The sequence below is a fragment of the Kocuria rosea genome (assembly GCF_006094695.1).
Classification (GTDB): domain Bacteria; phylum Actinomycetota; class Actinomycetes; order Actinomycetales; family Micrococcaceae; genus Kocuria; species Kocuria rosea.
The window spans coordinates 56681-511673 of sequence record NZ_CP035103.1 but is presented as its reverse complement, the minus strand read 5'-3'; the positions used below and the strand labels follow the sequence as shown (position 1 = coordinate 511673).

Annotated in this window: 413 protein-coding genes, 1 tRNA gene, 10 pseudogenes, 7 riboswitches and 2 other annotated features (2 of these 433 cut by a window edge); of the genes and pseudogenes, 195 read left to right on the top strand and 229 right to left on the bottom strand. The window is 70.5% G+C overall.

All coding sequences use genetic code 11. The features are described from left to right. The 4 genes from EQG70_RS02320 to EQG70_RS02305 all read right to left on the bottom strand — a co-directional run. Positions 1-317: the 5' end (the start) of an L-lactate permease gene (locus EQG70_RS02320; protein WP_244296710.1), read on the bottom strand. 1141 nt of this gene lie to the left of the window's left edge; 317 of the gene's 1458 nt are visible here — the first part of the coding sequence; the start codon lies at positions 315-317; its stop codon lies off the left edge, out of view. 255 nt (positions 318-572) lie between these two features. After that, positions 573-1559, bottom strand: a complete 987-nt coding sequence (locus EQG70_RS02315; protein WP_244296645.1) for a DMT family transporter — start codon at positions 1557-1559, stop codon at positions 573-575. A 5-nt stretch (positions 1560-1564) separates the two neighbouring features. Next, positions 1565-2170, bottom strand: coding sequence for a TetR/AcrR family transcriptional regulator (locus EQG70_RS02310; RefSeq protein WP_109221879.1), 606 nt, complete (start codon positions 2168-2170; stop codon positions 1565-1567). Positions 2171-2542: 372 nt separating this feature from the next. Then, positions 2543-3766 (bottom strand): copper resistance CopC/CopD family protein, encoded by a 1224-nt coding sequence (locus EQG70_RS02305; RefSeq protein ID WP_160291630.1) that lies wholly within the window; start codon positions 3764-3766, stop codon positions 2543-2545. A gap of 250 nt (positions 3767-4016) precedes the next feature. On the opposite strand from EQG70_RS02305, the gene EQG70_RS02300 reads away from it, so the two are divergent. The 3 genes and pseudogenes from EQG70_RS02300 to EQG70_RS02290 form a co-directional block, all read left to right on the top strand. Continuing rightward, positions 4017-4631 carry a hypothetical protein gene (locus EQG70_RS02300; protein WP_035925234.1) on the top strand — a complete coding sequence of 205 codons (615 nt, stop codon included), beginning with the start codon at positions 4017-4019 and terminating at the stop codon, positions 4629-4631. Between the two features lie 114 nt (positions 4632-4745). Continuing rightward, complete coding sequence (locus EQG70_RS02295) at positions 4746-5477, top strand: YcnI family copper-binding membrane protein (protein ID WP_035925231.1); 732 nt, start codon at positions 4746-4748, stop codon at positions 5475-5477. A gap of 92 nt (positions 5478-5569) precedes the next feature. Beyond that, a pseudogene (locus EQG70_RS02290) lies at positions 5570-6571 on the top strand (IS256 family transposase); the annotation flags it as partial. Positions 6572-6685: 114 nt separating this feature from the next. Here the strand turns inward: EQG70_RS02290 and EQG70_RS02285 are convergent. The 4 genes from EQG70_RS02285 to EQG70_RS02270 all read right to left on the bottom strand — a co-directional run bounded on the left by EQG70_RS02285 (position 6686) and on the right by EQG70_RS02270 (position 10359). Further along, complete coding sequence (locus EQG70_RS02285) at positions 6686-7912, bottom strand: transposase (RefSeq protein ID WP_208746244.1); 1227 nt, start codon at positions 7910-7912, stop codon at positions 6686-6688. A 164-nt stretch (positions 7913-8076) separates the two neighbouring features. Then, positions 8077-9311 (bottom strand): IS3 family transposase gene (locus tag EQG70_RS02280; RefSeq protein ID WP_244296552.1). Its coding sequence is split into 2 segments (ribosomal slippage): positions 8077-9032 and positions 9032-9311, totalling 1236 coding nucleotides; the frame shifts between segments, so codons are not numbered across the junction. Then, positions 8920-9033, bottom strand: a sequence feature (AL1L pseudoknot). Its footprint overlaps the gene before it by 114 nt. A gap of 42 nt (positions 9312-9353) precedes the next feature. Next, a complete protein-coding gene (locus EQG70_RS02275) occupies positions 9354-9653 on the bottom strand; it encodes a hypothetical protein (protein ID WP_138976444.1) in 300 nt (99 codons plus the stop codon). 199 nt (positions 9654-9852) lie between these two features. Beyond that, positions 9853-10359 (bottom strand): hypothetical protein, encoded by a 507-nt coding sequence (locus EQG70_RS02270; RefSeq protein WP_017834445.1) that lies wholly within the window; start codon positions 10357-10359, stop codon positions 9853-9855. Positions 10360-10488: 129 nt separating this feature from the next. Between EQG70_RS02270 and EQG70_RS02265 the strand changes: the two genes are divergently transcribed. Beyond that, complete coding sequence (locus tag EQG70_RS02265) at positions 10489-11622, top strand: FUSC family protein (protein ID WP_017834444.1); 1134 nt, start codon at positions 10489-10491, stop codon at positions 11620-11622. Between the two features lie 572 nt (positions 11623-12194). Here EQG70_RS02265 and cspE read toward each other — a convergent pair. Then, complete coding sequence (gene cspE / locus EQG70_RS02260) at positions 12195-12401, bottom strand: transcription antiterminator/RNA stability regulator CspE (RefSeq protein WP_058874000.1); 207 nt, start codon at positions 12399-12401, stop codon at positions 12195-12197. A 338-nt stretch (positions 12402-12739) separates the two neighbouring features. On the opposite strand from cspE, the gene EQG70_RS02255 reads away from it, so the two are divergent. Further along, the gene (locus tag EQG70_RS02255) at positions 12740-14227 is read left to right on the top strand and encodes an amidase (RefSeq protein ID WP_109269520.1); all 1488 of its coding nucleotides are present in this window, start codon (positions 12740-12742) and stop codon (positions 14225-14227) included. Positions 14228-14509: 282 nt separating this feature from the next. Beyond that, complete coding sequence (locus EQG70_RS02250; protein WP_242630530.1) at positions 14510-15133, top strand: HAD-IA family hydrolase; 624 nt, start codon at positions 14510-14512, stop codon at positions 15131-15133. A 345-nt stretch (positions 15134-15478) separates the two neighbouring features. Here EQG70_RS02250 and EQG70_RS02245 read toward each other — a convergent pair whose 3' ends face one another. From EQG70_RS02245 to EQG70_RS02225, 5 genes are all read right to left on the bottom strand, one after another. Beyond that, the gene (locus tag EQG70_RS02245; RefSeq protein WP_109221881.1) at positions 15479-16567 is read right to left on the bottom strand and encodes a Gfo/Idh/MocA family protein; all 1089 of its coding nucleotides are present in this window, start codon (positions 16565-16567) and stop codon (positions 15479-15481) included. An 80-nt stretch (positions 16568-16647) separates the two neighbouring features. Continuing rightward, positions 16648-17679 carry an inositol 2-dehydrogenase gene (gene iolG / locus EQG70_RS02240; protein WP_109221882.1) on the bottom strand — a complete coding sequence of 344 codons (1032 nt, stop codon included), beginning with the start codon at positions 17677-17679 and terminating at the stop codon, positions 16648-16650. Between the two features lie 194 nt (positions 17680-17873). Then, positions 17874-18746, bottom strand: a complete 873-nt coding sequence (locus EQG70_RS02235; RefSeq protein WP_167508849.1) for a sugar phosphate isomerase/epimerase family protein — start codon at positions 18744-18746, stop codon at positions 17874-17876. A gap of 20 nt (positions 18747-18766) precedes the next feature. Beyond that, a complete protein-coding gene (locus EQG70_RS02230) occupies positions 18767-19849 on the bottom strand; it encodes a Gfo/Idh/MocA family protein (RefSeq protein ID WP_109221884.1) in 1083 nt (360 codons plus the stop codon). A 184-nt stretch (positions 19850-20033) separates the two neighbouring features. After that, positions 20034-21662 carry an IclR family transcriptional regulator gene (locus EQG70_RS02225; protein ID WP_109221885.1) on the bottom strand — a complete coding sequence of 543 codons (1629 nt, stop codon included), beginning with the start codon at positions 21660-21662 and terminating at the stop codon, positions 20034-20036. Positions 21663-22132: 470 nt separating this feature from the next. Between EQG70_RS02225 and EQG70_RS02220 the strand changes: the two genes are divergently transcribed. From EQG70_RS02220 to epsC (EQG70_RS02190), 7 genes are all read left to right on the top strand, one after another. Beyond that, complete coding sequence (locus EQG70_RS02220; RefSeq protein ID WP_109221886.1) at positions 22133-23257, top strand: maleylacetate reductase; 1125 nt, start codon at positions 22133-22135, stop codon at positions 23255-23257. A 71-nt stretch (positions 23258-23328) separates the two neighbouring features. After that, entirely contained in the window at positions 23329-24291 is a 963-nt protein-coding gene (locus tag EQG70_RS02215) for an aldo/keto reductase (RefSeq protein WP_109269519.1), read from the top strand. 34 nt (positions 24292-24325) lie between these two features. Beyond that, the gene (locus EQG70_RS02210) at positions 24326-25258 is read left to right on the top strand and encodes a dioxygenase family protein (protein WP_109221888.1); all 933 of its coding nucleotides are present in this window, start codon (positions 24326-24328) and stop codon (positions 25256-25258) included. A gap of 69 nt (positions 25259-25327) precedes the next feature. Further along, the gene (locus EQG70_RS02205) at positions 25328-26824 is read left to right on the top strand and encodes a sugar porter family MFS transporter (RefSeq protein ID WP_138976443.1); all 1497 of its coding nucleotides are present in this window, start codon (positions 25328-25330) and stop codon (positions 26822-26824) included. Between the two features lie 382 nt (positions 26825-27206). Beyond that, entirely contained in the window at positions 27207-28448 is a 1242-nt protein-coding gene (locus tag EQG70_RS02200) for an MFS transporter (RefSeq protein ID WP_109221890.1), read from the top strand. 384 nt (positions 28449-28832) lie between these two features. Further along, a complete protein-coding gene (locus EQG70_RS02195) occupies positions 28833-30392 on the top strand; it encodes an IclR family transcriptional regulator (protein ID WP_109244631.1) in 1560 nt (519 codons plus the stop codon). A 277-nt stretch (positions 30393-30669) separates the two neighbouring features. Next, a complete protein-coding gene (gene epsC / locus EQG70_RS02190; RefSeq protein WP_109244603.1) occupies positions 30670-31179 on the top strand; it encodes a serine O-acetyltransferase EpsC in 510 nt (169 codons plus the stop codon). 87 nt (positions 31180-31266) lie between these two features. Here epsC (EQG70_RS02190) and EQG70_RS02185 read toward each other — a convergent pair whose 3' ends face one another. After that, positions 31267-31755 (bottom strand): GNAT family N-acetyltransferase, encoded by a 489-nt coding sequence (locus EQG70_RS02185; protein WP_017834441.1) that lies wholly within the window; start codon positions 31753-31755, stop codon positions 31267-31269. 218 nt (positions 31756-31973) lie between these two features. On the opposite strand from EQG70_RS02185, the gene EQG70_RS18065 reads away from it, so the two are divergent. Next, the gene (locus EQG70_RS18065; RefSeq protein ID WP_017834440.1) at positions 31974-32141 is read left to right on the top strand and encodes a hypothetical protein; all 168 of its coding nucleotides are present in this window, start codon (positions 31974-31976) and stop codon (positions 32139-32141) included. Between the two features lie 233 nt (positions 32142-32374). Beyond that, the gene (locus EQG70_RS02180) at positions 32375-32716 is read left to right on the top strand and encodes a hypothetical protein (RefSeq protein ID WP_109223149.1); all 342 of its coding nucleotides are present in this window, start codon (positions 32375-32377) and stop codon (positions 32714-32716) included. Between the two features lie 58 nt (positions 32717-32774). Here EQG70_RS02180 and EQG70_RS02175 read toward each other — a convergent pair whose 3' ends face one another. From EQG70_RS02175 to EQG70_RS02145, 7 genes are all read right to left on the bottom strand, one after another. Next, positions 32775-32966 carry a 3'-5' exonuclease family protein gene (locus tag EQG70_RS02175; protein ID WP_017834438.1) on the bottom strand — a complete coding sequence of 64 codons (192 nt, stop codon included), beginning with the start codon at positions 32964-32966 and terminating at the stop codon, positions 32775-32777. 542 nt (positions 32967-33508) lie between these two features. Further along, positions 33509-33832, bottom strand: coding sequence for a hypothetical protein (locus EQG70_RS02170; RefSeq protein WP_241482915.1), 324 nt, complete (start codon positions 33830-33832; stop codon positions 33509-33511). Further along, on the bottom strand, positions 33832-34410 hold the full coding sequence (locus EQG70_RS02165; protein WP_138976442.1) for a hypothetical protein: 579 nt from the start codon (positions 34408-34410) through the stop codon (positions 33832-33834). The genes EQG70_RS02170 and EQG70_RS02165 overlap by 1 nt, the downstream gene beginning before the upstream one ends. Before the next feature lie 556 nt (positions 34411-34966). Then, on the bottom strand, positions 34967-35179 hold the full coding sequence (locus EQG70_RS02160) for a hypothetical protein (RefSeq protein WP_035930436.1): 213 nt from the start codon (positions 35177-35179) through the stop codon (positions 34967-34969). A 92-nt stretch (positions 35180-35271) separates the two neighbouring features. Continuing rightward, positions 35272-35733, bottom strand: coding sequence for a hypothetical protein (locus tag EQG70_RS02155; RefSeq protein WP_136341033.1), 462 nt, complete (start codon positions 35731-35733; stop codon positions 35272-35274). A 69-nt stretch (positions 35734-35802) separates the two neighbouring features. Next, positions 35803-36903: an IS30 family transposase gene (locus tag EQG70_RS02150; RefSeq protein ID WP_255219435.1), complete on the bottom strand. Its 1101-nt coding sequence runs from the start codon at positions 36901-36903 to the stop codon at positions 35803-35805. A 390-nt stretch (positions 36904-37293) separates the two neighbouring features. Next, a complete protein-coding gene (locus tag EQG70_RS02145) occupies positions 37294-37929 on the bottom strand; it encodes a TetR/AcrR family transcriptional regulator (protein ID WP_052133091.1) in 636 nt (211 codons plus the stop codon). Positions 37930-38111: 182 nt separating this feature from the next. On the opposite strand from EQG70_RS02145, the gene EQG70_RS02140 reads away from it, so the two are divergent. Next, positions 38112-39548: a YhgE/Pip domain-containing protein gene (locus EQG70_RS02140; protein ID WP_160291652.1), complete on the top strand. Its 1437-nt coding sequence runs from the start codon at positions 38112-38114 to the stop codon at positions 39546-39548. Between the two features lie 269 nt (positions 39549-39817). Here the strand turns inward: EQG70_RS02140 and EQG70_RS02135 are convergent, their stop codons facing one another. The 6 genes from EQG70_RS02135 to EQG70_RS02110 form a co-directional block, all read right to left on the bottom strand. After that, entirely contained in the window at positions 39818-40885 is a 1068-nt protein-coding gene (locus tag EQG70_RS02135) for a thiolase family protein (protein ID WP_242630378.1), read from the bottom strand. 116 nt (positions 40886-41001) lie between these two features. Next, positions 41002-41211: a hypothetical protein gene (locus EQG70_RS02130; RefSeq protein ID WP_136341034.1), complete on the bottom strand. Its 210-nt coding sequence runs from the start codon at positions 41209-41211 to the stop codon at positions 41002-41004. 273 nt (positions 41212-41484) lie between these two features. After that, positions 41485-42996, bottom strand: a complete 1512-nt coding sequence (locus EQG70_RS02125; RefSeq protein WP_207307487.1) for an aldehyde dehydrogenase family protein — start codon at positions 42994-42996, stop codon at positions 41485-41487. Between the two features lie 113 nt (positions 42997-43109). Further along, positions 43110-44009: a 4-hydroxy-tetrahydrodipicolinate synthase gene (gene dapA / locus EQG70_RS02120; RefSeq protein WP_109223140.1), complete on the bottom strand. Its 900-nt coding sequence runs from the start codon at positions 44007-44009 to the stop codon at positions 43110-43112. A 57-nt stretch (positions 44010-44066) separates the two neighbouring features. Further along, a complete protein-coding gene (locus EQG70_RS02115; RefSeq protein WP_109223139.1) occupies positions 44067-45461 on the bottom strand; it encodes a flavin monoamine oxidase family protein in 1395 nt (464 codons plus the stop codon). Positions 45462-45843: 382 nt separating this feature from the next. Continuing rightward, complete coding sequence (locus EQG70_RS02110; RefSeq protein ID WP_109223137.1) at positions 45844-46527, bottom strand: GntR family transcriptional regulator; 684 nt, start codon at positions 46525-46527, stop codon at positions 45844-45846. A gap of 243 nt (positions 46528-46770) precedes the next feature. On the opposite strand from EQG70_RS02110, the gene EQG70_RS02105 reads away from it, so the two are divergent. Together EQG70_RS02105 and EQG70_RS02100 are read left to right on the top strand one after the other, a co-directional pair. Then, a complete protein-coding gene (locus EQG70_RS02105; protein ID WP_109223134.1) occupies positions 46771-48234 on the top strand; it encodes an alanine/glycine:cation symporter family protein in 1464 nt (487 codons plus the stop codon). 35 nt (positions 48235-48269) lie between these two features. Then, a complete protein-coding gene (locus EQG70_RS02100) occupies positions 48270-48713 on the top strand; it encodes a universal stress protein (RefSeq protein ID WP_109223131.1) in 444 nt (147 codons plus the stop codon). Positions 48714-49157: 444 nt separating this feature from the next. On the opposite strand, the gene EQG70_RS02095 is transcribed toward EQG70_RS02100, so the two are convergent. Both EQG70_RS02095 and EQG70_RS02090 read right to left on the bottom strand, forming a co-directional pair. Next, complete coding sequence (locus EQG70_RS02095; RefSeq protein WP_136341037.1) at positions 49158-49397, bottom strand: hypothetical protein; 240 nt, start codon at positions 49395-49397, stop codon at positions 49158-49160. 135 nt (positions 49398-49532) lie between these two features. After that, on the bottom strand, positions 49533-50144 hold the full coding sequence (locus tag EQG70_RS02090) for a hypothetical protein (protein ID WP_035929367.1): 612 nt from the start codon (positions 50142-50144) through the stop codon (positions 49533-49535). Positions 50145-50314: 170 nt separating this feature from the next. On the opposite strand from EQG70_RS02090, the gene EQG70_RS02085 reads away from it, so the two are divergent. From EQG70_RS02085 to EQG70_RS02080, 3 genes are all read left to right on the top strand, one after another. Next, positions 50315-50953 carry a class I SAM-dependent DNA methyltransferase gene (locus EQG70_RS02085; protein ID WP_109223127.1) on the top strand — a complete coding sequence of 213 codons (639 nt, stop codon included), beginning with the start codon at positions 50315-50317 and terminating at the stop codon, positions 50951-50953. Between the two features lie 154 nt (positions 50954-51107). Beyond that, a complete protein-coding gene (locus EQG70_RS18060; protein WP_165440211.1) occupies positions 51108-51275 on the top strand; it encodes a hypothetical protein in 168 nt (55 codons plus the stop codon). Positions 51276-51338: 63 nt separating this feature from the next. Further along, the gene (locus EQG70_RS02080; RefSeq protein WP_109223125.1) at positions 51339-51848 is read left to right on the top strand and encodes a hypothetical protein; all 510 of its coding nucleotides are present in this window, start codon (positions 51339-51341) and stop codon (positions 51846-51848) included. 104 nt (positions 51849-51952) lie between these two features. Here the strand turns inward: EQG70_RS02080 and EQG70_RS02075 are convergent, their stop codons facing one another. Further along, positions 51953-53230 carry an amidohydrolase family protein gene (locus EQG70_RS02075; protein ID WP_035929380.1) on the bottom strand — a complete coding sequence of 426 codons (1278 nt, stop codon included), beginning with the start codon at positions 53228-53230 and terminating at the stop codon, positions 51953-51955. A gap of 54 nt (positions 53231-53284) precedes the next feature. Between EQG70_RS02075 and EQG70_RS02070 the strand changes: the two genes are divergently transcribed. Next, positions 53285-54058: a MerR family transcriptional regulator gene (locus tag EQG70_RS02070; RefSeq protein ID WP_035929384.1), complete on the top strand. Its 774-nt coding sequence runs from the start codon at positions 53285-53287 to the stop codon at positions 54056-54058. Between the two features lie 3 nt (positions 54059-54061). Here EQG70_RS02070 and EQG70_RS02065 read toward each other — a convergent pair. Continuing rightward, positions 54062-54956, bottom strand: a protein-coding gene (locus EQG70_RS02065; RefSeq protein ID WP_138976441.1) for an IS5 family transposase whose coding sequence is annotated in 2 segments (ribosomal slippage) — positions 54062-54598 and positions 54600-54956 — 894 coding nt in all. Because the reading frame shifts where the segments join, the coding sequence is not laid out codon by codon here. 148 nt (positions 54957-55104) lie between these two features. Here EQG70_RS02065 and EQG70_RS02060 point away from each other — a divergent pair. Both EQG70_RS02060 and EQG70_RS02055 read left to right on the top strand, forming a co-directional pair. Continuing rightward, a complete protein-coding gene (locus EQG70_RS02060) occupies positions 55105-56298 on the top strand; it encodes an alcohol dehydrogenase catalytic domain-containing protein (protein ID WP_109223264.1) in 1194 nt (397 codons plus the stop codon). A 314-nt stretch (positions 56299-56612) separates the two neighbouring features. Beyond that, positions 56613-56948 (top strand): recombinase family protein, encoded by a 336-nt coding sequence (locus EQG70_RS02055; protein ID WP_244296708.1) that lies wholly within the window; start codon positions 56613-56615, stop codon positions 56946-56948. A 297-nt stretch (positions 56949-57245) separates the two neighbouring features. Here EQG70_RS02055 and EQG70_RS02050 read toward each other — a convergent pair whose 3' ends face one another. Beyond that, complete coding sequence (locus EQG70_RS02050) at positions 57246-57497, bottom strand: hypothetical protein (RefSeq protein ID WP_109223263.1); 252 nt, start codon at positions 57495-57497, stop codon at positions 57246-57248. Beyond that, complete coding sequence (locus EQG70_RS18055) at positions 57494-57649, bottom strand: hypothetical protein (RefSeq protein WP_155838828.1); 156 nt, start codon at positions 57647-57649, stop codon at positions 57494-57496. Before EQG70_RS18055 ends, EQG70_RS02050 begins: the two co-directional genes overlap by 4 nt. A 54-nt stretch (positions 57650-57703) precedes the next feature. Between EQG70_RS18055 and EQG70_RS02045 the strand changes: the two genes are divergently transcribed. The 5 genes from EQG70_RS02045 to EQG70_RS02025 all read left to right on the top strand — a co-directional run bounded on the left by EQG70_RS02045 (position 57704) and on the right by EQG70_RS02025 (position 64153). Then, positions 57704-58598, top strand: a protein-coding gene (locus tag EQG70_RS02045; protein ID WP_138976441.1) for an IS5 family transposase whose coding sequence is annotated in 2 segments (ribosomal slippage) — positions 57704-58060 and positions 58062-58598 — 894 coding nt in all. Because the reading frame shifts where the segments join, the coding sequence is not laid out codon by codon here. Positions 58599-59088: 490 nt separating this feature from the next. Then, entirely contained in the window at positions 59089-61767 is a 2679-nt protein-coding gene (locus tag EQG70_RS02040) for a multicopper oxidase domain-containing protein (RefSeq protein ID WP_109269496.1), read from the top strand. Between the two features lie 179 nt (positions 61768-61946). After that, positions 61947-62279, top strand: coding sequence for a cupin domain-containing protein (locus EQG70_RS02035; RefSeq protein WP_058874019.1), 333 nt, complete (start codon positions 61947-61949; stop codon positions 62277-62279). 178 nt (positions 62280-62457) lie between these two features. Continuing rightward, positions 62458-63660: a globin domain-containing protein gene (locus EQG70_RS02030; RefSeq protein WP_109269495.1), complete on the top strand. Its 1203-nt coding sequence runs from the start codon at positions 62458-62460 to the stop codon at positions 63658-63660. A 25-nt stretch (positions 63661-63685) separates the two neighbouring features. Further along, the gene (locus EQG70_RS02025) at positions 63686-64153 is read left to right on the top strand and encodes a pyridoxamine 5'-phosphate oxidase family protein (protein ID WP_109223112.1); all 468 of its coding nucleotides are present in this window, start codon (positions 63686-63688) and stop codon (positions 64151-64153) included. Between the two features lie 314 nt (positions 64154-64467). Here the strand turns inward: EQG70_RS02025 and EQG70_RS02020 are convergent, their stop codons facing one another. Genes EQG70_RS02020 through moaA form a run of 4 tightly spaced genes read right to left on the bottom strand, consistent with a single transcriptional unit; the run spans position 64468 to position 66873 of the window. Beyond that, positions 64468-64758 carry a DUF6457 domain-containing protein gene (locus EQG70_RS02020; RefSeq protein ID WP_058874004.1) on the bottom strand — a complete coding sequence of 97 codons (291 nt, stop codon included), beginning with the start codon at positions 64756-64758 and terminating at the stop codon, positions 64468-64470. 28 nt (positions 64759-64786) lie between these two features. Next, entirely contained in the window at positions 64787-65380 is a 594-nt protein-coding gene (gene mobA / locus EQG70_RS02015; RefSeq protein ID WP_051063819.1) for a molybdenum cofactor guanylyltransferase, read from the bottom strand. Further along, positions 65377-65712, bottom strand: a complete 336-nt coding sequence (locus EQG70_RS02010) for a MoaD/ThiS family protein (protein WP_017834538.1) — start codon at positions 65710-65712, stop codon at positions 65377-65379. The genes mobA and EQG70_RS02010 overlap by 4 nt, the downstream gene beginning before the upstream one ends. A 39-nt stretch (positions 65713-65751) precedes the next feature. Next, positions 65752-66873 (bottom strand): GTP 3',8-cyclase MoaA, encoded by a 1122-nt coding sequence (moaA, locus tag EQG70_RS02005; protein WP_058874006.1) that lies wholly within the window; start codon positions 66871-66873, stop codon positions 65752-65754. Positions 66874-67295: 422 nt separating this feature from the next. Between moaA and EQG70_RS02000 the strand changes: the two genes are divergently transcribed. The 6 genes from EQG70_RS02000 to EQG70_RS01975 all read left to right on the top strand — a co-directional run bounded on the left by EQG70_RS02000 (position 67296) and on the right by EQG70_RS01975 (position 76809). Then, entirely contained in the window at positions 67296-71015 is a 3720-nt protein-coding gene (locus EQG70_RS02000) for a nitrate reductase subunit alpha (protein WP_109269494.1), read from the top strand. Next, positions 71015-72685, top strand: a complete 1671-nt coding sequence (gene narH / locus EQG70_RS01995) for a nitrate reductase subunit beta (protein WP_109269493.1) — start codon at positions 71015-71017, stop codon at positions 72683-72685. Before EQG70_RS02000 ends, narH begins: the two co-directional genes overlap by 1 nt. Then, positions 72685-73383, top strand: a complete 699-nt coding sequence (gene narJ / locus EQG70_RS01990; RefSeq protein ID WP_017834488.1) for a nitrate reductase molybdenum cofactor assembly chaperone — start codon at positions 72685-72687, stop codon at positions 73381-73383. The genes narH and narJ overlap by 1 nt, the downstream gene beginning before the upstream one ends. After that, complete coding sequence (gene narI / locus EQG70_RS01985) at positions 73380-74213, top strand: respiratory nitrate reductase subunit gamma (RefSeq protein WP_109244522.1); 834 nt, start codon at positions 73380-73382, stop codon at positions 74211-74213. Before narJ ends, narI begins: the two co-directional genes overlap by 4 nt. 36 nt (positions 74214-74249) lie before the next feature. Next, a complete protein-coding gene (locus EQG70_RS01980; protein ID WP_058874012.1) occupies positions 74250-75494 on the top strand; it encodes an MFS transporter in 1245 nt (414 codons plus the stop codon). A 217-nt stretch (positions 75495-75711) separates the two neighbouring features. Then, complete coding sequence (locus EQG70_RS01975) at positions 75712-76809, top strand: cytochrome P450 (RefSeq protein ID WP_017834491.1); 1098 nt, start codon at positions 75712-75714, stop codon at positions 76807-76809. 118 nt (positions 76810-76927) lie between these two features. On the opposite strand, the gene EQG70_RS01970 is transcribed toward EQG70_RS01975, so the two are convergent. The 6 genes from EQG70_RS01970 to EQG70_RS01945 all read right to left on the bottom strand — a co-directional run bounded on the left by EQG70_RS01970 (position 76928) and on the right by EQG70_RS01945 (position 81959). Continuing rightward, entirely contained in the window at positions 76928-77122 is a 195-nt protein-coding gene (locus tag EQG70_RS01970; protein WP_017834492.1) for a hypothetical protein, read from the bottom strand. 151 nt (positions 77123-77273) lie between these two features. Continuing rightward, entirely contained in the window at positions 77274-78191 is a 918-nt protein-coding gene (locus EQG70_RS01965; protein ID WP_109269491.1) for an NADP-dependent oxidoreductase, read from the bottom strand. A 44-nt stretch (positions 78192-78235) separates the two neighbouring features. Next, positions 78236-78664 (bottom strand): cupin domain-containing protein, encoded by a 429-nt coding sequence (locus EQG70_RS01960; protein WP_017834494.1) that lies wholly within the window; start codon positions 78662-78664, stop codon positions 78236-78238. A 114-nt stretch (positions 78665-78778) separates the two neighbouring features. Continuing rightward, positions 78779-80707, bottom strand: coding sequence for a heavy metal translocating P-type ATPase (locus tag EQG70_RS01955; protein ID WP_017834495.1), 1929 nt, complete (start codon positions 80705-80707; stop codon positions 78779-78781). Positions 80708-80920: 213 nt separating this feature from the next. After that, positions 80921-81160: a heavy-metal-associated domain-containing protein gene (locus EQG70_RS01950; protein WP_017834496.1), complete on the bottom strand. Its 240-nt coding sequence runs from the start codon at positions 81158-81160 to the stop codon at positions 80921-80923. Between the two features lie 115 nt (positions 81161-81275). After that, positions 81276-81959: a Crp/Fnr family transcriptional regulator gene (locus tag EQG70_RS01945; protein WP_229587753.1), complete on the bottom strand. Its 684-nt coding sequence runs from the start codon at positions 81957-81959 to the stop codon at positions 81276-81278. 434 nt (positions 81960-82393) lie between these two features. Between EQG70_RS01945 and EQG70_RS01940 the strand changes: the two genes are divergently transcribed. After that, positions 82394-82882: a hypothetical protein gene (locus tag EQG70_RS01940; RefSeq protein WP_109269490.1), complete on the top strand. Its 489-nt coding sequence runs from the start codon at positions 82394-82396 to the stop codon at positions 82880-82882. Positions 82883-82980: 98 nt separating this feature from the next. Here EQG70_RS01940 and EQG70_RS01935 read toward each other — a convergent pair whose 3' ends face one another. Together EQG70_RS01935 and EQG70_RS01930 are read right to left on the bottom strand one after the other, a co-directional pair. Continuing rightward, positions 82981-83379 (bottom strand): hypothetical protein, encoded by a 399-nt coding sequence (locus EQG70_RS01935; protein ID WP_017834499.1) that lies wholly within the window; start codon positions 83377-83379, stop codon positions 82981-82983. Positions 83380-83889: 510 nt separating this feature from the next. Then, positions 83890-84426 (bottom strand): GNAT family N-acetyltransferase, encoded by a 537-nt coding sequence (locus EQG70_RS01930; RefSeq protein WP_017834500.1) that lies wholly within the window; start codon positions 84424-84426, stop codon positions 83890-83892. Positions 84427-84437: 11 nt separating this feature from the next. Here EQG70_RS01930 and EQG70_RS18860 point away from each other — a divergent pair, with 11 nt between their 5' ends. From EQG70_RS18860 to EQG70_RS01910, 5 genes and pseudogenes are all read left to right on the top strand, one after another. Beyond that, the gene (locus EQG70_RS18860) at positions 84438-84575 is read left to right on the top strand and encodes a tyrosine-type recombinase/integrase (protein WP_229587746.1); all 138 of its coding nucleotides are present in this window, start codon (positions 84438-84440) and stop codon (positions 84573-84575) included. A gap of 74 nt (positions 84576-84649) precedes the next feature. Beyond that, positions 84650-85347 (top strand): annotated as a pseudogene (locus EQG70_RS01920) (transposase); the annotation flags it as partial. Between the two features lie 43 nt (positions 85348-85390). Continuing rightward, positions 85391-85501: pseudogene (locus EQG70_RS18405) on the top strand (hypothetical protein); the annotation flags it as partial. A 252-nt stretch (positions 85502-85753) separates the two neighbouring features. After that, positions 85754-86980: an IS30 family transposase gene (locus EQG70_RS18400; protein ID WP_408669335.1), complete on the top strand. Its 1227-nt coding sequence runs from the start codon at positions 85754-85756 to the stop codon at positions 86978-86980. A 36-nt stretch (positions 86981-87016) separates the two neighbouring features. Continuing rightward, positions 87017-87484, top strand: a pseudogene (locus tag EQG70_RS01910) (IS3 family transposase); the annotation flags it as partial. 174 nt (positions 87485-87658) lie between these two features. Here EQG70_RS01910 and EQG70_RS01905 read toward each other — a convergent pair. Then, positions 87659-88207, bottom strand: a complete 549-nt coding sequence (locus EQG70_RS01905; protein WP_244296641.1) for a dihydrofolate reductase family protein — start codon at positions 88205-88207, stop codon at positions 87659-87661. A gap of 483 nt (positions 88208-88690) precedes the next feature. Here EQG70_RS01905 and EQG70_RS01900 point away from each other — a divergent pair, with 483 nt between their 5' ends. From EQG70_RS01900 to EQG70_RS01890, 3 genes are all read left to right on the top strand, one after another. Further along, positions 88691-88891, top strand: a complete 201-nt coding sequence (locus EQG70_RS01900) for an antitoxin (RefSeq protein ID WP_017834502.1) — start codon at positions 88691-88693, stop codon at positions 88889-88891. 393 nt (positions 88892-89284) lie between these two features. Then, positions 89285-89677 (top strand): large conductance mechanosensitive channel protein MscL, encoded by a 393-nt coding sequence (gene mscL, locus EQG70_RS01895; RefSeq protein WP_031283557.1) that lies wholly within the window; start codon positions 89285-89287, stop codon positions 89675-89677. Between the two features lie 197 nt (positions 89678-89874). Beyond that, on the top strand, positions 89875-90975 hold the full coding sequence (locus EQG70_RS01890) for an IS30 family transposase (protein WP_255219435.1): 1101 nt from the start codon (positions 89875-89877) through the stop codon (positions 90973-90975). A gap of 148 nt (positions 90976-91123) precedes the next feature. On the opposite strand, the pseudogene EQG70_RS01885 reads toward EQG70_RS01890, so the two are convergent. The 6 genes and pseudogenes from EQG70_RS01885 to EQG70_RS01865 all read right to left on the bottom strand — a co-directional run. Then, positions 91124-91378, bottom strand: a pseudogene (locus EQG70_RS01885) (transposase); the annotation flags it as partial. Between the two features lie 113 nt (positions 91379-91491). After that, positions 91492-92718 carry a transposase gene (locus EQG70_RS01880; RefSeq protein WP_208746244.1) on the bottom strand — a complete coding sequence of 409 codons (1227 nt, stop codon included), beginning with the start codon at positions 92716-92718 and terminating at the stop codon, positions 91492-91494. A gap of 72 nt (positions 92719-92790) precedes the next feature. Further along, positions 92791-93006 (bottom strand): annotated as a pseudogene (locus tag EQG70_RS18945) (transposase); the annotation flags it as partial. Positions 93007-93131: 125 nt separating this feature from the next. Beyond that, positions 93132-94199, bottom strand: a pseudogene (locus EQG70_RS01875) (IS256 family transposase); the annotation flags it as partial. Between the two features lie 72 nt (positions 94200-94271). After that, complete coding sequence (locus tag EQG70_RS01870) at positions 94272-95027, bottom strand: ABC transporter ATP-binding protein (protein ID WP_109269527.1); 756 nt, start codon at positions 95025-95027, stop codon at positions 94272-94274. A gap of 2 nt (positions 95028-95029) precedes the next feature. Further along, complete coding sequence (locus tag EQG70_RS01865) at positions 95030-96124, bottom strand: ABC transporter permease (RefSeq protein WP_109269526.1); 1095 nt, start codon at positions 96122-96124, stop codon at positions 95030-95032. A 243-nt stretch (positions 96125-96367) separates the two neighbouring features. Here EQG70_RS01865 and EQG70_RS01860 point away from each other — a divergent pair, with 243 nt between their 5' ends. The 7 genes from EQG70_RS01860 to EQG70_RS01830 all read left to right on the top strand — a co-directional run bounded on the left by EQG70_RS01860 (position 96368) and on the right by EQG70_RS01830 (position 104656). Next, entirely contained in the window at positions 96368-97666 is a 1299-nt protein-coding gene (locus EQG70_RS01860; RefSeq protein WP_109269525.1) for a sensor histidine kinase, read from the top strand. Further along, the gene (locus tag EQG70_RS01855) at positions 97663-98295 is read left to right on the top strand and encodes a response regulator (protein WP_109244589.1); all 633 of its coding nucleotides are present in this window, start codon (positions 97663-97665) and stop codon (positions 98293-98295) included. Before EQG70_RS01860 ends, EQG70_RS01855 begins: the two co-directional genes overlap by 4 nt. A gap of 419 nt (positions 98296-98714) precedes the next feature. After that, positions 98715-100016, top strand: a complete 1302-nt coding sequence (locus EQG70_RS01850) for an MFS transporter (RefSeq protein ID WP_232035237.1) — start codon at positions 98715-98717, stop codon at positions 100014-100016. Positions 100017-100101: 85 nt separating this feature from the next. Further along, entirely contained in the window at positions 100102-101364 is a 1263-nt protein-coding gene (locus EQG70_RS01845; protein ID WP_109269523.1) for a M24 family metallopeptidase, read from the top strand. Between the two features lie 296 nt (positions 101365-101660). After that, positions 101661-102464, top strand: coding sequence for an IclR family transcriptional regulator (locus EQG70_RS01840; RefSeq protein ID WP_109269522.1), 804 nt, complete (start codon positions 101661-101663; stop codon positions 102462-102464). A 242-nt stretch (positions 102465-102706) separates the two neighbouring features. Next, entirely contained in the window at positions 102707-103216 is a 510-nt protein-coding gene (gene epsC, locus EQG70_RS01835; RefSeq protein WP_109269521.1) for a serine O-acetyltransferase EpsC, read from the top strand. 192 nt (positions 103217-103408) lie between these two features. Further along, positions 103409-104656: an IS256 family transposase gene (locus EQG70_RS01830; protein ID WP_109223276.1), complete on the top strand. Its 1248-nt coding sequence runs from the start codon at positions 103409-103411 to the stop codon at positions 104654-104656. Here EQG70_RS01830 and EQG70_RS01825 read toward each other — a convergent pair. After that, entirely contained in the window at positions 104646-105626 is a 981-nt protein-coding gene (locus tag EQG70_RS01825) for a DMT family transporter (RefSeq protein WP_109269406.1), read from the bottom strand. The genes EQG70_RS01830 and EQG70_RS01825 overlap by 11 nt on opposite strands. On the opposite strand from EQG70_RS01825, the gene EQG70_RS01820 reads away from it, so the two are divergent. After that, complete coding sequence (locus EQG70_RS01820; protein ID WP_109269407.1) at positions 105625-107037, top strand: aminotransferase-like domain-containing protein; 1413 nt, start codon at positions 105625-105627, stop codon at positions 107035-107037. The genes EQG70_RS01825 and EQG70_RS01820 overlap by 2 nt on opposite strands. A 180-nt stretch (positions 107038-107217) precedes the next feature. Continuing rightward, positions 107218-107856: a class I SAM-dependent DNA methyltransferase gene (locus EQG70_RS01815; RefSeq protein WP_109269408.1), complete on the top strand. Its 639-nt coding sequence runs from the start codon at positions 107218-107220 to the stop codon at positions 107854-107856. A gap of 178 nt (positions 107857-108034) precedes the next feature. Here EQG70_RS01815 and EQG70_RS01810 read toward each other — a convergent pair whose 3' ends face one another. From EQG70_RS01810 to EQG70_RS01785, 6 genes are all read right to left on the bottom strand, one after another. Further along, positions 108035-109666, bottom strand: a complete 1632-nt coding sequence (locus tag EQG70_RS01810) for a hypothetical protein (protein WP_138976440.1) — start codon at positions 109664-109666, stop codon at positions 108035-108037. A gap of 7 nt (positions 109667-109673) precedes the next feature. Beyond that, positions 109674-109898, bottom strand: coding sequence for a CU044_2847 family protein (locus EQG70_RS01805; RefSeq protein ID WP_126346849.1), 225 nt, complete (start codon positions 109896-109898; stop codon positions 109674-109676). A 385-nt stretch (positions 109899-110283) separates the two neighbouring features. After that, positions 110284-110514, bottom strand: a complete 231-nt coding sequence (locus EQG70_RS01800; RefSeq protein WP_109269410.1) for a GIY-YIG nuclease family protein — start codon at positions 110512-110514, stop codon at positions 110284-110286. 78 nt (positions 110515-110592) lie between these two features. After that, the gene (locus EQG70_RS01795; protein ID WP_109269411.1) at positions 110593-111078 is read right to left on the bottom strand and encodes a hypothetical protein; all 486 of its coding nucleotides are present in this window, start codon (positions 111076-111078) and stop codon (positions 110593-110595) included. 250 nt (positions 111079-111328) lie between these two features. Beyond that, on the bottom strand, positions 111329-112138 hold the full coding sequence (locus tag EQG70_RS01790; protein ID WP_126346848.1) for a hypothetical protein: 810 nt from the start codon (positions 112136-112138) through the stop codon (positions 111329-111331). A 202-nt stretch (positions 112139-112340) separates the two neighbouring features. Next, positions 112341-112538, bottom strand: coding sequence for a hypothetical protein (locus EQG70_RS01785; RefSeq protein WP_109269413.1), 198 nt, complete (start codon positions 112536-112538; stop codon positions 112341-112343). A 407-nt stretch (positions 112539-112945) separates the two neighbouring features. On the opposite strand from EQG70_RS01785, the gene EQG70_RS01780 reads away from it, so the two are divergent. Together EQG70_RS01780 and EQG70_RS01775 are read left to right on the top strand one after the other, a co-directional pair. Then, positions 112946-113401 (top strand): hypothetical protein, encoded by a 456-nt coding sequence (locus tag EQG70_RS01780; RefSeq protein WP_126346847.1) that lies wholly within the window; start codon positions 112946-112948, stop codon positions 113399-113401. Between the two features lie 315 nt (positions 113402-113716). Beyond that, on the top strand, positions 113717-113944 hold the full coding sequence (locus EQG70_RS01775) for a hypothetical protein (protein ID WP_126346846.1): 228 nt from the start codon (positions 113717-113719) through the stop codon (positions 113942-113944). A 209-nt stretch (positions 113945-114153) separates the two neighbouring features. On the opposite strand, the gene EQG70_RS01770 is transcribed toward EQG70_RS01775, so the two are convergent. Beyond that, positions 114154-114483, bottom strand: coding sequence for a hypothetical protein (locus EQG70_RS01770; RefSeq protein ID WP_109269416.1), 330 nt, complete (start codon positions 114481-114483; stop codon positions 114154-114156). 480 nt (positions 114484-114963) lie between these two features. Further along, positions 114964-115341, bottom strand: coding sequence for a hypothetical protein (locus EQG70_RS01765; protein ID WP_126346845.1), 378 nt, complete (start codon positions 115339-115341; stop codon positions 114964-114966). A 411-nt stretch (positions 115342-115752) separates the two neighbouring features. Here EQG70_RS01765 and EQG70_RS01760 point away from each other — a divergent pair, with 411 nt between their 5' ends. The 8 genes from EQG70_RS01760 to EQG70_RS01725 all read left to right on the top strand — a co-directional run bounded on the left by EQG70_RS01760 (position 115753) and on the right by EQG70_RS01725 (position 124608). Further along, on the top strand, positions 115753-116085 hold the full coding sequence (locus tag EQG70_RS01760; RefSeq protein WP_109269418.1) for an STAS domain-containing protein: 333 nt from the start codon (positions 115753-115755) through the stop codon (positions 116083-116085). Then, complete coding sequence (locus EQG70_RS01755; protein WP_109269419.1) at positions 116078-116512, top strand: ATP-binding protein; 435 nt, start codon at positions 116078-116080, stop codon at positions 116510-116512. The genes EQG70_RS01760 and EQG70_RS01755 overlap by 8 nt, the downstream gene beginning before the upstream one ends. 573 nt (positions 116513-117085) lie before the next feature. Next, the gene (locus EQG70_RS01750; protein WP_109269420.1) at positions 117086-117448 is read left to right on the top strand and encodes a hypothetical protein; all 363 of its coding nucleotides are present in this window, start codon (positions 117086-117088) and stop codon (positions 117446-117448) included. A gap of 1260 nt (positions 117449-118708) precedes the next feature. Then, entirely contained in the window at positions 118709-119959 is a 1251-nt protein-coding gene (locus EQG70_RS01745) for a TrkH family potassium uptake protein (protein WP_232035368.1), read from the top strand. Between the two features lie 307 nt (positions 119960-120266). After that, complete coding sequence (locus tag EQG70_RS01740) at positions 120267-122159, top strand: ATP-binding protein (RefSeq protein ID WP_167508847.1); 1893 nt, start codon at positions 120267-120269, stop codon at positions 122157-122159. After that, positions 122156-122839, top strand: coding sequence for a response regulator (locus EQG70_RS01735; RefSeq protein WP_109269423.1), 684 nt, complete (start codon positions 122156-122158; stop codon positions 122837-122839). The genes EQG70_RS01740 and EQG70_RS01735 overlap by 4 nt, the downstream gene beginning before the upstream one ends. Before the next feature lie 260 nt (positions 122840-123099). Then, entirely contained in the window at positions 123100-123651 is a 552-nt protein-coding gene (locus tag EQG70_RS01730) for a hypothetical protein (RefSeq protein ID WP_126346842.1), read from the top strand. 124 nt (positions 123652-123775) lie between these two features. Continuing rightward, a protein-coding gene (locus EQG70_RS01725; RefSeq protein ID WP_410200015.1) for an IS5 family transposase occupies positions 123776-124608 on the top strand; the annotation gives its coding sequence in 2 pieces (ribosomal slippage) (positions 123776-124126 and positions 124129-124608; 831 coding nt in all). A gap of 139 nt (positions 124609-124747) precedes the next feature. Here EQG70_RS01725 and EQG70_RS01720 read toward each other — a convergent pair. The 11 genes from EQG70_RS01720 to EQG70_RS01670 all read right to left on the bottom strand — a co-directional run bounded on the left by EQG70_RS01720 (position 124748) and on the right by EQG70_RS01670 (position 135777). Beyond that, complete coding sequence (locus tag EQG70_RS01720; protein ID WP_109269426.1) at positions 124748-125137, bottom strand: heavy metal-responsive transcriptional regulator; 390 nt, start codon at positions 125135-125137, stop codon at positions 124748-124750. Positions 125138-125226: 89 nt separating this feature from the next. Further along, positions 125227-126615 (bottom strand): FAD-dependent oxidoreductase, encoded by a 1389-nt coding sequence (locus EQG70_RS01715; RefSeq protein ID WP_109269427.1) that lies wholly within the window; start codon positions 126613-126615, stop codon positions 125227-125229. A 98-nt stretch (positions 126616-126713) separates the two neighbouring features. Beyond that, entirely contained in the window at positions 126714-128063 is a 1350-nt protein-coding gene (locus tag EQG70_RS01710; RefSeq protein ID WP_109269428.1) for a dihydrolipoyl dehydrogenase family protein, read from the bottom strand. Positions 128064-128308: 245 nt separating this feature from the next. Continuing rightward, positions 128309-129754 carry a mercury(II) reductase gene (merA, locus tag EQG70_RS01705; protein ID WP_109269429.1) on the bottom strand — a complete coding sequence of 482 codons (1446 nt, stop codon included), beginning with the start codon at positions 129752-129754 and terminating at the stop codon, positions 128309-128311. Between the two features lie 300 nt (positions 129755-130054). Beyond that, positions 130055-130591: a DinB family protein gene (locus EQG70_RS01700; protein WP_109269430.1), complete on the bottom strand. Its 537-nt coding sequence runs from the start codon at positions 130589-130591 to the stop codon at positions 130055-130057. Next, positions 130588-131151, bottom strand: coding sequence for a class I SAM-dependent methyltransferase (locus EQG70_RS01695; protein WP_244296704.1), 564 nt, complete (start codon positions 131149-131151; stop codon positions 130588-130590). Before EQG70_RS01695 ends, EQG70_RS01700 begins: the two co-directional genes overlap by 4 nt. 239 nt (positions 131152-131390) lie before the next feature. Further along, positions 131391-131996, bottom strand: coding sequence for a cadmium resistance transporter (locus tag EQG70_RS01690; RefSeq protein WP_109222878.1), 606 nt, complete (start codon positions 131994-131996; stop codon positions 131391-131393). Between the two features lie 237 nt (positions 131997-132233). Next, positions 132234-132581, bottom strand: a complete 348-nt coding sequence (locus tag EQG70_RS01685) for an ArsR/SmtB family transcription factor (protein WP_095650751.1) — start codon at positions 132579-132581, stop codon at positions 132234-132236. A 351-nt stretch (positions 132582-132932) separates the two neighbouring features. Beyond that, entirely contained in the window at positions 132933-133448 is a 516-nt protein-coding gene (gene lspA, locus EQG70_RS01680; protein ID WP_062737354.1) for a signal peptidase II, read from the bottom strand. After that, a complete protein-coding gene (locus EQG70_RS01675; protein WP_095650752.1) occupies positions 133445-135394 on the bottom strand; it encodes a heavy metal translocating P-type ATPase in 1950 nt (649 codons plus the stop codon). Before EQG70_RS01675 ends, lspA begins: the two co-directional genes overlap by 4 nt. Further along, entirely contained in the window at positions 135391-135777 is a 387-nt protein-coding gene (locus EQG70_RS01670; protein ID WP_062737356.1) for an ArsR/SmtB family transcription factor, read from the bottom strand. Before EQG70_RS01670 ends, EQG70_RS01675 begins: the two co-directional genes overlap by 4 nt. An 81-nt stretch (positions 135778-135858) precedes the next feature. Between EQG70_RS01670 and EQG70_RS01665 the strand changes: the two genes are divergently transcribed. The 7 genes from EQG70_RS01665 (at position 135859) to EQG70_RS18270 (ending at position 142124) form a co-directional block, all read left to right on the top strand. Further along, a complete protein-coding gene (locus EQG70_RS01665) occupies positions 135859-136608 on the top strand; it encodes a cytochrome c biogenesis CcdA family protein (protein ID WP_109269432.1) in 750 nt (249 codons plus the stop codon). A gap of 81 nt (positions 136609-136689) precedes the next feature. Next, positions 136690-137625 (top strand): cysteine synthase A, encoded by a 936-nt coding sequence (gene cysK, locus EQG70_RS01660; protein WP_109222875.1) that lies wholly within the window; start codon positions 136690-136692, stop codon positions 137623-137625. A gap of 13 nt (positions 137626-137638) precedes the next feature. Beyond that, positions 137639-137764 (top strand): hypothetical protein, encoded by a 126-nt coding sequence (locus EQG70_RS18700; protein WP_259915413.1) that lies wholly within the window; start codon positions 137639-137641, stop codon positions 137762-137764. Between the two features lie 314 nt (positions 137765-138078). Further along, positions 138079-138708: a TlpA family protein disulfide reductase gene (locus tag EQG70_RS01655; protein ID WP_062737359.1), complete on the top strand. Its 630-nt coding sequence runs from the start codon at positions 138079-138081 to the stop codon at positions 138706-138708. A 49-nt stretch (positions 138709-138757) separates the two neighbouring features. Continuing rightward, positions 138758-140506, top strand: coding sequence for a cytochrome c biogenesis protein ResB (gene resB / locus EQG70_RS01650; RefSeq protein ID WP_109269433.1), 1749 nt, complete (start codon positions 138758-138760; stop codon positions 140504-140506). Between the two features lie 13 nt (positions 140507-140519). After that, on the top strand, positions 140520-141599 hold the full coding sequence (ccsB, locus tag EQG70_RS01645; RefSeq protein ID WP_062737360.1) for a c-type cytochrome biogenesis protein CcsB: 1080 nt from the start codon (positions 140520-140522) through the stop codon (positions 141597-141599). A gap of 321 nt (positions 141600-141920) precedes the next feature. Beyond that, entirely contained in the window at positions 141921-142124 is a 204-nt protein-coding gene (locus EQG70_RS18270) for a hypothetical protein (RefSeq protein ID WP_136341273.1), read from the top strand. Between the two features lie 44 nt (positions 142125-142168). Here EQG70_RS18270 and EQG70_RS01635 read toward each other — a convergent pair whose 3' ends face one another. The 8 genes from EQG70_RS01635 to EQG70_RS01600 form a co-directional block, all read right to left on the bottom strand. Then, on the bottom strand, positions 142169-143185 hold the full coding sequence (locus EQG70_RS01635) for a sodium:calcium antiporter (protein WP_062737361.1): 1017 nt from the start codon (positions 143183-143185) through the stop codon (positions 142169-142171). Next, positions 143182-144453 (bottom strand): cytochrome P450, encoded by a 1272-nt coding sequence (locus tag EQG70_RS01630; RefSeq protein WP_197723065.1) that lies wholly within the window; start codon positions 144451-144453, stop codon positions 143182-143184. Before EQG70_RS01630 ends, EQG70_RS01635 begins: the two co-directional genes overlap by 4 nt. Positions 144454-144817: 364 nt before the next feature. Further along, a complete protein-coding gene (locus tag EQG70_RS01625) occupies positions 144818-145465 on the bottom strand; it encodes a vitamin K epoxide reductase family protein (protein WP_095650760.1) in 648 nt (215 codons plus the stop codon). Continuing rightward, on the bottom strand, positions 145458-147341 hold the full coding sequence (locus tag EQG70_RS01620) for a bifunctional copper resistance protein CopD/cytochrome c oxidase assembly protein (protein WP_095650761.1): 1884 nt from the start codon (positions 147339-147341) through the stop codon (positions 145458-145460). The genes EQG70_RS01625 and EQG70_RS01620 overlap by 8 nt, the downstream gene beginning before the upstream one ends. Before the next feature lie 121 nt (positions 147342-147462). Beyond that, a complete protein-coding gene (locus EQG70_RS01615; RefSeq protein WP_062737365.1) occupies positions 147463-148146 on the bottom strand; it encodes a DsbA family protein in 684 nt (227 codons plus the stop codon). A gap of 53 nt (positions 148147-148199) precedes the next feature. Next, positions 148200-149114 (bottom strand): cation diffusion facilitator family transporter, encoded by a 915-nt coding sequence (locus tag EQG70_RS01610; RefSeq protein ID WP_062737366.1) that lies wholly within the window; start codon positions 149112-149114, stop codon positions 148200-148202. Continuing rightward, positions 149111-149479, bottom strand: coding sequence for an ArsR/SmtB family transcription factor (locus tag EQG70_RS01605; protein ID WP_062737367.1), 369 nt, complete (start codon positions 149477-149479; stop codon positions 149111-149113). The genes EQG70_RS01610 and EQG70_RS01605 overlap by 4 nt, the downstream gene beginning before the upstream one ends. Before the next feature lie 430 nt (positions 149480-149909). Then, positions 149910-150527: a C40 family peptidase gene (locus EQG70_RS01600; RefSeq protein WP_062737368.1), complete on the bottom strand. Its 618-nt coding sequence runs from the start codon at positions 150525-150527 to the stop codon at positions 149910-149912. A 2-nt stretch (positions 150528-150529) separates the two neighbouring features. After that, positions 150530-150681, bottom strand: a riboswitch (cyclic di-AMP (ydaO/yuaA leader). Between the two features lie 434 nt (positions 150682-151115). On the opposite strand from EQG70_RS01600, the gene ctaD reads away from it, so the two are divergent. From ctaD to EQG70_RS01580, 4 genes are all read left to right on the top strand, one after another. Continuing rightward, entirely contained in the window at positions 151116-152831 is a 1716-nt protein-coding gene (ctaD, locus tag EQG70_RS01595; protein ID WP_062737369.1) for an aa3-type cytochrome oxidase subunit I, read from the top strand. Between the two features lie 421 nt (positions 152832-153252). Then, the gene (locus EQG70_RS01590) at positions 153253-153885 is read left to right on the top strand and encodes a methyltransferase family protein (RefSeq protein ID WP_062737370.1); all 633 of its coding nucleotides are present in this window, start codon (positions 153253-153255) and stop codon (positions 153883-153885) included. A 193-nt stretch (positions 153886-154078) separates the two neighbouring features. Further along, positions 154079-155359 carry an Nramp family divalent metal transporter gene (locus EQG70_RS01585; RefSeq protein ID WP_186374934.1) on the top strand — a complete coding sequence of 427 codons (1281 nt, stop codon included), beginning with the start codon at positions 154079-154081 and terminating at the stop codon, positions 155357-155359. Between the two features lie 44 nt (positions 155360-155403). Then, positions 155404-156093, top strand: a complete 690-nt coding sequence (locus EQG70_RS01580) for a metal-dependent transcriptional regulator (RefSeq protein WP_062737372.1) — start codon at positions 155404-155406, stop codon at positions 156091-156093. Positions 156094-156133: 40 nt separating this feature from the next. On the opposite strand, the gene EQG70_RS01575 is transcribed toward EQG70_RS01580, so the two are convergent. The 3 genes from EQG70_RS01575 to EQG70_RS01565 all read right to left on the bottom strand — a co-directional run bounded on the left by EQG70_RS01575 (position 156134) and on the right by EQG70_RS01565 (position 159370). Continuing rightward, on the bottom strand, positions 156134-156679 hold the full coding sequence (locus EQG70_RS01575; protein WP_084271834.1) for a DUF3093 domain-containing protein: 546 nt from the start codon (positions 156677-156679) through the stop codon (positions 156134-156136). Positions 156680-157236: 557 nt separating this feature from the next. Further along, positions 157237-157788: a hypothetical protein gene (locus EQG70_RS01570; protein WP_109222870.1), complete on the bottom strand. Its 552-nt coding sequence runs from the start codon at positions 157786-157788 to the stop codon at positions 157237-157239. 334 nt (positions 157789-158122) lie between these two features. Next, positions 158123-159370, bottom strand: coding sequence for an IS256 family transposase (locus tag EQG70_RS01565; RefSeq protein ID WP_109269546.1), 1248 nt, complete (start codon positions 159368-159370; stop codon positions 158123-158125). A 1073-nt stretch (positions 159371-160443) separates the two neighbouring features. On the opposite strand from EQG70_RS01565, the gene EQG70_RS01560 reads away from it, so the two are divergent. From EQG70_RS01560 to EQG70_RS01545, 4 genes are all read left to right on the top strand, one after another. Beyond that, complete coding sequence (locus tag EQG70_RS01560; RefSeq protein ID WP_062737377.1) at positions 160444-162603, top strand: bifunctional copper resistance protein CopD/cytochrome c oxidase assembly protein; 2160 nt, start codon at positions 160444-160446, stop codon at positions 162601-162603. A gap of 233 nt (positions 162604-162836) precedes the next feature. Continuing rightward, complete coding sequence (locus EQG70_RS01555) at positions 162837-163436, top strand: hypothetical protein (RefSeq protein WP_217905969.1); 600 nt, start codon at positions 162837-162839, stop codon at positions 163434-163436. A gap of 149 nt (positions 163437-163585) precedes the next feature. Beyond that, entirely contained in the window at positions 163586-164188 is a 603-nt protein-coding gene (locus EQG70_RS01550) for a copper resistance CopC family protein (RefSeq protein WP_158279242.1), read from the top strand. A gap of 245 nt (positions 164189-164433) precedes the next feature. Next, positions 164434-165453, top strand: a complete 1020-nt coding sequence (locus EQG70_RS01545) for an SURF1 family cytochrome oxidase biogenesis protein (RefSeq protein WP_062737380.1) — start codon at positions 164434-164436, stop codon at positions 165451-165453. A gap of 78 nt (positions 165454-165531) precedes the next feature. Here the strand turns inward: EQG70_RS01545 and EQG70_RS01540 are convergent, their stop codons facing one another. Together EQG70_RS01540 and EQG70_RS01530 are read right to left on the bottom strand one after the other, a co-directional pair. Further along, entirely contained in the window at positions 165532-166335 is an 804-nt protein-coding gene (locus EQG70_RS01540) for a WecB/TagA/CpsF family glycosyltransferase (protein ID WP_062737381.1), read from the bottom strand. Between the two features lie 480 nt (positions 166336-166815). Continuing rightward, on the bottom strand, positions 166816-167250 hold the full coding sequence (locus EQG70_RS01530) for a cation diffusion facilitator family transporter (RefSeq protein ID WP_062737382.1): 435 nt from the start codon (positions 167248-167250) through the stop codon (positions 166816-166818). An 852-nt stretch (positions 167251-168102) separates the two neighbouring features. Between EQG70_RS01530 and istA the strand changes: the two genes are divergently transcribed. From istA to EQG70_RS01485, 11 genes are all read left to right on the top strand, one after another. Further along, a complete protein-coding gene (istA, locus tag EQG70_RS01525; protein WP_208746193.1) occupies positions 168103-169701 on the top strand; it encodes an IS21 family transposase in 1599 nt (532 codons plus the stop codon). After that, complete coding sequence (gene istB, locus EQG70_RS01520; protein ID WP_109269538.1) at positions 169698-170483, top strand: IS21-like element helper ATPase IstB; 786 nt, start codon at positions 169698-169700, stop codon at positions 170481-170483. The genes istA and istB overlap by 4 nt, the downstream gene beginning before the upstream one ends. A 104-nt stretch (positions 170484-170587) precedes the next feature. Then, positions 170588-170797 (top strand): hypothetical protein, encoded by a 210-nt coding sequence (locus EQG70_RS01515; protein WP_219930794.1) that lies wholly within the window; start codon positions 170588-170590, stop codon positions 170795-170797. Beyond that, positions 170794-170922: a hypothetical protein gene (locus EQG70_RS18695; protein ID WP_255219702.1), complete on the top strand. Its 129-nt coding sequence runs from the start codon at positions 170794-170796 to the stop codon at positions 170920-170922. The genes EQG70_RS01515 and EQG70_RS18695 overlap by 4 nt, the downstream gene beginning before the upstream one ends. A gap of 115 nt (positions 170923-171037) precedes the next feature. Further along, a complete protein-coding gene (locus EQG70_RS18050) occupies positions 171038-171202 on the top strand; it encodes a hypothetical protein (RefSeq protein ID WP_154676752.1) in 165 nt (54 codons plus the stop codon). Between the two features lie 580 nt (positions 171203-171782). After that, positions 171783-171938: riboswitch (cyclic di-AMP (ydaO/yuaA leader) on the top strand. A gap of 5 nt (positions 171939-171943) precedes the next feature. Then, positions 171944-172603, top strand: coding sequence for a C40 family peptidase (locus tag EQG70_RS01510; RefSeq protein ID WP_062737384.1), 660 nt, complete (start codon positions 171944-171946; stop codon positions 172601-172603). 736 nt (positions 172604-173339) lie between these two features. Next, on the top strand, positions 173340-173987 hold the full coding sequence (locus tag EQG70_RS01505; RefSeq protein ID WP_062737385.1) for a DUF3105 domain-containing protein: 648 nt from the start codon (positions 173340-173342) through the stop codon (positions 173985-173987). After that, on the top strand, positions 173984-174667 hold the full coding sequence (locus EQG70_RS01500) for a DUF305 domain-containing protein (RefSeq protein ID WP_062737386.1): 684 nt from the start codon (positions 173984-173986) through the stop codon (positions 174665-174667). Before EQG70_RS01505 ends, EQG70_RS01500 begins: the two co-directional genes overlap by 4 nt. 286 nt (positions 174668-174953) lie before the next feature. Beyond that, positions 174954-175919 carry a cytochrome c oxidase assembly protein gene (locus EQG70_RS01495; protein WP_062737404.1) on the top strand — a complete coding sequence of 322 codons (966 nt, stop codon included), beginning with the start codon at positions 174954-174956 and terminating at the stop codon, positions 175917-175919. A gap of 472 nt (positions 175920-176391) precedes the next feature. Beyond that, the gene (locus tag EQG70_RS01490; RefSeq protein ID WP_219930791.1) at positions 176392-177561 is read left to right on the top strand and encodes a heparan-alpha-glucosaminide N-acetyltransferase domain-containing protein; all 1170 of its coding nucleotides are present in this window, start codon (positions 176392-176394) and stop codon (positions 177559-177561) included. Positions 177562-177858: 297 nt separating this feature from the next. Further along, complete coding sequence (locus EQG70_RS01485; RefSeq protein WP_084271836.1) at positions 177859-178773, top strand: MIP/aquaporin family protein; 915 nt, start codon at positions 177859-177861, stop codon at positions 178771-178773. A 195-nt stretch (positions 178774-178968) separates the two neighbouring features. Here EQG70_RS01485 and cydD read toward each other — a convergent pair whose 3' ends face one another. From cydD to EQG70_RS01470, 3 genes are read right to left on the bottom strand one after another with little or no spacing between them, the layout of a single operon-like run. After that, on the bottom strand, positions 178969-182397 hold the full coding sequence (gene cydD / locus EQG70_RS01480; protein WP_062737389.1) for a thiol reductant ABC exporter subunit CydD: 3429 nt from the start codon (positions 182395-182397) through the stop codon (positions 178969-178971). Beyond that, entirely contained in the window at positions 182394-183488 is a 1095-nt protein-coding gene (gene cydB, locus EQG70_RS01475; RefSeq protein ID WP_062737390.1) for a cytochrome d ubiquinol oxidase subunit II, read from the bottom strand. The genes cydD and cydB overlap by 4 nt, the downstream gene beginning before the upstream one ends. A 28-nt stretch (positions 183489-183516) precedes the next feature. Continuing rightward, a complete protein-coding gene (locus EQG70_RS01470; RefSeq protein WP_062737391.1) occupies positions 183517-185100 on the bottom strand; it encodes a cytochrome ubiquinol oxidase subunit I in 1584 nt (527 codons plus the stop codon). A gap of 165 nt (positions 185101-185265) precedes the next feature. On the opposite strand from EQG70_RS01470, the gene EQG70_RS01465 reads away from it, so the two are divergent. The 7 genes from EQG70_RS01465 (at position 185266) to EQG70_RS01435 (ending at position 192725) form a co-directional block, all read left to right on the top strand. Then, on the top strand, positions 185266-185595 hold the full coding sequence (locus EQG70_RS01465) for a BlaI/MecI/CopY family transcriptional regulator (protein WP_062737392.1): 330 nt from the start codon (positions 185266-185268) through the stop codon (positions 185593-185595). 6 nt (positions 185596-185601) lie between these two features. Next, positions 185602-186552: a M56 family metallopeptidase gene (locus tag EQG70_RS01460; protein WP_062737393.1), complete on the top strand. Its 951-nt coding sequence runs from the start codon at positions 185602-185604 to the stop codon at positions 186550-186552. A gap of 379 nt (positions 186553-186931) precedes the next feature. Continuing rightward, positions 186932-188557, top strand: a complete 1626-nt coding sequence (locus EQG70_RS18690) for a M23 family metallopeptidase (RefSeq protein WP_167508846.1) — start codon at positions 186932-186934, stop codon at positions 188555-188557. An 847-nt stretch (positions 188558-189404) separates the two neighbouring features. After that, positions 189405-190199 (top strand): cytochrome c oxidase assembly protein, encoded by a 795-nt coding sequence (locus tag EQG70_RS01450; RefSeq protein ID WP_095650768.1) that lies wholly within the window; start codon positions 189405-189407, stop codon positions 190197-190199. Between the two features lie 51 nt (positions 190200-190250). Next, positions 190251-190466 (top strand): hypothetical protein, encoded by a 216-nt coding sequence (locus EQG70_RS01445; RefSeq protein ID WP_095650769.1) that lies wholly within the window; start codon positions 190251-190253, stop codon positions 190464-190466. A 403-nt stretch (positions 190467-190869) separates the two neighbouring features. Then, entirely contained in the window at positions 190870-191589 is a 720-nt protein-coding gene (locus EQG70_RS01440) for a response regulator transcription factor (RefSeq protein ID WP_095650770.1), read from the top strand. A gap of 56 nt (positions 191590-191645) precedes the next feature. Then, positions 191646-192725, top strand: coding sequence for a sensor histidine kinase (locus EQG70_RS01435; RefSeq protein WP_095650771.1), 1080 nt, complete (start codon positions 191646-191648; stop codon positions 192723-192725). A 108-nt stretch (positions 192726-192833) separates the two neighbouring features. On the opposite strand, the gene EQG70_RS01430 is transcribed toward EQG70_RS01435, so the two are convergent. After that, complete coding sequence (locus EQG70_RS01430; protein ID WP_232035235.1) at positions 192834-193943, bottom strand: heparan-alpha-glucosaminide N-acetyltransferase domain-containing protein; 1110 nt, start codon at positions 193941-193943, stop codon at positions 192834-192836. Positions 193944-194623: 680 nt separating this feature from the next. On the opposite strand from EQG70_RS01430, the gene EQG70_RS01425 reads away from it, so the two are divergent. From EQG70_RS01425 to EQG70_RS01410, 4 genes are all read left to right on the top strand, one after another. After that, positions 194624-195871 (top strand): IS256 family transposase, encoded by a 1248-nt coding sequence (locus EQG70_RS01425; protein ID WP_109223276.1) that lies wholly within the window; start codon positions 194624-194626, stop codon positions 195869-195871. Positions 195872-196071: 200 nt separating this feature from the next. Beyond that, positions 196072-198165, top strand: a complete 2094-nt coding sequence (locus EQG70_RS01420) for an acyltransferase family protein (protein WP_109222922.1) — start codon at positions 196072-196074, stop codon at positions 198163-198165. 322 nt (positions 198166-198487) lie between these two features. Continuing rightward, positions 198488-198904: a hypothetical protein gene (locus tag EQG70_RS01415; RefSeq protein ID WP_109269535.1), complete on the top strand. Its 417-nt coding sequence runs from the start codon at positions 198488-198490 to the stop codon at positions 198902-198904. Between the two features lie 65 nt (positions 198905-198969). Continuing rightward, complete coding sequence (locus EQG70_RS01410; protein ID WP_126346837.1) at positions 198970-199980, top strand: IS481 family transposase; 1011 nt, start codon at positions 198970-198972, stop codon at positions 199978-199980. Between the two features lie 300 nt (positions 199981-200280). Here the strand turns inward: EQG70_RS01410 and EQG70_RS01405 are convergent, their stop codons facing one another. The 3 genes from EQG70_RS01405 to EQG70_RS01395 form a co-directional block, all read right to left on the bottom strand. Beyond that, on the bottom strand, positions 200281-201528 hold the full coding sequence (locus EQG70_RS01405; RefSeq protein WP_232035234.1) for a phenylacetate--CoA ligase family protein: 1248 nt from the start codon (positions 201526-201528) through the stop codon (positions 200281-200283). 307 nt (positions 201529-201835) lie between these two features. After that, positions 201836-204781 carry an HAD-IA family hydrolase gene (locus tag EQG70_RS01400; RefSeq protein WP_109269500.1) on the bottom strand — a complete coding sequence of 982 codons (2946 nt, stop codon included), beginning with the start codon at positions 204779-204781 and terminating at the stop codon, positions 201836-201838. Positions 204782-204878: 97 nt separating this feature from the next. Continuing rightward, entirely contained in the window at positions 204879-207416 is a 2538-nt protein-coding gene (locus EQG70_RS01395) for a heavy metal translocating P-type ATPase (protein ID WP_109269501.1), read from the bottom strand. A gap of 396 nt (positions 207417-207812) precedes the next feature. Here EQG70_RS01395 and EQG70_RS01390 point away from each other — a divergent pair, with 396 nt between their 5' ends. Together EQG70_RS01390 and EQG70_RS01385 are read left to right on the top strand one after the other, a co-directional pair. Then, complete coding sequence (locus EQG70_RS01390) at positions 207813-208898, top strand: type II glyceraldehyde-3-phosphate dehydrogenase (RefSeq protein WP_109269502.1); 1086 nt, start codon at positions 207813-207815, stop codon at positions 208896-208898. Further along, a complete protein-coding gene (locus tag EQG70_RS01385; RefSeq protein WP_109269503.1) occupies positions 208895-209338 on the top strand; it encodes a universal stress protein in 444 nt (147 codons plus the stop codon). The genes EQG70_RS01390 and EQG70_RS01385 overlap by 4 nt, the downstream gene beginning before the upstream one ends. Before the next feature lie 274 nt (positions 209339-209612). Here EQG70_RS01385 and EQG70_RS18265 read toward each other — a convergent pair whose 3' ends face one another. The 5 genes from EQG70_RS18265 to EQG70_RS01360 form a co-directional block, all read right to left on the bottom strand. Then, positions 209613-210050, bottom strand: a complete 438-nt coding sequence (locus EQG70_RS18265; RefSeq protein WP_197723064.1) for a signal peptidase II — start codon at positions 210048-210050, stop codon at positions 209613-209615. A 129-nt stretch (positions 210051-210179) separates the two neighbouring features. Then, entirely contained in the window at positions 210180-211010 is an 831-nt protein-coding gene (locus EQG70_RS01375) for a DMT family transporter (protein WP_197723063.1), read from the bottom strand. A gap of 56 nt (positions 211011-211066) precedes the next feature. Further along, complete coding sequence (locus EQG70_RS01370; protein ID WP_109269505.1) at positions 211067-211714, bottom strand: methyltransferase family protein; 648 nt, start codon at positions 211712-211714, stop codon at positions 211067-211069. Continuing rightward, positions 211704-211988, bottom strand: coding sequence for a DUF2933 domain-containing protein (locus EQG70_RS01365; RefSeq protein ID WP_109269506.1), 285 nt, complete (start codon positions 211986-211988; stop codon positions 211704-211706). Before EQG70_RS01365 ends, EQG70_RS01370 begins: the two co-directional genes overlap by 11 nt. A gap of 99 nt (positions 211989-212087) precedes the next feature. Further along, entirely contained in the window at positions 212088-212951 is an 864-nt protein-coding gene (locus tag EQG70_RS01360) for a F510_1955 family glycosylhydrolase (protein ID WP_109269507.1), read from the bottom strand. A gap of 159 nt (positions 212952-213110) precedes the next feature. Between EQG70_RS01360 and EQG70_RS01355 the strand changes: the two genes are divergently transcribed. From EQG70_RS01355 to EQG70_RS01320, 8 genes are all read left to right on the top strand, one after another. Continuing rightward, positions 213111-213818: a response regulator transcription factor gene (locus EQG70_RS01355; RefSeq protein WP_109269508.1), complete on the top strand. Its 708-nt coding sequence runs from the start codon at positions 213111-213113 to the stop codon at positions 213816-213818. Then, the gene (locus EQG70_RS01350; protein WP_232035232.1) at positions 213815-214957 is read left to right on the top strand and encodes a HAMP domain-containing sensor histidine kinase; all 1143 of its coding nucleotides are present in this window, start codon (positions 213815-213817) and stop codon (positions 214955-214957) included. The genes EQG70_RS01355 and EQG70_RS01350 overlap by 4 nt, the downstream gene beginning before the upstream one ends. An 84-nt stretch (positions 214958-215041) precedes the next feature. Next, positions 215042-215380, top strand: coding sequence for a heavy-metal-associated domain-containing protein (locus EQG70_RS01345; RefSeq protein ID WP_109269509.1), 339 nt, complete (start codon positions 215042-215044; stop codon positions 215378-215380). A gap of 101 nt (positions 215381-215481) precedes the next feature. Next, entirely contained in the window at positions 215482-216165 is a 684-nt protein-coding gene (locus tag EQG70_RS01340) for a DUF305 domain-containing protein (protein WP_138976439.1), read from the top strand. A 76-nt stretch (positions 216166-216241) separates the two neighbouring features. Next, positions 216242-216517: an SHOCT domain-containing protein gene (locus EQG70_RS01335; RefSeq protein WP_109269511.1), complete on the top strand. Its 276-nt coding sequence runs from the start codon at positions 216242-216244 to the stop codon at positions 216515-216517. Further along, complete coding sequence (locus tag EQG70_RS01330) at positions 216514-218016, top strand: multicopper oxidase family protein (RefSeq protein WP_109269512.1); 1503 nt, start codon at positions 216514-216516, stop codon at positions 218014-218016. Before EQG70_RS01335 ends, EQG70_RS01330 begins: the two co-directional genes overlap by 4 nt. A gap of 111 nt (positions 218017-218127) precedes the next feature. Continuing rightward, positions 218128-219459, top strand: a complete 1332-nt coding sequence (locus EQG70_RS01325; protein ID WP_109269513.1) for an APC family permease — start codon at positions 218128-218130, stop codon at positions 219457-219459. A gap of 64 nt (positions 219460-219523) precedes the next feature. Further along, on the top strand, positions 219524-220399 hold the full coding sequence (locus EQG70_RS01320) for a potassium channel family protein (protein ID WP_109269514.1): 876 nt from the start codon (positions 219524-219526) through the stop codon (positions 220397-220399). A gap of 54 nt (positions 220400-220453) precedes the next feature. Here the strand turns inward: EQG70_RS01320 and EQG70_RS01315 are convergent, their stop codons facing one another. The 11 genes from EQG70_RS01315 to EQG70_RS01265 all read right to left on the bottom strand — a co-directional run bounded on the left by EQG70_RS01315 (position 220454) and on the right by EQG70_RS01265 (position 230862). Next, positions 220454-221875 (bottom strand): NADH-quinone oxidoreductase subunit N, encoded by a 1422-nt coding sequence (locus EQG70_RS01315; protein WP_244296639.1) that lies wholly within the window; start codon positions 221873-221875, stop codon positions 220454-220456. 15 nt (positions 221876-221890) lie between these two features. Continuing rightward, a complete protein-coding gene (locus EQG70_RS01310; RefSeq protein ID WP_244296638.1) occupies positions 221891-223387 on the bottom strand; it encodes a complex I subunit 4 family protein in 1497 nt (498 codons plus the stop codon). Further along, positions 223384-225294: a proton-conducting transporter transmembrane domain-containing protein gene (locus EQG70_RS01305; RefSeq protein ID WP_109269540.1), complete on the bottom strand. Its 1911-nt coding sequence runs from the start codon at positions 225292-225294 to the stop codon at positions 223384-223386. The genes EQG70_RS01310 and EQG70_RS01305 overlap by 4 nt, the downstream gene beginning before the upstream one ends. Further along, entirely contained in the window at positions 225291-225593 is a 303-nt protein-coding gene (locus tag EQG70_RS01300) for an NADH-quinone oxidoreductase subunit NuoK (RefSeq protein WP_138976438.1), read from the bottom strand. Before EQG70_RS01300 ends, EQG70_RS01305 begins: the two co-directional genes overlap by 4 nt. Beyond that, positions 225590-226153 carry an NADH-quinone oxidoreductase subunit J gene (locus EQG70_RS01295; protein WP_109267942.1) on the bottom strand — a complete coding sequence of 188 codons (564 nt, stop codon included), beginning with the start codon at positions 226151-226153 and terminating at the stop codon, positions 225590-225592. The genes EQG70_RS01300 and EQG70_RS01295 overlap by 4 nt, the downstream gene beginning before the upstream one ends. A gap of 3 nt (positions 226154-226156) precedes the next feature. Continuing rightward, positions 226157-227092 carry a complex I subunit 1 family protein gene (locus tag EQG70_RS01290; RefSeq protein ID WP_109268473.1) on the bottom strand — a complete coding sequence of 312 codons (936 nt, stop codon included), beginning with the start codon at positions 227090-227092 and terminating at the stop codon, positions 226157-226159. Further along, complete coding sequence (locus EQG70_RS18685) at positions 227085-228422, bottom strand: hypothetical protein (protein ID WP_280115153.1); 1338 nt, start codon at positions 228420-228422, stop codon at positions 227085-227087. The genes EQG70_RS01290 and EQG70_RS18685 overlap by 8 nt, the downstream gene beginning before the upstream one ends. After that, complete coding sequence (locus EQG70_RS01280) at positions 228413-228757, bottom strand: NADH-quinone oxidoreductase subunit A (protein ID WP_109244531.1); 345 nt, start codon at positions 228755-228757, stop codon at positions 228413-228415. The genes EQG70_RS18685 and EQG70_RS01280 overlap by 10 nt, the downstream gene beginning before the upstream one ends. Positions 228758-228860: 103 nt before the next feature. Next, positions 228861-229433, bottom strand: coding sequence for a DUF305 domain-containing protein (locus EQG70_RS01275; protein WP_232035231.1), 573 nt, complete (start codon positions 229431-229433; stop codon positions 228861-228863). 346 nt (positions 229434-229779) lie between these two features. Next, entirely contained in the window at positions 229780-230406 is a 627-nt protein-coding gene (locus EQG70_RS01270) for a DUF305 domain-containing protein (protein ID WP_109268475.1), read from the bottom strand. Between the two features lie 45 nt (positions 230407-230451). After that, positions 230452-230862: a four-helix bundle copper-binding protein gene (locus EQG70_RS01265; RefSeq protein ID WP_109268476.1), complete on the bottom strand. Its 411-nt coding sequence runs from the start codon at positions 230860-230862 to the stop codon at positions 230452-230454. 469 nt (positions 230863-231331) lie between these two features. Here EQG70_RS01265 and gnd point away from each other — a divergent pair, with 469 nt between their 5' ends. The 7 genes and pseudogenes from gnd to EQG70_RS01235 all read left to right on the top strand — a co-directional run bounded on the left by gnd (position 231332) and on the right by EQG70_RS01235 (position 238930). Then, entirely contained in the window at positions 231332-232270 is a 939-nt protein-coding gene (gene gnd / locus EQG70_RS01260; protein WP_109268477.1) for a phosphogluconate dehydrogenase (NAD(+)-dependent, decarboxylating), read from the top strand. 872 nt (positions 232271-233142) lie between these two features. Further along, positions 233143-233311: riboswitch (cyclic di-AMP (ydaO/yuaA leader) on the top strand. 6 nt (positions 233312-233317) lie between these two features. Beyond that, entirely contained in the window at positions 233318-233968 is a 651-nt protein-coding gene (locus EQG70_RS01255; RefSeq protein WP_109268478.1) for a C40 family peptidase, read from the top strand. A gap of 327 nt (positions 233969-234295) precedes the next feature. Then, positions 234296-234994, top strand: coding sequence for a DUF305 domain-containing protein (locus tag EQG70_RS01250; RefSeq protein ID WP_109268479.1), 699 nt, complete (start codon positions 234296-234298; stop codon positions 234992-234994). Between the two features lie 379 nt (positions 234995-235373). Then, entirely contained in the window at positions 235374-235550 is a 177-nt protein-coding gene (locus EQG70_RS18045) for a hypothetical protein (RefSeq protein ID WP_167508845.1), read from the top strand. Positions 235551-235733: 183 nt separating this feature from the next. Continuing rightward, positions 235734-236898 (top strand): annotated as a pseudogene (locus tag EQG70_RS01245) (IS110 family RNA-guided transposase); the annotation flags it as partial. A gap of 170 nt (positions 236899-237068) precedes the next feature. Beyond that, entirely contained in the window at positions 237069-237791 is a 723-nt protein-coding gene (locus tag EQG70_RS01240) for a response regulator transcription factor (RefSeq protein WP_109269532.1), read from the top strand. Beyond that, positions 237788-238930 carry a sensor histidine kinase gene (locus EQG70_RS01235; RefSeq protein WP_244296637.1) on the top strand — a complete coding sequence of 381 codons (1143 nt, stop codon included), beginning with the start codon at positions 237788-237790 and terminating at the stop codon, positions 238928-238930. The genes EQG70_RS01240 and EQG70_RS01235 overlap by 4 nt, the downstream gene beginning before the upstream one ends. 112 nt (positions 238931-239042) lie before the next feature. Here the strand turns inward: EQG70_RS01235 and EQG70_RS01230 are convergent, their stop codons facing one another. From EQG70_RS01230 to EQG70_RS01200, 7 genes and pseudogenes are all read right to left on the bottom strand, one after another. Further along, positions 239043-240194, bottom strand: coding sequence for a heparan-alpha-glucosaminide N-acetyltransferase domain-containing protein (locus tag EQG70_RS01230; protein WP_232035230.1), 1152 nt, complete (start codon positions 240192-240194; stop codon positions 239043-239045). Between the two features lie 602 nt (positions 240195-240796). Beyond that, positions 240797-240973, bottom strand: a pseudogene (locus tag EQG70_RS01225) (helix-turn-helix domain-containing protein); the annotation flags it as partial. A gap of 244 nt (positions 240974-241217) precedes the next feature. Beyond that, complete coding sequence (locus EQG70_RS01220) at positions 241218-242411, bottom strand: heparan-alpha-glucosaminide N-acetyltransferase domain-containing protein (protein ID WP_244296635.1); 1194 nt, start codon at positions 242409-242411, stop codon at positions 241218-241220. A 142-nt stretch (positions 242412-242553) separates the two neighbouring features. Then, positions 242554-243788 (bottom strand): IS3 family transposase gene (locus EQG70_RS01215; RefSeq protein WP_244296552.1). Its coding sequence is split into 2 segments (ribosomal slippage): positions 242554-243509 and positions 243509-243788, totalling 1236 coding nucleotides; the frame shifts between segments, so codons are not numbered across the junction. Further along, positions 243397-243510 (bottom strand) — a sequence feature (AL1L pseudoknot). (Overlaps the previous gene by 114 nt.) A 448-nt stretch (positions 243789-244236) precedes the next feature. Next, positions 244237-244611 carry a transposase gene (locus EQG70_RS01210; protein WP_109268977.1) on the bottom strand — a complete coding sequence of 125 codons (375 nt, stop codon included), beginning with the start codon at positions 244609-244611 and terminating at the stop codon, positions 244237-244239. A 301-nt stretch (positions 244612-244912) separates the two neighbouring features. After that, positions 244913-246076, bottom strand: a complete 1164-nt coding sequence (locus EQG70_RS01205; protein ID WP_232035229.1) for a DUF418 domain-containing protein — start codon at positions 246074-246076, stop codon at positions 244913-244915. Between the two features lie 363 nt (positions 246077-246439). Continuing rightward, on the bottom strand, positions 246440-247033 hold the full coding sequence (locus tag EQG70_RS01200; RefSeq protein ID WP_109268978.1) for a recombinase family protein: 594 nt from the start codon (positions 247031-247033) through the stop codon (positions 246440-246442). Positions 247034-247335: 302 nt separating this feature from the next. On the opposite strand from EQG70_RS01200, the gene EQG70_RS01195 reads away from it, so the two are divergent. Continuing rightward, entirely contained in the window at positions 247336-247758 is a 423-nt protein-coding gene (locus EQG70_RS01195) for a hypothetical protein (protein ID WP_109268979.1), read from the top strand. Between the two features lie 899 nt (positions 247759-248657). On the opposite strand, the gene EQG70_RS01190 is transcribed toward EQG70_RS01195, so the two are convergent. Next, positions 248658-249290: a recombinase family protein gene (locus tag EQG70_RS01190; RefSeq protein ID WP_109268980.1), complete on the bottom strand. Its 633-nt coding sequence runs from the start codon at positions 249288-249290 to the stop codon at positions 248658-248660. A gap of 1893 nt (positions 249291-251183) precedes the next feature. On the opposite strand from EQG70_RS01190, the gene EQG70_RS01185 reads away from it, so the two are divergent. Next, on the top strand, positions 251184-251447 hold the full coding sequence (locus tag EQG70_RS01185) for a hypothetical protein (protein ID WP_035929481.1): 264 nt from the start codon (positions 251184-251186) through the stop codon (positions 251445-251447). A gap of 578 nt (positions 251448-252025) precedes the next feature. Next, a complete protein-coding gene (locus EQG70_RS01180; protein WP_244296633.1) occupies positions 252026-253243 on the top strand; it encodes an NAD(P)/FAD-dependent oxidoreductase in 1218 nt (405 codons plus the stop codon). Between the two features lie 383 nt (positions 253244-253626). Here the strand turns inward: EQG70_RS01180 and EQG70_RS01175 are convergent, their stop codons facing one another. From EQG70_RS01175 to EQG70_RS01145, 7 genes are all read right to left on the bottom strand, one after another. Next, entirely contained in the window at positions 253627-254997 is a 1371-nt protein-coding gene (locus EQG70_RS01175; RefSeq protein WP_109268981.1) for an LLM class flavin-dependent oxidoreductase, read from the bottom strand. Then, entirely contained in the window at positions 254994-256409 is a 1416-nt protein-coding gene (locus EQG70_RS01170; RefSeq protein ID WP_109268982.1) for an MFS transporter, read from the bottom strand. Before EQG70_RS01170 ends, EQG70_RS01175 begins: the two co-directional genes overlap by 4 nt. Before the next feature lie 3 nt (positions 256410-256412). Beyond that, positions 256413-257798: an acyl-CoA dehydrogenase family protein gene (locus EQG70_RS01165; RefSeq protein ID WP_109268983.1), complete on the bottom strand. Its 1386-nt coding sequence runs from the start codon at positions 257796-257798 to the stop codon at positions 256413-256415. A 113-nt stretch (positions 257799-257911) separates the two neighbouring features. Next, positions 257912-258006, bottom strand: a riboswitch (SAM riboswitch). Between the two features lie 131 nt (positions 258007-258137). Then, positions 258138-259313 (bottom strand): molybdopterin-synthase adenylyltransferase MoeB, encoded by a 1176-nt coding sequence (gene moeB, locus EQG70_RS01160; RefSeq protein ID WP_208746242.1) that lies wholly within the window; start codon positions 259311-259313, stop codon positions 258138-258140. Beyond that, positions 259310-260107, bottom strand: a complete 798-nt coding sequence (locus EQG70_RS01155) for a thiazole synthase (protein WP_244296703.1) — start codon at positions 260105-260107, stop codon at positions 259310-259312. The genes moeB and EQG70_RS01155 overlap by 4 nt, the downstream gene beginning before the upstream one ends. Positions 260108-260171: 64 nt before the next feature. Further along, positions 260172-260411: a sulfur carrier protein ThiS gene (thiS, locus tag EQG70_RS01150; RefSeq protein WP_109268986.1), complete on the bottom strand. Its 240-nt coding sequence runs from the start codon at positions 260409-260411 to the stop codon at positions 260172-260174. After that, complete coding sequence (locus EQG70_RS01145; protein WP_109244368.1) at positions 260408-261772, bottom strand: FAD-dependent oxidoreductase; 1365 nt, start codon at positions 261770-261772, stop codon at positions 260408-260410. The genes thiS and EQG70_RS01145 overlap by 4 nt, the downstream gene beginning before the upstream one ends. Then, a riboswitch (TPP riboswitch) is annotated at positions 261768-261871 on the bottom strand. It overlaps the preceding gene by 5 nt. Before the next feature lie 15 nt (positions 261872-261886). Between EQG70_RS01145 and thiE the strand changes: the two genes are divergently transcribed. From thiE to EQG70_RS01110, 7 genes are all read left to right on the top strand, one after another. Further along, a complete protein-coding gene (thiE, locus tag EQG70_RS01140) occupies positions 261887-262606 on the top strand; it encodes a thiamine phosphate synthase (RefSeq protein ID WP_370658578.1) in 720 nt (239 codons plus the stop codon). A gap of 98 nt (positions 262607-262704) precedes the next feature. Then, positions 262705-263754 carry a hypothetical protein gene (locus EQG70_RS01135; protein ID WP_109268987.1) on the top strand — a complete coding sequence of 350 codons (1050 nt, stop codon included), beginning with the start codon at positions 262705-262707 and terminating at the stop codon, positions 263752-263754. Between the two features lie 99 nt (positions 263755-263853). Further along, complete coding sequence (locus EQG70_RS01130) at positions 263854-264762, top strand: VOC family protein (RefSeq protein WP_095650719.1); 909 nt, start codon at positions 263854-263856, stop codon at positions 264760-264762. 174 nt (positions 264763-264936) lie between these two features. Then, complete coding sequence (locus EQG70_RS01125) at positions 264937-265266, top strand: DUF3140 domain-containing protein (RefSeq protein ID WP_109244366.1); 330 nt, start codon at positions 264937-264939, stop codon at positions 265264-265266. Between the two features lie 105 nt (positions 265267-265371). Next, positions 265372-265998 carry a TetR family transcriptional regulator gene (locus EQG70_RS18260; RefSeq protein ID WP_244296631.1) on the top strand — a complete coding sequence of 209 codons (627 nt, stop codon included), beginning with the start codon at positions 265372-265374 and terminating at the stop codon, positions 265996-265998. Further along, positions 265995-267686 carry an MDR family MFS transporter gene (locus EQG70_RS01115; RefSeq protein WP_109268988.1) on the top strand — a complete coding sequence of 564 codons (1692 nt, stop codon included), beginning with the start codon at positions 265995-265997 and terminating at the stop codon, positions 267684-267686. Before EQG70_RS18260 ends, EQG70_RS01115 begins: the two co-directional genes overlap by 4 nt. Positions 267687-267796: 110 nt before the next feature. After that, entirely contained in the window at positions 267797-268000 is a 204-nt protein-coding gene (locus EQG70_RS01110) for a hypervirulence associated TUDOR domain-containing protein (protein ID WP_017831907.1), read from the top strand. A gap of 64 nt (positions 268001-268064) precedes the next feature. Here the strand turns inward: EQG70_RS01110 and EQG70_RS01105 are convergent, their stop codons facing one another. Continuing rightward, positions 268065-268412 carry a hypothetical protein gene (locus EQG70_RS01105; RefSeq protein WP_017831906.1) on the bottom strand — a complete coding sequence of 116 codons (348 nt, stop codon included), beginning with the start codon at positions 268410-268412 and terminating at the stop codon, positions 268065-268067. 350 nt (positions 268413-268762) lie between these two features. On the opposite strand from EQG70_RS01105, the gene EQG70_RS01100 reads away from it, so the two are divergent. Then, complete coding sequence (locus EQG70_RS01100) at positions 268763-268942, top strand: hypothetical protein (protein ID WP_017831905.1); 180 nt, start codon at positions 268763-268765, stop codon at positions 268940-268942. A 14-nt stretch (positions 268943-268956) separates the two neighbouring features. On the opposite strand, the gene ppgK is transcribed toward EQG70_RS01100, so the two are convergent. After that, on the bottom strand, positions 268957-269817 hold the full coding sequence (ppgK, locus tag EQG70_RS01095; protein WP_109268989.1) for a polyphosphate--glucose phosphotransferase: 861 nt from the start codon (positions 269815-269817) through the stop codon (positions 268957-268959). A gap of 230 nt (positions 269818-270047) precedes the next feature. Between ppgK and EQG70_RS01090 the strand changes: the two are divergent. After that, positions 270048-271346 (top strand): annotated as a pseudogene (locus tag EQG70_RS01090) (MFS transporter); the annotation flags it as partial. Between the two features lie 125 nt (positions 271347-271471). On the opposite strand, the gene EQG70_RS01085 reads toward EQG70_RS01090, so the two are convergent. Continuing rightward, on the bottom strand, positions 271472-272122 hold the full coding sequence (locus EQG70_RS01085; RefSeq protein ID WP_043738261.1) for an XRE family transcriptional regulator: 651 nt from the start codon (positions 272120-272122) through the stop codon (positions 271472-271474). A gap of 47 nt (positions 272123-272169) precedes the next feature. Between EQG70_RS01085 and EQG70_RS01080 the strand changes: the two genes are divergently transcribed. Both EQG70_RS01080 and EQG70_RS01075 read left to right on the top strand, forming a co-directional pair. Further along, positions 272170-273027 carry a class I SAM-dependent methyltransferase gene (locus EQG70_RS01080; RefSeq protein WP_109268990.1) on the top strand — a complete coding sequence of 286 codons (858 nt, stop codon included), beginning with the start codon at positions 272170-272172 and terminating at the stop codon, positions 273025-273027. A 26-nt stretch (positions 273028-273053) separates the two neighbouring features. After that, positions 273054-274025 carry an NAD(P)/FAD-dependent oxidoreductase gene (locus EQG70_RS01075; RefSeq protein ID WP_109268991.1) on the top strand — a complete coding sequence of 324 codons (972 nt, stop codon included), beginning with the start codon at positions 273054-273056 and terminating at the stop codon, positions 274023-274025. Between the two features lie 15 nt (positions 274026-274040). Here EQG70_RS01075 and EQG70_RS01070 read toward each other — a convergent pair whose 3' ends face one another. After that, entirely contained in the window at positions 274041-274547 is a 507-nt protein-coding gene (locus EQG70_RS01070; protein WP_051063696.1) for an Lrp/AsnC family transcriptional regulator, read from the bottom strand. Positions 274548-274662: 115 nt separating this feature from the next. Here EQG70_RS01070 and ald point away from each other — a divergent pair, with 115 nt between their 5' ends. Both ald and EQG70_RS01060 read left to right on the top strand, forming a co-directional pair. Next, on the top strand, positions 274663-275784 hold the full coding sequence (gene ald / locus EQG70_RS01065; protein ID WP_109268992.1) for an alanine dehydrogenase: 1122 nt from the start codon (positions 274663-274665) through the stop codon (positions 275782-275784). Between the two features lie 86 nt (positions 275785-275870). Next, entirely contained in the window at positions 275871-276971 is a 1101-nt protein-coding gene (locus tag EQG70_RS01060) for an alanine racemase (RefSeq protein WP_109268993.1), read from the top strand. Between the two features lie 82 nt (positions 276972-277053). On the opposite strand, the gene EQG70_RS01055 is transcribed toward EQG70_RS01060, so the two are convergent. Together EQG70_RS01055 and EQG70_RS01050 are read right to left on the bottom strand one after the other, a co-directional pair. Further along, positions 277054-278601: a PTS ascorbate transporter subunit IIC gene (locus EQG70_RS01055; protein WP_109268994.1), complete on the bottom strand. Its 1548-nt coding sequence runs from the start codon at positions 278599-278601 to the stop codon at positions 277054-277056. A gap of 14 nt (positions 278602-278615) precedes the next feature. Then, positions 278616-279440: a PTS sugar transporter subunit IIAB gene (locus EQG70_RS01050; RefSeq protein WP_017831893.1), complete on the bottom strand. Its 825-nt coding sequence runs from the start codon at positions 279438-279440 to the stop codon at positions 278616-278618. Between the two features lie 185 nt (positions 279441-279625). Between EQG70_RS01050 and EQG70_RS01045 the strand changes: the two genes are divergently transcribed. After that, positions 279626-280840, top strand: a complete 1215-nt coding sequence (locus tag EQG70_RS01045; RefSeq protein ID WP_109268995.1) for an MFS transporter — start codon at positions 279626-279628, stop codon at positions 280838-280840. Between the two features lie 184 nt (positions 280841-281024). Then, positions 281025-282248, top strand: coding sequence for a chorismate-binding protein (locus EQG70_RS01040; protein ID WP_095650700.1), 1224 nt, complete (start codon positions 281025-281027; stop codon positions 282246-282248). Positions 282249-282299: 51 nt separating this feature from the next. Here EQG70_RS01040 and EQG70_RS01035 read toward each other — a convergent pair whose 3' ends face one another. The 4 genes from EQG70_RS01035 to EQG70_RS01020 all read right to left on the bottom strand — a co-directional run bounded on the left by EQG70_RS01035 (position 282300) and on the right by EQG70_RS01020 (position 286041). Further along, complete coding sequence (locus EQG70_RS01035; protein ID WP_095650699.1) at positions 282300-282839, bottom strand: hypothetical protein; 540 nt, start codon at positions 282837-282839, stop codon at positions 282300-282302. A gap of 112 nt (positions 282840-282951) precedes the next feature. Further along, on the bottom strand, positions 282952-283986 hold the full coding sequence (locus tag EQG70_RS01030; protein ID WP_017831889.1) for a CNNM domain-containing protein: 1035 nt from the start codon (positions 283984-283986) through the stop codon (positions 282952-282954). After that, entirely contained in the window at positions 283983-285401 is a 1419-nt protein-coding gene (locus EQG70_RS01025; protein WP_017831888.1) for a hemolysin family protein, read from the bottom strand. The genes EQG70_RS01030 and EQG70_RS01025 overlap by 4 nt, the downstream gene beginning before the upstream one ends. A 265-nt stretch (positions 285402-285666) precedes the next feature. Further along, entirely contained in the window at positions 285667-286041 is a 375-nt protein-coding gene (locus EQG70_RS01020; RefSeq protein WP_109268996.1) for a hypothetical protein, read from the bottom strand. Between the two features lie 218 nt (positions 286042-286259). Here EQG70_RS01020 and EQG70_RS01015 point away from each other — a divergent pair, with 218 nt between their 5' ends. Next, positions 286260-287663 (top strand): hemolysin family protein, encoded by a 1404-nt coding sequence (locus tag EQG70_RS01015; protein ID WP_244296629.1) that lies wholly within the window; start codon positions 286260-286262, stop codon positions 287661-287663. Then, positions 287660-288706, top strand: a complete 1047-nt coding sequence (locus EQG70_RS01010; RefSeq protein WP_109268997.1) for a hemolysin family protein — start codon at positions 287660-287662, stop codon at positions 288704-288706. Before EQG70_RS01015 ends, EQG70_RS01010 begins: the two co-directional genes overlap by 4 nt. A gap of 83 nt (positions 288707-288789) precedes the next feature. Here EQG70_RS01010 and EQG70_RS01005 read toward each other — a convergent pair whose 3' ends face one another. The 10 genes from EQG70_RS01005 to EQG70_RS00960 all read right to left on the bottom strand — a co-directional run bounded on the left by EQG70_RS01005 (position 288790) and on the right by EQG70_RS00960 (position 299194). Beyond that, positions 288790-289869 carry a sensor histidine kinase gene (locus tag EQG70_RS01005; RefSeq protein ID WP_109268998.1) on the bottom strand — a complete coding sequence of 360 codons (1080 nt, stop codon included), beginning with the start codon at positions 289867-289869 and terminating at the stop codon, positions 288790-288792. 53 nt (positions 289870-289922) lie between these two features. Next, on the bottom strand, positions 289923-290636 hold the full coding sequence (locus EQG70_RS01000; RefSeq protein WP_031282190.1) for a response regulator transcription factor: 714 nt from the start codon (positions 290634-290636) through the stop codon (positions 289923-289925). Between the two features lie 215 nt (positions 290637-290851). Next, positions 290852-291862, bottom strand: coding sequence for a metal ABC transporter substrate-binding protein (locus EQG70_RS00995; protein ID WP_017831882.1), 1011 nt, complete (start codon positions 291860-291862; stop codon positions 290852-290854). A gap of 59 nt (positions 291863-291921) precedes the next feature. Continuing rightward, positions 291922-292317 (bottom strand): Fur family transcriptional regulator, encoded by a 396-nt coding sequence (locus EQG70_RS00990; protein ID WP_017831881.1) that lies wholly within the window; start codon positions 292315-292317, stop codon positions 291922-291924. After that, positions 292314-293225 carry a metal ABC transporter permease gene (locus EQG70_RS00985; protein ID WP_035924571.1) on the bottom strand — a complete coding sequence of 304 codons (912 nt, stop codon included), beginning with the start codon at positions 293223-293225 and terminating at the stop codon, positions 292314-292316. Before EQG70_RS00985 ends, EQG70_RS00990 begins: the two co-directional genes overlap by 4 nt. 2 nt (positions 293226-293227) lie before the next feature. Then, on the bottom strand, positions 293228-294049 hold the full coding sequence (locus tag EQG70_RS00980; protein ID WP_052132750.1) for a metal ABC transporter ATP-binding protein: 822 nt from the start codon (positions 294047-294049) through the stop codon (positions 293228-293230). Between the two features lie 74 nt (positions 294050-294123). Continuing rightward, on the bottom strand, positions 294124-295983 hold the full coding sequence (locus tag EQG70_RS00975; RefSeq protein ID WP_109244555.1) for an ABC transporter permease subunit: 1860 nt from the start codon (positions 295981-295983) through the stop codon (positions 294124-294126). A 20-nt stretch (positions 295984-296003) separates the two neighbouring features. Then, positions 296004-297548 (bottom strand): ABC transporter substrate-binding protein, encoded by a 1545-nt coding sequence (locus EQG70_RS00970; protein WP_109268999.1) that lies wholly within the window; start codon positions 297546-297548, stop codon positions 296004-296006. A gap of 60 nt (positions 297549-297608) precedes the next feature. Beyond that, a complete protein-coding gene (locus tag EQG70_RS00965) occupies positions 297609-298382 on the bottom strand; it encodes an ABC transporter ATP-binding protein (RefSeq protein WP_244296627.1) in 774 nt (257 codons plus the stop codon). Next, positions 298379-299194: an ATP-binding cassette domain-containing protein gene (locus tag EQG70_RS00960; protein ID WP_031282187.1), complete on the bottom strand. Its 816-nt coding sequence runs from the start codon at positions 299192-299194 to the stop codon at positions 298379-298381. The genes EQG70_RS00965 and EQG70_RS00960 overlap by 4 nt, the downstream gene beginning before the upstream one ends. Before the next feature lie 133 nt (positions 299195-299327). On the opposite strand from EQG70_RS00960, the gene EQG70_RS00955 reads away from it, so the two are divergent. After that, a complete protein-coding gene (locus EQG70_RS00955) occupies positions 299328-299753 on the top strand; it encodes a hypothetical protein (RefSeq protein WP_017831874.1) in 426 nt (141 codons plus the stop codon). A gap of 260 nt (positions 299754-300013) precedes the next feature. After that, on the top strand, positions 300014-300421 hold the full coding sequence (locus tag EQG70_RS00950) for a four-helix bundle copper-binding protein (RefSeq protein ID WP_017831873.1): 408 nt from the start codon (positions 300014-300016) through the stop codon (positions 300419-300421). Between the two features lie 88 nt (positions 300422-300509). On the opposite strand, the gene EQG70_RS00945 is transcribed toward EQG70_RS00950, so the two are convergent. From EQG70_RS00945 to EQG70_RS00920, 6 genes are all read right to left on the bottom strand, one after another. Further along, a complete protein-coding gene (locus EQG70_RS00945) occupies positions 300510-302000 on the bottom strand; it encodes a multicopper oxidase family protein (protein WP_109269000.1) in 1491 nt (496 codons plus the stop codon). After that, positions 301997-302272 (bottom strand): SHOCT domain-containing protein, encoded by a 276-nt coding sequence (locus EQG70_RS00940; RefSeq protein ID WP_109269001.1) that lies wholly within the window; start codon positions 302270-302272, stop codon positions 301997-301999. Before EQG70_RS00940 ends, EQG70_RS00945 begins: the two co-directional genes overlap by 4 nt. A 76-nt stretch (positions 302273-302348) precedes the next feature. Further along, the gene (locus EQG70_RS00935) at positions 302349-303020 is read right to left on the bottom strand and encodes a DUF305 domain-containing protein (RefSeq protein ID WP_109269002.1); all 672 of its coding nucleotides are present in this window, start codon (positions 303018-303020) and stop codon (positions 302349-302351) included. Between the two features lie 54 nt (positions 303021-303074). Next, positions 303075-305288 carry a copper-translocating P-type ATPase gene (locus EQG70_RS00930; RefSeq protein WP_109269003.1) on the bottom strand — a complete coding sequence of 738 codons (2214 nt, stop codon included), beginning with the start codon at positions 305286-305288 and terminating at the stop codon, positions 303075-303077. A gap of 98 nt (positions 305289-305386) precedes the next feature. Further along, positions 305387-306532 (bottom strand): sensor histidine kinase, encoded by a 1146-nt coding sequence (locus EQG70_RS00925; RefSeq protein ID WP_109269004.1) that lies wholly within the window; start codon positions 306530-306532, stop codon positions 305387-305389. Next, positions 306529-307230, bottom strand: a complete 702-nt coding sequence (locus tag EQG70_RS00920; protein WP_208746238.1) for a response regulator transcription factor — start codon at positions 307228-307230, stop codon at positions 306529-306531. Before EQG70_RS00920 ends, EQG70_RS00925 begins: the two co-directional genes overlap by 4 nt. Positions 307231-307428: 198 nt before the next feature. Here EQG70_RS00920 and EQG70_RS00915 point away from each other — a divergent pair, with 198 nt between their 5' ends. Beyond that, on the top strand, positions 307429-308841 hold the full coding sequence (locus tag EQG70_RS00915) for a phenylacetate--CoA ligase family protein (RefSeq protein WP_244296625.1): 1413 nt from the start codon (positions 307429-307431) through the stop codon (positions 308839-308841). Positions 308842-308932: 91 nt separating this feature from the next. On the opposite strand, the gene EQG70_RS00910 is transcribed toward EQG70_RS00915, so the two are convergent. Continuing rightward, positions 308933-310114 (bottom strand): MFS transporter, encoded by a 1182-nt coding sequence (locus EQG70_RS00910; RefSeq protein WP_035924158.1) that lies wholly within the window; start codon positions 310112-310114, stop codon positions 308933-308935. Between the two features lie 90 nt (positions 310115-310204). Here EQG70_RS00910 and EQG70_RS00905 point away from each other — a divergent pair, with 90 nt between their 5' ends. Beyond that, positions 310205-310786, top strand: a complete 582-nt coding sequence (locus tag EQG70_RS00905; protein WP_017831864.1) for a TetR/AcrR family transcriptional regulator — start codon at positions 310205-310207, stop codon at positions 310784-310786. Between the two features lie 78 nt (positions 310787-310864). Here the strand turns inward: EQG70_RS00905 and yczE are convergent, their stop codons facing one another. The 4 genes from yczE to EQG70_RS00885 form a co-directional block, all read right to left on the bottom strand. After that, positions 310865-311503, bottom strand: coding sequence for a membrane protein YczE (gene yczE / locus EQG70_RS00900; protein ID WP_229587146.1), 639 nt, complete (start codon positions 311501-311503; stop codon positions 310865-310867). 115 nt (positions 311504-311618) lie between these two features. After that, complete coding sequence (locus tag EQG70_RS00895) at positions 311619-312518, bottom strand: SDR family NAD(P)-dependent oxidoreductase (RefSeq protein WP_017831862.1); 900 nt, start codon at positions 312516-312518, stop codon at positions 311619-311621. Between the two features lie 50 nt (positions 312519-312568). After that, positions 312569-313273, bottom strand: a complete 705-nt coding sequence (locus EQG70_RS00890; protein ID WP_244296623.1) for an HNH endonuclease family protein — start codon at positions 313271-313273, stop codon at positions 312569-312571. Positions 313274-313425: 152 nt separating this feature from the next. Continuing rightward, on the bottom strand, positions 313426-313881 hold the full coding sequence (locus tag EQG70_RS00885) for an Lrp/AsnC family transcriptional regulator (RefSeq protein ID WP_031282182.1): 456 nt from the start codon (positions 313879-313881) through the stop codon (positions 313426-313428). 123 nt (positions 313882-314004) lie between these two features. Between EQG70_RS00885 and EQG70_RS00880 the strand changes: the two genes are divergently transcribed. The 5 genes from EQG70_RS00880 to EQG70_RS00860 all read left to right on the top strand — a co-directional run bounded on the left by EQG70_RS00880 (position 314005) and on the right by EQG70_RS00860 (position 320397). After that, complete coding sequence (locus tag EQG70_RS00880; RefSeq protein WP_017831859.1) at positions 314005-315435, top strand: DUF6421 family protein; 1431 nt, start codon at positions 314005-314007, stop codon at positions 315433-315435. Positions 315436-315438: 3 nt separating this feature from the next. Next, entirely contained in the window at positions 315439-316110 is a 672-nt protein-coding gene (locus EQG70_RS00875) for an SDR family NAD(P)-dependent oxidoreductase (protein WP_109269007.1), read from the top strand. An 8-nt stretch (positions 316111-316118) separates the two neighbouring features. Continuing rightward, positions 316119-317192: a threonine aldolase family protein gene (locus tag EQG70_RS00870; RefSeq protein ID WP_109269008.1), complete on the top strand. Its 1074-nt coding sequence runs from the start codon at positions 316119-316121 to the stop codon at positions 317190-317192. A gap of 205 nt (positions 317193-317397) precedes the next feature. After that, a complete protein-coding gene (locus tag EQG70_RS00865) occupies positions 317398-318819 on the top strand; it encodes an NAD-dependent succinate-semialdehyde dehydrogenase (RefSeq protein WP_109269009.1) in 1422 nt (473 codons plus the stop codon). Between the two features lie 75 nt (positions 318820-318894). After that, positions 318895-320397 (top strand): amino acid permease, encoded by a 1503-nt coding sequence (locus EQG70_RS00860; protein ID WP_419095484.1) that lies wholly within the window; start codon positions 318895-318897, stop codon positions 320395-320397. Positions 320398-320460: 63 nt separating this feature from the next. Here EQG70_RS00860 and EQG70_RS00855 read toward each other — a convergent pair whose 3' ends face one another. From EQG70_RS00855 to EQG70_RS00845, 3 genes are all read right to left on the bottom strand, one after another. Beyond that, positions 320461-320997: a ferritin gene (locus EQG70_RS00855; protein ID WP_035924162.1), complete on the bottom strand. Its 537-nt coding sequence runs from the start codon at positions 320995-320997 to the stop codon at positions 320461-320463. 192 nt (positions 320998-321189) lie between these two features. Then, positions 321190-322029, bottom strand: coding sequence for a sucrase ferredoxin (locus EQG70_RS00850; protein WP_109269010.1), 840 nt, complete (start codon positions 322027-322029; stop codon positions 321190-321192). Between the two features lie 67 nt (positions 322030-322096). Next, entirely contained in the window at positions 322097-323302 is a 1206-nt protein-coding gene (locus EQG70_RS00845) for a cupin domain-containing protein (RefSeq protein ID WP_109269011.1), read from the bottom strand. Positions 323303-323955: 653 nt separating this feature from the next. Between EQG70_RS00845 and EQG70_RS00835 the strand changes: the two genes are divergently transcribed. Then, the gene (locus tag EQG70_RS00835; RefSeq protein WP_109244514.1) at positions 323956-324669 is read left to right on the top strand and encodes a sulfite exporter TauE/SafE family protein; all 714 of its coding nucleotides are present in this window, start codon (positions 323956-323958) and stop codon (positions 324667-324669) included. 31 nt (positions 324670-324700) lie between these two features. Here the strand turns inward: EQG70_RS00835 and EQG70_RS00830 are convergent, their stop codons facing one another. The 4 genes from EQG70_RS00830 to EQG70_RS18040 all read right to left on the bottom strand — a co-directional run bounded on the left by EQG70_RS00830 (position 324701) and on the right by EQG70_RS18040 (position 328982). Further along, positions 324701-325603, bottom strand: a complete 903-nt coding sequence (locus EQG70_RS00830; protein ID WP_109269013.1) for an AraC family transcriptional regulator — start codon at positions 325601-325603, stop codon at positions 324701-324703. Between the two features lie 2 nt (positions 325604-325605). After that, entirely contained in the window at positions 325606-326721 is a 1116-nt protein-coding gene (locus tag EQG70_RS00825; protein ID WP_109269014.1) for an NAD(P)-dependent alcohol dehydrogenase, read from the bottom strand. Between the two features lie 14 nt (positions 326722-326735). After that, on the bottom strand, positions 326736-328016 hold the full coding sequence (locus tag EQG70_RS00820; RefSeq protein WP_109269015.1) for an MFS transporter: 1281 nt from the start codon (positions 328014-328016) through the stop codon (positions 326736-326738). Positions 328017-328667: 651 nt separating this feature from the next. Beyond that, complete coding sequence (locus EQG70_RS18040) at positions 328668-328982, bottom strand: hypothetical protein (protein ID WP_150110237.1); 315 nt, start codon at positions 328980-328982, stop codon at positions 328668-328670. On the opposite strand from EQG70_RS18040, the gene EQG70_RS18035 reads away from it, so the two are divergent. Then, positions 328967-329040, top strand: a tRNA-Ala gene (locus tag EQG70_RS18035). The two genes, EQG70_RS18040 and EQG70_RS18035, sit on opposite strands and share 16 nt — an antisense overlap. Continuing rightward, positions 329040-331499: a DUF3427 domain-containing protein gene (locus EQG70_RS00815; protein WP_167508844.1), complete on the top strand. Its 2460-nt coding sequence runs from the start codon at positions 329040-329042 to the stop codon at positions 331497-331499. The genes EQG70_RS18035 and EQG70_RS00815 overlap by 1 nt, the downstream gene beginning before the upstream one ends. A gap of 18 nt (positions 331500-331517) precedes the next feature. On the opposite strand, the gene EQG70_RS00810 is transcribed toward EQG70_RS00815, so the two are convergent. Beyond that, entirely contained in the window at positions 331518-332624 is a 1107-nt protein-coding gene (locus EQG70_RS00810) for a zinc-binding dehydrogenase (RefSeq protein WP_031282172.1), read from the bottom strand. Positions 332625-332929: 305 nt separating this feature from the next. Between EQG70_RS00810 and EQG70_RS00805 the strand changes: the two genes are divergently transcribed. After that, a complete protein-coding gene (locus EQG70_RS00805; RefSeq protein ID WP_167508843.1) occupies positions 332930-334486 on the top strand; it encodes an LTA synthase family protein in 1557 nt (518 codons plus the stop codon). A gap of 122 nt (positions 334487-334608) precedes the next feature. Beyond that, positions 334609-334908, top strand: coding sequence for a hypothetical protein (locus tag EQG70_RS00800; protein WP_109244500.1), 300 nt, complete (start codon positions 334609-334611; stop codon positions 334906-334908). 109 nt (positions 334909-335017) lie between these two features. Here EQG70_RS00800 and EQG70_RS00795 read toward each other — a convergent pair whose 3' ends face one another. The 7 genes from EQG70_RS00795 to EQG70_RS00765 all read right to left on the bottom strand — a co-directional run bounded on the left by EQG70_RS00795 (position 335018) and on the right by EQG70_RS00765 (position 342509). Continuing rightward, a complete protein-coding gene (locus tag EQG70_RS00795) occupies positions 335018-337243 on the bottom strand; it encodes an ABC transporter permease (protein ID WP_244296621.1) in 2226 nt (741 codons plus the stop codon). Beyond that, a complete protein-coding gene (locus tag EQG70_RS00790; protein ID WP_109269019.1) occupies positions 337240-337992 on the bottom strand; it encodes an ABC transporter ATP-binding protein in 753 nt (250 codons plus the stop codon). The genes EQG70_RS00795 and EQG70_RS00790 overlap by 4 nt, the downstream gene beginning before the upstream one ends. Then, positions 337989-338516, bottom strand: coding sequence for a PadR family transcriptional regulator (locus EQG70_RS00785; protein ID WP_017831839.1), 528 nt, complete (start codon positions 338514-338516; stop codon positions 337989-337991). Before EQG70_RS00785 ends, EQG70_RS00790 begins: the two co-directional genes overlap by 4 nt. Positions 338517-338622: 106 nt before the next feature. Continuing rightward, positions 338623-339444: a CPBP family intramembrane glutamic endopeptidase gene (locus tag EQG70_RS00780; protein ID WP_244296619.1), complete on the bottom strand. Its 822-nt coding sequence runs from the start codon at positions 339442-339444 to the stop codon at positions 338623-338625. A 273-nt stretch (positions 339445-339717) separates the two neighbouring features. Next, positions 339718-340794, bottom strand: coding sequence for an aldo/keto reductase (locus EQG70_RS00775; protein WP_109269020.1), 1077 nt, complete (start codon positions 340792-340794; stop codon positions 339718-339720). Between the two features lie 108 nt (positions 340795-340902). After that, entirely contained in the window at positions 340903-341763 is an 861-nt protein-coding gene (locus tag EQG70_RS00770) for a class II fructose-bisphosphate aldolase (RefSeq protein WP_109269021.1), read from the bottom strand. Positions 341764-341789: 26 nt separating this feature from the next. Beyond that, positions 341790-342509 (bottom strand): FadR/GntR family transcriptional regulator, encoded by a 720-nt coding sequence (locus EQG70_RS00765; protein WP_109269022.1) that lies wholly within the window; start codon positions 342507-342509, stop codon positions 341790-341792. Between the two features lie 258 nt (positions 342510-342767). Here EQG70_RS00765 and EQG70_RS00760 point away from each other — a divergent pair, with 258 nt between their 5' ends. Both EQG70_RS00760 and EQG70_RS00755 read left to right on the top strand, forming a co-directional pair. Then, complete coding sequence (locus tag EQG70_RS00760; RefSeq protein WP_109269023.1) at positions 342768-344156, top strand: four-carbon acid sugar kinase family protein; 1389 nt, start codon at positions 342768-342770, stop codon at positions 344154-344156. Next, positions 344153-345034: an NAD(P)-dependent oxidoreductase gene (locus EQG70_RS00755; protein WP_109269024.1), complete on the top strand. Its 882-nt coding sequence runs from the start codon at positions 344153-344155 to the stop codon at positions 345032-345034. The genes EQG70_RS00760 and EQG70_RS00755 overlap by 4 nt, the downstream gene beginning before the upstream one ends. A gap of 33 nt (positions 345035-345067) precedes the next feature. Here EQG70_RS00755 and EQG70_RS00750 read toward each other — a convergent pair whose 3' ends face one another. Further along, entirely contained in the window at positions 345068-345982 is a 915-nt protein-coding gene (locus EQG70_RS00750; RefSeq protein WP_109222151.1) for a LysR family transcriptional regulator, read from the bottom strand. A 177-nt stretch (positions 345983-346159) separates the two neighbouring features. On the opposite strand from EQG70_RS00750, the gene EQG70_RS00745 reads away from it, so the two are divergent. From EQG70_RS00745 to EQG70_RS00735, 3 genes are all read left to right on the top strand, one after another. Continuing rightward, on the top strand, positions 346160-347557 hold the full coding sequence (locus EQG70_RS00745; RefSeq protein ID WP_109269025.1) for an MFS transporter: 1398 nt from the start codon (positions 346160-346162) through the stop codon (positions 347555-347557). A 121-nt stretch (positions 347558-347678) separates the two neighbouring features. Further along, positions 347679-348599: a 3-hydroxyisobutyrate dehydrogenase gene (gene mmsB / locus EQG70_RS00740; RefSeq protein WP_017831830.1), complete on the top strand. Its 921-nt coding sequence runs from the start codon at positions 347679-347681 to the stop codon at positions 348597-348599. Positions 348600-348634: 35 nt separating this feature from the next. Next, positions 348635-350194, top strand: coding sequence for a CoA-acylating methylmalonate-semialdehyde dehydrogenase (locus tag EQG70_RS00735; protein WP_241975644.1), 1560 nt, complete (start codon positions 348635-348637; stop codon positions 350192-350194). A gap of 120 nt (positions 350195-350314) precedes the next feature. On the opposite strand, the gene EQG70_RS00730 is transcribed toward EQG70_RS00735, so the two are convergent. Beyond that, positions 350315-350866, bottom strand: coding sequence for a MarR family winged helix-turn-helix transcriptional regulator (locus tag EQG70_RS00730; RefSeq protein ID WP_109269026.1), 552 nt, complete (start codon positions 350864-350866; stop codon positions 350315-350317). A gap of 148 nt (positions 350867-351014) precedes the next feature. Here EQG70_RS00730 and EQG70_RS00725 point away from each other — a divergent pair, with 148 nt between their 5' ends. Both EQG70_RS00725 and EQG70_RS00720 read left to right on the top strand, forming a co-directional pair. After that, complete coding sequence (locus EQG70_RS00725) at positions 351015-351704, top strand: hypothetical protein (protein ID WP_035924186.1); 690 nt, start codon at positions 351015-351017, stop codon at positions 351702-351704. Positions 351705-351779: 75 nt separating this feature from the next. Next, positions 351780-351974 (top strand): hypothetical protein, encoded by a 195-nt coding sequence (locus EQG70_RS00720; protein ID WP_017831825.1) that lies wholly within the window; start codon positions 351780-351782, stop codon positions 351972-351974. On the opposite strand, the gene EQG70_RS00715 is transcribed toward EQG70_RS00720, so the two are convergent. The 3 genes from EQG70_RS00715 to EQG70_RS00705 form a co-directional block, all read right to left on the bottom strand. Beyond that, positions 351953-352411, bottom strand: coding sequence for a DoxX family protein (locus EQG70_RS00715; RefSeq protein WP_109269027.1), 459 nt, complete (start codon positions 352409-352411; stop codon positions 351953-351955). The genes EQG70_RS00720 and EQG70_RS00715 overlap by 22 nt on opposite strands. A 43-nt stretch (positions 352412-352454) precedes the next feature. Beyond that, positions 352455-353825, bottom strand: a complete 1371-nt coding sequence (locus EQG70_RS00710) for an acetamidase/formamidase family protein (RefSeq protein ID WP_109269028.1) — start codon at positions 353823-353825, stop codon at positions 352455-352457. Between the two features lie 331 nt (positions 353826-354156). Next, positions 354157-355005 (bottom strand): hypothetical protein, encoded by an 849-nt coding sequence (locus tag EQG70_RS00705; RefSeq protein ID WP_095650658.1) that lies wholly within the window; start codon positions 355003-355005, stop codon positions 354157-354159. A 205-nt stretch (positions 355006-355210) separates the two neighbouring features. Between EQG70_RS00705 and EQG70_RS00700 the strand changes: the two genes are divergently transcribed. Continuing rightward, positions 355211-356140, top strand: a complete 930-nt coding sequence (locus EQG70_RS00700) for a LysR substrate-binding domain-containing protein (RefSeq protein WP_109222145.1) — start codon at positions 355211-355213, stop codon at positions 356138-356140. A gap of 29 nt (positions 356141-356169) precedes the next feature. Here the strand turns inward: EQG70_RS00700 and EQG70_RS00695 are convergent, their stop codons facing one another. The 9 genes from EQG70_RS00695 to EQG70_RS00660 form a co-directional block, all read right to left on the bottom strand. Then, positions 356170-357405 carry an acyl-CoA dehydrogenase family protein gene (locus tag EQG70_RS00695; RefSeq protein ID WP_208746236.1) on the bottom strand — a complete coding sequence of 412 codons (1236 nt, stop codon included), beginning with the start codon at positions 357403-357405 and terminating at the stop codon, positions 356170-356172. After that, entirely contained in the window at positions 357402-358859 is a 1458-nt protein-coding gene (locus EQG70_RS00690) for an MFS transporter (protein WP_035924193.1), read from the bottom strand. Before EQG70_RS00690 ends, EQG70_RS00695 begins: the two co-directional genes overlap by 4 nt. After that, on the bottom strand, positions 358856-359302 hold the full coding sequence (locus EQG70_RS18255) for an acyl-CoA thioesterase (RefSeq protein WP_208746234.1): 447 nt from the start codon (positions 359300-359302) through the stop codon (positions 358856-358858). The genes EQG70_RS00690 and EQG70_RS18255 overlap by 4 nt, the downstream gene beginning before the upstream one ends. After that, complete coding sequence (locus EQG70_RS18250; RefSeq protein ID WP_208746232.1) at positions 359299-360513, bottom strand: CaiB/BaiF CoA transferase family protein; 1215 nt, start codon at positions 360511-360513, stop codon at positions 359299-359301. The genes EQG70_RS18255 and EQG70_RS18250 overlap by 4 nt, the downstream gene beginning before the upstream one ends. A gap of 34 nt (positions 360514-360547) precedes the next feature. Next, positions 360548-361429: a 3-hydroxyacyl-CoA dehydrogenase family protein gene (locus tag EQG70_RS00680; protein WP_017831816.1), complete on the bottom strand. Its 882-nt coding sequence runs from the start codon at positions 361427-361429 to the stop codon at positions 360548-360550. Positions 361430-361503: 74 nt separating this feature from the next. After that, complete coding sequence (locus EQG70_RS00675; RefSeq protein WP_017831815.1) at positions 361504-362358, bottom strand: enoyl-CoA hydratase/isomerase family protein; 855 nt, start codon at positions 362356-362358, stop codon at positions 361504-361506. A 15-nt stretch (positions 362359-362373) separates the two neighbouring features. Continuing rightward, positions 362374-364386 (bottom strand): TRAP transporter permease, encoded by a 2013-nt coding sequence (locus EQG70_RS00670; RefSeq protein ID WP_244296617.1) that lies wholly within the window; start codon positions 364384-364386, stop codon positions 362374-362376. After that, on the bottom strand, positions 364376-365533 hold the full coding sequence (locus EQG70_RS00665) for a TAXI family TRAP transporter solute-binding subunit (protein ID WP_031282157.1): 1158 nt from the start codon (positions 365531-365533) through the stop codon (positions 364376-364378). Before EQG70_RS00665 ends, EQG70_RS00670 begins: the two co-directional genes overlap by 11 nt. A gap of 29 nt (positions 365534-365562) precedes the next feature. Beyond that, positions 365563-366366: an enoyl-CoA hydratase/isomerase family protein gene (locus EQG70_RS00660; protein WP_095650652.1), complete on the bottom strand. Its 804-nt coding sequence runs from the start codon at positions 366364-366366 to the stop codon at positions 365563-365565. A gap of 189 nt (positions 366367-366555) precedes the next feature. Between EQG70_RS00660 and EQG70_RS00655 the strand changes: the two genes are divergently transcribed. Further along, entirely contained in the window at positions 366556-367734 is a 1179-nt protein-coding gene (locus EQG70_RS00655) for an acyl-CoA dehydrogenase family protein (RefSeq protein ID WP_109269030.1), read from the top strand. A gap of 155 nt (positions 367735-367889) precedes the next feature. Next, entirely contained in the window at positions 367890-369107 is a 1218-nt protein-coding gene (locus tag EQG70_RS00650; protein WP_109269031.1) for an MFS transporter, read from the top strand. A gap of 143 nt (positions 369108-369250) precedes the next feature. On the opposite strand, the gene EQG70_RS00645 is transcribed toward EQG70_RS00650, so the two are convergent. Together EQG70_RS00645 and EQG70_RS00640 are read right to left on the bottom strand one after the other, a co-directional pair. Next, entirely contained in the window at positions 369251-370603 is a 1353-nt protein-coding gene (locus tag EQG70_RS00645; RefSeq protein ID WP_244296615.1) for a heparan-alpha-glucosaminide N-acetyltransferase domain-containing protein, read from the bottom strand. Between the two features lie 183 nt (positions 370604-370786). Then, positions 370787-371209, bottom strand: a complete 423-nt coding sequence (locus EQG70_RS00640; RefSeq protein ID WP_095649963.1) for a hypothetical protein — start codon at positions 371207-371209, stop codon at positions 370787-370789. A 204-nt stretch (positions 371210-371413) separates the two neighbouring features. On the opposite strand from EQG70_RS00640, the gene EQG70_RS00635 reads away from it, so the two are divergent. Next, complete coding sequence (locus EQG70_RS00635) at positions 371414-372163, top strand: response regulator transcription factor (protein WP_109269033.1); 750 nt, start codon at positions 371414-371416, stop codon at positions 372161-372163. Then, the gene (locus EQG70_RS00630) at positions 372163-373704 is read left to right on the top strand and encodes a sensor histidine kinase (protein ID WP_109243575.1); all 1542 of its coding nucleotides are present in this window, start codon (positions 372163-372165) and stop codon (positions 373702-373704) included. Before EQG70_RS00635 ends, EQG70_RS00630 begins: the two co-directional genes overlap by 1 nt. An 18-nt stretch (positions 373705-373722) precedes the next feature. Here the strand turns inward: EQG70_RS00630 and mptB are convergent, their stop codons facing one another. After that, positions 373723-375309: a polyprenol phosphomannose-dependent alpha 1,6 mannosyltransferase MptB gene (mptB, locus tag EQG70_RS00625; protein ID WP_109269034.1), complete on the bottom strand. Its 1587-nt coding sequence runs from the start codon at positions 375307-375309 to the stop codon at positions 373723-373725. A 250-nt stretch (positions 375310-375559) separates the two neighbouring features. Here mptB and EQG70_RS00620 point away from each other — a divergent pair, with 250 nt between their 5' ends. Beyond that, positions 375560-376900, top strand: coding sequence for a glycosyltransferase 87 family protein (locus tag EQG70_RS00620; RefSeq protein ID WP_109269035.1), 1341 nt, complete (start codon positions 375560-375562; stop codon positions 376898-376900). Positions 376901-376964: 64 nt separating this feature from the next. Further along, positions 376965-378188: a glycosyltransferase 87 family protein gene (locus EQG70_RS00615; RefSeq protein ID WP_172604901.1), complete on the top strand. Its 1224-nt coding sequence runs from the start codon at positions 376965-376967 to the stop codon at positions 378186-378188. 34 nt (positions 378189-378222) lie between these two features. Here EQG70_RS00615 and EQG70_RS00610 read toward each other — a convergent pair whose 3' ends face one another. From EQG70_RS00610 to EQG70_RS00600, 3 genes are all read right to left on the bottom strand, one after another. Then, entirely contained in the window at positions 378223-379467 is a 1245-nt protein-coding gene (locus tag EQG70_RS00610) for a heparan-alpha-glucosaminide N-acetyltransferase domain-containing protein (RefSeq protein ID WP_109269036.1), read from the bottom strand. Positions 379468-379620: 153 nt separating this feature from the next. Next, entirely contained in the window at positions 379621-380886 is a 1266-nt protein-coding gene (locus EQG70_RS00605) for an MFS transporter (protein ID WP_109269037.1), read from the bottom strand. Positions 380887-380889: 3 nt separating this feature from the next. Then, the gene (locus EQG70_RS00600; protein ID WP_017831800.1) at positions 380890-381249 is read right to left on the bottom strand and encodes a universal stress protein; all 360 of its coding nucleotides are present in this window, start codon (positions 381247-381249) and stop codon (positions 380890-380892) included. 308 nt (positions 381250-381557) lie between these two features. On the opposite strand from EQG70_RS00600, the gene EQG70_RS00595 reads away from it, so the two are divergent. From EQG70_RS00595 to EQG70_RS00585, 3 genes are read left to right on the top strand one after another with little or no spacing between them, the layout of a single operon-like run. After that, positions 381558-382514, top strand: coding sequence for a tripartite tricarboxylate transporter substrate binding protein (locus EQG70_RS00595; RefSeq protein ID WP_109269038.1), 957 nt, complete (start codon positions 381558-381560; stop codon positions 382512-382514). After that, positions 382514-383089, top strand: coding sequence for a tripartite tricarboxylate transporter TctB family protein (locus tag EQG70_RS00590; protein WP_207307538.1), 576 nt, complete (start codon positions 382514-382516; stop codon positions 383087-383089). Before EQG70_RS00595 ends, EQG70_RS00590 begins: the two co-directional genes overlap by 1 nt. A 1-nt stretch (position 383090) precedes the next feature. Continuing rightward, entirely contained in the window at positions 383091-384596 is a 1506-nt protein-coding gene (locus EQG70_RS00585; RefSeq protein WP_031282151.1) for a tripartite tricarboxylate transporter permease, read from the top strand. A gap of 175 nt (positions 384597-384771) precedes the next feature. On the opposite strand, the gene EQG70_RS00580 is transcribed toward EQG70_RS00585, so the two are convergent. From EQG70_RS00580 to EQG70_RS00570, 3 genes are read right to left on the bottom strand one after another with little or no spacing between them, the layout of a single operon-like run. Further along, positions 384772-385452 carry an SDR family oxidoreductase gene (locus EQG70_RS00580; protein WP_306460808.1) on the bottom strand — a complete coding sequence of 227 codons (681 nt, stop codon included), beginning with the start codon at positions 385450-385452 and terminating at the stop codon, positions 384772-384774. Beyond that, positions 385398-386621: a Gfo/Idh/MocA family oxidoreductase gene (locus EQG70_RS00575; RefSeq protein ID WP_341873662.1), complete on the bottom strand. Its 1224-nt coding sequence runs from the start codon at positions 386619-386621 to the stop codon at positions 385398-385400. The genes EQG70_RS00580 and EQG70_RS00575 overlap by 55 nt, the downstream gene beginning before the upstream one ends. Next, the gene (locus tag EQG70_RS00570; protein ID WP_109221628.1) at positions 386618-387811 is read right to left on the bottom strand and encodes a phytanoyl-CoA dioxygenase family protein; all 1194 of its coding nucleotides are present in this window, start codon (positions 387809-387811) and stop codon (positions 386618-386620) included. The genes EQG70_RS00575 and EQG70_RS00570 overlap by 4 nt, the downstream gene beginning before the upstream one ends. 226 nt (positions 387812-388037) lie before the next feature. On the opposite strand from EQG70_RS00570, the gene EQG70_RS00565 reads away from it, so the two are divergent. From EQG70_RS00565 to EQG70_RS00555, 3 genes are all read left to right on the top strand, one after another. Then, the gene (locus tag EQG70_RS00565; RefSeq protein ID WP_109268849.1) at positions 388038-389063 is read left to right on the top strand and encodes a LacI family DNA-binding transcriptional regulator; all 1026 of its coding nucleotides are present in this window, start codon (positions 388038-388040) and stop codon (positions 389061-389063) included. A gap of 88 nt (positions 389064-389151) precedes the next feature. Next, the gene (locus EQG70_RS00560; RefSeq protein ID WP_109268850.1) at positions 389152-389748 is read left to right on the top strand and encodes an RNA polymerase sigma factor; all 597 of its coding nucleotides are present in this window, start codon (positions 389152-389154) and stop codon (positions 389746-389748) included. After that, entirely contained in the window at positions 389745-390374 is a 630-nt protein-coding gene (locus EQG70_RS00555; protein ID WP_109268851.1) for a methylated-DNA--[protein]-cysteine S-methyltransferase, read from the top strand. The genes EQG70_RS00560 and EQG70_RS00555 overlap by 4 nt, the downstream gene beginning before the upstream one ends. Before the next feature lie 46 nt (positions 390375-390420). Here the strand turns inward: EQG70_RS00555 and EQG70_RS00550 are convergent, their stop codons facing one another. Then, entirely contained in the window at positions 390421-391872 is a 1452-nt protein-coding gene (locus EQG70_RS00550) for an amidase (protein WP_017831790.1), read from the bottom strand. Between the two features lie 134 nt (positions 391873-392006). On the opposite strand from EQG70_RS00550, the gene EQG70_RS00545 reads away from it, so the two are divergent. After that, entirely contained in the window at positions 392007-393791 is a 1785-nt protein-coding gene (locus EQG70_RS00545) for an N-acetylglutaminylglutamine amidotransferase (RefSeq protein ID WP_109268852.1), read from the top strand. Between the two features lie 84 nt (positions 393792-393875). On the opposite strand, the gene EQG70_RS00540 is transcribed toward EQG70_RS00545, so the two are convergent. Beyond that, entirely contained in the window at positions 393876-396434 is a 2559-nt protein-coding gene (locus EQG70_RS00540; RefSeq protein ID WP_109268853.1) for an MMPL family transporter, read from the bottom strand. A 63-nt stretch (positions 396435-396497) separates the two neighbouring features. Continuing rightward, a complete protein-coding gene (locus EQG70_RS00535; protein ID WP_232035220.1) occupies positions 396498-397160 on the bottom strand; it encodes a TetR/AcrR family transcriptional regulator in 663 nt (220 codons plus the stop codon). Positions 397161-397415: 255 nt separating this feature from the next. Here EQG70_RS00535 and EQG70_RS00530 point away from each other — a divergent pair, with 255 nt between their 5' ends. The 3 genes from EQG70_RS00530 to EQG70_RS00520 all read left to right on the top strand — a co-directional run bounded on the left by EQG70_RS00530 (position 397416) and on the right by EQG70_RS00520 (position 399925). Beyond that, positions 397416-397829 (top strand): hypothetical protein, encoded by a 414-nt coding sequence (locus EQG70_RS00530; RefSeq protein ID WP_109268854.1) that lies wholly within the window; start codon positions 397416-397418, stop codon positions 397827-397829. A gap of 117 nt (positions 397830-397946) precedes the next feature. Next, positions 397947-398678: a hypothetical protein gene (locus tag EQG70_RS00525; RefSeq protein ID WP_109268855.1), complete on the top strand. Its 732-nt coding sequence runs from the start codon at positions 397947-397949 to the stop codon at positions 398676-398678. Between the two features lie 71 nt (positions 398679-398749). Continuing rightward, positions 398750-399925: a zinc-dependent alcohol dehydrogenase gene (locus tag EQG70_RS00520; RefSeq protein ID WP_109268856.1), complete on the top strand. Its 1176-nt coding sequence runs from the start codon at positions 398750-398752 to the stop codon at positions 399923-399925. 90 nt (positions 399926-400015) lie between these two features. Here EQG70_RS00520 and EQG70_RS00515 read toward each other — a convergent pair whose 3' ends face one another. Next, on the bottom strand, positions 400016-401299 hold the full coding sequence (locus EQG70_RS00515) for a saccharopine dehydrogenase NADP-binding domain-containing protein (RefSeq protein ID WP_109243565.1): 1284 nt from the start codon (positions 401297-401299) through the stop codon (positions 400016-400018). A gap of 233 nt (positions 401300-401532) precedes the next feature. Between EQG70_RS00515 and EQG70_RS00510 the strand changes: the two genes are divergently transcribed. Beyond that, complete coding sequence (locus EQG70_RS00510; protein WP_017831782.1) at positions 401533-402441, top strand: tryptophan-rich sensory protein; 909 nt, start codon at positions 401533-401535, stop codon at positions 402439-402441. 37 nt (positions 402442-402478) lie between these two features. Here EQG70_RS00510 and EQG70_RS00505 read toward each other — a convergent pair whose 3' ends face one another. Beyond that, positions 402479-403372, bottom strand: a complete 894-nt coding sequence (locus tag EQG70_RS00505; protein WP_035924234.1) for a fructosamine kinase family protein — start codon at positions 403370-403372, stop codon at positions 402479-402481. Between the two features lie 102 nt (positions 403373-403474). Then, complete coding sequence (locus tag EQG70_RS00500; protein WP_017831780.1) at positions 403475-405430, bottom strand: glycoside hydrolase family 15 protein; 1956 nt, start codon at positions 405428-405430, stop codon at positions 403475-403477. A gap of 93 nt (positions 405431-405523) precedes the next feature. On the opposite strand from EQG70_RS00500, the gene EQG70_RS00495 reads away from it, so the two are divergent. Then, positions 405524-406879, top strand: coding sequence for a glucose-6-phosphate dehydrogenase (locus EQG70_RS00495; RefSeq protein ID WP_017831779.1), 1356 nt, complete (start codon positions 405524-405526; stop codon positions 406877-406879). Positions 406880-406955: 76 nt separating this feature from the next. Here EQG70_RS00495 and EQG70_RS00490 read toward each other — a convergent pair whose 3' ends face one another. After that, positions 406956-407864: a PIG-L deacetylase family protein gene (locus EQG70_RS00490; protein ID WP_017831778.1), complete on the bottom strand. Its 909-nt coding sequence runs from the start codon at positions 407862-407864 to the stop codon at positions 406956-406958. Between the two features lie 327 nt (positions 407865-408191). Between EQG70_RS00490 and EQG70_RS00485 the strand changes: the two genes are divergently transcribed. Beyond that, positions 408192-408413, top strand: a complete 222-nt coding sequence (locus EQG70_RS00485; protein ID WP_017831777.1) for a hypothetical protein — start codon at positions 408192-408194, stop codon at positions 408411-408413. Positions 408414-408497: 84 nt separating this feature from the next. On the opposite strand, the gene EQG70_RS00480 is transcribed toward EQG70_RS00485, so the two are convergent. Then, positions 408498-409997 (bottom strand): FAD-dependent oxidoreductase, encoded by a 1500-nt coding sequence (locus EQG70_RS00480; RefSeq protein WP_035924238.1) that lies wholly within the window; start codon positions 409995-409997, stop codon positions 408498-408500. Positions 409998-410149: 152 nt separating this feature from the next. On the opposite strand from EQG70_RS00480, the gene EQG70_RS00475 reads away from it, so the two are divergent. Continuing rightward, entirely contained in the window at positions 410150-411217 is a 1068-nt protein-coding gene (locus EQG70_RS00475) for a spore photoproduct lyase family protein (protein WP_031282142.1), read from the top strand. Positions 411218-411232: 15 nt separating this feature from the next. Here EQG70_RS00475 and EQG70_RS00470 read toward each other — a convergent pair whose 3' ends face one another. The 6 genes from EQG70_RS00470 to EQG70_RS00445 form a co-directional block, all read right to left on the bottom strand. Then, complete coding sequence (locus EQG70_RS00470; protein WP_017831774.1) at positions 411233-411583, bottom strand: cupin domain-containing protein; 351 nt, start codon at positions 411581-411583, stop codon at positions 411233-411235. Positions 411584-411616: 33 nt separating this feature from the next. Further along, positions 411617-412132, bottom strand: a complete 516-nt coding sequence (locus EQG70_RS00465) for a methylated-DNA--[protein]-cysteine S-methyltransferase (RefSeq protein ID WP_109268857.1) — start codon at positions 412130-412132, stop codon at positions 411617-411619. A 9-nt stretch (positions 412133-412141) separates the two neighbouring features. Next, entirely contained in the window at positions 412142-412870 is a 729-nt protein-coding gene (locus tag EQG70_RS00460) for a hypothetical protein (RefSeq protein WP_109268858.1), read from the bottom strand. A 31-nt stretch (positions 412871-412901) separates the two neighbouring features. Continuing rightward, positions 412902-413153: a DUF3253 domain-containing protein gene (locus tag EQG70_RS00455; protein ID WP_017831771.1), complete on the bottom strand. Its 252-nt coding sequence runs from the start codon at positions 413151-413153 to the stop codon at positions 412902-412904. 61 nt (positions 413154-413214) lie between these two features. After that, a complete protein-coding gene (locus tag EQG70_RS00450; protein WP_109268859.1) occupies positions 413215-414849 on the bottom strand; it encodes an HNH endonuclease signature motif containing protein in 1635 nt (544 codons plus the stop codon). A 105-nt stretch (positions 414850-414954) separates the two neighbouring features. Next, positions 414955-416076, bottom strand: a complete 1122-nt coding sequence (locus tag EQG70_RS00445) for an alkene reductase (RefSeq protein ID WP_244296613.1) — start codon at positions 416074-416076, stop codon at positions 414955-414957. A 149-nt stretch (positions 416077-416225) separates the two neighbouring features. Here EQG70_RS00445 and EQG70_RS00440 point away from each other — a divergent pair, with 149 nt between their 5' ends. Next, positions 416226-416588 (top strand): rhodanese-like domain-containing protein, encoded by a 363-nt coding sequence (locus tag EQG70_RS00440; protein WP_109268861.1) that lies wholly within the window; start codon positions 416226-416228, stop codon positions 416586-416588. 25 nt (positions 416589-416613) lie between these two features. Here EQG70_RS00440 and EQG70_RS00435 read toward each other — a convergent pair whose 3' ends face one another. Next, positions 416614-417534, bottom strand: a complete 921-nt coding sequence (locus tag EQG70_RS00435) for a helix-turn-helix domain-containing protein (RefSeq protein WP_109268862.1) — start codon at positions 417532-417534, stop codon at positions 416614-416616. 73 nt (positions 417535-417607) lie between these two features. On the opposite strand from EQG70_RS00435, the gene EQG70_RS00430 reads away from it, so the two are divergent. After that, a complete protein-coding gene (locus tag EQG70_RS00430; protein WP_109268863.1) occupies positions 417608-418132 on the top strand; it encodes a VOC family protein in 525 nt (174 codons plus the stop codon). A 261-nt stretch (positions 418133-418393) separates the two neighbouring features. Here the strand turns inward: EQG70_RS00430 and EQG70_RS00425 are convergent, their stop codons facing one another. The 6 genes from EQG70_RS00425 to EQG70_RS00400 all read right to left on the bottom strand — a co-directional run bounded on the left by EQG70_RS00425 (position 418394) and on the right by EQG70_RS00400 (position 424397). Next, positions 418394-420118: an aryl-sulfate sulfotransferase gene (locus EQG70_RS00425; protein WP_167508842.1), complete on the bottom strand. Its 1725-nt coding sequence runs from the start codon at positions 420116-420118 to the stop codon at positions 418394-418396. A 201-nt stretch (positions 420119-420319) separates the two neighbouring features. After that, positions 420320-420652: a protealysin inhibitor emfourin gene (locus EQG70_RS00420; RefSeq protein ID WP_126346755.1), complete on the bottom strand. Its 333-nt coding sequence runs from the start codon at positions 420650-420652 to the stop codon at positions 420320-420322. A 76-nt stretch (positions 420653-420728) separates the two neighbouring features. Then, entirely contained in the window at positions 420729-422099 is a 1371-nt protein-coding gene (locus EQG70_RS00415; RefSeq protein WP_109268865.1) for a M4 family metallopeptidase, read from the bottom strand. A 20-nt stretch (positions 422100-422119) separates the two neighbouring features. Next, entirely contained in the window at positions 422120-422539 is a 420-nt protein-coding gene (locus tag EQG70_RS00410; RefSeq protein WP_017831762.1) for a hypothetical protein, read from the bottom strand. Positions 422540-422668: 129 nt separating this feature from the next. After that, positions 422669-423496, bottom strand: a complete 828-nt coding sequence (locus EQG70_RS00405; RefSeq protein WP_232035219.1) for a PKD domain-containing protein — start codon at positions 423494-423496, stop codon at positions 422669-422671. Between the two features lie 250 nt (positions 423497-423746). After that, positions 423747-424397, bottom strand: coding sequence for a DUF6318 family protein (locus tag EQG70_RS00400; protein WP_109268866.1), 651 nt, complete (start codon positions 424395-424397; stop codon positions 423747-423749). 224 nt (positions 424398-424621) lie between these two features. Here EQG70_RS00400 and EQG70_RS00395 point away from each other — a divergent pair, with 224 nt between their 5' ends. The 5 genes from EQG70_RS00395 to EQG70_RS00375 are packed head-to-tail and all read left to right on the top strand — an operon-like array spanning position 424622 to position 430572. Further along, the gene (locus tag EQG70_RS00395) at positions 424622-425326 is read left to right on the top strand and encodes an NUDIX hydrolase (RefSeq protein ID WP_109221608.1); all 705 of its coding nucleotides are present in this window, start codon (positions 424622-424624) and stop codon (positions 425324-425326) included. Continuing rightward, complete coding sequence (gene nadA, locus EQG70_RS00390) at positions 425323-426618, top strand: quinolinate synthase NadA (protein ID WP_109268867.1); 1296 nt, start codon at positions 425323-425325, stop codon at positions 426616-426618. Before EQG70_RS00395 ends, nadA begins: the two co-directional genes overlap by 4 nt. Further along, the gene (locus EQG70_RS00385) at positions 426615-428465 is read left to right on the top strand and encodes an L-aspartate oxidase (RefSeq protein WP_109268868.1); all 1851 of its coding nucleotides are present in this window, start codon (positions 426615-426617) and stop codon (positions 428463-428465) included. The genes nadA and EQG70_RS00385 overlap by 4 nt, the downstream gene beginning before the upstream one ends. After that, positions 428459-429400, top strand: coding sequence for a carboxylating nicotinate-nucleotide diphosphorylase (nadC, locus tag EQG70_RS00380; protein WP_109243552.1), 942 nt, complete (start codon positions 428459-428461; stop codon positions 429398-429400). Before EQG70_RS00385 ends, nadC begins: the two co-directional genes overlap by 7 nt. 2 nt (positions 429401-429402) lie before the next feature. Further along, positions 429403-430572: a cysteine desulfurase family protein gene (locus EQG70_RS00375; protein WP_109268909.1), complete on the top strand. Its 1170-nt coding sequence runs from the start codon at positions 429403-429405 to the stop codon at positions 430570-430572. 6 nt (positions 430573-430578) lie between these two features. On the opposite strand, the gene EQG70_RS00370 is transcribed toward EQG70_RS00375, so the two are convergent. From EQG70_RS00370 to EQG70_RS00360, 3 genes are all read right to left on the bottom strand, one after another. Then, on the bottom strand, positions 430579-431124 hold the full coding sequence (locus EQG70_RS00370) for a hypothetical protein (protein ID WP_017831755.1): 546 nt from the start codon (positions 431122-431124) through the stop codon (positions 430579-430581). A 159-nt stretch (positions 431125-431283) separates the two neighbouring features. Beyond that, the gene (locus tag EQG70_RS00365; protein WP_138976437.1) at positions 431284-431805 is read right to left on the bottom strand and encodes a hypothetical protein; all 522 of its coding nucleotides are present in this window, start codon (positions 431803-431805) and stop codon (positions 431284-431286) included. Positions 431806-431925: 120 nt separating this feature from the next. Next, the gene (locus EQG70_RS00360; protein WP_109268870.1) at positions 431926-433458 is read right to left on the bottom strand and encodes an acyl-CoA synthetase; all 1533 of its coding nucleotides are present in this window, start codon (positions 433456-433458) and stop codon (positions 431926-431928) included. 307 nt (positions 433459-433765) lie between these two features. On the opposite strand from EQG70_RS00360, the gene EQG70_RS00355 reads away from it, so the two are divergent. After that, positions 433766-435103, top strand: a complete 1338-nt coding sequence (locus EQG70_RS00355; protein WP_109268871.1) for an MFS transporter — start codon at positions 433766-433768, stop codon at positions 435101-435103. Between the two features lie 122 nt (positions 435104-435225). Here EQG70_RS00355 and EQG70_RS00350 read toward each other — a convergent pair whose 3' ends face one another. Continuing rightward, on the bottom strand, positions 435226-435684 hold the full coding sequence (locus EQG70_RS00350; RefSeq protein WP_017831751.1) for a MarR family winged helix-turn-helix transcriptional regulator: 459 nt from the start codon (positions 435682-435684) through the stop codon (positions 435226-435228). A 197-nt stretch (positions 435685-435881) separates the two neighbouring features. Here EQG70_RS00350 and EQG70_RS00345 point away from each other — a divergent pair, with 197 nt between their 5' ends. Genes EQG70_RS00345 through EQG70_RS00330 form a run of 4 tightly spaced genes read left to right on the top strand, consistent with a single transcriptional unit; the run spans position 435882 to position 439477 of the window. Continuing rightward, the gene (locus tag EQG70_RS00345) at positions 435882-436853 is read left to right on the top strand and encodes an SDR family NAD(P)-dependent oxidoreductase (protein ID WP_017831750.1); all 972 of its coding nucleotides are present in this window, start codon (positions 435882-435884) and stop codon (positions 436851-436853) included. Positions 436854-436863: 10 nt separating this feature from the next. Continuing rightward, complete coding sequence (locus tag EQG70_RS00340; protein ID WP_017831749.1) at positions 436864-437757, top strand: 4-hydroxyphenyl-beta-ketoacyl-CoA hydrolase; 894 nt, start codon at positions 436864-436866, stop codon at positions 437755-437757. After that, positions 437754-438944 carry an acyl-CoA dehydrogenase family protein gene (locus tag EQG70_RS00335; RefSeq protein WP_109268872.1) on the top strand — a complete coding sequence of 397 codons (1191 nt, stop codon included), beginning with the start codon at positions 437754-437756 and terminating at the stop codon, positions 438942-438944. The genes EQG70_RS00340 and EQG70_RS00335 overlap by 4 nt, the downstream gene beginning before the upstream one ends. 56 nt (positions 438945-439000) lie before the next feature. Further along, entirely contained in the window at positions 439001-439477 is a 477-nt protein-coding gene (locus EQG70_RS00330) for a MaoC family dehydratase (protein ID WP_017831747.1), read from the top strand. An 89-nt stretch (positions 439478-439566) separates the two neighbouring features. Here the strand turns inward: EQG70_RS00330 and EQG70_RS00325 are convergent, their stop codons facing one another. The 11 genes from EQG70_RS00325 to EQG70_RS00275 all read right to left on the bottom strand — a co-directional run bounded on the left by EQG70_RS00325 (position 439567) and on the right by EQG70_RS00275 (position 450416). Then, positions 439567-440748, bottom strand: coding sequence for an NAD(P)-dependent malic enzyme (locus EQG70_RS00325; protein WP_109268873.1), 1182 nt, complete (start codon positions 440746-440748; stop codon positions 439567-439569). Between the two features lie 206 nt (positions 440749-440954). Continuing rightward, the gene (locus EQG70_RS00320) at positions 440955-441575 is read right to left on the bottom strand and encodes a superoxide dismutase (RefSeq protein ID WP_109268874.1); all 621 of its coding nucleotides are present in this window, start codon (positions 441573-441575) and stop codon (positions 440955-440957) included. A 117-nt stretch (positions 441576-441692) separates the two neighbouring features. Continuing rightward, positions 441693-442223, bottom strand: coding sequence for an SRPBCC family protein (locus tag EQG70_RS00315; protein WP_109268875.1), 531 nt, complete (start codon positions 442221-442223; stop codon positions 441693-441695). Between the two features lie 457 nt (positions 442224-442680). Further along, the gene (locus EQG70_RS00310) at positions 442681-443922 is read right to left on the bottom strand and encodes an MFS transporter (RefSeq protein ID WP_109268876.1); all 1242 of its coding nucleotides are present in this window, start codon (positions 443920-443922) and stop codon (positions 442681-442683) included. After that, entirely contained in the window at positions 443919-444305 is a 387-nt protein-coding gene (locus EQG70_RS00305; protein WP_109268877.1) for a DMT family transporter, read from the bottom strand. Before EQG70_RS00305 ends, EQG70_RS00310 begins: the two co-directional genes overlap by 4 nt. Beyond that, a complete protein-coding gene (locus tag EQG70_RS00300; protein WP_017831741.1) occupies positions 444295-444612 on the bottom strand; it encodes a DMT family transporter in 318 nt (105 codons plus the stop codon). The genes EQG70_RS00305 and EQG70_RS00300 overlap by 11 nt, the downstream gene beginning before the upstream one ends. Before the next feature lie 3 nt (positions 444613-444615). Further along, positions 444616-446571 carry an amylosucrase gene (locus EQG70_RS00295; RefSeq protein WP_031282128.1) on the bottom strand — a complete coding sequence of 652 codons (1956 nt, stop codon included), beginning with the start codon at positions 446569-446571 and terminating at the stop codon, positions 444616-444618. 386 nt (positions 446572-446957) lie between these two features. After that, complete coding sequence (locus tag EQG70_RS00290; protein ID WP_035924285.1) at positions 446958-447893, bottom strand: ABC transporter substrate-binding protein; 936 nt, start codon at positions 447891-447893, stop codon at positions 446958-446960. A 74-nt stretch (positions 447894-447967) separates the two neighbouring features. Continuing rightward, complete coding sequence (locus EQG70_RS00285; RefSeq protein ID WP_095650011.1) at positions 447968-448639, bottom strand: ABC transporter permease; 672 nt, start codon at positions 448637-448639, stop codon at positions 447968-447970. Further along, positions 448636-449310 (bottom strand): ABC transporter permease, encoded by a 675-nt coding sequence (locus EQG70_RS00280; protein WP_017831737.1) that lies wholly within the window; start codon positions 449308-449310, stop codon positions 448636-448638. The genes EQG70_RS00285 and EQG70_RS00280 overlap by 4 nt, the downstream gene beginning before the upstream one ends. Beyond that, positions 449307-450416: an ABC transporter ATP-binding protein gene (locus EQG70_RS00275; protein ID WP_109221598.1), complete on the bottom strand. Its 1110-nt coding sequence runs from the start codon at positions 450414-450416 to the stop codon at positions 449307-449309. Before EQG70_RS00275 ends, EQG70_RS00280 begins: the two co-directional genes overlap by 4 nt. 119 nt (positions 450417-450535) lie before the next feature. Here EQG70_RS00275 and EQG70_RS00270 point away from each other — a divergent pair, with 119 nt between their 5' ends. The 4 genes from EQG70_RS00270 to gcvT all read left to right on the top strand — a co-directional run. Continuing rightward, on the top strand, positions 450536-451063 hold the full coding sequence (locus EQG70_RS00270; protein WP_017831735.1) for a 2'-5' RNA ligase family protein: 528 nt from the start codon (positions 450536-450538) through the stop codon (positions 451061-451063). Between the two features lie 49 nt (positions 451064-451112). After that, positions 451113-451349 carry a DUF6953 family protein gene (locus EQG70_RS00265; RefSeq protein ID WP_017831734.1) on the top strand — a complete coding sequence of 79 codons (237 nt, stop codon included), beginning with the start codon at positions 451113-451115 and terminating at the stop codon, positions 451347-451349. Between the two features lie 108 nt (positions 451350-451457). Then, a riboswitch (glycine riboswitch) is annotated at positions 451458-451560 on the top strand. Continuing rightward, a riboswitch (glycine riboswitch) is annotated at positions 451561-451661 on the top strand. Positions 451662-451711: 50 nt separating this feature from the next. After that, a complete protein-coding gene (gene gcvP / locus EQG70_RS00260) occupies positions 451712-454582 on the top strand; it encodes an aminomethyl-transferring glycine dehydrogenase (RefSeq protein WP_017831733.1) in 2871 nt (956 codons plus the stop codon). A gap of 31 nt (positions 454583-454613) precedes the next feature. Then, positions 454614-454993: the 5' portion of a glycine cleavage system aminomethyltransferase GcvT gene (gcvT, locus tag EQG70_RS00255; RefSeq protein WP_095650015.1), read on the top strand. Its footprint extends 742 nt past the window's final position; the window shows 380 of its 1122 coding nt (coding positions 1-380); its start codon is at positions 454614-454616; its stop codon lies off the right edge, out of view.

The window sequence follows — 454993 nt, the reverse complement described above, 5'->3', positions numbered from 1 at the left end:
ACCCCGTGCACCATGAGCAGCGCCGAGAGCACCGTGGGGCCGCCGCCGTCCGAGAGCCACCGGGCCAGCTTCTTCTGAGCGCCGGTCCGGTCCATGACGCGAGAGAGCAGGATCCCGCCGGCAATGATCGCCAGCACCTCGACCAGGATCCAGAAGCCCTCGCCGAAGGCCGAGGACATCTCCGCCACAGGGGTGCCGAACCAGGCCAGGCCGATCACCACGGCTGACACCAGTCCGACCGCGGGAGCCACCCACGGCGGCGCCGGCACGAGCAGCAGACCCAGGGTCAGCACCATGGGCAGGGCCGCCATGAGCACGTCCAACGGCGGCCCACCTCCACACTTCTCCTGTCAGATCTCTGTCACCGGCCGATGTTACGCGCCGACGGCGTCCGGATGAGCACGGATGCGGAGGGCAACTCCTACTGCGCCACCGCTTCGTGAGCCCGCCCGGTAGTCCGCCATATGTAAAGCGGCGATGGGACCCTCATTGCCTGCGGAGACCATCGCCCATCCGGGTGCGGTTCAGCGTCCCGCTCGCTCAGGAGCACCGGCCCCGTGCCGACACCGCCGTCATGGCAGCAGTGCCGGGGCGGCCTGGGCCGGTCTTTTCTGGGTGGTTGGGCTCGTGCCGGCGGGAATGCTCTCGCCGGAAGCGCCGGCGATGGCTGGTCGGGGTCCGGTGGTGTTGGTCGGTGCCAGCGCCAGCACGATCAGGGCGGCGGCCAGGATTGACAGCCCGATCCAGCCGAGCACCGCGAGCTGTTCGCCGACCACGAGGACCGCCAGCAGTGCCGCCACGGCCGGTTCGGTCAGGGTCAGGGTGGTTGCCGTGCTCGGGCGCAACCGGGTGAGCCCGATCCCGAAGAGGTAATAGCCGAGGAACATCGGGATCAGGGCCATGTAGGCGGCCACGGCGAAGGACTGGCTCGAGGCCAGTAGGGGCGCCCCCGTGGCGGCCAGCACGGGCAGCAGCAACACCCCGCCGGTCCCGAAGACCGCACCCATCGCCGCCGCCCGGTCCACCCCGTGGCCCATGAGCCGGTGGACCACCCAGGAGTACAGGGCGTAGGTCGCCCCGGCCACCAGGCCCAGCCCCATCCCGGTGACGGTGTCGGTGGCTGACCCGCTCGTCTGACCGGTCTTGGACAGGCACAGCAGGGCACTGCCGGTAATGCCCAGCACCGCCGCCAGCACCCACCACCGGCTCAGCGGCTTGCGCTCCAGGATCAGTTCCAGCACCCCTGAGGCCAGCGGGGCCGAGGCCAGGGAGACGACCGTGCCGATGGCCACCCCGGCCAGGTGCATCGAGGAGTAGAACGCCAACGGGTAGACCGCCACCGCACCGGCCCCGACGGCCACCAGCCTCGCGTGGGCCCGCAGCATCGGGCGGGCCCGGCGCAGGGCGGGCACGGCGATCCCTGCTTGCAGCAGTCCGCCCACTCCCAGCGCGGCGGCACCGATCGCCAAGGGGCCGGCCTCCGGGGCGAAGGTCGCCGCCGTACCGGTGGTGCCCCACAGGAACGCGGTGATCAGGACCGCGACGATCCCCCCGGCCACGCCCTTCACCGCCCCGCCCCCAGTCCGGCCAGAAGGCCTCCGGCGATCGTCCGGGCATGGATCAGGCGTGCCGGGTCGCCCTCCAGCCCGGCCCGGGCCATCGCCCCCTCCAGCAGGAAGCTGAAGTGCTCCGCCAACTGGCGGGCCGCGGCCGGATCGGTCAGCGTGCCCAGGTGCTCGACCAACAGGTCCTCGACCTGCTCCTTGTGCCGGCGCACCACCGCCCGCCCCGGATCACCGGCGGGCAGCTCGGCGGCGGCGTTGAGCAACCCGCAGCCGCGGAAACCGTGATCGTAGGCGAGACCAGCGTGATCGAGGTAGGCGTCGAACACCGCCAGCACCCGCTCCTGGGGCGTGGACGCCTCTCCCAGGCGGGCCCGGTACAGGCCCAGCCACTCCTCGTGCCGGTCCTGGAGATAGGCCTGCACCAGGGCGGCCTTGGAGGCGAAGTTGTTGTACAAGCTCATCTTCGCCACCCCGGCCTGGGCGGTGATCGCGTCGATGCCGGTGGCCGTGATGCCCTCGGCGTAGAACCGGCCCGCAGCCGCCTCCAGCAGCCGCTGTCGGGCCGACCCGCGGCGCTGCGCGGGACTGTGCTGTGGTGTCGTCATGCTCGCCTCCTTCTTAGGTAGACCAGTCTACCTAAGAAGGAGGTGGCGACAACCTTGGTGCAGCCCGGCACGGTCTTGAGGTAACGAGTGCGCCTCGCCACGGGCTGGCTGGTCCGGCCAGGAGTTCGCGCACCCAGCCCAACAGGCTGCGCCACGCCGGCAGCCACGTGCAGGATGTGGGACGCAAGGCCGGTTCTCAGTCGCGGCGGATTCAGGAAGCCGGAGGGGATGTGGGAGTAGATGCAGTAACTGCCGCGACTCGTTGGCCGGTATCCGGGCCATATGTGAAGCAGAGCAAAGTGATCCGCTCTGGGCTCCGCTGTCCACGATCCAGCGCGCAGGCAACTCACCTGTCCGAAACCGCCAATGCTGTCAGGGGCTCAGGGAGGTGAGGACGCCGGTGACCAGCAGGACCAACCCTAGGATCACGGCCTCGCCCTGGATCGCTGATCGCATGGAGCCCATGGCGCTGGAGTCGTCTCCGGTGAGCACGCGGGGCAGGAGCACGTAGCGGTTCCACGCTGCGACGAAGACCACGAGCAGCACGAGGGTGACCTTGATCAGCAGCAGCTGGCCGTATCCGGTGGACACCAGCGCCTGCCCACTGCCGAGAATCCGCCACCCCAGGATCAGCCCCGTGGCGGCCACAGCGGCAACCACCCACCCCGCCGCGGCGGAGAAGCGGGCCAGGACCGTGGCTGCGTCAGGGGCCGGAGTGTCGGAGGTCCGTCCCAGGACGATGATCAGCCCCAGTAGTCCGCCGACCCAAGTGATGCCGGCGGCGACGTGCACGGCATCGGCGGTGACGACCAGCCATCCCGGCTCGACACTGCGGGTGTGGCCGGTGACGACCAAGGACAGACCGGCCACGATCGCACCGGCCAGGGCCACGATCCGCCCCATGGACGTACGGGGGCCTCCGGTGGCGCGGGGGGCCGCCAGCACGGCAGCCAGCACCCCAACCACGGTTAGGACGGCGGCCAGGACCGGATCGGTGAGCGGGCCCGGGACGGCCGCGTCCTGCCACCTGCCGGCGACCAGGACCGAGGACATCGCCCCCAGCACGGCGACCGCGGCGGCCAGGTAGGCCAGGCGGTGCAACCACCGGCGGGTGGCCGCGGCCACGCCGGGGCTGAGGGTGAAGAAGAGGACCTCGAACACCACCAGACCGGCCGCGGCGAAGACCCCGAGGTAGGTCACAGTCTGGGCGGCGATCATCGCCTGCGGCAGTGGATCGTCATCGGCAACGGTGACAGCGGTGGTGCTCGGGGCGCTCACCGAGAAGGTGAAGGACCCGGAGATCGGATGCCCGTCGGCCGAGGTCACCCGCCACACCACCGTGTGCGTCCCGGAACCCAGGGTCGTTGCCGGAGTCATCGTCACGGTGGAGTCCAAGGCCTGGACCTGCCCCGCCACCGGATCCCCGGCAGGGGTGTACACCTGGACGGTCTCAGCCGAAGCGCCGACGGGTTCGTTAAAGGACAGCGTGATGGTGGCCGGCGCCTGCGCCAGGACCTCGCCCTCACCCGGGGTCGTGCCAGTGAGCTCCGTGTGCGCCACCGCCGCCGGTGCCCCCAGGACGATAAGGACCAACACGACCAGGCTCGTCAGCAACACCAGCAGGGACCGGCGAGAGCCTCGTGCCTGCACGGGCTGTCTCCCCGCCGTGATCCCGGCGCCGGTGGTCCGCATGGGCTGAACCCTAACCCGGCCCGCGCACCCGCAATAGCGCGGCACCACCGCAGGCCCGGCTGCCTTCCCGGTTGCATGGCGTGGCCGGTAGATACAGTGGGCAGCACCGCCGCGGCGCCCCGGCCGGCGACCATGCACGAGCAAGGAGCAGGGAATGGAACAGCGTGCCCCGCTGCGCCTTCTGCGTTCGCTGCTGGTCACGGCCGTGGTTCTCTCCCTGGCCGGGGCCGGGCACCTGGCCGGTGGTGGCGCCCTGCCACCCGTGGTCGTTCTGGCCGGACTGGCTGCGGCAGTCCTGGGCCCGGTCGCCTGGGCCAGCGGGCGCCAGCTGACCCTGAGGCGTGTGGTCGTGCTCCTCGCAGCGGCCCAGTGGGGCTTGCACGAAGCATTCCTGCTGACCTCCGCCGTGCCTGCCTGCGCTCCGGTCGCCGGCAGCCACCACAGCACCCACCTCGGCCCGGGGTCGGCCTTCGTCTGTCCGACCGGGTCGGTGCTGGAGGCAGGCCATCACGTCCCCTCAGGACAGGGGATGGTCATGCTGGCCGGGCACGTGCTAGCGGTGGTGGCCACCGCCGCGGTGATCACCCGGGCCGAGAAGGCGCTGTGGCTGGCCCTGGAGTGGCTGCGCCCACTCCTCGGCCTCATCCGCCCAGCCTCTCCTCCCGCCGCCGCACGGCCGTTGATGCCGACCGCGGACCATCCTGTGCTGGTGTGGCGCGGGCTGCGCCAGGACCAGGTGCGTGGCCCCCCTGCCGCTGCGCTGCCGTGAACCACCGACCGGGTGTGAGACCCCGGGGTGCTCCGCGGCGCCCGGCCTCGAGGACCCCAACGTTTCCCCAGCGCCACCGGAACACGGTGGCGTGCGCTGAAAGGCACCCACCCCATGACGAACACCCTCACCTCCCCGCGCCTGATCACAGGCACGTCCGCCCTGGCGGTCGCCGCCGGGCTCACGGCTCTGGGCCTGTCCCCGGCCGCCGCCCACGTCACGGCGAACGCGACCTCCACCGCGGCCGGCGGCTACACCCAGATCACCTTCTCGGTGCCCACCGAGTCCGACACCGCCTCCACCAACAAGCTCGAGCTGACCCTGCCCGAGGACACCCCCTTCGCCTCCGTGCGGACCAAGCCCGTGGATGGCTGGACTGCTGAGATCACCGAGGCGGAACTGCCGGAACCGGTCCAGGTCGGGGAAGGGGCGATCACCAAGGCCGCCTCCACCATCACCTGGACCGCTGACGAGGAGAATCACGCAATCGACCCCGGCGAGTTCCAGACCTTCACCATCTCCGTCGGCCCCCTGCCTGAGGAAGAGGGCAAGCAGATACTGCTGCCGGTCTCCCAGACCTACACCGACGGGCGCACTGTCGCCTGGGACCAGCCGGCCACCGAGGGCCAGGAAGAGCCCGAGCGCCCCGCCCCCTCTGTGACCATTACGGAAGCAGCCGCCGACGCCCACGGCCACGGCACGACAGAGCCCACGACCGCAGCCGCCGAGAACACCGCCACCACCACGGAAGGCGGCAACACCCTGGGGTGGGCCGGACTCATCGCCGGGCTGCTCGGACTGGCCGCCGGGGTGACCGCCCTGCTCCGAACCCGCCACCGCGGCTGACCCGGGACTGTAAGAACAACGGTGTGTGAGGGTCCGGCCTGATCCGAAAGGAGACGGCCGTGTCAGAGTCCACGACCGAGATGACAGGCATGATGATCGATCCCGTGACGGGAGAGATCATCGATCAGAAGGACCTCGCCGAGCGGCTGCTTGCCCAGGCGAAGGAGCAGGGCGTGAGCCTGGTCGGCCCGGGCGGGCTGCTGAACCAGCTGACGAAGAACGTGCTGGAAACCGCCCTGGAAGCCGAACTGACCGAACACCTCGGTCACGACCACGGGCAGACGCCGATCGCGGCCAACATGCGCAACGGCACGAGGTCGAAGACCGTGCTGACCGAGATCGGCCCGGTCGAGATCGAGGTGCCCCGGGACCGGGACGGGTCCTTCGAGCCGGTGATCGTGCCCAAGCGCAAGCGGCGTCTGGATGGGATCGACCAGATCGTCCTCTCGCTGTCGGCCCGCGGGCTGACGACCGGTGAGATCGCGGCGCACTTCGAGGAGGTCTACGGGGCGAAGGTCTCCAAGGACACCATCAGCCGGATCACCGAGAAGGTCGCCGGTGAGCTGGCCGAGTGGTCTTCGCGTCCGCTGGACCCGCTCTATCCGGTGCTCTTCGTCGATGCGATCGTGGTGAAGGTCCGCGACGGGCAGGTGCGCAACACGCCGTTCTACGTCGTTATGGGCGTGACCGTGCACGGAGAACGCGACATCCTCGGGATCTGGGCCGGCGACGGCGCCGAAGGCGCCCGGTTCTGGCTGCAGGTCTTCTCCGAGCTGAAGAACCGGGGCGTCGAGGACGTGCTCATCGCCGTCTGCGACGGGCTCAAGGGCCTGCCGGAGGCGATCAGCACCACCTGGACGCAGACGGTGGTTCAGCAGTGCATCGTGCACCTGATCCGCAACTCCTTCCGTTACGCCGGCCGCCAGCACCGTGACGGGATCGTCAAGGCCCTCAAACCGGTCTACACCGCCCCGTCCGAGGCCGCGGCCAAGGACCGGTTCGCCGAGTTCAAGGCCGAGTGGGGCCAGCGGTATCCGGCGATCGTGCAGCTGTGGGAGTCCTCCTGGGCGGAGTTCGTGCCGTTCCTGGAGTACGGAGCCTGTTGCAGAATCGGCCTGCAGGGGCTGGTCCGAGGCTGATCCGAGGCGATGAGGACGAGGGACCGGCCCAGGACCGTGCCGGGGATAGGGGTCCAAGGACCCAGGCCTTCAGGCTGTGGGGGTTGCTCGGTGGATCTTGAGGATGTTGAACGCTGTGGCGGCCAGGTGTAGCTCGTTGGTGGCGTGCTCGAGGCCGCGGCGGGAGAACCGGTCGATGATCTTCTTCAGGTTGCCGATGCCGGGTTCCACCGTCGCGCCCCGACGCTTGTAGAGATCACGGCCTTCACGGGTGCGTAGCCGGTGGGCGTTGGCCTCACGCGGGGTCGCCTCCGCTGAGGGCGGCCCGTGTGCCGGTTCCTGAGCTGCGGCGCGCTGGTCGTCGCGCCGCTTGCCCAAGGCGATCAACCGGTCCGGCCCTGCAGCGGTGAGGTTGGCATCACTGTTGTACCCGGCGTCGGCCAGCACGGTGCCCACCAGATGATCGGGGTTGCCGGTGTGGGCGTGCATCCGGGTAGCCGCGCACTGGGCGGCGTCCATCATGGGAGCGAAGCAGGCTTGGTCGTTCGGGGTCTGTCCCACTTGCACCGCGACGATGAGTTGATCGCTGGTGACCGCGACCTGGGCGTTGTATCCCTGCAGGAATCCTCGGCGGGTCGGCATGATCCGCGACTGCGGGTCGGTGGTGTTCGCCACGACCTTCGGCAGCCCCTTCCCGTCCGGGACCGGCTCCACTGCGGCCTCGGCGTTGGCCACGACGCGCCGGGCCCGCGCCACCCTCGTGCTGTCGGCCATCGCCACCGGCGGACGCCCCATCGGTTTCCTCCCGGCCGCGATCAGGGCGGCGTACCGGTCCAGTTTCGCCTGATGGGAGGTGATCTCCCGGTCCAGGTGCGCCCGTGCCTCGGCCAGCCGGTGCGGCCCGTTCGGGATCCGGCCGACCACCGGCTGCCCCTGCTCCGAGCGGCGGCGCCTCGCCAACGCGGCGGCCTCGTGCTCGGCCTGGGCCCTCGTGCGTCGTTGCTGCTGGACTTTGAGCTCTTCGGCGGCCTGCTGGATCCTCTCCTGCCGCCGGGTGCGATCCCCCAAGGCCGCGGGCACCCGATCCGGGCGCTCATCGCCATCCCCATCACCCGCTGCAGCGTCCTCGGCCCGGTCCGCCGCCTCGGCCTCGGCGACCACGCCCGCCACGTGCCGGTCGAACCAGTCCTGGCCACGGTTGGCATCGATCGAGGCGTTAGCTGCGATCTTGGTGCCGTCGATTGCGACCGTGCCGAACCGGCCCAGCCCGGCTCGGGCGGCGATCATCAAGACCTGCGCGAACAACTCCGTGAACACGTTCTGAGAATCGGCGCGGAACCTGGCGATCGTGGTGTGGTCCGGGCCGTCCTGGGCGCACAACACCCTAAACGCCACGTCAGTGAGACACATCCGTTCGATCTGCCTCGAGGACCGCACCCCTTGGCAGTACGCGAAGACCAACAGTCTGTCCCGTGACGGGTTCAGTGGAGGCTTGATAGTGCCGCTCCGGCGGTCGCCGGGGCGGTGTGGTGACGATAGTAGGCGTCCTCGAACTCGGCCGGGGGCACGAGCCCGATCTCTCCGTGCAGGCGCCGGTAATTGAACCAGTCGACGTACTCGGCCACCGCGATCTCCAGGTCCTCGATCGACTTCCAGGGGCCCTTGTTGCGAATCAGCTCGGCCTTGAACAGCGAGTTGAACGCCTCAGCGAGGGCGTTGTCGTACGAATCGCCAGTGGATCCCACCGAGGCCACCGCCCCCGCCTCGGCCAGGCGCTGGGTGTAGCGCACCGCGACATACTGAACGCCCTTATCCGAATGATGCACGACCCCGCTGGTGTCATGGCCGTCATGGGATCGGGTCCACAACCCCATCTCGAGGGCGTCCAGAGCCAGGTCCGTGCGCAGGGAGGTCGACAGCTGCCACCCCACCACCCGCCGGGAGAACACGTCAATGACGAAGGCGGCGTATACCCAGCCGGCGAACGTTCTGCAATACGTGATGTCGGCGACCCACAGCCGGTCCGGGGCGGCGGCGGTGAAAGATCGTTCCACCAGGTCCGGGCGGGTCTCCGGTCCGGTGCCGGCCACCGTGGTGCGCGGGCCCTTGGCCCGAATGACCCCACGCAGACCCGCCGCCCTCATGAGCCGGTGCACCGTGCACCTGGCCACCTGATGGCCGTTCCGGCGCAGCTCGGCGTGGACCTTGGTGACCCCGTACACCCCGTAGTTCTCCGCATGCACCTTGGCGATGACCGCGGTCGTGGCCGCGTCGCTGACCGATCGCGCTGAGGGCGGGCGGGTCTTGGCGGCGTAATAGGTGCTCGGGGCGACCTGCAGAACCTTGCAGATCGGCTCGACCCCGTACTCGCCCTTGTGGGCGTCGATGTAGGCCACTACCTGTGGTGTGGGCGGTCGAGCTCCGCCGCGAAGAAAGCCGAGGCCGACCGCAGGATGGCGTTGGCCCTGCGGAGCTCCCGAACTTCTCTTTCGAGCTCGGCCAGCCGCTGGGCGTCATCAGTGGTGGTGCCCGGCCGGTATCCCTCGTCGACCTCGGCCTGTCTGACCCAGTTCCGCAGCGTCTCCGGGTTGATCCCCAGCTGCTGCCCGATCCGCGCCAGCGCCCCGGCCTTCGTCGCTGGGTCCCGTCGGGCCTCCACCGCCATCCGGGTGGCGCGCTCACGCAACTCATCCGGGTACTTCCTCGGTGCTCCCATGACTCTCATCCTTCCGTGGAATGAAAGCCTCCAACAGACCCGTCACGGGACAAGATGCTGCAGATGATCACGGTTGAGCTGGCGGCAGAGCCTGCTGTGCAGCACCTGCAGCTCCGAGAGGGCCAGCCGCGACAGGTCTGCGGGGAAGCCGGCGGTGGGCTCCAGATAGATCTCCTCGGCATCATGGAGGTCGAGGGGGTCCCAAGGCTGAACAGGGTGGGCGGAACGGTGGCTCAACAGGCGCTCTTTCTGTCGGATCGCCTGTCTCGGGTGGCTCTCCTGACGGGGCGGGGTGGTGGTCTCCGCCCCATCAGCGCGCCGGTCGCGCCCGAAGGGCAGCACTGCTCCGACCATAGTGTCCCGCCGGTGGTAAGGCGAACCGCGGGGGCGGCACCGGTCGTGAGCCGGCGTCGCCGCCGACGGAACCAGGAGAACGGAGACACCATGGGTCTCCCGGGACGCGTCACGGACGTGCCGTCCAGACCCATTGACCCCGAAGTGGTCCGTACCCAGAGCGGCGGGCAGGAGGCCGGATCGTGTCCTAGTTCCCGTCCTCCGAGAGGATCGATCTCCCCGCGCGGGATCCGCTGTCACCGGGTGCGGCCTCGGCAAGCACCTCCTCCAACCGTTCGTCACCCAGATAGGTCAGGGCAGTGAGGATGCCTGTGATCCTGCGGCGCTCACCATCGTCGAAACGGGTGGAGTCGAGGATGTCGCTGACCCACAATCCGTCCATGGCCAGCCGCACGATCACCCCGATGATGCCCGCCGGGTGTCCCGGATCCAGATCCTCCCGGTCCATCCGGCGATTGAGCTGGACCAGGGACTCGGCCAGATGAGGCCTGGCCACCGCCGCGTGCAGCAGCGCCACCTGGTCGCGGTTGCTGTTGTCCCGCACATCGGAGAACGCCTGCACATAGGCCCGGTCATCGGCACCGTCCGGAACATGGTCCTGCTGGACCCAGTGGTCCAGTTCCTCGACGAGCTCCGTCATCACCGCTTCGACGTGCTGCTCGATCTCTTCACTCGGCGTCTCCGGCCTGAACATGGCTCCTCCAGCCGCTCGGGAGAGGACACTCCGTGCGAGTCCGCTCACAGAAAGAACAAGTCTACTTTGCTGTTTCCGGGGACACCTCATGGGACTCGGCCGAGCAGCAGCTAGTCCTACACTGAGGCCATGTCGGCCATGTCGTGGCCCAGGGATCTTCCCCGTCTGCTCCGGACCCGGGTGCGGTCGGGTGTACGCCGGGTCCGGAAGTCCTTTTGGCACGCCGTTCAGATGACCGCGGGTGGAATCGCGGCTTTCGCCATTGCCCAGGAGCTGTTTGGCCACGAAGGTCCGATCTTCGCGGCGACGTCAGCCATCATCGTTATGGGCTTTTCGCATGACCCGCGGCTGCGCCGAGTACTGGAAGTGGCCATCGGGTGCACCGTCGGCATCCTGGTGGGGGATCTCCTGCTGAAGGTGCTCGACGCGGGCCTGTGGCAGGCCTCCGCGGTGCTGTTGACGGCCATTTTGCTGGCCCGCTTCCTGGACAGTGGGTCGCTGTTCTCCACCCAGATGGCGATTCAGTCGGTCCTTGTGGTGCTGCTGCCGGTCCCGGCAGGAGGGCCTTTCACCCGCAGCGTGGATGCCATCGTGGGAGGCTCCGTGGCTCTGCTGATCACAGCGCTGGTGCCCCGCGATCCCCGGCGTGAACCCCACGCGAACGTCCGGCGGGTGCTGGCCGAGCTAGCCAAGGTCCTGCAGAGGGCCGCCGTCGCGTTGGAAACCAACGACGCGACACCGGCCTGGCACGCCCTGGTGAGGATCCGGAAAGCCCAACCCCTGGTCGACACGCTGCAGGAATCATTGAATTCAGCCCAGGAAGTCGCCCGGCTGGCGCCGGCCTATCGACGACATCGCACCGAACTGGAAGACCTGAACCGGTCACTGGACTTCATCGAGCTCGCCGTCCGCAACAGCGACGCGCTGGTGCGACGACTCGCCTCGGCCATCAACAACGCCGCTCTGAGCGAGGAAGCCATGGACTCCCTGCACGGGCTGCTGATCGACACCGCGGACGCGGTGGAGACCTTCGGCCGCGCCCTCACCGAAGCCGACGCCGGAGGAGGCTCGGAACTGGACATGCGCCGGACCCGGGACGAGCTGATCGCGGTGGCTGCCAGGTTGCATCCGGACCCGCTGGGGGTCCGGGGTCTGCAGGGCGAAGGCGCGATCCTGCTGCTGCGGCCGCTGGTGGTGGATCTGCTGGAGGCGACCGGGATGAGGCACCGGACGGCGTCCGGCTACCTGCCGAAGCTCCACTAGCCGACACGGTGCTCGAGTGGCGTTCGGCGTTCACGGCCTTCACATCGGGGATCCGCATGCCTTCGACGCCGATCGGATCGCCGCGATCGACAACATCACCCGCAGCACGGGGGCGGGTGCAACCTCCTCCGTCGTGTGCCCTCGGGGGGTTGCTGAACGGTCGTCGTCGACCCGCGCCCCGCTGCGCCCGATCCGCGGCGTCAGCTCACGCGCCGGCAGGCGGACTCGCTCGTGTAGGTGAGGACCACCTCGTCGTCCTCGGGGCGTTCCCGCTCGGGACTCCACCGGCCGGGGGAACGCCCGGCGTTCTCGACCGGTGAGGCGTCCTGCCGGGTCTGCCCTAGATGTAAGAGGGCATGTCCTTATTGGCTCGGGCCGGAGTGCGTGAGGCCGTCTGCTGAGTGCGCGACACCGCCTGGGGTGTCGCACCGGTGGCGAAGTTTCAGCACCACCGCAGCGGGAGTGAGCGGCAAAGCAGGAAGCGCCCCCCGGCGGTGCCGGGGGGCGCTTCCTCACGGTGACGCCGCCGTTCAGGCGGACGTCGAAGATCTCAAATGGAGATCAGTGCGTCATCAGGAGATGACGGTGATATTCGCGGCCTGGGGGCCCTTGGGGCCGTCCTGGGTCTCGAACTCCACGCGCTGGTTCTCCTCCAGGGAGCGGAAGCCGCCGGAGTTGATCGCGGAGAAGTGCGCGAACACGTCCTTGGAGCCGTCCTCGGGGGTGATGAAGCCGAAGCCCTTGTCGGCGTTGAACCACTTCACGGTGCCAGTAGTCATGAGTGACCTACCTTTCTGAAAAAACGGAGCGTCCCCGGCGATCGGGGTGCTCGGGCGTTGCGATGCCTGCCATGAACGTCTTCTCAGAACAACTGCTGCACCCGGCGGTCGGGCGAACTGCTTGAAATGCGAAAAACGAAACTTCAACAACTGGGTCCTACTGTACGCGGGTCGGCCCGGATGCGCAGTGACGGCAGACACCCCCAGTCGCGACCATGATGCGGGTGCCCCACCACGACGACATGCCTGTTCATACGCCCACTGAGGAACCCTTGGCGGCACCAGGGCTGGTCCATAGGATGCGAATTGACAACGATGTCGCATCGCAAGGGGCCACCATGCTTACCGAATCCGATTTCGCCTACGTCAGCGCAGCAGAACTCGCACGCCGGGTGCGTGAACAAGAGCTCACCTCTGTCGAGCTCATCGACATTTGCATCGACCGGATCGAGAAGCGCAACCCGAGCCTGAACGCCTTCGTATACAAGGGCTTCGACGATGCCCGGAAAGCCGCGAAGGATGCCGATGAGGTGGTGCGCTCCGGCGCCGAGCTGGGTGTCCTGCACGGGGTTCCGACCGCCATCAAGGACTTGTTCGACTTCAAGCCTGGATGGCCTGCCACCTTCGGTGGGGTGCGGGCACTGAAAGATTTCTCCCTGGACAGCTACTGCGTCTTCGCCGAACGGGTGGAGAAAGCCGGAGCGGTGATCGTGGGCAAGACGAACTCACCGGTCATGGGCTACCGCGGAGCCTGCGACAACCCCTTGTTCGGTGCCACCCGTAATCCGTTCGACACCTCCAGGAACACCGGCGGCTCCTCCGGTGGTAGCGCAGCAGCCGTGGCTGACGGACTGGTGCCGTTCGCGGAAGGCACGGACGGCGGAGGCTCCATCCGCATCCCGGCCGCCTGGTGCGGTCTCTACGGGTACAAGGCATCCTTCGGCCGCGTCCCCTCCGTAGTACGCCCCAACGCCTTCGGCAGCACGATGCCGTTCCTGTTCGAGGGCCCGCTCACCCGCACCGTCGAAGACGCCGCCCTGGTACTCAACGCAATTTCCGGACACGACCCCCGTGACCTCTTCAGTCTCGACGACGGCCCACACGACTTCACCACCGACGTGGGCCGGGACATCTCAGGCATGCGGATCGCCTACACCCCCGACTTCGGCATCTTCCCGGTCGATCGCCGCATCCGGGAGGTCGTCGACCGGGCGGTGCAGGTCTTCCGAGACGCCGGCGCCATCGTCGAAGAGGTCAACATCGACATCCCCTACGACCAGCGCCAGCTCAGCGACCTGTGGTGCCGACAGATCATGCTGGTCAACGTGGGCGCCTTCGAAAACTTCAAGAGCAACGGCCTGGACCTCCTGGCTGATCACCGCGAGGACTTCCCGGAGGGATACCTACGCTGGGCCGACCACGTCTACGGCATGTCGATGGCCGAGCTCAACGAGGGCTACGTGATGCGCACCGCCGTCTGCGACGCCATCCAGGCCGTCTACACGGATTTCGATCTGCTGGTCAGCCCGACCCTCAGCGCGATGCCGGTTCTCAACGCGGACGAGCCCGGGGCCACCGTCGGCCCCTCCGAGGTGGAAGGCGTGGAGGTGGATCCGTACATCGGGTGGTGCCCGACCTACCTCACCAACTTCACCGGCCACCCGGCTGCTTCAATTCCTGCTGGGCTGGTGGACGAGCTGCCGGTGGGCATGCAGATCCAGGGACGTCGGTACGCTGACGGTGACGTTCTGGCCGCCAGCGGCGCCTACGAGAAGCTGCGACCCTGGGCCGACACGTACGACCGCTGCCGGCAACGCAACCTGTAGCGCGGTAGGCCAACCCCGCAACACGGCCCGCCGCTAACGGGCCATATGTAAAGCGGACGCAGCTGCTCCAGCTCAATCGCCTGCCGTTCCTCCACGGGCCGGCCAATCGGCCATGAGTGCAGGGCCGGAGCGCGTGCTGCTGATGGGCCTCCTCGTGCCCGAAACCTGTATGGCCCGATTTTTGGACCAGAGGGAGAACGCGTTTTTGCCCGCCGTGGGCCCCATCTATGCTGGGTGGTGTCGTGATATGACAGCGAAAAATGAGAATTTTAGGGTTGCCTTGTGAAGAAATCACATCATGCGTCACACACTACGGTTGTGTTCGATCTTGGGAATGTGATGGTTGGCTGGGATCCTTTTCTTCCCTTTTCTGACCGGATGAGTCGGGAGCAATGGGATCGATTTGCCGTGGATGCAGATTTCTTTTCGCTCAACGCCAAGGCTGATAGTGGTGTGCCTTGTGAGGAGATCATTGCCCTGGCCGCGGGGAAGTGCCAGGACCATGGTGGTCTGATGAGGCAGTACTACGAGAGGTTTGATCGTTCCCTGACCGGTCCGGTGGTGGGGGTTGCGGACATCGTGGGTGAGCTGGAGCTCGGGGACCTGAGGCTGCTGGGCTTGACCAACTGGTCCACGGAGACCTTCCATCACGCCCCCACCAGCGCCCCGACGATCGACCGCTTGGAAGCCATCATGGTCTCCGGGCGGGAAGGGCTGGCCAAACCGGACCCGGCGATCTTTCACCGGCTGATCGAAAGGTTCGCGCTGACGCCGACCCAGACCGTGTTCATTGATGATTCCCCTCGCAATGTCCGCACTGCGCACGAACTCGGTTTCACAGCACTCCGATTCACGGACGCAGTCAGCCTGCGCGCAGCGTTGGAAGAACTCCACCTCTTGGATTGAGGCGAATTCTGGCCTCCTGTCTGGAGGCCGACTGACGACGGGGTGGCGGCTGCCCCCGCGTCCGGCAGGAAAAGGGGTCTCCGTCACGATCATTTCCTCGGGCTATTAGCGCCTCACTTGCAGGCGCACGGAAAATCTCTGGCGGGTGGTGTGCCCGTTGAATTGCTGGCGACCGCGCACCCCGACAACGGATTAGTGGAAGAGATTTTTGCCGGCCTGGGAGGGTGTCGCCACCGGGGCGCTGGCGCTGGTCTTCCGCCCGGGCGGGGCCGTGGCGCAGGACGGTGAGGCGCCGCCGGGATCACTCCGGGCGGCGCCTCACGGTGTTCTTGTGGTGGGCGGTTCTCAGGCGGGGACCGGGACCAGGTCGACGGCGGGGACCGGTTCGGCTGTGCCGTCGAGGACCGCGCGCAGCGACGGGACGGCCACCGGCTCACCCCGGGTGAGGGAGAGCTGGGCGGCGTCGGCCACGAGGGAGGCGGCGACGGCGTCGAAGGGGGTGCACGGGTTCTCGCGTTCGCCCAGGACGAGTTCGACGAAGGCGACCAGCTCGGCCACGTAGGCGTCGGCGAACCGCTCGGCGAAGGTCGCGTGGGCTTTCCCGGCCGGGAAGTTCACCTCGGGTTCGGCGGAGCGCAGCGCGGAGCGGTCGTCGAGGCCGGCGACCAGGGTGTCCTTGGATCCCTGGACGTCGAGGCGGACATCGTGGCCGGCCCCGTTGTAGCGGGTGGCCGCGGCCGTGGCGAGGGTGCCGTCGGCGAGGGTGAGCACGGCCTGGGCCGTGTCGACGTCACCGACCGCGCGGATGGCGGGGTCCCCGTTGTTGGTGCCGCGGGCGTAGACCTCGACGATCTCCTGGCCGGTCAGCCAGCGGATCAGGTCGAAGTCGTGCACGCTCATGTCGCGGAAGATCCCCCCGGAGCTCGCCAGGTACTCCACCGCGGGCGGGAACGCGTCCCCGGACACGGCCCGCAGGCTGTGGAGCCAGCCGAGGTCGCCGGCCTCGAAGCGGCGCTTGGCCTCCTGGTAGCCCGCGTCGAAGCGGCGCTGGTGGCCGATCTGGACGACCCCGGAGGCGGCCTCGATCTCTTTGAGCAGGGGCAGCGCGCCGATGACGTCGGAGGAGACGGGCTTCTCGCAGAACACCGGCAGCCCGGCGGCGAGCCCGGCGCGGATCAGATCGGGGTGGGTGGCGGTGTTGGTGGCGATGATGAGCCCGTCGATGCCCTCCCCGATCATCGCCTCGAGGCTGCCGGCGGCGCGCAGGCCCAGCCGGTCACCGACCTGGCGGGCGGCCTGCGGGTCGGCGTCGGCGAGCACGATCTCCAGCTGCACGCCGCGGGCGGCGACCTGGTCCCGGACGGTCAGCAGGTTCTGGGCGTGCATCTGGCCGATCCGGCCGACGCCGACGAGCCCCAGGGTCAAAGTCTTCATGTCTTTCTCTTCTCTCACGTCGTGTCGATCAGGAAGGCGTCCGTGACACGGGCGCCTCTGAAAAAAGGGGTTCTGCCGGTTCAGCCCGCGCTGGGTGCGGCGGCCCGGGCCACGGTCACGCTCTTGCCAGTGGCCGCGGATTCGGCGGCGGCGTTGGCCAGGACCAGGGCGGTGACACCGTCGTCGAAGCTGGGTGAGCAGGGCGCGCCGGTGCGGATGGAGTGGGCGAAGGCGTCCAGTTCGGACCGGTAGGCCTGGCCGTAGCGCTCGAGGAAGAACGGCATGAACGCGCCGGCTTCCTCGGTCCCGGTGGCACCGGACTTGCGCACCGTGGTCGAGGTGACGTTGCCGGCGGTGAGCATGCCGGTGGCGCCGAAGGCTTCCAGGCGCTGGTCGTAGCCGGAGGCGCAGTGACGGGAGTTGATGATGGTGATCAGCTCACCGCCGCTGCCGCGCAGGGTGACGGTGACGGAGTCGTAGTCGTCGAGCTCCTTGATCTCCTCGCTGAAGACGTTGGCGCCCACGGCGGTGACCTCCACGATGTCCGGGACGAAGAACCGGGCCATGTCCAGGTCGTGGATGGTCATGTCCCGGAAGATGCCCCCGGAGCTGGCGATGTAGTCGCGCGGGGCCGGGGCGGGGTCGCGGCTGGTGATGATCAGCTGCTCCAGCGCCCCGACCTCTCCGGCTTCCACCCGGGCGCGGACCTCGGCGAAATTGGGGTCGAAGCGGCGGTTGAAGCCGAGCATGATGGGCACGGTGTGGCCGCTGATCTGTTCCTGGCAGGCCCGGACGGTGTCGATGTCCAGGTCGATGGGCTTCTCGCACAGCACGGCCAGCCCGTGGGCGGCCGCACGGGTGATGAGGTCGACGTGGGTGGGGGTGGGAGAGCCGATGATGACCCCGTCGAGGCCTGGCTCGGCGAAGACCTCTGCGGGGTCCTGCACGGCCCGCGCGCCGGTCTGCGCCGCCAGACGCTGGGCGGCGTCGATGAAGGGGTCGGCGATCAGGACCAGGTCGAGGTCGGGGTTGGCGGCCACGTTGCGGGCGTGGACCTGCCCGATCCGCCCGGAGCCGAACAGGGCCAGGCGCAGGCGTCGGTCGTTGGACATGGTGTGTCCTTTCGTCAAAGAGTGAGAGTCAGGCTGGGGTGTGGGCCGCGGGGCAGGCCCGGGTGCTGGGCGCAGGCGGACCTGCGCCCAGCACCCGGCGGATTCGGCGACACGGACTGCCGCGGGTCTCGTCCTGCCCGCGCCGTCTCCCTGTCGGGGTGTGGTGAGCGGGGAGCTGCCCGGGTGGGGCCGGGTCAGATCTTCTGGAGGGCGTGGGAGAAGGAGCTCAAAGCGGTCTCGTGGGCGTAGCGCAGGCCCTCGAGGAGGGGCTTGCTGCGGTGCTGGGCCGAGATGATCTCCACACCCCACGGGCCCTGGTAGCCGGCCTCGAGGGTGCGCTGGATGAAGGTGGCGGTGTCGAAGTCGCCTTCCCCGCAGTAGGCGCGGTTGTTGATCGTGTCCTCGAAGACGGTGCCGACGATCTGCTCGAGCCCGTCGTCGATCTCCACGGCGTAGACCCGTTCGATCGGCACCACGTTGTACAGGTCGTCGTGGGAGAGCCCGCCCCGGTAGGTGTGCCAGATGTCGATCAGCAGGCCCGCGGCGGGGTTGTCGGCCTGGTTGATGACCTCCACCGCCTCGTGCGTGGTGCGCAGGTGAGAGAACGGGGTGGCTTCCAGGGCCAGGCGGATCCCGGCGTCGGCGGCCTCGTCGGCCAGATCGGAGAACGCGTCGGCCAACGTCGCGAACGGCAGAGGCCCGCTTTGGCCGGTCATGCCCGCCCCGACCTTGATGTGCCGGGCCCCCAGGGCGGTGGCGGCTTCGAACAGATCGGCGCGCAAAGCATCGGCTGCTGCCCGCTCGGCCCCGGTGGTCCACCACTCGTTGAGGAACTCGACCTCCACGATGCCGATGCCCGCCTCGCGGATCAGCCGGGAGAGCTCGGGGTAGCCGATGGTGTCGCGGGCCTGCACCAGGTCGGCGTGGACCAGGCCGATGCCGGCCCACCCGGTCTGGGCGATGGCGGTGATGCGCTCGGCCAGGGGGATGGGGCTGGTCTCGTCCCCGCGCATGGGGGCGGCGTCGCCGGCACTCACCCAGCAGGTGGCAATCAGGTCAGGGTTCATGGTCTCTTCTTTCTTCGTGTTCATGCCGTGGCCACCTCGATGCAGGCTCCACGGTCCTTCTCGGAGCGGTAGCAGGCCTTGACGATGCGCGCCACGGCCAGGGCGTCGGCGACCGGGGCCACCACCGGGGCTCCGGTGCGGATGCTCTGGACCCATCCGCGCATCTCGGTGTGGAAGTTGCTGATGTTCTCCAGCTCGGGCAGCTCGGAGAACTTGTTCGCCTCGGTGCGGGCGAACGGCGGTGTGAAGTAGCTCTGCGTCCATTCGGTCCAGCCGGCCGGCCAGCCGGCCCGGTCCTTCTCCACGTAGACCCGCAGCTTCTGGGGCAGGATGCCGAGCTCGATCATCCCGGCGGTGCCGTAGACGGTGATCCGGGAGCTCTCGAACCACTCGAGCGGATCGTGGCCGTCGAAGCTGAAGGTCATGGACATGTCCGGGTAGTTCAGCAGCACCGCCGCGGAGTCCTCCCGGCTGGTCTCATCCGAGAGGCGGGCGGACTTGTGCACCCGGGCGTTGACGGACTCGGGGGCACCGAACATGTGCACGAGGGAGTCGAGCATGTGACAGCCCAGGATCCACAGGACCCCGCCCATGTCCGCCGGCTGGTTCAGGTGCGCGGTGCGGTGCTCGCCCACCAGGGCCGCACCACGGGCGGCGACGGTGACGACCTCCCCGATCACCCCGGCCTCGATCAGCTCTTTGGCCCGGGTGATCGACTGGGCCAGGCGCACGTTGTAGCCGACCTGGACGACCTGCCCGGGCCCGGCCTGGGCCTCGGCCTCGGCCAGGCGCTCCAGGTCCTCCACCGTGCCACCGCCGGGCTTCTCCACCACCACGGACTTGCCGGCCTCCAGGGCGCGCAGCGCGTGGGCGACCATGTCCTTGCTCTTGGAGTGGACCATGATCGCGTTGATGCGCTCGTCCTGGAGCACGGCCTCCACACTGCGGGCCTCCATGTCGTACTTGTCGGTGAAGTAGTTCAGCCGCGAGTCGTCGTCGGCGGCGGCCACCACCTCGACCCCATCGATCTCCCGGAGGGCACGGACCCGCGCGGAGGCGTGCGGGTGGGTGATGCCCAGTAGTCCTACGACAATCGGTTCCAACGCAGTGTCTCCTGTCCTTGTGAGCCTCAGGCTCGGGGGTGATGGGGGCGTCCGGCGTGCCGCGGGGAGCTTCAGGCCGGGTGCGCGTGGCGACCCGGAGTGATCCGGGTGCCGGATAACCACCAGCTGCTAGTGCCACCTGATGGACAACATGTCCACAGCATGCCATGGAGGGTGGTGGGGGTCAATCTATGACCTGGGACACTTCCAGTGCGGCCCATTCCTGGTCCAGGAGGTCCGGGCCGGCCTGCGGGGCGCCCAGGTAGCGCGAGAGCGTCTGGGCTCCCTGGCGCACGAGCTCGGTGACGGAGGGGTGGTCACCGGCCGGGGCCAGGACGCCCTCGCGCAGCCCGCTGACCGACAGGGAGGCGACGACGTCGCCGCGGTGGTCGAAGATGGGGGCGCCGATCGCGGCGATGCCCGGGGTGACGTTGTTGTCGCTGCGCACGTAGCCCTGGGCGCGGATCTCCTCGAGGTCGGCGTAGAACTCCGATCGGGAGCGCACATCGCGCCACGGCTCGCCGCTGTGGTTCATGATGGCGGCGTATTCCTCCCAGGCGGCGCGTCCTTCGAAGGCCAGCAGGGCCCGGGGGGCGGCACCCACGTGCAGGGGCAGGGACTCCCCCAGCTGCAGCACGCGGCTGTTGACCCGGATCCCGTCGAGGCGTTCGATGCACACGGCCCGGGTGCCGCGTCGGATGCACAAGAAGGTGGTCTCCCCGGTGGCCTCGTGGATCTGCTGGAGCACGGGGCGGCAGGCCCGGCGCAGATCCAGTTGCCGGGTCAGTTCCCCGGCCAGGGACAGCATCTTGGAGCCCACCCGGTAGGCGCCCCGGTGGCCGATCTGCTCGACCCACCCGGCCTCGGCCAGGGTGGCGAGCATGCGGTAGACCGAGGTCACCGGCTCCCCGAGCAGTTCGGTCAGGCGCCCCGAGGTGGCGATCCGCTCCCGGGCCAGGGCGTCCATCAGGGCGCTGGCCTTGGTGATCGCCGCCGGCTGCCGGGCACCGCTGTGGGCCGGCGATGGCGAGGCGGGCACATGGTCAGTCCGGGGGGTTTGCGTGCGTTCGGGGCGGTCCATGGCCGCTGTGATGGCCTCAGCGGCGGTGCGCAGCACACCGGTGGCCACCGATTCCTGGTTCAGCACGCTCTCGCGCAGTCCGGCCACCGCGATCACCCCCAGCACCGATCCGTCCTGGTGCCTCACAGGCACCCCGATCGTGGCCACGCCTTCGATGATCGTGCTGTCCTCCACGCTCCACCCGCGGGCCGCGGTCTGGTCCAGCTTCTCCCGCAGTTCCGCGGCCGTGAGCGCGGTGCCCGAGGCCAGCCGGTCGAAGGGCGCGTTCTCCAGCACGGCGGCCTGTGCCTCCGGGGCGGCGAAGGCCAGCAGGGCCAGGGACGGGGCCCCGGCGTGCAAGGGCAGCAGGCCCCCGGGGGTGAGGTGGAACAGGTCCACCTCGGAGCCGTGGACCTGATCCAGGCACAGTGCCCCGTTCTCGCGCAGCACGCAGAAGAAGGCGCCGACGCCGAGCTGGCCGCGGACCCACATCAGCTTCTCGTGCAAGGCCGCGCGGTCCACGAGGGCATCGACGGCGGCGTCTCCCAGTCGCAGGATCCCCACCCCGAGTTCGAGCTTGCCCTCGCCGTTGGAGCGGATCAGCTCGGCCTGCTCCAGCCCCGCGGTGATGCGGTAGATGGTCGACCGGGGCTCGGACACCGCCTTGGCCAGCTCCGCCGGGGTCGAGGGACTCCTCCGGGCCAGCTCGTCGACCACCTGGCTGGCCTTGTGCAAGAGCTGAATGGTGTTCACTGCTGACCTCGTTCTTCGCGCGTTCCGTGGCTAACACAGGCCGGCACCCCGCAGGTGAGCAGACCCGCCTGCGCTGGTGCAGGCGACCGTCATGTCGCCCGAGCCGCCACCGCCGCAGACCAGCGCGATCCCAACGTAACCTGGATCACCCCTAGCGCCTTGCCGTGCTACTGTGCGAACATGTTGTCCATTGTACGGTACTAAGCGGTCGTAGGAAATCACTTCCCCGGCAGCGCGGCCGGTGGCGGCACCGGGGTAGCTACCGCCACCGGCTGCTCCGCGAAACGGTGTTTCCTCCGCCAGCCATCACGAGGGGTGGTAGATCCGCCGGTGCCACGGCGATCCGCGAGGACCGCGAGGACCTCGTGCTGCTGCCGGCGACGGTCTGCGGCATCGACCCCGTGGGCCGCTCGAGCTCCTGCTGACCCGCCGGCCCATCCACCCGTTCCAGTCCATCGGAAGGTCCCCACATGAACGCCCAGACCAACGAGACCACCCTGACCGACACGCCCCTGGCCTCCCGCCAGTTCGTCTACGAGGCCCTGCCCATGCGGGTCCGCTTCGGCGCCGGGACCCTGTCGACCCTGCCCGAGGAGCTGGATGCGATCGGGCTGGCGCGTGTGCTGGTCCTGTGCTCTCCGGAGCAGGAGGACACCGGCCAGCGGGTGGCCCAGGCACTGGGCACCCGCTGTGTGGGGGTGCTGCCCGAAGCGGTGATGCATGTGCCCAGCGAGGTCGCCCAGCGCGCCAGTGAGGAAGCGGCCCGGGTGGGTGCCGATGGTTGTGTGGCCGTCGGTGGAGGCTCTGCAATCGGGTTGGGCAAGGCCATCGCGCTGCAGCACGGCCTGCCGATCGTGGCGGTGCCGACCACCTACGCCGGGTCTGAGATGACCCCTGTGTGGGGTTTGACCACCGATGGGCGCAAGGAGACCGGCCGGGACCCGCGGGTGCTGCCGCGCAGCGTGGTCTATGACCCCGAGCTCTCGGCGACGCTGCCGGTGCCGATGTCGGTGACCAGTGGCATCAACGCCATCGCCCATGCCGTGGAGGCCCTCTACGCCCCCGACGCCACCCCGATCATCTCGTTGATGGCCGAGGAGGGAGTCCGGGCCCTGGCCACAGCGCTGCCGGCGATCGCCGCCGACGGCACCGACCCCGCGGCCCGCAGCGAGGCCCTCTACGGGTCGTGGCTGTGCGGGGCCTGCCTGGGGGCGACCACCATGTCCCTGCACCACAAGCTGTGCCACGCCCTGGGCGGGACTCTGAACCTGCCCCACGCCCAGACCCACACCGTGGTCCTGCCCCACGCCCTGGCCTTCAACCAGCCCGCGGCCCCCGAGGCGACCGCGGCGCTGTCGCGGGCGCTGGGCGGGGCCCCAGATCCGGCCGCGCGGCTGTGGCAGATCGCCGAGGAGCTCGACGCGCCGCGGTCCCTGGCCGAGCTGGGCATGCAGGAGGAGGACATCGAGCGCATCGCCGAGGAGGTCACGAGCCGTTCCTACGGCAACCCCCGGCCGGTCACGTATGAGGACGCCCGGGCCCTGCTGCGCGCCGCCTGGGCCGGGGAAGCCCCCAGCGCCCATCCCGGCGCCTGACCTTCGCCCCCGACACCTACCCACCCACCACGACCTGCACCGCGCACCGTTACGACACCAGGAGGACACCCTTGGCCGCCACGCAGACCATCGCCCCCGGACTCGACGTCTCCCCGCTGGCGTTGGGCACCAACGTCTTCGGGTGGACCGCCGACGCCGCCACCTCGCACCGGATCCTCGACCGCTACGTCGAGTCCGGGGGCAACGTCCTGGACACCGCCGACTCCTACTCGTTCTGGGCCGACGGCAACAGCGGCGGAGAATCCGAGACCATCATCGGTCAATGGCTCACCGGCCGCAGCGACCGCGACGAGCTGGTGATCGCCACGAAGGTCAGCCACCACCCGCAACTGGCCGGCCTGGCCCCGGAGACCATCCGCACCGCCGTCGACGGGTCCCTGTCCCGGCTGGGGGTCGAGGCCATCGACATCTACTACGCCCACTACGACGACCCCGACACCCCGCTGGTCGAGAGCATCGAGGCCATGTCCCAACTCGTGGACCAGGGCAAGGTCCGTTCCATCGGGCTGTCCAACTTCACGGCCGAGCGCATCGCGGAATGGCTGCGGATCACCGACCGGGAAGGCTTCCACACCCCCATCGTCCTGCAGCCCCAGTACAGCCTGGTCGAGCGCGGCATCGAGACCGACGTCCTCCCACTGGCCCGCACCCATGGCCTAGCCGTGATGCCGTACTACTCCCTGGCCCACGGCTTCCTCACCGGCAAGTACACCGGGGAGGGTCCGGTCGACACCCCTCGCGCCTCCGAGGCCTCCCAGTACCTCACCACCCAGGGCCGGGCCGTGCTCCACGCCCTCAAGCAGGTCGCCGCGGAACACGACGTTGAGCCCGCCGCCATTGCCCTGGCCTGGTTGGCCGCCCAGGACGGGGTCGTCGCACCCATCGCCAGCGCCCGCAACACCGAGCAGCTAAAACCGCTGCTCCAGTCCATGGAGACCCCCTTGAGCCGGCCCGAACTGGACCTGCTCGAAGAGGCTTCCAGGCCCTCCCCCGTCTCCACACCCGTTCGTTAGACCGCCGACTCCACGACTGAAAGGCAGGCCCGCCATGGCCCAGCAGACCCCAGTCCCCACCACCGAGAGCTCTCCCGGGCACCCGCAGGTCTCCACCGCCCAGCAGGCGGTGGAAGAGCAACTGATCCGCACCGTGCTGCGCTCCTTCGAGGACTGCCAGGACCCGCGACTGAAGCAGCTGATGCAGGCCCTGGTGAAGCACCTGCACGCCTTCATCCGCGACGTGCGCCTCACCGAGGCCGAATGGAACCAGGCGATCGAGTTCCTCACCGCCGTCGGGCACATCACCGATGACCGGCGCCAGGAGTTCATCCTGCTCTCCGACGTCCTCGGCGCCTCGATGCAGACCATCAACGTCAACAACGAGGCCTACGGCGACGCCACCGAAGCCACCGTCTTCGGCCCCTTCTTCGTCGACGACGCCCCGGAGATCCCCCTCGGCGGGGACATCGCCGGGGAGGCCCCCGGTCAGCCCTGCTGGGTGGAGGGCACCGTGACCGACACCGACGGCAACCCGGTGCCCCGGGCGCGGATCGAGGTCTGGGAGGCCGACGAAGAGGGGTTCTACGACGTCCAGTACGACGACAACCGGGTCTCCGGCCGAGCCCACCTCTTCAGCGACGACCAGGGGCGGTACAACTTCTGGGGCCTCACCCCCACCCCCTACCCCATCCCGCACGACGGGCCGGTGGGGAAGATGCTCGAGGCCACCGGCCGCTCCCCGATGCGCGCCTCACACCTGCACTTCATGGTCACCGCCGAAGGCCTGCGGACCCTGGTCACCCACATCTTCGTGCGCGGGGACGAGCTGTTGAAGTACGACACCGTGTTCGGCGTCAAGGAATCCCTCATCAAGGACTTCACCGAACAACCCGCCGGCACCCCGACCCCCGACGGCCGCGACCTCACCGACCGGAGCTGGTCCAAGGCCCGGTTCGACATCGTCCTGGCCCCGGCCCAGTCCTAGCCCCATCACCGGATCGGCGCTCCACACGATCCATCCCTGCTTCATCAGGTCACCAACAAAGGAATTCCCATGTCACACAACACCGCAGACGGCACCCGGGTCGCCCTCCCGCCGTTGACCCAGGGGCCGCACCGGAAACGGCTCGGACTGATCTCGGTCGTCGCTTGCCTGGGCGGGCTGCTGTTCGGCTACGACACCGGCGTGACGAACGGCGCCGAGGGGCCGATGGCCCAGGACCTGGGACTGAACCTGCTCCAGCTGGGCGTGGTGATCAGCTCCCTCATCTTCGCCGCCGCCGTCGGCGCCCTGGTCTGGGGCCGGGTCTCGGACGCCTGGGGCCGGCGCCGGACGATCATCCTGCTGGCCGTGCTGTTCTTCGCCGGCACCGCCCTGGTGGTCCTCACCCCCACGCCTGCTGAGGAGGGAACGTTCTCCCTGACCGGGTACACGGTCCTGGTCTGCGGCCGGATCCTGATCGGCCTCGCCGTCGGCGGAGCCTCCACGGTCGTGCCGGTGTACCTGGCCGAGCTCGCCCCCTACGAGATCCGCGGGTCGATCACCGGCCGCAACGAACTGGCGATCGTGTTCGGACAGCTCTCCGCCTTCGTGATGAACGCGGTCATCGCCGTCACCCTCGGCGACGTCGTGGAGGGCATCTGGCGGATCATGTTCGCCGTCTCCGCGCTGCCGGCGATCGGACTGTTCATCGGGATGCTGCGCATGCCCGAGTCCCCGCGCTGGCTCACCGAGAAGGGCCGGTACGACGAGGCCCTGGCGGTGCTGGAGACGGTCCGCCCGGCCGACCGGGCCAAGGCCGAGCTGCAGGAGATCGAGCGCATCGCCGCCATCGAGGTCCAGGCCCACCAGATCGGGCTGAAAGCGGTCCTGACGAACAAGTGGTTGCTGCGGATCATCCTGGTCGGCATCGGGGTCTCCATGACCCAGCAGCTGACCGGCATCAACTCCGTCATGTACTACGGCACTCGTATTCTGGAGGAGTCCGGGATGACAGCGCAGCAGGCCGTGCTGGCCAACATCGCCTTCGGTGCCGTGGCCGTGATCGGTGGCATCATCGCCCTGTACAACATGGACCGGCTCGACCGGCGCAAGACCTTCATCATCGGCTTGAGCCTCACCACGACCTGCCACCTGCTGATCGGGATCGCCGGCAACCTGCTGCCCGAAGGCCACCCGGCCCGCCCGATCGTGATCCTCATCCTCGTGGTCGCCTTCGTGCTCTCGATGCAGACGTTCCTCAACGTCGCCGTCTGGGTGTGGCTGGCGGAGATCTTCCCGCTGCACATGCGGGGACTGGGCATCGGCATCTCGGTGTTCTTCGGCTGGACCATGAACGGTTTCCTGGCCCTGTTCTTCCCCTCCCTCGTTGCCGCGGTCGGGATCTCGGGCACGTTCTTCCTCTTCGCCGGCATCGGCGTCCTCGCCCTGATCTTCGTGGCCACCCAGGTCCCCGAGACCCGGGCCCGCTCCCTGGAAGATCTCGAGGAGGACGTCTCCACCGGGGCCATCTACCAGGTCGCCAAGCCCGCCGACGCCCACCAGTCCTGAGCCCCACGGCTCTGCTCCACGTCCCGGGCCGGCCGACCTCTCCAGGTTGGCCGGCCCGGGACCACTGGGCTGCTGTGGTGATCTCAAACAGTGCAGTTGCTGGGTTCCCCGGCTCGCATGAGACCTCGCCGGGCGTTGTCGTCCATCCAGCGATGAGCCCTTCACACTGTGCTGGGAATGAAGGAGGGACAGCCGCTGGCTGTCCCTCCTCTTCCATGGGCGCCCCTCGCCCCCGCGGATCCACTGGTCTCAGCAGGGCCCGCTCCGCCCGACCTCCGAGGAGCCGTCATGACCACCGCGCCCGAGTCCCCTCCGGGCATCACCGGACGCCGCGCCGGCGGCCGACCCGTCCAACGTCTGCTGCCCGGTCAGAAGGACTGAGATGAGCACGCTCCCCATCCCGCCGCGCGCCCTGCCGTGGGTCGTCGTCGGCATCGTGCTCGTCGCGCTGAGCCTGCGCGGGCCGATCATCGCCCCGACCCCCGTCATCACGCAGATCCAGTCCGAGCTCGGGCTCTCGGCGGCGACCGCGGGCCTGCTCACGGGTCTGCCGGTGCTGCTCTTCGCACTGGTCACCCCGCTGGCCTCGAAGCTGATCGGACGCTTCGGGCCCGAGGCGGCCGTCTTGGCGTGCCTGAGCGGCGTGCTGGCCGGGACCGTGATCCGCTCGGCGGGCCCCACCGCGGTGGTCCTGGCCGGCACCGTGGTCATCGGTACTGCGATCGCCGTGGGCAACATCGTGGTCCCGGTGATCATCCGCCGCGACGTCTCCTGGCGCCGGATCCCCACGGTGACCGCCGCCTACACCGCCGCCCTCAACGTCGGGTCGATGATCACCGCCCTGGGCACTGCGCCGCTGGCCGCGGCGGTCGGGTGGCGCTGGGCCCTGGTCGCCTGGGGCGCCCTGACCGTGGTGGCCCTCGTCTTCTGGCTGGTCGTGGCGCGCCGCCGGACCGGCACACCGCCCGCGGCCTCCACCCCGGCCGAACCCAGCACGGCCACCGGGACGCTGAGGCAGGCCCGGGGCACGGGCCAGGTCCGGCGCATCGGCTGGTGGCTGACGCTGGCGTTCTGCGGGCAGGCCTTCTCCTACTACTCCGTCACCGCGTGGCTGCCCACCCTGCTGGCCGACACCCGGGGGCTGAGTCTGGCCGCCTCCGGGGCCAGCGCTTCCCTGTTCCAGGTCGCCGCCATCGCCGGCGCCCTGGGGGTGCCCCTGCTGGCCGACCGGGCCCCGGCGTGGACGCCGGTGGTCCTCGTCGGAGGGCTGTGGATCGCCCTGCCCGTCGGGCTGCTGCTCGCCCCCGAGGGCTACCTCGTGTGGTCCGTCATTGGCGGCGTCGCCCAGGGCGGGGGCTTCACCACGATTTTTTCGATCGTCGCACGCATCGTGCGGACCGACGCCGAGGCCGCGGCGACCTCCGCCCGCATCCAGGGCGCCGGCTACCTCGCCGCCACGGTCGGCCCACCCCTGGTCGGGGCGCTAAACGCCGGCACCGGAGGATGGACCGTGCCGCTCTTGGTCGTCCTCGGCGCCACCCTGGTGTTCCTGGCCGGCGGCCTCCTGGCCGTCGCCGAGACCCGCCCCACCCATAAGAGTCCATCAGTGGAAGCATCCCAATGACCCCACCAGGGTCTTTAACTGGGCTGTATGCACGCAGAAGGGGCGCCCTGATCGACTCTTAAACTGGTCTTGCGACAGCCCCTTCGCCGGGCGGGGGCGGCACCGGGCTGGACGGTCCGGAAAACGAAGGCAGCGTGCATCTGCCCGCCGCCGCACCGACCTGCGTGACTTCGACAGGCTCGCGTCCGGCGGAGCGGTGTCACCTCGGACAGCAAGTCGCATACGCTGGACAGGGAGTCCACAGGAATGGGAGGACTGAGCCGCTGTCAGGGTCCACAGCCCGGCGCTTTTGTTCTGAGTTAAGTACTCAAGAACGGCATCCTTGCTGACTCTCATCCATTCGCAGTGCATGCGGGCGAGGAGTTCGATCCGAGGAGTGCAAGCATGAAGCATACGGGCAAGCTGATCCAGCTGGTGCTCAAGGCGACGCAGGCGGTGGACGAAGTATCCGCCCTCGGCCCCTCGATTCCCGCGGATCTGGCGAAGGCCCTGGAGGAACCGCGGCCGTCGGTCTACCGCATCATCAGCGCGCTGGAGGGGTCAGGGATCCTCCGCCGCTCCCCAGGCGGGCTCGTGGAGCTGGGCACCGGCATTTTGAGGCTGGCGGAGGCGGCAACCGAAGCCCTCGTCGACCACGCGGCGCTTGAGCGGGTACTTGAGGGCGTCCAGTCGGATCTCGGCCTCACGTCCGCCTTCTGGATTCCCCGCAAGGACACCGCAGTCTGCTTGGAGCAGGTCGATTCCACCGAGGTTGATCTCCACGAACTCTCGTCCGGGCGCATTCTGCCCCTCCACGCAGGTGCCGCCTCCCATGTGCTGCTGGCTTGGCAGCCCGAGGTTCTGGACGAGCTTCTTGCACAGGAACACTATGCGCAGCTGGCGGCGAGGACACCCGTGGATGCAGACACGCTCCGCCGCCTGGTCGAGGGCACTAAACGGGATGGCTGGAGGATGGAGTCGAACGAGGTTGTCGACGGCATCGCGGCGTTGGGATTTCCCGTCTTCAACCCGGACGGCAGCATATTCGGCGCCTTGACGGCGGCGGGCTTGGTCGACCAGGTAGACAACCTGCAGGAGGAAGCCATGAGGGTCCTCAAGGCCGCCGCTCAGACGTTGACTGATCTCATGGCGGACTTCAAGCCGTCACTCGCAGCCCGTGAATTCAAAGCTCCTGATTCGAACGGATCGGTGCTGGCCAAGGCCGCCTCTCTCATGGACGCCCTGGCTGTCGAACGCGTGGCGACTTCCGCAAGACTCGCGGAGCTCATCGGCGAACCCCTTAGCTCCATCTACCGCATGCTGGCGAGCCTCATTGAAGCCGGCTGGATCGAGCAGCTTGGCCACCGCGGTTCCTATCGAATCGGCAGCAAGATGATCTCCCTCGCGGGGAGTCTCTTGAACCAGTTGGACTTGCGGCGGGCCTCGCTTCCCATACTCCAAGAGATTCACGACGCCACAGGCGAAACGGTGTTCCTGTGCATCAGGAGCGGCCCCCGTGCCGTGTGCATCGAGCGGATCGAGGGCAAGCGTGTGAACAGCCGCCGTTTGACCCTAGGCAACTCCTTGCCCCTGCACATCGGCGCAGCGCCCCGCGCCCTATTGGCTTTCGACTCCCCCAAGGCGTGGGAGGACTACGCGGTGGTCTTGGGCCATAGCCCGGACTTCAGTCTCGGGGCGCGATCCCGGGCGGAGTTCTTCGGGAAGCTCAAAGACATCCGCGATGCCGGCTTCGCGTTGAGCGACGACGAACTGACCCGGGGCATGGCCGCCGTCGGAGTTCCTGTTTTCGACCACCGCGGCCATGTGATGGCGTCCCTGTCTGTGAGCGGACTGCGTGAAGGCATCCTGCACGAACCAGATGACTCGCCCAGCATCGTCGACCTGGCCCGCGATGGGGCGCGGCGATTGTCTGCCTACTTCGGCGCCCCGAGCTCTTCCGTGTAGCGGTTTGCGCCGCCTGCCTCCGGACATGCGGAGCCAGCACGGAGGCAGGCGGCGGCGACGATTTAACGGATGGATTCCCCCGCGCCACTAACGCAGAAGGGACTGCCGCACGAATGGGACACCCTGACCTGACCTACGGTTTGATTTCCGGTGGCGGTCGCTAGTTAGCCAAAGGCCTTCATGGAACCCCCCGTGGGTTGGTCCGCCGCTAACCGGGCCATATGTAAAGCCGGTAAGGGTGAACGGTTCCCGGTTGGATGTCTTCTAGGGTGTGGCCATGACCGAGCCCACCCGTCCTAGTGTCCTCGCCGATGCCCGTTCGATCGCTGCCGCCGACCCCGCGGGGCAAGGCACCGTCGCGACGCTGCTGAGCTATCCGGGGCTGCACGCGGTGGCCGCCCACCGCATCGCCCACCGCCTGTGGTCCACCCGGTGGGGCAGACCCGCCGCCCAGGCCATCGCCACCGCCTCCGCGAAGGCCACCGGGATCACCATTCACCCTGGTGCGGTGATCGGGCACCGGCTGTTCATCGACCATGGCAGCGAGGTTGTTCTCGGAGAGACCAGCGTGATCGGTGACGACGTGACCATCTACCAAGGGGCGAGCTTCGTCGGGGATGGCTCCCCGGGTCGGCGCCACGCCGTTGTCGGGGACGGGGTGCTCATCGGTTCCGGGGCGAAGGTCATCGGCCCGATCACCATTGGGGCGGGGGCGAAGATCGGCGCTGGCGCCGTGGTGACCCGTGACGTCGCGGCCGACACCACGGTCGTGGGCATCGACGTGTAATGATCTCACGCCGCAGCTCAGACGTAACGTCGGATCTGCGTGACGGCGCCAGTCACGCTGCGGGGCGAGCCTGCGTCTGTTTGCGGCTCAGGCCAGTCGTGGCCACTCCATCTCCATGGCGTGCCAGGGCTGGCCGTTCACCTCGGTGCTGCGCACCTGGCCGGTCTCTTTGAACCCCAGGTCCTCGTAGACGCGTCGAGCTAGGACGTTGTGCGAGTACACGCCCAGTTTCATGGCCGGCACCTCCGTGGTCTCGAAGCCCGTGCGCACCGCCTCCCTGATCAGCTCCCGTCCCAGACCACGCCCGCGAGCTGCCGGGTCGAGGAGGACGCAGCCGAGCCGCATCATGGCCGCGTCAGCGTCGACGAGCAGGGAAGCGTGACCGACCGGATGCCCCGACTCCGGGTCCAGCCCGGTCCAGTACCGGCGTTGATCATTGTGCAGGTAGCTCTCCAGCTGCCCGCGATCCAGCGGCCAGGTGAACGTGCGCCCGGACCAGAGCACCATGTCCGCCTCGGAGGGCACCCAGCCCAAGAGGATGTCCAGGTCGGCTGGGACCGTCTCTCGCAGGCGCATGTCCCCATGCTAGGGATGCCACCACGTGGGCCGGTCCAGATGCTGGTCGAGCCGCATGATCGACGAGGAACCCTTGATGAAACACGGCACCGGGATGTGAGGTAGTCGCACGACGCGTGGAACACGGGGTGACCGACCGACACGCACGGTGCGAGCGGGGTGCCAAGGACGGAGGCATTCCCTTATAGCGTGGACAGACCTACCCCAGGAGGTTCCTCGTGATGGACGTCGCCGGCTTCGGAGCGTTCCTTGGACTGTTCATCTGGTTGCTCATGGTCGCCTTCACCTTGTGGTTGCTCTATTGGGTGGTGCGCAAGGGCGTCACCGCCGGCATCAAGGACTACGCGCACCAGCACGGCGACCGCAGCGGCAGCTGGCAGCCATAGCCCCCAGCACCGTCCCGGTCGGAGACCAGGACCCCATCCTCGATGCGCCAAGGAGCCCCCGCCGTGCAGCGATCCACCCGTGTCCTCAGCCTCGCCGTTGCCGCTATCACCTCCCTGGCCCTCACCGGGTGCGAGGACAACCTGCTGCTCCAAGACAGACCAGAACCCCTTTCCCAGGTCACGCCCACCGCGATCACCCCCCCCACCCGGGGTGCACCATCTCCGAAGGCGCCATGGGCCCGGGGCAGAGCGAGGACCTCACCACAGCACCCCCGTCCCTGAGGTTGAGCTGCGACGGCCGGTCCCTGAGCCTGGCCGGCGATTACACGAACAAGACCGCCAACAGCTTCTTCCCGGACCACACCGCCATCAAAGCGGCCATCGTCGTCGACGGCGAAGCCCGCATCTGGCACCTCCTCGGCCCCCGGGGAGAGGAGGAGGGATGCCTGACCATTCAGCGCCTCGACGAGACCAGCGCCTCCCGCGACGAGTGCGACGCCGATCGGCTCAGCCAGTGGCAGGACAGCGACCCCGCCGCAGAAACCCGCGACACCCCCGCAGCCCAGATCCCCTAGGGGCTGCCCCACGGAACAACAGCTGCCCCAAAAGGAACCCCTGCTGCAACGCAACAGGTCAAGGAGTCAAGCGATCCGGGGGCAGTCCCCCTGCTTCCAGGGCGGCGAGCAGGCCGGTCTCGGTGTGCATGTTGCGCACGAAGGGGACCATCGACTCCAGCTGCTCGGTCGTGGCGTTGATCTTTGCCTCGTAGGTCGCCACGACGTTCAGCCCGGCGTCCACTACGGCGGCGGCGACCTGCAGCGGCACGAAGCGCGGGTTCGGCTCCCCCGGGGGCGATCTGCGGCAGCCCGGTGGACTCGAAGTCCACGAACAGGTAGTCGGGGGCGTCTGCGCCCGGCGCCGGGGCGATCACAGTGGCGATCACACCGCGCACCAGGCCTATCACGGGGCGGTACCCGGCGTCGACCAGATCCGCCTCGTCGGCCTCGCTCAGTCCGGCGGCCGTGAAGGAGACCTCCACGTAGGGCAGCTCTGGCGCCCACCCGTCGACGTCGAAAGCGGTGCTGGACTGGAACTCGCTGGACGGGGCAGTGGCGTTGAGGAACACCTTGCCGTTGGAGGTGTTCAGCTGCAAGAAACCGAGGATCGGGGCGCCGGTCGTCTCGATCTCCGTGGCGGCCGCGGAGGCGGCGGGGGTCGTGGTGCTCATGGGGTCCTTCCCGACGGTGAACTCTGTGGGGACGGCACCCATGTGTGCGGACACCCCAAGAGGCCGCGCCAGGGTGCGGACATGGGAACGGAGGGTCTGCTCTGGGGAGACAGGCCCTCCGTTGATGGCAGCGGCTGGATCAGCTGGTCTGGGCGGAGGCCTCCTGGCCGTCGACCATCCGCTCCCAGTGCTCGAGCTGGATCCGCACCTCGTCCCCGACGGCCGTCTGTACCTCGGCGGCCAGGCGCCGCCCCTCCTGCCGGGAGGCCTCGTATGCCTGCGCCGAGGGCCAGCCGCGCTCCTCGTCGTAGTGGCGGGCGAAGTCGGACGTCCACGCCAGGACCTGCTCGGTGAGCTCTGCCGGCAGCGGGAACTCCTCCTGGCTCATCAGGCTCTCGGGGCCGAAGAACGGCCAGGGGCAGCCGTGCTCGTTGAACATGCGGACCGTGATCGGTGCGGGCATCAGCACGAGCCTCCTGGGATGGACGTGATTACTCGACGGTTGGTCGAGGAGATGATAATCCGAGGATAGAACGTCTTCACGACGGCGCCGCGGGAGTTCCGGATCTGGACTGGGGTGGTGTAGCAGTACTTACCGCTGCCCTGGAAGGCGGTCTTGGACGGAGAGGCCAGCGCCTGCTTGGTGGCGAAGTCCATGAAGTCGTCCCAGTTCGCCCGCAGCGGGTACATCTTGTTCTGCCAGTCCTGCTGGTGGCGGGAACGGATGTGCCGGTAGCCGTAGCCGGCGTCGGTGCCGCACTCCATCTTGATATAGCCCCCGGAGAAGCCCGATCGGGCGCGGGCGTTGTACGTGGTGACGATGTGGGATGGGCGGTTCAGGACGTTGCAGTTCAATGAGTCGATCGGGCCGAGCAGCATTGGTGTGAACATGTCGTCGTCCTTCTGGGGCGAGGACTGCTGGTCGGGCTCCTCAATCGTCAACGTCTGGCGGGTGGTGGGGGCGTAGAGCACGAGCTCGTTGTCGTCGGGCTGGGGCGGCGGAGCAGCCAGGGCTGGGCCGACTGAGCCAGTGACAGCCATGATGAGGCCGAGCAACAGAGCGTAGCGTGAAGTAGATTTCAAGCGCATCGAGACTCTCTTTTCCTGCGGAGTGGACGTGCCTGCGGTGCCCGGGTCGGCACTCAAGTGCACAATGTGCGGACAGCACACCACGACCAGTTGCAAAAGAGAACGGCCGAAAGGATGTTTCGGACATGGGAACAGAGGGTCTGCTCTGGGGATGCAGACTCTCCGTCTCATGGTTCCGAGGTCAGGCGGGACCGGGTGCTACCGATGCTGGGGTAGGACTCGAGGTCAGCCACCTTGGTGGTGCGTGAACCTCATGTGTGCGGCGCGTGCCCAAGAGGTTCGCGGACCCACGAATAAGGTTCAAGCCGGGGTGGCCGCGCGCTCCAATTCGGCCAGCCGGTCGCGCACTTGAACCATGACCTCCTGCGGCCGAGGTGCCTTCGAGTACGGGACCACCGAGACAGGAACCCCTCGTGCAACATGGCGGGCCAAGGAAACAGTCATAGCCCAGATCCTTCCCCTCGCCAGGCTCAGGGATGCTGTGCTGTCCTCCCTCGGCAGACGACGTTCAGTAGCGGCGCCCGGTCAGCCGCAGCAGCCCGTCGACGACCAGAACGGCCAGCCCGCCGACAGCCACCATGTGCGCGAAACCGAGAAAGATGATCGGGCCGAACAGCACGCCCGACCAGAAGAAGTGATTGACGAACTCGATGTACCAGTACAGGACCACAGCAATGCCCGTGCCCACCCCGGTGAAGGCGAGCCCCCACTGACGCAACACCTGAGGTTGCACCCCTCCCACAGTGCCTCGGGCCAGCCCTGCATCGATGCCTGCGCCCTGTGCGGGGGAGGCGGCAGGCCTGCGCAGGCGCATCACCCCCAGAGGAAGACCGCAGCACACAGGAACACGAAGACGTCGAGGCTCACCGCTACCCCGCCCCGGTCATAGACCGTGAACGCGATAGCACCCAGCGCGCCGACGAACAGCACGAGCGCATAGGCCAGCACGGCCGTCCGCAGGGCACGGACCGGCCGATGAGAGCGACCAGGGAGCGAACTTGCCGCCTCGAGTTCCCCGGGTTGGGTCGTGCTGGCGAGCACGACGTCGCCGAGAAAGGCGATCAGCCCACCGACCGCGACGAAGCCGGCGGGAAAGGCGAGCCATCCCGCGTTACCAAGCGGATGCATCGGGTTAGCGGATTCTTCAACGACCCAGGTGATCGTTCCTAAGACGACGGCGATGGCACCGCTGATGCCGGTGACAATCAGGGCCACCCGACGCAATGACCTGGGCGGTTTCCTCCTGCGCTCAGCCCTTCCCGCTCCCTTGTCCATGCTCAGACGCTACCGACCGGTCAGCGCCGGATCCACGACGCACAAGAGGGGAACGGCGGATTCTGGTGGTCATTGCAACAGCAGGTCGCCGATCACTTCGATCGGTTTCTGGAACTCTAGGCGTTTGCGGGGACGGTCGTTGAGCTCCTCGGCGACCGCGTCGAGCTCTGCGGCAGTGAACGCTGAGAGGTCGGCGCCTTTCGGGAAGTATTGGCGCAAAAGGCCGTTGGTGTTCTCGTTGATACCGCGTTGCCAGGGCGAGTGTGGGTCGCAGAAGAAGATCTCGATCCCGGCGTCCACCCGCACCTGCTTCCAGTCGCGCATTTCCGTGCCTTGATCCCAGGTCAGCGACCGTCGCAGCGCCTCCGGCAGTGTCTTGATCTTCGCGGCCAGCCCGTCACGGACCTGTTCGGGTTTGTAACCCTCGGGCAGGTGAACAAGCATCGTGTAGTTGGTGGTGCGTTCCACCAGGGTTCCGATGGCGCTCTGATTGTTCTTGCCAATGATCAGGTCACCCTCCCAATGGCCCGGCACTGCGCGGTCCTTGGCCTCAGCGGGCCGGTCGCTGATGTTGATCATGTCCGGGACCCGGTTCTTGCGTTGCCCGGCCTTGCGGCAGGGCCGGCGCACAGCTCGTCCGGTGCGCAGGTATCGGGTCAGCTCCTGTTTCAGGGCCCCACGGGACTGCACGTAGAGGGACTGGTAGATCGTCTCGGTCGACACCCACATCTCCGGCTTGTCGGGGAATTCTCGTCGCAGGCGCCCAGCGATCTGCTCCGGCGAATACTTCTTGGCGAGGTCTCTCACGACGATCGCACGCACCTCGGGATGGGTGTGCAGCTTCGCTGGCTTCGGGCGCGCTGCTCTTTCATAGGCCAGCACGTGCGCTGTCGTGGCCCGATAGCCGCCTTGGGCGGTGGCGTTACGTCGCAGCTCTCGAGAGATCGTCGACGGTGATCGGCCGATCGCCGCCCCGATCTGCCGCAAAGACTGTCCCTGAACGCGCAACAGGGCGATCTCCTCCCGCTCGGCGAAGCTCAGGCACCGGCCCTTGAGGTCGCGTCCGCGGCGTGGCCGCACCCCACCGGCCTCCTCCAGGACCCGGGCCCCGGTGCGCCGGCTTGTACGGATAGCTGCCACCGCCCCGGTGATGAACTCCCCGGCCTGCATCCGCTCCCAAAACACCTGGAGCAGATCCGGCCTGATCAAGATCGAGTACCCACCCACAACACCACCCCCAACGCTCAGTGTTGCAACCACCGCAAGAACCCGGGGAACCTCAACTGCATCACCGTTCCCACGGGCAATGTCCGGTAGCCGGGCCATATGTAAAGTGGATGGGATGAGGCCCGCTCATAACTCCGCTGTGCATGTGTCGACCAAACGTTATTCGGCTGACTCGGAGAATGCGGTCACACCTTCGGTTTCCCGTGTACAGGGCTCCTGCACCAAGGGCTCCCTTGAATAATGACTCTTGGGCGGCACGCGGTCGGGGATGAAGTTGTGGGCTTGGCGCAGACCCAGGTCTTTACATGGACGGGGCTAGTGGACTCTCGGCTATCACGGCTGGACTCTGGGCCGGGTGAAGGCCAGCCAGAGAGTGGGGACAAGGTGGGAGTTAGCCGGCGTGCTCACAGGGGCGGCGAGCTGGTCGTTGAGCCGTCCGTCGTAGGTCGACAGCAGCAACTCCGCCAGCTCAGAGGCTCTCACGGTGAGGCTGAGTTCCTGCTGGTCGGCCACGCGTGCCAGCGCCTCGGTGACCGCCTCGGTCAGGGTGACCCGTTGCGCGAGGACGACGTCGCGCACCTGAGGTGAGCGACGGGCGGCCAGCAGCAACTCCAGTCGCACGCAGTGCCAGATGGTGTCAGAGGTGAAGTCCGACATGCCTTCGATGATGCGCCCTACCACTGCGGCGGTGGGCTCCCCGGCGGCCAGCCAGGCCTCCAATTGGTCGTCGAGCCGGGTGACCAACTGGCCGACGTGATCCTCGTACATCGCCAAGGCCAACTCCGTCTTGGTCGCGAAATTGCTGTAGAAAGCGCCGCGACTGAAGCCGGCCGCCGCGCACAGCTCCTCCACACTGGCGCCCTCGATGCCCTTTTCAGCGAACACGGCTGCGGAGGTGGCCAGCAACCGGGCCCGAGTGGTGCTCCGCGATCGTTTTGCGCCCGGGTCGGTGGCAGCAAAGGTGTCCATGGTGAGCCCCGTCTCATGCATCGGCGTATCCAATCTCAATGCATCAGTGTATCGTCATGCTGCAGAGCTCGATGCATCCATGCATCGAAACAGTCGTCCGAAAGGTCCCTTTCATGTCCGTGCAGCCCCCGTTTCGCACGCGATCCCGGGCCGACAAGAAGCATCGGTCTCCCTACCGCTCCGTGCGCTTCTGGGTACTGCCCGTCCTCGTGGTAATCCTGCTGGCTGCCGCCGGCACGGGGCTGTACATGGGGGGCCTGTCCAATCCGGCCGCCCATCTAAAGGACTTCCCTGTCGCGGTCGTCAACCAGGACGCCGGAACTGAAGTGTCCAGCGGGAACGGGGACGTCCAGCAAGAGAACCTCGGTGACGAGATCGTCGAGGGGTTCGTCGAGGAAGCGGCCCAGGGCGAGGAACTGGACCTGCAGGTGCTGTCCTGGAAGCAGGCACAGGTCCAGCTGCAGACCGGGCAGGTCTACGCCGCGGTGGTCATCCCGGAGTCCTTCTCCGCCGACGCCGTCGGCCTAGTAGCCGGGTCCTTGACCCAGGAGGACACCACTCAGCCGACCGTGACCGTCTACACCGACCCGCAGGCCGGGGCCCTGGCCACCCGCCTGGCCACCGCGGCAATCGAACCGGGCCTGGACCGGGCCAGCGCCACTCTCGGCGGACAGCTTGCCGTCGCCGCCCAGGACGCCGAGGATCAGGCCCGCCTCCAGGTGGAGCAGCAACTGGCCGCGGACCAGGCGCAGCAGGCCCGGCAGGCGCAGCAGGCCGCTGCCCAAGCCGGGCCAGCCACCGCCGCCTTCGCCCAGCAACTGGCCGCCCAGCAACAGGACACTCCCGCCCAGCTGGCCGAGCAACTGGCCCCTGAGGTCAGTGCGGCCTCAGCCGTGGTGCTGGCCGATCCGATTCGGGTGACCACCACCGCCTACCAGGACTTGGAAGATGGCACCGCCCTGGGCATGGGGGCCTTCTACTACGCAATCCTGTTGCTCGTGCTCGGCCTGACCGGATCCATTGGCATCAACGTGCTCGTCGACGGGCGGCTGGGCATCACACCCCTGGAGATGGGCGCACGCTTCCAACAAAACCCGGCCACCACGCCCTCGCGCCCGGTGACGTTCCTGCTCAAATGGGGCCTGTTCGTGATTGCCGCCGCCCCGGCGGGCGGAGTGGTGATGTGGGTCGCCCACACCGCCGGTGTCCCCCTTCCCCACGGCGGGACCCTGTTCCTGGTCAGTTGGCTGGCCATGGCCGCGGTCTCTGCGGTGGTCTTCGCCCTGCTCACCGTCTTCGGCAGCGCCGGGATGCTACTGGCCATGCTGTACCTGATCCTCATGGGCCTGCCCTCAGCCGGGGCGGTCGTACCCCTGGAGGCCCTACCCGGTTTCTTCCGTGCCATTGCCCCGGCCGAGCCGCTGCACCACATCGCCATGGCTGTCCGCTCGGTGCTCTACTTCGACGCTGTCCCCGAGGCCGGCCTGCGCACCGGCGTCCTCGCCCTGACCGCGATCCTGGCAGTGGCCGTGCTGGTGGCACTGGCGGTCGGCGCGCTCTACGACCGCACCGCCGGACGCCGCGGGGTCGTGGCACGATCGGCCCCGGTCGCAGTTTGACCAACCCGGGCACCCAGGAAGATTCCTTCGGGGTGCCCGAATCTCCTGCAAAATGACCGCCTTGGGGCGCCGTCCCGTCCCCCGTAGGCTCAGGACGCCTATATGACACTCCCCTGGGCCGCTCAAAGCATCAAACGGGGACGGTGACATCACCTACCCTGCGCGCCCTCAGAGTCCTTCGCTGGAGGCTCTTCACGTCAGTGCCGCTTCATGGTTAAGACTGGTCGCAGCGATTGAGTGTGAGTGTGTGATCGCCATGCTCCGATGGGTCAAAGAGTTTCGAAGAGTCCGGCGGCGCCCATGCCGCCGCCGATGCACATGGTGACCACGGCGTACTCTCCGCCCGTATTGCGGAGTGCGTGCAAGGCGCGACCGGCCATCCAGACACCAGACATCCCGTAGGGGTGGCCGATGGAGATGGCGCCGCCGTCGACATTGAGTCGTTCCGGATCGATGCCCAAGGTGTCGCGACAGTAGAGGGTCTGGGAGGCGAAGGCCTCGTTGAGTTCCCACACGCCGATGTCGTCGACGGTCAGGCCGTGCCGGGCCAGCAGTTTCGGCACCGCGGTGACTGGTCCGATGCCCATCTCGTCGGGTTCGCACCCGGTGACGGCCACGCCGCGGAAGACGCCCAGCGGCTCGAGACCACGTGCGGACGCTGTAGCAGCGTCCATCAGCACCACCGCGGCGGCCCCGTCGGAGAGTTGGGAGGCGTTGCCCGCGGTGATGCTGAACCGTCCCGGGTGCTTCCCATCCCGGTCGAGCACCGGGGGCAGCCCGGCCAGGGAGTCGGTGGTGGTGCCGGGCCGATTGCCCTCATCGAGAGTCAAGATGCCGGGCGTCGGTTCCGGCTGCCCGTCCTGCAACACCAGCTTGTGAGTGGGTAGGGGAACGATCTCGGCGTCGAAGGCCCCCTGCTGCTGGGCTGCGACGGTGCGGCGCTGGGACTCCGCGGCGTACTCGTCCTGCGCCTCGCGGGAGACGCGATAGCGGTCGGCCACCGCCTCCGCGGTCTCGAGCATGCTGGAGTACAGGCCAGGGACGTTCTCCTGCAGCCACGGATCCTGGGACCGGTGGCCGTTGAAGTGCTTGTTCTGCACCAGGGACACGGACTCCGCTCCCCCGGCCACGACCACCTCCGCGTTCCCGCCCTGGATCATCCGGGCACCCAAGGCGATGGCCATCAACCCGGAGGCGCACTGCCGGTCCACCGTCATCCCGGGCACCGACACCGGCAGCCCCGCCCGCAGAGCGGCCTGCCGGGCCAGGTTCATGCCCTGGGTCCCCTGCTGGAGAGCCGCTCCGAGGACGTCGTCGATCCCAAGCCGTGCACTCACTGGGCTCCTGGTCGACTCCAGTGCGGGCACCGCTCCCCTTTTGCTTGCGAGGGACACTGGTGCACCGTCGGGTTCGGGGAGCATTGCAGGATGCTGCAGTGATGGGTGGAGCCGGGTCAGGCGGGGCAGCGGTACAACTGGTGCTCGCTGGGATCGAGCAGCTTCCTCTCGCCCAGGTGGGTTTCGCGGATCCAGACCATGCCCAGTTCTCGGGCGACGGTGTCGACGACTCCTACGTATCGCTGCTGGTAGCTGTTCCGGGCTTCGATTCGGTCGCCTCGACGTAGCTCGGTGACCGGTACTGTCCGGGTGCTGGTTGAGCGCATATTCCTTCTCCTGGACGTCTTGAGCCGGCCTCCGATGCCGGGCGTCACCACCTGACACGACCTCGTGCCGGAGGCAACGGCGAACAATGATGAGCAGACAACTGGGCGGCGCCACGGGTGCGCGGCGGGGTCGCTTTCGCTGAGGTTGTTCTGTGTCGGCCTTGGCCGGGTTGGCCGGGCCGGGGTCAGGGACGGCCGTCATCGATGTTCCCCTTCACCCAGCGGGGTGAGGGGGAACATCGGTGACGGCGCCCAGTTGCCGGTGGACGTGGTTCAGCGTCCGGTGTGGTGCATGACGTGCTTGGTGCGGGAGTAGTCGTCCAGGGCGTAGGCGGAGAGGTCGCGGCCGTAGCCGGAGCCCTTGAATCCGCCCCAGGGCATCTCGGTGGCCAGCACCAGGTGGGAGTTGACCCAGACGGTGCCGGCGTCCAGGCGGGAGGCGATGTCGTGGCTGCGCTGGGCGTTGAGCGTCCACACCGAGGCCGAGAGACCGAAGGGCACCTCGTTGGCCCGTCGGACCGCGCCCTCCTCCTCGGTGAAGGTCTCCACGGTGACGACGGGGCCGAAGATCTCCTCCAGGGTGCAGGCGGCCCCTTCGGGGACGTCCACCAGCACGGTGGGGGCCACAAAGTAGCCGGGGCCTTCCAGCGCGCCGCCGCCGATGGCGGCCTTGGCCCCGGCATCCTTCGCGCGCTCGAGATGGGCCAGGACCCGCTCGTAGTGGTCCTTGGAGATCATCGGACCGATCTCCACGTCGGCGCCGGCCCCGGGCTCGCCGACGACCAGGGTGGACACCTGCTCGACCAGCAGGTTCGCGAACCGTTCGGCGACGGATTCGTGGATGATGACCCGGCAGCCGGCCCCGCACTCCTGCCCGGAGTTCCAGTACCCGGCGGTGCGCAGGGACTCCGCGGCCGCGGCCAGGTCGGCGTCGTCGAAGATCACCACGGGGGCTTTGCCGCCCAGCTCCAGGTGGACGCGCTTGAGCGTCTCGGAGGCCGCCTTCGCCACGGCCTGGCCGCTACCGACGGAGCCGGTGAGGGCGATCATGTCCACCTGCGGGTGCTCGGCCAGGCGCTGGCCGACCACCGAGCCGCGGCCGGTGACGACGTTGAACACCCCCGCGGGGAGCAGGTCGGCGGTGAGTTCGGCGAACTTCAGGGTGGTCAGCGGGGTCTGCTCCGAGGGCTTGAGCACGATGGTGTTGCCCGCGGCCAGAATGGGGGCGATCTTCCACACACCCATCAGCAACGGGTAGTTCCACGGAACCACGACCCCGACCACGCCCAGGGGTTCGCGCAGGATCACCGACAGGTGGTCCTCGGCGTACTGACCGGCGGCCAGGGAGGTGGTGGCCCGGATGGCCCCGGCCATGAAACGGAAGGAGTCGATCGAGGAGGCCACGTCGTCCTCGGCGACCATCATCGACTTGCCGGTGTTCAGAGCCTCGAGGCGGGCCAGCAGGTCGGCGTGCTCGGCCAGCCGGTCAGCGATGGCCAGCAGCACCTCGGCGCGGTGCTTCGGTGTGGTGCTCCCCCACTCTCGGCGGGCCTCGACGGCGGCGGACACGGCCACGTCGACATCGGCGGTGGTGCCCTGGAGGACCTCGCAGATGGTGTTTTCGGTGGCGGGGTCCACGACGGCCGCTGAGCCGTTGTCGGTCCCGGTGCGGAACTGCCCGGCGATGAAGTGCTGACCAGGAGGCAGCTGGTCAGCGGCGAGGAGGGCCGAGGAGTCGGTGGCCCGCCGCACGGTGCCCGAGGTGGTGGTTGCCGGTGAGGTCATGGTCGGTCACTCCTGATGATGGGTGGGCGTAATGGTGAGGAGAAGGCGGAGCGGGACGGGTTGAGATGCGGGGACCGGCCTCGGACATCCGCCGGCCGGTCCCCGCGTGCCGGTCAGGCGGAGGCCGTCTCCAGCTGGAGCTCGGCGACGAGCTTCTCGATCCGGGCCAGGGACGCCGGGTCGAGGTCGGCGGAGGGTCGGCGCATGCTGCCGACGGGGTGGCCGAGTACTCCCAGGGTGGCCTTGATCGCCGCGACGAAGGGCACCGAGATCAGCGCGTCGATCAGCGGGTAGATCCGGTTCCACTCGCTCCGGGCCTTCTCGAAGTCCCCGGCGGCCACGGCCTGGTGAACGGCGACGATCTCGGCCGGGACGACATTGGCCGCACCGGCCATCACCCCGGCCGCACCCTCGGTCAGCGCAGCCAGGATCAGGGAGTCCCAGCCGATGAAGGTGCCGATGTGCTGCCCGTGGTGGTGGATCAGCTGGTTGGCCTGCTCCATGTTGGCGCTGGAGTCCTTGATGTAGCGGATGTTCTCCACCGAACGGGCCAGCTCCCCCACGGTCTCGTGGTCGAGATTGACCCCGGTGGCCGCCGGGATGTTGTAGAGCATCACCGGGACCTCCACCGCCTCGGCCACCGTGCGGATGTAGTCGGTGGTCTCCGCCAGGGACAGCGGCTCGTAGTAGGGGGTGACCAGCATGAGCACATCAGCCCCAACCTCTTGGGCGTGACGGGAGGTGCGGATGGCCTCGGCCGTACTGGTGGCCCCGGTCTGGGCCACCACCGGCACCCGGCCGGCGGTGTGCTCCACGACGGTCTCCACCACCAGGCGCCGCTCATCGGTGCTCAGAGCGGCGAACTCCCCAGTGGAGCCGCAGGCCACGACCCCGTCCACGCCACCGTCGATGGAACGGTCCACGAGGAACCGCAGCTGGGGCACGTCGATCTTCCCGTCGGCGGTGAAGGGGGTGGCGAGGGCGGTGAGCACACCGCGAAGCTGTGCGGACATGATGTGTTCCTGTCTGTTGCTGGTCGAATGAGTGGTGAGGCGACGGAAAAGAATCCCTCACACGAGGGTGGGAGTCCCGGGCACGGGGTGGCTGCGGCGGGTCTGCTGTTCGGTGGCGAGCAGGCTCGTGGCGTCCTGGGCGGCGGAGAACCCGGTGGTGATGGAGCTTTCGGTGTAGAGGGTCCCGAGGTAGTCACCGGCCAGGAACACCCGGTCGGTGCCGCGCATGAGCGTGGACTGCAGCTTCGCCCGGCCGGAGAAGCAGTAGGGCGAGGCATTGGCCCACCGGTCGGTCTGGGCTTCCACGACGCTGTCGGCAAAGCCGTGACCGAGGACCTGGTCCAGATCCGCCAGGTGGGTCGCGATGACGTCCTCCTCGGGCTTCTCCAGCAGGGCCCGGCCCAGGCTGGCCGGGGAGAAGGTCATGAAGCTGCCCCCGGGCCGGCGCACGGACTCGGTGCCGCGCACGATGCTCGCCTGATTCAAAGCGATGGCAAACGAGCGTTTCGGGGCGGCGATGGCGTAGATGTCGTCCCACGGCTTGGCTTCAGTCTCATCCGTCAGGAAGGCCGTGCTCACGTGCGGGCCGTACTTGATCTGATCCAGCGCCCCGCGCAGGTTCTCCGGCAGGTCCACCCCGATGCGGTGCGAGACATCGGCGGTGGTCGCCAGCACGACGGTGCGGGCCTCGACCTCATGGTCGACACCGTCCTGGCGGTAGCGGACGACGACGGAGTCCCTCTTGTGCACGACCTCCTGCACCGCGGCGCCGAGCTCGATGCGTTCCCCCAGGGCGGCGGCGATCGAACCGGTCAGCGTGGACGGGCCGCCGACGATCCCCCGGTTGAGCCCCTGCCCGATGCCCAGCACCAGGCTGAAGTACCCGATGCCGGCCCCGGCCGAGATCTGGTCCATGTCACCGGCCGACCGGGTGACGGTGGTCTGGAACAGCGCGGCCGCGTCCTCCGAGAGGTTGCCGATGTAGTCGAGGAAGGACCGGTCGTTCTCGAAGTCGTAGATGCGCTGCTGGCGCATGGCCCCGGACTCCCCGGCGCGCTTGCGCACCACCCCGGTGTACTTGGCCACCCCGCGAACGACCTTCATCCCGGCCCGCACCGTGTCGAGGCGGGCGGACAGGGACATCGGGATGCGCAGCGGGTAGGTGGCGATGTGTCCCTGGCGGATGAACTTCCCGTTCATGGACAGCCCCTGCAGGGACCCGGGGATCTCCACGGCCGTCACACCGGTCTCGGTGAGCAACGAATCGGTGGAGGACCCTGGGCCGGCGAAGACGTGACCGCCCCAGTTCAACCAGTAGTCCCCGCGGCGCTCGGAGCGGATCCGCCCCCCGACACGGTGCTCGGACTCCAGCACCAGGGTGTCCCAGTGCCGCAGCCGCCAGGCCGCGGACAGACCGGCCAGACCGGCACCGACGATGACTACATCTTTCATGGGACTGCCTTTCGTTCTACCGCCTCGCGCACAGGTTCACCACCTGCGCGGACGAGGGACGTGAGGGGCTTGCGAGGAAGGATGCGGGCACCCACCGGGCGTCCCTGTTTGCCCTGGACGCGTGGTCCAGGCAGAACCTGGGAGACGCCCACGACTCTTCTGCTTGCCGCGGATCTGTCCCAGAGCCGAGGTTCGGCTCAATGTGGTGCAGATCTCCCTACACCATAGAATGTGATCACACATCACACAAGAGGCGATGACGAGGTCCCCAAGGAGATCCTCCACAGGCAACAGGCGTTCCCGTGACTGTGGTAGGGGCAAGGGCAGGGCCCGCGCCGAGGAGCAAGCTCATCGGCGCGGGCCCTGGGTAATCAGTGGCGGCTCAGTGCGCTGGCGCGGGGCTGGGCAAAGCCTGGCGGATGCGATCGGTGGCGCTGAGCAGGGACTCGGTGTTGATCCGTGCGGCCGCAGCGGCATCGTGGTGTGCTGCGGCGTCAATGAGCTGCTCCTGGAACATCGAGAGCACCGCGGGGTCACCGGAGTCCAGGGTGTTGCGCGCTCCGACGATCTTGTACGGCCGGCAGCGTCGCCACAGTCCACGCACCATTTCCAGCAGCACCGGGTTGCCGGCGGCGGAGTACAGGATGCTCAGCAGCTGCTCATCGTGGTCGAGCATGTCGGCCACGCGCTGCTCCTCCAGGGCCTGGAGCATGGCCCGGTACTGCTGGCGCATCTGCTCCACCTGATCGGCGGTCACCTGGGACGCACCCAGTCGCGCCGCTTCCACCTCGAGCACCCGGCGCACGTCGTAGACGTGCAGCAGCTCCTCCAGCGTGAGGCCTTTGACCACAGCACCCTTGTAGGGCACCTTCTCGGCCAACCCTGCCTCTTCCAGACGTCGAATGGCCTCGCGCACCGGCATCACGCTGGTACCCAGCTCGGCGGCCAGATCACGGATCAGCAACCGATGGCCGGCGGGCAGGTCCCCGTTCATGATCCCGTCATGGATCGCCTCGAAGACCTGATCCGCCACCAGGATGCTGGGCTCGAGCTTATGCAACGCCATGGGGCTCATTCTATGACCCGCCCCGCAACGGCTTGCCCTGCGGCCTCTCTGCCGGGTGGACGGAAGCTCTCCCCTCCACGAGAAGGGTGTGCTCCCATCGATGCGCCTGGCGACCGTAACGACAAGTTAACCTCTTCCTCTTGTTTGATCTGTGATCACAAATTACAGTATGGCCAGTGATGTGCGACACACTTGCCGCCATGTCCGTCGTCGTGCACCTATCGACCTTGTGAGGAGTCAACGATGGTTGACCAGATCTACGCGATCGGCGACAAGCTGTGGCTGATCATGCTTTTCATGGCCATGCCCATCGGGGTGTACCTGACGGTGCGCACCCGCTTTCTGCAGGTCCGGCTGTTCAAGGACATGATCCGGCAGCTCAAAGGCGACGGGAAGGACCACGAAGGCGGCCTGACACCGTTCCAGGCCCTGTCGCTGACGATCGGCAACCGCGTCGGTGTCGGCAACATCGCCGGTGTGGCCACCGCCATCGGCTTCGGCGGCCCCGGGGCGCTGTTCTGGATGGCGGTGATGGCCTTCTTCGGCGGCGCGACCGCCTTCGTGGAGTCGACCCTCGCCCAGATCTACAAGCAACGGATCGACGGGGAGCTGCAGGGCGGTGTCCCCTACTACCTCGAAAAAATCACCCAGAAGCGCTGGCTCGGGGTGGTCGCCGCCGTGACTGCGCTGACTCTTTACACCCTGCTGGCCCCGGGCGTGCAGGCCACCAACATCGGTGTCGCCGCGGAGTTCGGGCTGGGTGTGCCGACCTGGGTGACCGGGCTCGTCGTCACCGCCGTCCTCGGGGTCATCATCTGGGGTGGGCGCCGGCGCGTCCTGAAGTTCGTCAACGTTGCCGTCCCCATCATGGCCGCCGGCTACATCCTCATGACCGTGCTCGTGCTGGCCTTCAACATCACCGCAGTGCCCGCCGCCATCGGCCTGATCTTCAGCAGCGCCTTCGGCGCCCACTCCGTCTACGGCGGGATCATCGGCGCGGCCATCGCCTGGGGCGTGCGCCGAGCCCTGTTCTCCAACGTCGCCGGTGTGGGTGAGGGCACTTACGCCGCCGGTGCCGCCGACGTGTCCCACCCCGCCAAGCAGGGACTGGTGCAGGCGTTCTCCATCTACATCGACACCCTGGGCATCTGCATGGCCACCGGCCTGATGCTCGTGGTGACCGGCAAGTACAACGTGATCACCGCCGACGGCACCGAGATCACCACCAACCTGCCCGGTGTGGCCGCCGGCCCCAACTTCACCCAGGAAGCCGTCGCCACCGTGTGGCAGCCGGCAGCCGGCCCCTTTATCGCCATCGCCATCGCACTGTTCGCCCTCACCACGATCGTGGCCTTCTACTTCATCGCCGAGGCCAACCTGGCCTACCTCGTCGGACACCGCAACCCCGTCCTCGTGCGGATCCTCGAGGTCGCCATCCTCGCCGTGACCTTCTACAGCACGATCTCCGACGCCGGCCTGGTGTGGGCCACCGCCGACATCGGCTACGGCGCGCTGGGCATCCTCAACTTCACCGCACTGATCTTCGTGTCCGGAATCGCCATCAAGACCCTCAAGGACTACGACCGGCAGCGCAAGGCCGGCCTCGACCCGGTGTTCAATCCGACCACGCTGGGCATCAAGCACGCCACCTTCTGGGAAGACCTCAACCTGACCGCTGATGCCACGGCCCGGCGCGCCCACCACTGACGTCACACGCCCCCCAACCACATGAAAGGCTTCCCATGACCGAGCTGATCCTCGTCGGCACCGACGGGTCCGAGACCGCGTCCCTTGCCGTGACCGAAGCGGCCGGCCTCGCCGCGAACCTCGATGCCAAGCTGCTGATCCTCACCGCGTTCCCCAGCCTCGCCGACACGAAACTCGGCGAACACGCCCGCGACATGCCCGCACCCAAGCACTGGCGATCCGCCCAGCGGACCGAAGCCGAGAAGGTACTCACCACGGCCGTGGACTCGCTCGGGCAGTCTGACATCTCCGTGGAAACCATCGCCCAGGAAGGGGATCCAGCGGAGGCCATCCTGCGAGTCGCCGAAAAACGCCAGGCCGACATCATCGTGGTCGGCAACAAAGGCATGGCCGGGGTCAAACGATTCCTCCTCGGCTCCGTGCCGAACAAGGTCGCCCACCACGCCCCGTGCTCGGTGTTCATCGTCCGCACCACCTGACCGGCGCCCGAGACGCCGAGCAACACCGGGCAGCCACCGCCCGTATTACTAGTGCCGCGGGGTCAGCGACTTTTCGTCGCTGACCCCGCGGCACATCCATTTCGGCGGCGACGAAGCCGCAGACAACGACCTGGGGACCAGCGCGCGGCAGACGCCAGTCAGGCTCAATAGTGAAGTAACCCCCGGTCAGCCAAACGCCTTGGTGTGCCGCTGGTTCTGCGTCGAGCTCACCAGACGGTCCAGGACAGTGATGACGAGCGTGTCGCCCTCACCAAGGCCAATATCGCTTTTGCAAAGCCCGACCACTAATCCGCCATATGTAAAGCGGGGGCGGAGACACGGACAGAGGACATCGGTCTGTCCAATAATGCCAACCACCGGAGTCCCAACCATCCTGTCGAGCCTGGGGGTGGTGAGCCTCTGGAGGTTCCCGTCTGGGTCGGTCTACTTTTCGGGTTCGTCGATGCGCTCCAACGTCCGTCGCCGGATCTGCAGCCGGTGCTCCTTGGTCCAGAACGGGCCGAGCTGCCACCAGATCTCGAAAACCACCACGACGGCGCCGAAGATGATCGCGGCGGCGAGGCCGAAGTGCCGCAGCACCATCAGAATGAAGAAGATGGCGACGGTCTGAAGGAGCAGCACAGACCACCACGCCCGTTGTGGCCAATCCTGAGGCGCCGGCATCCAGTTCTCCTTCCGAGGTGCCGCTGTTCATCCCACACGATGCCGGGGCCGAATAAAGTCGTCCATCCACACATCTGGTGTTTCAACTGGTCCCCTCCTGCGGTCGGCCACTTCCTGCATGCAGGGGATCTGCGCTTACACCTTGGCGGCCAGTCCCTCGAGCCGTTTGATCGCCTCCGCTCGGTGCCCCCGCAGGATCATGGCCCCCTGAAGAGTTGGCAGGTCGAAATCGTCGCGCTGCTTGAGGCCCCGCAGCTCGCGAATGGCGTGGTCGGCGCCGAACCCGCGGGTCCAGCCGTTGTTGCCCTCATAGCTGATCAGGTCGAAGCCTTCCTCCAACTCGGGTGCCGGAGGTGGGGTCTGCTCGTCGGTGCGTAGGTTCGCTGCTCCGCACGCCTTCGCCCAGCCGGGCACCACTTGTTCGGCGTCCCCCCATTGCAGAGCAATGAGCGTCCCGCCCGCAGGGGTGATGCGATGGGCTAGGCACATCGCCTCCAGCAGTGGCCACAGCGCCACCACGATCGGCTGGCTCGGCGCCGCGGCGCGAGACCGCGGGGTGAGGGTGTGTCCCCGCTTTCCGGCCACGGCCAATCCGTCTTCAGCGGCGGCCCGGAAGCTGTTGGACTGGTTGGAGACCACGGTGACGTCGGTCCTGTTGCCCAGCAACGTGATGAGTCGTCGCATCGAGCCCGGCACGCCATCGTCGTTGGACCACGGGATCCAGGCTGGGGTGTACTGGGGCTCCACGTAAGCTCCTCACGTCGTTGTTTGCTTCCGTGATCGAGCGTACGGCGGGGGGGCAGACACGATGCCGCCGACAATCCAATGTGGCCAGCACCTATGAGGGGTCGTCGATCCGCGGCCCTGTATGTTCGCGTGGCGGACGGTGAGCCTGGTGGTGTGGGAGCCTGGCCAGCGTGGAGACTCAGCCTGGATATGACGAACTGGCGGAGCAGTACGAACTCGCCTTCCCGGATCCCTTCCAGACACCCCTGGAACGGCACGCGGTCGCCGCCTTCGCGGACATGGTTTTGGACTCCCCGGGCGATGGCCAGGTCCTGGACATCGGCTGCGGGACCGGCCACGTCACGGCTGAGCTCGCTTCCCGCGGCCTGAGGGTGGTGGGGATCGACCCATCGCACGCCATGCTCAACGTTGCTCAGCGGTCGCACCCCGATGTGCCCTTCCGCCCAGGGGATGCCGACCTGAGCGGCTCACCGGAGCTGACCAATCAGCAGGTTCCTCTCCAGGGCGTTTTGGCCCGGTTCAGCCTGATCCACATCGACCCCCACCTGCTGGTTGGTGTGCTCGACTCGTGGGCGAAGCCCATGCCGGCTGGCGGCGTGGTCCTGCTGGCCTTCCAGACCAACGATAACGATGGACAGCCGGTCGCACCGTTCGACCATGCAGTCGCACCGGCATGGCGTTGGCACCCCGATGAGATGAGTAAGCGACTAGCCCAGGCCAGGTTCCATGAAGCCTGGCGCACAATGAGCCAGCCTGATTCACTACACCGATTCCCCGAATGCCATCTGGCCGCCGTACGCCGCCCGTGACGGCAACCCTTGATGAAACACGGCACCGGGATGTGATGCAGTCGCACGACGCCTGGAACACGGGGTGACCGGCCGACACGCACGGTATGGGCGGGGTGCAAAGTACGGAGCCGTTCCTCGATAGCGTGGACAGACCTACTCCAGGAGGTTCCTCGTGATGGACGTCGCTAGCTTCGGGGCATTCCTCGGACTGTTCATCTGGTTGCTCATGGTCGTCATCACCTTGTGGCTGCTCTATTGGGTGGTGCGCAAGGGCGTCACCGCCGGCATCAAGGACTACGTCCACAAGCACGGCGACCGCACCGGCAGCTGGCAGCCATAGCCCCCAGCACCGTCCCGGTCGGAGACCAGCACCCTTTCCTCGATTTGCCAAGGAGCCCCCGCCGTGCAGCGATCCACCCGTGTCCTCAGCCTCGCCGTTGCCGCTATCACCTCCCTGGCCCTCACCGGGTGCGAGGACAACCTGCTGCTCCAAGACAGACCAGAACCCCTTTCCCAGGTCACGCCCACCGCGACTACCCCCGATCCCGGGTGCACCATCTCAGAAGCCGGCAAGGACCCAGGACAGACCGAGGACATCACCACAGCACCCGACAACTTGAAGCTGAGCTGCGGCGATCGGACCCTGATCCTCGCCGGTGACTACACCAACAAGACCGCCAACAGCTTCTTCCCGGACCACACCGCCATCAAAGCGGCCATCGTCGTCGACGGCGAAGCCCGCATCTGGCACCTCCTCGGCCCCCAGGGCGAGGACGAGGGATGCCTGACCATTCAGCGCCTCGACGAGACCAGCGCCTCCCGCGACGAGTGCGACGCCGAGCGGCTCAACCAGTGGCAGGACAGCGACCCCGCCGCAGAAACCCGCGACACCGCCGCAGCCCAGATCCCCTAGAACCTGCCCCACGGAATAACAGCTGCCCCAAAAGGAACCCCAACTGCAACGGGGTTCATCGGCGGTTTCTCGATCGGTCCGCTGGGGCTGGTCGAGTGCCGCGGTCAGGAGGTGAACTGCGGCCACACCTGGTGGATGGCGGCGATGATCTTCTCGTTGGTGGCCTGCAGTGCCACCAGGTCGGTCTCCTCCTCAAGGCTGCCCCGATACCCGTCCAGATCCACTGCCACACCCTGTTTCCATACGGCGGTGATGTCCTGGGTGGCGGTGATGCCTTCATCCGGGCGCCCGGCCACGAGGACGAGATCGGCCCGTGCCCCCGGGCGGATCACCCCGCGGTCCTGAAGGCCGAAGGCGGCCGCCGGGCCGGAGGTCGCCGCGGCCAGTGCGTCCAGCGGGCTCAGCCCGGCGGCCACGAGATGCTGGAGTTCCCGGTGCAGGCTCGCCCCGTGGACCAGACCCGGGTTGGGGGCATCGGTGCCGGCCAGGATCGGCACCCCCCGGGCGTGCAGTGCCCCCACGTTGCGCCTGGCGGCGGCGAAGTCGGGCGCCCCTGGGGGCATCCACCGCTTCCCCTGGCGCTGGAGCATCCCGGTCCATCCCGGTCCCAGGCGCGAAGCCAGGCGCGACTGACCCAGTAGCGGCATGGTGCCGTCCGGGCCCGGGAAGCCGTCGGCGATGCCCAGTGTGGCGATCACCGGTACCCGGGATGCGGCCAAGACCTCCAGCTGGGCCTCGCTCAACGGCTCGAACGGCACGTGGGCGAGGACGTCGACGCCCTGGGCCACGACGTCGACGGCAGCCGCGGCACTGGTGACGTGGGCGACCACCAGCATCCCGCCCGTGTGGGCGGCCCGGACCAGGGCGGCCACCGTGGGCAGATCCAAGGAGGGCATGCGCATCGGGGCGGTCGAGCCGTCGTCGTAGAAGACCTTCAGATGGGTCGCACCCTCTCCCCTGCGGTCGGCGACGAAGGCCGCGGCGTCCTTGGGTCCGGTGACGTAGGGAAAGGGTGCGTAGGCCATCGTGGGATGCCCACCTGGGGCGGTCGCCCCGATGCTCGAGGTCCTGATCTGCGCCACCTCCGGTCGGTGGTTGCGGGCCAGGACCGGGGTGATCACCTCAGGTTTGCTGAACTGGTCGATCCCGGTGGTCACCCCGAACGTCACCGCCTGGTGGGCGGTCCCGGGCAGCAGGTGCAGGTGCGCATCGATGAGCCCGGGCAGCAGGGTGGCCCCACCTGCCTCCACCACGATGTCCCCGGCGGCCACCAGTTCGGGCCCTCCCACAGCTTCGATGCGCCCGTCCACCACGCGCACCGTGTCATGGGCGCTCATAGTGGTGCCGTCGAAAATCCTCGCGTTATTGATCGTCAGTGCCATGGCTTTCACGGTAGAAGTTGACGCTACGAGAAGGTCAAGGCGATACGGTGGAGCGTGCGCTACTCCATCAGCCAGCTCGCCACCATGGCCGGGATCAGCGCCCGGACCCTGCGCCACTACGACGCCATCGGGCTCCTGGCACCGGCTGAGATCGGGGCCAATGGCTACCGTTGGTACGGCCGGGAGCAACTGCTGCGTCTGCAGCGCATTCTGTTGCTGCGCGAAGTGGGTGTGCCGCTGGGGCAGATCGGGCAGGTGATCGACGGGCAGGTCAACGAGATCACCGCCCTGCGCGCCCAGCGCGAACAGATCCTCGCCGAGCAACACCGTCTGGGCACCGTGATCGAAACCATCGAGGCCACGATCACCGACCTCACCGGCGCCCACACCATGGAACCTGCGGACTTCTTCCGCGGCCTCCACCACGACCGCACTCGGCTGAAGGACCGGCTCAGGGCCGCCCACGGCCCAGCAGTCGAGCACACCTTCGCCGCCGTCGAGACCGCCACCGACGGCTGGGAAATGACCGACTACGAACAAGCAGCCGCCGATAGCCGAGCCTTGCTCCACCGCATGGCCGGACTCATGCGACACCAGGTGCCGCCTGATGACCAGGACGCCCAACAGCTCGTCGAGGAACACCACGAAGCCATCGCCCAGTTCTGGAAACCGGATGCCGAGGCCTACCGCGCCCTGGCCGATCACTACCTCAACGACGACCAACAACGGACCTGGATCGCCGACGTCGACCCAGCCCTACCCGGCTGGCTGGCGACAGCAATGAAGTACTACGCCACCCACCACCTGCACGGCGCAACCACGCCTTGACCCCTAGGGCGTGTCTGACAATCGTTTGGACCACGCGAGCACCGCCTTCAGGATCACCGCGGCCCGGTAGACGATCGCGTACTTGTCATACCGGGTTGCCAGCCCGCGCCACTGCTTGAGTTGGGCGTACTGGCGCTCGATGACGTTGCGGCCCTTGTAGGCGGCCGCGTCGAGGCCCACGGGCCGCCCACCGTGGGAGCCCCGGCGTTTCCGGTGGCCCTGTTGGTCCGCCGGCTCGGGGATCACGGTCTTGATGCCACGAGTGCGCAGATGGGTGCGGATCGCCCGTGATGAGTACGCCTTGTCGCCCAGGACCGCGTCCGGGCGGGTGCGGGGCCGACCTGCCGGCCGGGTCACACGCAGCTGTTCCAGCAGCGGCAGCAGCATGGGCGAGTCTCCTGCTTGGCCAGGGGTGATCAGGCTGACCAGTGGCAGCCCTGCACCGTCGACGAGCTGATGGATCTTCGTGCTCAGCCCGCCGCGAGAACGTCCGATGCCGTGATCGGCCGGCTCTTCACGCGGATTCTTGTAGTTCGATCCATCCCCCTGTGTGGCGGGTGGTGTTCGTGGCGTGCTGATGTGCCCGGGCGATCGTGGAGTCCACCGCCACCGACCAGTCGATCAGGCCTTCCGCGTCCGCGGCGGCGGTCAGTGTTGCCAGCACCGTGTCCCAGGTGCCTTCTTCGACCATGCGTCGATGCCAGGTCCACACGGTCTGCCACGGACCGAAGACCTTGGGCAGATCGCGCCAGGCGATCCCGCACCGGTACCGGTAGATGATGGCCTCGACCATCATCCGCGCATCCGAGAACGGCCTGCCCTGCCGGCCTGTGCGAGTAGGGAGCATCGGGGCGATCAGCTCCCACTGAGCATCAGAGAGGATGTGGAACCGGGACATGCCTTCCAAGGTGTCAGCCGGCCCCTGGACTCATTGTCAGACACGCCCTAGTGTTTCCGTACAGCCCGTGACCGGGACTCCCCCTCGGGTTCGCCCCTTCTCCCGCCCCGTCAGGGGCCTCGTTGGAGACAGAAAGGCAACAGTTTCTATGACCACCAAGAACCGCGCCGTGGCATTCCACGGCATCAGGGACGTGCGCGTCGACGAGCTGGACTTCCCCAAGCTGGAGATGCCCGACGGCTCCGCCGCCCCGCACGGCGTCATCCTCAAGATCGTCGCCACCAACATCTGCGGCAGCGACCTGCACATCTACCGCGGGTCCTTCCCCGTGCCCGAGGGCATGGTGCTGGGTCACGAGATGACCGGCCAGGTGCTGGAGGTCGGCAGCGACGTCCAGTTCCTGAAGGAGGGTGACCTCGTCTCCGTGCCGTTCAACGTGGCCTGCGGCCGCTGCCGCAACTGCCGCGCCGGCCGCACCGAGGTGTGTGAGACCGCCAACCCGGAGCAGGCGTGCGCCGCCTACGGCTTCAATCTGGGCGATTTCCAGGGCGGACAGGCCGAGTACCTGTTCGTGCCGTACGCCGACTTCCAGCTGCTGCGCTTCCCGGACCAGGAGCAGGCTATGGAGAAGATCCTGGATCTGGCCGTGCTCTCGGACATCCTCCCCACGGCGTTCCACGGTCTCATGGCGGCCGGCGCCAAGCCCGGCTCCACCGTCTACATCGCCGGTGCCGGCCCCGTGGGCCGGTGCGCCGCGGCTGCCGCTCGGCTGCTGGGCGCCTCGTGCATCATTGTGGGCGACCAGGACGCCTCGCGGCTGGAGCTGGTACGCAAGCACGGCTGCGAGACTATCGACCTCTCCGCCACGGAGAACCTGCAGGACGCCGTGAACGACATCCTCGGCGAGCCGATGGTGGACTGCGCGGTGGACTACGTCGGCTCCGAGGCCCACGGCCTGGGCTCCGCGGCCGATGAGATGCAGCCGATCGCCGCCGTGAACCAGGTCCTGGACATCACCCGTCCGGGCGGAGCCACGGGCATCATCGGCATCTACGGGCCGGACCCGATCGCGGAGACGAAGGCCGAGCAGGAGGGCACCTTCCCGGTGGACTTCGGCAAGGCCTGGATCAAGTCGCCCCACATCATCGGCGGCCAGGCGCCCATCATGCGCTACAACCGCCAGCTGATGATGTCGATCCTGTGGGACCGGATGCCGTACCTGACGGAGATGGTCAACCCGCGCGTGATCAGCCTGGACGAGGCACCCCAGGCCTACGCGGAGTTCGACCAGGGCTCCGTGGAGAAGTTCGTCATCGACCCCCACGGGATGATCGCCCGCTGAGCGACGCCGCCTGTTTCGTCAGGCTCAGTCTGGGTGGTTCTCCACCGCACCGCGCACTCCGCCAAAGTGGGGTGCGCGGTGCCGCATGGGTGCCCGGTCCGCTCTGGCGGCGTCGTCACGATGCCCAACAATGGCGCGATGCCCAGGATGCACCGGGCCGAGATGGGCATGCCGTTGCCGATAACGGTGTGACATCCCCGCCGTCTCGACCGTAGAGGATCAGTGCGACCGGCCATCCTGCGTGATGGGGAGGACACCCTCGTCGTCATGCGTCTGGACCGGTTGGCCGGTCCCTGCCGGATGCGTTGCGCACCGTGCAGGCCCTGGCTGATCGGGGGATCGGCTTGCAGGCGTTGGACGTGGACCTGGACACCTCCACGGCCTCGGGACGGCTGATGCTGAACATGCTGTTGATGCTGGCCGAGTGGGAACGGGATCTGCTGCGTGAGCGCACCTTCGAGGGCGTGGCCCGGGCCCGTGCGGCCGGACGGCGTCCGGGGCCGAAGCCGAAGTTGGATGAGGAGAAGACCGCCGCGGTCCGGGCCGCGGTGGCCGGAGGGCAGCCCGTGGCCGCTGTGACACGCTCGTTCGGAGTCTCCCGGCCCACGATCTACAAGGCACTTGACACCACCAAGGCCGGCCAGCCCTGAACGGCCCGCGCCCTGTGGATGTCCGCGGTTCGGGCCGGTTCTTCCCCGTAGGGTGAGACCCGTCGCGATGTCCTTCTTTAAGGGCCGCGACAGTGAGTGAGCCGCCTGTTCTCTCGTTCTAGTGTGGGCGCCCCCGCCCTTGTCTTGATCGATATAGGGGGCGGGGGCATTTCACTTCCGCCCGGGCCGCGCGCGGCCACCCGGTAGCCCCCACCGGGCATCACCCTTGCTCAGACCGGGGTAGCAGTGCAACTACCGCAGTACCGCATTCACGCTTGCGTTACTGCGGTAGTGCGGTCACTGTTCGGGGTGCTGGGCTTCGATGGCCTGGATGATCAGCTGGGACATGGGTACCCCGGCCTCGACGCTGTGCCGGCGCAGGTGCTTGTGCAGGCGTTCGGGCAGGCGGATGGAGGTGGCCTTGATGGGCTCGGTGGCGGCCTGGGCGTGGGCGGCGTAGGCCAGGGTCATGTCCGGGCCGTCGGTCGGAGTGGCCGGGGCGGGGGTGCGACGGCCGCGGGCGGCGCCGGGGGTGGGCTTGGTGCTCACGGGCGGGTTATCTCCTGGATCTCCTCGGCGACCTGGATCCAGGGGCCGAGCGCGGTGCGGGTGGGATAGGTGCCGTGGGTGTGCTTGAAGCTCTCGCGGGTGGGGATCGTGGTCGCCAGCTGCGGGACGTTCTCGGCGGCCAGCAGGTCCACGACCTAGGGCGTGTCTGACAATGAGTCCAGGGGCCGGCTGACACCTTGGAAGGCATGTCCCGGTTCCACATCCTCTCTGATGCTCAGTGGGAGCTGATCGCCCCGATGCTCCCTACTCGCACAGGCCGGCAGGGCAGGCCGTTCTCGGATGCGCGGATGATGGTCGAGGCCATCATCTACCGGTACCGGTGCGGGATCGCCTGGCGCGATCTGCCCAAGGTCTTCGGTCCGTGGCAGACCGTGTGGACCTGGCATCGACGCATGGTCGAAGAAGGCACCTGGGACACGGTGCTGGCAACACTGACCGCCGCCGCGGACGCGGAAGGCCTGATCGACTGGTCGGTGGCGGTGGACTCCACGATCGCCCGGGCACATCAGCACGCCACGAACACCACCCGCCACACAGGGGGATGGATCGAACTACAAGAATCCGCGTGAAGAGCCGGCCGATCACGGCATCGGACGTTCTCGCGGCGGGCTGAGCACGAAGATCCATCAGCTCGTCGACGGTGCAGGGCTGCCACTGGTCAGCCTGATCACCCCTGGCCAAGCAGGAGACTCGCCCATGCTGCTGCCGCTGCTGGAACAGCTGCGTGTGACCCGGCCGGCAGGTCGGCCCCGCACCCGCCCGGACGCGGTCCTGGGCGACAAGGCGTACTCATCACGGGCGATCCGCACCCATCTGCGCACTCGTGGCATCAAGACCGTGATCCCCGAGCCGGCGGACCAACAGGGCCACCGGAAACGCCGGGGCTCCCACGGTGGGCGGCCCGTGGGCCTCGACGCGGCCGCCTACAAGGGCCGCAACGTCATCGAGCGCCAGTACGCCCAACTCAAGCAGTGGCGCGGGCTGGCAACCCGGTATGACAAGTACGCGATCGTCTACCGGGCCGCGGTGATCCTGAAGGCGGTGCTCGCGTGGTCCAAACGATTGTCAGACACGCCCTAGCAGAACCGGTCACGGAGGAACCCCCATCGCAACCTCACCCTTGTGGAGATGTCCGGTAGCCGGGCCATATGTAAAGCGGTGGAGGCGCCCCGACTCCCTCACTCGACTCCGCACTTCCTGCGCGGGGCTTGGTATCGGTGTGGGGTGGCAGCGACAGGACAATCAGGGTGCTGCGCGGTCTTTTCCGACTCATGCGTGTGGTGGCCGATCGTGCGGATCGGTCATCGATGACGACGGTGATGACGTGTGGTCATCGGGTACGAGTGAGCGGGTCCATCCGGCGAACGTGGTCGTGCGCCAACTCTCGGGCCGATTGCAACCCCCTCTCCTCAGGATCGCGACTTCCTCGCGTTATGGGCAGCCGATGACGACACCTATACTTGCAAATGAAATGCAAGATTAAGAATGGATGAGTCACGTGACCAGTCGCCCACGGCTCCACGGCCGCGCGTCATGGCATCGCCGGAGTGCCGCACCGATCCGCATCTGGATGGGCGTGCTGCTGGTCGTCATCTTGGTCCATCGCTGGGTTCCTGACTTCCGCTGGGTGATGGTGCACCTGGTGACCCTGGGCTTGATCACCAATTCGATCATGGTGTGGTCCCAGCACTTCACCGAGTCGTTGCTGAAGAACCGGCTGCCCGATGGCGCCAGGAGACGGCAACTGGCCCGCATCCGCACGCTCAACGTCGGGATCGTGCTGCTGATCGCCGGGTTGCTGAGCACCTGGTACTGGCTGACCGTGCTGGCGGCGGTCCTGATCGGGGCCGCGCTGACCTGGCACGGCACTGCGCTGCTGGGGCAGCTGCGCACGGCGCTGCCGTCGCGATTCGCTGTGACCGTGAAGTATTACGTGGTGGCGGCGTTCCTGTTGCCCGTCGGGGCGGTGCTGGGGGCCGTGCTGGCCGCCGGGCTGTCCGCACCGTGGCATGCCCGGGTCCTGTTGGCGCACGAGGCGACCAATGTGCTGGGCTTCGTGGGGTTGACGGTCGCGGGCACGCTGCTGACGCTGTGGCCCACGATCTTGCGCACCCGCATGGTCGGTTTCTCCTCTCGGATCACCGCAGTCGCTCTGCCGGTGATGACCGGGGGGATCGTGACCACGGTCGGGGGATCCCTGCTCGGGACGGTGTGGGTGACGGTGGCCGGTCTGGCCGCCTACATCTGTGGGCTGGTGGCCGTGGCGGTGGTCATGGCCGGCACCGCTTGCCGTCGGCGGCCGGCCGACTATGCGGGCTTCTCCGTGGCTGCCGGGGTGATGTGGTGGTTGGCCACGACGGTGGTGATCACCTGGCTGGTGGCCGGGCACGGATTCGAGACCGCGGTGCTGCGGCAGCTGACCGTGCCGTTCGTGGCCGGTTTCCTGGCCCAAGTACTGCTGGGGGCCATGACTTATCTCCTGCCTATCACGATGGGCGGCGGCCCGGCGACCGTGCGGGCCGCCAATCAGGTGATCAACCGGGCGGCCATGTTCCGTGTGGTGGTCATCAATCTGTGCGTGCTGCTGTTCAGTCTGCCCCCCGGTCTGTTGCCGTCCTGGGTACGAGCCGTGGTCTCGGTGCTGGGGGCCGCGGTGTTCTTCGCCTTTGTTCCTCTGATGGTCTCTGCGGCCAAGGTCTCGGTGGCCGGGCGGAAGGCCGCTGCGGCACCGCCGTCTCGAAACCGGGCCCGGGCGGACACGTCGGCACCGAGCCCGGCTGCCCCGGGCGGGGAGGTGCCGGCTTCCCGGCATGTCCGCGGGGCAGTGGCCGGGGTCCTCACCGTGGCCACCGCGGTGGTGGTGGGCATCGCGCTGAATCCGGCGGCGGCCGGCTTCGATCTTCGCGCTCAGGGCGCCGGCCCGGTGCAGGCCACCGGAAGGACCACCACCGTGGAGGTCAGCGCCGAGGAGGGCATGCGGTTCGAGCCGGCCTCGGTGGAGGTCCCGGTGGGTGACGAGCTGGTGATTGAGCTGACGAGCAACGACCCCACGAACGTCCATGACCTCGTCCTGGCTTCCGGGGCCAGCAGCGGCCGGGTGGCCCTCGGGCAGACCGTGACCGTCGATGCCGGGGTGATCGGTGGGTCGGTGGAGGGTTGGTGCTCGATCGTCGGGCACAAGAGCATGGGCATGGGCTTCGACGTCATCGCGGTCGACGCAGACGGTACCGCCGTGGCTGCGGCACCGGCGGCAGCGCAGGAGGCGCCCGGGCACCCCGGCCTGCACGCGCCCGCCTCGGATCCAGCCGCGGATCCGGCCGCGGATCCAGACCCGGCCGTGGACTTCGGCGCCGCACCCGGGGATCAGTTCGACACCCGCTCCCCCGTGCTGGAACCGGTGGACGGTGAGCCGGAGAGCGGGCGCCGGGTGCACCGGGCGGAGCTCGAGGTCGAGGAGATACCGCAGGAGATCGCCCCGGGAATGCAGTTGCAGGGGTGGACCTACAACGGCCGGTACATGGGCCCGACCCTGCACGGGCGGGTGGGCGATGTCTTCGAGATCACCCTGGTCAATGACGGTTCGATGGGGCATTCGGTGGACTTCCACGCCGGTGCACTCGCCCCGGACGGGCCGATGCGCACCATCGCCCCGGGAGAGTCGCTGGTCTACCGGTTCGAGGCCGTTCGCTCAGGCATCTGGCTCTACCACTGCTCCACAGCTCCGATGAGCACGCATCTGGCGGCCGGGATGTTCGGGGCCGTGGTGATCGACCCGCCCGGTCTGCCGGGCGTGGACCGGGAGTTCCTGCTGGTGCAGAACGAGACCTATCTCTCCCCGGCCGGGGACACTGCCGATGGAGGGGCGAACGCGGTGGTGGCCCCGGAGCGGGTCGCGCAGGGCGTGCCGTCGCTGACGATGTTCAACGGGCACGCCACCCAGTACGTCCACGACCCGCTCACTGCGCGGACCGGTGAACGGGTGCGGATCTGGGTGTTGGCCGCCGGGCCGTCGAAGGGGATGAGTTTCCATGTGGTGGGTGGCCAGTTCGACACCGTCTACAAGGAGGGCGCCTATCTCCTGCCTCCGGGTGGCACCGGGCAGGGCGGGGCCCAGGTCCTGGACCTGGCACCGGCCCAGGGCGGGTTCGTGGAGCTGGAGTTCTCCGAGCCCGGGACCTACCCGTTCGTCAATCACTCCCTGGCCGAGGCCGAACGCGGGGCCAGAGGGCTGATCCGGGTTTCCCCGTGACACCTCCTCTGCGCGCCCGACGAAGCCCACTCGTACCTGCCTGTCAGGACGACAGTCAAAGGTTTGTGACGCTCCCGCCCGCCCGAAGGGCAGAGCGCGGTGGAGGCCGTGTGAGTGGCCGGGACCCACCGGTACGGCCACAACGAACCCGTCCATCGCTACCGAAAGGAATGATCATGGTGCAGAAGTCGTCGTTGACCGCCCTGGCCCGCCACCAGCTGGAGATCGCCCAGCAGGCCCCGAGTGGGCGCAGCGCTCACACAGTGTTCGGCGGCCATGAGCAGGTGATGCGCCAGACCGTCATCGCGCTGCGAGCCGGCTCCGGGTTGAACGAGCACAACAATCCCGGTGAGGCCACCGTGCACGTCCTCCACGGACGAGTGCTCCTGAGCGCCGGGGAGCTTCAGTGGAACGGATCCCCAGGGGATCTGCTCATCGTCCCGCAGGCCCGTCACGGGCTGGAAGCGGTGGAGGACTCCGTCGTGCTGTTGAGCGTGGCCAAACACCGCTGAATTCCCGATGCGCGGCCACGGCACCCGCTACCGCGCACAATGATCGCCCAACTTCCCGTTGAGCGACGATGCGGCACCCGCTTGGTGCTCGCACCGGGACCCGCTGGAGAACCCGATGCCAGCTCGGGCATGAACCGCCAGAATCCTGATCCTGCCGAACCCATCAGAGGAGCAAAATATGCTGTCAGACACCGCCTACCCCGTCGTGAAGTCCACCCTGCCCGTGGTCGGGGAGAACATCCAGGAGATTGCCCGGCGCTTCTACGCGCACATGTTCGGCGAGCACCCCGAGCTGCTGGACGGGCTGTTCAACCGCGGCAACCAGGCCGACGGCCGTCAGCAGCAGGCCCTGGCCGGGTCCGTGGCCGGCTACGCCGGATATCTGGTGAACCGGCCCACCGAGCTGCCCGACCATCTGCTCTCGCGCATCGCGCACAAGCACGTCTCCCTCGGGCTGCACCCGGACCAGTACCAGATCGTCCATGACCACCTCATGTGGGCCATCGTCGATGTCCTCGGCGAGGCCGTCACCGAGGAGGTCGCCGCGGCCTGGGACGAGGTGTACTGGCTGATGGCCAATGCGCTGATCACCCAGGAGCGTGGCCTCTACGAGGCCACCCGCCTGTCCCCGGACACCGTGTGGCGCACCTGGCGGGTGGCCGAGAAGATCCCGGAGACCGCCGACGTCACGACCTTCGTGGTGGAGCGCGTCGATGAGCGGGAGGTCAAGCCCTCACTGCCGGGCCAGTACGTCACGTGCAAGATGCCGATGCCCGACGGGGTGCACCAACCGCGCCAGTACAGCCTCACGAAGGCCGACGACGGGCGGCACCGGGTGTTCGCCGTCAAGCGCGTCCACGGCAATGGCACCCCGGCCGGAGAGATGTCGACCCTGTTGCACGATCAGGTGCAGGTCGGCGACGAGATCACCCTCTCGGCGCCCTTCGGGGACGTGGTCCTGGAGTACACCGACCGGCCGGTCGTGCTGGTCAGCGCCGGGATCGGCATCACCCCGATGGCCGGGATGCTCTCCCACCTGGTGGCGGCCGCAGCTCAGCGCAAGGTGGTGCTGCTGCACGCTGATGCCTCCCCTGAGGCCTTCGCGCTGCGCACCCAGGTCACCACCGACCTCGAAAAACTGATGGACGGGTCCCTGGCCGTGTGGTTCGAACACCCCTCCCCCACCCCGGGGACGAACGAACACGCCGGGCTGATGGATCTGCGGTCGGTGGAGCTGCCCGCCCAGGCCCAGTACTACCTGTGCGGGCCCCTGCCGTTCATGCAGGCGGTGCGCAGCGACCTCATCGCCCACGCAGTGCCGGCCAAGGACATCCAGTACGAGGTGTTCGGCCCCGACCTGTGGCTCGCCGATTTCGAGTAGGAACGCAAGTTCTGAGGAGGATGCCATGACCGAGGAGTACGAGGAAAGAATCGAAACGCTGTCGGCCAGTGCTTGCTGGACGCTGTTGCGGGCGACCGGCATCGGCCGTCTGGCGGTCTGGGTGGAGGACCACCCGGAGATCTTCCCGATCAACTACGTGGTGGATCACAGCAGCTTGGTGTTCCGCACCACGGAAGGCACCAAGCTCTCGGCGGCTCTCTCAGGTGTGCCCGTGGCCCTGGAGATCGACGGGTACGAAGCGTCGGTCAACCGGGTGTGGAGCGTGGTGGTCAAGGGACGGTCCGAGCAGATCCGCGGTATCGAGGAACTGACCGACACGCTGAGCCTGCCGCTGCTGCCCTGGCAGAGTGGACCGAAGGGACGGTTCGTGCGCATCGGCCCCACCACCGTGTCGGGACGCCGGTTCCAGGTGGCCGACCCGAAGGCGTGGCGCACCGGTCTGTCGGAGGCACCGCGTTCACCCGTGGACTGACCCACCGCAACGCCGACCGTCTGGGTCGGTTCTTCAGTCCAGCCCTGTGGCCTCGCCCGTGCGAGGCCACAGGGCTCGACGACGAGCACCGGTGACACTGGGCGATGCGCCGGGGCCGGCAGTGCTGCCGGTGTCAGCAGTCCGCTCTGACTCCGCCCTGCTCGGTCCTGCTGGCTCCACCCACCGTCCCCGTGGCGAGGCCATGCGAGCCCCGGAACAGGGACGGGGCCGCGGTGGTGGCGGGCGCGTTCATCCACGGCATCACCAGGCACCTCGACACCGCAGCTGGGGTTGTGCCAGGAGCCGGGGCAGGATCAGGTGTCTTGTGGATCCGCAGCAGGTACCGGTACGACCGCGATGACGTCCTGAATGGTGTGGGCGGCGCCGTGATCCGGTGCCTGCCGGGTGCGTAGTGCCGCGAGGTATCCGGCGACATAGGCCGTGACCGGCACGGCGGGGCGAGCCACCCCGGTGGAGACTACCCCGGCCAGAGCCAGCAGGTCGTCCAGAGGCACGTCCATGGCGTCCAGCTCGAACTCGGTCTTGAGCTGGGCGATCCATTCGGAGAGCAGGCGTCGTTCCTCAGACGTCATCTTCTTCGCCATGCCGCGTTCCTTTCCTCGGGGTCTTCTGTCAGCTGAGCCGGAACTTGTGCACGTCGTCCCAAGTGTCCACGTCCGCGGTGGCGTCCTCGGCCACAGTGACCTCCTGCAGGAGAAGGTCGTGGGTGAAGGAGCGTACCGAGCGGTTGGTGGGGTCCTGGTCCGCGTAGGCCGCGCGCAGCGCCTCGGTGCGGTACAGGGCGGCCAGCGGCTGGCGGCGACCGTCGGGGGTGACGCCGATGTGTCCGTCCGTTTCGGGCGCGGCCCCGGCGGACCCCAGCAGCAGGGGTACGGCGCGGGCCACTTCGGGCATGTCGCAGGCCAGGGTCATGGTCCAGTCCGCCAACGGCAGCGCCTCGAGGGCGGCCAGCCCGGCCGCGATGCCCGCAGCCGGCCCGGAGAACGGCGGATCCTCCCGGGTGCGCAGAACGCCCGCGGGGACGGCCAGCTCCGCGGGTCCGACCACAACGACCCCGGCAGCCCCTTGGACCGCTTCCACCGTGAGTTCCACGAGGGTGCGCCCGTTTCGCCGCAGGCTCGCCTTGGGTGTGCCGCCCAGCCGGGAGGATCGGCCCCCGGCCAGGACCACAACATGGAAGAGCAGAGCGCCGGCCGGAGTGTTCATCCGCCGGAAAAGGGCGGCAGGACGTCGAGCACGGCCCCGTCCGGGATCTCGGCCGCCGCATCTGGGCAGGCCACCCCGTCGAGCAGGAAGCTGGCACGGGACAGCACCTGGCCCAGCAGCGGTTGTCCAGGCACCGGTTGCTGGTGGCGTTGCGCGAGCAGTACCTCCACATCAGCGCGGGTACGGGGCGCGCCGTCTCCGGTGGGCAGCTCAAGGGTCTCGGCCTCGGTCCCGGCGGCTGCGCGTGCAGCCGCGAAGTACCGTACCCGCATGGTCGTACTGGTCGCGGAGGTCAGGGTACGGGGGTTGCTCTCTGTGGTGTTCTGGGTCATCGTTCCTGTTCCGGTCGGTGTGGTGGGGCGGCCACGGGTTCAGCCCCCGATCGCGCTCATCGGCCGCTCCGGCTGGACGTAGTCGGGTGAGTCCAGGCCCGTGTGGTCCATGCCGTGGGCGGCCGGCTTGGCCCACATCGCCGCCCGCCACCGCTCGGCGAGCTCGGCGTCGGTCGCACCGGCGCGCAGCAGCGGCAGCAGCTCGACCTCCTCGTGGGAGAACAGGCAGGACCGGACCCTGCCCTCGGCGGTGATCCGGGTCCGCTTGCAGTCGGCGCAGAAGGGCTCCGTCACCGAGGCGATGACACCCACGGTCCCCAGCGGCGCCTCCCCGGCCCCGGGAACCTCCTCGGGGGCCCCGGCGGGGGTGGTGGGGTGGACGTCCCAGAGCTCGGCCGGGGCGCCGTCGCGGGCGCCGGGGTGCGGGGTGAGCCGGAACCGGGTGCTGAGCCGGTGGCGGATCTGCGCGGCGGTGACCATCTCCGCCCGGGTCCAGCCGTGGTCGGCGTCCAGCGGCATCTGCTCGATGAACCGTAGGGCGAAACCGCGCTCCAGGGCCCAGGCGAGCAGCTCGGGGGCCTCGTGGTCGTTGACCCCGCGCATTAGCACCGCGTTGATCTTCACCGGGGCCAGCCCGGCGGCGGCCGCGGCCTCGGCCCCGGCCAGCACCTGCGCCAGGCGGTCCCGGCGGGCCAGGGCCCGGTAGGTCGCCGCGTCCAGGGTGTCCAAGGAGATGTTGATCCGGCTCAGCCCGGCCGCGGCCAGGGCCTGGGCCCGGGTAGCGAGGCCGATGCCGTTGGTGGTGAGCGAGACCGGCAGCTGCGGGTGGGCGGTGCGCACCCCGGCCACGATCTCCTCCAGGTCGGCCCGCACCAGGGGTTCCCCGCCGGTCAGGCGCAGCTCGGTGATCCCCAGCTGCCGGACCCCGACGTCGACGATGCGGGTGATCTCACCGGCGCTCATCAGCCGGGCGGCGGGCAGCCAGGGCAGGCCCTTGGCGGGCATGCAGTAGGTGCAGCGCAGATTGCACTTGTCGATGACCGACAGCCGCAGGTCGGTGGCCCGGCGGCCGTGCCGGTCGGCGAGCCCCGCCTCCCGGGGCGCGCCGCTGGGGCCCGGACCGGCACCGCGGATCTGCGGAAGTCCCAGGGAAACGCCCATGTCACCGCCTCCAACATATCGATCAGCGCAATAGCACAGACATCACTTGCGTTATTTGACCCACCTTATGGGGTCACCTTGCTGGTCCCCAAAAGTTACTGATCGTTCCTTGGGTTGCGCACAACACCGTGCGTCCCGGGCATTAGGGACACGATTAGGGCAGGCCGATATGACGAAATCCCAGTGATTCGAATCGAACGATTTTCGAAGCTTTCGGCTAGGGGAGCCAACCGCCCTAGATCCCCGACATGCCGCCTCAGGGAGCGCAATGGGCTCGCCTTCTGAAACAAAGTTCTCTTTCTGAAACATATGACACGTCAGCATTTACCACGGAATGCATTATGGCCAGAACAAGTCATGGCGCGACGATCAGTAACGCGTAAGAATGGCATTCTTGCCGGCGCATTACTAGGTTTCTTTCCATGACGACCGAATCCGTCCCGCCGCGCACCGATGGTCCTGCCTCCGACGCCCTGCTCAAGCTCGGGAAGTTCTTCACCCGCTGGGAGGAGTCCCCGGACGGCCGCGCGGTCTTCCGCGAGGGCGGGCGGGCCGGGGACGCGTTCTACCGGAACCGGTGGAGCCACGACAAGGTGGTCCGCTCCACGCACGGGGTGAACTGCACAGGCTCCTGCTCCTGGAAGATCTATGTCAAGGATGGGATCATCACCTGGGAGGCCCAAGAGACCGACTACCCCTCCGTGGGCCCGGACCGCCCGGAGTACGAACCACGCGGCTGCCCCCGCGGGGCCGCCTTCTCCTGGTACACCTACTCCCCCACCCGCGTGCGCTATCCGTACGTGCGCGGGGTGCTGCTGGAGATGTACCGGGCCGCCAAGGCAGAGGTCGGCGGGGACCCCGTCCTGGCCTGGCAGGCCGTGGTCGGGGACCCGGAGAAGCGCCGGGCGTTCCAGCAGGCCCGGGGCAAGGGCGGGCTGGTGCGCTCCAGCTGGCAGGAGGCCCTCGAGATGACCGCGGCCGCCCACGTGCACACGATCAAGACCTACGGCCCGGACCGGGTCACCGGGTTCTCCCCGATCCCGGCGATGTCCATGGTTTCCCACGCGGCCGGCGCCCGGTTCTTTAACCTCATCGGCGGGGTGATGAACAGTTTCTACGACTGGTACGCGGACCTGCCCGTGGCCAGCCCCCAGGTCTTCGGGGACCAGACGGACGTGCCCGAGTCGGGCGACTGGTGGGATGCGACCTATCTGATGATGTGGGGCTCCAACATCCCGGTCACCCGCACCCCGGACGCGCACTGGATGGTCGAGGCCCGCTACCGCGGCACCAAGGTCGTCTCGGTGAGTCCCGACTACTCCGACAACACGAAGTTCGCCGACGAGTGGCTGCCCGCCCAGGCCGGCACCGACGCCGCCCTGGCCATGGCCATGGGGCATGTGATCCTGAAGGAGAACTTCGTGGACCGGCGGGTCCCGTTCTTCGAGGACTACGTGGTGCAGTACACCGACCTGCCCTTCCTCGTCACCCTCGAGCAGCGCCCAGACGGCACCGTGGTGCCCGGCAAGTTCCTCACTGCCCAGGACCTGGGGCAGACAGAGGCCGCGGACGCGGCGTTCAAGACCGTGCTCCTGGACCGGGACGCGGGCACTCCGGTGGTGCCCCAGGGGTCGACGGGCTTCCGCTACAACGAGGCCGACGAGGGGAAGTGGAACCTGGACCTGCAGGGGGTGCGCCCGGCCCTGTCCGTCGCCGACTCGGCGTCCTACGAGCAGGCCACTAGCGTGATCGATCTGCCCGCGTTCACCGATGCCACGGGCGAGGGCTCGGTGGTCCACCGCGGGGTGCCGGTCACCGAAGTGGCCGGACGCACGGTGACCACGGTCTTCGACCTCATGCTCGCCCAGTATGGGGTGGGCCGGGCCGGGCTACCCGGCCAGTGGGCGTCCGGGTACGACGACGTGGAGACCCCCTACACCCCCGCGTGGCAGGAGGAGATCACCTCGGTCCCGGCGGCGGCGGTGGCCCGCATCGCCCGGGAGTTCGCCACCAACGCGGAGAAGTCCGGCGGCCGGTCGATGATCATTCTCGGGGCCGGCATCTGCCAGTGGTACCACGGGGACGTCACCTACCGGGCGATCCTCGCGATGCTCATGCTGTGCGGGTGTCAGGGGCGCAACGGCGGCGGGTGGGCGCACTACGTGGGCCAGGAGAAGACCCGACCGATCACCGGCCAGGCCACGATGGCCGCGGCCACCGACTGGACCCGCCCGCCGCGGTTCATGATCGGCACCGCGTTCTGGTACATGCACACCGACCAGTTCCGCTCCGACGGGTACTCCTCCGACTCGCTGCAGTCCCCGCTGGCCCAGGGTCACCTGAAGGGCATGCACACCGCCGACGTGGTCGCCAAGTCCACCCGCATGGGGTGGATGCCGTTCTTCCCGCAGTTCGACCAGAACTCCCTGGACGTGGCCGACGCCGCTTCCGAGGGTGTGGCCCGCGGGGAAGCACCTGATGAGGCCCGGTGGGTCGCGGATCGACTCAAGGCGCAGGACATGCGTTTCGCCGTCGAGGACGTCGACGCTCCGCAGAACTGGCCGCGCACCCTGATGCTGTGGCGTTCCAACCTGCTGGGCTCCTCCGCTAAGGGTGAGGAGTACTTCCTCAAGCACCTGCTGGGCACCCACCACAACGTCCTGGGCTCCGACCACTCCACCTCCCGCCCGAAGGACGTGACCTGGCACGAGCAGGCCCCGGAGGGCAAGCTCGACCTGCTCGTATCGGCCGACTTCCGGATGACCAGCTCCACCCTGCTCTCCGACGTCGTGTTCCCCGCCGCGACCTGGTACGAGAAGCACGACCTGTCCTCCACCGACATGCACCCCTACGTGCACGCCTTCACCCCGGCGATCAACCCGCCGTGGGAAGCGAAGACGGACTACGACCTGTTCCGGCTGCTGGCCGAGGAGTTCTCCCGGCAGGCGAAGGTGCACCTCGGGGTGCGCAAGGACATGGTGGCCACCGCGCTCACCCACGACACCCCGGGCGAGCTCGCCCAACCCGGGGGCCACGCCCCGGATTGGAAGGGCACCGACGTCCCGGCGGTACCGGGCAAGAACCTGCCGAACCTCCAGGTGGTGGAGCGCGACTACACCGCGGTCGGGGAGAAGTTCTCCGCGGTCGGGCCACTGGCTGAGAAGCTGGGCCTCACCACGAAGTACATCACCTACGACGTCTCCCACCAGGTGGACCAGCTGGCCCGCCTGCACGGGGTGTTCGACTCCGGGGCCGCGGCGGGCCGACCGGTGATCAACACCGACGCGCGGATGGCCGAGGCCATCCTCCTCTTCTCCGGCACCACCAACGGGGAGCTGGCCGTGCAGGGCTTCGAGACCCTCGAGAAGCGCACCGGGGTGGAGCTCGCAGACCTCGCCCGCGGCTCCGAGGAGAAGCGCATCACCTTCGCCGACACCCAGGCCGGCCCGGTCCCGGTGATCACCTCCCCGGAGTGGTCCGGCTCCGAGACCGGCGGGCGGCGCTACGCCCCGTTCACCATCAACATCGAACGCCTCAAGCCCTTCCACACCCTCACCGGACGGATGCACTTCTTCCTGGACCACGACTGGCTCAAGGACATGGGTGAGTCCCTGCCGATCTACCGCCCGCCCCTGGACATGCACCGCCTGTTCGGGGAACCCAAGCTCGGGCAGCGCGGGGAGCTGTCGATCGCCGTGCGGTATCTGACCCCGCACAACAAGTGGTCGATCCACTCGGAGTACCAGGACAACCTGTTCATGCTCTCCCTGGCCCGCGGGGGCACCACGGTGTGGATGAGCCCCCAGGACGCCGCACTCATCGAGGTCGCCGACAACGACTGGGTCGAGTGCCTCAACACCAACGGCGTCTACATCGGCCGGGCCATCGTCTCCCACCGGATGCCGGCCGGAGTGGTCTACGTCCACCACGCCCAGGAGCGCCTGATCGACGTCCCGAAGTCCGAGGCGACCGGGCGCCGCGGCGGGATCCACAACTCGGTCACCCGCATCCTCGTCAAACCCACCCACATGATCGGCGGCTACGCGCAGCTGTCCTGGGCCTTCAACTACCTCGGGCCCACCGGCAACCAGCGCGACATCGTCTCCGTGGTCCGCAAGCGCTCCCAGGAGGTCCAGTACTGATGCGAGTCATGGCCCAGGTCGCCATGGTGATGGCCCTCGACAAGTGCATCGGGTGCCACACCTGTTCGGTGACGTGCAAGCAGGCGTGGACGAACCGCGCCGGCACGGAGTACGTGTGGTTCAACAACGTGGAGACCCGTCCCGGGCAGGGCTATCCCCGCCGGTACGAGGACCAGGAGAAGTGGAAGGGCGGCTGGGAGCTCAACCGCCGCGGCAACCTCAAGCTCAAATCCGGCGGGCGCTGGGCGAAGCTGGCCGGCTTGTTCGCCAGCCCCGTCCAGCCCGAGCTCAACGACTACTACGAGCCGTGGACCTACGACTACGAGACCCTCACCAACGCCCCCGCCGGCACCGACTTCCCCGTCGCCCGCCCGAAGTCCCTGATCACCGGCGAGGACATGAAGATCTCCTGGTCGGCCAACTGGGACGACAACCTCGGCGGCGTCACCGAGGCCGGCCACCTGGACCCGATCGTGGAGAAGGTCCGGAAGGAGTCGGAGGAGAAGATCAAGTTCGAGTTCGAGCAGACCTTCGCCTTCTACCTCCCCCGGATCTGCGAGCACTGCCTGAACCCCTCCTGCATGGCCTCCTGTCCCTCGGGGGCGATCTACAAGCGCACCGAGGACGGCATCGTACTGGTCGACCAGGACAAGTGCCGCGGCTGGCGCCAGTGCGTCACCGGCTGCCCGTACAAGAAGATGTACTACAACCACAAGTCCGGCAAGGCCGAGAAGTGCACCTTCTGCTACCCCCGCATCGAGGTCGGGATCCCCACGGTGTGCGCCGAGACCTGCGTGGGCCGGCTGCGCTACATCGGCATCTTCCTCTACGACGCGGACCGGGTCACCGAGGCCGCCGCGACCCCGGACGAACAAGACCTCTACGAGGCCCAGCTGGACCTGATGCTCGACCCGCACGACCCGGGGGTGGTCGCCGCGGCCCGCGCCGAGGGCGTCCCGGAGGACTGGCTCGACGCCGCGCGCCGGTCCCCCGTCTACACCCTGGCCAAGGAGCTGCGGGTGGCCCTGCCCCTGCACCCCGAGTACCGCACGATGCCCATGGTCTGGTACGTCCCGCCGCTGTCGCCGGTCGTGGACCTGCTCAAGGACCAGGGCCACGACGGCGAGGACGCCGCCAACCTCTTCGGGGCGATCGACTCCCTGCGCATCCCGGTCGAGTACCTGGCCGAGCTGTTCACCGCCGGGGACACCGAGAAGATCCGGGAGGTGCTCAACAAACTGGCAGCCATGCGCTCCTACATGCGCGACATCGCCCTGGGCGAGGAAGCGGACGAGGCGATCGCCGAAGCCGTCGGGATGACCGGGACCGAGATCCAGAAAATGTACCGGCTCATGGCGATCGCCAAGTACGAGGAGCGCTACGTCATCCCCTCCGCGCACCTGGAGGACGCGCACAACCTCGAGGAGATCGGCTGCTCCCTCGACGTGGACGGTGGGCCCGGCATGGGCCAGACCGGGGTGTTCGGCGAAGCCTCCGGAACGCCGATGCCGGTCGCGGCCGAGAACTTCGCGGCCCTGCAGGCACGGCAGCGCGGGACCGACCCCACCGGAAACGAGGAACTGGGAGGGCGGGTCAACCTGCTCAACTGGGACGGGCGGGGCAAGCCCCAGGGCCTGTTCCCGCCCCAGGACGGGAACGGGGCGCGCTGATGGGGCTGCTGGAGAAGCTGCTCGGCAAGGCCGGGCCGGGCACCCTCGACCCGGGCGCCTACGCCGACCCGGACCCCCGGCGCAGCGCGGTGACCCGGCAGGCCGCCGCAGTGCTGCTGGGCTACCCGGACCCGGCGATGCTCGAGGTGCTCCCGCTGCTGCACGGGGCGCTCACAGAGGTAGAGGCCCCCGTGGAGGAGGTCGAGGAGCTGTTCGAGTGGTTCACGGCTCGCCCCTTGGATGAGGTGCAGGCCGACTACGTCCAGGAGTTTGACCTGTCCCGGCGGCACAGCCTGCACCTGACCTACTGGACCGACGGGGACACCCGACGCCGTGGGGAGGCACTGGCGGCCTTCAAAGAGATCTACCGCTCCCACGGGGCGCAGCTGGACGAGTCCGAGCTGCCGGACTACCTGCCACTGGTGCTGGAGTTCACCGCGAAGGTCTCCCCCGAGGACGGCTACGAACTGCTGCAGCGCTACCGCCCGTCCCTGGAGCTGCTGCGGCTGTCCCTGCGCGACGACGGCCTGCCGCACCGCGGCGCCCTCGCCCTGGTGTGCTCCACCCTGCCCGGGGTCTCCCCGGAGGACCGCGACGCGGTGATGCGGATGGCCGGCTACGGCCCGCCCACCGAATCCGTGGGCCTGGACCCCTACGACCCCCGGCTGCTGCCCGTCACCGAAAGGAACAGCCCATGATCCCCACCGCTCCGCCTCCCGAGACCGTCGAGATCGGGGTGGGGGACGTCCTGTTGTGGGGTGCCCTGCCCTACGTCGTGCTGGCGCTGATCATCGGCGGCTCGATCTGGCGCTACAAGTACGACCAGTTCGGTTGGACCACCCGCTCCTCCCAGCTCTACGAGTCCCGCATCCTGCGCATCGCCTCCCCGCTGTTCCACTTCGGCATCCTCGCAGTGCTGGCCGGGCACGTCATGGGGCTGGTGATCCCCCGCACCTGGACCGACGCCGTCGGGATCAACGAGCACCTGTACCACATCATGGCCCTGGGCATCGGCACGATCGCCGGGGTGGGCACCCTGGTCGGGATCGTGCTGCTCATCTGGCGCCGGCGCACCACCGGGCCGGTGTTCATGGCCACCACCAAGAACGACAAGCTCATGTACGTCATGCTCGTCGGCGCGCTGCTCACGGGCCTGGGCACCACGGTGCTGTCCCTGTTCGACACCACCGTGGTCGACTACCGCCAGACCGTCTCCCCGTGGTTCCGCTCCATCTGGATCTTCCAACCCGACGTCGCCGCCATGGCCGCGGCCGGCCCCGGCTTCAAGGTGCACGCCCTGTGGGCGATGGCGCTCTTCGCGCTGTGGCCCTTCACCCGCCTGGTGCACGCCTTCACCGCACCGGTGCACTACCTGTTCCGCCCCTACATCGTCTACCGCTCCCGTGACCGCGCCTCCGGAACGAACCTGGCCCCGGTGCGCCGGGGTTGGGAGCCCGTGGGCACCCGGGACCGGGCCCGTGGCACCACGAAAGCACCCACGGGCCGCAACCGCGCCGGTCGCCACTGACGTCTCGCCCTGCCCACCGAACGCACGAGGACAGCCATGTCATCCACCTCCCCCGCGACCTCTTCCGGCACCACTGCCCCTGACCTCAAGGCCGGGCAGCTGCGCAACCTGCTCCTGGCCACCCTGGCGTCCGCAGTCGGCTTCTGGGCCTGGACGATCGTGGGGCCGCTGGCCAAGCGCTATGCCCAGCAGATGGACCTCGACGCCACCCAGACCTCGGTGCTGGTGGCCATGCCGATCCTCGTCGGCGCCGTCTGCCGGGTGCCCGTTGGCGCGTTGACCGACCGCTACGGCGGGCGGGTGATGTTCACCGTCATCCTGGGCATCACCGCTCCCCTGGTGCTCGTCACCGGGCTCGTCGGGCAGCTGGGCAGCTTCGGACTGCTCGTGGCCGTGGCGTTCTTCCTCGGCATCGCCGGTACCGTCTTCGCCGTGGGCGTCCCGTTCTGCTCGGGGTGGTACGAATCCCACCGCAAGGGCTTCGCCACCGGGGTCTTCGGCGCCGGTATGGTCGGCACCGCCGTCTCCGCGTTCCTCACCCCCCGCCTGGTGACCGGGATCGGATACCTGGGCGCCCACGTCCTGATCGCGGTGATCGTGGGAGTCATGGCTGTGCTGTGCTGGGCGCTGCTACGGGACTCTCCCGTGCACGGGGCCAAGGCCCCCGAGCCGGTCCTACCGAAGATCAAACACGCGTTCACGCTGAAAGTCACCTGGCAACTGTGCTTCCTCTACGGGGTCGTCTTCGGGGCGTTCGTCGCGTTCTCCAACTACCTGCCGACCTACCTCGACAACGTCTACGACTTCGACGCCACCGCCGCCGGCACCCGCACCGCCGGCTTCGCCCTGGCCGCCGTCATCGCCCGACCCATCGGCGGGATCCTGGCCGACAAGATCGGGCCGAAGACGGTGACCCTGACCGCTCTGTCCGGCACCGCCGTGCTCGCCATGGTCGTAGCCTTCCAACCCGGTCAGGAACGCGTCTACGGCCCCACCTTCCTGCTCATGGCACTCTTCCTCGGCCTGGGCACCGGCGGTGTCTTCGGCTGGGTCGGCCGAGCCGCCCCGGCCAAGGACGTCGGCACCATCGGCGGCATCATCGCCGCCGCCGGCGGCCTGGGCGGATACTTCCCGCCGCTGGTCATGGGCGCCACCTACAACGCCGAGCACAACAGCTACTTCGTGGGCCTGACCCTGCTGGCCGGCTTCGCGATCCTGTCCCTGCTGCTCGCCCTCACCGTACGCAACGGCGGGAAAGTCGACGAACGAACCCACCCCTGAACACCACCACCAACTGCCCCCACCGCCGGCGCGGAGGTCCCCGCGCACCGCGCTGACGGCCACCCACGACAGGACACACATGACAGGCCATCCCTCGGCCGATGACGCCATCCCCCACGCACCCCCGCTGGCCGGACCCGCCACGGCACCGGGACCGGCCACGGATCCCGTCCGGTCCGATTGGAACCCGCGGGGCCCGCAGTTCCGTCGCGATCCTGTGGCCGCCTACGACAAGCTGCGCTCACGCTGTCCCGTGGCCCGCGATGCCAGTGGTGCTTGGACGTTGTTCACCCACGCTGACGTCACTGCCGCCGCGCTGGACCACGAGAGCTTCTCCAACGCAGTCTCCCGCTACCTCCAGGTGCCCAACGGTCTTGACGGCCCTACCCACACGGCCTTCCGCGCCCTCGTGGAGCGGTTCTTCACCCCTGAGCGGATGAGCGCCCTGGAGCCGGTGGTGCAGCGGGTCGCCACCGACCTGGTGGGCCAGCTCGAGGTCCCCGGCCCGATCGACGCCGTGGCGGTCGGCTCCCGCTTCGCCGTGCGCGCACAGACGGCCTGGCTGGGGTGGCCTGCAGGCCTGGAGGAGGATCTGCTGCAGTGGATGCAGGACAACCATGCCGCCACCCGCTCCCGGGACCGTTCCCGCACCACTGAGGTCGCCCAGCGCTTCGACGCCATCATCCGATCCTTGACCGACGTCCGCCGCGAGGCCGGCGACGGTGCGCCCGATGACGTGACCACTGAGCTTGTGCGTGCCCAGGTTGATGGGCGGGAGCTCAGCGACGATGAGATCGTCTCGATCCTGCGCAACTGGACCGGCGGTGACTTGGGGTCGATGGCGTTGTGCACCGGCGTGGTACTGACTTATCTGGCCGATCAACCCGAGTTGCAGGCCCGGCTGCGCTCGGGGGTGTCCGACCGGGAGTTCGACGCGATCCTCGATGAGATCCTGCGGATCGATGACCCGTTCGTCGCCAACCGCCGCATCACGACGGAACCCGTCACAGTCGGTGGTCGAGAGCTGGCCGCCGGCGACCGGGTGCTCCTGAACTGGACCGCCGCCAACCGCGACCCGCGGATCTTCGCTGACCCGGACGCGTTCGACCCGGTCGGCAACGCCCCGTACAACCTGGTGTACGGGATCGGCAAGCACGTGTGCCCTGGCAGGCCGCTGGCGACCCTCGAGCTGCGAGTACTGACCCGCGCCGCCCTGGCGGCGACGGCCGTGATCGAGCCCGATCCGGACCGGCCCCGGGAACGCGAGTTGCCGCCCGTGGGTGGGTTCGCCACCGCTCCGCTGCGCCTGCGGTGACACCCACCGCTCCGGCGGGAACACCGACCCCGTGTCGGGGTGGAGGAATCAGCCTCTCCCCGGCCGGGGCCGAGCACGCGTCGCTTGTCGGGACGCCCGAGCAGCCAACCCCTGGGGTTTAGTAGTTCTGGGGCGGGTCGGAGGCGGGGAAGGAATCGAGTCCCCACTGCTCGATCTTCGCTTCGTTCCGTTCGTACTGGGCGGCGGCTGTTTCCGCGTTCTTGATCAGCTGCTGGAGCTGGACGGTTTCGACGCTGGTGCGCGTCGCCGTGGCGATGCGGGGGCTCGTGGTCGGACTGGTCTTCTGGCACATGGGATGTTCCTTCTGTGGGCTGGATCCGCTCTCTCGCGCCCCGCCTCAAGATGAGTCGACAGGTGCCGGTGTGACGGCCCCCGTCAATGGGCTGGGGCCGCCACACCGGCGCCCTTGTTCTCACCGCATGAGGCTCCGGGCGTGCCCATGATCAGCACACGGGGGTGGGTTCGATGACGATCTTGCCGGTGGCGTGACCGGCCTCGACCTCGGCGATCGCCCGTCCTGCTTCTGCCAGGGGATAGCAGGCGGTGACGTGGGGATCGACGAGTCCGTATTCGATGACCTCGGTGATCTTTTCCATCGCCTCCTCGGTGCGTTCCAGTGCCGCCCCGCCCAGTTCTGTGGCGGTCGTGGCGTCGGCCGCCGAGATGATCCTGGCCGGATCGGTAACCAGGCCGGCGACCTCGCCCAGGGCCTCACCCCCGACGAGGTCGACGACAAGGTCCACCCCCTCGGGGGCGACCTCGCGGACGCGGTCAGCAGCTCCTTCCCCGGAGGGGACGAAGGTCGCCCCGGTGCATTCGACGATCTTGCGCTTGGACTGGCTGGCGACGCCGATGACGGTGAACTGGTGGACGCGCCCAATTTGGGCGGCCATCAGTCCCACCCCGCCGCCGGCGCCAAGAATCAGCAATCTCTGGCCGGGTTCGAGTTCGAACTGGTGGGTGGCGTCATAGGCGGTGGCCGCAGCCACCGGGATGGTGGCGGCGTCGGCGAAGGAGATCTCCTCGGGCTTGGCGACCGCCTCGGCCGCCCGCACGAGGGTGTGCTCGGCGAACCCGCCGTGACCCGGAGCGACGGGGCCGAGGATCTCGTCGCCGACCGCGAAACCCTTTACGCCTTCCCCGAGATCGGTCACGACGCCGGAGACCTCCCGGCCCATCGGGGCCGGCAACTCCCGGTCCCGCCCCAGTACCCCGGAGCGGATCTTCCAGTCGACAGGATTCACCCCGGCGGCCCGAACCTCCACGGCCAGCTCGCCCGGGCCAGGCTGCGGGGCGGGCCGATCGAGGAGCTGTTGGGTCTCAGGACCGCCGAAATCGGTGAACACGTAGACCGTGGACATCGTCTTCCTCGTTTCTTCTCTAGAGGGTGTGGATGAGTGCGGGCTCAACCGGTCGGGGGTTCGTCCCGGCCGGTGGCCTCGGCCGCGTCCGCCTCCTCCTTGGTGGCGTAGGCGGCCTCGGCGGCGTGCTCGGGCGGGCTGTAGACGGTGTAGAGCACCAGGGGCTCATCCCCGGTGTTGCGGAAGTTGTGCCGGGCCCCGGCCGGGACCGCGCACTGGTCACCGGCCTCGATCGGATGCGTGTGCCCGTTCAGGTCGGCTTCCCCGGTGCCGGCGACGAAGGTGAGGATCTGATCGGTGTGCTCGTGGACCTCCTCGCCGATCTCACCACCGGTAGGGATGGTCATGACAACGATCTGAGCGTGTTGGCCGGTCCACAGCACCTGGCGGAAGTCGGGGTTGCTGCCAGCGATGTCGGCGATGGTGAAGTGCTCAATGTTGCCCTCGATGATGAAGTGCTCTTGCGCGCTCATGATGCTCCTCCTGCAGTGATGGTGGTCTCTCCGCCCGGGGCCGGGCAGGACTGGTGGTGCGTTCCGCCCCGTGGCGGGCGGTCCTGGTGTGGGGCCGCCCGCCACGGTGGTGTCCTAGGACCGGGATGTCACCCGGTCTGTGGCCGGGGCGGCCGGTGTGGTGCCCGTCGCGGGGGTGGTGTCCTGGGCGCGGCGCAGCAGCCGCATGGCGTTGGCGATCACGACGAGCACAGAAGCCTCGTGGACGAGCATCCCGATCGACATCGTGACCCCGCCGGCGAAGACCCCGGCCAACAACAGCACCACGGTGATCAGGGCGACGGTGATGTTCTGATGCATCACGGCCACGGTGCGCTTGGCCAGCCCGATCGCTTCGGGCAGCTTCAGCAGGTTGTCGCCCATCAGCGCGATGTCGGCGGTCTCCACGGCCACAGCCGAGCCGGCCGCGCCCATGGCCGCGCCGATGTCCGCGGTGGCCAGGGCGGGGGCGTCATTGACGCCATCGCCGACCATCACCACCAAGTGGCCCTCCCGCTGCAGCGCCGCGACCGCCTCGAGCTTGTCCTCGGGCAGCAACCCGGCGCGGATCTCGTCCACCCCGGTGACCTTCCCGATGGCCTGAGCCACCAACGGGGCGTCACCGGTGAGCATGACGACCTTCTCCACCCCGGCCTCGTGGAGCCGGGACACCATCTCGGCCGCGTCGGCCCTCACCTGGTCGGCCACGGCGATGACACCGATCACGGCATTGTCGACGGCCACGATCATGGGTGTCCGCCCAGCCGCGGCGAGCTTCTGGGCCGCAGCTGCAGCCTTCGGGTCGGTGATGCCGTACTGCTCCAGCAACGCGGCGTTGCCGATCAGCACCCGCACCCCGTCAGTGGTCGACACGATGCCCTTGCCCGGCACTGGGTCGACCGCCTCGGGGACCACGGAGGCGCCCACGCCCTCGGCCGCAGCGGCGTCGAGGATCGGGCGGGCCAGGGGGTGCTCGGAGCCGGCCTCCGCGGCCGCGGCCCAGCCCAGCACGTCCGCGCGGTCCAGCGCCGGGTCCAAGACGACCACGTCGGTCAGCTGCGGGCGGCCCTCGGTGAGCGTGCCGGTCTTGTCCACGGCGACGGCGGTGATCCTCGCGGAGGTCTCCAGGAACTCCCCACCTTTGATCAGGATGCCATTGCGGGCCGCACGGCCGATGCCGGCCACGATGGCGACCGGGATGGAGATCACCAGGGCTCCGGGACAGCCGATGACCAGCAGGGTCAGGGCGAGCACCACGTCCCCGGTGATCAAGCCACCGACCAGTGCCAGGACCATGATTGCGGGGGTGTACCAGGTGGAGAAGCGGTCGATGAATGCCTGGGTGGCCGCCTTGGCGTCCTGGGCCTCCTCCACCCGGTGGATGATGCGGGCCAGCGTGGTGTCGGCGCCGATGCCGGTGGCCAGCACCTGAAGAAACCCGCCGCGGGAGACGGTCCCGGCGAAGACCTGGTCGCTCTTGGCCTTCTCCACCGGGATGGACTCCCCGGTGATGGAAGCCTCGTCCACGGCACCGGTGCCGGCCACGACCTGGCCGTCGACGGGAACCTTGGCGCCGTTCTTGACCAGCACGACCTCGCCCATCGCCACGTCCGCGGCCGGAACCTCGACCTGCTCCCCGTCACGCAGGACCACGGCGGTGTCCGGGGCGACCGCGACGAGCTCGGCCAGCGCCGAGCGGGTCTTGTTGAGGGTGGCCGACTCCAGGGCGTGGCCGACCGCGAAGAGGAAGGTCACCGCGGCGGCCTCCCAGTAGTTGCCGATGATGACCGCCCCGATGGCGGCGACCGCCACCAGCAGGTCGATCCCGACCATGCGGGCGACCATCGCCCGGACGGCCTTGACCACGATCTGATTGCCGGCGACGACGGCGGCGGCGAGCATGAGCACATCCGCCCACAGGACCGAGCCGACGACCTCGGAGGCGACGAACGAGGCGAGGATCAGCACCCCCGCAACCGCGGGGATCGCCCACCGGCCGTAAATCCACCTCTGCACCCTGTTCATGATGTCCGTCCTTCCTGGTAACCGTTCTCGCCCCTGATGGGGGCTTGTTCACGACGCTACGCACAGCCCACGGACCCGAACATGTCGGGGATCAATCAACCGCACGATCGCAGGAAGGGCCAATGAGCGCCGGCTCGGCGGGCAACGAAGAGCGCCGCTGCCGTGACCTCCTGGGGAGGTCCCGGCAGCGGCGCGGGCTGTGGGTGCGGCGGGTCAGAAGGCGGCGGGGCGGGCGGTGTAGCCGACCTTGGCAACAGCGGCGACGATGTCCTCCACACTCACGAGGGCAGGGTCGTGGTCGACCTCGATGCGGGCCGAGGCGAAGTGGACCTTCACCGCGTCGACGCCCTTCAGACGCCCGACGCGCTTCTCGATCTTGGCCACGCAGGAGGGGCAGGAGAAGCCCTCGGCGCGCAGGACCGTGTGAGTGGTGGTGGCTGTGGTGGTGGTCATGGTGGTGGTTCCTCTCCCTGTTGTGGAGTACTCACCTCATCGGGTGTGTCTCCAACCTACGAAGGACCGGGTCCTCGGACCATGACGGGCGTCAATCAACCGCGAAGCTCGGGGGTCAGGCCTCCGCTCCGGCGATCTCCGCCAGCCGGCGCGGGTCACGCACGGCAGTCCAGCGGCGGCCGGCGTCGATGACACCGTCCTTGCGCCACCGGCTCATCACCCGGGAGACGGACTCCGGGGTCGACCCGGTCATCCCCGCCAGATCCGCCCGCGACAGCGGCAGCTCGATCAAGGTCCCGCCCTCGCGGGCGGGCTCCCCGAACTTCTCCGCCAGGCGCAGCAGGACCGCCGCCAGTCGCTCGGCCACGGTGGCCGTGGACTGCCGGGTGACGTCGGTGCGGGCCTGGGCGAGCAGCGCTGTGGTGTCCTCGAGCACCCGCAGCCCCACCTCTGGGTGCTCGCCGAGGATCTGGCGGAACGCGTCGTCGCCGATCCGCAGGGCGCACACGGTGGTCAAAGCCTCGACAGTCTCGGCGTAGGCTTCCTGGCCGAGGGTGCGCAGCCCGCCGAACAGGTCTCCCGGCCCCAGTAGCTCCACCACGACCTCTTGCCCATTCGGGGCGGTCCGGTAAGCCTTGGCCCGTCCCGCGGCTACGAGGTAGAGGTGCTCAGCCGGTGCGCCCTCGACGTGGAGCGCGTCCCCCTCAGCCCAGGACAGGGAGGTCATCCTCCGGTCGATGTCCGCCAGCTGCTCCTCGACCAGCCCGGCGAACATCGGTGTCCGGGACAGCACCCGCATCCGCACCGGCGCCGGACAGACGTGGGGCTGCGCGCAGGTCGACCGCAACGGGATCCGCCGCCGAGAAGACACCGGGCTAGCATCCGGGGACATCCGCGCCGGCGACCCCTGCAGGCCCTCGGCGTGCGAGGAGGTGCTCATGCTGTTCCCTTCAGGCCAGGTAGGGGAAACGGCACCAGGTACGGGGCGCCCACCTGGTCACCGGATCGCGTCGTTCGAATTCCACCGTACTCCCACAGCATTCGGCCCCGGCCCCGCGTCCCGCTTTCACGGACCCCGGCCCGCATCAGCAACATGGCTTCTTCCCCCAGACCTTCTCCAATGGGGGTGCATCTCACAGACACCACCAGTGCGCGCAGAGCTTTCCCCGCTGACGTGTCGCTGGCGCCCGTTCGGCGTGGCGCGCGGGGAGTCCTGCAGCTTCCAGGAGGAGCGTGGACGCTGTGAACACCTCACGTCCCGAATCGACTCCTCCAGCCCATCAGCAGCGGAAGCCGCCCCGGGACTTCGCCGCCGTCCTGCCGCTGTTGGTGGGCTCGGCTGTGGGCGCGGCCGGGGGCAGCACCTTCGTGCTGGCCAACGCCTCCGCACTGGTCCTACCGCGGCCCGGACTGACCCTGGTTGCCTGGGGCGTGCTCGCGCTCGGATGGTTGGCCGCGACACTGCTGCACCGGCACGACCCCGCCGTAGCACGGCCGCGCCGGCATGCCCTGACGATTTACGTGACGAGTGTGGTGGCGACGCTGGTGCTGATCCCACTCGCCACCACGGCCTTCGGCACCCTCGAGGCAGAGCCCCTGCGTCCCGCGGCCATCGCCGCGGCGGTGGGTCTTTTCGTCACTCCCACGGCAGGGCCCGCAGCCGCAGTGCTGGCCGGGTTGACGATGCTGGCCTCGATCACGCTCTACAACCTCCGTCACTAGCCAGCACTCCACGGCCCGGAAAGCAACCCACAGTGCATCAGACCCGCCGGGTTCGGCGTGAGGTCGTTGCACGGAGGCTGGACTATGGACGAGGAGGTTCAGGAGGTGTCTCCGTCGACGGGTTCGACCTTAGGGTCCGTTGCCGGGGTGCAGCGAGTATGTGGGGGCAGTGCTGCGCTCAGGTGCGGGGCGATGTGTGCCAGGTGGGCGAGATAGCCGTGGGCGTCCAGCTCGGTCAACGCGAGGCGAACCTGGGCCTTGGCCGTGCTGGCGCGGGCGGCGAGCTCGGCCAGCGCCAGGGTGTGCTCGGGGCGGGTGCGGGCCACCGCGCGCAGCACCCGACGGGCCTCCGGGCTCAGCCGGGAGTCGGCGCTTGCCTGGTGGATCAGGGCCTCCAGGGCCGGGCGCAGGGCGGCAAAGGCCGCCGCCCGGGACAGCGGATCGGCCACGGGAGTCGCCCAGTTGGCGTGCGCTGCGGCAGGGTGGGCATCGTTCATGCGGGCCTCCTCAACCGGGGCAGCTACCTGCGATTGGACGATGTGCTGCCACAGGGACGGAGGGACGGTCATGAGTGCCGTAAGGGGCCGCCGGCCCGGCGGCAGAAGCGTCGCCCCCCCGGCGACGGAGCCCAAGGCCCCAGCTCTTCTGCCGCCAGGACGGCGGCTATTCGACCGGTCTGGAATGGGCCAGCCCCCCGGCTGCGCCCTCTGACACGGTCCACACTAGGTGGCCCAGCCCCCCGACTGAGCACCGTGCGCGATACCCCAACCGTACCGACCGGTAAGGAAAAGATCGACTTTCATAATGTCCCCACTTCCGCCGGTGGGACGCCCCGCCGTGCTGACGAGGCGGTCCGGGGCCGGGTTGTCCGCCCAGAGGCGGTTTCCGCCGGCGCGTACGGCAGGCTGGAATTGCTGGGCCCCCCGGTCCTGCGGACACCGACTCCGACCGCATCGGCTAAGCCTTCCCCTGGGGATGCCGTCTGCGTGGTGCTGGCCCGGTGCCTGTTATGGGTTCCAGGCCATGACGCCATCGGCTGCACGTCCGGGGACGTCGACGAAGCCCTCCGCCGCATAGAGCTTCTTGGCGTAGTTGTCGGCCTCCACCGACAGGCTGAGCCGGGGCACCCCTCGAGCTCGCGCGTCGTCCTGCACCCGGCGCAGGAGCGCCCTGCCCACTCCCCGGCCACGCCAGTCGCCCCGCACCCACAGGCTCACCTCCGGGGTGTCCTCGGCGAGGAATCCGTAACCAGGATCATCCGGGGGCAGGAATTGGGCCCAGACAACGCCGATGGCGCCCTTCCCGACTTCGGCCACCCAACCGAAGTCGCCGCGCTGGGGATCAACGACCGTGTAGTGGGCGAACTCCGACCGCGTGCGCACATCGGCCGCTATGAACCGCTGCCCGCACCAGTTGAGGTTCCCGAGCGTGGCCGCGGCCAGCAACGCGTTCTCCGCTGCCATCAACGGTCGCAAGGAGAAGTCATGGAGCACGGGGTCATCGTAGGGCCGCAACCAGATGCCGAACCTCAACTGCATCATCATTCCCGCGGGCAATGTCCGGTAGCACCGCAGCCACCCTGATGCTCACCGAAGGCTGGGACGTGAAGGTCGTTGCCCAGCTGCTGGGTCACGCTTCGGTGACCACCACCTCCAAGTACCTCGACGAACGGGACTGCCGCACGAATAGGTGACAGGTTGACCTGACCTACGGTTTGGTTTCCAGTGGCGGTCGCTAGTCGAAGGCCTTCATGGAAGGCTCACCGCTATGCCCCGCCCCTACCCTCCTGAGTTCCGTGCACGAGCGATCGCTCTCGTGCGTGAGGGCCGCCAGGTCAAGCAGACCGCGGCTGATCTTGGTATCCACCCTGTCACGCTCCATTCCTGGTTGCGCCAGGACGACATCGATCAGGGCCGCCGGCCCGGGCGCAGCACCCAGGAATCGGCTGAGCTCCGGGCGGCCCGGGGCCGGATCCGCCAGCTTGAGCAGGAGCTCGCGATCATCCGCCACGCGGCCACCTGGCTCGATGAGGAGGGCGGAGTCCCCCCAAAAGGGCGCACCCGGTGATCGATCGTCTCGTCGACGCCGGGGCCCCGGTCCACACCTGTTGCCGCATCCTGGGCGTCTCCCGCCAGGGCTACTACCGGTACCGCAAGCGTCCGACCAGCTCCACGGAACTGCGCCGACGCTGGCTCACCGGGCTGATCCGCGAGATTCACGTGGCCTCTCGGGGCACCTACGGCTACCGCCGCATCCACGCGGAACTCACCATTGGCATGGGCATCCCCTGCTCGAGCCGGCTCATCTCCGCGCTGATGACGCGCGCCAGCATCGGCGGACTGCCCGGCCCGGCGCGCATCAAGCGGCTTCGAGGCGTGGCGACCGCAGACGACCTCGTCAACCGGAAATTCCACCTCCTGGCGCTGAACGAACTGTGGGTCACGGACATCACCGAGCATCCCACCCCTTGGATTCCAGCGGTCGTCGCAACACCCTGACTGATAGGGAATGACGACGATGGGTGCTTCGTCACCACGGAAGCGAAGTCGGCAGTACAAGGCGGCCGAGAGGGCAGAGTTTTTCCGGCGTCTGGACCGAGGTGGCACGATCCGGGCGGTCGCAGCCGAGCTGGGGCTGAGCCCGGACACTTGTTACCGGTGGCGCCACGAGTCGGGGACCTCCACCGCCCGCGGGATTCCTCGGACGTACACGGCCCAGGACAAGGCGGAGTTCTTCCGCCGGCTGGCGCTGAATCCGAACGTCTCTGCGGTGGCCCGGGAACTCGGCTTCGTGCGCGTGACCTGCTACAAGTGGGCCCACCAGGCCGGGATCTTCACCGGCAAGGACGTCACCGCCCAGCGTGAGGAATTCCTGCGCCTGCGCGCCGAAGGCCTCAGTCGCGCCCAGGCCGCGGCCCGCGTCGGCGTGGACAAGCGCCGCGCCCAGGACTGGGATAAGGGCATCCGGCAGTTCTACGGCGGCCGGGTCTATCCCGACGGTCGGGTGGTGCGGTACGGGCAGGCCGGAATACTGGCAAACGTGAAGACACCGCGCACCGCGTACACGCGAGGAGTCCCGGATGACCTGCAACGGCTCGAGCGCCCAATCAGTGACCGGTATCTCAGCCTCGAAGAGCGGGAGCAGATCCACGACCTGCACGTGCGCGGGGACTCGGTCCGGGCCATCGCCCGGGTTCTGAATCGGGCGCCGTCGACGATCGGGCGGGAGTTGACCCGCAACACCGCCACCGCCGCCGGGTACCTGCCCTACGCCGCGCACCGTCTGGCCGTGGCCCGCCGGCCGCGGCCACGACAAGGAAAGCTGCAGGTCCTGGCGGTGCTGCGCGGCTACGTTGCCACGGGACTGGACCAGAAGTGGTCGCCGGAGCAGATCAGTCACCGGATGGTCATCGACTTCCCGGCCGATCCCCGGATGCGAGTCTGCACGGAGACGATCTACCAAGCGATCTACGCCCCCGACCGCACCGGGCTGACGCGTGCTGCGGCGCCGGTGCTACGTTGCCGGCGCGCCGCCCGCAGGCCACGGCGCGACCCGGCCCGACGCAGAAGCCGGTTCGTGGAACCGATGGTCCCGATCACCGACCGCCCCGCCGAAGCCGAGGACCGCACCGTGCCCGGGCACTGGGAGGGCGATCTCATCCTCGGCACACTGAGCGGATCCGCGATCGGCACCCTGGTGGAGCGCGCCACCCGCTACGTCACTCTCGTGCACCTGGCCCACGACCACACCGCCGAGACAGTCCGGGACGGGCTCATCGCCACGGTCAACCAGTGGCCACCCGGGCTGCGCCGTTCCCTGACCTGGGACCAAGGGGCGGAGATGTCCCACCACGCCAGCCTCCGCCGCGCCACCGGCATCGACGTGTTCTTCTGCGACGCCGCCAGTCCCTGGCAGCGCGGATCGAACGAGAACATGAACGGTCTGCTCAGGCAGTACTTCCCGAAAAGCACCAACCTGTCGGCGCACACCGTCGAAGATCTCCACAACGTCGCCCGGGAGCTCAACAGCCGCCCTCGGAAATCCCTCGGATGGGCCACCCCGACCGAACGACTCCGTGCTCTACTGGAACCTGGCTGAACGGCATGTGTTGCGACGACCGCTGGAATCCAAGCCCGCGAGGGCAAGGTCTACTGCGCGGCGGTGCTCGACGCCTGCAGCCGCAAAATCATCGGCTGGGCCATCGACTCCAAGCAGGACTCCACCCTGGTCATCAATGCCCTAGACATGGCCCTCCGCGCCCGAAAGCCCGGTGCCGGCGGAATCGTCCACGCCGACCACGGGGTCCAATTCACCTCGTGGGTGTTCACGCAGAAGATCCGCTCGGCCGGACTGCTGCCCTCGTTCGGCACCGTCGGCGACGGCCTCGACAATGCCATGATGGAATCCTTCTGGTCGACGATGCAGATCGAACTGCTGAACCGTCGGAAGTGGAAGACCCGGATCGAGCTGGCGAACGCGATCTTTGAGTACATCGAAGTGTTCTACAACCGACGCCGCCGACACTCCGCACTCGAGTACGCCACCCCGCACGAATACGACCTCGCTCGAACGCCGCAGGCACTCACCACCGCTGGAAGCTAGCGACCACGACTGGCAACCAAACCATAGGTCAGGTCAACCTGACACCTTCCGGTGCGGCGGTCCCGCTGTGCCGTCGCGCGTCGAGGTAGTCCGATGGCTGACCGCGAACCGACCGTGCCGTGGCTCGGGTACGGCTACGGCTTCTGCGGACGGGTGCGCGGGTGATCGTTGTCCTCAGGCCAGGTTCGACACGCCCGTGTAGGTCGCGTAGGCCGGGAGCCCGGTCCGTTCGTAGACCTGGAGGGCGAGCCCGCCCGGGGTGGTCTGATTGCTGACCAGCTGCAGGCGCGCTGGCGCGCCACCGTCGGGGAAGAGGCGGCGCCCGTGGCCGAGGACGACCGGGGCCACCACGAGCCGGAGTGCGTCGATCAGTCCTGCGGCCAGCAGAGACTGGGCCAGTCGAGCGCTTCCGTGGATCTGAAGCTCGGCCCCGGGCTGCTGTTTGAGTTCTGCGATCTGGGCCGCAACGTCGCCGGAGAGGACCGTGGTCGGCTTCCACGGGCCGGTGGTCAAGGTGTGCGAGGCGACGTACTTCGGCAGGCTGTTCATGAGCTCGGTGAAGGGATCGTTCGGGTCGGTGATCTTCGGCCAGTCCCTGGCGAAGGCGTCGTAGGTGCGCCGGCCCAGCAGCAGTGCCTCGGCCTGGCCCAACCACTGCGCGGCGCGGTTGATGAACGCCTCGTCCAGGTAGGGGACCAGCCATCCCCCCCTGGGTGAACCCACCGCTGGTGTCCTCCTCGGGTGATCCCGGGCCCTGGGACACCCCGTCGAGACTCACGAACTCGGTGACGGTCAGCTTCATCGTCTTCTCCCTTCTGTGGGCGTGGGTCTAGGTCCGTGGCTCGACGAGCTCGGGCGGCAGTCTGGTGACGGTGCCCCAGCCCTCGTGGAAGCCCAGCCGTTCGTGCCGATCACGATCGGGTCTGCTGGCTTCGCCCGGTTCCTGTCGGAGGCCGGCACAACAGCCCGGTGATGATTCACGGCAGGAGTCCGGAGTCGCGCTGACCGGCCCCCCACCGCTTGTCGGACTGTCGCGCGACAGTTCCCATTGTCTGGCAACTTTCGCGCCCCGGGGCCCTTCGCTCGCGCAAAACAGGTCGCCGTGTCTGTTCACTATCGATTGACTCGGGTCGGGGCCTTGTTCCAGGCTGGACGAGTTCCCGGGCGGAGACGATTTCGCCCTGACCGATCGAGGAAGGAGTCACCATGGTGGATCTCGGAGGCTTTGCGGACAAGGCCAAGAATTTCGCCAGCGAGAACCCGGACAAGGTGGAGCAGGGCATCCAGGGCGGCGGCGACATGGTCGATGAGCACACCGGCAACAAGTTCCAGGACCAGGTGGACCAGGCCCAGGAACACGCCGGAGGTCTGGTCGGCGAGCAGAACCCTGAGGATCAGCAGAACTGATCCGCACGTGTTGTCGCGGGCCTCGGACCCCATGTGGGCCCGAGGCCCGCGTCGTGACGTCGACCTTCAGTTCGAGGAGCCGGTTTCCCTTCCCGGCACGGGATGCGGCGCCCAGGTGTCCGACCGGCCCACTCGTGCGCACCCCTCGAGGCGGCCGCCACCGAGCACTCGACCGACCAGCCCCCTGCCCCTTGCGGGCCTCCACAACGGGTCGTTCCCACACGACTCCAGCACTGCCCGCCCCCAGGCGGTGGGCACAAGGCACCCAGGGGCAGGCGGCGCTGAGCATTCGGACCGATGTGCCGCTAGCAGCGTCTAAAAGGACATCGATACGGTCTCAATAGGTTAGGGCGGCGGGGTTCTCGGTGGGCTCAGCGCCGATAGTCTGGGCGCATGCTTAGAGGATTCAAAGAATTCATCATGAAGGGCAACGTCCTGGACCTCGCCGTCGCCGTGATCATCGGTGCCGCCTTCGCCCAGGTCGTCAACGCCCTCGTCGAGTCCGTGCTCATGCCCGCCATCTCGGCGCTGGTGGGCTCACCCAACTTCGACTCGTTCGCGATGATCACACTCAACGGCAACGACATCCGGTTCGGGGTGCTGCTCACCGCCCTGGTCAACTTCCTGCTCGTGGCCGCCGCCGTGTACTTCGCGATCGTGTTGCCCATGAACAAGATGATCGAGGCCCGCAACCGCCGCCTGGGCATCGCCCCCGCCGACGAGGAGGCCGACCCCCAGGTGCAACTCCTCACCGAGATCCGGGACGCCCTCAAACAGCGCTCCTGACCCTCTCCGCCCGCCAGGGCCCGTCCCGGATCTCGGGACGGGCCCTGCTCCTTTCCTCCCCATCCATACGAGAAGACGTCTCGGAAAACGAACCCCGGGTTCTTGCGGTGGTTGCAACACTGAGCGTTGGGGGTGGTGTTGTGGGTGGGTACTCGATCTTGATCAGGCCGGATCTGCTCCAGGTGTTTTGGGAGCGGATGCAGGCCGGGGAGTTCATCACCGGGGCGGTGGCAGCTATCCGTACAAGCCGGCGCACCGGGGCCCGGGTCCTGGAGGAGGCCGGTGGGGTGCGGCCACGCCGCGGACGCGACCTCAAGGGCCGGTGCCTGAGCTTCGCCGAGCGGGAGGAGATCGCCCTGTTGCGCGTTCAGGGACAGTCTTTGCGGCAGATCGGGGCGGCGATCGGCCGATCACCGTCGACGATCTCTCGAGAGCTGCGACGTAACGCCACCGCCCAAGGCGGCTATCGGGCCACGACAGCGCACGTGCTGGCCTATGAAAGAGCAGCGCGCCCGAAGCCAGCGAAGCTGCACACCCATCCCGAGGTGCGTGCGATCGTCGTGAGAGACCTCGCCAAGAAGTATTCGCCGGAGCAGATCGCTGGGCGCCTGCGACGAGAATTCCCCGACAAGCCGGAGATGTGGGTGTCGACCGAGACGATCTACCAGTCCCTCTACGTGCAGTCCCGTGGGGCCCTGAAACAGGAGCTGACCCGATACCTGCGCACCGGACGAGCTGTGCGCCGGCCCTGCCGCAAGGCCGGGCAACGCAAGAACCGGGTCCCGGACATGATCAACATCAGCGACCGGCCCGCTGAGGCCAAGGACCGCGCAGTGCCGGGCCATTGGGAGGGTGACCTGATCATTGGCAAGAACAATCAGAGCGCCATCGGAACCCTGGTGGAACGCACCACCAACTACACGATGCTTGTTCACCTGCCCGAGGGTTACAAACCCGAACAGGTCCGTGACGGGCTGGCCGCGAAGATCAAGACACTGCCGGAGGCGCTGCGACGGTCGCTGACCTGGGATCAAGGCACGGAAATGCGCGACTGGAAGCAGGTGCGGGTGGACGCCGGGATCGAGATCTTCTTCTGCGACCCACACTCGCCCTGGCAACGCGGTATCAACGAGAACACCAACGGCCTTTTGCGCCAATACTTCCCGAAAGGCGCCGACCTCTCAGCGTTCACTGCCGCAGAGCTCGACGCGGTCGCCGAGGAGCTCAACGACCGTCCCCGCAAACGCCTAGAGTTCCAGAAACCGATCGAAGTGATCGGCGACCTGCTGTTGCAATGACCACCAGAATCCGCCGAACCTCTACCGCAGCACGGTCCGCCGCTAACCGGCCATATGTAAAGCAACGTGGGATTGCCGCATGAACAGGTGACCTGTTCGTGCGGCAGTCGGGACTGTCGCTCTAACGGTGTAAGAGGCGTTTCCATGGTTAGTGGTTCTCCGCCGCCGGCATCCGGTCGGCGAAGGTGATGGCAAAGGCGTTCAGCGCCGGCTTCCACCGTGTGACCCATCGTGTCTGCCCGGTGCCCTTCGGGTCCAGGGATCGCACGACCAGGTACAGGGTCTTCATCGCGGACTGCTCGTTCGGGAAGTGCCCACGGGCCCGCACCGCCCTCCGGAACCGGGCGTTGAGGGACTCGATGGCATTCGTCGAGCAGATCACCCGGCGGATCTCCACGTCGTAGAGCCTGTTGCAGAATCGGCCTGCAGGGGCTGGTCCGAGGCTGATCCGAGGCGATGAGGACGAGGGACCGGCCCAGGACCGTGCCGGGGATAGGGGTCCAAGGACCCAGGCCTTCAGGCTGTGGGGGTTGCTCGGTGGATCTTGAGGATGTTGAACGCTGTGGCGGCCAGGTGTAGCTCGTTGGTGGCGTGCTCGAGGCCGCGGCGGGAGAACCGGTCGATGATCTTCTTCAGGTTGCCGATGCCGGGTTCCACCGTCGCGCCCCGACGCTTGTAGAGATCACGGCCTTCACGGGTGCGTAGCCGGTGGGCGTTGGCCTCACGCGGGGTCGCCTCCGCTGAGGGCGGCCCGTGTGCCGGTTCCTGAGCTGCGGCGCGCTGGTCGTCGCGCCGCTTGCCCAAGGCGATCAACCGGTCCGGCCCTGCAGCGGTGAGGTTGGCATCACTGTTGTACCCGGCGTCGGCCAGCACGGTGCCCACCAGATGATCGGGGTTGCCGGTGTGGGCGTGCATCCGGGTAGCCGCGCACTGGGCGGCGTCCATCATGGGAGCGAAGCAGGCTTGGTCGTTCGGGGTCTGTCCCACTTGCACCGCGACGATGAGTTGATCGCTGGTGACCGCGACCTGGGCGTTGTATCCCTGCAGGAATCCTCGGCGGGTCGGCATGATCCGCGACTGCGGGTCGGTGGTGTTCGCCACGACCTTCGGCAGCCCCTTCCCGTCCGGGACCGGCTCCACTGCGGCCTCGGCGTTGGCCACGACGCGCCGGGCCCGCGCCACCCTCGTGCTGTCGGCCATCGCCACCGGCGGACGCCCCATCGGTTTCCTCCCGGCCGCGATCAGGGCGGCGTACCGGTCCAGTTTCGCCTGATGGGAGGTGATCTCCCGGTCCAGGTGCGCCCGTGCCTCGGCCAGCCGGTGCGGCCCGTTCGGGATCCGGCCGACCACCGGCTGCCCCTGCTCCGAGCGGCGGCGCCTCGCCAACGCGGCGGCCTCGTGCTCGGCCTGGGCCCTCGTGCGTCGTTGCTGCTGGACTTTGAGCTCTTCGGCGGCCTGCTGGATCCTCTCCTGCCGCCGGGTGCGATCCCCCAAGGCCGCGGGCACCCGATCCGGGCGCTCATCGCCATCCCCATCACCCGCTGCAGCGTCCTCGGCCCGGTCCGCCGCCTCGGCCTCGGCGACCACGCCCGCCACGTGCCGGTCGAACCAGTCCTGGCCACGGTTGGCATCGATCGAGGCGTTAGCTGCGATCTTGGTGCCGTCGATTGCGACCGTGCCGAACCGGCCCAGCCCGGCTCGGGCGGCGATCATCAAGACCTGCGCGAACAACTCCGTGAACACGTTCTGAGAATCGGCGCGGAACCTGGCGATCGTGGTGTGGTCCGGGCCGTCCTGGGCGCACAACACCCTAAACGCCACGTCAGTGAGACACATCCGTTCGATCTGCCTCGAGGACCGCACCCCTTGGCAGTACGCGAAGACCAACAGTCCCAGCAGCATCTGCGGGTCGTAGCCGGCAGCGCCGGGCCCGCCACGACGCCGGGTGCGTTCCAGAGCAGTGATATCGAGAGCCTCGACGGTCTCCAGCACGAACCAGACCAGGTGATCCTGCGGAAGCCACTCCCGCATGTCCACCGGCAACAGCATCGGCTGGTCCCGGAGCACCGGGCGATACGACTTGGCCATGCCACATCATCCCCCGCCCACCACCGACAAACCACGCCCGGCCAACTCCCGATTCTGCAACAGGCTCCGTAGTCCAGGAACGGCACGAACTCGGTCCAGGCATTGCGCCACAGCCGGCTGATCGCCGGGTACCGGGCGCCCCACTTGTCCTCCACCTCCTCCAGGGCGGCCTCGGCGGCAGCGGCGGTCGGGGCGGTGTAGACGGGCTTGAGGTCCTTGGCGAGCTCGTCCCAGTACTTCCTTGAGGCGTAGCGGAAGGTCCCGCGGATCAGATGGATGATGCAGGTCTGCACCGTGGCCAGTGGGAACACCGCGTTCACCGAGTCGGGCAGGCCCTTCAGCCCGTCGCAGACCACGAAGAACACGTCGCGCACCCCGCGTGACTTCAGGTCGTTGAGGACCGCGTACCAGAACTTCGCCGACTCCCCGTCGCCGTCCCCGGCCCACATCCCCAGGATGTCCTTATGCCCGCCCAGGTCCACCCCGATCGCGGCGTACACGGGCCGGTTGCGGACCTGCCCGTCGCGGACCTTGACCATGATGGCGTCGATGAAGATCGCCGCGTAGACCTGCTCCAGCGGCCGGGCCCACCAGGCCTGCATCTCCTCGATCACCCGGTCGGTGATACGGGTGACGGTGTCCTTGCTGACGTCGGCGCCGTAGACCTCGCCCAGGTGCGCGCTGATCTCTCCGGTGGTCAGGCCCTTGGCCGAGAGCGAGAGCACGACCTGGTCCAGGTCCGTCAGCCGCCGCTGGCGCTTGCGCACGATCACCGGCTCGAAGCTGGCCTGCCGGTCCCGGGGGACCTCGATCTCCACGGGGCCGGCGTTGTCGGTGATCACCGTCTTGACCCGCCTCCCGTTGCGCGAGTTGCCCCGGTTACGCCCTTGCGGGTCACCGGGTTCATAGCCGAGGTGTTCGTTCATCTCCTCATCCAGGGCGGCCTCGACGACCATCTTGGTCAGCTGCTTCAACAGCCCGCCCGGGCCGGTCAACGCCGCCCCGCTGGCGCGGGCGGCACGGACCAGCTCCCGGACCGTGTCCTGCTCAGCCGCGCTCAGCTGCGCGTTCTCTTCCGGCTCGTCACCGGGCTTCGGTGGGCTCACGTCCACCAGTGTCTCGATCTTCTCGCTCATGTCGACCCTCCAACCCCGAACGGGGTGATTGGGCCTCTTACACCGTTACTGCGATAGTCCCCGGCAGTCCCGTCAGCTCAGTCGGCCGTCACGCATGGTCACGGCTCGGTCAGCCAACGGGACGAACTCGGTGTCGTGGGTGACTACCACGGTGGCCGTGTCGAAGCGCCGAGTCACCTCCACGAGCAGCTCCATGATCTGTTGGGACCGGTTGTGGTCCAGTGCCGCGGTGGGTTCGTCCACGAGCATCACCTGGGGTCGGTTCATCAGTGCTCGGGCGATGTTGACTCGTTGGCGCTGGCCCCCGGAGAGCTGGTGCGGGCGGCGGTCGGCGGAGCCGGACATGCCGACGAGTTCGAGCAGATCGCCTGCTTCGGCCGCGGCGTTCTTCAGTTCTGCTCCGCGGGCACCGCGCAGGTGAGCGGTGAGCACGAGCTGTTCCCGTGCGGTGAGGGAGGGCAGCAGGTTGGGTTGCTGGAAGATCATCCCGATCTCGGATCGGCGCACCTGGGCCAGCTCCTTCTCGGGCAGGTGCGTGAGATCGCGGTCGGCCAAGCACACCCTCCCTGAGCTCGGCCGGATCAGGGTTGCTGCTACGGCCAGCAGTGAGGACTTGCCGGATCCGGACGGCCCCACCAGAGCGGTGATGGTTCCGGTCTCGGCCGAGAAGTCCACGGTATCCAGGGCGCGGACTGTGCGGGGGCTGCCGTCCTCGTGGGTGCCATCGGCGTATGCCAGGGTGACGCGCTCCAGCCGCAGCGCAGCGATGGCAGGAGCAGCCCGGCGCTGGGCAGATGTGGCGGGGTCGGTGACGTGGGCGGATTTCATGGTCAGTTGCCTCCGAGGGCGAGCAGGGGATCGACGGACGAGACGCGACGGACGGCGAGGAGGGAGCCTGCCACTCCGAGGGCGAACACGCCGAGGGCGGGCAGCAGGGCCGTGGTCGGTGACAGTGTGAATGGGACGACGGTGCTGGCCGCAGCACCGATGCCGGCACCCACCAGTCCGCCGGCGAGGACGCCGGCCAGGAGCACCACAGCGGCTTGGCCCAGAGAGTCGCGCACGAGGTAGGCCCGGGACGCGCCCAGGGCGCGCAGGACGGCGATGTCGCGGGTGCGCTGGATGGTCCACACGGTCAGGAAGGACACCACGACCAGGGCGGAGATCCCGTAGAGGAACCCCTGCATCATCAGCAGCGACCCGCGCTCGGACTGGTAAGCGGGCAGGGCGGCGAAGGCGCCGCGGGTGTCGGTGGTCACGGTCCCTGTCCCGGCGCCGGCGTTGGCAGCAGGGGTGTCCGCGGTCAGGGCCAGTGTGGTGGCTTCGACGTCCTGGTCGAGGTGGGCGATGTCGGGGTAGTCGGCCATGGCGGCCCACACGACGGGGATGTGGCTGTAGTACTCGTCCTGAGTGATCCCGGTGACGGTCAGCTCGGTCGTGGATAGCTCGATGGTGTCTCCCACGGCCGCACCGAGGTTCTCGGCCACGCTCTGGCTGAGCACCGCTTCCCCGGGGCCCGGGTGTGTCGCCCCGTCGAGGGCGCGGAGGTCGGGGGCCAGTGCGGTGCCGGCCTCGAGTCCGAGTACGGCCACGCTGGTCGCACCGGTGTTGGGGCCGGCTTGGGCCCGTGTCTGGGTCAACCCGATCCGCTCCACGTCGGTGTCGCCGACAGCGTCTTGCCAGCCTTGGAACTGGTCGCCGGTGATCTGGGACTCGGTGAAGGTGGGCTGGCCGGAGTCGTCGGCGGGAGCGCTGAAGACGAAGCGTTGGGCCCCGAGGCGTTCCAGGGCAGAGATGTTCTGGTGGCCCAGACCGTTGGTCAGGCCGGTGAGCAGGACCAATAGGAGAGTGATCAAGGCCACGACAGCACCGATGAGGGCGAACCGCCCTCTGGCAAAGGTGATGTCGCGAAGGGACAGGTACATGGGGAGGCTCCTGTGCGTGCTGGTAGCGGAGGCATGGCGTGCTTCCCAGCATCGCGAGAACGGGTCGGCTCGGGATCGCCCCGCCGGCCGATCCGTGGGCACCGATCCACGGATAGAGGGATCAACCATCTGGTGGACCCGCACGACCCTTCCGCTCCGTAGCATGGCCACAGACCGCCTCGATCACTTCCTGGCCATCGGGCGGTTCCACGGCCGGACGGTGGCCCAGGACGAGGGAGACAAGTGCACGAGGACACCTCGACCCCCGCTGTCCTGGGCGCCCTGAGGATCACCCTGCACGTGAGTTTCGCGGCTCTGCTGCTGCTGGGGGCCGGGCGGGCCGTGCTCCAGGCGCACGCCTCCGGAACAGGGGCCCGGCCGCTGGTTCTGCTCCTGGGTCTGGCGGCGCTGTTGGCTGCGGTCTACCTGGTGGGGACGGTCGCGGAGAACAGGGCCGCCCGGCGTCAGGCGGGGTGGGACCCGCGGCCTTTGGCCCTTCCTTGGCTCATGGTGGTCACGGTGCTGTGGGGCACGCTGACACTGCTGAGCTCGGACTTCTCCTGGGTGGTGTTCCCGCTCTTCTTCGTCTACCTCGTGCTCTTGCCTCGCGCCGTGGCTGTGGGGTGCATCGTGGTGCTGACGGCCGTGGTGATCGTGGCGCAGTTCTTGCACACCGGACCCGACGGGTTCCGCGCCGCCATGGTTGTGGGACCCGTCGTGGGGGCGGTGTTCGCCGTCGTCGTCGGCCACGGATACCGCAGGCTGTACCGCGACGCCCAGCGGCACCGGCGGGTCATCCGTGAACTGGAGGCCGCCCGGACGGAACTGGCCCACCGAGAACGTGAGGCCGGGCGCTCAGCGGAGCGCGAGAGGCTGTCCCGGGAGATCCACGACACCCTTGCCCAGGGCCTGTCCTCCATCGTGCTGATGTCCCGGGCCGCCCGGCAGTCCCTCGAGCACGCCGACCCCGCCCGGGCCGGGGAGCGGATCGCCATCATCGAGACCACCGCGGTGGAAAACCTCGCAGAGGCGCGACGCTTCGTGCGCGATTTGAGCTCTCCGGCACTGGACTCGAGTCTCCTCACGGCCCTGCGGGAGGTGTGCGCGCACACCGAGCAACGGGTCCGAGCCTCCGGCGCCGATCTGACCTGCAAATTCCGCTGCGAGGGCGAAGTCCCCGACCTGCCGTCCGAGTACCAGTCCCTGCTGCTGCGTGCTGCCCAATCGTCCCTGGCCAATGTGGCCGCCCACTCCCGGGCCCGGACCGCGGTGGTCACCCTGGCCGGCTGGGACGACGCCGTCTCGCTGGACGTCTTCGACGACGGGATCGGGTTCGTGCCAGACGCGGCAGACCGGGACACCGACGAGGAGCACTACGGGCTGACCAAGCTGCAGCACCGGGTGCGCGAACTGGGCGGGACGTTCACCCTGGAATCCGAGCCCGGCAACGGCACCGTCATCAGCATCCGCCTGCCCTTGACGCGCCCGACCGCCGCACCGACCCACCCCGGCCCCGGGAACGCCGTCGAGGAGAACCGATGAACGCTGAAGACATCCGCGTGCTGCTGGTGGACGACCACCCCGTGGTCCGCGCGGGACTGCGCGCCGTCCTGGAAGGCTTCAACAACATCACCGTCACCGCCGAAGCCGCCGACGGACAGAAAGCCCTCGCGACCCTGGCGGATCCGGCGGTGTCCGTGGATGTGGTGGTCATGGATCTGCAAATGGGATCCGGAATGGGCGGCATCGAAGCGACCCGCCGGATCAAGACGCTCAACGGCCCCCCAGTGCTGGTCCTAACCACCTACGACACCCAAGCGGACATCGTGGCCGCACTCGAGGCCGGCGCCACCGGCTACCTGTTGAAGGACGCCCCACCAGGCAGCATCAGCCAAGCCGTCCAGGACGCCGCCGCGGGACGACCGGTCCTCTCCCCCACGGTCACTGCGCAACTGATGAAACGCGTCACCGCCCCTGCCACGGCCCTGAGCGCCCGAGAGATCGAGATCCTCCAGCACCTGGCCACCGGAGCCACCAACCGGCAACTGGCCCAAGCCCTGTTCATCTCCGAAGCCACGGTCAAGACCCACCTGATCCACATCTACGACAAACTCGGCGTGGACAACCGCACCGCTGCCATCGACCGAGCCCGGACCAACCGCATCATCTGACCTACGACAGTTCCTCGCAGTCGGCCGCCGACCGGCCATATGCAAAGCCGGGCGTGCATATCTCATCTCCGGTACTACCGGACTTACTTGGCCCGGGGTTTCACACCCCGCCCTGAGCGCGACCATGGCCGACGGGCCTACACCACAGGTGAGTTGCCGGTGAGCGAGGCGGTACTCAGTGGGCCGCAAGCCTCGAGCAGTTGCATTTAATGCGACTACGTTGCAGATAATTGACTCTATGGAGTTCCTTGGGGGTCTGATTCGTAGTCATCATCACGAAACGTGGTGCATTCTTGGCAACCCCATTGACCGGACCGTGTGACCCAGCTTACCTTGGTGCAACCAGGTTGCGTCTCCTGCAACCTCTCACCCTTGGGGGATCCATGACGCACGAAGCCGGTGCGGGAGCGCCACCCACCATGCAGAATTCACCTGATCCTGTGGCCGCGGTGACCGCCTCCACACGACGCCGGGTCATCTCGGCCAGCTTCATCGGCAACTTCGTCGAATGGTTCGACTACGCGATCTACGGGTACCTGGCCGCCACCATCGCGGTGGTCTTCTTCCCCGAGTCGGACCCGCAGACCGCACTGCTGGCGACCTTCGCCCTGTTCGCCATCTCGTTCTTCGTCCGGCCCTTGGGAGGATTCGTCTGGGGGCACATCGGCGACAAGCTCGGCCGGCGCACCGCACTGTCCCTGTCGATCCTGATCATGTCGGTGGCCACGTTCTGCATCGCCCTGATTCCGGGCTACGCCACCATCGGGGTCTTCGCTCCGATACTTCTGCTGGTGGTGCGCATCGTGCAGGGCTTCTCTGCGGCCGGGGAGTACGCCGGGGCCTCGGCCTTCCTGGTGGAGTACGCCCCCGCCAACCGGCGCGGGCTCTACGCCGCAGTCGTGCCGGCCTCCACGGCCGCCGGCCTGCTCTTCGGGTCCCTGTTCGTCGCCGGTCTCACCGCGGTGCTCTCCGACGACCAGCTGAACACCTGGGGCTGGCGCATCCCGTTCCTGCTCGCGGCACCGATGGGCCTGATCGGCCGCTACATCCGTACCAAGCTCGAGGACACCCCGGTCTTCCAGGAACTGGCCCAGGAGGACGAGGTCATCCAGGCCCCGGTCCGCGACATGTTCCGCAACCACTGGGCCACCCTGCTGCGCGCCTGTGGGGCCGTGCTGCTCAACGCCGTGGGCTTCTACATCCTGCTCAGCTACATGCCGACCTACCTCTCCGAAGAGGTCGGCTTCGGCAAGACCGAGTCCTTCCTCGCCACCTCCTTCGCCTTGCTGTCCTACATCGGGTTCATCTTCCTCACCGGACTGGCCTCTGACCGGTTTGGGCGCAAGAAGATGCTCATGACCGCCTCCGTGAGCTTCCTCTTCCTGACGGTGCCGCTGTTCATGCTCCTGGACACCGGGTCCTTCCTGGTCGTGCTGCTCGTCCAGGTCGTCCTCGGCGCCATGCTGACCCTCAACGACGGCACCCTCCCGAGCTTCCTCGCCGAACAGTTCCCCACTCGCATCCGCTACAGCGGCTTCGCCGTGAGCTTCAACCTGTCCAACGCCGTCTTCGGCGGCACCGCCCCGTTCATGGCCACTCTGCTGATCTCCGTCTTCGCCACGAACCTCGCCCCGGCCTGGTACCTCATGGCCGCCGCAGCGGTGTCCTTCGTCGCCGTCGCCCTCTCCCGGGAGACGTGCAACAAGCCACTGACACGCTGAAGCACCTCGATTCCCCTCCCACCGGTGGCGCCCACCGGCGCCACCCCACCATCCGTCTCGATACATCGCCTGTGAAAGGACGACCATGACCACCTCGCCCACCACCACCGCCCCCGCCGCCTCCGTCGCCGAGCTCGAGCGCCTGAAGGTCCTGCACAACGGGGTCAAGCAGCAGCTGACCTTCTCCGACGCCGAGTTCGAGCGCCGCCTCACCGGCCTGCGCCGGATCATGGCCGCCAAGGACCTCGACGCCGTGATCCTGACCAGCTACCACGGCATCAAGTACTACTCGGACTTCCTCTACACCACGTTCGGGCGCAACTACGCCCTGGTCGTCACCGCCGACGACTCCGTCACGGTCACCGCCAACATCGACGCCGGCATGCCGTGGCGCACCAGCTACGGCGAGAACATCGTCTACACCGACTGGCAGCGCGACAACTTCTACTACGGCCTCCAGGAAGCCCTGCGCCGGCGCGGCGTCACCGCCCGCCGGATCGGCGTCGAGGACGACGCCCTGCCGCTGCTGACCCGCCGGCGCATCCAGGCCGCGTTCGAGGGCGCCGAGCTCACCGACGTCTCCCAGGACGCCATGCGCCAGCGCATGCTCAAGTCCGCCGAGGAGATCGAGGTCATCAAGCACGGCGCCCGCATCGGCGACCTCGGCGGCGAGGCCATCCGCAACGCGATCCGCGAGGGCGTCACCGAGTACGAAGTCGCCCTGGCCGGCACCGAGGCGATGGTCCACGAGATCGCCCGCACCTTCCCGCACCGCGAGGTCCGCGACACCTGGGTGTGGTTCCAGTCCGGGATCAACACCGACGGCGCCCACAACTGGGCCACCACCCGCAAGCTCCGGCGCGGGGACATCCTGTCCCTGAACTGCTTCCCGATGACCTCCGGGTACTACACCGCCCTGGAGCGCACCCTGTTCCTCGGCGAGCCGGACGCCCGCTCGCGCGAGCTGTGGGAGATCAACGTCCAGGTGCACGAGCGCGGCCTGGAGCTGATCAAGCCCGGGGCGGTGTGCAAGGACATCGCCGCGGAGCTCAACGAGATCTTCATCTCCCACGGCCTGCTCGCCAACCGCACCTTCGGCTACGGCCACTCCTTCGGCGTGCTCAGCCACTACTACGGCCGCGAGGCCGGCCTGGAGCTGCGCGAGGACATCGACACGGTCCTGGAGCCGGGCATGGTCGTGTCCATGGAGCCCATGATCACGGTCGCCGACGGCGAGCCGGGCGCCGGCGGCTACCGCGAGCACGACATCCTCGTCATCGGTGAGGACGGGGCGGAGAACATCACGAAGTTCCCGTACGGCCCCGAGCACAACATCGTGTCCGCCTAGTTCGCACGGCAGGCGGCGTCGCCCACGCGGCGCCGCCTGCCGGCGTCCCCGACGAGGACCAGTGCCACGACAGCGCAACCCCGGACGCCTTCCCTGACTCGTCCCTCGAGCACGGAGCCGCGCTCGACAGCCATGAAGGCGAAGGGCGCCAGAAACGCCCTGCGCGAGGATGAGGTCATCGGAGTCCGGATCACCGCCCGGCTGTGTGCAGCCAGTCCAGAGGGCGCCATGCACCGGAGGGCGTCACCGTCGATATCGGGGCCGTGGGGTTCATCGCATGGAGAATAAGGAACCCTATGACTTCATCATCTGACAACACCTCGTCCACCGCGGAAGCTCGCACGGCCTCGGTCGTCTCCAACGCCATCGGCGTGCTGCGCTGCTTCTCAGCACAGGAACCTCAGCTGGGCGTCACCGAGATCGCCGGCCGGGTCGGGTTGCACAAGAGCACGGTCTCGCGCATCCTCGCCACCCTCGAGCAGGAGAACCTGGTCGAGCGCGACCCGCAGACCCGGCTCTTCCGCCTGGGGCTGGGCCTGATCACCATGACCGGGCCCCTGCTGGCCGACCTCGACGAACGCCGCGTGGCCTACCCCGTGCTCCAGGAACTCACCGAGCAGACCGGGGAGACCAGCGCACTCATGGTCTGGAACGGCAACGAGGCCGTCTGCGTGGAACAAATCCCCAGCCCCCAGCAGATCAAGCACACCACCCCGCTGGGCACCCGGTACAACACCGCCCTCAGCGCCTCCGTGCAAACCTTCCTCGCCGCTCAACCCCCCGAACGAGTCCGCGCCCTCCTCCTGTCGGGCACCATCAACCACTTCACCGCCACCGACACCGGCATCGACACCTATCAGCAACTCCTGCGCGAAGTCAGCGCAGAAGGCGTGGCCGTCAACTACGGCAAAACCTCCGTGGACGAAGTAGGCGTAGCCACCCCCGTCCTCGACCACCGTGACGAACTTGTCGCCACCGTGATGATCGCAGCACCGCGCTACCGGGTCACCGAGGAACAGGTCACCCACCTCGTGGCCGCCTGCAAAGCCGCCTCCGAAAAAGTGTCCCAACGACTCGGATGCGCTGCACGGACTCAGTGATCCACTCGTCATTCCCGAACGTCTTCATACGTGGAATTCCTCGACCCACGAGGATGGTGAAGAGAACACAACGGAAGCCTTCGCACCACGTGGCAACTCGCCGCAAAGTTCGGCGGCAACCGTCGCGGGCGCTGGGTCACCGAGTCGGGGATGCGAAAACTCCCGTGAGTTGCGGACCGCTAACCGGGCCATATGTAAAGCGGGTTCTAATCCCCCGGTCGGGCGTCCTCTAAGGTGTGGCCATGGCCGAGCCCACCCGTCCCAGTGTCTTGGCAGATGCCCGCGCGATCGCCGCTGCCGACCCCGCCGGGCAAGGTACTGTCGCGACGCTGCTGAGCTATCCGGGCCTGCACGCGGTGGCCGCCCACCGCATCGCCCACCGGCTGTGGTCCACCCGGTGGAGTAGACCCGCAGCCCAGGCCATCGCCACTGCCGCGGCGAAGGTCACCGGTATCACCATTCACCCCGGTGCGGTGATCGGGCACCGGTTGTTCATCGACCACGGCAGCGAGGTCATCATCGGGGAGACCAGTGTGATCGGCGACGACGTGACCATCTATCAGGGTGCGAGCTTCGTCGGCGACGGCTCCCCGGGCCGGCGCCACGCCGTCGTCGGGGACCGGGCGCTCCTCGGTTCCGGGGCGAAAGTCATCGGCCCGGTCACGCTCGGGGCCGGGTCGAAAATTGGCGCCGGCGCAGTGGTTACCCATGACGTTGAGGCCGACACCACGGTCTTGGGCATCAACGAGTGATGAGCCCGCTTCGAACCCCTATCGCGATGGGGAACCGAGGAGAACGATGCCACGAGGTCACGTGCGCGGGGAGTTGAGCCCCCGATAGTGGTGTAGCGCGGTGGCCCTGCTCGTCGTTGCGGACGAGGGCGCGGCCACCGTGAGATCTTTCGAGTTCACCTCTCACAGCACCCTCGAAAGGACATCATCACGATGACCGCTCCTCACATTGTCGACCCCACCGGCCTGCTCGGTGAAGCCCTGTCCGAAGCCTCGCCGGATCTGATGCGCAACCTGCTGCAGACGGTGATCAACGCGCTGCTCTCCGCCGACGCGGACGCGGTGGTCGGCGCCGAGTGGGGCCGACCCGCTCCCGAGCGGGTAACCCAGCGCAACGGCTACCGCCACCGCGACCTCGACACCCGCGTGGGCACGATCGACGTAGCCGTCCCGAAACTGCGGGCCGGCACCTACTTCCCGGAGTGGTTGCTGGAGCGCCGCAAGCGGGCCGAGTCCGCGCTGATCACCGTGGTCGCCGACTGCTACCTCGCCGGGGTCTCGACCCGCCGGATGGACAAGCTGGTGAAGACCCTTGGGATCAACGCCCTGTCGAAGTCCCAGGTCTCAAGGATGGCCGGTGACCTCGACGAGCACGTGGAGTCCTTCCGCCACCGGCCCCTCGGGGACGTCGGGCCGTTCACCTTCGTCGCCGCCGACGCACTGACGATGAAAGTCCGCGAGGGCGGGCGCGTGGTGAACGCGGTCGTGCTCCTGGCCACCGGGGTCAACGGTGACGGCCACCGTGAGGTCCTGGGCATGCGGGTGGCCACGGCCGAGACCGGGGCGGCCTGGAACGAGTTCTTCGCCGATCTGGTGGCCCGCGGCCTGGGCGGGGTCCGCCTGGTCACCAGTGACGCCCACGCCGGGCTCAAGGACGCGATCGCGGCGAACCTGCCCGGGGCGTCCTGGCAGAGGTGCCGCACCCACTACGCGGCCAATCTCATGTCGATTTGCCCGAAGTCCATGTGGCCGGCCGTCAAAGCCATGCTCCACAGCGTCTACGACCAGCCCGACGCGACAGCCGTGAACGCCCAGTTCGACCGGTTGCTGGACTACGTCGCCGAGAAGCTGCCCGCGGTGGCTGAATACCTGGCCGATGCCCGTGAGGACATCCTCGCGTTCACGAACTTCCCCAAGGACGTCTGGGCCCAGATCTGGTCCAACAACCCAGCTGAGCGGCTGAACCGGGAGATCCGGCGCCGGACCGACGCGGTCGGGATCTTCCCCAACCGGCAAGCCATCGTCCGCCTCGTGGGAGCCGTGCTGGCCGAGCAGACCGACGAGTGGGCCGAAGGCCGCCGCTATCTCGGCCTCGAGGTCCTCACCCGCTGCCGGCTCACCACCGTCGCGGACACCGGAAGCGAGGTGACCACCGACCCCCTGACCGCGCTCACAGCCTGACCCTTACACGAAAGATCGCTACACCACTCCAGGGGGCTTGACCGCGCGGGGCGGGGTTCAGCCGGACCCGCACGGCCAGGCCGGCGCAGAGGATGACGGCCAGGCCCCCGACGATGGTGGTGGGCGTGAGGTGCTCGCCGAGCATCAGCCCGGCCCAGAGGATGCTCAGCACGGGTTGGGCGAGCTGGATCTGACTGACCTGGGCCATGGGACCCAGCCCCAGGCCGCGGTACCAGGCGAAGAAGCCCAGGAACATGCTGATCACCCCGAGGTAGGCAAACGCGGCCCACTGCACCGGGGTGCCCACGGGGGGCTGCTGGTACACCGAGGCCAGGGTCAGGGCGACCATCACCGGGAAGGCGAGCACCAGGGCCCAGGAGATGGTCTGCCAGGCGCCGAGCTCTCGGGCCAGCAGCCCGCCCTCGGCGTAACCGATGGCCGCGGCGGCGACCGCGCCCAGCAGCAGCACGTCGGCCCCGTGCAGCTGCCCGAGGCCACCCGAGGACACCGAGGCGAAGACGATCGCCACCACCGCCCCGATCCCGGTGATCACCCAGAACGCGCGGGCGGGGCGCTCACGGGTGCGCAGCACGGCCATCACCGCCGTGGCGGCCGGCAGCAGGGCGATCACCACCGCACCATGGCTGGCCGGAGTCGTAGTCAGGGCGTAGGAGGTCAGCAACGGGAACCCGGCCACCACCCCACCGGCGACCACGGCCAGCCGCACCCACTGGGACCCGCGCGGAAGTCGTTGGCGGGTCAGCACCAGCGCGGCGGCGGCCAGCACCGAGGCCACGACCGCCCGGGCGGCGCCGATGAACAACGGGTCCAGGCCCTCGACCGCCACCCGGGTGAAAGGCACCGTGAAGGAGAACGCGGTGACACCCAGCAACCCCCACCACACCCCCGTGACGGGTCGAGGCGATATCGGCCCAGACAGACTGACAGTAGCGCTACTCTTAGCTCTCATGGACAACGATAACAGTTCCCGGATTCTCGAGGGGCTCCGGGCGTGGATCGCCGGCGCGGCCCCGGGGGCGCGCCTGCCCTCCACCCGGGCGCTGGTGGCCCAGTACCAGGCCAGCCCGGTCACCGTGCAGAAAGTACTGCGGGCCCTGGCCACCCAGGGGGTGGTCGAGACCCGGCCCGGGGTCGGGACCTTCGTGCGCGCGGTCCGCGCCACCCGCCCGGCCGACTACAGCTGGCAGACCGGCGCGTTGCGGGCCCCCCAGGCGCCGGCCCGGTCGGTGTCCGCCGCGCTGCGCAGCACCCCCAACGATGTCATCGCCTTCCACTCCGGCTACCCCGACCGGGAGCTGCTGCCGGAACGGCTGGTGCGGGCCGCGCTGAGCCGGGCAGCACGCACGGAAGCTGCCCTGTCCCGCCCACCGGTCGCGGGTCTGCCCGAGCTGCAGTCCTGGTTCGCCCACGAACTTCGCGCCTCCACCCCGGACGGGGTCAGCCCGCCCACACCGCGGGATGTGATCGTGCTGCCGGGCACCCAGAGCGGGTTGAGCTCGATCTTCCGCGCCCTGGCCGGGGCGGGGCACCCGGTGCTGCTGGAATCGCCCACCTACTGGGGGGCCATCCAGGCCGCCACCCAGGCCGGGGTGCGTATCGTGCCGGTTCCGACCGGGCCCACCGGGCCGGATCCGGCCGAGCTCGCCCGCGCTTTCGCCGAGACCGGCGCCCGGGTCTTCTACGCCCAACCCCACTACGCCAACCCCACCGGCGCCCACTGGTCACCAGCGGTGGGCGAGCAGGTGCTTCAGGTGGTGACCGAGCACGGGGCCTTCCTGATCGAGGACGACTGGGCCCACGACTTCGGCATCACCACCACCCCGGTGCCCCTGGCCGCCGGGGAGGACTCCGGGCACGTCGTCTACCTCCGGTCGTTGACCAAAAGCGTCTCCCCCGCCCTGCGCGTCGGAGCGGTCATCGCCCGCGGCCCCGCCCACGAACGCATCCTCGCCGACCGCGCCGCCGAATCCATCTACGTCTCCGAGCTGCTCCAGGCCGCCGCCCTGGACGTCGTCACCCACCCCGGGTGGCAGACCCACCTGCGCGGGCTCCGCCATCAGCTCCAGGGACGCCGGGACCTGCTGCTGACCAGCCTCACCGAGCACGCCCCCCAGGCCCACATCGAGCACGTCCCCACCGGCGGGCTGAACCTCTGGGCCCGCCTGCCCGACGACACCGACCTCCCCCGGCTGATCCGCGACTGCGAAACCGGCGGAGTCATCATCGCCGCCGGCACCGAATGGTTCCCCGCCGAACCCACCGGCCCCTACATCCGGCTCAACTACGCCGGACCCAACCCCGCAGCCTTCCCCGACGGGACCCGCCGCCTCGGCCAGGCCATCGAAACCAACCACGATTAAGGGAACCTCTGCTACTCCACACCGGCTGTAGGTCCAGGCGCTGCAGCGCGCCTCGCAGGTGCTGCACGACGACTGTCGGGAACCTGCCGGCGTCCCGCGAGCAAGCCAGGGACCGTCGATTCACCACCCGAAGGCAGGCGACGCGCCAGGTGGACAGCGCAGTGTGAGAGGCTGGCCGGCGTGGGAACCCAACCCGGTTACGACGCACTGGCAGAACAGTACGAGCTCACCTTCCCGAACCCGTTCCAGACACCTTTGGAACGACATGCAGTCGCCGCCTTCGCGGACAAGGTCCTGGAGCACCACAGCGAGGGCACCGTGATGGACATCGGATGCGGGACCGGGCACGTCACCGCCGAACTCGCCCACCGCGGCCTTCACGTCATGGGCATCGATCCCTCAGACGCCATGCTGGACATCGCCCGCAGGTCTCACCCCGAGGTGGCGTTCCGGCGCGGTGGGGCAAACCTGAACGACTCCCTGGGACCGACCGATCAGTTGGCTCCGCTGCGGGGTGTGCTGGCCCGGTTCAGCCTGATCCACATCGATCCCCACCGGATCGGTGGCGTGCTTGATTCCTGGGCCCAGCGCATGCCGGCTGGCGGCGTGGTGCTCCTGGTCTTCCAAAGCATCGATGGCGAGAGGCAACCGGCGGTGCCGTTCGATCACGCGGTGGCACCGGCCTGGCGCTGGCACCCCGAAGAGATAAGCGCACGGCTTGCCCGGGCCGGGTTCGACGAGGTCTGGCGCACGATGAGCCGACCTGACCCACTGCACCGCTTTCCCGAGTGCCACCTGGCCGCCATACGGCGCCCTTGACAGGAACCTCCTCGGGTTCCGGGAAGAGAAAAGCATCAATGCTCAGTTGCCCCTCGACTTGCGTCCTTTTACGGGCTCGAATCGTGGGGACATCTTCTGCATGGGATCGGGAATCTCCCCACACACTACCCAGCCCGGACGAAATTCCGGCAGAGATGTCGACAATAAACGGTCCTCGTTACTGAGCTTTAACCTCATGTTCCGGCTTGAACTCGCGAAATTGAAGCCAGTGCTCCCATATGCACCAACTAGCTGTGATTGTTGCTGCTAATTCCGGCGCCCAGTCAACCAATCGGGAGTATACGCGCGTAAGGGTAGGCCAGCCATCTGGCTCATCCCCGCGCCTGTCAGCGAAAGACAGCACTCGCTCGGGACTGTGGGGCACGGCCGTAATGATTGCAGATTGAGATGGCCCACGGCCTTTGATGGCCAACAAAGAATATTCTTCAGGATAACGTGAAGGGACCAGCAAGTACTCTAAATTCGCATTTCCACCGATGCCTCCGCTCCAAGTGATTCTTTGCCAAAGTTCTCTAAATGCCATAGGAGCAACAACTACATGAGGAAGACCCGACAGTGGGTTACCGGGAAAATCGAGCCCGTCAAAATCATAACCAAGACTTCCGACGGTAATTAGTGTTCGTTTAGGGTCTAGTTTTTGCACCAGGGAGCGAAAATCACTGACCGACAATTTGTAACCATTAGCAACCCCAGCACTGACATTATAAACACTGACGAACATCAGTTCCGGCTCTAGCGCGCCCGCGCGATCCTGTGGGTGCCCAAAGTCGAGCATGCTCGAATGACGCTGCACTTGCAGAATCATTTTAGATTTCAGTTTGTCGAGCAACGCAACTGCGGTGGGACTTGGTGCTTCCATATATTTTTCTGGTTGCAGCACAGTGACTTGCGGGTAAGGATCCAAAGATGGTATGAAACCCCCAAGAAATCTATGCATGGATTTTTCATGATCCGAATAACTACGAAAGGGATCTAAAAAATTAGGATCCAAGTGTGTCAATAATAAGTCCCATATTTTTCCTTCATCTAACGGCGGTTGAGCCACATCAATTGGAGCTACTGCAAATAATTCGCCACGATTCGCCCGATAAATCAGATCCTCAACTGTAGGTGACCGGATTTCGGTGGCCCAATTCATTAAACTTTCAAACCGTATCCTTGGATTTTGCTTTGGGTCGGCGACTAGAATCTCTACCATGTCTTTCAAATCGCCGCTATCGTCTAAATTGACGCCTGCAAGATAAGATTGCACAATCGGTGGGCTGAGCGCCCAAATCGCCATAAATTGTGCTAAATGTGTGAAATTCATCGGATGAACTATTGGAGGTATGGATCCGTCAGAATTTTGTTCTCTCATTCCAGCGATGAGGTATATGTGCTGCAACTTTGAAATGTCTTGCACATACTGAGCAGGAGCCTGAGGAATACGAACTTGTGGAAATTTCCCGTTGAACCGATGGAGGCGTGGTTCCATCAAACGCATTGTATCCGTCAGGTACCAAGCAGCAACCTCATGTACGTGACTGGACAGGGTCACAATATTTTTTCGCTTTCTTTCTAACGCCTTATGAGTACTCCAATCCTGCCGAGCGGCTGAGGCAACGGCAGCAAATCTTAATGCTCGCTCCACAAAACCAAGCGAGCTCATATCTGTGATTTTTGCATGCACTAACTCGTGCTTAATAACCGCATCAACTGAAAACCCATGTCCAGGTGTATAAATTATAGAAGACGTCGCATCAAAAAATCCATAGGATTTTTCGGATCCCCGTGCCCAATATACGGACATGAAATCATCATTCCTTTATGCGCCAAGTTGCCGATACGGTGACATGGCAATTCGCAGTCCCCTTGACAATCACGGGAAGGCCCGCTTCAGCTTCCAGTTCTACTCCGAATTCGACAGTCACCTCTGCAGGATCCGACATGCAACTTTTAAGCTCGTTGCCGAATTCATCGACCCGTTTGCGTATTTCCGCAGCTACACCCGAAAATTTGGCTACTACTTGCACAGGGTCCATGTCCATGTTGTAGCCACCCCCGGAAGTCACCTCATCTACAGCTACGAGGACGCCGTCGCTATATCGCAGTAGTTCCATACTGACCCCTAAGAAGAAGATACGAGAGTTTGCACCATACAGCGACTTGCACCTTTGTGGCAATAGTTTTCGGTTAGCAAAATATACTTCTGAGAAAAGTATCAAGACTGGGGTTTTATATTGATAATGGCTTTTGGAGTGCTACACCAACTTCGCTCACTGCCGTACTGACGATCGGGGAGGAAGCCTGGCATCAATTCTCGCCTTCCGTCGGCTTGCATATTGACTGCATAGAAGTTTTCTTGCGGCGGCGCTCCGGCTTCCGCAGCGCCGGAAGTAAGGGTCGAAAGCACAGGACGTGCCACAGTTACAGAACCGGAAGGTCCCGTGCCAACTGGCGCTGAGCTTGCCTAGCTGCGGACAGCGCCTGGTGGAACACACCTTCCTTGTTCTGGCCTAAGTTGAGCGGCAGGGCGAGCTCCGAATCGAGTTTCGCCTCAATCAGCCAAGGCTCCGGATCGATGTACCAGCAGACCCGCGCGTGGTCGGCCATCCACTCGAACAGTGCAGATTCGCCTTCGCCGAACCCCTGCTGCAACGCGGCAGGTCAAGGAGTCAAGCGAACCCTGGGCAGTCCCTCATGCCGTCGCGGGTCCGCTAGGCCAGGGTGGCGTCCTTATGCGAGGGCTGACCACAGCAGCAACAGCACACCGGCCGGAGCGAAAATGCCAGCTAGAGCCAGGGGAATGCGAGAGAACCTTTGATACTCCTGGACATAGAAGGCTTCTAGTTTCTCACTGTAGGTGCCCTCCGAACGCCGGATGACCGTCTCCAAAACCGAGCCGACGAAAACACGAGTGACGCACAAGTAGAGGACCAGTTCGATCCCGGCACCCAGCAGCAATCCATAGGCCAGGAAGTCGGGAAACTCTTGGACTTCCTCATAAGCCATCCGGGTCGCCACGAACACAGCAAAAATTGCTACGAACAGGGTCGGGCCCCAGATCATCACTCGGGCTCCCTCGATGGGGCGATCCACCGCCACCTCAGGGTCCCGGCTGTGCCCGGCCCGTGGAGCAGTAGGTCTGGCCCAGCTCTTGAAGATGATGGTCAGCACGAACACGAACATCAGGCCGGTGACAACGATGTCGAGTACTTCCACGACGTCCTTTCGTCGCCCTCCAGAGAATCTGAGGGCATCCTCCATTCTTACCGCGAGGTAGAAATATCAGGCCCCTCGAGCTGTCCATACTTTTGCAGGAAGAGTGCTCACGCCATCAGTCCCTTCCCGTTCCCCGGCCAGTTAGCTCCCTAACCCCCGAAGCGCAGGAAGGAACCCCTATCGCACCCTGCGAGCTATGAGTGGCATGGGAATTTCTTGCCCTTACGTCGTGACGATCGCCCACATCTGATCAAGCGGGCCACTGATTTTTGGCCATTTGGGCACCCCACTCTTCATCCGTCTGAGACGCGCGGATTCGCCAAAAATCAAAGGCTGTTTGGGTCAAGTTCGACACCGTCAAGGCATCTGCCAGGAAGCGCCCGCCATCCGGTCGCCAGTTCGCCTGGAAACGACCGGGAGCAAACTCCCTGGCCTCTTGGAGCTCACCCTTGAGTCCGTTTTGCCATGTCCAGCCGTGAGCATCAGCTGAGTAGACGACCCATCCACGCACCATCAGGTCCCGGATGAAGTCTCCGTCCGCTCCCCGAGCATGCACCTCAACGCCCAGTTCCCGCGCCACGGTCCGGATGACTGTTGTCTCATGAGGCGGACCACCACCAAGCCACTGCTCGAGGACAGTGAGAACCTGTTGAGTCTGCTCCAGGCTCTGCACACGCTCCTGCTCCCCAGCGGGTCCGAGCATGGACGACAACCCGCTGAGCGTCTTCATAGAGTCAACCGCCGCCCGTAACTCCGCGGTGCGGGCCTGGACGGCTCGCCGCACCCGTAAGGTCCGATCGTCCGGGTGCAGAATCGACAGTGCCCGAGTGGCTGGCAGCAGCGCGGCTCGGATCGCTGGTCCTAAGGTGTTCCCGGCAGTCGGGCGTTGCCCGATAACCATGCCCAGCACCAAGGAGTTCACGCTCAACATGGCACCCGCGGCCGCAATCACGCTGGCATGGGCCGTCTCCGACGTCAGATGCTTCAGTGGGGAGATGCCATCATCGACGTCGATCTGGGACTGGTCCTTGATCGCCGGCTCTGAGTCGAGGAACTCCACCCAGGCAGCTTCGCGGTCCAGCATCAGACCTATAGCGTCAGCGTCCGTCTCGACATCTTGTCCCTGAGTCATGCCCCATGCATAGCAAGGCACGAGCTCCTCACGCCTTCAACATGCAGAGCCCGGGCAGTAATCCATTAGGTCGTCCGCGGCCCTGGTACCGAGGTGATGTCATTAGTGCCGAAGCGAGACAGCAAGGGCATCAACGAGTTCCGCTGCCCTCGTCCTGTGCGTTCTTCTTCCGGCGCGTTCCGTCGTTATCCCACCAAATAATCATTGGCGACATAAGCGCGGTGAACACAACGGCCCATACAACTGTTCCCCAGCTGAACTTGCCATCCAGCGCCCAGTCGACGATGAGCGAGACCACGAAGAGACAGCCGATGAAGAGCAACTTCATGTTCTTCGTCAGCTTCCTCGGTTGTCTTGGCATGGCCCCTCACGTGTCATCGGTCCCGAGCGCCATCTGATCATCGCCCTGCTATGCAGATCGTCTCACCCCGCTTCTGCAGCCCTCAGTCCCCACTTCTGCGCTCATAGGTCGGTGGGCGACCACATTCGCCTGACGGTGTACTGACCTGCCCTCCGCAAGTGGAACCTCTAGAGCACTTCGCCGGCCCTCCCCCCAGGATGGGGGTCCTGGGCGGCTGACTGCCTCCCCTACTGTGTCCCTATGGGGAATTTGCAAATGCTCACAGGTGCGGGTTGGTGCACTACTTCACCAGTAGATGCCGACTCGAAGTCGCTCCGTATGGCAGGAAACTCGGCCATCGAGGTACAGCACGGTACCACGCAATGAGCGACACAATGGAGATCTGGGTCATCCTCGGCGGCGGACTGGCCCTGAGCCTCTTTTTCCTGGTCGGCACACTAGGACACCGTCGACTCACGAGCGTGATTGCCGGAGGCTCCCCGGACTTCGCCCGCCGCTCCGTGGAGCTGGTCGCGATTGTGGGAATCACCTACATCGTCCTGCTCATTACCGGTGTGGTCCTCTTGGTCTTTGTGAGCGCGGACTTGCCGGGATACGAGCGAAACGTCGTGGTCTTCTCCTGCATGGGCATCGCGGGGGCCGTGGCCTACGGTGTGCTCACGCGCCGCTTCAACAAAAACTTGAGTCAACGGATGTATCGCTTGTCTCGAGGCCGCCACCACCCCGATGAAAACGTGGCCATGTACTCCGAGGCTTTCGCCCGTTGGTCATGGCTGTCCTATCTCGGCGCCATTCCACCAGTGATTATCCTGACTCTCCACCTGCTGTAAGCAACAAGGCTCCGTGGCTGGCTCACCAGCTGGCCATGCACTCCGAGCAACCGCTGTCGCACCGTTAACAGTCCGGCCAGCGTCCGGTGCAATCAATGCGGACCTGATGCCACCGCGAATGTGTGGCTGGTATCTGACCGTGTGCCTTGGTACACCGGGTATGGATGCCGCGGGATAGGGAGCGCCTCAGCGGCCACGACCACCAGGGGACCGATAGTCCTGCTTTCGGTCAATCGTGACGTGTTGCATTGACCGGAAACGCCAAGCTCACTATCCCGCTCTACGATTCAAAAAGACAAACCGATAGGAGGCCTCGTGGCCACTGGAAAAGCTCAGATGAGCGGAGGATTAGCAATCACCTCTGGTGTTCTAGCTCTGGTCATCCTGGTCATCGCAATTCTTGGTGGACTTTCCTGGTACACGGTGGTGATTGCTTTCAGCGCCTTCGCGATGCTTGTCCTCATCTGGCGAGGTGCGAAGAAGCAGGATCGGGAGTACCAAGAGCGCATGGAACGTCTTGAGGAGCGGTTGGGAAAGGAATAGGAGCGCCCCGTGAGTGGGTAGATACCGCTGCGCCCTGGATACGCTCGAGATCTGGCGCTGGCCTGGAGAGACCCTGGTCGTCCCCTGGCCATGTCTGGAGCATGTCCGGCAGTGGAACCCCAACTGCAACGCCGCAGGCTGGTGGTAATGGAAACTGCAACAGTCCCATGGTCGTGCAGAGGGGGAACTCAGCGCCGGAGCTACTACCGCTAATCGGGCGGGTCCTCCAGGGAGGACTCCTTCTCCAAGGTGTGCTCGGATGCCGAGCCGTACTGCCGGGCGTCCGGGCCCTCGCCGGCCAGGTGGGCCTGATGGCGGGCGACTTGATCGTCATTGTGCCGTGCCGCCTCGAGGGCGACATCGCTGCGGCCACGGGCGATCAACTTCCACCCCAGCACCCCCAACGCCACGCCCAGGATGGTGATGGCCCCACCCAACCAGAACGGATCCACCGTGTGGAACTTGAAGGAGTTGAACACCGTTACGACGCCTAAGGTCCCTACCAGGGTCCCGACCGTCTGTTTCGTTGTGCCCTTCATGGTCGTTGCCTTCCGCCGCTGGATTTCAGCGTCCAGTCCATCACGGGATGTGCATTCAGGAACGCCCCAATTGTGCGGTGCGCACTACGACAGGCCGGCCTTTTCTAGATGCATGGTGCGGGGACTGCAACACCTTCCGACTCGCGCGCCGGAGGCGGGTCTAGCTCCGGCGATCGCGCTGCACACCGGCAACCCCAGCTGCAACGTCGTTCCCGTGGGCAGTGTCCGGTAGCCGGGCCATATGCAAAGAGGGCGGTCTTCGTGGTCCTGAGGCTGATGGCCACCGTCCCTGTGCTCGCCTCACGGATCCGAGCGAGGGCAAGCGGGCTCGCTGAGTTCCTGTGCTACTCCCGCACGGCACCAAGGACGCGGTGCAGGAGTGAAGGACTGGATCGGGTCACAGGTTCTTGGGTCGGAGAAGCGTCGATCTTCTCCGGAAGGCCGGCTTGCCGGGGAAGGGCTGGCCTCCACGGTCCGTGGTCATGATCTGGCCCCTCGTAGTGCGTGTTCTACCAGGTCACCGTGCCGGGTCACGGAGAACTCTTCCAGATCCAGACCCATACTCACCCGGAACCGCACGCCCTCCGGAGGACAGGCCTGGACGCGCAAGGTCCCGATGCCGCGCAACGGATAGGTCACCTGGTCGCGCGTGAAGCATCCCAGCTCCCGGCGGACCAGCAGCAGCCGTGAGGTCGTGACCACGACCAGGGTCCGCTGGCACCGCCACCACCCCGGTGCCAGCACCTGGACGGTCTCAGCCGGATCCAGCAACACCTCGGCCCGGCGCAGCTGCTCACGCAGCACGACCCGCTGGATCACGCCCAAGAGCCTGCAGGCAGCCGTCAGGTCTTCGCGCATGATCAAGCCCTTTCACCTGGCATCGAGCGGGTCGGAGCACCGCCTGGATCTCCGACTGCTGCCCCAGCCAGGTCTCCTCGGAGCGATCGACAGACCGATCCCGAGAAAAGCTCCCATCACTATGGAGAAAGTGAGTGGCAGTTGTAAAGATGCCTCCGATCAGGCCCGCCACGCCGTGCAGCGAGCACGATAGAGGGTCTCCCCACGGGATCCGGCTCACGCCACGCCCCCGGTGGTGGAGACGAACAAACACCACCTTCACCGGAAGACAGTGGCGCAAATTTCTCTATGCAATGGCATGCAGTCATGCTTAGGGTCAGCCGTAGGCCGTGGTGTGCCATCGAGGAGCTGGTGGCCGGTGCTCGGCTGCCGCACCCAGGCCCGGGCCATCCCCCACGGAGAGGAATCCCGATGCAGTTCACCACGGAGCACCGTCGCGGCTACACAGTGGTCGGGCTCACCGGCCGCTTGGATCTGGCCGAGGCGCCGCAGGTGCGGGAGGTGGTGGCGGAGATCGTCGCCGGTGGCGTCCGCCGCGTGGTGCTTGATCTGGGCGGGATCGCGTTCATGGACTCCTCCGGGCTGGGGGCGCTGATCGGGTGCCTGAAGATCGCCCGCCACGCCGGCGGGGACCTGCGGATCGCCCGGGCGGGCCCGCGGCTGCAGATGGTGCTGGAACTGACCAGCATGCACCGGGTGCTGCCCCCGTACGAGAGCCCCGAGAAAGCCTTCGACGATGACTGAGCCCAGCGTGCACCGGGCCCGTCGAGGACCCGCGACCCCGCAGACCCTCGAGGCCGTCCATGACGATCTGGAGAACCTGTGGGCCGAGATCGCTTTCGTGCCGGAGCCGGATCGGATGGCCTTCACCCTGGCCGTGGTCGAGGCGGTCACCAATAGCATCGTGCACGCCCTCCCGCTCAATGGACAGGCCCTGGAACTGGCCCTGGAAATCACCGTGACCCCCACGCGGCTCGTGGCGCGGATCTACGAGATCAACGCCGCCCCGGCCCAGATCAGCCCCGACGGGTCTGCACTCAAGGACGGGCTGGCTGAATCCGGGCGCGGCCTGGGGCTCATCCAGGCCCTGGTCAGCACCGCAACCTTCGACCACCGCGACGGAACCAACGTGTGGACCCTCCACCGGGACACCACCCCGGACCACCCCTAGACCTAGAGCATCCCCCGGTCCCACCACGCCGCGCGCCTTCTCCCCCGACTTCTGCACCACCTCCGGCAGACGCCAGGCAGATGTCGGGCATCTCGCCCCCCTTGGGGCGGCACAGAGCAGAGGCAGGGCCCCAATAGTCGGTCTGCTCGCGGCTGCCGTCAGCCGCTCATCGAGCCATCTGCCAGGCCCGGTGTCTTCGACATCCCCCTCCTGCCACCGGAGGCGGCACCCGGAAAAGTCGATGGATCGGCTCTCGAGCCCCTACGCCCTGAGGCGTCCAGTCGGCGGTAGGAGGCTCTTCGACACGGGTTCTCCGGGGCAGGCCTTGCAGGCGCGTGCCGCCGAGTGACCGCGGTGCATCCCGGGCAGCGCTCCGCACACTTCAGGGATGTCATCACCGGTGCAGGGGACAGGAGAAGACGTCCGCGCCGGTGCGGGTCCTACCTGCCGGTTGGAGAAATATGGGGCCCAACCAGAACAATCCGTTGCCGGTCCGGCGGCCGATTCCCTACCGTGGGAAAAGGCCCGGGAAGGGGCCCGAGGTTCCCAGCATGCGATGAAGGATGCTCCCCCATGGACCACAAGCTTTCCGTACTCGTCCAGATCGACCTCCACGGCGCCTACGTGCGCCTGATCGTCACCGGGTGCGTGACCGAGGCCAACCAGCACGCCCTGCATCCCCTCGTGGCCCGGGCCCGGACGCTGATCCCACCGGTGGCCGTCACCGTCGACCTCACCACCGCCGAGCACGTGGAGGCAGGAGCCGTGGACCTGCTGCGCTGGGCTCTCGAACACAACGACACCGCAACCGGCCCAGTAGAGGTGCTCACCAAGGTCGACCTTCCCACCCATCAGCCCGCCCACCGCCCCGTAACCGCCCTGGCGAACCATCGGGCCAGGGCCGGGGCCCTGAGGCTGCTACCGAGGTCGGCATGAGCGCCGGAGCACGCCGGTCACCGGCTCGCCCGTGATCCCGCCGCCCTGGAGAACAGTCTCGGGAAGGGCCGCAGCACAAAAGCCGCAGCACGTCGTGAACGTCCTGCTCAGGCCATGAGCGCGTGCCGGCTGCCCGGCGGATCCTCAGTGTCTCGGCGACGAAGAACTCACCCCGATCGAGTCCCACAGCCCGGCAGAAGCGGGGCCCGTCAACAGGGATGGCGTGGACACTGACGTGCGCGGTGCGCTGGAGTTGCTTCACCTCGATGCCGACACGGCCGATGACCTCGCACAGCAGGCGCACCTGCTCCGCCCCGCGGACCGCCGCGGCGCAGCGCACTGCACCACTGACGAGGCTCCCACGACAGGTCGTCGTGGAGGTGATGGCCGAGCTGATCGAACACGCGAAGGACACCACCTCCACATCACGAAAGTGCCCCACCCGACAGGGGTGGGGCACTCCGGGGCCCGACCGGGGAGATCGGGAACCTGCCCCTCGGGCTAGGGGCGCATAGAGACTACCAAGCCACTGACGGAGCAGGAACAGCACGACCCACCACAGCGCCCACCTGCTGCCTTGGCACCGTTGACCCACCGGGGCCATCGTTGGGTACAGTCCCGCTCCCGGGCTGGCTCCCACGGCAGCGTCAGCATTGTCGATCGACCAGTGCTCCGGCAACTGTGCCAGCATCATCCGCACGGCCCGTTCCGTGACGGCGGGATCGAAGGTTTGCGGCATGACGACATCCCTCCTGACCGGAAACAATGCGGCATCAAACCTGCAGGAACTCAGTGTCCGGTAGCCGGGCCATATGCAAAGGGAGGCCAAGGCTGCTCTTGGCTCCACCACCCAGGAGTCCATCAGCAATTGCCCGGCTATCTCACGGCCGACGTTGGGTGGGCCTCACCGCGCATAAGCCGCAGGGGGTCCAGATGCAACGGGGCGAGGCGCGGGTGGATGTGAAGAGGACGTCAAGATTCGCGCCGGTGGCATTAGCCCCGCATTAAGAACCGTCCTGTTGATGGGGGTCCGGGCGTGAACTGTTCAGTAGTGCCGGGGGTGGTCCTCGGCGCCGTGACAGGCAACGCGATCATGGGCAGGGGGGCGGGGCGGTGTTCCGGACGACCGGTTCTCCCCGAGTATCCCCCGGGAGATCGCCGAAGATCCCTGGGCGGCTGAAAAAGGCGTTCCTAGACAACCCGGTCCGCTTGGTCCCGGTAGGGTTTCTGGCCACGATCATGGTGGGTGCGGTGCTGCTGATGCTGCCGGTCTCCCGGGCCGATCATGAGGCGGCGGTGTTCATGCCGGCGCTGTTCACCGCTGTCTCGGCGGTGTGCGTGACGGGGCTGATCACGGTGGACACCCCGACGTTCTGGACCCCGTTCGGGCAGATGGTGATCCTGGGCCTGATCCAGGTCGGCGGGTTCGGGATCATGACCCTGGGCACCCTGTTGGCCCTGCTGGTGCGCAAGCGACTGGGGCTGTGGAACCAGCTGGTCGCCGCCTCAGAGACGCACACGGTGAACCTGGGAGATGTGCGCCGAGTGCTGCTGCGGGTCGCCCAGATCATGCTCACCATCGAAGCGGTGGTAGCCGTAATCCTGACCGCGCGATTCTGGATCGCCTACGACCACGAGCCGGGCCCGGCGCTATGGCACGGGGTGTTCCACGCGATCTCGGCGTTCAACAACGCCGGGTTCTCGGTGTTCAGCGACAGCCTCATCGGTTTCGTCGACGACCCGTGGATCATCGTGCCCATCTGCGTGGCGGTGATCCTGGGTGGATTGGGGTTCCCGGTGATCATCGAATTGCTGCGGGACTCCACGATGACAAAGGCCTGGACGGTACACGTGCGGCTGACCGTCTACGGCACGCTGCTGCTGCTGGTGGTGGGGTTCGTGGTCCTCGCGGCCTTCGAGTGGGACCGCCCCGAAACCCTCGGAGCCCTCACCCCGGGCGGCAAGGTGCTGGGCGCCCTGGGGCTGAGCGTGTTCCCCCGCACGGCCGGGTTCAACAGCATCGACTACGGGGCGGCCGCCTCGGAATCCCTGTTGGTCACCAATGTGCTGATGTTCATCGGCGGGGGCAGCGCCGGCACGGCCGGCGGGATCAAGATCACCACCTTCCTCGTGCTCGCCTACGCGATCTGGAACGAGGTCCGCGGCCACGCCCAGGTCACCATCGGGCCGCGCTCGATCAGTTCCTCTGTGCAACGCCAGGCGCTGTCGGTGGCGCTGCTCGGGGTCGCCGCGGTCGTGCTGGGCACGGTGGCCCTGCTCGTGCTCACCGACCACGGCCTGGAGACCGCCTTGTTCGAAAGCGCCTCCGCCTTCGCCACCGTGGGGCTGTCCATGGGCATCACCGGGGACCTGCCCACCAGCGCCGAGCTGGTGCTCATCGCCTTGATGTTCATGGGGCGTGTGGGGACCATCACCATCGCCACGTCCCTGGCCCTACGCACCCAACGCCGTCTCTACCGGCTGCCCGAAGAACGCCCCATCATCGGGTGACCGGCCCCCGCGTCCCGCCTGGGCCACAGCTCACCCCAGGAGAACAAGGGGCGCTGCCAGGTCTCGGGTGGAGGCAGAAAGGTGGTGGGGCCAGCCGTGCGGACCAGGCGGCCTGTGGCCGGTGTGGTCGGGCCGGTACCCGGTGACTACGCTCGCTTCCGGGCCCTGACAGCGCTTCGTTGCCACCTGAGCCCATCCGGAGGAGGACACCGTGGTCACAGGCAGCCACACCCCACAGCCCAGCACCCGGGAAGCCACCGAAAAGCCCGGGGACGGGCTGGTTCGGCATGCCCGGGTGGTGGTGGCCGTGTCGGGGGGCTCGGAGTCCGAGGCGCTGATCGAGCGCGGCCTGTTGGTGGCCGCACGGATGCCCGGGGCCGAGGTGATGGCCGTGCACGTGGCCGGGGACGCCCGCCGAGGCGACCCCGGCGCCGGTGCTGAGCTGCTGTCCCGGTGGCGGCCGATGGTGGAGGCAGGCGGGGGCACCTGGCACACGGTGCTGGGCGAGGACGTGGCCGTGGCCCTCCTGGGCTTCGCCCGCAGCGTCCAGGCCACCCACGTGGTAGTCGGCACTGCTCGGCACCGCCCCCTCGACGGGCTCCTGCGCCCCAGTACGGCAGCCCGGGTCCTGGAAGCGGCCGATGACCTAGACGTGCTCCTGGTCCCCCACACCCCCGGCCGATCGCACGGGACCCATCGTCGACGCCTCGCCCCCCTGGGGCCCGCCCGCCGTGTCGCCGGCTGGGTCCTGGCCCTTCTCGGACCGACCGCACTGACCGCGGGGTTCCTCCGGGCCGGTACCGGAGCGGATGCGATCACCTTGAACTTCCTGTGCCACCTCACGGTGGTGGTGTTCGTCGCGATCCTGGGCGGATGGTGGCCGGCCGTGGCGACCGCGCTGGCCAGCACGATGGTGCTCAACTGGTTCTTCACCCCGCCGACGGGGCAGTGGATCATCCATGAGCCGCTCAACGTCGTGGCCCTGGGACTGTTCTTGCTCGTGGCCGCCGGGGTGGCCCGGGTCGTGGACATCGAGGCGAGGCGCACCACCGAAGCCGGGCGGGCCCGCCACCAGGCGGCCACCCTGTTTGAGTTGGCCGGAGGAGTGATCCGGGAGGGACTGAGCGTGCCGGCGTTGCTGGAGCGCCTGCACCGCACCTACGATCTGCAGGCTGTCGCCCTGGCCACCCACCGCACAGGCGCCGCGAACCCGAAGACGTGGGAGATTACCGCCGGCTCCGGGGAACCGGTTCCGGATCCGTCCAGCTGTGACAACACCGTCGTCGTCGACGACGACCACGTCCTGCTGATCGATGGGTTCCCGCAGGAGGCCTCGGACCAGGGCGTGCTGGAGGCCTTCGCCGGACGCATCGCGGCCGTGCTGCAGCAGCAGGAACTGGCCGAGGCACGGTTGCAGGCCCAGGAGCTGGCGGCCGGTAACGCGATGCGCACCGCGCTGCTGGCGGCGGTCTCCCATGACCTGCGCACACCCCTGGCCGGGATCAAGGCCTCGATCTCGAGCCTGCGACTGGACGACGTGGTGCTCAGCGCGGAGGACACCGCCGAGCTGCTGACCACCATCGAGGAGTCCACCGACCAGCTGACCGAGCGGATCGAGGACCTGCTGGACATGAGCCGCATCCAGGCCGGGAACCTGCTGGTGCACCGCACTGCGCTGGAGCTCGAGGACCTCGCCGCGGCCGCGGTGCACAGCCTCGGCGCTGCCACCGGTGAGCCCCGGGTGCGCATCGACATCCCTGCCGGCTGCCCGCCGGTGGCCGGAGATCACGGGCTGCTCGTGCGCGTGATCGCCAACCTCGTGGAGAACGCCCTGAAGCACAGCCGCAGCGGCCCCGTGCTCGTCCGTGCCGTGCCCGGGCCCGGAGTGGTGGACCTGCAGGTGATCGACCACGGCCCCGGCGTGCCGGACGCGGAGAAGGAAACGATCTTCCGCCCCTTCCAACGCCTGGGCGACCATAACACCACCACCGGGGTCGGACTCGGCCTGGCCGTGGCCCGGGGGCTGGCCGAGGGCATGGGCGGGCGCGTGCACGCCACCGACACCCCCGGTGGGGGGCTGACCATGGTCCTCACCCTCCCCGCAGCACCCACCGGCCGCGGTGCGGAGGCGGAGGACACCCTCGTCCACGACCCCGGCGGCAACGCGAACGACGAATCGGACCAGGAGGTCCCGACATGAGCCCCAGCGTGCTCGTCGTCGAGGACGACTCCCAGATCGCCCGGGCCCTGCTGGTCAACCTCAAAGCCCGCGGCTACCACACCCACCGGGCCGCCACCGGCCACCAAGCCCTGCAACTGGCCGCCGACGAGCACCCCGACGTGGTGCTTCTGGACCTGGGACTGCCCGACCTGGAGGGCCGAGAGGTCATCGACGGGATCCGGGGCTGGTCCACCGTACCGATCATCGTGGTCTCCGCCCGCGGGGAGTCCCACAGCAAGGTTGATGCCCTGGACCGTGGGGCCGATGACTACATCACCAAGCCCTTCGCCATGGACGAGCTGCTGGCCCGCCTGCGCGCCGCCCTGCGCCGGGCCCACCCCGACCCGGGCCAAGCCCAGGTGGAGACCTCCGACGGGCGGGTGCGCATCGACCTGGCCACCCGCACCGTCACCGTCGCCGGTGAACCCGTGCGTCTGACCAAGCTCGAGTGGCGCCTGCTCGAGACCTTCGCCCGCAATCCTGACCGGCTGATCGGCCGCACCGAGCTGCTCACCACCGTGTGGGGACCCGAGTACGGGGAGGAAACCAACTACCTGCGCGTCTACATGTCCCAGCTCCGGGCCAAGCTCGAACCCGACCCCTCCCACCCCCGCTACTTCCGCACCGAACTCGGCATGGGCTACCGCTTCACCCCCTGACCGCACCCGCCCGACACCGGCCACGACGACACCGACCCCGTTAGAGCTGCATTAAGAAACGCCCCGCCCGCCCGAGGCGGGTGTGTACTGGCAACGGGCCCTGGGGCCCGACCACCGGCGATGGGTGAAAGGACACGGCGTGGAACGACCCCCCGCAGGCCACTGTCCGCATCCACCTGGCACCACGCGACCGGGCGTCGCGTCCACGGCCACGAGCGGCACCGCCGGCAGGCCACGATCGGAGCACTGCCATGGATAGCATGGCGACACCCGAGCGAACCGGCGTGGTGCTGCACCATCCGGAGCGCCCCATTCCTTCCCGGCGGCAACTGCTGGTGTCGGCGGCCCCGGCGATGGCCGCCCTCGTCCTGACCGGGCTGATCACCACGTGGTGGGCCGGACGGAGTGAGAGCGGCCCGCAGTGGTTCTCTCTGGCCTGGATTCCCATCATGGGAATCGCCTGGCTCGTCCTGACCACCACACGGGCCCCACGACCGCTCCTGGCACACACCGGACAAGGCACCGACATCGCGGCCGCCCGGCACACTGCACTGCGAGCACATCGCTTGCCCAGCTCATCTTCAATGCACATCGGCGCAGCGGTCCGCTCCTGCGCCCAGCTCGAGAACATGGCGCTGCTGGCAACGGCCGGGGCGACCGCCGTGGCCGGGGCCGTGCTGCGCCCTGGACTGCCGTGGCTGCCCGTCCTCACCACCCTGGGTGTACTCACCGCCACCGCACTTCTCCCGGCCGGGCGATCCTGGGCGTATCTGCGACTACACGAACACCACGCCCACCGACCTGTTTCCTGACCCCGCGCTCAAAGAGCCGAAGCACCGCGTCACACCGCGGCACTGGAGCAGATCCCCCTTAGACCTGGTCTCAAAACTCGGTCTGTCGTTGCCCACTCGCTTCTGGGTGGTTCACAGTGCCTGCATGACGACGAGGACGCAGTCGTGGATGGTCGATGACCGTCTGTGGGAGCTGATCGCCCCGCTGATCCCGCCCCAGCCACCGCCTCGAGGCCCCGGGGGCCGACCCCGGATCGAGGACCGTGCCGCCCTGGAAGGCATCCTGTTCGTGCTCCACACCGGGTGCCGGTGGCGGGATCTGCCTCCGGCGCTGGGGTGCGGGTCCGGGCACACCGCCTGGCGCCGGCTCAGACACTGGCAAGAGGCCGGGGTATGGGAGAAGCTCCACCGGGCCGTGCTCGAGGAACTCTCCGAGCAGGAGATCCTCGACTGGTCCCGGGCCAGCATCGACGCGGTGTCCGTACGGGCGAAAAGGGGGGTGAGCTGACCGGCCCGAACCCCACCGACCGCGGGAAACCGGGCACGAAGTACCACCTGCTCACCGACCGGAACGGGCTGCCCCTGCACGTGCTGATCTCGGCGGCGAACACGCATGACAGCAAGCTCTTCGAGCCACTGCTGGAGACCAACCCGGCCGTGCACGGCCGGCGAGGGCGTCCGGGGCGGCCCCGTCGCAGGCCGGACAAGCTACATGCGGACAAGGGTTACGACTACCCGAGGTGCCGCCGGTACCTGCACCGGCGGGGCATCAAGGTGCGTATCGCCCGTCGCGGGATCGAGGCCAAGAACCACCTGGGCCGGCACCGCTGGGTGGTGGAGCGCACCATCTCCTGGGTGCTGCGGTTCAAGCGACTCGGGCTGCGCTACGACCGCACCGAAACCACGCTGCTGCCGTTGCTGATGCTCGCCGTCACGCTCATCAATCTCCGCCGACTGCGCCAGGCAACGGAGTTATGAGACCAGGTCTTAATGAATTTTGGGGCGGGTCAAGCAATGCCCGCGCCTCAGTGGCCGGTATCCCACCATATATAAAGCGGTGGTAGCGCTCTTCGGATTCATCGCTGTGTTCATCCATTTCTGAACATCAATGCTGACCTCAGAGGTAACTGCAGATTTGCTCGGCGTCGCACTGGGCGGGATCGCCTTGGGAGGCGGCCTGGTAGTGCGCGGCCACGGAGGCCCGCAGAGCGGTGAGCTCAGTGATGTGCTGGTCGAGGTCGGTGAGTTGCTGGGCGAGCTGGGCGGCTACGTGGGAACACGGGGCCTGTCCGGCGTCGCGGATCTGCAGGATGTTCCGGATCTCGGCCAAACTGAGTCCGGCGGCCTTGCTGCGGCGGATGAACTGCAGGCGGGCGAGGGCATCTGGTGGGTAGTCGCGGTATCCGTTGGGACCGCGGTGCACCGGGGGCAGCAGTCCTTGCTGTTCGTAGAACCGCAGGGCTTTGGTGGTCATGCCGGCGGCTGCGGCCGCTTCACCGATCCGCACGGTGCACCTCGATCCTGGACTGTTCTGTGGCCTTCCACGGTAGAGGAAGGCTCCGGGCAGGACACTGACCGGCCCGGAAGGATCGGTGGTCATCCGGGTTCGGTGCGGGCGCGGTCGGTCTCCACGGCCTGCCAACTCTTGCGGGCTGCGATCAGCACCGGGTCCCACACCGGGGAGAAGGGTGGGGCGTAGGAGAGGTCGATGTTCAGCAGCTCTTCCACCGGGGTCTCGTGCCACAGGGCGACGGAGAGCACGTCGATGCGTTTGGCGGCGCCTTCTTCTCCGACGATCTGGGCTCCGAGCAGTCGTCCGGTGCCGCGTTCGGCGATGAGTTTGGTGCGGATCGGTTTGGCTCCGGGGTAGTAGCCGGCCCGGGTGGTGGAGTCGATCACGGCGGTGATCGGGTCGAAGCCGGCCGCTTGCGCTTCGGCCTCGCCGAGGCCGGTGCGTCCGACTTCGATGTCGCAGATCTTGGTCACGGCGGTGCCGAGCACTCCGGGGAAGGTGGCGTAGCCGCCGCCGAGGTTGATCCCGGCGGTGCGGCCCTCCTTGTTCGCGTGGGTGCCCAGCGGGAGACTGACGTGGCGTCGGGAGACGCGGTGGAACTTCTCCACGCAGTCCCCGCCCGCCCACACGCCCTCGATCCCGGTGCGCAGCCTGCGGTCCACCGCGATCGCCCCGGTCTCTCCCAGCGGGATCCCGGCCCGGGCGGCCAGGGTGGTGTTCGGGGTCACCCCCAGCCCGAGGATCACCAGATCGGTGGGGATCGTGGCCTGATCGGTGACCACGGCGGTGACCTTCCCACCGGTGGTGGCGAAGCCGGTGACGGTCTCCTCCATCCGCACCTCCATCCCGAAGCTCTCCATCGCGGTGGCGATGAGCGCGCCCATGTCCGGGTCCAGGCCCGGCAGCGGGGCCGGGGGGCGCCCGATCACGGTGATGTCCACCCCCCAGGCGCACAGGGCCTCGGCCAGTTCCAGGCCGATGTAGCCGGCCCCGACCACCACCGCCCGGCCCGGCCGGTCCCGCTCCAGCACCGACCGCAGGGCCAGGCCGTCGTCGAGAGTCTGCACCCCGAAGATGCCCCGGGCCTGGATCCCGGGCAGTGGAGGGCGGGCCGGGGTGGCCCCGGTGGCGATCATGAGCTGGTCGAAGTCCTCCCAGGTTTCCCGGCCCCGGGCGAGGTCCCGCACCAGCACAGCGCGACGGTGCAGGTCGATCTCCAGAACCTCGTGACCGGTCCGGGCATCGATGCCGTGGCGGTCGCGGAACTGCTGCGGGGTGCGCGCGATCAACGCCGAAGCGTCGGCGACGTCCTTGCCGATGAAGTACGGGATCCCACAGGCCGAGTACGAGGTGTAGTGACCGCGCTCGAACGCCACGATCTCCAACTGATCCTGGGGCAGCTGGCGGCGGGCGGCCGAGGCCGCGCTCATCCCAGCGGCGTCCCCACCGATGACGACCAACCGTTGAGCCATGAGTACTTCTCCTCTTGACGGTGCTGATATCAGCCGTCCGGGGCCTCCACCGGATTGCCCTCGGCGGCTCTGGGCGGGGGTGGGTCGGTGTGCAGGTCCTAGGCTTCGAGCTGCTCCAGTGCGGCTTGGTAGGCCTCATGGTAGGTGGGGAACTGGGCGACCTGATCACGCAGGAGCTCCAGCGGCAGCTGCGCCCGGATCGCCAGGGAGGCGTGGTGAATCCATTCCCCGGCCTGCGGGCCGACCGCCCACGCCCCGATCAGCACCCCTCGCTCGGCATCGGCCAGCAGCCCCAGGTGCCCGCGCGGGTCCTGCTCGTAGGTCCACGGGCGGGCAATGGCCTGGGCCAGATCCAGCTCGGTGGCGGTGGTGCGGATCCCGCGGTGCTGAGCCTGCGCGGTGGTGAGTCCGGCCGCGGCGATCTCCGGGTCGGCGAACACCACCCGCGGGATCCCCACATAGCCGGCCGGGCGCGGGCGGCCGAGGATCGCGTCAGCGGCGATCCGCCCCTGATACTTCGCCACATGGGTGAAGGGCATCACCGCGGTGACGTCACCGATCGCCCACAGATTCGCCCCGGCCCGGGCGTGCTCGTCGATCAGCACCTCGCCGTGTTCGCCCAGACGTGCCCGGGCCGCCTCCAAGCCCAGACCCTGGGTGCGGGGTGTACGGCCGGTGCCGAAGACCACCACGTCGGCGGCCACCTCGGTCCCGTCCTCGAGCTCGATGACGCTGTCGGCGCCGTTGCGGTGGGCCCGGGCGGCCGAGGAGCCCAGGCGGATGTCGACCCCGGCCTCGGCCAGGTAGTCGTGCACGAGCTCTCCCACCCGGGGTTCCTCCCGGCCCAACAGCCGGTCCCCGCGGTGGATGAGGGTGACCTGCACCCCGAAGCGGGCCAAAAACGTGGCGGTTTCCACCCCGACAGCGCTGCCACCGACGACCACAGCGCGTTCGGGCAAATCGTGGGTGGTGTAAGTTTCCCGGTTGGTCCAGGCCGTGATCTCCTCGATCCCTTCGATCGGGGGAATCACCGCCTCGGAGCCGGTGGCGATGATGATGTGCTCGGCGGTGATCTCCCGGTCCCCGACCCGGATCCGGCCCGGGCCGGTGAGGCCGGCCTCGCCCCGGATCACGGTCGCGCCCTGACCGGTGTAGCCCTCGGCCTGGGCGGAGTCGTCGAGGTCACGGATCATGTAGTCGCGGTATTCCCGGGTGGAGGCCCAGTCCACCTCGGCCCCGGACACCCCGGCGGCCTTGTGCACCTCGGTGCGTGCCTCGGCCGGGCGCAGCACCGTCTTGGAAGGGATACACGCCCAGTAGGCGCACTCCCCACCGATCAACTCCCGCTCGATCACGGCGACGTTCTTCCCCGCCGCCAGCAACCGGCCGGCGGCGACCTCGCCACCGGGTCCCATGCCCAACACGGCCACGTCGAAATGTTCGCTCATGATGTGTCTCCTTCAGATGCGGTGGATCTTTCGGGGCTACTCGTCGAGCTCATCGCGACGCCCCGGCCCATCACGGGGCAGGACGTGCGGTGCCAGCCGCCCGCCCGGTCGCCGGGGAGGTCGGCGGGGGCCTGGGCGAGCCGCTGCTCGGCCGTGCTGATAACCGGCCGGCCGGCGACCGTAGAGGCCTGGTGGCCGGTCACCGTCGTCCCTCCGGGGCTGGGGGCGCTGGTGGGGCCCGGGCCTCAGGCGGCGCAGCAGGACAGTTTCGAGACATCGGTGCGGAAGGACTGGGCGGCGATCTTCACACCCTCAGCCATCGTCAGATACGGGCACCACAAGGTCGCCACCTGGTCCACCGTCATCCCCGCGGACAAGATGTAGACCCCGGCCGCGGCCAGGTCCCCGGCCTCCTGGGCCACCGCGGTGATCCCCACGATCCGCCCGGTGTCGGCGTCGGCGACAATCTTGATGAACCCCCGGGTGTCGCGGTTCACCAGCGCCCGCGGCACGTACTCCAACGGCAGCACCCGGCACTCACACCGGATGCCCGCCTCCCGGGCCTGCTTATCCGTCATGCCCACCGCCCCCACCGCCGGAGAGGTGAAGGTCACCCGGGGCAGGTGGGTGTAGTCGACCCGCCGCCCGGTGTCGTTGAAGGCGTTCTCCACCGCGGTGACCCCGTGGGCGGAGGCCACGTAGACGAACTCCGGGTGCCCGGTGACATCCCCGGCCGCCCAGATCCGCGGGTGCGAACTCGCCAGGGTGTCCTCCACGAGGATCTCCCCCCGCTCCCCCGTAGCCACCCCCACCGTGCCCAGGCCCAGGCCCTCGGTCACCGCCCGGCGCCCGGTGGCCACCAGCAACCGGTCCGCGGTGAACTCCTGGCGCCCGGCCCGGGTGGTGGCGGCCACCACGACACCCCCGGTGGCCGGATCGGTGCCCACGGACTCGACCGCGGCCCGGCGCACCACCTGGATGCCCTCATCGGCGAAGACCCCCATAAGGGTCTTCGAGACCTCCGGTTCCTCCCCGGACAGCAGCCGGGAGCGGGCCAGCACCGTGACCTGCGAACCCAGCCGGGCGAAAAGCTGGGCCTGCTCCAAGGCCACATAGCCGCCGCCGAGCACGATCATCGACTCCGGGACCTCCGGCAGCTCCATCGCCGTCGTGGAGGTGAGGTAGTCGACCTCCTCCAGCCCGGGAATCGGCGGAGTCCACGGGGCCGAGCCGGTGGCCACCAGGTAGTGGCCGGCCCGCACCTCCTCCACCGCCCCGCCGCGGCCGGTGATCTCCAGCACCGGGTCCTGGGCCGTGCCGGTGAAGGCGGCGTCCCCGCGGCGCAGGTCCCACCCGTAGTCGGCGATCAGATCCACGTACTTCTCCGAACGCATCCCCTCCACCAGCCCGTTCTTGCCCGCCATCAGCCCCGGCATGTCCACCGGGCCCGCGGAGGCGGCGAGCCCGGGAAACCGGCCGGAGGCCTCCAGGGCCACATGCCGGGCGGCCGCAGCAGCCAGCAACGCCTTCGAGGGCACGCACCCGGTGTTCACACAGGTGCCCCCCACCGTGGACCGCTCCACCATCACCACCCGTTGGCCCAGGCTGGTCGCCCGGATCGCGGCGGCGAAAGCACCACCACCGGAACCGATGATGGCCAGGTCGGTCTCGATCACTGCCGTGTCAGCCATGACAACCTCCGCAAGTCGGTGAGGCACACTTCCACCGGAAACTTTCCGTGTGCCATTCTGCGACCCAGCCTGCACCCTCCCCCACAGGGGGAGGTCAAGGTGCCGCTGCGACAACAGCCCCCTGCCGGTGCCGGCTGAATACTGACCCTCGGGCGCCGGGCGGGTTCAACGGTGGGTTCACCCCAGGCTCATGGCCCCATCAGCATCAGCCTGGTCGACCCTGACGTGGCGATCCCGCCCAGAACGCAGGACGCCCACTGGGCCGTCCCGACCGCACTACTCAGCTCCTCAGGGGCCTCCTCAGGATGGCCGGCCGATGGTCAGCTGCCGTCGGTGGTGATCGTAGTGCTGAGTGCCGTAGTGGTAGATCTCGGCCAGGCTCATCCAGTCCCGGAAGTACGGGTCCCAGGACACGGGCATGTGCATCCCACGGACCAGTGCGGCCGCGGGCTCGGCGGCGAGCTGGGCCTGCAGGACGTCGACGGTGCGGTCGAACCACCGGATCAGCCGCGGACCGTGGATCACCCGCGCGGCCCCACGGTCGCTGAAGTAGTTGATCAGGTGGAAGAGCCGGGTGCCGGCCTCCAGCACCCGGGCGAAGGTGCGGCTGACCGGCTCGGGGAGACGGCCCATCAGGCGCACCAGGGGCAGCAGGCGCCGGACGATCAGGTAGCCGAAGAACATGTGGAACAGCAGCTGCCCGTTGGTCCACCGAGTGCCTGACGAGAGCCGGTGCACATCCGCAGGGGTCGCTTCAATGATCAGGGCGTGGAAGTCCGCGCGGACCCGCTCCAGCTCCTCATGGATGGTTCCGGGGGTGATGGGCGCGCTATTCATCGGCTGCTCCTGGAAGTGATGTCGCTGCCGGGAGCGTTCTGGGCATTGCCTGGCTTGTGGGCGATAAAACGTATGACCCGACCGCCGAAGGACAGCCGGAGGGCGAGTCGGGCAAGGCCGGCCTGGTCGAGGACTGGTCCGAAGGCTTCCGGTTCGATGAGCCGGTGCGGTGACCGGTCGGCACGGTGCACCAGGGATGCCATCGGTGAGGCCAGCAGGTCGTATCCCACGAAGGCCCCGCCCGGTCGCAGGACTCGGGCCGCCTCGGTCACCGCGTGTTCCCACTCGATGACGTGGTGGAGCATCAGAAAGCTCAGAATCGTGTCGAACGACTCGTCCTCGAAGGGCAGCCGAGTGGCATCGGCCTGACGCGCCTGGACCAAGGGGTGTCCGGCCAGGCGGTCCTGCGCGGCCTCGACCATCACCGGGTCGGCATCGGTCATGGTGAGCCGCACCCGGGGGTGGGCTCGGGCGATGGCCTCGGCCATCGCACCGCTGCCTCCACCGATCTCCAGCACGTCCCCGGTGACGGGGAACCCCTGGGTCGCCCAAGGAACCATCCGCCGGGCCACAAGGCCCCATGGCGCGCTGCGACAGAAAGAGGCCTCTAAGGCGGACATCCTCGGCATGGTTTCCACCTTTCGGCGTACGCATCGTGTGCGCCGAGCCTAGTTCCACGATCGACGGTAGTGAACCGTTTAGGCAAAGGATGGGGGCGACCTGGCCATTCACACCGCCCGGGGGCGGGCCCGAGGGAGCCGGGGTCCCGTCGTAGGGCTGAGCTCAGCAGGCGGATGGGTTAGAGGCCGAAGGCGCCGCCTTCGAGAAGGATGACCACGCCCAGGCCGATCAGCACGATCGGGAACAGGATGTGTTCCCATCGTTCCAGGACTTCGGCGATGGGTTTGCGGGTGGCCACGTACTTGGCGATAGCCACCAGCACCGCGACCATGGCCAAAAAGGCGATGCAGTAGGCCACCATCGCGGTGGGGCCCACGGTGACGAATACGGGCACATAGACCCCGATGTTGTCCCCGCCGTTGGCGAAGGTGACTGCGGCGACGGTCCAGATGCTGACCTGTTTGCCGGCGACCTTCCCCTCGTCATCGTCGTCGTCCTCGTCGCTGCGCCAGACCTTCCAGGCCGCGATGAGGCCGAGGATCAGGGGGATGAGGCCGAAGTAGGGAATGGCCTCGGGCGGCAGGAAGGTGCTGGCGCCCAGGGTCACCAGCACGGAGGCGACCAGGATGCCGCCGAAGCCCACGTACTGGCCGATCCCGATTTTGGCGGTGGTGCCACGGGCCCCGGCTCCGCGGGCGAAGAACAGGGAGAGCACGATGATGTCGTCGATGTTGGTGGCCGCGAACAGGCCGATCGCCTGCAGCACGGGGGAGATGAGTTCCATAACCTCTCTTTTCTTCAGTGGGGAGAACCGCCGACCGGGACCTGGCGTGCTGCGCTGGGTCGGGCGGCCGAGCGCAGCAGGCAGGGGAAGGCTGCCGGGAGCCGATGCCCCGGGCACCATCACCGGGGCACTGTCACCGGGTATGGGCCGCGGCGCCCGTCATGGGCACCCGAAGGCGCACCAGCACCCGCTTTCACCCTCAGGGCGTGGCCGGGCCCGGTGAGGGTGATGTATTTGTCAGTGTTCTTGGGTGGAGGTGCCGTAGGCGGGACACAGCGCGACCTGGGAACCGGTGGCTGCCAGCAGGGTCTCGGCGGCGGCGAGCACATCCATCAGCTCCGGGCGGGTCAGAGCGTAGAAGATCTGCCGCCCCTCGGTGCGTCCGGCCACCAGCCCGCACTCGCGCAGGCAGGCCACATGGGCCGAGACGGTGGATTGAGCCAGGCCCGTTTCCTCCACCAGGTCCCGCACTCGGGCTTCACCGCCGGCCAGGCGCCCCACGATGGCCAGGCGAGTGGGATCGGACAGGGAGTGGAATAGGGCCACGGCCGGGGCCAGGCCGGTCGTACAACTAGTGTTCGTCATGACCCGATCCTATCGCCTAAGTCCGATTGATTGGACGGGGTGGATCTGACGTTGCCCGCAAGGGACGGTGCAGGGCCTTTTGTCCAGGGAGTGGTGGGTCTCGGGCTGGAGACTGCCTCGACCCGAGCCTACCCGGCAGAGAAGCTGTTGTGGCCGCCGTGCAGGGGTCTGAGATAGTCATCGGCTCGGTGCGACGGGCGGCCCGGGGGCCTCGCCTGCGGTGGCTGTGGCCAAAGAGCGGCGGGCATGGGCGTGACGAGTAAAGGCCCGGGGCGGGACCCGTGGTGGCCTGGGCCAGGGCCGCCGAGGAGGTCTCGGCGGCCCTGACGTTACGCGATGAGCAGGTGGGGGCTATTCGGCGGAGATGTCCTGGGGGCGCGGAGCCAGCAGCGTACCCAGGATCAAGAGGCCGACCCCGGTGGTGACGAAGACATCGGCGAGATTGAAGGTGGGGAACCACCCGGTGTGCAGGTAGTCCACCACCCCTCCCCCGTCGAGGCGGTCCAGGAAGTTTCCGATAGCGCCCCCGAGCATCAGGGTCGCTCCGGTACGGGCCAGCCCGGTCAGGGTGGGTGCCGCAACGAGCAAATACCAGATCAGCCCGGCGATGATCGCCCCGGTCGCGGCGATGATGACCCAGGAGGGCAGGGCCGCCCCGAGGCTGAAGGCCACCCCGGTGTTGTGGTGCAGCTGCAGCGTGAGCGGCCCCAGATCTACCGTGGTCCCGTCGGTGAGACGGGCTGAGGTCACGGCTTTGAGAATCAGATCGACGGTGGCCAGCGCCGCTGCCCCGGCCAGCAAGAGGGTCCGGGACCGGCGAGCAGATCGGGACGAAGGGCCGACCTGCCCGGCGACGGGGGCGCTCATGCGGCCGGTTCCAGAGCCGGTGCGGGCTGGGCGGTGGGCAGCTGGGTGCGGCGGGAGATCCGCCCGGCGCGTACCCCGTTGGCGATGATCAGGATTTCGGCCACCTCGTGTACCAGCACCACCGCGGCCAACCCGAGGATCCCGAACAGGGCCAGGGGGATCAGCACCGCGATCAGCGCCAGGGACACCCCGACATTCTGCAGCATGATCGAGCGGGTCCGCCGGGCGTGCTCGAGGGCTTGGGGCAGGTGGTGGAGGTCCTCGCCCATCAAGGCGATGTCGGCGGTCTCGATGGCCACGTCGGTGCCCATTGCGCCCATGGCGATGCCGATGTCGGCGGTGGCCAGGGCGGGGGCGTCGTTGACGCCGTCACCGACCATCGCCGTGGGGCGCTGCGCCTTGAGGGTGCGGATGATCTCGGCTTTGTCCTCCGGGCGCAGGTCGGCGTGGACCTGGGTGATCCCGGCGGCTGCGGCCAGGGCATGGGCGGTGAGAGTGTTGTCCCCGGTGAGCATCGCGGTGGTGTACCCGGCGCGGTTGAGCCGGGTGATCACCTCCCGGGCCTCCGGGCGCAGCTCATCGCGCACCGCGATCGCCCCAAGAACCTTCCCGTCCTGCTCGATGAGCACGGCGGTGGCCCCGGAGCGCTGCATCCGCTCGATCTCGGCGGCCAGGGGCCCCGGGTCGATCCACCCGGGCCGGCCCAGGCGCAGGCGGGCGCCGTCCAGGGTGCCGTAGAGCCCGGCCCCGGGCACGGTGTCCACCTGGGTCACCTCGGCCCGCTCAGGTGTGGCGGCGAGGATGGCCCGGGCCAGGGGGTGTTCGCTGCGGGCCTCCAACCCGGCGGCCAGCCCCAGCACCTGCTGCCGGTCCACCCCGCCAGCGGTGGCGACCTCGATGACGGCCGGGGCGTTGCGGGTGAGGGTGCCGGTCTTGTCCAAGGCGATGGTGCCGATCTTGCCCAGGGTCTCCACCGCGGCCCCGCCCTTGATCAGCACCCCGATGCGGCTGGCGGCTCCGACCGAGGCCACCACGGTGACGGGCACCGAGATCGCCAGGGCGCACGGGGAAGCGGCGACCAGCACGACCAGGGCGCGTTCGAACCACAGGACCGGCTCCCCCACGATGAACCCGTAGGCGATGATCAGGGCGGCGACGATGAGGATGCCCGGCACCAGGCGTTTGGCGATCGCATCGGCCAGTCGCTGGCCGGGGCCTTTGCGGGACTGCTCGGTCTCGACGATGTGCACGATCTTCGCCAAGGAATTGTCCTCGGCGGTGCTGGTGACTTCCACCTCCAGCGGGCCGGTGCCGTTGATGGACCCGGCGTAGACCTCCGCGCCGGGGCCGGCCTCCACGGGCACGGACTCCCCGGTCAGCGCCGAAGTGTCCAGGGAGGTGCGCCCGGTGAGGATCCGCCCATCGGTGGCCACCCGCTCCCCGGGCCGCACCACCATCCGGTCCCCCAGTACCAGCTCAGCCGGGGGCACGGTGACCTGCACCCCGGCCCGGAGCACCGTGGCCTGATCCGGGACCAGCTCCAGCAGCGCGCGCAGCCCGCGCCGGGTGCGCGCCACCGAGTACTCCTCCAGGGCCTCGGCGATGGCGTAGAGGAAGGCCAGCATCGCCGCTTCCTCGATCTGCCCCAGGGCGACCGCTCCGACGGCGGCGATGGTCATCAGGGTCCCGACCCCGATCTTGCCCCGGGCCAGCCGGCGCAGCGTGGAGGGCACGAACGTCCATCCGGCCGCCAGCAGCGCGCCCGTCTCCAGGCTCAGCGCCACCCACAGAGGAACCCCGGCCAGCGACAGGATCCAGCCGGCCAGCAGCAGCACCCCGGCCGCGGCGGCGAACCGGACCTCGCGCACCTGCCAGAAGCCCTCGGCCTCCTCCCCGGCCTCACCGGTTTCGTTCTTCTCGTCGCTGCATCCGCAGGCATCGCTCATCGGGTGATCTCCTGAATCTGGGGGGTGTCACGGGCATCCAGCCCGTAGTTCGGGCACAGACTCACGGCGTTGCCGGTGGCCGCCAGCAGCACCTCAGTGGCGGCCAGCACGTCCATCAGCTCCGGGCGGGTCAGCGAGTAGTACACGCTGCGCCCCTGCGCCCGACCCTGCACCAGCCCGCAACCACGCAAGCACGCCACATGGCCGGACACGGTCGACTGGGCCAGCCCCAGCTCGCTGGTGAGATCACGCACCCGCACCTCCCCGGAAGCCAAGCGCTGCACAATCGCCAGCCGGGTCGGGTCACTGAGGGAGTGGAACAACGCCGCCGCCGGATCCAACACCTCACAAGGGGCATCCGGAACATACTCTGAAATCGTCATGGACCGATGATAACCGTGTTTTGGGCTGACAGTGGTCATGTGCGGTAGTCTCAGGGCGCCCCCTGGCCCGAGGAGATGGTGATGACGATTGGCGGCTACTTCGCCGAGACGGTGAACTCCGGGGCCCTGCTCATCGCCGTGCCCTTGGCGGTGATCGCCGGGATCGTCTCTTTCATCTCCCCGTGCATCCTGCCGTTGGTGCCCGGCTACCTCGGCTACGTCTCCGGGCTGACCGATCCGACCCGGGCCGACAACCGGCGGCGGGTGCTGGCCGGGGTGGGGCTGTTCATCCTGGGTTTCGCGGCCGTGTTCACTGTCTACGGGGCGGCCTTCGGCGCCATCGGGGGCTGGTTGGTGCGGTGGCAGGATCCGCTGATGCGGGTGTTGGGGGTGTTCGTGGCGCTCATGGGCCTGGTGCTGGTCGGGAAGTTCCCCTTCCTGCAGCAGACCAAGAAGCTGTCCTTCCAACCCCGCACCGGCATCGCCGGCGCCCCGCTGCTCGGGGTGGTCTTCGGCCTGGGTTGGACCCCCTGCATGGGCCCGACCCTGAGTGCGGTGCTGGCGCTGAGCACCACCACCGGCGGGGCCTGGCGCGGAGCCCTGCTGGGCTTCACCTACTGCCTGGGCCTGGGCCTTCCTTTCGTCCTGGTCGCGGCCGGGCTCAACTGGGTCACCACGACCCTGAGCTACATCCGCCGCAACATCCGCACCTTCAACATCGCCGGCGGCTCCGTACTGATCGCCGTGGGGCTGCTGATGGTGACCGGGATCTGGATGCAGTGGATCTATCAGCTCCAAAGCCTCGCCGGCACCTTCATCACTCCTGTCTGAGCCCGGGAGAACATCCCCGGCTTGTGACGCACCGAATCCCAACACCCACCGATTCACCACACCACCACCCAGGAGCACACCATGGCGAAGATCTACCACGACGTCACCGAGATCGTGGGCAGCACCCCGCTCGTCCACCTCAACCGGCTCGACGAGGGCCTGCCCGGCAACGTCGCCGTGAAGCTGGAGTTCTACAACCCGGCGAACTCCGTCAAGGACCGCATCGGGGTCTCCATCGTCGACGCCGCCGAGAACTCCGGGAAGCTCAAGCCCGGCGGCACGATCGTCGAGGGCACCTCCGGCAACACCGGCATCGCCCTGGCCCTGGTCGGCGCCGCCCGCGGCTACAAGGTGATCCTCACCATGCCCGAGACCATGTCCACCGAGCGGCGGGTCATGCTCCGCGCCTACGGCGCCGAGATCGTCCTGACCCCCGGTGCCGAGGGGATGCGCGGAGCGGTCGAGAAGGCGCAGGAGATCGTCGGCTCCAGTGACAACGCCGTCCTCGCCAGCCAGTTCGCCAACGAGGCCAACCCCGCGATCCACTACCGGACCACGGGCCCCGAGATCTGGGAGGACACCGACGGCCAGGTCGACGTCTTCGTCTCCGGCGTGGGCACCGGCGGCACCATCACCGGCGCGGGCCGCTACCTGCGCGAGCAGAAGCCGGACATCCGCCTGGTCGTCGTCGAGCCGGCCGACTCACCCCTGCTCACCGAGGGCAAGGCCGGCCCGCACAAGATCCAGGGCCTCGGGGCGAACTTCGTCCCCGACAACCTCGACCGGGACATCTACGACGACGTCTACGACGTGAGCGTCGAGGACTCCGTGCGGGTCGCCCGGGAGCTGGGCACCAAGGAGGGCATCCTCGGCGGGATCTCCTCGGGCGCCATCGTGTGGGCCGCCCTGCAGGATGCCGCCAAGGAGGAGAACCGCGACAAGTTGATCGTGGCGGTTGTGTGCGACTACGGGGAGCGCTACATCTCCACCCTGCTCTACGAGGACATCCGCGGCTGAGGCCCTGCCAGGGTTGCCGACCCACATCACCGATCCGCAGCTGCCGCAAGCCACCACCAAGGCCGAGCTGATGGCCCGCGTGCTGGCCGAAAACGGCCTGGGGCACGTGGGTCTCGCCCTCGATCTGGAGTCCCCGTAGCTGTCCGCCGGAGGAGAACCGCGCGTGGTCATTCCCTGGAGTCCGCCCTAACCGCGGCACCTCCGTCTCGGGCCGCATCGCCATTGCCCGGAGAGCCAATGCCCCCGCAGCCGGTGGTCGCCGCCCCGACGGCAACGGTGATTCCCGTTGCTATGATCGACGTATAACGATCATCTCTGAGTGTGCCGGCGTGCGCCCCAGGCCCTCGACAACAGGCCCGCCGTGTTGCGCTCAGAGGCCTATCGGCTTCCCGGTTCATCGTTTCCGGGGTCAGCCCCTACCCGTCCCCGAGCCCGTTTCGACCCTGAGGTGAAATGCCCGTGCCCTCGAACTCTTCACTGCCCACCCACCCGTCCCGCCGCCGTGTGCTCTCCTTGGCCGGTGCAGGAGTCCTCGGGGTGGTCATGGCCGGCTGCGGTGCGGAGGAAGATCCCCTGGCCCAACAGGCCAACACGGGAGACGAGAAGGGCTACATCGCCGGGGACGGCACCGTCTCGGAGTACGCCCCGGATCAGCGGGGGGAGCCGGTGCAGTTCAGCGGCACCCTTTTCGATGGGACCGAGCTCTCGGCCGAGGACTTGCGGGGGAAGCCCGCGCTGCTGAACTTCTGGTACGCGGCCTGCCCTCCGTGCCGGGTGGAGGCCCCGGACCTCGCCGAACTCGCCCAGCAGTTCGAGGGGCAGATCGCCTTCTACGGGGTAAACCTGCGCGATGATCAGGCCACGGCCGAGGCCTTCGAGCGGACCTTCGGGATCCCGTACCCCTCCTTCGAAGACAAGGACGGGAAGGTGGTGATGGCCCTGAACGCCTATGTGCCCCCGCGGGCGGTGCCCACCACGCTGGTGCTCGACGCCCAAGGCCGGGTCGCAGCCCGCATCCTGGGGATCGCAGACCGGTCCATCCTCGAGACCCTCCTCGAGGACACGGTGGCCGAGACAGCATGACTTCCGGCACCCCCTCCGCCGTCCCCGCACAGGGAGCTGAAAGGTCACCATGAGCACCACTAGCAGCAGGCAGAGCACCCCTGAGGACACCCCCGGCAGGGACCCCCGAGGCTCTTCGCCCACCGGACCCGGCAAGAACCCCAGGGATGTCGAGCTGCCGGCGCTGGGGCCGGTCGGGATGGCCCGGTGGGCGTGGGCGCAGCTGACGAAGATGAACACCGCCCTGTTCCTGCTGCTGTTGCTGGCGGTGGCGGCGGTGCCCGGCTCGACCTTCCCGCAGCGGATCCAGGACACGGGTGCGGTGGCCGACTACATCGATGCCAACCCGACCCTGGGCCCGTGGCTGGACCGGCTGCAGTTCTTCGACGTGTTCTCCTCCGTGTGGTTCTCCGCGATCTACATCCTGCTGTTTGTCTCCTTGGTGGGGTGCGTACTGCCCCGGGCGGGCAAGCACTGGCGGGCCTGGCGGGCGCGGCCCCCGCGCACCCCTAAACGGCTGGAACGGCTGCCCGAGCACCGCCGCCTGGTCCTCGGTGGGCCCGCGGACGCCCCGGCCCCGGACGAGGTCGTGGCCCAGGCCGCCCGCCTGCTGGGCAAGCGCGGCTACCGGGTGGCCGTGCGCGACACAGGAGGACCGGCGCCGTCGGTGGCCGCCGAGCGGGGAATGTGGAAGGAGGTCGGCAACGTCGTCTTCCACCTGGCGCTGCTGGGCGTGCTGGTCTCCGTGGCCGTGGGGTCCCTGTTCGGCTTCAAGGGCCAGAAGATCCTCGTGGAGGGCGATTCGTTCGCCAACTCGTTGATCAACTACGACGCGTTCATCCCGGGCACCAACTTCGACGCCGACCAGCTGGAGCCGTTCTCCCTCACCCTGGAGAACTTCGAGGTCGAGTTTTACCGCGACACCGCCGTTCCCAGTCAGTACGGGACTCCGGTGGACTTCACCGCCGAGGTCACCGTCCAGCAACCCGGAGGACAGCCGCGGCAGGAGACCCTGAAGGTCAACGCCCCGGTCAACGTCGACGGGGTGAAGTCGTTCCTGATCGGCAACGGCTACGCCCCCCTGATCCGGGTGACCGACGGCAACGGCGACGTCGCCTTCGAGGGGCCGGTGGTGGGCATTCCTTCCGACGGGGTCTACACCTCCTCACTCGTGCTCAAGGTCCCCGACGCTGCCCCGGACCAGCTAGGCTTCACCGGCCTGCTGCTGCCCACCGCCGTCACCGGGGCCGATGGGCTCCCGCGGTCGGCGGATCCGGGACTGGCCAACCCGAAGCTGATCCTGTCCTCCTACTCCGGGGACCTCGGACTGGACTCCGGAGTCCCCCAGAACGTCTACGCGCTTGACGTCGAAGGGCTCACCGAGCTCAACGGCATGCTTACCCCCGATGGGCCGATCACCCTGGATGCCGCGGGCCCGGTCTACGAGCTGCCCCAGGGCAAGGGCAGCATCGAGTTCCTCGATGTGAAGCGCTACGTGGGCCTGGATATCGTCTACGACCCGGGACGGACGGGCGCCTTCGTGTCCTTCGTGCTGGCCTTCACGGGCCTGTTGATGTCGATGTTCATCGCCCGCCGCCGCCTCTGGGTGAGGGCCTCGAAAGGCGTCGACAAGGACGGGGCCCCAACCACAATCCTGGAGTACGGTCTGCTGGCTCGCGGGGAGGACCCCCGGCTGGCGGCCGAGGCGCAGCGGCTGGGCGAGCTGTTCACCCAGCAGTGGGGCACCGCGCCCCCGCCCGCTGACGCTGCCGCACACCCCAAAACGAGCAGGGCCCACAGCGGGCCGGCCCACAACTGAGAGGACACCACCGATGACCGTCAATGAGGACCTGGGCGCCTGGAGCCAGTTGTTCATGCTCCTGGCCGCCATGACCTACCTGGTGGCCTTTGTGGCCTTCGCCTGGGACATGGCCTCCCACTCCAAGATCCTGCGCAGGGCCCGACCCGAGCAACACAACAGATCGGAAGGGCAACTGGTCGGCGCGGCAACCACTGCCACGGTGAACACGGTGGAGGCCGATGATTCCCGGGCCGGGCTGGGCACCGGTGACCGCGGCCGCGGGTACCCGGCCTCCGCCCAGTCGGTGCTGGCCGAACACGTCGCTGACTCCTCCATGCGCTACACCGGGACCCGCCGCCCAGCGGCCCGGGCGGCCGTGACCGTCATGGTCCTGGCCTTCGCCCTGCACGCCGTGGCCGTGATGGCCCGGGCGGTGGCCGCCGGACGGGTGCCCTGGGGCAACATGTACGAGTTCGCCACCACCGGGGCACTCGTCGTGGCCGGGGTCTACCTGGGTGCGCTGCTGCTGAGGGACCTGCGCTTCGTGGGCACCCTTGTCACCGGGCTCGTGGTGATCATGCTCACCGCCGCCACCATCGGCTTCCCCACCCCGGTGGGCCCGCTGGTCCCCGCGCTGCAGTCCTGGTGGCTGGTCATCCACGTGTCCATCGCCGTGGCCGCCTCCGGGATCTTCACCATCACCTTCGCCATGGCCGTCCTCCAACTGCTGCAGGCCCGCCGGGAGAAAGCCATTCTGGCCGGTGAGGCCCCCGGCATGGGCTTCCTGGGCATGGTGCCCTCCGCCCAGGCGCTGGAGAACCTGTCCTTCCGGCTCAACGCGATCGGCTTCGCGTTCTGGACCTTCACCCTGGCCGCCGGCGCCATCTGGGCCGAGCAGTCCTGGGGCCGCTACTGGGGCTGGGACGTCAAAGAAGTCTGGACGTTCGTGATCTGGGTCGTCTACGCCGCCTATATGCACGCTCGCGCCACCCGCGGCTGGACCGGCACCCGCTCAGCCTGGCTGTCCATCGTCGGATACCTGTGCGTCATCTTCAACTTCGCCGTCGTCAACACGGTCTTCACCGGCCTGCACTCTTACTCCGGGCTGTAACCCCGGCGGCGTAGACCGCCAGCTACGGGGCGGGATTCGTCGTGATCCAGCAGGGAACGGATTGCAGAAACAGGCACGGAAAGAACCCATGGGCCGCTGCCCCGCGGCGCTGGGGCGCGCATCAGGGATACTCCCGGCGCCGCCCTGCGATGGCGTCCCGATCACGGCACCCCGCCCCAGCACTTCCTTGATTTCCGGGCCCGAGAAGGGCCCCTTTCGCAGCGCCCATCCAGGCACCACCACGGCCAGGCGGATATCTTCTTGGCGCATCGACCGGCCGGTGCCGGTGCCCGGTACTCAGACATCCAGCAAAGGTCACCCGTGAAGCGCTCTGCCACCATCACCGCCCTCGTCCTGGGGTGCGCTCTGGTGCTGCCCGGATATACCGGCAGCATCGAAGAAGCAGCCGAGGAGAAATCCTCCGGAACTCCCTTTGCTGCAAGCGGAGTCAGCGCCCTGGAGGCGGTTGGCATTCACCTAAGGCTTCCCCCCAGTAACATGCACGCGAACCACGTGCCGGAGTGAATCGCACCAGGTCCCGTGGAGGCTCTGTCCCAGGTTTCGCCCTATCAGCGGCCGCCGGCTCCGGCCAGGAAGAAGAGAACGGCGGCAGTGCACAGGAGATATGCGATCAGAGCCCCACCGAGCATGACGACATCGCGGAGGATGAACCCGTAGGAGTCGTGGCGTTCGCGGCGGTAGCTCAGAACGGCGAAGAGCACCGGCATGAGCGCAACGAAAGCCATGACGGTGAGCACGACCGGGTAGTTCTGCACCGGCACGGTCACGATCGCCAGAGGCAGCACCGCAAGCGTGAAGGTCATGGTGTGGTCGGCGAAGACGCTGGTGATCCCGCTGGTCACCTGCCCACTGCGGACCACGGACCAGGTGGTGAACACCTGCGGCAGAGCAGTCATGAACGCGGTGATGAACAGCCCGCTGACCAGCGGTGCCAGGCCAAGCGCTGAACCGATCTGCTGGGTTCCGGTGACGAGGACGTAGGAACCCACGGCAAGTGCGGCTACACCGCCGAGCGTCAGCAGGGTCTGTTTCCCCGACCACGAGACCTGACCACGTTCACCACCACGACCGCGGAAGAGGGCCTGCCCGAGGTAGATGACGTATGCGACCACGGCGATCAAGCCATCGATCGGCTGCAACCCTCGCCAGGCCGGAGGCAGGATGAGCACCGCGAACAGGGCGACGACGGCAAGGTAGGGCAGTGCATCGATGAGCACCGCGCCCTTCTCGATCCGCAGGCCCTCGCCCTGCTCGGCAGGTTTCTTGTCGCTGGTCGCCCGGTTCTTCCGAAACGCCGCGTAGCCGACCGCGACGGTGATCGGGATCGAGACCACGGTGGAGCCGAGCATGCTGCCCAGTCCGACCGCTCCGGCCCCGGTGGCCGCGCTGACGACGTTGATGCCGACATCGGGGCTGGCGCTGCCGAGAGCGACCAGTGGGCCGCCGGCGGCGCCGGTGAACCCGTACCGCTGCCGTACCGCCTTCAGGGGAGCGGCCAGCTGCTCAGCGCCCCAGCGGGTGGCGAATGCCGCCAAGACCAAGCCCACCACCCACACCCACGTCATCGCGGCCCTCCCCCCACCGTTGCGCTCGACGGTACGGAGCGCACGTCGGAGATCACGAATCCGCTGGATGGCAGGGTGGGCATGCGACGCAGGCTGATCCGCAGATCCTGGGACGGGACGTCATAGGTCATCTCCCGCGTCAGGATGGCCAGCGCCGCCTTCATCAGGGCGATGGTGATCCACTCCCCCGCGCACCGGTGGCCGATGTGGTGATCCCCGCCGCCTTGTGGGATGAGACCGTAGGCGCCGCCGTCCCAAGTGGTGAAGCGGTCCGGATCGAAGATCTCGGGGTTCTCCCACAGGTCGGGGTGGTGGTTGGTGCCGTACAGGTCCAGGAGCGTTCTACGCCCCTGGGGGAAGTGCACGCCCTGCCAATCGAAGGCAGTGCGCACCCGAGCACCGACCATCGGGAAGAAAGGATAGAAGCGGCGGACCTCCTGAACGAACAACTCGGCGTCGCGGTCACCGCCCTGGCGCAACCGGCTTCGCCACTGGGGGTGCTGGTGCAGGGCCAAGGCCGCGAAGATGATGAAGCGGTCGACCGCGACCGTGGGACGCACGAGGTTGAGCAGCTCGACCGCGGCAATCCGGCTGCCCAACAGCTGCCCACCAGGCTCGCGGTGAGTGGACACGACCTGCAAGGCGCTGCCCTCCGGGGCAGCGTGCTCCCCGCGGCGTACCCGATCCACCAGGTCCGCAATGGCTTGTTCGGCCCCGTGGCGGGCGCGCCGGCCCCGCCAGTGCCGGGGACCGACCGCAGCGGGAGCCTCGATCATGGCGTGCAAGGACTGGGTGCGGCCCCTGACCTGGGACTCGGTGACGGGGACACCGACCCAGCTACTGACCGCCTGGCACAGGATCTGCCCGACCTCCTCGTACAGCACGATGCGGTCAGCGGCTTCCCACCCGATAATCCGGGCTCTCCAGCCGTCGGCGACCAGGCCCGTCAAAGTACGGATGTCGTGCGGGGTCATGAGATCCATGAACATCTGCTTGCGCGCCCGGTGGGTCTGTCCGTCTAGGCCCTGCACGCCACCGACACCGAGCAGCGTCTTCTGCACCCGCATTGGGAAGGCACCTCGTCGCTGGAACCGGTCGGCGTCGTAGAAGACCTGCGCGGCCTCCGCACCGCGCAGACACACCGTCGGCTCCAGCAGCAGGCGGGTCTGGAACACATCGGTTCCGTACCGTTCACACCGCCGGGACACGAACTCATAGCCCTGCCAAGCCAAGGCCAGAGTGCTGTCCATACTGAGGTCGTACGCCATGCGTCCCATCAGGACTCCCTCTCACGGTGGACTCGCGGCATCGTGGCCTCGGACCTCGGACCTCGGACCTCGGACCTCGGACCTCGGACCTCGGAAAGCATGATCGCGACTGAAGGATGACATTACCCTGGCGAGGTACCAACGTCAGATGCCGATCGAAGCGCTACAGCGGTAATACCTTCCAAGACGGGATCCCGAGCCCCTGCGATGGCGACCTGATGCAACGCGTCCGACCGGACGCGGCCGGCGATCACCCGATGTCTGTCAGCGGAACATGGGCCACGGATGATGAGTCTGATGGGCAAGCTGGGTCTGACACCGTCGACGGTGTCGACCCCCGTGGGAGCACCGCGACCGGTGGGTGTCAGAGGCCGGTGAAGGCGGTGAAGAAGCGGAAGAACACCGAGGCGGCCACCGCGACGTAGGTGATGGCGACCAGGGTCCAGGCCCAGTCGGCGGCGAAGCGGGCCAGCCCGGGCGGGGCGGGGATGATGCCGTGGACCATGTTGCGGATGGTGAGCAGGATGGTCAGCGGGATCATCGCCGCCCACACGATCATGCAGTACAGGCACAGGATGTAGATGGAGAACAGCGCCTGGGACCACAACCAGATCGCGAACACCGCCCCGGCGGTGACCCCGACCTGCAGCCCGATCCAGTACCAGCGCCCGAACCGCGCCCCCGAGAGGGCCGCCATGGCGGTGGTAATGACCACGGCGAAGGCGACGATGCCGATCAGCGGGTTGGGGAAGCCGAACAGTTCCGACTGCCAGGTGCCCATGACCTGCCCGCAGGAGACCCAGGGGTTGATGTCGCAGCTGGTGACGTGGCCGGGGTCGCGGTAGAGGGCCAGGCGCTCGAGCACCAGGACACCGGAGGCGATCCAACCGATCACCCCGGTCACCAGCAGCAGGACCGCGAAGGGCCGGTACCGGGCGAAGCCGGGCAGGTGGGTCTCGGTGGCCGGGCCGGCGTCGGTGTGATGGGTGGTGCTGGTGGTGGGGTCAGCCATGGTGGGTGTCCTTGACGGTTCCGTTGTCGATGACAGGGGTGTCGGCCTGGGGTCTTCGGGCCAGGACGGCCAGGGCGGTGGCCAACAGGGGCAGGGCCCCGGCCAGGAGGATGGAGCTGGCCGCGGATTGCTGGTCCGCCAGCGGGGCGGGGCCCCAGTCCCTCCCCAGCCCGGAGAACCACTCCGGTTGGATCAGCGCTGGGGACAGGGCGGTGGCCCCCGCCCAGAGCCCCAGGGCGGTGGCTGTCCCGACCAGCGTCAGAGCTTGGGTGTGCACCGCAGCCCGGTCGCGTGGTGGGACCAGCACGGCGGCGGCGAAGATCAGGCCCAGGACCAGGGCGGTGGTATTCATCAGTTCGTGGCCGACGTGGGTGTGCAGGGCCAGGGCGAAGGCGGGGGTGTAGTAGAAGACACCGAGCCCGGCCAGGACCAGGACCGCGGCCGGGATCGGGTGGGCCATCAGCGCCCCGGTCCGGGAGGTGCGCCATGCGGTGGTGAGCTCGCGCGCCCCGGTGGAGCCGTCGGTGCGGGCCGGCACCAGGGCCGCGGCCAGAAGCCCGGGTCGTCCGGCGATCAGCAGCAACGGCACCGGGAAGGCCAGCAGCAGGTGGGCGGTGGTGTGGATGCTGAACAGGATCGGGGCGTAGACGGCCGGCAGCCCGCAGGTGACATAGACCAGCAGCACGAGTCCGGCCAGGAACGCCACCGTGCGCGCCACCGGCCACGGTGTCCTGGTGTAGCGCAGGCGTCGCGCCCCGGCCAGGTAGAGGCAGGCTGCGAGGATCGCCACGGCGATCCACAGCCAGTCCAGGCGCCACTGGGTGACCCACCCGGAGGCGCTCAGCGGTGGGGGCAGCAGGTAGCCGGTGAGGATCTCGGCGGCGGTGATGTCCGGTTCCCGTTCCAGGGGCACCGGGGTGGGGGTGCGCCCCAGGGCCACGCCCAGGGCCATCACCGCGCAGAGGATGAAGGCCTCCACGGTGATCAGCCGCCACACCCTGCCCCGGCTCGCAGGCCCGGCAGCAATGACCCGGCCGTTGAGGTACCCGAGCACCCCCAGGGCCACGGTGGCGATCGTCTTGGCGATCACCAGTGCCCCGTAGCCGGAGGCCAGCCCGTCCCACCCACCGATCCGGTAGACGGTGTTGATAACCCCGGAGACGGCCACCACGACGAAAGCCACCGCGGCCAGGGCGGAGAAACGCACCAGCACGCCGTGCGTGGCCTGCGGGGTGGTCAACAGCGGGACGAGCAGGGCGAGCACGATGATCCCGCCGGTCCAGATCCCGGCCCCGAGCAGGTGCAGGGCCAAAGCGTTGACGGCCCCGTTGTGGTCATCGACCCCGGCCACGTGCCCGAGCTGGGACAGCGGAATGACGGCGGCCAGGGCCACCACGGTGGTGGCGGTCACCGGCCCCGGGGAGCGGGCGAGCACGGCCAAGGTGGTGGTGAGCGCGGCCATCACCGCGGTCACCGCCCACGCCTGGCCGGGAATCAGGCGGGTCACGTAGTAGCCCAGCTGTCCGGTGAACTCGGTCGAGCCCGAGACGGGGGCACCGATGGTGTCGGCGTAGCTGAGCACGATGATCGCCACCGCGGCCAGCGTCCACACCGCCGCCGCCCCCGCGGCCACGTTCAGCACCCGGGCGAAGGCCGGGTGCTCGGCTCCGGGTGTTCTCGCGCCGTGGGCCGGGGTGGACCGGGGCACGACGGTGGTGGCGAAGACCAGCCCTGCCCAGGTGATGGACATGGCCAGATGGTGCACGGTCGTGGCCGCCGGCAGTCCCCAGCGCACCATCGCCCCGGGATCGAGCACCTCCCGGGCCGCGGTGGCCCCGGAGGAGCTCAGGGCCACCCACAGCACGGTGAGGGTCATCAGGCCGACAACGATGAGAGCAGCGGTGGCGACGCCCCGGCGCCGTCCAACCACTGCCAGGGCCGGCGCCGACGGGGCGGGCGGTGGTGTGGTGGTGGTGCGGGATGGACTGGTCATCGGGTCAGTCGGTGGCTGCGGTCTCGACAGCGGCCCGGAAGGCTTCCAGGGATTCGGGGTTGAGCACTTCTCCGTCGAGGTAGAACGTCGGGGTCCCGGCCACGCCCAGGGCTTCACCGTCAGCCACATCGAGCTTGATCCGCTCTTCGGTGGCCGGGTCGGCCACCGCGGCATCGAAGGCGGCCATGTCCAGGCCGAGGTCCTCGGCGAAGCCGCGGAAGAGTGCGCTCTGGTCCTCGGCCGATTCCCCCCATTCGGCCTGGGTCTCGAACATGCGCTGATACATGGCCTCGTACTGTCCCTGCTGGGCGGCGGCCTCCACGGCCACCGCGGCGTTGACGGAGTTGCGGTGACCCGGCAACGGGAAATAGCGGTGCACGAAGGTGACGGTGTCGCCGTACTCGGCCCGCAGGTCTTCGACGAAGGGGTAGGCGGCCCGGCAGGCCTCGCACTCGTAGTCCAGGAACTCCACCAGCACCGCCTGCTCATCCGGGGCCTTCGAGAGCACTCGGCTGTTCTCTCGCACCAGCTGCCCCACATCTTCGGGTACTTCAGGGGTGGAATTGGCACGGGCGATGAGGATCGGGATGGCCACGGCGGCCACGATGGCGACCAGGAGGATCCACACGAGGATCTTGGCCTTCGAGGGTTTCCGCTGGGGGGCGCTCGTACTGGCGGTAGTGCTCACAAGGGGTTTCCGTTCTGTCTCAGGCAGCAGGGCATACCGGGAGTGGAGGGGTTCTAGTGGCGGAGAGTCTCGTCCCCGCGGTGGGAGGCCGGTTCGATCTGGAAGGTGGAGTGCTCGATGGCCACGTCGAAGTCACGGGCCACACAGGCCTGCAGATCCGCCAGCACGACACCGGCGTGCTCGGCGCTCAGGCAGCCGTCGTGGACGGTGACGTGGGCCGAGAGCACCGGGGTGTCGGAGTCGATGCGTGAGGCGTGCAGGTCGTGCACCCCCACCACGTGGGGCAGGGACTCCAGGCGGGTGCGGACCTCATCCAGATCCAGACCCTTGGGAGTGGTTTCCATCAGGACCTCGATGGTGTCGCGCAGCAGAATCAGGGCCCGGGGCACGATCAGGGCGGCGATCAGCAGGGACACGATCGCATCCGCCTGGGTCCACCCAGTGGTGGCGATGACGATCGCGGAGACGATGACCGCCACCGAGCCCAGGGCGTCGTTGGCGACCTCCAGGAAGGCGGCCTTCATGTTCAGGTTCTCTCCCCGCCCCGAGGCCAGGATGATCAGCCCGATGATGTTGCCGACCAGCCCGATCACCCCGAACCACAGCATGGCCGAAGACTCGACCTCCGGGGGCTCCAGCAGCCGGCGGATACCTTCGACGGCAACGAACCCGCCCACGGCCAGCAGCACCGAGGCCTGGGCGGCCGCGGCGACGATCTCCGCCCGCTTGTACCCCCAGGTGCGTTTGTCCGTGGCCGGCTTCAGGGCCAGGGTCGCCGCGATCAGCGCGATCAGCAGCCCGGCGGAGTCGGTGAACATGTGCCCGGCATCGGCCAGCAGCGCCAGGCTGCCCGAGATCACCGCGCCGATGATCTCGGCGACCATGATCGTGGCGGTGATGGCGAAGACTACTGCCAGCTTTCCCCGCCGCCCGGTGGCACCGTGGGCGTGATCGTGCTCACCGCTCACGCCGGAACCTCTTGGGTGCTGGCCGCACCGGCGAGCTCCTCGGCGGCGCACTCCGGCGTGCCGCACTGGCACACCGCCTCGACGGTGAGAATCGTGCCCAGCAGGTCCTCCAGGGCGTGGGCCAGCTTCGGGTCCGAGAGCTCATAGCGCACATTGCGTCCGGCCGGCACGCCCACGACCAGCCCGCAGTCGCGCAGGCAGGCCAGGTGGTTGGACAGGATCTGCCGGCTCACCCCGATCTGGGCCGCCAGTTCCGAGGGCACCGCCGGGCCCTGCTGCAGCTGCAGCAGCACCGCGGCCCGGGTGGGATCGGCCAGTGCTTTGCCGAACCGGGACATCACCTCGACCGGGGACAAGATCCTCATGCCACAACCGTACAGCAGAATCTGTATCAAAGAGGGGCGGGGTCGAGCGAGGCTCGGGCAATGTCCAGCTTGTGTCCCTACGGTGTGGGCGGATGGGGGTGCCGTCCGCCACTGCGGCGCCCCCGTCCTCGAACCACCACGGCACCTCGTGCGGCCGTTGCCGCAATGCCCCTGCGGGGAGGGAAGGCGATTGTCTGCCTCCGGCAGGAGACGGGTGGAGCCCATGATCACTTTCTGCGCTGCTCCGCTGGGCAGCCCGCCCGTGCGCCGTTTCCCGACCGGGTGCAAGGCGGCCGGGCCGTGGCGACCGATCGACTCTGCGATCCAGGCACGAAGTACCCCAAATATGTCGCCGATGACGATCCTCTCGGAGCACTTCGCACCTGACGGAAGGCCTCCCGTCAACCGGCCACCACTGGTGGGGCGAAGCTCAGCGGTAGGTGTAGTACCCATCGAGGGGCATGGCGTTGACGGAGTGGACGAAGGTGCCCTGGGTCGGGTTCAGCGCAGAGACCATCTTGCCGCCACCGATGTAGATGCCGATGTGGTTGCCACCGTTCTGAGACACCAGGTCCCCGGGCTGCGGAGTGGAGGTCGGGGTGGCGGCTGCGATCTGCTGGAAACTGGTGCGGGGAATATCGATACCCTGCTGGGCGTAGACCCACCCGGTGAATCCAGAGCAGTCCCAGGCACCGAAGGAAGTGCCGCCCCAGACATAGCCGGTGCCCACACCCTGCATGGCCGTACCCACGATGCCGCCAGTGGCGGGGGCGATCTCGGTGATCGCGGTGGACTGCGGGCTCACGCTCGAAGCCGTCTGCGCCGCCACCGGGGCCGGGGTGACGTAGGAGCCCTGGCTCCCCAAAGAGGACGAAGCCGGGGCCCACGACGTGGCGGCCGGGGCAGCCGGGAGCTCCGCATAGGCCTGGGCCGGGGCCACGGATCCAAGGATTGCCACGCCAGCAGCAGCAGCGATGGTGGTGTTACGCGCCCGGCACGAGGGGGTCTCGGCGCGGTGACGAGCAGAAGTGTGCTTGAAGAATGCCATGGATGTACTCCTCCCTTTGCCTACGAGGTGAGCTGTCGGATGCGGGTGGGAGACACCCGGTCGCAGGGCGGGATGCTCTGGCGACTTAACCCCTAGGACCCGAATCATCGGGACCGCATGTGGTTCCCCCGCTTCTGCCAAGCAGTTTCTGTGTAATGAACCTCGGGCACCGGCAGAATTCGGCGATGTGCCCGAAGGCGCCGACAGGATCAGTGGCCGGCACGCATCGAAGAGTACAAGAAGATCACGAAACAATCACAATCCCATTCGGGAATGTATAGGAACTATAAAGAAAACAATCAAGATTTGATGAAGTTGTAAATTTTTCTCGACTTTTTCCTATTAATGTCCTGCAAATTATGGCGCCTCGTGGCGGGCGGCACATGCCTTTGTGGTGCGTGCGGACGGTACGGGGAGCCGTTGACCGCGCTGTGGCGGGGACGCGTGCCGCCCTAAAAGGCTCGGTGGCCGATGTCAGGGAAATTTCCACGGATGGCGGTACAAGAATCGTCCCCGAGCAGCTCCAGCTATGTGCGCTACGGTAATCGGCGTTTGAATACGTACGGCATTTGGGCCCGAGGAGACCGCATGGCTATTTATGATTACACCGCCGACCAGCTCCGAAGCACAGCCCACCCGACGGTCGTGCCGCGCTCCAAAGGCCGGATGGTGGTGCAGTGGTTGACCTCCACCGACCACAAGACGATCGGGTACATGTACCTGATCACCTCCTTCGCCTTCTTCTGCCTCGCCGGCGTCATGGCGCTGCTGATCCGCGCCGAGCTCTTCGCCCCGGGCATGCAGATCCTGGAGACCAAGGAGCAGTACAACCAGCTGTTCACCATGCACGGCACGCTGATGCTGCTGATGTTCGGCACCCCGCTGTTCGTCGGCTTCGCCAACGTCATCGTCCCCCTGCAGATCGGCGCCCCCGACGTCGCCTTCCCGCGGCTCAACGCCCTGGCGTTCTGGTTCTTCCTGTTCGGCTCGCTGATCGCGACCGCCGGCTTCCTCACCCCGCAGGGCGCGGCCTCCTTCGGCTGGTACGCCTACGCACCGCTGAGCAACGCTTCTTTCACCCCAGGCTCCGGTGGTGACCTGTGGGTGTTCGGCCTGATTTTGTCCGGTTTCGGCACGATCATGGGCGCGGTCAACTTCATCACCACGATCATCGCGATGCGCGCCCCCGGCATGACCGTGTGGCGGATGGGCCTGTTCACCTGGAACACGCTCATCACCTCGCTGCTCGTGATCATGGCGTTCCCGCCTTTCACCGCTGCACTGTTCGCCCTCGGCATGGACCGGACCCTGGGTGGGCACATCTTCGACCCGGCCAACGGCGGGGCGGTGCTGTGGCAGCACCTCTTCTGGTTCTTCGGCCACCCCGAGGTCTACATCCTGGCGCTGCCGTTCTTCGGCATCGTCTCCGAGATCATCCCGGTGTTCTCCCGCAAGCCGCTGTTCGGCTACAAGGGCCTCGTGTTCGCGACCATCACCATCGCCGCGCTGTCGGTGACCGTGTGGGCCCACCACATGTACGTGACCGGAGCCGTGTTCTTGAGCTTCTTCGCGTTCATGACCATGATGATCGCCGTACCCACCGGGGTGAAGTTCTTCAACTGGATCGGCACGATGTGGCAGGGCTCGATCACCTTCGAGACCCCCATGCTGTGGGTCCTGGGGTTCATGTTCACCTTCCTCTTCGGCGGCCTGACCGGGGTGATCCTCGCTGCCCCGCCGCTGGACTTCCACCTCAATGACTCCTACTTCGTGGTCGCCCACTTCCACTACGTCATCTTCGGCACCGTGGTGTTCGGCATGTTCGCCGGCTTCTACTTCTGGTGGCCCAAGTTCACCGGCAAGATGCTCAACGAGCGGATCGGCAAGATCCACTTCTGGCTGCTGTTCCTCGGCTTCCACATGACCTTCCTGATCCAGCACTGGCTCGGGGTCTCAGGGATGCCCCGGCGCTACGCGGACTACCTGCCGGAGGACAACTTCACCTGGATGAACCAGATCTCCACGGTCGGGGCGATGCTCCTCGGCGTCTCGATGATCCCGTGGTTCTGGAACGTCTACACCACCTGGCGCAACGGCACCAAGGTCGAGGTCGACGACCCCTGGGGCTTCGGCGGATCCCTGGAGTGGGCGACGTCCTGCCCGCCGCCGCGGCACAACTTCACCTCGCTGCCGCGCATCCGCTCCGAGCGGCCGGCGCTGGACCTGCACCACCCGGAGCTGGCCGCGGAGTCCCCGCAGCAGTCCCCGGTCGACGACGCCGCCATCGCCACGCGGAAGGAATAATTTTCTCGCTGCCAGGATCTTCATCGGTGCGGTGACGGCCAGGGAAACCCTCGTAGTGCTGCGGCACGGGAGGGGCGGATTGGCCCTGCAACCGAAAAGGGACGAGGCTCCTGCTGGTCGCCGACACACCACGGGGCTTCTCCGAAAAAGGGAGATGGCATGTCCGCTTCACCTCCCGGCCGAGTTCTACTGGTCGACGGCGAAACGAACCGGGCGCCACTCATCCAGGGACATCTGCCCAACGCCGGTGGTGAAGTTGCGCTACGGCACACCGGGACAGGGGCGAGATGTGGGCAAGGGTCACCACGCTTCCCCCCTAAAAGTACAGGTTTCCGTGTACTGTTAGGGGGTGGTTTGAGTATGCCTCCACGCCCCGCCAGGGCCAGCCCGGGGGCTGGAATGAGCCTGATCGAGGAGGACTATGATGGCCGCGGCTCTGGCGCTGAGCCTGTATCTGGCCGGCCTGGCGGTGGCCTTCGGTGCGCGGTCGTGGATCCATCGGCGCCGCACCGGGTCCACCGGTTTCCGCGGGTTGAGCGGGGCGCCTGGCTCTGCTGAGTGGTGGGGCGGAATACTTTTCGCGATCGCTCTGGTCCTCGGCGCAGCAGGGCCTGTCCTCGCCCTCACCGGCGCCGTGGCCGCGCCCCGACTACCAGCGGCTTTCACCTGGGCCGGGGCGTTCATCACCATCGTGGGGTTCTTCGGTGTACTGGCCGCCCAGGCCGGCATGGGCGCCTCCTGGCGGGTGGGCGTCGACGCCACCGAACGGACAGAACTGGTCACCACCGGGGCTTTCGCCGTGGTGCGCAACCCTATTTTCACGGCGATGCTCACCACCATGGCCGGCCTGGCCCTTCTGGTGCCCACCGCGGTCAGTGCAGCAGCCCTGCTGTGCCTGCTGGTGGCCGTCGAGCTACAGGTCCGTCTCGTCGAAGAGCCTTACCTGCTGCGCACCCACCGACAGGTATACGCCTCCTATGCCGCAGCCACCGGCCGGTTCGTGCCCGGCCTCGGCCGGCTCCGCCGCGCAACCCCGGGTAAGCCGAGATCCTGAGCGTGTCGTGCCACCGCCACTGGCCGGCAGTTCACCCGCCCGGGAAGCCCGCACCTCTGACGTTCCGCGCCACTGTGATCGGCCGTCGATGCCATCCACCTTTCGTGGAGGCGAAGCCCGGGAAATCATGAGCGTGCCCGGCAGTCAGGCTTCCGGTTCCCCGCAGCGAAAAGTTCGTATAGGTTAACTTTCTATGAGGATCGGGACGGGGCGCACCGGCTCCACGGGCGCTGCCGCCTCTTCCCCCGGGGAGCGGTGGGTGCGCCGGCAGCCGCTGCCGTGGTTACTGGGCCCGGCTTTTGTGGCCGCCGTGGCCTACGTGGATCCGGGCAACGTCGCGGCGAATCTCACTGCCGGCGCCCAGTACGGATATCTGCTGGTGTGGGTGCTGGTGGCCGCCAATGCCATGGCGGTCCTCATCCAGTACCTTTCGGCCAAGGTCGGGCTGGTCACCGGATCGAGTCTGCCCGAGTTGCTGGGTGACCGTCTGCCCCGGGGCCGGCGACTGGGGTACTGGGTCCAGGCCGAGCTGGTGGCCGCGGCCACGGATCTGGCCGAGGTGATCGGTGGGGCGATCGCCCTGCACATTCTCTTCGGGATCCCTCTGCTGGCCGGGGGCGTGATCGTCGGGGTGATCTCGATGCTGCTGCTGGTCCTCCAGACCCACCGCGGCCCCCGGTTCTTCGAGTTCGTCGTGACCGGATTGCTGGCGATCGTCACCGCGGGTTTCGTCACCGGCCTGTTTTTCGGCCCCGTGTCCTGGGGTGAGGCCGTCGCCGGGATCGTGCCGCGGTTCGAGGGCACCCCGACGGTGCTGCTGGCCGCGAGCATGCTCGGGGCCACGGTGATGCCCCACGCCATCTACGCCCACTCCGCCCTGGCGCGCGATCGCCACGGGCGCTCAGTGCCCACCGAGGCCTTGCCGCGGCTGCTGAGCGCCACCCGGTGGGACGTGCTGCTGTCCCTGCTCGTGGCCGGGTCGGTGAACATCGCGATGCTGTTACTGGCCGCGGGCAACCTCGCCGGGGTGCCCGGTACCGACAGCATCGAAGGAGCCCATGCGGCGATCACCGCCGCCCTCGGTCCGGCCGTCGGGATCGCCTTCGGCATCGGGTTGCTGGCCTCCGGGCTGGCCTCGACCTCGGTGGGCTCCTACGCCGGGTCGGCAATCATGGGCGGTTTGCTGCACCTGCGCATCCCGGTGTTCGTCCGTCGGCTGATCACCTTGATCCCCGCCTTGGTCATCATCGCGGTCGGAGTGGATCCGACCTGGGCGCTGGTGCTGTCCCAGGTGCTGCTGAGCCTGGGCATCCCTTTCGCTCTGATCCCGTTAGTGCGGCTGAGCAGCAGCCGCGCCCTGATGGGGGTCTTCGTGAACAAGGTGGCTCTGACCGTCGCCGCCTGGGTGGTGGTGGCCCTGATCGTGTCGTTGAACGTGGCGCTGATCATCCTGACCGTCGCCGGAGCCGATTGAATGGGCCCGGCAGCTGCGGTGCGGCACTCGGTAGCGTGGGTCCTATGGACTTGAGTGAGATCACCCCGGTCGCCCAGGACTATCTCAAGGCGATCTGGTCGGCCACCGAATGGGGCGACCCGCCGATCACCACCACAGCCTTGGCGGCACGGATGGGGACCTCTGCCCCCAACGTCACCGACACGGTCAAGCGATTGGCCGGCCAGGGGCTCGTCGAGTACCAGCCCTACAAGCCCGTCACCCTCACCCCTCAGGGGCGTGCGTACGCGGTGGCGATGGTGCGCCGGCACCGGCTGCTGGAGACCTTCCTGGCCACCACGCTGGGGTATCCGTGGGAGGAGGTTCATGATGAGGCCGAACGTCTTGAGCACGCCGCCTCCGACGCCATGATCGAACGCATCGACGCCCGGCTGGGTCGCCCCACGGTGGATCCACACGGGGACCCGATCCCCACCGCGCAGGGACGCACCCGCCGCCCGCTCAATACCACCCGACTCACCGAGGCGAAGCCGGGACGATACGAGATCATTCGTCTTTCCGATGCCGACCCACACCGCCTCACCCGGTTCCGCGACTGCGGCCTCGTGCCGGGTGGGGCTTTTCGTGTCATCGCTCAGGAAGCCAGCGGAACGACCGGTGTACCGGGGTATCACCACACCGCGATCGAGCTAGCACCGACGGAAGCCGAAGCCATCTGGGTGACACCCACCCTCAAGACTCACCGGAGCCTCTGAAAGCTGCGCCCACCGGGGAATGCCCCGGTGGGCGCCGCGCTCAGCCGGCGGAGAGAACCTCGACCATGCGCTCCGGGTGACGGGTTGAGGTCAACCAATACGGGGTGGGGTCCACGGGATCGGTGATCTGGATGCGCACCACCGGGCCCACGGAAACGCGGAAGTTCATGTAAGCGCGGGCGTCCAGTTCAGGGCCGCGCACTCTTTGGACGGCGCTGCCGCGAAACGCTTCAGCCTCACCCACGAATCGGCGCTCAATACGAGCGCGCCCCACTTGCAACGACTCCCCGGTGATCACGATTCCGGTGCTCGAGGCAATCAATGCCACGGCAGTGCCGCCGGCGACCACAGCCCCCACCGCCGCCCCGACCCACATGTTGATCGGAGCCAGGGCGATCAGACCCACCAGACCCGCGAAGAGCACGAGCAACCACATCCACCACGCGGCAGATAATCTCTCCTCGTACAAGACCGTTTTCGGGTCGACCTTCGCGGGAGGGTCCTCGACAAGTCTGTCCGGCGACGTCCCCTGGGCGCCGCGGGATTCATTGGGCGGGAAGGCGCCGAGCGTCGCAGGGTAGGACATGTTCCAATTCTCTCATGACAGCGATCCGGTGGACCGGCTGGTCTGCCATCACGGGGCGCAGACCCAGTGCATGCTGAGGCTCCTGGGCTGATCGGACAGTCCAACCGTGTGCTCCGTGGCACAGGCGATGGTCACCCCCCGGCATCCGTGGTTGGCAGAGTGGAGTACCTGATCTAGCACCTCGCCCAGGACGGCCTGGTCCTTGGGGACCGGCTGTGCAGAGGGGCCCGGCGGGGTGACCCCCTCCTGCCCCTCCATCTCGTGGGCTTCAGCCCTCACCCGTAACGGGGAAGCTTCCCTCCCTTCATCTTCGCGACGGCGCGAAGGACACCCTCTACGTGGGGGGACGGAACCGTGCCGCTGCCCACGGAGTTCGACCCCCGAGACCGGGACGGTTCAGTCATGGTTCCGTCGCCCCAGAACTAGTTTTCGCGAGTGGTGCAAGACGGGATGCTGCGGGGCGCCGTGATCCGCTACGGCGGTGTGCGGAGAAGGCCCTCGCCGCGGTCGAAGAGTGAGGGCCAGCCGCGAGCCGGCTGGCCCCCACCAGAGCCCGATCAGTGCCCGAGGCTGGTCTTGTGGCTCACATCCTTGTACCAGTCCGACCAGCCGTGACCGTCCCAGTAGCGGTACTTGACCACGTGGTACACCTTCTTGTCCTGGTGGTGATTGACGTGGCGCCAGTGTCCCCCGCCCCAGGTTTCACCGCCGTGGTGGTTGAAGCTGTACTGGTAGTAGTCGCTGCCGTGCTCGTGGGAATTACCGTGCTTGTCCTCGGCGTAGTAGTACTGCTTCACCTGCACCTTGGTGTAGCCCTTGTCGCACTTCACCTTGAAGGGGAACGCGGCGTAATGCTTCCCCTGATACTTCTTGTAATGCGGCTTGTAAGCATCCACCTCACAGCCCTTCTGCTGCTGTTGACCCTGGGTCTCCACCGCGGCGGATGGCACCTGGGTGGTCGGCGTGAGCGCGGCTTGGGCCGGTGCACCGAGGGTGGCGAGGCCGCCTGCGGCCAAGGTGAGCGAGGCCATGGACAAAATAGCCTTGGAGAAGTAACGCCGGCTGTTGAGATTGGCGGTAGGCGTGGACGATGCGGGAGTGGAAGACATTTTGATCTCCTGGCGAGATGCGGGGATTGAGTGTGCCAGAGTCCCTGCCCCCGATGTGGGGGCTAATTCTTGGTGGGCCGACATCTAAAGCATGTCGGCCAGGTCGTTGCGCAACGTCCACCCGGAGGTTGATTTCCCCGGTACACCCAGGGGTGCACACGAGCCAATCCGAAGGCCTGCCGTACGGCGCGACGAAACTTACTGACCCACCAGGTTGTCGACGCGGTGTGAGACCCGTGGGTCCGGTGTGGAGTTGTCCAGAACTCCGTCCGCCCAGACCTCCCCCTGGCGCAGGTCAAGCCCCGAGAAGTGGTGTAGCGATCTTTCGTAGGGGTCAGGCAGTGAGGGCGGTCAGGGGGTCGGGGATCACCTCGCTTCCGGTGCGGGCCACGGGGGTGAGCCGGCAACGGGTGAGGACCTCGAGTCCGAGGTAGCGGCGGCCCTCGGCCCACTCATCGGTCTGCTCGGCCAGCACCGCGCCCACGAGGCGAACGATGGCGGCTCGGTTGGGGAAGATCCCGACCGCGTCGGTGCGCCGGCGGATCTCCTTGTTCAGCCTCTCGGCGGGGTTGTTGGACCAGATCTGCATCCACACGTCTTTCGGGAAGCCGGTGAAGGCCAGCAGGTCCTCCCGGGCGTCGGCCAGGTGCTCAGCCACCTCGGGCAGCTTCTCGGCGACGTAGTCGATCAGCCGGTCGAACTGGGCGTTCACCGCGGCGGCATCGGGCTGGTCATAGACCGAGTGCAGCATCGCCTTCACGGCCGGCCACATGCTCTTCGGGCAGATCGACATGAGATTGGCCGCGTAGTGGGTGCGGCACCGCTGCCAGGACGCCCCGGGCAGGTGCGCGGCGATCGCGTCCTTGAGACCGGCGTGGGCGTCACTGGTGACCAGGCGGACTCCGCCCAGGCCCCGGGCCACCAGGTCGGCGAAGAACTCGTTCCACGCCGCCCCGGTCTCGGCCGTGGCCACCCGCATGCCCAGGACCTCCCGGTGGCCGTCGCCGTTGACCCCGGTGGCCAGCAGCACGACCGCGTTGACCACCCGCCCGCCCTCTCGGACTTTCATGGTCAGCGCGTCGGCGGCGACGAACGTGAAAGGGCCGGCCTCGTCCAGGGGCCGGTGGCGGAAGGACTCCACGTGCTCGTCGAGGTCGGTGGCCATGCGCGAGACCTGGGACTTCGACAGGGAGTTGATGCCCAGGGTCTTCACCAGCTTGTCCATCCGACGGGTCGAGACCCCGGCGAGGTAACAGTCGGCGACCACGGTGATCAGCGCGGACTCAGCCCGTTTGCGCCGCTCCAGCAACCACTCGGGGAAGTAGGTGCCGGTGCGCAGCTTCGGCACGGCGACGTCGATCGTGCCGATGCGGGTGTCGAGCTCACGGTGCCGGTAGCCGTTGCGCTGCGCAGACCGGGTCGGGGTGGGCTTGCCCCATTCGGCGCCGACCACCGCCTCGGCATCAGCAGACAAGAGAGCGTTGATCACCGTCTGCAACAAGCTGCGCATCAGATCCGGGGACGCGTCGGACAGGGCTTCGCCGAGCAGGCCAGCAGGGTCGACAATATGAGGAGCGGTCATCGTGATGATGTCCTTTCGAGGGTGCTGTGAGAGGTGAACTCGAAAGATCTCACGGTGGCCGCGCTCTCGTCGGCAACGACGAGCAAGACCACCGCGCTACACCACTATCGGGGGCTCAACTCTGGCGCAGCACCGGCAGGCGGTGGGTGGCCTGACGCTGGCGCAGGACGTCCTGCCGAGTCATGCGAGTCCCCTTGAGCTCGGAAGACCCGGGTGACACCAATCTTTGTCGGGTCTAGAACGAGCTGGTTCAAACCGTTAGGGGCTTGACCCTAGCTCGCGATCAGGAGGGAGAAGTAAAATAAGAGGGCAAGACTGGCGTTGGTCCCGCCAAGGACCGGGAAGTATCTAGATGGACATTGCTCCCCGCCTGGGGCGATGTCAGGAGCTCGGGGGCACTGCGGAAACCGCTGTGCGCAGTGCAGACTGTGCGCGGCGGAGAGCTCCGGGGCTGAGGGCGTGAACCATCCTTTCGTGGATGGGCACGCCCTTCTTGCGTGTCCAGTCCGTTATGGCCGACACCCGCCAACAACAGGCCAGGCCCACGGGCGGGTGGCTTTCGGTGTGGGGATGACCCTCGGTCTCGACCCAGCCGGTCCTGGCATGAATGAACGAGGACGACGGCCACGGTGGGCCGCGCAGGTCCATCCTGGCTGCCCCACCAAAAGTTGCGGCGATGCTGGGCAGCTCGCCAGCCTCGAGAACGCTGAGAGGGCAGAGGCCGGAAGACGGGACCTGTAGCTGATGACCCCCGCCACCAGGCCGGCCCCAGCGGGGCTGCCGCCATCCCGGGGTGCACGGAGGATCCAGCCGTGACGTCCTTGGCGTAGTCGATCGTCACCAGCCAGCCGCCCGAGATCCAGTACCTGGAAAAGTTGCTGGCCACCCACTGGCCCCCGAGCCACCCAGAGGCCGCGTATGAGGCGGTGAGATTCCCGGCGCAGCCCAGAAGGCCGTCGCTGAGACCTGCTGAGGGGCGGGGCCGATCCTGTGGGGCTGGGTGGGGTGCCCGGCAGGGACAATGGAGGCAACCCGCCTCCCCTTCTGCAGCGGCGGGTGAAGGAGATCAGCTCATGAGTACGAGAACGCCCGAGCACACCGGGCAGGCGCACCCCGGGCTGGGCAGGCTGGGCGGTCCCGGGGTGAGGCCGTGGCAGCTCGTTGTTGCCGTGGTGGTGGCCTTGGTGGTGTTGATTCTGGCGATGGTCTACAGCGGCTCGGGGGCCGCTCGTCTGGCGGCGGATCCGGGGGCGTTGGTGCGCTGGGGTCTGCCCGTGGTCGAGGTGGTGCACAACAGCGCCTTGGTCGTGGTGCTGGGTTCCCTGCTCTTCGCTCTGGGGGTCGTGCCGAAAACACGTGGTGGGTTCCGCCGCCGCGCAGACGGGCGCAACGGTGGCCAGGAGGCGGAGCACCCCCTGTTCACGGCCACGATGGGTCTGGCCGAGGTGGCGTCGGTGGTGTGGACGGTGGCTGCCGTGGTGGTGCTGGTGCTGTCTTATTCCGATGTGGCGGGGGTGCCGGTGGGCGGGGACGAGGCCTATGCGCAGCAGCTGTTGTACTACGCCACGGATCTTTCCCTGGGGCAGGCGCAGGCGGCGACCGTGGTGGTCGCTGCCGTGGTCACCACCTTGGTCTTCGGCGTCCGGGCCCTGATGGGGCTGTTGCTCACCTTCGGCCTGGCGTGCACGGCTTTGGTGGCGATGGCCCTGACCGGTCACTCCTCCGGAGGCACGGACCATATGGGTGCGGTGAACTCCTTGGGCCTGCACCTGCTGGGCGTGTGTCTGTGGACCGGTGGGCTGGTGGTGCTCGCCTGGCTCTCCCCGCAGCTGAGCGGATCGGCTGCCGGCACCGGCAGCCTGCCGGCAGGGGCCGGCCGCGGCGCTGGTGTGCGGCCTCAGGTGCCGATAGCCGCCGTGGTGCTGCGGCGCTTCTCCACGGTGGCCTTCGGTGCCTTCTTCTTGGTGTTTCTTTCCGGGACCATCAATGCGGCGGTGCGCATCGGATCCTGGGAACAGCTGTTCAGTCCTTACGGGCAGCTGGTGCTGCTCAAGGCCGCCCTGACCCTGGGGCTGGGTTTGGCGGGGGTGGCTCACCGCCGGTGGCTGATTCCGGCCCTGGAGGCGGGCCGTCTCACCGCGACGCGTGCCGTGTGGCAGCTGGTGGCCGGGGAGGTGCTGGTCATGGGTGCGGTCATGGGCGTGGCCGTGGCCCTGTCGCGCACCGCCCCACCGGTGCCCGAGGAGATCGCCCCGGATGCCACCCCGGCCGAGATCCTCACCTGGTACCCACTGCCTCCCCAGCCCACCGCCGCCTCCTGGTTCACCACCTGGCGGGTGGACCCGCTCTGGTTGGCGGTGGTGGTCTTCCTCGCCGCCCTCTACCTGTGGGCGTTCGTGCAGGTCCGCCGGCGCGGGGACTCCTGGTCGGTGCTGCGCAGCCTCTCCTGGTTGACCGGGCTGGCGGTGCTGTTCTACGTCACCTCCGGTGGGGTCGCCGTCTACGGGCTGGTGTTGTTCTCCGCGCACATGGTCGAGCACATGATGTTGACGATGGTGGTGCCGATCTTCCTGGTCCTGGGGGCGCCGGTGACGCTGGTGCTCAAGGCCCTGGAGCCCCGCCAGGACGGTACCCGCGGGCCGCGCGAGTGGATCCTGGCCCTGGTGCACTCCCCGTTCTCCAAGATCGTGACGCACCCGATCGTCGCCGGGGTGAACTTCGCGGCCTCGATCGTGATCTTCTACTTCACCCCACTGTTCGGATTCACCCTGCAGTACCACGTGGGGCACGTGTTCATGATCACCCACTTCTTGATCACCGGGTACCTGTTCATGCTCGTGCTGATCGGCATCGACCCGATCCCGCACCGTCCCGGCCACATGATGCGCCTGATTCTGCTGCTGGCCACGATGGTCTACCACGCCTTCGTCGGGGTGGCCCTGATGGGCTCCGACACCCTGCTGCAGGCGTGGTGGTTCGCGAACATGGGCCGGGATTGGGGCCGTAGCCCGATCGAGGACCAGCAGTTCGGCGGGGCCCTGATGTGGGGGATCGGAGAGTTCCCCACCGTCGTCGTCGCCGTGGTCGTGGCGATCATGTGGGCGATCGAAGGCAAGAAGGAAAACCGTCGCGTGGACCGCCAGGCGGACCGCACCGACGACGCCGAGCTCAAGGCCTACAACGCGATGATGGCCGGGCTCGCCGAGCGGGACGAGTCCACGAGGCGCCCCTGAGCCAGGACCACGTATGGAAGCCGTGACCTTCACGGCGACCTGACAACAGAGGACACACGACGCACCGCGGTGTCGACCCGACCGGCACCTGCCGCCAGGGCCTGTCGATGTGGTGGGGCTCTCGAGGGCCCGCACATAATGGGATCGCCGCCTCGAGCGGCTGATGAACTGAGAGGGGTGGAGGCGTGAACGCACGGGCGCACCGTCTTGCCCGCGGGTGGGCCGGAGCCGGGATGGCCACGGCCTTCGCCGCCGCCTCCCACGTGGCCGCCGGCGGTCAGGTCCCTCCGGTGTTGTTGGTGTTGCTGTCCCTGGCGCTGTCCGGGCCGGTGTGCATGGCTCTGGCCGGCCGGGTCCTCTCCCGCTCCTTATTGCTTACCGGCGTGCTGGTCAGCCAGGGCGTCTTCCACCTGCTCTTCACCGTCGCCGGATCCGTGACGACCGTGGTCGACGCCACCCACCACGCGGCGCTGAGCTCACCGCCCACCGGGCCGGCCCTGGTGCTCCAGGCCCAGGCTCACGCGGTGCACGGTGGCACCGGCATGCTGGTCTTCCACGTGCTGGCCGCCGCGGCCACCTACGCGTTCCTGCGCCACGGCGAAGTGGCCCTCGTGGACCTGCTCGACGCCCTGCGACTGCGCGTCCGCCGGCTGTGGCGGGTCCTGTCCGCCCCGGTCGTGGTGCACCGGCCCCGACCTGTTCCGCAGGGGCGCCCGCACGCACTGACGGATCAGTCGCTGCTGCAACCGGTGCGCTCCTACCGCGGACCACCGACAGCTCGTCGTCGGAATCTTCCGCTCCCGACCGGGCCCGCCCGGTCGCCCGCCGGCTGAACACCACCCCTGTTGGGGCCGGTGGTGGTCGTGGATTCGGACAGCAGACTCGACGACTCCCTCACGGCCGCCTCCGATCATCGGCTCGGCGGCCCTGTCTGACCCACTCACTCATTGCCCCTCGAAGGGACCCCTCTGCCATGCTGACCATGACTTCTGCTCTGCGCCGTACCGCCGCCACTGTGAGCGCGGTAGGCGCCCTGACCGCCCTGGGACTGGCCCCCGCCGCCGCCCATGACGAGGTGCTGAGCACCTCCCCCGAACAGGATGCGGTGCTGGAGACCGCCCCCGAACAAATCGAGCTCTCCTACAGCGGGGAGATCATGGACATCGGCCACCAGGTGCTCGTGACCGGCCCCGACGGGCAGTCCGTGACCGAGGGCCCGCTCGAGCGCGACGGTTCCCAAGTGATCCAGCCCCTGGCCGAGACCGGGTCCGAGGAAGGGACCTACCAGGTGGTCTGGCGGGTGGTCTCCAGCGACGGCCACCCCATCGAAGGCACCTACACCTACGAGGTGGGTGACAGTGTGGACATCACCACCCCGGCCCCCACCCTCAGCACCACCCCGACCGAGACCCCGACCGGTGAGGGCGCCGACAGCTCGGACAGCTCCGCCCAAGCCCAGGACGCGGCCGTACAGGAGAATTCCGGAAGCTTCTCCGGATGGGCCGTCGGCGCCACCGTGGTGGTGCTGGCCCTGGCCGTGATCGGGCTACTGGGCTTGATGTCCCGTCGCCGCCGCAAGAACTGATTCCCCCACGCCGGGCCGGCAGATGCTCTACAGCACAGGCCCCAGGAGTGCGGCGACAGCCGTGCTCCTGGGGCCGCCGCCGACCGTCCGGTCAGCCCGACGGCGCACTCTGAGGAGCACGACCGCTGTGAAGTTCGACCTACTCGTATCGCTGTCACCGCGCGGCGCCGCAGCTCTCCTCCCGGTGGGGCCGGGCTCCCCGCCACTCTTCTGCCAGGGCTGCCGGGCCGATGGTGGGCTCTGACATGGGCACCTACCGTTTCCTACTCAGCGGCAAGTGGCTGGGCTTCTTCCTCCTCGCCTGCGCCGCCGCCGTGGTCTCGGTGTACCTGGGCGGCTGGCAGATGGACCGCAACGACCACCTGGTCGGTGAGAACGCCAAGATCACGCAGAACTACCGCGCCGAGCCCCTGGCCGGTGCGGCCGCCGTCGAGCAGTTCGCCGCCCACGACCCTTCCCTCACCTGGCGCCCGGTCGAGCTCACGGGCGAGTACCTGCCCCAGGACCAGGTGCTGGTCCGCAACAGGCCGCAGGACGGCCGCGTCGGCTACGAGGTCCTCGTCCCGTTCCGCACGCAGGACGGGGACGTCGTGGTCCTCGACCGCGGCTGGATCCCCACGGGCGAGGCGGCCAACGGGATGCCGGACGAGGTGCCGACCCCGCCCGCCGGCCGGGTCACGGTCACCGCCCGGCTCCAGCCCGGGGAGCCGGCCGTCAGCCGCGGCGCCCCCGCGGGCCAGATCGCCTCGATCGACCTCGAGGAGCTGCGCGAGCGCTGGGACCGGCCGAACGGGACGGCGGCCTACGGCGAGGTCTTCGCCGAGGACCCGGCCCCCGCGGCGGCCCCCGCGCCGGCTCCGGAGCCGGAGACCGACTCCGGGCCGCACCTGTCCTACTCGTTGCAGTGGTACGCGTTCGCGGCGCTGTTCTTCGTGGCCTGGGGCTACGCCGCCCGCCAGCAGGCCCGCAACGACGCCTGGGACCGCCAGTTCGCCCAGGAGATGGAGCGCCGGCTCGCACGGTTCTACGACGAGGACGGCAACTACATCGGCGAGGGCGACGAGGAGCTCGTCGTCCGCCAGCTCGAGATGGCCGACGACATGCCCGCCCACCTCAGGTCGCTCATGCGCCCCCGGCCGCAGCGCCGGCGCTCCCGCCCCACCTGTGAGGACGAGGAGGACGCGATGCTGGACGCCCTGGAGGCGTCGGCCGCGGACCGGAGCGGGAGCCGGGTCCCGCTCCGGTCCGCGGACGAATTGCACTGACCCGCAGCGTTGTTGATGCACTCCGACACGAGACGGTGGGCCGGGACGGACAGTCTCCGCTCACCGCTCACGGCCGGCTCAGGAACTGGCGTCCGCCCCTCTGGTGCCCTGCCGGACAGCCTTGGCCGCCAGGAGATAGGCGAGGATCCACGGTTCGACGAGGTACCGGTGGCCCAGCCGCCGCGGCTGGGTGGCCAGCCGGTAGGCCCATTCCAGGCCCAGGGGCCCGAGCCAGCGCGGAGCCGATTTCTGGATCCCGGAGTACTGGTCGATCACCCCGCCGACGGCCGCATAGATCGCCGTGGGCAACTCCTCCCAGTGCCGGCTCAGGAACTCCTCCTGCAGCGGCATCCCCAGGCCCACGATGACGAAGTCCGGCCGGAACTCCTGGAGGGTTCCGACGATGCGGTCCTCGAGTGCGAGGTTCCACCCTTCGCCGGGCCAGCCCTCGACCGTGCGCTCGGGGTCCCCCGCACGGAGGAGAGCAACCGTGGCGGCGTTGCTTTCGGGGCTCGCGCCAATGACGGCCACGCGCCGCACGGGGGTGCTCCGGATCAGGCCGGGCAACCAATCCATGGTGCCGATACGGTGGCGCCTGGCGCTGAGCGGCCGCCCGGAGCACCACTTGGCCATTTTCAGGATGGGAAAGCCATCCGTCAGCACCACGTCGGCCTTGTCGTAGAAAGCGCGGAACGTCGGGTTGACCTCCCACGTGTAGAGACTGTGCAGATTGTGGCCGAGAATCACGGTCTTGCGCCGCTCCTCCCAGGTGGCCGCAATCCACCGGTGCAGCTCATTGGTGTCCATCGGTGTCACCCGGATGCCGCTGACCGGGATCTCGATCTCGCCCCGCTTGTCCGTCTGAGTCTGGTACTTAAGCATGTGTTCCCCCACTGGCTCGGCAGTTGCTGCCTCATCGATTGTTGGTCGGCACGTTCGCCCACCGCCGTGGGACTCCCAGATCCTGATTGGCGCATGGGACACGATCCCGTGGGCGCAGCATTCGGGGACACCAGCCCGTATTCCCCCGAATACCCGCCAACATTCACGTTAGCAACGACGGGCCTCCCGGTGTGCCCCCACTTCCGGGTTGCGCCGTCCCCCAATATGTACCTATTTGCATTGATATGCCTCCGTGCATCCAGCGAGGTTGCGCCCTGCAGAGTGGATGCTCTATTGGCGTCAAGGCGCTGTGAGGTCGCGTTGGGCGGTCTCGTCGAGCCAGTGCTGACAGCGCTGGAGGAGCATGACGGTGAAAACCATCAAACCCATCGTGGTAGACGTATCCACGTCTCTCCCACCCAGGTGCAGTACCCCTTGCCCTGCTCGCCTGCTCCACAGGGCCTCGGCGAAGCCCAACCGCTAATCCACCACATGTAAGGCAGTGGGTGTTGTGTCCTGGATGCGCAACCCCGCCGGGGACAGCTGAGGGCCCTGCCAGACACAAGGCCCCTCAGCGTTGCGTGGTGATCGTGACCAGCGTGGTGGAACGGGATGTCGATCAGTCCTCGTCCTCGTCCTCGTCGTCGCTCTCGACAAGCTCGCCCCGGACTCCTTGCCCTCGGGGAGGGCGAAGGCGAAGAGGATAAGCCCGGCCACCGGGTCTACCCACGCCGCGCCGGTCAGCGGGAAGAGGATCAGCCCAGTCAGAGTGGAGACGGACAGCAGCGCGCAAATCCCGGTCTCGGCGGCACCAGCCAGGATCAGGTCGTCCCCCAGGGCCGTGCCGGCCTTCTTCTTGACCGCGACCAGCACCGGCATGATGACCAGCGAGAGCACCGGGATGATGATGCTCACCGGAGAGGGGTCGGGGGTCTTGCCCTCGGATTGCCAATTGAGGGCCCGCGAGCCAGTCTCGGATCCGTCGGATTCTTCGGTCCGGGCTACGTCGCTTCTCCACATTATCGACGGGTGCCCCAGCCTAAGGGGAGCAAAGACTGGGGCACCCTAACGCCCGTGCACGGGGTGATGAGAACGGGGTGTTCTCACTCGCAAACTATGCCCTCACCGGTCCGGAAGAACAGCCCGTACAGCTACCAGAGGGCAAGTTATGGGGAATCTTCACGCCATCTTGAGGAAAACTATACAAACGACTTCGAAGTCAAAGCGGGAATCCTACGCTGAGCAGGGGCCACACTGCCGTGGGTGTCCTGATGACGGGGGGTCACTTCACCCCGTGTTGGCGGGTGAGTCCATCACCGGTCACGGCGACGACGGAAAGACACCGCAACGAGAGCCCCGCAGACCGCGACATCAGGCCCTGGGAGCACGGTTGCTCCCAGCGGGAACCCGGCTTCCTCCGCTACTGTCGAGGACGACACCTCCCGGCGCCGCGGCGCGGCCTGAGCCTGACGCGGGGCTGTCCGGTGAGCCTGCCCGAGTACCCTGAGGAGCACGACCGCCGTGGAGACCGACCGGCTCAGATCGCTGTCCCCGCACGGATCCGCGGCACCACCGGCCGGACCCGACAACTGCTAGCGGACATGCCAATCTCCCTGTAGGCGGACACGTACCTCCCTGCTGACGGACAGCTGATCTCCCTGTTCTCAGCCCCGGGGCCAGGCTCGTGTCGGTCCCCATGCAGACGTCCCTCCGGGGGTTCGCTCGAGGTCTCTGACCACCTTGAGCCATCACCCGCCGGAGGGACGCATGAAGAAGTCTGACAGGGAGATCATGGAAATTCTCGAAGCATATGACGCCACCGGCTCCGCGCACTCGGCCGCGGCCCTGGCCGGGGTGGATCCGAAGACGGTCCGCCGTTACGCCGCCGCCCGGGACGCGGGCCGGCCGGTGACCGGCCCGGGCCGTCGTCCTCGGATGATCGACGCCTACCTGCCGAAGATCGAGGAGTGGGTCGAGCGCAGCCAGGGCACAGTCCGCGCCGACGTCGTCCACGCCCGCCTGGTCGCGGTGGGGTTCCCGGGGACCGAGCGCACCACCCGCCGGGCCGTGGCGCAGGTGAAGGCGGTATGGCGGGCCGGGCACCGGCGCACCTACCGGCCCTGGATCACCGAGCCGGGTCTGTGGCTGCAGTTCGACTGGGGCGAAGGCCCGAAGGTGCCCGGCGCGGACGGGGTGCCGCGGCGCACGTGGCTGTTCTGCGCCTGGCTGGCGTGGTCACGGTTCCGGGTGGTGATCCCTGTATGGGACCAGACCCTCCCGACGCTGATCGGGTGCCTGGATGCGACTCTGGCCCTCATCGGCGGGGTGCCGACCTATGTGCTCACCGACAACCCGAGAACCGTGACCGTCGATCACGTGGCCGGGGTTGCGGTGCGCCACCCGCAGATCGTGGAAGCCGGCCGGCACTACGGCACGCAGGTGCACACCTGCGTGCCGTATGACCCCGAGTCCAAGGGCGGGTCGGAGTCCACGGTGCGCATCGCCAAGGCCGATCTGGTGCCCACCGAGGCGAACCTGCGCGCAGCTTACGGCTCCTTCGCCGCACTCGAGGCCGCCTGCGCGGCGTTCTGCGCCAAGGTCAACGGGCGCACCCACCGGGAGACGGCCAAGATCCCGGAGCACGCTTTGGCCGAGGAACAACGACGGTTGCACGTGCTGCCGGCCGCCCCGCACACCACCGCCCTGGGGGTGACCCGCACGGTGGGCACCGACCAGACCATCCGGTTCGGCTCGGTGCGCTACTCCACCCCACCGGGCCTGGTCGGGGCCGAGGTGTGGGTGCGGGTCGCAGCCGAGGAGCTGGTGGTCGTCGCCGACCTCGACACCCTTCCGGTGGCCCCGGGGTGGGCGGCCGGGCGTGCCGGGCTCACCGAGGTCGCCCGCCACCGCCTCTCGACCCCGGGCAATCCGCGGATCGACCTGGCCCACTACCCCGACCACCCCCAAGACCCCACTGGTGCCCCACGCCCGCCCCGGCCACGAGCCCGCAGCGCGGCGGAGAAGGACTTCCTGGCCCTGGGCGCCGGGGCGCACACCTGGCTGATCGAGGCCTCCGCGGCCGGGGCTACCCGGATCCGGGCGAAGATGGCCGCCGCGGTTGAGCTCGCCGCCCTCATCGGGGCCGGGCCCGTGGACGCCGCCCTCGGGATCGCCGCGGCCGCCGGGCGCTTCAGCGAAGGGGATCTGACCGCGATCTGCGATCACCAGGCCACCGGGGCCACCGCCGCCGGACTCGTGGCCGCCGACGAGACCCACTCCGCCCAGCCCGGCACCGCCGCCTGGGCCACCTTCGGCGCCACCACGACAACCAGCACAACCACCACAACCGAGGAGACCGCTCGATGAACACGGCCACCACCGCCCCGGCAGCACCGCCGCTGCCCGAAGACCTCGCCGCGGTGCTCAAGCGGATGCGGATGCCCTATCTGCGCGCGGCCGCCCCCGAGGTGTTGGCCACCGCCCGTTCCCAACGGTGGGACCCCACCGAGGTCCTGCGGGTGCTGCTGGCCGAAGAGGCCCGCGGGCGTGATGAGGCCACTCGGGCCGCACGCCGCAAAGCCGCCGGACTGCCCGCCGGGAAGACCTTCGCCTCCTGGCGCGAAGCCGATTCCTCGATCCCGGTCCCGACCCAGTCGGCCCTGGCCACCCTGGAGTGGGTGGGGCGGGCGGAGAACCTCGCGATCTCGGGGCCTTCGGGCACGGGCAAGACCCATTTCGTCGAGGCCCTGGCCCATCAGGTCATCGACGCCGGGATGCGGGTCTCCTGGTTCACCCTCGAGTCGCTGACCGCCGCGATCGGCCGCGCCGGGGCGGACGGCTCGATCGGCAAGACCATCGCCCGGATCACCCGGGCCGAGCTCATCGTCGTGGACGACATCGGGATGCTGCCCTCGGGCCAGGCCGCCGCCGAGGCCTTCTACCGCCTCGTCGATGCGACTTATGAACGCCGCAGCCTCGCGGTGACCTCGAACATCCACCCGGCCGGGTTCGACACGATCATGCCCAAGACCCTGGCCACCGCCGCCGTGGACCGGCTCCTGCACCACGCCCACGTGATCATCACCGAGGGCACCTCGCTGCGGCTCACCGAGGCCACCGCCGGACGCGGGGTGGTCCCACTGAACTGACCGGCAGGGAGGTCAACTGACCGCGGACAGGGAGATCAGCTGTCCGCAGACGGGGAGATCACCTGACCGCCTACCGGGAAGTCCCGCTGACCGTTGACAACAACTTGCAGTGCTCCCGCAAGGGCTGCGGCGCGGACGCTGCGTGGCGGATCCGCTGGAACAACCCGCGCATCCACACCCCACACCACCGCAAGAGCTGGCTGGCGTGCCCCGACCACCGCGAGAACCTCGAGAGGTTCCTCCGCGCCCAGGGCTTCTGGAAGGACACCGTCCCGCTCGGCCAAGGCGGGCCCGCCGGGCAGGACCGACCGTGAGCGACGACCGGTTCCAGCTCAGCGGGAAATGGCTCGACTTCTCTCTGTGGGCCGGCGCCGCCGCGGCGGTCTCCGTGGACCTGGCCGACTGGCAGATGGACCGCAACGACCACCCCCTCGGGTAGGAGGCGGTCATTTCGCAAGGGCATGGCAGGCGTCGCCACGGCGAGGCGGATATCTTGTTGGCGTCTCGAGCGGCCGATGCCGTTGCCCGCTCGCCCCGCCGGTTGGAGGCCCCCTGTGAAGCGCACCAGCACCGCCCTCGTCCTGGGGTGCGCCCTGGTCCTGCCCGGATATACCGGCAGTATCGAGGAAGCAGCAGACGAAGCATCCTCCGGATTTCCCGTTGCCGCAAACGGAATCAACGTCTTGGAGGCGGCCGTGTCGATGCCGTCTGAACACTGACCCCCGGGCGTGCCCCTAAGGCCATGCAGTCGAATCACCTGCCGGCGAACACATCGATTCCTGTCCTGCCCTTGAGCGTGCCCGTTCTTCCTCTACACGCTGAAGGCATGAAGATTCGATGAAGAAATGTGCTTCGTTCGGATGGCGGATGGCGGATTACGGCAGATATGAGTGCGCGCTGAATTTATCCTCCCGATATTCTCCGAAGCCACCGCCCGAGAGCCTCGATCGCTTTTCTTACCCTACGCGCGTAAACCGCCCACCGCAGCCACCGGCGGTCTCCCAGTGCTGACAGGCCGCCGCAGGCGTGCCGAGGGTGTGCATCTTCGGGCCCACCAGGGACTCTCCCCGGCCACGCCCCCGCTAACGGTGAACACCCTGACGTTCCCGCTCGAAACGAAGCTCCGCTGGGTCGGGAACACGGTGCTGAGCACCCTCGGCAACCAAGGCGACCACCCGATCAGCGGCCGTGACCAAAACGTGACATTAGGGGGTGGGCCCTGTATCGTCCTCCGCGTGCCGAGAGCTGATCTTCTTGGCGCCCCCGTGGCACATCGCCGAGTTCTGCCGGTGCCCGGGGTTCCTGAAGAGAAATCGCTTGGCAGAAGCGGGGGAACCATTACCGGTCCCGGTGTACCGGGGCCTTGGGGTTAAGCCGTGCAGAGCGCGTGCGTTCTGCGGCCGGGTGTCTCCCACCCGCATCCGACAGCTCACCTCGTAGGCAAAGGGAGGAATCCACCCATGTCGCTTTTCACGCAGAACACTGCCCGCCACCGCGCCGAGACCTCCTCGCGCGCCGTGCGCACCACCACCGTCGTCGCCGCCGCCGGCGCAGCACTGGTGGGCTCCATCGCTCCGGCCCAGGCCTACGCCGAGATCCCCGCCGCCTCCGGGTCCTCCTATGCGGCTCCGGCCTCGGCGATGGCCGATCTGGCCTCCTACACCTACCAGGCCCCGGTCGCCGCGCAGCCCGCCGCCCCCGCCGACCAGGCCCCGGCCCCGCAGCAGAGCGCCGCCACCTCGAGCGTGAGCCCGCAGTCCACCGCCACCACCGAACTCGCCCCGGCCGCCGGCGGCATCGTGGGCACGGCCATGCAGGGTGTGGGCACCGGCTACGTCTGGGGCGGGACCTCCTTCGGGGCCTGGGACTGCTCCGGATTCACCGGCTGGGTCTACGCCCAGAACGGCATCGACATCCCCCGCACCAGCTCCCAGCAGATCGCCGCGGCCACCCCGACCGCCACCCCGCAGCCCGGTGACCTGGTGTCCCAGAACGGTGGCAACCACATCGGCATCTACATCGGTGGCGGCAAGATGGTCTCTGCGTTGAACCCGACCCAGGGCACCTTCGTCCACTCCGTCAACGCCATGCCCGTCGACGGGTACTACACCTACCGCTGAGCCGGACTCGCTGCTGCGGTGCCCCACATGGTCACCGCAGCAGATCCCCGGACCGCTCTCACCCGGGGCCGGACCGCCTCTACCTCACGCGCACCTGCTGCGCCCTTCACCTGCTGCGGGAGTGCTCCTCTCCGAAAGCACCCCCGTCGGACATCGGTCGTTTCGGTGACACCGTCCGGGATCAGGCCTGCACTGGGGCGGTGAGTGATGCGCTGGGCGCGGCCTGAACCAGTTTCCGCGGCTAACCGGCCGACCACTTGAGTCCGGCGCCCGCGTCTCCACCGTCCAGACCCAGACCGATGTCCTCGTCGACTGCTCCCCGGGGGCGCCCACATCGGGGTCCATCCCGGCGGCGGCGAGGCCGTGCACGGCGGCCGGAACGGCCACCAGGCGGTCCTCGACAGCGTCAACGTCGGCTCCGGGCCGGTCCAGGTTTGCCTACGCTGAGCCGGTTCAGGCATCACATACTCCGGGTGCGTCCTCTTTGAACGACCAGCAAGGAGTGCGCACCCGGTCCTCACATCCCGCCCCAGGCCTGGATCTTCTGCGTCGTCGCCGTTAGCCACCGAGGACGCGCCTCTCCTGCGCTCGAGGATGCACACTCGCCGACATGTCCAGGAGTGGATGGTGGACGATCTTCCGAAGAAGGCCTTGCAGGAAAGGCTCAGCGCAGTGAGCTACTGTCCTGCCCGTTCATGAGGAGCAAGACCCTTTTTGGGCCTTTCAAGGAGGACGCATGGCTGGCGGTACGGACCCGGAGCGGGCGCGGCAGCAACGTGCTGCGCTGCTGGATCAGCACTGGGCGGCCGATGCCCGGGCCACCCGCAGGCGGCGGCTCCTGGCGGGCGCGGGCGCGGTGACGGCTGTCGCGGCGGTCGGGGCCCTGGTGACGGTGGCGGTGATCAACGATCCCCCGCCCCAGGCGCGGGAGGACATCGAGATCGCCGGGCTGCAGACCTACGAGGGCCTCGGCAACTCCCACGTGGAGACCGCGGTGGACTACGAGCAGTCCCCCCCGGTGGGCGGGGACCACGCCAGTGACTGGCTCAACTGCGGGGTCTACACCGAGCCGGTGCCCGAGGAGAACGCCGTGCACGCCTTGGAGCACGGGGCCGTGTGGGCCGCCTACGACCCCTCCGCCCTGTCCGAGGACCAGGTGGCTGAGTTACGCCAGGCCGTCCCGGACACCTACGTGGTGCTCTCCCCCTACGAGGACCTGGGCGCCCCCATCATGATCTCGGCGTGGGGGGCTCAGGTCGCCCTGGACTCCCCGGAAGATGAGCGCCTGGAGCAGTTCGTGACCAAGTACTGGCAGTCCCCCGACGCCCCGGAGCCCGGGGCATCCTGCACCGGCGGCATCGATGCCCCCAGCCGGGTCGCATGAGCACCAGCACCACCGGCGCCGCCTCCAGGAGCTCGGCAGGGCACCGGGGACGGTGGGTCCTGCTGGTGCTGGCGGCCGTGCTGTTGGTGGCGGCCGGCTGGGCGGTGGGGCAGCTGAGCGCTCCGACGTCGTCCACCCCGGCGGAGGGCAGCCCGGAAGCCGGGTTCGCCCGCGACATGCAAACCCATCACCTGCAGGCGGTGGAAATGAGTTCCTTGGTCCGTGACCGTACGGAAGACCCGGAGATCCGCCGGTTGGCATACGACATCTCCCGCACCCAGCAACAACAGGCCGGGCAGATGTACGGCTGGCTCTCCGTGTGGGGATTGCCCCAGGCCTCATCCCAACCGGCCATGGCCTGGATGGACGACGGCGACCAGAACCACACATCCATGCCCGGCATGGACTCCACGAGCCCTGGTCCGGACGCGCGAATGCCGGGCATGGCCACCGCCGAGCAGCTGGCCGAGCTGGAGGACGCCCAAGGCCAGGAGGCCGAACGGCTCTACCTCGAGTTGATGATCCCCCACCACCAAGCCGGAGCAGCCATGGCCCAAGCCATCCTGGAGCACACTGACAACCCCGTGGTGACCTCTCTGGCGCAATCGATCGCCACCAGCCAGACCTCGGAGATCAAGTACATGGAGGACCTGTTGGAGAAGCGCCGCAACCCATCATGATCTCCGTTCGCACGCCAGGATCAGCACCCGTGGCCGGGTCCGCGCAAAAGCTGACGGGCCCAGACGTGAACCGGTTCCCATGCTCGGCCCAGCTGTGCGCCGGGGACCGGAATCCACCGGGGCTCTTCGGCCCCGATCCCCAATATCGCGGGCAGGTCCGGGGAGAGGCCGGCGTGGCAGGCCCGTCCCTCCTGGACCGGTCCTGGGCTCAGGGCCCGATCCGGACCTCGGGACCGTTCTGTGGCATGCAAAAATGTCCTCATGGCAGTCGATGCTTTCCGTGACCATGGTTGACCGCAACATGGCCGGGCCGGTCTGGGTCCCGTCCGAGCCGCCGAGCTTGGAGAACTTCCTGGCCCCCACGTTGCAACCAATTCCACTCATCCCGGCCATCGCGCTGGTGCTGGCTGTGTTGTATTTGGTCGGAGCGGCCCGGCTGTGGAGGGCACGCCGGCGGTGGCCGGTGTGGCGGACCCTGTGCTTCTTCGCCGGGTGCGCGGTCACAGCGGTCATCATGGGCGCGGGAATTGAAGGCTACGGGTTGCGCATGTTCTCCGTGTTCATGTTCCAGCAGCTGACTTTGATGATGTTCGTTCCCGCGCTGCTGGTCCTGGGCAGCCCGGGCACTTTGCTGCTGCGGGCTGCACCCCATCGCGGGCCCGGCGCCGTGGTGCTGCGCCTGGCCCTGTGGGGGTTGCGTTCGAGGTGGGGCAGGCTCGCCATCCATCCTGCCTTCTTGGTTCCGTTGTTCCTGGTCAGTTTCTACGGGGTGTATCTCAGCGGACTTGACGACCGGTTGCTGCCCACCTGGTACGGCCACATCGGGCTGGAACTGCTGTTCTTGGCCTCCGGGATCCTGTTCACGATCCCGTTGCTGTCGGCCGACCCGTTGCCGGCCAAACAAACCTACGGCAGTCGCTTGGCCGACATCGTCCCCGAGATGCCGTTGCACGCCTTCTTCGGCGTCATCGTCATGATGGCTCCGCTACCCGTCGTGGAGTTTTTCGCCACCCCGCCAGGCAGCTGGAACCTTGACCCGATGGCCGACCAGGTCCTGGCCGGCTCGTTGGCCTGGTCCTACGGTGAATTGCCGTCCGTGCTGATTCTGCTGTTCATCATGAGCCAGTGGCACCGCGAGGATGCGCGCAACGCCGCCCGCGAAGAGGCCGAGGCCGCCGTCAGAGGCACCCCGGATTTGGATGCTTACAACGCCTACCTGGATCAGTTGCAGCAGCGCACCGAGGACCGCTAACCCCTATGTGGACCGGCTGACGTCACCGGAAGCCGGCTGGGACGGCCAGGGACGCCGACACGACCCGCCGCCCCCAACCGTTCCCAGGTGCGTGGCCTGCCGGTGGCCTGCAGGGTCCTATGGGACCAGGAGAGGCCGTCCAGGGTGTGGAAGACCCGGGCGCCGACCATCTCGGCCAGTTCTCGGCCTGGTGCACATCCGTGGTGCTGATGGTGGCGGACCTGGAGACGACCGTTCGCAGGCCCGCATGGCGCGCCCGGAGACGCGGCAGCGGACACAGCCAGGGCACAGGGAAAGGATAAGCCCGGGACAATCCGCCCTGGTCAAATGGGGGTGGAGGGGCCTGGAGTGCCCGGACCGGTGGGCGGGGGCCCGCCGGTACATCCGAGAGAAGGAGCCCACCAGCATGGTCAGCATCCACCACCCGACCTCGGGGACGCGGGGGCCAACTGGGGACTCAGGTCTCCCGCTGGTGAAAAAATCCCGGCTGGTGGGCGTCGATGCCGCCCGGGGTCTGGCTCTGGTCGGGATGTTCTCCATCCACATCTTGCCGGCCTGGGACCCCGAGACCTACGAGGTCACCTTGCAGTGGCAGCTGTTCGCCGGCCGGGCCGCGGCCCTGTTCGCGCTGCTGGCCGGGGTCGGGCTGGCGTTCTCCACCGGCGGACGCACAGCCCACCGGGGCCGGACGATGACCGCCGACCGGGTGGGGCTGCTCATCCGGGCCGTGCTGATCACTGTGCTGGGCCTGCTCGTGAACCAGGTCATGCCGGAGGACCCGCCCGCCTACAACATCTTGACCTACTACGGGATGTTCTTCCTGCTGGCCATCCCCTTCCTGCACCTACCCGCACGGACCCTGTTCATCCTCGCCGGAGTGACCGCGGTGACCGCCCCGGTGCTGATGCAGACCCTGCGCGGCGTGCTGCCCGCGATGGAGGTCTACAATCCCACCATCACCGGGGTGCTCACCGACCCTGGCACGGTGCTCTCCCAACTGTTGTTCACCGGTACCTACCCTGCGGCCCCATACCTGACCTACCTGCTTGCCGGCGTAGCCATCGGCCGGCTCAACCTGCGGTCCCTGCACGTCCAGGTCCGGCTGCTCGGGGCGGGCCTGGTCCTGGCTCTGGCCGCGTGGTTGGTCTACTGGGTGCTGATCATGCAGGCCGGCGGCTTTGACCAGCTGATGAGCTCCACCCCGGGACTGAGCCAGGAGCAGATCGACGAGATCATCATCTGGGGCCCCGACCCCGTCCTGCCCGACACGTCGTGGTGGTGGCTGCTAATCCCCGGTCCGCACACCAACACCCCGATCGCGATCCTCTATGGCCTCGGCTCCGGTGCGGCCGTGCTGGGGGCGTTCCTGCTCATCGGGCGGAAGGCCGGCGCCTGGTTGCTGCCGCTCAGTGCTGCGGGCTCCATGACCCTGACCCTCTACACCGCCCACCTGCTGGCCCTGGCCGCCATGGTGCACTACGAGGTGCCCCTCCTGTGGTTCCTCATCCACGCAGGCGGGGCGGCGGTGTTCGCGGTGGCCTGGCAGCGCGCCTACGGCCAGGGCCCACTGGAGCTGGCCCTGGCCCGGACCGCCGGCGCCGGGCGTGGGCTCGTGCTCACCTCCGCTCGATGCGAAGACTGAGCCCGGACCCAACTGCAGCAGCGGGTGGGTCCGTCGAGGCGGCGGTATCAAGAATGGGCTCCCACAACACATCCGCTGAACCCACAGAATGGGAAAGCGCCTTCGCCAGTCCCCTCTCTGTCAGCCTTGAGTGAGGCGACCGACCAGCAAGGACCTGCTGTGGGGCCGACACATTTGAGCCCGTGCTCAAAAACCATTCAGCTAGCCGTGGTCCTATTGCAGCGGCGCCCGGCGCCCGGACTTACTGGCCTTCCCTTCTGGCCCTGCCGTGTCGATACAACGTTCAGGAGAACCCCTATGACCGACAACACCGCACAACCTGCTGCTGCGGGATCCACAGCGCCCGCCCGTGATGCTGGAACGGCCGCCCTCGACTTTCAGGATTTGGTGGCTCCGGTTCCGAAAGCGGTGCGCAAAGATTCCGGCACCAACGAGGTGTCCCCGGCTCCCTCCACCGGTGCCCGGTGGGCGGCGGAGTTCGCGGGCACTACCGTGCTGATTTTCGCCGGGGTGGGCACCGGGATTTTCGCCACCCAGGTCATCGATTCCGCACTGGGTTTCGGGCTGGGGCTGCTGGCGGTATTGGTGGCTTTCGGGCATGTCTCCGGGGGTCATTTCAATCCTGCCGTGACCCTGGCGGCGGTCGTGGCCGGGCGCACATCACCCAAGGTCGCCATCGGTTACGTGGTGGCCCAGGTGCTGGGGGCCCTGGTCGCGGTGGGGCTGCTGTGGGCGGTGCTGATGACACTGATCGATGCCGCCACCACCGCCCAGGCTCTGGGGGCGGTGGCCAACGGCTACGGGCAGAACTCCACTTCCCAAGCCGGCTGGCCCACCGTGCTTCTGATTGAGTTCGTGGCGAGCACCTTGTTCGTTCTCGTGGTCCTGGGCTCAACCGCCCCACGGGCCAACGCGGTACTGGCCCCGGTGGCGATCGGGGCGACCTTCGCGTTCCTGCTCACCATCCTGGCGCCGTTCGACGGCGGATCGATGAATCCGGCCCGCTCCACCGGCACCGCGGCCATCGGTGGCGCGCAGAGCCTGTCCCAGCTGTGGCTGTTCTGGGTCGCCCCGTTGTTGGGGGGTCTGGTGGCGGGTTTGATCTACCGTGTGGTGGATTTGGGCCGCGCACCCCGCCCCGCCACTACGCAATCCACGGAAGACGCCACAGCAAACAACAGCACCGACACTTCCACCGCCCCGGAAGTGTGAGGGAATCGAGCAGTGTCTCGTGACGGGACGGTTCTATGCACCATGACGTCCCGTTGGAGCCATGTGGATCAACCCGCGCCAGCGCAGGCCGGCCGAGCGTCGGCGGCTGAGGACAGGTCGCGCGGAGTCCCCGGGAGAGGTGTATCTCATCTGGGGCTGTGATGTCTTGGGAGATCGTCTGCGTTGGCGGGGCGGTCAGAGAACACGCGTCAGTGACCGGTCGCCGTTTCTGGCCTGCGCATGGTCCCTGGGTTGCGGTGGGCGGTGCTGGTGCACCCCTGGTAGGCGGAGGTGGACGTCTGCTCCAGCACGTTGTTCGGCGTGGTGGGTCACGAGCACGACGATGCGGTCGGACAGTGCTGAGCGCAGGTCGGAGATCAGCGAGTCGGCAGCTGGTGCGTCGAGGTGAGCGGTGGGTTCGTCGAGGAGCATGACGTCGGCGCGGGTGAGCAGTGCCCTGGCCACGGCGACGCGTTGACGTTGCCCCCCGGAGAGCTCCCCGCCGCTGGGCCCAACTGGTGTGTCCAAGCCCCGGGGAAGGCTGTCCAGGAAGGGGCCCAGGCCCACACGGGTGAGGACCTCGTACATGTCCTCATCGGTGGGCCGATCGTCTTTACCCCGGGCGAGCAGGAGGTTGCCGCGGATGGTGGAGTCGAACAGATGTGCCTCCTGGGGGCACCAGGCGAAGCACCGCCGCAGCTGCCGGGCGTCGAAGGTGGTGCTGTCGGAGCCGTTGACCTGCCATGAGCCCTCCGCGGCGGGCAAGTGGCCGAGGAGGGTCGCCAGCAGGGTGGACTTGCCTGAGCCGGAGGGACCTTCAACGACGAGCCACTGGCCGCGTCGCACGGTGGCCTGGAGGTGGCGGAATGCCGGGGCCGGCGCCTGGGGCCAGGTGACGGCCAGGTCGGCCAGCGTCAGCTCTTGGACCTGAGCCGGAACCAGCCCGGCGGGGGGCTGAGGTCGCTCGTGACGGGTGGTTGTGGAGGTGACGGCATGGACCTTGCGCAGTGACTGGGCCAGCGCGGACCACTGCTGTACCGCATCGACCACGCCGAGCAGCGGGTCGATCAGGCCCAGAGGCAGCAGCACGAGTCCGGCGACGACCGGTGTGGAAATCGTGCCCGCCGCCAGGGCTTCGGCGGTGGTAGCCAGCATCAGCACGGAGGAAAGAGAACAGGCCAGCACCACGACGGCCTCGCCCAGGCCCCGCGCCCAGGCACTGGAGCGGGTCGACGTGTCCGCGCGCTGCTCGAGGTCGTCCAGCCGGGCGAGCATGTCCTCGGTTCGATCGTTGGCGCGCAGCTCACTGGAGGCGGCGGCCATCGCGGCGAAGCGGCGGATCACTTTGGAGCGAACGACGGTGAGGTGGCGGGCCGCCGAGCGATCGGCCAGCAGCGCCGCGGCGGGCCCGGCGAGCAGCCCGCCGAAAACGGCGACCAGGAGCGTGGGCACCGCGCTGGGACACAGGACCGTGACGGTGACGACAGCCCCCAGGGCGGTGCCGGCCCCGGCCATCGGTGGCAGCAGGACCCTTGGTGCCAGGTCACGGACCCGGTCTGCGGCCTCGACCAGGTGCTCCAGCGCCGCCCCACCGGTGGCCAGGGCCCGGGAGGCCAGGCCGCGGGCGGCTAGCCCGGCCCAGATCCGGGACCTGAGCTCGGTGGTGGCGGACAGGACGGCATCGTGGGTGGCCAGTCGCTCGGCGTAGCGCAGCACGGCACGGCCGATGCCGAAGAAGCGGACGCCGACGATGGCGACCATCAGGTACATGATTCCCGGTTGCTCGCTGGCGCGCACGATCAGCCAGCCCGACAGCGTGGTGAGGGCGGCGGCGAACAGGGCTGAGGCCGTCCCCAGGGCCGCGGCCCCCAGCACGCGCCAGCGAGTGGAGGCGATGAACGCCCCGAGCTCGCCCAACGCACCACCGGAGGTCTCGGCGAGTGAAGAATTGGACGCCTCGCCCTGGCGATCGGGCACCGGCGGCTCCTCCGGGGCGGTGGTTCCTGGCCGGCGGTGCGCCCCCTCCCCGCGGGGGCTGGCGGGCTGCCCCAGGAGCACTGTCTGATCGGCGAGGGCAGTGATCTCGGTTTCGTGGGAAGCCAGGATCACGGTTGTGGTGCCGCGCAGGTTGTCGATGAGGTTTCTGATGCGGTGCGCGTTGGCGGGATCGAGGTGGGCGGTGGGCTCGTCGAGGAGCAGCAGCCTGGCCCCGGCGGTGATGCGGGCCAGGCCCCGGGCCAGGCCCAGGCGGCGCAGCTCCCCGGGACTGAGTTGGTTCGGGTCCGCCTCGGCCAGCCCGGTCAGTCCGACTCGCGCGAGGGCGTGGTGGGCGGAGGCGGTGTCGTGGGCGTAGAGCTGGATCTCGTCGAGGACGGTTTCGCCGACGGTGTGGATGTGCTGAGGCACCCAGGCCACTGCAGCCGGGTCGATCCCGTGGATGGTTCCTTTTTGGGCTTCGATGGTTCCGGCGAGGACCCCGAGCAGGGTGGATTTGCCGCTGCCGCTGGGGCCTTCGACGCTGGTGATGGTTCCGCCGAAAATTTCGGCGTCGAGACCGGATACTGCTGGGGAGGCCCGTCCTGGGTAGCGCACGACCACGCCGCTGATCCGCACCAGGGGTGCCTGGTCCGCCGGAGTGTCCGGCCGGGGGTTGATCGTTGCGGGGTTCGATTCCGGCGGCGTCGTTCTGCGGATGTCGGGGGCCGGGGACTCGGCGACGATCTCCCGGGAGCGATGCAGGGCTGCCATGCCGTCCTGGGAGGCGTGGAAGGCTGCGCCGAGGTCGCGGAAGGGGGCGAAGCATTCAGGGGCGAGGATGAGGGCAACGAGCCCCACCAGGAGGTCGAGGTCACCGTAAACGAGACGCACGCCGACGAACACCGCCACGACGGCGACCGAGAGCGTGGCGATCAGCTCGAGCACCAGCGCGGAGAGGAAAGCGGTGCGCAGCGTCACCATGGTCGTGTGCCGGTGCTGCTCGGAGACATCGCGCAACGCCGCAGCCTGCTCCTCGATCCGCCCCAGGCCCACGAGGACGGGCAGTCCACGGGCGAGTTCGACCAGGTGGTGGGAGAGCCGTTGAAGAACGGCGGAAGACTCCCCGGCCTTGTCCTGGGAGTGCAGTCCGATCAGTGCCATGAACACCGGGATCAGGGGCACGGTGAGCACGATGATGAGGGCGCTGACCCAGTCGGCGGCCAGAATCCTCGCCCCGACCAGCAGAGGCACGGCGGCGGCGGCGGTGACCGAGGGCAGCACGCGCGCGTAGTAGTCGTCGAGGGCGTCGAGGCCGATGGTGCCCACGGTGGTCGTGGCGCCGACGTCGTGGCCACCACCGGCCATGAGGCCGGTGGCGAGTTCTCGGCGCAGCCCCCGCTTCGCCCGACCGGCGGCGCGGACGGCGACGACCTGGGTGGCCCAGGTGGTTCCGGCACGCAGCAACCCGGCGCCGATCCCGACCAGCAGAGCCCGTTGCCAGGCCGCCGTGTCATGAGCGATGACCCCGACGATGCCGCGAGCCAGGGCTTCGGCCATGCCGATCAGGGCCAGAGCCTTGAGCGCTCCTAGGAGGCTGAGGGTAAAGACTGTTGCAGAGCCGCCGGGGCCCAGTGGGGGACGTTTCATGCCTGCCTGTTCCCGTCCGCGCCTCTCCCCGGCACACCCTCACGTGGGGTGCCCGTGGCGAGTTTCGGGGCAACGGCGGGAAGGACGGGGTGGGGGGCGGGAAGATGGCCGGTGGTCAGGCGCCGGCGGAACACCCAGTAGCTCCAGCCCTGAGCGAGCAGCACCGCGGGCAAGCCGATGGCCGCCACGACGGTCATGACCCCCAGGGTGTAGTCGCTGCTGGAGGCATTGGCCACCGTCAGGTGGTGGGCGGGGTCGATCGTGGAGGGCAGGACCACGGGGTAGACGTTGGCGAAGATTGAGGTAAGACCGCAGAACAGCAGTGCGGCGGAACCGGCGAAGGCGCGGCCTTCCCGGCCCAGGCGGGCGCTGGTCCACCCGAAGAGCGCGGCGACGACCGCGACACCGACCAGGGGCCAGGTCCAGGCCGTGTCGTGGAGCACTTGAACGGCCAACACCCACACGGTGAGCGGCACCAGCGCAGCCGGACCGAAGCGGAGGAGGAACCGGCGGGCACGCACCCGGACCGGGCCCTCGGTCTTCAGTCCCAGGAAGGCCGCGGCGTGCACGAGGCAGAACCCGACCAGCGCCAGCCCCCCGAGCAGCGCGTAGGGCGTGAGCCAGGCGAAGGCCCCGCCGACGCGGTCGCCGTTAGCGTTCAGCGGCAGACCCGTAGTGGTCAAAGCCAAGGCAGCACCTAGCCCGAAGGCGACCAGGAACGACCCCATCCCCAAGGCCCGGTCCACCCACCGCCGCCACCGGTCGCTGTGGACCTTCCCGCGGTACTCGATGGACACCGCCCGGAAAATCAGCCCGACCAGGACGAACACGAAGGGGACGTACAGGGCAGAGAACAAGGAGGCGTACCAGTCGGGGAAGGCGGCGAAGAGCCCGGCGGCTGCAGTGATCAGCCACACCTCGTTGCCGTCCCACACCGGGCCGATGGTATTGAGCATCTGCCGGCGCTGGCGCTCATCGCGGGTACTGGTAAGCATGAGCATCCCCACGCCCAGGTCGAAGCCGTCCAGGAGGATGAACCCGGTCCACAGCACCGCGATGGCGATGAACCAGAGAGTGGGAAGCAGTTCCATGTCAGGGGCCGTTCTGTGGTCGTCGGGCTCAGTAGGCGAAGGCCAGCACGTCATCGCGCCGACCGGTCATGCCCTCGGGATGGGCGGGGTCATCTTCGTGGTGGGCGAGCTCGGGCATGGCCGAGGCGACCCCGCCGCGCACGTAGCGCACGAGCAGCATCGTCTCCACCACCAGCAGGACCGCGTAGATCAGCCCGAGGGTGACCAGGGAGAAAAGGATCTCCTCCCCGCTGACTCCCGGGGAGACGGCAGCGGCGGTGTACATGTACACCCCGTCCACACCACTGGGGTTGGGATTCGGGACGACCACGAACGGTTGCCGCCCCATCTCGGTGAACACCCACCCGGCAATGTTGGCCCCGAAGGGTGCCAGGATGGAGGCCACCGCCACCCACATCAAGGGCTTGGAAGCCGGGACGGTGCCCTTCCGTGTGATCCACAGCGCCAGCGCCGCGAACCCCGCGGCGAGCATGCCGAAGCCGATCATCAGGCGGAACCCCCAGTAGGTGACCTCCATCAGGGGCAGGTAGTCGATCTTCTGGCCGGCCCGTTGCCCGTACATGGGGTCCTCAGGCAGGTGGGTGCCGTAGGCGGCCTCGTACTGTGGGATGAGGGTGTTCACGCCCTTGACTTCGGTGTCAAAGTCCCCGTGGGCCAGAAACGACAACAGGCCCGGGATCTCGATGACGTTGGTCACCTGGTCACAGTCCTGGGCTCCCAGCGGGCCCACCGCCAGCACCGAAAAGCTGGTGCCATCGTGGCAGGCCGCCTCAGCGGCAGCCATCTTCAGCGGTTGCTGCTCGAACATCAGCTTGCCCTGCAGGTCCCCGGTGGCGGCGACCCCGCCGAAGGCGACGGCGGCGACCACCGCACCGATGCGCAGACTGGACAGCCACACCGCGTGGTCGACCCGGTCCCGCCCGGGAATATCGGCCCGCTCCCCCACAACCACGGCACCGGAATCGTCGACGGTGTCGATGTTGTCCCGGCGGCGCTGCCACAGCTGGTACCAGGAAACCCCAATCAGGAACGCCGCGCCCACTGCCACCGCTCCGGCCAGAGTGTGGGAGTAGGCCACCAGGGCCGTGTTATTGGTCAGCACCGCCCACACGTCGTTCATCACAGGGCGGCCGTCCACCATCTCCACGCCCACCGGGTGCTGCATCCAGGAGTTGGCGACGATGATGAAAAAGGCCGAAACCACGGAGCCCAGCACCGCGGTCCATAGCGTGGCCAGGTGCAGCTTCTTGGGCAGGCGATCCCAGCCGAAGATCCACAGGCCCAGGAAGGTGGACTCGAAGAAGAAGGCGAGCAGGCCCTCCATCGCCAACGGTGCCCCGAAGACATCGCCGACGAAGCGGGAGTACTCGCTCCAGGCCATCCCGAACTGGAACTCCTGCACCAACCCGGTGGCCACGCCCATGATGAAGTTGATCAGGTAGAGCTTGCCCCAGAACTTCGTCATCCGCAGCCAACGCCCGTTGCCGGTACGCACCCACATCGTCTGCATGAGCGCCACCAGCAGACCCAGCCCGAGCGTGAGCGGGACCATCACGAAGTGGTAGACGGTGGTGATCCCGAACTGCCACCGGGCGATCTCCAACGGATCCATGGGTTGTCCCCCAAGCCTGTTTACAGTGGTGTAGAAGTAATTCTACGAGTCGTAGAACTACTTCTACACCACTGTAGAACACGTGGGTCGGTCCGCTAGAATCAGCCGGTGGCAACCAACGAATCGAAACGTGCAACCTCCTTAGGTGACCTGGAGCGATCCATCATGGAGATCCTCTGGCAGGCGGACACCCCCCTGTCGGCTTACGACCTTCAGGACCAGCTCCCCCTAGCCACCGACAGCGGCCGCCCCCGCGCCGCCACCACCGTGCTCACCGTCCTGTCCCGCCTGGAGCGCAAAGGCTTCGTCACACGGGAACGCACCTTCCGCCCCCACCGCTACTTACCTGCGGCCTCCCGGGAGGAGCACATGGCCTCCCTCATGCACGAGGTCCTCGGAACAGCCAACGACCGGGCCGCCGTACTCGAACGCTTCGTCGGGGGCGTCAGTTCCGAGGAAGCACAAACGCTGCGGCGCCTCCTCGACGACCACTGAGTCCATGTGATCAGCGCCTCGATCGCCCTCGCGGCATTTGCCCTCGCCCTGGCCTGGCCCGTCCCAATCCTTCTCTCGCACGCCAAGTGGCCGACCTGCGCCCCCGCCACCGCACTGGTGCTCTGGCAGGCCGTCGCCCTGGCCGGCGGGCTGTCGATGCTCGGGGCCTTGCTCACCTTCGGCCTGACCCCTTTTGGGCCGGACCTGGTCACGGGCGGCATCAGCTTCGCCGCCAGCTTCTTGGGAGATCAGCCATGGGTGCCCGCAGGCCCGATGCACATCCTCGCGCTGTCCGGAGCAGTTCTGCTCGGCGGGCATCTGCTGCTGAACCTGATCGTCACGATTGTGCGCGCCGAACGCGATCGTCGGCGCCATGCCCAGCTGGTCCTGCTCCTGAGCACACCGCTGCCCGAGGCCCCCGGCACCCGGCTCCTCGACAACCCCGCCCCGATCGCCTACTGCCTCCCCGGGGCGTTCACCACGATGACCGTCCTCTCTGCCGGACTGCTGTCACTGCTCGATGAAAACGAGCTGGACGCGGTGATCGAGCACGAGAAGGCGCATGCCACCCAACGCCATGACATCGTGCTCATGCTATTCCGCGCCTGGAGGGCTTCCCTGCCCTGGTTCCCCATCGCCGACCGCGCCCACCGCGAAGTCGGGCTCCTCGTCGAGATGCTCGCCGACGACAGCGCCCGCCGGAGCGTCGACGACCGTACCCTCGCCCGAGCCGTCGTCCTTGTCAGCACCGGTGGATTCGCTGCTCCCTCGCACCGCTTCCAAGGCACCTGGACAGGAACGGCCCCTACCGAGGATGCTCGTCATCGCATCCTGCGGCTGGAGGCCACACCCCTGCCGACGGGGCAAAAAGCAACAGTCATCGGCGCAGCCGCTGCGCTCATCTCCGTGCCCACCATCTTGTTGCTCGCCCCCGGCCTCACCAACCTGTTCGACTGACCACAGGCGCGAACCACGCTGGCTGCCACGGCAACATCTGACCCACGACAGGGCGCCCTGACATCGGTATCTACCGCGTCACATGAGGTACCTCAGCGCCACTCTGCCGCCACCGAACCAGGAACCTCGAACCGGAGGGCGGCAGCTCTGCGCGTCATACAGCGTTGCGTCCCCGCACGACGCCGCATTAACGGGAGCGAAGACGTATCCTCAGGAGAATTGTCCGTGCTCCTACGCGCACACCAATGTTTGATGCCTGCGGTCCGTTGCTCGATCTTTCCGTCGCTGCCTGCGACGTCCTGGGGGAAACACCATCATGCCCCGCGACTCCTCTCGCCGCCCTGCCAAGCCCGACCTCCGTCACCGCGCCTCCTCGCCGGTGAGCGCCCTCGCCGCGTTCTCGGCCCTCGTGGCGCTGAGCGTGGCCGTCAGCTCGGGCGTCACTCCGGGGGCCGGCGAAGAACGAGGGGCTGCCTTCGGGGCGTCGGCGGGTTCCTCGACGTCCTCGGAGCGGTCGGACAGCGGGTGGAGCCTCTTCGCGTCAGGTCAGGAGCGGCAGCACCCCCCGGCGGCACCGCTGCGGCAAAACCGTTCCACCTCGCCCGTCCGTGACGGCGCCACGGGCAACGGCTCCTGGCGCCAAGGCACCGGCCCGGGCGACGGCGACCGGAACGCGGCCTCGACGGTGCGCCCGGGGCGGCACGCACCGAGGCTGTACTCGGGCGAGCTTCCCGTCAACACCCTCATCGCCCCCACCACTCCCGGGGCCGTCCTGACCGGGGGCACCTTCGGGTGGCGGATCGCCCCCGATCGCGGCGACCGCGAGTTCCATAACGGCACCGACGTTTCCGCCGCCGCAGGGCTGCCGGTCGTGGCGGCCGCCGAGGGCGAGGTGACGGCCGTGTTCTGGGACGTCTGGGGCGGCAACCGTGTGGAGGTCACCCACGCGGACGGACTGAGAACCACCTACAACCACCTCCAGGACGTCAGGGTGGCCACCGGTGACCGGCTGACCGCGTCCGAGCAGCTCGGTTCCGTCGGTGCCACCGGAACCCGGGTCACGGGACCAAACCTGCACCTCGAGACCTGGGTCGACGGGCAGGCCGTGGACCCCCAGTCCTTCGACTGGGTCGACGGCCTCCGCGTCATTCCCGCCTCCCGCAGCAAGTACTCCTTGGAGGTGCCCGTGCCGGCTCTCCCGGAGGACGAGACCGCCGCCAAGAAAAAGGCCGCCTCAGGCGAAGAGACTGCCGATCAGAAGAAGGTCGCCCAAAGGAAGGCTGCCGAGCAGAAGGCCGCTGCGACCAAGAAGGTCACGAAGGAGCCACAGCCCACGGCCGAGCCTTCCGCTCCTGCAAAACCCAGCCCCACACCGACTCCTGCACCGCCAGCAGCGCAAAAGCCCACGGCCCCCCAGACCAAGCCGGTAAAGCCCGCCAAACCAGCACCTGCTGCGACCCCGCCCGGGCCCCTAACGGCACCGTCCAAGCCGGCACCGCCCAAACCGGCACCGCCCAAACCCGCGCCGCCACCATCCGCGCCGCCACCATCCGCGCCGCCACCATCCGCGCCGCCACCATCCGCGCCGCCACCGTCCGCGGACACTGGGAAAGAGAAGGATCTCCTGCCCGGGGTGGCGCCCCGGGTTCCGGACACCAGACGGGACACCGATCGCGACGGCACCCTCGATATTGAAGACACCGACCTCGACGGGGACGGCATCGACAACGAGGCTGACGACAACCTCGACGGCGATAAGTTCGTCGATGAGGTTGATCCGGACATGGATGGGGACGGCCTGCTCAATGAAGGAGACCCGGACATTGACGGGGACGGCATCCTCAATGACAAGGAAGAGGGGCCCATACGCCCGGCACGAGTGACGTCCGGCAAACCAACCCCCGAGACTGGCGAGCCGAGCGCTCCGGCAGGAATCACGGCCCCTGCCCGGGGAAATCGGAATGCCGGCACCTCGCCGGCCACCAGTGCAGTGCAGGCACGCTGAGGTGCACCTGATCTCATAACTTGGTCGCCTGGCGCAGTCGGCGAACGTTGATGAGCGGGAGGCCGAGCAGGGCAGAGGACCAGGGTGCCGACGATGCGGTCGTAGCGGATTCCGAGGCATTTGAAGCGCAAGACCCCGGAGATGGGGCGCTCGACCACCAAGCCGTGTCGATCCAGATGAGTTTTGGCCTCGATCCCACGGCGGGTAACACGCACTTTGATGCCTGGGCGGCGCCGTGGCTGCACGGGACGTCCGCACCGATCGCGCACACCGGAGGTGGCCACCATCAGGAGTTCGAAGAGACGGCTGTCGTGGGTGTTGGCGGCCGGGGCGTGAACGTGCAGGGGCAGGCCGTTGCGGTCAGTGAGCAGGTAGTACTTGGAGCCCGGGTTCGCGTGGTCGGTGGAGTTCGGGCCGGTCAGCTCGCTCCCCTTTTTGGGTTCGTACCGACACCGAGTCGATGCTGGCCCCTGTCCAGTCGAGGATCTGCTCCTCGGAGAGCTCCTCGAGCACGGCCCGGTGGGGCTTCTCTCAAACCCCGGCCGCCTGTCACTCGCGCAGAGGCAACCAGGCGGTGTGTCCGGACCCGTGCCCCAGAGCCGGTGGCAGGTCAACGACACCGAGGTATGCAGCACGAACAAGATGCCCTCCACAGCGGCCCAGTCATCGATCCACGCCGCCTACCGGGACCTCGCGGCGGCGTTAGGGGCGGGATGAGCGGGGCGATCAGCTCCCACAGTCGATCATCCACTGCGGCTTCATCGTGGCCATACAGGAATGGTCAGCCAGCCGGACGAGGGCGATCAACGACCGACCAGGTCTTGAAAACAGATGTACGATAATCGCGATGAGTCACGACCACGGCATGTTCGGTTGGACTTTGTTCAGATACGTCACAGCCCTGGCGTTCGGTCTGGGCGCGGTCGGCTACGCCGCGGGATGGTGGGCGTCCCGCCACCGGGGGCGCTGGCCGATCCACCGCGCCGTGCTGTGGTACACCGGGCTCTTCTGCGCCGGGGTCGGGCTGGTGGGCCCGATCGCTGAAGCCGCCCGCACGAGCTTTCCCGCCCACATGGTCGGGCACCTGCTCTTGGGCATGGTCGCGCCACTGTGTCTGGTGCTCAGTGCCCCGGTCACTCTTGCTCTGCGTGCTTTGCCTGTGGTTCAGGCCCGCGCGCTCTCCTGGGCCCTGCGCACCGCTCTCGTGCGGGCTCTGACCCATCCGGTGGTCGCGGTGGTGCTCAACGTCGGGGGCCTGTGGGCGCTTTACACCACCGATCTGTACGGCATGATGCACACCTCGGTGTGGTTGTATGCGCTCGTCCACGCCCACGTCTTCCTGGCCGGCTATCTTTTCACCGCCGCGATGGTGGGGATTGACCCGAACCCGCACCGGAGCTCCTTCGCCCTGCGGACCGCAGCGCTCATTGGGTTTCTCACAGCCCATTCGATCTTGGCCAAGTGGCTTTACGGCCACCCGCCCGCCGGCGTTGACTTCGCCGACGCGCGAATCGGGGCGCAGATCATGTATTACGGTGGGGACGCCGTGGACGTCACCTTGATCGTTGTTTTCTGCGCCCAGTGGTACACCGCCACCCGCCCCCGTGGAATACCCCTGACAGACACCCATGCACCGCGCTGAGTACACACCCGGCGCCAGCGTCCGTCCAGATCCCTAAGGGAGAATACATCCATGGAGTACTTCGCGGCTGTGCTGCCGTCCATCTGCATCGGCGTCATCTTCTGGCTGATCATGCGTTCGATTTTCCGCGGCGACCGCACCGAGCGCGCCGTCGAATCCGCTTCCCAGGACGACGCAGCACGCTGGTATAAGGACCTCAAGCAACGCGAGAGCGACGCCCTCCCCTTCAGTCCATCCTCCCTCGCCGACAACGAGCCCACGCGCTGACCCCGGGCATCATGTCAGCGGGGGGGCTAGCGGCTGACCGCCTCAGGTGATGGGGAACGCGTCCCCCGCGACGGGGCTGTGGCCCGCCCCGTGACATGCCCGTCGACGGGGCGACCTACGCATCACGGACCCCGTAAGCCAGGACGGCCTCAGATCGTCGGCTGCGGCAGCTCCCGGATCCGCTGATACAGACCACCCGTTGCATCCTCGGATTGTGAAGACGGCGGAGAAGCCGTGACGGTTCACGGTGCGGGAGAGCGTCAACCACACCGACCACCAGCTCGCCGGTGAACCCGTCCACGACTGCCCCACCCGCACCGCCGGTCCCGCGCGGGCAGCACGGCCACCCGGGACACCGAGGCTCACAGCACTCACATCACAGCGATCAGGACAGGGAGGACAGATGACGGATCCGCTCACCGGGCGTGTTCTGGTGGTCGACGATGAGGTCGACCTGGCGGAACTGGTCGCGGAATATCTGCGCAAGGCGGGCCTGGACGTCGAGGTGCGCCACGACGGCACGGACGCGGTGGCCGCGGTGCGGGAGTACGCCCCGGACGTCCTCGTGCTGGATCTGGGGCTACCGGGAATCGACGGGATCGAGGTGTGCCGTCAGGTGCGGACCTTCTCCGACTGCCACGTGCTGATGCTCACCGCCCGCGACGACGAGGTCGACAAGATCGTGGGCCTGTCGGTGGGAGCCGACGACTACGTGACCAAGCCGTTCAGCCCGCGCGAGCTCGTGGCCCGGGTCCAGGCCATGCTGCGCCGGGCCCGCACCCGCCCCGCGCCCACCCCGCCGCCGGCGGGGCGGGCCCAGGAGCTGGTGATCGGGGACCTGGTGGTGGACGAGGCCGCCCGGGAGGTCCGCGTGGGCGGGGAGTCGGTGGCACTGACCCGGATCGAGTTCGATCTGCTGGCCGCCCTGGCGACGCACACGCAGATGGTGCTCTCGCGCCGGCAGCTGGTGGAGATCGTCTGGGACACGCGCTGGACCGGGGACGAACACCTGGTGGACGTGCACATCGGGCGGATCCGCAAGAAGCTCGGCGATGAGGCCGCCAGCCCGAAGTTCATCCATACGATCCGCGGGATCGGTTTCCGGATGGGCACCGGAGAATGAGCAGCACTGTCTTAACAAGCCCGCGCTGGTCCTGGAGCCCGTTGACGGTGCGGTTGATGCTGGCCCAGACCGCGGTGCTGTTGATCGGGTTGATCATCGTGGTCGTGACCGCGGTGCTGGTCGGGCCGAACATGTTCTACCACGAGCTCGTCGAGTCGGGTCACGCCGATGAGGCCCTCGGGCTGGTGCACCTGGAGGACGCCTTCCGCTCGGTGAGTCTCACGGCCCTGGCCATCGGCGGGTTGCCGGCTCTCTACATCGCCGGGCTGCTCACCTTCTACCTTTACCGCACGATCGGGCGGTCCCTGGCCTCTTTCAGCACCGCCGCCGGTGAGGTGGCCGCGGGCAACTACGATGTCCGCGTCACCTCCACCAAGCTGGGCCCGGAGTTCGACGCCCTGGCCTCCTCTTTCAACGAGATGGCGGCCAAGCTCAGCGCGGTGGACACCACACGGCGCCAGATGCTCGCCGACCTAGCCCACGAGATGCGCACCCCACTGGCCAGCCTCAAAGGCCACCTGGAAGGGGTCGAGGACGGGGTGGTCGCCCTCGATGCGCACACCACCGGCATCCTTCACGCCCAGATCACCCGCCTGGAGCGCCTGGCCCGCGACATCCGCCAGCTCACCGCCGCCGAAGAGGGCATGACCCGCCTGCAGCTCACCCCCCAAGACCCGGAGCATTTGGCGGTCCAGGCGGTCGCGGCCATCGAGCCCGACGCCGCCGGCAAGGGTGTGTCGATCACCGCGGTGAGCACCGGCCCGGAGACCGCCCCGGTGCCGCTGGACCCGGAACGGATGGGCCAGGTGCTGAGCAACCTGCTGGAGAACGCCCTGCGCCACACCCCGACCGGGGGCACCATCATCCTGCGCACCGACCACACCGCCGAGGCGGTCACTTACACCGTCACCGACACCGGGGAGGGCATCAGTGCCGAGAGCCTCCCGCACGTCTTCGAGCGCTTCTACCGCGCGAACACCGGCCGGGAGGCCCACCGCGGCGGCTCGGGGCTGGGCCTGGCGATCAGCAAGGCCCTCGTCGAGGCCCAGGGCGGAACCCTGGAGGCCACCAGCGACGGCCACGGCCGGGGCGCCAGCTTCCGGATCCACCTGCCCTACCGTCGCCCCACCGGCTGAACACTGGGAGCACCCGGACCTAAGGCTTGAAAACGACTGCGGGCCGTGCCCGCCACCAAGAGCTTCGGAGCTTGGTGACGGGCACGGCCTGCGGCGGTGCAGAGGCACCTACCTGCGCGAGGTCCCAGTGGTCCCTCCGAGCACGAGCCGGCGGGTGCCTTTCACGCTGAGGCTGACAACCCGTTCCAGCGGGCCCTGGCCCAGGGCGCGGTACCAGGCGACCGCGAACAAGGCCGCCAGCGTCACGTGGATCAGGAACCACAGGTACGGCTGGTCGTAGTGGAGCTCGAAGGACAGGCCCACCAGGTGAGCGGTGTACAGGGTCAGAGTCATGACGCCCATCGCTGCCAGCGGCAGCAGCCAGGCCTCGGCCTTGCGGGCGATCAGCAGGAAGGCCCCGAGCACGGCCAGGCTCACGCCCAGGCTGGCCGCGATCGCCAGCGGGGTGTTGGTGTGCGGGGTGGCGATCGCCAGCCACCACACCGTGGAGGTCGGCAGGGAGTCCGGTCCCCAGATCAGGACCTCGGCGAGTTCCTCCTCACCGAACGAGGAGGCGTCCAGCAGCCGCTGGTAGCCGCCGAAGGCGTAGAGCAGGAAGTAGGAGGTGGCCTGAGCAAAGATCGCGATCCCGACACCGATGACCAGCAGCCGGATCTGCACCTCCTGCTTGCGCAGGTTCAACCGGCCCAGACCCATGCCGACCAGCAGATAAGTCATGTACGGCAGGGCTGGGTAGGTCCCGGTGAGCAGCAACTGGGAGGCCGTGGCCCCCGGCTCCGTCAGGACGGTGGTGAGGGTGGGATTGTAGTTGCTCCAGGCGGGCAGCTCGTTGAGCAGGCCCTGCATCAGCAGCGGGGACACGAGCCCGAAGACCGCCGCGGAGATGAAGAGTACCTTCGGCCCGGCGTGCAGGAAGGGGATTGCCAGCAGGAAGAACACCCCGTAGTAGATTAAGATGTTGTCCGCCGGGGCGTCTTCGGGCATCAGCGTCCCGATCCACAGCCCCACCGCCGCAATCAGCACGGCCCGTATCGCCAGGCCGATCCGGTCGGCGGTCATCGCCTTGCCTTCGTGCGGGTGGCTTCCGCCGGAAGTCAGGGCCAGTCCGACCCCGGCCAGCAGGGCGAACAGGGCTGCGGAGTCCCCGGAGAAGATCCGCCAGGTGAAGCTGGCCTCCCCGGTCTCCTCGTTCCAAGAGGGCAGGATGTGGATGGCCATCAACCCGACCAGCGCCAACCCCCTCGCCGCATCGATCCCCACCAACCGGCGTGTGGGCCGGATCAGTGCATCGTCGAGTCTCCCTGAATCGGTTCTCTCCGCTCGTGACATCGCGCTCATGACTCCCCCTGATCGAGCCGGCCCTTCCAGGGCCAGCGAAGTGTGCGGCCCGTCGGGGGTCGCGTCCATGGCCCCGGGGCATCCGGAGCCGATCTAACTTCAGGGTCTCGTCCACACTTGACGCCCACCTCGCGGGATCCTCAAGATTCCGTCAAGATTCCCACGGAGTTGCGCCGTCGGTGCGTGCCTCCGGCGCCTGCTCGACGTCACAGTGGCCGCAAGAACATCGTCTGCACGGCCAGGGTTTGTCCCGCGCGGCGTCCGATTCCCACGATGGGACCACGGGGGTCGTTGCACCCCGTGGAGCAGCCCGCTCCCGACAGGGCAGGGGGTGGGAGACCAATAAGCGAAACCAGTCGGGCCGGTGGACGGGGAACGAAGCGGTGGGCCGTGGAGGCTTCCGTGTGTGCGGACCATCTAGCGGGCGCAGGCCCCTATGAGTTGAGCCCCCGATAGTGGTGTAGCGCGGTGGCCCTGCTCGTCGTTGCGGACGAGGGCGCGGCCACCGTGAGATCTTTCGAGTTCACCTCTCACAGCACCCTCGAAAGGACATCATCACGATGACCGCTCCTCACATTGTCGACCCCACCGGCCTGCTCGGTGAAGCCCTGTCCGAAGCCTCGCCGGATCTGATGCGCAACCTGCTGCAGACGGTGATCAACGCGCTGCTCTCCGCCGACGCGGACGCGGTGGTCGGCGCCGAGTGGGGCCGACCCGCTCCCGAGCGGGTAACCCAGCGCAACGGCTACCGCCACCGCGACCTCGACACCCGCGTGGGCACGATCGACGTAGCCGTCCCGAAACTGCGGGCCGGCACCTACTTCCCGGAGTGGTTGCTGGAGCGCCGCAAGCGGGCCGAGTCCGCGCTGATCACCGTGGTCGCCGACTGCTACCTCGCCGGGGTCTCGACCCGCCGGATGGACAAGCTGGTGAAGACCCTTGGGATCAACGCCCTGTCGAAGTCCCAGGTCTCAAGGATGGCCGGTGACCTCGACGAGCACGTGGAGTCCTTCCGCCACCGGCCCCTCGGGGACGTCGGGCCGTTCACCTTCGTCGCCGCCGACGCACTGACGATGAAAGTCCGCGAGGGCGGGCGCGTGGTGAACGCGGTCGTGCTCCTGGCCACCGGGGTCAACGGTGACGGCCACCGTGAGGTCCTGGGCATGCGGGTGGCCACGGCCGAGACCGGGGCGGCCTGGAACGAGTTCTTCGCCGATCTGGTGGCCCGCGGCCTGGGCGGGGTCCGCCTGGTCACCAGTGACGCCCACGCCGGGCTCAAGGACGCGATCGCGGCGAACCTGCCCGGGGCGTCCTGGCAGAGGTGCCGCACCCACTACGCGGCCAATCTCATGTCGATTTGCCCGAAGTCCATGTGGCCGGCCGTCAAAGCCATGCTCCACAGCGTCTACGACCAGCCCGACGCGACAGCCGTGAACGCCCAGTTCGACCGGTTGCTGGACTACGTCGCCGAGAAGCTGCCCGCGGTGGCTGAATACCTGGCCGATGCCCGTGAGGACATCCTCGCGTTCACGAACTTCCCCAAGGACGTCTGGGCCCAGATCTGGTCCAACAACCCAGCTGAGCGGCTGAACCGGGAGATCCGGCGCCGGACCGACGCGGTCGGGATCTTCCCCAACCGGCAAGCCATCGTCCGCCTCGTGGGAGCCGTGCTGGCCGAGCAGACCGACGAGTGGGCCGAAGGCCGCCGCTATCTCGGCCTCGAGGTCCTCACCCGCTGCCGGCTCACCACCGTCGCGGACACCGGAAGCGAGGTGACCACCGACCCCCTGACCGCGCTCACAGCCTGACCCTTACACGAAAGATCGCTACACCACTCCAGGGGGCTTGACCAACTGGGCCCCTGCGCCGCCCAGCAATGCAGGGGTCATCGGGTCGCCGGTGACCGGACCCCGGTGCTGGGGGTGGCCGGGGCCGGCGGTAGATTTTCGGCGTTGCCGCCCCGTCCCCTTGTCCACTTTTCGAGGAGCGGCCGTTCAGGAGGTCCTCCATGCCGCGTGTGTTCGGTCAGCCCCTCACCCCCGCTACCGCCGGCACCACCTACGGATCCGATGTCGACGTCCGGCAGGTGGCCCGGTATTCGGGGTTCCGCCCCGAGGTGCAGGGCCTGCGCGCGGTGGCGGTGCTGCTGGTGGTGGTCTACCACGTGTTCCTCGGGCGGGTCTCCGGGGGCGTGGACGTGTTCCTGCTGATCTCCGCGTTCTTCCTCACGCTGTCCTTCGTGCGCAAGCTCGAGGCAGGCCGGCCCCTGGCCCTGGGGCGGTACTGGTTGCACGTGTTCAAGCGGCTGCTGCCGCTGGCGGTGCTCACGATCCTGGCCACCCTGGTGGCAGTGGAGCTGCTCTACCCCGGCTACGACGTCGGACGCTGGCGCGCCGAGGCGCTGGCCTCGGTGTTCTACGCGGAGAACTGGGCGCTGGCGTTGTCCGCGGTGGACTACTACGCGGTGGATCACTCCACGGCCTCGCCGTTCCAGCACTTCTGGTCCCTGTCGGTCCAAGGGCAGGTGTTTCTGCTGTGGCCCCTGGTGTTCGGGGCGGCCTGGTGGCTGCACCGGCGGTTCGGGTGGCGGCCGGTGCCGGTGCTGGCGGTGTTCTTCGCGGCGATCTTCGCGGCCTCCCTGGCCTGGTCGGTGTACTCCACATCCGTTCAGCAGGAGTTCGCCTACTTCGACACCCGCACCCGGTTGTGGGAGTTCGCCCTCGGGTCGCTGCTGGCCCTGGCGCTGCCGTACCTGAATCCGCCCCGGGCAGCCCGGGTGCTCCTGGGCTGGTTCGGGCTGGTCAGCATGGTCTCGGTCGGGGTGCTGGTGGACGTCCAAGGCGCCTTCCCGGGGTGGATCGCGCTGTGGCCGCTGGCCTCGGCGGCGGCGATCATCGTGGCCGGCCGAACCGGGTCCCCGTTCGGGCTGGACCGGATCCTCGCCTCGGCGCCGTTGGTGCGGCTGGGAGACTGCGCCTACGCGCTGTACCTGGTGCACTGGCCGCTGCTGATCACCTATCTGGTGCTGCGCGACCGCCCGATGGCCGGGCCCCGCTCCGGGGTGGTGCTGGTGGTGCTCTCGGTGGTCCTGGCCGTGGTGATCACCCGTTTGGTCGAAGACCGGTTCAAGGCCTGGGCGTGGCCGGAGCAGAACAAGCGGCGCCTGGCGCTCACGGTCGCGGTGAGCCTGGCGGTGGTCGCCGTGCCCGTGCTGTCGCTGCAGCAGGTCCAGGACCGGCGGGCCGCCGAGGTGCTGGCCGCCGCCGATCGCAACAACCCCGGGGCCGCGGCCCTGCTGCCGGGCTTCCAGTACCAGGGTGACCCGGAGGCGGAAGCGATCCCGGTGGTCACCGGCGACTACTACCAGAAACCAGGGCTGGGTGAGCCCTGCCCGGCCGAGCTCGGGATCGCCGACAGCTATCAGCAGTGGTGCTTCGACACCGTCCCCAACGCCGATCCCGCCGCGACACTGATGGTCATCGGCAACAGTCACGTGCACATGTGGATCCCCGCGATCGAGGAACTGGCCAAGGCCAAGAACTGGCGGGTGGTGACCTATATCCGCGGTAACTGCATGTACTCCACCGTCGAGGAACAGGTCGCCGACCACCAGGAATGCGCCCGATGGTTGGAGGGCACCGACCCGGTGATCGAGGCCGTGAACCCGGAGCTGGTGCTGGTCCAGGGCACCCGCAGCACCGATGAGAACGAGGAACAGTTCACCCCCGGGATGGAACAACGCCTCCGTAGCCTGGCGGAGCGCGGCATCCAGGTCATCGGGCTGCGCGACAACGCCCGCTTCGACTTCGTCCCCGCCCAGTGCGCCGTGGACCACGGGGCCGACGCCCCCCAGTGCGCTGCCTCCCACGTGATTCTGGGCCCGGACAGCCCGCTGGACCCGGTGGCCGGCGAACTGGCACAGGTCTCGATGGTCGACCTGGGGGATCTGATCTGCCCCGAAGGCACCTGTGTGCCGGTTATCGGCAACGTGTACACCTACTGGGACAACAATCACCTCACCGTCGAATACGTCCGGACCCTGGCACCCATGTTCACCCAACGCGTCCAGGAAGCCCTCACCAGCGACGGGGCCCCCTACTAACCCCGACCACAAAGCGGGCAGCTCGAAGCCTGGGCGCTGCTGAGCTCGCGGAGATCCGCCTCTAACCGGGCCATATGTAAAGCGGAAGAGGGCTGAAGCGGTATCAGAGATCGTCTGCGGGTCCGGCAAACTCTCCGCCATGACCCGCACGGTATGAACCTCTTAGCTGACATCTTTCAGCGCAGCGACCCCGACGCCCGTCATCACTACGCCGGTCGCGCCCTTGTCTGGGTGCCGCGGCGGGGCGTTTGAGAGTCTGGCCTCGTCCCCACCACTCTCCCCTGGAGCCCCCTTGAACGCTGCCGCGCCCTGTCCTGCCATCGTGAACCTTCCGGTCGTCGACTCCTTCGCCGTCGCCGCTCAGATCCGCATGACCGCCGCCGGAACCCGCGCACGCCTGGCGGTCGCCGTCCCGCCGAAGGCACCGGTCAACCCGCATACGCTGATCTCCGCGCTGCTCACCCTGGGCCGGCAGGTGCTGGAGGGGTACCGGCTCACCGGCCAGCAGCTGCCCGAGGTGGAGGTCACTGCAGTGGAGCGCGTCGAGACCGTCCCGGCGACCGCGGCCACCACCGGGTTCACCGTCGAAGTCACCAACGAGCTGGCGGCCAAGCGCTCCGCCCTCGTGCTGGACTCGGACTTCCTGCTGGGCAACGACGGCGGGGTGCTGCTGGCCGCCGCCACACTGCTAGCTGTTGTGGGTCATGAGGTTCTTGGCGTGGGTGCGTCGATGAGATGAGGAACGGGCTCCTCGTCACAGGATGGAAGTTCCTACACCGTCCGTCCGCGCGAGAGAGCCCGTTCATGACCCACGTTAACGCACCCCTGACCCCGACCGGCCGGCTGCGCATGGTGTTGCGCCACCTCGACGACGGCATCCCCAAGGCCCACGTGGCCGCGGAGTTCCGCGTCAGCCGGCCCACCGTGGCGACCTGGGTGGCCCGCTACCTCGAGTCCGGCGAAGCCGGGCTCACCGACCGTCCCTCGACCCCGCGGCACAGCAGCACCCGCACCCCGGCGGCGGTCGTGGACCTCATCGAGCGCTGGCGCCGCAAGCACAAGTGGTCAGCGCGGCGCATCCACCGCCACCTGGTCGACCGCGCCGTGGCGATCAGCCTGCGCACCGTCGGCCGCTGGCTGCACCGGCTCGGGATCTCCCGCCTGCGCGACCTCACCCCCGCCGGCGAGAACACCCGCAGGACCCCGGGACGGATCCGCGCCGCCTGGCCCGGGCACATGGTCCACCTGGATGTGAAGAAGGTGGGCAGGATCCCCGACGGCGGCGGCTGGCGGGCCCACGGCCGCGGCTCCACCGCCGCGAAGGCGGCCAAGCGCGGGGCCGGGGCCAAGGTCGGCTACACCTACCTGCACTCGGCCGTGGACGGCTTCTCGCGGTTGGCCTACACCGAGGCCCTCGAGGACGAGAAGGCGGTGACCACCATCGGGTTCTTCTGCCGGGCGAGAGCCTTCTTCGCCGCCCACGGCATCACCCGATTGAACCGCGTCGTGACCGACAACGGCGCCAACTACCGGGCCAAGGACTTCACCCGCTGCGTGGAAGCCCTGGCCGGCCGCCACCAGCGCATCCGCCCCTACACGCCGCGGCACAACGGGAAGGTGGAGCGGTACAACCGCCTGCTGGCCGACGAGGTGCTCTACGCCCGCCCCTACGCCAGCGAGCAGGCCCGCCGGTACGCCATCGGGGTCTGGGTGAACCACTTCAACTACCATCGGCCCCATACCGCCTGCGGCGATCAGCCCCCGGCCTCACGCACCCCGGCCCGTGCCAATAACGTCATGCCCTCTTACAGCTAGCCGGGGTCGAGCACCTGCTCGACCCGGAACCGGCTGACCACTTCCGCCGCGCCGGGCGCAAGCACCAGTCGTCCTCGCCCAGCCGCCGGCGCTCTGGCGGCCGAGGCCACGGCCGCCGCTAAACCTCCCGGGGTCCACACGCTGCCCCGAGACGGGAACCGCTGTTGCACTGCCGCGGCAGCCCCGGGCCACAGCGTCGCCACGTTGCCGGCGGGCCATGGCGGGGCCGGTCGTGGTGGGCTCAGCCCCCAGGAGGGAACGGCCGGGCTCACCGCTACGGAAACCGGTGCCGGAGGCGACTCACTGGCCGGTCGATCGCTTCAAGGCCTGCACCAGGGGTGCCTTGCCCAGCCGGGTGCGCTCCAGCTCTGTCACCACGCCCACGTCCACCGGGGTGCCCACCACGCCAGTTGCAGCCAGGGCCCCGGCCACACCGGCCCGGACCGACGCGACGGTGTGCCCCGGGGCCAGTCCGGCGACCCGGACCCGCACACCGTCGGGGCGCTGGGCCACCTGCCACCCGGCCACCGACACCTCGTCGAGCACCCGGTGGAAGACATTGGGGTGCACCCGCACCTGGCCGCCGGCCCCTGGGAGCTCGAGCACGTCCTCCCGGCGGCCCTCGATGGTCTCCAGCCGGGCGAAGGACCGCCCGCACGCGCACCCCCGCGGCCCCAGGGCGATCCGGTCGCTCATCTCGTAGCGGATCAGGGGCAGGGTCCGGGAGAACAGCACGGTGACTAGCAGGCGCGCCCCCACCGTGCCCGCCGGCACGGGGATCCCGGCCTCGTCGACCGGCTCCACGATGACCAGGTCCTCGTAGAGGTGGCGGGTGCGGTAGCGGCACGGGGAGGCGATCCCGGCGGTCTCGGTGGCGGCGTAGACGTCGAAGGGGGCGGTGCCCCAGGCCGCCTGGATCGCGGCGGCGGTCTGCGTTGCGAGCACCTCGGAGGCCGAGACCACGGAGGCCGGGGCAATGGCCAGACGCCCCGCCGCTTGTTCGGCGGCCAGTGGGAGCAGGGCCGAGGGGTAGCCCACCAGCAGCCGGGGCCGGAAGGCGTTGAGCTGGGCAACGGCCTGGGGCAACGGGTCGGCGGCGTCCAGGCGCAGGGTCGGCACCATGCGCGACTGCAGGGAAGCCCCTACCACCGCCGACTGGTGGGTGGGCACCCGGGAGCTGACCACCGCCACCCGCAGGGGGCGGGTCAGCCCGGCCGGCACTTCGGCCCAGTCGTTGGCCCTCGCATAGGAGGCCAACACGATCGCCCATTCGGCCCGGTTCCACACGAACGCCCCGGGCCGGCCGGTGGTGCCGGCGGTGGCGGCCGTCCACCAGCGGCCCCGCCACGGCATCCCCGGGTCCGTCCCAGTGCTCTGGAGTTCCCGCAGGCGCGCCTCGACGTCGGTGCGCCGCAGCCCCGGGGCGGTGACCGCCTCGTCGAAGTGCTCCATCAGCTGCGCCTTGGTCACCGGCGGTAGCTGCGAGAGCGGGGCGTCGAGCAGCCCGGCGTGATGACGGCGGTAGAACGCCGAACGGGCGTAGGCCACCCTCCGCAACCGAGCCAGGCCTCGGACCTGCTCAAGTGCGATGCGCTGCGCGCCCCACCGGTCACGGCGCCGCCAAGAGGCGCGCAGCAGGAGAAGCTCGGAGAGCAACCGGGCGTCCACCTCTCCTCCGATCCGTCAGGGATGGCCTTCCCGACCCTCCGACGATGCACCGCGGACGGGCGGACCCCACCGGGTGCACCCGTTACTGCGATAATCCCCGGTCGACCGCTAACGGGCCATAGGTAAAGCGGAAGAGATCTATCTGGTCTCACGATCGGCGTCCGGTGGTCCCATCAGCCGCTGGAGATCATTCGACGGTGGCGGAAGAGATCGGCGTGAGCGGGAACTGGTGGTCTTGTCCGCCGCTGAGCTCAACGAGGCCACCGGCCACGTTGATGTGTACCGGTGGTGCGGTGCTGGGCTGGAGGTGGACATGGAGAGTGTCCATGCACAGGGAGACATCGATGCGGTGGCCCCGGTACAGCACTTGGAAGCCGACGTCTCGCAGGTGGTCGGGCAGCCGGGGGGTGAAGTCCAGCGCGTTGGCCTCGATGCGCAGGCCGGCGAAGGCACGTACGACGATATCGAGCGTGCCGGACATGGCGCCCAGGTGGACGCCTTCGCGGGTGGTTCCGCCTTGGGTGTCGTCCAGGTCTGCGAGCAGTGCTTGGCGGAAGACGGTCCAGGCGCGGGTGGTGTCGATCTGAGCGAGCACCGAGGTGTGGACCACTCGGCTCAGCGTCGACCCGTGGGCGGTCCGGGTCAGGTAGTACTCCACCGTGCGCCGCAGGTCGTCGTTGTCGAAGGCGTAGCCCAGTCGTGTCAGTGCCCTGGTCGTCCCGTCGGGGCCCAGCAGGTGGATGAGCATGAGCACATCGGCCTGTTTGGCCAGTTTGTAGCGGTTGGTGCTGTCGTTCTCGGCCTCGAGGATCAGGTCGAGGCGTTCGATATTGCCGTACCGGGCCCGGTAGCCGGCCCAGTCCAGCTCCAGGAGGTCCCCGTAGCCGGCGAACTGGCTGATGATCCCCTCGTCATGGAAGGGCACAGCCAGGCGGCGGGCCAGGTGCTCCCAGAGGGCGATCTCCTCGGCGGTGATGCGCAGTCGGTCGGTGAGCTCCCGGGCCGGGTGTCCGGCCAGTTCGGTGAGCACGGCGGTCGCCCGGTCGCACAGCCAGGAGACCATCACGTTGGTGTAGGCGTTGTCGCGGAGCCCGGTGCCGGGGGCGTCGGGGGCTCCGTCGTGGTATTCGTCCGGGCCCATCACGTGGTCGATGTGGAAGCGGTCCACCTCCGGGGCGTAGGTGGCCATGGAGGCGAACAGGCGGGTGACCTCGACGATGAGCTCGGCCCCGCGGGAGGCCAGCCAGGCGCGGTCGCCGGTGGCCTGGTAGTGCTGCCAGGCGTTGTAGGCCACGGCCAGCCCGACGTGGCGTTGCCGGTGGGAGCGGTCAGGTACCCAGCGGTGGGAGCGTCGGTTGTAGAGCTGCCGGGGGGTTTCCTCCCGCCCGTCGCTGCCGCTCTGCCAGGGGAACATCGCCCCGTTCAGGCCCTGGGCGCGGGCGGCAGCCCGCGCCGCGTCGAGCCGGTGCCACCGGTAGTCCAGCAGCGCCTCGGTGGCCTCCGGGACGCGCAGGCCCAGGACGGGAAAGACGAACAGATCATCCCAGAAGACGTGTCCCCGGTAACCCTCACCGTGCAGGCCCCGCGCCGGCACCCCGACATCGAGGGCAGCGGTGTGCTCCGAGACGGTCTGCAGCAGGTGGAACACGTGCAGGTTGAGCACCAGTTGGGACTGCCGGTCGGCATTGAGGGTGATGGCGAACCGGTCCCACAGCCTCCGCCAGGCCCCCGCATGGGGTTGGAGCAGATCGGTGAAGTCTTCAGGGTGGCGGGCGAGCTCGGTCAGTACCGCGGTGGCCGGGGCGGAGATCGCGCGGTCACGGGAGGTGACCGCGGCCGCGGTCCTGAGCACGGTCACCGGGTGTCCGTCGGTGAGCTCCAGCTCGTACTGGCGGCGGTAGCGGCCGTCCTCGGAGGTCCCGGGACGGGCCCGGGCCGAGGCGCCGTCGATGGTGGTGCGCACAGCCAGGGCCAGGCGGATCCGGCTCTGGGTGGTGGTGACCTCGCACAGGACCGTGTCCGGGTCAGGTTCGGTGAACACGGGCGCGGTGAGGTGCTGCCCGCCGGTGCCGATGTAGTCGTGGACATTGGTGTTGGTGACGTCGGCGTCGATGCCGGTGCGGAGGCTGACGGGCCCGCTGAAGCCCTGGGCGGTCACGGTGGTCTCCAGGGCGGCCAGGTGCGGGGCGTGCATCGACACCAGCCGGCGCTGCACCACGGACAGGCACTGCCCTTCGGGTCCGGTGAGGGACAGGGAGCGGGTCAGCACGCCTTGGCGGAGGTCCAGCTCGCGCCGATCCCCGGCGGTGGCCGGCTGCCCGGTGGACCACCACGGGCCTTCCCCGATCCTCAGATCCAGCGGCAGCCAGTTGGGCGTGTTGACCAGGTGTTCTTCCTCCAGTTCCTGCCCGTGGATGGTGCAGGTGGCTCGGTTGTAGATTCCGGCCAGATAGGTGCCAGGGTAGTGAATGCCGTCGTCGCGGCTCTCCGGGTGCGCCCCGCGGGTGGCCATGTAGCCGTTACCCAGGGTGGTCAGTGCCTCCCGGTGGCCCTCGTGGGCGGGGTCGAAGCCGTGGTAGACCATCCGCCACGGGTCGGTGCGCGAGACGCCCAGGTCCAGCTCGGAGACCTCGCCCAGGACCAGGTCGGCCCCGGCCTCCTCCAAGGCCTCCCGCGTCCCGGTGCGGTCGATGCCGACCACCAGCCCGAACCCCCCGGTGCGGCCGGCCTGGACGCCGGCCGCGGTGTCCTCGACCACCGCGACCCGCTGAGGGGAGACCCCGAGGCGGCGGGTCGCCTCCAGGTACAGGGCCGGGTCCGGCGGGCCGGGCAGGTACTGTTCGGCGGCGGTCCGCCCGTCGATGATCACGTCGAACCGGGCGTGCACCCCGGCGTCGGACAGCACTGTTTCGGCATCCGCGTGGGGTGTGACCAGACCCAGCGGGATGCCTCCGGCGCGCAGACGCTCCAGTAGGGCGATCGTGCCCGGATAGGCGCGCACGCCCACCTGGGCCAGGACGGCGGGCGTGATGACCTCGTGAAGGGTGAACAGCACCGCCTCATAGGGCAGCGCCGGGCCGTGCCCGGGGCGAGGGGGCATCTCGGCGGCACTGCCGTGGTCGGTGGAGGCCATCTCGGACAGGCTCCTCTCTGAGTTCTGAGGAATCCCGGAGGCGGTCGCTCATCGCGGCGTACACGGTCCGGTCGGTCGTGCTGCGAGGAGCGTGGTGTCAGCGGGCCCCGGTGGGCTGGGGTGCGGGGACCGTGGCAACGGGACTGGTGGTGGTTTCCCCGGGCTCGGGCAGGTGCAGGCGCTTGAGCATCAAGGCGTTGACGGCCACGATCACACTGGAACCGGACATAGAGATCGCCGCGATCTCCGGGCTGAGCATGATCCCGAAGGCCGGGTAGAAGACCCCGGCGGCGATGGGCAGGGCGATGACGTTGTAGCCGATGGCCCAGCCCAGGTTCTGCCGCATCTTGCGCACGGTCCCGCCCCCGATCCGCAGGGCGATCGGGACGTCCAGGGGGTCCGAGCGCATCAGCACCACGTCGGCGGTTTCGATGGCCACGTCGGTGCCGGCGCCGATGGCGATCCCCAGATCGGCTTTCGCCAGCGCCGGGGCGTCGTTGACGCCGTCACCGACCATGGCGACCCGTCTGCCCTGGGCCTGGAGCTCGGCGACCTTCGCCGATTTGTCCTCCGGCAGCACTTCGGCAATGACCGTGTCGATGCCCAGCTGCCCGGCGATGCGTTCGGCGGTGGCCTGGTTGTCACCGGTGAGCATGACGACCTCGATCCCGGCCTCGTGCAGCGCCGCCACCGCCGGAGCGGCGGTGGGCCGGGCGGCATCGGCCAGGGCGATGACCCCGGCGGCGGCCCCGTCCACGGCCACCAGCACGGCGGTGCGCCCGGTGGCGGCCAGCCGCTCGCGCTGGGCGGAGACACCGGTGATGTCGATGCCCTGGTCCACCATCAGCTTGCGGTTGCCCACCAGCACTTGCTGCCCGGCTACGGTGGCCACCGCCCCGTGGCCGGGCACGTTGCGGAAGTCGGCCGCCTCCCACCGGGGCGCGCCCCGGTCCTCGGCGTAGGTCACCACGGCTGCGGCCAGGGGGTGCTCGGACTCCCGCTCGACCGCTGCCACCAGGCCCAGCAGCTGGTCCTCCTCGATCCCGTGGGCGATCAGGTCGGTGACCTCCGGTTCGCCCTTGGTGAGGGTGCCGGTCTTGTCGAGGACGACCGTGTCGATGCGCGCGGCGGTCTCCAGGGCGGTGGCGTTCTTGAACAGCACGCCCCGCCGCGCACCCAGCCCCGTTCCCACCATGATCGCGGTGGGGGTGGCCAGGCCCAGCGCGTCGGGGCAGGTGATGACCACCACCGTGATGGCGAACAGGACCGCTGTGGCGGTGGGCGCCCCGGAGGCCCACCAGGCAAGGAACGTGACCGATCCGCCGATCAGGGCCACGAACACCAGCCAGAACGCGGCCCGGTCCGCCAGTCGCTGTCCCGGGGCCTTGGAGTTCTGGGCCTCCTGGACCAGGGCGACGATCTGGGCCAGGGCCGTGTCGGCGCCGACTTTCGTAGCGCGCACCCGCAGGGTGCCGGTGGTGTTCACCGAGGCGCCGATGACCTCGGAGCCGGTGGACTTGGCCACCGGCAGGCTCTCACCGGTGATCATGGACTCGTCGATCTCCGACTCCCCATCCTGAACCACCCCGTCGGTGGGGACCTTCGCCCCGGGGCGCACCAGCATCAGGTCCCCGGGCATCACCTCCGCGGTCGGGATCTCCACCGTCTGCCCGTCACGGATCACCAGGGCCATCGACGGGGCCAGCTCCAGCAGGGTGCGGATCGCGTCGTTGGCCCCACCCCGGGCGCGCATCTCGACCCAGTGGCCCAGCAGCACGAAGGTGGCCAGCACGGTCGCAGCCTCGTAGAACACCTCGCCGCCGCCGGTGAGAGTGACCGCCAGGCTGTAGAGCCACCCGGCACCGACCCCCACGGCCACCAGGACCATCATGTCCAGGGTGCGGGCGCGCAGTGCCCGCCAGGCGCCGTCGAAGAAGATCCACGCGGCGTAGAAGATCACCGGCAACGACAGGATCAGGGCGAACACGTCATCGCGCAACCCGAAAGGCGCCGGGACCGTGAACCCCAGCACTTCCCGGCCGATTGGGGACCACAGCGTGATCGGCACCGACAGCGCGGCGGCCACCAGGAAGCGGTTGCGCATGTCACGGATCATGGACTCCATCGACATGCCGCCGTGCCCGCCGTGCCCCATCACCTCCTGGGCATCGCGCATCTGGTGACCCCCGTGGCCGGCCACGTGGCCGGTGTGAGACGGCGGGTGCGTGCTGCGGGCGGGGTCGTCCTCGGGGTGCGCCGTTGCCGTGGCACGGTCGGGGCTGAGGGAAGGCCGGTGGACGTGATGGGCGTGGCCGCTCCCGCTGTCCGTGAAGCTGCTGGCTGTCGGCTGGCCGGCGGGGTCGTGGTGGGACACCGGCCCGTGCAAGGGGTCGCACACGTGCTCCGGCACCGACTGGCCGGCGCAGTGGTAGCCGCACTCACGCACCCAGCCGATGAGATCCGCGATCGAGGTCTGGTCGGGGTCGTAGGTGACGTTGGCCGTCTGGGAGACAGGGTTGGCCTCCACAGCCAGCACGCCCGGGCGGCGGGAGAGCGTCGCCTCGACGACGGCCTTGGAGGAGGCCCAGTGGACGCCCTGCACCTCCATGACGGCAGTGGCCTCGTGCTCGCTCATCCCGGACCATCCTTCTCTGCGAGCCAGCGGTGTGTCGGCGGACCTCACCACCTCGTCCGTGCCCTTCCTCGAAGACTCGGCCTGGCCGGCCATCACCGGAGGTGGGCGGACGGCAACCGATGGTGTTTCGGGCAGGTACATGACTGACGGTAGGTCTTGGGTGGGAGGTAATGAAGGCCGAGTCGGTGAAGATTTCATGTTGAATTCTCAGCCGGACCTGCCACCGCTCCCCGGCCGGAGCATCCTGGGTCCGGACCGGCCTTCGCGAGACCCCTGAGCATCAGCCGCCGCCCGCCGTGACGATCGTTGCGATGGCCTGCAGCACAGGAGCACCGCACTACCGGGCGGCGTCGGCTCAGCGGCCACCGACAGCGTCTGCAGGAAAGAGGAGCGATCATGACCCAGAAGATTCGGGTGGGCGTCAACGGCTACGGGGTGATCGGCAAACGGGTCGCCGATGCGATCGCCGCCCAACACGACATGGAACTGGTCGGGGTCAGCGACGTGATCTCCGACTACCGCATCGCCACCGCGGTCTCCCGCGGCATCCCCATCTACGCCTCCACCGCCGAGGGGGCCGCGGCGATGCGCTCGAGCGGGTTGCCCGTGGCGGGAGAACTGCACCAGCTGCTCGGGGCCGTGGAGGTGATCGTGGACTGCACCCCGGCCAGGATCGGGGCCACCAATCTGGAGCACTACCGCGCCCACGGGGTCAAAGCCGTTTTCCAGGGCGGGGAGAAGCATGCCCTCACCGGCCACTCCTTCGTCGCCCACGCCAACTACGCCACCGCCCTGAACCGGGACGCCACCCGGGCGGTCTCCTGCAACACCACCGCCACGGTCCGCACCCTCACTGCGCTGCAGGACGCCGGGCTACTGGCCAGGGCGCGCGGGGTGCTCATCCGCCGGGCCACCGACCCCTGGGAGTCCGATCATTCCGGGATCATGAACACCGTCGTCCCGGAAACGGCCATCCCCAGCCACCAGGGACCCGACGCGCAGACGGTCGTGCCGGACCTGGACGTGGTGACCATGGCGGCGAAGGGCTCCCACACCCAGAACCATCTGCACTACTGGAGCATCGATCTCACCCGCCCCGCCTCCTCCGAGGAAGTCCTCGAGGTGCTGGGTGCCGTGCCGCGGATCGCGCTGGTCCGCAGCAGCGAGGGGATCGTGGCGCCCAACAGCACCATCGAGCTGATGCGGGACCTCGGCCGGCCCCGCGGGGACATGTACGAGGTCGCCGTGTGGGCCGACATCCTCACGGTGCGCGGCGACGAGCTGTTCTGCACCTACACCGTCGACAACCAGGCGGTGGTCGTCCCGGAGAACATCGACGCGATCCGGGCCCTGGCCGGCACCGTCACGGACGGGGCCGAATCCATGAGCCGCACCGACGCCGCCCTGGACGTACGCGCCGACTTCCTGGCCCGCGCCCCGCACCCGGGCCAGGCCCACTCCCCGGCGGGGGCACGGTCGTGAACGCCACGGAAACCTTCCGCATCGTGGTCGGGGTGGACGGCTCGCCCGAGTCCCTGAGGGCGTTGGAGTGGGCGGTCACCGAGGCCCGGTTGCGCCAGGGCCAGGTCCATGTGGTGACCGCCTGGCAGCACCCGGCCATGGTGACCGGAGACGACCTGGAGTGGGACCTGACCAGCTACGAAACCAGGGCCCGGCACCTCCAGAACCAGGCCTTGCGCAGTGTGCACGCCGAGCAGCAGGACACCACCGGCGAGGTGGTCCAAGGACAGGCCGCCGCCGTGCTGATCGAGGCCTCCACCGGGGCCGATCTACTGGTCGTGGGATCCCACGGCTACGGCGGCTTCACCGGCCTGCTGCTGGGCTCGGTCTCCAACCAGGTCGTCCACCACGCCCGCTGCCCCGTGCTCGTCGTCAAACCCAGACACCAAGGCCGGCTGTAGAGCCGGATCCGGCCCCCATGGTGTTCGCATCCGCGGATCCAGATGTGAGAGGCCTCTCGGATTATCGTCGAGCGGGCGGGGTCGCCCCTGAAGGGTTCAGTAACTCAGACGGGCTGGTGCGGGGTGCTGCCGTGGAGCATCGGGAAAAGCACGTCGCAACGTCAGCCGGCCAGGGAGGATCCCATCCTGTTCCCGTTGCTGAAAGGCATGCTCCCCAGGGGTGTGGCACACCCGCCGCACCAGGTGGCCCGAAAGGGCAGGGCTTCCCTTCCGGTCAGTGACCGGAGGTGTGGCCGGGGCGGTGGGAGGGGACCGAGGACTCCTGCCCGCCCGGGACGCCGCCCGTTGCACTGCCGCTGATCAGCGGGCCGATGACGAAGGCCGAGAGCGAGTAGAGGGCCGCGAAGACAAGCAGACCGACGGCCGGCGCCCACCAGGTCCCGAACCTGCGGCGCAGGCGCAGCAGGAAGGGGACCGAGGCGGCAAGGCCCAGAACACCGAACAAGACCGTCCCGCCGGACCCGGCAATCAGCGCCGTCCCGGCGAGCACGCCCACGTGGTGCAGCACGTGCGGGAGCAGCCCCAGGGCCACGCCGATCCCACCGATGGCCGAGTTCCACAGTGCGCGCAGGCGCCGTGGCTGGGCCGGCGCAGCGTCACCGGGAGCGGTCGCCCGATCGCCTACCCCCTGGTGGCGGAGATGCCTGTCCATCGCCGTCACGCCCTTCCCTGCAGCTGCTGTGCCGTCGGCGCCGAGTCTAGCCACGGGTGACCCATGGGCGGGAGCCCGATGAGCCATGGGTCCGATGGCTACCTGGGCTGGAGCCGAGGGCGTGACTGGTCATGGTCCCGGGCGAGCCCTGCCCGGGACCATCACCAGCGCCAGGGAGACCAGCACGATTACCGCCCCCACCGCGCTCCACACGGTGGGCCGTTCCCCGGGCAGCACCGCCGAGACCACCATGGCGATCACGGGCACCAGCAGGGTCCACGCGCTGAGCAGGTCCAGGCGTGCCACCTGGGTCTGGCGGAACCAGGCGAGGAAAGCGGCCGCGGTCCCGACCAGCGACAGGAATCCCAGCGCCAGCACGAACCGGGGCGTCCAGGCGATGGCCGGGACCCCCTCGAAGGCGGCGGCCAACGCCACCAGCAGAAGACCGCCGAGCACAAAGTGCCAACCGATGGCGACCACCAGATCCGTTCCGGACAGCCTCCGTGACATCAACGTTCCGGCGGTGACGGCCACCGCCGAGAGCAGCGACAGCCACGCCCCCTGCCCGCCACCACTAGCCACCCCCACCAGCACCAACCCGGCGAACCCGACCACCACCGCGGCCGCGGTGCGCATAGACACGGCCTCACCGTAGAACCACCAGGCCGGCAGCAGGATCAGCAACGGCTGCGCATTCGACAACACCGCTGCCGCCCCCGTGGCCAGTCCTGCGGTCCCGGCGAACATCGCGGCGAAGGCCACGGTCACGTTCACCACCGCCATCGCCGTCAGCAGACCCCAGGACGGCCCCCGCGGCCACAGAGGCCGTCGCTGCGCGGCGGCGACGAACAACAACGCGGCCCCGGCGATCAGAGCACGCAGTGCCGCGAACCACAGCACCGGCGCGTCCTGCAAACCCCATCGGATGGCCACGAAACACAGACCCCAGGCGGTCGTCACCCACAGCATGGTCCCCACCCGGGGCGCCCCTCGGTCCGGGGCTGCCCTCGTGCTGCTCAGGAGCCGGCCGTCTGCCGGCGGAACCGGGGAACGAACCCCGGCACCCGGCGGGCGTAATCCTGGTAGCCGGTGCCGAACTGGCGGACCAGCAGCTGTTCCTCCTTGCGCGCCAGCCGCCAGTACACGACCACCAGCACCGGGAACATCAGCAGGGTCAGCACCGTGGGCCACTGCAGCAGAAAGCCCACCATGACAGCCAAGAACCCTACGTACTGCGGGTGGCGGAGACGCGCATACGGGCCGGTGCTCGCCAGACGCCCTTCGCGCTGGGCCGCGTAGAGCACCCGCCAGGCCCGGTAGAGCAGATACAGCCCCGCCCCGATCACGAGGTTGCTGAGCAGGTGCAGGGGATTCAGATGCGGATCCCCTCCCCACCCGAAAATCTCCTGCCACAGGTGCCCCGATCCATGATCCAGGGACTGCAGGCCGGGGACCTTCTCACCCAGCCAGCCCGAGAGCAAGAAGATCGTCAGCGGAATGCCGTACATCTCGGTGAACAGCGCGATGACGAACGCCGAGAACCCGCCCAACGCACGCCAGTCGAGCCTGGTCTTGGGCTGGATGAAACTGAAGGCAAAGACGATGAACACCACGGAATTCAGGATCACCAGCCACCACAGGCCGTACCCGTACTCACCGGACATCACCGGCTCCTCCCTCCTGGAGGTCACCGCCGTGGCCACCGTGGCCACCATGGCCACCGTGGCCGCCGTGGCCGCCGTGGCCGCCGTGGCCGAACAGGTGCATCACCAACATGGCGGCCACGAACACATACGGCAGGGCATCGGCCACGTGCAGCCAGTGGGCGGTGAGCAAATAGATCACGATGGCAAGGACCACCACCAGGATGCCGAGACGAACCGGGGAGCCCGGGCGGGAGCGGCCCCGGGTGGGTGATGGGTGCGGACTGTCGCTCATCGGACTTCCTGCCTGGTCACTATCTCAAGAACCTGCCGGTCCACCACCGGTGCAGTGAGTACGGAGGAACCCACGGGTCCGGCTGGTTCGCCTGTGTCGTTACAGCAGCGCTTCGGTGGTCTTGCCGCCGTCGGTGGTGCGCAGGACGGCCGAATCGGCCACCAGCAGTGTCTCCACCGTCCCCTCCGCAGTGATACTCGCCCCCAGGGCGGTGATCTCCCCGATCGCCTCCTCGCTGGTGACCCAGGTGTCCCCGGCGTCAGCGCTGGTGAGCAGGCGCCCGTCGATGCCGGCGCCGACGATGGTCTTCTCATCCGCCCAAGCCACCATCGACATCAGCTGCGGGGTGTCCAGGGTGTCCCAGGTGCTCCCGTCGTCGATGGAGCGCAGCACGCCCTTCTCTGTGGTAGCCAGGACCGTGCCCGTGCCCGAGGCGATCGCCAGGGACGCCGGGGCGGAGGGGATCTCAAGGGTGTCCCAGGTGCGCCCGTCGGTGCTGGCGCGCAGCTGCCCGTCGAAACCGATGACCGTGTCCGAGCTGGCGGTCAGGGCGTGGAAGTCCGACTCCCCGCCACGGGAAAGCACCTCCCAGGTCTCGCCGCCGTCGGTGGATTCGATCAGCCCGACCGGTTCGGGCAGGTCGGTCCCCATCCCGGGGTGGCCGGAGGCGAGGTAGCGGCCCTCGGTGAGGGTGAAACCCATCAGGTCCACGACCGGACCCACCTGGGTCAACTCCCTGTTCGCCAACCGGAACAGGCCCTCATGGGTGGCCAACAGAATCACCCCGGTGGCTGTGTCGCGGGTGATGGCATGGACGTGAGTGATCGCTGTTCCGGCGCTGTTGCTGCTGGAGGAAGCAGCCGGAGCCGTGGAGTTCGCCTGCGGCGAGCACGCCGCCAGGGCCCCGGATCCCAGCAGGCTGAACCCGGCCAGGAGGAGGGATCTGCGGGTCAAGCAGTTCATGGGTCCTTTCCGCCTCGTAACCACATCACGAGGACCACCTACTATTCTCGACCGGCTGTAGAGGGGCTCTGCGCCGTTTTCCTTGAAGGTTTGGCGAAGATTGCCGCAGGAAAGGCCCCTGGGTCGAATCAGCCTGCAGGGCAGGGACACACTGGAGGCATGAATTCTGGCTCCGATGCCGGCACCCGCCCGGAGCGGGTGCTGGTGGTCGATGATGAGAAACCCCTGGCGCAGATGGTCGCCACCTACCTGACCCGCGCCGGCTATGCGGTGGACCTGGCACACACCGGGCCCGAGGCCGTGGAGACCGCCCGTGGTCAGGCTCCCGACGTGGTGGTGCTGGACCTGGGGCTGCCGGGGATGGACGGCATCGAGGTGTGCCGCAGGATCCGGGGCTTCTCCGAGTGCTACGTGCTGATGCTCACCGCCCGGGGGGACGAGGAGGACAAGCTGGCCGGACTGGTGGCGGGGGCCGACGACTACATCACGAAGCCCTTCAGCGTGCGCGAGCTCGTCGCCCGGGTGGCCGCGGTGCTGCGCCGGCCTCGCACCGCCGTGGCCCGGGCGGAGACGGCCCGGGTGTTCGGGGACCTAGTGGTGGACCTGGCCGCCTACCAGGCACGGGTAGGTGGGCGGCCGGTGGGCCTGACCCGCACCGAGTTCGACCTGCTGGCGGCCCTGACGGCCCGTCCGCACCAGGCGCTCACCCGCCGCCAGCTCATCGACACCGTCTGGGATCCTTCCTGGGTCGGGGACGAGCGGATCGTCGACGTGCACATCGGGCACCTGCGCCGGAAGCTCGGGGAGGACCCGATCGGCTTCATCGACACGGTCCGCGGGGTCGGCTACCGGATGGTGGCACCGTGAGTCCCCGGCGCGAGCGGAGTCTGGCTACCCGGTTCTTCACCGTCCAGGTGCTGGTGGTCGCAGCCTCCCTGGCGGCGGCAGTCGTGGTGGCCTCCCTGATGGGCCCGGCCATCTTCCACAATCATTTGATCATGGCCGGGCATTCGGAGAACTCCCCGGAGTTGCTGCACGTGGAGCAGGCCTACCGCGACACCAACCTCATCACCGTGGCCGTGGCCCTGGCCACGGCCCTGATCTGCGCCCTGGTCGCCAGCCTCTGGTTATCCCGCCGCATCCAGGGCTCTCTCGGGAAGCTGACCGAAGCCGCCAAAGGCATGTCCCGCGGCCACTACGACACCCGGGTACCGGCCCTGGGAGCCGGGGCGGAGGTGGACGGGGTGGCCACCGCGTTCAACACCATGGCTGCTCGCCTGCAAAGCACCGAAGGCACCCGCCGGCGGATGCTCTCGGACCTGGCCCACGAGATGCGCACCCCGATCTCGGTGCTCACCGTGTACTGCGAAGGCCTCCAGGACGGGGTCATCCACTGGGACGAAACCACCAGTGAGATCATGACCGACCAACTGGCACGCCTCACCCGGCTGGCCGAGGACATCACCGACGTCTCCCGCGCCGAGGAGGGACGCATCGACCTGGACCGCGCAGAACAACCCGTGCTCGAACTGCTGCACACCGCCGCCGAGGCCCACCGGGAGTCCTACACCGCCAAGGGCGTGACCCTCGACGTGGACGTCGACGACGAGACCGGGGTCCTGGAGGTGGACCGGCAGCGGATGGGGCAGGTGCTGGGCAATCTGCTCACCAACGCCCTGCGCCACACCCCAGCGGGTGGGACGGTCACCGTCAGCGCCACCCATCAGATTTCCGGCCAAGTGGTCCTCTGCATCAGCGACACCGGTGAGGGCATCAGTGCCGAGCAACTGCCCCAGGTGTTCGAGCGCTTCTGGCGCGGGGACACCGCCCGGGACCGAGACCACGGCGGCTCCGGGATCGGGCTGGCCATCTCCAAAGCACTGGTCGAAGCCCACGGCGGCACCCTGGCCGCCGCCTCCCCCGGCCCCGGACACGGCGCGGTGTTCACCATCCAGTTGCCGACCCCCCAACTGGCCGATCTGCCTCCCGCTCGGGAGGCTCACTGACATCCTTGCACTATACCCCCCCAGGGTATATACCTGAGAGGCGAGGGGCGTTCCCCGTCCCCTCACGATCCGAAGGAGCCCACCATGACCAGCTCGCCCCGCCGCCCCCTGCCGATGGCCGCCACCGGTTGCGCCTGCTGCGCTCCCTCCACTGTCCCCGAGGAAGCGGGGACTGCCCTCGAGGCGCAGTCGCCGTCCTCGGAGGGCACCGCCACGACCTACCAGGTGGAGGGCATGACCTGCGGCCACTGCGCCGGCCGGGTCACCGAAGCCCTCACGGCGCTGGAGGGGGTCCTTGACGTGCAAATCGACCTCGTAGCCGGCGAGGCTTCGGCCGTTACCGTGACCAGCACCACCCCTGTCGCAGAGCAATCCGTGCGCGCCGCAGTGGCGCGTGCCGGATATGCGGTCACCTCTTCCTGAGCGTGCCGGGACCGGATCCCCCACGACCCGGCCCCGGCTCCCGGTCTCCAGGCCCTGCCTGGGACCACCACCACCCAACTACCCCACGTAAGGACATCCCCATGAACCGAGCCTCTTCCCTCACCGCCGTGGCCCTCGCCTCTGCCCTGGCCCTGGCCGGCTGCGGCACCGGCGGCGGACAGAACACTGACGCGGCCTCCGAGACCACCAGCTCCACCGCTGCCGCCACCGGGGCCGGCAGCCCCTCGAGCACCCCGTCGGGCGCTACCTCAGGGGAGCCGATCGCCGCCGAGCACGACGACGCGGACGTGATGTTCGCCCAGATGATGCTCCCGCACCACGAGCAGGCCGTGGAGATGAGCGAGATGCTGCTGGCCAAGGACGACGTCCCGGCCGAGGTCGCCGACTTCGCCCAGGGAGTCATCGACGCCCAGGGCCCGGAGATCGAGCGCATGAACGACATGCTCACCGCCTGGGAGGCCGAGCCCCTGGCCGACGCCGGCGAGATGGACGGCATGGACCACGGCTCCGGGGCGGGCATGAGCGGGATGATGAGCGAGGAGGACATGTCCGCCCTCGAGGACGCCCAGGGCGCCGGGGCCGCCCAGCTGTACCTGGAGCAGATGACCGTCCACCACGAGGGCGCGGTCGAGATGGCCCAGGAGCAGATCGAGCAGGGGCAGAACCCGCAGGCCGTCGAGCTCGCCCGCCAGGTGGTCGCAGACCAGGAGGCGGAGATCGCCGAGATGGAGCGGATGCTCCAGGAGCTGCCGGACGGTTCCTGACCGCCCCGGTGACCGGCGTCGTCGCCCACGGGCGGCCGCCGGCAAAAGCCGACCGACCGATCGAAGGAGGACCGCGATGATGTGGGGCGACGGCATGGGAGGGGGCATGGGCTGGATGTGGCTGTTCTGGCTGCTGCTCGTCGTGGGCACGGTGGTACTGGTCGTCGTGCTCGTGAAGCTGCTCACCGGGAACCCGGGCAGCGGCACCCGGCAGGGCGGGACCGCCGCGCCCCCGCCGGGTGCGGGTCCGCGCCGGTCCCGGGAGATCCTCGAGGAGCGCTACGCGCGCGGGGAGATCAGCACCGAGGAGTTCCGGGAGCGGCTGCGGACCCTGGAGGAGGGCGACCGGTGAACCCGCTGACCCGCCGGCAGCTGCTGGCACTGGGCGCGGCCGGGGCCGGCGCCGCGGCCGTGGGCGGGGCCGGGCTGTGGTGGACCGGCGGCGGGGGCGAGACCCTCGGCGGCGGCCGGGAGCTGCTGCAGCCCGAGGTGCTGTCCAGCCGGGACGGCGCCCTGGACCTGGCCCTGGAGGCCGCCCCCGCCCGGGTGCGGATCGGGGCGCGCACCGCGCACGTGCAGGCGTTCAACGGCTCCCTGCCCGGGCCCACCCTGCGCCTCCGCCCCGGCGACACGCTCCGGGTGGCGATGAGCAACGGCCTGGACGACCCGACGAACCTGCACGTGCACGGTCTGCACGTCTCCCCGGAGGACAACGGGGACAACCCCTTCGTGAGCATCGCCCCCGGGGACTCCTTCGACTACGAGTTCGCCCTCCCGGACGACCACCCGCCGGGCACCTACTGGTACCACCCGCACCACCACGGGCATGTGGCCGACCAGCTCGCCGCCGGGCTCTACGGGGCCATCGTGGTCGAGGACCCCGACCCCGTCCCGGTGGCCCGGGAGCGGGTGCTGGTGATCTCCGACCTCACCCTGGACGCCTCCGGGGACCTGGCCGAAGCCTCCCCGCCGCAGCGGATGACGGGCCGGGAGGGCGAGACCGTGCTGGTCAACGGTCAGGTCCGCCCCGTGGCCACCGCCGCGCCCGGGGAGCGGGAACTGTGGCGGGTCGTCAACGCCTGCCCGTCCCGGTTCCTGCGCCTGAGCCTGGACGGGCAGGACCTGTGGCTCTCCGGCCGTGACGTCGGCCGGCTGCCCGAGGCGCTCGAGGTCACCGACGTGACCCTGGCGCCGGGCAACCGGGTGGAGCTGCTGGTGGACACCAGGGCGGGCACCTCCACCCTGGTGGCCACCCCGGTGGACCGCGGCAGCATGGACGGGATGACGGGCGGGATGTCAGACGGCATGACGGGCCCGGGCGGGGAGCGTCCCGGCTCCGGCGGTCCGGTCGAGCTGCTCACCCTGGAGGTCGCCGGGGACCCGGTCGAGCCGGCCGGGCCCGTGCCCGCGGGGCCGGCGCTGCGGGACCTGCGCGAGGAGCCGGTCGAGGCCCGGCGCACCCTGGACTTCGCCATGGGCATGGGCATGGGCGGGATGATGGGCGGCATGCGCGGTCCCGGGCAGATGATGTCCTTCACGATCGACGGCCGGGAGTTCGACGCCGGGCGCACCGACCAGCGGGTCCGGGTGGGCACCGTGGAGGAGTGGACCCTGACCAACTCCAGCCCCATGGACCACCCGGTGCACCTGCACGTGTGGCCCATGCAGGTCGTGGCCGAGGCGGGCCGCGAGGTTTCCGGGCCGCGGTGGCAGGACGTGGTCAACGTTCCGGCCTTCGGGGAGGTGACGGTCCGGGTGGCCTTCGACGACTTCGCCGGCCGCACCGTCTACCACTGCCACATCCTCGACCACGAGGACCTCGGCATGATGGGCACCGTCGAGGCCCGCTGAACACCGTGGGCCCGGCCCACCGACCTGTCCGGACCACCCCACCGACCCTGTTCGACCCACCTCGCCGCCGGGGGCGTTCACCGCCCCGGCAGGAAGGACGTGCATTTCCTCATGGACCAGAGCACGCAGACGCAGCAGAAACTCTCCCTGACCGGTTCCGTCGCCCTGGGGACGGGGGTGATGATCGGCGCGGGCATCTTCGCCCTCGTGGGGCAGGTCGCGGAGCTGGCCGGCGGCTGGGTGCCCTGGGCGTTCCTCGCCGGGGCCGTGGTCGTGGCGTTCAGCTCGTACTCCTACATCCGCTACTCGGCCACCAACCCGTCCGCGGGCGGGATCGCGATGCTGCTCAAGGCCGCCTACGGCCCCGGGGTGGTGGCCGGGTCGTTCTCCCTGTTCATGTACGTGTCGATGATCCTGGCCGAGTCCCTGCTGGGCCGCACCTTTGGCACCTACCTGCTGCGCCCCTTCGGCCTGCAGGGCTCCGCCGTGTGGGTGGCGGTGCTGGCGGTGGTCGCCATCGCGGCCGCCGCCCTGGTGAATCTGGTGGGCAACCGGTGGGTGGAGCGCTCCGCCACGGTGACCGCGGCGCTCAAGATCGTGGGGATCGCCGTGCTGGCGGTCGCGGGCATCCTCGCCGCGGGGGTGTCCTCCCTGGGCCGGCTGGTCACCGCGGCCGACCGCACCCCGCCGGAGGCAGGATGGCTGGGCTTCCTGGCCGGGACCACCCTGTGCATCCTGGCGTACAAGGGCTTCACCACGATCACCAACCAGGGCGCCGACCTGCAGCAGCCGGAGCGCAACATCGGCCGCTCCATCATGATCTCCATCGCCCTGTGCACCGTGCTCTACCTGCTGATCACCGTGGCGGTCACCGGCAGCCTGACCGTGCCGCAGATCGTCGAGGCCCGGGACTACGCCCTGGCCGAGGCGGCCGAGCCGATGTTCGGCGCCTGGGGTGTGACGCTGACCGTGGTGATCGCCGTGGTTGCGACCCTGTCGGGGCTGATCGCGAGCCTGTTCTCGGTCTCGAAGCTCTACGACATGCTCCGCGACATGGGCCAGGCCCCCGGCCTGCCGGGGAAGGAAGGCCACCAGTCGCTGTACATCACCGCCGGGCTGGCGATCCTGATGGCCGCCTTCTTCGACCTGTCCCAGATCGCCGCCCTCGGCGCCATCCTGTACCTGGCCATGGACATCGCCATCCACCTCGGCATCCTCCGCCACCTCCGGGACGAGGTCGGGGCCCGGGCCTGGATCCCGTGGGTCGCGATCGCCCTCGACGTCGCGGTGCTCGTGCCGTTCGTGCTGCTGAAGGCGCAGTCGGACCCGTTCACCCTGGTGGTCACCGCCGTGGTGGCCCTGGTCATCGTCGTGGCGCAGTGGTTCACCGTGCGGCACCGCTCCGACGAGGACGCGCGGCAGGGCGAGCACGAGCAGCGCTGAGGACCGGTGAGCCGCCCCGGGACCCGGGGACCGGAAGAGCAAGAACCAACGACGGAGGTCGATCGTGGACGTACTGCTGACAGCCCTGGGGATCATGGTCATCGTGGCCGGGCTGATGGACATGTTCCACACCCTGCTACACCCCAGCGGCCAGGGGCGTCTGAGCCGGCTGGTGCTCTCCGCGGTGTGGAGGGTCTCGAAGGCCACCGGTCACCGGGCCGGCTCCGCCGTGGGGCCGGCGGCGATGGTGGCCGTGGTGCTCCTCTGGGTCCTGTTGCAAGCAGCGGGGTGGGCACTGATCTACTACCCGCACATCCCGGGCGGGTTCATGTACTCCTCCGGCATCAACCCGGCCGCCTACCCGGACGCGGTCGAGGCCGTCTACGTCTCCGTGGTGACACTGTCGACGCTGGGCTACGGGGACGTGGTGGCCACCGACCCGTGGATCCGGGTCGCTTCCCCGCTCGAGGCCTTGACCGGGTTCGCGCTGCTGACCGCGGCGCTGACGTGGTTCACGCAGATCTATCCTCCCCTGATGCGGCGCCGGGCGCTGGCCCTGGACCTCAAGGGCCTGGCCGACGCCGACTACGCCGAGACGATCGGGGAGGTCGAGCCGGCCATCGCCTCCCGGGTCCTGGATTCCCTGCAGGCGGATCTCACGAAGATCTCCGTGGACTTCACCCAGCACACCGAGGGCTTCTACTTCCAGGAGAGCAACCCCGACCTATCCCTGGCCCGCCAGCTGCCGTATGCGCTGCGGCTCCGCGATGCGGCCATGGCCCGGTCCGAACCGGCGGTGCGGTCCAGCGCCCAGCGGCTGTCCTCGGCCCTGGACCAGCTCGGGTCGGAGATCAAGGACGACTTCGTGGGCACCGGGGAGCACCCCGGAGAGGTCTTCGCCGCCTATGCAGCCGAGCACGGCCAGAACACCCGGACCTGAGTCCGCCGTCTCGGCGCTGCGCACGGGCGGACCGGGGCGCGAAGGCCGCCGCACCTACATGACCACGGGGCCCTCGAGTGCCGCCCACAGCACACCGGCCAGGACGCCCAGCACCAGGCTCGCGACCGCGGCGACCCCGGCGGTGACGGCCGGCCAGGCGGCCGCCCCGCCGTGGCCGGGGAACCCCTCGGCGTCCTGGTCCGGGCGGGCGAAGACGGGGGCGAACCAGCGCAGGTAGTAGAAGAGGCTGAGCACGCTGCTGAGCATCACCACCAGCACCAGCCAGCCGTGCCCGCCGTCCCAAGCGGCGGTGGCCGTGGTGAGCTTGCCGACGAACACGGCCAGCGGCGGGGTCCCCACCAGCCCCAGCAGCGCCACGAGCAGGGCCAGCCCCAGGCCGGGGCGGGATCGAGCCAGGCCCCGGTAGGCGGCCAGCTCCCGGTGCTCGGGCAGCGCGGCGGTGACGGCGAACGCGGCGACGTTGGTGACGGCGTAGGCGGCGAGGTAGAACAGCAGCGAGGGCAGGGCCAGGTCGCTGCGCCCGGCCGCGGCCACGGGCACGAGCAGGAACCCCACCTGGGCCACCGTCGACCAGCCCAGCAGCCTGCGGGGATCCGTCTGCCAGTAGGCCGCGAGGTTGCCCAGGACCATCGAGGCGGTGGCCAGCAGCGCCGCGACGAGCAACCAGGAGCCGTCCCCGGCGGAGACCGTGGCCACGAGCCGGTACACGGCGACCAGCGCCCCCACCTTGGGCACGGTGGTGAGGAACGTGGCGGCGGTGGCCCCGGTGCCCTGGGCGGCGTCGGGCACCCAGAAGTGGAAGGGCACCCCACCGGCCTTGAAGAGCAGCCCGGCGAGCACGCCCAGCACACCCGCACCCACGGCCGCGGCCGGGGCGGCGGGCAGCTCCTCCTGGAGCAGGGCGTAGTCGGTGCCGCTGGCCAGGGCGTAGAGCACGGTGACCCCGAGCATGAGCAGGATCCCGGACAGCGCCCCCATGAGATAGGTCTTCAGGGCGGCCTCGGCCCCGGCGCGGCCGCCGGTGAGGCCGACGATCCCGTACAGGGGGATGCTGGCCAGCAGGAACCCCACGATCAGCACGAGCAGGTCGGTGGCCCCGGCCAGGACCATCACCCCGGTGGTGGCCAGCAGCAGCAGCGCGTACGTGTCCGACTCCCGCGGGGACCCGGCGATCTCCCCGGAGGCCACCCCCAGGACCAGCAGGGTGGTCACCGCGGCGATCACCCGCGCGGCCCCGGTGGCGGTGTCCACGGCGAAGGTGCCGCTGAAGGCGCTCTGCGCGGGCCCGGCCATGGCGAGGGCCGCCGCGGTCGCGGCACCCAGCAGGGCCAGGGCGGCGGCTGCCCGGGCGATCCACTGCCGGTCGCGGGGCAGGAACGATCCGCCCAGCAGCACCACCAGCCCGCCGAGGAAGACGAGAATCTCGGGCAGCAGCAGCTCGGGGCGCATCTGCATCGAGGCCTCCATCGGCTACCGCCCGACCAGGCCCACGAGGGCGGCCGAGGCCGGCTCGATCACCTCGAGCAGCACCCGGGGCAGCACACCGATGAGCAGGGACAGGCCCAGCAGGGGACCGGCGGACCACACCTCCTGCGCCCGGAGGTCCTCGAACCCGGGGGTGTGCCCGGCCGCCGGGCCGGTGAAGACCCGCTGCAGCGCCCGCAGGAACAGCGCGGCGGTGACCAGGATGCCCAGCAGGGCCACCGCGGTGACCGGGGCGACCGCGATGCTGCCGGCGAAGATCTGGAACTCGGCGATGAACCCGGAGAAGCCGGGCAGGCCCAGGGAGGCGAAGGCCCCGACCGCGAACAGCGCCGCGTAGCGCGGGGCGGGGGCGGCCAGCCCGCCGTAGGAGCCCATGTCGTAGGTGCCGGCCCGGTCCTGCATCACCCCGGCGAGCAGGAACAGGGCGGCGGTGATCAGCCCGTGGCTGACCATCTGCACGACCGCGCCGGTGACCGCCACGGAACGGGCCTGGGCGGCGCCCTCGGCGAGGACACCGACCGCGCCCAGGGCCAGGACGATGTAGCCCATGTGGTTGACGGAGGTGTAGGCGATCATCCGCTTGAGGTCCGTCTGGGCCAGGGCCACGAACGCCCCGTAGAGCACCGAGACGACGCCGACGGCCACGATCACCCAGGCCCACGCCCGCCAGGCCTCCGGCAGGATCGGCATGGCGATGCGCACGAACCCGTAGGTGCCCATCTTCAGCAGCACGCCCGCCAGCACGGCGGAGCCGGTGGCCGGGGCGTCGGTGTGCGCCGGGGGGAGCCAGGTGTGGAAGGGCACGGTGGGGGTCTTCACGGCCAGGCCCACCAGGATCGCCGCGAGCACCAGTCCCCCGGTGAGCGGGTCACCCGCCAGGGGCGCCGCCGCGACGAGCTCGGGGATGTCGAAGGTGTGCGGGGCCGCCGCCACGTAGAGCCCGATGAAGCCCAGCAGCAGCGCCAGGGAGCCCAGGAACGTGTAGAGGAAGAACTTCAGCGCCGATCGGGCCGCGTTGCCGTGCCCCCATCCGGCGATCACGAAGTACATGCCCACGATGGACAGGTCGAAGAAGACGAAGAACAGGATGAGGTCGGCCGCCACGAACACCCCGAGACTCACGCCCTGCAGGAACAGGAACAGCGCCGCCTGCACGCGCGGGCGGTCCGCGTCCCGCAGGGCGTAGACGGCGCAGGCCAGGAACACGACGGCCGTCATGGCCAGCAGCGGCAGGGAGAGCCCGTCCACGCCCACGTGGTAGCTGCTGTTGACGCCGGGGATCCACGGCACCTGCTCCTCGAACGCCAGCCCGTTGGGGCCCGGGTCCTCGTAGCCCGCCCACAGCACGCCCACGAGCAGCAGCTCCACGACGGACACCACCACCCACGCCCAGCGCGCGGCGGCGGGCCCGATCGCGGGCACCACGGCCAGGACGGCGGCGGCCAGCAGGGGCAGGAAGACGATCAGACTCAGCATGCTCATCCCCACACGACGTAGACGGACCAGGCCACGACGCCGACGGCGAGCACCGCGACGGCCTGGAGGAAGTACTGGTGGACGGCCCCGGTCTGCGGGGCCCGGGACAGCTGCCCGAGCCGGCGGACCCGGCCGGCGAAGCCCTCGACGGCGCCGTCCACCACCGTGTCGTCGAGGCGGGCCGCACCCCGGCCGGCCGCGTCGGCGGCGTGCGCCGTGGCGCCGACCCCGGCGTCGAGGACCCGGTCGTCGAACCGGGCCGCGGCCCGGGCCAGTCCCGGGACCGCGCCGGCGGCGGCGGTCACGGCCCGGTCCAGGACGAGGTCGTCGAACCGGGCCAGGGCGTGCGCCAGGCCCAACGCGGGGCGGACGACGACGGCGTGCGCGGCGGCCTCCAGCCCCAGCCACCGCACGGCCCAGCCCGGCTCGGGGACGCCCAGGCGCAGCATCAGCAGCAGGACCACGAGAGCGAGCGCGGCCGAGACGAACAGCTCGACGGGCGCCACCTCACCGTGCCCGCCCACCGCCTCGGCGAGGATCCAGCTGACCGGGGGCAGGGCGAGCACCCCCAGCACGGCCGCCCCGGCGGCAAGCACGACCAGCGGGGCCTGCTCCAGCACCCCCACCTGCCCGGTGCCGCCGTCCCGCGCCTCGGCGCGGTCACCGCGGCGCCAGACGGTCCACAGGACCTTGCCCGCGTAGGCCGCCGACAGGGCCGCCGCCACGAGCCCCGCGGCATAGAGCAGGCCCGAGACCTCGAGCGCCCCCGCCAGCACCGCGTCCTTGGTGGCCCACAGGGACAGCGGGGCGATCCCGGCCAGGGCCAGCGACCCGACGGTGGCGGTCACGCCCACTACCCGCCACCGTCGGCCGGCCCCGCGCAGTGCGGTGAGCTCCTCGGTGCCCAGCGCCGTCAGCCACGCCCCGGCGGCGAGGAACAGCAGCGCCTTGGTGGAGGCGTGGGCCACCAGGTGCGCCGCGCCGCCGCTGACCGCGCCCACCCCGGCGGCCAGCACCACGAAGCCCAGCTGCGCCACCGTGGACGCCGCCAGCAGCTGCTTGAGCTCCCGCTGGGCCAGGGCCACGATCCCCATCAGCACCGCGGTGGCCACCCCGAGCCACGCGGCGGCCGGGCCCGCCCACCCGGTGGAGGCCAGCAGCGGCTCCACGCGCAGCAGCAGGTAGCCGCCCATGGCCACCATCGCCGCCGAGTGCAGCAGCGCGCTCACCGGGCTGGGGCCCTGCATCGCCCCCGAGAGCCAGAACGAGAACGGCAGCTGCGCCGCCTTGCCCAGCGCGGCCACCAGGATCCCGGCCGCGAGCACGTGCCGCCACGGGTCCTCCGCCGCGGGGAGGTCGGCTAGGGCCATTCCGGCGCCCCCGGCCAGGGCGGCGCCGGCGGCGACGTAGAGCCCCAGGTCCGCGGTGCGGGTCGTGACGAAGGCGGTGAGCCCGGCCGAGACGCGATCGGAGTCCCGCCACCAGAACCCGATCAGGGCGTAGGAGGTCGCGCCCATCAGCTCCCAAGCGAACAGCAGCGCCGGCAGGCTGGCGGCCGCGGCCGTGGTCAGGGCCGCGGCGGCGAAGATCAGCATCAGCCCGTGGAAGCGCGGCTGTGCCGCCCGGATGCTGCCGGCCGCGAAGACCAGCACCAGCAGGGTCACTCCCGCGACCATCGGGAGGGTGAGTGCTGCGAGGGCGTCGACCTCCAGCGCGAAGTCGGCGCCGGCCACGAACGGGGACGACAGGGCGGGCCGGGCCAGGGCGGCGGCGACCGCCAGCACCGTGGTCACCGCGGCGGTGAGCACCGCGACCGGGGCCGCGGCCCGCTCCGCCCGGCTCAGGGCGAGCACCGCGCCCACGGTGGCCGGGAGCACCACCACGGCCAGCAGCACGGCCTGGGCCGCGGTCATCGGGAGAGCTCCTCGGCCATGTCGGTCATGTCGGTCTGCCGTCTGCGGTGCAGCAGCGTGGCCACGGCGAAGCCCATGGCCATCTCCACGGTCATGGCCGCCAGGACCACCAGCAGCAGCACCTGCCCGGAGGGGTCCGGGGCGAGGAACCACCAGAACCCCGCCGCGGCCAGGAGCACCCCGTTGATCATCAGCTCCAGGCCCATCATCACCATCACCACCACCTGCTGGGACAGGGCGCCGTAGAGCCCCACCGCGAACAGCGCGGAGGCCACGACCAGCACGGCTTCCAGGGTCATCGGCCCACACCTCCCGGCTGCGGGTCGTCGGCCGGGCGGCGGCGCAGGTCGTCACCGAGCCGGTCGTAGCGGGTGCGGTGGGCGGCCAGGACCACTCCGGCCACGATGGTGGCGACCATGACCGGACCCACCACGGCCATGACCAGCATCTTCTCGCCCATGATCTCCAGGCCCAGCGCGTGCGTGAGGTCCTCGGGCGGGGCGCCGCGCCGCTGCGGCCACGGGACGAGCAGGGCGCCGGCGGCCAGCAGCACGAAGACCCCGGCCGAGGCGCCGATCGCGGTCTTCTTCCCGTGGGTCATGTCCATGGGCATCAGTGCGGGGTTCATGCCCATGAACATCACCATGTAGACCGCCATCACCGCCATCTCCATGACCATCATCAGGATCGTGATGATCCCCAGGTAGCTCTGGCCCAGCAACAGGATCTGCACCCCCACGGCGATGAAGGACAGCGCCAGGGCATAGGTGGCCCGGGCCATGGAGTCCACCACGAACACGAGCGCCCCCGCGGCCACCGCCACCACGGCGAGGACCCAGAACACGATTCCGACCAGCACGGCTCAGCCCTTCCAGACGACGACGAGGGACACGACCAGGTCCTGGAGCACGGCGGCCGGGAGCAGGACCACCCAGCCGATCTCCATGAACCGGTCCGGGCGCAGCAACGGGATCCTCCGCCGCAACCACACGAGCACCGCCAGCACGGCCACGGTCTTCACGAGCACCCACGCCCAGTCGGGCAGCACGGGCCCGGCGCCGCCACCGAGGAAGAGCGGCACCGAGAAGGCGGCGCCGGCGGTGAGGAACAGGTAGCGCCCGGCCTGGAGGACAAGGCGGTCGACCCCCGAGAGCTCGGCCAGCACGCCGCCGCCGAGGTCGGCAGCCAGCGCCGGGGCGAAGGGCCCCCACACGGAGAAGCCGGTCACGCCGATGAGGAAGACGAGGAACGCCACCGGCATCCACACCACGAACCACACGCCGTCCTGGGCCGCGGCGACGTCCCCCACGGCCAGGCTGCCGGCGGCGATCGCCGGGGCCACCAGGGCGAACATCAGCGGCAGCTCGTAGGCCAGCCCGTGGGCGAGGAAACGGTAGCCGCCCACCAGACCGTGGGTGGAGTTCGCGCCCCACCCCGCCAGCCAGACCAGCGCCCAGACCATGACGTCCACGGTGTTGAACCACACGACGCCGACGTCCAGGTCCGCCAGCGTCCACTCCCCCAGCGGGATCACCGCGATCATCAGGAACGCCCCGACCAGCATGCCCGCGCCGCCGACCCGCCACAGCAGGGTGTCCGCGGCCACGGTGGCCCGGCGCCGCTGCCGCAGCAGCCGCGCCGTCCGGCCCAGCGGCGCGCCCCACCCGCCGCCGTTGCCCTGCGCCCGGGCCGAGAGCGCCGCATCCAGGGCCACGGCGAAGAAGGCCAGGCCGCACAGGAGGATCCCCGCCAGCACGGCCCATCCGCCGGGAACGGTCGTCACCACGCTCTCAGCCATGCCCCACCGCCTGGACGGCAGGATGCGGATCGAGATCCAGGCTCGCCACGGCCAACCGCACGGAGCCCAGCTCCAGCCCGGTCACCAGCTCCGGCAGCACCGCCCACGGCACCGCGGCGTCCTCCACCGGGACCGGCACCGCGCCACCGGCCTCGGCCCGGATCCGTTCCACCCGGGACAGCAGCCGGTCGTGGGCGTCCCCGAGGCAGTGCCGCGGTAGCCCGTGGTGCTCCAGAGCGGACGGGTCGAGCGGCAGCACGCCTCGCAGCGACCAGCGGAGCAGCCGTGATCCCCGGATCGTCCGGTGCAGCCGCTCGGCGGCGGCCCGGGCGGCGCCCCGATCGCCGTGCAGGAGGGCGTCCCGGGCGCGGCGGGCGCCGGATGCCGCGTCCTCGGCCCCGGCCAGGGCCAGCAGCGCCACGACCTGGTCGCACCACACCACCGCCGCCGGCGCGGGACCGGGACCCGGTCCGCCTGCTCCGGCGCCGTCGACCACGGAGGCGTCGGCGTCGACCACGACATCCCCCTGCAGGGAGCAGCGCAGCACGAGCCCGGCCGGCCAGAACGGCAGCACGGGCCCGAGCGGAAGGTGGAGCACGTCCATCTCCAGCCCGTCACGGTCCTCCCCGCCCTCGGCCAGGGGGATTCCCCCCGGGGCCATGTCCATCCCGCCGTGCCCGCTGTGGTCCATGCCGCCATGACCGCCGTGGTCCATCTCGCCGTGGTCCATCTCGCCGTGGTCCATCTCGCCGTGGTCCATCTCGCCGTGGTCCATCTCGCCGTGGTCCATCTCGCCGTGGTCCATCTCGCCGTGGTCCATCTCGCCGTGGTCCATCTCGCCGTGGTCCATCTCGCCGTGGTCCATCTCGCCGTGGTCCATCTCGCCGTGGTCCATCTCGCCGTGGTCCATCTCGCCGTGGTCCATGCCCCCGTGGTCCATGCCCCCGTGGCCCCCATGATCCACGTCCTCGGGGATCTCGGGCTCCTGCGGCCGTTCCCGTGCGTCCGTCCGGTGGTGCGGGGTGTCGAGCAGCAGCGCTGCGGCGTCGTCGAGGGCGGGTCCCGCCCCTCCGGGCGAGGTGATGTCGGCGCGGACACGAGGACCGGGCATCTGCTCCCAGAGCCGGTCCACGAGCTCCGAGAGTTCGGGGCCGGGGACACCGCACACGGCGAGCACGTCCGCGTCGGCCGGTGTCCAGGCCGGCCGCCACCCGCGGCGGAGCATCTGCTGCTCCAGTTCCATGCGCGCGTCCCAGTGTCCCGGGACCTCGACGACGAGGACCTGCGCGGCCCGGACCGCGAAGCGGGCGAGGAGTTCGTTCAGGCCCATCGGAAGGCTCCTTCCCGCCAGGCCCAGGCCACGGCGACGAGCAGGGCCCCCAGGAACAGGAACATCTCCACGACCGCGGAGATCCCCTTCTCGATCACGACCACGGCCCACGGATACATGAAGAGCATCTCGACGTCGAAGGCCAGGAACACGATCGAGGCGAGGTACCAGCGGGCGTGGAACCGGGACAGCGCGTGCTCCTGCGGCATCCACCCGGACTGAGCGGGCAGCACCGTCAGCGGGTCGGCCGTGATTACTGCTGTGCGGTGCAGCGCGTAGAGGAGAACGACGACCGACATCGCCACCAGGGCCATGGCCACGATTCCGGAGTACACGACGGTCTCCCCTTTCGCGCGGTCGGAACATGGAAGTCTGTCGTTGATCGGTGGGGCCACCCTAACGGGCGGCCCCACCGATCGCGCCGTTTCAGCTCGGTGATCAGGCGCGGCCGGCGAGCCAGGTGCGGAAGTCCGCGACCTGGGCCTGCTGGGTGGTGATCCCCGAGGTGGCCGCCACGCGCAGTTGCGGGTGCACGGCGCGGGACTGCGGCTCGAGGAACTCGATGATCCCGCTGTTGTGGTGTGGAATCATCTTCTGCACGAAAGCGACATCGAAGTCCTCACCGGCCTCAACGGCCGACAGCTCCTCGATCATCATCTGGGTCTCCTCCTCCAGGATCTTCATCTCCTCCTGGGCTTCTGCCGGGGCTTGGGCCATGGCCTCTTCAGGGGTCAGCCCGTACCACTCCTCCAACCAGGTGGTGAACTGGTCGATCTGGTGCTGCTGATTGGCGATGATGTTCTCCGCATGGGTGCGGATGTCCGGGCTGGTTCCGCGCTCGAGCTCCAGCTGGGCCATCTCGATCGCGGCCCGGTGGTGCGGAATGATCTCGGCCAGGAACGTGATCTCCAGTTCCTCGCCCTCCAGCCCGGCCAGGGTCTCACCGAACTCGTAGGCGGTCGGGGAGGTCGGGTCCGGTTGGAGCATCTCCGTCTGACTGTGGGAGGACACCGGGGCGGCCTCCCAGTGGGAGGATGCCGGCGCAGCGGCTCCGCCCAGCAACGCAGTGGCCACAGCGGCCGCGGAGGCGGCGGCCGCGGTACGGCGGCCTAATGGAATGTGGTGCATGGCAGATTCCCTCTCGGGCGATGAGCCGGTCCCTCGATACCGGCTCGGCGGATGCCGGGCGGTCTGACACCGGGCCCATGCGTGCACCGCGGTGAAGCAAACGCCAGGCAGTAGTGGGTGGTATGGGGGGAAGACGGAATCTGCCCCCGTGCAGCTCGTTCGTGCAGGGGCAGGCCCCGTCTTTTACCGGCGGATGGTGTAGCTGGACATCGGCCGGTCAGCGGGTCGATCAGGCGGTGGCGGCGGGGCGGCCGCCTTGGCGGTCGTACCACTCCTCGAGCCAGATCTGCATCTGTGCGATCTCGCTCAGCTGGACCGTTTTGATGTTCTGGCACAGCTGCAGCAGGTCCTGGTGCTCGGCGCGGTCCAGGCAGGTCTCGGCCTCCCGGATCGCCGCCCAGTGGTGGCGGATCATCGACTGCATGAACCGGATCTCGTACTCGGCCCCGGTGAACTGGTCCAGCCGTTGCATCGAAGCCATGTCACCGGTGGACAGCTGTGGCTCATAGGTGATTCCGTACCACTCCTGCAGCCAGGTCTGCATCTGCTCGATCTCCTGGTTCTGGACCGTGATGATGTCCTCGCACATCGCGGCCAGTTCCGGGTGCACGGCCTTGTCCACGCACTCCTGAGCCATCACGACCGCCATGTAGTGGTGGTCGATCATGTTCTTCAGGAACTCCACCTCGAAGCTGGCGGCTTGCTCGTTGCCGGCCGGGGCATCGGCGAAGGCCGGGGCCGCCGTCGCCACCCCTGTGCCGGTCACCGCCCCGAGAGCCAGAACGGCCGACGCGGCCGCGGCAGGAACACGCCGCCGAAGGCGCCGTTTGCCCGAGATCACGCTCTGTTCTTCCATGCTCGTCCTTTACCTTTCCTGCGTCAGGTCAGTGCTCGGCCCGTCTCAGCCCAGGGAGGAGATCAGGTCCGCGCAAGCCTGCTCGCAACGGCGGCAGGCCTCGGCGCACACGCGGCAGTGCTCGTGCTCACCCGCGTGCTGGGCGCACTCGTCGCCGCAGGCCTTGCAGGCGGCCCGGCATGCCTCCAGGACGGCCCGGGTGACCTCGGCGTTGTTGCCGGTCTGACGGGAGAGCACACGGCCGGTGGTCGCGCAGATGTCGGCGCAGTCCAGGTTCTTGCGGATGCAGGTGCTCAGTTGCGCGACCATGTCCTCGGCCAGGCAGGCATCCGCGCAGGCGGTACAGGTCTGGGCGCACTCGAAACAGGCCTCGATGCACTCCACCAGCTTCTGCTGGTCGATGTCCCCCAGGTCCTTCGGGTAGGTCTCCAGCATCGAGCTCACGTGATGGGTCATGGTTCTGCTCCTTCTCTCATACTGCGGTTCGTGCGGTATATCGATCTGGTGCCGACGGATCTTGCGATCCACCATGTTTCCGACAGTAGCCTTATCAGCGCTGTATCTAAACGGTGATCAACTCCATGTCAGGGCGATGAGCGGGAATCTTCACGGAACCTTCAAGAAGGAGGTCCTGGAACCGTGGGGCCCTCCCTGGCGCGGCGGGCTAGTGAGCTTGTCGGCATGGAGCAGCGCTACGCGCGTGGACGCATCCGTGCGGCTGGGCCCGTCCGGCACCGGTTCCGCACGTCGGGTGGCAGCCCCAGACGGGAGCGTGCGAACGTGGCGGACACCTGGAGATGGAGGGGAGGAAACTGTCCCTGTTGGCTAGATACAAGAGGGCTGTGTCTGTGCGGTTTTCCTCCGTGGGGTGACCCGGCCAGCTGATCTCCGTCTGAGCGGCGGAGGACCGAGAAGGGAGTACACCATGCAGGTGGGACTGGTAGGACTGGGCAAGATGGGCGGCAACATGGGTGAGCGGTTGCGCGAGGCCGGCCACACCGTCGTCGGCTACGACACCGACCCGGAGCTCTCCGACACCGAGAGCCTCACCGCCATGGTGGAGCAGATCGGCAGCCCGCCCCGGGTCGTGTGGGTCATGGTGCCGGACACGGTGGTGGACCCGGTGATCGACGAGCTGTCCGGGCTGCTCGGGACGGGGGACGTGATCATCGACGGCGGCAACTCCCGGTGGGTCCACGACGCCCCCCGCGCCCGGAGACTGGCGAGCCGGGGCATCGAGTACCTGGACTGCGGGGTCTCCGGCGGCGTGTGGGGGATCACCCAGGGCTACGCCCTCATGGTCGGCGGGGACGAGGGCACCGTGGCCAAGGCGCAGCCGATCTTCGACTCGCTCAAGCCCGCCGGCGAGTTCGGCTTCGTCCACGCCGGCGAGCACGGTGCGGGCCACTTCGCGAAGATGGTCCACAACGGCATCGAGTACGCGATCATGCAGGCCTACGCCGAGGGCTGGGAACTGCTCGAGGCCGCCGGTCACGTCCGCTCGGTGCGGGAGACGTTCAACTCCTGGCGCGAGGGGTCGGTGATCAAGTCCTGGCTGCTGGACCTGGCGGTGAACGCGCTGAACGAGGACGAGCACCTGGACCGGCTCGCCGGCTACGCCGAGGACTCCGGCGAGGGCCGCTGGACGGTAGAGGCCGCCCTGGACCTCGCGGTCCCGGTGCCGGCCATCTCGAGTGCCCTCTTCGCCCGGTTCGCCTCCCGGCAGGACCAGGCCCCGGCAATGAAGATGATCGCGGCGATGCGCAACCAGTTCGGCGGCCACACGGTCCGCGACGTGGCCGCGGGCCCCGAGCACGTCGAGGCCGCACCCGGCGAGGAGCCGGCCCACCCCGCCGAGCAGTAGGTCCAGCCGTCCCCGCCGCCAACGGCCCGGAAGCGGCCACCCCCCTGCAAGGCCTGCGCCATGCCGATCCGCACGGTCACCACGGTCGGCACTGCTCCCGCCCAGTGCCGGCCTTGTCGAGGAACGCCTGCGGGGCGAGCGGATCGCGGATCAACAGCCCGTGCCCACGATCGAGGCAGCGGTGACGGCACCGCCCGGCGTCCCCAATCGGCCCGGAATACTGATCGGCCCAGCCACGTGGCAGCCGGCAGCCCAGTGGCTCCGCCGCTGACGACTCTGGCCTCACCAACGACAGCGAAGGGCCCGCTCAATTACTCCCCTCGCCCGGGCCATTGATCTACCGGTCCAATACATGGACCCGGAGGAATTTGAAGATCTCGTGAAGAAAGCAGGTCTTCTCACCTGTTCGACACCCTTGGATATGAAGATTTCATGAAGGAAACAGCTCACTCCCCCAAGCAATGCTGGGCGGTTTCGTAAAAGAATCCGAGAACACCCTTGAGGGACGCTGAAGCTCCCCCGGGGGCTCACCTCCCCCCGCACCCGGCGCAGGCCGAAGAATTCCACGGGTAGTAAGGGCAGCGGATCCGAGCTCCCACCGCGCCCATCGGCGCGATGCCGCAGGTCAGAGCCTCCCCCGAGCGGTCCCGATGAGTGGTGGCACCGGAAGGAACGACAGCTAGCGGCGCCACCCCGCCGGATCGAATGTGCCCCAGGTGTGGTGGGCTACCGGCCGGTTTGCCGGCGATCGCGCGAGGAGGCGCAAGCCTTTCCCGGCGCTACAGGGAATGTGACCTTTTCGTTATCTAAGCGCTAGTGTCCTCTGCGTGCCGTTGGCTGATCTCATCGGCTTCCCCGGGTGCTTCGCCGAATTCTGCCGGCAGCCGGGGTCCCCATCACAGAAATGACTTGGCAGAAGCGGGGGAACCATACCCGGTCCGCACCCGGACCTTGGGGTGAAGCCGCCGGAGCTACAGGCTCGGCGGCCGGGTGCCTCCCACCCGAACCCGACAGCTCACCTCGTAGGCAAAAGGAGGACCCCTATTCATGGCTTTCTTCACGCGTAGCTCTGCCCGCCACCGCGCCCAGACCCCCTCGCACCTGGTGCGCACCACGACCCTGGCCGCCGCTGTCGGCGCGGCGGTGATCGGCTCCGTCGCCCCGGCTCAGGCCTATGCCGAAGCCCCCGCCACGTCCGGCACCGCATACTCGGCCCCCGCGACCTCCCCGGCCCCGGCCGCTTCCCAGGCCCCCGTCACTGTGCAGACGGCGAGCCTGCCGGCCGCTCCGGCCGCTGGGGCGGCCACCTCGAGTCTGTCCCCCCAGTCCTCGGACATTTCCGAGATCTCCGCCACCTCCGCTGCGGCCGGCGGCATTGTCGGCACCGCGATGCAGGGTGTCGGCACCGGCTACGTCTGGGGCGGCACGGACTTCGGCGCCTGGGACTGCTCCGGTTTCACCCAGTGGGTCTACGCCCAGCAGGGCATCGACATCCCCCGTACCAGCCAGCAGCAGTGGGCGGCCGGCACCCCGACCACCGACCCGCGCCCCGGGGACCTCGTCGTCCAGAACGGCGGGGCCCACATCGGCATCTACCTCGGTGGCGGCAAGATGATCTCCGCACTGAACCCCACCCAGGGCACCTTCGTGCACAGCGTGAATGCCATGCCGACGGTCGGCTACGTCACTTTCCGCTGACACAGGACGCCGCCCGCCTCGAATGCCGCTCGTGGCGGGCGGCGGGTGTGCCCCCACCTGATCAGCATCCAGGATCGGTCGGTCAGAACCTGAGATGCCTACATCAGGCCACCGCCGGGGAACACCCCGATTCGGCCCCCTGATGGGCCCGCTCTTGAAGGTTCAGTGAAGATCTACCGCCCAGCCCTCCCAGCCCGGAGAAAGCAACCACGGCGGGGCTACCGTGGACGGATCGGCCCGCCTCGACCCGAGGCTGAGCAGAGCAGAGCAGAGCAAACACCACGATATGCAGGCCCAGCACGGGCTGTTGCGAAGGAGAGGTTCGTCATGACGTCGACGTTCAAGCACCTGGCCGCCGGGACGGCCCTGGCGCTGGCCCTCAGCGGTGCCGGGGCGACCGCGGCGGTCGCGTCCCCGACGCACCAGCCTGCCTCCGCCTCCGCACAGACGGGTGCTGAGCGGCACATGAGCCACGACCGCCATTTCGCCGTGATGATGGTCCCCCACCACCAGGGTGCCACCGACATGGCCGAGCTGGCCCTGGAGAAGTCCGAGCGTCCCGAGATCCGTGACCTGGCGGAGAAGATCATCGAGGCCCAGACCGAGGAGATCCAGCAGTTGGAAGCGGCGGCTCAGCGGCTGGCCGCCGAGAACACCCCGGGACACCACCACCACGGCCACGGCCACGGCCACGGCCACGGCCATGGCCATGGTCATGGCGGCCATGGTCATGGCGGCCATGGTCAGAGCATGAATGCCGACATGCAGGGCGCCATGATGGACGGCATGGACGGCATGGACGGCATGAGCCTCGAGGAGCTGGCGAAGCTGTCCGGGGATGATTTCGACAAGGCCTTCCTCGAGGAGATGATCGCCCACCACCAGATGGCCCTCGAGATGGCCGAGATGGAGCTGCAGATGGGCACCGACCCCGAGCTGCGAGCCATGGCGAAGACGATGATCGAGGATCAACAGACGGAGATCGAGCTCATGCAGGGTTGGTTGGAGGAGTGGTTCGCGGTCTGACCCAGGACTACGCACTGGGCCGTCACCGGCTGGAACGGGCCGACGCCGGGACTTCATGGTCCCCGTCGACCCGTTCCACTGTTGCATCCGCTCTTCCGGTTGAAGTGTTCCAGCCAGCCCAGCGCGGTGCTCCTTGGCGCAGCACCCCAATGGGTGCGCGCCCTTCGCGCAGCCAGCAGCACCCCGCACGATCACCGCTCAACCGTGGGTTTGGCAGCTCCCCCTCGTCTTGCCTCAGGGCGTGGACCCCTCGCCTGGTGGCCTGCCTCACCAATGCGCGCCGTCACCGAGAGAGCCCAGACCACCGAGGTGAACCGCACGGTGGTGGTGGCCGGTCCCGGGCGAGTTGCGTGTGTCGGGACTCGCGGAAGGGCGACACGTGATCTTCTCCGTGCTCGATAGCCATCTCATCGGCCTGGGGCAGGAGATCGTTAACAAAAGCGACCACCGGTTCACCGGTGAGCCCGGCCACGACGAGTCCGCCCCCCGTTACCTTCTTCCTATCTCGTCCGTCCAGCAGGATGGAGGAGTGCTGACCGGCCGGTCCTCGGCATGATCGTTTGCCCCCAGTCATCCATGATCCGGGGGGTGTAGTCACCGAGGACCGGTCCGGTGGTCACGGATCGCTAATAGAGGCAGGGCCCGCTGGTTCAGGGCCTTCGTAACGTGGATGCCGAGCGTGACCACCTCCCGGCCGGCCAGCACGCGCAGATGCCAGTGCAGGAGAGGGGATTCGATCGTGGCGGAGCAACCACTGCCGGCGGTGTTCGTCGGCCTCGACGTCGGCAAGTCCGACCACCACGCCGTGGCCGTGACGAGCACCGGGAAGACGGTCTACGACAAGGCCCTGCCCAACGACGAGACCCGGCTGCGGGCCATCCTCGAGGAGCTGGCCGCCGAGCACGGGCCGGTGCTGATGGTCGTAGACCAGCCGGCCACCATCGGGGCGCTGCCGGTGGCCGTCGCCGAAGCCACCGACCAGGTTGAAGTGGCCTATCTGCCCGGACTGGCGATGCGCCGGATCGCGGACCTGCACCCAGGCACGGCCAAGACCGATGCGCGGGATGCCCTGATCATCGCTGAGGCCGCCCGGACCATGCCCCATACCCTGCGCGACATCCGGGTCGACGAGGCCCAGATCGCCGAACTCGCGGTGCTGGCCGGCTTCGACGACGACCTGGCCGCCCAGATCACCGCCACCTCCAATCGGTTGCGCGGGATGCTCACCCAGATCCACCCCGCCCTGGAACGGGTCCTCGGGCCGCGGGTGACGCATCCGGCGGTGGCCGACCTGCTCACCCGCTACCCGACCCCGGCCAAGCTGGCCGCGGCCGGGCGGGGCCATGCGGGCCCGACTGAAGAAGCACGCACCCCGGCTGGCCGAGGCCCTCACGGAGGAGATCTTCGACGCCCTGGGGCAGCAGAGCGTGGTCGTCGCCGGCACCGAGGCCGCCGCCACCGTCGTCCCGATCCTGGCCGGGCAGCTGGCCGCCTTGATCCACCAGCGCGCCACGGTGGCTACCCAGGTCGAGGCCCTCGTGGAGGCCCACCTCTTCCGCGGTCCTGACCTCGATGCCCGGGGTAGGGGTCAGGACCGCCGCGAGGATCCTCACCGAGGTCGTCGGCAAGGACTTCCGAGATGCCGGGCACCTGGCTTCCTACGCCGGGATCGCCCCCGTCACCCGAAGGTCGGGGACCTCGATCCGCGGCGAGCACGCCGCCAAGGGCGGCAACAAGAGATTGAAGCGGGCGCTGTTCCTCTCGGCCTTCGCCTCGCTCAACCACCCGCCCTCACGGGCGTACTACGACCGGAAACGGGCCCAGGGCAAACGCCACAACCAGGCCGTCATCGCCCTGGCCCGCCGACGACGGACCGACTCTTCGCGATGCTGCGCGACGGCACCTCTACCAAGACCCCACCGAGCCACGAGACCCGTCACCGGTGGCCCTGGCCGCTTGACGAAAACGATAGAGGCACCCCGTTTCGTTCCCGAGGCTTCAGACGCGGTCGCCCTGGGACGCCGAGACCTGCAGCACAGTGTCCATGTCACAGTGATCAACACCGGGAGGACAGATGACGGATCCGCTCACCGGGCGTGTTCTGGTGGTCGACGACGAGGTCGACCTGGCGCAGTTGATCGCGGGCTATCTGCGCAACGCCGGACTTCAAGTCACTTTGCGCCACACCGGCAACGAGGCCGTGGCCGCGGTGCAGGATTTCTCCCCGAACGTACTGGTGCTGGACCTGGGGCTGCCCGGGATCGATGGGTTCGAGGTGTGCCGCCAGGTACGGACCTTCTCCGACTGCCACGTGCTGATGCTCACCGCCCGCGACGACGAGGTCGACAAGATCGTGGGCCTGTCGGTAGGTGCCGATGACTATATGACCAAGCCGTTCAGCCCGCGCGAGCTCGTGGCCCGGGTCCAGGCCATGTTGCGACGGGCCCGCACGGGAGGTGCCGAATCCGCAGCCGGCTCCCTACCAGGGCAGCACGCCCTGGTGATCGGGGAGCTGGTGGTGGACGAGGACTCCCGTCAGGTGCACCTGGGCGGGGAACCGGTGGCGTTGACGAGGATCGAGTTCGACCTGCTCTTGTGTCTGGCGGCCCGCCCGCAGCTGGTGCTCTCCCGCCGGCAGCTGGTGGAGCTGGTCTGGGACACGCACTGGACGGGGGATGAGCACCTGGTGGATGTGCACATCGGGCGGATCCGCAAGAAGCTCGGCGATGAGGCGTCCAGCCCGAGGTTCATCCACACCATCCGCGGGATCGGTTACCGGTTGGGCACCGGACGATGAGCACCACCGTCTCTAGCCGCACCCGGCGCTGGTCCTGGAGCCCGTTGACGGTGCGGTTGATGCTGGCCCAGACCGCGGTGCTGGCCGTCGGGCTGATCATCGTGGTGATCACCGCGGTCTTGGTCGGGCCGAACATGTTCTACTACGAGCTCATCGAGGCCGGCCACGCCAATGAGGCCGACGGGCTGGTGCACCTGGAGGACGCCTTCCGCTCGGTGAGCCTCACCGCCCTGACCATCGGCGGGGTTCCGGCGCTCTACATCGCCGGGATGCTCACCTTCTACCTCTACCGCACGATCGGGCGGTCCCTGACCTCCTTCAGCACCGCCGCACAGGAGGTGGCTGCCGGCAACTACGACGTGCGTGTCACCTCCACCACCCTGGGCCCGGAGTTCGACTCCTTGGCGGGCTCTTTCAACGACATGGCGGCCAAGCTCGACGCCGTAGACACCACCCGCCGCCAGATGCTGGCCGATCTGGCGCACGAGATGCGCACCCCGCTGGCCAGTCTGAAAGGGCACCTGGAGGGCATCGAGGACGGAGTGGTCCAGTGGGATGAACGGACCACCGGCATCCTCTACGCCCAGATCGCCCGGCTGGAGCGACTGGCCCGCGATATCCGCCAGCTCACCGCCGCCGAGGAAGGGATGACCCATCTGCAACTGACCCCCCAGGACCCAAGCCGGTTGGCAGCCCAGGCGGTCGCTGCCGTCCAGCAAGACGCCACCGCCCAGAACATCTCGGTGACCGCTGTCAGCACCGGCATGGAGGTCACACCGGTGCTGGTCGATCGGGAGCGGATGGGACAAGTGCTGGGCAACCTGCTGGAGAACGCCCTGCGCCACACCCCACCCGGCGGTGTCATCACCGTGCGCACCGACCACACCCCGGCGGCGGTCACCGTCACCGTCACCGACACCGGGGACGGCATCGGCCCTGAGCACCTCCGGCACGTCTTCGAACGCTTCTACCGCGCCAACTCCGGCCGGGAAGCCCACCGTGGCGGATCCGGCCTGGGGCTGGCCATCAGCAAGTCCCTCGTCGAAGCCCAGGGCGGGACTTTGGAGGTCACCAGTGAGGGCCCCGGGCGCGGGAGCCGCTTCCAGATCCGACTGCCCCGCCACACGCCCCCGGACTGATCCCAGCGTCATCGCCAGAACATTGTGCGACGGCGACGGCGACGAGCCCGCCGCACAGAGCACGTCTGCTGCGACGAGCACGGCCCGTCATGATGTGCCTGCCGGGGCCGGGCTATCCGTGGCCGTTCTTCGCCGACCTGCCCAGCACCAGCTGGCGGGTGCCTTTCACACTGGTGCTGACCACCTTCTCCAGGGGCCCCTGCCCCAGGCCCCGGTGCCAGGCCACCGCGAACAGCGCCGCGACCGCCAGGTGGACCATGAACCACAGGTAGGGCAGCTCGTAGTGGGCCTCGACGGACAGCGCCACCAGGTGAGCGGTGTAGAGGGTCAGGGTCATCACGCCCATTGCCGATAGCGGCAACAACCATTTCCCGATCTTCGGGCCGATCAGCAGGAAGAGCCCCAGCACCGTCAGGCTCACCCCGAGACTGGCCGCGATCGCCAGCGGGGTGTTGGTGTGCGGGGTGGCGATCGCCAGCCACCACCCGGTGTCCGTGGGCAACGCATCCGGCCCCCAAACCAGCACATCATCCAGCTCGTGCTCGCCCATCGAGGAGGCATCCAGCAACTTCTGGTAGCCGCCGAAGGCATAGAGCAGGACGTAGGAGGTGATTTGGGCGAAGATCGCCAGCCCCACTCCCACCACCACCAGTCGGGCTTGCACCTCAGTCTTGCGCAGGTTCAACCGCCCCAGCCCCAGTCCGACCAGCAAATACGTCATGTACGGCAGGGCCGGGTAAGTCCCGGTCAGCAGCAGCTGGGATGCCGTGGCACCGGGCTGTGTCAGCAAATCCGTGAACGTGGGGTTGTAGGAGACGAATTCGGGCAACGCATCCTGGAGTCCCTGCATCAGCATCGGGGCCACCACCCCGAAGATGGCCGCAGAGATGAACAGCACCTTCGGGCCCGCGTGCAGGAACGGAATCGCCAGCAGGAAGAACACCCCGTAGTAGATCAAGATGTTGTAAGCGGGCGGGTCCTCCGACATCAGCGTCCCGATCCACAACCCCACGATCGCGATCAGCACCGCCCGCACCACCAGGCCGATCCGGTCAGCGGTCATCGTTCTCCCCTCGTGCGGGTGCCGCCCCCCGGAGGTCAGTGCCAACCCCACCCCTGCCAGCAGGGCGAACAGGGCAGCGGAGTCCCCCGAGAACAGCCGCCACGACCAGCTCGCTTCCCCGGTCTCCTCGTTCCAAGCCGGCAGCAGGTGAATGGCCATCAGCCCGATCAGCGCCAGCCCGCGAGCCGCATCGATCCCCACCAACCGGCGTGTGGGCCGCACCACCGCGTCTCCAAGGCCCGCTGGCGGAGGCCCTCCCATCCTCGATCCGGTAGTCATGATTCCCCCTGTTATCAGTGAAGTCCCGGTGCATCCGGGACCGTCTGTCTCCAGGGTGGACGCCTCACTTGGAGTCCTCGTCGCGGGATTCTCAAGGTTCCATGAAGACTCCAAGGTCCATGGGCGATGCAGGAGCTCCTCCGTGCGACCGAAGCGCGGAACGAGGAAAGGCAAACCCAGCGCCGGACCCGCGAGGTAGCCCAGGGTCCGCCGGGTCCCCTGATTCGGACTAGGACACCGCTTCACGTTAAAGACGGGTGCCCCAGTCCTGGGGAGGAATACTGGGGCACCCGAATGTCCGTGCACGAACGGATGAGAACGGGGTGTTCTCATGAGCAAATTATGTCCTCATTGACCCGAGAAACCAGGCCGTAGAGCCCCCGGCGGGCAAGCTTCAGGGAATCTTCATGTCGTCTTGAAGAAAGCTCAACAAATGACTTCGCCTCCAGTCGTCGACCCGTGCGGCCAGCGGCCCCTTGACTGTGACCGAGCTACAGACCACCTCTTCGCGCACCGAAGGAGCCTCAGATCACGGAGGGCAGAAGCTCCCGAATCCGTTGGTAGAGGGTAGCCCTGGACATCCCGCGATCCTTGGCCACCTGCGTGGCCGGTTCCCCCGACTCGATCAGCCGGATGGCACTTCGGATCTCACTGTCCGTAGCGGGTGGGCGCCGTCCGCCCAGATCCTCACCGGCCACCCGGTGCGGGGAACATCTCCCTCCCTGCCCCCGTCTCGGCCATGGGAACGGCTCGTGATTCGCGCCTCTGGCCGCGGATGCCCGGTTGAGGAGATCCTCCCCGGTCTCCACCCCGACAGGGTGCGCCGCCCCGTGTCAACGCCGAGTGAATATTGACCCCTCAGCGCCCGAGGGTCAGTATTCAGACGGCATCGACACCCCGCTGCTGCGCTGCGTGCCTGCCACCTGAGCACACGGCAAGATGCGGTTAGGGAACCGGGGCTGCGGCTTGCCGACGTTTGCCCAGCACGAGCCGGCGGACCGTGCGTACGATCCGGGCGACGACACGCTCGAGGGGGCCTTGCCCGAACGTCTTGTGCCAGATCAGGGCGAAGACCATGGCCACTCCCACGTGGATGAGGAACCACATGGGCTGGTCGTAGTGCAGCTCCGCGGACAAGGCCAGCAGATGGGCGGAGTACACGGTCAGCGTCATCGAACCCATCGCACTCAGCGGCAGCAACCAACTGGCTGTTCCATGGGCCAGCAGCAGAAACAGACCCAGCACCGCCATCGCTGACCCCAGCCCCAACAGCAGGGCCAGCGGGGTGTTGGTGTACGGGCCGGCGACCGCCAACCACCACCAGGTGGTCGTGGGCAGCGTGGGATCGGGGCCCCAGTTAATGATGTCGTCGATCAGCTCCTCGTTCAGGGCCGGGGTTCGGGCCAGCAGTTGGTCGTAGCCCCCGGCCTGCAGGATCAATACCCAGTAGGCCAGCCACGCCGTCACAGCCAATATCGCCCCGAGCGACAGCAACGCCGTCTGAATCTGGACGTCTGCCAGGTCCAGGCGGCCGATCGCCAGTCCGGCCAGCAGATAGGCCAGGTAAGGCAGGGCGGGGAAGGTCCCGGTCAGCAACAGCTGAGCAGTAGTGGCCCCGGGGTTGCCGATCAGGTCGCTCAGCGCCGGGTTGTAACGCTCGACGGTCGGCAGAACATCGCGGAGCAGGTGCATGAGCACCGGACCGGCCAGAGCGAAGAACCCCGCCCAAGCGAACAACGCCCTCGCGGGCAGGGACAGAAACGGAATTGCCAGCAGGAAGAAGGCACCGTAGTAGACCAGGATGTTGACCGCTGGGACCTCGGCGATGGTGTTGCCCGGCATGATTTCGTTGATCGCCAGCCCCAGCCCAGCGATCAGGATTGCGCGCACGGCCACCCCCACACGGTCGGCGGTCATCGTCCGACCGGTGTGTGGTGTCCGGCCACCGGTGCTGAATGCCAGTCCCACCCCGGCCAGCAGGGCGAACAGCGCCGCGGAGCGGCCGGCGAAGACCGTCCACTGCGCGGTGGGCTCGAAGGTGACCGGGTCCCAGGAAGGCATGATGTGGATCGAGATCATCCCGATCAGAGCCATCCCGCGGGCCGCGTCGATCCCCGCCAGGCGCCGTTTACCGGGCACCGTCTCCGGAGTGCTAGAACCGCTAGCTGCAGGAACTCCGGGAGGCTTCGGGGGAGGCAACCGTGCACCGGTCTTTCCCCACGGGGCGCCGCGCGCCGGGCGTCCTTGGAAATTTGTCATGACGAGTTGTCCCGTGACGGGTTCAGTGGAGGCTTGATAGTGCCGCTCCGGCGGTCGCCGGGGCGGTGTGGTGACGATAGTAGGCGTCCTCGAACTCGGCCGGGGGCACGAGCCCGATCTCTCCGTGCAGGCGCCGGTAATTGAACCAGTCGACGTACTCGGCCACCGCGATCTCCAGGTCCTCGATCGACTTCCAGGGGCCCTTGTTGCGAATCAGCTCGGCCTTGAACAGCGAGTTGAACGCCTCAGCGAGGGCGTTGTCGTACGAATCGCCAGTGGATCCCACCGAGGCCACCGCCCCCGCCTCGGCCAGGCGCTGGGTGTAGCGCACCGCGACATACTGAACGCCCTTATCCGAATGATGCACGACCCCGCTGGTGTCATGGCCGTCATGGGATCGGGTCCACAACCCCATCTCGAGGGCGTCCAGAGCCAGGTCCGTGCGCAGGGAGGTCGACAGCTGCCACCCCACCACCCGCCGGGAGAACACGTCAATGACGAAGGCGGCGTATACCCAGCCGGCGAACGTTCTGCAATACGTGATGTCGGCGACCCACAGCCGGTCCGGGGCGGCGGCGGTGAAAGATCGTTCCACCAGGTCCGGGCGGGTCTCCGGTCCGGTGCCGGCCACCGTGGTGCGCGGGCCCTTGGCCCGAATGACCCCACGCAGACCCGCCGCCCTCATGAGCCGGTGCACCGTGCACCTGGCCACCTGATGGCCGTTCCGGCGCAGCTCGGCGTGGACCTTGGTGACCCCGTACACCCCGTAGTTCTCCGCATGCACCTTGGCGATGACCGCGGTCGTGGCCGCGTCGCTGACCGATCGCGCTGAGGGCGGGCGGGTCTTGGCGGCGTAATAGGTGCTCGGGGCGACCTGCAGAACCTTGCAGATCGGCTCGACCCCGTACTCGCCCTTGTGGGCGTCGATGTAGGCCACTACCTGTGGTGTGGGCGGTCGAGCTCCGCCGCGAAGAAAGCCGAGGCCGACCGCAGGATGGCGTTGGCCCTGCGGAGCTCCCGAACTTCTCTTTCGAGCTCGGCCAGCCGCTGGGCGTCATCAGTGGTGGTGCCCGGCCGGTATCCCTCGTCGACCTCGGCCTGTCTGACCCAGTTCCGCAGCGTCTCCGGGTTGATCCCCAGCTGCTGCCCGATCCGCGCCAGCGCCCCGGCCTTCGTCGCTGGGTCCCGTCGGGCCTCCACCGCCATCCGGGTGGCGCGCTCACGCAACTCATCCGGGTACTTCCTCGGTGCTCCCATGACTCTCATCCTTCCGTGGAATGAAAGCCTCCAACAGACCCGTCACGGGACAAGTCGCCCCCTGCGCTGCATCGGCGGGCCCCCTGCCCACCGGACCGAGCTACGGCGCCCAGTACAGGGTTTACTTGAGCAAGGGCGGGTATAGCTGAGGTATACGATTCTTAAGAAGTGCCTGTGAAATCCGATTCGCCTGCCGATAACGACTCGTGCGCGGGGACCACCCATGGATAGCCCTTCCAGAGCCCATCACGACGGAACATGCGGCAGTGGCTTCACAGGGCTGAACCGTGGCTGTCCGGTGGCGCCGGTCAGCCACGGCCCCGCGCATCAGCAGTTCGACGTGATGGCATCCGATGCTTAAGCCGCGTCCGAGCACGAGCTCGGCGTGCACGCGGCGGTTGCCGTAGGCACCCCTGGAACTCGGCACGGATGCGGCTGATCGTCTGGGTCAGCCAGGCGTGGCGGATCTGCCCGGGACGGAGCGGCCGGTTGAGCGAGGCGTCGACACGTCGAGCACGCGGCAGGCGACGTCCACAGGGACGGCTTCAGCCGCCATGGTCGTCACTGCGGCGTAGCGAACTTTTGGAGGCACCGCTTCCCGGACCAGCTCCATGGCCCGTCGGATCGCAGCAAGCTCGGCCTCGAGCTGGTGGATCCGCCGCCTGGCCTCGGTGAGCTCGGCTTTCTCGCCGGTGCTCAGGCCCGGCTCCAGACCCCCGTCGATGCGATCCTGCCGCGCCCAGGTGTAGATCGACTGATCACTGATGCCCCACTCCGCAGCAATCTGAGCTACGGGGCTGCCGGCAACCACCTGATCCAGCACTTTGCGTCGGAACTCGGCCGGGTAGCCTCTGCGTCCCGTGGGAGCCTTTCGGAGTCAAAGGGCCAGAATTCAGTAATCCAACTTCGAGAAACACGCGACAGATCACGACGGCCGCCCGACGGGGTCACTTCAGGACCCTGGAGGCCCCCCCGGACCCGGGCGCGGAGCCGGCTTCTAGATCCACCTGCCCCGACACCCACCCGAGAACTGACATGAACCAACAGCTCTGAGCCGCGCCCGCCCCCGAGAAATCCACCCGCTGTGGCTGGCAGGGCGCGTGAGAGTCTGCCTCGGCTGGTGCTCACATCCGGTGGAGCCAGTGGGAGCGGTAAGGGCGGTGGAGCACGGTGCGGCGGGTCGCTTCCACGCTGGTGCTGAGCACCCGCTCCAGCGGTCCCCGACCCAGTGCTCGTTGCCAGGTCACCGCGAGCAGTGCCGCGACCACCAAGTGGATGACGTACCACAGGTGGGGCCGATCATAGGTGGCCTGGAAGGACAGGGCCACCAGGTGGGCGGTGTACAGGGTCAAGGCCATCGCGCCCATCGCCGACAACGGCAACAACCATGCCCCGAACTGTTGGGAGACCAGCAGGAAGCTCCCCAACACCAGCAGTCCCACACCCAGGCTGGCGGCGATCCCCCACAGAGGGTTGGTGTGCGGGGTAGTGATCGCCAGCGACCAAGCAGTGTCGGTGGGTAAGGAATCCGGGCCCCACACCAGCACCTGCGCCGGCTTGTTCTCGCCTATCCCGCCGGTGGTCAGCGACCGGTCATACCCGCCGAAGGCGTAGGACACGAAAGCGGAAATGGTCTGGGCAGAGATCACCAGGGCCGCTCCCACCGTCAGCAGCCGACCCTGGATCCCCGTATCGCGCAGGTGCACCCGACCCAAGCCCAGCCCAACCAGCAGATAGGTCAGGTACGGCAGGGCCGAGTAGGTGCCGGTCGCCAACAGCTGGAAGGCCGTCCCCGCAGGCTCCTCCATCACCCCGGTGAACGTGGGGTTGGAAAAGGTGTATGCGGGAAGAACACCCATCAGGCCCTGTATCAGCAGCGGACCCACGATCCAAGAGACCGCCGCGCAGACAAACAACGCCGTCGCCGACAGGTGCAGAAACGGGATCGCCAGCAGGAGAAACACCCCGTAGTAGATCAAGAGGTTGTCCGCCGGGGCGACTGCGGGCAGCAACGCCCCGATCCCCAGGCCCACCACGACAATCAGCACCGCCCGCACGGCCACCCCCACCCGATCAGCAGCCAGCCACCTGCCGGTGTGCGGGAACCGCCCCCCGGAACTAAGTGCCAGTCCCACCCCGGCCAGCAGAGCAAACAGTGCCACCACATCCCCCGGGGAGACGAAGTGCGACCAGCTCGATTCCTGGGTCGCATCGTCATACCCGGGCAAGATCTGCACCAAAATCAGCCCGATCAGCGCCAGCCCGCGGACCGCGTCGATGCCGACCAACCACCTCGTGGGCCTGCAGGCACCGCCCGTGGCACCCGCCAGGGCAGGTTCTTCCGTTCTGGACGTCCAGCTCATGGGTCCCCCGATCTCGCAGGCCCGCCCGGCACCCCCAGGGTCCAGAGTCGAGCCGTATCTGAGGTCCCAGCACCCCCGGGACCATCCCGTATTCAGGATCTCTGCTGCACCTGGCGCTCCAGTTGAGCAATCCTCAAGATTCCATGAAGTCCCGCGAGCCCACCGTGCACGTCCAGCACGCTACGGTCGTCCAACGGATCCGCCAGTCGATGCGCATGTGTCCCGGACGATGTCAGGCCCGCGGACGGCGAAGCTGACGCATCACTCAATGCGTCGACGACCGTTCGCTCACATGGTTGTTGGTATCGGCAGCTCACGGATTCGCCGGTAGAGGGTGGCCCTGGACATGCCGAGGTCCCGGGCGACCTGGGTGGCCGGCTCGCCTCCCTCGATCAGCCGGAGAGCATTGCGGATCTGGGAGTCTGTGAAGGTCTGACGCCGTCCACCGAGGTCCTTGCCGGCCGCCCTGCGTTTGGCCACCGAATCGGTTACCCGTTCCCGCTTGATCTCCAGTTCCATCTGGGCCAGGGCGGCCATGACGGTGAAGACCATCGAGCCCATCGGGGTCGCGGTGTCCACATCTCCCCCACCGAGGTTGAGTACCCGCAATCCGGCACCCTCTCCCCGCAGCACTTCCGCGAAGGCCAGCATGTTCTGCGTTGACCTCCCCAACCGGTCCAGCGTGGTAATCACCAGCGTGTCGCCGTCTTCGAGTGCGGCCACCGCCTTGTCGAAGGCCGGACGCGATGCACGCCCTCCAGACACTCCACTGTCCACATACACGTCATCGCGCCGCACGCCGGCATTCAGGAGGTCAGACACTTGGCGGTCTGTGTCCTGCTGCCGCGTCGACACCCGGGCGTAGCCGATCAACTTCCCCATGTCCACCTCATCTGTCTCGCAACTGACGTTGAGTATCCGATTCTAGGGGCATGGATAAAGCACAAGGATGCGAGACACCCGGATCCGCGGAAACATGCGGACGAAAATTTCTGCCACGAGACGTCTCGCATCCCATGGTTTGAAAAGCGGCCCGATGTCACATTACTCAGCCTGCTTCTAGCATTATCGGCCCCGCGCCTACCCTGGTTAATCACCACGGGCCCCCGACCTGCCGGCACTGCCCTGCTCTGCCCCAAGTCGGCGCCGCGAGACCATCCCTCACCTGCGAACAGGAACAACACATGACGACCTCTGCACCTGGAGCCCTGGCCGTCGAGTTGCACCCGGCCTCCCCCACCCAGTGGGCCGCCACCTACTACCCCATGGTGGTCACCCCCGTGGGTCGCTGGGCCGAGGTGACCTGGGATCTGTACCAGCACCTGATGCCCGCCGCTCCTGCCCCGCGGGAGCCGGCACGGTGGCTGGAGGCGTGCAGCCCCGATCCCGATCATCCCTGCTACGCCGGCCACCAGGAGTGGGCCACCGAACTGGCCGCCGGCTATGCAGCCGCACGGGCCGTCCACGACACCGAGGTCATCGAGGAACCCCTCTCGGACCAGGAGACGCAGTTGTTGCGCGAGGACACGCTCGTCGTCCCGGCCGGACAGCTCTCGGAGTGGGTGCTCGACGACCTCAAGGACGAGACCTCGAGCATCGGGGGCTGATCCTGCGCACGGGCCACCCCTTCCCGCCACGCCCGACCACCCCGACCCCTTCTATTCACAAGCGCACATTGTTGTTTCAGGTTGTGAACGCGAACACACCCCCGACATTGCCGCACGCGACGGGAGCGAGCATCCTGGCTTACCAGGGGGACAGGTGATCTGCATCAGACCATCCTCCAGCTTCGGCCGTGTTGACCGGGCGCACCATGGTTCCGGGGGGATCCATGGTGCGCGCCGGATCATGGTCCGCGACGAAGCAGCACGGGGCGGGATGGCCGGGGGGCCACCCCGCCCCTGCCATATCTATCCACGATCTCGCAGCGACGGCAGGCGGATCCGCCCCCAGAAGACGTCGCTCAGCCCAGCCCCCGACTGACGAGTCATCCCCTCGGTCGGGCGGCGCTCTTGTGAGCGACGCTGATCCCAGGGCAACCATCGTCATCGACGTCGCCCCCTGGACTCACTCGGTCATACGCGTCCACCACTGCACGTAGCCTCTGGTCAGCGGCCCTCACGGTGTTTCACGCTGGTGCTGTGGCGGAAAGGCATCTCCCACACAGAAAGCCGGACACCATCCCATGTCCGGCTCTCTGCTTTCCCAGCACAGCGAGGGATTCTCCGCCCAGGAGCAGGACCCGGGTCCTGCCCTTGGCCCATCAGCTCTCCCATCCGGTGGTCCTGCGTAGCACCGCCACCGCAGCACCGGCAGCCCAACGCGCTGCTCACCCATGATCCGAGGCGGTCGAGCAGCCAATGCAGAAGCTCGGGACGGACGTCGGGAACACCGGCGTCGGTGCGGAGGGGATCATCGCCACTAACGCCCGTGACCGTGGGCAGAGCCCAGCCAGCTGGGGATGCTCTTCTGGCTGAGCCCGGACAGTCAGGGGTGTGGTGAGGAGTCAGTCTGTCGGACCAGGGTCGGCTTCGGCGGCGGTGACCGGCCCGGCGGTCACCGACTCCGGAGGCCTCGGCGGCAGGTGACGGTAAAGGGTGGTGCGGGTGATGCCAGTCTTGGCCACGATCTCCGCCATGGTGTGCCCGGACTCGCGCAGATGGGCTGCGTAGGCCAGCTTGTCCGGATCCACCACCGAAGGCCGCCCGATCCGCCGGCCCTTGGCCGTGGCCACCGACCGGGCATGAGCGGCGCGCTCCAGGGTGTAGGTCCGTTCCATCTGCCCGAACAACGCCAGCAGCACCACCGCCAGCTGCGCCATCGGATCATTCGGGTTAGTGGAGTCAACCTTGATCGGGTCCGCCAAGTTGCGCACCCCCACCCCCCGCTCGGCCAGATCGTGGATCAGGTTCAGGGTGTCGCGCACAGTGCGTCCGAGCCGGTCCAGGGTGTGCACCACGATCACGTCGCCCTTCCGGGCGTAAGCCAGGGCCGCGGTCAGTCCGGGACGCTCCGTGGTGGCCCCAGACTTCTTGTCCACATAGATCCGCTCGGGCGCGATCCCGACCTGCCGAAGGGCATCGATCTGCCGGTCGAGGTCCTGTTTGGCCGTCGAGACCCGCGCATAGCCCAATTCCATGCGCCCAGCGTACCGGAAGTCGAATCCGTACGGCCTAACCGGTTCATGGCTTTTGGTCCGAGTTCTGGTACAGGAAACGCCGATCATGCACACCGAGCAAGGATCTCCACGCGGGTCGTCCCACTACCTAGGAAGTGGGACGGTCCTCTGCAGCTCGACGAAGCGTCTCGCATCCTACGGAACGCATGACGGACAGGGTTGTCATGAGCCGCCAAGGCTCAGCCTCGTCTACGGGCGAATCCCGGCCAGAGGGCGTCAGTCGATAAACCGTTGATGGCCCCCAATTCGAGCAGGAGTTCAACGCCCAGCCAACCCCTACCCAAGAAGCTGCGCCGGCATCTGAGCTTCGCGTCAACAATTAACTGATCGCCGTCGATCCCTGGGGATCGATATCGTCGCAGTCCGCTTACGAAGAGCAGCTGAATTCGCGTTCGTTAAACTGCGCCTTCCCATCGACGTAGTGATAGGCCGTTTCATCGGAGCACGAAAAGTCATCAGAGAATACGAATTCAGATGACTCGCGGTTTTGATTTACGTGACCCACCCCGTTCTTCCGGAGCTCTTGTCGGTGGAAGGACGTTTCATAGGAGGATTCGTGTTGACTGCCAGCATTCTTACTGACCCTACCGTTGCTCTGGTAAATGTAGTTGCCGCTCGGCGTTTCGACTTCATTGCTGACCGCATGCTGTCCTAGGCACCCGGATTCGGATTTTTTGCAGTCACGTTTGTCGACAACATCCGCCCCGACCATCGCAGGGGCCATTCCAACGGCAAGCATCGCTCCCGCACTGAGTGCCGCCACATCGATCTTCCTGATTTTTACGAGCACGATTCCCCTAGATCCAGATAGTTTTTCCGACTACGCAGACGGTGCGTGCCCCAGCCGGGATGGGGGCTCGCGAGGAGCCCGCCAACTCCCCCGGCCTCGGCTAGCAGCCCCGGCGTCGGCCATTGGGCCGCCGTGGCCGGCCGAGGTTCGAGCATGCGACCCACGCGCGCTCCGATGCAGTCCAGCTAGGAGCTAGCCACGACTGTCGCCGCGGACGTAGTGGAAGTTCTGCACCACTTCCCGGTCACGTCACGAGCCATTTGTGATACGGGAGTGATTCACTACCTCCCCGTCCGACCTGGACGCAATGGTGTCGTGCTCGGAGTACCCCGAGTCGCCCTCGAACCTCGCGTTGTATTTGAAGGTGAAGTTTCCGCCCGGATTTTCCCCGTAACGGACCACCTGATGAGAGTCTGACGTCCTACTCACCGACGCCCTGTTTTCGTCGCCCTGGCCGCCACCCGGGGCGGCCACCGCCGCCGGTGAGACCGCCATTACCAGAAAGGCGCTGGCGCCGACGACGGAAGTGGCGATCCTCCAATGATTCTTGGACATACTTTTCTCCGATAAGTGATAATTTAGTCTGCCAATATTCCACGCACAGGCCACTCTCCCCCTGTTTACGTAGGGCAAATCACGGGTCAAATGTGGCAGGTGTGGGCGCCGCGAGATCCGCGGGCAAACACCAGCATGAGCAATGCAAGATTCACCTGTCGACCCCCAATAGCAGTTGATATCTGAGCGTTATATTGGTGCGACACCAGACTTCACGTTGCAAGAGTAAAAGACTCATGCGTTTCTTTTAGCAACAGGCATTGGGGGTCCCACGGTGACCTATCCAATTTGCCGTACCTTCCGCGTGACCACGTGGGGAGAGACGAGACTGATGAATCGGCAGGTGTCGACGCGTCATCCGCGTCCTGCCCCGGACCCGGCTCGGTCGCCCCTTCCGGGGCGACCGAGCCGGGCGTAGCGTGGCACGTATTCACCAGCGCCATCTTCACCAGCGCCCTCCCACCATTGGATCGGGCGCGCCCGTCACTCCAGTCCTCGGGGAGACCACTATGGCACTGCTCCTGATCCGGCACCGCGTGGCCGACTACGACGCCTGGCGAAAGGTCTACGACTCCGTCTCGGACGTACCGGCATTCAGCAACATCACCGGCGAGTCAGTGCACCGCATGGTCGATGATCCGGACAACGTGCTCGTGCTCCACTACTTCGATTCGGTCGACGAGGCCCGCGCCTTCACGGCACTGCCGGAATTGCAGGAGGCGATGCAACGCGCAGGTGTCCAGGGTGAGCCGCGCTTCAAGTACTACGAATAGGACTCCCGAGGCGAGCTCAACTGTGGTGCAGGTTCAGCAGTCGCCAGCCCTGGGATGCTGGCCACGCTGCTCGGTGAAGCCGGGAGTCTCCGGTGGCCGGTGGCCGTGTACGGCGAGGGACCGCACAACCTTCAGGGAGGGTGTTTTCAGTTGAAGGGGCACACTGAGACCGCTGCTTGGCGGTGCGGTGAGTTCCTCGGCCGCCCCAACCGGAATCACGAACCCGCGGGGCACCGTCCGGAGTAGCTCAGTGACGATGTGACGGCTCGGGTGCCGCCCAACTTTGTCAGTGAGTGATGGTCCGAGAATCTATGCGCAGAATGCCACCCGACCGGACAGGGTGCGCCGCCATTCATATTCGGCAGAAGGCCGCCACTTCATCCGGACCCTTGGCGGAACAGGCACCGGCATCGCTCCGGCGATCAGCTGTCCCGACCGACAAGTTCCTCGAGTTGGACGTCCTGAGAGCCCCCTCACCCCCTGGATGCTTACCGCCCGGGCGTGGGCGCCGCGGCTCGTGGTCGAATGGTCGGACGGCCCCGATCGGTGCCGTGGAGCCATCCTCGTCCCACGGAGTCATGATGACCACTGCACCCTTGGATCACGCCACTGACGTCCTCGTGATCGGCGGCGGCAATGCCGGGATCTCCCTGGCCGCACGACTGCGCCGCAAGGGCATCACGGACATCGTGATCGCGGAGCCGAAGTCCACGCACCACTACCGGCCGATGCTCTCCTACGTGGGCGCCGGACTGAAGAGCGTGCCGCAGATGTCCCGGGCCCAGCACCGCGTGATGCCCCGCGGCGTGCGCTGGGTCCAGGACCATGTCCAGGCACTGGATCCGGCGGCACGGATGGCCACACTGTCCTCCGGCGAGCACATCGGCTACCGGCACGTCGTGATCTGCGCGGGGTCCACCCCGGACTGGGACCGTGTCCCCGGCAATGCCGAGGCGATGGCCGGCCCGCACGCCTCGACCAACTACACCGTGGAGCTGGCCCCCAAGACCTGGGAGCTGATCCGCGGGCTGCGCCGCGGCCGGGCACTGTTCACGATCCCGGACGGCCCGGCGCCCACGCCGCAGATCGGACAGAAGATCCTCTACCTGGCCTGCGACTACTGGCAGCGCCAGGGTGTCCTGCAGGACATCGAGGTGACCCTGCTGACGCCCACCGCCACCGTGTTCGGCCAGCCGGACGTGGACCGGGTGCTGCAGCCCTGGGTCCGGCGCTACGGCATCACGGTCCTGACGAGCGCCCACGTGCAGTCGATCGACGCCGCCTCCCGCCGGCTGCGGGCCACGATCGAGGGGACGCCGCGGGACCTGCCCTACGACCTGCTGCACCACAGCCCAGTCCACCGGGCCCCGGCCTGGATCGCCGACGCGGGACTGGGCGTCGCGCCGGGCGCGGGCACCGCTTGGGCGGGCTACGCGGACGTGGATGCACAGACCCTGCGCCACCGCCGTGTGCCCACCGTGTGGGCCTGCGGGGACGCTGCCGCACTGGAGACCGCCTCGTCCGGCGGGGCACTGCGCCACCAGACGAAGATCCTCACCGAGAACCTCCTGGCCACCCGTGACGGCCGGGAGCCCACGGCCTCCTACGACGGGTACACCGTGACCCCCGTGACGGTGCAGCGGGGCCGGGCCGTGCTGGCCGAGTTCGACCGGGACAACGAACTGGCGCCCAGCATCCCCGGCGTGCCGCTGCTGGCCCCGACCCGCGCCTCCTGGTTCTTCGACCTCGAGGTCCTCCCCCGGGACTACTGGAACGTGATCCTCCGGGGCTTCTAGCTAGCGGACCATGTGTGCACACATCCGTGGCGCCTCGTTCCCCGCTCCGATGGCACGTGATGGCCCGCGTCCCCAGTCGTCGCGGCACGAGCCGGGAGAAATGAGGGTCGGCAGTCGGGAGACCCCGAGGAGCACAATTCATGCATCCGCACAGGATGGTGCACCGCGATATTACCGTCTGGTACTTTTCGGGTGGCACCGGCCCCCACGCCGGTGCAGCGACCCCCATGATCCGTTCCCCGGCGGTCGGGGGCCGCCTTCTGCGCCTCGGCGCGGCGGAGCGCTCCTGCCCTCTCCCGGGCAGGAGCGCTCCGTGCCGAGGAACCGGGACGGCGGACAGCCGTCCCGGGCCGGTCGAGCGGCGAACCCCAAGAGCCCTGCGGTCACCGGCGGTAGGAGGCCCCGCGGTGGTCGTCGGCCAGCCTCGGCCCGGCGCCCGCCAGCGCCTCGCGCAGCGTCCTGCCGGCGGGCAGAGCCCCGGGCTCCGGCAGCAGGCCGCGGCGCCGCAGCTCCGGCGACACCATCGTGGTGAACCGCTCCAGGTCCGCCGGCCGCACGGCCGCCGAGATGTTGAAGCCGTCCACGCCGGCCTCCTCCCGCCAGCGCTCGAGCTCGTCCGCCACGGTGCCGGGGGCCCCGGCGATGACGGGCCCGCGGCCGCCGATGGCCACGAACTCGGCCAGGTCCCGCACCGTCCAGGTCCGGTCCGGGGACAGCGAGGTGAACGCCGCGAGCGCGGACTGGTTGGCGTCGGTGGCCACGTACTCGAGCGGCGCGTCGGGGTCCGCCCCGGCCAGGTCGACGCCGGTCCAGCCGCCGAACAGGGACAGCGCTCCCTCGATGTCCACGTGCCGGCGGTATCCGTCGAGCCTGGCGTGGGCCTCGTCGTCGGTCTCGGCGACCACCACGGTGGCCATGGCGAAGGTCTTCACGGCGTCCTCGGCCCGTCCCTGCGCGGCCAGTTCGGCCCGGACGCCGTCGGTCCACCGGCGCACGAGCTGCGGGGTGTTGCCGATGAAGAAGATGGCCTCGGCGTGGTCCACGGCGAACTGCTGTCCGCGCTTCGAGGCGCCGGCCTGGAACAGGAACGGGGTGCCCTGGGGTCCGGGGTGGGTCAGCGCCTGGCCGGGCACGGAGAACCAGGTGCCCTCGTGGCCGATGGGATGCACGAGCTCCGGGTCCACGAAGACCCCGGCGCCGGCGTCGGCCTTCACCGCCCCGGGCTCGAAGGAGCCCTCGAGGAGCTTGTACATGACCTCCATGTACTCGTCGGCGCGGTCGTAGCGCTCGTCGTGCGGGATCTGCCGGTCCATGCCCAGGTTGCGGGCGGCGGAGTCCTGGTAGGAGGTCACCACGTTCCACGCCACCCGGCCGCGGGTGAAGTGGTCGAGGGTCGCGAAGGTGCGGGCCAGCAGGTAGGGGGCTTCGTAGGTGACCGAGGCGGTCACCCCGAAGCCGAGCTGCTCGGTGGCCGCGGCCATCGCCGGCACCGCGACGAGCGGGTCGAGCACCGGGTACTGCACTCCCCCGCGGGCCGTGGCCTCTGCCCCGCCGCCGTACACGTCGTAGACGCCGGGGACGTCCGCCAGGAACAGCGCGGTGAAGCCGCCCTCCTCGAGGGTGCGGGCCAGCGACGTCCAGTACTCGAGCGTGTCGAAGCCGGCGACCCCGGCCTCCGGGTGGCGCCACAGTCCCGGTGACTGGTGCACGGGCACCATCATGTCGAAGGCGTTCAGCAGCAGGGGGCGGCTCATACGGTGGTCCTCTCGGGGGTGGGCTGGGTGGCGCTCGCGGCGGCGGGAGTCGCGAGGACCGGGGCGGCCGCGGTCCGGCCGGCGTGCAGATCGGTGAGTTCGGTGCCGCGCCGGTCCCGGGCGGGATCCTTCGCGGCCAGGGCGGCGACGACGGAGAGCACGGCCAGCACGGAGAGGTAGCCGGCGATCAGCCACGGGGTGTCCCCGCCGGCGGCGAAGAGCAGGGCGGCGATCAGCGGCATGAGCCCGCCGCCCAGGACGGTGCCGACCTGGTAGCCGAAGCTCACGCCCGAGTACCGCACGTGCACGGGGAACTGCTCGGCGAACCAGGCCGCCTGCGGTCCGTAGACCGCGTCGTGGACGAGGTTGATGCCGAGGATGACCACGAGCGGCAGCAGGGCGAGCGGGCCGGCCTCGAGGAAGGCGAACAGCACCCAGCCGAAGACGCCGATCGCCGCGTAGGCGGTCACCGAGACGACCTTCCGGCCCACCCGGTCGGACAGCCAGGCCCAGAACGGGGTGGAGAACAGGCCGATGGCCGAGGCGATCATCACCGCGGTCACGCCCGCGGCGCTGTCCCCGCGCACGTCCCGCAGGTAGGTCAGCATGTAGACCGTCACCAGGTAGTAGACGGCGTTCTGGGCCAGGCGCAGGCCGATCGTCACCAGCACCGGGCGGCGGTGGTGGACCAGCAGCTCCCGCAGGGGGGCCTTGGCCACGTTCCCCGAGGCCCGGTGCTCCAGGAACTCCGGGGCGTCGGCCACGCCGAGGCGGATCCACAGGCCCACCGCCACGAGCAGGGCCGAGAGCAGGAAGGGGATGCGCCAGCCGTAGGCGGCGAACTGCTCCTCGCTCATGACGTTCTGCACGATGAAGAACGCGCCGGTGGCCAGCAGCATGCCGGCGGAGGAGCCGATCTGGGTGAAGGACCCGAAGAACCCGCGGTGCCGGGCCGGTGAGTGCTCCACGCTCAGCAGCGCGGAGCCGCCCCACTCGGCACCCGCGGACAGGCCCTGGAGGATGCGCAGGACCACGAGCCCGACGACGGCCCACCAGCCGATCACCTCGTAGGTGGGCAGCAGGCCGATCAGGGTGGAGGCCACGCCCATGAGCAGCAGGGAGGCCACCAGCAGGGCCTTGCGGCCGATCCGGTCCCCCAGGTGCCCGGCGATGATCCCGCCCAGGGGCCGGGCGATCACCCCGACCGCGAGCGTGGCGAAGGACGCCACGATACCGCCGAGCTCGGTGGCCATGGGGAAGAACTGGACGTTGAAGACGAGTGCGGCGGCGGTGCCGTAGAGGTAGAAGTCGTACCACTCGATGGTGGTCCCGGCGAAGGCCGAGGCCAGGACGCGCTTCTTGCCGTGGACGATGCTGCTGCGGCCCGGGGCGGCCGTGGTCGTGGTGCTCATGCGTCAGGCTCCTGGGGTTCGGTCGGCGTCGGTCGTGGCATCGGTCGTGGCATCGGTCGCGGCATCGGTCGTGGCATCGGTCGTGGCATCGGTCGTGGCGCCGGTCCTCGCGTCGCCGATGGCGTTCAGGCCCTCCGGCAGGGTGCCGTTGATGAGGTAGTCGCCGAGGGCTCGGGCGCGGAAGGCGATCGGGTTGTGGGTGGCCACGGTCTGGGCGTTGCGCCAGTGCCGGTCCAGGCCCTTGGCCGTGGACGTGGCGGAGGCGCCCACGGTGAGGAACAGGTCCTGGGCCGCGCCGAGCGCCAGCTCCGGCACGGTGACCTGGGCGTGCTCCACGGCGATCTCGGACTCGTGCAGCGCCGCCGGGAGGGCCCCGGTGAAGTCCGGCCGGTCGGCGCCGGCCGCTGCGGCGGCGGCGATCCCGGCGTCCAGGGCGCGGGCGGCGTGCAGGACGGTGGCCTCGGCGGCGAAGGCCTTGGCGGAGATCCGCCCGGTGGCCTCCTGGATCAGCGGGTCGTCGCGGAACGGCAGGCCGAGCCCGGTGTTGAAGGTCCGCCGGCGTCCGGCGATGGTCTCCACCGCGTCCCGCCGGGCCGCCCGGGCGATGCCGGCCAGCACGGCCAGCAGCACGAGCTGGAAGAAGGCGGCCTCGTGGACGGCCTCCGCGCTGCCGGCGGTGCGGTCCAGCACGGCGTCCTCCGGGACGCGCACCCGCTCGAAGACCGCGGTGCCGGTGCCGGTGAGCTTCTGCCCGAAGCCGTCCCAGTCGTCCTCGAGCGTCACGCCCTCGGCGTCCGTGGCGACGACGGCGAAGCGGCGCCCGTCGCGGCCGTCCAGGGCGGCCGAGACGCGGGTGTAGTCGCAGAAGACGGAACCGGTGGCGTAGAACTTCCGGCCGGTGAGCTCCCAGCCCTCGGGGGTCCGGCTCAGCACGGTGTTCAGGGTGCCCAGCGCGTTGCCGCCCTTCTCCGTGGAGGCGTTGCCGACGGTGGCCCCGGCCAGCACCCGCGGGTACCAGACCTCCTGGAGCTCCCGGGGCAGGAAGCGCAGGGACTCCACGAAGCCGTGGTGGGAGCGGTAGAGGTGGGCGATGTTGGAGTCGGCCTCGGCCAGGTCGACCAGCAGCCGGGTGAAGTCCTCGAGGCTGACCCCGGGGCCGCCGTGGGCCGCCGGGACGCGCAGGGCACCGAACCCGGCCCGGTCCAGCCGGCCGACCTCCGCGTAGGGCAGCGCGCGCCGGAGGTCCCGGTCCAGGGCGCCGGCGGCGATCTCCGCGAACAGCGGCCGGAAGTGCTCCCGCAGCCCGGAGTAGTCCCCGGGCAGGCCGGCGGCGAGGTCCGTGCCGGCGCGGGGATGGGCGGTGGTCTCCTCGACCGTGCTCGGGGTCATGCGGTGGTCCTCTCGGTCGCACCGAGGATTGCCGGTCGGCCGGTCGCGCCGGGGGCGGGCCCGGTGGCGGCAGCGCCGGAGGCTGACGTCACGGACCGACTGCAGATCCGGGATCTCCATCGGTTCTGGCATTAGCACCCTGACCCCGGAGGAGGGCGGGTTGCTGCGGCGTCGTCGAGCCAGATCTCTCAACCGCTCTGAATGGGGCGCTTGCCATGGCATCAGACCGCCCGGTCCAGGGCCAACCGGATGACGGGCGCACGTCATGGAGTGTCACGACGGCGTCACAGAAGGTCACGTCCTCCGCGGTGGTGTAGCGGTGTGCCGCAGGAGACCGGATCAGTAGACCGGCTGGTCCGGCTCCACCTGCGCCACCCAGGCAAGCACTCCACCCTCGAGGTGACGGACCCGCTCCTCCCGCCCGGCGTAGAAGGACCGCAGCGCGGCGAGCGCGGTCGCGGAGCGGGCCCCGGCCTTGCAGTGCAGCACGAGGTCAGCGCCGCGGGCCTCCGGGGGCAGGGCGTCCGCGCCGCGGTCCAGGATCTCCTGCAGGGGCACGGGCACGGCGCCGTCGATGGCCACGAGCTCCCGCTCCCAGTCCTCGCGCACGTCCACCAGGGCGAAGGACGCCTCCCCGCGCTCCCGGCGCTCGAGCAGCCGGGCCAGCTCGGCCGCCCCGACGGTCTCGGAGGCGTCCGCGCCGGGCAGCGCGCAGACCGCGGCGGGCCGGGCCACCGCGGTGACCGGGGCGGCGTCGGGATCCAGGGTGAGCCGCATCTCGCGCCAGGTCATCGCCAGCGCGTCGTGCAGCAGCACCCGGCCGAGCAGGGGCTCCCCGGTGCCGGTGACGAGCTTGACGGCCTCGGTGACCATGACCGCGCCGACGGTGGCGGGGAGCATGCCGAAGACCCCGCCCTCGGCGCAGCTGGGCACCTCGCCGTCCGGCGGGGCCTCGGGGTAGAGGTCCCGGTAGGTGGGCCCGTGCCCGGTCCAGAAGACGCTGACCTGCCCCTCGAAGCGCAGGATGGAGCCCCACACGCAAGGCGTGCCGGTCAGGGCGGCGGCGTCGCTGACCACGTAGCGGGTCGCGAAGTTGTCGGCGCCGTCCAGGACCAGGTCGTACCGGCCGATGATGTCCACGGCGTTGTCCGCGTCCAGCCGGACGGGGTGGGTGCGGACCTCCACCAGCGGGTTGAGCGCGGTGACGGCCTCGGCGGCGGAGACGGACTTGGGGCGGCCGACGTCGGCGGCCGTGTGCACCACCTGGCGCTGCAGGTTGGAGACCGCCACCACGTCGTCGTCGACGATCCCGAGGGTCCCGACCCCCGCCGCGGCGAGGTACTGCAGGGCCGGGGACCCGAGCCCCCCGGCGCCGACGACGAGCACGCGGGCGTTCCGCAGCCGCCGCTGGCCGAGGGTCCCGATCCCGGGCAGGGTCAGGTGCCGGGCGTAGCGCTCGAGCTCCTCGCGGGTCAGTTCGGGGCCGGGCTCCACGAGCGGGGGCAGCGGGCTCACGGCCGCTCCCCCACGGGCGCCCAGTCCCCGCGCGGCACGTCCGCCGGGCCGTCAGCCGGCCCGGCACCGGCGGCGTCCGTGTCGATCCGCCCGGCCATCGACGAGGACGCCTGGGCGTGGCGGCGGGCCGGGATGCGCCCGGCACCGGCGGCGAGCCGGCCGGCGAGCACGGCGTGGCGCATGGCGGTCGCCATCGCCACCGGGTCCTGGGCGCGGGTGACGGCGCTGGCCAGCAGCACGGCGTCGCAGCCCAGCTCCATGGCCAGGGCGGCCTCGGAGGCGGTGCCGATCCCGGCGTCGAGCACCACGGGCACGGACGCCCGGGAGGCGATGAGCTCGATGTTGTGCGGGTTGAGGATGCCCAGCCCGGTGCCGATGGGGGCGCCCAGGGGCATCACCGCGGCCGCGCCCAGGTCCTCGAGGCGGCGTGCGACGGCCGGGTCGTCGGAGGTGTAGGCGAAGACCTTGAAGCCGCGGGCCACGAGCTGCTCGGTGGCGTCGAGGAGCTCCACGACGTCGGGCAGCAGCGTGTCCTCGTCCGCGATGACCTCGAGCTTGACCCAGTCGGTCTCGAGGGCCTCGCGGCCGAGCTCGGCGGTCAGCAGCGCGTCCCGGGCGGTGTAGCACCCGGCGGTGTTGGGCAGGATCCGGATGTCGTTGCGCTCGAGCAGCGCGAAGAGGGAGTCGCCCTGGCCGGGGGCGTAGCGGCGCAGGGCCACGGTGGTCAGCTCGGTGCCGGAGGCCAGCAGGGCCTGCTCCAGGGTGTGCAGCGAGCTCAGGCCGCCGGTGCCCATGATCAGCCGGGAGCTCAGCTCGATGCCGTCGAGCACGAGGGGGTCGGGGTGCGGGGCGGTCACGTCAGCCTCCCTGGACGGCGTTGATGATCTCGATGGACTGGCCCTCCGCCACGGGGGTCCGCCGCCAGCGGCTGCGGGGCACGACCGCGGCGTCCACGGCCACGGCCACGCCGAGGCGCCCGCCGTCCAGCGGGGCGCCGTCGGGGCCCAGGGCCCGGCCGACGGTCTCGGCGACGAGGTCGACGACGGTCGCCTCCGCCGCCACGCGGTGCGGGCGGCCGTTGAGGGTGATGGCGGTCATCGGGTGCTCCTGCTCCGGGGCCCGGGCCCGGCGGCGGCCGGCGCGGGATCCTCTGGACGGGCCTCGACGGGGCGGTCGAAGCGGTGCGGGTCGGTGGTGGCGAGGTGCTCGGCGTCGGCGGCCAGGTCGGCTCCGGTCCCGCCGGTCACCAGCTGCGCGGCGAGCCGGGCGGCCAGCGGGGCGAGCAGGACGCCGTGGCGGAAGTAGCCGGTGGAGACCACGAGCCCCGGCACCGGCGAGCCGTCCGGGTCGCGGACCCGGCCGAAGTACGGGATGTCGTCCGGGGTGCCGGGCCGGGCGCGGGCCAGCACCTCGACCAGCTCGAGGTCGGCGACGCCGGGCACGAGCGCCTGGGCATCGCGCAGCAGCCGGAACACGCCGCCGGCGCTGGGACCGGACAGGTCGTCCTCGCGGGAGGTCGCCCCGATCACCACGGTCCCGTCGGCGCGGGGCACCAGGTAGACGGGCACCCCGTGCACCAGGCCGCGGACCGTGCGCTCGAGCAGCTCCGGCGCCCCGGCGGGGACCCGGGCGCGCAGGATGTCCCCGTGCACCGGCCGCAGCGGCGGGTGCCAGTCCTCCGGCAGTCCTTCGAGCTCGCCGAGCCCGGCGCCGGGGGCGAGGACCGTCCAGGTCGCGGAGACCATCCCGCCGCCGGCCAGGCGGACGCCGGTCGCCGCGCCCTCGGCGTTGCGGCGCAGCCCCGTGGCGAGGTCGTGGACGAGGCGGGCCGGTCCGCCGTCGCGCGCGGCCGGGAGCCCGGCGGGCTCCGGGAGCTCCGGGGGGTCGGGGAGTTCCGGGGCGACGAGGGCCGCGAGCAGCCCGGCCACGAGGCGGCGCGGGTCCACCTGGTGGTCGTCGGGGATCCGGAACACCGCGGACAGCCGCGGGCTCAGGGTCGGCTCGAGGGTGCGGGCGGCGCGCAGGGTCAGCGGCTCCACCGTCATGCCGTGGCGCCCCTGCAGCGCGCGGAGGTCCGCCAGGGCCTGCCGGTCGGCGGCGTCCACGCCGCAGACCAGGGTCTCGGTGGCCCGGTGGCCCACCGTCCCGCCGGCGGCCTGCTCGAGGGCGGCCACGAACGCCGGGTACTCGGCGGCCGAGGCGGTCATCAGGGGGTACAGGGGCTCCTGCTGGTACTGGACCTCGCTCACCGGGGCGAGCATCCCGGCCGCGGCGCGGCTGGCGCCGGAGCCCGGCTCGGGGTCCACCACGACCACCGAGCGGCCGCGGCGGCGCAGCTCCCAGGCGGTGGCCAGGCCGATCACCCCGGCGCCGACGACGGCGACGTCGGCGCGGACGTGCTCGGGCCGGTCGACCAGCGGGTGGGGCGCGGTCGTGGGGGCGGGGTGCGCGGCAGTCACAGGGAACGTCCTTTCCTCCGGCGGCATGACCCGCATCAGGTGTGGCGGTCGGCGCTGGACGCCCTCTCAGCCCCCGGTGGGGCTCCCGCAGAACCGCTGACCTATCATCAGCGTGTGACCCACCCTACCCGTGACGCCTCCGCCCCCGCCGAGTCCTCCCTGCGAGACACCCGGACGGCCCGCCTCCTCGCCGCCCGGCTGTACGTGTGCACGGACGCCCGCCGGGACCGGGGCGACCTCGAGGAGTTCCTGCACGCCGTCTGTGCCGGCGGCGCGGACATCGTCCAGCTGCGGGACAAGAGCATCGACGCGGACGAGGAGATCGCCGCGCTGGAGCTGCTGGGCCGGGTGGCCGCCGAGTATGACGCCCTGTTCGCGGTCAACGACCGCGCCGACATCGCCGCGCTCGTGGGCGCCGACGTCTTCCACGTGGGCCAGCACGACCTCAGCCCCGCCCAGGCCCGGCGGCTCCTGGGCCCCGACGTGCTGATCGGGCGCTCCACCCACGACCTCGGACAGGCCACGGCGGCGCTCGAGGACCCGGACGTCGACTACTTCTGCACCGGCCCCGTCTGGGCCACGCCCACCAAGCCGGGGCGCCCGGCCACCGGGCTGGAGTTCGTCCGCGCGGTCGCCGAGCTGACGGAGGCCCGGCTGGACGCGGACCCGGAGGTCCTGCCCGTGCCGTGGTTCGCCATCGGCGGCATCGACGAGCCGCGGCTCCCGCAGGTGCTGGAGGCCGGGGCGCGCGGCGTCGTCGTCGTCCGCGCCGTCACCGAGGCCCCCGATCCCCGCGTCGCCGCCGGGCAGCTGCGCGGCCTGCTCCCCGCCTGAGCCCGGGGCGCTCCGCCGTCCGCCTCACCGTCGGCTCCCCGCCGCCGTCCAGCACGTTCTGAGAGCATGGACGCAGGACGACGACGGAGAGGTGGCCCATGGACCCCGAGCTCGACCCCCAGGTGCGGCACGCGGTGGAGCGCCCCGCGGAGACCGCCCGCGGCCCGGAGGACGCGCAGCTGCGCGTCCGGCTGGCCGGTGAGCCCGCCCGCCGCGCCCTCGGCACGCACTGGGAGCAGGGCCTCCCGGAGGACGCCGCCCCGAGCGACGACCGGCTCGCCGCCGCCGTGCTGCTCGCCACCCTCTTCGGCGACACCTTCTGGCTGGAGCGCGCCGCCCGGCTGCCCAGCGACGTGCCGGGGTGCCCGTCCGCGCCGCCGAGCGGGCTGCTGGAGCTGACCCGGGTGCCGGGCGCCCGGGCCGCCCTGGCCGCCGTGCTCGAGCGCCCGCTGCTGACCGGGCTCCTGGAGTGGGGCACCAACCCCCTGCCGGAGCAGCCCCCGCTGGCCGTGGCCCGGGCCGCCCGGGACCTGGGCGTCCCCGACGACGGGCGCGTCTACAAGGTGGTGCGCCGCCGCGCCGAGCGCTTCCTGGCGCGGGAGCACGACGGGTCCGAGCCGCTCGAGCAGTTCGTGACCCTGCTGAACGAGGCGGAGCGGGGCCACCGCGAGGACGGGCCCGTGCTCTCGGGCGAGACCCTGCCGCCGGCGGCTCCACCGGCGCCGGGTCCGACCGCGGGGTCCTCCTCCGCAGCCGGCCCGGCCGCCGACGGTGGCATCCGCCCGGCCACGCCCCCGCCCGGCGCCCCTCCGGCGGGCTCGCCCGAGAACCCCCAGTGGGGGGTGAGCCCCGCGAGCCCGGCCCCGCCGCCGCCAGGGCCGCTTCCGGGCCAGTACCCCGGACCCGGGGCACCCGGCCCGGGCGGTCCGGGATACGGCACCCCCGGGTACGGCCCCGGGGACCAGCAGCCCGGAGCACCGGGCGCCAGCACCCATGGCGCCTCCGGGCCGGTGTTCGGGCCCGGCCCCGGCGGGTGGCCGCCGCGCCCGGCCGAACCCGTGGAGGACGACTCCGACAACCTCAAGGCGTGGGGGTTCGTCTTCCTGGGCATCCTGGCGGTGATCGCCGCTCTGATCTTCATCCTCTGAGCCCACCGCACCATCATTTACTTGCACAGGAAAGCTTCTGGGGCTATTCTTGGGGACATATCAACCAGTGCGCCGCCCCTGCCGACGGAGAACCCCGCGATGCCGATCTTTCCCCAGAACCCCGCTCCCCAGAGCCTGACGAAGCGCCCCGCCGAGGACCTGCTGTCCGCGGACACCCGGATGGGCGCGGTGGAGCTGCTGGTCTCCGACCTGGACACGATGGTCGCCTACTACTCGGACGCCGTCACCCTCGACGTGCTCGCCCACGCCGGGGACACCGCGGTCCTGGGCCGGGACGGCCGGACGGTCGTGCGGCTGCGCCAGGTCAAGGAGCTCCCGCCGGCCCGCCGCGGGCAGGCCGGTTTGTTCCACACCGCAGTGGTCTTCGACGACGAGCCGGCCCTGGCCGCAGCGCTCGCGTCCGTGGCGACCGTGGCGCCCCGCTCCTTCACCGGCAGCGCCGACCACCTCTACAGCCAGGCCTTCTACTTCGACGACCCCGAGGGCAACGGGGTGGAGCTCTACACGGACCGTCCCCGCGAGACGTGGCGGCGGGAGCCCACCGGCCTGCTGACGCTGGCCTCCAACCCACTGGACCCGAACGGGTTCCTGCAGGAGCACCTGGCCGAGCAAGGCGGGCGGCCCCCGGCGCCGCCGGCCACCCTGGGACATGTGCACCTGCAGGTGGGTGACATCCCGCTGGGCCGGCAGTTCTACGTGGACGTCCTGGGCTTCGAGGTGATGAGCGACATCGGCTCCGCCCTGTTCATCGCCGCCGGCGGCTACCACCACCACATCGCGCTCAACACCTGGCAGAGCGCCGGGGCCGGCCCGCGTGCGGCGTCGCTGGGGCTCGGCCAGGTCAACATCGACCTGCCGGACGCCGACGACGTCGCGGCCCTGGCGTCCCGGCTCGCGGACCACCGGATCCCCACCCGGCACGACGGCGCCGTGCTGCGCTTCGAGGACCCCTGGAACACCCTGATCCAGGTGGGCGTCGCGGCGTAGCCCCGGCCCGGTGCGGCGTCCGCACCCGCCCGCCGGCGGCACCGCGCTCGACACCGGCGACTGCTCGCCGGCACCCCGGTCCGCCGGTAGGTTGGGCCTCGTGCCCGGGGTGCCCGGGCGCCGAGGGCGCGCGGCGACACGGCGGCCGCCCGGTCCGAGAGCGAGGAGCAGGGCATGGGCGAGCAGGACGACACCACCGGCAAGGACTTCGACGAGGCCGTCAACATGACCGCAAAGCAGCTGTCGACGTGGCTGGACACCGACGAGTCCACCTCGGTGGGCCAGGACGACGGCGGGGAGTCGGTGGGCCACCGCTCCGGGCGGCGGATCGTGGAGATCCTGCAGAAGCCGAAGGGCGAGCGCACCGAGGCCGACCACGAGCACATGCGCAAGGTGGTCGGCTACGTCCACCGCCACCTGGCCCAGCGCCCCGACGGGGACGTGCGCGAGACCCGGTGGCGCTACTCCCTGATGAACTGGGGCCACGACCCCCTGAAGGACTGAGCCGGCGGGCCCGGCCCGCGCCGCCGTGCGGGCCCGGCCGCCCCGGCGGGCACCCCGGGAAATATTGCAGTTGTGCAAAACTTGCAGAAGTGCAAAAATATGGGCGTGAATGACGACTCCCCTCCCACCCTGCGCGCCCGCAAGAAGGCCGAGACCTGGTCCGCGATCCACGAGGCGGCCGCCGCCCTCGCGGTGCAGCACGGGGTGGAGGGCACCACGGTGGAGGCCGTGGCCGCGGCGGCGGGCGTCTCCCCGCGGACCTTCTTCAACTACTTCCCCGCCAAGGAGGACGCCGTCCTGGGCATGCGGGCCCCCTCGCTGGACCCCGAGCTGCTGGACGGCTTCTCCCTCGAGCACGACCTGCTGGGCCAGGTCTCGCGCCTGCTGCTGGCCGTCTCCCGCAGCGCCTACGCGGGACGGGACGCCGAGCGGCGCCGGAGGCTGCTGCAGGACCACCCGAGCCTGGGCCGCCGCCGGCACGAGCTGATGCTCGAGGCCGAGACCCTGGTGCGCCACACCCTCGCGGAGCTGCTGGCCCGGGACCCCGCGTGGTCGGCCGGGATCGGGGAGCACCGCGTGGACGAGGTCGCCCGGATGCTGGTCCTGCTCGGCGGCGTCCCGCTGCGCTTCGCCATCACCGCCGAGAGCTACTCCCCGGCGCACGGCCTGCCGACCGAGGACCACGAGTCGGCGCTCTCCCTCCTCCACCGTCTCCAGGAGAAGCTCTCATGACCCGCACCCCCGCCCACCGCGCCGAACCGGGCTCCGGCTCCCGGCACCTCGCGCTGCTCTTCGTCGGCCTGATGCTCTCCATGCTGCTGGCCGCGCTGAACCAGACCGTCCTCAGCACGGCGCTGCCCACGATCGTGGGCGAGCTCAACGGGGTCGACGAGATGCTGTGGGTGATCACGGCCTACATCCTGGCCTCGACGATCATGATGCCCGTGTACGGCAAGCTCGGGGACCTGATGGGCCGCAAGCCCCTGCTCCTGGGCGCGATCCTGGTGTTCATGGCCGGCTCCGTGGTCGGCGCGCTCGCCGGCACCATCGAGGTCCTCATCGCGGCCCGCGCGATCCAGGGTCTCGGCGGCGGCGGGCTGATCATCCTCTCCCAGGCCGCCATCGCCGACGTGGTCCCGGCCCGGGAGCGCGGCAAGTACATGGGCGTCATGGGCGGGGTGTTCGCGGTGTCCTCGGTGGCCGGCCCGCTGCTCGGCGGGTTCTTCACCGAGGGGCCCGGCTGGCGCTGGGTCTTCTGGATCAACATCCCGCTCGGGCTGCTCGCGTTGGCCGGGGCCGTCCTGTTCCTCAAGCTGCCCCGGCACAGCGGCCGGCCGCGCCTGGACATCGGCGGCATGGTGCTGCTGGCCGTGGCCACGACCTGCCTGGTCCTGTTCGCCACCTGGGGCGGCGGCAAGTACGCCTGGACCGACCCCGTGATCCTCGGGCTGATCGCCGGGACGCTCGTGGCCGCCGCGGCGTTCGTGGCCGTGGAGCGGCGCACCGCCGAGCCCATCATCCCGATGCACCTGTTCCGCGAGCGCAACTTCGTCCTCACCACCCTCGCCGGTCTGCTCACCGGCGTGGCGATGTTCGGGGCCCTCGGCTACCTGCCCACCTACCTGCAGATGGTCTTCGGCGTCGACGCCACCCGGTCCGGGCTGCTGATGGTGCCGATGATGGGCACGATGCTCGTGACCTCGGTGCTCGCCGGTCAGGCCGTGAGCCGGACCGGGCGCTACAAGTGGCTGCCGGTGGCCGGCAGCGTGATCGTGGCCGCGGCCATGGGGCTGCTCGCCACCCTGACCTCCGAGCAGGGGGTGTGGCACGTGTGCCTCTACATCGCGGTCCTCGGCCTGGGTCTGGGCCTGTCCATGCAGGTGCTCGTGCTGATCGTGCAGAACACCTTCCCCCTGCGCCAGGTCGGCACGGCCACCGCGGCGAACAACTTCTTCCGCCAGATCGGCGCCACCCTCGGCTCGGGAGTGGTCGGCAGCGTCTTCGCGAGCCGGCTGGCCGAGCTGATGGCCGAGCGCGTCCCGGCGGCCGCGCTCGAGGGCGGCGCCGGGGGTGCCAACTCGCTCACCCCCGCCGTGGTCGCGTCCCTGCCGCAGGCGCTGCAGGACCCGATCGTGACCTCCTACAACGACGCCCTGACGCCCATCTACCTGTGGATCATGCCCCTGGGCCTGCTGGCGGCCGCCGTGCTGTGCTTCGTCGCCGAGGAGCCGCTGGCCACCACGATCGAGCAGGACGTCGAGCCGGAGGCCCTCGCCGAGGGCCGCTTCGTGGTCACCGCCGACGAGCCCGCCGCGCCGCGCGTCGACGACGAGGACCGGGACGCCGACGACGACGCGCGGGACGCCCGCGATCCGCGCGAGGACCCGGCCGCTCTCGAGCCGGCCGCCGCGGCGCGCTAGCCGGGACGCGGAGCGCTCCGTAGGCTGAGGACGGCGCACGGCCGGCGGCCCCGGGGCGCACGCGCACCGGACCGGACGAGCTCCGGAACCGACGAGCAGAGGAGCAGCGGATGAGCCTGAACAAGGGCACCAGGGTCACGTGGAACACCCCGCAGGGCAGGACCGAGGGGAAGGTCGTCGAGAAGAAGACCGAGGACTTCGAGCTCGACGGACGCACGTACCGCGCGAGCACGGACGATCCGCACTACATCGTGGAGTCCGACAGCTCCGGGGCCCGCGCGACCCACAAGGCGGACGCCCTCACCGAGGCCTAGCCGGAGACCTGCCCCGCCGCGGGCCCGAGGACGGGCGCGGCGGCAGTCGGGCGGGACGCGGCGTTCAGCCGCGGACGCCGGGAGTGCCCCAGACGAACGGGCCGAAGGACGGGCCGGCCGGTTCGAGGTACTCGACGTCGGACGCCGGGACCAGGGCGCCCGGGCTGTACCCGTCAGCCTCGCAGCGCACCAGGACGACCATGCCCAGCTCGACCGGGTCGTAGGGCGCGCACAGCACCATCTCGCCCGCCCGCAGGTTCAGCCCCGCGCGGTCGGTGCGCATCCGGTAGCGCGCCACGTGGGAGACGGTGATGGACGAGATCGGGTCGACCACCGGACCCACGCCGATGCCGGGGAGGACGTCGAGGGGTCCCGTGTCGTCGGGAACAGGGGTCAGTTCGGAAAGGCTCATGGCGGGGATCTCCAGTCGTGCGAGCGCATCGGGAGCTGCAGAAGGTCCCGGTGCCGGGCGGGTGTGCTCGACCACGCTGTCCCTTCCCATGATAGAGAGCCACGTCACACAGGGGAAGAGTCCTTCGCATCGGTCCACGGCCCGCCGGCCGCGGTGCACGAACTTGCAGACTCCGGCGCCCCGGGCGTCGCGGGGCGTCACAGAGTCACAGTCACCGAGCCCCCGACCCTCTTCTGACCTGGGCGGACAGACGGCACAGCCGAGTGTGACGCACGGAACGCCCCGCGGTCTGCGGTGCGGCCCCGCCGCGCGCCTACATTCACTGACATGAGCTACGAGGGGTCGATGCCGTGATCACGATCAACATGAACAACGCCGCGCTCTGCCGGCTGGAGCAGCAGGACCGGGGGCGGCCCGGTGCGTTGCCGGAACGGCGGTCCACCGCCGCGGGCACCGGCCCGCGGGACGCCCGGGAGACCGCCCGGCGGCCCGATGAGGCTCCCCCGATGCCGGAGCACACCAGGGGCTGATGCCCCGATCCGGCTCAGCGGCTGCCGACGAGGCCGGACGCCCGCAGGGCGCCGAGGTGGGCCTGGCGGCCGGCGCCGACGATGCCGGCGGCGTTGCGCAGCTGCGCGGGGGCCACGCGGGCGCGCAGCCGCAGGTGCGGCAGGAACTCCTGGTGCCGTTCGCTGATGCCTCCGCCGAGGACGATGAGATCCGGGGAGATCAGGCGCTCGAGGTGGGACAGGTAGCGCTGGAGCCGGTCCGTGTAGGTCGGCCAGTCCAGGGCCTCCTCCATCCGGGCGGAGGCGCCGGCCCAGCCGTCCACGTCCCGGCCGTCCAGCCACACGTGGCCGAACTCACTGTTGGGGATCAGCTCCCCGTCCAGGAACAGCGCCGAGCCGATCCCGGTGCCCAGCGTGATCACCAGCACCGTCCCGCTCGCGCCCCGGGCGGCGCCGAAGCGCACCTCGGCCAGCCCGGCGGCGTCGGCGTCGTTGAGCACCGCGACCTCGCGCCCCAGTCCGGCGGCGAGCAGCTCCCGGGCGTCCGTGCCGATCCAGGAGTCGTCGAGGTGGGCGGCGGAGCGGGCGATGCCGTGGTCGATGATCGCCGGGACGCCCACGCCGACCCCGGCCAGGGGCACGCCCGGCCCGGGCGCGCGCTCCAGCTTCTCCAGGACCCCGCGCAGGACGGCCACCACCGCGGCCGGGGTGGCCGGCGCGGGCGTGGGCACCCGGCGCACCGGGCCCACGGTGGTGCCGCGGACCGGGTCCACCACCGCGTACTTGATGGTCGTTCCGCCGATGTCCACCCCGAGGCAGCGGGCGTCGTCGTCGCCCCCGGCGGAGACGGGCGGGACGGTCGGGGGCGTCCGGACGGACGGCAGGGCACAGGTCATCTCACGGTCCTGGATCGAGGCGGGGACGGCGCGCCCTCGAGCGGGCGGCGCCTGTTCGACTGTACAACCGGGCGGGGACGGCAATTATTCGCACCGGCCCCGCCACCCGTCCGGCGCCACCGTCCCGCCCCGGGCGTTCCCTAGAATCGAGGGGTCCCGGTCACCCCGGCGAGCGCCCGCGCCCCGCCCGGCGCCCCGGCGTCCCGCCGCCTTTCGAAGGACTTCCCCGCATGACCAGTCCCACCACCGCCGCGTGGCCCGTCCCGCCGAGGACCACCAACCGGGTGCTGCTCGCCTGCTGGCTCGCGATCCTGGCCGAGGGGTACGACGTCGGCGTGCTCGGCGCCGTGCTGCCCGCCCTCGCGGAGCACCGGGAGTGGGACCTCACCCCGCTGGAGCTCGGCGGCCTCGGCTCCTACGCCCTCGTCGGCATGCTCATCGGGGCCATGGTCATCGGCACGCTCTCGGACCGGATCGGCCGGAGGAGGATGCTGCTGGTCTCGATGGCCATCTTCACCACCATGCAGCTGGGCGCCGCGCTGGCCCCCACCCCGGAGGTCTTCGGGCTCTTCCGGCTGCTCGGCGGCCTGGGCATGGGCGGGATCATCCCGGTGGCCGCGGCCCTGACCATCGAGTACTCGGCGCCGCGGCGCCGGTCCTTCAACTACGGCGTGATGTACTCCGGCTACTCCCTCGGCATCCTGGCCGCCGCGCTCGTGGCGATCGTCCTGCTGCCCACGCTGGGCTGGCGCTGGGTGGTCGGCGTCGGGTTCCTGCCCGTGGTCCTGCTGCCGCTGGTGGCCAGGCTGCTGCCCGAGTCCCTCGAGTACCTCATGGGCAAGGGCCGCCGCGAGGAGGCCGCCCGCCTGGCCGCGCGGCTGCACGTGACACCGTTCGTCGAGGGCGACTGGACGCCGGTGCGCTCCGAGGAGGCGAAGGCGCGATCCGTCGGCTGGAAGCAGTCCCTGGCGGCGATGTTCTCCGGCGGCTACCTGACCGCCACGGTGTTCTTCTGGGTCTCCCTGTTCTGCGGCATGGTCCTGGTCTACGGCCTCAACACGTGGCTGCCCTCGATCATGCGCTCGGCCGGCTACGAGCTCGGCCCGGCCCTGACGTTCCTGGTGGTCTTCAGCCTCGCCTCGGCCGCCGGCGGCATCGCCCTGGGCCGCGCCGCGGACGCCTACGGCAAGAAGCTGATCCTGGTGGTCTTCTACCTGCTGGGCGGGGCGGGGATCCTGCTGCTGATGTTCCCCAACAGCATCGTGGTCAACTACGTGTTCGTGGCCCTGGCCGGCATCGGCTCGATCTCCACCTCGCTGGTGCTCACCGGCTGGGTGGCCGAGTACTACCCCGCCCACTCCCGGGCCACCGCCACCGGCTGGGCCCTGTCCTTCGCCCGGATCGGCGCGATCTCGGGCCCGCTCATCGGCGGCTGGATCGGTTCGATGGCCCTGCCGTTCCAGTGGAACTTCATCGTCTTCGCCGCCGTGGCCCTGGTCGCCGCCGGGTCGGTGGCGCTGATCCCGCAGTTCCCGGGCCCGGCCGGTCCGGCCGCGCGGCGCGGGCGGTCGGGGCGCGCCGAGGGCGCCGGCGGCACCGGGCGCCTGAGCCGAGCGGCCCGCCGGCCGGGCGCCCCGGCGGCCCCGGCCGCACCTCACCCGGCCGGGTCGGGTCCGTCCTGGCCGGGTGCCGGGCGGTCGGCCGGCGCCGGCGCCCTCCGGTCCTCGGCAGGCTCGTCCGCGTGCAGATGGGCGCGCTCGCCGTCGTGGTCGAGCACGGTGAGGATCTCCACCGGCCCGCCCTGCGCCACGATGGCGTGCGGGACCATCGTGGAGAACTGCGCCGCCTGACCGGCCTCGACCACCACGACCCGCTCGCCCAGATACAGACGGGCGGTCCCGGAGAGCACGGTGAACCAGTCCCGGCCCGGGTGCACCGCCAGCCGGTCCGGTGCGGGCGGCGGGCCCGGCAGGATGCGCATCTTGGCCACGGTCATCCCGTGCAGGGCCCGCTCGGAGGACAGCAACCACATGGTCAGCCCCGGCGTGCTGCTGGGCTGCGGGCGGATCACCACGTCCTCGTCCTCGGGGGACTCGACGAGCTGGTCGAGCGAGGTGTCGAGCGCCCGGGCGATGGGCACCAGCTGGTCGAGAGCGATCCTGCGGTGCCCGGTCTCGAGCCGGCTCAGCGTGGACGGGCTGAGGTGGCACCGGGCCGCGAGCGCGTCCAGGGACCAGCCGCGCGCCAGCCGGAGACCGCGGATACGGCGGCGAATCACGGCGTCCAGGTCGAGTTCTTGCGTCATGGGCAAGAGTGTATGCCTCAAAGGCATTTTGCGCCTACCGTGGAGGCATGACACCGCACGACTCCCCGCACCCGACGGCGGGGCACCACACCCACCTCGCACAGCACGACGACGACGGACTGGCCGAGCTGCTCGAGCTGGACGCCGAGATCCTGGGCCCGCTGCTGGAGGAGGTCCTCGACTGGGTCGCCCAGCAGGTCCGCAGCGCGCCGGGCACGGTCGCGGACATCGGCGCGGGCACCGGGCCCGGCAGCCGGCTCCTGGCCCGCCGCTTCCCGTCGGCGCAGATCGTCGCGATCGACCGGTCGGCACCGAGGCTCGAGCGGCTCCGCGCCGCGGCCGGCGCACCGGGCCCGTCCGACCGGATCCGCACGGTGCAGGCCGATCTGGACACCGCCTGGCCCGAGGTCGGGGCGGTCGACCTCGCCTGGGCGGCCTCCTCGCTGCACGAGCTCGCCGCGCCGGACCGGCTGCTGCGCGAGCTCCATGCCGGGATGCGCCCCGGCGGTCTCCTGGCGGTCGTGGAGATGGACGCGCTGCCGCGGTTCCTGCCCGAGGACATCGGGATCGGCCGCCCGGGCCTGGAGCGCCGCTGCCACGAGGTCCTCTCCCGGGCCCACTGGAACGCCGTGCCCGACTGGGGACCCCGTCTGGAGAAGGCCGGCTTCCGGCCGGCGGGTCGGCGCCGGTTCAGCGTCGAGGCGCTGCCGGCCCCGCCCGGCACGGGGCGCTGGGCGGACCTCTGGCTGCGCCGCGCCCTCCCGGTCCTCGCCGGCCGGTTGGCCGCCGACGACCTGCTCGCCCTCGAGCACCTGCTCACCGAGGACTCCCCCGGCGCGGCCCTGCACCGGGAGGACCTGGTGCTGCGCGCCGGACGCATCGTCTGGGCGGCGCACCGGGCATGAACCACCAGCACGAGAGGACACGGACCATGAACAGCATTTCCGCGTACGACGTCGTCGTCGTCGGAGGCGGCGCGGCCGGCCTGAGCGCCGCCGTCGCCCTGGCGCGCTCCCTGCGCTCGGTGGTCGTGGTGGACGCGGGCGAACCCCGCAACGCCCCGGCCGACGGCGCGCACAACCTCCTCGGCCGGGAGGGGATCCCGCCGCTCGAGCTGCTGGCCGCCGGCCGGCGGGAGGCGGAGCAGTACGGGGCGGAGATCCTCCGGGACCGCGCCGTCACCGCCCGGGCGGAGGAGGAGGGGTTCACGGTCGGTCTCGCCGGCGGCGGCGTGCTGCGCGCGCGGCGGCTGCTGCTCGCCACCGGACTGGTCGACGAGCTGCCCGACGTGCCCGGCGTGGCCGAGCTGTGGGGGCGGAGCGTGCTGCACTGCCCCTACTGCCACGGGTGGGAGGTCCGCGGCCGGCGCATCGGCGTGCTCGGCGCGGGACCCATGAGCATCCACCAGACGCTGCTCTTCCGGCAGCTCAGCGAGGACGTCGCCTTCTTCCCGCACCGGATGCCGGACCCCGGCCCCGAGGCCTGGGAGCAGCTCTCCGCCCTCGGGATCCGGGTGGTCGAGGGGCCCGTGCAGCGGCTGCGCGCCGAGGGGGACGCGCTGCGCGCCGTGGTCCTCGCCGACGGGCAGGAGGTCCCGGTGGACGCCCTGGTCGTGGCGCCCCGGTTCGCGGCCCGGGCCGAGCTGTACGAACAGCTCGGCGGCACCCTGACCGACCACCCCGCGGGGGCGCTCATCGCCACGGGCCCGATGGGCAGCACCGACGTCCCCGGGGTGTGGGCGGCCGGCAACGCCGGCGACCTCTCGGCCATGGTCTCCTCCGCGGCGGGAGCGGGGGTCGGCGCGGCCGCCGCGATCAACGCGGACCTCGTGGCCGAGGAGGCGGCCGCCGCCGTGCGGGCCCGCGCGCAGGGCGCCGCGGCCGGGACGCCCCGCCGCGGCTGAGAGTCTCGGGGGCGGTCAGATCTGCACGGACCCCTGGACGTGCTCGAACACCAGGCTGGTCTGCGTGGCCGCCACCGCCTGGTTGGAGGACAGGTGCTCGAGGACGAACTGGCGGATGTGGTCGGTGTCCCGCGCCGTGACGTGGATCAGGAAGTCGTCCGAGCCCGCCAGGAAGAAGAACTGGGACACCTCCGGCACCGACTTCAGCCCCTCGCCGAACGCGGACATCAGGTGCCGGGCCCCCGGCCGCAGGCGCACGCTGATGAGGGCCTCGATGGTGCTCCCGAGCGCCCGGGGGTCCACCTCGACCGTGAAGCGGCGGATCACGCCCGAGCGCTGCAGACCCTTCATCCGGGCCAGACAGGTGGACGGGGCCACGCCGAGGGCCTCGCTGAGCGCCTGGTTGGTCATCCGGGAGTTCTCCCGCAGCAGCGCGAGCAGGCGCCGGTCGAGATCGTCCAGCTCGGGGGCCGGGCGCAGATCCTGCGACGGGCGCCGCGTGTCGTGGCTCACATTGTCCATCATTCCGCCACTTCTCGGTCGATTGCCGAAGGATCGGCGAAAAAGCCCACGGACACGGCCGCAAACCGTAGCTTGATTCCACCCAGTCTACGTTTCCTGCGGAAGAAGGACCCCGATGATCGTCTCCGTCCCCCGTGAAGTGAAGAACAACGAGCACCGCGTGGCCATCACCGCCTCAGGGGTCCACGAACTGGTCGCCCACGGCCACCGCGTTCTCGTGGAGGCCGGCGCCGGCACCGGCTCGGGCATCCCCGACGAGGACTACACCGCCGCCGGGGCCGAGCTCGTGGCCGACGCCGACGAGCTGTGGGCCCGCGCCGACCTGGTGCTGAAGGTCAAGGAGCCCGTGGCCTCCGAGTACCACCGGTTCCGGCGGGGCCTGGTGCTGTTCACCTACCTGCACCTGGCCGCCGAGCCCGAGCTCACCGCGGCGCTGCTGGAGTCCGGGGTGACCGCCATCGCCTACGAGACCGTCCAGACCGCCGACCGGCGGCTGCCCCTGCTGGCCCCCATGAGCGAGGTCGCCGGCCGGCTGTCCGTCCAGGCCGGGGCCGCCGCCCTGACCGCCCCCGCCGGGGGCAAGGGCGTGCTGTTGGGCGGGGTGCCGGGGGTGCGCCCGGCCAAGGTCACCGTGATCGGCGCCGGGGTGGCCGGCACCAACGCCGCGGCGATGGCTGTCGGCCTGGGCGCGGAGGTCACCGTCCTGGACGTGAACGTGGACCGCCTGCGCGAGCTCGACGACCGGTACGCCGGCCGGTTGCGCACGGTCGCCTCGAACAGGTTCGAGATCGAGCGCTCGGTGACCGAGGCGGACCTCGTCGTGGGCTCCGTGCTGATCCCCGGCGCCAAGGCCCCGAAGCTGGTCACCAACGAGATGGTCGCCCGGATGAAGCCGGGCAGCGTCCTGGTGGACATCGCCGTGGACCAGGGCGGGTGCTTCGAGGACAGCCGCCCCACCACCCACCAGGACCCGGTCTTCACGGTGCACGACACCGTCTTCTACTGCGTGGCGAACATGCCCGGCGCGGTGCCGAACACCTCGACCTACGCGCTGACCAACGTCACGCTGCGCTACGCCGCGGCCCTGGCCGACCAGGGTGTCACCGCGGCGCTGGCGGCCGACCCCGCCCTGGCCGCCGGGCTCAACACGATGGCCGGGCACGTGACGCACCGCTCGGTCGGCGAGGCCCACGGCCTGGAGGTCGTCGACCGGTCGGAGCTGCTGCCCGCCGCCTGAGCCGCACGCCCGCGCCGGGAGCGTGGGCCCGCAGGTCCTAGCATGGGCAGAGCGCAGCAGATCAGCATCCCGGCACGAGGAGCCCCATGCACCGCATCCCCGAAGAGGTCGACACCCCGGACGTCCTGATCGACCGGGACGTGCTCGAGCGCAACATCGCGCGGATGGCCGCGGCCGTGCGCGAGCGGGGCCTGCTGCTGCGCCCGCACGCCAAGACGCACAAGGTCCCGGAGATCGCGGCGCTGCAGCTCGCCGCCGGCGCGGCCGGGCTGACCGTGGCCACGCTCGGGGAGGCCGAGGTCTTCGCCGCGCACGGGGCCGAGGACCTCTTCATCGCGTACCCGCTGTGGGTCGGCCCGCGCCAGGCGGAGCGCCTGCGCCGGCTGAGCGCCGCGGCCCGGATCAGCGTGGGGGTGGACTCCGCCGAGGCCGCCGCCGTCATGGGCGAGCAGCTGGGGGACGCGGCGGGGGACGTGGCCGTGGTCGTGGAGATCGACAGCGGCCACCACCGCAGCGGGGTCCGCCCGGAGGACGCCGCGGACGTCGCCCGGGCGGCGGCCCGGGCGGGGCTGCGCGTGGAGGGCGTCTTCACCTTCCCGGGCCACAGCTACGCCCCGGGCATGCCGGTCGAGGCGGCCGCGCAGGAGCAGCAGGCCCTGGACCGGGCGGCCGGGCAGCTGGCGGCCGCGGGCTTCGAGGTGCGGCGCCGCAGCGGCGGCTCCACGCCCAGCGCGCTACTGACCGACAGCGCCACGGCCACGGAGGTGCGGCCGGGGGTCTACGTCTTCGGCGACGCCCAGCAGCTGGAGCTCGGCCGGTGCGCCCTCGAGGACATCGCCCTCACCGTGGCTGCGACCGTGGTCAGCCGGCACGAGGGCGGCAACGGGGTGCCGCGGCGGACCGTTCTGGACGCCGGCAGCAAGGTCCTCGGCAGCGACCGGCCCGCCTGGGCCACCGGCTGCGGGCGGCTGATGGACCACCCGGACGCCCGGATCACGGCCCTGTCCGAGCACCACGCCACCGTCGTCTGGCCCGAGGACGCCCCGCTGCCCGCCCTCGGCGAGCGCCTGCGCGTCATCCCCAACCACGTGTGCCTGACCATGAACCTCGTCGACGACGTGGCCGTGGTGCGCGAGGGCGCCCTGCTGGAGCGCTGGACCGTGGCCGCGCGGGGCCGCAACTCCTGACCCCGCAGCCCGCCGGGCGCCCGCCGAACGATCCCGGGCACGGCGGATCGGCGCGAGGCTGCGGCGGAGCCGGCCCGGCGGCTCAGCGCGGGGGCGGCGGCGGAGCGGGCGCGCCCTTCGGCGGCGCGATCTTGGGGAACGAGCGGGCGGCCCCCGGGGCCGCCGCGTCCTCGGTCTCCGGGGCGCCCGCGGTCCCGGGCCAGGCGCGGCCGGCGGCCGGGTCCCAGTGGGTGTCGACCACCTTGCGCTGCACCGCGATCGCCAGCGCCAGCACGCCGAGCCCGACCAGGGAGATGACCACGATGCCGCCGACGGATCCGATCTTGGCGGCGGAGCCCACGGCGATCCCGAACCAGCCGAAGTCGGCGTCGCCGAAGGTGGTGTTCTCCTCCCCGAAGGCGCCCAGGACGGAGAGCAGGAACGCGGGCAGGAACGTGATGATCAGGCCGTTGACGAAGCCGCCGGCGAGGGCCCCGCGACGCCCTCCGGTCGCGTTGCCGTAGACGCCGGCCGCGCCGCCGGTGAAGAAGTGGGGCACCAGCCCCGGCAGGATCAGGGCGAGGCCGATGGTGGGGTTGAGCCAGACGGAGAGGACGAGCAGCCCGATCAGGCCTCCCACGAAGCTGGAGATGAAGCCCAGCAGCACGGCGTTCTGCGCGTAGGGGAAGACGATCGGGGCGTCGAGGGCCGGGATGGCGCCGGGGACGACCTTGGCGGCGATGCCCTGGAAGGCCGGGACGAGCTCGCCCAGGATGGTGCGCACGCCGAAGAGGATGACCGCCACGGCCACGCCGAACTGCAGGCCCTGGGTGATCGACATCATGATGTAGTTGCCGACCCCGGTGGCGCCGCCCTCGAACGCGGTGAAGGCCTCCTCGGTCCCGGCCCGGGCGAGGAAGAGCACGGCGAGGACCACGTACATCAGGGCCATGGACAGGGCGGTGGCCACCATGGAGTCGCGGAGGAAGCGCAGTCCCTCCGGCAGCTTCGTGTCCTCGGTGGACCGGCTCTTCTTCCCCACGACCTGGCCCACGGCGCCGGCGGCGATGTAGCCGGCGGTGCCGAAGTGCCCGATGGCGACGCTGTCGTCGCCGGTGATCCTGCGGGTCCACGGGTGGGCGAGCGCCGGGAGGGAGACCATGAGGATGCCGAGGAGCACGGCGCCCAGCACCACGGTCACCCAGCTGCCGTACCCGGCGGTGGCGAGGATGATGGTCAGCATCGTGGCCATGAACAGCACGTGGTGGCCGGTGAGGAAGACGTAGCGCAGCGGGGTGAAGCGGGCGAGCAGCAGGCTCACGGCGAAGCCGAGGATCATCAGCCACGCGACCTGGGCCCCGTACTCGGCCTGGGCGATCCCGGCGATGGCCTCGTTGGTGGGGATCACGCCCTGGGCCCCGGTGGCGCCCAGGATCATGGCGCCCAGGGGTTCCAGGGAGGCGACGACGAGGGTGGCCCCGGCGCCGATCAGCAGGAAGCCGAGGGTCGCCTTGATGGCGCCGCCGATGATCTGGCCGGTGCTCTTGCGCAGGGCGGCCAGGCCCACGGCGGTGATGATGCCGATGAGGAACGCCGGGACGGCGAGGATCTCGCTGACCAGGAACTCGGGGATGCTGACGAGCCAGTTCACGGGAACACCTGCTTCTAGACGTCGTAGAGCTCACGCAGGGCGGCGTCGAGCTCGGTGGTGCTGGTGAAGTTCTCGATCACCTTCACGGGGACGCCGACGTCCCCGAGGGTGCGGGCGATCTCCCCGGAGGTGAGGATCAGGTCGGCCTCCTTGGCCTTGCCGCGGGCCGAGATGGTGTCGGTCGCCTCGACCGTGAGGTACTTGCCCCACCCCCAGTGGTCGAGCACCTGCTCCAGGGTGTTCTTGAGGAACAGGCTGGTGCCGAGACCGTTGCCGCAGACGGTGAGGATCTTGTTGCGACTGTCCGGGCCCGCCTCCGCCGCTGTCGTCGCCGCCGGCTCCGCGGCCGGCGCCTCGTCCGTCGTCGACGGTCTCCCGGACGGCGCCGGGGCCTCCTCCGTCAGCACGGCGAGCACCTCCTCCGGGGTCCTCGCCTCGTCCAGGGCGGTCCGGGTCCTCGGCGAGCCCAGCAGCGTGGCCAGCGTCCGCATGGCCTGGAGGTGCTCCTTCTGGTCCTTCGCGGAGAGGGCGACGACGAGGGTCACGGGGTCGTTCGCCGCGTGCCCGAACTCCACCGGCCGGGCCAGCCGGACCCAGGACATCGCGGTGCGGTGGACCGCCTCCGAGGGCCGGGCGTGGGCGAAGGCGAAGCCCGGCGCCACCACGATGTACGGGCCGTTCTCCTCGACGCTGGTGATCATGGCCTGCGTGTACTCGGCACTGATGGCGCCCTGGCGCTCGAGGAGCCCACCGGCCAGCGCGATGGCGGCCCGCCAGTCCTCCGCCGGTTCGTCCAGGCAGATCGATCCGAGGTCCAGCAGCCGGCTGAGGTGAGACATACCTGACATGGTATCCCATTCCCGTCCATTTATGTGATCCACATCACATTCATTTTGGCCGATGCATGCGGGAACAGGGGAACCCGTCCCGAGGCCGGGGCCGGATCTGGCAGGCTGACAGGAGCACCTGCCCCGCCGGCAGGAGATCACTGCACCAGATCACCGCACTGTCGGGGAGGACCGAGATGAGCCAGCGCTCCGTGCCCGCGCACGCCCTGCCGTGGGTCGTCGTCGGCATCGTGCTCGTCGCCCTGAGCCTGCGCGGGCCGATCATCGCCCCGACCCCCGTGATCACCCAGCTCCAGTCCGACCTCGGGCTCTCGGCGGCGACCGCGGGCCTGCTCACGGGGCTGCCGGTGCTGCTGTTCGCCCTGGCCACCCCGCTGGCCTCGAAGCTCATCGGACGCTTCGGCCCGGAGGCCGCGGTCCTGGTGTGCCTGAGCGGCGTGCTGGCCGGGACCGTGGTCCGTTCGGCCGGTCCCGCCCCGGTGGTCCTGGCCGGCACCGTGGTCATCGGTGCTGCGATCGCCGTCGGCAACATCGTGGTCCCGGTGATCATCCGCCGCGACGTCCCCTGGCGCCGGATCCCCACGGTCACCGCCGCCTACACCGCCGCCCTCAATCTCGGGTCGATGATCACCGCCCTGGGCACCGCCCCGCTCGCCGCGCTGGTCGGCTGGCGCTGGGCGCTGGCCTCCTGGGGCGCGCTGACGCTGGCGGCCATGGTGTTCTGGCTGGTCGTGGCGCGCCGCCGGGCCGGCACGCCGCGCACCACCCCCGCCCCGGCCGAACCCGACACGGCCACGGGGGCGCTGCGGCAGGCCCGGGGCACCACGCAGATCCGGCGCATCGGCTGGTGGCTGACGCTGGCCTTCTGCGGGCAGGCCATCGCCTACTACTCCGTCACCGCGTGGCTGCCCACCCTGCTGGCCGACACCCGCGGACTGAGCCTGGCGGCCTCCGGGGCCGGGGCCTCCCTGTTCCAGGTCGCCGCCATCGCCGGGGCCCTCGGGGTGCCCCTCCTGGCCGCCCGCGCCCCGGCGTGGGCGCCGGTGGCCGTCATCGGGGCGCTGTGGATCACCCTTCCCGTCGGGCTGCTGATCGCCCCCGAGGGCTACCTCGTGTGGTCCGCCGTCGGCGGCATCGCCCAGGGCGGAGGCTTCACCACGATCTTCTCGATCGTCGCGCGCATCGTCCGGACCGACGCCGAGGCCGCCGCCACCTCCGCCCGCATCCAGGGCAGCGGCTACCTCGCCGCGACGGTCGGCCCGCCGCTGATCGGGGCGCTGAACTCCGGCACCGGCGGGTGGACCGTCCCGCTGCTGGTCGTCCTGGGTGCCACCGTGCTGTTCCTGGTCGGGGGGCTCCTGGCGGTCGCGGAGACGCGACGCCGCCGATAGGGGCACCACGAGCAGCCCGCCGCCGGGCACCGGGGACCGCGGGACGGCCGCGCCGCCGAGCACGCGGCCCCGGCTGCCGAATTAGGGCAGAGAAGTGTCAGCTAATCCGCGGACGGACTGCTACAGTCGAGCCACGAACCACTGAGGGTACCCTTACCCGTCCGCTCGACCGAAGGCTCCGCCCATGCTCCGTGGCACGACGCCCCCCGCCGGCACGCCCGTTCCCCTGCCCCGGGACGAGGCAGGGAGCGGCGCACGGGGCCTCGAGGGCGACTTCGCGTTCGCGGGCCGCCACGGGATCCTCCTCGCCCGCCGGGACCGGGAGCTGCCCGCCGGACGGATCACGGACGGCGGCGTGGATCCGGTCCTGGCCCGGCTGGACGAGGTCACTCGCGCGGTGGCCGGCACCCGGGCCGGCGGGGAGGCCCGGCCGGTGCTGTGCGGCACCATCCCCTTCGATCCGGACGAGCCGGCCGACCTGTTCCTCGCCGAGCGGCCCGTGTGGGCGCCCCGCCCCGCGCCCACGGCCCCGGTGCCCCTGGCGCGGCAGCTCGTGCCCGCCGCCCCGGCGCCGGACCCCGACCACCACGAGGCGCTCGCCGAGGCCCTGGACCGCATCGGCCGCGGCGCCGCCCCGCACCTGGTGCTGGCCCGCGCCCTGGACCTGCAGCTCTCCGCACCCGCGGACCTGGACCGGCTGTGGGAGGAGCTGGTGGCCCGCGCCGCCGGCGGCCACGCCTTCCTGGTGCGCCCCCGGGACGGCGGCACGGTCCTCGGTGCGGGCCCGGAGCTGACGGCCGAGGTGCGCCCGACCGGCTTCGCCTCCCACCCCCACACCGGCTGCGCCGCGCGCCACCCCACGGTCTCGGGCGACTCGGCCGCCCAGCAGTCCCTGCTGCGCTCCCCCGCCGCCCGGCGGCGGCACCAGCACGTCGTCGAGCACCAGGCCCGCCGCCTGGCACCGCTCGCCGCGTCCCTGCACGTGCCCGGGCAGCCCAGCGTGCCGGGCACCGACGCCGCCTGGCACCTGGCGACCCGTCTCACCGGCAGGCTGCACCGGGGCACCAGCGCGCTGCACGCCGCGGTGGCGCTGCACCGTGCGGCCGCCGGCGCCCCGGACCGGGAGACCCTGTCCCTGATCCGTGAGCTGGAGCCGCGGCCCCGCGGGGTCTTCGCGGGTCTGGTGGGCTGGACCGACGCCGCCGGGCACGGCCAGTGGGTGCCGGTCCTGCGCAGCGTCCACCTGCACGGCACGCGCGCCCGGCTGCACGCCGCCGCGGAGCTGGACGCCGCCTCCACCGTGGACGGTGCGCTGGCGGAGACGGCGGCGAACTTCGGCACGGTGCGGGCGGCGCTGGCGGCCGCCGGCGCGCCGGCGCGGACCGGCGCGGTCCCGCACGCCGCCTGACCCGTCACACCCGGGGAGCGGCACCGGCCCCCGTCACCGAGGGGCCGGCGGTCAGTCGAGCTCCACCACGGTGACCGGCAGGGGCAGGGACTCGGCGGTGAAGGTGGTCTGCTCGGAGAAGGGCACCCCCGCCTCGTCCCGGCCGAAGCACAGGGCGAGCACCTCCCCCGGCTCGGTGCCGGCCATGAGGGTCCAGTGCTGGCCGGCCGCGTCCACGGCGTGGGCCTGGTGGTCGAGGTCCGCCTCGCCCTCGACGTCGGCGAAGCGGGCCCGGTAGGCCTCCAGCTCCTCGGGGGTCTGGAGCACCCCGGCGGAGACGACCGCCTCCTCGTCGCCGGTGACGGCCGGGGCCACCGGATAGGCGATGCGGAACGGCGGCTCGAGGACCTCCAGCAGCTCCCGGGCGGGCGTGGCGTCGTCGCCGCGCAACCACAGCCGGCCCGTGCCGTCGACGAAGCCCGTGTACTCCTCGTCGTTGGGGTAGAAGCAGAGGAACCCCGAGCCCGGGATGCGCGCGGCCAGCCCGGTGAGGTCCGCGGCGTGCTCCACGGTCAGGAAGCGGGTGAGGGGCTCCAGCAGCAGGGGTTCCACGGGTGATGTCTCCTAGCGGGGCGGCGGGGCGGTGGGACGACGACGGGGCGGTCGCGCCCGGACGCTCTACGCTACGCCGCCGCCGCCCGGTCGTGGGACGGTCCCGTCCTCCTCACCGGCCCGTGGGCCTGTCGGCGGCGAGTTCCCGGGGCAGGACCCGCCGCAGGACGTCGGAGAGGGTGATCACTCCCACGAAGCGGCCCTCGTGCACGACAGCCGCGAACTGCTCCCCGGCCGCGCGGATCCGGGCCAGGGCCTCGTAGACCGGGGTGTCGGCGTCGAGCACGAACGCGGGGCGGGCCAGGTCCCGGACGGGCCGGTCCGGGGGCTCGAGCAGCGTGTCGCGCACGTGGACCACTCCGGGCGTGCCGGCGCCGGGGTCCTCCACGAGGATCCGCAGGTGCCCCGAGCGGGCGGCGGCCGCCTGCACGTCGGCCGCGGTGGCCCGGACCGGCACGGTGGTCGGCGTCGCGCCCGGTGCGACCAGCGCTTCGACGGTGAGCTGCTCGAGCTCGAGCACGCCGGAGAGCTGGGTGCGGAAGGACGGGTCGAGCGCGCCCACGGAGGCCGAGTGCTCGACGAGGTGCCGGATCGTGTCGACGTCCTGGCCGCCGACGGCCGCCCGGTCCACCGGGGTGACGCCGCTGGCCGCGACCAGCCGGTTGGCGATCGCGTTGACCCACACCAGCAGCGGCCGCACGACCCAGATGAAGCCGCGCGAGGGCACGCCGATGAGCTTGGCCGAGGTCTCCGGGTACGCGATCGCCCACGACTTGGGCGCCATCTCCCCCACCACGAGGTGGAGGAACGTCACGAACAGCAGGGAGAGACCGAAGGCGGCGCCGTCGGCCAGCCCCTCGGGCGCGCCCCAGGAAACGAACACGGGGCTGAGCCACGCGTCGACCGCCGGCTTGGTGACGGCGCCGAGGGCGAACGTGCACGCGGTGATGCCCAGCTGGGCGCCGGCGAGCATGATGGTCAGCTCGTTGATGCCGCGCAGGGCGGCGCGGGCGGCGCGGTTGGTCGCCGCCTCGGCCTCGAGCCGGTGGCGGCGCGCGCCCAGCAGGGCGAACTCGACGATGACGAAGAACGCGCTGAGCACGATGAGCAGCACGGTCACGGCGGTGACGACCAGGGGATCGCTCATCGGTCCTCCTCCTTCTCGGCGCCGGTCCGGGCGGTGGTGTTCTCCGCGGGGTCGGCGCCCTCGGCGGTGGTCTCGACGAGCCGCACGAGCAGCTCGCTGGGCACGTGCCGAGAGAGCTCGAGCACCTCGACGTCGAGCACCCGGTGGACGGGCCGGTCGAGGACGAGATCGCGGGGGTCGTCGGGCAGCTCGACCCGCACCACCTCCCCGGAGACCGGGAGCTCACCGCGCTGGGCGATGAGCAGGCCCGAGATGGTCTCGTAGTCGCCCTCGGGCAGCTCGTGGCCGACCGCGCGCTCGACCTCGTCGACGTGGATGTCGCCGGTCATCCGCCAGGTGTCCCCGTGCTCGGGCGTGATGGTGGCGGGCGGCTCGTCGTCGTGCTCGTCGGTGATCTCCCCGACCAGCTCCTCGGCCAGGTCCTCGACGGTCAGGATGCCGGCGAAGCCGCCGTACTCGTCGATCACGCAGGCGAGCTCGTTGCGCGACTCCGTCAGCTGCGCCAGTGCGTCCGGCAGCGACATGAGCGTGGGCAGCACCAGCGGGGGCGCCATCATGGTCGAGACCGCGGCGTCATCGGGCACGCCGCCGCGCAGCAGATCGGCGAGCTGGACGACGCCGAGGGGCTCCTCGGTCGCGGAGATCACCGGGTAGCGGGTGTGCTCCTGCGCCATGAGGACGCGCAGCTCGCCCACGGTGGTGTCCGGGGAGACCGTGCCGACCTGCGACCGCGGGATCATGGCGTGCTCCACGTCCTGGTCGGGGAAGTCGATGATGCGGTCGATGAGCACCGACAGCTCCTCGGGCAGGTCCCCGCTCTCGCGGGAGTCGGCGACGATGCGCTCGAGGTCCTCCACGGTCGCGGTCGTGTCGACGTCGTGCACCGGCTCGATCCGGAACAGCCGGAGCAGCGCGTTGGCGGCGTGGTCGAACACGGTGATCAGCCACCCGAAGAGGCCGAGGTAGATCGTGGTGGAGCGGGCCAGTCCGCGGGCGAGCGGTTCGGCGTTGGCGATCGCCAGGTTCTTCGGGTACAGCTCCCCGAAGATCATCTGCACGACGGCGGCCACGACCAGCGCGCCCACCGTCCCCACCGAGATGCTCAGCGCGGCCGGCACCCCGGCGGCGCCGAGCAGCACGCCCACGGACTCCCCCACCATGGGCTCGGCCACGTAGCCGATGAGCAGACCGGTGACGGTGATGCCCAGCTGGGCGCCCGAGAGCATGAAGGAGGTGCGGCGCGTGACCTTCAGGGCGCGCTGGGCGGCCTTGTCGCCGGCCTCGGCGCGCGCGCCGAGCTTGACGCGGTCGACCGACATGTAGGCGAACTCCTGGGCCACGAAGTACCCGTTGGCGGCGATGATCGCCAGGATCACGACGATGCCGAGGAGCAGGGTGAGAATCGCTCCGATCATCGGGGGCTCACTCCTGGATCGGGAGAGCCGGGCCGGAGCCTGCGGCGGGGGTCAGCTGTTGCGGGAAAAGGACAACTGTCGCCCGGGTCGTCGGACGACCCGGGTCTCGCAGGCGATGGGCCCATCGGGCTGGTTCACGCTCTCCATGATCGGGGGTCTGGAACGCCTCACAGTCTATTTGCCGTCGGACGCCCCCACGTGACGACGCCCCACATTCCGGGCTGACGCACAGGTTCGGCGGTGGACGTGGGCATCTGGCCCGGGCCTACAGGAACACCGGCATCAGCAGTCCCAGGAGCACGAGGCCTGCCCCGCAGACCGCCAGCGCCCAGACCGGGCGGTGCGGGGTGCTCAGTCTCCACTGCTCGGGGTGCCGGGAGTGGAACCAGACGACCACCTCGGCCCCGGGCGCGGGAGCGGGCACCGGCGGGTGGTGCCAGGGCTCCTCGTGGATCTCGTAGCGCGTGGTGTGCCAGCGCAGGTAGCACGCCCCGTCCCGCAGGACGTGGATCGCCTCGGTCCGGTGCCACCGGGCGTGCAGGCAGCGGATGATCACGGCCGCCGCCACCAGGGCCAGACCGGCGTTGGTCGCGGCGGCGCCGAGCACCTCGAGCAGGGCCGCTCCACTGAGTCCGGTCACGGCCCGAGCCTACTGGCGGGCTGTGCCGGTGCTCGTGCGCCGGGCATCTTTCCCAGCCTTCTCCCGGTTGGGATTGCTAGATTTCCTGGTTCCCGCGGCCTGATGCTGGGCCGCCCTGTGCACGAGTGAGATACGGAGATCATGAGCGCCCACTGCGACGCGCCCTGTGACAGACCCTGGCCTTCGGGCCGTGCAGATGTGACGAGGTGGTGGGGCTGATGGAAGTCCTGTCGATCCTCCTCGGGGTGACCCTGATCGCCGCCTGCGGAGCCTTCGTGGCCGCCGAGTTCTCGCTGATCACCGTCAACCGCAACGACGTCGAGGCCGCCGCGGCCACCGGTGACCGCCGTTCGGGCGGGGTGCTGCGGGCGATGAAGACCCTGTCCACGCAGCTCTCCGGGGCGCAGCTGGGCATCACCGTGACGAACCTGGGCATCGGCTTCCTGGCCGAGCCGGCCATCGCCGCCCTGATCGTGGGTCCGCTCACCGGCGCCGGGCTGTCCCCGGTGGCGGCCCGCTCCACCTCCGTCGTGCTGGCGCTGGTGCTGGCGACCGGCCTGACCATGATCTTCGGGGAGCTGGTGCCCAAGAACCTGGCCATCTCCAGGCCGCTGGCCACCGCGCGTGCGGTGAGCGGGTTCCAGCGCGGCTTCACCAAGGCCCTGGCCTGGCCGATCCGGCTGTTCAACGGCAACGCCAACCGCATCGTGCGCGCCCTCGGGGTCGAGCCGCAGGAGGAGCTGGCCTCGACCCGCTCTCCCGAGGAGCTCGCCGGGCTGGTGCGCCACTCCGCCGAGCGGGGGGCGCTGGCCGCGGCCACCGCCGAGCTGGTCGAGCGCTCCTTCGCCTTCGGCGACCGCCGCGCCCACGACGTGATGACCCCCCGGGGTCAGATGACCACCCTGGCCCCGGACGCGTCCGTGCACGAGCTGCTGGCCGCGGCCAAGGCCTCGGGGCACTCCCGCTTCCCCGTCCTCGACGCGGACGAGGGCGCGGTCCTGGGCCAGGTGCACGTGCGCCACGGCCTGGCCGTGCCCTACCGCGAGCGGAACGCCGTTACCGTGGGAACGGTCATGGACGAGGTGACCTTCGTCCCGGACACGGTGGAGCTGGACGAGCTGATGGACACCCTGCGCGCCGGGGGCCTGCAGATGGCGGTGCTGATCGACGAGTTCGGCGACACCGCCGGGCTGGTCACCCTGGAGGACCTGGTCGAGGAGCTCGTCGGAGAGGTGCGCGACGAGCACGACCCCGAGCCGGAGCCCGTCACGGTGGAGCCGGACGGGTCCTGGGACCTCTCCGCGGCGCTGCGCCCGGACGAGGCGGCCGAGCACCTCGGCGCGGCGGTCCCCGAGCACGAGGACTACGAGACCCTCGCCGGGCTCGTGACCCTGCACCTGGGCCGACTGGCCGAGGTCGGGGACCGGGTCACGGTGGCGGCCGCCCCCGCGCCCGGTGAACCGGAGGCCACGATCACCTTCGAGGTCACCGCGCTGGACGTCCACCGCATCACCGCGGTGCACGCCCGCGTCCACCGCCCCGGTGACGGGACGGCACCCGAGGACGGCGCGGAGGACCGCGCCGTGGAAGTGCCCGCCCACCAGAAGGAGTCCGTCCGATGAGCGAGGTCACCGGCCTGATCCTGACCGTGGTGCTCCTGGGCGCCAACGCGTTCTTCGTCGGCGCGGAGTTCGCCCTGATCTCCGCCCGCCGCACCATCATCGAGCCCAGGGCGCTGTCCGGGTCCTGGGCCGCGAAGGTGACCCTGGGGGCCATGGAGAACGTCTCGCTGATGATGGCCGGCGCACAGCTGGGCATCACCATCTGCTCCCTGGCCCTGGGCTACATCAGCGAACCGGCCATCGCCCACCTGCTGGAGGTGCCCTTCGCCGCGATCGGCGTCCCGGAGGCCTTCGTGCACCCGATCGCCTTCGCGATCGCCCTGTCCCTGGTGACCTACCTGCACGTGGTGTTCGGGGAGATGGTGCCCAAGAACATCGCCCTGGCCGGCCCGGAGCGCATGGCCGTGGTCCTGGCCCCCGTCCTGGTGGGCATCGTCACCGCGCTGCGCCCGCTGCTGTGGGTGCTCAACGGCGTCGCCAACGTGATCCTGCGGCTGCTGAAGGTGGAGCCCAAGGACGAGGTCACCTCGGTGTTCACCCGTGACGAGGTCGCGGCCCTGGTCGAGGAGTCCCGCCACGGCGGTCTGCTGGAGGCCAACGACGAGCGGCTGCTGCTGGGGGCCCTGACCTTCGAGCAGCGCAGCGTGACCGGGATCGTGATCCCGCTGGACGGGGTCACCACCCTGCCCGCCGGGGTCACCCCCGCCCAGGCCGAGACGGTGGCCGCCGGAGGGTTCTCCCGGTTCCCCATCTTCGACGTCTTCGGGGAGCTCGCCGGGTACGTGCACATCAAGGACCTGATCGAGATCGACGAGGCCGCCCGGGACACCCCGATCGACCCGTCCCTGATCCGCGCGCTGCCCACGATCGACCGGGACGTGCCCCTGCGCCGGGCCCTGGCCCTGATGCAGAACTCCGGGGCCCACCTCGGCCTCGTGCTCGACGGGCGCGGCAGGACCGAGGGCATCGTCACCCTGGAGGACATGCTCGAGGAGCTCGTCGGGCAGATCCGCGACGACAGCCGCACGCTCAGGACCGTCTGAGCCCGCGGGCGGAAGCACCGGCCCCGCGTGCAGGCCCCGAGAGACCGGCGGCGGGCCCGGAGGTCGCCGGCCGTCCGGCGGGCTCAGCCGGCGGGGCGACGGCGGGGCAGGTGGATCCGGAAGCTGGCGCCGCGGCCGGGGCCGTCACTGGCGGCCTCCAAAGTTCCGCCCTGGGCCTCGACGAGGGCCCTGCTGATCGCCAGGCCCAGCCCCGAGCCGCCGCGGTGGGCCTCCCGGCCGGTGTTCGCGCGGTAGAAGCGCTCGAAGACGTGCGGGAGGCCCTCCGCGCTGATGCCCTCCCCGGTGTCGGTGACGGTGTAGGTGACCGCCTCGGCGGTGTGGTCGGTGCGCAGGACGATGGCGCCCCCGGTCGGGGTGTGGCGCAGGGCGTTCTCCAGCAGATTGCTCAGCACCTGGCCCATCCGCTCCGGGTCCAGCGGCACCGGGGCGGTCTCCGGGCCGGTGCTCACCGAGGTGATCGAGACACCCTTGCCGGCGGCGTCGGGCTCGATGGCCGCGACCGCCTGGTCCGCCAGGTGCCGGGGGTCCTGGAGGGTGAGCTGCGGCCGGGTCATGCCCTCTTCGGCGGCGGTGAGCTGGCGGATGTCGCGGGCCAGGCGCTCCAGGCGGGTGATCTGGGCGTTGAGGATCCCGGTGGTGTGCTCGTCGAGGGCGACCACCCCGTCCTCGACTCCTTCCAGATGGCCCTTGAGGCTGGCCAGCGGGGTGCGCATCTCGTGGGCCAGGTCGGCGAGCATCTGGCGCCGCGTGGTGTCCACCGCACTGAGCTTGGCGGCCATCCCGTTGAAGGAGCCGGCCAGGGCGTCGAACTCCGGCCCCAGCGCGGCGGAGGTCACGCGCACGCCGTAGTTGCCCGCGGCCACCTCTTCGGCCGCGGTGCTGAAGGACGCCAGGGACCGCCCGATGGTGCGGTAGAGGTAGAAGCTGAGCAGCCCGGCGATGCAGAGGGCCGTGAGCCCGCCGATGGCCAGGGCCATCAGACTCACCGAGCGGAAGGCGTCCTCCAGGTGATCCAGTCCGTCGGCCTCGTCGTAGTGACCGGCGTCGATGAGCTCTTCGTGGAACATGTCCGGCCCGACCAGGACCGCGGTGATCATCACGATCACCAGCCCGCTGAGCAGCACCGAGGTCTGTGCCAGCATCAACCGCACGGTCAGCGATCTCCATGACCGGGTCCGGGACGGGGCACTGGTGCTCACCGTCCGGCCCCCATCCGGTAGCCGACGCCGCGGATGGTCTGGATGAACTTCGGGCCGGCGGCCTCGTCGCCGAGCTTCTTGCGGATCCGCCCGATGTGCACGTCCACCAGGTGTGCGTCACCGGTCCAAGCGGCGTCCCAGACCATCTCCACCAGCTGCCGGCGCGAGAGCACCACCTGCGGGTGGGCCGCCAGGGCGGCCAGCAGGTCGAACTCGATCCGGGTCAGCGCCACCGGCTCCCCGCCCACGCGGACCTCCCGGGCGGCCTCGTCCACCACCAGGTCCCCGACCACGAGCTCCCGGTCCGGCCCCGCCGGGGCGGGTGCGGGGCCGGTGCGGGCCCGGCGCAGCATGGCCTGGACCCGGGCCACGAGCTCGCGCGGGCTGAACGGCTTGGTCACGTAGTCGTCGGCTCCCACCGACAGGCCCACGATCTTGTCGATCTCGTCGTCGCGGGCGGTGAGCATCAGCACGTGGCAGTCGGAGAAGGTCCGCACCTGACGGCACACCTCGACCCCGTCGATCCCGGGCAGCCCCAGATCCAGCACGAGGACCTGTGGCGCGAAGTCCCGCACGGCGGCCACCGCGTCGGTGCCGTCGTGCCGCACCGCGACGTCGAGTCCGGCCTTGCGCAGGTATCCCGCGACGAGCTGCGCCAGGTCGACCTCGTCGTCGACCACCAGCACACGACCCGCGGGAGGTGAGGACATCGTGGCTCCTTCGTCGGCGGCGCCCGCTCAGGTCCGGGCGGGGCCCGGGTCCACCGCGTCATGGTGCGGAGAGGCTGCGCCCACGGTGGTCCCCGTCGTCCTGTTCACGGTTCCCATTCTCCCCCACCGCGCCCGTGCGCGGTGGGGGACCGCCGGATCCGTCTCGGGACGGTCCATCACCTCGCGGGCGTCCCGGCGGAGGCGGCTGCGCAGCCCTAGGCGCAGTCCAGGGCGGTGCGCAGCGCCTCGAGGTTGTTGCGCATGACCTGCTGGTAGTCGGCGTTCTCGTCGGACTGGTTCTCCACCGGGTCCAGGACCGCCGTCTCGATCCCGTGCTCGGCCGCCAGGGTCTCGGCGACCTTCGGGTTGACCAGGGACTCCGAGAACACCGTGGTGACGCCCTCGGCCTCGACCACCTTGCCGATCTCGGCCAGCCGGGCCGGGGAGGGCTCGGTGTCGGGGTCGAGCCCGGCGATGGCCACCTGCTCGAGGTCGTACTTGTCCGCCAGGTATCCGTAGGCGTCGTGGGAGACCACGATGGTGTCCCGCTCACAGGTGGCCAGCCCCGCGACGAACTCCTCGTCCAGGGCGGCCAGCTCCGTGGCCAGCTCCTCGGCGTTGGACTCGTAGGTCTCGGCGTTGTCCGGGTCGACCTCGGCCAGCTCGTGGGCGACCTCCGTGGCCACCGCGGCGAGCCGGTCGGGGTCCAGCCAGAAGTGCGGGTCCTCCCCGCCGTGGTCGTGCCCGTGGTCGTCCTCGGCGTGCGGCTCCTCGGCGGAGGCCTCGTCGCCGTGGGCCTCCTCGCTGTGCGCCTCCTCCGCGGCCCCGTGCTCCTCGGCGGAGTGGGCCTCCTCGCCCTCCACCCCGGCGTGCACCGCGTCGAGGGCGTGCTCGGGGGCGGCCTGGGCCACGGCGTCGTCGACCGCCGGCTGGAAACCGGAGAGGTACACCACGGCGTCCGCGGTGCGCAGTCCGTCGACGGCGGCCGGGGACAGCTCCAGGTCGTGCGGCTCGGCCCCGGCGGGGGTCAACGAGTCCACCTGCACGAGGTCCCCGCCGACGCGCTCGGTGACGTACTGCAGCGGGTAGAAGGAGGCCTGCACGCTCAGGGTCCCGCTCGATCCCCCGCCGGCGGCCGACGGGTCGCCCGAGCCGGAGGCGCAGGAGGACAGGGCGAGAGCGGCGGTCAGGGACAGCGGGACGGCGAGGGCACGCGACAGGGTCATGAGAACAATTCTCAGTCAATCTGAGAATCATTGTCAAAACGGCCGCGATGGGCCGACCCTCAGACGTCGTGCCGGCACGCCTCGCAGGTCCCGTGGAGCTCGATGGCGTGGGAGACCTCGGTGAACCCGTGCCGGCGGGCGGTCTGGGCGGCCCACCGCTCGACGGCGGTCTCGGCCACCTCCACGGTGCGGCCGCAGCGGCGGCACACCAGGTGGTGGTGGTGCTCGGTGCGCCGGCACCGGCGGTACCGGGTCTCCCCGCCGGGGGCGGCGAGGGCGTCGACCTCCCCGGCCTCGGCCAGGGCGCCGAGGTTGCGGTAGACGGTGGCGAGGGAGACGGACTCCCCCTGCTCCCCCAGCAGGGCGTGGAGCTGCTGGGCGGAGCGGAACTCCGGGGTCCGTTCGAGCAGCTCGGCCAGGGCGGAGCGCTGCCGGGTGGTCCGGGACACGGTCACGCCCCTCGCAGCTGGAGGTCGTCCTCGACGTCGTGGAGGCGATCCGGCGCGCCGTGGCGCCGGGCGCGCCCCAGGAGGGGGCGGAGGAGCAGCGCCAGCACGTAGCAGGCGATGGCCAGCACCACGATCGTGGCCCCGGGGGACAGCGGGTGGAAGTAGGTGATGGACAGGCCGGTGACGCAGACCCCGACCCCGACGGCCATGGCCGTCCCCATGGTCCCGGCGAAGGAGCGGGTGACCAGCTGGGCCACGGCCACCGGGACGATCATCACGGCGGAGACCAGGAGGACGCCGACCACGCGCATCGACACGGAGACGGTCAGGGCGGCCATGACGGCCACCATGATGTTCAGCGCCCGCACCGGCAGACCGGTGGCGAGGGCGAACTCCTCGTCGTGGCACAGGGAGAACAGCGCCGGGCGCAGTCCGAGCCCGAGGCCGAGGACCACCGCGGCCAGCCCGGCGGTGAGCCAGACGTCCAGGGGGGTGACGGTGGCGATGGACCCGAAGAGGTAGCCGGTGAGGTTCGCCGACGTGCCGCCGGCCAGCCCGATCAGCAGCACGCCACCGGCGATGCCGCCGTAGAACAGCAGGGCCAGCGCCACGTCGCCGCTGGTGCGCCCCTTGGTGCGCATCACCTCGATGAGCACCGCGCCGATGACCGCGGCGACCACCGCCCCGGGCACGGCGAGGGCGTCGTGCGGGGTGAGTCCGGCCGCCGAGCCGGCCAGCCAGCCCATAGCAACCCCGGTCAGGGCGACGTGGCCGATGCCGTCGCCGAGCAGCGCCAGGCGCCGCTGGACCAGGTAGGTGCCGATCACCGGCGCGGAGACGCCCACGAGGGCGGCGATCAGCAGGCCGCGCTGCATCAGCGGACTGGCCAGCATGGCGGCGAGGGTCTCGATCATGGTCACTGGGGCTTTCCGTGGAGATCGGGGGCGGTCGGGACGGCGGAGTGCTCGTCCCCGTGGGGGTGCAGGTGCTCGTGATCGGGGGCGTCGTGCCCGGGGGCCGGCAGCGGAGGGCTGCCGTCGTGGACGATGCGCCCGTGGCGCAGCACCACGGCGCGGTCCAGCAGGGGGGCCAGCTCGCCCAGCTCGTGGAGCACCACCAGGAGCGTGGTGCCGTCGGCCTGCAGCTGGGCCAGGATGCGGGCCATGGCCTCCTTGGAGACCTGGTCCACCCCGGACAGGGGCTCGTCCAGCAGCAGCAGCCGGGGCCGCCGCACCAGCGCCCGGGCGATCAGCACCCGCTGCTGCTGGCCGCCGGAGAAGATCGCCACGCTCTCGCGCGCCCGGTCGGCCAGTCCCACCTGCTCCAGGGCGTCGAGGCACGCGCGCCGGGCCCCGGGGCCGGGGCGGAGGCGCCGGTGTCCCGTCAGCCCCGAGGCCACGACCTCGAGCGCGGTGGCCGGCACCCCGGCGCCGACGCCGACGCGCTGGGGGACGTAGCCGATGCGCGACCACGGCACGGCCCGGCGCGCGCCGGTGACGTCGGCGCCGAACAGCCGGGCCTCGCCGGAGTCGACGGGCACGATGCCGAGCAGGGACTTGATGAGGGTCGACTTCCCGGAGCCGTTGCCGCCCATGAGTGCGACGGCCTCGCCCTCGGCCACAGCGAGGTCGACCCCGCGCAGCACCGGAGTGGCGCCGAGGACCACGGTGAGGTCCTCCGTGCGGATCGCCGAGCGGTCCGCGGGGGCCGGTGCCTCCGGCGTGGATCGAAGTTTCATGAGAGCCATTCTCAAGAAAATGAGAACGATGGTCAATTCGGCACCGGTTCCGCGGCGGACCGGTGCCGCCGGGATCAGCGCCGCGCCGGCTGCACGGCGGACCGCACGGCGTCCTCCCCCCGGCGCGGAACGGACAGCGCGGCAGGAGACGCCGTGGCGGCAGGTCCCGTCTCGGCAGGTCCCGCCTCGGCAGGCCCCCGCCCAGGACGGGCCGTCCGCCTCGCGACGTCGGCGCTGGAGAGTGAGACTGCCAGGACGGAGGCGAGCACCAGGGCACCCGCGGGCCCGAGCACGGTCCAGGGGGCGCGCTCGACGTAGCCGATGCCCTCGGCCAGCAGCAGCCCCCACTCCGGGGCCGGCGGCTGCTGCCCCAGGCCCAGGAAGCCGAGGCCGGCAATGGCCAGGGCGGTGCCGGGCAGGCGCAGGACCGCGTGCCGGGTCACCTCCGGCAGCAGGGTGGGCAGGACGGTCCCGGCCAGGATGCGGGTCCGGCCCACCCCGAGCAGGGGCAGCACCCGGACGTAGGGCCGGGCCGAGATCTCGGCCACGAGGGCGGCGGTGTGGGCGGCCAGCGGTGCCCAGCTCACCAGGGTGACGGCCAGGGCGGCTCCGGCCGCGGAGGGGCCGGCCACCGCCACGACGAGGATGCCGGCGATGATCGGCGGTGCCGCGTTGGTGACCTCGACCGGCCCGGTGGACCACGTCCCGGTCATCCCGACGGCCAGACCGATGACCAGGCAGGCGGCGACCACGACCAGGGCCAGGCCCAGGGTGTCCAGGGCGCCGTGGCCCACGCGCGCCAGCACGTCGCGGCCGGACGCGTCGGCCCCCAGCGGGAGCGCCCAGGAGGGCGCTTCGAGCCGCCCGTGGGCGGAGGCGTAGGGGTCCCGGAGCAGTCCGGCGACGACGAGCCACAGCAGCAGGGCCCCCGAGACGACCGGCACCGTCCACCACGCCCGGCGCCGCCCCGGGGGCGGCCCGGGGACGGGCAGGTCCCCGGAGCGGGCGGCCGGCCCCAGCAGCGCCCGGCGGGCCAGGGCGGCCAGGGCACCGCACAGCGCGGCGAGCACGAGCAGGAGCAGGATCCCCGCCTGCAGGGCGGGGATGTCCTGGGCCGCCGCGGCCCCGAGCAGGGTCCGGCCCAGGCCGGGGATCGCGAAGACCTCCTCGACCGGCACCGCCCCGCCGGTGAGCCCGACGACGACGAGAGCGATCTGCCCGATCACCCCGGGCAGGGCCCGGTGCAGCGCCGCGAGCGCGATCCGCGGCCGGGAGTGCCCGGCCACGGCCCAGGTGTGCACCCAGCGCTCGGTGAAGGCGCCGGCCAGGGCGGTCGAGAGCAGCCGGCCGATCAGCCCGCCCCCGGGCAGGCCGAGCGCCAGGGCCGGGAGCACCACGTGCTCGGGCCCCTGCCATCCGTAGGGCGGGAGCCAGCCCGCCCAGACGGCCACGACGATCAGCAGCACCGCCGCCAGCAGGAACTCCGGCAGCGCGGTCAGCGCGGCGGCCGCCGCCCCGGCCCCGCGGACGGGGCGCCCGGCGAGCCCGCTGCGGACGGTGGGCACACAGGTCACGGCGGCCACGAGCAGGGCGACGAGCAGGGCCGCGCCCATCAGCGTCAGGGACACCCCCATGGACTCCAGGACGCCGGGCAGGACCGGGCGCCCGCTGATCCAGGAGGTGCCGAGGTCCCCGGTGAGGACGCCGGACGCCCAGTCGGCGAAGACGGCCACCGGGCCGCCGTCCAGGCCCAGCTCGGTCCGGATCTGGGCCAGCACCTCCGGGGTGGCCGGCCGGTCCGCGTAGCGGGCGCGCAGCACCGTGTACTCCGGGCTGCTGCCCGAGAGCCACGGCAGGGCCCCGATCAGCAGGACGACGGCGGCGAAGGCCGCGGCGCGGGAGATCAGGGCCGCAGCCCCTCCCCGTCCCCTCACTCGGCCCGTCACTCGGCCCGTCACTCGGAGACGGCGGTCTCGGCCGTGATCAGCTCGCGCTCGCGCGGATCGCGGACCGCGCCCTCCACGCCGTCCTGCTCACCCTGGATGACGCGCTCGTGGAGCATCGGGATCGCCGCGTCCTCGGCCAGGATCGCCGCTTCGGCGGCCATGATCGCCTCCTGGCGCTCCTCGCCGGGAGCGGCCTGCTCCGCGGCGGTCAGGGCGTCGTCGACGGCCCCGGAGCAGAACCGGGAGAGGTTGAACGAGCCCTCACAGCCGAAGTCGCTCACCATGTAGGCCACTGGGTCGCCCGAGTCGAGCACCGTGGCGCGGGAGAGGACGAAGGCGTCGAAGTCGCCGTCCAGGGCGTCGGCCTCGATGTACTGGTACTCGCGCACCTCGAGCTCCACCTCGAAGCCGGCGGCCTCGAGCTGCTGCTGGAGCTGGACGGCGACCTCGGGCAGCTCGGCCCGGTCGGTGAAGGTGCCGATGGTGATCTTCCGCCCGGCCGGGTCCCCGGCCTCGGCGCGGTCGGCCAGCGCCTCGCGGTAGGCGTCGGTGCCCCGGCCCTCCGCGGCGTAGGGGATCGCCGGGCCCAGCAGTCCCGCGGCCGCGTCGGCCCGGCCCTCGTAGACCCCGTCCACGATGCGCTGCGGGTCCAGGGCCTCCCGGGCGGCGGCGCGCAGGGCGGGGTCGGCGAACGGCCCGTCCTCGGTGTTGAGGTAGAGCGTGTTGGTGCGCGGCATCGGCACCTCCTCGAGGAGGTCCTCCTCGACCTGGGCGGCCTGGCCCACGGGCACGGCCTCGACGACGTCGGCCTCGCCGGTGCGCAGCGCGGCGGCCCGGGCGGTGCCGTCGGGCACAAAGGACACGTCGATGCCGGCCGCCGCCGCGGCGCCGGCCCAGTGGTCGTCGTAGCGCTCCAGGGTGGCCCCGGAGGTGCCGTCCACGGCGGTGAGCTCGAACGGACCCGTGCCGTGGCCCACCGGGGTCACGGCGGTGCCCTCGTAGGCGGCCGGGGCCAGGACCGACAGCTGCGGGCTGGACAGCCGCTGCGGGACCAGCGGGTCTGTCCCGGCGGTGGTGACCCGCACGGTGTCGCCCTCGGCCGCCACGCTCATCTCCACCCCGTCGAGGATGCGCGGGGCCGGCTCCGCCTCCACCGCCCGGGCCAGGGAGGCGGCGGCGTTCTCCGCGGTGAGCTCGGTGCCGTCGTGGAAGGTGACGCCGTCCCGGATCGTGAAGGACCAGGTGGTGTCGTCGAGCTGCTCCCACGCGGTGGCCAGCATCGGCTGGGCGTCCCCGGCCTCGTCCAGCCGGACCAGCGTCTCGGCGGTGGACCAGCGGGAGAGCTTGAAGGCGTCGTCGCTCAGCGGGGACAGCCCCGAGCGCGGCGGCTGCAGCATGGCGAGCTCGATCCGGCCGTCGGTCGAGCCGCCGGCTCCCCCGGCGGAGGAGGTGCCGGAGCCCTCGGCGAAGCAGCCGGTGAGCAGCAGCAGGCTGACCGCGGCGAGGCCGGTGCGGCGAGCGGCGGGACCGGGAGCGGAGGGGCGGGGTGGCATCAGGAGGCCCTTTCGGTGTGGTGATCGGTGGTGGGTGACAGGGATGGTGCGGCCGCCGGCTCAGGGGGCCAGGTGCGGAACCGCATCCACCAGCTCCTGCGTGGTCGGGTGGCGCGGCGTCTCGAGGAGCCGGTCGACGGGGCCCTCCTCCACCACCTGCCCGTGGTCGAGCACCAGCGCGCGGCGGCACAGGAAGCGGACCGCGGTGAGGTCGTGGGAGACGAACAGCAGCCCCAGTCCCTCTTGGACGTGCTGCTCCTTGAGCAGGTCCAGCACCTGGTGGCGCAGCGGCAGGTCGAGGCCGCTGACCGCCTCGTCGGCCAGGAGGATCCGCGGCCGGGTCACCAGGGCCCGGGCGATCGCCACGCGCTGGGCCTGACCGCCGGAGAGCTCGTGGGCGCGCCGGTCCAGGTGCTCGGCGCCCAGGCCGACCCGCTCCAGGGCGTCCCGGACCATTGGGGCGTGGTCGCCCGCGATGCCGAAGCGGCGCAGCGGTTCCCGCAGCTGGCGTTCGACGCTGCGCCGCGGGTCCAGGCTGGACGCGGGGTCCTGCGGGACGTACTGCACGGCCTGCCTGGCCCGCCGGAGCTGCTGCCGGCCGGTCAGGGGAACGCCGTCGAAGAGGATCTCGCCCCGGTCTGGGCGCTCGACGCCCAGCAGCAGGGACAGCAGCGTGGACTTGCCCGATCCGGAGGGGCCGACCAGGCCCAGCGACTCCCCATCGCGCACCGCGAGGTCGACGCCGCGCACCGCGGCCACGGCGCCGGAGCGCGTGCCGTAGCTCCTGGTGAGCCCGACACCGTGCAGTGCGGCGGGTTCCGCCGCCCGGCTCACGAGGCCACGCCCAGCGGGGCGGCAACCGGCGGAGCCGCAGCGGAACGGAGACCGGTGCGGGCGGCCTCGACCAGGGCCGCCGTGAAGGGCGCCTGCGGCGATCCGACCACCTGCTGGATCGGACCGGACTCGACGACCCGTCCCCGGTCCAGGACGACGACGTCGTCGCACAGGTCGGCGGCGACCGCCAGGTCGTGGGTGACGAACAGCAGCCCGCCGCGGCCTGCGCCGGTGCACCGGCGCAGGGCCTCGACCACGTGGCGCTGGCTGATCATGTCCAGCGCCGTGGTCGGCTCGTCGGCCACCAGCAGGTCCGGTGCGGCGGCCATGGCGAGCGCCAGGCACACCCGCTGCCGCTGCCCGCCCGACAGCTGGGAGGGGTGGGCCCGCAGGATCCGCGCCGGGTCCTCGAAGCCGACCTCGCGGAGCAGATCCGCCACGACCCGGCCGGCGGCCGCCGCACCGAGCCGGCGCCGGCGGGCCACGGCGGGCAGCAGCTGCCGGTCCAGGCGCACCACGGGGTTCAGCGCGGCCTGGGAGTCCTGGAAGACCGCGGCCATTCCCGGACGCCGCCCGGGAGCCTGCCGCCACGGCAGCTCACGGCCGGCGGCGCGCAGGGAGCCCTGCACGCCGAAGTGGTGTCCGAGCAGACCCAGCAGGGCCAGGACCGTCAGGGACTTCCCCGAGCCCGAGGCGCCGAGCAGGGCCACCCGCCGACCCGGGGGCACCTGGAAGCCCACACCCTGCAGCAGCGGCCGTCCGGCCAGGGCCACGTCGAGCCCCCGCACGTCCACTCCGGTCGCACCGCGCATGCTTCCCCCTTGCCAAAACCGGTCTCAACGAGTTCTTATGGTAATGAGTTTCATTCTCAACAACAAAACCGGCGGCAGCGCGTTTAGGAGCCGCCGGCCCGCCACCTCGTTCGCCGACCCAGGAGGGCACCCGATGACCCGCAAGAGCGCCCCGCGCAGGACCAGCACCGACGCCAGCGGTCCCCTGGTCGCGGTCTGCCAGGGTCACCGGTGCGCCGGCCTGCGCCGGATGACCGGGACCGCCGAGCAGGCGGAGGACCTCCAGGAGGTGGTCAGGGGCACGGCCGGGGCCGTCCTGATCTCGTCCCCGTGCCTGGGCCGGTGCGAGATGGCCGCGCTGGTCGCCGTCGCACGGCGGGACGGGCCCAGCGGGCACGTGGGTCCCACCGTGTGGCTGAGCGGGCTGGAGGACGTCCAGCGGGCGGAGGCGCTGAACCGCTGGGTCGCCTCCGGCGGTCCGCAGCGGATCCACCAGCCCGAGCACGGCGCACCGCCGTCCTTGCGGGACGCCGTGAGCGGCTTCGGCCCCCCGCCCGCCGTGTCCCGCCGCACCCGCTGAGCCGTCAGCGCGGCGGAGGCGGGACGCTCGGCTCGGCGAGGCCGGAGCACGCGCCGGAGACGGAGAGACGGCCCCGGCGTGACCGGCAGCGGCGGCCGGCGCCGACCGGTTCGTCCGCCCCCTCCGTGGCCGGGGGTTTCTTCACGGAATCTTCAACGCCCAGGACTTCACGACGCCGGATCGGCAGTTTACTGTCGGTTGCACGGCGGTCCGGTTCCGACCGGTCCGCACCACGGCAGGACGGACGAAGGAGCGAGACCATGACCCACGTGACCTCGATGCTCGAGACCTACCCGAAGGACCTGGGGAACATCGACCGGCAGAAGCTGGCCGAGTGCATCGCGGCGTGCTTCGAGTGCGCCCAGACCTGCACCGCCTGCGCCGACGCCTGCCTGGCCGAGGACATGGTCGCGGAGCTGACCGAGTGCATCCGCAAGAACCTCGACTGCGCCGACGTCTGCGCCGCCACCGGCAAGGCACTCTCCCGTCAGACCGGCAACAACGCCGAGGTCGGCCGGGCCCTGCTCGAGGCGTGCCGCACCGCGTGCAAGGCCTGCGGGGACGAATGCGCCGAGCACGCCGAGATGCACGAGCACTGCAAGGTCTGCGCCGAGGCCTGCCGCCGCTGCGAGCAGGCCTGCGCCGACCTCCTCACCTCGATGGGCTGAGCCCGGCGGGGCGCCGGTCCGGGCGCGGCGCGGATCCGCGCACCGGGCTTCCCCACTCTCGCCGGGCCTCAGCGGGCCTCAGCGGACCTCAGCGGGCCTCGAGGGTGCCCATCATGCCGAGGTCCTCGTGGTCGAGGATGTGGCAGTGGTAGACGCTGCGGCCGGCGAAGTCGTCGAAGGCCACCCGGACCGTCACCTCCCCGAAGGCCGGGACGTTGACCACGTCCTGCCACCGCGGTCCGGAGACCTCCTGGCCCGCCTCGGCCACGACCTGCATCGGCCACACGTGCAGGTGCACCGGGTGGTCCATGGGGCTGGAGTTGGTCAGGGTCCACTCCTCCACGGTGCCCACCCGGACCCGCTGGTCGGTGCGCCCGGCGTCGAACTCCCGGCCGTCGATCGTGAAGGACATCATCTGCCCGGGACCGCGCATGCCGCCCATCATCCCGCCCATGCCCATGCCCATGGCGAAGTCCAGGGTGCGCCGGGCCTCGACCGGCTCCTCGCGCAGGTCCCGCAGCGCCGGCCCCGCGGGCACGGGCCCGGCCGGCTCGACCGGGTCCCCGGCGACCTCCAGGGTGAGCAGCTCGACCGGACCGCCGGAGCCGGGACGGTCCCCGCCCGGGCCCGTCATGCCGTTCATCATGCCGTCCATGCTGCCGCGGTCCACCGGGGTGGCCACCAGGACGGAAGTGCCCGCCCGGGCGTCCACCAGCAGCTCCACCCGGTTGCCCGACGCCAGGGTCACGTCGGTGACCTCGAGCGCCTCGGGCAGCCGGCCGACGTCACGGCCGGAGAGCCGCAGGCCCTGCCCGTCCAGGCTCAGGCGCAGGAACCGGGACGGGCAGGCGTTGACGACCCGCCACAGCTCCCGCTCCCCCGGTGCCGCGGTGGCCCCGGGACGGACCTGACCGTTGACCAGCACGCTCTGCCCCTCCCGGCCCATCATCCGCTCCGGCGGGGACGCCTCGGCGAGGTTGCCGGAGGCGTCCAGGGTGAGGTCGGAAATCACCAGCACCCGCTCCCGGGCCACCGGGACGGGCTCGGGGTCCTCGACCACGATGGCCCCGTAGAGCCCGGCGGCGAGCTGGTCGGCCACGTGCCCGTGGTGGTGCGGGTGGTACCAGTAGGTGCCCGGCGGGTGGTCGCGTGGAAGGGCGAACGCGTAGTCGAAGGAGTCCCCGGGGGCGATGCTCACGAAGGGGTTGTCCCCGTTGTCCTCCGGGGAGACGTGCAGACCGTGCACGTGCAGGTTCGTCGGGGCCTCCAGGCCGTTGCTCATCGCCACCCGGAGCGTGTCCCCGGGGCGGAGGCGCAGGGTGGGCCCGGGCAGGGAGCCGTTGAACGCCTGCACGTGCGCGGTGCGCGCCCCGATCCGCACCCGGGCGGGGGCTGCCTCCAGGACCAGGTCCAGGGCACCGTCCCTGCTGGACAGCACCTCGGGCTGCAGCAGCTCCCGGCCGCCGCCGAGGGCCTCGCCCCCGCCGCCGGTCCACCACAGCCCGGCCCCGCCCACGGCCGCGGCGCCGGCCCCGGCCGCGCCCAGTGCCAGCAGCTGCCGGCGGGTCAGGGGGCTCACCGGTCGCCCTCCTCCAGGGTCCGCAGCCGCTCCCGGAACTCCTCGGTGCTGATCTCCCCGCGCGCGTAGCGCTCCTCGAGGATCTCCCGGGACCGGCGCGGGCCGGCACCCGTCGGCGGCGGGGCGCTCCCGCCCTGCCGGGTCCCGCGGCCCGAGTTCCCGGTCAGCAGCTTCACGAGCACGACGACCAGTACGACCGTGCCCACCACGAGCAGCAGCCAGAACAGCCACATCCAGCCCATGCCCCCTCCCATGCCGTCGCCCCACATCATCGCGGTCCTCCTTCGATCGGTCGGTCGGCTTTTGCCGGCGGCCGCCCGTGGGCGACGACGCCGGTCACCGGGGCGGTCAGGAACCGTCCGGCAGCTCCTGGAGCATCCGCTCCATCTCGGCGATCTCCGCCTCCTGGTCCTCGACCACCTGGCGGGCGAGCTCGACGGCCTGCGGGTTCTGCCCCTGCTCGATCTGCTCCTGGGCCATCTCGACCGCGCCCTCGTGGTGGACGGTCATCTGCTCCAGGTACAGCTGGGCGGCCCCGGCGCCCTGGGCGTCCTCGAGGGCGGACATGTCCTCCTCGCTCATCATCCCGCTCATGCCCGCCCCGGAGCCGTGGTCCATGCCGTCCATCTCGCCGGCGTCGGCCAGCGGCTCGGCCTCCCAGGCGGTGAGCATGTCGTTCATGCGCTCGATCTCCGGGGCCTGGGCATCGATGACTCCCTGGGCGAAGTCGGCGACCTCGGCCGGGACCTCGTCCTTGGCCAGCAGCGTCTCGCTCATGTCCACGGCCTGCTCGTGGTGCGGGAGCATCATCTGGGCGAACATCACGTCCGCGTCGTTGTGCTCGGCGGCGATCGGCTCGCCGGAGGCCGCACCGGTGCTGGTGGCCGCAGGGGCGGAGGCCGCGGGGGCAGCGGTCTCCGCGTCCGTGCCGGCGCCCTCCTGGGCGCCGCTGGTGCCGCAGCCGGCCAGGGCGAGGGCCGAGGCCAGGGCGAGGGCGGTGAGGGTGGTGGAACGCTTCACGGTGGGTGTCCTTCTCTTCGGTTCGGGGGTTCGGTCTCGGGGGGTCGGGGTGGTTCAGCGGGCGGGGACGGTGTCGGCCTGCTCGGGGGCCCGGCGGTCCTCGGTGCCGACGGAGGCCAGATGGGCCGGGGCGAGGTCGAGGCGGCGCAGCAGCTGGGCGTTGAGCGCCACCACGATGGTGGACGCCGACATCAGCACCGCGCCCACGGCCGGGGACAGCACGATCCCGATCGGGGCGAGCACCCCGGCGGCCAGGGGCACGGCGACGACGTTGTAGCCGGCGGCCCAGACCAGGTTCTGGATCATCTTCCGGTAGCTGGCCCGCGACAGCTCGATCATCGACAGCACGGACCGGGGGTCGTTGCCGGCCAGGACCACCCCGGCCGACTCCATGGCCACGTCGGTGCCGGCGCCGATGGCGATGCCGACCTCGGCCCGGGCCAGGGCGGGGGCGTCGTTGACGCCGTCGCCGACCATCGCCACGGTCATCCCCCGGGACTGGAGCTCGACGACCTTGGTGTCCTTGTCCTGCGGGAGGACCTCCGCGAAGACCTCGTCGATGCCCAGCTCGGCGCCCACGGCCTCGGCGACCTGGCGGGCGTCGCCGGTGATCATCGCCACGCGCACCCCCCTGTCCTGCAGGGCGGCCACGGCGGCGCGGGACTCGGGACGGACCTTGTCCTCCAGCGCCAGGGCGCCGATGACCGCTCCGTCCCGGAGGACGTGGAGCACCCCGGCGCCGCGCGCCACCCACTCACGGGTGGTGCCGGCGATCGTCGCCGGCGTGGACAGGCCGAGCTCGCGCAGCATGTTGGGTCCGCCGACCGTGATCTCGGCGCCGTCGACCGTGGCGCGGACGCCGCGGCCGGTGGCCGATCGGAGGTCGGTGCCGCGCAGGCCCAGCCGCTGCGCCTCGGGGTCCTGGGCGGCCGCGGTGACGATGGCGCGGGCCACGGGGTGCTCGCTGTCGGCCTCGGCCGCCGCCGCGAGGGCCAGGAGCTCGCCCTTCGAGGTGCCGGGGACCGGGGCGGCGCCGGTGACCGCGTGGGCGCCCTCGGTGAGGGTGCCGGTCTTGTCGAAGAGCACCACGTCGATGGTGCGCATCCGCTCCAGGGCCAGCCTGTCCTTGATCAGCACCCCGGCCTTCGCCGCGCGCTCGGTGGAGATCGCGATGACCAGCGGGATCGCCAGGCCCAGGGCGTGCGGGCAGGCGATGACCAGCACGGTCACGGTGCGGATCACCGCGTCGTCCGGGCTGCCCAGCAGCGTCCAGGCGACGGCGGTGAGGATGCCGGCGGCCAGGGCGAACCAGAACAGCAGCGCGGCGGCACGGTCGGCCAGGGCCTGGGCCCGGGAGGAGGACTCCTGGGCGGCCGCGACCATCCGCTGGATCCCGGCCAGGGCGGTGTCGGCGCCGACGGCCTCCACCCGCACGCGCACGGTGGTGTCGGTGGCCACGGTCCCGGCGACCACCGTGTCGCCGGGTGCCCGGCTGACGGCCTTGGACTCACCGGTGATCATGGACTCGTCGAACTCGGCCGTCCCCGCGACGATCTCCCCGTCGGCCGGGACCCGGGCCCCGGGGCGGATCAGCACGACGTCGCCCACGGCCAGCTCGGCGACGGGCACGGTGACGGTGTCACCGTCGACGACCTTCTCGGCCTCGTCGGGCAGCAGCGCGGCCAGGGCGTCCAGGGCGGAGGACGCCGCCCCGAGGGCGCGCATCTCCATCCAGTGGCCCAGCAGCATGATGACCACCAGCAGGGCCAGCTCCCACCAGAAGTCGAGGTCGAACCCGCCGATCCCCAGGGTGGTGACCCAGGAGGCGACGAAGGCGACGGTGATGGCCATGGCGATCAGCAGCATCATCCCCGGCTGCCGGCTCTTCAGCTCGGTGAGTCCGCCCTTCAAGAACGGCGCCCCGCCGTAGACGAAGATGACGGTGCCCAGCACGGGAGGGACCCAGGTGGAGCCCGGGAACCCGGGGACGGAGTAGCCCAGCAGGTGCCCGACCATCGGGCTGAAGACCACCACGGGGACCGCCAGCACGAGACTGAGCCAGAACTTGTTCCGGAACATCGCCGTGGAGTGCCCGGCGTGCTCGCCGTGGGTGTGGACCTGGTGGTCCTCGTCCACCGCCGAGTGGGCGTGCTCGTGCGGCATGGCCTGTCCGTGGGTGCCGGCATCGGCGTGCTGCTCGTGGCCGTGGGCGTCCGCGGGCTGCTCCGGGGCGGCGGAGCGGCCGTGGTCCTGGTGCGGGGAGCTCATGATCTTCCTCCTGCGAGAACTGGTGTCCGCTCGGTGGGGACCGAGGTGGTCCTGCTCCTCCTAGGTATATACCCCTAGGGGGTATTAGGCAAGGGGGGTCATCGGCTGATCCCGGCCGGCGCCGGCCCCGCCCGCTGACGGGAGGGCAGCTCCACGGTGAAGGCCGTCCCGGCGCCGGGCCCGGGGGACGTGACGGTCAGCGTCCCGCCGTGGGCCTCGACCAGGGCCCGGGAGATGGTCAGGCCGATCCCGGAGCCGCCGTGGTCGCGGTCCCGGGCGCTGTCCCCGCGCCAGAAGCGCTCGAACACCCGGGGCAGGTGCTCGGCGGCGATGCCGTCGCCGGTGTCGGCGACGGTGACGGCCACCTGCCCCGAACCCCGCCGGGCGACGCCGAGGGCGACCTGCCCGCCGGGCGGCGTGTGGCGCAGGGCGTTGGTGAGCAGGTTGCCCAGCACCTGCCCCATCCGCTGCCGGTCCACGTCCACCACCCCGGCGTCGTCGTCGACGTCCAGGACGAGCCGCACGCCCTTGGCGGCGTACGCCTCCCGGTGGGCCTCCGCGGCGGAACGGACCAGGTCGCCGGCCGGCTGCGAGGCGCGGTCCAGGTCGATCCGGCCCTCCTCGGCCCGGGAGACGTCGTGGATGTCCTCGACCAGCCGGGTGAGGCGTCCGAGCTGGTCGGTCACGAGCTCGCCGGTGGCCTCGTCCCACTGCGCCACCCCGTCCTGCAGCGCCTCGCAGTAGACCGTGAGGACCGAGATCGGGGTGCGCATCTCGTGGGCCAGGTCCGAGAGCATCCGCCGCCGGAGCTCCTCGGTGCGCTCCAGCCGCTCGGCCATGGCGTTGAACGAGGCCGCCACCGCGTCCACCTCGACGCCGGCGCCGAGGGCCGGGACCCGGGTGTCGTAGCGGCCGCGGGACACGCCCCGCGCCGCCTCGGTGAGCGCGGCGAGGGGCCGCCGGAGGCGGCGGGTGAACAGCCAGGTCACCGCCGCGGCGCAGATCACGGCGGTGCCCAGGGCCACGCCCAGGACGATGAGACCGGCGTCCCGGTAGGCCCGCTCCACGTGGAGCAGCTCGGGGGAGTTCTCGGCGTGCCCGGCCATGATCAGGTGCTCGTGGAAGATCGCGGGTCCGGCCAGGGAGGCGACCGCCACGGCGGCGAGGATGCCGGCGGCCACCACGATGGCCTGGGCCAGGAAGAACCGGGAGGCCAGGCCGCGGGGGCGCCGTCGCCGGGTCATCGCGCCACCATCCGGTAGCCGACCCCGCGCACGGTGTCGACGAAGGCGGCCTGGTCCTCCCCGAGCTTCCGGCGCAGGTGCCCGATGTGCACGTCCACGATCCGCTCGTCACCCACCCATGAGGGCCCCCACACGGTGTCGATGAGCCGGCGGCGGGTCAGCGCCTCGTGCGGCCGGGCCGTCAGGGCGGCCAGCAGCTCGAACTCGGTGCGGGTCAGCGCCACCGCCTCCCCGCCCACGCGTGCCTCGTGGGCCGCGAGGTCGACGGTCAGCTCGCCGAACTCCCGGGCGGGCTCGACCGGGGCCACCGTGGTGCGGGGCCGGCGCAGCACCGCGGCCACCCGGGCGACGAGCTCGCGGACGCTGAAGGGCTTCGTGATGTAGTCGTCGGCCCCGGCCGCCAGCCCGGCCAGCTTGTCCTCCTCGTCCCCGCGGGCGGTGAGCATCAGCACGTAGCACTCAGAGAAGCCCCGGATCCTGCGGCACACCTCGATGCCGTCCAGCCCCGGCAGCCCCAGATCCAGCACCACCACGTCCGGGCTCCGGTCGCGGGCGGCGTCCACGGCGTCGGGGCCGGTGTGGACGGTGGCGACCTCGTAGCCGCCGCGGGCCAGGTAGGTGGCGACCATCTGCGCCAGCGGCTTCTCGTCATCCACCACCAGCACCCGCCCGGCCGCCGCGTCAGTGCCAGGATTCATGACTTCAGTGTCCTCCCCCGCCGCGGCGCGGCGGCACCCGGGGGCGGTCAGCGCGGGAATCTTCGCCAAACCTTCACGGACCACGCCGCGGGCCGGGGCGCCTTGGCCGACTGCCGTCCGTCCGGAGAACCGGTGACCGATTCCGTCACCTGCCCGGCGGCCCTGTCTCCCCCGGCGCCGGATTCCTAGAGTCGTGCCATGGGGACACGACGGAGCGCGGCGGCTGGCGCCCGGGGGGCCAGCGCGACCTGGGTGTGGTGGGACGCCCGCCGGGCCCACCGCAAGGGTCCGGAGGCGCTCCGCCGGCGGCAGCGGGAGCGGCTGGCCGAGCTCGTGGCCTTCGCGCGGGAGCACTCCGCCTACTACCGGCGGCTCTACCAGGGCCTGCCGGGGCGGGTCGAGGACGTCACCTCCCTGCCGGTGACGGACAAACGGCAGCTGATGGCCCACTTCGACGAGGTCGCCACGGACCCGGCTGTGACCCTGACGGCGGTCCAGGAGTTCGTGGCGGACCCGGCCAGGATCGGTGAGCGGTTCGCCGGGAGGTACCTGGTGGCCACCACCGCCGGCACCACCGGCACCCGGGGTCTCTTCGTGCTCGACGACCGGTACCGGGCGGTGACCTCGGGGATGATGGCCCGGCTGTCCGCGGGCTGGCTGTCCGGGCGGGACCTGGTGCGGCTCACGGTGCGCGGGGGCCGGTTCGCCGCGGTCGTGGCCACCGGCGGGCACTTCCTGGCCGTGGCCACCAGCACCCGGGAGATGCGGGAGCGACCGCGGCGCCACCGCCGGCTCAGGATCCTCTCGATCCACCGGCCGCTGCCCGAGCTGGTGGCCGAGCTCAACGCCTTCGGCCCGCTCATGCTCGGCGCCTACGCCAGTGTGCTGCGCCTGCTGGCCTCCGAGCAGGAGGCCGGGCGGCTGCGCCTGCGCCCGGTGCTGGTGCTCAGCACCGCCGAGGGTCTGCCGCCGGACGAGCGCACCCGGATCGAGCGGGCCTTCGGGGCGCCCGTGCGGGAGGTCTACGGGTGCACCGAGATCGGCTACGCGGCCTCGAGCTGCGCCCGGGGCTGGCTGCACCTGGTCGAGGACTGGGTCGTTCTCGAACCCGTCGACGCCGAGCACCGTCCCGTCCCGCCCGGGACCGTCTCGCACACGGTGCTGATGACGAACCTGGCCAACCGGGTCCAGCCGATCATCCGCTACGACGTCGGCGACCGGGTCCTGATGAAGCCGGAACCGTGCGACTGCGGGAACCCGGCCCCGGCCCTGCGCGTGCAGGGCCGGGCCTCGGACGTCCTCGCCTTCCCCGACGACGACGGGCGGGGCCTGGTCGCGGTGCCCCCGCTCGCGCTGGGGACCGTCATCGACCGCGTCCCGGGCGTGGAGCTGTTCCAGGTCGTGCAGACCGCCCCTGCCGGCCTGCGGGTGCGGCTGCTCCCGGCGGCCGGCGAGGACCCCGAGCAGGTGTGGGCCGCCGCGCTGAGCGCCGTCACCGATCTGCTCGGCGACCTGGGCCTGGGGCACGTCGCCGTCGACCGGGCCCCGGAGGCACCGCAGCAGAGCACCGGCGGCAAGTACCGCACCGTCGTCCCGCTCCCCGCACCATGACGGGTCCGCCGGACGGTCGCCTGGCGGGCCTCGCCGGACGGACGGGGATCGAGCTGCCCGGTGCTCGTCCTCGTGGCCCGCGTGCGCCTGATCAGGCCCGCGGGCTGCCGGCCCCCTCGGGGTGCGGGGCCGGCGTGGTGCGGGAGGACCGCGCCCCGGACCGGCCGCTCAGGGCGGGCAGCACCGCGAGGATCCCGAGCGCACCGGCCACGGCGAAGGCCAGGACCGGGGCGGCGGGATCGAACAGGACGCCCAGGAGGACCGAGCCGGCCGCCTGACCGACGGCGAGGGCGATGAACAGCACGGCGGTGCCCTCGGACACGCGATCGGGAATCACCCGCGCGGCCCAGACGATGAGGACGCCGGACAGGGCGGTGTAGCCGGCCCCGAACACGGCCGCGGAGACGAACGCGGCGAGAGGCGCCCCCGGCGCCGCGCCCAGGACGACGGTCGCGCCGGCCATGGCCACCGCGGTCGAGACCCACGCCGTCCGCAGGCTCCAGACCTGGACGATCTTCCCGGCGGCGGCGCCCAGCACGCCGAACGCCCCCAGGACCATCCAGGCCGCAATGGAATAGGACTCCTCGCCCGTGCCGGACTCGGCCATGGCCGTGCGCCCGAAGGTCCAGATCGCAGCACTCGAGGCGCCGGCGAGCGCCGCCGCGGCGATGGGCAGGGCCAGCGACACCAGGTCACGGACCCGCACCCGTGCAGGCCCCTCCGCGGTCGGAGACCGGTGCGCGGACTGGTCCGCCCGGAGGGTGGCCACGGTGGCCGCTGCCACCAGGACGGCGATGGCCGCCCATCCCAGGCGCCACTGGTCGATCGTGAGGAGCATGAGGAGGCCTGCGACGACGATGCCCGCTCCGGTGCCGGCGTTGACGACCGTCTGGGCGCTCTCCTGGCGCTCCGGAGCGAGGTTGCGCTCGATGAGCGTGACCAGGCCCGGGGTGGCGAACCCGGCGCCGGCACCGGCGAGCACCACACTCACCGCGAGGACGACCGCGGTGGGCGAGGCCGCCACGCCTGCCGTGCCCAGCGTGGCCGTCGCCCCCGCGCACACCACGACCAGGCGCGGGCGGGCGGCCAGGCGCGAGGCGAGCACCGCGGCGAGGCAGAAGGAGAGGAAGCTCCCGGCCTGGATGAGCCCGGAGACGGCCGAGCCCATCTGGAAGGTCTCGGTGAACCGGGGCAGGAAGAGGCCGTAGCCGAAGCGCGCCAGCCCGTAGGTCGCCGCGATCAGTGCCATCCCGCTGATCACCAGAGCTCGCATGGAACTCCCTCTCGCACGTCGCTTACCAGAACGATCGTAACGCTACACCAAAACGCTCGTTCTGGAACGAGGGATCGATACAGTGGTGGGGTGACCACCGTCCCGCGACTCCCCGCGCGCACCCGGCTGCTGCAGGCGGCTGACCGCGTGCTGTTCGACCGCGGCATCCGGGCCACGCCCGTCGACGAGCTGCTGCGCGAGGCGGAGGTCTCGGCAGCCACCCTGTACACGCACTTCGGCAGCAAGGACGCCCTGGTGGCCGAGGCGCTGCGGGTCCGGCTGGCGGACTGGCGGTCGGTCTGGGACCAGCACGTGGTCGCGGCCGCCGACGACACGGCGCGGCTGCTCGCGGTGTTCGATGCCCTGGCCTCCTACCGGCGGGACCAGCCCCACCCGGCGCGCTGGTGCGCCTTCCTGGCCGCGGCCACCGAGCTTCCCGAGGCCGCGGACGAGATCGGCGCCGTCCTGGCCGCGGACACCGCCCTCCTCACCGAGCGACTCCTGCACCTCTCCCGGCCCCTCGCCGGGGGACGCGCCCAGGACCTGGCCGACGAGGTCCTCCTGGCCTACGGCGGGACCCTGGCCGCCTTCCTCCGCGGCACCCCGCGCTCACCGATCGAGGTCGGCCGCCGCCTGGCCTCCGCCGCGGTCCGAGCCCACCGCCGCGCCTGACCCTTCACCAGCGACGGGCGGCTCCGGACCCCGACGCCGGGGCCACCTCGGTGCGGGCGTGCAGAGCGGGGCCTGGCGTCAGCGGTGGAGACGGACGCTCAGCCGGGGCAGCAGGATCTGGACCAGCGGGCCGATGGCCAGGGCGTAGAGCACCGTGCCCAGTCCCACGGTGCCGCCGAGCACCCACCCGGCGAGCACCACGACCACCTCGATCGAGGTGCGGACCACGCGCACCGATCCCCCGGTGCGCCGGACCAGGCCGGTCATCAGCCCGTCCCGCGGGCCGGCGCCCAGGTGCACCCCGATGTAGGCGGCGGTCGCCACGGCGTTGAGGAGCACGCCGGCGAGCACGAGCAGCACCCGCAGCGGCAAGGACTCGACCGGAGGCAGCACCGCCAGGGTCGCGTCGAGCACCAGCCCGACCACCACGGCGTTGCTGAGGGTGCCCAGCCCGGGCCGCTCGCGCAGCGGGATCCAGAGAAGCAGCAGCAGCACGCTGACCACGATGACCACCGTGCCCATGCTCAGCCCGAACTGCCGGGACAGCCCCTGGTGCAGCACGTCCCACGGGATGACACCGAGCTCCGCCCGCACGAGCATCCCCATGGTGATGCCGTAGAGCACCAGCCCGGCGAAGAGCTGCACGAGCCGCCGGGGCAGCCGGCGCGACCCCGGCCCGTCGATCGAGCGGGCGAGGGCGCGCGGACTCCAGTTCATGCGGATCATCTTCGCACCGGCGGGGCCCTCCCTGCGCACGGGCCGGAATCGCCGGCGAGGCCGCCGCCCGCCCGGCACGTCGTCGGCCCTCCGCGCGGCCGAGGACCGGCCGGCTTCAGATCCGCCGGGTGCTGGTGATGCCGCCGTCCACGTGGATCTCGGCGCCGTGGAGGTAGGCGGCGTCGTCGGAGACGATCCAGGCGACGGCGGCGGCGATCTCCTCCGGGGTCCCGGGACGCCCGGCGGGAGTGGCGGCCGTGATCCGGGCGATCACGTCGTCGGCCGGGGCGTTGACCGGGGACCGCGTCGCTCCGGGAGAGACGGTGTTGACCCGCACACCGTGCGACCCGAACTCCGCCGCCCAACTGCGCGCGAGCTGGATCTGCGCCGCCTTCGTCGCCGAGTACAGCCCCACGACAGGGCTGCCGACGTGGGCCATCCACGAGCCGATGACGACGATTGCCCCGCTGCCGTTCTCGACCATCCCCGGCGCCAGGGCGGCCGTGAGCACGTGCGGGGCACGCACGTTGACGGCGAGCGCGGCCTCGAGATCCGCGTCGGTGAGGGAGAGGGTGTCCACGGCGGGGCACACGGCGGCGTTGTGGACCAGCGTGTCGACGTGACCGCCCAGGGTCTGCGCGGCCGCGCGGGCGAAGGCCCGGAGGTCGTCCGCGGGGGCGGTGAGCTCGGAGGCGATGAAGTCCGCCCGCCCTCCGCGGTCGCGGATCCCGGCCACCACGCCGTCCCCGCGGGCGCGGTCACGGCCCGTGACGCCGACGTACCACCCTCGAGCCGCCAGTGTCCGTGCGGTGGCGGCACCGATGCCGCTGGTGGAGCCGGTGACCAGAGCGGTGCGGGTTCGTCCCAGTGGTGTCATGACCCCATGCTCGCCGGGGCGAGCCCGGATGGCCACAGCCGGCTCGAGCAGGACGGGCAGCACGCCGTTCCCGACGACGTCGTCGTGGCGCTGCGGCGCCCGCTGCACCCGGGCAGGATCGAAGCAACCCCTCTGCACGACCCGGCCGCTCCTCCGCGCCGCGCCCGCCCGGGATCCGTCCGCCCGGCTCAGGCCTTCCTGACGGTGAGGGTGACGTTGGGGCAGGAGGCGGCGATCCGGGTCAGGGCGGCCTTCTCCGTGCTGTCGACCTTGAGACCCCAGCGGATCTTCACCGCCACCCACTCCCCGACGTAGCCGCAGCGGTTCCGCGGCGGCATCCAGGCCTCGGGGCCCCGGGCCTGCTTGGCCGAGTTCAGCGCGGAGGTCTGGGCGCTGAGCGTGCGGTGGTCGCCGAGGTCGTTGTAGAACGCCACGCGCTTGGCCTTCGTCCAGTACCGCGCCCCGGAGCCCCAGGCCTCGTGGACGGGCACCGTGTGGTCGATCTGCACCGTGGTGGCCGAGGTGTGCACCCTCCCGTCCCAGGTGGTGATCCAGCGCCCGCCCTTGACGGTGCAACGCTTGCTGGTGGTGAAGCTGATGCTCGCCCTGGACTCGTTCTGCAGCACCTCGGCGCGGGTGTTCTGGCAGTCGCGGTTGGCGTCGTTCCAGTCGCCGAACTGCCTGGCCCGGTCATAGCCGACGTTGTTCTCCCCGGCCACGGGCAGGGACTTCACTGCGGTGCGCAACGAGGCGCTGTAGGTCGTCGCCGCCTCGACGGGCATAGCACCACCGACGAGGACCAGACCGGCCACGACCACCGATGCCGCGGCAGTCCGGAGCGGGCCGCCGACAGTGGGCGAGCCGTCGCCGGAAGGGCGGGCACGGAAGAGCATGCTGAGGAACATCGGGGGTCTCCAGGAAGGGGGATGAGGCGCCGGCGCGGGCGTCACTCCATCCTGGCATCGCTATTGCAAATACATGCAACGTGTTGTGGTCACACTTTTGGGGACGACTCCCGGGACAGGGGGGACCTCTGAGAGCTGCGTCAGGCCTCGACAGGGGAGAGCATCGGCCGGTGCTCGTAGAAGGTTTGCAGCACCACGGTGGTGCGGGTGTTCACGGAGGCCACGTGGCGCACCTCGTTGACGAGGGCCTCGAGCGCCTTCGGCGAAGCCACCCGGACGAACAGCATGTAGGCGGAGTCCCCGGCCACCGAGTGGCAGGCCTCGATCGCCGTGATCGACTGCAGGAGCTCGGGGGCGTTGTCGGGCTGGCGGGGATCGAGGGGCGTGATCTCGATGAAGGCCGCGAGCGGCTTGCCGATGGCCTCGGGGTCGAGGATCGCTTGGTACCCGGCGATCACCCCGCTGCTCTCGAGCTTGCGCAGGCGCGCCTGCACGGCCGAGACCGAGAGGCCGACCCGCTCGGACAACTGGGCGAGGGTGGCGCGCGGGTCGTGGGACACCTCGGTTGCCAGTCGCACATCCATGGGGTCGTCCATGGGCCGAACGCTACCAGCTGATCCCGCCGAGAGGGTTGACAGCCTCACGACCACATGTGTATGTTCCTGTATGTGATCATCATCACCGGAAAATTTCCGCTGATCTACGACAGGAGGGTTTCAATGTCCACGTCTCTGCAGGCGGTGCAGGCCATCATCGGCGAACCTGAGGTCGTGGAGGATGCCCGCACCGTGGAGTCGAGCCCGGCCTGGCTCCGGCTCCGGTCGGCGGCCACCGCCCTGCAGGCCCTGCAGGTCAAGGACGGGTCGATCCCCGAGCTCGCCGACCACCCGACGGCGCGCGAGCACGTCGAGGTGATCGTGGCGTCGATCGCCGAGCTCGCCCCGCTCTTCCCGCACGACGCGGCGTACCTGGCGGCCCTGCCCCGCGACTTCGCACGCTGGGCGGACGGCGGCTTCGGGGAGCCGGACTTCCTCGACTCCCTCGTCGAGTTCCAGCCGCAGCAGCACCGCGTGGACGGCATCCGGCATCTCGTCGTGTTCCCCATGCACACCCAGAACGGCTCGGCGAACCGGCACGTCGAGGCCCTGATCGTCGAGGCGATCTGGCCGGAGTTCATCGCCGAGCTCGAGGCCGGGCACTACGGCAACAAGCTGTTCGTGTCCCTGCGGCTGATCGACTTCACCCCGGGCTACGACTCGAACTCCGCGGTCCTGTTCCCCGAGACGGTCGCCGTGCGGGAGATCCCGACGTTCACCTGGGGCGCCATCTTCCAGGACCGTGAGGCGGCACGCTACCGCCGCGTGGTCACCGCAGCCGCCGGCATCACGAAGCTGGACCTGCCCGAGGACGCCGCGGCGCTGCTCGCCGATCAGGATCTCGCCGAGAAGACCTTCGTGATGTGGGACATCATCCACGACCGCACGCACATGCGCGGCGACCTGCCGTTCGACCCGTTCATGATCAAGCAGCGGATGCCGTTCTTCCTGTACTCCCTGGAGGAGCTGCGCTGCGACCTGACGGCGTTCCGGGAGTCGGTGACGATCGAGCGTGCGCTCACGGCGCGGCGAGCGGCCGGCGAGGAGCTCACCGAGATCGAGGAGCAGACCCGCCGGCACGGGAAGCTCGTGCAGTACGCGGTGATCTTCGACCGGATCTTCCGTTTCGCGATCACCGGTTCGCGGGTGCGCAACTACGACGGGCTGGGCGGGCAGCTGCTGTTCGCCTGGCTCCACCGGAAGCACGTCCTGCAGTGGCGTGACGTCGAGCTCAGCTTCGACTGGGACCGGGTCGCGGACGCGGTCGTCGAGCTCGGCGAGGCCATCGACCAGCTGTACTGGGAGTCGATCGACCGGCCGAAGACGGTGCACTGGATGAAGGCGTACGAGCTCATCGCCTCCGTGGTCCCTCCGAACCCCGCATCGGTGTGGGCGGAGGGGCTCCCCCGCGAGGTGCTGGCCGGGCCGCCGCGAGGCTACACGGACCTGGTGCTGGACGACGAGTTCCCGCTGTCGATGTTCTTCGAGGCGCTCGACAAGAAGATGAAGGGCGTCATCGCGTCGACGGCCGGCATCCGCGCCACGGACGCCTGAGCGATGACCGACCTGACCGGGCGCACCGTCCTGATCGCCGGCGCCACCAGTGCGTCCGGTCTGGCGGCGGCGCGGACCCTGACCTCGGCCGGGGCCCGCGTCGTCGCCACGGGGCGCCACGCGGAGAAGCTCGTCCCCCTCGCAGCACTGGGGGCGCACCCGGAGACGCTGGACCTCGCCGACGAGCGCGCCGTGCTCGACCTCGCCCGCCGGCTGCACGACCGCGGCCGGCCGGTCGACGGGCTCCTCCACCTTGTCGGAGGATGGCGCGGCGGCGGTGGGCTCGCCGGGCAGACGGAGGAGGACTACCGCGTGCTGGAGACCTCCTTCACCGCGCTGCGCCACCTGAGCCGCGCCTTCGACGACGACCTGCGGGCCTCGCCGGCGGGCCGGCTGGCGATCGTGTCCTCGACCGCGGTGAACCGTCCCCTGGCGGGCGGCGCCAACTACGCCGCGGTGAAGGCCGCGAGCGAGGCGTGGACCCGGGCGGTGGCGCAGGGCTATGCGAAGGGCGCCCGCGAGGCCGGCGAGCCGCTGCGCGCCGCGGCCGTGATCTTCCGGGTGAAGGCCCTGGCCGGTCTGGAGGACCGGCTCGCGAACGCCTACGCCGGGCTCTGGGACGCCGAGGCCCCGGAACTGAACGACTCCACCATCGAACTCCAGGAGAATGGATGAGGCACCACATGAAGAGGTCCCACGACGCCGAGCTGAGGGGTTTCGCCTCGGACAACTACTCCGGGGTCCACCCGGAGGTGCTGGACGCCCTGGTCGAGGCCAACGGCGGTCACCAGATCGCCTACGGCGAGGACGAGTACACGGCACGGCTGCAGGACGTGATCGTTCAGCACTTCGGCGAGGGCGCCTCGGTGTGGCCGATGTTCAACGGCACCGGCGCCAACGTCGTCGGACTCCAGTCGATGCTCCCGCGCTGGGGCGCGGTGATCTGCGCGGACACCGCGCACATCCACGTCGACGAGGGCGGCGCGCCCGAGAAGTCCGCCGGCATCAAGCTCCTTCCCGTCCCCACGGGAGACGGGAAGCTCACGCCCGAGCTGATCGCCGCGGAGGCCTGGGGCTGGGGGGACGAGCACCGCGCCCAGCCGCTCGTCGTCTACCTCACCCAGTCCACCGAGCTCGGCACCCTGTACACACCGGACGAGATCCGGGCCGTCTCGGACTACGCGCACGCCCACGGCATGTACGTCTACCTGGACGGGGCCCGGCTCGCGAACGCGGCGGCCGCCCTGGGACTGCCCCTGCGCGCCTTCACCACCGACGTCGGCGTCGACGTGCTCGCCCTCGGCGGCACCAAGAACGGGGCCCTCGGCGCCGAGGCGCTGGTGGTCCTGAACGAGGCCGCGTCCCAGGGCCTGGTCTACCTGCGGAAGAACCAGATGCAGCTGGCCTCGAAGATGCGGTTCGTCTCGGCCCAGCTGCTCGCGCTCCTGGACGGCGACCTGTACCTGCGCAACGCGGGCCGTGCGAACGCGATGGCCCGGCGGCTCCGCGACGGCATCGAGGCGGGCATCGCCGACGGGTCGATGCCCGGCGTCGCCTTCACCCAGGAGACCCAGGTGAACGCCGTCTTCGCCACCCTGCCCGCCGGCCTCGCGGACCGCCTGCGCCGGCGGTTCCGGTTCTACGACTGGGACGCCGCGACGGGCGAGGTCCGCTGGGTGTGCAGCTTCGACACCACGCCGGAGGACGTCGACGCCTTCCTGGCCGCCCTCCGGTCGGAGCTCGTCCCGGTCGGCTGACCCCGGCGGGCGCCCGCCCGCTCCCCGACACCGTGCCCGCGGGGGCACGTTCCTGCCCCCGCCGGCCGAGCACACCCTCCTCCACCCGGCGAGCCTGCGCACCCGCAGCCCGCGCTCTGCCCTGCCCTGCTCCGCCGCAGGAGCCTCCCACCCGTGCCCGCGCCCACCCCTGCCCGCACCCACCCCTGCCCGAAGGAGACCCACCGTGACCGCCACCTCCACCCTGCGCGCCCGCGCCGGCACCGACCGGCCCGCCTACCGCAGCATCGACCCCGCCACCGGTCAGCTCGTGACCGAGGTCCCCACCGCCACCGACACCGAGGCCGAGGAGGCGCTCACCGCCGCGGGGACCGCCTTCCGCGACTGGCGCTCCCGTCCGATCGACGAGCGGGCCGCCGTGGCCGCCCGGGTCGGCGAGCTGTTCGCCGAGCGCGCCGACGAGCTGGCCGCCATCGCCACCCAGGAGATGGGCAAGCCGCTCTCCGAGGCCCGGGACGAGGTCGCGTTCTGCGCCGAGATCTTCGGCTACTTCGCCGAGCAGGGCCCGGCCCTGGCCGCCGACCAGGCCCTGCCCACCCCGCACGGGACCGGGTGGGCCGTGCTCCAGCGGCGCCCGGTCGGGGTGCTGCTGGGGATCATGCCGTGGAACTACCCCTACTACCAGGTGGCCCGCTTCGCCGCCCCCAACCTGGTGCTGGGCAACACGATCCTGCTCAAGCACGCCGAGTCCTGCCCCCGGGCGGCCCTGGCCCTCCAGCAGCTCATGGACGACGCCGGGGTGCCCGCCGGGGTGTACACGAACCTCTTCGCCTCCCATGCCCAGATCGCGGACATCATCGCCGACCCCCGCATCCAGGGCGTGTCCCTGACCGGGTCCGAGCGCGCCGGGGCGAAGGTCGCCGAGATCGCCGGGCGGAACCTGAAGAAGGTCGTCCTCGAGCTCGGCGGCTCCGACCCCTACGTGGTGCTGGACACCGACGACGTGCGCGAGTCCGCCCGGACGGCCTTCGCCACCCGGATGGGCAACACCGGCCAGGCGTGCAACTCCAACAAGCGCATGATCGTCACCGCCGGGATCTTCGACGAGTTCGTGGCCGAGCTGACCCGCCAGGCCGCCGCGCTGGTGCCCGGCGATCCGTCCGAGGAGGCCGACGGCACCTACGCCCCGATGGCCTCCCGCGCCGCCGCCGAGACCCTGGCCGCCCAGATCCGCGAGGCCGTGGAGGCCGGAGCGACCCTGCACACCGGCGGGACCCTCGCCGAGGGTCCCGGGGCGTACCTGGCCCCGGCCGTGCTCACCGGCGTCACCCCGGGAATGGCCGCCCACCATCAGGAGCTCTTCGGCCCCGTCGCGGTGGTCTACCGGGCGGCCGACGACGACGAGGCCCTCGCCCTGGCCAACGACACCCCCTACGGGCTCGGCGGGGCGGTCTTCAGCACCGACCCCGAGCGGGCCCGGCGGCTCGCCGAGCAGCTCGAGTGCGGGATGGCCAACGTCAACGCCGCCGAGGCCGAGGGCGCCGGCATGCCCTTCGGCGGGGTCAAGCGCTCCGGCTACGGCCGGGAGCTGGGCCCGCTGGGCATGGACGAGTTCGTCAACAAGCGCCTGCTCTACATCAACGACTGACCCGGGCCGGGGCGGTCGGACACCGCCCCGGCCTCCCCCGGCGTGCAGACCCGCCGCCTCCGAGGAAAGGTTCCCGTGGACACCATCGCACCGCCCCAGACGACCGCCCCGAGCGGACGGGGAGCACCGACTCCCGCCGAGGCGCACGCACGGCTGCGCCGCAGCCTCAAACCCCGCCACCTGACCATGATCGCGATGGGCGGGGCCATCGGCACCGGCCTGTTCGTGGCCTCGGGCAACACCATCGCCACCGCCGGTCCCGGTGGGGTCCTGCTGGCCTACGTGGCCATCGGGTTCATGGTCTTCCTGCTCATGCAGTCCCTGGGCGAGATGGCCACCTACCTGCCGGTCTCCGGTGCCTTCGAGGAGTACTCGACCCGCTTCGTCAGTCCCTCCTTCGGCTTCGCCATCGGCTGGAACTACTGGTACAACTGGGCGATCACCGTGGCCGCCGAGCTCGTGGCCGCCGCGCTGATCATGCGCTACTGGCTCCCCGACGTGCCCTCGTGGATCTGGTCGGCCCTGTTCCTCGCGATCCTCTTCGGCCTCAACGCCCTGTCCACCCGCGCCTACGGCGAGAGCGAGTTCTGGTTCTCCCTCATCAAGGTGGTCACCATCGTGGTCTTCCTCGTCCTGGGCGTGCTCATGATCGTGGGGATCATCGGCGGCAGCTCCCCCGGCTTCGACAACTGGACCACCGGGGACGCCCCCTTCGTCGGCGGCGGGGCCGGGATCCTGGCGATCTTCATGGTGGCCGGCTTCTCCTTCCAGGGCACCGAGCTCGTCGGCGTCGCCGCCGGTGAGGCGGAGAACCCGGAGAAGAACGTGCCCAGGGCCATCCGCACCGTGTTCGTGCGGATCCTGCTGTTCTACGTCGGGGCCATCGCCATCGTGGGCTTCCTCATCCCCTACACCAGCCCCTTCCTGCTGGGCAGCGGGGTCGAGGACATCTCGATCTCCCCGTTCACCCTCGTGTTCGAGAACGCCGGGGTGCTCGCGGCGGCCTCCGTGATGAACGCGGTGATCCTCACCGCCATCCTCTCGGCCGGCAACTCCGGGCTCTACGCCTCCACCCGCATGCTCTGGGCCCTGGCCGACAGCGGCAAGGCCCCAAAGTTCCTCGCGAAGGTCAACCGCCGCGGCGTGCCCATGAACGCCCTGCTCGCCACGACCGCCGTGGGAGCCGCCTGCTTCCTCACCACCCTGATCGGCGACGGCGCCGCGTACGTGTGGCTGGTCAGCGCCTCGGGGCTGGCCGGGTTCATCGTGTGGATGGGCATCGCGTGGAGCCACTACCGCTTCCGGAAGGCGTACACCGCCCAGGGCAAGGACCTCGCCGACCTGCCCTACCGGGCGCGGTTCTTCCCGCTGGGCCCCATGATCGCCCTGGCCCTGTGCGCGGTGGTGATCCTCGGGCAGAACTACCAGGCCTTTGTGGGGGACATCGACCTGCTCGCCGCCCTGTCGGCCTACATCGGCCTGCCGCTGTTCCTGGCCCTGTGGCTGGGCCACCGCCTGGTGACGGGTTCCAGGATGGTCCGCTACGAGGACGCCGACCTCACCCGGGCCACCGACTGACCGCACCGCTCCAGGGTCCTCGTCGCCCGCCGCCCGGGGCGGGTGACGGGGACTGCTGCCGGGTCAGGCGGCTCCGCCGGCGGCCGCCGGGGCCCCGGAGTCGTGGCCGTGCCCGCCGTCGCCCACGTGCTCCCGGGCCACGAAGTTCTCCAGGTCGAAGAGGTTCTCGGCCCGGCGGGCCACGTTCACCAGGGTGGTCATCGAGGCGACCTCCTCGACCTGCTCCTTCAGGAACCAGAGCATGAACTGCTCCCCCAGCGCGTCCCCCTCGGCCCGGGCGGCGGCGAACAGCGCCTTGATCTGCTCGGTGACCTCCTGCTCCTGGGACAGCGCCAGGGCCAGGGGTTCACGGACGTCGGTGAAGTCGTTGCGCACCTCCCCCACCCCGGGAATGGTCAGCGGCAGGTCCCGGTCCAGGATGTACTGGACGATCATCATGGCGTGGTTGCGCTCCTCCAGCGACTGCCGGTAGAAGTGCCGGGCCAGCTGCGGGAGGTCCTGGCTGTCGAACCAGACCGCCACGGCGATGTACTGGTGGGAGGCGGCGAACTCGTGGCCCACCTGGCGGGTGAGCAGCTCGTCGAAGGTCTCGGGGGCCATCAGGATCTCCTGACATCAGTGGGTCCCCAGGGCGGACGACGCCCCGGCCGCTCCACCGGTGCGAGCCCGGGGCGGGGCCGGCAGGAATCGTCGCTCGGGTCTGGAGTTCGAGCGTAGCGCGGTGGGACGGCCGGGTGTAGGCCGGTCACCGGAAACTTCCCCCCGACACGATGCTCCCGGTCGCCCTACCCGTCAGACGACGCGCACCGCGGTGAGCTCGTAGACCCTGGCCGTGCTCGTGGCCGGTCCGTGGCAGGTCAGCTGATGCGGCGGGGCGGTGTGGGACCGCAGTTCGACGTCGACGAGGCCCGGCCGGGGCGGGCGGCCGGTGAGACGGATCCGCCAGCGGTCGCCGTCGCGAGCCGACTCGGTGACCGTCCAGTCGTGGCGGCCGGCCGGGCCGAAGCGTTCGAGCGCGGCCGCGACAGCGGCCTGCTGCGGCGGGAAGAGATCGGTGTACCCGCGCAGGTGCTCCGCGTGCACCCGGCCGGCGAGATGCTCCTCGACCGTGGTGACGGCGGACTCCGCGTCGAGCCCTCCGTAGTAGACGCCGTCCGGGACGACGACGACATTGGCGGCGAACCGGTCACCGCCGACATGCGAGCACTCCCAGACCGAATCCGGCCAGCGCTCGCTCAGGGCACGTCCCACGGGCCGGCCGCGCACCGCGCAGCAGGGGTCGTGCTGACCGTGGGCGCAGACCAGGAGGACCGGGGGGTGGCCGGTCTCACCGGGGACGCCGAGGGCCGTGGCGATCTCCGCGAGGTCCTCGTCGCGGCTCCACGTGCCCCAGTGCTGACGGCCGTCGCCGGAGTCGTCGTGGCGCAGCACGGCCCACTGGCGGGGGCCCTCACGGCTGCGGCGGCCGTGGCGCCTGATCAGGAGGATGCGAGCCCGCGCTGCCTGCGCGGCGGAGAACACGAGGGCCTTGGTCTCCGGCTCGAGCTCGAGACCGTCGAACCCGTTGACCGGCCATCCGCCGCGGTGCTCGATGAGGACCCAGACGAGCCCCCGCGGGGCCGTCCCCGCCATCGGGTCGCCGCGCCCCCGGGCTCCGTCGGCGCACCAGAAGCGGCACGAGGCATTCACGGTGGCGGTGTCACTGGTCACAGGGAACAAGAACCCCCGCCCGCAGCAGTCGTTCGACGAGCTCGACACCGAGCTCGCCCGCGGTGTGGACCTCGCCGTCGAGCAGGCACGAGACGGACGGCAGATCGGTCTCCGGGAAGTCGAGCCACCCCACACGTGTGCTCAGCCGCGGGCCCTCCAGCCGTGCCTCCAGGGCACCGCGCAGCCGCACGGGGGACCCGGGGCCCAGGTCCTGGACGGCCGCGAGCTGGGCCAGCGGCCCCAGCGGGGCCGGGCGCCCCTGCCCTCGCCGGGTGCGCTGGAACCGCGGTGTGGGATCGGCCGCGGCCAGCGCGGCGACCAGGCGCTCCCGGACGGTGTCGAGCTCCCCGCCCGGTCCGTCGACGCCCAGGGGCAGGGACCCGCGCATCCCCGGGTCCTCGGCCAGCAGCGACAGCGCCTCCTGGACGAGCTGCTCGGCCAGGCCGTGGCGGGTCCAGGTGTGGATCCCGAGCGTGAGGTGGATGGAGACCGCCCCCTGCGCCTGGGCCGCGTGCAGCCAGCCGCGCGGCAGGTAGAGGGCGTCGCCGGGTTCGAGCACCACGTCGAGATGGGCCTCGCCCTTCGCCGCCTCGGCCACGGCGGAGCGGCGGTCGGTCCAGGGCTGGTCCCGCAGCGGGTCCGGGTGCACCGGTTCGTGCAGCACCCAGCGCTTGGTCCCCTCGATCTGCAGGACGAAGACGTCGTGGACGTCGTAGTGGTCGTCGAACCCGCGGTTCTGCGGCGGGGTGATGTAGGCGTTGGCCTGCACCGGGTGCCCGAGCTCGCCGCTCAGCGCGGCGCTGAAGTCCGCGACCGGCTCCCAGGTGCGGTGCAGCGCCTGCAGCACCAGCGTGGCGCCGTCGGCGAACTGCCGCCACAGCGCGGTGTCGTCGAGCTGGTCCGCAATGGTGGCGCCGACCCCGGCGGGGGACGTGAAGGTGGAGTCGGGGAACGTCGACCCGTCCTTGGCGACGCGCAGGAAGGGTGTGCGCAGCCCGCGGCGCGAGATCAGCTCGTCGACGGCGTCGGCGGAGAACAGGTCGGTGAAGCCGCCCGCCCGGCGCGTGAGCAGCGGTGCCCGGCCCCAGACGTCGCGGGCGAACCGCTCCCGGCCGATGTCGATCAGGCGGGTCTCCAGGACCCCGGCGCCGTCAGCGGCGCCGGGGTCCTGCCCGTCAGCACGGACGACGTCCACGCTCAGAGGCCTCGCGCTCCGGCTCCTCCGTCGGCGCCGCCATCGGCACCGCCGTCCGCGCCACCGTCGTGCACCCCCGGAGTGCCGGCCGCTCCACCGTCAGCGGGGCCCTCGGCGCCGCCGTCCGCGCCGCCGTCGTGGACACCCGGAGTGCCGGCGGCTCCGCCGTCGGCCGGGCCCTCGGCCCCGTTGTCAGCACCGCCGTCGGCACCACCGTCCGCACCACCGTCGTGCACACCCGGGGTGCCGGCCGCTCCACCGTCGGCCGGGCCCTCGGCGCCGTTGTCAGCACCGCCGTCGGCGCCGCCATCGGCACCGCCGTCCTGAACGCCCGGAGCACCGAAGGCTCCGCCGTCGGCGGGACCTTCCGTCTGGTTCGGATCCTGCTGTGCATCAGTCATGTTGACCTCCCAGATTCGAGTGACCGGGCCGTCGCCGGCACCGGGTCACCAGGACAGGCGGTCCTTGAGCAGCACCGCCCAGCTCGAGGCTATCGGTGCGGGGCAGGTGAGGGAACAGCCGGCCCTCAGGTGATCCGGACGAGCCGAGGGAGCCGCGGGACGCGGACCGTCCTCGCCGGGGGCACGATCTCCGGGCGGCTTCCGGAGGTGGAACAATTCACCCATCCCCTGCTCGCGACCGGGAGGTGCTGGATGACCGGCCTGGAGCTCGCCGTCGTCGCGCTCGTGGTGAGCATCGCGTCCTGTCTGCAGGGAGCGATCGGCTTCGGCGTGGCCCTGCTCTCCGCCCCCGTGATCGCCCTGTTCGACCCCACCCTGCTGCCCGGTTCTCTCATCCTGGTGGTCACCGGGCTCACCGCGCTCGGCGTGCTGCGGGACCGCGCCGCCGTGGACGTCAAGGACGCGGGCTGGGCCGTGGCGGGGCAGGTCCCCGGCACCGTGGCGGGAGCACTGCTGGTGGCCGTCCTGTCCGCCCGGACGCTGGCCCTCGTCCTGGCGAGCACCGTGCTGCTGGCCGTGCTGCTCAGCGTGTGCGGCTGGCGGCCGCGGCCCCGGCCCGCGGCCGTCGTCGTCGCGGGGGCGGCCTCCGGGCTCCTGGGGACGGCCACGTCCATCGGCGGCCCGCCCATGGCGCTCGTGTGGCACGGGTCCTCGCGGGCCCGGATGCGCGGCACGATGAGCGCCTTCTTCCTGGTCGGCGCCGTGATGGCCCTCGTGGCGCTGACCGTGGTGGGCTCGATCGACCGCCGGACCGTGCTCTTCGCGGCCGCGCTCCTGCCCGCCATGGTCCTGGGCTTCGCGGTGTCCGGAGCGGTCAACGCGCGGATCAACCGGCGCATCGTCCGGCGGGTGGGCCTCGGCGCCTCGGCGCTGGGCGCCGTGCTGGTCCTGCTGCAGGCGCTCTGAAGCACGTCCTGCCGGGCCCCTCCGGCCGGCCTCAGAGCTGGTCGATCCGCCGGTACCGGGACGGCGTGGTGCCGGTGGTGGCTCGGAAGTGCCGGTTGAAGTTGGAGAGGTTGGTGAAGCCCACCCGGTAGCAGATGTCCGAGACGGGCAGGTCGGTGCCCCGCAGCAGCCGGCAGGCCTCGGTGAGCCGCATCCGGGTGACCGTGCGATTGAAGCCCACCCCGGTGGCCTTGGCGAACAGCCGGGAGAACGCGTCCCGGCTCAGGCCCACGGCCTCGGCCACCTCGGGCACGAGCATCCGGCCGTCCAGGTGCTCGGTGATGTAGCCCAGCGCCCGGTTGAAGACCTCGGCCTCGGACGCGTCCAGGCGGTAGGTGCCGCCGCGGCTGTCCAGGTAGCGGCGCTCGCTCTCCGGGGACTCGGCGAGGACGGCCAGCAGCTCGGCCACGGCGGCCAGCCGCCGGAGCCCGAACGTGCCGTTCACCGCCTCCATCGCCGCCGCGCCCTGGACGGCGGTGCGGCCGGTGAACTCGATGCCCCGGGCCGCGGCGTCCAGGAGCGGGCGCAGGGCCTCGAGCTCGGGCAGCGTCCCGGCGGCGGCGAAGAACCGCTCCTGGTCGAACTGGAGCACGGCGTCCCGGTTGCGGACCACGGCGCTGTCGTCGCGGTGGGAGATCCAGTTGTGCGGCAGGAAGGAGCCCATGAGGCTGAGGTGGCCGGGGCCGAAGGGCCCGGCCCAGTCGCCGGCCATCACCGTCCCGGAGGACTCCCGGATCAGGTGCACCTCCACCTCGGGGTGGTAGTGCCAGCGGGCCAGGGGGTGGGGCCAGTCGTGCTCGTGCCACCGCACGGAGCTCGACGGGTCCGGGATCACCAGCTCCCGGACCGGGGAGGTGGCGTCCTCCGGCGTCGTGCTCCGTGCGGCGGCGACCACGGTCAGGCTCCGGCCACGCGGATCTGGATCTTCGTGTCGGTGGGCCGGCCCTCGGCGCCGCGCTCGAACGCGGCCACGGCGTCGGCGAACGGATAGGTGGCGCTGATCAGGGCGCCCAGGTCCACGGCCGGGGAGGCGGCGAGCTCGATGGCCCGCTGGTAGGAGTTGGCGTAGCGGAACACGGTCTCGATCCGCAGCTCCCGGGCCTGGGCCGCGGCGACGTCCAGCGGCACCGGGTCCACGGGGATGCCGACCAGGACCACGGTCCCGCCGGGCGCGGGGAGCTCCCACAGGTTTCCGAACACGTGCGGGCTGCCGCTGGCCTCGAAGACCACGTCCGCGCCCCAGCCGTCGGTGGCCTCCCGCACGGCCTCGCCGAGGTCCTGGCGGGAGACGTCCACGGGGTGGATGGTCGGATAGGCCTCGATCTTGGCGAACTTCTCCGGTGCCACGTCCGAGATGTACACGCGGGACGCCCCGCTCGCGGCGGCCGCGATGGCGGTGAGCACCCCGATGGTGCCGGCACCCACCACCACCACGACGTCGCCCGGCGCCAGGCCGGCCTTGGTCACCGCGTGCACCGCCACGGCGAAGGGCTCGATCAGGGCGCCCTCCTCCAGCGAGAGCTGCTCGGGGAGCTTGTAGGTGAAGTCGGCCGGGTGGATGATCTCGGGCTGCAGGCAGCCGTCCACCGGGGGCGTGGCCCAGAACTGCACGTCCGGGTCCACGTTGTACATGCCCAGGCGCGCGGCCCGGGAGCGCGGGTTGGGGATGCCCGGCTCCATGCAGACCCGGTCCCCCACGGCCAGGTGGTCCACGCCCTCCCCCACCTCCAGCACCGTGCCGGAGGCCTCGTGGCCGAGGACCATGGGGTTCTCGACGACGTAGGGGCCGATCCTGCCGTGCGTGAAGTAGTGGACGTCGCTGCCGCAGATGCCCACGGTGTGCACGCCGATGCGCACCTCGCCGGGGCCCACCGGGCGCAGCCCGGGGACGGGCCGGACCTGGATCTCGTGCTGGCGTTCGAGGACGACGGCGTCCATGGTGCTCTCCTGGGTGCTCGGGGGCTTCGCGGCGGTGGTCGTGGGGTTCGGGGCGGTGAGCGTGGTGGGGTTCATGATCTCAGGTCCTTTCAGGCGGCCATGGCGAGGCGGTCGCGGCGCGGGAGCATCCGGCCGTCCTCGGTGGTGAGGCCGGGCTGGGGCGGGTGGATGAAGAAGGTGGTGAGGGTGCCGAGGAGCATCAGGCCGGCGAAGACCCAGCACACCCCGATCGGGCCGAGGACGGGCAGCAGCAGGGTGGCGATGCCGGGGCCGAGGAACGTGGTCAGCCCGGAGGCGAGGTTGTGGGCGGAGATCGCCGCGCCGCGGTGCTCGGGGGCCAGGGCCGGGAAGATGGCGCCCATCGGGACGAACGCGGTGACGGACAGGGCGAAGAGCACGGCCGCCCCGACCATGGCCGGGAAGCTGGGGCCGAACCACACCGGGACGTAGGCGAAGGCGAGGACCGCGAGGGCCATGCCGCCGAAGCCGAACCAGCGCATCTGGCGCATCCAGCCGTAGCGGTCGCCGAGCCGACCCCAGACGATGTTGGCGCCGATGGTGATGGTGTTCATGATCGCCCAGAGCATCATCCACTCGGGCAGGGTGAACCAGGACTGCCCGCCGATCTCACCGGTGGTCAGGTACAGCGGCATCATCATGGGGAACGCGTAGAGCGTGAGGTTGCACAGCACGCGGATGACCACGGAGAGGGCGATTTGCCGGTTCTCCACCAGGATGGTCACCCCGCGCAGCAGCTCGCGGGTGCGCTCGGCGCCGTGCAGCTTCTGGGAGAGGTCCGTCTCGGGCGGGGCGCCGGGGACCAGGAAGGCGCACATCAGGGTGCCGGCCGCCACGAAGGGCAGGGACGCCCAGAGGGTGGCATACTCGCCGATGACGGGGACCAGGAGGCTGGGCACATAGGCGCCCATCACCCCGATGCCCAGCGAGAAGGACGCCCAGAACCACCCCATGGCCGAGGCCAGGCGGCTGGGGTGCACGGATTGCGCGATGAGCACCACGAAGGAGTACATGAACAGCGGGTAGGCGACCCCGCGCAGGGCGTAGATCAGGATCGTGCCGACCACGCTCTCCAGCCCCACGGTCAGGAACAGGACGTGCAGCACCATCCAGAGGACGCCGCCGAGGACCATGAGGCGCTTGGCGCCGACGACTTCGGCGAGCACGCCGGTGGTCCATGCCGAGATGGCGACCACCAGGCCGTAGACGGTGAAGACGAGGCCGGCCTGGGTAGGCGTGAAGCCGTTCTCGACGAGGAAGCGGGACAGGAACGTGAGCTCAAAACCATCACCGGTCATGAAAATGGCGAGGGCGAGATAGCCGAAGAGCAGGCGGCGGGGCATGCCGAACATGCGGGTACTCCTTCGTGGACACCAAGGGGAAGGCACCTGGCGAGCAGAAGAGCGGTCGGCCGGTGCGCGATGCCCTCAACGCTACGGAGGTGTGACGCGGGCCACTAGTCGATTAATCCGGCGTACGCTGATACTTCTGTGCACATGTGGGCGCCGTTCCGTAGGACTCAAACGCCCTGCCCTGCCCTGCCAAAGCTCCATGCCACGCAACCTGGCAGGTCGACGCAACTTTCGGCGCGACGCGTCACGTCTACAGATGCGACGCTCATCGTTCCGTGATGTCGGCGACCTTAGGCTGCCACTATGGGTCAATCGCAAAATGCCAACGTCGACCGTCTTTCCCCCGGCTTATATGAGCTCCTGGAAGACTCCGTGTTGGCGATGGAACTTACGGAGTTGCCGGAAGGCAGTGCCGCTCTCGATACTGTGGACCCAGCTGACACCTCTCACGTTCTCGCGCGGTATCTCAACGACCACATCCTGTTCCACTTAGAGGCCGTACCCGCTGCTAACCGTGTGGACGAAGCCAATCGCATCTTGGCAGCCGTTAACGATGGAATGCGGAATTCGGCGTGCATCAGCGAAGGTCCGCGACAGCTCGTGGCGATTGCGCCGAGGGTTGGCGCCGCAGCACGAAAGCCAGCAACGCCACTATCTGACGCTGCTCTGCTCACCAATACACCGCATGAGCCGCAGGTCGGACGCGAGATCGCCAAGGAGCTCGAAAGCGCCGATCGTGTGGATCTTCTCATTGCTTTCATCAAGTGGTCCGGTCTGCATGTCATGGACAAAGAGCTCCAGTCGTTGAAGGACCGCGGCATTCCGTTCCGCGTCCTGACCACCGTCTACATGGGTGCCAGCGATGCCAAGGCAATCAACGCGCTGGCGCGTAAGTACGGCGCGGAAGTTCGAGTCAGCTACGAAACCCGCAATACGCGCCTGCACGCCAAGGCGTGGATGTTCCACCGCAAGACCGGCTTTAGCACGGCCTATGTCGGCAGTTCGAATCTGTCGCACGCCGCCATGCTGGACGGGCTCGAGTGGAACGTGCGCCTGTCCTCCGTCGCGACGCCGGCACTCCTCCATAAGTTCGAGGCGACCTTCGAGAGCTACTGGGCGTCGGAGAGCTTTGAGTCCTACAACCCGGATGATGACGGCGAGCGCCTGGCGAGGGCGCTCGCCGAAGGAGGCGGACGGGTGTCTTCGGAGGTCTCCATTGCGCACCTAGATGTCCAGCCCTATCCCTACCAAGCTCAAATGCTCCAGGAGCTGGAGGCCGAGCGTGTTATTCACGACCGCCACCGGAATCTCGTGGTCGCCGCGACGGGCACTGGAAAAACCATCCTCGCGGCTTTGGACTATCGCAGGCTGCAGGCCGGTACCCCTGGTGAGCTATCACTGCTTTTTGTGGCCCACCGCCGAGAAATTCTCGAGCAAGCACGCCAGACCTATGCCACAGTTCTGCGTGACGGCGCCTTCGGTGAGCTCATGGTCGACGGCTATCAGCCAGTCAGAGGCAAACACGTTTTTGCGTCGATTCAATCTCTTAACGCCAAGAGCCTGGACCGCTTCGCCCCTGAGTCGTTTGACGTGGTAGTCATCGACGAGTTCCACCATGCCGATGCTCCGACCTACCGCAAGATCATTGAGCACTTCCAGCCTCAGGAACTCCTCGGACTCACCGCCACTCCGGAGCGCGGCGACGGCGTCAACGTCGCAGAGAAGTTCTTTGGAGGCCGCATTGCGAGCGAACTGCGCCTGTGGGATGCCCTCGATCAGCAGTTGCTGACGCCGTTCCATTATTTCGGCGTCTCAGATGGCGTCGACCTGTCTTCACTTCAGTTCCGGCGGGGTCGGTACGAGGACAAAGAACTGGATGCCGTCTACACGGGCAATGACGCACGCACGGCCAAGGTGTTGCAGGCTCTCAACGACAAGGTGCTCGATCCGCATCGCATGAAAGCCATTGGCTTCTGCGTCTCCGTCAAACATGCGGAATATTTGGCACGGAAGTTCACGGCGGCCGGGCTGCCGTCCGCGGCACTGTCCGGGGAGAGTTCCAGCGACGAGCGGCGGACTGCCCTCAAGTCGCTGCAGCTCGGAGAACTGCGTGCCGTCTTTGCCGTCGATCTGTTCAACGAAGGCCTTGATATTCCGCAGGTTGACACCATTCTCATGCTCCGGCCGACGCAGTCCTCCACGCTGTTTCTGCAACAACTGGGACGCGGCCTGCGGCTAGCTCCCGATAAACCCGTACTAACCGTTCTGGATTTCATCGGATTCCAGCACCGAGAGTTCCGGTTCGACCTGAAATACCGTGCCGTGACGGGATCGAGCCGGACGCGCCTGGCCAAGGACCTGGAGGAGGGTTTTTCCTTCCTCCCCTCCGGAACGCAGGTCGTCTTCGATACTGTCGCCCAATCCGTGGTGCTCGACAACGTGAAGCGTCAACTGCGCCTGACGACCCGGCAAGTGGTCGACGAGATTAGGGATTTGGCGGCGCAGCAGCCGTCGCCCGAGTCGTACACCCTGCGTCAGTACCTGACAGATTCCCTCTCAGAGGCATCGGACATCTACCGACGGAACAAGTTTGACGGTCGGCCGACGACCTGGAACACCTTGCGTCGTGCCGGTGGACTGGTCCCCGATGTTCTGTGGCCCGCCGAGGATCAGGAGACGGAGGTCCTCGTTTTGCTACAGCGCGCCAAGGCGTTTTTGAACGTGGATGACCCCGCCCGGCTACGGTGCTACGAGGATTTGCTTCGCCCGGATGCCCCGCCGGTGTTGTCTCTGCCGCTCAGAGAGCAGCGAATAGCGCGCATGCTCTACTACTCCTTCTGGCCACAGGGTCGGAAGAGCGGCGGTCCGGGCGAATTAGAGAGCGGCCTCCAGCTGCTCCGGTCGCACGCCATCCTGCGGAACGAGCTGACGCAGCTCATCGACGTCACCGCCGACGGCGCACGCAACCTGCCGCGTTCACTGGGACAGGACTACGCCGACATTCCCCTGCAGACACATGCGCACTACACCCGGGAGGAACTTCTGGCCGGTCTGGGCATGGGAGAAGAAGGGCAGCGCACTCCCGGCACAGTGCGCGAAGGCGTGTCCTGGATTCCGTCATCACGCTGCGAGGCGCTTCTCGTCACGCTCCATAAGTCGGAGAAGGACTTTTCGCCCAACACCATGTACAAGGACTACGCCGTCTCCGAGACGCTCTTCCACTGGGAGTCGCAGAACCAGACGACTCCGGAATCCGCAGCGGGACAGCGTTATCAACACCACACCGTACAGAACAGCCACATCATGCTGTTTGTCCGTGAGTCCCCGACTCAGGAGGCCGGCACCTCGCCGTACGTCTTTTTGGGACCTGTCGATTATGTGTCGCACGAAGGGTCCAAACCCATGTCGATTATTTGGAAATTGCGCCGTCCGATGCCGTCCCCCGTGTTCTCGGCCGCGAGCACGGTAGCGCCTCTCAGTTAGAGCCGCGGACGGCGGGGCTTAGAACTCGATCACCTGTCGCACCGCCCGGCCCGCATCCAGCTCGTCCATCGACTCGTTGATCTGGTCCAGCGTGATGTGCGAGGTGATGAGCTTCTCCAGCGGCAGCACGCCGTCCCGCCACATCTGCTCGTACTTGGGGATGTCCACCGCCGGCACGGCGGAGCCGAGGTAGCTGCCGATGATCTGGCGGGCCTCGGCGGTGATCTTCAGCGGCTCGATCTGGGACATCGCCCCCGGCGCGGGCAGGCCCACGGTGACGGTCACCCCGCCCACGGCGGTGGCGTTGAAGGCGGTCTCGAACGCCCGGGGGTGCCCGGCGGCCTCGATCACCACGCGCGGCTTGTCCTCGAGCGCCACGAGCTCGTCCGGGGTGAGCGCCTCGTCCGCGCCGAACTCCTTGGCGAGCTCCAGCTTCTCGGCCAGCGCGTCCACGGCGATCACCCGGCGGCAGCCCACGGCCTTGGCGACCAGCACCGCGGCGAGTCCCACGCCGCCGAGGCCGACCACGGCCACGGCGTCGTCGGGGGTGGCCTGCGCCGCGTTGATCACGGCTCCTCCCCCGGTGAGCACCGCGCAGCCCATGACGGCCGCGATGGGGCCCGGGACGTCCTCGCCCACGGGCACCACGGAGCGCCGGTCCACCACGGCATGGGTGGCGAAACCGGAGACCCCCAGGTGGTGGTAGACGTTCCCGCGGGTCTCGGAGCGCAGGTGCATCGAGCCCTCGATGAGGGTGCCGGAGGCGTTGGCCTTCGAGCCGACCGTGCACGGCAGCAGCCCCTCGGTCTTGCACGCGGCGCACTCGCCGCAGCGCGGCAGGAACGCCATCACCACGTGCTGGCCCACGGCCAGGTCGGTGACCTCGGCGCCCACGTGCTCGACGACGCCGGCGGCCTCGTGTCCCAGCAGCATCGGCAGGGGCCGCGGCCGGTTGCCGTTGACCACGGAGAGGTCGGAGTGGCACACCCCGGCGGCGGTGATCCGCACCCGCAGCTCGGTGGGCCCGGGCTCGCCGAGTTCGAGCTCCTCGACGCGCAGCGGCTGCGACTCGGCGTACGGGGCGGAGGCCTCCATGGTCTCCAGGACGGCTCCACGAATCTTCACGACGACCTCCGGTATCGGTGCACGGGTGTGACGCCGTTCACGGTACCTCCTGCTCCGCCGGATCTCCCCTCCGCGAAGGTGGTGCGACGCCCCGGTCACGCGCCGGGTGGCCGTCGGAATTCACCAGGTGCTCGGCCCCGTGTCGAGGGCCGTGCGGTGCATGCGGAGGTGAACTGTTCCGCATTCCCAGGTGAATCACTGTTGAACAGGTTACGAATCGGTACTAGGGTTCTATGCACCCGAGAACGGTTTGATGTCAAGGGCGTTCGGCGACCACGCGCGCACCTGGAACGCGAGGTGGTGCCATGTCCGATCGAAATCTTCACGTGATCCGCCGGGTCGGCGCTGTTCTGGTGCACGTCCTGGTCTACGTCCTCATCTGGGCGGGGCTCGCGCTGCTCATCGCCGCCGCCGGCATCCGGTACTACTGGGGCGAGATCTCCGTGGGCCAGATGCTCCTGAACCTCGTCTCCGTGGAGATGGACGGCGGGGGCGGCGCCATCGTCTGGATGGGCATCCTGGGGATCGGCGTGGTGCCCCTGCTCCTCACCGCCGGGATCGCCCTGTGGCAGCACGTCCGGCGCCGCAGGCGCCGCCAGCACGACCAGGACCCTCGTCCTCGTCGCACACGGTGGATCATGCGCACCCTCACCACCGCCCTGGTGGGCACGCTGGTGGTCGGCGGCACCACGGCCTTCGCCACCACGGTGGGCGTGCGGGACTACATCAGGGCGGGGAACTCCGAGTACGACCTCGGCGACTACTACACGGCGCCGGTCGTCACCGGGGATCAGGACCGGCGCAACCTGGTGCTAATCTACCTCGAGTCCGGCGAGCAGACCCTCGCCAACGACGAGCACTTCGAGAAGGACGCCTTCGCCCCGCTCAAGGAGGTCACCGAGGCCTCGGACGGCTGGCAGAGCGTGGCGGACCTCCAGCAGTACCGGGGCGGGGGCTGGACCATGGCCGGTCTCACCGCCACGCAGTGCGGCATCCCGCTGAAGGGCATGGGCTCCGCCGCGGACAGCGGCGCCCTCAACGAGCTCGGCGGGGACGTGGAGACCTACCTGGGCGGCACAACCTGCCTGGGCGACGTCCTGGACGAGCACGGATACCGCAGCGTCTTCCTGGGCGGCGCCAACGCCTCCTTCGCCGCGAAGGACACCTTCCTGAGCAGCCACGGCTACGACGAGGTCAAGGACCTCTCCGACTGGCGCGCCGCCGGTGACCCGGAGGAGAGCTTCCGCGGCGACTGGGGCCTGAGCGACGGACGCCTCATGGCCCACGCCGCGGACAAGATCGACGAGCTGCACGCCGAGGCGGAGGAGACCGGCCGGCCGTTCAACCTCTCCGTGCTGACGCTGGACACCCACGAGCCGGTGCACATCTACGACTACTGCACCGTGGACACGCAGAACGAGGTCACCTCCGCGTTCTTCTGCTCCATGACCCAGGTGGCCGGCTTCGTCCAGCACATGGAGGAGCAGGGCTACCTCGAGGACACCGCCGTGGTGATCATGGGCGACCACCTCAAGCACATGAGCGCCGGCGACGCCTTCCACGAGCAGCTGGACCACCACGACAACCGCACCATCTTCAACCGGATCTGGGTCCCGGGCGCGGACGGGAACAGCACGCCGCGCCCCGGCGTGGACCAGCTGAGCATGTACCCCACGCTCCTGGAGGCCGCCGGCCTGACCCTGCAGGACCGCGCGGCCGGGCTGGGCGTGTCCGCGTTCGCCCCGACGGTCCCGGAGGACTCGGCGCAGGCCATGCAGCCGGAGCTCTACGCCGAGCTGCTGGACTCCCGCTCCGCGCCGTTCTACGCGGAGGCCTGGGCAGGCGAGACCGGCGCCGAGTAGCGCTGCCCGGCCCCCTGCCCGGCGGCGGAGATCCGTTCCGTCATCTGTCCGCGGCCCTGGGTGGCCCGCCCGCCCCGGCCTAGACTGGTGGCCCGGGAGGGGTCGCATTCCAAGGAGCGTGCATGATGGCCTTCATCCAGCTGATCGAATACACCACCTCGAAGCCGGAGGAGGTGGCCGAGGTCGTCGCGGAGTGGGAGCGGGCCTCGCAGGGCAACCGCACGGCCCGCCGCGTCCTGCTGACGCAGGACCGCAAGGACCCGAGCCGCTACTACGAGATCGTCTCCTTCGACTCCTACGAGTCCGCCATGGAGAACTCCGAGCTCCCGCAGACCCAGGAGTACGCAGGGAAGATGCGCGAGCTCATGGACGGGGAGCCGACGTTCCGCGACCTCGACGTCGTGGAGGACCGCGAACTCTAGTGCCCCGGACCGCGACCCGTGGGCACCGCCCACCGGTCGCACCCGCCCCTCGCCGGCGGAGCGGCCCGTCCCCTTGCCCCGCCCATGCGATTGCAGGGCCCCGCGGCCCCTACTCGAAGCGGGTGGTGGTGATGGCGGTGTTCGTGCGGAGCATCCCGCAGGCGGCGGCGATCGCCACCAGCGCGAGCAGGAGGCTCGCGCCGAGGGCGGCGAGATAGGCCGGACCGGGCCAGCTGACGGTGCGGCTGTCGTCGAGACCGGTGACGAGCAGCCACGCCACGCAGAACCCCAGCCCGGCCGAGAGCAGCAGCACCGCGGCCAGGGGCACGGCGGCCTCGCGCACCACCACACCGCGCAGGGCGGACAGCGGCATGCCGATGAGGCGCATCAGCCCCAGCACCCGCCGGCGGTCGATGACGGCCGCGGCGGTGGCCACGGCCAGGGAGATCCCGGCGATGACCACCACCACGAACGCCGCGGCGTAGGCCAGCACGGACAGACTCCGGACCAGCTCCGCGCCGCCGGTGGCGGCGGCGTCGGCCCGGGAGACCGCCGCGGTGGTGCTGAGCCCCGACGCGGTGAGCACAGTGCGGGCACGGTCGAGGGCCCCGGGGCTCCCGTCGGTGTCCACCACCAGCAGTGCCGGCACCAGCCCCTGCAGGTCCGTCACGGGGGCGGCGGTCAGCGAACGGGGCTCCTCGGTGTGGGCCTCGAAGAAGGCGGCGTCCACGGCGACCACCGGGGCGGCCGGGACGTCCTCGAACCCGAGGACGGTGGCATCGGCGTCTGTGAGCAGGATTTGGGCGCTGCCGCCGGGGTCCGCCGCGGGAGGAGTCCAGCCCACCACGGTGTCCCGGACCCCGTCGAGGCCTTCGGCCCTCCCGGCGAGCCCGGTCACGTCCGCGAGCGCCCGGTCCGGCTCCAGCCAGGTGTGCACGCTCGCGGGCGGGAGCATCCCGGGGCCGGCCGAGGGCGTCTCGTCCGGGCCCACGCTGCTGGAGGCGCCGGCGAAGACGGAGACCATGAACACCCCGATCACCAGTCCCGAGACGGAGCGGAAGGTGGCCCGGGGCGTGAGCCGGATGCGCCCGGCGGCGATCACGGCGGCCGCGCCGGAGGCGCGGGCCAGCCCGATCCGGGCGGCCAGCAGCGTCAGCCAGGGTCCGACGACGACGATGCCCACCGCGGTGAGACCGAACCCTCCGATCAGCAGCACCTCGAGCGCGCCGGGGTCGAGGCGCCCGGTGTCCGCGAGCAGGACGCCGGTGCCCATCGCCGCGAGCCCGGCCGCCAGGGGCACCGTCCGCCGTGCGGTGGGCGCCGGTTCGGCCTGGGCTCGAGTGGCACCCAGGGGGCCGATCCCGGCGCGGAGGGTGCGCAGGCCCGCCACGGCGGCGGAGGCGAGGACGACCACGGCGACCACCGCCGCGGTCGTGACCGGCCCGACGGCCAGGTCGGCCGGGTGAAGTCTCGTGCCGTTGACGGGCAGCTGGGCGGCCAGGGGGCGTGCTGCGGCGGCGGCCACGACCCCCAGCACGGACCCGAGGAGACTGGTGGCGGCGATCTCGACCGCCGCGATGCCGGCCACCGTGCGCGGGCTCGCCCCGATGAGGCGCAGGGTCGCGAAGCGCTCCGCGCGCTGGGCCGCGCCCAGGCGCGTGCTGATGCTGATCAGCAGCAGCACGGGGAAGAGCACGGCGATGCCGCCCACCACCATCAGGGTGCGGTAGTTGCCGGTGTTGTTGGCGAAGGAGTTGACCGAGAAGTCGGGGACGATCGCGGCGGCCGGCCGCTGCCGCAGCTCGGCCTCCTCGGCTCCCGTGACCGCCACCAGGGAGTCCGGTCCGGCCAGGGCCGTGTCCTCGATCGCGCCGGCGAGGGTCCCGAAGCGGTCCCCGAGCTGATCGGCCGGGACGGACTCGATCAGGTCCTGCAGGGCCGGGGAGGCGTAGTACGTCCCCGGCTCCGGGGGCGCGCCGATCCCGGGGATCCGCACGGCGGAGTCCTCGGTGACGGCGACCTCGCGGCGCTGGACGAGCTGGTCCCGGAACACCTCGTCGGCGCGGTCCACCAGGGCCGTGTCCGCGGTGAGCGGCACCGGCCGGGCCTCCTCGGTCGCGGCGGAGCCCTCGGCACCGGCGGCGGCGACCACCGCGGGCACGCGGTCCGCGTCCAGCCACAGGGCGCGCGCATCGCGCTGGATCATGCCCTGGCCCGCTCCCCACACCAGCAGCAGCAGGCACACCCCCACCGCCACCCCGCCCACGATCCCGGCCAGCCGGCCCAGCGAGGACCGGCTGCCCACCAGCGCGAGCCGCAGCACCGCCGGGTTCACGCCGCGACCCACTGGTCGGCGCCGATCATGCCGTCGCGCACGATGACCTCCCGGTCGGCGTAGGCCGCCGTGCGGGGGTCGTGGGTGATCATCACCACGGTGGTGCCGGCCTCCCGGACCAGCTCGAGCATCAGCTCCAGGACGGTCTCTGAGGCCAGGGAGTCCAGGGACCCGGTCGGCTCGTCGGCGAACAGCAGCGCCGGTTCGCCGACCATCGCCCGGGCGATGGCCACCCGCTGGGCCTGGCCGCCGGAGAGCTCCCCGGGCAGCCTGTCCTCCTGCCCGGACAGTCCCAGCCGTCCCAGCAGCTCGGCGGCCGAGCGCAGCGCCGCCCGGCGCCCGGTGCCGGCCAGCAGCAGCGGGACGGTGACGTTGTCCACCGCGCTCAGCTCGGGCAGCAGCTGCCCGTACTGGAAGACGAAGCCGAACTCGCGCAGCCGCAGGGCCGAGCGCGCCGCCTCGCCCAGCTCGCTGAGCACCACCGCCGGCTCGTGCCGGGCGGCGGGCCGGTCGGCGGATCGGTCGGCGGATCGGTCGAGGGGCCGGGTGTAGCTGACGGTGCCGCGGTCAGGGGTCATGACCCCGGCCATGCAGTGCAGCAGGGTGGACTTGCCGGAGCCGGAGGGGCCCATCACGGCCAGCACCTCGCCGGGGAGCACCTCGAGGTCGACGCCGCGCAGCGCGGGGGTGGCGCCGAAGTCCTTGTGCACTCCGCGCACCGACAGCAGGGGAACAGGGGTGGGGGTCATGCGTTCGTCAGCTCCTTCTTGAGGTGGGTGAGGCGGGCGCCGGTCAGCTCGATCCAGCGCAGGTCGGCCTCGATGTGGAAGAGCCCGTGGTCGCACATCAGGACCTGCAGGAGGTCGCCCTCGCGCTTGAGCCGGGTCAGCTCCCGCATCCGGGCCATGTGCTCGGCGCGCTGGACGTCCAGCAGCCGCTGGGCGTCGTCCTCGATCAGCAGGGCGATCACGGTCTTGGCGAACAGCTCGCTCTGCAGGGTCGGGGACGGCACATCAGGGGTGTGCAGCCACTGCTCCACGCGCTGCTGCCCGGCCGGGGTGATCTCGTACTTCTTCCGGTCCGGGCCCGCCCCGGGCTCCTCGCCCAGGGCCCGGATCAGCTCGTCCCGGATCATCCGGGCCAGGGTCGAGTACACCTGCCCGAAGGCCAGCGGCTTCTGCGAGCCGAAGTAGCGGTCGTAGGCGTGCTTGAGGTCGTACCCGTAGCTGGGCTCCCGCCGCAGCAGCCCCAGGAGGGTCAGCGCATTGTTCATGTCCCCATCTATACACCCAGTGCATAGTGGAACGCGACAGGGTCCTGTGGCCGGTGCACGTCGTGTCGGCCGCGGGGTCCCATCAAGGTGCGGCCGCGGCGCGGCCTCAGGCGGTCGCCGGCGGCACGGCCCGGCGCTGCAGCCCCCGCCTCCGGCCGAGCAGGATCAGCACGGCCGCGACGGCGGCGATGACGAGCATCGGCGCCAGCATGAACGGGCCGCCCACACCGGCGGAGCGGTCGACCGCCTCGCCCATCTGCCCCGTGAGCGTGGACACGAGGAACAGCACCACGTTGTTCGCCGCGTGCACGAGCGAGGCCGCCTCGAGCCCGCCCGTGAAGTGGGTCAGCAGCGACATCGCGACCCCGAAGACGAAGTAGTACGCGATGAGCCACCCGTCCGAGGCGAAGTGCGCGATCGAGAAGGCCGCCGCGCTCACGAGAGTGCCGAGCACGAGGGACGGGACCGCCCCGGAGACCCACGAGCCCGCCGCGCGCTGGATCACCCCGCGGAACATGTACTCCTCGGCCGCCGCCTGGAGGGGCGTGGTCAGCAGGACGATCGCGAGGAAGGCCCACGCGGTCGCGTCCAGGGCCAGCGGCCCCGGGGCCTCGAGGAGCGCCACCACCGCCGCGTAGCCCACGAACAGGGGGACGACGACGACGGCCGCCCGTCCCAGCCAGCCCCACCGGAAGCGACCCTCCACCGCGTGCAGCGTGCCGACCGGCTGCCGGTGCAGGTACCGGTGCAGGACCACCGCGACGGCGGCCGAGGCGATCAGCGCCAGGTTGGTGGCCAGCAGCAGGACCGGGGTCATCCCGATCTGTCCGCTCGCGATCTCCTCCGTGCTCATGGTGCCCCGCAGGAGCTCGATCGCCACGGCGCCGAAGGACACCACGACCGAGATCAGCAGGATCGCCGCGCTCACGGCCAGGATGCTGATCAGGCCCTTCCACCAGCGGTTGCGGGGCGTGCGGTAGAACTCCGAGTGGGTGAGCGGCGCCGTCGTCGGACCGCCGGACCGCGGAACCGGAGACCCACCGCCCGGGCGGGCGGACGGGGCACCGGTCTGCCAAGGCGCCGGACGGGGCGGAGGGTACGAGGTCATGTCCACAGGGTAGTTCTCGGGTCGTCCCGGGGAATCCACCCGGAGGTGGACGCCGGGGGGCCCATCACCGTGGACCTGGGGACCGCCCCGGGCTCAGGCCTGCTCCTCCCCGAGGACGTGGCCCCGCTGCTCGGCGTAGAACTCCGCCTCCGCGGGCTCGGGCCGGTCCTGGCCGTTGAGCAGCCGGTGCCAGAGCGGGTAGTAGGCGGGCAGCTGAGACGCCGTGGTGATGCGGTCCCGGGCCTCCTGCGGCAGCGTCAGCTCGGCGGCGTCGAGGTCCTCCGTGAGGTGCTCGAACCTGCGCGCGGCGATCACGGTGCCGTCGATGCCCGGGCGGCCCAGGATCCAGGAGATCACCACCTGGGGGATCGTCCAGCCGAGCTCCCCGGCGATCTCGGCGAAGAGCTCGATCAGGTCGTAGGCGCGGTCCCGGTCCACCACGTGGGGCTCCGGCCAGCCGGTGCCCTGACGGGTGTCGGCCGGGGTCTCGGCGCCGCGGCGGACCCTGCCGTTGAGCAGCCCCTCGCCCAGCGGGCTCCAGCCGAAGGTCGCGATCCCGAGGTCCCGGGCGGCCGGGACGATCTCGTACTCGATCTCCCGGGCCTCGGGCGTGTAGTACGCCTGGTGCGCGATCGGGCCCTGCAGCCCCGCCGCCCGGGCCTCGTAGACCGTCTTGGCCAGCTGCCACCCGTTGTAGTTGGACACGCCCCAGTACCGGATCTTCCCGGCCCGGATCAGCTCGTCGGCGGTGGCGATGGTCTCGGTGATCGGGGTCTGGCCGTCCCACTGGTGGATGTAGAGCAGGTCGAGGTGGTCGGTCCGCAGCCGCTCGAGGCTGTCCTCGACCGCGCGGGTGAGGTGGAGGCGGCTGGCGCCGCCGTCGTTCGGGCCGTCCCCGGTGGGGGTCCGCGCCTTGGAGGTGAGGACGACGTCGTCCCGCCGGCTCCCCAGGATCTCGCCCAGGACGCGCTCCGAGTCCCCGGCGGAGTACAGGTTGGCGGTGTCGATGAAGTTCACGCCGCGGTCCAGGGCCTCGTCGACCTGGCGGCGGGCCTCGTCCGGGCCGAGGCCCGCGATCTTCTCGAACCCTCCGCCGGAGCCGAAGGGGATGGTGCCCAGGGCCAGCCGGGAGACGTAGAGGCCGGAACTGCCGAGTCGGGTGTACTCCATGGGGAACTCCTCTGGTCGTGATCGGTGCTGGTGGTGCCTGCCGGTGCTCCGGAGGCGGCCGGCGGACCGGGCCCCGGGGCACGGTGTGGCACAACGCCGGACCGGTGCTCAGGAATTCCTGGAGCGGGCCTCGGCGGTGGTGAGCGCGTGGGCCAGCGCGGTGAACTCGCGCACCGCCCCGGTCCAGTCGCCCAGCAGCGCCCAGAGGTCCAGGCCCTCGTGCCGGCGCTCCTCGAGCCGGTCCGCCAGGGCGGCGAGGACCGCCGAGCGCAGCTCGGTGTTGATGTTGATCTTGCCGATGCCCGCCAGGGGCGCGCGGACCAGCATGGTCTCGGGGATCCCGGAGGCGCCGTGCAGCACGAGGGGGGTGCGGTCGGCGGCCTCGCAGATCTGCTCGAGGCGGCTCCAGTGCAGGCGCGGGGTGCCCTGGTAGTGCCCGTGCACGTTGCCCACGTTCACGGCCAGCAGGTCCGCCCCGGACGCGGCCAGGAAGGCGGGGACCGCATCGGGATCGGTCATGCCGCCGGCCGCGGAGGTCCGGGCCGTGTCCTCGTCGCCGGGGAGGCCGCCGAGCTCCGCCTCGACCACCACGCCGGGGCCCGCCAGCTCGCGGGCGCGGGCGACGAACGCGGCGTTCTCGGCGTGGGGCAGGGCGGAGCCGTCGGCCAGGACGGCGTCGGCGCCGGCCGCCACGGCCTGCTCGACGAGCCCCAGGTCGACGGCGTGGTCCAGCTGCACGCACACGGGGGTGGCGGCGTCGTCGGCCAGGTGGCGCAGGGCGGTGACGAGGCGCCGGCCGCCGGTCCCGGCGGCCGCCTTGGGCGGGACCAGGAGGATCACGGGGCGGTCCGCGCGCTCGCTGGCGGCCACCACGGCCTGGGCCGTGGTGAAGTCGTAGGTGCTCAGCGCCGGCACGGCGGTGCGGGCGTCGAGGGCGGAGGTGACGACGTCGAGCAGGTTGGCGCGCACGGGCACAGTCCTTCGTCAGGTGTCGTTCAGCGGTCGGCCGGGGAGAGGTCCCCGAGCACGTAGGTCTTCAGGTCGGCGAGCGTCTGCTGCATGTGCTCGTCCATGGCCTGGCGGGCCCGCACCGGGTCGGCGGAGCCCAGGGCGGCGACGATCCTGCGGTGCTCGGCGATGGCGTGGGCCTGGATCTCGGGCACCCGGGAGGTCTGGGCCCGCCGCTCCTCCAGCACCCGGTGCAGCGGTGCGAACAGGACGGCGATGAACACGTTGCCGGAGGCCTGCAGGATCCGCTCGTGGAAGCGCAGGTCGGCGGTCACGAAGGCCGCCACGTCCTGGGCGCGGTGGGCGTCCTCCATGGCGTCGGCGTCCCGGGCCAGCCCGACCAGCTCCGCGGCGGACAGCCGTCCGGCCGCCAGCTCGCAGGCGCCGGTCTCCAGGAACCGGCGCAGCTCGATCAGCTGCACGGCGGCCGCCGCGTCGTCCTGCCCCTCGGAGACCGCCCGGATGACCGCGTCCAGGGACGCCCACTGGGACACGGGGTTCACGAAGGTCCCGCGTCCGCGCTCCACGCGGAGGATGCGCTGGGCGCCCAGGGTCCTGACCGCCTCCCGCACCGTCATGCGGCTGACCTGGTGCTCCGCGCTGAGGTCGATCTCGCCGGGCACCACCGAGCCCGGGGGGAGGTCCCCGGCGACGATCCGGTCGAGGAGGGCGTCGGCGACCTGGTCGACCAGGGACGGGCGGGCCATGGTGCTCCTCTGCGGTGAGGTGGACGGCGGAGGGCAGCTCCTGCGTGCTCCGCCCGTGACAGGGGATCCTATCAACCAGGGAATGTCAGATGTCCGAGCTGTCAAGGGACGACTCCCCCGGCCGCGCGCGGCATTCCTGCCGTTGACCACGTGTCCCACGACACATAGCATGTCAGACATCTTACAGGTGGAGTGTCGGTGCGGAACCGACCAGGACCTGAGGACCGTCCTGACCGCTCCCCGAGAGGAAGTCCCCGCATGACCGCTCCCCGGACCCTGCTCGTGCTCGACGACGACCCCACCGGCTCCCAGTGCGTCCACGACGTCGACGTCGTCCTCGAGCTCGACCCCGCCCCCGTGCTGGACGTCGTCCGGCACCCCGGGCGCACCTGCTTCGTGCTCACCAACAGCCGGGCCCGGCCCGAGGCCGAGGCCGTGGCGATCAACACCGAGCTCGTCTCCGCGGTGCTGGAGGCCCTCACCGCCGAGCACCTGCCCCTGCCCCACCTCGTCTCCCGCAGCGACTCCACGCTGCGCGGGCACGTCATCGCCGAACCCACGGCCCTCGCCGACGTCCTCGCGCGGCACGGGGTGGCGGTCGACGGGTTCCTCCTCGCCCCGGCCATGCTCGAGGCCGGCCGCTACACCGAGGACGACGTCCACTACGCGGTCCTGCAGGGCCGCCCGATGCCCGTGGGGGAGACCGACTTCGCCGCGGACGCCACCTTCGGCTACTCCTCCTCCGACCTCAAGGACTTCCTCGTGGAGCGCTCCGGCGGGACGCTGGGCCGGGACGCGATCCTCTCCATCGGCCTGACGGACATCCGCTCCGGGGGCGTGGACGCGGTCGCCGGCATCCTGCGCCGGGCCCGGGACCGGGCCTGGGTGGTCGTCAACGCCACGGAGTACGCGGACCTCGACACCGTGGCGCAGGCCCTCGCCGTCCTCGAGGCCGAGGGCCGCACGTTCGTCACCCGGTGCGGCCCGTCCTTCGTGCGGCCCCTGGCCGGGCTGACCGACTCGCGCGAGCTCGGCCCCGAGGACATCGTGGTGGGCCCCGGGCGCCTCCCGCACGGAATCGTGGCCGTCGGCTCCCACGTGGGGCTCACCAACCGCCAGCTCGCCGAGCTGCGGACCCGCCGCGACCTCTTCGAGGTCGAGCTCCACGTGCCCACCCTGCTCGACGACAACGCCCGCCCCGGCTACGTGGCCGACGCCGTCGCGCGGATCACCGAGGCGCTGGGGAGCCGCGACGCGGTCGTGTGGACGAGCCGCGAGCTCGTGCGCACGGACGACCCCGACGAGTCGCTGGCCATCGCCCGGTCGGTCTCCGACGCGCTCGTGGAGGTTGTGCACGGGGTGGCGCAGGCCCGCCCGGCGTGGGTCGTGGCCAAGGGCGGGATCACCTCCCACGAGGTGGCCCACCGCGGTCTCGGCATCCGCCGGGCCACCGTGGCCGGCCAGTTCTTCCCCGGCCAGATCTCCATGTTCCAGCCCACCGACGCCCCGGACACCACCCGGGGCGGGCCCTATGTGGTCTTCCCCGGCAACGTGGGCACCGAGAGCGCCCTCGCCGACGTCGTGGAGGTCCTCGACCGGGCCGCCGCACACACCCGCACCTCTGATCCCCAGGAGAACCCGTCATGAGCACACCCCTGTCCGTCGGCTTCCTCGGGCTGGGCGCCATGGGCGCCCCCATGGCCCTCGCCCTGGCCCGCGCCGGCTTCCCCGTCCGCGGCTTCGACGTCTCCCCCCGCGCCGGGGAGGTCGTGGGCGACGCCCTGGAGCTGCTGGCCGATCCCCGGGAGGCCGCGGCCGGCGCGGACGTCGTCGTCGTCATGGTCGCGACCGGGGCGCAGCTGCACGACGTCCTGTTCGGCGAGCGCGGCATCGCCGACGCCCTGGACCCGGACACGGTCCTGCTCGTGATGGCGACCGTCGGCCCCCAGGCCGTGGAGTCCGCCGCGCAGGGCCTCGAGAGCCGCGGCGTCCGGCGGGTCGTCGACGCCCCGGTGTCCGGCGGCACGGCGCGCGCCGCCACCGGGGACCTGCTCGTGATGGTCGGCGGCGCGGACCAGGACGTCGCCGCTGTCCGGCCGCTGCTGGACGCGATGGCCGCCAACGCCCCGCTCGTCGGCCCCCGGGTCGGCGACGGGCAGCGGTTCAAGGTGGTCAACCAGCTGCTGTGCGGGGTGCACATCGCCGTGGCGGGCGAGGCGCTGGCCCTGGCGGACTCCATGGGCCTGGACCCGGCGCAGTGCCTGGAGGTCCTCTCGACCGGGGCCGCCACGTCCTTCATGTTCGAGGACCGCGGGCCGCGGATGCTGCAGGGCGAGCAGGCCGAGGTCCGCTCCGCCCTGGACATCTTCGTCAAGGACATGGGTCTGGTCACCGACGCCGCCCGGGCGGTCGCCCAGCCGGTGCCGCTGGCCTCGGCGGCCGAGCAGCTCTACGTGCGCGGCCGCCGCGAGGGCCACGGCCGGCACGACGACTCCTCGGTCTTCGACATCCTCCGCTCCCGGTAGGGCGCGCTCCGCGGGGACGGCGGACGGCGCGGTTCAGTCCGTGTCCGCCGCCGGGGCGGCGATGAGCTCGTCCTTCATGTCGGCCACGGCCGCGCGGATCGCGGTCATGACCGCCCGCACGGCGGGCCGGCGCAGCAGGTCGGCGCGGGAGACCACCCAGTACTCCACGGGGAACCACAGCTCCTGGGGGAAGAGCCGGACCAGGTCCCCGGCCCGCTCGGCGAGATAGCAGGGCAGCAGCCCGACCCCGGCGCCCGCCCGGGTGAGCTCCACGTGCACCACCGAGGACGTCGCCCCCACGCCCTGGCGCATCCGCGGGAACCGCCGGCGCGGGATGTCCAGCTCCGCGACGTCCTGCATGGAGTCCACGAAGTAGATGAGCGGGTGCTCCTGCACCTGGTCGGGCGTGCGGATGGCCGGGTGGGCGGCCAGGTAGTCCCGGGAGGCATAGACGCCCAGGGAGTAGTCGGCCAGGTGGAAGGCCTCCTTGCGGGAGACCTCCGGGCGCCCGACGACCACCTCCAGGTCGATGCCCACCGGGTTGGTCTGCGCCCGCCGTGCCGCGTTGATCATCTCCAGCCGCACCCCGGGGTGCTCCTCGATGAGCCGCCGCATGGCCGCGCCCATCACCACGCCGCCGAAGCCGTCCGGAGCCAGCGCCCGCACCACGCCGTTGACGGTGCTGCCGCGCCCGCCCGCGCCGAGCGGGAGGGAGCCCAGCGCCGCCTCGATCTCCTCGCCGGCGGCCACGAACTTCCGGCCCAGCTCGCTGGGCTCCCACATCTCCCCGGTGCGCACGAGCAGCCGGGCGCCCACGGTCTTCTCGAGCGCCGCCATCCGCCGCGACACGGTCGTGTGACTGAGCCCGAGGTCCGCGGCGGCGCCGGCGTAGGAGCCGTGGCGGACCACCGCGAGCAGCAGCAGGAGGTCGTCGGCACCGTGCGACAAGGGGCTTCTCCTCCCGGGGGCTGGACCGGCCCGGGGGAACGCACACGTCCGGGCGGCATGTGCATTTTTGCACAGGTGCCGCGAGCGCATGGTCATTGTGAAGCGCACCACATATCCGCACACTGTAGGCAAACATTGTGACCACCGTCACCGTTTCCCCAGCAGGAGGAGAACCACATGAGCACCGAGGACAGGGTCGCCGCGTCGGCGGACCCGAACGACTCCCCCGAGAACCGGGGCGGGCTGAAGAAGGTCGTGGCGGCCTCGATGGCCGGCACGGTCGTGGAGTGGTACGAGTTCTTCCTCTTCGCCACCGCGTCCACCCTGGTCTTCGGCCAGCTCTTCTTCGTGGACACCGGCAACCCGCTGGACGGCATCCTCAAGGCGTTCCTGATCTACGCGGTCGGCTTCATCGCCCGCCCGCTTGGCGGCATCGTCTTCGGCCACTTCGGCGACAAGTACGGGCGCAAGCACCTGCTGCAGATCTCGATCGTCATGGTCGGCGCCGCCACCTTCCTCATGGGCTGCCTGCCCGGCTTCGAGCAGGTCGGCTACTGGGCCCCCGCCATGCTGGTGGTGCTGCGCTTCGTGCAGGGCTTCGCGGTGGGCGGCGAGTGGGGCGGCGCGGTCCTGCTCGTGGCCGAGCACTCCCCCAACAAGGAGCGCGGCTTCTGGTCCAGCTGGCCGCAGGCCGCCGTGCCGCTGGGCAACCTGCTGGCCACCGTCGTGCTGCTCACCCTGTCCTTCACCCTCTCCGAGGAGGCCTTCCTCTCCTGGGGCTGGCGCGTGGGCTTCTGGCTCTCGATCGTCATCGTGGCCATCGGCTACTACATCCGCACCCACGTGACGGACGCCGCGATCTTCAAGGAGGCCCAGCAGGAGGTCCGCGAGGAGAAGTCCGCCGCCTACGGCGTGGGCGAGGTCTTCCGCCGCTACCCCCGCGGCGTCTTCGGCGCCATGGGCCTGCGCTTCGCCGAGAACATCCTCTACTACGTGGTGGTCACCTTCTCGATCACCTACCTGTCCACCCAGCGTGACGTGGACACCAGCCGGATCCTGCTCCTGCTGCTGATCGCCCACGTGATCCACGCGATCTGCGTGCCGCTCGTCGGCCGGGCCACCGACAGGGTGGGCCGCCGCCCGATGTACGCCGCGGGCGCCTTCCTCGGCATCTTCTGGGCGTTCATCGCCTTCCCGATGTTCAACACGGACAACAGCTTCATCATCCTGGCGTCCATCACCATCGGCCTGATGATCCACGCGCTCATGTACGCCGGGCAGCCGGCCATCATGGCCGAGATGTTCCCCACCCGGATGCGCTACTCGGGCGTCTCCCTGGGCTACCAGGTGACCTCGATCGTGGCCGGCTCGCTGGCCCCGATCATCGCCACCGCCCTGCTGCGCGAGTTCAACTCCTGGGTGCCGATCGCGATCTACATCGCCATCGCCTGCCTCATCACCCTCTTCGCGGTGTGGACGCTGCGCGAGACCAAGGGCATCTCCCTGCAGGATATCGACGCCGAGGACCGGCGCCGGCTCTCCGAGGAGAAGTCCGCCGAGGACCGGACCTCCTGATCCCCGACCTCCGCACCCACCCGCGCCCAGCGGCGGACCGGCTCCCCGGTCCGCCGCTGGGCGCGCTGTGCACGACCCCCAGCTCCCGACACCCTCGACACCTTGCAGAAGGGACTCCCCGATGACCACCATCACCTGGATCGGCCTCGGCCACATGGGCAACCCGATGTCCGCCAACCTCGCCGGGGCGGGCTACGACGTCCGCGGCCACGACGTCAGCGCCGACGCCATGGCGGCCGCCCGCGACCGCGGCGTGCAGACCTTCGACACGCTGGAGGAGGCCCTCCAGGGCGCCGACGTCGTGTTCACGATGCTGCCCAAGGGCGAGCACGCCCGCGCCGTCTACCTCGGCGACAGCGGCGTCATCGCGCTCGCCCCGAAGGACGCGCTGCTCATCGACAGCTCCACCATCGACGTGGAGACCGCGGAGGAGCTCCACCGGGCCGCCGAGGACGCCGGCTTCCGCTTCGTGGACGCGCCGGTCTCCGGCGGGATCAGCGGCGCGGCCGCGGCCACCCTGACCTTCATGGTCGGCGGGAAGCCCGACGTCGTGGAGCAGGCCCGGACGTTCATCGAGCCCATGGCCCGCAAGATCGTGGCCACGGGCCACGCCGGCACGGGCCAGGCCGCCAAGATCGTCAACAACATGATGCTGTTCATCTGCCTCGAGGCCTGCGCCGAGGGCTCCGTGCTCGCCGACCGGCTGGGCCTGGACCCGCAGGTGTTCTGGGACATCGCCTCGGTGTCCTCGGGCAACTCCTGGGCGCTGCAGACCTGGTACCCCGTGCCCGGCATCGTGGACTCCGCCGCGGCGAACAAGAACTTCGAGGCCACCTTCAGCGCCGCCCTCGCCGCCAAGGACGCCGGTCTGGCACTCATGGCGGGCGAGCAGACCGGCGTGGAGCTGCCCGCCGCCAAGCTCGTGGCCGAGAGGCTGCAGCAGCTCATCGACGAGGGGCTCGGGGACAAGGACTGCTCCCTCATCACCAAGTACGCCGCGCCGGACGGGAAGATCCCGGGCTGGGACCCGGACAAGGCCTGAACGGCGCCAAGACCACCACGACCGAGGAGGACACCATGCAGAACACCAAGCAGGACGCCGAGGCCCGCGCGCAGCAGGACGCCGAGCGGGGCGCCCAGGACCCCCGGACCACCGGCGCGGTCATCGAGCACTTCATCGACGGGAAGCGCCACGGCGGGCCCGGGCGCACCGCGGACGTCTACAACCCCGCGACCGGGCAGGTGGCCAAGCAGGTGCTGCTGGCCTCCGCCGAGGACGTCGCCACCGCGGTGGAGGCCGCCGAGCTCGCCCTGCCCGGATGGCGGGCCACCGGACTGTCGAAGCGCTCGGCGATCATGTTCAAGGTCGAGAACATCATCCGGGAGCGCACCCCGGAGCTGGCCGCCATCATCACCGCCGAGCACGGCAAGGTCCTCTCGGACGCGGCCGGCGAGGTCGCCCGCGGGCTGGAGAACGTGCAGTTCTGCGCGGGACTCATGCACCACATGAAGGGGGAGTTCCTCGAGCAGGCCGCCACCGGGGTGGACGTGCACCAGACCCGCCAGCCGGTGGGCGTGGTCGCCTGCATCACCCCGTTCAACTTCCCCGCCATGGTCCCGCTGTGGATGATCACCACCGCGATCGCCGCCGGGAACACCGTGATCCTCAAGCCCTCCGAGCGGGACCCCTCGGCGGCGGTGTGGATCGCCGAGGCCTTCGCCGAGGCCGGGCTGCCCCCGGGGGTGCTCAACGTGGTGCACGGGGACAAGGAGGCCGTGGACGAGCTGCTGACCAACCCGCTGGTCAAGGCCGTGTCCTTCGTGGGCTCCACCCCCATCGCCCGGTACATCTACGAGACCTCGGCGCAGCACGGCAAGCGCGTCCAGGCCCTGGGCGGGGCGAAGAACCACATGGTGGTCATGCCGGACGCGGACCTGGACGGGGCCGCCGACGCCGCTATCTCGGCCGCCTACGGCTCCGCCGGGGAGCGCTGCATGGCGGTCTCGGTGCTCGTCACCGTGGGGGACGTGGCCGACCCGCTCATCGAGCGGCTGAAGGAGCGGATCGCGAAGCTGACCATCGGGGACGGCACCGACCCGGCCTCCGAGATGGGCCCGCTCATCACGAGGGCGGCCCTGGACCGGGTCAACGGCTACGTGACCGGGGCGGAGGCCGAGGGTGCGACCGTCGTGGTCGACGGCACGCAGCAGGAGTTCGACGGCGAGGGGTTCTTCACCGGCGTCTCGCTGCTGGACCACGTGAGGCCCGGCATGAAGGCCTACGACGAGGAGATCTTCGGCCCGGTCCTGTCCGTGGTGCGGGTGGACACCTACGAGGAGGCCGTGCGGCTGATCAACACCAACCAGTTCGCCAACGGGGTGGCGGTGTTCACCCGCGACGGCAAGACGGCCCGGCAGTTCGAGTTCGAGATCGAGGTCGGCATGGTCGGGGTCAACGTCCCCATCCCGGTGCCGATCGGCGCGTTCTCGTTCGGCGGCTGGAAGAACTCCCTCTTCGGCGACACCCACATGTACGGGCCGGAGGCGTTCAACTTCTACACCCGCCGCAAGCTCGTGACCACGCGCTGGCCCGAGCCCTCGGAGTCCCAGATCAACCTGGGCTTCCCGACCCACTGACGGGTCCGCCGGGGTCCCGGCCATGACGACGCCGGTCCCCGCCCTCGGTTCGGAGGGCGGGGACCGGCGTGCGCGCCCCGGTCAGTTCTTGAGGCCGTCGCCGATGTTGCGGGCGCCGGCTCAGGCGCCCCCGGGTCCGGGGTGCCGGCAGTCCTCGACGTGCTCGTGGAGCTGCCGCTCGTCGACGGCCTCGACCGCCTCGGCCATCGCGTGCAGGAAGGCGGTCACGGTGGCGGCCTCCTCGGCGGACAGATCCCGGGCGGCACGGAGCATCCGCTCGTGCATGGCGCCGAGGGTGGAGCGGACCTCGCAGTCGGCCTCCTGGGTGGCCACGATCACCAGCGCCCGCCGGTCCGTGGGGTGGGGGCGGCGGGCCACGTGGCCGCTGCGGGAGAGCCGGTCCAGCAGCGTGGTGGTGGAGGCCGAGGAGATGCCCAGCTTGCTCGCCAGGTCCCGGGGGCTCATGGGGGTCCCGGCGCGGTCGGCCTCCAGCAGGTAGCGCAGGGCCAGCACGTCCTTCTCCCCCATGCCCATGGAGTCGCGGGTGCGCAGCCGCATGGCGGACTCGGCCGCCCGGTAGGCCCGCAGGGCCTCGAGCACCTGCACGGCCGGAGGACGGTCGCCCTCGGCGGCGTACCAGTAGCCGGACGAGGTGCGGGGATGTGCGGTCATGCGTCCAGTGTAGGTGATCTACAAATCAAATGAACTGATAACTAGACAATCTAGTAATACTGCTGTTCGATGGGATCGTGTGGTCCTGTGAGGGAGCGCACGCCGTCGCAGAGGAACACCGCAGGGTACGTGAGGAAGAGGTCGGAAGATGAGCCAGCAGCTGCACCCCGGATCCACCGTAGAGACGACAGAGCACTCCCCCCTCCGGGCGGTCCGGAACGACCCCGGGGCGGTTCCCGCCGCCCCCGTGCACTGCGGCGAGCCCATGCCGGTGCGCACCCTCGACTTCGCCGAGGTGCAGGACCACGTCAACCACGCCGTGGCCCAGGCGGCGATCGACGGCCGGCGGGTGCACGCCTGCGCCTGCGGCTTCCTGCAGGAGACGCCGGTCCCCGGAGGCACGGTGCCCTCGATCGTCCCCGACGGCGAGGCGATGCTTTTCCGCCCGTTCTTCACCCGGCGCGTCCTCGCCGCGGCCGGACGGGTCGAGAACGCCGAGTGGTCCTTCGACCAGGCCCTGGCGGACGCCGGGCCTCTTGCCGCCCAGGACACCCAGGAGCAGGCCCGGCGCCTGTGCGCCTACGAGGCCGGGCTCGAGGCCGAGCGCTGGCGGCTGGACCAGGCCCTCGAGTCCCTGCGCGACGAGCTCCGCCTGGCCGTGCGCCACGGCGTGCCGATCACCCTCCTGGCCCGCGAGGCGGCCCTCGACGAGGCGGACGTGGTGGACCTGCTGCACCTGGGCGACATCCCCGCGACGTTCCCCGCGCACTCCTCCGCGCACTCTCCGGCGACCTCTCCCGCGGACGGGACCGGCCGCGCGCTCGCCGAGGCCTGCTGAGCCCCCCGGGCCGCGCGTGCCGGGCCGCTACCCTGGAAGGGCCCCGCAACGCCGCCGCGCCCCGGAAGGACGCCCGTGAAGTCGATCGTCGCGACCCTGCTCGTCCTGGCCCTGGTGCTGACCTCGGCCGGGGCGCTGCTGACCACCGTGGACGCCCAGGAGTGGCTGCCCGTCGTGGTGCTCGCGGCCCTCGCCTACCTCGGGACCTTCACCCTGTACCGGCGCGTGCGGGACCGCTGGGCCGAGCGCTACGCCGACCGCCGGGACTGATCCCGGCTGGAGCGGCGCCACGACCGCCACGCCCCGGTGGACCACAGAGCCCACAGCACGAGCAGCGGCTGGAACAGCAGCCGCACGGCCCGGGCGCGGTCGGTGTCCAGACCGAAGGCGTCCGTGCGCGTGAGGTACTGCGAGACGTTGCCCGGGAACACGGCCACGAAGAACGCCGCGGCGAGCCACCCGAGCAGCACCCGCCGCCGGGGCAGGACCACCAGCGCGGCGCCGAGGACGATCTCCACCACCCCGGAGCCCAGCACCACGGCGTCGTCGGGGACGGGCAGCCACTCGGGAACCTGGGCCGTGAACTCCTGGCGGGCCACCGTGAGGTGGCTGATCCCGGCGCCGAGCAGGGCGAGCCCGAGGAGCACCCGGGCGATCGTGCGCGGCAGGGAGGCGGCCGGTGCTGCCGGCCGGGCGGACGAGGTCATGCCCGCAGACTAGAGGTCATGCCCGCGAATCGACAGCGCGGGCTCAGGATCGGTCGAAGTCCGCCTTGCGGATCAGCCCGTGCACCCCCACGGTGCGGTCCACCACCTGGGAGATGGCGAAGTCCGCGGCGGCCGAGAGGTAGGCGTAGGCCACGGCGCGCTCCATGCCCTTGTCCTGCTCGAGGAAGTCGAGGGCGTTGAGCACGGCCCGGCGCATCGCCACGTCGAGATCGGAGTTCTGCCCCCCGCCGGCCGCGCCGTCCGGGTCGGAGAGCCCGATCGGGATCCAGTGCTCGTCCGTCTCCGCGAACGGGTAGGAGTGGGCCACGGAGGGCGCGTCCCCCTCCCCGGCCTTGCAGACCGTGAGCCGGAACGTGCCGCGCAGCGAGCCCTCCATCGCGGTGAGCGCCACCTCGCCGTCGCCCATGGCCATGTGCGGGTCCCCCACGTAGAACAGGGCGCCGTCCGTCTGCACGGGCAGGTAGAAGGTGGAGCCCACGCCGAGGTGGCGGATGTCGATGTTGCCGCCGCCCAGCGTCGGCGGGATCGAGTTGAGCAGGTCGTCGGTGGGCCCGGAGCCCTGCTGGTATGCGACGCCCATCATGCCCATGAACGGGCGCAGCGGGAACCGCACGGCCCCGCCGGCCATGACGCCCTGACCGTGCTCCACCGGGGTGAACGTGGAGACGTTGCCGTACTCCTGCGGGTTGCCCGTGGACCGGCCGTCCGTGCCCACCGTCGGCAGCACGTCCTCGACGAGGATGTCGGCCACCGGCCCGCCGCGGGCGGGGCCCGGCAGCGCGCCCTTGCCGTGGCGGCTCGAGACCACCCCGTACGGCACGCGCAGGTCGGCGTGCAGGGTCTCGATCTTCAGGACGTCCCCGGGCCGCGCCTCCTCGACGAACACCGGGCCGGTCACCACGTGCGGGCCGTCCCGGTCGAAGTCCCGCTCGGTGCGGTCGTAGTCGCGGGCGATCTCCACCGCGTCGTCCAGGACCCGGGCGCGGGAGACCCCCTGCGCGCCGAAGAACTCCACCGGGTCCCGGCCCTGGTCCTCGAGGATCCCCTCGTGGGAGACGGCGTCGATGGTGACCGTGCGCCCCGAGCGCATGCGCAGCGAGGGCTCGGCGTCCACGGACGGGACGTAGCCCCACAGCACACTGTCCACGTCCGAGGGCAGGTAGTGGTCCCCGGGGATCCTGCCCTTCCCGGGCTGCAGGACGGAGCCCCGGAAGCCGGGGCGGCCGCCCTTCGGGTGCTGGGCGCCCATCGGGACGGCCGCGGAGGCCGCGCCGGCCCCGGTGCCGGTGACCGCGCCGGCGGCGGCCACGGCGGTGGCCGCCCGGAAGAAGGTGCGCCGCCCCAGACCCCGCTGGAGTTCGTCGGCGGCGCGGCGGGCGAAGTGCTCACTCATGGGTGTCTCCTGCGGTCAGGGGCGGCTTTCTCGAACGCCTACGACCATAGGGAGAGCGTGTTTCCGGTTCGGGGTCCCCGTGTTTCCGGGCCGTGACGGCGAGCGCCGAGGGCGGGAGCGGGGGTTGGACAGGTCACCGGGCGCCCCGGCCGTGGTGCTACCGGCGGCGACAGCCCGACCTCGTTGTCGGGACCGCGCACGGACGCCCGCGTGACCTGCGTCACCCACAGTAGGGGTCACCGGGGGGTCCGGCATGTCCCATGCGAAATATGACGGTTACGAATGCACATCGATCGGGGCGGGTCGGCGGAACCCGTGGCGAGGTGCTGATTCAGCGGAAGTCGGCCTTGCGGATCCGGCCGTGGGCGCCCGCGGAGCTGTCCTCCAGCCGGGTGACGGCGAACTCCGCGGCGCTGGAGAGATAGGCGTGGGCGATGGGCCGGTCCATGCCGCGGTCCCGGGCCAGGAAGTCCACCCCGGCCCGCACGGCCTGCTGCATGGCCGCGGTCAGGCAGAACGTCTGCTCGTCGGCGTCCTCCGTCCCGGAGCGCCCGACGACGATCCAGTGCTCGTCGGTCTCGGCGAACGGCTGCCGGTGCGCCACGGCGGGCACGTCCTGGGCGCCGGTCCGGCACACGGTCACCCGGAAGGTGCCGCGCAGGGGCTGCCCGGCCGCGCCGAGGGCCCGGTGGAGCTCCCGGGGGCAGAAGGCGGTCCCGTCCGCACGGACCGGCAGGTAGGCGGTGCACCCGGTCCCGAGCGGACCGCCGGACGCGCCGGGGTCCGCGACCCGGAGCACCTCGACCTTGAGCGCGTCGCCGGAGCGGGCCGCCGGCAGGAGCACCGCGCCGGTGACCACGTGCGGGCCGAGCCCGTCGAGGGCGGGGACGTCGTGCCCCTCCTCCGCCCGGGGTGCCGCGGGGGTCCCGGCCGCCGGGCGTCCGTCCTGCGCGGGACCCCCCGGCTGCGGGCGCTGGAAGCCCGGGACGCCCAGGCCGGACGAGGGGTGGGCGGCCCGCGCGGCCGCGGCGCGGGCCCGGGCGGCGTCCTCGGGGTCCGGCTCGGCGCGGAGGGGCTCGGGGCGGGCGGGGGCGGCAGCGGTGCCGCCGACCACCCGGAGGACCGGCCGCCGGGCGTGCGGCACCACGGGCGCGGGTCCTGGTCCGGCGTGCTCGGTCATGGGCTGCTCCTTGGGGGCGGGGCGAGCGGTTCAGCTCCGACGGTAGGAAGTGCGTGTTACTGCATCGGGCACGTCGTGTTTCCGGAGCATGACGATCCTCATAACGAGACGAAGCATGCCACGGACGGGCGGGCAAGCCCCACAAATGACAATTGCGACGCCGGCACTCCCGTGCTGCCCCTCGGGCACGACCTAGTCTGGCCGGATGGAAGTCCACAAGGCCCTGGCGTTCCTCGCCGTCGCGGAGGAGCTGCACTTCGGCCGCGCGGCAAAGCGCCTGCACATGGCGCAGCCGCCCCTCAGCCGCCTGATCCGGCAGCTGGAGTCCGAGCTGGGCGCCACCCTGTTCGAGCGCAACACCCGCCACGTGACCCTGACGCCGCAGGGCGAGGCCCTGCTCGAGCCGGCCCGGGAGCTGGTGATGCTCGCGCAGCGCATGAAGGACGTGGTCCGCAAGTCCCAGGCGGGCGAGACCGGGCGGGTGCGGCTCGGCTTCGCCGGGGCCTCGGTGAACCAGGCGGTGGGCGAACTGGCGCGCCAGGTCCGGCGCCGTCGCCCCGGGATCAGCCTGGAGCTCTACAGCTCGCAGTTCTCCTACCTGGGCCTGGAGAAGGTCCTGGACGACTCCCTCGACATCGTGATCGGCCGGTGGGACTTCCTGCCCGCGGAGATCAGCTCCCGGCTGGTCGCGCTCGAGGAGCTGCTCATCGCCCTCCCGGAGAGCCACCCGCTGGCCGACCGCGAGACGGTCGACGTCGAGGACCTCGCCGGGGAGGCGTGGATCGTGCTGCCCGGCGGGGCGGGGGCCACGCTGCCCAACCGGCTCAACACCCTGGCGATGAACGCGGGGTTCGTCCCGCGCATCGTCCAGGTGGCCCCGGACTCCTGGACGCTCGTGGTCCTCGTGGGCGCCGGGATGGGCATCTCCCTCATCCTCTCCAGCGTCCGGGACAACGTGCCGTCCCGGGGCGTGGTCTACAAGCCGCTGACGCAGGAGCAGAAGCCGGTCGAGGTCCGCCTCCTGTGGCGCCGCGGGGACGCCAACCCGGCGCTGCAGTCCGTCATCGAGATCTCCGAGACGGTGTTCCCCGCGCCCGGGGGCCCGCTGCCCGCCCCGGCGCCCGGCACTCCGTGACCCCCGCCCCCTCGCCGAGGGGGGGATGCTCAGCTGAAGGCCGAGATGCCGGTGATGTCCCGGCCCACGAGCAGCGCCTGGATGGAGTCGGTGCCCTCGTAGGTGGAGACCACCTCCATGTCCGTCATGTGCCGGACGACGTGGTTCTCGAGCAGCAGCCCGTTGCCGGCCAGGAGGTCCCGGGCCTCGTTGCAGATCCACTTGCCCTTCTGCGCCGTGGCCATCTTCACCATCGAGGCCTGCGCGTTGGACAGCTGACCGCGGTCGGCGAGCTCGGCCATGCGGTCGCAGAGCAGCTGCATGGTGGTGAGCTCGCTGAGCATGTTGGCCAGCCGCGACTGGACCAGCTGGTAGCCGCCGATGGCCCGGCCGAACTGCTGCCGTGTCGCGGCGTAGTCGGCGGCGATCTCGAAGGCCGCCATGCCGTGGCCGACCGCCTCCCACGCGGCGCCGCCGCGGGTGGCCTGCAGCACCCGGGAGACGTCCTTGAAGGACCGGCAGTTCTCGAGGCGATTGCCCGCCGGGACCCGCAGGCCCTCGAGCACGATGTCGGCCTGCTGGATCGCGCGCTTGCCGACCTTGCCGGTGATCACCTCGGGCCGGTACCCGGCCGGGTGGTTCCCGTCGTCGTCCTTCTCCACGACGAACGCGTTGACCTTCCCGTCCTCGGTGTTGCGGGCGAACAGGACGACGACGTCGGCCGCGTCCCCGTTGCCGATCCAGCGCTTGTGCCCGTCGATCACCCACTCCTCGCCCTCGCGGCGAGCGGAGGTCTCCAGGGCCACCGAGTCCGAGCCGTGCTCCGGCTCCGTGAGGGCGAAGGCCCCGGTCTTCTCCAGCCGCGCCATCGCCGGCAGCCAGCGCTGCTTCTGCTCCTCGGACCCCAGCATGTTCAGCGCCCCCATGCACAGGTTGCCGTGCACGCCCAGGAACGTGTTGATGCTGCCGTCGGCCCTCGCCATCTCCCGGGCCACCATCCCGGCGGCCTTGCGGGACATCCCCGGGCAGCCGTAGCCCTGGATGGTGGTGCCGATGATGCCCAGCTCCGCCAGCCCGGGCACCAGCTCCCAGGGGAACTCGGCGCGCTCCCAGTAGTCGTTGATCACGGGCAGCACGCGCTGCTGGGCGAACTCGCGGACCCGGTCCCGGATCGCGATCTCCTCGGGCGTCAGGTCGTCGTCCAGCCGGAAGTAGTCGGAGGTCGCGGCGCCCGCGCGGACGGCGGCCGGGGCCTCGGTCGAGGGGGCGCTGGAGATGGTGGTCATGGTCGGTCCTTTCGTCGGCGGGTCCCAGGACCCGCGGTGGTCGGAGTGGTCGGTGGTGCCGGGCGTTCCCGGCGGGTGGCCCGCAGGATCGCGAGCAGTCCCAGCGCGGTCAGGGCGACCGCGGGGAAGACGAGGAGCGAGGCGCCGGTGGCCCACGCCAGGGAGACCCCGGAGTAGCCCACGGCCATCGCGAGGAAGCGGACCATGTTGTGGATGCCGATCGCGGTCCCGGAGCCCCCGGCGGGCGAGAGCAGGAGCTCCGTGGCCGCCGCGCTCTGGGCGAAGGCGATGCCGGTCCCGGCGAGCACGAGCCCCAGGACCACCAGGGACACGATCACCCAGTGGGCCACTCCCAGACCGGACGAGACCATGGCCAGCGTGACCACCGGGGCGGCGACCACGAGGATCAGGACCCCACGGCCGAGCTGGACGCCGCTGCCGTGCCGGCGGCCCACCCGCGCCGCGACGGGTCCCGCCGCCGTCATGGCGAGCGCCAGGGTGAAGACCACGGCGCCGATCCGGGCCGGGCCCAGGTCCAGGTCCGAGGCGAGGAACAGGGGCACGGCCACGATGGCCACCGCCATGGACCCCATCGCCAGCCCCGCTCCGGCCGCTGCCGTGAGGTAGGCCGGGTCCCGCAGCAGGGCCGGGTCCAGCAGGGGCCGCGGGGACGTCGCCCCGGACGCGGCCCGCCGGGCCCGGCGCCGGCAGAGGTGGGCGAACAGCCACCAGCCGAGCACCGCGCAGACCGCGCTCGCCGCCGCCCAGGACCAGGGGCCGGACTGCCCGGCCAGCACCACGGCCGCGGCCGTCGAGCCGCCGCCGAGGACGAGCCAGACCATCGCGGCCACGTGCATCGGCGGGCGCCGCCGCCCGATCCGGGGCATGAACGCCACCAGGAGGACCATCAGCACGAGCACCAGCCCGGCGTGCACCACGAAGACCCAGCGCCAGCTCAGCGCCTCGGTGAGGACACCGCCGAAGGGCGGGCCCACAGCCTGGCCCACGCCGATGGCGGAGGCCCACGCGCCCATGGTCTGCGCGGTCCGCTCCGGCCAGGTGGTGACCAGGGCCGCCTGCACGCAGGGCGGGATCGCGCTGCACGCCGCGCCCTGCACCATCCGGGCGAGCACGAGCGACTCCATGCCCGCCGCCGCGGCCGCCGTGAGCTCCGCGAGGACCATGACGCCCAGCGCCGAGATCAGGAAGGTCTTGACCCCGAGCCGGTCGCCGAGCCAGCCGGCGAGCGGGACGGCGGTGGCCATGGCCACCGTGAAGGCGCTCACGGCCAGCACCGACTGCTGGGCCGTCATGCCGAGGTCCGTCTGGATGACGTACAGCGGCGCGTTGATCACATTCGAGGACATCGTGCCCATCGCCGTGGTGGCCAGCAGCGCCGGATAGGCGATCCGCCGCGCCCGCAGGGCGGGCCGGCCCCTCCGGAACGCGGTCATGCACGCACGGTCACGGAGTCCGGCTCCGGCTCCGGCTCCGGGACGACGACGCCCTCCAGGGCGGCCCGCACCGACGCCGGCAGCGGGGTGGAGCGGCCCGTGGCCGGGTCCTTCTGCACGAGCACCGTCCGGGCGCGGACCGCGACCTGCCCGTGCTGGACCAGCTCGTAGGCCACCGTGTAGGACGACCGGCCGAGGCGGCAGACCCAGGCGCGGGCCGTGAGCTCGGGGCCGTGGTCGATGGAGCGCAGGTAGTCGAGCGTCAGGGAGACCACCACGCGCGGCCGGGCGGGGTCCGGGACGCCGTCCTCCCCCAGCCAGGAGGCGACCGCCGAGAGCCGCGCCTCCTCGATCAGGGTGACCACGCGGGCGTTGTTGACGTGCCGGTTCAGGTCCTGGTCGGACCAGCGCACGGGCAGCACGGTGGTGTGCACGGCGCTCACGACGCCTGCCGGACCGCGGGCTCGCCGCGCTCGAGCCACGCCAGGACTCGGTCCCGGTCCGCGTCGAGCAGCGGCGGGGCCTGCGTGTAGTCGACCGGGGTGCGGCTGAAGTCGACCGGGTGGCGGACCGTGGGGACCTCCCGGCCCCCCGTCCCGGCCAGCACCACCGGGTCCAGGCCGAGGCCCTCCGCGAACCGGACGCCCTCGTCCACCCCCAGGATCGGGGCGCAGGGCACCTTGACCGCCTTGAGCAGCTCGAACCAGTCCTCGGCGTCCCGGGCGGCGAGCCGCTCGATCATCAGCCGGCGCAGCTCCACCCGGTTGGCGTTGCGGGCGGACACCGTGGCGAACCGCTCGTCCTCGGCGAGCTCGGGCGCGCCGAGGCACCGGCACAGCCGCGCGAACTGCCCGTTGTTGCCCACCGCGATGACCATGTCCTTGTCCCGGGTGGGGAAGGGCTCGTAGGGGTAGAGGCTCGGGTGCTCGTTGCCCATCCGGGTGGGGACGCTGCCGCCGGCCACGTAGGCGGCGGACTGGTTGACCAGCCCGGACAGCGCCGAGCTCAGCAGGTTCAGCTCCACGTGCTGGCCCGTCCCGGAGGACTGCCGCTCGTGGAACGCGCCCAGGATGCCGGTGGAGGCGTGCAGGCCCGTGATGACGTCGAAGAGGGCCACGCCGGCCCGGTACGGCTCGCCGTGCTGGCTGCCGGTGAGGCTCATCATCCCGGAGAGGGCCTGGGCCAGGAGGTCGTAGCCGGGCAGGTCGGCGCCGCCGGCGGTGCCGAAGCCGGTGATCGAGGCGTAGACGAGGTCCGGGCGCCAGGCGCTGACGCTCTCGTAGTCGAGGCCGTAGCGCACCAGGCCGCCGGGCTTGAAGTTCTCCACCAGGATGTCCGCCCGGGCGATGATCCGCTCCACGACCGCGAGCTGCTCGGGGTCCGAGAAGTCCAGGGCGATGGAGTGCTTGTTGCGGTTGACCGAGAGGAAGAACGTGCTCTCGCCGTCCCGGTGGGGCGGGACCCATGCGCGGGCGTCGTCCCCGGCGGTGCTCTCGATCTTGATGACGGTCGCGCCCATGTCCGCCAGCAGCATGGTGCAGTAGGGGCCGGCGAGCACGCGGCTGAGATCCGCCACCACCACCCCGGCGAGCGGGCCCGTGCCGGGGCGGCCGAAGATCTCCTGCAGGGCGTGGGCGTCCTCGAACTGGCTCATGTTCTCTCTTTTCGTCGTCGCGTCTCGTCCGGGCTCAGCCGGCGTACTCGTACCAGCCGCGGCCGGTCTTGCGGCCGTACCGGCCCTGCTCGTAGAGCTTCTCCACGGAGGGGTGCGGGAGGTCGTCGGGGTCCCCGCTCTGCTCGTGCTGGGCCAGCCGGATCAGGTAGGCCACGTCGATGCCGACCAGGTCCATGAGCTCGAACGGCCCCATGGGGTGGCCCAGGGCCGTCCGCGCGGCCACGTCGATGTCCTCGAAGCTCGCCACGCCGTCGGCCTCGAGGCGCAGCGCCTCGTCCCGCAGGGCCCCGAGGAGGCGGTTGGCCACGAAGCCGGGGACCTCGTGGTGGAGCCGCACGGGCTGCTTGCCGAGCCGGCGGGCGAGCTCCGTGGTGGTCTCCGCGGTGGCGTCGGAGGTCTGCGGGTTGCGCACCACCTCGACGCAGGCCATGACCAGCGCCGGGTTGAAGAAGTGCATGTTGCACACCCGGTCCGGGCGGCCGGTCGCGTCCGTGAGCAGGGACGAGGGGATGGTCGAGGAGTTGGTCGCGAGGATCGCGTGCTCGGGGGCGGCCTCGTCCAGGTCCGCGAACAGCTGCCGCTTGATGTCGAGGCGCTCCACGGCGGCCTCGAGCACGAAGTCGGTGCTGCGGGCCGCCTCGAGGGAGTCGGTGGTGTACGCCATCCGGGCGAGGGCGGCGTCGACATCCGCCCGGCTCCGGCTGCCCTTCTCGGCGAGCCGGCCGAGGCGGCGGTGCACCTCGTCCCGGGACCGTTCGAGGGCGGCGGGGTCGAGGTCGCTGGTGGTGACGGTGTAGCCGGCGAGGGCGAAGACCGCCCCGATCTGGGTGCCCATGGCACCGGATCCCACGACCAGGACGTCTCGGACGGCGTCGATGCTCGGCTGGGGGTTCATGTCTGCTCCTCGGAGGTTGTGGTGGGACCCGTCGGTGGGGCCACAGGGTTCGGGACCGGGGCTGGGGCCGGTGGTCAGTCGTCGTCGCGGAAGCGGGCTGGGCGCTTCTCCAGGAAGGCGCTCGCACCCTCGGCCTTCTCGTCGGAGGCGTAGAGCAGGGACTGGGCCAGCCGCTCGAGCAGCAGCCCGGTGCGCTGGTCCGTCTCGGCGCCGTTGCGCACCACGAGCTTGGCCAGCCGCACCGCCAGGGGGCCCTTGGCGAGGATCGAGTCCGCGGTGGCGAGCGCCGCGTCCATCAGCTCGTCCGCCGGGACCACGCTGGTCACCAGGCCGATGCGCAGGGCCTCCTCCGCGTCGATGATCCGGCCGGTGAGGATCATCTCCTGGGCCCGGCCGAGCCCGACGAGCCGGGACAGCCGCTGGGTGCCGCCGGCGCCGGGCAGGATGCCGAGGTTGGTCTCGGGCAGTCCGAACCGGGCGCCGGCGGCCGCCACGCGGATGTCGCAGGACATCGCCAGCTCGTTGCCCCCGCCCAGCGCGAAGCCGTTGACCGCGGCGATCGTGGGCAGCTCGAGGTCCTGGATCCGGTCCCAGAGGCGCTGCATCCGGGCCCGCAGGCCGTCCCGCAGCGTGTAGCCGACCAGCTGGGAGATGTCCGCCCCGGCCACGAAGGCCTTCTCCCCCGCGCCGGTGAAGACGACGGCGCCGGCGTCCTCGCGCCGCTCCAGCGCGTCGAGCGCCGCCTCGATCCCGTCCAGCACCCCGACGTTCAGGGCGTTGCGCACCTCGGGGCGGTTCACGGTGACGACGGCGACCCTGCCCCTGAGCTCGGCCGTGACGGTGCCGGTCCCGGTGTCGAGGGCGGTGCTCGTGCTGTTGCCGGGCGTGGTGGTGGTGTCCGTGGTGGTGTCCGTGGTGGTGTCGGTCATGGCGGGTCCTTCCGGTCAGACGGTGGCGGTGGCGGGCGCAGGGGCCGGGGCGGGAGCGGCGTCGTCGTCGTCCGTGGGTCCGGTCCGCACGGTGAGGAAGGTCAGCAGCACGCTCCCGGCCACGAGGACCAGGCCGGCGACGGCGCTGAGCGGCGTGGGCAGGAACAGCAGGAACCCGCCGACCGCGGCCGCGACCCGGAACAGGACGGGCATCCGGCGGTCGAAGCCGACCGTCCAGCCCTCGATGGCGGAGGCCAGGGCGTAGACGCCCACGATGCTCAGGGCGAAGGCCAGCAGGATCCGGCCGGGCGAGTCCTGGGCGACCAGCGCGGGGTTGAGGGCGAAGCCGAACGGGACGATGTACTTCACCGCGCCGAGCTTCATGGCCGCCACGCTGGTGGCCATGGCGGGAGCCTTGGCCAGGCCCGCCGCGGCGAAGGCGGCGAGACCCACCGGCGGGGTGATGTAGGAGACGGACGCCCAGTAGATGACGAACAGGTGCGCCGCGAGCGGGTTGACGCCCAGGTCGATGACCGCCGGGACCATGACGATCGCCAGGAACACGTAGGCCGCGGAGATCGTCATGCCCATGCCGAGGATGAAGCAGGTGACGGCGCCGGCGACGAGGATGAGGACCACGTTGTCGCCGACCAGCGAGACCAGCTCGCGGGCCAGGGACAGGCTCACGCCCGTGGCGGTGAGACCGCCGACGATCAGGCCCACGCCGGCGATGATGCCGATGATGTTGCCCAGCGTCCGGCCGGACTCCACGAGGAAGTCGGCGAACTCCCGCAGCCCGAACTTCTGGCCCGGGCGCAGCACGGCCACGACCAGCAGCACCAGGATCACCCAGTACGGCACCTGGGTCTCGGAGTTCGTGAGGAACAGCAGCCCGGTCAGCAGGGCCAGGGCCAGGACGTAGGGCCAGCCCCGGACGAGCGTGGCGAGGGCCCGGGGCAGCTGGGCCACGGGCACGCCCTTGAGCCCCTTGCGGGCGGCGTAGCCGTCCACCTGCAGGTAGATGCCGAGGAAGTAGAGGACCGCCGGGATGGTCGCGGCCACCAGGATCTCCGTGTAGGGCACGCCCACGAAGGAGACCATCAGGAACGCCGCGGTGCCCATGATCGGCGGGGTGATGGACCCGCCGGAGGACGCCGTGGCCTCGATGCCGCCCGCGTAGGTGGGGCTGAACCCGGAGCGCTTCATGGCCGGGATGGTCATGGGCCCGGTGGTCAGGACGTTGGAGACGGCGCTGCCGCTCATCATGCCCATCGCGGCGCTGCTGGCCACGGACACCTTCGCCGCGCCGCCGCGGTACCGGCCGAAGATCGACATGGAGAGGTTGTGGAAGAAGTCCGCGCCGCCGGTGTGCTGCAGGGCCACCCCGAAGACCAGGAAGCCGATCAGGATGGTCGCCGCGGTCTGGATGGGCAGGCCCAGCACGCCCTCGGCGCCCATGATGTGCACCTGCGCCAGGGTCGGCAGGTCGTAGGTGACGCCCTGCAGGACGCCGATCGGCAGGTTCTCGGCGACCAGCGGGTACAGGGAGAAGAGCAGCGCGATGACCGTCACCGTCAGCCCGCCGGTGCGGCGCAGGGCCTCGAGCACCACGAGCCACAGCACGAACGCGGCGACCGTGGCGGTGGTGGGCGCCATGTACTCCCAGCCGAAGTCCTTGATCCGCGTCCCGTTGACCGCGAAGTAGCCGCACACGGCCGCCGCGACGACCATGAGCAGGACGTCGAACCACTGGACCCGGCGCTCGCGGACCGGGGCGGTGCTGCCGCCGGATCCGTGCTCCTGCTGGGCCTCCACCTGCTGGGCGAGCGGGATCCTGCGCAGGGGGTTGACGATGAACACGACCGGCAGGAACACCGCCAGGATGAGGTACAGGTAGGAGTTGGTCAGCAGGGACAGCCCGCCCACGTTCCAGAAGAAGACCTGGTTCATGGCCAGCAGCACGCCCAGGACGGTCAGCACGATCACCACCGTCCGCCAGAACGGTGTCACCCGGGTCTCAGTTCGCATCGTCGGTCTCCTCGCCGTCCAGCTCGTCGGTCTTCCAGTCCGTCCAGTTCTGCTCGAGCTCCTCCGCGGAGGAGGAGGACTCGACGACGCCGGGCCAGGCCTCGCGCATCCGCTCGCCGCGCTCGATCAGCTCGTCGTTCTTCCGCTCCAGCTCCTCGGTCCACACGCCGCGCTCCTCGAAGTAGCGGACGGTGCCCTCGTGGAAGGGGACCACCAGCGGCTCCTTGAGCACGGCGTCGAAGGCGAACTGCTTCGTGTCCGGGGTGGTGCCCTCGTAGTGCTCGTAGTTCTCGACCATCGACTTCACGAGGTGGTAGACCTCGTCCGCGTCGCGGGAACCCATCGTGGTCAGCGGGATCGTGTACTCGAGGACGCGGGCGCTCTCGCCCTCGTCCATCCCGGCGGCGTTCGTGACCTCGCCGACCGACACCATGGGCATGAGCTCCTCCCAGGTCTCGTAGCGGGCCGGGTCCGGGTCGTCGAAGCCCAGCCACTTGACGTCCGTGGAGGACGCGAGCTCGTCGATGTTGGAGCCGACCACGTTCTGGTACAGGGCGTCGATCTGGCCCGCCTCGAGACCGGCGATCTGCTCGCCGTAGGAGATGGGGACCTTCTGGACGTCCTCCCCGGTCAGGCCGCCGTAGTTGAGGAAGCCCTCCATCTTGTTGTTGATGGACGTGTTGGCGGTCAGCTCGGGGAACCGCTTGCCCTCGAGGTCCGCGAAGGAGTCGATGCCGCTGTCCTCGCGCACCAGCAGGCCGTAGTTGCCCAGCGGCGCCCACACCATGCGGATGTCCTGGGGGCCCCACTCCTCGCTGGCGTACTCGTAGTCGCCCTCGAAGGCGTAGTAGTACTCGTCCCCGGCCCGCGAGTAGTCCACGGTGCCGTTCACGAGGGGCGCCAGCCGGCCGATGCCGGTGTCGGCCGTCATCAGCCGCACCTGCACCCCCTCCTCGTTGGTGAGGGTGTTCGCGATGGCGGCGAGATCGTTGTAGGTGCCGGTGCCCACGTTGTAGGTGGACCACACCAGCTGCTGCGGCAGGCCGTTGGGGCCCACCGGCTCGTCCCCCTCGGCGCTCGCGCAGCCGGTCAGACCCAGCACCGCGACGGCGCCCAGAGCGGCGAGCCGTGACTTCGTTGTCCTCATGATGACCTTTCGACGTGCGGTGGGGGCGCTCAGCGCCCGGAGAAGGAGGGGACCCGCTTCTCGAAGAACGACTGCTTGCCCTCCAGGAAGTCGGCGGTGCCGAAGAGCGCGGGCTGGTGGTCCCGCTCGAAGTCCAGGGCCTCGCCGAGAGAGCCGGAGGCCTCGCGGATCCCCCGCTTCACGGCGGCGACGGCGAGCGGGGCCCGGCCGGCGAGCTCCGCGGCGCGGGCGACCGCGGCGCCGAGCACGTCCGGGTCCGGCAGCACGTGGTCGGCCAGCCCCGCGTCCAGGGCGGTGGCGGCGTCCACCGGGGCGGCCTCCAGCAGGATCCGCCGGGCGCGGGCCGCACCCGTGCGCTGGACCAGGGAGTGCACCAGCCCGCCGTCCGGGGCCAGGCCCAGGCGGGTGAACGGAAACAGGAACCGGGCGCTCTCGCCGGCCACCACCACGTCGCAGCAGCACACCAGGCCGACGGCCACGCCGGCGGCGGGCCCGGTCACCGCGGCCACGACCGGCTTCTCCAGCTGCGCGAGCTCCTGCACGAGCCCGGCCACCTCGGCCATCCGGGCGGCGGACTCGACCGGACCGGCGGGCGGCATGGAGGCGAGGTCGCCGCCGCCGCTGAAGCAGCCTCCCGCGCCGGTGAGCACCAGGGCGCCGATCCCGGGGTCCGCGGCGAGCTCCGCCAGGGCGGCCCGCAGCCGGGTGCGCAGCTCGGGGCCGAGCACGTTGCGGCGTCGTTCGTCGTCGAGCGTCAGCACGGCCACGGCACCGGTGCGCTCGATGCGCACCCGGGGCGGGACGTCGACGGCGCGGGGGGACGATCGGGTCACAGGAGTCCTCCGAGGGGTGGATGGGTGTCGTGCAGATCACATTCCCACGACCCACTGTGAAACCTCAAATACCTAATGTGCAGTTCAGTGATACCTAAAACTCAAATATCGAGCGAGGTGTGTTGCCCAGGTCACGCATGCGTCATCCTCGTCAGAGGCACCCCCGCACCCCGATCCCCAGGAGGACCCATGAACGCCGCCGCGACCGACCTGCTCGACGTCGAAGCAGACCTCAGCGCCGAGGAGCTCGAGACCCGGGACACCGTCCGCGAGTTCGTGGACCGGCGGATCCGGCCGAACATCGCCGGGTGGTTCGCCGACGCCGTCTTCCCGCAGGAGATCGTCCCGGAGATGGCGCAGCTCGGACTGCTCGGCATGCACATCCAGGGCTACGGGTGCGCCGGGAAGTCCGCGGTGCAGTACGGCATCGCGATGCAGGAGCTCGAGGCCGGGGACTCCGGGCTGCGCACGTTCGTCTCCGTGCAGGGCTCGCTGGCGATGTCCGCGATCGCCAAGCACGGCTCCGAGGAGCAGAAGCAGCGCTGGCTGCCCGGCATGGCCGCCGGCGAGATCATCGGGTGCTTCGGCCTCACCGAGCCCACCGCCGGCTCGGACCCCTCGACCATGGCGACCACCGCGGTGCGCGAGGGCGACGAGTGGGTCCTCAACGGCGCCAAGCGCTGGATCGGGCTCGCCTCGATCGCCCACGTGGCCGTGATCTGGGCCAAGGCCGTCGACGAGAGCGGGCAGGAGCGCGTCCGCGGCTTCCTCGTGCCCACGGACACCCCCGGGTTCACCGCCACGCCGATCGAGCCGAAGCTGTCCATGCGCGCCTCCATCCAGTGCGACATCGCCCTCGAGGACGTCCGGCTGCCCGCCGACGCGATCCTGCCTCACCACCCCGGTCTGCGGGGACCGTTCTCGTGCCTCAACGAGGCCCGCTACGGGATCGTCTGGGGCGCCCTGGGCGCGGCCCGCGACAGCTTCGACGCCGCACTGGCCTACTCCCAGCAGCGCATCCAGTTCGACAAGCCGCTCGCCGCCTACCAGCTCTCGCAGGCGAAGCTGGTGAACATGGCCCTGGAGATCCAGAAGGGGCAGCTGCTGGCGCTGCGCATCGGGCGGCTCAAGGACGAGGGCCGCCTGGAGAACCACATGATCTCGGTGGGCAAGCTCAACAACTGCCGGATCGCGATCGAGGTGTGCCGGGAGGCGCGCACGATGCTCGGCGGCAACGGGGTCACCCTCGAGCACTCGCCGCTGCGCCACGCCAACAACCTGGAGTCCGTGCGCACCTACGAGGGCACCGACGAGGTGCACACCCTCATCCTGGGCCAGCAGCTGACCGGGCACTCCGCCTTCCGCTGAGCACGCGCCGGCCGGGCGGGCTGATGAAGATCACACCGGGAGGCATGGGAGACCGGGGCGAACGCGCGTAGCATCGAAAGCCACCCCTCCCCTTTCCTTCGGGCTCGACGACGTGCTCGTTCCCCGTCCCTGCGCCCTCCCCGGAAGGACCCGCCGTGTCCGCACCCCGCACCGCCCTGCTCCAGGTGGTCAACGCCCCCGGTCCCGCCGGCACCCGCCTCGCCATCTTCGCCCTGGCGATGGGCGGCTTCGGAGTCGGCACCACCGAGTTCGCCTCGATGGGCCTCCTGCCGTTCATCGCCGAGGACTTCGGCGCCTCGATCCCCGCCGTCGGCCAGTCCATCTCCCTCTACGCCCTGGGCGTGGTGGTCGGGGCGCCGCTCATCACGTCCCTCGCCGCCCGGGTGGAGCGCAAGACCCTGCTGCTGGCGCTGATGCTCACGTTCGTGGTGGGCAACGGGCTCTCCGCCGCCGCGCCCTCCCTCGAGTGGCTCTACGTGGCCCGGTTCCTCGCCGGCCTGCCCCACGGCGCCTACTTCGGGGTCGCCGCGGTGGTGGCCTCCTCCCTGGTGGCCCGCGAACGGCGCGGCACGGCCGTGGCCCGGGTGATGCTGGGGCTCACCATCGCGAACATCGTGGGCGTGCCCTTCGCCGCGGCCCTGGGCGGGGCCCTCGGCTGGCGCTCCGCCTATCTCCTGGTGGTGCTCCTGGGCGCCCTGACCATCGCCGCCCTGGCCCTGTGGGTGCCGCGCACCCGCAACGAGGGCATGGCCTCGGCCGCCCAGGAGATCCGCGCCCTGGCCCGGCCCCAGGTGGCCCTGACGCTGCTCGCCGGGGCGATCGGCTTCGGCGGCATGTTCGCGGTCTACACCTACATCTCCCCGACCCTGACCGAGCTCACCGGCCTCGACATCGGCACCGTGCCGTGGGTGCTGGCCGTGTTCGGCGTGGGCATGACCGTGGGCTCGCTGCTGGCCGGCCCGCTCATCGACCGCTCGATCGAGCGCACCGCCCTCGGCGCCGGCGCCGTGTCCGGCGTGGCCCTGGCGTTCTTCGCGCTGTTCGTCCACGTCCCCGTCGCGGCCGTCCTGGGCGCGCTGTGGATCGGCATCATGGGCTCGATCTTCACGACCTCGCTCCAGGTGCGCCTGCTGCGCGAGGCCAAGGACGCCCCGTCCCTGACCGCCGCGATGAACCACGCGGCGTTCAACCTGGCCAACGCCGTGGGCGCGTTCCTCGGCGGTGTGGTCATCTCCGCCGGCTGGGGGTACCGCTCCCCCGCCTGGGTGGGTGTCGGCCTGGCAGCGGCCGGCCTGCTCATCCTGGGCTACGCGGCGCTGCGGCGCCGCAACGCGCCGGCCGAGACCCGGTAGCACCCGCCCGCAGGGCGGAGCGCTGGGCTCGGTCCGCGCGGCTCGATTCGCAGTGCTCGGCTCGGGCGCTGCCCGAGCCGCGCTGCCCAGCCGTGCGCTGCCCGAGCCGCACCGCCCAGCCGTGGGCTGCCCGGCCCGCGTGCTCAGCCCGGGCGCTGCTCGCGGGCGAGCACGCGCCGGCGGGTGGCGCGCACCAGGGCGGCCACCAGCCGCTCGAGGGGGCCCTGCCCCATGGCCTGGCGCCAGAGGAGGGCGAAGGCCATCGCCACGGCCACGTGGATCCAGAACCACAGCGGCTGGTCGTAGTGCACCTCGGCGGCCAGCGCGAGCAGGTGCGCCGAGTACACGGTGAGGGTCATCGCGCCCATCGCGCTCAGCGGCAGCAGCCAGGAGGCCCAGCGGCGGGCCAGCAGGAGGAACACGCCCAGGGCGGCCACCGCGGAGCCCAGGCCCAGCAGCAGGGCCGGCGGGGTGTTGGTGTACGGGCCGCCGACCGCCAGCCACCACCACGTGGTCGTCGGCAGCGTCGGGTCGGGCCCGAACACGATGACCTCGGTGACGAGCTCCTCGTCGAAGCCGGGGGTGCGGGTCACGAGCTGGTCGAGGCCGCCGGCCCGGTCGACGAGCACCCAGGAGGCCAGCGAGGCCCCGGCGGCCAGCAGTGCCCCGCCCAGCACCAGCCCGGTCTGGACCCGGATCCCGGCGAGGTCGAGCCGGCCGATGGCCAGGCCGGTCAGCAGATAGGCCAGGTACGGCAGGGCGGGGAAGGTTCCGGTCAGCAGCAGCCGGGCCGCGGTGGCCCCGGGGTCCCCGACGAGATCGAGGTAGTCCGGGTTGTAGCGCTCCACGACCGGCAGGACGTCCCGCAGCAGGTGCACCAGCGCGGGACCGGCCAGGGCGAAGACCCCCGCCCAGACGAACAGGGCGCGGGCGGGCAGGCGCAGGAACGGGATCGCCAGCAGGAAGAAGGCCCCGTAGTAGACGAGGATGTTGACGGCCGGGACCTCGTCGATCGTGCTCCCCGGCAGCACGTGGTTGATCGCCAGCCCCAGGCCCGCGATCAGCAGCGTGCGGACGGCCACCCCCGCCCGGTCGGCGGTCATCGCCCGGCCGGTGTGCGGTGTCCGGCCACCGGTGCTGAAGGCCAGGCCCACGCCCGCCAGGAGGGCGAACAGCGCCGCGGAGCGGCCGGCGAAGACGGTCCACTGCGCGGTGGGCTCGAAGGTCTCCGGGTCCCACGAGGGCAGGATGTGGATCGCGATCATCCCGATCAGGGCCAGGCCGCGGGCGGCGTCCACCCCGACGAGGCGGCGCTTGGCGGGTGCGGCGGCCGTGCCGGCGGTCGAGCTCGCGGTGGAACTCACGGTCGAGCTCGTGGCCGGGTCGGCCGTCGCGCGGTCGGTGGAGGGCTCGTCCGCGGGCGGAGTGCTCGCCGGCCGCGCGGGGACCGGCGCCCACGGCACGGTCCTCGGCGGGCGGCCCCGGGAATCGGTCATGGCAGCGGCCCCTCAGCGCGGCAGGACGGCGGACCCCCTGCCCGCCGGACCGGTCGGAGGACCGGTGCACACCCCACCTTTGCTGGCGCACATGTGGTGGGCTTTTCGGAATGCTGTGCTTCTGCTGTGACGCGGGCCACGCGACCGGTCCGGCGGGCGACGGGCCGCAGGACCTCCCGAGGTCTACACGGCCTCGGGGCGCCTCGACGACCGGAGTGCGCCGAGGACGGCGCGCACCCGGCGCGGCGCCGCAGCGGGAGCGGTGACCGGGGCCGCGACCGGGGCCGACGACGACGGCACCCCGACGGGGCGCTGGGCCGCCGTGTGCCGGTAGGCCATGGCCCGCAGCTCCACCACCGGGTACTCGAGGCTGCGCCGGGCGGACTCGCTGGGGCGGGTGGTGGCGAAGGCGGTGGCCGCGTCCTGCAGGGACCGCGCGGCGATGAACGGGGCGGCCGCTTCGACGTGGGGCCGCACCGCGTGGCGGTAGACGGCGCGGTCGGACTCGGCGCAGTCCTCCCACCGGGGTGCTCCGGGGTGGGCGGCCCGCTCGTACTGGGCGCGGGCGGCGGCCTCGACGGCGTCGGTGATGGTGATGGTGCGCATGTCCGCTCCTGGGTGTCCGGTGGGTGGCTGGCTCGAGTGGTTCCACTGTCCATCCGGAGTCTGTGCCGGAGCTGTGCCGACCGCCCCGGCCTGTCTGAGAATCCCGGTGGCACGGCACAGGCTGCGCACAGCTTCCACAGGACGTGCGCCTAATCTGGTGCGCAACAGTGGCAGTGTCACGTCCGCCCGGCACCGGGAGCACCCATGTCCTACTCCTCCAGCTTCTCCGTCCTCACCGAGGTCCTGCCTCGCCTGACCCACCCTGACGGCTCGCCGATCCGGGTGCTGGTGGTGGACGACGAGCCGGCGCTGGCCGATCTCGTGGCCATGGGCACGGGCATGTGCGGGTGGGACGCCCGGATCTCCCACGAGGGGTTCGACGCCGTCCAGCAGGCGCGGGACTTCGCCCCCGACGTGCTGGTCCTGGACCGGATGCTGCCCGGCCTGGACGGGCTAAAGGTCCTGGCCCGGATCCGCCAGTCCTATCCCGCGGTGCCGGTGCTGTTCCTCACGGCCAAGGACACGGTCCAGGACCGGATCGAGGGGCTCGCCTCCGGCGGGGACGACTACGTGACCAAGCCGTTCTCGATCGAGGAGGTGCTCATCCGGCTGCACCGGCTCGTGCAGCGCTCCGGGGTCGCCGCCCAGGACAGCGCCACCCTGGTGGTCGGGGACCTGGTGCTCAACATCGACAGCCGCGAGGTCACCCGCGCCGGGGAGCCGGTCGAGCTGACCACCACGCAGTTCGAGCTGCTGCGCTACCTGATGGAGAACCCGCGCCGTGTCCTGTCCAAGGCCCAGATCCTGGACAACGTGTGGCACTACGACTTCTCGGGCCAGGCCAACATCGTGGAGCTCTACATCTCCTACCTCCGCAAGCGGATCGACGCGGGCCGCTCCCCCATGATCCACACCGTGCGCGGCGCCGGGTACGTCATCAAGCCCGCGTCCTGATGCCGCACGGCCCGCTCCCCCCGCGCCGCCTGCGCCTGGCCACCCGGCTCATCGCCGGCGTGCTCGTCCTCCTGGCGGTGGTCCTCCTCGTGCTGGGCGCCACGATCGTGGAGCTCACCCGCCAGGACCTCGTCGAGCGGCTCGACGGGTCGCTGCGCCAGGCCACCGGGCGGGCGCTGACCTTCACCCGGGGGGACCCCGCCCCGGAGCGGGACCCCCTCGACGCCCCCGGCCAGCCGGTGGGCGTCCTGGTGGCCGTGCTGCGGGAGGACGAGGTGGTCACGGCGTCCTACCGCACCGAGTCCGGGGAGCCCGCGCCGCTGCCCGAGGAGGACGTCACCGCCCTGCGGGAAGCGGGCGCCTTCGCGGCCGAGAGCCCGGACGAGCGCGGCTTCGGGGACCCTCGGCGCTCCACGGGCACGGAGCAGGGGCGGCTCTCCGACGTGGACCTGTCCGTGGGCGAGTACCGGGTCGAGTCGGTCGCCCGGGACGGGCGCAGCGGCAGCCAGGTGCTGGTGACCGGGCTGCCCACCGCGTCGGTCGACGACACCGTGGCGGAGCTCGTCACCACCATGACCGCGGGCAGCCTGCTCGCGCTGGTGACCACGGCGGTGGCCGGGACCGTCGTCGTGCGCCGTGCCCTGCGGCCGCTGGAACAGGTCTCGGCGGCGGCGTCCCGCGTCGCCCGCCTGCCGCTGGCCTCGGGCGAGGTCTCCCTGGCCGACCAGCACGTGCCCGCCGGGCTGGCTCGTCCCGGGACAGAGGTCGGGGAGGTGGGCCGCGCCCTGAACTCCCTGCTCGAGAACGTGGACTCGGCCCTGGCCGCGCGCCAGCACTCCGAGACCCGGCTGCGCGAGTTCGTGGCGGACGCCTCCCACGAGCTGCGCACCCCCCTGGCGGCCGTGCGCGGCTACACGGACATGCTGCAGCTCACCGAGCCGCTGACCGGCACCGGCCGCGCCTCGCTGGCCCGGGTGGAGCAGCAGACGCTGCGGATGACCGCCCTGGTCGAGGACCTGCTGCTGCTCGCCCGCCTGGACGAGGGCCGCCCCCCGGAGCTGCGGGACGCCGACCTCGGCGAGCTCGTGCTCGAGGCCCTCACCGACGCCTCGGCCGCGGGCCCCGACCACGACTGGGCCCTGGACGTGCCGGCGGAGCCGGTGCCCGTGCGGGCGGACGTCGCCCAGCTCCACCAGGTGCTGGCCAACCTGCTCTCCAACGCCCGCAAGCACACCCCGCCCGGCACCGCGGTGACCGCCGCCGTGCGGGCCACCCGGGACGGCTGGGCGGAGGCCTCCGTGCTCGACGCCGGCCCGGGCATCCCGCGGGAGTTCCAGGCCAGGCTCTTCGAGCGCTTCAGCCGACTGGACACCTCCCGGCAGACCCGGGAGGGCAGCACCGGCCTGGGCCTGTCCATCGTCCGCTCGGTGGTGCAGGCGCACGGCGGCACGGTGGACGTGGAGTCCCGCCCGGGCCGCACGCTCTTCACCGTCCGGCTCCCGCTGGGCACCGGCGCAGCGGTGCCCGCCGCGCCCCGGTGACCGACGGCCGCGGGCGCCTCAGCTCCGACGACGACGGCGTCGTCGGCGGCCGAGCCAGCCCGCCGGGCCGCCGTGGACGAGCAGGTGCCGGGTGTGGGGATCCAGGAGCATCAGGTAGGCGGTGAACACCAGGGCGGTGACGAACGCGATCGTCGAGGCGTCCACCGTCAGCTCGATGAAGGGCCACACGGAGAGCTGGTCCTGGGCGCCGAAGATCACGAAGAAGGTGATCACGATGTACAGGGAGCGGATCTGCCAGTTGTCCCTGATCCCGGTCGCGGCGAGGAAGGGGAGGAACCACAGGATGTACCAGGGCTGGATGATCGGGGAGAGCAGCACCACGGCGGCGAACGCCAGGCCGAGCCTGCGGACCACCCGGTGGTCGTCGCCGCGGAACATCAGGAGCAGGACCAGGCCGATGGCGGCGTACTGCAGGACGTCGCGCAGCACGGAGGCCATGGCCGCGCCCGGCAGGCCCACCGCGTTCGCGAGGTCGCGGACCTGCTGGCCCAGGAAGCCGGAGGGCGAGTACCCGGTGTACCCCGGGGTGGGGTCGACCAGCGCCCAGACCCACCCGGTGCCCAGCTGGTAGGGGAGCCCGCTCAGCAGCAGCACCCCGAAGCTGATCGCCGCCGTGGCCGCCCACAGGGCGAACTTCCGCCGCCAGGACGCTCTCGGCCCCGCCCACAGGAGGCCGATGAACGGCAGCAGGAGGATGGTGATCGGCTTGATCCCGATCGAGGCGGTCACCAGGAGGACCCCGGTCACCGGGCGGCCCGTGGCCGCGAAGTACGTTCCCGCCACGGCCAGTCCGAGCATCAGCGCGTCGTTGTGCGCGCTGGCCACGAAGCTGATGAGGAACAGCGGGTTGGCCACCGCGATCCACAGCGCACGGGCCGGGTCGACCCCGTGCAGCCGCGCGAGCCGGGGCACGTACACGACGCAGAGGAGGACACCCGCGCAGGCCAGGATCCGGAAGAGCAGGACGGAGAGATCCGGCTGCGCGCCCGTGAGGGCCACGACCGCGCGCGCCAGCCACAGGAAGTACGGCCCGTAGGGCGTCCGGGCCTCGGCCCAGGTCGGGTCCGTGCCCAGCATGAACCAGTTCTCCAGGGCGGAGATGCCGGTCGTGTACGGGTTCTGCCCGGCCAGCATCAGACGGCCCTGGCCGACGTAGGCGTACACGTCCCGGGAGAAGATGGGCACGGCGAAGAACAGCGGCAGCGACCAGGCGCACACGGCCAGCACCACGGAGCGCTGGGCGCCCGCCGGCCCGCCCTGGAGCCGCTGCCCGAGCCGGAGCCAGGAGCGCACCAGCAGCATGGCGCCGACGGTCAGCAGCACGGTGCAGGCGTAGACGCCCCATCCCTCGACCCGCAGCGCGATGACGAGGGGGTGGCGGACCATGGGCGAGCCGTTGGCGATCCACCCGGTGCCGACCGAGCCGATGAGCATCATCAGGGAGCCGACGAACCCCTGCAGGACGGCGACGTGCGCTCGCGGGTCCGGGTGGGCGCCGGGCGTGTCCTGGCGGAAGGGGACGGTGCTGACGGCCCGGCCCCCGCGGCTCCGCGGCCCCTCCGGATGCGAACCCCCTGCCGTCATGACGTGCGCTGATCCCCTATGTGTGTCGCTGCCGGGCGGACAGGTGTGCTGAGCGCTCTCCAGGAGCGTGTTCCAGCCATGATGCCACCTCATCGCCCCGGCGTCCCGGGACGCCGCCGCGCCCTTCGGCCCGGGGTCGCTGCGCACGGATCATGACGCCCGGTTCCGGGCGGTCCGCGCCCGGCCACGTAGCATGGTGGGGCAGCGCCCTGTGGTCCTGCGACCCCACCCCCTTGACGAGGATTGACCCATGTCCACGGACACGACCTTCAGCATGCTCACCCGGTTCCGGAACCGCCTCGCGACCCCGCGGTGGCACGCCTGGTCGAGATCCCCGCGCGGACTGCTCGCCGGCTTCGTCCTGGTGCACCTCGTGTTCCTGGGATTCGCCCTGTCCCTGTCCCTGTCCGGCGCCGCCTTCAGCGACACCTACATCTACCGTGCGTGGGCCGAGGCCGGCTTCGACGAGCAGAACCTGAACGGGGAGCCCACCCCCTGGGTCTATCCGGTGCTGGCGCTGGTGCCCGTCGCGCTGGCCGGCGCGGCCGGCCCGGGGCCGTTCTTCTTCCTGTGGGTCCTGATGATCACCGTGCTCAACGGCTGGGCCGTGGGGAAGCTGACGGACTGGGGACGCGCCCGGCACGCCGTCCCCGCCGCGTGGTGGTGGCTGGCCTTCGTCTTCCTCATGGGGTGGCTGGGCTTCGCCCGCGTCGACGGGCTCACGGCCCCCCTGGTGCTCGTCGCCCTGGTCTACGGCGTGGCGCACCCGGTGGCCGCCTCGGTCCTGCTCAGTGTCGCCACCTGGATGAAGGTCTGGCCGGCGGCGGTCGTGCTCGCACTCGTCACCGTGGTGCGCCGGCGGGTGGCGGTCGTCGTCGCGGGCCTGCTGGTCAGCGCGGCCGCGGCCGGGGTCGCCGCCGCCATGGGTGCGCTGCCGAGGCTCTTCGACTTCCTCACCCAGCAGGGGGACCGGGGCATGCAGCTGGAGGCCACGTTCACCACCCCGTGGCTGTGGTCGTCCGTGCTGGGGGTGGGCGGGTCCCGGATGTACATGAACACGGAGATCAACTCCATGCAGGTCGACGGCCCCGGCACGGCCACGATGGCCGTGCTCATGCAGCCGCTGCTGCTGGTGGCCGCCGCCGCGGTGACCCTCCTGATCGCCCGGGGCCTGCGCAACGGCGAGCGGTCCGGCGAGACCGACCGGACCGAGCTGCTGCTGGCGGGGTCGCTGACCATGGTCACCGCCTTCATCGTGTTCAACAAGGTCGGCTCCCCGCAGTTCATGGTGTGGCTGGCGCCGGCCGTGGCCGTGGGGCTGACCCACCACTGGAAGGCGTGGCGGGTGCCGGCGGTCATGCTGATCGCCATCGCCGTGGCCACGTTCCTCGTCTACCCGATGTTCTACTACGAGCTGAGTCACAACGACCCGTGGATGGCCCTCGTGCTGACCCTGCGCAACGCCCTGCTGGTGGTGCTCCTGTGGTGGTCGGTGCGCCGCCTGTACCAGCTGGGCTCCCGGCGCCCCGCCAGCGCGCCCGCTACGGCACCCGCCCCCGCCGCGCCGGCGCCCGCCGCGAAGGAGGCCTGAGATCTCCGCCCCCTTCTTCGACCGGCTGACCCGCGTCCGCGACGCCGTCCTGCCCGCCCGCGCCGTGGCCTGGTTCGCCCGCCCGGCCGGCGTGTGGTGGGGCTTCGCCGTCGTCCACCTGTACTTCCTGGGCTGGATGATGTCCTTCGTCATCCACGGCGATGCCTTCAGCGACACCGAGCAGTACCGCCAGTGGGCCATGGCCGGGTACGACCCGGCCGATGCCGGGGACGGGATCAGCCCGTGGGTGTACCCGGTGCTGGCGCAGATCCCGATCCACCTGGCGGGGATCGCCGGCCACGGCCCCTACCTGCTGGTCTGGACGCTGATCGTCACCGTGCTCAACGCCGTCGCCCTGGTCTGCCTCACGCGGGGCCGGCGGGCCCGGCAGGGCATCGCCCCGGCCTGGTGGTGGCTGTTCTTCACCGTGTTCCTGGGCTACCTGAGCTTCGCCCGGGTGGAGGGCATCGCGGCCCCGATCGTGCTGATCGGACTCCTGTACGCGTCCGAGCGGCCCGTGCTCGGCTCCGTGCTCCTGAGCGTCGCCACGTGGATCAAGGTGTGGCCGGCCGCCGTCCTGCTCGCCCTGTTCATCGCCTGCCGGCAGCGCGTCCAGGTGGTGGCCGCCGGGGTGGGGGTCACCGCCGTGGTGGTGCTGGGCACGTACCTGACGGGCGGCCTGCCGCACATCGCGGACTTCCTGGTCAACCAGGGAGAGCGCGGCATGCAGCTGGAGGCCACCTTCTCCACCCCGTGGGTGTGGGCGAGCGTCTTCGACGTGGCCGGATCGCGGATGGCCGACAACGTGGCCATCAACTCCACCGAGGTCTACGGGCCCGGCACCGAGATCGTCGCGTTCCTGATGCAGCCGCTGCTCGTGCTCGCCGTCCTCGCAGGAGCCGTCCTGCTGGTCCGTGCACTGAAGCGCGGGGCCGAGCGGGAGGAGCTCTTCTACGAGGGGGCGCTGATGATGACCGCGGTCTTCATCGTGTTCAACAAGGTGGGGTCCCCGCAGTTCATGATCTGGCTCGCCCCCGTCGTCGTGGCCGGGCTGGTGCACGACTGGCAGCGGTGGCGGACGCCGGCGGCGCTGCTGATGGGCATCGCGGTCACCACGTTCGTGATCTATCCGCTGTTCTACACCCCGCTCATCCACGCGCACCCGGCGATGGCGGCCGTGCTGACCACCCGCAACGTGCTGCTCGTCGTCCTGCTGTGCTGGTCCGTGCAGCGCGTGGCCCGGCTGCAGCAGGTCCCCGCCCGGCCCGCGGAGCTGGCCACCACCTGAGCCCGCGGCCCGTCTCCGCGGCGGGACGACGACGTCACCGGCCCGCCGCCGCGCGGGGACCGGCGCCCAGGGCCAGACCGCGGGCGGCGCCGGCGGCCCGGGCCAGGAGCCGCTCCAGCGGGCCCCGGCCGAAGGCGCGCTGCCAGGCCGCCGCGAACAGCGCCGCGACCGCCACGTGGATGAGGAACCACAGGAGCGGAACCTCGTAGTGGAGCATGGCGGCCAGGGCCAGCAGGTGCGCCGAGTAGAGCGTCAGGGTCATCGACCCCATCGCGCTCAGCGGCAGCAGCCAGCCACCGGCCCGCCGGGCCACGAGGAGGAGAAGACCCAGCACGGCGGCGCCGGAGCCGAGGTCCTGGAGGATCGCCACCGGGGTGTTGGTGTGCGGGCCGGGGATCAGCAGCCACCACCAGGAGGTGTCGGGCAGGACCGGGTCCGGCCCCCAGACGATGATCTCGTCGATCAGGTCCTCGCTCAGCCACGGGGTGGAGCTCATGAGCTGGTCGTAGCCCCCGGCCTGGAGGACCAGCACCCAGTACACCAGCCACGCCCCCACGGCCAGGGCGAGCCCCGCCACCAGCAGCCGGCCCTGGACGCGCACGGCCCGCAGGTTCAGCCGGCCGATGGCCATCCCGGCGAGCAGGTAGGCCAGGTACGGGACCGCGGGATAGGTGCCGGTGAACAGCACCTGGGCCAGGACGGTCCCCGGCTCGGCGAGCACGTCGGCGAAGGTCGGGTTGTACACCTCCAGCGCGGGCAGCGCTCCCCGGAGCGCCTGCATCAGCACCGGCCCCACCACGGCGGCCGCGGCGGCGAGACCGAACAGCGTCCGCGCCGGCAGGTGCAGGAAGGGGATCGCGAGCAGGAAGAACATGCCGTAGTAGACGAGGATGTCGTAGGCGGGCGGGTCCGCCGGCATGACCTGGTTGATCAGCAGCCCCAGCCCGGTGATCAGCACGGCCCGGACGAGCAGCCCCACGCGGTCCGCGGTCATCGTCCGGCCCCGGTGCGGGGTGCGCCCGCCGGAGGAGAAGGCCAGGCCCACCCCGGCCAGGAGCGCGAAGAGGGCCGCGGCGCGGCCCGCGAACAGCTCCCACTGCAGCGTGGGCCCGTAGGTCTCGGGGTTCCAGGCGGGCAGGATGTGGATCGACATCATCCCGACCAGGGCGAGGCCCCGGGCGGCGTCGACCCCCACGAGCCGGCGCCTGCGGACCAGCGGCAGGACCGGGTCCTCATCTGCTGACCGTGCACCGGGTGCAGGGTGGTGGACGTTGACCATGGCGGCGGGTTCCTTCTGTCGGACGTGCCGACGAGCTCCCGCCCGCCGGCCCGGACCTCTCGGTCCTTCTCGTCCTCCAGCTGACCAGCCGGGATTGTGCCGCCGTTGTGGCGTCCCTGTGCCGGGGCTGTCGAAGTGGTCCCCCGGTCCCGGCTACCGCCGCACGGTCTTCTCCAGCCCGCTGACCAGCAGCACCGCGCACGTGGACCAGATCGCCCCGGCCGGGCCGAGCGGCGCGGCCACCAGGCCGGCCAGCAGGGGCATGGCGACCTGCCCCGCCCGGTTCCCGACCAGCCGCACGGCGAGCGCCGAGCCCCGCCACGAGGTGGGCACGGCGGTGGAGACCAGGGTCATGGTGATCGGCTGGCCCAGGCCCAGGCAGAAGCCGCCCACGAACAGGAGCACCGCGGCGAGCCACGGCACCGTGATGACGGCCGGCGGGACGGCCAGGGTGATGCCGGCGCCGTAGAGGCTGACCAGCAGCAGCGCCCGGCGGGACATCCGGTGCGCGAGCCACGGCAGCAGGACGCGCGAGACGATCGAGGCGCCGCCGCGCACGGCCAGCAGGACGCCGATCCACGCCGGGGAGACCCCGGCCCGCTCCCCCACCAGCGGCAGGAAGGCCGTGAGGATGTCGAGCATCGCGAGCAGGGCCAGGGACGCCAGCATGTGGGACGGGATGCCGGGGACCTCGAGGATCCGCAGCATCGACGCCCGCGGCGCCGTGCCCGGGACCACCTCGAGCTCACCGGTGGCGGGAGCCGCCTGCGCCGCGGCAGCGGCGTCGTCGTTCCGGGCGGGCGCCCCGGCGGCCCCGGACGCCGGCCGGCGCAGGAGCATGACGGGCACCACGAGGACCGAGAGCCCGGCCCCGATCCACAGGGACAGGGTGATGTCGGCGACCCGCTCGGGCGAGGCGACGTCGCTGCCCGTGCCCAGGAGCACTCCGACCAGCAGCGGGCCCACCAGCTGCCCGGCGGAGAAGGCGGCGGTGAACCAGCCGAAGCCCTTGTCCAGCTGGTCCGGCGGGGAGAAGCGGGCGACCGCCGACTGCCCGGCGATGGTGAACACCAGGTGCCCCATGCCCAGCAGGGCGCTCGCCACGGCGACGAGCGCCACGCTGGGCGCCAGGGCCAGCGCCCCCGCGCCGAAGGCCAGGACCAGGGCGCCGACGACCACCATGGTCCGCAGGTCCCGCACCCGGTCGGTCATCCGGCCCAGCCACATGGCCGTGACGAGCGGGACCACGGCGTAGGCGGCCGTGACCAGGCCGACCGTCACGGAGTCGGCGTCCAGGGACAGCAGCTTGTAGGTGGTGACCGGGCGCACCAGGTTCAGGGCGGTCTGCGTGAGCAGGGCCCCGGCCACGAGGAACCACAGCCATGCTCCGGACCGGGCCCCCGGAGCGGTCGAGGCCATGCCTCAGGAGCGCCGGGGCTTGACCGCGATCACCGGGGCGTTGGCCTCGAGGAGCACCTGCTGGGCGGCGCTGCCGAGCAGCAGCTTGCCCACGGGGCTGCGGTGCTTCACGCCGATCACCACGGCGGAGGCGTTCACCTGCTCCGCGGCGTCGAGGAGCTCGCCCACGGCGTCCCGGTTGCGGGTGTCGGGGGTGCGGAAGGTGACGGGCACGCCGTTCAGCTCGCTCCCCTCGGGGTCGAGCTGGGCGCCCTCGAGGTTGAAGACCAGCAGGTCCTCCTGGCGGCGTCCGGCCTCCTCGACCGCGGCCGCGAGCGCGGCCTCGCCCTCGGGGGTGCTGGTTCGGGCAACGACGACGGTCATGGGAGCCTCCGCGGTGGGGTGGGGAAATCGGGTGGTGGGAAAGGGGCGTACAAAACGAGGTCCACCCTACGGCCGAACGTGTGAGGGACGTCTCTTCCGGCGTGAGCAGAATGCGCAGAACCAGCACAACGATCAGTACGCACGAAAGATGGATCAACGGCCGACGCGTGACCCGGGTCACTTATCGTCGTCGGGAGAGGCTCGGACCGAGCCATGCACCCGCACCCTCCGACCCAGGAAAGTGGATCCCCGTGAGTTCACCACCAGATCAGGCCCAGCAGGGCACGCGACGCCGGCACCCGGTCGCCATGACGGTCTACGGCGTCGTCACCGCCGCCGTGATCGGCCTGGCCGCCTTCTTCTCGTTCCAGTCCGCCACGGCCGGCTCGGACATCCGGGCCAACATGACCCTGATCGCCCCGGCCGGTGCCGGCGGCGGCTGGGACACGTTCATGCGGGAACAGCAGCAGGCCATGCGGGTCAACAGCCTGGTCAACAACACCCAAGTGGTGAACATCCCCGGTGCGGCCGGCACCATCGGGCTCGGCCAGCTCTCCACCATGGAGGGCCAGGCCAACACCCTGATGGTCACGGGTGCGGGGCTGGTCGCCGGTGTCGCGCAGCTGGACTCGGCCGTCACGCACGACGACGTGCGCCCGATCGCCCGGGTGGTCGAGGAGTACGACGTCGTCGTGGTCCCCGCCGACTCCCCCTACGAGACGATCGACGAGCTCGTCGAGGACTGGCGGGCGAACCCCGCCGAGGTCGCCTGGACCGGCGGCGGCACCTTCGACCAGCTCGTCATGACCGAGCTCGCCCTCGAGACCGGCATCGACCCGTCCGAGACCACCTACATCCCGAAGTCCGGCGGCGGCGAGGCCACCCAGGCCCTGATCACGGGCACCGCGGACGCGGCCACCTCCGGGTACATGGACGTGGCCGACCAGATCGAGGCCGGGCGCCTGAAGGCCCTGGGCATGGCCGCCCCGGAGCGGCTCGAGGGCGTCGACATCCCGACCCTCACCGAGCAGGGATACGCCGTGGACCTGGCCAACTGGCGGGCCATCCTGGCCCCGCCCGGGATCACCGACGAGGAGTTCGCCGAGCTGCGGACCCTGGTCGAGGAGTCCATCGCCACCCCGGAGTGGCAGGAAGCCATCGAGCGCAACAAGTGGACCGAGGTGTACCTCGCGGGCGACGAGTTCGACGAGTTCATGGCCTCGGAGCAGGAGCGCATCGCCATGCTGGTAGAGGAGATCTCCTGATGAGCACCCCCACGTCCTCGCACACCGGCGCCGCCGGAGAGCACCTGACCGACGTCCGGCCCCCGGAGGCGCAGCGGCCGGACACCGAGAGCTCCTGGTGGAGCGGGCGCAGCGGCCTCGTGGTGCCCGCGGTGATGGCCGCCTTCAGCACCTACCTGCTGATCGGCGCCCTGACCATGGACATCCCGGAGGGCACCGACTTCCCCGGCCCCACGTTCTACCCGCTGATCCTCACCGTGGCCGGCTACGTCCTGGCCGCCCTGCTCACCCTGCACTACCTGCGCACCCCCGAGCACCCCGAGGAGCTCTCGGCGCGCACCTGGCGGAGCCACTCGGACTGGTCCGCGGTGCTCTGGTCCGCGGGCGGGTTCCTGGCGTTCGCGCTGACCCTCGAGGTGCTGGGCTGGATCCTGGCCGCCGCCCTGCTGTTCTGGGCCGTGGCCCGGGGCTTCGGCAGCCGCCGGCCCCTGTTCGACATCTCGCTCGCCCTGCTCGTGAGCAGCGCGATCTACCTGGCATTCACCGTCGGCCTGGGGCTCACCCTCCCTTCCGGCATCCTGGGAGGCGGTTTCTGACATGGACGCACTCAATCTGTTGATGGACGGGTTCGCCGGCGCGCTGACCCCCATGAACCTGCTGTGGGTGGTGGTGGGCTGTCTGCTCGGCACCGCCGTGGGCGTGCTGCCGGGCCTGGGCTCCTCCATGGCCGTGGCCCTCCTGCTCCCCATGACCTTCGCCCTGGACCCCACCGCGGCGTTCATCCTGTTCGCCGGCGTGTACTTCGGCGGCCTGTTCGGCGACTCGACGATGGCCATCCTGATGAACACCCCGGGACAGGGCTCCGCGATCGCCTCGACCTTCGAGGGCCACAAGATGGCCAAGGACGGCAGGGCCCCGCAGGCCCTGGCCACCGCGGCCATCGGCGCGTTCATCGGCGGCATGGTCGCCTCCGTGGTCGTGGTCTTCCTGGCGCCCAAGCTCGCCGACTTCTCCGCGAACTTCGGCCCAGCCGAGTACTTCGCCCTGGCCCTGTTCGCCTTCGTGGCCACGTCCTCGGTGGTCTCCGACTCCGCGGTCAAGGGCCTGGCCTCCCTGGTCCTCGGCCTGGGCATCGCCACCGTGGGCATCGACGCGATCTCCGGTTCGGAGCGCTTCACCTACGGCTCCGCCAACCTGTTCGACGGCATCTCGCTGGTCACCGTCTCGGTGGCGATCCTGGCCCTGGGCGAGGTCTTCCACGTGGCCTCCCGGATCCGCCGCGACCCGGCCGCCCACCAGATGAAGGTCACCGGGCGCCCCTTCCTCTCCCGCGCCGAGCTCAAGGAGGCCGCCCCGGCGTGGGCGCGCGGCACCGCGATCGGCCTGCCCTTCGGGGTCATCCCGGTCGGTGGCGCCGAGGTGCCGACGTTCATGTCCTACGACCTCGAGCGCCGGCTCGACCGCCGCCGCCCGAACCCGGTGTTCGGCAAGGGCGCGATCCGCGGCCTGGCCGCCCCCGAGGCCGCCGGCAACGCCACCACCGGCACCGCGATGGGTGCGCTGCTGGCCCTGGGACTGCCGGTCTCGGCGACCGCGGCGATCATGCTCGCGGCCTTCCAGCAGTACGGCCTGCAGCCGGGCCCGCTGCTGTTCGACCGGGCCCCCGAGCTCGTGTGGGCGCTGCTGGCCAGCTTCTTCATCGCGATGGTCGTGCTGCTGGTCATCAACCTGCCCTTCGCCCAGCTGTGGGCGAAGCTCCTGCTGATCCCCAGCCAGTACCTCTACGCCGGGATCACGGTCTTCTGCGGCCTGGGCATCTACGCGACCTCCGGGGCGATCTTCGACCTGCTGCTGCTGCTCGGGCTGGGCGTGCTGGGCTTCATCATGCGCCGCCACGGCGTGCCGGTGGCCCCGCTGCTGATCGGCATGGTGCTGGGCCCGCTGGCCGAGACCAACCTGCGCGACGGCCTGCTGTCCTCCAACGGCGACTACTCGGTCTTCGTCACCGGGCCCATCCCGCTGGTGCTCTACGGCCTGCTGTTCATCGTGCTGGCGCTGACCGTCCGCTCCAAGATCGTCAACCGCGCCCGCCAGGACGTGTAGTCCCCCGCCCTGCCCGCACGCCGGACCCCGGCGTGCGGGTGCCCACGATGCCCGCCCCTCACCACGCCTCCGTGTGGTCAGGGGCGGGCATCGTGGTCACCGGGCCGTGCGGCGCGGATCGGCTCGATCGGGCTCGGCCGGTGCGGAGAGCACCCGTGACGCCGCACCGTGGTGCTCAGTCGTAGCCGCCCACCACGGTCTGGTCCCAGTCGATCACCGACCCGGTGACCACGCCGCTGCGCGGGGAAAGCAGGTAGACGAGGAACTCCGCGATCTCGTCCGGGTCCCCGAGCCGGCCCATGGGCAGCCCCGCAGCGGCCCGCTCCTGCCAGTCGTCCCCGGCGCCGTGGGCTTCGCGCTGGATCCAGTCCTCGCCCTCGGTGGCCATCCAGCCGATGTTCACGCCGTTGATCCGGATCCGGTCCCACCGGTGGGCGTGGGCGGCGTTGCGGGTGAGTCCGGCCAGCCCTGCCTTCGCCGCGACGTACGGCGCCAGGTAAGGCTGGCCGCCGTGGGCGGAGAGACTGATGACATTGACGATCGCGCCGGGGGCACCACGGCTCCGGAAGTGCCGGATCGCCTCGGACATGATGAGGAACGGCGCCCGCAGGTTGACCGCCACGTGCTGGTCGAAGAGTTCCGCGGTGGTGTCCAGCATGGTCCCGCGCGTGGTGAGCCCGGCCGCGTTGACCACGGCGTCGAGCCTGCCGAACCGCTCCACCGTGCGCGGCACCACGGACGCGGCCTGCCCGGTGTCTGCCAGGTCCGCGCCCACGAACTCGGCGTCCGCGCCCAGGTCCCTCAGCCGCGCCACGGTGTGGCGCCCGGCGTCCGCGTCCCGGCCGGTGACCGCGATCCCGGCGGCTCCCTCGAGGGCCGCCCGGCGGCACCCAGACCGCGTGTTCCTCCCGTCACGAGCGCCACGGCGTTCTCGAGCTGTCCGCTCATGCTTGTCGTCCCTCCCGGCTCGTTTTCGCGGCCGTCGGTTCCGCCCCGATCCTCGTCCTGATCTCCGCCACCTCGACCCGCCGCCCCTCCGCCGCCGACCGCGTCGCGGCCTCGGCGAGCACGCTCGCGGCCAGCCCGTCCTCCAGGCCCGGGGAGCCGGTCTCTCCCCCGGACGGCCCGGACGAACCGGTGCAGCTCCGCGGCATAGGCGTCCCGGTAGCGCTCCAGGAAGAACGGCTCGCAGGGGTCCGCCCGGCCGCAGCCCGCCGGCCCTGACGCTTGCACCGTCGTCGGCAGCGGATTGCCCACGGTGAGCGTCCCGAGCGGCCCGGAGACCTCCAGCCGCTGGTCGTAGCCGTAGGAGCAGTGCCGCGAGTTCGTGATGACCACCTGCTCCCCGCGGGCGCCCTCGAGGACGGCCACGGCGGTATCGGCGTCGCCCAGCTCGGCGATCTCCCGGCTGAACACCGTGGAGCCGGAGGCCGTCACGCGCACGATATCGGGCACGAAGAACCGCGCCATGTCGAGGTCGTGGATCATCATGTCGCGGAAGATCCCGCCGGACCCGGCGAGGTAGCCCGCCGGAGGCGGGGCCGGGTCCCTGCTGGTGATCCCCAGCTGCTCCACCGGGCCGATCTCCCCGGCCCGCACGCGGGTCCAGCAGGCCGCGAAGTGGGGGTCGAAGCGTCGGTTGAACCCGATCATCGCCGGAGGCCTGTCGGCCGGCGGGTGCTCCCGCAGAAGGTCCGCCGCGCGGCGCACGTCCAGGTCGAGGGGCTTCTCGCACAGCACCGGGATTCCCAGGCGCAGGGCCGCGTCGACGAGTTCGGTGTGGGTGGGGGTCGGGGAGCAGACCACGCACGCGTCGATCTCCCCGGATGCCAGTGCCTCGAGCGCATCCGTGCCGTGCGCGGCGCCGTACCGGCCGGCCACCGCGGCGGCTGCGGCCTCCACGACGTCGACGACCCGCGTGAGGACCGTGTCCGGATGGACGGCGAGAGCGGCGGCGTGGACCTGGCCGATGCGTCCGGCGCCGACGAGGAGCACGGCCAGGGGCCGGGTGCCGGCCGTGCTCATTGCCGCACGCCGGAGCGCCGTCGCGCCATGGCGCGCAGGCCGTCCCCGACCTCGGCCGGCTCCGTGCCGGCCTCGAGGTGGTGCAGCACGAACTCGGCCTGGGTCCGAGGGGCGAGCCCGCCGACCGGCTGGTCGAGGTCGAGGTCCGCGGGGAACGCGTAACCCTCGGCCGAGGCGGCGACGACGTTGCGCAGCCAGCGCTCCGGCGCGCCCTCGGCACGCCGCCGGAGCAGCACGGGGTACAGGGCCGTGGACATCGCCGTGCGGTCCACGGTCTCCATGGCGCGCCCGAAGCCGGAGGAGATCTGGAGCAGGTTGGCCATCCGGCGGATGTTGCGGGACCGGTTGTGCCCGGCACCGTGGAAGAGCGCGGGATTGAAGAACACGGCGTCGCCGGTGGACAGCGGCAGCTGCACGTGGTGCCGGTCGAAGTACTCGACGAACTCCTCCTGGTGGACGGCGAGGTAGCCGGGAGCGTACTTCTGCGAGTGCGGGAGGAACATGGTCGGTCCGGACTCCACCGGCATGTCCCCGTGGGCGACCGCGCCCTGCAGGGTCAGCGCCGGGGAGAGCAGGTGCACGTGCGCGGGGTACCGGGCGGCCTGCTCTGCGGACATGAAGCCCAGGTGGTAGTCCCGGTGCGCCGTCTGGGCGGCCCCGCCCGGATTGACCACGTTGATCTGGGAGGTCACCTGGTAGCCGGCGCCCAGCCACGCCTCGGAGACCAGGGCGATGAGATCGTTCGCGTAGTAGTCGGCGAAGGCCTCTGGGTCGGCCAGCGCGAACTTGTCGGCCGCGCCCCACACCCGGTCGTTGGCGCCGGGAGCGGCGAAGTGGTCCCCGGCGGCGGTCCCGGCCTCCTTCTGGGCCCGGATCAGCCCCTCGAACGCGGCGGTCGCCCGGTCCACGACGGCACCGTCCGGGAAGGCGCCCTGCAGCACCACCACGCCGGGCCCGCGCTCCAGGGCGTGCGCAAGCTCGGCCTGGACCTCCCGCCGCCGCGCGGGGTCCTGGACCACAGCCTGCAGCCCGGGCCCGTACAGCAGCACGTTCTGCTCGACGGCGGTGGCGTGGGGATACTCGGCGGGATCGGTGACGACCTCCACGTCCTCGCGGAAGTCCTCGAGCCGGCAGTCGGCGGGGGTGAACCAGCGGGCCGCGCGGCGGGCGGTGGCGGGGTCCAGGGTCATGGCAGTTCCTCTCTCCGGCAGCCCTCGGTGCAGGGCCTCGTGCAGGGCCTCGTGCAGGGCCAGCCTTCCGCTTGCCGCGGTGCCGGGCAATGCCCATTTCCCTCAGGAATCCCTCAGTCCTGTACTCCGCGAGCCCGGCAGGGATAGGCTCCGGAACGGCCCGGCTCGGGACTGCTCCGGGCCGGTCGGTTCCCGAATGCTCCCGCACGAGATCAGGAGACCCGAAGTGCCCCACCGCTACCCGATCCGGGAGATCGCCCGCCAGGCGGGGGTCAGCGACGCCACGGTCGACCGCGTGCTGCACGGCCGAGCCGGTGTGCGGGCAGGAACCGCCGGGCTCGTGCACCAGGCGATCCGGGACCTGGACGCCCAGCGCACGCAGCTGGAGCTGACAGGGCGGCGGTTCATGGTCGACGTCGTCGTCGACGCCCCCACGCGGTTCACCGCAGCCGTCCGGCAGGGACTCGAAGCAGCCCTGCCCGGTCTGCGCCCGGCCGTCTTCCGGGCACGGTTCTCCTTCCAGGAGCGGTGGGACCCCGACGGCTGCGCGGAAGTGCTGCGGCGCATCGCCGACCGAGGCACCCATGGCGTGATCCTCAAGGCCCCGGACGTACCCGTGGTCAGCACCGCGGTGGCCGAGCTCGAGGCGGCCGGCATCCTGGTGGTCACGCTGGTGACCGATCTGCCGGACAGCCCCCGCCGGGCCTACGTGGGCTTCGACAACCGAGCGGCCGGGGCGACCGCGGCCTACCTGGTGGAGCAGTGGATGCGCGACCGCCCCGGTTCCGTGGCCGTGGTCGTGAGCAACGACTGGTTCCACGGCGAGGAGCAGCGGGGCAACGGCTTCCGGAGCACCCTGCGCGCGCTGGACCCGGAGCGGGCGGTGCTGGACCTGCCCGGCGGCGACGGCCTCGACCGCACCACCCGGGACTTGTTCCGCAGGGCCCTGACCGAGCACCCGGAGCTCGACGCCGTCTACTCCGTGGGCGGCGGCAACCGCGGGATCATGGCCGCCTTCGACGACGCCGGGCGCGCCCCGCGGGTCGTCGTCGGCCACGACCTGGCTCCGGAGAACGTGGAGCTGCTGCGGGCCGGGCGGATCCACGCCGTGCTGCACCACGACCTCGAGCAGGACCTGCAGCGGTGCTGCAGGATCGTCATGGAGGCCCACGGCGCGATCCCTCCGGAGGAACGCCGCCACCACTCGATGATCGACGTCATCACGCCGTACAACGTGCCCGCGGGCCTGTGATCGGCCGCCGGACGGTGCCGGTCCCCGCAGCGGAGTGGCCGTCCGGCGCCGATCTCACGTTCCGTCCGGTGCGGACGTCTACGAGGTGATGGACACGAAAGAGCCTTTCGAGACGCAGGTGACCCGGCACGGCCCCGTGGTGTGGCGGGTCTGCCGGGCAGTGCTGAGCACGTCCGCGGACGCCGAGGACGCGTGGTCGGAGACGTTCCTGGCCGCGCTGCGGGCGTACCCGGACCTGCCGGCCACGGCGAACGTGCAGGCGTGGCTGGTGACGATCGCCCACCGCAAGGCGGTCGACGTCGTCCGGGCCCGGTCCCGGGCGGCGGTGCCCGTGGCCTCGCTCCCGGAGCCACCGGCCCACCGGGACGCCCCGCACGAGCACGACTCCCCGCTGTGGGCGGCGGTGGCCGCCCTGCCGCCCAAGCAGCGGCACGCCGTGGCCTACCGCTATCTGGGCGGACTGCCCTACCGGCAGATCGCCGAGCTGCTCGGCGGCACCCCGGAGGCCGCCCGCCGGGCCGCCTCGGACGGCGTGGCCGCCCTCCGCAAGGCCCTCATCACGACCGCCCCCGCGAACGGCACGGGAACCCGCGCCGGGAACCACGCCAAGGCTCTCCCGGGGAACCGCGCCGGGAACCGCACGGGGCACCACACCCAGCTCGACCGGACAGGAGAGGACCGATGACCACGAACACCCTCGGCTCGACCCCGCGCTCCCCCCTGCGGAGCCTCCGCGCCGACCCCGTGCCGGAGACCGTGCTGCGCGGTCTGCACCGGCGCCTGGAGGAGGGGGCCGCCCGGGCGGGGTTGCTCGACGTCGCGTTCACGACCGTCAGCACCCCGGTGGGCGTGCTGCTGCTGGCCGCCACGGAGGAAGGGCTGGTGCGGGTGGCCTACGCGCGGGAGGACCACGAGGCGGTCCTGCAGGACCTGGCCCGCCGGATCAGCCCCCGGGTGCTGCACGCCCCGGTCCGCCTGGCACCGGCCGTCCGGCAGCTCGAGGAGTACTTCGCCGGGACGCGCACCGGCTTCGACCTCCCGCTGGACCGGTCGCTCTCGCACGGGTTCCGGCGCCTCGTCCAGGAGCACCTGCCCGAGATCGGCTACGGCCGCACGGAGAGCTACGGCGCGGTCGCCCGGTCGGTCGGGCGCCCGCAGGCCGTGCGGGCGGTGGGCACGGCCTGCGCCACGAACCCCCTGCCGGTGGTCGTCCCGTGCCACCGCGTGCTGCGCGGCGACGGCGGCCTGGGCGGGTATGTCGGCGGCCTGGAGGCCAAGGCGGCGCTGCTCGAGCTGGAGGCGGCGGCCTGAGCAGGATCGGCCGCCCCGGTACGACGTGCCGGCTCCGCGCCGCACCTCAGAGGCGCGGCGCGGCGTCCGCGTGCCGGGTGGCGTGGTCGTAGGCGCGGGCGGTCCGGAGCAGCTCGACGTCGCGCCCGTGCGCGGCGACGAGCTGCAGCCCCACGGGCAGCCCGCCGGGGCTGAAGCCGCCCGGCACCGAGACGGCCGGGCACCCGGTGGCCGAGATCAGGCTCGCCGAGCGCATCCACTCGACATATGTCTGCATCGGCATACCCGCGACCGTGCGGGGCCAGCGCTCCGCCGACGGGAACGGCAGCACCTGGGAGGTGGGGGTCAGCAGCACGTCCCAGCGGCCGAAGAACGCGCGCACCGCCTCGTGCAGGCGCGTGCGCGCCAGGGCCGCGTCCATGAGCTGCTCGGCGGTCAGCGCCAGGCCCTTCTCCACGTTCCACACGATCTCCGGCTTCACGAGCTCCCGGTGCTCCGCGACCACCTCGCGCAGATTCACGGCCATGTCGAAGGCCCGGGTCACGTCGAACACCTCGTCGGCGTCGCGCAGGTCCGGGACGGCCTCCTCGACCACGGCACCGAGCTCCTCGAACACCCGCGCCTGGGCGACCAGCACCTCGACGATCTCCGGCTCCACCGGGACGCCGAGGCCGAAGTCCGCGCTCAGCCCGATCCGCACGCCGGCCAGGGGGCGGGCCCCCGGGTCGGGCGGGTCCTCCGCCGCGAGCGCCCGGAACCCGGTCCGCGGTGCCGGGCAGTCCAGGGGGATCCGCGGGTCGGGGCCGGCCAGCACGGACATGGCCAGGGCGAGGTCGTCCACGCTGCGGGCCAGCGGACCGGAGCGGCCCAGCCACGCCCAGGCGTTGCCGGCCGGGGCCGAGGGCACGACCCCGGCGGAGGGCCGGAAGCCGGCGATGCCGCAGAACGCGGCCGGGTTGCGCAGGGACCCGCCCATGTCGGAGCCGTCGCCCAGGGGCTGGATCCGGGACGCGATCGCCGCGGCCGCCCCGCCGCTGGACCCGCCCGCGCTGCGGTCGAGCGCCCAGGGGTTGTGCGTGGTCCCGAAGACCTCGTTGAAGCTGTGGGAGCCCGCGGCGAACTCGGGCACGTTGTTCTTCCCGGTGCTGATCACCCCGGCCGCCGTGAACCGGGCGACGATCAGGTCGTCGTGCTCCGGGACGTGCTCGGCGAACACCGGGGAGCCGGACGTGGTGCGGATCCCGGCGGTGGCGTGGGTGTCCTTGTGCGTCATCGGCACCCCGTGCAGGGGCGGCAGCTCGGCGGCGGGTGTGGCGGCGGTGAGCTCGTCGGCGCGGGCGGCGGCCGCGTACGCCTGCTCGCGGACCTGCGTGACCACGGCGTTCACGGCGGGGTTCACGGCGTCGATCCGGGCGAAGTGGGCGTCGAGCACCTCCCGCGCGGAGACCGTGCGGGCCCGGACGGCCGCGGCGAGCTCCCGCGCGGAGAGCCGGCAGGGGTCGGTGGGGTCGGTGGTCATACAGGCACCGTACGCCGGGCTCCGGTCCCCGGAAGGGCGCCCGGCGGCGTGCCCCCGTAGCATTGGAGGATGCTCTCCCTCCACGGACCTTCTCTTCCGACCCCGTCCCGGCCCCGGAGCGGAGGTGAGCGCTGATGTGCGGCATCGCCGGTGAGGTCCGGTTCGACGGCGCCGGCGCGGACCCGGGCACGATCCACCGCATGACGTGCGCCCAGGCCGGCCGCGGCCCGGACGGGCAGGGCGCCTGGGCCCAGGGGCCGGTGGCCATGGGCCACTGCCGGCTGAAGATCGTCGACCTGAGCCCCTCGGGCGGGCAGCCGATGGTCGACTCCCGGCTGGGTCTGTCGATCGTGTTCAACGGGATGATCTACAACTACCGGCAGCTGCGCGAGGAGCTGCGCGGGATGGGCTACGAGTTCTTCTCCACCTCGGACACCGAGGTCGCGCTGAAGGCCTACCACCGCTGGGGCCGGGAGTGCGTGTACCACTTCCACGGCATGTTCGCCTTCGCCATCACCGAGCACACGAGCGGGCGCACCGTCCTGGCGCGGGACCGACTGGGCATCAAGCCGCTCTACGTCGACCACACGGGGGCGCGCCTGCGGTTCGCGTCCACGGTGCAGGCGCTGCTGGCGGCCGGGGACGTCGACACCTCGATCGACCGCACGGCCCTGTCCTACTACCTCACCTTCCACTCGGTGGTCCCGGCCCCGCGCACGATCCTCAAGGGCGTGCGGAAGATGCCGCCGGCGACCGTGCGCACGGTCGAGCCCGACGGCTCGGCCTCGGACCACGAGTACTGGAACCCCCAGTTCACCCGCGACGAGGACCGCTCGGGCTGGTCCGAGCAGGAGTGGCAGGACGGGCTCGTCGAGAAGCTGCGCACCGCGGTGAAGCGGCGCATGGTGGCGGACGTCCCCGTGGGCGTGCTGCTCTCCGGCGGCATCGACTCGAGCCTCGTTGTCGCCCTGCTCGCGGAGAGCGGGCAGGAGGACCTGCAGACGTTCAGCATCGGCTTCGAGTCCCGGGGCGAGGAGTCCGGGGACGAGTTCGAGTTCTCGTCCCTCGTGGCCCGCCGCTTCGGCACCGACCACCACCAGATCGCGATCGACGACGCCCGCCTGGTCCCGGCGATCGACCGGACCGTCGCCGCGATGAGCGAGCCCATGATCAGCCACGACTGCGTGGCCTTCTACCTGCTCAGCGAGGAGGTCTCGAAGCACGTCAAGGTGGTGCAGTCGGGGCAGGGCGCCGACGAGGTGCTCGGCGGCTACCACTGGTACCCGCCGCTGGCCGACGTCGCGCGCGACGACGCCCGGAAGACCTACTCCCAGTCCTTCTTCGACCGGCCGTGGTCCCGGCTGGCGAAGGTCCTCTCCCCCGAGTGGATGGCGACCCACGACGCGCCGACCGCGTTCATCGAGCGCCACTTCGGCCGCCCCGGCGCGGAGACGGCCGTGGACGCCGCTCTGCGCACCGACTCCACGGTGATGCTCGTGGACGACCCCGTGAAGCGCGTGGACAACATGACCATGTCCTGGGGCCTCGAGGCGCGGGTGCCGTTCCTCGACCACGAGCTCGTGGAGTTCGCCGGGCGCATCCCCCCGGAGCTCAAGCTCGCCGAGGGCGGCAAGGGCGTGCTCAAGCGCGCGGCGCGCGGCATCGTCCCGGACGAGGTGATCGACCGGAAGAAGGGCTACTTCCCGGTCCCGGCGATCCGCACCCTCGAGGGCGGGACCCTGGACCGGGTCGAGGCCGCCCTGACCGACCCGGCGGCGGTGCGGCGCGGGCTCTACAACTCGGAGGTCGTGGAGACCCTGCTGGCCGACCCGAACCAGCACCACACGCCGCTGCGCTCGAACGTGCTGTGGCAGCTGGGCCTGCTGGAGATGTGGCTGCAGGAGAACGGCATCTCCTGACGGCACGGGACCGGACCGGCGACGGCGCGCCCCGTCACCCGCTGCGGGTGACGGGGCGCGCCGTCGTCGCCGGGGACCTCCGCGTCAGTCGCGCCGGCCGGCGCCGACGAGCTCCCGTTCGGCGTCCGGGCCCGGCGCCGCGTCGCCCCAGCCGCTCGGCCCGGCCGCGGCGGCCGGGTCCTCGGGGGCGGGGGTGCGGTCGCGGCGCAGGGAGTCGCCCTCCACGTCCACGTTCGGCAGGATCCGGTCGAGCCAGCGGGGCAGCCACCAGGCCCGGTCGCCGAGCAGGTGCATGACCGCGGGGATCAGCGTCATGCGCACCACGAAGGCGTCGACGAGCACGCCGAAGGCGAGGCCGAAGCCCAGGGGCCGGATCATCGCCATGTGGGAGAACATGAAGCCGGCGAACACCGAGATCATGATGATCGCCGCGGCGGTGACCACGGCCCGGCCGGCCTGGAGCCCCTCCTGCACGGCGGCCCGCGCCGAGCGGCCGTGCACGAACGCCTCCCGCATCCCGGAGACGAGGAACAGCTGGTAGTCCATGGCCAGGCCGAACAGCACGCCCACGAGGATGGTGGGCAGGAAGCTCAGGACCGGGCCCGGCGCGTGCACGCCGAGCAGACCGCCCAGCCAGCCCCACTGGTAGATCGCCACCACCGCGCCGAACGCGGCGAAGAGGGAGAGCATGAACCCGGCGGTCGCCACGACCGGCACGAGGATCGAGCGGAAGACGAGCACCAGCAGCACCAGGGACAGCCCGATCACCACGGTGAGGTACAGCGGCAGCGCGTCGGCCAGCAGCTGGGAGACGTCGATGTTGCCGCCGGTCTGGCCGGTGACGCCGATGCTCACCCCGAGTTCGTCCTCCAGGGCGGGGGACAGGGCGCGCAGGTCGTTGACGAGCCGCTCGGTGGACTCGGCGGCCGGGCCGTCCACGGGCACGACCTGGAACGCGGCGGTCCGGCGGTCCTCCGACAGCCCCGCCGGGACCACCGAGACGACGTCGTCCTCCGCCATGAGCTCCTCGCCCACGGCGAGCTGCAGATCGGCGGCCCCGGACTCGTCCGTGCCCTCCGGCAGGTCGGCGACCACGAGCAGCGGGCCGTTGGCGCCGGCGCCGAACTTCTCGTCGAGGACCTGGTAGGTGCGGTACTGGGTGGAGTCCTCGGGCTCGGAGGAGGCGTCCGGCAGGCCCAGGCGCATCGAGGCCGCGGGGAGCGCGACGACGACGAGCGCGAGCACACCGGCCACGAGGGTCAGCACCGGGTGGCGGGTGGCCACCCCGGGGCGGGGCTCCCCGAGGTGGGCGGGCCGGCGGGCCGCGCGGGTCCGGGCGCGGGCGGAGAGCAGCCGCTCCCCCACCAGGGACAGCAGCGCCGGGGTGAGGGTCACGGCGACCAGCACGGCCACGGCCACGCAGACCGCCGCCGCAGTGCCCATGACGCCCAGGAACGGGATGCCGGTGACGTTGAGCGCGGCCAGGGCGATGATCACGGTCAGCCCGGCGAAGACCACCGCGTTGCCGGAGGTCCCGGTGGCCAGGCCGATGGACTCGTGCAGCTCCGTGCCGGCCAGCAGCTGCTGGCGGTGCCGGTTGAGGATGAACAGCGAGTAGTCGATGCCCACGGCCAGTCCGAGCATGACGCCCAGCATCGGGGTCACCGACATCATGTCCAGCACCCCGGAGAAGGACAGCACGCCGAGGGCGCCGACGGACACGCCGGTGAGTGCCATCAGGATGGGCAGGCCGGCGGCCACGAGGGTGCCGAGCATGACGAGCAGCACGATCCCGGCGATGACCACGCCGATCACCTCGGCGGGGCCGACGAGCTGGGAGATGTCCTGGGCGATCTCCAGGGAGTAGTCGACCTGCACGCCCTCGATCTCCGTGCCGTCCACGGCGGCCTGGAGGGACTCCTTCTCCTCGGCGGTGACCGCCTGCTGCTCGGCGGTGAAGGTCACCACGGCCATCGCGGTGGTCCCGTCCGCGGAGACCGTGCGGGTCTCCTCGGCCAGGGCCATCATCCGCTCGCCGCGGTCGAGCTCGGGCAGGCCGTCCGTGAGCTGCTCCCGGTTGCGCTCGAGCTCCGCGCGGCCGTCGTCGAGGGCCTCCTGGCGCTCGTCGAGCTCGTCGAGGACCTGGTCGGGGGCGTCGGCCCGCTCGGCCTGCTCCCGGGCGGCGTCGAGCTTCTCCTGGTTCTCGTCGAGCGTGTCCTCGGCGGCGTCGAGCTGCGCGCGGCCGTCGGCGGCCTGTTCGCGCCCGTCCGCGAGCTGCTGCTCCTGCGCCTCGCGCTCGTCCTGGGCGGCGAACGGGTCCAGGACGCCGTCGACGCCCGGGGACTCCTCCGCCTCGGTGAGCGCCTTCCCGATCTGCTCGCGCTGGTCCGCGGTGAACGGCTCGCCGTCCTCGGTCTGGAACACGATCCGGCCGGTGCCGTGGCCGGCGTCGGGCAGCTCGCTCTGCAGGCGGTCGGCCAGCCGCTGGGTCTCGGTGCCGGGAACGGTGATCGCGTTGGTCAGCTGCCCGCCGAAGGCGGCGAAGGCGCCGCCGGCGAGGAGCAGGACCACCGCCCAGGCAGCGACCACGGCCCAGGCGCGGCGGGCGGCGAAGCGCCCGAGTCGGTACAGCAGATGTGCCATGTCTCTTCTCTGTCGGTCGTGTTCCGTGGGTCGTGCTCGGGGGGTCGTGCTCTGTCGGTCGGGTCAGTCCGCGAAGCCGTGGCGCAGGCGGTCCACGGCGGTGCGCAGCAGCCGGCGCCAGGTCTCGCGGCTGTCCGAGGTGTCCACCGCGCCGGTCTCCTCGGCCCACCGCTCGAAGGACACGGCCAGGGCGTGGAGCAGCAGGCTCGCGAGCAGGTCCACGGTGAAGGAAGGCGCGCCGGGGACCCGGTCGGTGATCTCCGCGGCCAGCCGGGCGGTGAGGGTCTGGAACACCTCGTGCGCCCACATCGCCGTGATGGGGCTGTCCCCGCTCGCGCCCATCAGGTGGGCGATGTGGCACATGGCGGGGACGAGCTCGGTCCGCTCGATGACGTCGGCCAGCTGCTCGAGGACGGCGCCGGGGCTGGGGTTCGCGGGCGGCGGGGTGGCCTCCACGACGCGCGCGAAGTTGTCGACGAACACGCCGAGCAGCTCGCTGAAGCGCGCGTAGACGGCGTCGTCCGCGGAGGCGAAGTGGTTGAAGATGGTGCGCCGCGAGACCCCGGCCCGATCGGCGAGGTCGTTGACGGTGAAGCGCCCCAGTCCGCGCTCCGCGGCCAGGGCCGCGGCGGCGTCGATGATGGCGCGGCGGTTGTGGTACTTCACGGCCTCCCGCCGGTCCTCCGGGGGGTGGTGCCGGGCGGGCTCGGCGGGCAGGTTCGTCACGAGTGCTGACACTAGGTGCAACCATGCACTCCGTGCAACATTGCACTTTGTGCAACGTGCCACACCGGACGCGGACCGCCCAGAACGCCGACCGCGGGAAATGGAGGGGGTGAAGGATCACGGCGGGGTCACGATCCGCGGCGAGAACCCTGCGGGAGGGCCCTCGGGGGTGGCCGCACGGTGATCCTCCCGCGTACGGTCGTCCCCGTCCTGCCGGAACGGCACCGAGCACAGCACGACGACGAGGAGACCACCATGCACCGCTTCCCCCGGACCGCAGCCTCCGCGGCGGCCGCGCTCCTCCTGGCCGGCACCGCCGCCGGCTGCGCCGAGGAGACCGAGCTGACCCGCGCCGACCAGTCGGGCGTGCCCACCGAGGAGCTCGTGGGCGAGGCCATGACGCTCACCGGCGAGGTGCAGGAGGTCCTGGCCCACCAGGTGATCGCCATCGGCGCGGAGGACACGCTCGTGCTCGCAGACCAGCTGCCGGAGGGGCTGTCCGTGGGCGACGAGGTCGAGGCCACCGGCACGGTGGAGGAGCGGGACGTCTTCACGGTCGACGACTACGAGGCGCTGCAGACGGTCGCCGACGAGGAGACGGCGCAGCTCTACGTCGACCGCGGCGAGGAGCTCATCCTCGTCGACGCGACCGTGACGCCAACGGACTGACCCTCCGCACCCTCCCTCGGACGGACGGACGGGCCTGCGCCCGCGCCCGGGGCGGGGTCCGTGCGCCCGTGCCCTACCGTGGGCCAGGAGCAGACCGGCGCGACCGAGAGGACAGCAGTGGCGAGGAACGACGGCACCCGGCACGAGCACCGGCGGCCGGTCGACGAGGCCGAGCAGCTCGGCCTCGCGGAGGGGCTCGCGCGCCGGCTCGACCGGCCGATGGGCGTGCTGGGCGTGCTGTTCCTGTTCGTGGTGCTCGGGCAGCTGCTCGCCGAGGACCCCGGGCTCGTGGCCCTCCTCAACGTGGTCGGCTGGCTCTTCTGGGCCGTGTTCGTCGGCGAGTTCCTGCTCCGGGCCTACGTCGCCGGGTTCTCCGCCCGGTTCTGGAAGCGCAACTGGTGGCAGGTGCTGTTCCTGCTGCTGCCCTTCCTGCGCTTCGTCCGTGCGCTGCAGGCCGCCCGGCTGCTCCGGCTCACCCGGCTGACGCGGGCGGGGAGCGTGCTCTCGGCCGGGGTGCGCGGCTCCCGCTCGGCGGGGAAGCTGCTGTCCAGCAGGATCGGCTGGCTCGCGGCGGTCACCGGCGTCGTCGTGCTGGTCTCGAGCCAGCTGCTGTACGTCCTCGGCCACTACGCGGGATACGGCCCGGCGCTGTCCGACGCGGCGATGGCCACCGTCACGGGCCGGGAGCTCGGGGCGCAGGGAGGCTTCCCCCGCGTGCTGGAGGTGGTGCTGGCGCTCTACTCGGTGGCCGTCTTCGCGACCCTGGCCGGCTCGGTGGGGGCGTACTTCCTCCGGGGCGAGACCGCGGCCGAGGCCCCGCACTATGCGCGTCCGGACACCGCCGAGTAGGCTGGGCCGGACCGAACAGATCAGCATGCTGTCCTTCCGCACCGGAGGGGCCGTTCTGAGAAGGAGGATCGATGAAGGCTCTGACATGGCAGGGAAAGCGCTCGGTGAGCGTCGAGGAGGTCCCGGATCCGCGGATCCAGGAGCCCACGGACGCGATCGTGCGGATCACGTCGACCGGGATCTGCGGGTCCGACCTGCACCTGTACGAGGTGCTGGGCCCGTTCATGGACAAGGGCGACATCATCGGCCACGAGCCGATGGGCATCGTCGAGGAGGTCGGCCCGGCCGTCACCCACATCAAGGCCGGGGACCGCGTGGTCATCCCGTTCAACGTCTCCTGCGGGCACTGCTTCATGTGCAACCAGGGGCTGCAGTCGCAGTGCGAGACCACCCAGGTCCGGGAGTACAACAGCGGCGCGGCGTTCCTCGGCTACTCGCGGCTCTACGGCTCCGTGCCGGGTGGGCAGGCCGAGTACCTGCGGGTGCCGCACGCCGACTACGGGCCCATCAAGGTCCCCGAGACCGGTGAGGACGAGCGCTACCTCTACCTGTCCGACGTGGTCCCCACCGCGTGGCAGGCCGTGAAGTACGCCGCTCCCCCGGAGGGCGGCTCCCTGGCCGTGCTGGGGCTGGGCCCGATCGGCCAGATGTCCGCCCGGATCGGCCGGCACCTGGGCTACCGGGTGCTCGCGGTGGACCCGGTCGCCGAGCGCCGGGCCATGGCCGAGCGCCACGGCATCGAGACGCTGGACTCCGCGGGCGACGTGGCGGAGCGGCTCAAGGACCTCACGGACGGCCGCGGCCCGGACTCCGTGGTGGACGCGGTCGGGATGGAGGCGCACGGCTCACACGTGGCCGGCGCGGCCCACAAGGCGGTGGGGCTGCTGCCGTCCCCGCTGGGCCGCAAGGCGATGGAGACGGCAGGGGTGGACAAGCTCACCGCGCTCTACACCGCCATCGACGCCGTCCGGCGCGGCGGCACGATCTCGCTCAGCGGCGTGTACGGCGGCATGAAGGACCCCATGCCGATGCTCACGCTGTTCGACAAGCAGGTCCAGCTGCGCATGGGCCAGTGCAACGTGAAGTCCTGGATCGACGAGCTCCTGCCGCTCGTGGACGACCCCTCGGACCCGCTGGGCGTCCTCGACCTGGCGACCCACCAGGTGCCGCTGTCGCAGGCGCCGGAGATGTACGAGAAGTTCCAGAAGAAGGAGGACGGCTGCATCAAGGTGGTGCTCAAGCCGTAGTCCCGCCCGCAGCGGTCGTGCCGCCGGCCCCCGTCCCTCGTGAGGGACGGGGGCCGGCGCGCGCCGTCCACGGTGTCCGGTCCACGGCGCTCAGCCGACCGTGATGCGCACCCGGGCCGGGAGCAGGGCGTCGAGGTCGCCGTCCAGGGCCAGGGCGGGCGTGCTCGAGCCGAGGGCGGCGGCCGGGACGCCGCGCACCGCCATGCGCAGGGCGAGCTCCGTGGTCAGCCACGGGGTGGTGCCGTAGCCGGGGTTGCCCTGCGCCTCCAGCACGGCGGGGAAGCTGCCGCCCTCGTGGGTGGTGAACACCCCGCGGGTGGTCCAGGACCAGCCGGTGAGCACGTCGCCCGCCGGGCCCGTCCCGGCCTGGGGCAGGACTCCCGCCAGGACGTCGGCGAGCCTCGCCCGCACCGGGTGCGGCAGGGCGGCGGCGAGGCCGGCGAGCGCCTGGAACACCGCCACCGCCACGGCGGCGGCGAAGCGCCCGGCCCCGCGGAGCCCGCCCGCGCGGCCGACGTCCATGGCCTCGCGGAAGGCCAGGGGGTGCGCGGCGGCCCCCGGGACGGGGCTGAGGGCCTGGGTGCGGTGCACCACCGGGGGATTGATCGCCGCGAGCGGGCTCATGGCCGCGAGCACCCGGCCGCGGGCGGTCCGGGCGCGCAGGCGGAGCGGGCTGGTCGCGCGGACGGCGTCGGGGTCCGCGGCGGTCCCGCTGCCCGGCGCGGGGTCCGGGAGACGGGCGGCGACGTCCCCGGTGCGGGCGGGGTCCGGGTCCCGCAGCACCTCGACGAGGCTCTGCACGGTCCCGCCCGAGACCGACTCCGAGAACCCGGTCCCCGGCGGCGTGCGCACGGAGGTGACGAGGTCCGCGGAGCGCAGCGTCTCGCCGCGCGCCGCGGCGTGCCGGCGGGCGGCGTCGACGAGGACGTCGGCGGGCAGGGCCTCGAAGCCCGCCGTGTGCACGATCGCCACCCCGGCGGCCCGCGCGGCCTCGTGCAGGTCCCGGTCGGTGCGGTGGGCGAGCTGCGACTCGCCCGTCAGGTCCAGGTAGTGGGTGCCCTCCGCGACGCACGCGGCGAGCACCGGGGGCGCCAGCCGCGTGTAGGGCCCGGCGAGGTTCACCAGCACGTCGACCCGCCGGACGAATGCGCGCAGCGAGCCGGGCTCCGCGACGTCGGCGTGCAGGACCTCGGGGACGGGGAGGTCCCGTTCGGCGCACAGCGCTCGCACGCGCTCGGGGTCACGGGCGCCGACGACGACGTCCACCCCCGCCTCGGGCGCCCGCGCCAGGAGATGGGCCAGTGCCACGCGCCCGGTGATGCCGGTGGCGCCGAGAAGGCCCACGACGGGCCGGGACGTCTGCTCGGGTTCCATCCGGCCACTCTAGGGGAACGGCCCGGGCGCCGGCCGGGAACGGGTGCCCCGGCCGGCGCCCCGTCCCTGGTGGCAGTCAGGTCCAGGGCCTACCGTGGCGGTCGAGGACCCGCGCACTCCGACCCGCACGTTCCACCCCGCGCACTCCGACCCGCACATTCCACCCCGTGCACTCCGACCCGGGAGTCCCGACCCGCGACCCCCGGTCCGTGCCACCCGAGAAAGGCCCCGCCGTGACCGCCTCCCCCGTCAGCACCGGCCGCACCGACCTCCGGCCGACCCGCGCGGACCGCGTCCGCCAGGTCCTGGTCACCGTCAGCGAGATCGCGTGCCTGCTGGGCACGCTCGTCGGCATCGGCGTCTTCGGCACCCGGGTCGAGGAGTCGTCCGGCGGCAGCCTCTCCGCGGACGCCACCCTGCTCGCCCCCGCCGGCACGGCGTTCTCGATCTGGTCGGTCATCTACCTGGGGCTGTTCGCCTACACCGTCTGGCAGTGGCTGCCCTCGCGGACGACGGACCCCCGGGCCCGCGCCACCGGCCGGCTCGCGGCGGCGTCCATGCTCCTCAACGCCGGCTGGCTGCTGGTCACCCAGCAGGGCTGGATCTGGGCCAGCGTCGGGGTCATCGTCGCCCTGGTCCTCGTCCTGGGCCTGCTGGTGGTGCGCCTGACCGAGGTCCCCGGCCGGCGCGGCCCGCTCGACCTGATCGTGGTCGACGGCACCTTCGGGCTGTACCTGGGCTGGGTGTCCGTCGCGACGGCGGCCAACGTGGCGGCCGCCCTCGTGTCCTCGGGCGTGTCCCAGGAGGGCCGGGGCGCCGAGTGGATCGGCGTCGTCGTCGTGCTCGTGCTCGCGGCGGTGGTCGCCGCCATCCAGCGGCGGGTCGGCGGGCGCTGGGCCGTGGCCGCCGCCTCCGCGTGGGGGCTGTCCTGGATCGCGGTCGGCCGGGCCACGGACGAGCCGCGGTCCGTGCTCCTGGCCTGGGGCGCGGCCACGGCGGCGGTCCTGGTGGTGCTGGCCACGGCGTACCTCCGCCGCCGTGCCGGTGCCGGCACCGGCGCACAGCATGCCGACCAGCACGAGGCGGAGCGGCGCCGGGCCGGCCGGGCCGTGGACGACCGGGCGGTGGGCGAGCAGCGCTGAGGACCCTGCTCCCGCCGCCGCTTCCCGGCGCGGCCGGTCAGCCGCGCAGCTGCCGGAGCGCCCGCACGGCCGCGTCCCCGTAGCCGCCGCCGAACCGGACGGCGTGCACCAGCAGCGGCGGCAGCTGGTACCACGGCACCCGCTCCTGCCAGCCGGGCGCGAGCGGGTGCTCGGCGTCGTAGGCGGCCAGGCACTCCTCGCCGAAGCCGCCGAACAGCAGCATCATCGCGATGTCGACCTCGCGGTGGCCCCAGTGCGCCGACGGGTCGATCAGCCAGTTCCGGCCCCGGACGTCCACGAGCCGGTTCCCGGCCCACAGGTCGCCGTGCACCAGGGTGGGGGGCTCCGGCGGCCCCGCGAGCTCCTCGGCCCGCGGGGCGAGCTCCTCGAGCAGGTCCGCGGCGTGCGGGGCGATCCGGCCGGCCCCGAGCGCGTCCCGCAGGAGCGGGCGGATCCGCCGGTCGAGCAGGAACGCCGCCCAGTCCTGGGTCGGGGACAGGTCCACCGCGAAGGACCCGATCCGCCCGGGCAGCTCCGGGTCGAGCCCGCCGAAGGCCTTCCCCCGCACCCGGTGCAGCGCCGCGAGCCCGCGCCCGCACTCCACCTCGGTCCCGGACGGGCGCCGGCCCGGGGCCTCGTCGATCCACTCGAGGACGATGCCGTCGTCCGTCCACCGCACGACCTCCGGCACCCCGAGGAACTCCGGCACGTGCTCCCGCAGGGCGTGCAGTCCCGCGACCTCCGCCGCCATCATCCCGGCGGGCGGGTCCGCCATGGTCTTCGCGAACAGGGGCCCCCGCGCCGTCTCCAGGCGGAAGGCCGCCGCGGTGTCGCCGCCGCCCAGCGGGGTGGCCCGTTCCACCCCGAGGCCGTCGAGGAGCTCGTCGGTGAGGTCGTGCGGCAGATCGGCCGCCCGGTCGAAGGTGCTCATGCTGTCCGTCCTGATCGATGCGTCCTGCTCCGTGCCCGTGCTCCGCGGGGAGACCCTGCCGGCGTCATGCCGGCGTCCGGCCGGTGCCTCGCCGCGTCCCGCCTACGTCTGGAGCCGATCCGTGAGGTCCACGCCGGCCCGTGCCCGCACCACGGCGTCGACGGCGCGGATGAACCCGAGGTGGCTGAACGCCTGGGGGAAGTTCCCGGCGAGCCGCCCGCTGACGGGGTCGAACTCCTCGGCGTAGAGGCCGAGGTCGTTGGCGTAGCCCGCGAGCTGCTCCAGGAGCTCACCGGCGTCCTCCACCCGGCCGCTGCGCGCGTACTGCTCCACGAGCCAGAACGTGCAGATGAGGAAGGGGTACTCGTCGCCCTCCAGACCGTCCAGGCCGGAGGCGGTCCGGTAGCGGTGCACCAGCCCGTGCGCCCCCCGCAGGTCCCGCTCGATCCGGGCCACGGTGCCGAGCATCCGCGGGTCGTCGTAGGCCACGAAGCCCGTGTGCGGCAGCTGCAGCAGCGAGGCGTCCACCTCGGTGTTGTCGTAGGTCTGCGTGAACGTGTTCAGCTCCGTGTCGAAGCCGTGCTCCAGGATCTCGGCGCACAGCCGGTCCCGCAGCTCACGCCACCGCTCCACCGGCCCGGAGAACCCGTGCTCCTCGACGGCGCGCACGCCCTGGTCGAAGGCCGCCCACATCATGGCGCGCCCGTGCACGAAGAACGCGGCGGACCCGCGCATCTCCCAGATCCCGTGGCCGGCCCGGTCGAAGTTGCGCTCGCAGAAGCGCAGCAGGTTCTTCTGCAACCCCCAGGACCACCGGTCCTCCTCCACGCCGGCGTCCCGGAGGGCGGCGAGCGCGAGCATGACCTCCCCGACGACGTCCGACTGGAACTGGCCCACGGCGCCGTTGCCGATCCGCACCGGAGCCGAGCCCTCGTACCCGCCGAGGTGGCCCAGCTCGCTCTCGGGCAGCCGGCGCTCCCCCGCCAGGCCGTACATGATCTGGACCTGGTCGGGATCCCCGGCCACGGCCCGCAGCAGCCAGTTGCGCCAGAGCAGCGCGCCGTCGGTGAAGTCGTGGGCGACGAGCACCTCGATGGTCAGTGCCGCGTCCCGGAGCCACGTGTAGCGGTAGTCCCAGTTGCGGCTGCCCCCGAACTCCTCGGGCAGGGAGGTGGTGGGGGCCGCGACGATCCCGCCGGTCCCGCGGTGGGTGAGGGCCCGCAGCACGAGCAGCGAGCGCAGGACGGCCTGCTCGTGGCGCTTGTGGGTTCCCACGTGGGAGGACCACTCGGTCCAGAAGGACACCGCGCGGTCGAGGGCGTCGGCGGGGTCCACGGGGGTGGGCAGCCCGTGGTGGGACTCGTGCCAGGTCAGCACCCAGTCGAGGGACTCCCCGGCCGAGAGCCCGAAGCGCCCGCCGAGCCGGTCGGCCACGGCACCCTCGTCCTCGTCGAGGTCCCCGGGCTGCTCCGGGGCGGCGGCTGGGGCCGCGTCCGGGGCGGCGTCCTCGAGCGGCTCGACGCGGGGGAAGTCCTCGGGGTGCAGCATCGGCCCGGTCAGGAGCAGGGCGTCGGGGCCGGCGATGGAGAGCTGCCCGCAGGTGCCGTTGCCGTCGATGTCGACCCGCCGCGTCCAGGGCACGGCGCGCCCGTAGTCGAAGCGGATCCTCAGGTCGTGCTCCACCTCGACCGTCCCCGAGACGCACTCGACCCGCCGCACGAGGTCGGCGTGGTCGGGGTGGTCGTCGCCGGCGGCCGCCGGGGGCAGGAAGTCGGTCACCACGACGGTCCCGGTGGGGGTGCGCCACGTCGTCTCCAGCACGAAGGTGCGGGGCAGGTAGCGGCGCGACGTGACCACGCCGTCGACGGCGGAGAGCTTCCAGCGTCCGTCCTCGGGCGTGCCCAGCAGGGCCGCGAAGACCGACGGGGAGTCGAAGCGGGGGAAGCACAGCCAGTCGACGCTGCCGTCCCGGGACACGAGCGGCCCCGTGTGCAGGTCGGACAGGAGCGCGTAGTCCTCCAGAGGGGTGGACCGGGGCCGGTTCGCGTCGTCGTTCATCCGCCCATTCAACCAGCCGCGGCCGGGCGTCCGGTCGGCGCAGGCCAGGGGCACGCGAGGCGTCCGCCTGGGACCCCGGGGTACCGTGCTGGCATGACAAGCATCAGGACCCTGATCATCTTCGGCGCCACCGGCGACCTCACGTCCCGCCTGCTCCTGCCGGGCCTGGGCACGCTCCTGAGCTCGGCCCCGGAGCTGCGCATCGACGTGGTCGGCTCCTCGCGGGAACCCGCGGAGGACTGGGCACAGGTCGTGGCCGAGGCCTTCGACTCCGTCGGCGCGAGCGGGCCCGCCGCCGCGCACACCCGGGAGACCGCCCGCTACGTGGCGGGCGACGTCACCGACGCCGGGGACCTCGAACGGCTGCTCGACGACGTCGAGGGCCCCGTCTGCCTGTACTTCGCCCTGCCTCCCGCGGTCACCGCGCAGGCGTGCGAGGTCATGGCCGGGCTGGACCTGCCGGAGGACCTGGTGCTGGCCCTCGAGAAGCCGATCGGCTCCGACACGCGGACCGCACGGGAGCTGAACCGGCTCGTGGGCCGGCTCGTCCCCGAGGAGCGGACCTTCCGGGTGGACCACTTCCTGGGCATGCCGGCGGTGCTCAACTTCGTGGGGCTGCGCTTCGCCAACCGGCTGCTGGAGCCGCTCATGAGCCGGGAGCACGTGGAGTCCGTGGAGATCGTCTTCGACGAGACCCTGGGCCTGGAGGGCCGCGCGGGCTTCTACGAGGCCACGGGGGCGCTGCGGGACATGATCCAGTCCCACCTGCTGCAGGTCATGGCCCTCGTCATGATGGAACCGCCCTCCTCCTTCGACCAGGTGGAGATCCCCACGCTGACCAGCCACGTGCTGCGGGCCACGAAGCTCTGGCAGGGCGACGCGGCGGGCGCCGCGACCCGGGGCCGCTACACCGCCGGCAGCGTGGACGGCCGTGAGCTGCCCGACTATGCGGCCGAGGACGGCGTGGACCCGGAGCGCGGGACGGAGACGTTCGCGCAGGTGGTCCTCGAGGTCGACACGTGGCGCTGGAACGGCGTGCCCGTCACCCTGCGCTCGGGCAAGGCGATCGGCAACCCCCGTCAGGAGATCGCCATCACGTTCCGCCGCCCGCCGCACGACTACGAGCAGCTGCCCCGCTCCGGGGACGTCGCGCCGGACGTCCTGCGCATGGGCCTCGAGGAGGAGCAGCTGACCCTGGAGCTGAACGTGGGCGGGCCCTTCGACTCCCGGGGCATGACCCGGGTGACGCTCTCGTCCGGGATGGCCAGGCCAGGCCTGACGGCCTACGGCAGCGTGCTGCGGGGCGTCCTCGAGGGCGACCACACCTTCGGCGTCCGCGGGGACGCGGCGGAGCAGGGGTGGCGCATCGTCGACGAGGTGCTGGCCGCCTTCGAGGACGGCCGGGTCCCGCTGCTCGAGTACCCGGCCGGCAGCTCCGGCCCCGTCTGAGCGGCGGCGCCGGCCGGACCGTGGCCGGGGCGTCCGCGGGAACGCCCCGGCCGCCCGGCCCCTGGCACCCCGGGGACTAGAGGTCGCCGATCGCGGAGCCGAGCAGGCGGACCGGCTCGAAGGCCTCCGCGTTGGTGTTCTTGGCCTGCGCCCCGCGGAAGGCGGCCATCCCGCGCACCCGCCCGGGGGTCATGTAGGGCTTGCCGGCCTGGTCCCGGTGGGAGAGCACGGCCTCGACCTTGACGTCGACGTAGCCGTCGATGTCCACGAACACGGACGGGTCGAAGTCGCGGGTCACCGACGGGGACTCGAAGCACAGGATCGAGTGGTGGGCCCGGGCGGCGCGCAAGGTGGCCTGGTGCACCGCGTAGTGGTCCTGGTGCTGGTCGTGGGCCGAGTGGGTGAAGATCACGTCCGGCTCGAACTCCCGGATCGCGGCCTCGATGGCCCGGACCATGTCGTTGGTGACCGTCTCCAGCTTCGTGTCCGGGAACTCGTGCACCCGCAGACCCGTCAGCCCCAGGAACGAGGCGCCGCGCTGGGCCTCGGCCGGGCGCAGCCCGGCGTTGCCGCCGACCTCCCCGGAGCTCATCACCAGGCCGCGGACCTCGTGGCCGGTGTCGACCAGCTTGGCCAGGGTCGCCCCGCAGGCGAGCTCGAGGTCGTCCGGGTGCGCCCCCACAGCCAGCACCTTCCGGCGCTCGACCACGGTGGTGGCGGGGATCCGCCGCTCGGCGATGACGAAGCCGAAGACCCCGGTGGCGACCAGGGTGGCCACCGCGATCGCGTCGCAGACCAGGGTCACGGGCATGATCGTGGCGCACCACAGGTTGAGCACCAGCAGCACCGCGTACACGGCGACGATGGCCTGGCGCAACGACCTGGCCCCGGCGATGAACCGCTTGTGCCGCGTGTAGGCGGCGTTCGACAGGACGTAGACGAGGACGACGGTGCTCAGCAGAGCACCCACGACGGATGGCAGCATTTTTCCCCCCAGGAATGATCGGCCCGGCCCGGAAGCTCCTTCGCTCCGGGTCGATGACGCCACCGGCCCCCCGACCGGTTCGACGTCCACCCCGCCGCGGTGGTCACCACCGGGTCGGGTATGGATCAGTTTGCATGAGGAAACAGTTTTTTGCATCCGTTAATGGCCGTTCGGACGACCCCACATCCGCCCACATCGGCCGGCGACGCACCTGGCCAACTTTATAGTCAGCCTGCTTTCGTATTGCTCCGTTTCGTGTGAGACTGGGCGGACACCGCTCGAGGAGTTCACCGTTCACGGTGACCACCACAGGAAAGAGGTACGTCCATGATCAGCACGATCCAGAACCTTGGTGTCCGCAGCGAGCACGCCTACGCGGCGGGCTTCGCCTCCATCGGCCTGTCCGTCCTCTCCTGGGCGGCCAGCCTCGGCAAGAGCAAGTCCAAGCCCCAGGCCGACCGCTGGGGCCTGTTCGTGGGCGAGTGGACGCCGACCTTCTTCGCGATCGGCGTCGCGCTGAAGCTCGAGGAGACCTCCTCCAAGAAGTAGGTCCCCGGGACAGCGCGTCCCCGGACGCCGCGGCGGCCCCCACCCCTCTGCGGGTGGGGGCCGCCGCCGTGTCCGGGACCGGGCTCAGCGCCTGGCCCGAGGCAGGTCCTTCACGGCAGGGCCCTCGAGCAGGGAGCCGTCGGCGGCGAAGCGGGAGCCGTGCAGGGGGCAGTCCCACGAGCGCTCGGCGTCGTTCCAGCGCAGCACGCCGCCGAGGTGCGTGCAGACGCCGGAGACCTTGCAGGTGGTGCCGTCGACGGTGGACACGCCCACGGGGCGGCCGTGCTCGCGTCCGACGACACCCTGCCCCTCCGCGGGCGTCCCGGCCGGCAGCTCCTTGAGCTCGGCCCTGAGCCAGTCCTTGGGCGCGTTGAGGCCCACCCCCGCGTTGACGCGCAGGGCGGTGAGGATGTCCGACGGCGAGGTCATGCGCCGGCCCAGCGTCTCGGCCCACGGCACGCTGCCGCCGAGGATCTCGGCGTTCAGCGCGATCGCGGCGGCGACGGCGTTGCTCATCCCCCACTTGTTGTAGCCGGTGGCGAGATAGATGTTGCCGCCGCCGCGGGGCAGGGTGCCGATGAAGGGGATGAGGTTGACCGACTCGTAGTCCTGGGCCGCCCACACGTGCGTGCGCTCGGCCCCCGGGAACCAGCGCTGCGTCCAGGACTCGAGGTCGTCCACGGCCGCCTGCGGGGAGGCGGACCGTCCCACCACGTGGTCGTTGCCGCCCACCAGGAGCAGCTCCTCCCCGCCGACCGGCACGGTGCGCAGCGTGCGGGTGGGGCTGTCCGCGGTGATGTACATGCCCTCCGGGACGGACCCCGGCGCCCCGGGGACCCGGTAGGTCAGGGCGTAGGAGCGGTTCGGGGAGAGCTTCGCGAAGTACCCGCCGCGGTCCAGGACCGGGGTGCCCGTGGCGAGCACGAGCCGGTCGGCCCGCACCGGGCCGTGCGAGGTCTGCACCGAGAGGGGTGAGCGGACACCGGCCCCGGTGATCCGGACCCCCTCCACGAGCGTGCCGCCGTGCTCCTTCAGCTCGGCGACGAGGGCGCCGAGCACCTCCATCGGGTGGAACTGGACCTGGTCCGGCATCGTGATGGCCCCGGAGACCTTGTAGGGGAGGCCGGTGTCCCGGGTCCAGTTCATGTGCAGCCCGGCGATGCGGGCGGCCTCGAGCTCCTTGCGCAGCGCGGAGGCGCCCTTCGAGGTCGTGGCGTAGGTGTAGGCGTCGCGGCGCTGGAACGGGACCCCGCGCTCCTCGAGGAACCGGACCAGCCAGTCCATCCCCTCGCGGTTCCCGTCCGCGTAGGCACGCAGCACCTCGTCCGACTGGTGCCGGTGGATCTGGGAAAGCGTGGTGCCCTGCAGCAGGGACAGCTTCGCCGTGGTGTTGCCCGTGGTGACGGCCCCGACGGAACGCGCCTCGAGCACGGCGACCCGCTGGCCCGCACGCGCCAGCAGCACCGCGGTGGTCAGCCCGGTCAGCCCGGCACCTGCGACCACCGTGTCGTAGTGCGCGCCGGGGACGAACCGGTCCGTCGCGGTGGACGGCACCTCGTACGTGTCGAGCCATACGGATCTCATGGAGGAACTCCCTCGTGGTCGCTGCTGCCGGAGTGGTCGTTGCGGTCGCACTTTGGTGCCATCCTGTCGGCCATCAGGTGTGAAGTCCACTGTCCATTCCCGGGGAGGACTCCGCGAGCCCGCTGTCGGTGGCGGTTCCTAGACTCGTCCGCATGCCCCCGGAACCGTCCATGGTCGACATCACCCGCATCTACTACGAGCCGGCCGCCGCCGAGCTGCCCCGGGGGCGGCAGGTCCTCGAACGGTGGCCGGACGCCACCCTGGTGGAGGTCCCGAGCCACTGGCAGATCCCGGAGCTGCACGGGGACGAGACCAACGCGCGGCGGTGGGTGCGGATCAAGCGCGAGGCCCTGGTGCTGGGGGTCAAGAAGTCGCTGGCGGCGCGGCCCAACGGCCGGTCGGCGGACTTCATCGCGCCGTCCACGGCCAACGGGTGCGCCATGGCGTGCGCCTACTGCTACGTCCCGCGCCGGAAGGGCTACAGCAACCCGGTGACGGTCTTCGCCAACATCGAGCAGATCACCGGCTACCTGGACCGGCACATCGGCCGGCAGGGCACCAAGCCGGAGCCCAACCAGTGCGACCCGGACGCGTGGGTCTACGACCTCGGGGAGAACAGCGACTGCTCGGTGGACGCCCTGCTCAGCGACAACGTGCAGGACCTCGTGGACCTGTTCCGCCGCCACCCCACGGCCAAGGCGTCCTTCGCCACGAAGTACGTCAACCGGGAGCTGCTGGACTGGGACCCGCAGGGACGGACCCGGGTGCGGTTCTCGCTGATGCCGGCGCACCTGGCCAAGCTCACGGACATCCGGACCACGCCGGTGCCGGAGCGGATCGCCGCCATCGACGACTTCGTGGCGGCCGGCTACGAGGTGCACGTGAACTTCTCGCCGGTGATCGTCACGGACACGTGGCTGGAGGACTGGGCCGAGCTCTTCGAGCAGCTCGACGACGGTCTCAGCGCGGCGGCCAAGGACCAGCTGGCCTCGGAGGTCATCTTCCTGACCCACAACGCCCAGCTCCACGAGGTCAACACGCAGTGGCACCCCAAGGCCGAGGAGGTGCTGTGGCGCCCGGATCTCCAGGAGACCAAGCGCTCCCAGAACGGGGCCCTCAACGTGCGGTACCGGTTCCGGGACAAGCAGCGGTACCTGGAGCAGTTCCTGGACCTGCTCCACGAGAAGCTGCCGTACTGCGACGTCCGCTACGCGTTCTGAGCCGGAGCCCGCGGGTCACGCCACCCGGGGGTCGTAGCCGTCCGAGGGCCGGGAGACGGTGGTCAGCAGGAACACCGAGTCCTCCAGCGCCTCCACCGAGTGGCGGGAGTCGGTGAGGGACAGCAGCTCCCCTGCCGTGAGCTCCTCGGCGAGCTGGCCGCGCTTGAGCACCCGGACCCGGCCGCGCAGCAGCTGGAGGGTGGCGGCGGGCGGGGAGACGTGCTCGGCGAGCTCCTTGCCGGCGCACAGCGCCATCATCGTCTGCCGCAGCACGCCGTCGTGGACCACGAGCTCCGCGCTGCGCCCGGCGCCGGAGGCACGCGCCTTGGTGAGATTGGCGGTGGCGAGGTCGTCGAGGCGGGTCATGGGTCCTCCTGGTGGCGCGTCAGCGGTGCGGGTTCAGAGCAGCGCGCCCTCGAGGCGCAGCAGGTACTCCTTGCGTTCCATGCCGCCGGCGTAGCCGGTCAGCCGCCCGTTGGCGCCGATGATCCGGTGGCACGGGACCAGCAGGCTGACGGGGTTGCGGCCGTTGGCCGCCCCGACCGCCTGAGCGGCCCGGGGTGCCCCGACGGCGCGGGCCACCTGCCCGTAGGTGCCGGTCGTGCCGTACGGGATCTGCGCGAGGGCGTTCCACACGCGCACCTGGAACGGCGTCCCGTGGAGGACGACGTCGGCGTCGAACTCCTGCAGCCGTCCCGCGAAGTACTCGCCGAGCTGCTCGCGGACGTGCGGGAGGAGGCTGTCGTCGCGCGCCCCGAAGGAGGCGGGGACCGGTCCCTGGCGTGCACCCTCGACGGAGAGGGCCACGAGCGCCCCCGCCTCCTCCACGAGAGCCAGCGGGCCGATGGGCGACTCCACCAGAGCGTGACGCCGGACGGTCGCGGTGGTGGGCGCCGGGCTCAGTCTCAGTGCCATGGGCCGATTCTACGCCCGGCCCAGCGGCCTCCGCGGGGCGCGGGCCAGGGTGTAGGACGGTTCCCGCAGCCGGTAGGTCCACCCGTAGTTCTCGGCGCCCGTGGGGACGTTGAGCAGGGGGTCGAACCGTTCGTCGTCCTCGAACGGCGCGCCGGGACCGAGCTCGACCGTCCCGAAGCGCTGCCACGGCCCGAGCGGTGTGGCCCAGTACAGTCCGAGGACCCAGGGCTCGGCGGCGACCGACGCCCGGAAGAGGTCGGGGCGGGCCGGCAGGCGCTCTGTGCGCGGCTCGGGGTGGGCGGCGACCAGCACCGGGCCGCCGAGAGCCCGGTAGGGCATGAAGGAGGCGAACGCGCTGTCCGGCACGTGCCGGTGGAAGGTCGGGACGAAGCGGGAGAACCGCCCCTCGCCGGCGGTCGCGAGGAGGATGTCGGCCCGGCCGTCGCTGCGGCCCTCCATCTGCCCGGAGGGCGGGACGGGGCAGCGCAGGGCGAGGCCCAGGATGTCCGGCCACCCCTGCGGGAAGCCGATCGAGCGGGAGAAACGGGCCCGCACGGGATCCTCCCCGGCTTCGTCGATCCAGTGGATGCCACTGGTGCCGCCGCCCGTGCGGATCAGGACGCCCTCGAGCCCGACGCCCTCCGAGTGGATGGGCCGCTGGGGCCGGAACTGCTTGAGCAGGACGAACGGCGCCCGGGCGGCGGACCCGAGGAGGGCGCTGATGGGTGGGAACGTCATGACCCCCACGCTACCCGGGCGCGCGCCCTGCTCAGCGGAGTCGGACGCGGATCGGCCCGCGGGCTGTCCGGCCGTCGACCACGCGGCCCTGCTGGGTGATGTCCACGAGCCCGGCGTCGGCCATCCGGTACGCCTCCTGACGCACGTCCTCCATCAGGTCCCGCCAGCCCTCGGCGGCCAGAGCGCGGGCGGCCTCGGAAGGACACACGGTCTTCCCGGACCCGCGGCGGCGGACCAGGTCGAGCAGCACCGAGCGCACCTCGCTGGGCGACGGGGTGGTCACGGGCAGCTCCTCCGTCTCACCGAGGTCTAGGGTCCAGGGGCCGGGCCCCGCCTCCAGGATGTCAGAACGGCGGCGGGTCGTCGGCCGGACCAGGCCGAGGAGCGGCGCGCGGGGCACAGGGCGGAGCGGGGACCGCGAGGAAGTACGGTGCGCGCTCCGGGACCGGATGGTGGTGCTCCTGCGGATAGGTCCGGTGGACCTGCCCTGCAGGCGAGGTCCACTCCAGCACCCCGTGGTCGTGCAGTTCAGGGGCCGGGCGCTCGGGGGCCACGTGCTCCACCCGCCACCGGCCCAGCGGACCGTCCCGGTGCTTGAGCAGGTGGTGGTGCCGGCACAGGTGTGCGAGGTTGTCCGCCGAGGTCCGGCCGCCGTCCGCCCAGGCGACGGTGTGGTCGAGGTCGCACCGCGACGCCCGGCGTCGACAGCCCGGGAAGCGGCACGTGCCGTCCCTGGCTCGCAGCCGGTGCTTGAGATCGGCGGGCACGGCATAGGTGCTGCGGTCCCGGTCCAGGACGGTCCCCGTGACGGGATGGGTGAGGATCCGTGACCAGGAGGGCGCGCGTGCCGCGATCCGCTCCGCGAGACCGACCGGGATGGGCCCGTAGCCCTCCAGCTCCGCACAGCGGGGAGTGCGCGGCAGGCCCTCGATGGAACCGGGGGGCAGCGTCCCGGCGTTCTCGAGGAGCGCGAGAGCGGGCACGGTGACCGTGACGTGCCCGCGGATGCCGCGAAGACGGTCGGGCAGGTCGGCGGGCTCGCCGTCGAGCAGGAGGTCCACCAGCACGTCGGCGCGCAGCTGGGGCACCGTGCGGCGCTCCGGAGCCCCGACGGTGGGATCCGACGGTCCGCCGTCCGGGGCGCCCGCGGCGGACGACGCGGGCGATGCCGTGGCCACGACATCTGCGGGGAGGACCTCGGGCGGGACCGCGGTGACCGCCCGGTCGACCAGCGTGTCGAGGCGGTCCTGGATGGCGTGCGCGGTGGCCGCGTCCAGGAGGGCGCACAGCTGCGCCATGCCGTCCTCCCGGGGTTCGACCCACACGCGCCGGTCCCGCAGCGCCAGCCGGTGGCGCTGCTCCTCGGTCTCCCGCAGCAGACCTGCGCGGCGTCGGCGGGCGAGGGCGCGCAGCTGGGCCACGGTGCTGCCATGGGCCCGGAGGAGCAGCTCGTCGACGATCCGCTGGACGGCCTGGACCGGCGCCCGCTGCTCCGGCGGGAGACCGGCGGCGTCCCACACCAGCTCGCGCCACAGCTCGACGAGCACTCCCGCCTGCCGGAAGCCCACCTGGCCCTGCTCGAGCGCCTCGAGGACCTCGGGCAGGGACTCCGCGAGCAGCACGGCGTCCTCGACACGGCGCAGCGCGGTGCCCGCGGGGAGCCGGAGGGCCGGACCGATCTCATCGGCCACGTCCCGCACCGTCTGCTCAGCGGGCTCGAGGGAGTGCGGGCCCAGCCGGTCCGCCTCGCGGCGCATCCAGAGCGCCTCCACCATCCAGCGCTGCTCCCGGGCCTCCTCCTGCAGCTGCCAGAGCCGGTGGAGCAGCCGGTACTGGCGCCCCGCGGCCCGGGCCTCCGCGCGGGACTCCTCGACCAGGGCCCGCACGCCGGCGGAGAACTCCTCGCCGATCTCGGCCAGGTCCGTCTCCTCCCGGAGGGCGTCCTCCAGGCTTCGCGGCGGAACGGCGGTGGCGGCCATGGTTCATGGTCCCAGCCGGTTCCGACACCCTAAGACGTGACCCGGACCACCGTCGAGGGTCCCCACGTCCCGCCCGGCAGGGCCGGGCGGGACGCGGGGAGTGGCTCAGGCCTGCGCGAACGGGTAGTCCGTGTAGCCCTCGGCGCTCTGCGTGTAGAAGGTCCGCGGGTCCGGCACGTTCTCCGGCAGACCCTCCGCCCAGCGCCGCGCCAGGTCCGGGTTCGCGATCGCCGGGCGCCCGACGACGACGCCGTCCGCCACACCCTCCTCGATCAGCTGCACGCTCTCCTCCCGGGTGGTCGGGACGTCGCTGAAGCCGCTGTTGGCCAGGAAGGCGCCGCCGAAGCGGGTGCGCAGCCCCTGGACGAACTCCCCCGCCGGCTCCTTGTGCAGCACGGAGAGGTAGGCGAGGCCGAGGTCCCCGATGCCGTCGACGAGGGCGGCGTACGTGGCCCGGACATCCTCGTGGTCCGTCTCCCAGGCGTCCTGGATGTTGTGCTCGGGCGAGATCCGCAGACCGACCCGCTCCGCACCGACGGCCTCGGCCACGGCCCGGACCAGCTCGACCACGAAGCGGGCGCGGTTCTCGGGGGAGCCGCCGTACTCGTCGGTGCGCTGGTTGGCGCCCGGCGCGAGGAACTCGTGCAGCAGGTAGCCGTTCGCGCCGTGGATCTCCACACCGTCCAGGCCCGCCTCGATCGCGTTGCGAGATGCCCGGACGAAGGACTCCACCACGCCCGGCAGCTCCTCGGCGGTCAGCGCGTGCGGCACGGGGTAGTCGGCCTTGCCCTGGTAGGTGTGCGTCTTCCCCTCGATCGCGAGAGCACTCGGGGCCACCGGCTGGGAGCCGCCGTTGATGTCCGGGTGCGTGACGCGCCCGGCGTGCATGACCTGCATGAACAGGCGGCCGTCGGCGGCGTGCACCCTCTCGGCCACCCGGCGCCAGCCCTCGACCTGCTCGGGCGTCTCAATGCCGGGCTGGTAGGCGAAGCCCTGCCCCACCACGTCCGGGTACGTGCCCTCGGTGACGATGAGGCCCATCGAGGCGCGCTGGGTGTAGTGCTCCACGTTGAGCTCGCCGGGGACGCCGTCCCGGCCGGAGCGCATCCGGGTGAGCGGCGCCATGACCAGGCGGTTCGGCAGCTCGAGGGAGCCGAGGGTGACGGGGGTGGTCAGGGTGGAGTGCGGCACGGGGAGGCCTTTCATCAGGGAACTGGTTCTTTCCATGTCAACAGGAGATCCCCCGGAGTTATTTGCACTCCGGCTGTCTCGTTCCTCACAGCTGGTGGGAGGTATACCCCCTGGGGTATAATAGGCCTACGTGTCCCGCCCGGTGCGGCACGAACCTCTCGACCACCGCGAAGGAGAACTGAGCCATGGGCTTTCTCGGCCGACTCTTCGGCAGCACCTACGAGACCGTGGACGTGGCACGCGCCCGGGAGCTCCTGGACGGCGGGGCCGTGCTCGTCGACGTCCGCACCGCCCAGGAGTACCCCGCGGGTCATGCCCCGGCCGCCCGGCACATCCCGCTGGACGCCCTCGGCACCCGGCAGCGCGAGCTGTCCAAGGACCGGCCGGTCGTGACGGTCTGCCGATCCGGCGCCCGCTCGGCGAACGCCGCCCGCCGGCTGTCCATGGCCGGGTACCAGGCGGCCAGCCTCCGCGGTGGCATGACGGCCTGGCAGCTCGCCGGCGAGCGCGTGGTGGCGAAGAACGGCCGCCCCGGCACGGTCGCCTGACCCACGCCCCGGGTCCCCGGACTCCTCATCCGCCCTCCCGGCCGGACCGGGCGCGGCCGTAGCCGCGCGGAGTGGCACCCAGCACCGACCGGAACTCCCGGGTGAGGTGGGACTGGTCCGCGAAGCCCAGCTCCGCGGCGAGCGCCCCGAGGTCCGCGGCCGGGTCCGCGCGCATCCGCTCGGCCGCCTCCTGGAGCCGACGACGACGGAGCAGCAGCTGGGGCGGCATCCCCACGAACCGGGCCGCGAGCCGTTGCAGCGAGCGCTCGGAGACGTGCAGCTGCCGGGCCAGGCCCGCCGGGCTCCGCGCGACGGTCCCCGCCTCGAGGAGGTCGACCATGCGATTGGCCAGGGCACCGTCCCGCGCCGCGGACGGGGGCACCGCCGCCGCCAGCGCCCGGACGTGGTCCGCGAGCAGGGCCGCCGCCCGCAGATGCCGGCCGGCCGGATCGGCACCCGCCACAGCCCCCGCGGCGGCAGAGCGCAGCCCGGGCGCGCTGACGGACTCCGTTCCGCCGGGCGGATCCGCCGGACGTGCCCACCGCCCGGCCGGATCGGCCCCCGCCATGGCCTCCGCGACGGCGGAGCGCAGCCCGGGCGCACTGACGGGCGCGGACCCGTCGAGCAGATCCGCCGGGTGCTCCGTGAACAGCAGGACCCCCGCCGGGCGCAGCAGCGCGCCGACCGCCCAGCCCCGGCCCGTGAGCACCCGGGTGGACGCACGGCTCGTGGGCCCGTGCAGCGCCACCCCGTCCGGTTCGACCACCACGTTGCTCGCCGGATAGCCCAGCACCAGCTGCTCGGCCCGCTCCCCCGCCGGCAGGTCCCACTCGGGGATCCACAGCTGCCGGACGAGGTGGGCGACGTCGTCGGGCGCGGGCAGGCGCACGACCGTGGCGTGCGGTCCCGGGGTGAGGTGGCCCCGCGTGGTGGGCGGCTCGCTCATGGCACGAGCGTAACCACCCGGAGGTGGCGGGAATCTTCAAGACCGCCCGGCACCGGCTGCCTAGGCTCGGAGCATGAGCACAGAGCAGAACCTCCGTGGGGTCACCGGAGCGCACACCACCGACGGGACGCCCCGGGGGTTCACGTCCCTGACCCCGTTCATCGCGGTGGTCGACGCGGCCGCGGCGCTCGACTTCTACACCCGCACCTTCGGGGCCGCCCTCGTCGACCGCACCGACATGCCCGGGCCGGACGGGACTCCCGTCGTCGTGCACGCGACCATCGATCTCGGCGACGGACGGCTCCAGCTGGGTGAGGTGAACCCCGACTTCCACCTCGTGGCCCCGCCCGCGGGCGACGACGACTGCTATTCGCTGGACCTCTACGTCCCGGACGTCGACGACGTGGTGGCGCGCGCCGTCGCCGCCGGCGCCACCGTGCGCGAGCCCGTCAGCACGTTCGTCTCGGGCGACCGCTACGGCAGCATCCGCGACCCGTTCGGCGTCCGCTGGTCGGTCATGACCCGGGTCGAGGACCTCTCCGAGGAGCAGAGCAGCGCCCGGGTCGCCGAGTGGGCGGAGTCCATGGGGCAGGAATGAGGCGTCGCGGAGGGTCCGGGCCCCGCGCGCGAACTCCTCGGACGCGCACGGGGTCCGGCCTCCGGGACGGGTCCCGGTCGCGGCTCTCCAACCCTCGACCGGGACCGTCAGCTTCTCCCTGTGTCCCGGGGATGCCCCCTCGCACCAATCAGCCAACCACCTCCTGCTGAACACGAGCTGAAGCAGGCTTCCTGGGCGGTGGCTCGGTGGCTCGGTGGTGCCGGTGCCGCCGCCCGTGCCCGCCGGCGCGAGCGCGCCGGCTCAGGGCGCGGCGAACCAGAAGTCGTCGAACCCGTACTTCAGCACCCGGTAGGCGAAGTCGTCCTCGGTCGTCCCCGCGAGGGCGTAGTCGAAGCGGGCGATGACCTGGCGCTGAGCGTCGTACTCGGCGAACGTCAGGGCCTGGCCGCTGTTGACCACGAGCGGACCGCCGAGGTCCTGCACGTTGCTGACGATCGCGGAGTAGGGCACGGGGACGGTCTCGACCTCGCTGTAGGTCCCGGCGTTCTCGTCGACGAGGTACTTCCGGTACTCCGAGCGGAGGGAGGGGTCCGCAGTGGCCACCGGGGAAGTCCCAACGGGCACAGGGGCCGTGTAGTCCGGACGGCTTCTCATGCTCCAGAACGAGTTGTCGAACATCGTGAGGTAGTACTGGCCGTCCGCCAGCGCCACGTCGTCGTGGCGCACCACCGAGTGCTGCCCACCGGTGTCGGGGAAGTCCCCCGTCTTCTCGAGGAGCAGGTCCTCGGCCCCGGTGCCGGCCCAGACCTCGCGCTGACCGATGATGTAGTCGGCCGTGGGGTTCCCGTGGACGTCGTCGACCTTCAGGATCGCGGAGTTCTCGCGCGCGCTGACGATCACGGAGTCCCCGTCCGGGGACCAGTCGACCGAGTTCAGGTGCAGCCAGTCGTCCACCTCGCCCGGACCGTAGAACCCCGGGCCGTAGGGCTGGGTGCGGGACTTGTAATCGGCGAGGAGCTCCGTGAAGTCGACCGTCTTCTCGTAGGTCCCGGTCTCGAGGTCCAGGGACACCAGGACGTCCTCCACACTGCCCTTGGCGGTCTCCGTCGCCAGGATCACGAGCTTGCCGTCGTCGGTGACGTCGAAGTCGTGGTGCATCTCGAAGCCCGCCAGGACGTGCGTGGCCACGACCCGGCCCAGGCCGTCGATCCGGGCGACCTTGTCCGTCCCGACGGTGGTCACCATGGTGTCGCCGTAGAACTCCAGCCGGTCCGTGCGGTAGCCGTCGAGGTCGAACTCGGCGCGCAGCACCCCCGCGTTGTCGTAGAGCAGGGTGTAGTCGATGTGGCGCCTCAGCCCCATGACCGCGAACAGCCCGTCGGTGAGCTCCTCGGCGTTCCCCACCACGGTCCGGTCGAGGGTCGTGCGGTCGCCCGACGCGCTCGGCGGAGCGGTCATGGTGAACGAGAACTCCGTGGGCCCGCCGTCGTCGGGCTGCCAGGTGGTGGTCACGGTGTTCTCGGCGCCCGGGACCACCCCGATGAGCTGCCCCTCGAACGACGCGGCGCTCGGGTCGTGGTCCTTGGCGACGCGCGTGAAGTCCTCGGTGCCGGGAGAGCTGACGGTGTACGTCAGGGTGCCGCTGCCCTCGGTCTCGAACTGGGCGTGCACGCCGGTGGTGTTGGTGCCGAAGGGGTTGAGGACGAGCAGAGGAGCCTCGGGAGAGGAGCCCAGGGACTTCAGGTCGTCCAGCGCGGCGTCGACCACCTCCTGCACGTCCGGGGCGAAGCTGTCGCGCTCCTCGGGAACTCCGTTGCGGGTGACCGAGACGGTGTAGACGTTCGTGTCCGCCTCCGGGTAGGTCTCGGCCGTGGCCGCCACTTGCTCGGCGGCAGGCACCATGGGAGGAGCACCGGGCTGCTGCAGCACCCGCGGAGGCCCGACCGCGAGGGCCGGGCCCCCCGACACGACCAGAGCGGCCGCCGTGAGCAGGGTGACGGAACGAGCACGCGATCGGTGGGACATCTGGGACTCCTGGCGGTGGGTGCGGCGGTGAAGTCCGGCCGATTGTAGCCACGCAAGACCCCTCTGATAAGGGGCGATGTCTTTGCGGGGGCTAACGCCGCACCCCAGGCGCATGTCGGCGACGGGAATGTCCCCGGATGACCTCCGGGCGGTCCGGCGATCCGTGCCGTGCCGTCCTGCGGGTGCCGCTCCGGGTCCGCCTCACTGACCCCCGCCGGGCTCGCACCGGTCAGCGCAGTCGCGCAGCCGCGCCACGAGCTCCTGCGCCGCCGGGTCCTGGTCGAACTCGCTCACCACGAGGCGCCGGACGCCGGAGCTCTCCTGGACCTCGATCACGTAGGACTGCTGGTCGGCCGCTCCCTGACGGGTCGTCGGGGCGGTCGATCCCAGCCGGTGCGCCAGGACGGTCTCGAAGAGGTCGAGGAGCGCGTCCTGCTGCGCCCGGGGCAGGGACTCGGTCTCGAAGCTCCGCTCCACGGCCAGCCCGGGGAAGTACGCGAGGCCTCCCTCGAGGCGGTAGCTGACTCTCGCCATGGACGGCACCGTCCCTCCGTCGGACGCGGATGGCCAAGACCGGGCCCGCGCGGGGACCGGCGGGGCCGGTGAGGAATCAGTTCCCGACTATACCCGCGGCGCCCTTCCGGGTCAGGCGCCAGCACCCGTCCGCTCCGTCGAACGTGGTCATGGCGCCCGTGGCGACGTCGCCCACCAGGGTGCCGGCGTACCGGGCCGCACCGGCGTCGAAGGACAGGAGCAGGGTGCCGTCCTGCTGGTGCCACTGGCCGGACAGCTCGCCGGTGAACGAGCCGTTGTCGTGGAAGGTCAGATGCACCCGCGCGGAGGAGTCCGTGCAGCCCCAGCTGTACTGGAGCACCCACTCGTCCGCGAGGGCGCCCACGGACCGGGACGTCTCGGGCGCAACCCCCACCTGCTGCCAGGCGTCCGCCACCACGGCCTGCTCCGCGGGTCCGAACAGGGCGGCGGCGTGCTCGATCGTGAGGCCCGCGAAGTCCTTGAACTGCGCGACCCACCGCAGGCGCCGCAGCTCGGGATCACGCATCGCGGCGTACCAGATCCGGCCGGCCCTGTCCCAGCTGTGGCCGCCCAGTCCGGTCGCCGCGAGGCAGAACGCCCGGTTCGGGATGCCGGAGTTGATGTGCACCCCGCCGTTGTCGTCCAGGGTGTGCACGAAGCGGGACATGTGGTCCGGCTGCGGGTCCTTGCCGAGCACGTCGTCGTCGAACGCGGTGCCGGGTGCCTTCATCGAGCGGAGGCCCACCCCGTTGACGGCGCTCGTGAACAGGCCTGCACCGATGATCCAGTCGGCGTCCGCCGCCGTCTGGCGGGGAACGGCCACGTACTGCTTGACCATGGCCCCGATGACGTCGGAGAAGTGCTCGTTGAGCGCCCCGGACTGGTACATGTACAGCAGGTCGGACTCGTGCGTGGTGATGCCGTGCGCGAGCTCGTGCCCGATGACGTCCACGGCGGCGGTGAAGCGGTTGAAGTACTGGCCGTCGCCGTCCCCGAAGATCATCTGCCGGCCGTCCCACGCCGCGTTGTTGTACTTCTCCTGGTAGTGCACCGTGCCGAGCAGGGGCATGCCGGCGTCGTCGAGGGAGTTGCGCCCGAAGACCTCCTGCAGGAGGTCGAACGTGGAGCCCAGCCCGTCGTACGCCTCGTCCACGGCGGGGTCCCCGCTGGCGGGGGCTCCCTCCGAGCGCACGAGCGTCCCCGGGAGCTCCGCGGTGTTGCCGGCCGAGTGGACCTTCCGCTCCCTGTGGGCGGTCGGCTGCGCCGCGACGGCCCGAGCGGTGAGGTCCGCGATCAGCCGTTCCGCCCGGACCGTGGTGTCCACGGCCAGCGCGGCCAGGGCGTTCCGGCGGGTCTGCTCGTCCCCGTGCACCGCCATCTGCTCGTGCACGTACGGCGGGATCACCCCGCAGAACGCTCCGTGCCGGTGTCCGTGGTCCGTGGTCATCGCTTCCCCACCCCTCCGCATCAGATCCGGTTGCCCGCGGCGTCCAGCTCACCGGGCGCCGTCCCCGGGCCGTCCGGCGCACCGGGCGCCGTCCCCGCGGAGTCCAGCCTCCGCCCGGCGACGTCCGCCGGCTGCCCGGCGCTGCTGTCCGCGGATCCCGGCCCGCCGGCGCTTCCCTGCCTGGCCAGGTACCAGCAGCCGCCCGGCGAGCCGTCGAAGGAGGACATCGCTCCTGCTCCCGCGGTGCCGGTGACCGTGCCGCCGTACTGCGCGGGGCCGTCGGCGAAGCGGAGCAGCAGGGTGCCGTCCTGCTGCCGCCAGGCGCCGGAGAACCCCCCGCCCGAGAAGGTGCCGTCCGGGTCGAACACGAGGCCCACCCTGCCGTAGTCGTCGGTGCAGCCCCAGCTGAAGTGGAGCACCCACGGACCGGAGATCGTCACTGTTCCGCCCCTTTCCTCGCCCGGCGCACGAGCACCGGCGGGACCGCTGACCGGGTGCTCCGGGAGCCGGAGAACCATGTGCAACGATCATCCCACCAGGATCCGACGGCGTACCGGCCGGCGCGGAAATCAGCAGCCGGTGCCCTGCGGGTTCTCGAGGCAGTCGTCCGCGTAGTTGCGCACCGTGGAGCGCCAGACGCTGATCGGCACGGGCGCGCTCGCGACGTCGTTGAGCCCCGCCACGGGCAGCCATGGTCCACCCGCCACGGAGTACTCGCCGGAGAACCAGGTGGTGAGCGAGACGGCGTATTCACCCGTCTCCGTGTAGACGTGGCTGGTGTCGGTCTCCACGTCCCACGCCCCCTCCGCGAGCGGGGCGCCGCTGAGCTCGGTCGGCCCGAGCGCGGTCCCGTCGCCGTAGTCCCATGCGTACTGGACCGGCACGGCGCGCACCTCGACCGGGAAACCACCCAGCTCGGTGCTGAACTGCTGGGGCCGGGCCTCCGCCCAGACGTTGGTGTGCATGCCCCGCAGCGTGTCGGGCGCGGGCTGGACGGCACTGGCCGCGGGCGCGACGGCGAGCGTCCTGAAGTCCTGCAGGGTGAAGGTCGGCAGCTCCACGACCTCCTCGCCGCCCTCCGCCTCGGCGACCGCCACGCACATCGGCTCGCCCCACGGCGTGCTGGGCCCCTCCCCCTGCCGGACGACGACGTTCATGTAGACGCCCTCCCCACCGTCGGCAGTGGTGCAGTCCCGCTCCGCCAGGCAGTCCTCGAGGATGTCGCCGGTCCGGTTGGTGCACGGGTTCTGCAGGCCGAACGTCTGCTGCTTCGACTGCGCGATGGTGTCCGGGTTGAACGGCCGGTCGACGCCCTGGTCGCTCAGGTACTGGCGGAGCGCCTTCTGGAAAGCGGGGTCCTCGTCCGGGTCGTAGTCGACCGGGGCTGCAGCTTCCACTTCTTTCGCGGATACATCGGAGGGGATGGCAAGCGACGAACGATACTCATCCTTAATTTCGAGGTGAATGTCATTATTCTTGGCACGCGCATAGGATGAAGCGCCCGACGAAAGCTCCCTGCCGCGGTTGATGGAATCCAACGAATCCAATTCTTCGCCTGTTTCCGCATTTGCTGAAATCGGAAACGCCAACAAGCTTACACACAAGACTGTGGCAACTACAGGAGGTTTCATTCGGAACCCATACATTTTAGCTCCCCGGCAAAGGGGCCATAGTAATGTAGATCCATGCCTGGTCCTGGTAGTCGAGGTATACGAGTAGCGGGTCGTCAGAGTTTGGATCCGGTTCGACCGTATCGACTAGCCCCTGATCTCCGACAAGTCGCACCTCATCATTCTTGTATTTGACCACGGGCTTATAAATTCCATCCGTAGCCCGCTGTACGACAGAATCCTGCACTTCAAATACTTGCCGCCCGCCAGTTAACCACTGGCTAGCTTTGTACGCGAGTTCAACTTCAGATAGCTCGTCAAGGCAAACCTCGCAGTGCGGACTGATGATGTCCCGTGCATATGAGGTGTCGCCGGTCTGGTACGCGTACCACATGGCGTCGGACCAGTAGTCGAGGAAGGCCTGCGCCCCGTCCCGGGACTCCTCCTTCGCCAGGTCCGGCATGACGGGCTTCGGCACGTTCTGCGCGGGCCCGTCGAGCGAGGCCGGCACGTAGTCGGCGGGAGTGGCGTCCGGACCAGGCTCCGATGAGCTCGCCGCAGCCGATGAGGCAGTGCTGGAAGAGGACGCCGCGGCGCCGTCGTCGTCGTCGGGACCGCATCCCGTGAGGAGCAGTGCCGCCAGGGCGACGCCCCCGACCACCGTGCCGACTGGGCTGGACCGCACCATGAAGTTCCCCGCTTCGCTCTGCCACGGCCGGACGGGCCGGCTGGATGGGTCAGATGGTAAGCGCCCCCCACTGTGCGGGAGCAACCCCTGTGGACACGCCGAAACTCGCGTTTTCATGGGGCCTGGTCAGCGGCACCATGGTCACGACTTCGTTAATGTCACTCCGACTCGAACAGTGTTATAGTCGCTGCAACCAGAAGGCAGTGGACGTGAGGGAGGTGACGATGACCGCGCAGAACGTGGAACTGGCGGTGTCGACCGTCATCTTCGCCGCCCGCGACACCGGCCCCGACGGCGGCAAGGAACTCTGGCTGCCCCTCGTCCGCCGCATCCGCGACCCCTTCCGGGGGATGTGGGCCCTGCCCGGCGGACCACTCCAGCCGCACGAGGACCTCGAGGCCTCCGCCGCCCGGTCCCTGCAGCTCACCACCGGCCTGCAGCCCGGCTACCTCGAGCAGCTCTACGCCTTCGGCGGCCTGACCCGCTCGGCGAACGCCGAGGAGCGCGTCGTCTCGATCGTCTACTGGGCCTCGATCCGCACCGACCAGACCTCCGACCTCCACGCCGACCTCAACGTCACGTGGATGCGCACCTCCGAGCTGCCGCCGCTGGCGTTCGACCACAGCGACATCGTGGACTACGCCCTCTACCGGCTGCGCAACAAGATCACCTACAGCCGCGTGGCCCACTCCTTCCTCGGCGAGACCTTCACCCTCGCCGCCCTGCGTGAGGTGCACGAGGCGATCCTCGGCACCCCCCTGGACCCGGCCAACTTCCGGCGCCAGGTGCTCGCGTCCGGCGCCGTCCTCGACACCGGCACCCGCCTGGAGGGCACGCGTCATCGCCCGCCCCGGCTCTACCGCTACAACCACGACCTCGACCTCGCCGACCGCACCCCGGCCGGCCGCAGCACCCAGGAGCAGACATGACCTCCGTCGCCACCCACATCGACCTGCTGACCGGGAAGCCGGCCGGCCTGCCGGGAACCGCCCCGGCCCCGAGCACCTGCAGCACCGACCTCTCCGCAAACCCCTGGGACTTCGCACCCGCCGTCTCCGCCGGCTACGGCCCCGGGGCCTCCGAGGACGACGTGGTGCCCGCCGGCGCCCCCGCCCAGCCCGTGATCCCCGAGGAGTACCAGCATGCCTCCGCCGAGGAGCTCGACCGGCGGATCACTGCCGCCAAGCAGACCCTCGGCGAGCGCGTGGTGGTGCTCGGGCACTTCTACCAGCGGGACGAGATCGTGAAGCACGCCGACTTCCTCGGCGACTCGTTCCAGCTGGCCCGCGCCGCCAGGAGCAGGCCGGAGGCCGAGGCGATCGTGTTCTGCGGTGTGCACTTCATGGCCGAGACCGCCGACATCCTCTCCGGCGAGCACCAGTCCGTGATCCTGCCCAACCTCGCCGCCGGCTGCTCCATGGCGGACATGGCCGACGAGGACTCCGTCGAGGAGGCCTGGGAGCAGCTCATGGACATCCTCGGGGAGACCGACGACGACGGCCGGCAGACCGTGGTCCCCGTGACGTACATGAACTCCTCCGCGGCGCTCAAGGCGTTCTGCGGCCGGCACGGTGGCATCGTGTGCACCTCCTCCAACGCCGCGACCGTCCTGGAGTGGGCCTTCGAGCGCGGTCGGCGGGTGCTGTTCTTCCCGGACCAGCACCTGGGCCGCAACACCGCCAAGGCCATGGGGATCGCCCTCGAGCGGATGCCGATGTGGAACCCCCACAAGGACCTCGGCGGGAACACCGCGCAGGACCTGCAGGACGCCGAGGTGATCCTCTGGCACGGCTTCTGCTCCGTGCACCGCCGCTTCACCGTGGCCCAGATCGACAAGGCCCGCGCCGAGCACCCCGGCGTGCGGGTGATCGTGCACCCCGAGTGCCCCATGCCCGTGGTCGACGCCGCCGACGAGAACGGCTCCACCGACTACATCCGCAAGGCGATCGACGCCGCCGAGCCCGGCAGCACCTTCGCGATCGGCACCGAGATCAACATGGTCAACCGGCTCGCCGACCAGCACCCCGAGCACACGATCTTCTGCCTGGACCCGGTGATCTGCCCGTGCTCCACGATGTACCGGATCCACCCCGGCTACCTCGCGTGGATGCTCGAGGAGCTCGTGGCCGGGCGCGTGATCAACCGGATCTCCGTGGACGCCGCGACCGCCCGGGACGCCGAGGTGGCGCTCGAGCGGATGCTGGCGGCGCTGCCGCGGTGAGCACGAACCCGGCACCGCGCGTGCTCGTGGTGGGCAGCGGCATCGCCGGCCTCACCGCGGCCCTGGGCGCCGCGGGCCACGGTCTCGACGTGACGCTGCTGAGCAAGGACGCCCTCGACGAGACCGGCACGGCCCGCGCGCAGGGCGGGATCGCGGCCATGACGGCCGCGCTCCCGGCCGGCCAGCCCCGCGACTCCGAGGAGCTGCACGTCCAGGACACCCTCGCCGCGGGGGCGGGGACGTGCGACGACGACGCCGTGCGCGTGCTCGTGCGCGACTCGGCGGCCGCCATCGACGAGCTCGTGGCGCGCGGTGTGGCCCTCGACCGCGCGGCCGGACCGGACTCCCCCTGGCTCGAGGGTCTCGAGGGCGCCCACTCCGTGCCCCGGATCCTGCACGCCGGCGGCGACGCGACCGGCCGCGAGATCCAGCGCGCCCTCCTCGCCGCCGCGCTGGCGGCCGAGGCCGCGGGGCGACTGACGGTCCTGCGGCACACCATGCTGGTCGACCTCGTGCTCGGCCCAGGCGGCCGCGCGGCCGGGGCCCTCGTCCTGGCGGGTCCCGGGGACCGGCTCCACGAACTGGCCGCGGACGCCGTGGTGCTCGCGACCGGCGGGGCCGGACAGCTCTACCCCCACACCACCAATCCGGCCGTGGCCACCGGTGACGGCATCGCCGCGGCCCTGCGGGCGGGCGCCGCCGTGGCGGACCTGGAGTTCGTGCAGTTCCACCCGACCGCCCTCGCCGCCCCGGGCTGCTTCCTGGTCTCCGAGGCCGTCCGCGGCGAGGGCGCGGTGCTGCGGGACAGCACGGGCCGGCGCTACCTCGAGGACGTGCACCCGCGCGCGGAGCTCGCCCCCCGCGACGTGGTGGCCCGCGAGAACGTCCGCCGGTCCCTGGCCCAGGACGGCCTGCCGGTCCTGCTCGACTGCACCGCGCTGAGCCCGTCCGGCCCCGGCCCGCACGGGGGCGGCACGACCGCCGAGTTCCTCGCCCGGCGCTTCCCCACGATCGACGCCGCCCTGCGGGCCCACGGCCTCGACTGGTCCCGCGAACCGGTCCCGGTCACCCCGGCGGCCCACTACCTGATGGGCGGCGTGGCCACCGACGGCCTCGGCCGCACCACCGTCCCGGGGCTCTACGCCGTGGGCGAGTGCGCGGCCACGGGCGTGCACGGCGCCAACCGGCTGGCCTCCAACTCGCTGCTGGAGGGCGCCGTCTTCGGGGCTCGCGTGGCCGAGGCACTGCAGGCGGACGCGCTGCGCACGGACGCGCCGGGGACCTGCCGAGCGGCCGACGACGCCCCGGTGCGCCTCGTCCTGCCCGGCCGCACCGAGATCCTGCCGGCGGCCGGTCGGTCCGGGACCGCGGCCGCCCGGTCCCGGAGCACGGCGCCGTTCGACAGGGACGCCGTGCCGTTCGACAAGGACACCGACCCGGTCGACGGAGAGGCTGCGCAGGTCGACGGGGACACCGTGCCGTTCGACCGCGGGCAGTTCCAGGACGCCATGTGGGCGGGCGCCGGCGTCCTGCGCGACCGTTCGCGGCTCGAGGCGCTGGCCCGGCGGCTGGCCGGCTTCCGCCCACCCGCCGGTCTCTCCCGCCGTGCGGTCGAGGACCGGAACCTGCTGACCGTGGGCCGTGCCGTGACCGCCGCGGCCCTGCACCGCACCGAGTCCCGGGGCGCCCACTTCCGGGAGGACTTCCCGGCACCCGATCCCGCCCGCGCGCGGCGCACGTTCTGGCGGCTGGAGCCGGCCCCGGATGGGGTCGTCGAAGCGGCGCTGACCTGTGCACATACTTCCATCGACATGTTCGACCCACCGGAGAGGATCCCCGCATGCTGACCCGAGCCGCCATCACCGAGGTCGTGGAGCGGGGGCTCGCCGAGGACGCGCCCTGGGGCGACATCACCTCCGAGCACCTCATCCCCGCCGGCACCACCGCCCGGGCCGAGCTCGTGGCGCGCGAGGCCGGTGTCTTCTCCGGCGGGCAGGTCTTCGCCGCGACGTTCGCCGCCGCGGACCCCGCGGTGGCCGTCGAGCTGGTCTCCGCCGAGGGCGACCGCTTCGAGGCCGGGGACACCCTGGCCGTGGTGACCGGTCCCGCCCGGGCCGTGCTGACCGGCGAGCGCGTGGCCCTGAACCTGACCCAGCGGATGTGCGGGATCGCCACCCTGACCGCCCGCTACGTCGCCGCCGTCGAGGAGACGGTCGCCCGCGTGGAGCAGGCCGCGAACCTCCCGTCCGGCACGATCACCCGCACCCGGGTGGCCGACACCCGCAAGACCACCCCGGGGCTGCGGGCGCTCGAGAAGCACGCCGTGCTCAGCGGGGGCGGGCACAACCACCGGCACTCCCTCTCGGACGCCGTGATGGCCAAGGACAACCACCTGGCCCTGCTCACGGCCGACGGCACCGACCTGACCGGCGCCCTGCGGCAGCTGCGCCGTCGTCTCCCCCACACGGTGCACCTCGAGGTGGAGGTGGACCGGCTCGACCAGATCGAGGCGGTCCTGGCCGGCGGCGCGGACACGATCCTGCTCGACAACTTCTCGCTGGACGACCTCGTGAGCGGCGTGGCGATCATCGACGGCCGGGCGACCGTCGAGGCCTCCGGCGGCGTGAGCCTGGAGACCGTCGGGGACATCGCGGCCACCGGGGTGGACGTCATCTCGGTGGGCGCACTCACCCACTCCGCCCGCAACCTGGACCTGGGCCTCGACATCGGGCTCGGCAACGGGAGCGGCAGCGGCCACGGCACCGGCACCGGGACGGGATGACGGTGCTGTACCTCGACTCGGCCGCCACCACCCCCGTCCGGCGGGAGGTCCTGGAGGCCATGTGGCCCTATCTCACGCAGGAGTTCGGCAACGCCTCCAGCCACCACGACGCGGGCCGGCGGGCGCTGGCCGGACTGGACCGAGCCCGGGCGACGGTCGCGCAGGTGCTGAACTGCCGGCCCGCCGAGGTCGTGTTCACGTCCGGCGGGACCGAGGCCGACAACCTGGCCGTCAAGGGCATCGCCCTGGGCCGCCGGGACCGGGACCCCGCGTGCACGCACGTGGTGACGAGCGCCGTCGAGCACCACGCCGTGCTCGACTCCGCCCGGGACCTGGCCCGCTGGGACGGCTTCGACGTCACCGAGCTGGGCGTGTCCGCCGAGGGGTTCGTGGACCCCGCCGCCCTGGAGAGGGCTGTTCGTCCGGGCACCGCAGTGGTATCCGTGATGCATGCGAACAACGAGACGGGTACGGTCCAGGCGATCGCCGACCTGGCTGCGGTGGCTCGGGCGCGGGACGTCCCGTTCCATACGGATGCGGTCCAGACGGCCGGGTCGCTGGAACTGGACGTACAGGCGCTCGACGTGGCGGCGCTGAGCCTCGCCGGGCACAAGATCGGGGGGCCCAAGGGCGTGGGGGTGCTGTTCCTGCGCCGCGGGACCCCCCTGCGCCCGCTGCTGAGCGGCGGCGGGCACGAGCGCGGCCGGCGCTCCGGGACCTCGAACGTGGCCGGCGCCGTGGGCCTCGCCACGGCCCTGCGGCTGTCCGCCGAGGAGCGGGCGGCGAAGTCGGTGCGCCTGGCCGAGCTGCGGAACCGGCTGATCACCGGGATCCTGTCCGCGGTCCCGTCGGCCGTGCTGACCGGTCCGGACCCCCGGGAGCGGCCGGCGGCGCGGCTGCCCGGCAACGCCTCGTTCTGCTTCCCCGGCGTCAACGGCGAGACGGTCCTGGTGGATCTGGAGGCCCGCGGGCTGCTCGTCTCCTCGGGCTCGGCCTGCGCGGCCGGGGACACCGAGCCCTCCCACGTGCTGACCGCCATGGGCTTCCCCGCCGAGGTCGCCACCACCGCGGTCCGGTTCACGCTGTCCGCCGAGGTCACCCCGGAACAGGTGGACGGGATCGTGGCGGCGGCCCGGGACGTCGTCGAGCGGCTGGTCGCGGCGCGCGGCTGAACGCGCTCAGCCGACCGGGACCGGGAGCGCGACCGGCACCGGGTGCTGCACCCCGGCGTGCACGACAGCCAGGACCGGCTCGCCCTTCTGCTCTGCGCTCCGCGAGCTCTCCGACACCAGGACCCAGGAGGGGTCCGGGCAGGAGTGGGGCGCGGGGCCCTCGGGAACCGCGCTCGAGGCGCCCCGGCCGTCGAAGCCCTCCAGCCGGAAGCCGACGACCGTCCGCCACCACAGGGTGCTCGGCGTGCTCGCGATCCCCCGGGTCTCGGTGATCACCAGGTCCGTCCGCCGCGTCAGGACCTCGGCGGTCCCCGGCTTCACGCACTCCCACGAGATCTCGGTCACCGACTCGGTCTCCGCCACGAACTCGAGCGAGGCCGCGTTGGCCTGCAGCGTCTCGTCGTCCCAGCCGAGCGCGGCCCGGGCGTCGGCGGCGGTCACGAAGCCGGTGCCGTCCTCGTGGAGCTGCGTGGCCGCCCAGGCCGGCGCCGCCAGCCCGATCGACACCCCCGCCGCCGCGAGAGCCGCCAGTACCACGATGACCTTGTGCATGTGCTTCCCCAATCCCCTGTCCCCCGACACCGGGGACGCGCTCCCGGATCGTTTTTCCGAACGCTAATGCAGGCACGGGGGGCCGATCCAGCGGCGTGACCCATCTGTGACCCCCTGTCCGACCTGCGGCGACACATGCGGTGCCGCGCAGCGCGCCCCTCAGGCCGCTTCCTCCCGCTCGGTGGGCACCGGGTGCGCCACCCCGTCGTGGACGACCTCCAGGGCAGGCCCCTCGTGCGCCTGCGCCCGTTCGGTGGACCGGGGCACCCGGGACCACGCCCCGTCCTGGTCCCCGCCCCCGTTCCCCGGGCAGGCGTCGAGGTCGGGGCCCTCGACCACGGAGACGGACACGGCGTCCTCGGCGAAGCCCTGCAGCTCGAAGCCCGTGACGGCACCCGTCACCGAGCTCCGCTGCACGGTGGCGACCAGGTCCGCCCGGGCGGTCGTCGTCGTCCGCCGCTCCTGCACGGCCACGGCGCCGGTGAGCTCCTGGACGCACTCCCACGACGCGGTGGCCACGGTGACCGTCTCCGCGACGAGGTCCAGCTCCGCGGCGGAGGTCTGCAGCCGGTCGTTGGTCCAGCCCACGGCCCGCAGGACGTCCTCCCGGCCGACGGAGCCCGTGCCGTCCGGGCGCAGCGTCACGGCCGCCACCACGCAGGTCAGCAGTCTCTTTCCCACTCGATCTCCCCCAGTCCCCCCTGTCCCCCGACAGGAGTCCGGCCATCGGGCCGTGCTGGGGAGGCTAATGAAAAGTCGTGGACGCGTCCAGCCCGGACGGCGCGCGACCGGTCCCGCGCCTTAGCCGGCGGCCTGCTCGCGCAGGACGTTCTTGCGGATCTTGCCGGACGCGGTGCGGGGCATCTCGTCCACGAGGCTCAGCGTCTTGGGGACCTTGTAGCGGGCCAGCCGGCCGGCCAGGTGCTCCTGGATCGTCCCCGCGGTGAGCTCCCGCCCCTCCCGGGGGACGACGACGGCGTGCGGCACCTCGCCCCACTTCTCGTCGGGCACGCCGATGACCGCCACGGCGGCCACCTCCGGCAGCTCGAGGATGGCCGCCTCGACCTCCGCCGGGTAGATGTTCTCCCCGCCGGAGATGATCATGTCCTTGATCCGGTCCGCGACGAACAGGTAGCCGTCCTCGTCCAGGTAGCCCAGGTCCCCGGAGTGGAACCACTCCCCCTCGAAGGACCCCGCCGCGTCGGGGCGGTTCCAGTACTCCCGGATGACGTTGGGCCCCGAGAGCAGGATCTCCCCCGCCTCGCCGGGAGCCGCGGGCTCCCCCGCCGCGTCCACGATCCGCACGTCGGAGAAGAAGTGCGGCAGCCCGGAGGAGCCCGCCTTCTCGCGGGACTTCGCGGCGGGGAGGTTGGTGGCGCCCGGGGAGGTCTCCGTCATGCCGTAGCTGGCGGTGAAGGCCAGTCCCCGGTTCTCGTAGGCGTCCAGGACCCGCATGGGCACCGCGGAGCCGCCGCAGGTGAGCTTGCGCAGGGAGGAGAGGTCCGTGGTGTCCCAGTCCGGGTGCTCGCACAGCATCTGGTAGGTGGTCGGCACCCCGGAGAGCCAGGTGACGCGGTGGCGCTCGATGAGCTCCAGCACCCGGCCGGGCACGAACTTGGACTCGAGCACCAGCGTGGCGCCCTTCAGCAGCGTCGGCAGCACCCCCATCCCGAGCGAGGCCACGTGGAACATCGGGGAGATCATGAGCGCGACGTCGTCGGCCGCCACGTCGTAGTCGACCAGGACGTTGAAGCAGTTCCAGGTGAAGTTGCCGTGGGTCAGACAGGCGCCCTTGGGCCGGCCGGTGGTCCCGGAGGTGTAGAGGATCACGGCGAGGTCGTCCAGGCCCACCGGGACGTCCTCCGTCCAGGGCTCGGCCGCCGCGATCACCGCCCCGAGGGCGGGGACCTCGTCCGCGCCCTCCCCGGCCGCGTCCTCCCCCGCCACGACCCAGCGGACCACGTCCGGCAGGTCCCGGGCGGCCGGTGCGGCCAGGCCCGTCAGGGCGGCGTCGTGGATCAGCACCGAGACGTCCGCGTCCTCCAGCTGGTAGCGGATCTCGGGGACGGCCAGGCGCGTGTTGAGGGGGACGAGGACCGCGCCGAGCGCTCCCGCGGCGAACATCGCCTCCAGGAAGGCCGGGCTGTTCTCCCCGAGGAACGCCACCCGGTCCCCGGGGCCCACGCCCCGGCCGGACAGGGCCGTCGCGAGGCGCCGGGACCGGTCGTGCAGCTCCCGGTACGTCAGCGTGCGCTCGCCGTGGATCACGGCCGTCCTGGGCCCGGACTTCTCGAGCCTCCGGACGAGCCAGGATCCCAGTCCCTGATTGCGCATGCGATCGTCTCCTCAAACAGTCGTCAAAGCCAATAGTTGAAAAGTTCCACTATTAGCCTCCAGCGTAGAGAGAGCTGGATCACATTGTCCAGGCCCCCGGGCGAACCCGCCCCCGCGCGACTTTCCCACTTGTGTCATATTCTCAATGGTTGACATCTTCAATTGATTGCTGTTCCAATGGTCGCACTGTGAGTCGGCCCACACCACCGCCCGGACGCACCCGAGGACCGGGGCCGGCCCGCCCGCCGCACCGGAGCCCCGTCCCGGCGGCACACCCACTCTCTCCGCCCCAGAGCAAGGAACCGCCATGTCAGCAGCACCCGGCACCCTGGCGTCCCTGGACGCCCGCGCCAGGAACAAAGAGGCGCGCAAGGTCATCTTCTCCAGCTACCTCGGCTCCACCATCGAGTTCTACGACTTCCTGCTCTACGCCTCGGCCTCCGCCCTGGTCTTCCCCTACGTGTTCTTCACCGACCTCGACCCGCTGGCCGGCACGATCGCCGCGTACGGCACCTTCGCCGCCGGCTACCTGGCCCGCCCGCTGGGCGGGTCGGTCTTCGGCCACTTCGGCGACCGCCTGGGCCGCAAGAAGATGCTCATCATCTCGATGCTGATCATGGGCATCGCCTCGACGCTCATCGGCCTCATCCCCAGCGCCGCCGTCATCGGCTCCTGGGGGGCGGTCATCCTGATCCTCCTGCGGGTGTGCCAGGGCATCGCCGTGGGCGGCGAGTGGGGCGGGGCCGCACTGCTGGCCCTGGAGCACTCCGCGAAGGGCAGGCGGGGGTTCGCCGCGTCCTTCACCAACGCCGGCGCCCCGACCGGTGCCGCGCTGGGCACCTTCGTCCTGGGCCTGTTCGCCGCCATGCCGGAGGAGCAGTTCCTCTCGTGGGGCTGGCGCGTCCCGTTCCTGCTGTCCGTCCTGCTGCTGGCCGTGGGCGTCTTCGTGCGCTCCCAGGTGTCCGAGAGCCCGATCTTCCAGGCCGCGCTGGCCAAGGAGGCCGCGGAGGGCCCCACCGCCAAGCGCAAGGTGCCCATCGTCGAGGTGCTGCGCCGCCCCCGCGCCCTGGTCTACACGATGCTGGCGGGGGCCTCCGGGTTCGCCCTCCAGGTCTTCCTGGCCACCTTCGCGGTCGCCTACGCGGTCGAGCGCGGCGCCGACCGGCAGCCGGTCCTCTACGCCTTCGCCCTCGCGTCCGTGCTCAGCGTGTTCTTCGTGGTCGGCATGGGCCGCCTGTCCGACCAGCTGGGCCGGCGCCCCGTCATGGTCGTGGGGCTGGTGCTGTTCATCGCCCTCATCCTCCCCATGTTCTCCTGGCTGGCCACCGGCAACGTGCTGCTGATCTTCGTGACCTTCACCATCGGGCTGGCCTGCCACGCCGCGATCTACGGACCGCTGGCGGCCTTCATCTCGGAGCAGTTCGGCACGTCGTCCCGCTACACCGGCGCGTCACTGGGCTACCAGTTCGCCACCCTGATCGGGGCGGGCTTCACCCCCACGATCCTCGCCTCGATCTACGCCTCCTCCGGGCAGGCCATCGCCCCCGTGGTCTGGTACCTGGCCGGGATGGCGGTGGTCAGCGCGGTGTTCATCCTGCTCACCCGTGAGTCCAAGGACTTCGACCTGGAGACCCACGAGCACTGACGCCGCCCGCTGCGGAGCACCTGCGGCACCGAGCCCCCGCCTCGTCACCGCCCTCCCCGATCGACCGGGGAGAGGGGGCGGGGCGGGGGCTCGGCGTCGTCGAGGGCCGGGGGAGCGGTCCGTCAGAAGGCCACCTTCTTCAGCAGCCGGGACAGCTCCTCCCGCTCCGCCGGGGAGAGCGGGGAGAGCGACTCCGCGGTGGAGTTCTCCACCAGGACCCTGGCCCGGGCGTACAGCTCCCGGCCGGCGGCGGTGGGGGCGATGATCTTCGAGCGGCGGTCCCGCGGGTCGGTCCGGCGCTCCACCGCGCCGCGCCGCTCGAGGTCGTCGAGGATGGCCACGATCTGACTGGGGTCCAGCACCAGGAACTGGCTGAGCTCGCGCTGCGTCAGCTGCTCCTCGCCGCAGGCCAGCGCCAGGACCGAGTAGTGGCGCACCTTCAGCTCCAGCTCCGCCAGCCTCCGATTGGCCGCCGAGGAGCCCGTCGAGGCGGCGCGGGCCATCAGGAAGACCGGCTCCGCCGTCAGCTCCGCCTCGAGGAGGCGCTCGAGACCGGCGGACGGGTCGGTGGGCGTGGTCATAGCGTCTCTCCTGGGGCCGGGGACCCCAGTCTACGGAATCCGTGCCCCCAGCATAGATGGAGGTTCTTAACCATTGACATTCTCAACGAATAGCGGTGGAATAGGGACGAACCCGCAGCAGTGACGGGCGTCACCCCGTCCGCCCATCCACGAGCGCCGATCCGTCAGCGCCGATCCGTCAGCGAAGGAGCCACCCCATGGCACAGGACAGCACCGCATCCCCGAGCACCACCCCTCTCGCCGGCAAGGTCGCCGTCGTCACCGGCTCCGGCCAGGGTCTGGGCCTGGCCTACGCCCAGGAGCTCGCCCGCCAGGGCGCGGCCGTGGTCATCAACGACGTCGACCAGGCCATCGCCGAGAACGCCGTCGCCTCCATCACCGAGACCGGCGGGCGGGCCGTCGCCGTCGTCGCCCCCGTGGGCTCCACCGAGACCGCCACCGCCCTGGTGCAGGGTGCGGTGGAGGCCTTCGGCCGCCTCGACGTCCTCGTCACCAACGCCGGGGTGCTGCGCGACAAGTCCCTGCTGAAGATGACCGACGAGGACTTCGACCTCGTCATCCAGGTGCACCTGCGCGGCACCTTCACCTGCGCCCGCGAGGCCTACCGGTACTTCAAGGAGAACGGGGTGCCCGGGCGGATCATCACCATCGGCTCCCCCACCGGCCAGTACGGCAACTTCGGCCAGACCAACTACGCGGCGGCGAAGGCCGGGATCGTGGGCATGGTCCGCACCTGGGCCCTGGAGATGAAGAAGGCCGGCGTCACCGCCAACGCCGTCATCCCCGTGGCCGCCACCGCCATGACCGAGACCATCCCCTTCTTCCGCTCCGCCGTCGAGGCCGACCGCCGCGGCGAGCCGATGCCGGACTTCTTCCGCAAGGACCTCGGCTTCGGCAACGCCGCCGACGTCGCCGGCCTGATCGCCTGGCTCGCCTCCGACGACGCCGCGGGCGTCACCGGCCAGGCCATCGGCGCCGGCGGGGACCGCCTGCAGGTCTTCAGCCACCCCCGCCCCGTGGCCACCGAGTACCGCAACGGCGGCTGGACCTTCGAGGCGCTGCGCGAGCAGCTCCCCGCCATCCTCGAGGGCAGCCTGCAGCCGGTCGGCGAGACCCTGCCCCCGCTGCCGGAGGAACTGAAGCCCGAGTCCGCGACCCAGCAGTCCTAGGGGGACCACCATGCGCTACGAGTACGGTCTCGACCTCGCGTCGCTGAACGCGATCGACATGCACGTGCACATCGAGTGCTCCGACCACGGACACCCGTCCCTGCCCGCGGCCCTGACCGAGGCCTCGGCCAAGTACTTCAAGGCCGAGGACCGGTCCCCGTCCCTGGACACCATCGCCGAGCGCTACCGCGAGTGGCGGATGGCCGCCGTCGTCTTCACCGTCGACGCGACCACCGCCCTGGGCCACGAGCCGAACTCCATCGAGGAGATCGCCGCCGGCGCGGCCCGCAACAACGACGTGCTGATCCCCTTCGGCTCCGTGGACCCGCTCCAGGGCTCCGCCGCGGTGGAGCGGGCGAAGATGCTCGTCGAGGAGCACGGCGTCAAGGGCTTCAAGTTCCACCCCTCCCTGCAGGGCTTCGACCCCTCGGACGAGCGGTTCTACCCGCTCTACGCGGCGATCCAGGACCTGCGCGTCCCCGCCCTGTTCCACACCGGGCAGAACGGCATGGGCGCCGGGCTGCCCGGCGGGGGCGGGATCAAGCTGGGCTACTCCAACCCGCTGCTGCTGGACGCGGTGGCCGCGGACTTCCCCGAGCTCCAGGTCATCATGGCCCACCCCTCGGTGCCCTGGCAGGAGGAGGCCAACTCCATCGCCACCCACAAGGCCAACGTGTGGATCGACCTCTCCGGCTGGTCCCCCAAGTACTTCCCCGAGTCCCTGGTGAAGGCCTCCAACCGGATGCTCCAGGACAAGGTCCTCTTCGGCACCGACTACCCGCTGATCACCCCGCAGAAGTGGCTGAGCGCCTTCGAGGAACAGTCCTTCACGGACGAGGTCCGACCCAAGATCCTCAAGGACAACGCCGTGCGCCTGCTCGGTCTCGACGGGGCGCGGGCATGAGCACGGACGCCGGGCGCCTCTACCCCGACTGCGACCCGTACGGGATCGCGGAGAGACTGACCGAGGCCGAGAAGGCCCCCCTGCGCCGGCTGCGCCGGGTGCTCGAGGACGAGGTGCGCCCGCTGCTGGCCGAGTACTGGGAGGCCGGGGAGTTCCCCTACCAGGTCGCCCCCTCCCTGCACGCCCTCGACCTCATGACCCCGCCCGAGCTCACGGCCGACGGCGGGCAGCCCCGGTCCCTGTACCACGGGTTCCGGATCTTCGAGCTGGCCCGCACCGACGCCTCGGTCGCCACGTTCTACACCGCCCAGGCCGGGCTGTTCCGCACGGCCTGCCGCGTGGGCGGCACGCCGGAGCAGTTCGCCGCGTGGGACCCGAAGATCACGTCCTTCGAGATGACGGGAGTGTTCTGCCTGACCGAGCCCGAGCACGGCTCCGACATCGCCGGCGGTCTGGCCACCACGGCCCGGCGCGAGGGCGACGAGTGGGTGCTGACCGGCACCAAGCGCTGGATCGGCGGCGCCTTCACCGCCGACCTCCTCGCCGTCTTCGCCCGCGACGAGGCCGACGGGCAGGTCAAGGGCTTCCTCGTGGACCGGCAGGCCCCGGGCGTGCGGCTGGAGAAGATCCACGGCAAGACGTCCCTGCGGATGATGCAGAACGCCGACATCCACCTCGACGGGGCACGGGTGCCGGAGGCACAACGGCTGGGGAACGTGAACTCGTTCAAGGACGTCGCCGCGATGCTGCGCGCCATGCGCTCCGACGTCGCCTGGATCGCCACCGGCATCCAGGCCGGCGCCTACGAGGCCGCGCTGCGCTACGTGCGGGAGCGCGAGCAGTTCGGCCGCCCGATCGGCGGCTTCCAGCTCGTCCAGGAGAAGCTGGCGCGGATGCTCGGCAACGTCACCGCGTCCTTGACCATGGTCGCCGGCCTCGCCGAGCGGCAGGAGGGCGGCGTCTACCGGGACGAGGACTCCGCCCTGGCGAAGATGTGGATCAGCCTGCACATGCGCGAGACCGTGGCGCTGGCCCGCGAACTGGTCGGCGGCAACGGCATCACCCTGGCCCACGACGTCGCCCGCTTCCACGCCGACGCCGAGGCCGTCTACTCCTACGAGGGCACCCACGAGATCAACGCGCTCGTGGTCGGCCGGTCGATCACCGGCCGGAGCGCGTTCGTCTGAGCCGCCCGCCCGACACCACCCGATCCACCACCGACGCCACCACGTAAGGACACGCCATGACCGAAGCACAGACCCAGCCCCAGACCGTCGTCGCCTTCGACGAGGTGAAGAACCTCGTCGGCAAGAGCCTCGGGCACTCCGCCTGGCGGGAGATCACCCAGGAGCAGGTGAACACGTTCGCCGACGCCACCGACGACCACCAGTGGATCCACGTGGACCCCGAGCGTGCCGCCGAGGGCCCGTTCGGCGCCCCGATCGCCCACGGCTTCCTGACCCTGTCCCTGCTCATCCCGATGTGGTCCGAGCTCTTCGACGTCACCGGCGTGAAGACCAAGGTCAACTACGGCCTGGACAAGGTCCGCTTCACCTCTCCCGTCAAGGTGGGCTCGCGGATCCGCATGACCGTGACCATCACCGACGTCCAGGAGGTCAAGGGCAACGGCCTGCACCTGGTGGCCGACGGCACGATCGAGATCGAGGGCGAGGAGCGGCCCGCCGTGGTCGCCACCTTCCTCAACCGCTTCTACGCCTGAACGCGCTGCCTCCTGACCCGCGGCGGCCCGGGTGACCACGTTCTTCCGTGGTCGCCCGGGCCGCCGCGGGTCAGCGGGTGCGGAGCGGGTCAGACGGTCGCCTCGGCCCGCGCGCAGGCCGCCACGGCCTCCGCCACGGCCGGGGCGACCCGGGGATCCAGGGCGGAGGGCACGATGTGGTCCGCGGTCAGACCGTCGGCGGCGGCGATCGCCGCGATCGCCCGGGCGGCCTCGAGCTTCATGACCGGGGTGATCCGGGCCGCCCCGGCGTCCAGGGCGCCGCGGAAGATGCCGGGGAAGGCCAGCACGTTGTTGATCTGGTTCGGGAAGTCCGACCGGCCGGTGGCGACCACGGAGGCGTACTTCGCGGCGACCTCGGGCATGATCTCCGGGTCCGGGTTGGCCAGGGCGAACACGATCGCGTCCTCGGCGAGTTCGGTGAGGTACTCCTCGGGGACCGTCCCGCCCGAGACGCCCACGAACACGTCGGCGCCCTCGAGGGCGTCCTTGGGTCCGCCGATCAGCCCGCGCGGATTGGTGCGCGCCGCACAGCCGGCCTTGATCGCGTTGAGGTCGTCGCGCTCCCTCGAGATGATGCCCCGGGAGTCCATCAGCACCACATCGTCGATGCCCTGGGCCAGCAGGATCTCGGTGATCGCGATCCCGGCCGCTCCGGCGCCGGCGATCACGACCTTCAAGCCCTCCAGGTCCTTGCCCACCAGGGTCGCGGCGTTGAGCAGGGCGGCCAGGACGACGACGGCGGTGCCGTGCTGGTCGTCGTGCATCACCGGGATGTCGAGCTCCTCGATGAGGCGGGCCTCGATCTCGAAGCAGCGCGGGGCCGAGATGTCCTCGAGGTTCACCGCGCCGAAGGACGGGCGCAGCAGCTTGACGGTGCGCACGATCTCCTCGACGTCCTGGGTGTCGAGCACGATCGGGATCGAGTCCAGGTCCGCGAAGGTCTTGAACAGGGCGGCCTTGCCCTCCATCACCGGCAGGGACGCGGCCGGGCCGATGTCGCCCAGGCCCAGCACGGCGGAGCCGTCGGAGACGACCGCCACGAGCCGCCCGGCCCAGGTGTGCGTCCTGGCCATTGCCGGGTCGGCGGCCACCGCCCGGCTCACCTCGGCCACCCCGGGGGTGTAGGCGATGGACAGGTCGCGGCGGGTGGCCAGGGGGGACTTCGAGACCACGGCGAGCTTGCCGCCCTCGTGGGAGCGGAAGATCTCCTCGGACGTGATCGGGCCGGACTGCTGATTCTCGTCGCTCATGCGGGGTCCTCGTGCTCTCGTCGTTGAGTGCGAACAGGGTCCCCGCCATTGTGCCCCACCGCCGGGACCCCTCCCCCGCCCGTGTGACGCTCCGGGACCTCCGCGGTGCTTCCGCCCCGGGCGGCACAGAGCCCCCGGACCGCGTGGTCCGGGGGCTCTGCTCGCGGGGTCGGGCGCGCGCGGCGCCCGACGGTGCGGACCGGGGATCAGATGATGGACCGGCCCCCGGTGAGCGCCTTCTCGAAGCGCTCCTGGACGTCCGCCCAGTTCACGATGTTCCAGAAGGCCTTGACGTAGTCCGCCTTGACGTTCTGGTAGTCGAGGTAGAACGCGTGCTCCCACATGTCCAGCTGGAGCAGCGGGATCGTGGCGACGGGCACGCCGTTCTGCTGGTCGTACATCTGCTCGATGACCAGGTTGCCGCCGACGGGCTCAAGGGCGAGGATCGCCCAGCCGGAGCCCTGGATCGTGGTGGCCGCGGCGGTGAAGTGGTCGCGGAAGGCGTCGAAGGACCCGAAGTGGTCCTCGATCGCCGCGGCGAGCTCACCGGTCGGCTTGTCGCCGCCCTCGGGGGAGAGGTTCTGCCAGAACACCGAGTGGTTCACGTGGCCACCGAGGTTGAACTGCAGGTCCTTGGACAGCTTGGCCGCGGCGGCGCCGTCACCGTTCGCGCGGGCCTCCGCCATCTTCTCCAGGGCGGTGTTGGCACCGGCCACGTAGGTGGCGTGGTGCTTGTCGTGGTGCAGCTCCATGATCTTCGCGGAGATGTGGGGCTCGAGCGCCGCGTAGTCGTAGGGGAGATCGGGAAGGGTGTACTTCTCGGCCATAGGAGAGTCCTTTCGAGTGCTGTCGTGTGGTTCCACCCTCGTCCCGCGCGCGAGCAGGGGTCAAGGAGGTTCCGCCACCAGCGTACGGCGCGCCCCCGGGCAGCCTCCGCCGGGGGCTCAGAAGAAGTCGGGCGGGCTCTCGAGCGGGCAGCGGGGCGGGTGGGGGGTCAGCTGGGACGGGACCGTGAACTCGTAGTCCCCCGTCTCGATCATCCGCCCGAGCGTCTCGAGGGCGTTCCGGGCGCTCCGGCGGGCGGCCGGTTCGAGCAGGCGCCACAGCCAGGCCTTGGACTCCGTGAACCGCCCGTCCACGGCCTTCTCGATCCGGGTGCCCCCCTCCACCGGTTCCCAGGTGATGGTCACCAGCAGATCCACCACGCCCTTGGTGGTGCGCATCCTCAGGCGCCGGCCCGGGACGTGGTCGGAGACGATGTTCACGAAGGAGAAGCGGAGGGGGCCCACGCGGACCGTGGACTCGATCGACGTGCCGAGCTGCAGCACGGCCGTGCTGACCTGGTAGTTCCGCTCCGGGATGGGGTTCCAGCGGCGCAGGCAGCCGGGGTCGAGCAGGAAGCGCTCCACCAGGGCCGGGTCGGCCGCGACCACGGCCGTGTCCACCAGCCGGAACGTCGTGGCGCCCTTCAGCATCGTGTCCTCCGCTCCCCGGTCGGATCCGCGCCCCGGGCAGGCACGCGCAGTGCACGGACGGGAGCAATTCGCATGTGCACACAACTACTCTAGTGATCGGCCGTCGGGGGGCCCGCCCGTCCGGGTGCACAGGGGGTGGAGAAAGTTGTCCACAGGTGTGGAGGAACGCGTGCACAGAGCGAGCACCGGCGCCACCGATCCCCGGCCGGCGGCGCCGATGCAGGTCAGCGCGGGGTCGGCGGGACAGGGAGTCCCGTAATTCCACCGGTGGAAGTTATCCACGCTGTGGACAACACCTGTGGAGAAGCTGTTGAGAAGACCGTGCCAGGACGTCACGGAGCGTCGCACAGAGGTCGGCCGGTCCCCCTGAACGGGGGACAGCACCGGTCGGCGGGCGGGCGGGGACCCCGCCGAACGGGAGGCGGCAGCGGCCGGGAGCACTCCGGACGGCGGCGTCCTAGCGGTGTGCGCGGGAGCGCACGAGGACGGCGAGCGCCGCGCAGGCCAGGTAGCAGACGAGCACCACGCCCCAGCCCACCGCGAAGGACCCCGTGAGCTGGAGCAGTCCGCCGAGGACGAGCGGACCGGCGCAGAACCCCGCGTACAGGCCCATGGTCACCACGCCGGTGGACGCACCCACCCGGTCGGCGGGCACGGCGCGCATCGCCGCGGACATCACCACCACGCTCACCGCGAGTGCCGCACCCCCGTGCAGGACGGCCGCCGGCCACACCGCCCACGCGAGGCCGGGGTGCAGGGGCGCCAGGACCAGCAGCACGGCGCTCGCGGCCGCCCCCAGGGCCATGCCGGCCAGCAGCACGAAGCCGTCCGCGCCCGGCCGGTCCATCACGCGCGCCCACAGCACCCGGGAGGCGATGCCCACGAGCGCGGAGACGGACACGGTGGCCCCGGCGGCGACGACGTCGAGGCCCAGCTCCCGGTGGGCGTAGAGCGGCAGGTAGACGTTGGCGGCCTGCGCCCCCAGCCCGGTCAGTGCCGCGGCCGCGGCGTACGCCCGGACGGCACCGGGCATCGGCGGCCGCGCGGCGGCGCCCGCCGCCCGGGACCGGAACGGCGTCGTCGTCCCGGACGGGGACGTCGTCCGGGACGGGCGGGCCACCGGGGTGCCGGGGTGGTTGTCCGGGACCGTCCACCAGCCGTGCACGAGCAGGAGCAGCACCGCGCCCACGGCCACCAGGACCGCGGTGCGCCAGCCGAGCAGCAGGCCCAGCGCGGGGAAGGTCAGGCCCGCCACGAGCTGCGAGGCCTGCACGCCGGCCTGCTTGATCCCGAGCCAGCTCGCGCGCCGCCCGGCGGGCACGTGCAGGCGGATGAGCCGGTTGGTCGCGGGGTTGGCCATGACCTGCCCGAGCCCCGAGAGCACCATGGCCGCGAGCAGGACCGCGTAGCCCGGCGCGGCGGCGGTCAGGAGCATCGCGAGCGCGGCGCCGCCGAACATCACGACCAGCAGGGTGCGGGCGGCCAGCCGGTCCGCCCAGCGGCCCGTGCGCACCGCGGTGACGGCCGCGACGAAGAAGGTGGTGGTGGCGAGCAGCCCGAACTGCGCCTCCGTGAGCTCCAGGTCCGCGATCACCAGGGGGCTCATCGCCGAGAGGCTGTGGGTCAGCAGCGGGCCCACGGCCATCGTGGCGGTGAGCACCAGCATGAGGTGCGCGCCCGGCCTGCGGTCCCGGGTCACCGGTCCTTCCCCGGGGTCGGCCGGTCGGCGGCGTGCAGGCCCACGACGCACGCCACGATCCCCGCCAGGAAGAGGGCCTTCGCCCACGAGATCTGCTCCTGCCCCGTGCCGGCCGCCCACGCGACCGTGAGCACGGCGCCGATGCCCGTCCACACGGCGTAGGCGGTGCCCATCGGCACCACCCGGGCGGCGCGTGCCAGGGTGAGCATGCTCAGCACCAGGGTCACGGCGAAGAGCAGACCGGGGCCCGGCCGCGAGAAGCCCTCGGACGCGCCCAGGGCGGTGGCCCAGACCGCCTCCAGGATCCCGCTGAGCACCAGCAGCGCCCAGGCACGGGCGCGCCGGTCCCGCGCGGCCCGCGCCGCGCCGGCCTCAGCCGACAACCTTGAGTCCGATCACACAGCCGACGAGGCCGAGCACCAGCAGGATCCTGAGGGGCGTGGCGGACTCGCGGCCCGTCAGCATGGACCAGGCCACGGTCAGGGCCGCGCCGATGCCCACCCAGACGGCGTACGCCGTGCCCGTGGGGAGGGCCGTCATGGCGTAGGACAGTCCGGCCAGGCTCACGGCGGCCGTCACCGCGAACACCACGGCCGGCACGGGACGGCGGAGCCCGTCCGAGGCCGCGAGCGCGGACGCCCACACCGCCTCGAGGACGCCCGAGAGCACCAGCACCGTCCACGCACCCACGGGTCAGCGCTTCGGGAGCACGCGGATCCAGAGGAACCCGTGGGCGTCGAGCAGCAGACCGTGGCGCAGGTCGAGCTCGGTGTTGCCGTGCAGCTCGACGGCCTGGGGCAGGAACCCCGAGAGGGTCTCCCCCGTGACGAACTGGGACCAGTCGGAGAAGTTCGCCAGGCACAGCACCACCGTGTTGCCGCCCGGGCGCTGGTAGCCCAGCACGTGGGGGTTGCGCGCGTCGAACGGGAGGAGCGTGTTGCCGTCGAACTCCGGGGAGTTCCGGCGCAGCTCGACCATCCTCCGGATGCCCCCGAAGATCCGGCCCTGCACGGAGAACAGCTCGTGGCGGCGCTCGTAGTCCTGGACGGGCCGCGGCGGCCGGTGCACCCACCGGGCGTCGCCGGCGTGGGCTGGGTCCTCGTTCCAGGCGGGGTCGTTGAGCTGGCCGACCTCGTCGCCCAGGTACAGCAGGGGGATGCCGCCGGTGCTCATCGCCACGGAGTGCGCGAGCAGGACCCGGTCCACCGCGGACGCCGGGTCCTCGGCGAGGCCCAGCAGGGACGCCGTGGTCCCGCACACGCGGCAGTCCCCCGTGCGGGGGTTCTCCTGGAACGGGACGCCGTCCGCGAAGCTGCCGGGGTGGCGCCCGGTGTAGAAGGCGTTGAGGAAGCGGCGGTGGTCGTGGCCCTGCACGCCCAGCCGGGCGGCGTCCTCGTCCGAGAACGTCCAGCCGATGTCGTCGTGGCCGCGCACGTAGTCCACCCACGCCGTGCCGGGCGGGAGGGCGTGGCGCTCCTCGAGGGCCTGCGCGAGCAGCTTCGGCTCCCGGGTGGCCATCGCCTCCCAGGTCAGGGCCATCTGGAGCGGGTTGTAGGACAGCTGGCACTGTCCGGGCTCGATGTACCGGGCGACCTCGTCCGGGTGGACGATCGCCTCGGACTTGAACAGCACGGCCGGCGCGGCGATCCGGCACAGCGCGTTGTACGCGCGCAGCAGCACGTGGGCCTGGGGCAGCGACTCGCAGGCGGTGCCCAGCTGCTTCCAGATGAACGCGACGGCGTCCATGCGCAGCACCTCGACGCCCTGGGCGGCCAGGAACAGCAGCTCCGCGGCCATCGCCCGGAAGACGGCGGGATTGGTGTAGTTGAGGTCCCACTGGAAGGAGTAGAAGGTGCTCCACACCCACCGGGGGTCCTCCTCGCCGGCGCCGATCCGCGTGAAGGAGCCGGGGTGGTCGTCCGGGAAGATCTCCCGCGTGGTGCGCTCGAACTGCTCCGGGACCGTGCGGTCCGGGAAGATCCAGTAGTAGTCCTCGTACTCCCGCTCCCCCGCGGCGGCCCGGCGCGCCCACTCGTGCTCGTTGGAGGTGTGGTTGAAGACGAAGTCGAGGACCAGGCTGATCCCGTTCCGGCGCAGCTCGCGGCTCAGCTCGGCGAGCTCCTCCATGGTCCCCAGCCTCGGCTCCACGCGGCGGTACGAGGACACCGCGTAGCCGCCGTCCGAGTTGCCCTCCGGCGCCTCGAACAGGGGCATGAGGTGGAGGTAGGTCAGGCCCAGTTCCCGGAAGTAGGGGATCTGCTCCCGGATGCCCCGCAGGTTCCCCGCGTACCGGTCCACGTAGCAGACCCCGCCGAGCATCTGCCGCGCGCCGAACCACGCGGGGTCCTGCTCGCGCCGGGCGTCCAGGTCCTTGAGGTCGTCGGGGCGCTCGGCCCAGGAGCGCGCCAGCTGCAGCCCGAGCTCGCTGAGCTGTTCGAGGAAGTCCTCGCGGTGGCCGTAGATCTCGGCGAAGAGCAGCGTCAGCCGGGGGAAGTGCTCGTCGAACCTGCGGTCGAAGTCCGTCCACCCCGTGCCCGGCAGGTCCGCCGGGCGGCCCTCCTGCACCCGCTGGCGGACGCACGCGGTGATCACGCGCGCCTGGTTCTCCGGCGACAGGCCCGGGATACCGGGCGTACTGGTGTTCGGCACACTGCTCCTTCGGTCGTCCGCCCCGGGGCGGGCAGTCTCCGAACTCGAGATCCTCCTTGACGACGAGCCCTCGGATGGTCGAGGACCAGCTGCCACCGGTGGGTGGGAGCGGTCCGCCCCTCAGCATACTGATGCGCTCCCAGCTTTTCAGCGGATGACCCGGGGCTTCCTCCACATGCCTGTGCACAGAGTTGTCCACAGGTGTGGACGAGTCCTGGGGACACTGTGGGGAAAGGCCCGCCGGCTCCCTCCGGGAGCGCCCCGGCGGGCGCGGAGGACCCCTGGAGACGACGCCGTGCGTGTGGAGAACCCTGTGCAGGGCGGACGCCGCGCCCCGGGATCGCGGACCCCGGGACGCGGCGCCCGTTCCGGTGCCGTGCGCGGGCTCAGTACCCGTTGGCGGACAGCCACTCCTGCGCGGCGTCGGCCGGGCTGACCTGGTCCTCGCCGCTGACCTGGCGGTTCAGATCGATGAGGGCCTCCGTGGTGAGCTTGCCGGAGAGCTCGTTCAGCGCGTCCACCGCCTCCTGGGGCAGCCGGTCCGCCGCGGCCAGCGGCAGGACCTGCTGGGCGATGAAGTTGTTCTCCGGGTCCTCCAGCACCACGAGGTCGTTGTCGGCGATCGCCGGGGTGGTCGTGAAGATGTCGGCGACGTCCACGTCCCCGTCGAGGAGGGCCTGGACGGTGAGCGGGCCGCCGCCGTCGTTGATCGGCTCGAAGGACTCCGGCACGCAGCCGTACTTCTGCTCCAGGCCGTCGAGGCCGTAGGCGCGCTCGGCGAACTCGGGCGGACCCGCGATCACGAGCTCCCCGCACACCTCCGCCAGGTCCGCGATGCTCGTGAGCCCGTACTGCTCCGCGGTCCCGGAGGTGACCACCATGGCGTCCTTGTTCTCCGCCTCGGAGGCCTCGAGCACGGTCAGGCCCTCGGGCAGCGCGTCCGGCAGGGCCGCCATGATCTCGTCGGCCGAGCTCGCCGTGGCCTCGGGGTCCGCGAAGAGCAGCAGGTTGCCGGAGTAGTCCGGGACCACGTCCACGGACCCGTCCTGCACGGCCCCCACGTAGGCCTCGCGGGCGCCGATGCCCAGGGACGTCTCCGTCTCGACCCCGGCGGACTTCAGCGCCCCGGCGTAGAGCTCGGCCACGATCTGGCTCTCCGGGAAGTCGGCGGAGCCCACGGTCACGGTCTCCGAGGACGTGGTCGCGGACCCGTCCTCCTCGGCGAGGGGGTCGCCGCCGCCGCAGGCGGTCAGGCCCAGCAGCAGGGCGGCGCCCAGGGCGGGCGCGGCGGCGCGGCGGCGGAGCGCGGGAGCGGTGGTCATGGTGGTTCTCCTGTCGGTCGGTGGCACGGAGGACGGTGGGGCTCGGGAGGACGGGGGTCAGGGGCAGCGGTGGGTCAGGGAGCGGCGAGGCGCAGCCCCGGCGAGGTGGACAGCCGCTGGGCCAGGGCCAGGACGGCGTCCACGACGAGCGCGAGGACCGCCACGAGCACCACGGAGCCGAGCATCCGGTCGTAGTCGCGCACGGCGAGGCCGTCGATGAGGTAGCGGCCGAGGCCGCCGAGGTTGATGTAGGCGACCACGGTCACGGTCGCCACGACCTGCAGGGCGGCGTTGCGGACCCCGCCCAGGATCACGGGCAGGGCGTTGGGCACCTCCACGCGGGTCAGCACCTGGCTCCCGGTCATCCCCATCGCCGCCCCGGCGTCCTTGAGGGCCGGGGACACGTTCGCGACCCCCGCGTAGGCCCCCGACAGGATCGGGGGGATCGCGAGCAGGACGAGCGCGATGATCGGCGGCACCAGTCCGAGCCCGAGCAGCAGGGTGAAGAGGGTGAGCAGGCCCAGCGTGGGCAGGGCGCGCAGCGCCCCGGCCAGGCCGACGACGACGCCGGAGCCGCGCCCCGTGTGCCCCACCCACAGGCCCAGGGGGACCGCCACGGCCAGGGCCACGGCCATCGTCACGCCGCTGTACGTCAGGTGCTCCAGCAGCCGGGCGGGGATGCCGCCGGGCCCGGACCAGTTCTCGGGATCGGTCAGCCACTCCAGGGCGCCGCCGGCGAGGCTCACGCGACCGCTCCTCTGCGCACGCGCGGGACCGGGGCCGTGCCCGCCCGCTGCCAGCGCGTCAGGGCGCGGCCGGCCCCCCGCAGCACGAGGTCCATGAGCACCGCCAGGACCACGGTCAGGACGATGCCCACCGCGATCTCCTCGAGGATGGACCGGCGCAGCCCGTCGGTGAACAGGGTGCCGAGGGACTGCACGCCGATCACGGCGCCCACGCTGACCATGGAGATGTTGCTGACGGAGGCGACCCGCAGCCCGGCGACCAGCACGGGCACCGCGAGCGGCAGCTCGACCGCGAAGAAGCGCCGCAGCGGGCGGTAGCCCATCGCGGTGGAGGCCTGCAGGATGTCGCGGTCCACGGACTCGAAGGCGTCCACGGAGGAGCGCACCAGGATGGCCACGACGTAGACGGTCAGCGCCACGACCACGTTCACCACCGAGGTGATCTGCGTGCCGAGGAGCAGGGGCAGCACCACGAACAGGGTCAGGGAGGGGATGGTGTAGAGCAGGGAGGAGCCCGTGACGAGCACCGGGCGCAGCGTGCGGTTGCGGGCGGCGAGCCGCGCCACCGGGACGGCGACGAGGGCGCCGAGCAGCAGGGGCAGCACCGACTGGACGAGGTGCGTGCCCGTGAGCTCCAGGACGTAGGGCCAGTTCCGGCTCGTCCAGTTCATCGGGGCGTCCGCCCGCCGAGCCGCGCGTCCTCGATGGCCGCGATGATCTCCCCCGGCTGCATGATCCCGACCGCCCGGCCGTCGTCGTCGACGACCACGGCGAGGCCCGACGGCGAGGACAGGGCCGCGTCCAGGGCGCTGCGCAGGGAGCTGCCGGGCCGGTGCAGGGTGCCGCCGACCACGGGGTCGTCCTCCGCGCCGGGCCGCACCCAGCCGCGGGGGGCGCCGTCGTCGTCGACCCGCAGCGTCCACCCGTCGGGGACGGGCCCGTCCCCGGTGCCGGCCACGCCCTGGGTGCCGTCCGGGCGCACGGTGGCCACCGGGTGCACGGGGATGTCGTGGGCCGAGTCGAAGGTCAGGGAGCGGAAGCCGCGGTCCCGGCCCACGAAGTCCGCCACGAAGTCGTCGGCGGGCGCGCGCAGCAGCTCCTCCGGGGTGGCGTACTGCGCCAGCCGCCCGCCGGTGGCGAAGACGGCCACCCGGTTGCCGAGCAGGATCGCCTCGTCGATGTCGTGGGTGACGAACACGATGGTGCGGTGCAGCCGGCGCTGGAGGTCCAGCAGCTCGCGCTGCAGGTCCTGGCGCACCACGGGGTCCACGGCGGAGAACGGCTCGTCCATGAGCAGGACCGGCGGGTCGGCGGCGAGCGCCCGGGCCACGCCCACGCGCTGCTGCTGACCGCCCGAGAGCTGGGAGGGGTAGCGGGAGCCCAGGGCCTCGGCGAGCCCCACGGTGCTCAGCAGCTCGTGGGCCCGCTCCCGCGCCTGCTTCCTCGGCACGCCGTTGAGCCGCGGGACGGTCGCGATGTTGTCCACCACGGTCCGGTGCGGCAGGAGGCCCGACTGCTGCATGACGTAGCCCATGGAGCGGCGCAGCTCGTGGGCGGGCACGGACGTGACGTCACGGCCCTCGACCGTGACGGAGCCGGAGGTGGGCTCCACCATGCGGTTGATCATCCGCAGGGAGGTGGTCTTGCCGCAGCCGGAGGGTCCCACGAACACGGTGAGGGACCCGCGGGGGATCTCGAGGTCGAGGGCCTCGACGGCCGTGGTCCCGTCCGGGTACGTCTTGCCGGCGCCCTCGAAACGGATCGCGATGTCGGTCATGGAGATCCTCCCGTTGCCGTCCGGCCAGTATAGGCAAGCACGGCGGACGCCCCGCTAGACTCGCGTCCACCGGAGCCGGATCCCGCGGGACCGCCGGCCGACGCGCGAGGAGGTGGACGGTGCACAGCCTGGAGCTGCTGCTCGGCGAGGACGCCGAGGCGGCCGTGCGCGCGGACTGGGACCGGCTGGCCGAGGCGGGACTGCCCAGCTCCGGCCGGCACCGCTCCGAGTCCAACCGCCCCCACATCACCCTGGTGGCCGCCCCGTCCCTGGCCCCGGAGACCGTGCCGGGGGTCGACGAGCGGGTCGCCGCGGCCGCCGGGTTCGTGGACCTGCCGCTGACCAGCGCGGGCGTGCTGCTGTTCGGTCCGGGCCGGGGCGGCTACGTGGTGGTCCGCCAGGTCGTGACCACCCCTGAGCTGCTCGAGCTGCACCGGCGGGTCTGCGACGCCGTGGGCTCGGTCCCGGGGCAGGCGCGCACCTCCTTCCCCGGGGCCTGGACGCCGCACATCACCCTGGCGCGCCGGATGCGCCCGGAGCAGGTGGCCGCCGCGCTCGACGTCCTGGCCCCGCACCCCGAGCCGCTTCGCGCCGTGGCGCTGCGCCGCTGGGACGCGGACGCCCGCACCGTGGTGCAGCTGGCCTGAGGTCCGGCCCCGTGCCGGCGACGGGTGCGGAGCCGCGTAGGCTCGGATCATGACGAGCGCACAGGACATCGCCACCTGGATGATCGACCGCATCCGGACCGAGGGACGACTGTCCCAGGACCAGGCCGTCCAGGACATCCCCGGGACCTTCGGCCCCGAGTGGGTCCGGACCCTGGAGAACGGGCACACCGGGATCAGCAAGGAGGTCCTCGCGGAGTTCCGCAAGGCCCACGGCGGCACGGTGCAGTGGGACCGCGACCGCCGCTTCTGGTCCCTCAAGAGCTGAGCCGCCGGGCCGATCCGCCGGGCGGCTCCCCCGGCACGGCCGGGGCTCCCCGCGTGACGGTGGACACCTCTTTCCGGCTCCGGCTATCCTAGGAGCAGAAGACGCCCATGAGCTGTGGTGGGAGAGTCCCGCCGGTGCACTCGGACCGGCGGGCGCCGTAGGAGCAATTCCTCCCCAGGAAACTCTCAGGCCCCCGTACCACCACGGATCGGCAACTCTGGAAAGCAGCCCGGCGCGCGTCGCCGGACTCACCGACGGTGCAAGCGGCTCCACGGCCGCGGAATCTCTCAGGTCCCAGACAGAGCGGGGAGGAACTCGAACCGATCCACGCCGCCCTGGCGTGCAGCACCCGGGAGTTCCTCATGACGATCCAGCTCGCCACCACGTCCCCGACCACCGTCTTCGCCGACCGGCACATCGGTGCCGGCTCCGACGCCGTCCGGACCATGCTCGCCCGCGTGGGCCGCACCAGCCTCGACGACCTGGCGGACGCCGCCGTGCCCGCCGACATCCGGCAGAACACCCCTCTGGACCTGCCCGCGGCGCTCAGCGAGCAGGAGGTGCTCGAGCAGCTGCGCGCCTTCGCGGACCGCAACACCACGGCCGTGCAGATGATCGGGCAGGGCTACTACGACACCCACACGCCCCCGGTGATCCTGCGCAACGTGCTGGAGTCCCCGGGCTGGTACACCGCCTACACCCCCTACCAGCCCGAGATCTCCCAGGGCCGCCTCGAGGCGCTGCTGAACTTCCAGACCATGGTCTCCGACCTCACGGGGCTGCCGGTGGCCAACGCCTCGCTGCTGGACGAGGCCACGGCGGTGGTCGAGGCCGTGCTCCTGATGCGCCGGGCCAACAAGGCCCGCGGCAACGGCGCGATCGTGGTCGACGCCGACATCCTGCCGCAGACCCTGGCCGTGGTGCTGGCCCGCGCCGAGGCGCTGGGCTTCGCCGTGCAGGTCGCCGATCTGACGGCGGGCCTGCCCGAGGGCGAGATCACCGGCGTGGTCCTGCAGCAGCCCGGGGTCTCCGGGCGGGTCGTCGACCACGCCGCGGTGATCGCCGAGGCCAAGGAGCGCGGGGCGATGGTCACGGTCGCGGCCGACCTGCTGGCCCTGACCCTGATCACCCCGCCCGGCGAGCAGGGCGCGGACATCGCGGTGGGCTCCTCCCAGCGCTTCGGGGTCCCCCTGTTCTTCGGCGGCCCGCACGCCGCCTACATGGCGGTGCGCTCCGGCCTGGAGCGCAACCTGCCCGGCCGCCTGGTGGGCGTCTCCAAGGACGCCACGGGACGGGCCGCCTACCGCCTGGCGCTACAGACGCGCGAGCAGCACATCCGCCGGGAGAAGGCCACCTCCAACATCTGCACCGCTCAGGCGCTGCTGGCCGTCGTGGCCGGCATGTACGCCGTCTACCACGGCCCGGAGGGGCTGAAGGCCATCGCCCGGCGCGTGCACGGCCTCGCCCGCACCCTGGCCACCGTGCTGCAGGGCGCCGGCCACGAGCTCGTCGCGGAGCAGTTCTTCGACACCCTCACCGTGCGGGTCCCCGGCCGGGCGGAGCAGGTGGTCCGCGCGGCCGAGGGCCGCGGCGTGAACCTGCGGCTCGTCGACGCCGACCACGTGGGGATCTCCTGCGACGAGGCGACCACGGAGCAGCACCTCGTGCTCGTCGCCGAGGCCTTCGGCGTGGCGGACGCCGCCGCGGCGGTCGCCGCCGGGCCGCGCGGCCCGGAGCTGGACGCCGGGCTGCGGCGCACCACGGAGTTCCTCACCCACCCGGTGTTCTCCACCCACCGCTCCGAGACGCAGATGCTGCGCTACCTGCGGCGCCTGGAGAACCGGGACCTGGCCCTGGACCGGACGATGATCCCGCTGGGCTCCTGCACCATGAAGCTCAACGCCACCGCCGAGATGGCGGCCATGAGCTGGCCCGAGTTCGCCTCGATCCACCCGCTGGCCCCGGCCCACCAGACCACCGGCTGGCGCGAGCTGATCGCCGACCTGGAGGGCCGCCTGGAGGAGATCACCGGCTACGCGGCCGTGTCCCTCCAGCCCAACGCCGGTTCCCAGGGCGAGCTGGCGGGCCTGCTGGCCATCCGCGGCTACCACCGGTCCCGCGGCGAGGAGCAGCGCACCGTGTGCCTCATCCCCGCCTCGGCCCACGGCACCAATGCCGCCTCCGCGGTCCTGGCCGGCATGAAGGTCGTCGTGGTGAAGACGGCCACCGACGGCACGATCGACCACGCCGACCTCGAGGCGAAGATCGAGGCCCACCGCGACCAGCTGGCCGCCATCATGATCACGTACCCCTCCACCCACGGGGTCTACGACGCCGACGTGCGCCAGGTCTGCGACGCCGTCCACGCCGCCGGCGGGCAGGTGTACCTCGACGGGGCCAACCTCAACGCCCTGGTCGGGCTGGCCCAGCCGGGGAAGTTCGGCGGGGACGTCTCCCACCTGAACCTGCACAAGACCTTCTGCATCCCGCACGGCGGCGGCGGGCCCGGCGTGGGCCCCGTGGCGGTGGCCGCGCACCTGGCCCCCTTCCTGCCCGGCGACGCCACCCGCGCCGAGGCGGACGGGGAGTCCGGCGCGCCGATCTCCGCCACGATGTTCGGCTCGGCCGGCGTGCTGCCGATCTCCTGGGCCTACATCGCGATGATGGGCGGCGACGGCCTCACCCGGGCCACGCAGACCGCGCTCCTGACGGCGAACTACGTCGCCGCCGCGCTCGACGAGCACTACCCGGTGCTCTACACCGGCAACAACGGGCTGGTCGCCCACGAGTGCATCCTGGACCTGCGACCGCTCACGGCCCGCACCAAGGTGACCGCCGAGGACGTGGCCAAGCGGCTGATCGACTTCGGGTTCCACGCCCCGACCCTCTCCTTCCCGGTGGCCGGGACGCTGATGGTCGAGCCGACCGAGTCCGAGGACCTCGCCGAGATCGACCGGTTCATCACCGCGATGACCACCATCCGCGAGGAGATCGAGCAGGTCGCCCGCGGTGAGCTCAGCGCCGAGGACAGCCCCCTGCGCCACGCCCCGCACACCGCCGAGGTCGTGGCCGCGAGCGACTGGGACCGCCGCTATCCCCGCGAGCAGGGCGCCTTCCCCGTCCCGGAGCTGCGCCAGGACAAGTACTTCCCGCCGGTGGGCCGCATCGACGGCGCCGCCGGGGACCGCAACCTGATCTGCTCCTGCCCGGCCCCCGAGGCCTTCGAGAACTGATCCGGCACCGCACCGCCACGAAAGGCACGACATGAGCGTCAGCACCACCTCCCGCCACACCGCCCTGCACGACGAGCACGCCGCGCTGGGGGCGTCCTTCACCGACTTCGGCGGCTGGGACATGCCCCTGAAGTACGGCTCCGAGCTGGCCGAGCACCGCGCCGTGCGCACCGCCGCCGGTCTGTTCGACCTCTCCCACATGGGGGAGATCCGGGTGACCGGCCCGGACGCGGCGGCCTTCCTGAACACGGCCCTGGTGGGCAACCTGGCCGCCATCGCCGTGGGCCGGGCCAAGTACTCCCTCATCTGCACCCCCGAGGGCGGGATCATCGACGACCTGATCAGCTATCGGCTGGCCGAGCAGGAGTACCTGGTGGTGCCCAACGCCGGCAACGCGCCGACCGTGCTCGC

Excerpts from the sequence above, each read along its gene's own strand:
- EQG70_RS00550 (WP_017831790.1), bottom strand. The coding sequence starts at position 391,872 with ATGACCACCGACCCCACCGACCCCTGCCGGCTCTCCGCGCGGGAGCTC.
- EQG70_RS00775 (WP_109269020.1), bottom strand. The coding sequence starts at position 340,794 with ATGGAGTACACCCGACTCGGCAGTTCCGGCCTCTACGTCTCCCGGCTG.
- EQG70_RS00610 (WP_109269036.1), bottom strand. The coding sequence starts at position 379,467 with ATGGTCAACGTCCACCACCCTGCACCCGGTGCACGGTCAGCAGATGAG.
- EQG70_RS02300 (WP_035925234.1), top strand. The coding sequence starts at position 4,017 with ATGGAACAGCGTGCCCCGCTGCGCCTTCTGCGTTCGCTGCTGGTCACG.
- EQG70_RS01325 (WP_109269513.1), top strand. The coding sequence starts at position 218,128 with ATGGACCAGAGCACGCAGACGCAGCAGAAACTCTCCCTGACCGGTTCC.
- EQG70_RS01735 (WP_109269423.1), top strand. The coding sequence starts at position 122,156 with ATGAGCCCCAGCGTGCTCGTCGTCGAGGACGACTCCCAGATCGCCCGG.
- ppgK (WP_109268989.1), bottom strand. The coding sequence starts at position 269,817 with ATGACCTGTGCCCTGCCGTCCGTCCGGACGCCCCCGACCGTCCCGCCC.
- EQG70_RS00505 (WP_035924234.1), bottom strand. The coding sequence starts at position 403,372 with ATGAGCACCTTCGACCGGGCGGCCGATCTGCCGCACGACCTCACCGAC.
- EQG70_RS02245 (WP_109221881.1), bottom strand. The coding sequence starts at position 16,567 with ATGAAGACTTTGACCCTGGGGCTCGTCGGCGTCGGCCGGATCGGCCAG.
- EQG70_RS01435 (WP_095650771.1), top strand. The coding sequence starts at position 191,646 with ATGCTGGCCCAGACCGCGGTGCTGTTGATCGGGTTGATCATCGTGGTC.
- EQG70_RS01855 (WP_109244589.1), top strand. The coding sequence starts at position 97,663 with ATGAACGCTGAAGACATCCGCGTGCTGCTGGTGGACGACCACCCCGTG.
- EQG70_RS00480 (WP_035924238.1), bottom strand. The coding sequence starts at position 409,997 with ATGAGATCCGTATGGCTCGACACGTACGAGGTGCCGTCCACCGCGACG.
- EQG70_RS00855 (WP_035924162.1), bottom strand. The coding sequence starts at position 320,997 with ATGGCCCCCGAGACCTTCGACGAGCTGCTCACCCGCCAGGTGGGCCAC.
- EQG70_RS00980 (WP_052132750.1), bottom strand. The coding sequence starts at position 294,049 with ATGAAACTTCGATCCACGCCGGAGGCACCGGCCCCCGCGGACCGCTCG.
- EQG70_RS02205 (WP_138976443.1), top strand. The coding sequence starts at position 25,328 with ATGTCACACAACACCGCAGACGGCACCCGGGTCGCCCTCCCGCCGTTG.
- EQG70_RS01365 (WP_109269506.1), bottom strand. The coding sequence starts at position 211,988 with ATGAGCGACAGTCCGCACCCATCACCCACCCGGGGCCGCTCCCGCCCG.
- EQG70_RS00345 (WP_017831750.1), top strand. The coding sequence starts at position 435,882 with ATGGCACAGGACAGCACCGCATCCCCGAGCACCACCCCTCTCGCCGGC.
- EQG70_RS01015 (WP_244296629.1), top strand. The coding sequence starts at position 286,260 with ATGGAAGTCCTGTCGATCCTCCTCGGGGTGACCCTGATCGCCGCCTGC.
- EQG70_RS02075 (WP_035929380.1), bottom strand. The coding sequence starts at position 53,230 with ATGGCACTGACGATCAATAACGCGAGGATTTTCGACGGCACCACTATG.
- EQG70_RS02115 (WP_109223139.1), bottom strand. The coding sequence starts at position 45,461 with ATGAAAGATGTAGTCATCGTCGGTGCCGGTCTGGCCGGTCTGTCCGCG.
- EQG70_RS01470 (WP_062737391.1), bottom strand. The coding sequence starts at position 185,100 with ATGGATCCGTTGGAGATCGCCCGGTGGCAGTTCGGGATCACCACCGTC.
- EQG70_RS00930 (WP_109269003.1), bottom strand. The coding sequence starts at position 305,288 with ATGAGCTCCCCGCACCAGGACCACGGCCGCTCCGCCGCCCCGGAGCAG.
- EQG70_RS01125 (WP_109244366.1), top strand. The coding sequence starts at position 264,937 with ATGGGCGAGCAGGACGACACCACCGGCAAGGACTTCGACGAGGCCGTC.
- EQG70_RS00890 (WP_244296623.1), bottom strand. The coding sequence starts at position 313,273 with ATGCTCTTCCGTGCCCGCCCTTCCGGCGACGGCTCGCCCACTGTCGGC.
- EQG70_RS00630 (WP_109243575.1), top strand. The coding sequence starts at position 372,163 with ATGCCGCACGGCCCGCTCCCCCCGCGCCGCCTGCGCCTGGCCACCCGG.
- EQG70_RS00850 (WP_109269010.1), bottom strand. The coding sequence starts at position 322,029 with ATGGCGGGGACGGCCCCGCGGGGGCTCGTCTGGGTCCTCATCGAGCAC.
- EQG70_RS00465 (WP_109268857.1), bottom strand. The coding sequence starts at position 412,132 with ATGGCACTGAGACTGAGCCCGGCGCCCACCACCGCGACCGTCCGGCGT.
- EQG70_RS01340 (WP_138976439.1), top strand. The coding sequence starts at position 215,482 with ATGAACCGAGCCTCTTCCCTCACCGCCGTGGCCCTCGCCTCTGCCCTG.
- EQG70_RS00995 (WP_017831882.1), bottom strand. The coding sequence starts at position 291,862 with ATGACCCTGTCGCGTGCCCTCGCCGTCCCGCTGTCCCTGACCGCCGCT.
- EQG70_RS01585 (WP_186374934.1), top strand. The coding sequence starts at position 154,079 with ATGAGGATCGGGACGGGGCGCACCGGCTCCACGGGCGCTGCCGCCTCT.
- EQG70_RS01830 (WP_109223276.1), top strand. The coding sequence starts at position 103,409 with ATGACCGCTCCTCACATTGTCGACCCCACCGGCCTGCTCGGTGAAGCC.
- resB (WP_109269433.1), top strand. The coding sequence starts at position 138,758 with ATGAGCACCACTAGCAGCAGGCAGAGCACCCCTGAGGACACCCCCGGC.
- EQG70_RS01965 (WP_109269491.1), bottom strand. The coding sequence starts at position 78,191 with ATGTCCACGGTCTACGTGTTCACCGATTTCGGCGGTCCTGAGACCCAA.
- EQG70_RS01195 (WP_109268979.1), top strand. The coding sequence starts at position 247,336 with ATGACGACCTCTGCACCTGGAGCCCTGGCCGTCGAGTTGCACCCGGCC.
- EQG70_RS00985 (WP_035924571.1), bottom strand. The coding sequence starts at position 293,225 with ATGATCGAGACCCTCGCCGCCATGCTGGCCAGTCCGCTGATGCAGCGC.
- EQG70_RS01960 (WP_017834494.1), bottom strand. The coding sequence starts at position 78,664 with ATGAGCGCGCAAGAGCACTTCATCATCGAGGGCAACATTGAGCACTTC.
- EQG70_RS00745 (WP_109269025.1), top strand. The coding sequence starts at position 346,160 with ATGAGCACCGAGGACAGGGTCGCCGCGTCGGCGGACCCGAACGACTCC.
- EQG70_RS01930 (WP_017834500.1), bottom strand. The coding sequence starts at position 84,426 with ATGATGATGCAGTTGAGGTTCGGCATCTGGTTGCGGCCCTACGATGAC.
- EQG70_RS18860 (WP_229587746.1), top strand. The coding sequence starts at position 84,438 with ATGTCCGGTAGCACCGCAGCCACCCTGATGCTCACCGAAGGCTGGGAC.
- EQG70_RS01370 (WP_109269505.1), bottom strand. The coding sequence starts at position 211,714 with ATGTCCGGTGAGTACGGGTACGGCCTGTGGTGGCTGGTGATCCTGAAT.
- EQG70_RS00485 (WP_017831777.1), top strand. The coding sequence starts at position 408,192 with ATGATCAGCACGATCCAGAACCTTGGTGTCCGCAGCGAGCACGCCTAC.
- EQG70_RS00870 (WP_109269008.1), top strand. The coding sequence starts at position 316,119 with ATGAAGAGGTCCCACGACGCCGAGCTGAGGGGTTTCGCCTCGGACAAC.
- EQG70_RS02170 (WP_241482915.1), bottom strand. The coding sequence starts at position 33,832 with ATGCCCGCACCGATCACGGTCCGCATGTTCAACGAGCACGGCTGCCCC.
- EQG70_RS00730 (WP_109269026.1), bottom strand. The coding sequence starts at position 350,866 with ATGACCGCACATCCCCGCACCTCGTCCGGCTACTGGTACGCCGCCGAG.
- EQG70_RS02235 (WP_167508849.1), bottom strand. The coding sequence starts at position 18,746 with ATGAACCCTGACCTGATTGCCACCTGCTGGGTGAGTGCCGGCGACGCC.
- EQG70_RS00445 (WP_244296613.1), bottom strand. The coding sequence starts at position 416,076 with ATGGAAAGAACCAGTTCCCTGATGAAAGGCCTCCCCGTGCCGCACTCC.
- EQG70_RS01590 (WP_062737370.1), top strand. The coding sequence starts at position 153,253 with ATGATGGCCGCGGCTCTGGCGCTGAGCCTGTATCTGGCCGGCCTGGCG.
- EQG70_RS01675 (WP_095650752.1), bottom strand. The coding sequence starts at position 135,394 with ATGAGCGATGCCTGCGGATGCAGCGACGAGAAGAACGAAACCGGTGAG.
- EQG70_RS01000 (WP_031282190.1), bottom strand. The coding sequence starts at position 290,636 with ATGTCCTCACCTCCCGCGGGTCGTGTGCTGGTGGTCGACGACGAGGTC.
- EQG70_RS00915 (WP_244296625.1), top strand. The coding sequence starts at position 307,429 with ATGGGGACACGACGGAGCGCGGCGGCTGGCGCCCGGGGGGCCAGCGCG.
- EQG70_RS00735 (WP_241975644.1), top strand. The coding sequence starts at position 348,635 with ATGCAGAACACCAAGCAGGACGCCGAGGCCCGCGCGCAGCAGGACGCC.
- EQG70_RS00415 (WP_109268865.1), bottom strand. The coding sequence starts at position 422,099 with ATGACCACGGACCACGGACACCGGCACGGAGCGTTCTGCGGGGTGATC.
- EQG70_RS01060 (WP_109268993.1), top strand. The coding sequence starts at position 275,871 with ATGCACCGCATCCCCGAAGAGGTCGACACCCCGGACGTCCTGATCGAC.
- EQG70_RS01785 (WP_109269413.1), bottom strand. The coding sequence starts at position 112,538 with ATGAAGTTGCTCTTCATCGGCTGTCTCTTCGTGGTCTCGCTCATCGTC.
- cspE (WP_058874000.1), bottom strand. The coding sequence starts at position 12,401 with ATGACTACTGGCACCGTGAAGTGGTTCAACGCCGACAAGGGCTTCGGC.
- EQG70_RS02210 (WP_109221888.1), top strand. The coding sequence starts at position 24,326 with ATGGCCCAGCAGACCCCAGTCCCCACCACCGAGAGCTCTCCCGGGCAC.
- EQG70_RS02145 (WP_052133091.1), bottom strand. The coding sequence starts at position 37,929 with ATGGACACCTTTGCTGCCACCGACCCGGGCGCAAAACGATCGCGGAGC.
- EQG70_RS01310 (WP_244296638.1), bottom strand. The coding sequence starts at position 223,387 with ATGAGCATGCTGAGTCTGATCGTCTTCCTGCCCCTGCTGGCCGCCGCC.
- EQG70_RS02105 (WP_109223134.1), top strand. The coding sequence starts at position 46,771 with ATGGTTGACCAGATCTACGCGATCGGCGACAAGCTGTGGCTGATCATG.
- EQG70_RS00695 (WP_208746236.1), bottom strand. The coding sequence starts at position 357,405 with ATGACCACCATCTCCAGCGCCCCCTCGACCGAGGCCCCGGCCGCCGTC.
- iolG (WP_109221882.1), bottom strand. The coding sequence starts at position 17,679 with ATGTCCAACGACCGACGCCTGCGCCTGGCCCTGTTCGGCTCCGGGCGG.
- EQG70_RS02125 (WP_207307487.1), bottom strand. The coding sequence starts at position 42,996 with ATGACCTCACCGGCAACCACCACCTCGGGCACCGTGCGGCGGGCCACC.
- EQG70_RS01290 (WP_109268473.1), bottom strand. The coding sequence starts at position 227,092 with ATGGCTGAGAGCGTGGTGACGACCGTTCCCGGCGGATGGGCCGTGCTG.
- EQG70_RS00815 (WP_167508844.1), top strand. The coding sequence starts at position 329,040 with ATGCTGGACGGGCTCGAGTGGAACGTGCGCCTGTCCTCCGTCGCGACG.
- EQG70_RS00370 (WP_017831755.1), bottom strand. The coding sequence starts at position 431,124 with ATGCACAAGGTCATCGTGGTACTGGCGGCTCTCGCGGCGGCGGGGGTG.
- EQG70_RS02060 (WP_109223264.1), top strand. The coding sequence starts at position 55,105 with ATGACCACCAAGAACCGCGCCGTGGCATTCCACGGCATCAGGGACGTG.
- lspA (WP_062737354.1), bottom strand. The coding sequence starts at position 133,448 with ATGAGCGCCCCCGTCGCCGGGCAGGTCGGCCCTTCGTCCCGATCTGCT.
- yczE (WP_229587146.1), bottom strand. The coding sequence starts at position 311,503 with ATGAACTGGAGTCCGCGCGCCCTCGCCCGCTCGATCGACGGGCCGGGG.
- EQG70_RS00570 (WP_109221628.1), bottom strand. The coding sequence starts at position 387,811 with ATGACCCTGGACCCCGCCACCGCCCGCCGCGCGGCCCGCTGGTTCACC.
- EQG70_RS01840 (WP_109269522.1), top strand. The coding sequence starts at position 101,661 with ATGACTTCATCATCTGACAACACCTCGTCCACCGCGGAAGCTCGCACG.
- EQG70_RS01600 (WP_062737368.1), bottom strand. The coding sequence starts at position 150,527 with ATGGCATTCTTCAAGCACACTTCTGCTCGTCACCGCGCCGAGACCCCC.
- EQG70_RS00335 (WP_109268872.1), top strand. The coding sequence starts at position 437,754 with ATGAGCACGGACGCCGGGCGCCTCTACCCCGACTGCGACCCGTACGGG.
- EQG70_RS01495 (WP_062737404.1), top strand. The coding sequence starts at position 174,954 with ATGGTTGACCGCAACATGGCCGGGCCGGTCTGGGTCCCGTCCGAGCCG.
- EQG70_RS00520 (WP_109268856.1), top strand. The coding sequence starts at position 398,750 with ATGAAGGCTCTGACATGGCAGGGAAAGCGCTCGGTGAGCGTCGAGGAG.
- EQG70_RS02155 (WP_136341033.1), bottom strand. The coding sequence starts at position 35,733 with ATGGACAAGGGAGCGGGAAGGGCTGAGCGCAGGAGGAAACCGCCCAGG.
- EQG70_RS00350 (WP_017831751.1), bottom strand. The coding sequence starts at position 435,684 with ATGACCACGCCCACCGACCCGTCCGCCGGTCTCGAGCGCCTCCTCGAG.
- EQG70_RS00275 (WP_109221598.1), bottom strand. The coding sequence starts at position 450,416 with ATGACCGACATCGCGATCCGTTTCGAGGGCGCCGGCAAGACGTACCCG.
- EQG70_RS02265 (WP_017834444.1), top strand. The coding sequence starts at position 10,489 with ATGTCGGCCATGTCGTGGCCCAGGGATCTTCCCCGTCTGCTCCGGACC.
- EQG70_RS01850 (WP_232035237.1), top strand. The coding sequence starts at position 98,715 with ATGCAGAATTCACCTGATCCTGTGGCCGCGGTGACCGCCTCCACACGA.
- EQG70_RS02095 (WP_136341037.1), bottom strand. The coding sequence starts at position 49,397 with ATGCCGGCGCCTCAGGATTGGCCACAACGGGCGTGGTGGTCTGTGCTG.
- EQG70_RS01540 (WP_062737381.1), bottom strand. The coding sequence starts at position 166,335 with ATGCTTAAGTACCAGACTCAGACGGACAAGCGGGGCGAGATCGAGATC.
- EQG70_RS00430 (WP_109268863.1), top strand. The coding sequence starts at position 417,608 with ATGAGCACAGAGCAGAACCTCCGTGGGGTCACCGGAGCGCACACCACC.
- EQG70_RS00495 (WP_017831779.1), top strand. The coding sequence starts at position 405,524 with ATGACAAGCATCAGGACCCTGATCATCTTCGGCGCCACCGGCGACCTC.
- EQG70_RS01005 (WP_109268998.1), bottom strand. The coding sequence starts at position 289,869 with ATGCTGGCACAGACCTCGGTGCTGCTCAGCGGGCTGGTGATCGTGATG.
- EQG70_RS00320 (WP_109268874.1), bottom strand. The coding sequence starts at position 441,575 with ATGGCCGAGAAGTACACCCTTCCCGATCTCCCCTACGACTACGCGGCG.
- istA (WP_208746193.1), top strand. The coding sequence starts at position 168,103 with ATGAAGAAGTCTGACAGGGAGATCATGGAAATTCTCGAAGCATATGAC.
- EQG70_RS01575 (WP_084271834.1), bottom strand. The coding sequence starts at position 156,679 with ATGTCCTACCCTGCGACGCTCGGCGCCTTCCCGCCCAATGAATCCCGC.
- EQG70_RS01570 (WP_109222870.1), bottom strand. The coding sequence starts at position 157,788 with ATGTCTTCCACTCCCGCATCGTCCACGCCTACCGCCAATCTCAACAGC.
- EQG70_RS00490 (WP_017831778.1), bottom strand. The coding sequence starts at position 407,864 with ATGCTGCCATCCGTCGTGGGTGCTCTGCTGAGCACCGTCGTCCTCGTC.
- EQG70_RS00315 (WP_109268875.1), bottom strand. The coding sequence starts at position 442,223 with ATGCTGAAGGGCGCCACGACGTTCCGGCTGGTGGACACGGCCGTGGTC.
- ctaD (WP_062737369.1), top strand. The coding sequence starts at position 151,116 with ATGGCTATTTATGATTACACCGCCGACCAGCTCCGAAGCACAGCCCAC.
- EQG70_RS01345 (WP_109269509.1), top strand. The coding sequence starts at position 215,042 with ATGACCAGCTCGCCCCGCCGCCCCCTGCCGATGGCCGCCACCGGTTGC.
- EQG70_RS00725 (WP_035924186.1), top strand. The coding sequence starts at position 351,015 with ATGAGCCAGCAGCTGCACCCCGGATCCACCGTAGAGACGACAGAGCAC.
- EQG70_RS02110 (WP_109223137.1), bottom strand. The coding sequence starts at position 46,527 with ATGGCGTTGCATAAGCTCGAGCCCAGCATCCTGGTGGCGGATCAGGTC.
- EQG70_RS00470 (WP_017831774.1), bottom strand. The coding sequence starts at position 411,583 with ATGACCCGCCTCGACGACCTCGCCACCGCCAATCTCACCAAGGCGCGT.
- EQG70_RS01130 (WP_095650719.1), top strand. The coding sequence starts at position 263,854 with ATGCCGATCTTTCCCCAGAACCCCGCTCCCCAGAGCCTGACGAAGCGC.
- EQG70_RS00785 (WP_017831839.1), bottom strand. The coding sequence starts at position 338,516 with ATGAACAATGCGCTGACCCTCCTGGGGCTGCTGCGGCGGGAGCCCAGC.
- mscL (WP_031283557.1), top strand. The coding sequence starts at position 89,285 with ATGCTTAGAGGATTCAAAGAATTCATCATGAAGGGCAACGTCCTGGAC.
- EQG70_RS01505 (WP_062737385.1), top strand. The coding sequence starts at position 173,340 with ATGGCTGGCGGTACGGACCCGGAGCGGGCGCGGCAGCAACGTGCTGCG.
- EQG70_RS01030 (WP_017831889.1), bottom strand. The coding sequence starts at position 283,986 with ATGAGCGATCCCCTGGTCGTCACCGCCGTGACCGTGCTGCTCATCGTG.
- EQG70_RS01690 (WP_109222878.1), bottom strand. The coding sequence starts at position 131,996 with ATGGAACTCATCTCCCCCGTGCTGCAGGCGATCGGCCTGTTCGCGGCC.
- EQG70_RS01620 (WP_095650761.1), bottom strand. The coding sequence starts at position 147,341 with ATGACCCTCACCGTGCTGTGGGTGGCCCTGAGCTCCTCCGGGGCCACC.
- EQG70_RS00540 (WP_109268853.1), bottom strand. The coding sequence starts at position 396,434 with ATGGCACATCTGCTGTACCGACTCGGGCGCTTCGCCGCCCGCCGCGCC.
- EQG70_RS01175 (WP_109268981.1), bottom strand. The coding sequence starts at position 254,997 with ATGAGCCGCCCCCTGCTGCTGAACGCCTTCGACATGATGGTGCCCGTG.
- EQG70_RS01395 (WP_109269501.1), bottom strand. The coding sequence starts at position 207,416 with ATGAGCGAGCACGAGGCCACTGCCGTCATGGAGGTGCAGGGCGTCCAC.
- EQG70_RS01955 (WP_017834495.1), bottom strand. The coding sequence starts at position 80,707 with ATGAACAGGGTGCAGAGGTGGATTTACGGCCGGTGGGCGATCCCCGCG.
- EQG70_RS00560 (WP_109268850.1), top strand. The coding sequence starts at position 389,152 with ATGGACACGAAAGAGCCTTTCGAGACGCAGGTGACCCGGCACGGCCCC.
- EQG70_RS00835 (WP_109244514.1), top strand. The coding sequence starts at position 323,956 with ATGACCGGCCTGGAGCTCGCCGTCGTCGCGCTCGTGGTGAGCATCGCG.
- EQG70_RS00875 (WP_109269007.1), top strand. The coding sequence starts at position 315,439 with ATGACCGACCTGACCGGGCGCACCGTCCTGATCGCCGGCGCCACCAGT.
- EQG70_RS01825 (WP_109269406.1), bottom strand. The coding sequence starts at position 105,626 with ATGAGAGCTAAGAGTAGCGCTACTGTCAGTCTGTCTGGGCCGATATCG.
- EQG70_RS01440 (WP_095650770.1), top strand. The coding sequence starts at position 190,870 with ATGACGGATCCGCTCACCGGGCGTGTTCTGGTGGTCGACGATGAGGTC.
- EQG70_RS01180 (WP_244296633.1), top strand. The coding sequence starts at position 252,026 with ATGATGACCACTGCACCCTTGGATCACGCCACTGACGTCCTCGTGATC.
- EQG70_RS00675 (WP_017831815.1), bottom strand. The coding sequence starts at position 362,358 with ATGACCGACACCACCACGGACACCACCACGGACACCACCACCACGCCC.
- EQG70_RS01185 (WP_035929481.1), top strand. The coding sequence starts at position 251,184 with ATGGCACTGCTCCTGATCCGGCACCGCGTGGCCGACTACGACGCCTGG.
- EQG70_RS01605 (WP_062737367.1), bottom strand. The coding sequence starts at position 149,479 with ATGAGGATCTTGTCCCCGGTCGAGGTGATGTCCCGGTTCGGCAAAGCA.
- EQG70_RS01700 (WP_109269430.1), bottom strand. The coding sequence starts at position 130,591 with ATGAATAGCGCGCCCATCACCCCCGGAACCATCCATGAGGAGCTGGAG.
- EQG70_RS02185 (WP_017834441.1), bottom strand. The coding sequence starts at position 31,755 with ATGCGCCTGCGAGAGACGGTCCCAGCCGACCTGGACATCCTCTTGGGC.
- EQG70_RS01135 (WP_109268987.1), top strand. The coding sequence starts at position 262,705 with ATGGACCCCGAGCTCGACCCCCAGGTGCGGCACGCGGTGGAGCGCCCC.
- EQG70_RS00710 (WP_109269028.1), bottom strand. The coding sequence starts at position 353,825 with ATGAGTGAGCACTTCGCCCGCCGCGCCGCCGACGAACTCCAGCGGGGT.
- EQG70_RS02180 (WP_109223149.1), top strand. The coding sequence starts at position 32,375 with ATGGGCCCGGGGCAGAGCGAGGACCTCACCACAGCACCCCCGTCCCTG.
- EQG70_RS02310 (WP_109221879.1), bottom strand. The coding sequence starts at position 2,170 with ATGACGACACCACAGCACAGTCCCGCGCAGCGCCGCGGGTCGGCCCGA.
- EQG70_RS01400 (WP_109269500.1), bottom strand. The coding sequence starts at position 204,781 with ATGGCCTCCACCGACCACGGCAGTGCCGCCGAGATGCCCCCTCGCCCC.
- nadC (WP_109243552.1), top strand. The coding sequence starts at position 428,459 with ATGCTGACCCGAGCCGCCATCACCGAGGTCGTGGAGCGGGGGCTCGCC.
- EQG70_RS00425 (WP_167508842.1), bottom strand. The coding sequence starts at position 420,118 with ATGTCCCACCGATCGCGTGCTCGTTCCGTCACCCTGCTCACGGCGGCC.
- EQG70_RS01270 (WP_109268475.1), bottom strand. The coding sequence starts at position 230,406 with ATGGAAGAACAGAGCGTGATCTCGGGCAAACGGCGCCTTCGGCGGCGT.
- EQG70_RS00645 (WP_244296615.1), bottom strand. The coding sequence starts at position 370,603 with ATGACCGATTCCCGGGGCCGCCCGCCGAGGACCGTGCCGTGGGCGCCG.
- istB (WP_109269538.1), top strand. The coding sequence starts at position 169,698 with ATGAACACGGCCACCACCGCCCCGGCAGCACCGCCGCTGCCCGAAGAC.
- EQG70_RS00920 (WP_208746238.1), bottom strand. The coding sequence starts at position 307,230 with ATGAATCCTGGCACTGACGCGGCGGCCGGGCGGGTGCTGGTGGTGGAT.
- moaA (WP_058874006.1), bottom strand. The coding sequence starts at position 66,873 with ATGGGCGTTTCCCTGGGACTTCCGCAGATCCGCGGTGCCGGTCCGGGC.
- narJ (WP_017834488.1), top strand. The coding sequence starts at position 72,685 with ATGGGGCTGCTGGAGAAGCTGCTCGGCAAGGCCGGGCCGGGCACCCTC.
- EQG70_RS01665 (WP_109269432.1), top strand. The coding sequence starts at position 135,859 with ATGACGATTGGCGGCTACTTCGCCGAGACGGTGAACTCCGGGGCCCTG.
- EQG70_RS01165 (WP_109268983.1), bottom strand. The coding sequence starts at position 257,798 with ATGACCCCGAGCACGGTCGAGGAGACCACCGCCCATCCCCGCGCCGGC.
- EQG70_RS00765 (WP_109269022.1), bottom strand. The coding sequence starts at position 342,509 with ATGGCCCGCCCGTCCCTGGTCGACCAGGTCGCCGACGCCCTCCTCGAC.
- EQG70_RS00545 (WP_109268852.1), top strand. The coding sequence starts at position 392,007 with ATGTGCGGCATCGCCGGTGAGGTCCGGTTCGACGGCGCCGGCGCGGAC.
- EQG70_RS02150 (WP_255219435.1), bottom strand. The coding sequence starts at position 36,903 with ATGCAGGCCGGGGAGTTCATCACCGGGGCGGTGGCAGCTATCCGTACA.
- EQG70_RS02295 (WP_035925231.1), top strand. The coding sequence starts at position 4,746 with ATGACGAACACCCTCACCTCCCCGCGCCTGATCACAGGCACGTCCGCC.
- EQG70_RS01110 (WP_017831907.1), top strand. The coding sequence starts at position 267,797 with ATGAGCCTGAACAAGGGCACCAGGGTCACGTGGAACACCCCGCAGGGC.
- EQG70_RS00460 (WP_109268858.1), bottom strand. The coding sequence starts at position 412,870 with ATGACGTTCCCACCCATCAGCGCCCTCCTCGGGTCCGCCGCCCGGGCG.
- EQG70_RS00700 (WP_109222145.1), top strand. The coding sequence starts at position 355,211 with ATGGAAGTCCACAAGGCCCTGGCGTTCCTCGCCGTCGCGGAGGAGCTG.
- gcvP (WP_017831733.1), top strand. The coding sequence starts at position 451,712 with ATGACGATCCAGCTCGCCACCACGTCCCCGACCACCGTCTTCGCCGAC.
- narH (WP_109269493.1), top strand. The coding sequence starts at position 71,015 with ATGCGAGTCATGGCCCAGGTCGCCATGGTGATGGCCCTCGACAAGTGC.
- EQG70_RS01655 (WP_062737359.1), top strand. The coding sequence starts at position 138,079 with ATGCCCGTGCCCTCGAACTCTTCACTGCCCACCCACCCGTCCCGCCGC.
- EQG70_RS00885 (WP_031282182.1), bottom strand. The coding sequence starts at position 313,881 with ATGGACGACCCCATGGATGTGCGACTGGCAACCGAGGTGTCCCACGAC.
- EQG70_RS00530 (WP_109268854.1), top strand. The coding sequence starts at position 397,416 with ATGCACCGCTTCCCCCGGACCGCAGCCTCCGCGGCGGCCGCGCTCCTC.
- EQG70_RS00805 (WP_167508843.1), top strand. The coding sequence starts at position 332,930 with ATGTCCGATCGAAATCTTCACGTGATCCGCCGGGTCGGCGCTGTTCTG.
- EQG70_RS01630 (WP_197723065.1), bottom strand. The coding sequence starts at position 144,453 with ATGGCGTACGACCTCAGTATGGACAGCACTCTGGCCTTGGCTTGGCAG.
- EQG70_RS00280 (WP_017831737.1), bottom strand. The coding sequence starts at position 449,310 with ATGAACTGGACGAGCCGGAACTGGCCCTACGTCCTGGAGCTCACGGGC.
- EQG70_RS01240 (WP_109269532.1), top strand. The coding sequence starts at position 237,069 with ATGACGGATCCGCTCACCGGGCGTGTTCTGGTGGTCGACGACGAGGTC.
- EQG70_RS01300 (WP_138976438.1), bottom strand. The coding sequence starts at position 225,593 with ATGACCCTGGAAGCCGTGCTGGTCGTGGCCTCCGCGCTGTTCGCGGTG.
- EQG70_RS00670 (WP_244296617.1), bottom strand. The coding sequence starts at position 364,386 with ATGCGAACTGAGACCCGGGTGACACCGTTCTGGCGGACGGTGGTGATC.
- EQG70_RS01770 (WP_109269416.1), bottom strand. The coding sequence starts at position 114,483 with ATGAAGGGCACAACGAAACAGACGGTCGGGACCCTGGTAGGGACCTTA.
- EQG70_RS00800 (WP_109244500.1), top strand. The coding sequence starts at position 334,609 with ATGATGGCCTTCATCCAGCTGATCGAATACACCACCTCGAAGCCGGAG.
- EQG70_RS01050 (WP_017831893.1), bottom strand. The coding sequence starts at position 279,440 with ATGTCTCACCTCAGCCGGCTGCTGGACCTCGGATCGATCTGCCTGGAC.
- cysK (WP_109222875.1), top strand. The coding sequence starts at position 136,690 with ATGGCGAAGATCTACCACGACGTCACCGAGATCGTGGGCAGCACCCCG.
- EQG70_RS01745 (WP_232035368.1), top strand. The coding sequence starts at position 118,709 with ATGCTGCCGGTCTCCCGGGCCGATCATGAGGCGGCGGTGTTCATGCCG.
- EQG70_RS01625 (WP_095650760.1), bottom strand. The coding sequence starts at position 145,465 with ATGGCTGACCCCACCACCAGCACCACCCATCACACCGACGCCGGCCCG.
- EQG70_RS02025 (WP_109223112.1), top strand. The coding sequence starts at position 63,686 with ATGACCGAGGAGTACGAGGAAAGAATCGAAACGCTGTCGGCCAGTGCT.
- EQG70_RS02040 (WP_109269496.1), top strand. The coding sequence starts at position 59,089 with ATGGGCGTGCTGCTGGTCGTCATCTTGGTCCATCGCTGGGTTCCTGAC.
- EQG70_RS00950 (WP_017831873.1), top strand. The coding sequence starts at position 300,014 with ATGACCCACGTGACCTCGATGCTCGAGACCTACCCGAAGGACCTGGGG.
- EQG70_RS00760 (WP_109269023.1), top strand. The coding sequence starts at position 342,768 with ATGACCGCTCCCCGGACCCTGCTCGTGCTCGACGACGACCCCACCGGC.
- EQG70_RS02255 (WP_109269520.1), top strand. The coding sequence starts at position 12,740 with ATGCTTACCGAATCCGATTTCGCCTACGTCAGCGCAGCAGAACTCGCA.
- EQG70_RS00440 (WP_109268861.1), top strand. The coding sequence starts at position 416,226 with ATGGGCTTTCTCGGCCGACTCTTCGGCAGCACCTACGAGACCGTGGAC.
- epsC (WP_109269521.1), top strand. The coding sequence starts at position 102,707 with ATGGCCGAGCCCACCCGTCCCAGTGTCTTGGCAGATGCCCGCGCGATC.
- EQG70_RS01335 (WP_109269511.1), top strand. The coding sequence starts at position 216,242 with ATGATGTGGGGCGACGGCATGGGAGGGGGCATGGGCTGGATGTGGCTG.
- EQG70_RS00420 (WP_126346755.1), bottom strand. The coding sequence starts at position 420,652 with ATGGCGAGAGTCAGCTACCGCCTCGAGGGAGGCCTCGCGTACTTCCCC.
- cydD (WP_062737389.1), bottom strand. The coding sequence starts at position 182,397 with ATGAAACGTCCCCCACTGGGCCCCGGCGGCTCTGCAACAGTCTTTACC.
- EQG70_RS00605 (WP_109269037.1), bottom strand. The coding sequence starts at position 380,886 with ATGGCCTCGACCGCTCCGGGGGCCCGGTCCGGAGCATGGCTGTGGTTC.
- EQG70_RS01555 (WP_217905969.1), top strand. The coding sequence starts at position 162,837 with ATGGCCACGGCCTTCGCCGCCGCCTCCCACGTGGCCGCCGGCGGTCAG.
- EQG70_RS01980 (WP_058874012.1), top strand. The coding sequence starts at position 74,250 with ATGTCATCCACCTCCCCCGCGACCTCTTCCGGCACCACTGCCCCTGAC.
- EQG70_RS01755 (WP_109269419.1), top strand. The coding sequence starts at position 116,078 with ATGACTGAGCCCAGCGTGCACCGGGCCCGTCGAGGACCCGCGACCCCG.
- EQG70_RS02020 (WP_058874004.1), bottom strand. The coding sequence starts at position 64,758 with ATGGCGAAGAAGATGACGTCTGAGGAACGACGCCTGCTCTCCGAATGG.
- EQG70_RS00715 (WP_109269027.1), bottom strand. The coding sequence starts at position 352,411 with ATGACCTCGTCCGCCCGGCCGGCAGCACCGGCCGCCTCCCTGCCGCGC.
- EQG70_RS00400 (WP_109268866.1), bottom strand. The coding sequence starts at position 424,397 with ATGGTGCGGTCCAGCCCAGTCGGCACGGTGGTCGGGGGCGTCGCCCTG.
- EQG70_RS00500 (WP_017831780.1), bottom strand. The coding sequence starts at position 405,430 with ATGAACGACGACGCGAACCGGCCCCGGTCCACCCCTCTGGAGGACTAC.
- EQG70_RS01070 (WP_051063696.1), bottom strand. The coding sequence starts at position 274,547 with ATGGACAATGTGAGCCACGACACGCGGCGCCCGTCGCAGGATCTGCGC.
- EQG70_RS01805 (WP_126346849.1), bottom strand. The coding sequence starts at position 109,898 with ATGGACCCTGTGCAAGTAGTAGCCAAATTTTCGGGTGTAGCTGCGGAA.
- EQG70_RS01445 (WP_095650769.1), top strand. The coding sequence starts at position 190,251 with ATGGAGTACTTCGCGGCTGTGCTGCCGTCCATCTGCATCGGCGTCATC.
- EQG70_RS01105 (WP_017831906.1), bottom strand. The coding sequence starts at position 268,412 with ATGAGCCTTTCCGAACTGACCCCTGTTCCCGACGACACGGGACCCCTC.
- EQG70_RS00880 (WP_017831859.1), top strand. The coding sequence starts at position 314,005 with ATGTCCACGTCTCTGCAGGCGGTGCAGGCCATCATCGGCGAACCTGAG.
- EQG70_RS01265 (WP_109268476.1), bottom strand. The coding sequence starts at position 230,862 with ATGACCCATCACGTGAGCTCGATGCTGGAGACCTACCCGAAGGACCTG.
- EQG70_RS00340 (WP_017831749.1), top strand. The coding sequence starts at position 436,864 with ATGCGCTACGAGTACGGTCTCGACCTCGCGTCGCTGAACGCGATCGAC.
- EQG70_RS02220 (WP_109221886.1), top strand. The coding sequence starts at position 22,133 with ATGAACGCCCAGACCAACGAGACCACCCTGACCGACACGCCCCTGGCC.
- EQG70_RS01670 (WP_062737356.1), bottom strand. The coding sequence starts at position 135,777 with ATGACGATTTCAGAGTATGTTCCGGATGCCCCTTGTGAGGTGTTGGAT.
- EQG70_RS00825 (WP_109269014.1), bottom strand. The coding sequence starts at position 326,721 with ATGAACCCCACCACGCTCACCGCCCCGAACCCCACGACCACCGCCGCG.
- EQG70_RS01355 (WP_109269508.1), top strand. The coding sequence starts at position 213,111 with ATGAATTCTGGCTCCGATGCCGGCACCCGCCCGGAGCGGGTGCTGGTG.
- EQG70_RS02000 (WP_109269494.1), top strand. The coding sequence starts at position 67,296 with ATGACGACCGAATCCGTCCCGCCGCGCACCGATGGTCCTGCCTCCGAC.
- EQG70_RS02100 (WP_109223131.1), top strand. The coding sequence starts at position 48,270 with ATGACCGAGCTGATCCTCGTCGGCACCGACGGGTCCGAGACCGCGTCC.
- mobA (WP_051063819.1), bottom strand. The coding sequence starts at position 65,380 with ATGAACACTCCGGCCGGCGCTCTGCTCTTCCATGTTGTGGTCCTGGCC.
- EQG70_RS01945 (WP_229587753.1), bottom strand. The coding sequence starts at position 81,959 with ATGCGGGTGCTGTCCCGGACACCGATGTTCGCCGGGCTGGTCGAGGAG.
- EQG70_RS01635 (WP_062737361.1), bottom strand. The coding sequence starts at position 143,185 with ATGACGTGGGTGTGGGTGGTGGGCTTGGTCTTGGCGGCATTCGCCACC.
- EQG70_RS01410 (WP_126346837.1), top strand. The coding sequence starts at position 198,970 with ATGACCCACGTTAACGCACCCCTGACCCCGACCGGCCGGCTGCGCATG.
- EQG70_RS00655 (WP_109269030.1), top strand. The coding sequence starts at position 366,556 with ATGAACGCCGCCGCGACCGACCTGCTCGACGTCGAAGCAGACCTCAGC.
- EQG70_RS02010 (WP_017834538.1), bottom strand. The coding sequence starts at position 65,712 with ATGACCCAGAACACCACAGAGAGCAACCCCCGTACCCTGACCTCCGCG.
- EQG70_RS00585 (WP_031282151.1), top strand. The coding sequence starts at position 383,091 with ATGGACGCACTCAATCTGTTGATGGACGGGTTCGCCGGCGCGCTGACC.
- EQG70_RS01580 (WP_062737372.1), top strand. The coding sequence starts at position 155,404 with ATGGACTTGAGTGAGATCACCCCGGTCGCCCAGGACTATCTCAAGGCG.
- EQG70_RS00450 (WP_109268859.1), bottom strand. The coding sequence starts at position 414,849 with ATGGCCGCCACCGCCGTTCCGCCGCGAAGCCTGGAGGACGCCCTCCGG.
- cydB (WP_062737390.1), bottom strand. The coding sequence starts at position 183,488 with ATGGAACTGCTTCCCACTCTCTGGTTCATCGCCATCGCGGTGCTGTGG.
- EQG70_RS02030 (WP_109269495.1), top strand. The coding sequence starts at position 62,458 with ATGCTGTCAGACACCGCCTACCCCGTCGTGAAGTCCACCCTGCCCGTG.
- EQG70_RS01900 (WP_017834502.1), top strand. The coding sequence starts at position 88,691 with ATGGTGGATCTCGGAGGCTTTGCGGACAAGGCCAAGAATTTCGCCAGC.
- EQG70_RS00635 (WP_109269033.1), top strand. The coding sequence starts at position 371,414 with ATGTCCTACTCCTCCAGCTTCTCCGTCCTCACCGAGGTCCTGCCTCGC.
- EQG70_RS00600 (WP_017831800.1), bottom strand. The coding sequence starts at position 381,249 with ATGACCGTCGTCGTTGCCCGAACCAGCACCCCCGAGGGCGAGGCCGCG.
- EQG70_RS01235 (WP_244296637.1), top strand. The coding sequence starts at position 237,788 with ATGAGCACCACCGTCTCTAGCCGCACCCGGCGCTGGTCCTGGAGCCCG.
- EQG70_RS01510 (WP_062737384.1), top strand. The coding sequence starts at position 171,944 with ATGTCGCTTTTCACGCAGAACACTGCCCGCCACCGCGCCGAGACCTCC.
- EQG70_RS01450 (WP_095650768.1), top strand. The coding sequence starts at position 189,405 with ATGAGTCACGACCACGGCATGTTCGGTTGGACTTTGTTCAGATACGTC.
- EQG70_RS01190 (WP_109268980.1), bottom strand. The coding sequence starts at position 249,290 with ATGGAATTGGGCTATGCGCGGGTCTCGACGGCCAAACAGGACCTCGAC.
- EQG70_RS01010 (WP_109268997.1), top strand. The coding sequence starts at position 287,660 with ATGAGCGAGGTCACCGGCCTGATCCTGACCGTGGTGCTCCTGGGCGCC.
- EQG70_RS01730 (WP_126346842.1), top strand. The coding sequence starts at position 123,100 with ATGGCGACACCCGAGCGAACCGGCGTGGTGCTGCACCATCCGGAGCGC.
- EQG70_RS01500 (WP_062737386.1), top strand. The coding sequence starts at position 173,984 with ATGAGCACCAGCACCACCGGCGCCGCCTCCAGGAGCTCGGCAGGGCAC.
- EQG70_RS01250 (WP_109268479.1), top strand. The coding sequence starts at position 234,296 with ATGACGTCGACGTTCAAGCACCTGGCCGCCGGGACGGCCCTGGCGCTG.
- EQG70_RS00590 (WP_207307538.1), top strand. The coding sequence starts at position 382,514 with ATGAGCACCCCCACGTCCTCGCACACCGGCGCCGCCGGAGAGCACCTG.
- nadA (WP_109268867.1), top strand. The coding sequence starts at position 425,323 with ATGACCTCCGTCGCCACCCACATCGACCTGCTGACCGGGAAGCCGGCC.
- EQG70_RS00925 (WP_109269004.1), bottom strand. The coding sequence starts at position 306,532 with ATGACCCGGCGACGGCGCCCCCGCGGCCTGGCCTCCCGGTTCTTCCTG.
- ccsB (WP_062737360.1), top strand. The coding sequence starts at position 140,520 with ATGACCGTCAATGAGGACCTGGGCGCCTGGAGCCAGTTGTTCATGCTC.
- EQG70_RS01565 (WP_109269546.1), bottom strand. The coding sequence starts at position 159,370 with ATGACCGCTCCTCATATTGTCGACCCTGCTGGCCTGCTCGGCGAAGCC.
- EQG70_RS00475 (WP_031282142.1), top strand. The coding sequence starts at position 410,150 with ATGCCCCCGGAACCGTCCATGGTCGACATCACCCGCATCTACTACGAG.
- EQG70_RS01045 (WP_109268995.1), top strand. The coding sequence starts at position 279,626 with ATGAGCCAGCGCTCCGTGCCCGCGCACGCCCTGCCGTGGGTCGTCGTC.
- EQG70_RS00790 (WP_109269019.1), bottom strand. The coding sequence starts at position 337,992 with ATGACCCCCACCCCTGTTCCCCTGCTGTCGGTGCGCGGAGTGCACAAG.
- EQG70_RS02130 (WP_136341034.1), bottom strand. The coding sequence starts at position 41,211 with ATGCGCTCAACCAGCACCCGGACAGTACCGGTCACCGAGCTACGTCGA.
- EQG70_RS00680 (WP_017831816.1), bottom strand. The coding sequence starts at position 361,429 with ATGAACCCCCAGCCGAGCATCGACGCCGTCCGAGACGTCCTGGTCGTG.
- EQG70_RS00940 (WP_109269001.1), bottom strand. The coding sequence starts at position 302,272 with ATGATGTGGGGCGACGGCATGGGAGGGGGCATGGGCTGGATGTGGCTG.
- EQG70_RS01890 (WP_255219435.1), top strand. The coding sequence starts at position 89,875 with ATGCAGGCCGGGGAGTTCATCACCGGGGCGGTGGCAGCTATCCGTACA.
- EQG70_RS00820 (WP_109269015.1), bottom strand. The coding sequence starts at position 328,016 with ATGTTCGGCATGCCCCGCCGCCTGCTCTTCGGCTATCTCGCCCTCGCC.
- EQG70_RS01820 (WP_109269407.1), top strand. The coding sequence starts at position 105,625 with ATGGACAACGATAACAGTTCCCGGATTCTCGAGGGGCTCCGGGCGTGG.
- EQG70_RS01390 (WP_109269502.1), top strand. The coding sequence starts at position 207,813 with ATGACCCAGAAGATTCGGGTGGGCGTCAACGGCTACGGGGTGATCGGC.
- mmsB (WP_017831830.1), top strand. The coding sequence starts at position 347,679 with ATGACCACCATCACCTGGATCGGCCTCGGCCACATGGGCAACCCGATG.
- EQG70_RS01115 (WP_109268988.1), top strand. The coding sequence starts at position 265,995 with ATGACCCGCACCCCCGCCCACCGCGCCGAACCGGGCTCCGGCTCCCGG.
- EQG70_RS01080 (WP_109268990.1), top strand. The coding sequence starts at position 272,170 with ATGACACCGCACGACTCCCCGCACCCGACGGCGGGGCACCACACCCAC.
- EQG70_RS01485 (WP_084271836.1), top strand. The coding sequence starts at position 177,859 with ATGACCGACAACACCGCACAACCTGCTGCTGCGGGATCCACAGCGCCC.
- EQG70_RS00360 (WP_109268870.1), bottom strand. The coding sequence starts at position 433,458 with ATGCGCAATCAGGGACTGGGATCCTGGCTCGTCCGGAGGCTCGAGAAG.
- EQG70_RS18265 (WP_197723064.1), bottom strand. The coding sequence starts at position 210,050 with ATGGACAGGCATCTCCGCCACCAGGGGGTAGGCGATCGGGCGACCGCT.
- EQG70_RS01040 (WP_095650700.1), top strand. The coding sequence starts at position 281,025 with ATGCTCCGTGGCACGACGCCCCCCGCCGGCACGCCCGTTCCCCTGCCC.
- EQG70_RS00395 (WP_109221608.1), top strand. The coding sequence starts at position 424,622 with ATGACCGCGCAGAACGTGGAACTGGCGGTGTCGACCGTCATCTTCGCC.
- EQG70_RS00910 (WP_035924158.1), bottom strand. The coding sequence starts at position 310,114 with ATGCGAGCTCTGGTGATCAGCGGGATGGCACTGATCGCGGCGACCTAC.
- EQG70_RS01750 (WP_109269420.1), top strand. The coding sequence starts at position 117,086 with ATGGACCACAAGCTTTCCGTACTCGTCCAGATCGACCTCCACGGCGCC.
- EQG70_RS02165 (WP_138976442.1), bottom strand. The coding sequence starts at position 34,410 with ATGGCTGTCACTGGCTCAGTCGGCCCAGCCCTGGCTGCTCCGCCGCCC.
- gnd (WP_109268477.1), top strand. The coding sequence starts at position 231,332 with ATGCAGGTGGGACTGGTAGGACTGGGCAAGATGGGCGGCAACATGGGT.
- epsC (WP_109244603.1), top strand. The coding sequence starts at position 30,670 with ATGACCGAGCCCACCCGTCCTAGTGTCCTCGCCGATGCCCGTTCGATC.
- EQG70_RS01560 (WP_062737377.1), top strand. The coding sequence starts at position 160,444 with ATGAGTACGAGAACGCCCGAGCACACCGGGCAGGCGCACCCCGGGCTG.
- EQG70_RS01425 (WP_109223276.1), top strand. The coding sequence starts at position 194,624 with ATGACCGCTCCTCACATTGTCGACCCCACCGGCCTGCTCGGTGAAGCC.
- EQG70_RS01685 (WP_095650751.1), bottom strand. The coding sequence starts at position 132,581 with ATGACGAACACTAGTTGTACGACCGGCCTGGCCCCGGCCGTGGCCCTA.
- EQG70_RS00265 (WP_017831734.1), top strand. The coding sequence starts at position 451,113 with ATGACGAGCGCACAGGACATCGCCACCTGGATGATCGACCGCATCCGG.
- EQG70_RS00640 (WP_095649963.1), bottom strand. The coding sequence starts at position 371,209 with ATGCGCACCATCACCATCACCGACGCCGTCGAGGCCGCCGCCCGCGCC.
- EQG70_RS01200 (WP_109268978.1), bottom strand. The coding sequence starts at position 247,033 with ATGGGGAAGTTGATCGGCTACGCCCGGGTGTCGACGCGGCAGCAGGAC.
- EQG70_RS01845 (WP_109269523.1), top strand. The coding sequence starts at position 100,102 with ATGACCACCTCGCCCACCACCACCGCCCCCGCCGCCTCCGTCGCCGAG.
- EQG70_RS18685 (WP_280115153.1), bottom strand. The coding sequence starts at position 228,422 with ATGGGCCTGAACGAACTCCTCGCCCGCTTCGCGGTCCGGGCCGCGCAG.
- EQG70_RS01075 (WP_109268991.1), top strand. The coding sequence starts at position 273,054 with ATGAACAGCATTTCCGCGTACGACGTCGTCGTCGTCGGAGGCGGCGCG.
- EQG70_RS00960 (WP_031282187.1), bottom strand. The coding sequence starts at position 299,194 with ATGCGCGGTGCGACCGGAGTGGACGTGCGGGGGCTCGACGTGGCCCTG.
- EQG70_RS01760 (WP_109269418.1), top strand. The coding sequence starts at position 115,753 with ATGCAGTTCACCACGGAGCACCGTCGCGGCTACACAGTGGTCGGGCTC.
- ald (WP_109268992.1), top strand. The coding sequence starts at position 274,663 with ATGATCGTCTCCGTCCCCCGTGAAGTGAAGAACAACGAGCACCGCGTG.
- EQG70_RS01870 (WP_109269527.1), bottom strand. The coding sequence starts at position 95,027 with ATGAAATCCGCCCACGTCACCGACCCCGCCACATCTGCCCAGCGCCGG.
- EQG70_RS00575 (WP_341873662.1), bottom strand. The coding sequence starts at position 386,621 with ATGAGCACGGCCGGCACCCGGCCCCTGGCCGTGCTCCTCGTCGGCGCC.
- EQG70_RS01255 (WP_109268478.1), top strand. The coding sequence starts at position 233,318 with ATGGCTTTCTTCACGCGTAGCTCTGCCCGCCACCGCGCCCAGACCCCC.
- EQG70_RS02270 (WP_017834445.1), bottom strand. The coding sequence starts at position 10,359 with ATGTTCAGGCCGGAGACGCCGAGTGAAGAGATCGAGCAGCACGTCGAA.
- EQG70_RS00325 (WP_109268873.1), bottom strand. The coding sequence starts at position 440,748 with ATGAGCGACGAGAATCAGCAGTCCGGCCCGATCACGTCCGAGGAGATC.
- EQG70_RS01810 (WP_138976440.1), bottom strand. The coding sequence starts at position 109,666 with ATGTCCGTATATTGGGCACGGGGATCCGAAAAATCCTATGGATTTTTT.
- EQG70_RS01950 (WP_017834496.1), bottom strand. The coding sequence starts at position 81,160 with ATGACCACCACCACAGCCACCACCACTCACACGGTCCTGCGCGCCGAG.
- thiS (WP_109268986.1), bottom strand. The coding sequence starts at position 260,411 with ATGACCGCCATCACCCTCAACGGCCGCCCGCACCGCGTGGCGGCGGAG.
- EQG70_RS00620 (WP_109269035.1), top strand. The coding sequence starts at position 375,560 with ATGTCCACGGACACGACCTTCAGCATGCTCACCCGGTTCCGGAACCGC.
- narI (WP_109244522.1), top strand. The coding sequence starts at position 73,380 with ATGATCCCCACCGCTCCGCCTCCCGAGACCGTCGAGATCGGGGTGGGG.
- EQG70_RS18250 (WP_208746232.1), bottom strand. The coding sequence starts at position 360,513 with ATGAGCCAGTTCGAGGACGCCCACGCCCTGCAGGAGATCTTCGGCCGC.
- EQG70_RS00665 (WP_031282157.1), bottom strand. The coding sequence starts at position 365,533 with ATGAGGACAACGAAGTCACGGCTCGCCGCTCTGGGCGCCGTCGCGGTG.
- EQG70_RS01780 (WP_126346847.1), top strand. The coding sequence starts at position 112,946 with ATGGAGATCTGGGTCATCCTCGGCGGCGGACTGGCCCTGAGCCTCTTT.
- EQG70_RS01465 (WP_062737392.1), top strand. The coding sequence starts at position 185,266 with ATGGAGATCCTCTGGCAGGCGGACACCCCCCTGTCGGCTTACGACCTT.
- EQG70_RS01865 (WP_109269526.1), bottom strand. The coding sequence starts at position 96,124 with ATGTACCTGTCCCTTCGCGACATCACCTTTGCCAGAGGGCGGTTCGCC.
- EQG70_RS00555 (WP_109268851.1), top strand. The coding sequence starts at position 389,745 with ATGACCACGAACACCCTCGGCTCGACCCCGCGCTCCCCCCTGCGGAGC.
- EQG70_RS01430 (WP_232035235.1), bottom strand. The coding sequence starts at position 193,943 with ATGGCCATCCACATCCTGCCCTCTTGGAACGAGGAGACCGGGGAGGCC.
- EQG70_RS00435 (WP_109268862.1), bottom strand. The coding sequence starts at position 417,534 with ATGAGCGAGCCGCCCACCACGCGGGGCCACCTCACCCCGGGACCGCAC.
- EQG70_RS01305 (WP_109269540.1), bottom strand. The coding sequence starts at position 225,294 with ATGACCGCGGCCCAGGCCGTGCTGCTGGCCGTGGTGGTGCTCCCGGCC.
- EQG70_RS00595 (WP_109269038.1), top strand. The coding sequence starts at position 381,558 with ATGACGGTCTACGGCGTCGTCACCGCCGCCGTGATCGGCCTGGCCGCC.
- EQG70_RS01715 (WP_109269427.1), bottom strand. The coding sequence starts at position 126,615 with ATGGCTCAACGGTTGGTCGTCATCGGTGGGGACGCCGCTGGGATGAGC.
- EQG70_RS02200 (WP_109221890.1), top strand. The coding sequence starts at position 27,207 with ATGAGCACGCTCCCCATCCCGCCGCGCGCCCTGCCGTGGGTCGTCGTC.
- EQG70_RS01550 (WP_158279242.1), top strand. The coding sequence starts at position 163,586 with ATGACTTCTGCTCTGCGCCGTACCGCCGCCACTGTGAGCGCGGTAGGC.
- EQG70_RS00330 (WP_017831747.1), top strand. The coding sequence starts at position 439,001 with ATGACCGAAGCACAGACCCAGCCCCAGACCGTCGTCGCCTTCGACGAG.
- EQG70_RS01085 (WP_043738261.1), bottom strand. The coding sequence starts at position 272,122 with ATGACGCAAGAACTCGACCTGGACGCCGTGATTCGCCGCCGTATCCGC.
- EQG70_RS00355 (WP_109268871.1), top strand. The coding sequence starts at position 433,766 with ATGTCAGCAGCACCCGGCACCCTGGCGTCCCTGGACGCCCGCGCCAGG.
- EQG70_RS01970 (WP_017834492.1), bottom strand. The coding sequence starts at position 77,122 with ATGTGCCAGAAGACCAGTCCGACCACGAGCCCCCGCATCGCCACGGCG.
- EQG70_RS01765 (WP_126346845.1), bottom strand. The coding sequence starts at position 115,341 with ATGCGCGAAGACCTGACGGCTGCCTGCAGGCTCTTGGGCGTGATCCAG.
- merA (WP_109269429.1), bottom strand. The coding sequence starts at position 129,754 with ATGGCTGACACGGCAGTGATCGAGACCGACCTGGCCATCATCGGTTCC.
- EQG70_RS01170 (WP_109268982.1), bottom strand. The coding sequence starts at position 256,409 with ATGAGCACCACGACCACGGCCGCCCCGGGCCGCAGCAGCATCGTCCAC.
- EQG70_RS01155 (WP_244296703.1), bottom strand. The coding sequence starts at position 260,107 with ATGGGCACCGGCGGCCTGAGCTCGCTGCACACCCTGGAGCAGGCCCTG.
- dapA (WP_109223140.1), bottom strand. The coding sequence starts at position 44,009 with ATGTCCGCACAGCTTCGCGGTGTGCTCACCGCCCTCGCCACCCCCTTC.
- EQG70_RS00515 (WP_109243565.1), bottom strand. The coding sequence starts at position 401,299 with ATGGAACCCGAGCAGACGTCCCGGCCCGTCGTGGGCCTTCTCGGCGCC.
- EQG70_RS00970 (WP_109268999.1), bottom strand. The coding sequence starts at position 297,548 with ATGCCACCCCGCCCCTCCGCTCCCGGTCCCGCCGCTCGCCGCACCGGC.
- EQG70_RS00690 (WP_035924193.1), bottom strand. The coding sequence starts at position 358,859 with ATGACCGCGTTCCGGAGGGGCCGGCCCGCCCTGCGGGCGCGGCGGATC.
- EQG70_RS00290 (WP_035924285.1), bottom strand. The coding sequence starts at position 447,893 with ATGACCACCGCTCCCGCGCTCCGCCGCCGCGCCGCCGCGCCCGCCCTG.
- EQG70_RS01935 (WP_017834499.1), bottom strand. The coding sequence starts at position 83,379 with ATGAACGATGCCCACCCTGCCGCAGCGCACGCCAACTGGGCGACTCCC.
- mptB (WP_109269034.1), bottom strand. The coding sequence starts at position 375,309 with ATGACGGCAGGGGGTTCGCATCCGGAGGGGCCGCGGAGCCGCGGGGGC.
- EQG70_RS00955 (WP_017831874.1), top strand. The coding sequence starts at position 299,328 with ATGACCCGCAAGAGCGCCCCGCGCAGGACCAGCACCGACGCCAGCGGT.
- EQG70_RS01695 (WP_244296704.1), bottom strand. The coding sequence starts at position 131,151 with ATGGTTCCTTGGGCGACCCAGGGGTTCCCCGTCACCGGGGACGTGCTG.
- EQG70_RS01025 (WP_017831888.1), bottom strand. The coding sequence starts at position 285,401 with ATGATCGGAGCGATTCTCACCCTGCTCCTCGGCATCGTCGTGATCCTG.
- EQG70_RS00705 (WP_095650658.1), bottom strand. The coding sequence starts at position 355,005 with ATGACCGAGCACGCCGGACCAGGACCCGCGCCCGTGGTGCCGCACGCC.
- EQG70_RS00755 (WP_109269024.1), top strand. The coding sequence starts at position 344,153 with ATGAGCACACCCCTGTCCGTCGGCTTCCTCGGGCTGGGCGCCATGGGC.
- EQG70_RS02195 (WP_109244631.1), top strand. The coding sequence starts at position 28,833 with ATGAAGCATACGGGCAAGCTGATCCAGCTGGTGCTCAAGGCGACGCAG.
- EQG70_RS01360 (WP_109269507.1), bottom strand. The coding sequence starts at position 212,951 with ATGAACTGCTTGACCCGCAGATCCCTCCTCCTGGCCGGGTTCAGCCTG.
- EQG70_RS01545 (WP_062737380.1), top strand. The coding sequence starts at position 164,434 with ATGGGCACCTACCGTTTCCTACTCAGCGGCAAGTGGCTGGGCTTCTTC.
- EQG70_RS01420 (WP_109222922.1), top strand. The coding sequence starts at position 196,072 with ATGCCGCGTGTGTTCGGTCAGCCCCTCACCCCCGCTACCGCCGGCACC.
- EQG70_RS01710 (WP_109269428.1), bottom strand. The coding sequence starts at position 128,063 with ATGAGCGAACATTTCGACGTGGCCGTGTTGGGCATGGGACCCGGTGGC.
- EQG70_RS01315 (WP_244296639.1), bottom strand. The coding sequence starts at position 221,875 with ATGCAGATGCGCCCCGAGCTGCTGCTGCCCGAGATTCTCGTCTTCCTC.